Origin of the sequence: Mycobacterium tuberculosis complex sp. N0072, assembly GCF_030323725.1 — a bacterium.
GTDB classification, from domain to species: domain Bacteria; phylum Actinomycetota; class Actinomycetes; order Mycobacteriales; family Mycobacteriaceae; genus Mycobacterium; species Mycobacterium tuberculosis.
In genome coordinates this window covers 2,871,508-3,332,880 of the sequence record NZ_CP040689.1, presented here as the reverse complement: position 1 = coordinate 3,332,880, position 461,373 = coordinate 2,871,508, and the positions used below count along the sequence as shown (strand labels likewise).

The following is a 461,373-nucleotide window of genomic DNA, read 5'->3' as shown; positions in this document are numbered from 1 at the left end:
TCGGTGCGCTCCCCGGGCGGGTCGCGGTGGGCGGGGACAGTGCGGGCGGCAACCTGTCGGCCGTGGTGTGTCAGTTGGCGCGCGACAAGGCTCGCTACGAGGGTGGGCCCACCCCGGTGCTGCAGTGGCTGCTGTATCCCAGGACCGATTTCACCGCACAGACTCGCTCAATGGGCCTGTTCGGCAATGGCTTCCTGCTGACCAAGCGGGACATCGATTGGTTCCACACGCAATACCTCAGGGATTCCGATGTCGATCCGGCGGATCCGCGGTTGTCGCCGTTGTTGGCCGAATCGCTGTCCGGGCTGGCGCCTGCTCTCATCGCGGTCGCCGGCTTCGACCCATTGCGCGACGAAGGAGAAAGCTATGCGAAGGCGCTGCGGGCTGCCGGGACTGCAGTGGACTTGCGGTATCTGGGTTCGCTGACGCATGGCTTCCTCAACCTGTTTCAGCTGGGGGGAGGCAGTGCTGCCGGGACCAACGAGCTGATCTCCGCGCTGCGCGCGCACCTTAGCCGGGTTTGAGTCGAGGCTGGCTTGCCGCCGGTACGCTAGAGGCGCCGTCGCCTGACCGCGGCCGCGACAAGCCGACAAATCGAGCACGTGAGGATCAGCGAAACTGTGGCCGACAAATCCAAACGCCCCCCGCGATTCGATCTGAAGTCCGCCGACGGCAGCTTCGGCCGGCTCGTCCAGATTGGTGGCACCACCATCGTCGTCGTTTTTGCCGTCGTCCTGGTCTTCTACATCGTGACGTCGCGCGACGACAAGAAGGACGGCGTCGCGGGCCCCGGCGATGCAGTACGGGTGACGTCGAGCAAGCTGGTCACCCAGCCCGGAACCAGCAACCCCAAGGCCGTGGTGTCCTTCTACGAGGATTTCCTGTGTCCGGCGTGCGGCATATTCGAGCGCGGTTTCGGGCCAACCGTGTCCAAGCTCGTGGACATCGGCGCTGTCGCGGCCGATTACACGATGGTGGCCATTCTCGATAGCGCCAGCAATCAACACTATTCGTCGCGAGCGGCTGCTGCGGCTTATTGCGTTGCCGACGAATCGATCGAGGCGTTCCGCCGCTTCCACGCCGCCTTGTTCAGCAAGGACATCCAGCCTGCCGAGCTCGGCAAGGATTTCCCCGACAACGCGCGGTTGATCGAACTTGCCCGCGAAGCCGGCGTCGTGGGCAAGGTGCCCGACTGCATCAACAGCGGCAAGTACATCGAAAAAGTCGACGGGCTGGCGGCGGCGGTCAACGTGCACGCGACCCCGACGGTCCGGGTCAATGGCACAGAGTACGAGTGGTCGACGCCGGCGGCGCTGGTCGCCAAGATCAAAGAAATTGTGGGTGATGTGCCGGGCATTGACTCGGCCGCTGCTACCGCGACATCCTGACGATTGTGGTGGCAGCTCGACCTGCCGAGCGATCCGGCGACCCGGCTGCGGTGCGGGTGCCGGTGCCTAGCGCGTGGTGGGTGCTGATCGGCGGTGTGATCGGGCTGTTCGCTTCGATGACGCTCACGGTGGAGAAGGTCAGGATTCTGCTCGATCCGATCTATGTGCCGTCATGCAATGTCAACCCGATAGTGTCGTGCGGCTCGGTGATGACCACACCGCAGGCGTCGTTGCTGGGCTTTCCCAACCCGCTTCTCGGCATTGCGGGCTTCACCGTGGTGGTGGTCACCGGGGTGCTGGCGGTGGCGAAAGTGCCGTTGCCCAGGTGGTATTGGATCGGCCTGGCGGTCGGGATCCTGGTTGGTGTGGCGTTCGTGCATTGGCTGATATTCCAGAGCCTGTACCGTATCGGTGCCCTGTGCCCATACTGCATGGTGGTCTGGGCGGTCATCGCCACACTGCTGGTGGTGGTCGCGTCCATCGTTTTCGGTCCGATGCGGGAAAACCGGGGAAGCCAGGAGCGCGTCGGGGCACGGCTGCTCTATCAATGGCGATGGTCGCTGGCCACGCTCTGGTTCACGACAGTATTCCTGCTGATCATGGTCCGCTTTTGGGACTATTGGTCGACGCTGATCTGAGACATCCGGATAAGGGAGCCACACGTGTTTTCCAAGGTGCTCGTCGCCAATCGCGGGGAGATCGCGATCCGGGCCTTTCGTGCCGCCTACGAACTGGGCGTCGGAACCGTGGCCGTTTATCCGTACGAGGACCGCAATTCGCAGCACCGTCTCAAGGCGGACGAGTCTTACCAGATCGGCGACATCGGTCACCCGGTGCATGCATACCTGTCGGTCGACGAGATCGTCGCGACGGCCCGTCGGGCGGGTGCCGACGCTATCTACCCTGGCTACGGGTTTCTATCGGAGAATCCGGATCTGGCTGCGGCATGCGCGGCGGCGGGCATCAGCTTCGTCGGTCCCAGCGCCGAAGTGCTTGAGCTGGCTGGGAATAAGTCTCGCGCCATCGCGGCGGCCCGCGAAGCCGGCTTGCCCGTGCTGATGTCCTCGGCGCCGTCGGCCTCGGTCGACGAACTGCTGTCGGTTGCGGCCGGCATGCCGTTTCCGTTGTTCGTCAAGGCAGTTGCCGGTGGCGGGGGCCGGGGTATGCGTCGTGTCGGCGATATCGCGGCGCTTCCGGAGGCGATCGAAGCCGCCAGCCGGGAAGCCGAGTCGGCGTTCGGGGACCCGACGGTCTATCTCGAGCAGGCAGTGATCAATCCACGCCACATCGAGGTGCAGATTCTGGCGGACAACCTCGGCGACGTGATCCATCTCTATGAGCGTGACTGCAGTGTGCAGCGTCGCCATCAGAAGGTCATCGAGCTGGCGCCCGCGCCGCACCTGGACGCCGAGTTGCGTTACAAGATGTGCGTCGATGCGGTCGCCTTCGCCCGCCATATCGGGTACAGCTGCGCGGGCACCGTCGAGTTCCTGCTGGACGAGCGAGGGGAGTATGTCTTCATCGAGATGAATCCGCGGGTTCAGGTGGAGCACACGGTGACCGAGGAGATTACCGACGTCGACCTGGTCGCCAGCCAGCTGCGCATTGCCGCCGGGGAGACGCTCGAACAATTGGGCCTGCGGCAGGAGGACATCGCACCGCATGGCGCCGCACTACAGTGCCGGATCACCACCGAGGATCCGGCCAACGGCTTCCGGCCGGACACGGGCCGGATCAGCGCGTTGCGCACCGCCGGCGGTGCCGGTGTCCGCCTGGACGGCAGCACCAACCTGGGCGCAGAAATCAGCCCGTACTTCGACTCCATGCTGGTCAAGCTGACCTGTCGGGGCCGTGACCTCCCTACCGCAGTGAGCCGTGCGCGCCGGGCGATCGCGGAGTTCCGGATCCGCGGGGTATCGACGAATATTCCGTTCCTGCAAGCGGTCCTGGATGACCCGGACTTCCGAGCGGGCCGGGTCACCACGTCCTTCATTGATGAGCGGCCGCAGCTGCTGACCGCGCGCGCCTCGGCCGACCGCGGCACCAAGATCCTTAACTTCCTGGCCGATGTCACCGTCAACAACCCGTATGGCTCGCGTCCGTCAACGATCTACCCGGACGACAAGCTGCCCGATCTTGATCTGCGGGCCGCACCACCGGCCGGGTCCAAGCAGCGACTAGTCAAGTTGGGGCCGGAAGGATTTGCTCGTTGGCTGCGGGAGTCGGCCGCGGTCGGGGTCACCGATACCACATTCCGGGATGCTCACCAGTCGTTACTGGCTACCCGAGTACGCACCAGCGGACTGTCGCGGGTGGCACCGTATCTCGCGCGGACCATGCCGCAGCTGTTGTCCGTGGAGTGTTGGGGCGGTGCGACTTACGATGTGGCGCTGCGCTTTCTCAAGGAGGATCCCTGGGAACGGCTGGCCACACTGCGTGCAGCAATGCCCAATATCTGCTTGCAGATGCTATTGCGGGGCCGCAATACCGTGGGCTACACGCCGTACCCGGAAATCGTGACGTCGGCGTTTGTGCAAGAAGCAACAGCCACCGGTATCGACATCTTTCGTATCTTCGACGCGCTCAACAACATCGAGTCGATGCGTCCGGCGATCGACGCAGTACGCGAAACAGGTTCTGCGATAGCAGAAGTCGCGATGTGCTACACGGGCGACCTTACCGATCCGGGTGAACAGCTGTACACGCTGGACTACTACCTGAAACTGGCTGAGCAGATCGTGGACGCCGGCGCCCATGTGCTGGCGATCAAGGATATGGCTGGACTGTTGCGCCCGCCGGCCGCTCAAAGGTTGGTCAGCGCCCTGCGCAGTCGCTTCGACCTGCCCGTTCACCTGCACACCCACGACACACCGGGTGGCCAGCTCGCCAGCTATGTGGCCGCTTGGCACGCCGGGGCCGATGCCGTCGACGGCGCCGCCGCGCCGCTGGCGGGAACGACCAGCCAGCCCGCGCTGAGCTCGATCGTTGCTGCCGCTGCCCACACCGAGTACGACACCGGCCTGTCGCTTTCGGCGGTGTGCGCCCTGGAGCCGTACTGGGAGGCGTTACGAAAAGTGTATGCGCCGTTCGAGTCTGGGTTGCCGGGGCCGACGGGGCGGGTTTATCACCACGAGATTCCGGGCGGCCAACTGTCCAATCTGCGCCAGCAAGCAATTGCTCTTGGTCTGGGAGATCGATTCGAAGAGATCGAAGAGGCCTACGCGGGCGCCGACCGAGTGTTGGGCAGGCTGGTTAAGGTCACGCCAACGTCCAAGGTGGTCGGCGATCTGGCGCTGGCACTGGTCGGCGCCGGTGTCAGTGCAGACGAATTCGCCTCCGATCCAGCGCGATTTGGCATCCCGGAATCGGTACTCGGATTTCTGCGGGGCGAGCTGGGTGATCCGCCCGGCGGGTGGCCCGAACCGCTGCGCACTGCGGCGCTGGCCGGTCGCGGGGCGGCCAGGCCCACTGCGCAATTGGCGGCGGACGACGAGATTGCCCTATCGTCGGTCGGAGCCAAGCGTCAGGCCACCCTGAACAGGCTGTTATTTCCCAGTCCAACAAAGGAATTCAATGAGCACCGGGAAGCCTACGGCGACACGTCGCAATTGTCGGCCAACCAGTTCTTCTATGGTCTGCGCCAAGGTGAAGAGCATCGGGTGAAGCTGGAGCGTGGGGTGGAGCTGTTGATCGGGCTGGAGGCCATTTCCGAACCCGACGAACGCGGCATGCGAACGGTGATGTGCATCCTCAACGGGCAGCTGCGGCCGGTGCTAGTGCGCGACCGCAGCATTGCCAGTGCCGTTCCGGCCGCCGAGAAGGCCGACCGCGGCAATCCCGGACACATCGCCGCGCCATTTGCCGGAGTCGTCACGGTCGGGGTGTGCGTCGGCGAGCGGGTCGGCGCCGGCCAAACCATCGCCACCATCGAGGCGATGAAGATGGAAGCCCCGATCACCGCCCCGGTTGCCGGCACCGTGGAGCGGGTGGCGGTGTCGGACACCGCCCAGGTGGAGGGCGGAGACCTGTTGGTGGTGGTGAGCTGACCGCCCCGGCGACGATGCAGTGGGGGTACCGCCTGCTTGCGGGGGACGAAGCGATGAGGTGGGGGTACCGCCCGCTTGCGGAGGAGCGGCGCAGATGAGCACCGCCGGCGACGATGCAGTGGGGGTACCGCCCGCTTGCGGGGGACGAAGCGATGAGGTGGGGGTACCGCCCGCTTGCGAGGGAGAGCGGCGCACTTGACCCGGATCATCGGCGGTGTCGCCGGAGGCCGGCGCATTGCCGTCCCACCACGCGGAACCAGACCTACCACCGATCGGGTGCGCGAGTCGCTATTCAACATCGTGACTGCGCGGCGGGATCTGACCGGTCTGGCGGTGTTGGACCTCTATGCGGGTTCCGGCGCCCTGGGGCTGGAGGCGTTGTCGCGGGGAGCGGCGTCCGTGCTGTTCGTGGAGTCCGACCAGCGCAGCGCGGCCGTCATTGCGCGCAACATCGAGGCCCTAGGTCTCTCCGGTGCGACGCTGCGCCGGGGCGCGGTGGCGGCCGTCGTGGCGGCCGGGACCACGTCCCCGGTGGATCTGGTGTTGGCCGACCCGCCCTACAACGTCGACTCCGCCGACGTTGACGCCATCCTGGCCGCACTGGGCACCAACGGCTGGACGCGCGAGGGAACCGTAGCGGTGGTGGAGCGTGCGACCACGTGCGCGCCGTTGACGTGGCCGGAGGGCTGGCGCCGATGGCCCCAGCGTGTTTACGGCGACACCCGTTTGGAACTGGCCGAACGGCTTTTTGCCAACGTGTAGCGTCATCGGTCATGACCGCCGGCGACGATGCGGTGGGGGCCGTGCCCGCTTGCGGGGGACGCAGCGATGAGGAGGAGCGGCGCAGATGACGGGCGCGGTATGCCCAGGGTCATTTGACCCGGTGACGTTAGGCCACGTCGACATTTTCGAACGCGCCGCAGCCCAATTCGACGAGGTGGTGGTTGCCATCCTGGTCAACCCTGCAAAGACGGGCATGTTCGACCTCGACGAGCGGATCGCGATGGTCAAGGAGTCGACAACGCACCTGCCCAATCTGCGCGTGCAGGTCGGGCATGGCTTGGTGGTCGACTTTGTCAGGTCTTGCGGGATGACCGCGATCGTGAAGGGGCTGCGCACCGGCACCGACTTCGAATACGAGCTGCAGATGGCGCAAATGAACAAACACATTGCCGGTGTGGACACCTTTTTCGTCGCGACCGCGCCACGGTATTCGTTCGTGTCGTCCTCACTGGCCAAAGAAGTCGCGATGCTGGGCGGTGACGTGTCCGAGTTGCTGCCCGAACCGGTGAATCGCCGGCTGCGGGACAGGCTCAACACCGAACGGACCTAGCTCCTTTGCGGGACTAGGTCCGATCGTGTGAGGCCTTCGCCGACTAGCTGGGGTCAAAGCACTCGTAGAACGTCTGGGTTGCGTAGTCGTAGCAGGTGTAGGTGCCCCACTCGGGTTGGTGGGTCGGGGCGGCATTGGCGGTGCCGGTAGCGGCTCCGAAGGCCGCCAGTCCGATCGCCGAGGCTAGCAGAGACATGCCGGCGAGGGCGCGGATACGGGCAGTGAACATTGGGTACCTCTCTGTCGCGTTGTGGCTGAATGTTGGTTTGCCGGCGGTGGCCACAAGTCAAGATTGACCGCGGCCGCTTGGCGTATCCTTGCGACGTTCTTGGGACCGACTTGCCTAGCGCGGGCTCGGTGGCGGACGGCGTTTCCTTCGACGAAAGGCGCGTTGCACCATTCGCACCGGCCCAGTGGGACTGGCGTGAACGTTCTTCGAAAGCGATATTGGATGCGCTAGGTGCGAAAATTGTCCTAATTCGGGGCCGCGCTGAGCAGACCCACCGGTCCTGTCTACACTCCGCTCCTTTGACCGCACCTGCCGCAGGCCAGGTCTTCGGGGTTCTTCCACAGTGCAAAGCGGGTGTCCCTTGAGCTTGCGTACTCGCTCATGAGCTGGCCGCGCCGGGGCGTTTTTGGCGGGCCGACCCCGGCCCCACGTGGGCTCGCTACGTGACAGCGCCCACCCGGACAGTTCACGTTGACCGGGTGAGGCCAAACGGCGCCGAGCGTGCACTGGGGGCGAGATTCGGGCCAGCCGATTTTCCGCCCTCAGTTCACGCTGGGCGACGGCGCCGAAACGGCCAGTCGACGCCGTGACCATCATGGGCACCAAGAAGTTGACCGCAACGCGCGCAGTCACCCATGTCAGAAGACGATGGTCTGGTTGTGATGCACGATGACGCGGTCTTGGCAGTGCCAGAGCACGGCGCGGGAAAGCACTGCGCGTTCGACGTCGGCGCCGACACGCACCAGATCATCGACGGTGTGGGTGTGGTCGACACGAACGACGTCTTGTTCGATGATGGGCCCCTCGTCGAGAACTTCGGTCACGTAGTGGGCGGTCGCGCCGATCAGTTTGACGCCGCGTTCTCGTGCGCGCTGGTACGGGGCCGCGCCGGTGAAGGCTGGAAGGAACGAATGGTGAATGTTGATCAGCGGGCAGCCGATCGCCTCCAAGAACCCCGGGCTGAGTATCTGCATGTAGCGTGCCAGCACTACTAAATCCACATTGCCGCTTAGCAACTGAAGCTGACGCTGTTCGGCTTCCGTACGAGTGTCGCGAGTGGCGGGAATATGTATGAATGGCACACCGAACGGGCGTACGTGCGCGGCCAGGTCAGGATGATTGGCAATCACCATGACAACCGACATTTCTAGCTCGCCGCGACGGTTGCGCCACAACAAGTCCAGCAAGCAGTGGTCCTCTGTCGATGCCATGATTGCGACCCGCTTAGGCTTGGCTGCTTCGGCAAATCGGTAGTCGATGCCGAACTTGTCCGCCACAGTGCTGCCGAAGTCGCGCTGCAGTTCGTCGACGGCGGCCGTGAGACCGGGCAGGTGAAAGATTGCGCGCTGCAAGAACGTTCCGCCCTCCGGCGCGGTGGAGTGCTGGTCCAGAGAAATGATGTTGGCGCCGGCCCGGGCCAGGAAGGTGCTCACCGCGGCGATGATTCCAGGGCGGTCGTGGCACCGAAGCAGTAACCGGCCAATATCGGCCGGCGGCGGTGGACCGCCAGGCGGTGGCGGATAATCCGGCTCGTTCGGCGTTGCGTGCGCGGTCATGCTCCCTTTGCCCATGGGTGGAATACCCGCAGGCCAGGATACCGCCGCCGGTGGCCTTTTCGGCGCCGACTGATCGGCGTGGTGGCGCTAGTGGCCGAGGTGATCGTCGTGGCGGTCATGGTGGTCATGCGGGGCATCCGGTGAGCCGCCCATCATGCGTAGCATCGGGAGACCGCCCGATGTGATGAATCGGACCACCAAGGCCGCCGCGATCACCAGAAAGATGACGTTGAGCCAGGTGGTGTAGTTCCACGATATTTCTGCGGTCATGACCGTAGCGCTGCGCTGGCTCGGGATGAGATTCGTTGTACCGAAGAGAAGTTCGATGAGATAGCCAGCGACGACCATCGATGCGTAGAAGGTGCCGAGCAGCACCAGCATCATCCTGGCGCCATAGTATTTACGGTAGATATTCAGGATCGGCAGTATCAGTAGGTCGGCGAAGATGAACGCGATGACCCCGCCGAAGCTGATGCCTCCGTTCCACAGCACCGCGGCAAGTGGCACGTTGCCGATCGAGCAAACAAACGAAACGATGGCCACGATGGGTCCTATGATCGGACCCCAGACCGCCGACCAGGCCGGATGATTGGCTAAAAAGAAGCTCTGCCAGAACGATTCGGGTACCCATGCCGCGATAGCACCGGCGATCAGCAGCCCGAGAATGAGGTCGCGCAGGATCGCCAACCACTCCATCACGAACACATGGGCGATGGAGGTAAATCCCGGTGGGGAAAGGAGTCGTCGCCAAAATGAGCCTTCCCGCTTGATGGACATGTCCATGGCGGCATGGCCTTCCATCGAGCCTGCGAGTCCCCGTTCGGCCTGTTCCCGGGCGGCGTCGATGAGCCGGGCGCCGACGAACAACCGGAACAACACGGCCAGGACAAGGATCATTATTGGACCGCCAACGAACTCGGCGGCGGTGAACTGCCAGCCCATCAGCAGGGCCAGGATGATGCCCAACTCCACCACGAGGTTGGTGGAACCGATCTCGAACGCCATAGCGGCAGTGAAGTTGGCCCCTTTGCGGAATAGTGACCGAGCCAAAGCCACCGCGGCATACGAGCACGACGACGAGGCCGCGCCCAGGCCGGTGGCGATTACCAGGGTGCGCGGCCGATCGTCGCCGAGCAGCGTGACGATCGTGGAGCGGCGCACCACGGCTTGAACCACCGCCGACAGCGCGAAGCCCAGGATCAGCGCCCACAGGATTTCCCAGGTCATCGACGCGGTCAGCGCCAGTGCGTGCCCGATCGCTCCCAGCACTGCTGCCGTCACTCGGTCCTCCACTTTGGTTGAGGTCACGCTCTGCCCTCCACCATATACCACCCGGGGGTATAGTCACCGGGGTGGGCAACGACCGCGCAGTGGTGCCGCTAAACGTATCGCCGCCCCACTCTTGCCGAGGTTTTCCCCGAGTGCGCGTGTCGTGCGTGTACGCTACGGCGTCGAGGTGGGGCGGGCCACCGGTTGCTAGCGAGGTGAGAGGGGACGCGGCCATCAGCACGACACCGGACGCCGCACCTGGGCTTGCCGCACGCAGGCGCCGGATCCTTTTCGTCGCGGAAGCAGTGACCCTGGCTCACGTCGTCCGGCCATTCGCGCTTGCGCAGTCGCTGGACCCTAGTCGTTATGAAGTGCACTTCGCCTGCGACCCGCGCTACAACCAGCTTCTAGGTCCGCTCCCTTTCCGTCACCATGCGATTCACACCATCCCCAGCGAGCGGTTTTTCGGCAATCTGACTCAGGGTCGTTTCTATGCCATGCGGACGCTGCGGAAGTACGTTGAGGCGGACCTGCGGGTCCTGGATGAGATCGCGCCGGACCTCGTCGTCGGTGACCTTCGCATTTCACTGTCGGTCAGCGCCCGACTGGCCGGCATTCCTTACATCGCGATCGCGAATGCCTACTGGAGTCCGTACGCGCAGCGGCGTTTTCCGCTGCCCGACGTGATATGGACCCGCTTGTTCGGCGTCAGGTTGGTCAAGCTCCTCTACCGCCTGGAACGCCCTTTGCTCTTCGCCCTGCAGTGCATGCCGCTCAACTGGGTCCGCCGCAGGCACGGGCTGTCGAGTCTGGGGTGGAACCTGTGCCGCATTTTCACCGACGGGGACCACACCCTGTATGCCGACGTGCCCGAGCTGATGCCCACCTACGACTTGCCGGCCAACCACGAGTACCTTGGCCCGGTCCTGTGGTCGCCCGCCGGGAAGCCGCCGACATGGTGGGATTCGCTGCCAACCGACCGGCCGATCGTGTACGCAACCCTGGGCACGTCCGGCGGGAGAAATCTGTTGTAACTGGTGTTGAACGCGTTGGCTGAGTTGCCGGTGACGGTGATCGCGGCCACCGCGGGCCGCAGTGACCTGAAGACCGTGCCGGCCAACGCCTTCGTGGCGGACTACCTGCCGGGTGAGGCCGCTGCGGCTCGCTCGGCCGTGGTGGTCTGCAATGGCGGGAGTTTGACGACCCAGCAGGCCTTGGTGGCCGGGGTGCCGGTGATCGGGGTCGCGGGCAATCTCGATCAGCACTTGAATATGGAGGCCGTTGAGCGGGCCGGGGCGGGCGTGCTGCTGCGAACTGAGTGGCTGAAGAGTCAGCGGGTGGCAGGGGCCGTGATGCAGGTGATCAGTCGGTCCGAGTACCGACAAGCCGCCGCGCGACTCGCCGATGCCTTCGGACGAGACCGCGTTGGATTCCCGCAGCATGTGGAGAATGCTCTGCGCCTCATGCCGGAGAACCGGCCCCGGACATGGTTGGCCAGCTAGTTACTTCGACCTGAAAAAGTGACGGCGACTAAGTGAGTCGTTTGTGGGCGAATGCCGCCGGACTGTTGGTGGGGCAGAGCTTCGTGCTCTGGGAGCCGGGTCATGCTGCGAGGCTGCTGATCTTGATGAGGTTGTGGGTGAGGATGCCGTGCCTGGTCCAGATCCGGGTTCCTTCGGTGCCGTCGATGCAGGAGCGGTTCCAACCGTAGTTTCGTTTGAGGGTGCTGATGCGGCCTTCGCTGCCGGTGCGCCACTTGACTGTTCGTCGGAACGATGGCCGTTGTTCTTCGGCGCGCCGGGCCTGGGAGGGTCTGCCTTTACGCGGTATCGCGACCGTACGTACACCGAGGTCGTGCAGGTCATCTTCGACGCGTTTCTCGCCGTAGCCGCGGTCGGCGGTGACGGTGCCGGGCGGGCGTCCGGCGCGTGTGGTGATCCGTTCGACCGCGGGCGCTAGCTGCGGCGCGTCATGCGGATTGCCGTGCTCCACGGTGTGATCCAGGACGATGCCATCGTCGTTGTCGACGATCTGGGGCTTGTGCCCGAACTCGACCGGCCCCGGCCTTCTGCCGTGGGGAGGAACGCCACGGCGGTAGTGTCACTACCCGTGGTTGCGCTGTCACCGCGAGCAGGACAAGCTGGCTACCTTTGGCAGTCCATAACCCGCGGTTTGAGGGTAACCCCAATCTGTTGCTACCATCCGCCGTGCGGTGGCGGTGTCCAGAAGATGCTCAGCCGCAAGCTGGGTCGCGTATGCCCGGCACCGAGCCCCAAGGATGCGGCGCGCGGAGCTCACAACGTGGGCGCGAACGCGGTCTAACGAATTGCCGTAGCCATGTATTGAGTCCGCTTCGACCTCATCAGTTCTCTTAAAGAGGCTTGCTAAATGACCAACATTCGACTGACTACGGTTTCGCAGTGAGGAGATGATGGAATGGGGCTAGTGTGGCGCAGTCGGACTAGTCTTGTAGGGCAACTGATCGGACTAGTCAGGTTAGTGGCGAGTTTTGCGGCCCAGTTATTCTACCGGCCGAGCGACGCAGTGGCGGAAGAATACCACAAGTGGTACTACGGCAACTTAGTGTGGACGAAGACCACTTATATGGGGATCAATTGCTGGAAATCCGTCAGCGATATGTGGAATTACCAGGAGATCCTGAGCGAGTTGCAACCATCCCTCGTCATCGAGTTCGGCACCCGCTACGGCGGCTCGGCGGTGTATTTTGCCAACATCATGAGGCAGATCGGCCAGCCATTCAAGGTACTTACCGTGGACAACTCACACAAAGCCCTCGATCCAAGAGCCCGGCGCGAACCAGATGTTTTGTTCGTTGAATCGTCATCCACCGACCCGGCGATTGCCGAACAAATTCAACGCCTCAAAAACGAATACCCTGGCAAGATCTTCGCCATCTTAGATAGCGACCACTCGATGAATCATGTGCTGGCCGAGATGAAATTACTACGGCCGCTACTCTCCGCCGGTGACTACCTAGTAGTCGAGGATTCCAACATCAACGGCCACCCAGTCCTGCCCGGGTTTGGGCCTGGACCCTATGAAGCGATCGAGGCATATGAGGATGAATTTCCAAACGATTACAAGCATGATGCGGAGCGGGAGAACAAATTCGGCTGGACTTCCGCGCCCAACGGATTTCTGATCCGCAACTAGCGGTCGGTGTGAGAAATAGCTCGACGCATTGCATTTTGGGGGATTGCATTTTTGGGAGGTTGCCTGCGGGTACGGGCTGCCTCGAGATTAGGGGGCGAGTATGGAGGAAACAAGCGTCGCCGGCGACCCGGGACCGGACGCTGGGACGAGCACGGCGCCCAACGCCGCACCGGAGCCTGTCGCTCGCAGGCAACGGATCCTGTTTGTAGGGGAGGCCGCGACCCTGGCCCACGTCGTCCGGCCGTTCGTGTTGGCGCGGTCGCTGGACCCGAGTCGTTATGAGGTCCACTTTGCCTGCGACCCGCGGTTCAATAAGCTTTTGGGCCCGCTCCCGTTCCCACATCACCCGATTCACACCGTCCCCAGCGAGGAGGTTCTCCTTAAAATCGCTCAGGGCCGCCTCTTCTACAACACGCGGACGTTGCGCAAATACATCGCGGCTGACAGGAAGATCCTGAACGAGATCGCACCGGACGTAGTCGTCGGTGACAACCGTCTTTCGCTCTCGGTCAGCGCCCGACTAGCCGGCATTCCGTACATCGCCATCGCGAACGCCTACTGGAGTCCTCAGGCCCGCCGTCGGTTTCCGCTGCCAGACGTGCCGTGGACCCGCTTCTTCGGGGTCAGGCCGGTCAGCATCCTGTACCGCCTGTACCGTCCGTTGATCTTTGCCCTCTATTGTCTCCCGCTCAACTGGCTCCGCCGGAAGCACGGGCTGTCGAGTCTGGGCTGGGATTTGTGCCGCATTTTCACCGACGGTGACTACACCCTGTATGCCGACGTACCCGAGCTGGTGCCGACATACAACCTGCCGGCCAACCATCGATATCTCGGACCCGTCCTGTGGTCGCCCGACGTAAAACCGCCGACTTGGTGGCACTCGCTGCCGACAGACCGGCCGATTATTTATGCGACCCTCGGCAGTTCCGGCGGAAAGAACCTGTTGCAGGTGGTTTTGAACGCCCTGGCCGATTTACCCGTGACGGTGATCGCGGCCACCGCTGGCCGGAACCACCTGAAGAACGTGCCGGCCAACGCCTTCGTCGCGGACTACCTGCCGGGCGAAGCGGCTGCAGCGCGCTCCGCCGTGGTGCTCTGCAACGGCGGCAGCCCGACGACGCAGCAGGCGTTGGCGGCCGGGGTGCCGGTGATCGGGCTCCCCAGCAACATGGACCAGCACTTGAACATGGAGGCCCTTGAGCGGGCCGGCGCCGGCGTTCTCCTGCGAACCGAGCGGCTCAACACTGAAGGCGTGGCGGCAGCCGTAAAGCAGGTGCTCAGTGGGGCCGAGTTCCGACAAGCCGCCCGGCGGCTTGCCGAAGCCTTCGGACCAGACTTTGCCGGATTCCCGCAGCACATCGAAAGTGCGCTGCGGCTCGTCTGCTAAAGGGTGCCCACGATATCGCCGGCTAGCCAACGGATGTCCGGTCGAGCACCTGATTCGGGAGCGTGTCGCAGTTCAAAACGCTGAAGTACCGCAACGACTCTCCTGAACGGTTCGATTCGATCGAACACGCCCGCACCTGGCCAGGCCACATGGGCGCGGCCATGGCCAACGCCTACTCGGCCAACCCGAATCCATTCGGCGTCTCACCGCAACCCCCGAAACCGGCGACCGCGGCATGGATCAACCCGCCCACCCCAGATCCGAAATAGCGTCCACATAATGAGACACTGGCGCAAAGAGCTTGACAGGCGCCGCACCACGCAAGCTGTTAGACGTGTCGGTCTTGCAAGAGGCGGGTTGGCCACCCAAGATCACGCCGCCCAAGGGCATCGAGTCAACGTTGCGGTGGTATCGCGCTAACGTCGGCGCCGCCAAGAAATGACGGTGCGCATTACCATGGCCCTGCTGATCACCTTTGGCCACCTGCGCACCAGAACTATGACCAGCCTTATGCCGAGTCTCGTGGACATCGGCAGCCGCTTCAAAAACTCCTTGTCGACGATCGTATTGCTGAGCCCGCCGAATTCGTTGTAGCTTGCAACGACCACGTGCATGTAGCGGGTGACGAGCGCTGGGTTGGAAAAGCAGCGAATATTGAAGTCCCAGTCGGCCAGGACCCGGTAGCGGAGGTTGTAGGGACCGATGGTGCCGAAGAGTCCGCGGCGGTAGAAGATCGCCTGATGGCAGATGTTGCGCTTGAACAACAGACGGTCGAGGTCGAAGGCGCCACCCCAGCGGAAATTGGTTGAGCGCATGATCACGTCGCCATATACCAGATCGCTGGGCTCGTGTTCGCCAATGAAGGCGGCCACCCGCGCCAGGGTGTCAGCCTCGTACAGGCTGTCGTCCGCGCCCAGAAAGAGCAACCACGTTCCGGTGGCCAGGTCCACGCCGCGGTTCATGGCGTCGTAGACGCCCTGGTCGGTGTCGCGATGAATGATCAACCGCTCGCCGAGGTTGGGGGCGAAAATGTTGGCGATGTCGAGGGTTTCGTCCGTCGAGCCGCCGTCGACCAGTACCAGCTCGAAGTCACCGCAGGTCTGACGGGCGATGCTGTCGAGGCAGGCAGGCAATACCGCAGCCACGTTCAAGGTGGGGATGATGATCGAAAACATTGGTGCGGCCATGGCGACTTTCTTTGTGTTAGCTGCGGTCAAGCCGGCGTATCGTTTCGTCTGCACCATCTTCGACCCAGGCGATCTGCGCGGACCTCTGGTGCCCGGTCTGGTGCCGGGCCTCGCGAAGCGATTCCAATCAATCGTCCTCGCGGAAAAAGATGCCGTCGGCCTGCAACATTCGACCATTATTTGCATCAATGAAACAAGGCAGCAATCCCGTCAACGTGAAGCCCAAGGAATACACGAGATCGAGGGCTTCAGGAATGAGCATGCCACCTTCGTACAACGGCAGGAAGGACAGTTCGAGTTGCATGCCGACGCAATGGTCATCTATGGTTGATTTGCCCCCGGCGAGCACCTGCTTTTCAAAGCCTTGAACGTCGACCTTGAGAAAAGCGACACCGTTCATGCCTAGAAATTCTGGCGCCACGGAATCAAGTCGATGTATGGACGCCTCTTGGGTACCGACATAGTTTGCCGGGGGAAAAGCGTTCTGATGACTTTTCAGCATGGGCAAGACGGAACTTCTCTGACCGGCGTTTCCTGCGATATTGATCGTAACCGTTCCATCAGAATCGCCCAACGCATGCTGCCGGCAATCCCAAAGTGGATCCGTTGACGCTTTGCTTTCCAAGATCGTAAACGGTCCGGATAGCGGTTCGAACGAGACAATGCGGCCCTTATATGCTGCTCGGCGGAGGCCGGCGGCGTATTGTCCTGAGTTGGCGCCGACATCGAAAACGACATCTACCCGACGCGATTTGAGTTGCTTCACAAACTGGTGCTTCAGGTCTCGCTCAGAATAGCGGCGCGAAACCTCGAAGGCGGCGCTACGCGCGATGAAACGAGCGAGTTTCAACGATTTCACTGTGCAACACTAACACGCTAAATACTCCGCCCCGGGGGATAGTTTGGGTCGCGCAACATTGTAGTGGGTCTGCGGACCCGAGGTTCGGTCACAACGCCAGGCGCTGCTGACGATTGGACCTGGTGCAGTTCCAAGATGTGCGCCTGATGCGGGTGGTAGTGTGCAGACGGCTTGGGCCGGCGAAGGGCCAGCGGCGTTGGCGCCCTTTGGATCTGGGCACCGCTGGTTGTTTCGAGAACCTCGGAGCTCAACGGCCGACCTACCGGATGCGGGCGATCCGGATGTTAGAGTGCGCCATGCCAAACCGCCTCGTTCGAAGCCTGCAACGCTGGCGGCCGTTTGGCTTGCCCCCCCATCGGTGGCGGCTGGCCCCCTGGTATTGGCGCGGCCTCCAGGTCACCCTTGAGCCGGGGTCGGCCATCGCGTGGATCGTTCGGTTGACCGGCGGGTTCGAGGAGACCGAGATCGACATCGCGGCGGCGCTCTATTCCGCGCTCTACCCAGACCGCTGCATCCTCGACGTCGGAGCCAACGTCGGCATACACAGCCTGGCCTGGGCGAGGTTAGCCCCGGTGGTAGCCCTGGAGCCGGCGCCGGGCACCCATTCGCGGTTGGAGGCCAACGTGGCCGCCAACGGCCTGCAAGACCGCATCCGCACGCTGCGGACGGCCGCCGGGGACGCGGTCGGCGAGGTCGACTTTTTCGTGGCGGCCGACAGCGCCTTCAGTTCGCTAAACGACACGGGACGAATTCGGATTCGCGAGCGGACACGGGTGCCGTGTACCACGCTGGACGCGCTCGCCGCCGAGCTGCCCCTCCCGGTGGGTCTGCTGAAGATCGACGTTGAGGGCCTCGAGCGCGCGGTCATCGCGGGCGCCGCGGAGCTTCTGCGGCGCGATCGCCCGGTCCTGCTGGTGGAGATCTACGGGGGCGCCGCCTCTAATCCGGACCCGGAACGGACCATTGCGGACATCCGCGCGTACGGTTACGAACCGTTCGTCTACGCCGACGATGCGGGGCTGCAGCCCTACCAACGGCACCGCGACGACCGGTACTGCTACTTCTTTATTCCGAGCCGGAAGGGATAGCTGGCGCCGGCTGCCGCTCTCTACCTCGAGTGCTTGCCCCGGGCGTTTGCGCTGCTGGGTGGCGGTGGCGTCCAGGGCCAAGCGGGCGTGGGCTCGAGGAGGTCGATACGCTGGGGCCGCAGACGTGTCAGCAGCTCGATAGCCATCGGCGAGCGTTTCTCCTCGGCGAGGTGCGCTATCCTCGCCTGATGCGACTCCCCGGCATGTTGCGCCCGACTGCGGAACGGCATTTTCACAGCATCTTTTACCTTCGGCACAACGCCCGCCGTCAGGAGCACCTGGCCACGCTGGGGCTCGACCTCGGCAACAAGAGCGTGCTGGAGGTTGGTGCCGGGATCGGCGATCACACGCAGTTCTTCCTCGACCGCGGGTGCAAGGTGCTCTGCACCGAGCCCCGGGGGGAGAATCTGGATGTCATTCGCCAACGCTTCGGGTCCAATCCCAATGTCACAGTCGACCACCTAGATCTCGACGGCGATCTCCCAGCAGAAGCGCACCAATACGACGTGGTGTACTGCTATGGAGTGCTCTACCACCTCTCCCGTCCTGCCGAGGCGCTGGCGTGGATGTGTGACCGCGCAGTGGACCTTCTGCTGCTGGAGACATGCGTGAGCTATTCCGGCGAAGACGAGCCTTTTCTGGTTAGTGAGAGGGCTTCCTCGCCGAGCCAGGCGATAACCGGCACGGGGTGTCGGCCTTCGCGCGTGTGGGTGATGAACCGACTGAGGGAGAAGATGCCGCACGTATATGTGACCGCTACGCAGCCCCGGCACCGGCAGTTTCCACTGGATTGGCGGGCGAACGGACCGATAGCTTCCACAGGTTTGGCTCGTGCGGTGTTTGTCGCTTCGCGGGCTCCGCTGAACCTGCCGACCCTGGTCGAGGAGCTTCCGATGGTGCAGCGCCGGTGCTGAAGCCCACATGTGAACGTGGGTTGTCGTCAGGAGTTTGATTCTCGGCGGCAAAGGCCCAGATCTGGGAGAACCGGATTGGGCTAATGTGCCCATGGCATAGCTAATCTTGCTGGCGGCCGGGGTGGAGATGTTAGCTCAGCCTGGTCGTTCCCATGACCACGCCGGCGCCCGGGAGGCGCGCCAACAACGCATCGCCCATCGCCGCTGCGGGAGTGAGCACCCCCCGCAGCTCGGCGAGCCGATCGCGATCGAGCGCCAGCGCCAGACCACTCTGCGCGAGCAACACCGCGGTCGACTTGTACGCGTCGACGTTGTGCGCGAAAGTCGCCCTGTAGCGGGCACCGGTCGTCGTGGTGGTGTACGTCTCGAAGGTGTAATGGCCCCGCTCTTGCGTTTTCCGGCTCGGACCGGTGCCTGGCTTTGGCGTGACGCGCTCCACTAATCGTCGGGGTAGTCGGTCGAAATACTTATTCCCCAACCCGATGGTGCCGGTGACGGCTGCGGCGAGAATCGGCGCCGCCATCGACTTTCCCAGACTCATTGTTTCCGAGTAGCGGAACCGCCGGCCATAAGCCCACTCCTGTAATGCGTTGCTACGCCGAACGATTCGAGTGTTAAACGGAGCCTGCACAAACCCGCCGGTCCAGAAGCCGGCAAGTTCGGGCGCCAGATCACGTCCTGGACGCCGAAGAAAATCCGGCTGCGCACCAAGTTCGGGTTCGGCGCCCCGGTCCGTGGTCAGCGTGTACGGGTCGGTGACGAGCCGACGGGCCTCGGGGTCGCTGGATGCCGTGCGCATTGCTTCGGAATACGTTGCTACCGAGCCGCCGGAGACCCAGCGTTGCGAGAATGAACGCAGCACGAGGTCGGTGTCACACAGTTCACCGGTGCCGTCCTCGACGGACCGACGGTACAGCTGATACACGTTCAAATCCGAAGGGATCGAATCGAATCCGCACGCCAGGATTATCCGGGCGCCCGTGTCGGCGGCTTGTTTGTGGTACAGATCGATGCTGTTTCGGCAGAACATCAACTCGCCAGTCAGGTCGGCATAGTCGGTTCCGGCCTTCGCGCAGGCCGCCACCAGCGGCAGGCCGTAACGCGTGTAGGGGCCGACCGTGGTCAGCACCACCTGGGCCCGCGCGGCCATCGCCTCGAGCGTCAAGGGTTGGGATGCGTCGGCGAGGATCAGCGGCCAGTCCGCTGCGTTCGGGCCCAACATCATCCGCACGCCCCGCAGCCGTTCGCTTGACCGACCGGCCAATGCGATCCGTGCTGTTGACCCGCTGTGAGCGAGGTGTTCGGCGGTCAGCTTGCCGGAGAAGCCGGTGGCGCCATATAGAACGATGTCGAACTCGCGCTCAGCTGGGCTCATCCGGGCGACATTACCCGAAACTGGCTCAGTCCTTGGTGAAGCAGTACATCCGGTACGAGAGTTCCCCGCCTTCCAGGTAGCGGGACAGCTGCGTGCCCTGCACACCGATGAATTCGCGGCCCGCGAAACGCAGGAAGGCCGGCAAATGGCGGTCGACCAGGTCCCGTGACTTCTGTGAATTGTTTCCGATGCCGCGCAGCACTTCGGCGTTGATTTGCCGCTGCGACAGTTGCCGCAGCGGGGTAGCAGCGAGGTCGGCCTCCCATGCGGCGATCTCATTGTTGGGGCGCAGGTCGGCGTATGGGAAGTACCCTCCTGGGCGCAGCACGCGAACCACCTCGGCGAGGAAACGCCGAAAGTGCGGGTAACAGTGCGAGGCTTCGACATTGAGCACAACATCGAAGGATTCGTCGTCGAAGGGCAGGTTTTCGGCGTCACCTCGCACGAAGTCCAAACCAGGCAGCCGGTGTCGTTTCTTGCACAACTTGATTCCCGCCTGGTTCAAGTCCAGGCCGGTGTAGGAGGCCGGGTGCAACGTGCGTGTGAGGTAAGAGGCTCCGCCGCCGTGTCCGCAACTGACCTCCAGCACCTGCTTGCCGCCCAGATCGACCTGGGTCGCGGTGCGGTGGTACAGGTTGATGTGGGCTCGGTTGGGCTCGTCGGATGCCTCCAGTGGCAGGTCCATCGGCGGATCTTCCTCATAGGCCCAGTTGATGAACACGATTTCGTCGTTACCGAGTCCGCGCGTCATCAACGGGTACCAGTACCGCCAAACTCTCTTGTAGGTCGAGGTACTGCCCGCGCGGGCGAGGAGGCTGTGGGTTCGACTGAAGGCCATGGGCAAGGAGTATGGCAGACAGTATGTACGAGCGATGCGTCAGAAGAGAAGTTGGCGCAACACCGAGCCCGCGGTCGATGCCATGACATCCGACCCCGGTGTTGCTCAACGCGCGACCGCGCGGACATGACTCGCTGAGGTAGCGTTCCTAGCCATGACGTTGGTCAACAGCGTAGTAGACAAGGGGTAGGCGTGGGCGGACTTCGTTTCGGTTTTGTTGATGCCCTCGTGCACTCGCGGTTGCCGCCGACCCTGCCGGCACGGTCTAGCATGGCGGCCGCCACCGTGATGGGCGCCGACTCGTATTGGGTCGGCGACCATCTGAATGCGCTGGTGCCGCGCTCGATTGCGACTTCCGAATATCTCGGAATTGCGGCGAAATTCGTGCCCAAGATCGATGCCAATTACGAACCGTGGACGATGCTTGGAAACCTCGCCTTCGGGTTGCCCAGCCGTCTGCGACTGGGCGTGTGCGTGACCGATGCAGGTCGGCGCAATCCAGCGGTCACAGCCCAGGCTGCCGCGACTTTGCACTTGCTTACCCGAGGCCGAGCCATATTGGGTATCGGTGTCGGGGAACGTGAAGGCAACGAGCCCTACGGTGTGGAGTGGACCAAACCGGTGGCGCGGTTCGAAGAAGCCCTGGCCACCATTCGCGCGTTGTGGAATTCAAACGGGGAGCTTATCTCACGTGAATCGCCATACTTTCCGTTACATAACGCCTTGTTCGACCTTCCGCCATACCGTGGGAAATGGCCCGAAATCTGGGTCGCGGCCCACGGGCCGCGGATGTTACGGGCCACCGGACGTTACGCCGATGCCTGGATTCCCATTGTTGTGGTTCGTCCCAGCGACTACAGTCGCGCACTCGAAGCGGTGCGCAGCGCGGCGTCCGATGCCGGACGCGACCCAATGTCGATTACTCCGGCGGCGGTGCGCGGCATCATCACTGGACGGAATCGCGACGACGTGGAAGAGGCGCTGGAATCTGTCGTTGTGAAGATGACCGCGCTCGGGGTACCTGGGGAAGCCTGGGCGCGTCACGGCGTCGAGCATCCAATGGGAGCCGACTTCTCCGGTGTGCAGGACATCATCCCGCAAACCATGGACAAACAGACGGTTTTGTCCTACGCGGCCAAGGTCCCGGCTGCGCTTATGAAAGAAGTCGTCTTCAGTGGAACCCCTGACGAAGTCATCGATCAAGTAGCGGAATGGCGAGATCACGGGCTGCGCTACGTTGTGCTGATCAACGGCAGTTTGGTTAACCCTAGCCTGCGCAAGACGGTGACGGCTGTCCTGCCGCACGCCAAGGTTTTGCGCGGGCTCAAGAAGCTATGATTTGCGCCACTCTCGCGAAGATGGGGTAAGCCGGCCCAGCGGCTGGCGTGCCAATCGCGGCGTGCGGCAGGCGATTTCGGCGTGTCGAGCTTGGAACTCGATGTGAATTTCCCAGAGTGCCCACAGGTCAGCCGTGCGCACGTTCAGCTGACTTGAGGTCAGGCCATTGATCAGCGGTTACTCGGTTCGGCCTCGCCGCAACGGGCTTGCCGTGATTCGTGTTGGTGGGGGCACGGTGTACCGGCGGGATCAGTCGGTTGCGGTCTCTGAACTGTGACCTGTGGGGTCTGACAGCGCTCTGCGGGTGCCACCCGTCGCGACCGGATCGAACGAATCGCACGGCGCTGGCGAATTCGCTCCGGCACGATCAGCAGGTCGACATCGAAGACGGTGCTCATTAGGCTTAGCGAAGCCAGCCCAACGGTGTGTTTCGCGAATGGGGCTGCAGCCAGCGCTGACGCCGCGGCTGACGATTCCGTCAATCCCATTAGGCCCTCGGGTGTGGCCCGTACCTGCTATGGTCGTGAGACCTTAACGAATCGCGTCGCGAGCCCGGGCAAGGTACAGACGCTATGCGCCGACTCGGATTCGTATGAAAGCGGCAGCGCAGCCGTCTGCTCTCTGCCGTCCATAGCTGAAGGAAGACCATGAAAACCAACTCGTCATTTCATGCCGCGGGCGAGGTGGCGACACAACCGGCATGGGGCACCGGTGAGCAAGCGGCACAACCGCTGAACGGGAGCACATCGCGATTCGCTATGAGCGAGTCGTCGCTCGCTGATCTCCTACAGAAGGCGGCGAGCCAGTACCCCAATCGCGCGGCGTACAAGTTCATTGACTATGACACGGATCCGGCTGGCTTCACCGAAACCGTGACGTGGTGGCAAGTCCACCGGCGAGCGATGATCGTGGCAGAGGAGCTCTGGATATACGCGTCAAGCGGTGATCGGGTCGCGATATTGGCCCCGCAGGGCCTTGAATACATCATCGCCTTTATGGGTGTGCTGCAGGCTGGTCTCATTGCGGTTCCTCTTCCGGTGCCACAATTCGGCATTCACGACGAACGAATATCTTCGGCATTACGAGACTCTGCGCCGTCCATTATTCTTACGACCTCGTCGGTTATTGACGAGGTCACGACATATGCGCCACATGCGTGCGCCGCACAGGGCCAGTCCGCGCCCATCGTCGTGGCTGTGGACGCTCTGGACTTGAGCTCATCCAGAGCGCTCGATCCGACTCGGTTCGAGCGTCCGAGCACAGCATATCTACAGTACACATCCGGTTCGACCCGCGCGCCGGCCGGTGTTGTCCTCTCGCACAAGAATGTCATCACCAACTGCGTACAGCTAATGTCCGATTACATCGGGGATTCGGAAAAGGTTCCGTCAACTCCCGTATCGTGGCTGCCGTTCTATCACGACATGGGGTTGATGCTGGGCATCATTCTCCCGATGATCAATCAAGACACCGCGGTGTTGATGAGTCCCATGGCATTCTTGCAGCGGCCGGCCCGTTGGATGCAATTATTAGCCAAACACCGCGCACAGATTTCCAGCGCACCGAATTTCGGTTTCGAATTGGCGGTACGCAGAACATCCGACGACGATATGGCTGGACTTGACCTCGGGCATGTGCGGACGATCGTCACCGGCGCCGAACGAGTAAACGTCGCGACGCTGCGGCGCTTCACCGAGCGGTTCGCCCCGTTCAACCTCAGCGAGACGGCAATCCGGCCGTCATATGGGCTCGCGGAGGCGACGGTGTACGTGGCGACCGCCGGACCGGGACGCGCGCCGAAGAGTGTTTGCTTTGACTACCAGCAGCTGTCGGTCGGTCAGGCGAAGCGTGCCGAGAACGGCAGCGAGGGAGCCAACCTGGTGAGTTATGGAGCTCCCCGGGCGTCAACCGTGCGGATCGTCGACCCCGAAACCAGGATGGAGAATCCCGCGGGGACGGTTGGCGAAATCTGGGTGCAGGGAGACAACGTCGGCTTGGGCTACTGGCGCAACCCGCAGCAGACGGAGGCGACGTTCCGCGCGCGGCTCGTCACTCCCTCGCCCGGGACTTCGGAAGGTCCGTGGCTGCGGACCGGAGACCTCGGCGTCATTTTCGAGGGCGAACTGTTCATCACGGGTCGCATCAAGGAGCTGTTGGTGGTGGATGGGGCCAACCACTATCCGGAAGACATCGAGGCGACGATCCAGGAAATCACCGGCGGCCGGGTTGTGGCGATTGCGGTGCCCGATGACCGTACTGAAAAGCTGGTAACCATTATCGAACTCATGAAGCGGGGTCGCACAGATGAGGAGGAAAAGAATCGACTCCGCACCGTCAAACGTGAAGTCGCCTCCGCGATATCCAGGTCACATCGTCTGCGCGTCGCGGATGTCGTTATGGTGGCGCCGGGTTCTATTCCGGTCACCACCAGCGGTAAGGTTCGGCGTTCGGCCAGCGTTGAGCGTTACCTACATCACGAATTCAGCCGCCTAGATGCTATGGCATAACAGCGCATGTATGTGGGGGAAGAATATGACCGAGTGTTTTCTATCTGATCAAGAGATCCGAAAGCTCAATCGTGACCTTCGAATACTGATAGCAGCTAATGGCACCCTCACTAGGGTTCTCAACATTGTCGCTGACGATGAGGTGATCGTGCAAATCGTCAAGCAGCGGATTCACGATGTTTCACCGAAGCTATCCGAATTCGAGCAGCTAGGGCAGGTGGGGGTCGGCCGTGTTCTGCAGCGGTACATCATACTTAAAGGTCGGAACTCGGAACACTTATTTGTAGCCGCGGAGTCGTTGATTGCGATTGATCGGTTGCCGGCTGCAATTATAACAAGGTTGACGCAGACAAACGATCCTCTCGGCGAGGTTATGGCAGCCAGCCACATCGAGACCTTCAAGGAAGAGGCTAAAGTCTGGGTCGGAGATTTGCCAGGTTGGCTCGCGCTCCACGGGTATCAGAATTCCCGAAAGAGAGCCGTTGCCCGCCGTTATCGCGTTATTTCCGGAGGCCAGCCGATCATGGTGGTGACGGAGCACTTTCTACGAAGCGTATTTCGAGATGCTCCGCATGAAGAACCTGATCGCTGGCAGTTTTCAAATGCCATCACTCTGGCGCGCTAGGGCGGTCATCCAATAAATGCGGAATGGGAATCTAGCGGGGCTCCTGGCTGAGCAGGCATCGGAGGCGGGATGGTACGACCGGCCGGCCTTCTATGCGGCCGATGTGGTGACTCATGGTCAAATCCACGACGGTGCCGCACGTCTTGGGGAAGTGCTGAGAAACCGCGGACTATCCAGTGGTGATCGGGTTCTGTTGTGCCTGCCGGATTCGCCCGACCTGGTGCAGCTATTGCTGGCGTGCCTGGCTCGTGGGGTTATGGCGTTTCTAGCGAATCCGGAGCTGCATCGCGACGACCACGCGTTGGCCGCACGCAACACGGAACCGGCGCTTGTCGTCACCTCGGATGCGCTGCGCGATCGGTTTCAGCCGTCGCGGGTGGCCGAAGCCGCGGAACTCATGTCCGAGGCGGCTCGAGTCGCGCCTGGAGGCTACGAACCGATGGGTGGTGACGCACTCGCATACGCTACGTATACGTCTGGTACCACGGGTCCGCCGAAGGCGGCGATTCATCGGCACGCCGACCCGTTGACGTTCGTGGACGCTATGTGTCGTAAAGTCTTGCGGCTCACTCCTGAAGATACTGGGCTATGTAGTGCACGCATGTATTTTGCTTACGGCCTAGGAAATTCGGTCTGGTTTCCACTCGCGACAGGTGGTTCCGCGGTCATCAATTCGGCGCCGGTAACTCCAGAAGCAGCGGCCATTCTAAGCGCGCGATTTGGGCCATCGGTGCTCTACGGTGTGCCAAATTTCTTTGCCAGAGTCATCGACTCATGTTCTCCTGATTCCTTCCGTTCGCTTCGATGTGTGGTGTCAGCCGGGGAGGCCCTTGAGCTGGGTCTTGCCGAGCGGCTCATGGAATTCTTTGGCGGCATCCCCATTCTGGACGGTATTGGATCTACGGAGGTCGGGCAGACGTTCGTATCGAATCGGGTTGACGAATGGCGCCTGGGGACGCTGGGAAGGGTGCTGCCGCCCTACGAGATTCGTGTTGTAGCGCCGGATGGAACAACTGCCGGGCCTGGGGTTGAGGGCGACCTATGGGTCCGCGGACCGGCGATCGCTAAGGGCTATTGGAATCGGCCTGATTCCCCCGTCGCGAATGAGGGTTGGCTCGACACGCGGGACAGGGTGTGTATCGACAGCGACGGGTGGGTTACCTACCGCTGCCGCGCCGACGACACCGAGGTTATCGGAGGGGTCAACGTTGATCCGCGTGAGGTCGAGCGACTCATCATCGAGGACGAAGCCGTGGCTGAGGCCGCGGTTGTCGCGGTAAGGGAGTCCACGGGCGCGTCGACACTGCAGGCTTTTCTGGTTGCGACCAGCGGTGCCACCATCGATGGGTCGGTCATGCGAGACCTTCACCGCGGATTGCTCAACCGATTGTCTGCGTTCAAGGTGCCGCATAGGTTTGCCGTTGTTGATCGACTCCCTCGAACCCCGAACGGGAAATTGGTGCGTGGCGCCCTGCGCAAGCAGAGTCCAACCAAACCGATTTGGGAACTCTCGTTGACTGAACCTGGGTCCGGCGTGCGGGCGCAGCGTGATGACCTGTCGGCGTCCAACATGACGATCGCCGGAGGAAACGACGGCGGGGCGACTCTTCGCGAGCGGTTGGTCGCTTTGCGGCAAGAACGTCAGCGGCTGGTGGTGGATGCCGTATGCGCCGAGGCCGCGAAGATGTTAGGTGAGCCAGATCCTTGGTCGGTCGATCAGGATCTCGCCTTCTCGGAGCTGGGTTTTGACTCGCAAATGACAGTCACGCTGTGCAAGCGATTGGCGGCAGTTACCGGCCTGCGGTTACCCGAGACGGTTGGGTGGGACTACGGGTCGATATCGGGATTAGCCCAGTATTTGGAGGCCGAACTGGCCGGCGGGCATGGTCGATTGAAATCAGCCGGTCCGGTGAATAGCGGCGCGACGGGTCTTTGGGCAATCGAAGAGCAGTTGAACAAGGTCGAAGAGCTGGTGGCCGTCATCGCCGACGGCGAGAAGCAGCGGGTGGCCGACCGTTTGCGTGCCCTGCTGGGCACCATCGCCGGCAGCGAGGCGGGCCTGGGCAAGCTGATCCAGGCTGCTTCGACTCCTGACGAAATTTTCCAGCTAATCGATTCCGAACTTGGGAAGTGATAGAGGAGCAACGGACGATGAGCGTTGAAGGTGCCGACCAGCAGAGCGAAAAGCTTTTTCACTACCTAAAGAAGGTTGCTGTCGAGCTCGATGAGACACGCGCTCGGCTGCGTGAATATGAGCAACGCGCGACAGAACCGGTGGCGGTGGTGGGAATCGGCTGCCGATTTCCGGGCGGCGTGGATGGCCCGGACGGACTCTGGGATGTCGTTTCGGCGGGGCGCGACGTGGTGTCGGAGTTTCCGACCGATCGGGGCTGGGATGTTGAGGGGCTATACGATCCGGATCCCGACGCTGAGGGCAAAACCTACACGCGATGGGGGGCATTTCTAGACGACGCCACCGGCTTTGACGCCGGGTTCTTCGGCATCGCTCCTAGTGAAGTGTTGGCGATGGATCCTCAGCAGCGGTTGATGCTGGAGGTTTCGTGGGAGGCGTTGGAGCACGCGGGGATTGACCCGTTGTCGTTGCGTGGTTCGGCGACCGGGGTGTACACCGGCATTTTCGCGGCGAGTTACGGCAATAGGGATACCGGGGGGCTGCAAGGGTACGGGTTGACCGGCACGTCAATCAGCGTGGCCTCGGGACGTGTGTCGTACGTATTGGGGCTGCAGGGCCCGGCGGTGTCAGTGGATACCGCTTGTTCGTCGTCGTTGGTGGCGATCCATTGGGCGATGTCGTCATTGCGCTCCGGGGAGTGTGATTTGGCGTTGGCCGGTGGGGTGACGGTGATGGGGCTGCCGTCGATTTTTGTGGGGTTTTCCCGGCAGCGGGGGTTGGCTGCCGATGGGCGATGTAAGGCGTTTGCGGCCGCGGCCGACGGCACCGGGTGGGGCGAGGGCGCCGGGGTGGTTGTGCTGGAGCGGCTATCGGACGCCCGGCGGTTGGGGCATTCGGTGCTGGCGGTGGTGCGGGGGAGCGCGGTCAACCAGGATGGTGCGTCCAATGGGCTGACCGCGCCCAATGGGCTCGCCCAGCAGCGAGTGATCCAGGCGGCGTTGGCCAACGCCGGGTTGTCCGCCGCAGACGTAGACGTGGTGGAGGCACACGGGACCGCCACCACGTTGGGTGATCCCATCGAAGCGCAGGCATTGCTGTCCACCTACGGGCAGGGACGTCCAGCGGAGCAGCCGCTGTGGGTGGGCTCAATCAAGTCGAACATGGGCCACACCCAGGCCGCCGCGGGGGTCGCCGGGGTGATCAAGATGGTGCAGGCGATGCGTCATGGGGTGATGCCGGCGACGTTGCATGTGGATGAGCCTTCCCCGCGGGTGGATTGGACCAGCGGCGCGGTGTCGGTGTTGACCGAGGCCAGGGAGTGGTCGGTTGACGGGCGTCCGCGCCGGGCGGCGGTGTCCTCCTTTGGGATCAGCGGCACCAACGCGCATCTGATCTTGGAAGAGGCCCCCGTACCAGCCCCCGCAGAGGCGCCGGTTGAGGCGAGCGAAAGCACCGGGGGCCGCGGGCCGCGGCCGTCGATGGTGCCGTGGGTGATTTCGGCGAGATCGGCTGAGGCGTTGACGGCGCAGGCGGGTCGACTTATGGCCCACGTGCAGGCCAACCCAGGGCTGGATCCGATCGATGTGGGGTGCTCGTTGGCCAGTCGCTCGGTGTTTGAGCACCGAGCGGTGGTGGTCGGCGCAAGCCGTGAGCAACTGATTGCCGGGCTGGCTGGGCTCGCGGCGGGCGAGCCGGGTGCCGGCGTGGCGGTCGGTCAGCCAGGGTCGGTGGGCAAGACGGTGGTCGTGTTTCCTGGGCAGGGCGCGCAGCGCATCGGGATGGGCCGCGAGTTGTACGGCGAGTTGCCCGTGTTTGCGCAGGCATTCGATGCGGTGGCCGACGAGTTGGACCGGCATCTGCGGTTGCCGCTGCGCGACGTTATTTGGGGTGCCGATGCGGATTTGCTTGACAGCACCGAATTTGCTCAGCCCGCGTTGTTCGCGGTGGAGGTGGCATCGTTCGCGGTGTTGCGGGATTGGGGTGTGCTTCCGGACTTCGTCATGGGTCACTCCGTTGGAGAGCTGGCGGCGGCGCACGCGGCCGGTGTGTTGACGTTGGCGGACGCGGCGATGCTGGTGGTGGCGCGGGGCCGGTTGATGCAGGCGCTGCCGGCAGGCGGTGCGATGGTGGCGGTGGCTGCCAGTGAGGACGAGGTGGAGCCGCTGCTGGGTGAGGGTGTGGGGATCGCTGCGATCAACGCGCCCGAATCGGTGGTGATCTCCGGTGCGCAGGCCGCGGCAAATGCGATTGCGGATCGGTTCGCCGCGCAGGGTCGGCGGGTGCACCAGTTGGCGGTCTCGCATGCGTTTCATTCGCCGTTGATGGAGCCGATGCTCGAGGAGTTCGCGCGTGTCGCGGCCCGGGTGCAGGCACGCGAGCCCCAGCTTGGGCTGGTGTCGAACGTGACGGGCGAGTTGGCCGGCCCTGATTTCGGGTCGGCGCAGTACTGGGTGGACCACGTTCGTCGGCCGGTGCGCTTCGCGGACAGTGCGCGTCATTTGCAGACCCTTGGGGCGACCCACTTCATCGAGGCCGGCCCGGGAAGTGGTTTGACTGGCTCGATCGAGCAGTCCTTGGCCCCGGCTGAGGCGATGGTGGTGTCGATGCTGGGCAAAGACCGGCCCGAGCTGGCCTCGGCGCTCGGTGCTGCCGGTCAGGTGTTCACCACCGGTGTGCCGGTGCAGTGGTCGGCGGTGTTCGCCGGCTCGGGTGGACGGCGAGTGCAGCTGCCCACGTATGCGTTTCAGCGACGGCGGTTTTGGGAGACGCCGGGCGCGGATGGGCCCGCCGATGCGGCCGGGTTGGGTCTGGGCGCGACCGAGCATGCCTTGTTGGGTGCGGTGGTCGAGCGGCCCGATTCTGACGAGGTGGTGCTGACCGGCCGGTTGTCGCTTGCGGATCAGCCGTGGCTGGCCGACCACGTGGTGAACGGGGTGGTGCTGTTCCCCGGGGCGGGTTTTGTGGAGTTGGTGATCCGCGCCGGTGATGAGGTCGGGTGCGCGCTCATCGAAGAGTTGGTGCTGGCCGCACCGTTGGTGATGCACCCGGGTGTCGGGGTTCAGGTGCAGGTGGTCGTCGGGGCTGCCGATGAATCCGGGCACCGTGCGGTGTCGGTGTATTCCCGCGGTGATCAATCCCAGGGTTGGTTGCTGAACGCCGAAGGCATGCTGGGGGTGGCTGCCGCTGAGACGCCGATGGATTTGTCCGTGTGGCCGCCCGAGGGCGCGGAGAGTGTGGATATCTCGGACGGCTATGCGCAGTTGGCCGAGCGCGGTTATGCCTACGGCCCCGCGTTTCAGGGTCTGGTGGCGATCTGGCGGCGGGGGTCGGAGCTGTTCGCCGAAGTTGTAGCCCCCGGCGAGGCCGGCGTGGCCGTCGACCGAATGGGGATGCATCCGGCGGTGTTGGACGCGGTGCTGCATGCCCTCGGGCTGGCCGTCGAGAAGACCCAGGCGAGCACCGAGACGAGACTGCCGTTTTGCTGGCGTGGGGTGTCGCTGCATGCCGGCGGCGCTGGACGGGTGCGGGCCCGCTTCGCGTCCGCGGGCGCGGATGCGATTTCCGTGGACGTCTGCGACGCCACTGGGCTGCCGGTGTTGACGGTGCGCTCGCTGGTTACTCGCCCGATAACCGCAGAACAGCTGCGCGCCGCCGTGACCGCGGCCGGCGGTGCGTCCGATCAGGGGCCGCTGGAAGTGGTGTGGTCGCCGATCTCGGTGGTCAGCGGCGGCGCTAACGGGTCCGCCCCACCTGCCCCGGTGTCTTGGGCGGACTTTTGCGCCGGCAGTGATGGTGACGCCAGTGTCGTGGTGTGGGAACTCGAGTCTGCCGGTGGCCAAGCATCCTCGGTGGTGGGCTCGGTGTATGCGGCCACCCACACCGCCCTGGAGGTGTTGCAGTCCTGGCTCGGCGCGGATCGGGCGGCCACGTTGGTGGTGTTGACCCATGGTGGCGTGGGGCTGGCTGGCGAGGACATCAGCGACCTGGCCGCCGCCGCGGTGTGGGGCATGGCGCGTTCCGCGCAGGCCGAAAATCCCGGCCGGATCGTGTTGATCGACACCGATGCGGCGGTGGATGCCTCGGTGCTAGCCGGCGTCGGGGAACCCCAGCTGCTGGTGCGCGGCGGCACTGTGCACGCCCCCCGGCTGTCCCCGGCCCCGGCGTTGCTAGCGTTACCGGCGGCAGAGTCGGCGTGGCGATTGGCCGCCGGTGGTGGCGGGACCCTGGAGGATTTGGTGATCCGGCCCTGCCCGGAGGTACAGGCACCGCTACAGGCGGGGCAGGTGCGCGTGGCGGTGGCGGCCGTCGGGGTCAACTTCCGCGATGTGGTGGCCGCCCTAGGGATGTATCCCGGCCAGGCCCCACCGCTGGGTGCCGAAGGCGCCGGGGTGGTGCTTGAGACCGGTCCCGAAGTGACCGACCTTGCCGTCGGTGACGCCGTGATGGGATTCCTGGGCGGGGCCGGTCCGCTGGCGGTGGTGGATCAGCAACTGGTTACCCGGGTGCCGCAAGGCTGGTCGTTTGCTCAGGCAGCCGCTGTGCCGGTGGTGTTCTTGACGGCCTGGTACGGGTTGGCCGATTTAGCCGAGATCAAGGCGGGCGAATCGGTGCTGATCCATGCCGGTACCGGCGGTGTGGGCATGGCGGCTGTGCAGCTGGCTCGCCAGTGGGGCGTGGAGGTTTTCGTCACCGCCAGCCGTGGCAAGTGGGACACGCTGCGCGCCATGGGGTTTGACGACGACCATATCGGCGATTCCCGCACATGCGAGTTCGAGGAGAAGTTCCTGGCGGTCACCGAGGGCCGCGGGGTTGATGTGGTGCTCGACTCGCTGGCCGGTGAGTTCGTGGATGCGTCGCTGCGCTTACTGGTCCGCGGTGGGCGTTTCCTCGAGATGGGCAAGACGGATATCCGCGATGCGCAGGAGATCGCCGCTAATTATCCCGGCGTGCAGTATCGGGCGTTCGACCTGTCGGAGGCCGGCCCGGCACGCATGCAGGAGATGTTGGCCGAGGTGCGGGAGCTGTTCGACACCCGGGAGCTGCACCGGCTACCGGTCACCACGTGGGATGTGCGCTGCGCCCCGGCGGCCTTCCGGTTCATGAGCCAGGCCCGCCATATCGGCAAGGTTGTCTTAACCATGCCCTCGGCGTTGGCCGACCGGCTTGCCGACGGCACGGTGGTGATCACCGGTGCCACCGGGGCGGTTGGTGGGGTGTTGGCCCGCCACCTGGTTGGCGCCTATGGGGTGCGTCATCTGGTGTTGGCCAGTCGGCGGGGCGATCGCGCGGAGGGAGCGGCCGAATTGGCCGCCGACTTGACGGAGGCCGGCGCCAAGGTGCAGGTGGTGGCCTGTGACGTGGCCGATCGCGCTGCGGTAGCGGGGTTGTTTGCCCAGCTGTCGCGGGAGTACCCGCCGGTGCGCGGGGTGATTCATGCCGCCGGCGTGCTCGATGACGCAGTGATCACCTCGTTGACACCGGACCGCATCGATACGGTGTTGCGGGCCAAGGTGGACGCGGCGTGGAACCTGCACCAGGCCACCAGTGACCTGGATTTGTCGATGTTTGCGCTGTGCTCATCGATCGCGGCCACGGTCGGCTCGCCGGGGCAGGGCAACTACTCGGCGGCAAACGCGTTTCTGGACGGGTTGGCCGCTCACCGGCAGGCCGCAGGGTTGGCCGGGATATCACTGGCGTGGGGTTTGTGGGAACAGCCTGGCGGCATGACCGCGCATTTGAGCAGCCGAGATCTGGCCCGCATGAGCCGCAGCGGGCTGGCTCCGATGAGCCCTGCCGAAGCGGTGGAATTGTTTGACGCTGCGCTGGCCATCGATCACCCTCTGGCGGTGGCCACGCTCTTGGACCGGGCTGCACTAGACGCCCGGGCCCAGGCCGGTGCGTTGCCGGCGCTGTTCAGCGGGCTCGCGCGCCGCCCACGCCGACGCCAAATCGACGACACCGGTGACGCCACCTCGTCGAAGTCGGCGCTGGCTCAACGCCTACACGGGCTGGCCGCGGACGAACAACTCGAGCTGCTAGTGGGGCTGGTGTGTCTGCAGGCAGCGGCAGTGCTGGGTAGGCCCTCCGCCGAGGACGTCGACCCCGACACCGAATTCGGCGACCTCGGTTTCGACTCATTAACGGCTGTGGAGTTACGCAACCGCCTCAAAACCGCCACCGGACTGACGCTGCCACCTACCGTGATTTTCGATCATCCCACTCCCACTGCGGTCGCCGAGTATGTCGCCCAGCAAATGTCTGGCAGCCGCCCAACGGAATCCGGTGATCCGACGTCGCAGGTTGTCGAACCCGCCGCCGCGGAAGTATCGGTCCATGCCTAGCCCGGCGACGGCGAGCGCCGGAATGGCGCGAGTGAGGAGGCGGGCAATTTGGCGGGGCCCGGCGACGGCGAGCGCCGGAATGGCGCGAGTGAGGAGGCGGGCAATTTGGCGGGGCCCGGCGACGGCGAGCGCCGGAATGGCGCGAGTGAGGAGGCGGGCAATTTGGCGGGACCCGGCGACGGCGAGCGCCGGAATGGCGCGAGTGAGGAGGCGGGCAATTTGGCGGGGCCCGGCGACGGCGAGCGCCGGAATGGCGCGAGTGAGGAGGCGGGCAGTCATGCCCAGCGTGATCCAATCAACCTGCATTCGGCCTGCGGGCCCATTTGACAATCGAGGTAGTGAGCGCAAATGAATGATGGAAAACGGGCGGTGACGTCCGCTGTTCTGGTGGTGCTAGGTGCCTGCCTGGCGTTGTGGCTATCAGGATGTTCTTCGCCGAAACCTGATGCCGAGGAACAGGGTGTTCCCGTGAGCCCGACGGCGTCCGACCCCGCGCTCCTCGCCGAGATCAGGCAGTCGCTTGATGCGACAAAAGGGTTGACCAGCGTGCACGTAGCGGTCCGAACAACCGGGAAAGTCGACAGCTTGCTGGGTATTACCAGTGCCGATGTCGACGTCCGGGCCAATCCGCTCGCGGCAAAGGGCGTATGCACCTACAACGACGAGCAGGGTGTCCCGTTTCGGGTACAAGGCGACAACATCTCGGTGAAACTGTTCGACGACTGGAGCAATCTCGGCTCGATTTCTGAACTGTCAACTTCACGCGTGCTCGATCCTGCCGCTGGGGTGACGCAGCTGCTGTCCGGTGTCACGAACCTCCAAGCGCAAGGTACCGAAGTGATAGACGGAATTTCGACCACCAAAATCACCGGGACCATCCCCGCGAGCTCTGTCAAGATGCTTGATCCTGGCGCCAAGAGTGCAAGGCCGGCGACCGTGTGGATTGCCCAGGACGGCTCGCACCACCTCGTCCGAGCGAGCATCGACCTCGGATCCGGGTCGATTCAGCTCACGCAGTCGAAATGGAACGAACCCGTCAACGTCGACTAGGCCGAAGTTGCGTCGACGCGTTGCTCGAAACGCCCTTGTGAACGGTGTCAACGGCACCCGAAAACTGACCCCCTGACGGCATCTGAAAATTGACCCCCTAGACCGGGCGGTTGGTGGTTATTCTTCGGTGGTTCCGGCTGGTGGGACGCGGCCGAGGTCGCGGTCTTTGAGCCGGTAGCTGTCGCCTTTGAGGGCGACGACTTCAGCATGGTGGACGAGGCGGTCGATCATGGCGGCAGCAACGACGTCGTCGCCGCCGAAAACCTCGCCCCACCGGCCGAAGGCCTTATTGGACGTGACGATCAAGCTGGCCCGCTCATACCGGGAGGACACCAGCTGGAAGAAGAGGTTGGCGGCCTCGGGCTCAAACGGAATGTAGCCGACTTCGTCAACCACCAGGAGCGGATAGCGGCAAAGCCGGGTGAGTTCGGCGTAGATGCGCCCGGCGTGGTGAGCCTCGGCGAGCCGTGCTACCCATTCGGCGGCGGTGGCGAACAGCACCCGATGACCGGCCTGACACGCGCGTATCGCCAGGCCGACCGCAAGATGAGTCTTCCCGGTGCCAGGCGGGGCCCAAAAACACGACGTTATCGCGGGCGGTGATGAAATCCAGGGTGCCCAGATGTGCGATGGTGTCGCGTTTGAGGCCACGAGCATGCTCAAAGTCGAACTCTTCCAACGACTTCCGAGCCGGGAAGCGGGCGGCGCGGATGCGGCCCTCACCACCATGGGACTCCCGGGCTGACACTTCCCGCTGCAGGCAGGCGGCCAGGTATTCTTCGTGGCTCCAGTTCTCGGCGCGGGCGCGATCGGCCAGCCGGGACACTGACTCACGCAGGGTGGGAGCTTTCAATGCTCTTGTCAGGTAAGCGATCTCGGTGGAAACATCACGGCGCTGGGTGGCTTTGGTGGTGGGCATCAGGCCACCCCGCCATCGATGTCGACTCCCAGCGCGTCATCGTAGTCGCTCAGTGAGCGGACCTGCACCTGCGGCTCAACTACCGGTGATGCTGCACTGAAGTGCCGGCGGCGCAACACCTTCGCCGCCTCCACATGTGCGGGATCGGAGACCGTCTGATGGACCGCCCAGATCCGCTCGTGGTCGGCGACCAGCTCACCGTCGCAGAACACATGCACCCGCTCCAGGTCGGCGCGCACCAGCACCCGATGCCCGATCACACCCGGGTGCACCGAGTAGTCGTTGGAATCGCAGCGCACATAGTGATCCCGGGGCAGCCGCAGCGAGGTGCACCACCCGGTGGCCGGCGCCACCGGCGGCAAGCTCAGCATCGCGGCCCGATCCGCGCCGATGCGATCGGTGGGCGCACAACCCAGCGCCCGGCGGGTGCGGGTGTTCACCAGCGCCAGCCAGGCGCCCAGTTGGGCGTTGAAATCGGCCGGCGAGGCAAACACCCGCCCGGGCAAAAACGAGCGCTCCAGGTAGTCGTGGGCCCGTTCAATGAGGCCCTTGGCCTCCGGGTCGGCCGGCCGGCAGATGAGCACCTTGGCCGCCAGCGTGCCGCGGAACGCCTGACACTCAGTGGTCAACTCCGACCGCCCGCCGCGCCAGCGCCCGATCGCGCCCTCGCCATCCCACACCAACACCCGCGGCACCGCCCCCAACGCCTCGATCAGCCGCCACCAGCCGGCGAACAGGTCCTCGGCACACCTGCTGGGCAGCAGCATCGCCAACAGCCAGCGCGAATAGGCGCACACCATGGTCAGCACCGGCAACTGTTTGGCCGTGCGGGTCTGCCCGAACCCTACCGGCAACTCGATCGGCGGAAACCAGAAGTCGCACTGGGCAATTTCGCCTGCCACATACGTGGTGCGCGACGCCGGGTCCGGCGGCAGATACACCGGGCGCAGCTCGGCCACCCGCGCCGAGAGCACCCGAATCGAGCGCTCCCAGCCGATCCGCTCGGCGATCACCGTCGCCGGCATCGTCGGATAGGCCTGCAACAACTCCCGGATCCGCGGCTCAACCGCATCAACGATCGAACCCTGCGGTGCCCGTTCATATTTCGGCTGCTGGTTTGATTCCAACGCTGACTTCACCGTGTTCTTGGAAATCCCCAGCACCCGGGCGATCATCTTGATCGGCAAACCCTCCGCGCGATGCAATCGGCGAATCTCAGCCCAATCTTCCACAGTCAACATTCCCTTCGGTCCTCCTGGCTCGGGTAGAGCCAGTCCACCCGACCAGGGGGTCAAAATTCGGGTGCCGCGCCGGGGTCAGTTTTCACGTGCCGTCGACAAACGGTAAGCAGCAGTAACGTCAGTAAACGTCGGGCTAGCCTCTGGCGGAAGGTGCGTCATATCAGTCGCACCAGCCCCCGCAAGGCTCCGTGACAATTTTCGACAGCGCGGAGGTGTAGAGGGCAGCGGCGTGTTGTTGCCAGGGCGGGGGTCGAGGTCGTTCGATCGGTGACGGTGGCCGGCGACGGAGATGGGCTGGTGCTTGGCCTGAGCGCCATGTGCGATGTGGCGTCGTTCATGGGCGCCGTCGCCCAACGTGAACTCAGGGCGGAAAATCGGCGCCGGATTTCGCCCTCAGTGCACGCTCGGCACCGGTTTAACTTCACGCGGTCAACGTGAACTCGGACACGTCGAGGTCATCCTTTGGGCAGCGTGGAAACGCCCATCATCCAAAGACCTCGAACCCTACCCCGGGCAACGGCGCGCCGACCACTCACCCGGCCAACAACTGGCAACCCCTACCAAGTGTGGTGTCTGCGATGGGTGATCGTCGTCGGCCAGCCGAGCGTGGCATGGGGTCTCGAACAGGCGGTCAACGCCGCCCTGGCGTGGTCGGAAGCCACGCTCGCTGCACCGTGATCAGCACGCCCAGACCGAGCACAACAACCGTGCCAATCTGACTGAGCACGCTGAAGGAACCTCCCGACACCAGCACCAGGCCAGCGCCGAATACGCCACCGAGCGCCGCAAGCGGCGCAACCGCTCCCCGCCCGGATACCGCCCCCTTGGACCGCGCACCCGTTGCCTCGTCGGCGATACGACCGGCTTTGATGCCGGCAACGAGATACGGGACGCCGCACGAAGCGAGGACGGCGAACGACACCAGCGGGACCAAGGCGTTGAGCTCGCGATCCAGTAGGTGTTGCCACAGTGCAATCGAGACCCCCAGGGCGGCGAGGTAAGAGGCCAGCACACCCACGCCAACCGCAGCACCGTGGACGGCACCGCGCCACATGCTGGCCAGAGCCACTACCGTGAGCAAGATAACGGCCAGTAGCACAGCATCGTGGATGAGGGCATCGCGGACAGCCGCGGCTATTTGCGCGGCCCCACCCACCGTGACCTGGCTGTCGACCAGGCTTCCGTATTTCATCGCCTTGCCCGCGGCGATCTCGAGCTGCTGCGCGCGTGCTGCCGCAGCAAGGTCCAGTTGTCCGTCAGAATAGAGGAACAGCCGGGTGGCGGTTCCGTCTGACGAGAACATCGATTCCCGTACGTGCCGGTACGACGGGTCCGCCAGGTCCTTCCTGGACAGGTGGAAGCCGCCCTCACCGGTATCGGCGAAATCGGCGCTGAGATTCTTCAGCATCGCCGACGCCTGCGCTATTTGCGGCATGGCGTCCTGGATGGTTGTTTCCAGCTTGGGTACGAACGAGCGCACCTGTGCTAGCGCCGACCGCATCTGCGCCACCATCCGCGGTGCCGAGGACAACGCGCTCATTGTCTGTGTCGATATCGCGGAGATGCGGTCGGCGCCAGTGGACAGCTCGTTCATGCCGGTGACCACGATGTCGTAGGGTTCAATGACCTTGCGCATGGCCGTGCACAGGACGTCGTCGGGGCAGTTTGTGAAGCCGACAATCCAGGTGTGGATCGTTTCCAGGTATTCCGACAGTTCGGTGGTTTTGTTTTTGAGGTTCCGCGCGGCGGCGAGCATGGGATCGAGGTATTGCTGTGCTTGCCTTGCCCCGGCGAGAGTCACGTTCACGGTGCTGTCCAGTTGGTCGACCGCGCCGCTCATCTGTTCGATTATGGACTTCATCGATTTGATCGCAGTCACCGCCGGCACGAACGATCCGGCCTGCTGACCCAGCTGGTCGGCGAGCCTGCCGGCCGCGGAACTGAGCGAGGCGTCGGTCCACGGGACACCGGCCGGCCATGCCGCCGACTCCACCTTGCGCACACCGGGAACCTCCACCAGACGGTGGCTGACCTGGTTGATGGCGATGAGCGCGGCTGGGTCCCTCAGGTCCCGAGCGGATTTGATCACCACCACATCGGGAAGCGCATTCCCCGGAAGGACTTGTGCGCCGCCTTGCCTTGTCGGGTTCTCGGCCACACCCCACCGCATCCCGATGATGGGTAGCATGCAGATCGCCAGCACTGCCGCTGTGCCCAGGGCCGAAGCAGAAGAGACGGGTAGCGACAACCGGCCTGTCCAGCCGGCACCCGTGGTTGGTGCCGGTAACTGCCGTGACGCTCCGGCAAGCGCGATCAGGGCAGGCAGCACCGTCAACGAAGCCGCAAGTGCCACAAAGACACCTAGCCCGGCAGTGCCAACTCCGTGCAGCGCTGGGGTTCGGGCCAGCAGCAGCGGGCCGGTGAATATGGCGACACACGCCCCGGGCAGGGCGAACGCGGGCAGGCTGTCGCGGTATGTGGGCGCGGCCGAATGACCTGCGTCGGACCCGAGCCGCGCGGCCAGCATGGTGGCTGCGGTGATGGTTCCGATCGTCAGGACCGCGGCCAGCGTCCAAGAAAATACCGAATCGGTTCCCCAATCGTGTCCCCGCACCACCGCGGCCAGCGGCCAGGCCACCGCAAGCGACAAGTCCGCGGTCAGCAGCACGATCGCCGCGGCCCGCACCGACAGGCGCGCCCGCAGCAGCAGTAGGACGGCGATCACCGCCGCAACGGTCACGATCGTCGCGCTCTGCCAGGCGGTTATCTGCATCGGCATGTCGTTGGTGATTGCCGGGACCACGATGCTGGCGCGAAGCCCCTCACTGGGCGGTAACTGGCGCAGCACCGATCGGACGGCATCGAGGGATTCGGCAGCTTGGGTGGTGCCCGCCTCGCCCCGCAGCCACACCATGGCCGTAGCGGAGCGGCCGTCGGGGCTGGTTCCCAGCGGGGCGGTGACGGGATCTGACCACCAGTCGAGGACGGATCCCACGTGGCGGGTGTCGGCGCGCAGGGCACCGACGGCGGCGTCGTAGTAAGGCTGGTCCTGCGGCTCAAGCGTGCTGCCGCCTTCCACGACGAGATAGGCGATAGCGTTGCTACCGGTGCCGGGGAAAGCCTGCGCAATCCGGCTGGTGGCGGCGGCTGTCTTGGCATCTTGTGGCAGCAGCGCCGGGCTGGTGTCGTGCGGTTCTGCTTGCGTGAACGTGAGAAGCAGATTTGCGATCACCGCCGCGGCAACCCAGGCGGCGACGACGAGCAGGTTGGTGAGCCGGGGTGACCTTCGCTGACCGTCGGCTGACCCGCTGGTGATGGTGGCGCGGCAGTCCGGGGAGGACTTTTTCAAACGGATATACCGAATTCTGTGTAGACGGCCAGCCGGACTAGGCATCCAAGCGGGCGAATTGATCCTGTCGATATTGCTCGACACACGCCCCTCTCCTGACCTTCCCGCTGGTGGTAATGGGGATCGAGCCAGGCGCAACCAGAACCAGATCCGCGACGCTGAGACCGTGCGAACTCGATAAAGCCGACGTGACTTCGCGTTTAATAGCGCCCAGTCTAGCCATCGCGTCCTGATCTGAGTCGCCACGCTTCTTGAGTTCGATAATGGCGACCAGCTTTTCGGTGCTGCGGTCACCGGGAACCGAGATCGCCGCGCAGCGCCCGCGGGTGATCTCCTGGATCGTTGCCTCGATGTCGTCGGGGGAGTGGTTGCGTCCGTACACAATTAGGAGATCTTTGATCCGACCGATGATGAACATTTTGCCATCGGTGACGAAACCTGAGTCGCCCGTTCTTAGCCAAGGACCTTCGGGTGTGCCCGGCGAAGGGGTGACAATCTTTCCGCCGAACGTGCGCTCACTCTCGTCGGGTTTTTGCCAATAGCCATTAGCGACGTTGTCGCCGTGCACCCAGATCTCGCCGACGGTTCCGTCCGGACATTCGATGCAGGTGTCCGAGTCGACGATCCGCACGATCGGTGACCGCGGCAACATGTAGCTGATCAACGATGTAGCGCCGCCGCCTGCGCACGGCTTCGCATGGCCGGCGGATAAACTTTCAGTATCGAAGTCGACGGTCTCCGGTGGTTGACCCGGTTTGCTCGTCGCCACGTACACCGTTGCTTCTGCGAGCCCGTATGAAGGCCGGATCACCCTCTCCTGCAGATTGAAGCGAGCAAAGCGGTCGGCGAAGCGCTTGATCGTCGCGGCCTGTACCCGCTCGCTACCGCTGAGGATGGTCAGTATGTTGCCGAGGTCACGCCCGGCCATGTCGTCGTCGGTTGTTCTTCGTGCCGCTAGTTCAAAGGCGAAATTCGGTGCTGCCGAAAAGGCGTGAAAATCGCTGGCCATCAAGTGCATCCACCGGGCCGGGCGCTGCAGGAACGACACCGGGCTGGTGAGCACCGCGGGGTATCCACCCAGAATTGGTGCGCAAATTCCTATTACCAAACCCATGTCGTGGTAGAAGGGTAGCCAGGATACGAGTGCGGAATTTGGCGGTGGAATCCCGTCGGTATCCGCAAAGTAGCCAGACATCAGCTGTTCGAAATTAACCCGAACGTTCTGATGGGACATCACCACGCCAGCGGGCGTGCGGGTGGACCCGGAGGTGTATTGCAAATACGCGGTAGATGGATACTCGTCTTCTTTGAAGGTATACCCATTCGGAGCGTCCAGATCGAGCAAATCAACTTCGATAATTGATGGCGGGGATTCCCCGGGCCGCCGCGCAACATGTTGCACGACGTCGTCCACGGCAGACGATGTAGTGAGAATGGCCACCGGCGACGAATCACTCAGTACCGAATCGGAACGTTCATCGGTAACGCCGCCTTGTGGAACCGAAAGCGGCACGGCGATGCGCCCGGCCTGCAACGCGCCGAGAAAGGCGACGACGTACTCAAGTCCCTGCGGAGCAGAGATCACCACGCGGTCACCCGTGGAACCACAACGGCTCAGCTCCTGTGCCACATTCAGCGTTCGCCGATACAGCTGCGACCACGTCAGGGTTATCGCAACGCCGTCCCAGTCCTGTTCGTAATCCATAAACGTGAAGGCCGGGTCATGGGGTTGCAGACGCGCACACGCGCGCAACGCAGCGGGAAGGGAACGCACACTCATGGGCATCACGTTACCGGCCACGCTTGGAGTTGTCGCAGTCGCCGTCGGGGTGTGCTCGCGCTCCGCGGTCTTAGCCAAGTCGCATCTGGCCAGCTCAGCAGGGGTTTGCCGGCTCGCCATGGGTCCACCATCGGACACGGTCGGATGTGATGTGGCGCCGCCCCCGCGGCGGGTCGCCGGCTAACGCAATTAAGGCATTGCGCCCGTCATGCGGGCACCGAAAATAATTGCGGTGCAACGGATGTAGTGCTTCGTGGCGCAGCATCACCGATGACCGCCCCTAACTGGCTTGCGTTACCGAGTGTCGAAATCCGCTGGTCGAACAGCCCTGCAACCTCGCCGAGACTGCCCGAACAACTCCATGCACCTGCGACATGGGGTCATTTGCCCAGGTCCGAGGTGAGACTCGGTCGCGAGCACATGTGCTCGTGTTAGTATTCCAGCGCTACCCGCGGGGGGTCTTGGCGTCGTGTAACACTTGTCTTTGGTGTCGGGATCCGGGTTGGCTCGGATTACTTAAGAGCTGGGAGAGCGGCACCGCGGCCGTTTCATTCCCGGTGTGAAAATTCGCTGATGTCGTCGGGTAACACCGGTTGAGCTGAGACGAGGTTGGAAGAGTATGGAATCACGTGTCACTCCCGTTGCGGTGATCGGGATGGGATGTCGGCTTCCTAGGGGGATCAACTCGCCCGACAAACTGTGGGAGTCGTTGCTGCGCGGTGATGACTTGGTCACCGAGATTCCGCCCGACCGCTGGGACGCCGACGACTATTACGACCCTGAGCCAGGGGTTCCCGGGCGGTCGGTGTCCCGGTGGGGTGGGTTCCTTGACGACGTCGCCGGTTTCGATGCTGAGTTCTTCGGGATTAGCGAGCGGGAAGCGACCTCGATCGATCCGCAGCAGCGGCTACTGCTGGAAACGTCGTGGGAGGCGATCGAGCATGCTGGTCTGGATCCGGCGTCGTTGGCCGGGTCCTCGACGGCCGTTTTTACTGGGCTGACCCACGAGGACTACCTGGTACTCACCACAACGGCGGGCGGTTTGGCCAGTCCATATGTGGTTACCGGCCTCAACAACAGTGTGGCGTCAGGGCGGATCGCGCACACATTGGGTCTACATGGTCCGGCGATGACGTTTGACACCGCGTGTTCTTCGGGTCTGATGGCGGTGCACCTGGCCTGCCGCAGCCTGCATGACGGCGAAGCTGACCTCGCTTTGGCGGGCGGTTGTGCGGTGCTGCTGGAGCCGCATGCCAGTGTGGCGGCGTCTGCGCAGGGCATGCTGTCGTCAACCGGTCGGTGCCATTCATTCGATGCTGACGCGGATGGGTTTGTGCGTTCCGAGGGCTGCGCGATGGTGTTGCTGAAGCGACTGCCGGATGCGCTGCGCGACGGTAATCGGATCTTCGCCGTGGTGCGTGGCACGGCCACCAATCAGGACGGCCGCACGGAGACGCTCACCATGCCGTCCGAGGACGCCCAGGTTGCCGTGTACCGTGCGGCGTTGGCGGCGGCGGGCGTGCAGCCCGAAACGGTCGGTGTGGTCGAGGCGCACGGCACCGGTACGCCAATCGGCGACCCGATTGAGTACCGCAGCCTGGCGCGGGTGTATGGCGCGGGCACCCCCTGCGCGCTTGGATCGGCCAAGAGCAACATGGGGCACAGCACGGCATCGGCGGGGACCGTCGGGCTGATCAAGGCAATTCTGTCACTGCGGCACGGGGTGGTGCCGCCGCTGCTGCATTTCAATCGGCTGCCCGATGAGCTTTCCGACGTCGAGACCGGGCTCTTTGTGCCGCAAGCGGTTACGCCGTGGCCCAACGGTAATGATCACACACCGAAGCGGGTCGCGGTGTCCTCGTTCGGGATGTCCGGGACCAACGTGCATGCCATCGTGGAAGAGGCCCCAGCAGAAGCTTCCGCACCCGAGAGTTCACCGGGCGACGCTGAGGTGGGCCCGCGGCTATTCATGCTGTCGTCCACGTCCAGCGACGCACTGCGCCAGACGGCCCGCCAACTAGCCACCTGGGTGGAAGAACACCAGGACTGCGTGGCGGCCTCGGATCTGGCCTACACGCTGGCGCGTGGCCGCGCGCACCGGCCGGTGCGCACCGCGGTGGTTGCCGCCAACCTGCCGGAGCTCGTCGAGGGTTTGCGCGAGGTGGCCGACGGTGACGCCCTCTATGACGCGGCGGTGGGACACGGTGATCGAGGACCGGTCTGGGTCTTCTCCGGGCAAGGGTCGCAGTGGGCGGCGATGGGCACGCAATTGCTCGCCAGCGAACCAGTGTTCGCGGCCACCATCGCCAAGCTGGAGCCGGTGATCGCCGCAGAATCGGGATTCTCGGTGACCGAGGCGATAACGGCGCAGCAGACCGTGACCGGAATCGACAAAGTGCAGCCGGCAGTGTTCGCCGTTCAGGTCGCGTTGGCCGCCACCATGGAGCAAACCTACGGAGTGCGGCCGGGCGCGGTCGTCGGACACTCGATGGGTGAGTCGGCCGCGGCCGTCGTCGCGGGGGCACTGTCGCTCGAGGACGCGGCGCGCGTCATTTGCCGCCGCTCGAAGCTGATGACCCGCATAGCCGGTGCTGGTGCCATGGGCTCGGTGGAATTGCCCGCCAAGCAAGTGAATTCGGAGCTGATGGCACGCGGAATCGACGATGTTGTGGTCTCGGTGGTGGCGTCCCCGCAATCCACGGTGATCGGCGGTACGAGCGACACCGTTCGTGACCTCATCGCCCGTTGGGAGCAGCGGGACGTGATGGCGCGCGAGGTGGCCGTCGACGTGGCGTCGCACTCGCCTCAAGTCGATCCGATACTCGACGATTTGGCCGCGGCGCTGGCGGACATTGCTCCGATGACGCCCAAGGTGCCGTACTACTCGGCGACCCTGTTCGACCCGCGCGAGCAGCCGGTGTGCGATGGCGCTTACTGGGTGGACAATCTGCGCAACACGGTGCAGTTCGCCGCGGCGGTGCAGGCTGCGATGGAGGACGGCTACCGGGTCTTCGCGGAGCTGTCGCCCCACCCGCTGCTTACCCACGCCGTCGAACAGACGGGCCGAAGCCTCGACATGTCGGTCGCCGCCCTGGCCGGCATGCGGCGAGAGCAGCCTCTGCCGCATGGTCTGCGCGGCTTGCTGACGGAGCTGCACCGCGCGGGCGCCGCTTTGGACTATTCGGCGCTGTATCCCGCTGGGTGGCTGGTGGATGCGCCGCTGCCGGCGTGGACCCACGCCCGCCTATTCATCGACGATGATGGGCAAGAACAGCGGGCACAAGGTGCCTGCACCATCACCGTGCATCCGTTGCTTGGCTCGCATGTGCGGCTGACTGAGGAACCTGAGCGCCACGTCTGGCAGGGCGACGTTGGCACCTCGGTGCTGTCCTGGCTCAGCGATCATCAGGTGCATAACGTTGCCGCCCTTCCCGGCGCCGCCTACTGCGAGATGGCTTTGGCTGCGGCCGCTGAGGTCTTCGGCGAAGCGGCTGAGGTTCGCGACATCACCTTTGAGCAGATGTTGTTGCTCGACGAGCAGACCCCGATCGACGCCGTCGCATCGATCGACGCGCCTGGTGTCGTCAACTTCACCGTGGAGACCAACCGGGACGGTGAAACCACCCGGCATGCCACCGCGGCGCTGCGCGCCGCCGAAGATGACTGCCCGCCGCCGGGGTACGACATCACCGCTCTGCTGCAGGCGCATCCGCACGCCGTGAACGGGACCGCCATGCGGGAATCGTTCGCCGAGCGTGGTGTTACTTTGGGCGCCGCGTTCGGTGGTCTGACCACCGCGCATACCGCCGAGGCGGGAGCCGCGACGGTGCTGGCCGAGGTCGCGCTGCCCGCGTCGATCCGGTTCCAGCAGGGCGCCTACCGAATCCACCCGGCGCTGCTGGACGCTTGTTTCCAGTCGGTCGGCGCGGGCGTCCAGGCCGGTACGGCCACTGGTGGCCTGCTGTTGCCGTTGGGTGTGCGCAGCCTGCGTGCCTACGGGCCTACCCGCAATGCCCGCTACTGCTACACGCGGTTGACCAAGGCCTTCAACGACGGGACCCGAGGTGGTGAGGCCGACCTCGACGTGCTGGACGAGCACGGGACCGTCCTGTTGGCCGTGCGTGGGCTACGCATGGGAACCGGGACCTCCGAACGCGACGAGCGTGACCGCCTAGTCAGCGAGCGGCTACTGACCCTCGGATGGCAGCAGCGAGCGCTGCCCGAGGTTGGCGACGGCGAGGCTGGATCGTGGCTATTGATCGACACTTCCAACGCCGTCGACACCCCCGACATGTTGGCTTCCACGTTGACGGACGCGCTGAAGTCCCACGGCCCCCAAGGCACCGAATGCGCCAGCCTGTCCTGGTCGGTCCAGGACACCCCGCCCAACGATCAAGCTGGCCTCGAAAAGCTGGGCAGCCAGCTGCGTGGCCGCGATGGTGTGGTGATCGTGTATGGGCCTCGCGTCGGCGACCCCGATGAGCACAGTCTGCTGGCCGGTCGTGAACAGGTCCGTCACCTGGTTCGGATCACCCGGGAACTGGCTGAATTCGAGGGCGAGCTGCCGCGCTTGTTCGTGGTGACCAGACAAGCCCAGATAGTGAAGCCGCACGACTCGGGAGAAAGAGCCAACCTGGAGCAGGCCGGCCTGCGTGGTCTGCTACGGGTGATCAGCAGTGAACATCCGATGCTGCGCACCACCTTGATCGATGTGGACGAACACACGGACGTTGAGCGGGTGGCCCAGCAGCTGCTGAGCGGATCGGAAGAGGACGAGACGGCCTGGCGGAATGGCGACTGGTATGTGGCCCGCTTGACCCCCAGTCCGCTGGGCCATGAAGAGCGGCGCACCGCGGTCTTGGATCCCGACCACGACGGTATGCGGGTGCAGGTCCGCAGGCCGGGAGACTTGCAAACGTTGGAATTCGTTGCGAGTGACCGAGTTCCGCCCGGCCCCGGGCAAATCGAAGTCGCGGTCAGCATGTCCAGCATCAACTTCGCCGACGTTTTGATCGCGTTTGGACGATTCCCCATTATCGATGACCGCGAGCCGCAGTTGGGTATGGATTTCGTCGGTGTGGTGACTGCGGTCGGGGAAGGTGTCACCGGTCACCAGGTCGGTGATCGTGTTGGCGGTTTCTCCGAAGGTGGCTGTTGGCGGACGTTCCTCACCTGTGACGCCAACCTCGCGGTCACGCTGCCGCCCGGCTTGACCGATGAGCAGGCGATCACGGCGGCCACCGCGCATGCCACCGCCTGGTATGGGCTCAACGACCTGGCTCAGATCAAGGCCGGTGACAAAGTGTTGATTCACTCCGCCACCGGCGGTGTGGGGCAGGCGGCCATATCGATTGCCCGCGCCAAGGGAGCGGAGATTTTCGCGACCGCCGGCAATCCCGCGAAGCGAGCCATGCTGCGCGACATGGGCGTCGAGCATGTCTACGATTCGCGCAGCGTCGAGTTCGCCGAGCAGATCCGGCGCGACACCGACGGGTACGGCGTGGATATCGTGCTGAACTCGCTGACCGGCGCCGCCCAACGTGCGGGGCTGGAGTTGTTGGCCTTCGGCGGACGCTTCGTCGAAATCGGCAAGGCCGACGTTTACGGCAACACCCGGCTGGGGCTGTTCCCGTTCCGTCGCGGACTGACCTTCTACTACTTGGACCTCGCGCTGATGTCGGTCACCCAGCCCGACCGGGTCCGTGAGTTGCTGGCCACGGTGTTCAAGCTCACCGCAGACGGGGTGCTGACCGCACCGCAATGCACTCATTACCCGTTGGCCGAGGCGGCCGACGCCATCCGGGCAATGAGCAACGCCGAGCACACCGGCAAACTCGTGCTCGACGTACCGCGTAGCGGCCGTAGAAGCGTGGCGGTCACCCCGGAGCAAGCTCCGCTGTACCGCCGCGACGGCTCCTACATCATCACCGGCGGCCTGGGTGGCCTCGGCCTGTTCTTCGCCTCGAAGCTGGCCGCGGCGGGCTGTGGCCGGATCGTGCTGACCGCACGTTCCCAGCCCAACCCCAAAGCGCGGCAGACCATCGAAGGCCTGCGCGCGGCTGGGGCCGACATCGTGGTGGAGTGTGGCAACATCGCCGAACCCGACACGGCGGACCGGCTGGTGAGTGCGGCGACCGCTACCGGGCTTCCGCTGCGCGGTGTGCTGCACTCGGCGGCGGTGGTCGAGGATGCCACGCTGACCAACATCACCGATGAGCTCATCGATCGCGACTGGTCGCCCAAGGTGTTCGGATCCTGGAACCTACACCGCGCCACCCTCGGTCAGCCGCTGGACTGGTTCTGCTTGTTCTCCTCGGGAGCGGCATTGCTCGGCTCGCCGGGTCAGGGCGCCTACGCGGCGGCCAACAGCTGGGTCGACGTCTTCGCGCACTGGCGCCGCGCCCAGGGCCTGCCGGTCAGCGCGATTGCGTGGGGTGCGTGGGGCGAGGTCGGCCGCGCCACGTTCTTGGCCGAGGGGGGCGAAATCATGATCACCCCGGAGGAAGGTGCGTATGCCTTCGAGACGCTCGTGCGCCACGACCGCGCCTACAGCGGTTACATTCCGATCCTCGGGGCGCCATGGCTGGCCGACCTTGTCCGACGCAGCCCGTGGGGTGAAATGTTCGCATCCACTGGGCAGCGGTCAAGGGGCCCAAGCAAATTCCGCATGGAGCTCCTTTCGCTGCCGCAAGATGAATGGGCCGGCCGGCTACGGCGTCTGCTGGTTGAGCAGGCCAGTGTGATCCTGCGTCGCACGATCGACGCTGACCGCTCATTCATCGAGTACGGCCTGGATTCGCTGGGCATGCTCGAGATGCGTACCCACGTTGAAACCGAGACCGGGATACGCCTGACCCCCAAGGTCATCGCCACAAACAACACCGCCCGCGCTTTGGCCCAGTACTTGGCGGACACGCTGGCCGAGGAGCAGGCGGCGGCACCGGCGGCATCATAGCGGTCGAATTCTGTTGTGCCGCAAGCCTCGTGGTGAGATCATGAGGTGAGCTGCGGGGTAAGGCTTGTCAGCCGCGACCGCAGCTGGGGCGGATATGATGATCGGTTCGGGACGCGAGTGCGTGATCTGGCCGAAGCCCGATCGGCGGGCTGGTTCGTTAGGTCACTCCATGATCCAGCCATACTCCGAGGGAACGGTGCACAGCAGTGAACGTATCGCCTCGAGGGACTTCCCCGGTTCCGCGATGTGCCCATGATGCTCGATGATCAGTTGTCCTGCGTAAACGGCACACGAGTACAGATCGAGGGGGACGCTGATCGAACAATAGAATTGGCCCTTAATGTCTTCGATCTCCAGGCCCGGCGGTGTGCGCATGGTGGGAAATGAAGTGGCGTCAGTGCAGAAGACAAGTGGTGGTAGGCCGGGAGGAGTTCCTTCGAATGCCGTGCCGAAGTGGAGCCCCGACTGCTGAATCACACCATTGGCCAAGTCAGCCCGAAGTGTGGCAACGATATCGCTTGCCAGATCCACGATGTCGGTATTCGGCCCGATCTCAGCGAGGTAAGACGCCGCCCCGAGGAGATTGGTAGCTTCTGTCGGGGCCACTGGGGGAGCTAGAACAAATCGCAGGTCGACGGGGTAAACGTAGGGAATCGGGACGTGCGGGGTGTTGCGCAGCTGCCACTCGGTCAGCAGGATGGCTGCCGCGACCACGGCGTTAAGGCTGAGGCGATGCTCGCGGCCGAACGCCATGAGGTCCGATGTCTGCTGCTTGGAAAGCCAGAGTCGGGTGACCGGAACAGCTTGGGGCAGCCCAGGATGCGCGAGGACCGCCGGCGTCTCGGTGGCAGGGATCTCATAGGCATACATCACCGACATAAAACGTTCAGCTCCCGAAAGCCCTTGCTTCCTGATACCCCGCTGTGCCAGCACAGCCTCCATTGACAGCGGCGTGGGCTGCGGGGTTATCGGGCCGGGGTCACCGGTAGTGACCGCGTCGGTGTAGCGGGAGAACAGCTCGTCGACGAGAACGGCCCCGTGATGACCATCGGCCATGCAGTGATGGAGGTATAGCGTCAGCTCGGCTCCTCCTTCGCGGAGGATCAGCTGCAGATGCAATAGGGACACGCTCTGGTCGAGCCGTAGTTCGGCGTTTCCCGACGGTGACCCGTTGGTGGCGGCCGTGCCGTCGATGACACAGATTCCAGAGTGCAGCAGGTCGTCGGCAACGAGATTCCAACCGCCGTCGGAGCTTTGCTCAAGGTGGCTGGCCAGGACTGGGTGGGTTTCCAAGAGGGCGTCGAAGGCATCCGACAGCGCATCGACATCGATAACACCGCGCAGCTGGATTGTCATGGAAGTAAAAACCTCGTACTGCGCGAAGACTTCCTCGCTGTGCGACAGCTTTCGGATCACAGATCCGGGAAACATCTCAACACTCCCAACTCGTCACGGCATCCCGGGCCAGCGGTGCTGGTCAATGCGTGCTGGCCCGTCGGTAGCCAATGGCCAAGGGTACGGCGCATACGACGCAGATACCCGCGGTCCACACCAGCATCCCGATCATCGGAGAGAGGACCGGACCACCCATTGCAAAACCGCGCATCGCCGCGATGGCGTAGCTCACCGGCTGATGGGCGACGAACGGCTGAATCCAGCCTGGATACGAGTTGAGCGGCACCAAACCCGTGGAGAAGAAGATCGCGATTGCTTGCACCAGCTCAACGCCTTCGACAACAACGGTTTGTGCTGTGTAAAGCGCGACGGTAGTGACCATAGCCGCGATTGCGATGCCCAGTATCACCGGGACACTAATCCACATGAGGCTCGGGATTAGGCCTTGTCGAAACCGGAAACCCAATACCACCCCAGTACTTAGCATCACTAAAGTGGTGACCAGAGTCCGAATCGCGTTTGCCAGGATTCGAGAGATCAGGCCCGATGCTCGGTGCACGGGCAGCACCCACAGTCGGGCAAGCAGTCCGAAGGAGCGCTCGCGCATCAGGTCGATCGCGACAAAAGTTGACCCAGTGATCGCGGCGCCGAGTGCGATCAGCGGAACAATGCTGTAGAGCCCGCTGTCGTGGGTTACGACATAAGCTAGGTTACCTAGCACAATGTTCAACACCACCATGAAGAGAATCGGTAACACGATCGCTCCGATAACGGTGATATAGTCACGTGCCCATCGAGTTAGCAACCGGTTGGTCTGCAAAAGGGTCTGCGCAACGAACAGCCGAGCAGCGTTTTGCGAGCCTGGCAAACGTGTGGGTGCAAGCTCGATTTCCTGACTTGTCGTCGTGATCATGGCCGCCTAGCCAAAACAATGGTGGATGAAAGCGCCAGGATCACCACGAAAGCGAACAACCACGTCAACGTCGGAGCCATCACAGGCCAACTCACCTGTGAGGCTGTCTTGGTGGTATCTCCGGCCAATGCCCGCAGCGCCGCGACGAACTGGGAGATCGGCTGGTTGCGAACAAATGGATGGATCCAGTGCGGAAACAGCTTTAACGGCATGAGACCAATGGACAGCAGTCCGAAGATCAAAATGGGCAAGCTCAGCAGCGGCAGCATCGCGTCTGGGTTCCTGGTAACGGTGCCAACCAGGTCAGCGGCGAATGACAGCACAGCCCCGATCGCGATAACCAGTAGGCAAAAACCGACGATATAGAGGGCCCCGCGATGAAAACGGAATCCGATGACGTAGCCGCAAACTAGCGATATCACCAAACCCGTGAAGCATCGGTCCACAGCCACCCACACGCGGGCAAGCAGTGGCGTCAACGGGGCCATCGGCATGGACTGAAACCGACGATTGACGCCTAGCAGCGAATCGGTCGCGGCTCGAAAGCCCGACCCGATCGCGGCGAACGAGACCGCCTGCAGTGTGACCAACGGCGTGATGTATTGCCCTAAGTTGCTGGCGACGCCCGAGCTGGCGCCACCCACAAATTGGTTCCACGGTATGGCGAACGGGATATAGAAGCCCACCATGAAAATTATCGGCGCGCCCACCGTGGTGAGTACTTCACCGTTGAGTAGGCTCGGCGCGGCGAAACGCCGATAGAGCACCCACATCTGTCGCCCGGTCGATAAGCGTCGCTGCTGAATGCTCGCGCTTGACTGGTTGAAGGTCAGGGCGGGGCTCGCATCTATGGCCGGGCCGCTCATCGCGCGGACCCCGACACCAGATGGGTCAGAGACTCGGTGGGATCGGTCGTCATGGCCAGGAATACGTCATCGAGTGACGGTCGGCGCAGCGCAATATCGGCTAGCTCGATCCTCGCCTCGTCGATCCGGCGCGCTGCCTCGACGAGCATACGTATGCCGTCAGGCGCCGGCATCGTAATGCGGTCTGAGTCGGGCGTCAGCATCGCCCTGTGGTGCTCGGGCAACAGCGAACCGAGCGCCGCGACGATAGCGTCCAGATCCTTCAGATCGCGGGGCACTATTTCGCAGAAGGTGTCGCCGGCGCGGTGCTTGAGTTCATTCGCGGTGCCTTCGGCGATGATTATGCCGTGATCGATCAGGATGATGCGGTCACTGAGCGCATCCGCCTCCTCGAGATACTGCGTGGTCAACAACGTGGCAATGCCCAGCTTCTTGAAGCTGGCCACCAGATCCCAAATAGCTTGCCGGCTCCTGGGATCGAGCCCGGTGGTGGGCTCGTCTAAGAACGCCACCTGGGGTTGGACCACCAATCCGCACGCGATGTCTATTCGTCGGCGCATTCCGCCGGAGTAGGTGCCCACCCGCCTCTTTCCGGCATGTACGAGGCTGAATTGCTCGAGCAGTTCGGCGGCGCGTTTGCGCGCCGCGGACTTGCTCAGTCCCCACAGACGACCAAACAACACCAGGTTCTGCTCACCGGAAAGCGCGTCGTCGACGGCCACCTGCTGCCCGGTGACCATGATCGAGCGGCGTACACCGGCCGGTTCGGAAACAACATCGTAGCCAGCGATGATCGCCGAGCCGGCATCCGGTCGGGTCAGCGTCGACAAGATGTCCACCATGGTCGTCTTGCCGGCCCCGTTGGGGCCCAGCAGCCCGATCACTTCACCGCGGCGCACCTTGAAACTCACGTCATCGAGGGCCACAATCTTGCCCTTGCCGTAGGTCTTGCGAACCCCGTTAACCACCACCGCCATGTCGTCGTTGCGCATCCGATCCTCCTCAGCCGGCATCCATGCTCGACAGGTCCACCAGAGCGCCCGCCTCGGGTTCCCCGACTATCTCGCTGTCGTCGTGCTCTGTGTGCTCGGCCGCGATGGCCTCCTGGATCAGCGCGCTGAGGGCCAGCGGGAAGGTCCGCTCCAGCGCTTCTGCCGTTGCCGCCGGGATCCGGCGGGTGTCGTACCACCAATCGAGATGCAGTGAGCCACCAAACCGATACACCCGAAGTTCGATGGCGTGGCCCATCCCTGGGATCGGTTCGCGCACCGGAAGCGTCATGTCCGAGTCGAACTGTACTGGAGCATCGCCGGACGGTAGCTCGGGGATCACGCCCGCATACCGGAAGTGAATGTCGGGTGTGCGCTGAGCGCCCAGGACACGTCCGGTCGGGGCGTAAACGTAGCGCAGCAGCCCGTATCCAATTCCGTAGTGCGGAACGGACTTAAGAGTGTTGTGCACCGCGTCCAGCTGCGCAAGCGCGCCCAGCCCTGTTGCGCATGCCAGCGGTACCGGGTAGTACGTCGTGAACCAGCCGACCGTTCTGCGCAGGTCGACATCCGGCCGCAGCACCGAGCGGCCCTCGCCTTCGAGCTCCACGGCGACCACACCCTCACCTACCGTCTGAGCTATTGTGCGGCCGAGGGCGGCCAGCAGGATCGTCTGAATCGACCGGCGGAACCTGCGCCGGCCGTCGTCCAGCTCGGATGTCTGCTCGACGCTTAGCGTGCTCGACAACTTGGTGAGCTCGTCGGCGCGGGGCGGATGGGCGGTATGCGCGTTGGGAAGGGCATCGGCCAGCCACAAAGTCGCCTTGGTCGAATTCTCGATCCAGTACGAGCGAGTGTCCAGCGCCGCCGGATGCGTCGCGAGGGCCGCGCAACGCAGTGACCATTCCCGCCACCCCGTGCTGACCGGTTCCAGCGTGATCTCCTCGCCTGCCAGCCGTTGTCCAAACGCGGTGACGATGTCGGTCGCCAGGATCTGGCGCGATGAGTCGTCGGTGACCATCGCATGTATGGCAAGGCACAGATAGTGCGGACCGCCGTGCGCGGCGGCGATATGAACGGCAGCCAGCGGCGCGTTCGGATCCGTTTGATCCTCAAGGAGTTCGGCCAGGATGCCCAAGACCGCGGCCCGTTCCTCGGGGCTGCCTGCAGCCACGCCGTCGGGCACCGACCGGTTGGAAAGCCCGGTGAATTCTGCGGGTGCCGCGATGTGCTGCTCCCATATCCCATCGTTGCCGACCAGGTGCAGGCGCAATGCGTCGTGGTGGTTGACCACTGCGGTCAGCACCGCTCGAATATCCGGTAGCCCGATCTTGGGATCCAGGCGCAGGATCAGCGGGACACGACAGCGGCCGGTGTCGCGCAATCCGCGGTCGAGGAAGTACGTGACGTTGGGTGGAACCGCCGGGTTCGCCTGTGCCTCCGGGGGCTTCGCCAACCCGCTGGACGCGAACGACGCGTCGACGGCGGCCGTCAGCGAGGCCAGGGTCGGGTATTCGTAGAGATCCTGCGGCGTGATGGTCAGACCCTCGTTGGCGGCGGCCATCGCGATGCTGATCGCCATCAAAGAATCGCCGCCGAGGTCGAAGAAATTGGCGTTCCGATCGACCGAGCTGACGCCGAGGCACTGTGACCAGATGCGTTGCAGCGTAACCTCGGTCTGCGACTCTCCGTTGCGGGCTGCATCGACGGTGGCGGCCGTGGAACCATCCGCAGTGCCGGCCGGTGAGCCGTTGTTTGCGCCGGGAGCCTGCGCCCAAACCGTGTGGTTAGGTTCGACCCAATGCCGTTGACGGGCAAATGGATAACCCGGCAGGGAAACGAGGTGCGGCACCGCCGGACGCCGCGGCGTCCAGTCGACCTCGACTCCGGCAGACCAGAGTTCGCCCAGCGCGCGCAGAAAAGTGTCGCGGTCGTCGACGTCTTGCAGTGGGTGGCGCATAAGCCGAACGGTGCGGTGCGTGGTCGACCACTTCGGGTGGCGCATAGCCGAACCGGTCAGGCTGCCGCCCGGACCAACCTCGACCAGGATTCGACTTGGAGCTGCCAGCACCACGTCCAGCTCGTCGGCGAACCTGATGGGGGAGCTGATTTGACGCGTCCAGCTGGCCGGATCGACTACTTGCTGGTCGGACATCCAGCTACCGGTGAGGTTGCTCAGCAGCGGTGTGCGCGGAGGACGTAGCTGTTGACGGGACAGGAATTCTTGGAATTGGCCCAGCATGGGATCCATCGCGCTGGTATGGAACGCGTGGGTTGCCCGGACGCGGCGAACGGGAATCCCTGCCTCGGTAAGACGTTGGCGCAGTGCACGGATCTGGTCTTTGGGCCCGGCGACCACACAGTTACCAGGATCGTTTACCGCGGACAGCTCGACCTCCGGTGGCAGGTACTGCGTGACGTCATCGGGGCCAAGAGCCACCGCGACCATGGCACCGGGCGGCGACTCATGCATAAGGCGGGCGCGCAGCGACACCGTTTTGATCGCTGTCTGCAGGTCGAATACGCCGGCCAGGGTGGCCGCGATGTATTCGCCGGTGCTGTATCCGATGTACGCCCCGGCGCGCACGCCGAAAGTGTCGACCAACTTCGCGAGCGCGTATTCCACCGTGAACAACGCCGGTTGCGAACGGTCAATGCGCTCAAGATCTGTTGCGGTCCCGTCGAACACTTCGGCATGCAAGTCGATGCCTGTCTCGTCGCGGAATCCGGCGGCGCAGGTGTCGAAGTGTTGGGCGAAGACCGGCTCGGTGTCATAGAGCCCTTTTGCCATTCCGACGTGCTGAGCGCCCTGTCCGGGAAACAGGAAAACGACGCGATCCGACGTGGGTGCGGCGTCGGCGCGATCGCCATGCTCCCCATCGTGGGCGGCTTCGCCAACGAAAACGTTGTCGTGCTCGGCCGCCCGCAGCACGGTGGCCGCGTGCTCGCGGTCGTGCACGACGGCGGCCATCGTGACGTTGTGCTTGCGGCGCCGGGCGAGCGTGTAGGCCACGTCGGACAGGCGCGGGCCGTCTTGCGTTTCTAGCGCCGCGGCCAGGGCGGTCCGCGACTCGCCGAGCGCCGCGGCCGTTTGCGCCGAGAGCAGGATTACCTGAGGGCCAGCCGGCTCGGCGTGCGCTGAAACCTCCGATGCTTCTGCTGGCGCCTCCTCCAAGACGACGTGCGCGTTGGTACCCCCGACCCCGAACGAACTCACCCCGGCACGACGAACGCCGTCGCACTCCCAGGGGCCGTACTTGCTTTGCACGACGAACGGACTTTGGTCCAAGCGCAGTTCCGGGTTCGGGCTGGTGTAGTGCAGCGTCGCGGGTAGTGCCTTGTTCTTTAGGCACAGAATCGTTTTGATCAGACCCGCGATGCCGGCAGCAACTTCCAGGTGGCCGATGTTCGACTTGACCGACCCCAGAACACAAGGGGCCGAACGGCTCGTCTGCGACACCTCGAACGCCGCTCGCAGGCCCTGGATTTCGATAGGATCACCGAGCGGGGTGCCGGTTCCGTGGCACTCGACATAGCTCACGGTCGACGAATCGATGCCGGACACCGCATGGGCTTCGGCGATGACATCGGCTTGAGCGGCCGGGTTGGGCGCCGCATACCCCATCTTCGCCGATCCGTCGTTGTTGATCGCCGATCCGCGGATGACGGCGTGAATCCGGTCTCCGGCGTCGATGGCGGCCGCCAGCGGCTTGAGCACCACCAACCCGACACCGCTGCCGAAGACCGTGCCGTCGGCCCGCACGTCGAAGGGCCGACAGTGGCCCACCGCCGACACCATCGATCCCGGTGAGGTGAAGTAGCCGACACGGTGCGGGATGCATAGCGACGACCCGCCGGCCAACGCCATGTCGCATTCGCCGGATAGCAGGCTCAGGCAGGCCAGATGCACCGCTACCAGCGACGATGAACACGCGGTTTGCACCGCGATGCTCGGCCCGCGCAGGTTGAACGCGTGCGAAATCCGGGTTGCCAGAAAGTCCTTGTCATTCTGCAAGAACAGGCTGAACTGGTCGAAGTTGAGTCCCTCGGCCAACACAGCGTTCGGGTCGCGATGCGACAGCAGGTTGTGCAGCAGATAGCCGCTGGGGGAGCTGGTTCCGTATACGCCGATCGAGCCGTCGAACCGTGCGGGGTCAGCGCCCGCGTCCTCGAGCGCATGCCATGCACACTGCAGGAACAACCGGTGTTGGGGATCCAGCACCTGCGCGGCCAGCGGCGGGAACCCGAAGAAGCCGGCGTCGAACTCGTCGATCCCGTCAAGAAGCGGGGCGCGACGCACATACGCCGGATCGGCCAGCGTCTTGTCGCTGACGCCGGCGTCGCGCAGCTCCTGTTCGGACAGGGTGACGATCGACTCCTTACCGCGCCGAAGGTTGCTCCAGAACGCCGAAACATCCTTGGCGCCCGGAAATCGGCCGGCCATGCCGACCACCGCGATCGCGTTCTCGGGGATGCTCACAGGTCTTATCCTCCCTGTACTTCAGGTTTAGGTCGGCGCCGCATCGCGGCTCCGTGTCGCGCTGCCGCGCGCTGGCGCGCCCGGTCGCGAATAGTGTCAGCGTTGTTGAGCGCCGGATCGGGATCATTGAGCCCGAGTTGGCGCATTAAGTCCGCCGTCAGGTCATGCAAGGACGCGCCTTGCAGTATCAGCGCTACCGGCGGTTCCACGCCGAAATCCGCCCGCGCGCCGTTGCGTATTCGTACCGCCATCAGAGAATCCAGCCCCAGCTCGGTCAGGGGCTTGTCCAAGGGCACGGCGGGTTCGACAGTCGACTGGTCAGTGTAGCCCATCACCGCAGCGATGCGCGCACACATCCGCTCGGTCACCGCGCGCCGCGCCTCGCCCGGGTCGAGGTCGGCAAGCGCGTCGGGCCCGCCCCAGTCGCCGAGGTCACCCGCCGAGTCCAGCTCCTCGACCACCTGGGTGAAGTAGCTGATGCTGCGGATCTCCGGGAATGCGACCAGGGCCCGATCGGCACGCAGCCGAGCCACTCCAGTGCGGATCCGGTCGGCGGCAAGCAATGAGTCGAGAGCCTCGATGCCTTCTGCGACACTGATCGTGTCGAGAACACTGCCCACCAAGGCCTGGGCGACGCCTACCTCCGACCACGGACCCCAGTTGATCACCGCGGCCGGCAGGCCGGATGCCCTGCGCCATCCGACCAGCGCGTCCAGCCACGCGCTGGCGCACGCGTAGGCCGCTTGCCCGGGAGAACCCAATAGCGAAGCGGCGGAAGAGAATCCGAGCCACCAGTCGAGCTCGCAGTCAGCGGTGGCTTCGTGCATGCGCAGCGCACCGGTGGCCTTGGGTGCCCACACCCGTTCTAGGTTGTCCCTGCTCATAGAGAACACCAGGCTGTCTTCGATGACCGCGGCGGCGTGCACGACGCCGCGCAATTGGCCCCCAGACTGTCGGGCCGTCTCAATCAGCTTTTCTGCCACCCCCGGCGATGCCACGTCGCCACGGACAACCACGATCTCGGCGCGGGTCTGCAGTTCGGCCAGGACGTTGCACTGCTCGTCAGTGGGATCGCTGCGGCCACCCAGCACCACCCGGCCGGCGCCGCGGTCCACCAGCCAACGAGCGACGACCAGGCCGAGACCGCCGAGGCCGCCGGTGACGACGTACGACGCTCCCTGGCGCACCACCGGATGCCCTTTGGATACATCGATCGTGGCGCGCGACAGCCGTTCGACGAACCTGCGCTCGCCGCGCCACGCGATCACGTCATCATGGCGCGACCCACTCCCGGCATTCCGCAGTTCCGCGCTCAGCGCGGTCAGCGGGTCTTGTGTGATGTCCAGATCGACCAGGGTGGTGCGCATGTCCGGGTGCTCGAAGGCGAGCACCCGCACCAGCCCTTTCAAGGAAGCCGCCGCGGGTGTTCCCGGCTCGTCGTCGGCAACGGAAAGTCCGCCCCCGGTGACCAGCCATAGCCGCGGTGATCGGCCGTGCCACGTGCCGACGACCGCACGAACCACCGTGGTGATCGACCACATCGTGTCGCGCGCCGCCGCCAGCTCGTCGTCCAGTCGACTCGAGGCACCGCCGACGAACACCACCACGCCAACCGGCGGGTGCTCGGGATCGCCTGCCGTTTCTGCAAATGCGGCCAGCACCGCCGATTCGTCGTGGATATCGGCGGTGTGCACCCGCCGCATCGGCGAGCGCCACTGCTGCACGAAGTCGTCGGCCATCGACTTGGCCTGGGCCTTGCCTGGCGCATCCACCGTTGCATCGGCGAGTACCAGCCAACTTCCCCGCGTCGTCTCGGCAGCTGGCTCCGGAGCCGGCACGGCTGCGATCGGGCTTTCGGTCCATTCGGCATCGAAGATCTTCTGCTCTAGTGGCAGGGGTACCGCACGGCGTTCGACACGACGCAGATAGATGCCGTCCACTTCGGCCGCTATGTGGCCGGCGTCGTTGATTAGGACGATCCTGCCCATCTTTCCGGTGCCGCCGTCGAGGTTTGTCAGGTGGGCACGACACCTGACGTGCCGACCGATGTCGCGGTACACCCGGATGGTCTCGAACGACACTGGCAGATAGCTGGCTTCCGCCGACCCCGCGATCTCGCCGTCGGGTATCGCGGCACCCACGCTTTGCAATGCCGCATCCAATACCACGGGGTGCAGCCGATACCCGGGATGGCGCGGCGCCTCGTCGGGAATGCTGATCTCGGTTTCCGCGGAACCATCGGCCAGGCGCACGATCCGGCTTAAGGCCGCGAACGCCGGACCATGGTGTTGGCCGGTTTGGCGGAGCAGGGCATAAAAATCGGCCGGCGACACTGTTGTCCCGGTGGCGGGACCTTGGGCTTCCGGGTGCGCGTGCGCACATTCGCGCGGCGATTGTTCAACCTTGGCCGTGGCGTGTCGGCAGAACTCTCCGCCACGCGTGCGGGAATAGATCTCGACCCGAATCTGGCTGTCCCCGCCGCGAATTAACTGCGTCGTTAGCGGCGTGTGGCCGTCGAGGGGCAGCATCTGCTCCACCTCGAACTGGTTGATCACGATGTTGGGTGCGACGGCGTCGGCGGCTGTGCCGAGGGCTTCGCTGGCCGCCGCCAAGGCGATCTCGGCGAACCCCGCGGCCGGCATGATGGGTTGACCGAACACCTTGTGGTCTGCCAACCAGGGACAGACCTCGGTGCCGACATCGGTCTGCCAGACATGGTCTCCGTTGCGCGGCATCTCGATGTGCGCGCCCAGGAGCGGGTGGGTCGCGGCCAGCTCGGACATCGCCGAACGATCCGTGACCCAGAATCGCTGATGGTGCCACGTTGTGGGGGGCAGGTCGACAAGGCGACCGGTGGTGTGCTCGGACGCAGCCACACCGACCGCGGCGAGTTGGGCGTGGAAATACAGCGTCTGGTCCAGTTCGCGGTTCATCGTCGACATGACTGTATGGCTGCCGTCCGGATCCAGGGTGTCGGTGAGTGCGTGCGTGAGCACGGGGTGAGGGCTGATTTCGATGAAGGTGTTGTGGTCGACACCGGCGGCGGTGACGGCCTGGTGGAATCGCACCGGGTTGCGCAGGTTGGCCGACCAATAGTCGGCATCCGCCACCGGCTGCGCGCTTTCGTACGTAGTGGAAATGATCGGGATGCTCGGCGGCTGCGGAGTCAAATCCGCTAACGCGCTTCGCAACTCGGGCAGTATGGGATCGATGATCGGGTGATGGGAGGCCACGTCGACTTCGACGCGGCGCGCCAACCGGTTTTGCGTCGCTACCGCCGCGATCACCGTGTCCACCTGCTCGGGCGGCCCGGCGATCACCGTCTGGCGCGGTGACGCATGCACCGCCAGCGTCACCTGCGGATAGCCGGCAATCAGCGCCTCGGCGGCGTCGGCATCCAGCTCGAGCAGCGCCATCGCTCCCTGCCCCGACAGCCGCGCCATCAACCGCGACCGGGTGGTGATGACCCGCAAGCCCTGCTCGGGCGTCAACGCGCCGGCCACCACTGCCGCCGACACCTCACCCATCGAGTGCCCGATCACGGCATCTGGAATCACCCCATAGGACCGCCATAACTCGGTCAGCGCCAACTGCATCCCGACCAGCACCGGCTGGATGCGGTCGATGCCCACCACCTCGTCGCCGTCGATAAGCGTTTGCTGCAGCGAAAAGCCAACCTGGTCAACGAATATCGGATCCAGCTCGGCTACCGCCTTGGCGAACGCCGGTTCGTTGGCCAGCAACTGCTGGCCCATCGACGCCCACTGCGAGCCCTGACCCGAATACACAAAAACCCGGCCAGGCCCACCGGCATGCTGGTCGCAATCCACCACCCCAACGCGTGGTTGTCCGGCCGCCAGCGCTCGCAACCCCGCGATCGCCTCGGCGCGGTCACGCGCGATGACGGTGGCGAACTTGGCGTGCCGGGCCCGGTGCCGGTTCAACGTGTGTGCCACGTCGGCCAGTGGTGCCGCCGCGCCCGGCCCCGACATCCAGTCGGCCAGCACCGCCGCCGCCGACGCCACCCGCGCGGCCGTCTTGCCGGAGACGTTCAGCGCCGAAACATACGGCATGCCGCCGGCTGCGGCTACTGCGGTGTCGGGTGCCTGCTCGACCACCACGTGCGCGTTGGTCCCGCTGAGGCCGAACGATGACACCGCAGCCCTGCGTGGACCGGCAGCCGCCGGCCACGGGGCGCTTTCGGTCGGCACGAACAGCCGCGTCGCCGACGCGTCGATGGCCGGGTTCCACCGGGTGAAGTGCAAGTTGCGGGGAATGTGCCCACGTTGCACCGCCAGCACCGCCTTGATGAATCCAGCCACACCGGCGGCCGCCTCCAGGTGGCCGATGTTGGTCTTGACCGACCCCAATGCGCACGGGCTCTCGCCCTGGCCTTTACCCAGGCCATAAGTGGCCGCCAGCGACTCGAACTCGATGGGGTCCCCCAACACCGTTCCGGTGCCGTGTGTTTCGACATAGTTCACGCTGTCAGGGGTAACATCCGCAAGCTTGAGGGCGGATGTGATCACGTCACGCTGCGCCAGCGCGTTCGGTGCGGTCATGCCGTTGGACCGACCATCGGAGTTAGTTGCCGAACCGCGGACCACCGCAAGCACCCGGTCCTGGTCGCGCACCGCGTCGGCCAACCGCTTGAGCACCACCACGCCGCAGCCCTCGCCGCGCACGAATCCATCCGCGTTGGCGTCGAAGCTGTTGCATCGGCCGGTCGGTGACAGCGCCGACCACTTGGACAGCGCGATGGCGGTGAACGGTGACAAGGTGAGCTGCACCCCGCCCGCCAATGCCACGTCGGTTTCACGCAGGCGAAGGCTCTGACACGCCAAGTGAATTGCCACCAGCGACGACGAACAAGCGGTATCTACGGCGACGGCCGGACCACGCAATCCCAACAGATACGCGATCCGCCCCACCGCGGCACAGTGCGGGGTTCCGGTGCTCAGGTACGCGTCGATGTCGGCTCTGCGCTCGATATTGACGATCGTGTAGTCCCACGACGACAGACCCATCATCACGCCGGTTCGAGTGCCGCTCAAGGAATCCGGCGGAATACCCGCGTGCTCCAACGCTTCCCAGGCAACCTCGAGCAGCATCCGATGCTGCGGGTCCATCGCCACGGCTTCCCGAGGAGTGATTCCGAAAAAGTCGGCGTCGAACGCGTCGACATCGGAAACGAAACCACCCCATTTCGTCGTCATCCGACCCGACGCCGAAGGATCGGGATCGTAGAACGCGTCCGCATCCCACCGATCAGGCGGCACCTGCTCGATTGTGTCCACACCGTCGGCCAGTAGCTGCCAAAAGCTCTCTGGCCCAGTCACATTCCCCGGAAAGCGACAGCCGATGCCCACCACCGCCACCGGCTCGCAGATGTCGGTCGGGAAGGTCGTACCCGCACGGACGAGCTCGCGCGCCAGGGCCGCTCGCGCGTTCGGCGACAGTTGCGCCGCGCGCTCCGCCAGACTTGTCATGACTCGCCTCGCGTCGCAGCTTCCAGCTCGCTGGCGTCAACCAGATCGGCGAGCAAATCCATCTCCTCGTCGGACAGTTCGGGTTCTGTATCGGAAATCTCCTGCGCAGCCGCGGGTGTCGCGTAGTCCATTCGTTCGCACAGGGCGGTCGCGAGATCGCTGATCGTCGGGTATGCCCACACCAACGCGACCGGCAACGTGATGCCCAGACTTGCTTCCAGCCGATTGCGCAATTCCAGGCCCATCAGCGAGTCGAGTCCCAGGGTTTCCAGCGGTCGGTGGTGATCGATGGGATCGCCTGAGCGCAGCACCGCACGGATCTCGTCGGCGATCGCGGACGCGAGGTGGCCTGGGCGTTCGGCCGCGTCGAGGGCGTCTAGCTGAGCGCGAATCGCGCCCCCGCCGCGCCGCTGCCCACTTTTGCGGGCCGCCGAGTCATGCAGCTTCGCGAACAGCGAGGACCCCGCCACAGCGGGGAACGATTGGAACCACTGCCGCGCGTCGAGGCTGAACACACCGGTGCGCCCGCGATCGGCGGTGAGTACCGCCTGCATGGCGGCAAGCCCCTGCTCGGCGTTGATCATCTCCACCCCGAGGTCTTTGAAGAACTGCGCGCGTCCAACGTCGGCCCACGGGCCCCAGTTGATCCCGACAGCGGGAAGTCCGGCCGAGCGCCGATGCGCGACCAGGCCGTCGACCCACGAGTTGGCGGCGGCGTACGCGCCCTGCCCGGGAGTGCCCAGCAGCGCGGCGGCCGAGGAGAAGGTCAGCCACCAGTCGACGTCGCGCGCGGCGGTGGCCACATGAAGCCGCCAGCTGCCGGTGACCTTCGGGGCGAACACTCGCCGAGCGGCGGAATCGGTCATGTTCAACACGATCTCGTCGGCGAGAACCATCGCGCTGTGCACCACCCCGGCCAGCCGGAACCCGGCGTCTTCGACCGCCCGCACCAGCCGCTCGGCGGTGTCTGGCTCGGTGATGTCGCCGGTGATCACCTCGATCCGGCTACCGGAGGCGTTCAGCTCCGCGATAGCGGCTGCCACCTCGTCGCTGGGGGCCGAGCGTCCGTTGAGGACAATCAGTCCCGCACCTTGCTCAGCCAGCCAGCGCGCGACGACGAATCCGAGACCACCCATACCGCCGACGATGAGGTAGCCGCCGTCGCGGCTGACCAGAGGAAGTGGTGGCGGGGCAGCGATCGCCTCGATGCTGCCGTGCTGGGGTATCGAGATGACGATCTTGCCGGTGTGTTTACCGGATGCCATAAGCCGGAATGCGTCGGCCGCATCGTGCAGGCTAAATGCGGTGACGGGAAGTACCTCGAGTTTGCCATCCGCCACGTGCTGCAGGATGTGTTGCAGGAGTTGGCGGTAGCGCGCCGGCTGCAGCTTGAGATTCAGGTCGAGGTCGACCACGGAGAAGGACGCGCTCTTGGCTAGCGCGGCCAAGCCCAAGCTGGCATCGGCGTAGACGTCCTTCTTGCCCAGTTCGATGAACCGGCCACCGGGCGCAAGGATCTGCACGCCGCGTTGAATCGCCTCGCCCGCCAGCGAATTGAGAACGACGTCCACACCGTAGCCGTCTGTCAGCTCGAGGATCTCGTCAGCGAAATCCACGCTTCGCGAGTCGCCGACGTACTCGACACCGAGCCTGGAAAGCATTTCCCGTTTGGCGTCCGAACCGGCCGTCGTGTAGATGCGGGCGCCGATCATCTTCGCGATCGAGACCGCCGCCATTCCAACACCGCCGGTGGCGGAATGGATGAGCACGCGTTCGCCGGGGGATAGGCGCCCGACCTCGCACAGCGAGTGCCAGGCGGTGAGATAGGCGACGCCGAACGTGGCCGCCTCGTTGTCGGCTAGCGTGTCCGGAATTGGGACGACGAGATCGGCGATGGTCCCCAGATGGGTCCCGAATGTGCCAGGGCCGAATGCGATAACTCGCTGTCCGACCTCGACGCCGTCAACCTCGTCACCGATGGCCGTCACGTAGCCGACACATTCGCCGCCGATCACCGGCGCGGCACCGTCGAGTCCCGGATACACGCCCATCGCTTTGAGCACGTCGCTGAAGTTGAGTCCGGCGGCGACGACGCGAACCTCGACTTGATCGCCTTGCGGTCTGCCCCGTTTCACCTCGTGAACGTTTAGTGCGTCCAGCCGTCCGGGTTGATCGATCTGCAGTCGGACAGCTGCCCTGGAAGCGCCCGAGCTGTCCAGGTTCACCACCTGGTGGCGAGCTTCGGCGGCGAGATCACCACTGGTCGTGGTGGGTGCGGGCACCAGCCGGTTGACATAGCGTTGACCGTCGCGCAAGGCGACCTCGTCGGCCTCGGAACCGGCAAGCAACTCCTCGGCCAGGGCGGCCAGCGAGCCGGTGCCGTCCGGTTCGATATCTACGAGGGTGGTATTCAACTCCGAATGCTCAAATGTCAGCACCCGTGCGATGCCACGTAGGCCGGTCTGCGCCAACGTGACCGACTCGCCTGCGTCGAACTGTGCAGCGCCACGGGTGACGATCCACAGTCGGGGGCTCTTGCGGGCACCCATTCGCGTCACGGTCTCGACCACGCTGGCGACCAGCAGCGTGCGTGTGCGTGCCAACTCCAGTTGAGCCTCGTCCGGCATCGATTCGTCGTTCGCTCGGGGCGGACAGACCACAACGATCCCGTCCCAGGAGGTTCGGCTGATCGCCGCGCGCAGCGTGGCTTCGTCGGCCGCGGATGCCAGCTCGAGGTCGGTGATGCGGTCGCGCAGCGACGACTGCAGCGCGGGCAGCAGCGGGTCACCCGCGGCGGGGTCACCGATCAGCAACAGGGCACCCGTAGCCTCGGCGGTCTTTTCCAGCGGTGCGGGCTCCCACTCCAACATGAATAGGCGGTTGGTGAGTTCCGTTGCGCCACTGCCGGATCCGAGCACCGCCATCTCGACTTCATCGACGACCAGCAGCGGTTGGCCATTCGCGTCGGTCAGGACTACCTCGCCGACCAGCCGGTCACCGGCTGCGGCCAGAGAGCCGACCGCGCGAACCCCGCGGGTGATATCGCCGTACACGTGGACACCGGCGAAACGCACCGGTACCACCAAGGCCGAGTTGGAAGATGGGCCCTGCCGGGCGTCCTGGCCGCCGGCCAGATCGGTCGCCGTCCGGGTGGCTCCCAGTGTCTGCAACGCGATATCCATCATCACCGGGTGCAGCATGAACTCACGGGAACCCGTTCTGGCCGATGCGGGTAGCCGTACTTGCGCACGGGCCACGCCAGCTTGCGTGACGGCCAGCCCCACGATGCCTTGAAACGCGGGTCCGTGCTGTTGGCCGGCGCCGCGCAGGCGCTGATACAGGTCGTCGGGATCCAGTTGGTCCTCGAGGTCGGCAGTGGTTACCTCGCGCCGCTGTCCTTCGTGATCCAGCGGTGCTAACGGCTCGGCGCGGGCAACGGTGGCGGTGGCGTGGGTGGTCCATCCCGAAGACCCGCTGCGGGTGCGTATTTCGACCTGGCATCGCTGCTCGTCGCCGGTGAGCGTGGTGACCAACACGGTGCCTGGGGTCACATGCAGCATCTGCCGAAGGTCGAGCTCGCTGATCATCCAGGGCTGATCTTGCTCGACTGCGAAGGTGTCGGTCGCCGCCGCCAGCGCGATCTCAGCGTAGGCCGCCCCGGGCAGCACAACGAGATCGTCGATGACGTGATCGGCGAGCCACAGCAGATCAGGGTCGAGCTCGCTTTCCCAAACCCGGGTGCCGTTAGTGGGGTCGGTGACACCGACGCCAAGCAACGGGTGGGTGTCGGGCCTGTGGTAAGCGGCCGACGTGGCGGTGATCCAGTGCTGGGTGTGCTGCCATGGGGTGGTGGGCAGCACGGGGTGGGGTTCGGGGGGGTGGGGAGTCTGGGGGGGATGGGTGGTGTGGGTCGTGTTGAGGTTCGTGTGGAACTCGAGGGTGTCGTGAGCGTCGCGTTGCAAGGTGCCGATGCTCAGATAGTTGTCGACATCGTAGCTGGCGCGCAGGGTGTCGCTGATCGAGTGGGTCAGCAGCGGGTGGGCGCTGATCTCGATGAAGGTGTGGTGATCGGCGCCGGCATGAGCGATGGCCTGGTGGAACCGTACCGGGTTGCGCATGTTGGTTGCCCAGTGCTCGGCGTCGAACCTGGGGCCGGAACCCAGGGAAATGCCGAGGTCGGCGTAGGTGGTGGAGATGATCGGGATGGTCGGCGGTTGCGGGGTGAGATCGGCCAATTCCGAACGCATCGCCGGTTGCAGTGCATCCATGGCCGGGTTGTGGGGGGCCACCTCGATGTTGACTCGGGTAGCGAAGCCGTTCTGTTGGCGCACCTTGTCGATGAGCTCGTCGATCAATAGCGGCGGCCCGGAAATCACGGTTTGGCGTGGGGAGGCATAGATCCCCAGGCTCACCTCGGGGTAGTCGGCAATCAGCGCCTCAGTGGCTTCGGCGTCGAGTTCCAGCAACGCCATCGTGCCCTGCCCGGACAGCGGCGCCATCAGCCTCGACCGGACCGCGGTCACCCGTAATCCCTGGGCCGGGGTCAGCGCCCCGGCCACCACCGCGGCGGCCACTTCGCCCATCGAGTGACCTATCACCGCATCGGGTGTCACGCCGTATGAGCGCCACAACGCGGTCAGCGCCAGCTGCATCCCGATCAGTCCCAGCTGGATCTGTTCGATGCCAACCAACTCTTTTCCGCCGGCGATCACGTCGCGCAGCGAAAACCCGCCTTGAGCAACGAATTCCGGCTCCAGTTCGGCGATGGCAGCGGCGAATGCCGGCTCGTCGGCCAGCAGTTGGCGCCCCATTCCGGCCCACTGCGATCCTCGTCCCGAGTAGACGAACACCGTGCCGCCTCCGATGGAGCCTTCGCGGGGTGCCACCACCCCGGGGGCGGATTGACCCGCGGCCAGCGCGCGTAACCCGATCACCGCTTGGCGCCGATCGACAGCGGCTACCGTGCCGAACCTGGTCTGACGGGCCCGGTGATGGTTGAGGGTGTGCGCGACATCGGCCAGCGGCACCGCCGCGCCGGGGCCGTCCAGCCAATCTGCCAGCACCGATGCCGTCGCAGCCACCCGCGGTGCGGTCTTGCCGAACACCACCAGCGTCGACACCGCGGGAACGGGGCCGCGCTGCGGCTCCGTTCCCGCAGCGGCCATCGGATCGGGTGCCTGCTCGATCACCACGTGTGCATTCGTCCCACTGACGCCGAACGACGACACCCCCGCCCGGCGAGGTCGACCGGTGGTTGGCCAGTCAATACCATCGGCGGCGATCCTCAGCCGAGATGCGGCCTCACTTGCATGTGGTGTCAGCTGGTGGAAGTTAAGATGCCGCGGAATGTAGCCGTTGTGTACCGCGAGCACGGCTTTCATCAGCCCGGCGACACCGGCCGCCGCTTCCAGGTGACCGAGATTGGTCTTCACCGATCCAATCACCAACTGATCCGAACCCGCTCGATCGCTGAAAACCTTACTCAGTGAATCGAGTTCGATCGGGTCGCCCAGCGGAGTACCAGTTCCATGGGCCTCGACGTAGTCGATATCGGCCGCTGTCAACTTCGACGACGTCAATGCTTTGGCGAGCAACGCCTGTTGCGCTGGCCCGTTGGGAACGGTCACTCCGCTGCTGGCACCGTCCTGGTTGACCGCCGAACCGCGTACCACGGCAAGAATGCGGTTGCCGTCGCGCACCGCGTCATCCAGCCGCTTGAGCACCACCACCGCGGCACCCTCGCCGCGCACGTACCCATCGGCGGACGCATCGAAGGTCTTGCACCGCCCCTCCGGTGACAGCATCCCCCATCGCGAGCAAGCGATGCTGGGTCCCGGGCTCAGCAAAAGGTTGGTTCCACCCACCAACGCCATATCGCTTTCCCGCCCGCGCAGGCTCTGGCATGCCAGGTGCACCGCCACCAACGACGATGAGCAGGCCGTGTCGATGACCACCGCGGGTCCGCGTGCCCCGAGGATGTAGGCCAGCCGTCCGGCGGCGAAGTTCGCCGAGTTCCCGGTTGGGATGTACGCGTCGAGGTCAACAGGTCGTAGCCGGCCCGCCAGCGTGAGCATGTAGTCGTAGGCGGTGACACCGACGAATACCGAGGTTTGCGTACCGCGAATGGTGTGTTGCGGGACGCCCGCGTCTTCTAGCGCTTCCCACGCAACTTCAATCAACAATCGCTGCTGCGGGTCCATCGCCGCCGCTTCGCGCGGGGAGATTGAGAAGAACTCCGCATCGAACTCATCTGGCTGCCAGCTGGTGAGAAAACCGCCTTCGGTGCTGCAGATGGTCCCCGGCACGGTGTGATCATCACAGTAGTAGGCGTCGGCGTCCCACCGCTGCGCGGGAACCCGGACGATGCCGCTTCGGCCGGCGCACAACAAATCCCAGAACTGTTCGGGGTTGTTGACCCCGCCCGGGAACCGGCAACCCATGCCGATCACCGCGATCGGTTCGCTGCTGGATTTTTCGGCGATTTCCAGGCGCGCCGTGAGATCATCGATCTTGTGCAGCGCCTCGGTGATGATCGCTCGGCGATCTGGTGTCGCTGCGGTCATTGTGTTCCTCTTAGTCGTTCCGAAAGTTGTTCCAACAACTCGGCTTCGGTCAGTTCGTGGTAGGAGTCGGTGGCTTGCTGGGTTGCGACTGCGGTTGCCCCAATTTCGAGGAGCTCAGGCAGGACGGTGGCCAGGTAGTCGGTGAGGCTGTAAACGGTCGGATAGTCGAAAACCACGGACGCCGGCAAGAACTCGCCCAGGCTTTCCGACAACGCCCGCTGAAGTGTCACGCTCATTAGCGAGTCCATGCCGAGTTGGAAGAAGCCGGCCGACGGATCGAGCGGCTCCGTGGGCGGCATTCCCATCACCGTGGCGGCCAAGGCGCCCACATGGTCGAACAACATGTCCCGTCGTTTCTCCGCCGGGCAGCTACGCAACGATGTGCGGAATTCGCTTTCGCCCTTCCCGACGTCTTCCGGTGCCGGCAACAGGTCGTCGACTATGCGAAGGGCTCCCCGCGTTCGATATGCCGCGGCCAACAAGGGCCAGTCCGCGGCAACCACCACGGTCGCGACTGCCGCATCGGGGTTCATCACCAGCGGTAGCGCGCCGATGGCCACCTCGTCAGCCATGGGTTGCAGCCCGGATTCCGCGCTGATTTGAGTCGCGTCTTTTTGCACATCGGCCAGCGACTTCCACAGTCCCCAGTCGACGACGGTGGCCGGCAGGCCCATGGTGCGACGCGCGCCGGCGAAGCTGTCCAGGAAGGCGCTGGTCGCGGTGTAATGGGCGAGCCATCGAGAACCCAGCAGACCTGACACCGAAGAGAACAAAACGAAGTGGCGCACTGGGCTCTTCAGTGACAGTCGGTGCAACAACGCCAAGGCGTCCAACTTGGGACGAAACATGGTGGTCACGTCGTCGTCGGTCATCTCGCTCAGCAGCGCTGGGCGGCCCGCAAAGGCCGCCAGATAGATTCCCTCCAGGGGCGGTAGCTCCGTGCCGAATCGGTCGAACAGGGTTTGCATGGCGGCGGGATCGGTCGCATCGGCGGCCACCGCGATGAGATCTGTTCCGGTCGCAGCGAGACATTGGGTCAACTCATCGAGCGCGCCGGGCTTGCGAGCCATCGCGACGATTGTCTTAGCCCCCATCCGCGCGAGCTGTCGGATGAGATGCGGTCCGATGTTGCCGGTCGCACCGATGACGAGCTGGCTGGCGTCGGCATTCAACGTGACCGGTTTCCCCGGAAGAGTTCGCCTCTGCAGCCGGGGTACATGGCGTGCGCCCGACCGGTATACGACCTGATCCTCCCCGTCGGTACCGTGGGCTGCAGTCAGCACATGCCGCACGGCCAGCTCTGCGGGCATCGAATCGTCGAGATCGATTATGCCGCCCCAGATTTCAGGATGCTCTAGTGCCAGCGACCGGCCGAGACCCCACAGCACAGCGTGGCCAGGGTTGGCTCGGTCGCCTTCCGAGATGGGCTGGGCGTTGCGGGTCATGATGAACAACTTCGGCGGGGAAATAGCCGTGGCGCTGCTGGCGACCATCGCGGCGGCTAGCCGTCGCGTTGCGTGGAAAACCTGGTAGGCCGATTCAATATCGAGGAGTTCACCGGGGACGGGTGGAGCGTAGAGCACGTTGTCCACACCGCGCAGCGCGTCGAGCAGTGCGGCCGGATCGCTGCCTGCTGCGAGCGCCGGCGGCGAGAGGCTGTCTACCCGAGAATCGGCCGCACGGGCCAGCTCGTGGCAGAGTTCGTTGTCTGCCACCACGAGCCAGGCGGCGGTGCTGGGCGGGTCGGCGCTGACTGCCGGGCGGATCGGCCAGGCCAGCTGGTGGCACCAGTCTTCGAGCGCACGGCTCTCGGATGTCGATTGTCCGTTCACCACAACCTTATTGCTGCCCGGATCTTCTGGCGCTGCCGTGCTCGGGTGCGTGGTGGCGATCCAGTGGTGGGTGTGTTGCCAGGGTGTGGTGGGGATGGTGGGGTGCGGCTCGGGCGGGTGACAGGTATGCGGTGGGTGGGCGATGTCGGCGGTGTAGAGGTTGGTGCGGAAGGTGACCGTGTCATCGGCATCACGCTGCAAGGTGCCAATGCTCAAGTATTTCGCTGCGGACTTGGTTGGGCGGTGCGCGTCTTCCAAGGTGTCGGCAATCGCCTGGGTCAGCAGCGGGTGTGCGCTGATCTCGATGAAGGTGTGGTAGGCGCCGTCGGCGCCGCTACCGGCGGAAGCGATGGCCTGCTGGAAGCGCACGGGGTTGCGCATGTTGGTGGCCCAGTGTTCGGCGTCGAAGATCGGTTGGGTGTGCAAGTCTGCGTAGGTGGTGGAGATGATTCCGATGGTGGGGGTCCGTGGGGTCAGATCGGCCAGCTCCGAACGCATCGCCGGCTGCAGCGCATCCATGGCCGGATTGTGCGGGGCGACTTCGATATTGACCCGACTGGCAAACCGGTTTTGCGCGCGCACCCGGGCGATCAACTCATCGATTTGTTCGGTCGGCCCGGCGATCACGGTCTGCCGCGGCGAGTTGTAGATCCCCACTGTCACCTGCGGGTAGTCCGCGATTAACGCTTCGGTGGCCGCAGCATCGAGTCCCAGCAGTGCCATGCCGCCCTGGCCGGACAATGGCGCCATCAACCGTGCGCGGGTGGCGGTCACCCGCAGACCCTCGGCCGGAGTCAGCGCTCCGGCGACCACGGCGGCGGCCACCTCGCCCATGGAGTGGCCGATCACCAGGTCGGGCTGCACCCCGTAGGAGCGCCATAGCTCAGTCAATGTCAGTTGCATGCCGATCAGGCCAAGCTGGATCTGCTCGATACCGACTAGCTCCTTGCCGGTGGCGATCACGTCGCGCAGCGAGAAGCCGGCTTGCTCGACAAACACCGGTTCCAGCTCGGCGACCGCGGCGGCGAAAGCCGGCTCGTCGGCCAACAATTGGCGACCCATCCCGGCCCACTGCGAGCCGCGGCCGGAGTAGACGAATACGGTGCCCGGCCCCGGCGAACCGTCCTGGTGGCTCACCACTCCGGGAGCGTGTTGGCCGGCGGCCAGCGCGCGCAGTCCGGCTATCGCCTGGGCGCGGTCACGGGCTACGACGGTGCCGAACGTGGCTTGGCGGGCCCGGTGATGGTTGACCGTGTGGGCGACATCAGCTACGGCCACCTCGGCGCCCGGACCTTCCATCCAGTCGGCCAGCACCTGCGCCGTCGCGGCCATCCGCTGGGCCGTCTTACCCGTCACCACCAACGTCGACACCCCGGTGTCCTCGCCGCCTTCGGATACCGGAGCCAGCTCGCTACCTTGCTCGATGATCACGTGTGCGTTCGTCCCGCCCAATCCGAACGACGACACCGCCGCCCGGCGCGGCCCCTCCGCGGTTGGCCACGGGGAGTTCTGCGTGGGAACGAAAAACCTGGTCGACGCGGCATCGATAGCTGGATTCCATTGCGAGAAATGCAGATTCGGCGGGATCGTCGCGCGTTGTACCGCCAGCGTCGCCTTGATGAACCCCGCGATCCCGGCGGCCGCCTCCAGATGACCGATGTTGGTTTTCACCGCACCCAACGCGCATGCGTCCCCGCCGTGGCCATACGTGGCGGCCAGGGCCTCGAATTCGATCGGGTCGCCCAGCACCGTGCCGGTTCCATGGGCCTCTACGTAATTCACGCTGTCAGGCGCCACATCGCCGGATCGCAAGGCATCGGCGATCACATCGCACTGGGCTGCCGTATTCGGCGCCGTTACGCCATTGGACCTGCCGTCCTGGTTGACTGCCGAACCGCGCACCACCGCCAGCACCTGGTCGCCGTCGCGCACCGCGTCCGTCAACCGCTTGAGCACTACCACTCCGGCGCCCTCACCGCGCACAAATCCGTCTGCCGCCGCATCGAATGCGGCACACCGGCCCTGCGGGGACAGCAATCCCCAGGCAGAGATAGCGATTTGGGTCTCTGGGCGAAGGGTGATACTCACTCCACCGGCGAGAGCCAGATCGGTCTCGCGCAGCCTCAGACTCTGACACGCCAGGTGCACAGCCACCAACGACGACGAGCAGGCGGTGTCCACCGCGACCGCCGGACCCCGTAATCCCAACAGGTAGGAGATGCGACCCACCGTGATGCTGTGTGCATTTCCGGTCCCGCTGTAGGCGTCTACGTTCTGCGGACTGGCGGCCAACATGGACTGATACTCGTTGAAATAGACCCCCATCATGACGGCGGTTCGGGTGCCGCCGAGGGAATCCGGTGGTATGCCGGCATGTTCGAGTGCTTCCCAGGCAACCTCCAGCAGCATTCGCTGCTGCGGGTCCATCGCCGCGGCTTCCCGCGGTGTGATACCGAAGAATTCGGCGTCGAAGCCCGCGACGTCAGGGACGAAGCCGCCCCACTTCGTCGTCATCCGCCCCGGTGTTAGCGGGTCGGGGTGGTAAAACGCTTCTGCGTCCCATCGATCTGCCGGCACCGTCGAGATCGCATTCCTGCCCGCGACCAGAAAGTCCCAGAAACTCTCTGGTCCATCCACATCTCCCGGAAAGCGGCAGCCGATGCCAACCACCGCAACCGGCTCGGCCACGGCGATGCGAGAGACCCTGTCGAACTCGTCGGCTAGGGAGGTGCGCTGTTGCGCGGTCATACCGGAAATCCGGCTGAAAGCCGTTCGCATCACACCGACCTCTCGGCCTCAGGCGGCGCCGATTCGATGCGATCGAATAGACTGTCCAACACACTTCCGGCCGACGAGGATAGCGCGGAAATCTGGTTGTCTTGTGACACATCGTGCGGTGCCACACGTTTGGCAAGGTAGCTGGCGAGTGATTTGACCGTTGGGTGGTTGAACAACATGGTGGCAGACAACTCGATGCCGACAAACTGCTCGGCCTCGCGCCGAATCGCCATTGCCATAAGGGAATTGAGACCCAACTCGGCGAACGGGCGGTCGGTGTCCAGCTCTTTCTCAGGCACTCGCAGCTCGGCTGCAATGATGCGGCGTAACCCCTGTTCGAGCTCGGATCGCACCTCGGTCGCTGCCATCACCGACCAGTTCCGCGCCGGCAATAGGTAAGCGTTCGCACCGGATCCATCGGCGCCCGCCGGAGCGGGCATGGGCACCACGACCGCTTGCGCGACGTCGTAGCCATCGACGAATTCCCAAGCGGTGAATGCCTCCGACGGCGTGATGTCACGCGAACCCATTCGCGCTAGCTCTTCGCTGACGAGCTGGGCGTCCGCGGCCAATCCGAGCCCCCGCCAGGCTACCCAGTCGAGGCTCATGGTGTGGCAGCCCTGTTGCCGGCGCGCCCGCGCCAGCGCGTCCAAGTAGGAATTGGCGGCGGCGTAGGAACCCTGCCCTGGAATGCCGAATATCCCGGCAGCCGAGGCGGTCAAGTAGAAGAAGTCCACGCTGCCGGGCGGAAATGCGTCGTGTAGGACCTGGCTGCCGCCGATCTTCGGCCACATAACCTGTCGCACCGCATCGCCGGTCATGCTCGTCACCAATTGATCGTTGGTAATGCCCGCGGCGTGGATGATCCCGCGGATCGGTGCCGCTCCGTCACGGTCGCGCGCGGCCAACAGGGCCTGCACGTCTTCGCGGCAGCCGACGTCGGCGGCGACGGCTTCGACAGTCACCCCGCGCATTTCCAGGGCGCGGATCGCGTCGATCCTCCGGCGCAGCTCGGTGTCGAGGGTGTCGAGTTGCCAGTCCCGCCGTGGCGGCAATGGCGTGCGGCCGGTCAACACCAATCGATGAGCGCCGCGGTCGGCGAGCCAATCGGCCATCAGCAGGCCAAGGGCGCCCAGGCCGCCGGTGATGAGGTAGGCCGCGTCGGGCCTGCACTGCAAGGACTTGCGCGCCGGCTCGCCACGGACGGGAGCCAAGGCCGGGGCGAGCACCACGCCGTCACGACGCACCAAGATCGACTTGCTTGGTTTGGCAAGCAGTTCGGCAAGTGCCGGCCCGAATTCGCCTAAGTCGTCGTTGATCGCGAGATCGACCAGTCCGCCCCACAGCTCGGGATGTTCGGCGGCGATGACACCGGCAAGGCCCCACAGGAAACTCTGGCGCAGCGCGGACGGGGCGACCGATTCGTGAACTCCGCGGGTGAGGATCCATAGCGCCGCGGGCTTATCCGCATCGCGTTCCGCGAGAGTCCGCACCAGACCGGTGATTTCGGTACAGATCCGGACGGCGAAGTCGACGTCGGTCTCGTCGGCGCCAGCCGGATCAGAATCCGCGACGTAAACGACGTAGCGGGCCTGCGACACCCCATCGGACATCACGGCCGGCTGGTAGCCCGCCCCTTCGAGGGTCTCACACAGCGCTGCGCCGTCATCGCCGATTATCGCGACGGGTCCTGGATGGGTTACCTGTTCGGCCCCTGGGTGCGTCGCGTCCGGAACGGTCTGCGGTTGCCAGTCGATCGTGTGTACGAAATTGGTGGCATCACAGTAGGCCTCGACCGGACCGGTCGACGCGGGCGGTTGCGCCCTACCAACGTCTAGGCCAAAGTCCAGAGCCCGGTATCGAAGCGACCTCATCGACAGGGACGGCACTTCGCCGTGGGCTGCAACGGTGACATCGACGGTGATCCCGTCGTCGTCGTGAGCGGTGCGGTTCAGCGTCACCGAGCTACGCGGCCCGGTGACGACATCGCCGAGCGATATCTGCTCGATGCTTGCCGGCACGTAGAGCCGCGAATCAGCGACGTCCGATAGCGCGGCGAGGTGCACCGCGGCGTCAAGGAGCGGCCCAGTCGACCCTTCGGGCAGAGCTTCGGGGAGATCGATCGCAACCGTGAGGTTGCTCGAGTGCTGTGTCCACGACGCGACGGTCCATGAGAAAGGCAGGCCATCGATGCCGCGCATTGCGAGCAGCTCGGCCAGGTCGGGAATCAGGTCGCGGTGAGCACGTTCGGGCGGCTGCCCGTTGGCGCGATGGTGCTCGTTCAAGCTGCTGGCCGAATCCGACGGTGACGAGGAAAGTTGTGCGGTAACATGCCGCGTCCACCGGTCTGAGGGTGTTCCGGCAGCCGGACTCGAGGCCAGGCTGATCGCCCGGTTGTCGGCGACGACCTGGATTAGACGTGGCCGGTCGGCGAAAATGGGTTGCTCGAATCGGACCTCGGACAACGCGGAGTAGCCCAATTCTGTTGCAGCGGAAAGGATTGTGTGCAGCACAACAGAAGCTGGGACCACCTCGACTTGGTGGAATCGATGACCGCCCTGGTACGGCTTGGCGTCCGGAGCCAGCCTTGCTTGCCAGAGGTGGGAGGGCGGACTCGCTGAGACCGTGGCGACGGTGGTGTGTTGGCCGAGCAGTGTGCCCGCTCGGGGGGCCGATCCAACAGAGCCGGCCGGATATTTGGTGGTGATCCAGTGACGGGTGTGTTGCCACGGGGTGGTGGGGATGGGCGGATGTGGCTCGGGGGGGTGGGGGGTGTGCGGTGGGTGGATGGTGTGGGCCTTGTTGAGGTTGGTCCGGAAGGTCACGACGTCGTCGGTGTCGCGTTGCAGGGTCCCGAGGCTGGTGTATCTGGCTCCGGGTTGAGCGCTGTGCAGAGTGTCGATGATGGCCTGGGTCAGCAGCGGGTGTGCGCTGATTTCGATGAAGGTGTGGTAGGCGCCGTCGGCGCCGCTACCGGCGGAAGCGATGGCCTGCTGGAAATGCACGGGGTTGCGCATGTTGGTGGCCCAGTGTTCGGCGTCGAAGACCGGTTGGGTGTGCAAGTCTGCGTAGGTGGTGGAGATGATTCCGATGGTGGGGGTCCGTGGGGTCAGATCGGCCAGCTCCGAACGCATCGCCGGCTGCAAAGCATCCATGGCCGGATTGTGCGGGGCCACTTCGATATTGACCCGGCTGGCGAATCGGTCCCTAGCGCGCACGCGAGTGATCAACTCATCGATCTGCTCGGTGGGCCCGGCGATCACCGTTTGCCGTGGTGAGTTGTAAATACCGAGCGTCACCTGTGGGAAGTCGGCAATCAACGCCTCGGTAGTGGGCGCGTCGAGTTCCAGCAGTGCCATGCCGCCCTGGCCGGACAACGGTGCCATCAGCCGTGACCGGGTGGCGGTCACCCGCAGACCCTCGGCCGGGGTCAGTGCCCCGGCGACCACGGCGGCGGCCACCTCGCCCATGGAGTGGCCGATCACCAGGTCGGGCCGCACCCCGTAGGAACACCATAATTCGGTCAGGGCCAGCTGCATCCCGATCAACCCGAGCTGAATCTGCTCGATACCGACCAGTTCCTCGCCGTTAGCCAGCACGTCGTGCAACGAAAAGCCGGCTTGCTCGACAAACACCGGTTCCAATTCGGCGACCGCGGCCGCGAAAGCCGGCTCGTCGGCCAACAATTGACGGCCCATGCCAGCCCACTGTGAACCGCGGCCGGAGTAGACGAACACGGTGCCCGGCCCCGGCGAGCCCTCGGCAGGGTTGACCACGCCGGGGGCGTGTTGGCCGGCGGCCAGCGCACGCAATCCGGCTATCGCCTGGGTACGGTCACGGGCCACCACCGTGCCGAACTTGGGTTGCCGCGATCGGTGGTGATTGAGGGTGTGGGCCACGTCGGCCAAGGCCACGTCAGCGCCGGGCCCTTCCATCCAATCGGCTAGCATCCCCGCGGTCGCGGACACCCGCTGCATAGTCTTGCTGGCCACTACCAGGGTCGACACCGCCGGACTTAAGCCTTGTCCAGGCGCGGGGCGCACCTCCTGGCCCTGCTCGATCACCACGTGCGCGTTTGTGCCACCGAAGCCGAACGACGACACACCGGCACGGCGGGGATGGCCCGTTGCCGGCCATTCAGTTTGTGTGTCAACGACTTTCATCCGCAAGTCGGTAAAGGGAATGTGCGGGTTCGCGGTTTCGAAGTGCTGATTTGGCGGAATCTGGCCATGCTGCACAGCCAGCACCGTCTTGATGAAGCCCGCGATTCCAGCCGCAGCCTCGGTGTGACCGAGGTTGGTCTTGACAGAGCCGATGAGCAACGGAGAATCCTCGGGCCGGCCGCGACCCAGCACCGTTCCGAGAGCGCGGGCTTCGATCGGGTCGCCCAACAGCGTCCCTGTTCCGTGCGCTTCGACGTAGTCGACCTCGCTGGGCTGCATCCCCGCGTTGGTGTAGGCGGCACGCAGCACCGCCATCTGGGCCGCTGGGTTGGGGGCCATCAGCCCGTTGGATCGGCCGTCCTGGTTGACCGCAGAACCGCAGATCACCGCAAGCACCCGATCCCCGTCGCGCTGTGCATCGGTCAACCGCTTGAGCACCACTACCCCGGCACCCTCGCCGCGGACAAACCCGTCGGCGGTCGCATCGAACGCACGGCACTGACCTGTCGGGGACAAGGCGCCGACTTGGTCGAAACCGCGAAATACCGCCGGGGACAACAACAAATTCACGCCGGCTGCGATTGCCAGGTGACAGTCCTGGGTCCGAAGGCTCTGGCAGGCCAGGTGGATCGCTACCAACGACGACGAGCATGCGGTGTCTACCGCCACCGACGGGCCGCGCAGGTCAAGGAAATACGAGAGGCGGTTGGCGATGATGCTCATCGCGCCACCGCTATTGCTCCAACCATCGACCTGCGACAGATCGGCGGAAGCCATCGCACCGTATTCGCTCAGGCATGCCCCGGCAAACACTCCTGTTGCCGAGCGGCGCAGCGTGCCGGGCGGGATTCCCGCGTGCTCCAACGCTTCCCAGGCCACTTCCAGCAGCAGGCGTTGCTGGGGGTCCATCTTGTCGGCTTCGCTGGGGGAGATCTCGAAGAATTCCGCGTCGAAGGCGTCGATGTCGGGCAAAAATGAGCCCCACCGTGTAGTGCGCGCTAGCGCCGCGGCTACCTCGGGTGGCCCGCCTTCGAAGGGCTGCCATCGTTGCGGCGGCACCTGGCTGATCGAGGAACGGCGTTCACAGAGAAAGTCCCACAATGCTTCTGGGCACGAAATCCCGCCAGGGAAACGACATCCCATGCCGACGACGGCGATTGGCTCGTCGAGTGAGTTCCGGGCACCACGCTTGACTGCGGCGTCGGAGTCGGGGCTCGGCTCGGGTGCGGCCAGATACGCGGCCAGCGCGTTGATCGTCGGGTGCTCCCAGAAGTCAATCGGCGATACGGTCCTGCCCAGCAGCTCTGACAGTTCGCCGGACAGTACGACCGCGTCGCGGGAGCTGACGCCGAGGTCGGCAAGCGACAGATCGGGGTCCACCTCGTCAGGTGTGCAGCCGATATTGGTTACTAGGTAGTCGATTAGCCAGTGGCGAAGGTCGGCTTCACCACTGATGCTTCCCGTCATACGGCTACGTCCAGCCGCTTGAAGCCGTCGCTGCGATAGCGTTCGACGCAGGCTGACCGCCGGATCTTGCCGCTGGTGGTGATGGGAATCGAACCAGGTGACACCAGAACGAGATCGGCCACCCGCAGGCTGTGTGACTTCGATATCGCGGAGGTGACCTCACGCTTCACCGAGCGGAGCTTGAGCATGACCTCTTCGGCGGTACTACCGCGTCGCTTGAATTCGATGATCGCCACCAGTTGTTCGGTGATGTCGTCGGGCACTGCGATCGCCGCGGCCCGTCCACCGGTGATCTCCTGGATCGTTGCCTCGATGTCGTCGGGGTAGTGGTTGCGCCCGTCCACGATGAGCAGGTCTTTGATGCGGCCCATGATGAACAGCTCACCATCGGAAATGACGCCCAGGTCGCCGGTGCGCAGCCACGGCCCCTCCGGGGCTGCCGGCGCGGGATCGACCAGCTTGGCGTCGAAGACCTGCGCGGTCTGCTTCGGCTTCTGCCAATACCCCATAGTCACGTGGTCGCCATGCACCCAGATCTCACCGACCACTCCAGGCGGATTCTCAACCATGGTCTCCGGGTTGACGATTCGCACAGACGATGGGTCGGGGGAGCCGTAGCTGATCAGTTCGGTGCCGACCGACCCATCGGTTCCGCAGGGCCGAGCCTGCCCGGCGGTCAGCTGCTCGTAGTCAAAACGGACCGTCTTGGGCGCGGCGCCGGCTTCGGGAGCTGCCACATATAAGGTCGCTTCCGCGAGCCCGTACGACGGCCGTATCGCGGTGGGGCTGAGATTGTACGGCGCGAACCGCTCGATGAACCGCCGCACGGTTGCCACATGGATTCGCTCACTGCCACTGACGATGCCGACCACGTCGCGCAGGTCGAGCCCCGCCATGTCCTGGTCAGATGTTCTGCGCACGGCCAGCTCGAAGGCGAAATTCGGTGCCGCAGAAAAGCACCGGCCGCTGGTGGCAAGCAGTTGCATCCAGCGGGCCGGACGGCGCAAAAATGACATTGGGCTCATCAACACCGCGCGGCGTCGGGCCACCAGCGGTGCGCAAATTCCGAGAATCAGGCCCATATCGTGATACAAAGGCAGCCACGACACCACAGTCCCGGTCGGAATCTTTGCGGGATCGCCGAAATAGCCGTACATACTTTGTGTCACATTGGCAATGACATTCGTGTGCGACACAATGACTCCGGCCGGCGTACGCGTCGATCCGGACGTGTATTGGAGATAAGCCGCCCCGGTGTGCTGACGAGAGAAAGCCGGCATCTGTCGCGGCGAGTCCAAATCAAGCAGATCAACCTCAACTACGACCGGGGCAGGCTGCCCGTCGTGGCTGGCTGCGTATTTCGTTACATCGCCTACCACGGACGAAGTCGTGAGAATGGCTACCGGCTTGGAATCCTGCAACACCGCAGAAACGCGGTCATCGTGAATGCCATACTGTGGAGTTGACAGCGGAACCGCGATAAATCCAGCCTGAAGTGCGCCCAGGAATGCAAGGACATATTCCAGTCCTTGTGGCGCTAAAACCGCCACTCGATCTCCGGGTAACCCGCATAACTTGAGTTCTTCAGCAATGATGCATGCACGACTGTAGACCTGCGACCAAGTCAAGCTGTCAGCAAATCCCTTGGGGTCGGATCCGTAGTCGATGTACGTATATGCAGTGCTGTCAGGCTGCTGGTCGGCCCTCTCTTGCAGCAAAGAGGGCACTGAACGGTCGGTCACCGGCATCGCCTTGTACTCCCATTCGGCTTTCTGGCGTTCACTATGTTTTTTGCGGACCCTGCGAACCCCTGTCGGATCGCACGTCGGGACATCCCCACCGCTCTGAAACGTGCCGGTCTGAACTGACCAAGCCACCTGACGATTACGCAGTTCTGCTTCCGCAGCATGTCTGCGCAGCGCCAGCCGATCTCCCCCTAGACTAAAACCCCTGCTCCGCTATGCCTAGCCCGCAAATGTAAGGTAATCATTTGTCGGGGCGGGCGCGGCCTTATTCATGAAGTCAACCAAATTTCTTAGCGACGGCCGGCGTCGTTGCCTGGGCACGGTGGTGGTGCTAGCCGAGTCTAACGTCCCTTCCGCGTGCCGTGCCGCGTCCGCTGTGGTTGGTGTGACGTGTGCGATGCCGGTGACGAATTGGTAGTCAGGTAAGAACCGAGGTCAGAGTGCCGCCGGCGGCTGGGTCGCACGTCTTGTGACCGGCGTCCCGTTGTGACGAGATTAACAACACGCCTCGGCTGCACCCGAGATGGTGCATACCGGGCGGGGGCGGGGTGACCGGTCGGCCGCCACCGCCCCCGTGTGTGTCTGAAGCCATCCGCTCCAGACCGGTGCCGACGTACGGTGAATCTTCAGCAAATGTCCAGCGAATGGCTGTCCAGGTGTTGACCCCCGAGCCCTTCGGCCAGTTGGATCTTCGGCCAGCTACATCCGGAGCATAGCTAAGCTCGATCATGCCATTGGAGTGTTTTGTCTTCTATGTCGCTGACTAGCTCTGGCAAATTGTCGTTGAGGTAGAAGTGATCCCCAGGGAATACACGGATAGAGAACTCTTCCGTCGTCCGATCGCGCCACGGATCCATGTCGTCTTGCGTTGCGATCCAATCTTTATCTCCGATAAAGGCATAAATCGGACACGAGAGCTTCGTCTCTGGTGGGCAGGAATAACCGGCGATGGCTCGGACCGCTCGCAACGTGGGTAGCGCTCCAACGAAAAATTCGTCGTCGGTAAAGAAATCTGGATTCATTCCTGTCATTCGGGTGAACAAGTCCAACATCTCGCGATCTGATAAATCTTGGAGCTGCTTGTATCTGATATGACCCGGTGCTGAGCAGGCCGACACAAAGAATGCCAGGACTCGATGGCCCGCCGATTGGTATCGCAACGCTACTTCGAAGGCTAGCATTCCGCCCATACTGTGCCCAAAGAATGCCACCGGATCGTCGATCCGAGCCGACGGTTTCATCATTGCAAAGATTTCGTCAGCGAGGGTGGGAATACTCTCAAGCGGTGGCAGGCCAGAACGATCGTGCTGGCCGGGGTATTGGACAGCAATCCGCTTTACGTCGGCGGAAAATTCTCGGGAAAATGCGACATAGTCTTTCGCGGTGCCGCCGGCATGCGGGAAAATATACAGCGTGGGTGCGGCTTGCTTCGCGTCGCCGCTACTGTCGTCTGAGTGCCCGTTCACCGAGCCACCATAGCGTGGTCCGTGACGGGCCAGCATCGACACCTACGTTGTCGGCACGCTCGGGCAAGATCGCCCAGACGACGTAGGCTCACCCGGCAGCCGCCGAACGGTCTACGACACGCGCCCAGCAGGCCGCGTGATCTGAGTGGTCGCCCGGGCTCGTCGAATATGAAATTGTGTCCCGACACACCGGCGCCACCAGTGCAGTCACAGACGAAACACCAGGCACACTGGTAACAACAGGGATCTTGCAAGATGCCAGGAGGGTGTGGCCGTGTACCGAGTCTTTGAAGCGCTGGACGAATTGAGCGCCATAGTCGAAGAAGCCCGAGGCGTGCCGATGACGGCAGGTTGCGTCGTCCCGCGTGGGGATGTGCTGGAGTTGATCGACGACATCAAGGATGCGATCCCCGGTGAGCTGGATGACGCGCAGGACGTCCTCGACGCACGTGATTCGATGTTGCAGGACGCTAAGACGCACGCTGACTCTATGGTGTCCTCGGCGACCACTGAGGCGGAGTCGATACTCAACCACGCCCGCACCGAGGCTGACCGGATCCTGTCTGACGCGAAGGCGCAGGCTGATCGGATGGTCAGCGAGGCACGCCAGCACAGCGAGCGAATGGTCGCCGATGCACGCGAGGAGGCGATTCGCATCGCCACCGCCGCGAAACGCGAATACGAGGCCAGCGTCAGTCGCGCCCAGGCCGAATGCGACCGGCTGATCGAAAACGGCAACATCTCCTACGAGAAAGCCGTGCAGGAGGGCATCAAAGAGCAGCAGCGCCTGGTATCGCAGAACGAGGTGGTTGCGGCGGCCAACGCGGAATCGACCCGCCTCGTCGACACGGCGCACGCCGAGGCGGACCGGCTACGCGGAGAATGCGATATCTACGTCGACAACAAGCTCGCCGAATTCGAGGAATTCCTCAACGGCACCCTGCGGTCCGTTGGCCGCGGTCGCCACCAGCTCCGCACAGCGGCCGGCATTCACGACTACGCGGTGCGCTAACACCATTCACCCGGCGCAAGGATCAAGCGCCGGCCAACGCCCAACGCGGCGTGGATCTGGGTGGCGTGCGCCGTAGGATTTCTCTTATGGCCAGGCAGCACGGTCCCACTGCGCAGCGACATGTGGCGTCGCCGATGACGGTCGACATCGCACGGTTGGGGCGACGACCGGGAGCGATGTTCGAGCTGCATGACACCGTGCACAGCCCCGCACGCATCGGGCTGGAGCTGATCGCGATTGACCAGGGCGCCCTTCTGGACCTGGATCTGCGGGTCGAGTCGGTGTCCGAAGGCGTGTTGGTGACCGGGACCGTGGCCGCCCCGACCGTCGGCGAGTGTGCTCGTTGCCTCAGCCCGGTGCGGGGTCGCGTTCAGGTAGCCCTGACCGAACTGTTTGCCTATCCGGATAGCGCCACCGACGAGACCACCGAGGAAGACGAGGTCGGACGCGTCGTCGACGAAACCATCGATCTCGAGCAGCCGATCATCGATGCGGTCGGTCTGGAATTGCCGTTTTCGCCGGTGTGCCGGCCGGACTGCCCGGGTCTTTGCCCGCAGTGCGGTGTCCCGCTGGCCAGCGAGCCAGGTCATCGCCATGAACAGATCGACCCGCGGTGGGCGAAGTTGGTCGAAATGCTCGGGCCGGAGTCCGACACATTACGAGGTGAGCGATGATCCGGTCACGACAACCCCTGCTCGACGCACTCGGTGTGGACCTCCCGGACGAGCTGCTCTCACTGGCGTTGACCCACCGCAGCTACGCCTACGAGAACGGCGGGCTGCCGACCAACGAGCGTTTGGAGTTTCTCGGCGATGCCGTGCTAGGGCTGACCATCACCGACGCGCTGTTCCATCGTCATCCTGATCGGTCGGAGGGGGATCTGGCCAAACTGCGGGCCAGCGTAGTCAACACCCAGGCCCTGGCCGACGTCGCACGCCGCCTCTGTGCGGAAGGCCTCGGTGTTCACGTGCTATTGGGTCGCGGCGAGGCGAACACCGGCGGGGCCGACAAGTCCAGCATTCTGGCCGACGGTATGGAATCGCTGCTGGGCGCGATCTACCTGCAACACGGTATGGAGAAGGCCCGTGAGGTGATCCTGCGGCTGTTTGGCCCGTTGCTGGACGCCGCGCCGACCCTGGGTGCGGGATTGGATTGGAAGACCAGCTTGCAGGAGCTGACTGCAGCGCGAGGGCTGGGTGCGCCGTCATACCTGGTCACCTCCACCGGCCCGGACCACGATAAGGAATTCACCGCGGTGGTTGTCGTGATGGACAGCGAATACGGTTCAGGAGTGGGCCGGTCCAAAAAAGAAGCCGAGCAAAAAGCCGCGGCGGCCGCTTGGAAAGCCCTGGAAGTGCTCGACAACGCCATGCCGGGCAAAACCTCCGCCTAACTGGATTGATGGTGATGACCTGGGGGCGCCGGCTTTGCCGCGCTTGCGGGGGACTGCGCCCGGCTTCGCCGCGCTTGCGATCATCACTGGTTCGATGGTGATGACCTGGGGGCACCTCCCGCTTGCGGGGGACTGCGCCCGGCTTCGCCGCGCTTGCGATCATCACTGGTTCGATGGTGATGACCTGGGGGCACCTCCCGCTTGCGGGGGACTGCGCCCGGCTTCGCCGCGCTTGCGATCATCACTGGTTCGATGGTGATGACCCGCTGCGCCCGGCTTCGCCGCGCTTGCGATCATCACTGGTTCGATGGTGATGACCCGCTGCGCCCGGCTTCGCCGCGCTTGCGATCATCACTGGATGCCCGAGCTGCCCGAAGTCGAGGTGGTGCGGCGCGGCTTGCAGGCTCACGTGACCGGCCGGACCATCACCGAGGTTCGGGTGCACCACCCCCGCGCTGTGCGCCGCCACGATGCCGGGCCCGCGGATCTGACGGCGCGGCTGCGGGGAGCGCGGATCAACGGAACCGATCGGCGCGGCAAGTACCTGTGGTTGACACTCAATACGGCTGGGGTCCATAGGCCGACGGACACCGCACTCGTGGTGCACCTGGGCATGAGTGGGCAGATGCTGCTCGGGGCGGTGCCGTGTGCCGCTCACGTCCGGATTTCCGCGCTGCTCGACGACGGGACCGTGCTGAGCTTCGCTGACCAACGGACCTTCGGAGGGTGGCTGCTTGCCGACCTGGTGACGGTGGACGGCAGCGTGGTACCGGTGCCGGTCGCCCACCTGGCGCGCGACCCGCTTGACCCGCGGTTCGATTGTGACGCTGTAGTTAAAGTGTTGCGGCGCAAGCATTCCGAACTCAAGCGCCAGCTGCTGGATCAGCGGGTGGTGTCGGGAATCGGCAACATCTATGCCGATGAGGCGCTGTGGCGGGCCAAGGTGAACGGCGCCCACGTCGCCGCCACACTAAGGTGCCGGCGTCTGGGAGCGGTCCTGCATGCCGCCGCCGACGTGATGCGCGAAGCGCTGGCGAAAGGTGGCACCTCGTTCGACTCTTTGTATGTCAACGTCAACGGCGAGTCGGGCTACTTCGAGCGGTCGCTGGACGCTTATGGCCGCGAAGGCGAAAACTGTCGGCGCTGCGGCGCGGTGATACGCCGGGAGAGGTTTATGAACCGCTCGTCGTTCTACTGCCCGCGATGCCAGCCGCGGCCCCGAAAGTAGGGCGGGTGTTGACGCATCGAGATCGACGTCAGCGCGATGCTCTCTCTCGCGGGGGCGCTGCCGTCGATCTCGACGCAAAGACCCCCGGGTAGAAAGAAGCCATGACGCAACTGTGGGTCGAGCGCACCGGCACGCGCCGTTACATCGGACGCAGCACGCGGGGGGCGCAGGTGCTGGTTGGCTCCGAGGACGTCGACGGGGTATTCACCCCCGGAGAGCTGCTCAAGATCGCACTCGCCGCATGCAGCGGGATGGCCAGTGACCAGCCGCTGGCCCGGCGGCTCGGCGACGACTACCAGGCGGTGGTCAAGGTATCCGGTGCGGCCGACCGCGACCAGGAGCGCTATCCCCTGATCGAGGAGACCATGGAGCTCGACTTGTCGGGCCTCACCGAGGACGAAAAGGAGCGTCTGCTGGTGGTCATCAACCGCGCGGTGGAGCTGGCGTGCACCGTCGGGCGCACCCTCAAGTCGGGCACCACGGTCAACTTGGAGGTCGTCGATGTCGGCGCCTGACGTGCGGCTGACCGCCTGGGTGCACGGGTGGGTGCAGGGAGTCGGTTTCCGCTGGTGGACCCGCTGCCGAGCGTTGGAGCTCGGCCTGACCGGTTACGCGGCCAACCACGCCGACGGACGCGTGCTGGTGGTCGCCCAGGGTCCGCGCGCTGCGTGCCAGAAGCTGCTGCAGCTGCTGCAGGGCGACACGACACCGGGCCGCGTCGCCAAAGTCGTCGCCGACTGGTCGCAGTCGACGGAGCAGATCACCGGGTTCAGCGAGCGGTAATCTGGCCCCTCGTGTACCTCAAGAGTCTGACGTTGAAGGGCTTCAAGTCCTTCGCCGCGCCGACGACTTTACGCTTCGAGCCGGGCATTACGGCCGTCGTTGGGCCCAACGGCTCCGGCAAATCCAATGTGGTCGATGCCCTGGCGTGGGTGATGGGGGAGCAGGGGGCAAAGACGCTGCGCGGCGGCAAGATGGAAGACGTCATCTTCGCCGGCACCTCGTCGCGTGCGCCGCTGGGCCGCGCCGAAGTCACCGTTAGCATCGACAACTCCGACAACGCACTGCCTATCGAATACACCGAGGTGTCGATCACCCGAAGAATGTTTCGCGACGGTGCCAGCGAATACGAAATCAACGGCAGCAGTTGCCGTTTGATGGATGTGCAGGAGTTGCTGAGCGACTCCGGCATCGGCCGTGAGATGCATGTGATTGTTGGGCAAGGGAAGCTCGAGGAGATCTTGCAGTCGCGGCCTGAGGATCGGCGGGCGTTCATCGAGGAAGCCGCCGGTGTGCTCAAGCATCGCAAGCGCAAGGAAAAAGCTCTGCGCAAACTCGACACGATGGCGGCGAACCTGGCCCGGCTCACCGATCTGACCACCGAGCTCCGGCGTCAACTCAAACCGCTGGGCCGGCAGGCCGAGGCGGCCCAGCGTGCCGCGGCCATCCAAGCCGATCTGCGCGACGCCCGGCTGCGCCTGGCGGCCGACGACTTGGTAAGCCGCAGAGCCGAACGGGAAGCGGTCTTTCAGGCCGAGGCTGCGATGCGCCGCGAGCATGACGAGGCCGCCGCCCGGCTGGCGGTGGCATCCGAGGAGCTGGCCGCGCATGAGTCCGCGGTCGCCGAACTCTCGACGCGGGCCGAGTCGATCCAGCACACTTGGTTCGGGCTGTCTGCGCTGGCCGAACGGGTGGACGCTACGGTGCGCATCGCCAGCGAACGCGCCCATCATCTCGATATCGAGCCGGTAGCGGTCAGCGACACCGACCCCAGAAAGCCCGAGGAGCTAGAAGCCGAGGCCCAGCAGGTGGCCGTCGCCGAGCAACAACTGTTAGCGGAGCTGGACGCGGCGCGTGCCCGACTCGATGCTGCCCGTGCAGAGCTGGCCGACCGGGAGCGCCGCGCCGCCGAGGCCGACCGGGCACACCTGGCGGCGGTCCGGGAGGAGGCGGACCGCCGTGAGGGACTGGCGCGGCTGGCTGGCCAGGTGGAGACCATGCGGGCGCGTGTCGAATCGATCGATGAGAGCGTGGCACGGTTGTCCGAGCGGATCGAGGATGCCGCAATGCGCGCCCAGCAGACCCGAGCCGAGTTCGAAACCGTGCAGGGCCGCATCGGTGAACTGGATCAAGGCGAGGTCGGCCTGGATGAGCACCACGAGCGTACTGTGGCCGCGTTGCGGTTGGCCGACGAACGCGTCGCCGAGCTGCAATCCGCCGAACGCGCCGCCGAACGCCAGGTGGCATCGCTACGGGCTCGCATCGATGCGCTCGCAGTGGGGCTACAGCGCAAGGACGGCGCGGCGTGGCTGGCGCACAATCGCAGTGGCGCAGGGCTTTTCGGTTCGATCGCCCAATTGGTGAAGGTACGTTCCGGCTATGAAGCGGCACTGGCCGCGGCGCTCGGGCCGGCGGCCGACGCACTTGCGGTGGACGGCCTGACTGCCGCGGGTAGTGCCGTCAGCGCACTCAAACAAGCCGACGGCGGTCGCGCGGTCCTCGTGCTGAGTGACTGGCCGGCCCCGCAAGCCCCCCAATCCGCCTCGGGGGAGATGCTGCCTAGCGGCGCCCAGTGGGCCCTAGACCTGGTCGAGTCTCCACCGCAGTTGGTTGGCGCGATGATCGCCATGCTTTCGGGTGTCGCGGTGGTCAACGACCTGACTGAGGCAATGGGCCTGGTCGAGATTCGTCCGGAGCTACGCGCGGTCACCGTTGACGGTGATCTGGTGGGCGCCGGCTGGGTCAGCGGCGGATCGGACCGCAAGCTGTCCACCTTGGAGGTCACCTCCGAGATCGACAAGGCCAGGAGTGAGCTGGCCGCTGCCGAGGCGCTGGCGGCGCAATTGAATGCGGCCCTGGCCGGTGCGCTGACCGAGCAGTCCGCCCGCCAGGACGCGGCCGAGCAAGCCTTGGCCGCGCTTAACGAATCCGACACGGCCATCTCGGCGATGTACGAGCAGCTGGGCCGCCTCGGGCAGGAGGCCCGCGCGGCGGAAGAAGAGTGGAACCGGTTGCTGCAGCAGCGTACGGAACAGGAAGCCGTGCGCACACAGACTCTCGACGACGTCATACAACTTGAGACCCAGCTGCGTAAGGCCCAGGAGACCCAACGGGTGCAGGTGGCCCAACCGATCGACCGCCAGGCGATCAGTGCCGCTGCCGATCGCGCCCGCGGTGTCGAAGTGGAAGCCCGGCTGGCGGTGCGCACCGCCGAGGAACGCGCCAACGCGGTTCGCGGGCGGGCCGATTCGCTGCGCCGTGCGGCTGCGGCGGAACGTGAGGCGCGGGTGCGGGCTCAGCAAGCACGCGCCGCAAGACTGCATGCGGCCGCGGTGGCCGCAGCGGTCGCCGACTGCGGACGGCTGCTGGCCGGGCGGTTGCACCGGGCGGTGGACGGGGCGTCGCAACTGCGCGACGCGTCGGCCGCGCAACGTCAGCAGCGGTTAGCGGCGATGGCCGCGGTGCGCGACGAGGTGAACACGCTGAGCGCCCGAGTGGGGGAACTCACCGATTCGCTGCACCGCGACGAGCTGGCTAACGCGCAGGCGGCGCTGCGTATCGAGCAGCTTGAGCAGATGGTGCTAGAGCAGTTCGGAATGGCGCCGGCCGACTTGATCACCGAATACGGTCCACATGTGGCGCTACCACCGACCGAGCTCGAGATGGCTGAGTTCGAGCAAGCCCGCGAACGCGGCGAGCAGGTGATTGCGCCCGCCCCCATGCCGTTCGACCGGGTTACCCAGGAGCGCCGGGCCAAACGCGCCGAGCGTGCGCTTGCCGAGTTGGGCAGGGTCAACCCGCTGGCGCTCGAAGAGTTTGCTGCCTTGGAGGAGCGCTACAATTTCCTGTCCACCCAACTCGAGGATGTCAAGGCTGCCCGCAAGGATCTGCTGGGCGTCGTCGCCGATGTTGACGCCCGCATCCTGCAGGTGTTCAATGACGCGTTCGTAGACGTGGAACGCGAATTTCGCGGCGTGTTCACCGCATTGTTCCCCGGTGGTGAAGGACGGCTGCGGCTGACCGAGCCCGACGACATGCTCACCACCGGCATCGAGGTCGAAGCCCGCCCGCCGGGCAAGAAGATTACCCGACTGTCTTTGCTCTCCGGTGGCGAGAAGGCGCTGACCGCGGTGGCGATGCTGGTCGCGATCTTTCGTGCCCGTCCATCGCCGTTCTACATCATGGACGAGGTGGAGGCCGCCCTCGACGACGTGAACCTGCGCCGACTGCTCAGCCTGTTCGAACAGCTGCGAGAGCAGTCGCAGATCATCATCATCACCCACCAGAAGCCGACGATGGAGGTCGCGGACGCACTGTACGGCGTAACCATGCAGAACGACGGCATCACCGCGGTCATCTCGCAGCGCATGCGCGGTCAGCAGGTGGATCAGCTGGTTACCAATTCCTCGTAGGGTTCGTCCCTAAGCATCGGGGCAAGCGACCCCTGGAAGGATTGTCAGCGTGTGGGAAGGTTTGTGGATCGCCACGGCGGTCATCGCCGCCCTGGTCGTCATCGCTGCGCTGACCCTGGGGCTGGTGCTCTACCGTCGGCGGCGCATCAGTCTGTCGCCTCGGCCCGAGCGCGGCGTTGTCGACCGCTCAGGCGGTTACACCGCATCGTCTGGCATCACGTTTAGTCAGACGCCGACGACCCAGCCGGCCGAGCGGATCGATACGAGCGGACTGCCCGCCGTGGGCGACGATGCGACCGTCCCTCGCGACGCGCCCAAGCGCACGATCGCCGACGTACACCTTCCCGAGTTTGAGCCAGAACCCCAGGCTCCAGAGGTCCCCGAGGCTGACGCCATCGCGCCGCCCGAAGGTCGATTGGAACGACTGCGCGGACGGCTCGCCAGATCGCAGAATGCCCTCGGGCGCGGCCTGTTGGGACTGATCGGCGGCGGCGACCTGGACGAGGACTCCTGGCAAGACGTCGAGGACACCCTGCTGGTCGCCGACCTGGGACCGGCGGCCACCGCGTCGGTGGTGTCGCAGTTGCGCAGCCGCCTGGCCAGCGGCAACGTGCGTACCGAGGCCGACGCCCGGGCGGTATTGCGTGACGTCCTGATCAACGAACTGCAACCTGGCATGGACCGCTCGATCCGCGCGCTACCGCACGCCGGCCATCCTTCGGTGTTGCTGGTCGTCGGCGTCAACGGCACCGGAAAAACCACCACGGTCGGCAAGTTGGCGCGGGTACTAGTGGCCGACGGCCGACGGGTCGTACTCGGTGCGGCTGACACCTTCCGTGCGGCCGCCGCCGATCAGCTACAGACCTGGGCGGCGCGGGTTGGCGCAGCGGTGGTTCGCGGGCCCGAAGGCGCCGACCCGGCATCGGTGGCGTTCGACGCCGTCGACAAGGGCATCGCCGCCGGCGCAGACGTCGTGCTCATCGATACAGCCGGGCGGCTGCACACCAAGGTTGGCCTGATGGACGAGCTGGACAAGGTCAAGCGCGTGGTGACTCGGCGAGCGTCCGTTGACGAGGTGTTGCTGGTGCTCGATGCCACGATCGGACAGAACGGGTTGGCGCAGGCCAGAGTGTTCGCCGAGGTCGTCGACATCAGCGGCGCGGTGCTCACCAAACTGGACGGAACGGCCAAGGGCGGCATTGTGTTCCGCGTTCAACAGGAACTTGGGGTGCCGGTGAAGCTGGTCGGGCTTGGTGAAGGCCCCGATGACCTGGCGCCTTTCGAACCCGCCGCATTCGTCGACGCCCTGCTCGGCTAGCCGAGGTGGCGACCCGCTGCGCGCGGCTGCGCCGCGCTTGCGATCGCCACGGAAAGCTCTTTCACAGCAAGTTTTACGTTAATCCTGATGAAACATGGCGGCACCATCGCCGCAACAACTAGTGCGCATGGTTCTGGATCAGGTCGTCAGTCGTAAGGCTGGGGCCGTGCCAACGCTCGACTGGAGGTGATAGCGAGTGGACCAATTCCCCATCATGGGCGTTCCGGATGGCGGCGACACCGCCTGGATGCTGGTGAGTTCCGCGCTCGTGCTGTTGATGACGCCGGGTCTGGCATTTTTCTACGGCGGCATGGTGCGTTCCAAGAGCGTCCTGAACATGATCATGATGAGCATCAGCGCGATGGGTGTCGTGACGGTGCTCTGGGCGCTTTACGGCTACTCGATTGCGTTCGGTGATGACGTTGGCAACATCGCCGGCAACCCGAGCCAATACTGGGGTCTCAAAGGTCTCATCGGCGTCAATGCTGTTGCTGCCGATCCGAGCACGCAGACCGCCGCGGTGAATATTCCGCTGGCGGGTACCCTGCCGGCGACCGTGTTTGTGGCATTCCAGCTGATGTTCGCGATCATCACGGTTGCGCTGATCTCCGGGGCGGTGGCCGACCGGTTGAAGTTCGGCGCCTGGCTGTTGTTCGCCGGTTTGTGGGCGACGTTCGTCTATTTCCCGGTCGCACACTGGGTCTTCGCATTTGACGGTTTCGCCGCTGAGCACGGCGGCTGGATCGCCAACAAGCTGCACGCCATCGACTTCGCCGGCGGCACCGCGGTTCATATCAACGCCGGTGTGGCGGCCTTGATGCTGGCGATCGTGCTGGGCAAAAGACGCGGTTGGCCGGCGACGCTGTTTCGACCGCACAATCTGCCGTTTGTGATGCTCGGGGCCGCCCTGCTGTGGTTCGGCTGGTACGGGTTCAACGCAGGATCGGCGACGACCGCCAACGGTGTTGCCGGGGCGACGTTTGTCACCACCACGATTGCGACGGCCGCGGCCATGCTTGGCTGGCTGCTCACGGAGCGCGTCCGAGATGGCAAGGCTACGACGCTGGGCGCGGCGTCGGGCATCGTCGCCGGACTGGTCGCCATCACGCCGTCCTGCTCGTCGGTTAATGTCCTGGGTGCCTTGGCGGTAGGCGTGTCGGCCGGGGTGCTGTGCGCGCTGGCGGTGGGGCTGAAATTCAAACTGGGCTTCGATGATTCGCTCGACGTGGTCGGGGTGCACCTGGTTGGTGGTCTGGTGGGCACACTGCTGGTGGGTCTGCTGGCAGCTCCGGAGGCTCCGGCAATTAATGGTGTGGCCGGGGTATCGAAGGGGTTGTTTTACGGCGGAGGCTTCGCCCAGCTGGAACGACAGGCGCTCGGTGCCTGCAGTGTTCTCGTCTACTCTGGAATCATCACCCTGATCTTGGCATTGATCCTGAAATTCACCATCGGGCTCAGGCTTGACGCGGAGCAAGAGAGCACCGGCATCGACGAGGCTGAGCACGCGGAAAGCGGCTACGATTTCGCCGTCGCCAGCGGCTCGGTTCTCCCCCCGCGGGTCACCGTGGAGGATAGCCGCAACGGCATTCAGGAGCGTATAGGCCAGAAAGTGGAGGCGGAGCCGAAATGAAGCTGATCACTGCGATCGTGAAGCCGTTCACGCTCGACGACGTCAAGACGAGCCTCGAGGACGCGGGAGTGCTGGGGATGACGGTCAGTGAAATCCAGGGATACGGACGGCAGAAGGGCCACACGGAGGTTTACCGCGGGGCCGAATACTCGGTGGATTTCGTACCGAAGGTTCGGATCGAGGTCGTTGTTGACGATTCCATTGTCGACAAGGTCGTGGACAGCATTGTCCGGGCGGCGCGCACCGGCAAGATCGGCGACGGCAAGGTGTGGGTGAGTCCGGTAGACACCATCGTGCGGGTGCGCACCGGTGAACGCGGACACGACGCGTTATGAAACTAGCCGCACTGTGCTGAACCAACCCGGCCGCACCAATTAGCGCTAGCGAGGGAGATGGAGGCAGAAAGTCCTTGTGCCGCAAGCGATTTAGCTGTCGCCCGACGCGAGCTGCTGTCCGGCAACCATCGCGAGCTGGATCCGGTCGGGCTGCGGCAGACGTGGCTGGATCTGCATGAGTCTTGGCTGATCGACAAGGCCGACGAGATCGGGATCGCCGATGCCAGTGGTTTTGCAATCGTCGGGGTCGGCGGGCTCGGCCGCCGCGAGCTGCTGCCGTATTCGGACCTGGACGTGTTGCTGTTGCACGATGGCAAGCCTGCTGACATCTTGCGGCCCGTCGCCGACAGGTTGTGGTATCCGTTGTGGGATGCCAACATTCGGCTCGATCACAGTGTGCGAACGGTTAGTGAGGCATTGACCATCGCCAATTCCGATCTGATGGCCGCTCTAGGCATGCTGGAAGCCCGCCACATCGCCGGCGATCAGCAGCTCTCGTTCGCGTTGATCGACGGCGTGCGACGCCAGTGGCGCAACGGAATTCGTTCCCGCATGGGCGAACTCGTCGAAATGACATATGCGCGTTGGCGGCGCTGTGGCCGGATCGCGCAGCGCGCAGAGCCCGATCTCAAATTGGGTCGCGGCGGCCTTCGGGACGTCCAGTTGCTAGACGCGCTGGCTCTCGCCCAGCTCATCGACCGGCACGGTATCGGCCACACGGACCTGCCGGCGGGTTCGCTGGACGGTGCGTATCGCACCTTGCTGGATGTGCGCACCGAACTGCACCGGGTGTCGGGCCGCGGACGCGACCACCTGCTGGCCCAGTTCGCCGACGAGATCAGCGCCGCGTTGGGTTTCGGTGACCGATTCGATTTGGCGCGCACACTGTCGAGTGCTGGCCGCACCATCGGTTACCACGCCGAAGCCGGGCTGCGGACTGCGGCGAATGCATTGCCGCGGCGCGGCATCTCGGCCTTGGTGCGGCGGCCAAAGCGGCGACCGCTCGACGAGGGTGTCGTCGAGTATGCCGGCGAAATCGTGCTCGTCCGCGACGCCGAACCCGAACACGATCCCGGCCTGGTGCTCCGAGTGGCCGCCGCGTCGGCCGACACCGGATTGCCCATTGGCGCCGCCACCCTGAGCCGGTTGGCCGCCAGCGTCCCGGATCTGCCGACTCCCTGGCCGCAAGAGGCATTGGACGACTTACTAGTTGTGCTCTCCGCCGGCCCCACCACGGTGGCTACCATCGAAGCGCTCGACCGAACCGGGCTCTGGGGCCGGTTGTTGCCGGAATGGGAGCCCATTCGCGACCTTCCGCCGCGCGACGTCGCCCACAAGTGGACGGTTGACCGACACGTGGTCGAGACCGCGGTGCATGCGGCGCCACTGGCCACCCGGGTGGCACGTCCCGACCTGCTTGCGCTTGGCGCGCTGCTGCACGACATCGGCAAGGGACGGGGCACCGATCACAGTGTGCTCGGGGCCGAATTGGTAATCCCGGTTTGCACCAGGCTGGGGTTGTCGCCGCCGGACGTGCGGACGCTCTCCAAGCTGGTCCGCCACCACCTGCTGCTGCCGATTACGGCAACCCGACGTGACTTAAACGACCCCAAAACCATCGAGGCGGTGTCCGAGGCGCTGGGTGGGGATCCGCAACTGCTCGAAGTTTTGCACGCCCTGTCGGAGGCGGACTCGAAGGCCACCGGCCCAGGGGTGTGGAGCGATTGGAAGGCGTCACTGGTCGATGACCTGGTGCGTCGCTGCCGGATGGTGATGGCCGGAGAGTCGCTGCCTCAAGCCGAACCGACTGCACCCCATTATCTTTCGCTGGCGGCCGACCACGGGGTGCATGTGGAGATTAGTCCGCGCGACGGTGAACGCATCGACGCCGTAATAGTGGCGCCGGACGAGCGGGGACTGGTGTCGAAAGCCGCCGCGGTGCTGGCGCTGAACTCGCTGCGCGTACATTCGGCGTCGGTCAACGTCCACCAGGGTGTCGCGATAACCGAGTTTGTGGTGTCACCACTGTTTGGGTCCCCGCCCGCGGCGGAGTTGGTGCGTCAGCAGTTTGTCGGTGCCCTCAACGGCGACGTCGACGTGCTGGGCATGCTGCAGAAGCGGGACAGCGATGCCGCCAGCTTGGTATCCGCTCGGGCCGGGGACGTGCAGGCCGGGGTGCCCGTGACTCGTACGGCCGCTCCGCCCCGCATCCTGTGGCTCGACACCGCCGCGCCGGCCAAGCTGATCCTCGAAGTTCGGGCCATGGATCGGGCGGGTTTGCTCGCGTTGCTGGCCGGGGCGCTGGAGGGCGCGGGAGCCGGCATTGTCTGGGCGAAGGTCAATACGTTCGGATCGACCGCGGCCGATGTGTTCTGTGTGACGGTCCCCGCGGAGTTGGACGCGAGAGCCGCGGTCGAGCAACACCTGCTGGAGGTGTTGGGCGCCAGCGTCGACGTTGTGGTCGACGAACCCGTCGGCGATTAGGATCGCACGCTCATGACCGCTCGGAGTTGAGCTGTCGCAACGCATCGATGCGTGCCTTGATCTGAGCGCGGGTGGCAGCGGCGATCGGAGGCCCGCCACAACGGCGGCGCAGTTCGTCGTGGATCCAGCCATGCGGTTTGCCGGTGCGGTGGTGCGCAATCGACACCAGCGTGTGGAGCTCGCGGCGCAGGTCGCGCAGTTGGCCATGCACCGATGCCGAAGCCCCCGACGTTGCTGGCTGGGTGGCCCCTTTCTGAAGCTGAGCCCGTTTCCTCAGCTGCTCGTCTTGGCGGCGGTGCAGCAGGGCGCGCATCTGCTCGGCATCGAGCAGCCCGGGGATGCCTAGGTAGTCGGCCTCCTCGTCGCTCCCGGTTGGGGTGGCGGTGCCGAACGAGGAACCGTCGAAGATGACCTGATCGAGTTCCGCATCGGCCCCCAACGCGGTAAAGCCCCGCTCCGCGCCGCCCCGCTCGGTTTGCGTCCTGGTGGCGGGATCACCATCGAGGGGATCGTGGGCCGATTCGCGGTGCGGTCGGCCCAGCACGTGGTTACGCTGCACCTCCAACGCACTGGCCAGCTGCAGCAGGTTAGGCACCGACGGCACGAAGATGCTCGCGGTTTCACCCGGTCGGCGGGACCTCACGAACCGACCGATGGCCTGTGCGAAGAACAGCGGCGTGGAGGCGTTGGTGGCGTAAACCCCGACCGAAAGCCGGGGCACGTCGACACCTTCGGAGACCATGCGGACCGCGACCAGCCAACGGCTGGTGCCCTGGGCAAATTCCGTGATACGCGCCGACGATCCGGGGTCGTCGGAGAGCACGACCGTGGGCTCTTCGGCCGTCATCGTGGTGAGCAGGCGGGCATAAGCGCGGGCCGTGGTGCGATCCGAGGCGATGATCATGCCGCCCGCGTCGGGTACGTGCGCACGCAGTTGTCGGAGCCGTCGATCGGCCGCCGTGATCACCGCCGGCATCCACTCGCCTTCCGGGTCGAGCGCTGTGCGCCACGCCCGCGCGGTCTGCTCGGCAGACAGCGGCTCGCCCAGTCGCGCCTCGTACTCCTCGCCGGCGCTGTCCCGCCAGCGCGCCTGCCCCGAATAGGCGAGGAAGACCACCGGCCGGACGACACCGTCAGCGAGGGCTTCCGCATAGCCGTAGGTGTGGTCAGCCTGAGAACGCAGCACGCCATCCGCGTCGGGCTGGTAGCTGACGAACGGGATTGGGCTGTCGTCGCTGCGAAACGGTGTACCCGTCAGGGCAAGGCGGCGGGTGGCGTCACCGAAAGCTTCCCGGATGGCGTCTCCCCAGGTCTTGGCGTCGCCGCCGTGGTGGATCTCGTCGAAGACCACCAACGTCTTGCGCGCTTCGGTACGCACTCGGTGCAGCGTGGGATGCGAAGCGACCTGGGCGTAGGTGACCATTACGCCGTGATACTCCGGTGAGGTCTGCGGATTGGAGTTGGCGAACTTTGGGTCAAGGGAAAGGCCGTGTGCTGCCGCAGCATGCGCCCACTGCACCTTGAGGTGCTCTGTGGGCACGACGACGGTGACCTGCTCGACAGTGTGGTAACGGAGTAGTTCGGCTGCGATCCGCAGCGCGAACGATGTCTTGCCAGATCCGGGAGTGGCCACCGCGAGGAAATCCCGCGGCTGGGTGCCCAGGTACTGCACCAGCGCCCGGCGCTGCCAACCCCGCAACGGAGGGTTGAAGGTCGCGCTGACCGGCTGCAAGACTCCCCACCCCCCGTCGCTACGGACCGAATTTGCCCGCTCCCTCCCCAGCCGGAACCGTGAGGTGGCGGCGGTGAAATGTAGCATGGCAACGCTTTTCGGCGCAGGTCCGACGTCGCATCGTGTTGACTCTGCGTCCACCAGGCGGGTTACTCGCACTTTTGCGTGGTGGACGCAGAGTCAACGGATAACGGTGCCGCTGCGCGGCGCTCGCGATCACCATTAGGCTGGCGGGCGTGTTTGAATCGCTGTCTGACCGTTTGACCGCCGCCCTGCAGGGGCTGCGCGGCAAGGGCCGACTGACCGATGCCGATATCGATGCCACTACCCGCGAAATTCGGTTGGCGCTGCTGGAAGCCGATGTTTCGCTACCGGTGGTCCGGGCATTCATCCACCGGATCAAAGAACGCGCCCGCGGGGCCGAGGTGTCAAGTGCCCTCAACCCGGCTCAACAGGTCGTCAAGATCGTCAACGAGGAACTGATAAGCATCCTCGGCGGCGAAACCCGCGAGTTGGCGTTTGCGAAGACCCCGCCGACCGTCGTGATGCTCGCCGGCCTGCAGGGCTCCGGGAAGACGACACTGGCCGGCAAATTGGCCGCCCGCCTGCGTGGACAAGGACACACGCCACTGCTGGTCGCTTGTGACCTGCAACGGCCGGCCGCGGTGAACCAGCTGCAGGTCGTCGGCGAGCGTGCCGGAGTGCCGGTGTTCGCGCCGCATCCGGGTGCCTCGCCGGAGTCCGGCCCCGGTGACCCGGTTGCGGTGGCGGCGGCCGGGCTGGCCGAGGCCCGGGCCAAGCACTTCGACGTCGTCATCGTCGACACCGCCGGACGACTGGGCATCGACGAGGAGCTGATGGCCCAGGCCGCGGCCATCCGCGACGCCATCAACCCCGACGAGGTGCTGTTCGTCCTGGACGCGATGATCGGCCAGGACGCGGTCACCACCGCTGCGGCGTTCGGCGAGGGCGTCGGGTTCACCGGTGTGGCCTTGACCAAGCTCGACGGTGACGCCCGCGGTGGTGCCGCGTTATCGGTGCGCGAAGTGACCGGTGTTCCAATCCTTTTCGCCTCCACCGGGGAGAAGCTGGAGGACTTCGACGTCTTCCACCCGGACCGGATGGCCAGTCGCATCTTGGGCATGGGCGATGTGCTGAGCCTGATCGAACAGGCCGAGCAGGTCTTCGATGCACAACAGGCCGAGGAGGCCGCAGCCAAGATCGGCGCCGGCGAGCTGACCCTGGAGGACTTCCTCGAGCAGATGCTCGCGGTACGCAAGATGGGCCCGATCGGCAACCTGCTGGGCATGCTGCCCGGCGCGGCTCAGATGAAGGACGCGTTGGCCGAGGTCGACGACAAACAACTCGATCGTGTCCAGGCCATCATTCGCGGCATGACGCCGCAGGAACGGGCAGACCCCAAGATCATCAATGCCTCGCGGCGGCTGCGCATCGCCAACGGCTCGGGCGTCACGGTGTCCGAGGTCAACCAGCTGGTCGAGCGCTTCTTCGAAGCCCGCAAGATGATGTCGTCCATGCTCGGGGGCATGGGCATACCGGGCATAGGGCGCAAATCCGCGACGCGAAAGAGCAAGGGCGCAAAAGGCAAATCCGGCAAGAAGAGTAAGAAGGGGACGCGCGGTCCGACGCCGCCGAAGGTCAAGAGCCCGTTCGGCGTGCCCGGGATGCCGGGCTTGGCTGGGCTACCTGGGGGGCTCCCTGATCTCTCACAGATGCCCAAAGGTCTCGACGAGCTGCCGCCCGGCCTGGCCGACTTCGACCTGTCCAAGCTGAAGTTCCCAGGCAAGAAGTAGTGGCGATCGCGAGTGCGGCGGAGCCGGGTGAAGCGGGTCGACACCATCAGGCCCCGTAGCCGCGCCGTGCGCCTGCACGTGCGAGGTTTGGGCCTGCCCGACGAGACGGCGATCCAACTGTGGATCGTCGACGGCCGCATTAGCACCGAACCGGTGGCAGGAGCCGACACCGTCTTTGACGGCGGCTGGATCCTGCCCGGGCTGGTCGACGCGCACTGCCATGTCGGGCTTGGGAAACACGGCAACGTCGAACTCGACGAGGCGATCGCTCAGGCCGAGACCGAACGTGACGTCGGCGCGCTGCTGTTGCGGGACTGCGGCTCGCCGACCGACACCCGCGGCCTTGACGACCACGAAGACCTGCCCCGCATCATCCGCGCCGGACGGCACCTGGCCAGACCCAAGCGTTACATCGCCGGCTTCGCGGTCGAGCTCGAAGACGAATCCCAGCTGCCGGCAGCGGTAGCCGAGCAGGCCCGCCGCGGTGACGGCTGGGTCAAGCTGGTCGGTGACTGGATCGACCGTCAAATCGGCGATCTTGCCCCGTTGTGGTCCGATGACGTGCTCAAAGCCGCCATCGACACGGCACACGCTCAGGGCGCCCGGGTCACCGCGCACGTTTTCAGCGAGGACGCGCTGCCCGGCTTGATCAACGCCGGCATCGACTGCATCGAGCACGGCACCGGCCTCACCGACGACACCATCGCCTTGATGCTCGAGCACGGCACCGCGTTGGTCCCCACGCTGATCAACCTGGAAAACTTTCCGGGCATTGCCGATGCGGCAGGGCGCTATCCAACCTATGCCGCGCACATGCGCGACCTGTATGCCCGCGGCTATGGGCGGGTCGCTGCGGCGCGGGAGGCGGGGGTGCCGGTATACGCGGGCACCGATGCGGGCAGCACGATCGAGCACGGACGGATCGCTGACGAGGTAGCGGCGCTGCAGAGGATTGGGATGACCGCGCACGAGGCGTTGGGCGCGGCGTGCTGGGATGCTCGACGCTGGCTGGGCCGGCCCGGGCTGGACGATAGGGCATCGGCCGACCTGTTGTGCTACGCCCAGGATCCGCGGCAGGGTCCGGGTGTGCTGCAGCATCCCGATCTGGTGATTTTGCGCGGCAGGACTTTTGGGCCCTAGCTTTGGCCGCGCGGGCCGTGCCGAACGCGGTTACTATCGGCCAATGGCGTTGGCCAGCGGCGTGACCTTTGCCGGCTACACCGTCGTGCGGATGCTGGGTTGTTCCGCGATGGGTGAGGTCTACCTCGTGCAACATCCCGGATTCCCCGGCTGGCAGGCGCTGAAGGTGCTTTCGCCGGCGATGGCTGCGGACGACGAATTTCGCCGCCGATTTCAACGGGAGACCGAGGTTGCCGCGCGGCTATTTCACCCGCACATCCTGGAGGTTCATGATCGCGGTGAGTTCGACGGGCAGCTGTGGATTGCGATGGACTACGTCGATGGCATCGACGCCACGCAGCATATGGCCGACCGGTTTCCGGCGGTCTTGCCGGTTGGTGAGGTACTCGCCATCGTCACTGCCGTAGCCGGAGCTCTCGACTACGCCCACCAGCGCGGCCTGCTGCATCGTGACGTCAACCCCGCCAACGTCGTGCTAACCAGTCAGAGTGCTGGCGACCAACGGATCCTGTTGGCCGACTTCGGAATTGCCAGCCAACCCAGCTATCCGGCGCCCGAACTGTCGGCGGGGGCCGACGTTGACGGGCGTGCCGATCAGTACGCGTTGGCGCTTACCGCCATACACCTGTTCGCCGGTGCGCCGCCGGTTGATCGTTCGCACACCGGACCGCTGCAGCCACCGAAGCTCTCCGCCTTCCGCCCGGACCTGGCACGCCTCGACGGTGTCCTCTCGCGTGCGCTCGCCACAGCGCCCGCGGACCGGTTCGGCAGCTGCCGCGAGTTCGCCGACGCGATGAACGAACAGGCCGGCGTCGCGATCGCTGATCAGAGCTCGGGGGGTGTCGACGCTTCTGAGGTCACCGCGGCGGCCGGTGAGGAAGCGTATGTCGTCGACTACCCGGCTTATGGTTGGCCCGAGGCCGTCGACTGCAAAGAACCATCCGCCCGGGCACCGGCGCCGGCGGCCCCGACCCCCCAACGGCGCGGCTCGATGCTGCAGTCAGCGGCCGGGGTGCTGGCGCGCCGCCTGGACAACTTCTCCACCGCCACCAAGGCTCCGGCGAGCCCCACCAGGCGCCGGCCACGCCGGATCCTGGTCGGTGCGGTAGCGGTGTTGCTATTGGCTGGCCTGTTCGCGGTCGGCATCGTGATTGGGCGCAAGACGAACACGACCGCCACCGAAGTCGCGCGCCCGCCGACCAGTGGGTCGGCTGTGCCCAGCGCCCCGACGACCACCGTCGCGGTCACCGCGCCGGTCCCACTGGACGGCACATACCGCATCGAGATCCAACGCTCAAAGCAGACCTACGACTACACCCCTACGCCGCAACCGCCGGACGTGAACACCTGGTGGGCGTTCCGCACTTCGTGCACTCCGACCGAATGTCTCGCGGCCGCAACGATGCTCGACGACAACGACCACACCCAGGCCAAGACTCCGCCCGTTAGGCCGTTCCTCATGCAGTTCGGCGAGGGCCAGTGGAAGTCGCGGCCGGAGACGGTGCAGTTCCCGTGCGTCGGGCCCAACGGCTCGCCGAGTACACAGGCCACGACGCAGTTGCTCGCACTGCGACCGCAACCGCAGGGCGACCTCGTCGGCGAAATGGTCGTCACTGTGCATAGCAACGAATGTGGACAACAAGGAGCGGTCATTCGGATTCCCGCGGTGGCCAGCCGCAGTGGTGATCTTCCCCCGGCAGTCACCGTGCCGGACCCAGCAACGATTCCTGATACCCCCGATACAACGTCCACAGCCACCCTGACGCCGCCGACCACAACGGCGCCGGGGCCCGGTCGCTGACACCCACTTGACCAGCGCCGCGGCAGCGAAGCGGCGTCAGCCAAAAAGATTGCGAGTGATCGCTATCTATGTTAGCTTGGCGGCAACTCAACGATCTGGAGGAAACGGTGACCTACGACGTGATCATTCGCGACGGACTGTGGTTCGACGGCACCGGCAATGCGCCATTGACTCGCACTCTGGGCATTCGCGACGGCGTGGTGGCCACGGTGGCTGCCGGCGCACTGGACGAGACCGGCTGCCCGGAGGTGGTTGATGCGGCGGGGAAGTGGGTCGTGCCTGGCTTCATCGACGTGCACACCCACTATGACGCCGAGGTGTTGCTCGATCCTGGTTTGCGGGAGTCGGTGCGCCACGGTGTCACCACGGTGCTGCTGGGAAACTGCTCGTTGTCGACGGTCTACGCCAACTCCGAGGATGCCGCCGACCTGTTCAGCCGTGTTGAAGCGGTGCCCCGCGAATTTGTCCTGGGTGCCCTGCGGGACAACCAGACGTGGTCGACGCCCGCGGAGTACATCGAAGCGATCGACGCCCTGCCCCTCGGGCCGAATGTGAGTTCACTGCTTGGCCATTCGGATCTGCGGACCGCGGTACTGGGCCTTGATCGTGCCACCGACGACACCGTCCGGCCCACCGAAGCCGAGCTGGCGAAGATGGCGAAACTGCTCGATGAGGCGCTCGAGGCCGGGATGCTGGGCATGTCCGGGATGGACGCCGCTATCGACAAGCTCGACGGCGACCGCTTCCGCTCGCGTGCGCTGCCGTCCACCTTCGCGACCTGGCGGGAGCGTCGCAAGCTGATCTCGGTGCTGCGCCACCGGGGCCGGATACTGCAGAGCGCACCCGACGTCGACAACCCGGTGTCCGCGCTGCTGTTTTTCTTGGCCAGCAGCCGGATATTCAACCGGCGCAAGGGCGTTCGAATGAGCATGTTGGTGTCCGCCGACGCCAAGTCGATGCCGCTGGCGGTACACGTGTTCGGGTTGGGCACCCGCGTGCTGAACAAGCTCTTAGGCTCTCAGGTGCGATTCCAGCATCTGCCGGTCCCGTTCGAGCTGTACTCCGACGGCATCGACCTGCCGGTCTTCGAGGAGTTCGGCGCCGGAACGGCGGCCCTTCATCTGCGTGACCAACTGCAGCGCAACGAGCTCCTGGCCGACAGGTCTTACCGCCGGTCGTTCCGGCGCGAGTTCGATCGCATCAAGCTCGGACCTTCGTTGTGGCATCGGGACTTCCACGACGCCGTGATCGTCGAATGCCCGGATAAGTCGTTGATCGGTAAGAGTTTCGGGGCAATAGCCGACGAGCGCGGGCTGCACCCGCTGGACGCGTTCCTCGATGTGCTGGTGGACAACGGGGAGCGCAATGTCCGATGGACCACCATCGTCGCCAATCACCGGCCCAACCAGCTGAACAAGCTGGCCGCCGAACCGAGTGTCCACATGGGCTTCTCCGACGCCGGCGCGCACCTGCGCAATATGGCGTTCTACAACTTCGGGCTTCGGCTGCTCAAACGAGCCAGAGACGCCGACCGGGCCGGACAACCGTTTCTGTCCATCGAGCGGGCAGTGTATCGCCTCACCGGTGAGTTGGCCGAGTGGTTCGGTATAGGCGCGGGCACGTTGCGCCAGGGTGACCGTGCGGACTTCGCGGTGATTGACCCTACCCACCTAGATGAATCGGTGGACGGGTACCACGAGGAGGCGGTGCCCTACTATGGCGGTCTGCGACGCATGGTCAACCGCAACGATGCGACCGTGGTTGCGACGGGCGTGGGCGGCACCGTGGTATTCCGCGGAGGCCAGTTCGGAGGTCAGTTCCGCGACGGCTACGGGCAGAACGTGAAGTCGGGTCGCTACCTGCGGGCGGGTGAGCTCGGCGCCGCTCTGAGCCGTTCTGCCTGACATGGCCAGGACCCAGCAGCAGCGCCGCGAAGAAACCGTTGCACGGCTTCTGCAGGCCAGCATCGACACGATCATCGAGGTCGGCTACGCGCGGGCATCGGCTGCCGTGATCACCAAGCGGGCTGGGGTGTCGGTAGGCGCCCTGTTCCGGCACTTCGAAACGATGGGTGATTTCATGGCGGCCACGGCATACGAGGTGTTGCGCCGTCAGCTGGAAACGTTCACCAAGCAAGTCGCCGAAATACCGGCCGATCGGCCGGCGCTTCCGGCGGCGCTGACGATTTTGCGGGACATCACGGCCGGCTCCACGAATGCGGTGCTCTACGAGCTTATGGTCGCCGCGCGCACCGACGAGAAGCTCAAGGAGACGCTGCAGAATGTGCTGGGGCAGTACAGCGCGAAGATCCACGACGCCGCGCGTGCTCTGCCGGGTGCCGAGAGCTTTCCGGAGGAGACATTTCCGGTCATCGTGGCGTTGATGACCAACGTCTTCGACGGCGCCGCCATTGTGCGAGGGGTACTGCCGCAGCCCGAACTCGAGGAACAGCGGATTCCCATGCTGACGGCGCTGCTGACCGCCGGCCTATGAGCGCCAGCAGACGCAAAAGAACATGATGGGCGCACCAGCGCCCACGTCTGCTCGCGGTGCTAGAGCGAGCCGACGCTGGCCTGCGGGTTGAGGGCGAAACCCCAGTCGAACAGGGTCGCAGCCTGATCCCAATACGTCGGTCCGCCCTCTTTGACCAGCCCGTACATCATGGCGATCACCAGGCGGCGGCCGCCGCGGGCGGCGGCACCCACGAACGTCTTGCGAGCGGCGTTGGTGTAGCCCGTCTTGCCGCCGATCGCGCCCGGGTACCGCTGCAGCAGCTCGTCCTGGTTGACGATCAGCTGTTCGCCGTTATCGCTGGGGAACATCGCCGAGGGCTCGGCGGTGATCTGCGCGAACACCGGATTGGCCATCGCGGCCCGGAAGATGACCACCAGGTCGTGCGCGGTGGACGCCCCGGAGCCGCCGGGTCCGTCTAGGCCGGACGGCGTCGTCGCGTGGGTGGACGTCGCACCTAGGGTGGCGGCTTTGGCGTTCATCTTGGCCACGGTGACGTCTTGGCCACCCAGCATGTGCGCCAACGTGTTGGCGGCGTCGTTGCCCGACACCAGCAACAGGCCGTCGAGCAGCTGGCGCGCGGTGTAGCTGCGCCCCGGTTTGACGCCGACGCAGTTGCACTCGGCCTGTGTGTCGGCGACGTCGGCGACGACCGTGGAGTTCAGGTCCAGCTCGTCGAGTGCCACCAGCGCCAACAGCACCTTGATGGTGCTCGCGGGCGGATGGGCCACGTTTTGGTCGCGGCCGGCTAGCACCTGACCGCTATCGAGGTCGGCCACGATCCAGGTCTGAGCCGGGCCATCGGGGATCGGCACGGAGCCGGCCGGCTGCACGTCGGCATCGGCCCACGCGGCACCCGCACTGACGGTGACTGCGCAGGCACAGAGCGCGGCGGTCGCGGTCATGAGCTTTCGCATGGGCGCAGAGTTTAACTTCCAGGGCTCCGGTAGGCCTATTCTCGGGCTGGTCGGGGGCTGTCCGGCCGATGTGTGCGGTGTTGGATCGGAGCATGTTGAGCGTGGCCGAAATTTCCGACCGGTTGGAAATCCAGCAGTTGCTGGTGGACTACTCCAGCGCGATTGACCAGCGCCGATTCGACGATCTTGACCGGGTGTTCACCCCCGACGCCTATATCGACTATCGCGCGCTAGGTGGCATCGACGGCAGGTATCCGAAGATCAAGCAATGGCTGTCGCAGGTGCTGGGAAACTTCCCGGTATATGCGCACATGTTGGGCAACTTCTCGGTCCGTGTCGACGGCGATACCGCGTCGTCGCGGGTGATCTGCTTCAACCCGATGGTGTTCGCCGGCGACCGGCAGCAAGTGCTGTTCTGTGGACTGTGGTACGACGACGATTTCGTGCGCACCCCCGATGGCTGGCGGATCATCAGGCGGGTCGAAACCAAGTGCTTCCAGAAAATGATGTGAAGCCCGCTGGGCGAATTACTGCCCCAGCATCACGTTCTGGCACAATTGGCGGCTGTCCACCGCGCGACGACTTGTCCTGTTCGGGGTTGCCGCCCGGTGGTCATACACGCGAGGCAAAACCGGATCCGGGCATCCCGCCCGGGTCGCTGAATTGCAGCGTGACACCAATAGGAGCGCTCAATCATGGCTGTGAAGATCAAGCTCACTCGGCTTGGCAAGATCCGCAATCCTCAGTACCGCGTCGCCGTCGCCGATGCGCGCACCCGCCGCGACGGCCGAGCGATCGAGGTAATCGGCCGGTACCACCCCAAAGAAGAGCCGAGTCTCATCGAGATCAACTCCGAGCGTGCCCAGTACTGGCTCTCGGTGGGTGCTCAGCCCACCGAGCCCGTCCTCAAGCTGCTGAAGATCACCGGGGATTGGCAGAAGTTTAAGGGCCTACCTGGCGCTCAGGGCCGGTTGAAGGTCGCCGCACCCAAGCCCAGCAAGCTCGAGGTGTTCAACGCCGCGTTGGCCGCCGCCGACGGTGGTCCTACCACCGAGGCCACCAAACCGAAGAAGAAGTCGCCGGCCAAAAAGGCTGCCAAGGCTGCTGAGCCAGCGCCGCAGCCTGAGCAGCCGGACACGCCGGCGCTGGGTGGCGAGCAGGCCGAGCTGACGGCGGAAAGCTGACGGGGAAATGAGCGCCGTCGTCGTTGACGCTGTTGAGCATCTGGTCCGTGGGATCGTCGACAATCCTGACGATGTCCGGGTAGACCTGATAACCAGTCGGCGGGGGCGCACCGTCGAAGTCCACGTTCATCCAGACGACCTGGGCAAGGTGATCGGTCGTGGGGGACGCACCGCTACCGCATTGCGCACTCTGGTAGCCGGTATCGGTGGCCGCGGTATCCGCGTCGACGTGGTGGACACCGACCAGTAGCGGAGCCCCGCTCATGGAGCTGGTAGTCGGGCGGGTGGTGAAGTCGCACGGTGTCACCGGCGAGGTCGTCGTCGAGATCCGCACCGACGACCCAGCTGACCGGTTTGCGCCGGGTACCAGGTTGCGCGCTAAGGGGCCTTTTGACGGTGGTGCCGAGGGCAGTGCGGTGAGTTACGTCATCGAAAGTGTGCGGCAGCACGGCGGCCGCCTGTTGGTGCGACTCGCTGGAGTGGCCGATCGAGACGCAGCCGATGCGTTGCGCGGCAGCTTGTTCGTGATCGACGCCGATGACTTGCCCCCGATCGACGAGCCGGACACCTATTACGATCACCAGCTGGTGGGGCTTATGGTCCAGACGGCGACGGGGGAGGGTGTTGGTGTCGTCACCGAAGTGGTGCACACCGCCGCTGGTGAGTTGCTGGCGGTCAAGCGTGATTCCGATGAGGTTTTGGTGCCGTTTGTGCGTGCCATCGTCACGTCGGTGTCATTGGACGACGGCATCGTTGAGATTGATCCGCCCCATGGCTTGCTGAATCTGGAGTAAGGCGTGCGCATCGATATCGTGACGATCTTCCCCGCCTGCCTGGACCCGTTGCGACAGTCGTTGCCGGGCAAGGCGATCGAATCGGGCCTGGTCGACCTTAACGTGCACGACCTGCGGCGCTGGACCCACGATGTGCATCACTCGGTGGACGACGCACCCTACGGCGGCGGCCCGGGAATGGTGATGAAGGCGCCGGTGTGGGGTGAAGCGCTTGACGAAATTTGTTCCAGCGAAACGTTGTTGATTGTTCCCACGCCCGCCGGTGTGTTGTTTACCCAGGCCACCGCCCAGCGCTGGACCACCGAGAGCCATCTGGTGTTCGCCTGCGGCCGCTACGAAGGCATCGACCAGCGGGTCGTGCAGGATGCCGCCCGGCGAATGCGCGTCGAAGAAGTCTCGATCGGCGACTACGTATTGCCCGGCGGGGAGTCGGCGGCCGTGGTGATGGTCGAAGCCGTGCTGCGACTGTTGGCCGGTGTTCTCGGCAATCCCGCTTCCCACCAAGATGATTCGCACTCAACGGGCCTGGACGGGCTCCTTGAGGGTCCGAGCTACACCCGGCCGGCGAGCTGGCGTGGCCTCGATGTACCCGAGGTCCTACTCTCCGGCGACCATGCCCGAATTGCCGCCTGGCGCAGAGAGGTCTCGCTGCAGCGCACCCGCGAACGACGCCCCGACCTGTCCCACCCCGACTAGCCCCGCTGGCGAGCAGACGCGAAATCCCCCGACACGCCGAACGTGCGGTGGCTTTTGCGTCTGCTCGCGCCGGTGAGGCGACCGGACGAGCGTCAGATCCGGCCGTTGGGAAACATCGTTCTGACGGCTTGCGTGATGGTTGCTCGAGCGGTGGCGTCGTCGGCGGGCTGCAGTGACTCGATCACCATGATGTAGCGGCGTTCCGGGCCGATCACCCCGGTGGACAGATGCATCCAGCTGCTGCCGATACAGCACATCCAGCCCTGTTTGACTGCGACCGGTTCGGCGTACAAACCGTCGGGGATGCCGAACCGCTGCGGGTAGCCGTCGATCCCGGTCGGTGTGGACTGGGCCAGGTCGGCGATGATGACGGCGGCCCGATCCAGTGGTAGGCCGCCGGACCCGTCGAGCAGCATGTCGTAGTAGCGGATCAGGTCTGGCGCGGAGCTGATTGTGTTCCACCAGCGCCCGTCGCTGGGAGGCGCGGTCGACCTGAGCCCATATCGGCGCGCGACTTGAGTGACGACGGCATTGCCGCCGTCCTGACTCCAGAATCGCTCGGCCGCACCATCGTCGGATGACTGCAGCATGACGTCCAACGCATGATGGTCCTCTGGGGACAATGTGACTTTGCCCTCGGCCTCGGCCAGCAGCAGATCGTCGGCGATGAACAGCTTGGCCACCGACGCGGTAGCGATAATCTGCGTGTTGCCGTTGGAGACCAGCTGGCCAGTAGCGCGATCGAGCACCGCCACCGAGAGGGTGGCGCCCATGGCGGCGGCCTCATCGGTTGCCTGCCGGACCCGGGTAGGCAGTTCGCCAAACCCGACGTTCGGCGACGCCGCCGGAGCCCTAGGCGGCGTGATGGCGCGCAGCAGTAGCTCCACCGGCTGCGGCTGAGGTCGCGCTTGCGGTCGAGACGAAATGCGGTCGGCCGCGCTATATGCTTCGGCCTCGACTCGGGCCTCGCAGCCCGCAACCACCACCAATGTCACCGCCGCCAAAGCGGTGAGCAACGTCAGCGGCCGTGCTCGCATTGTTCTCCCTCGGCATCCTCTGACATCGCGAAAACGTGCAGGTAGGCGGCCGCATTGCCCTCTTAAGTGCCCTCTGTTGGGTGTCACGCCAAGCTTCGGGTTTCCACACGCGCGGTTTGACCCTAGTCATATGTAAGTCATGTGTAACATTTGCGGGCGCTTTTCGACGGCCGCGAACCACCGGAGATTTCCTGTGATTTCACTGCATGCGTACCGTCTGGCACAATTGAGCAGTTGTCTGTCGCGGTGGTCGGCCGGGTTGCGTGCCGCCTGCTGCGAGATGCACCAATAAGCCCGAACCCACCGGCTTGGTGACCACCGCACGCTGTGTGTGGGGGGTAACCACGCCGCGACCCCAAGGATGGTCATTTCCAATGAACCGGCTGGACTTCGTCGACAAGCCGTCGTTGCGCGACGACATCCCGGCGTTCAACCCGGGCGACACCATCAACGTGCATGTCAAGGTGATCGAGGGCGCCAAGGAACGTCTCCAGGTGTTCAAGGGCGTGGTGATCCGCCGGCAGGGCGGGGGCATCCGCGAGACGTTCACGGTGCGCAAGGAGAGCTACGGCGTCGGCGTCGAACGGACCTTCCCCGTGCACTCGCCGAACATCGACCATATCGAGGTGGTGACCCGTGGCGATGTTCGCCGCGCCAAGCTGTACTACCTGCGCGAACTGCGCGGAAAGAAGGCCAAGATCAAGGAGAAGCGCTGACCGGGAACGTCTCGGCGATGTTCGAAAGCCGCCACCTGCGCTGGCTACGCTGATCTCGTGACCGAAACCACGGACTCCCCATCGGAGCGCCAGCCGGGTCCGGCAGAGCCGGAGCTCTCCTCCCGGGACCCGGACATTGCCGGCCAGGTCTTCGACGCAGCCCCGTTCGACGCAGCCCCGGATGCGGACTCCGAAGGCGACTCCAAGGCGGCCAAAACGGACGAGCCGCGGCCCGCGAAGCGATCAACGCTGCGGGAGTTCGCGGTGCTGGCGGTGATTGCTGTGGTGCTCTACTACGTCATGCTGACGTTTGTCGCGCGCCCTTATCTGATTCCGTCGGAATCGATGGAACCCACGTTGCACGGGTGTTCGACGTGCGTCGGCGACCGCATCATGGTGGACAAACTCAGCTACCGCTTCGGCTCACCGCAACCTGGCGACGTCATCGTCTTCAGGGGACCGCCGTCGTGGAACGTTGGTTACAAGTCGATCCGTTCGCACAACGTCGCCGTGCGCTGGGTGCAGAACGCGTTGTCGTTCATCGGTTTCGTGCCTCCCGACGAGAACGACCTGGTCAAGCGTGTCATCGCGGTCGGCGGACAGACGGTTCAATGCCGGTCCGACACCGGCCTGACGGTCAACGGCAGGCCACTGAAGGAGCCATACCTGGATCCGGCCACCATGATGGCCGACCCGTCGATATACCCGTGCCTGGGCAGCGAGTTCGGGCCGGTCACCGTCCCGCCCGGGCGTGTCTGGGTGATGGGCGACAACCGCACCCATTCGGCGGATTCCCGCGCTCACTGCCCGTTGCTATGTACTGACGATCCGCTACCGGGGACCGTGCCGGTGGCCAACGTCATCGGTAAGGCCAGGTTGATCGTGTGGCCGCCGTCGCGTTGGGGTGTTGTGCGTTCGGTGAATCCCCAGCAAGGTCGGTAGCCATGGCTGGAATATGACCAAGACCTGGCCACCGCGGACGGTGATCCGTAAATCTGGGGGTTTGCGGGGAATGCGCACCCTGGAGTCCGCGCTGCATCGTGGTGGTCTGGGGCCGGTGGCCGGGGTCGACGAAGTGGGTCGCGGCGCCTGCGCTGGCCCGTTGGTGGTCGCGGCCTGCGTGCTTGGCCCCGGGCGGATAGCAAGTCTTGCCGCCCTTGATGATTCGAAGAAGCTCAGCGAGCAAGCGCGGGAGAAGCTGTTCCCGCTGATCTGCCGGTATGCGGTGGCCTATCACGTGGTGTTCATCCCGTCGGCCGAGGTCGACCGCCGCGGCGTGCACGTGGCCAATATCGAAGGTATGCGGCGCGCGGTGGCCGGTCTGGCGGTGCGGCCCGGTTATGTGCTCAGCGACGGCTTTCGCGTGCCAGGACTGCCGATGCCGTCGTTGCCGGTGATCGGTGGCGACGCGGCAGCCGCCTGCATCGCCGCGGCTAGCGTGCTCGCCAAGGTCAGCCGGGACCGCGTGATGGTTGCGTTGGACGCCGATCACCCCGGGTACGGTTTCGCGGAGCACAAGGGTTACAGCACCCCGGCGCACAGCCGGGCGCTGGCCCGATTGGGACCCTGCCCGCAGCACCGTTACTCGTTCATCAATGTTCGCCGGGTGGCGAGTGGGTCGAACACCGCAGAGGTCGCCGACGGCCAACCCGACCCTCGGGACGGGACGGCACAGACGGGTGAGGGAAGATGGAGCAAGAGTTCCCACCCAGCGACAATGCGGGCCACGGGTCGCGCTCAGGGCACTTAGGGGCACTGAGCGGGGAAGCCGGGGAACCGGCAGGGAGAAGGACGTCTGAGCAGATGAGTGCAGAGGATCTCGAAAAGTATGAAACCGAGATGGAGCTCTCGCTGTATCGCGAATACAAGGACATCGTCGGCCAGTTCAGCTACGTCGTAGAAACCGAGCGACGTTTCTATTTGGCAAACAGTGTGGAGATGGTGCCGCGGAATACCGACGGTGAGGTGTACTTCGAGCTGCGGCTGGCTGACGCCTGGGTGTGGGACATGTACCGGCCGGCACGGTTCGTCAAACAGGTGCGGGTGGTCACGTTCAAGGACGTCAACATCGAGGAAGTCGAAAAACCCGAGCTGCGCCTGCCGGAATAGCTGCCCCAAGCGCCGTCACACGTCAATCGGCTGTGTGCGGCAGTCGGTCGGTCGTGGATGTACGTTGAGGCGGTGAGGTGGCAGCGGTCGGCGGCGTCTCGCGACGTCCTCGCCGACTATGACGAGCAGGCGGTAACGGTGGCGCCGCGCAAACGCGAGGCCGCGGGCGTGCGGGCGGTGATGGTATCGCTGCAGCGGGGGATGCAGCAGATGGGCGCGCTGCGCACCGCGGCGGCGCTGGCTCGGTTGAATCAGCGTAACGGCTTCGACTGCCCAGGCTGCGCGTGGCCGGAGGAGCCCGGCGGACGCAAGCTGGCCGAGTTCTGCGAGAACGGCGCCAAGGCAGTCGCCGAAGAGGCCACCAAGCGTACCGTCACTGCGGAGTTCTTCGCTCGGCACTCGGTGGCGGAGCTGTCCGCGAAGCCCGAATATTGGCTGTCCCAGCAAGGCCGGCTCGCCCACCCGATGGTCTTGCGCCCCGGTGATGACCACTACCGGCCCATCAGCTGGGATGCCGCTTATCAGCTGATCGCCGAGCAGCTCAACGGGTTGGACAGTCCCGACCGGGCCGTGTTCTACACATCGGGGCGCACCAGCAACGAAGCGGCGTTCTGTTACCAGCTGCTCGTGCGCTCTTTCGGCACCAACAACCTGCCCGACTGCTCCAACATGTGCCACGAGTCCTCGGGTGCGGCGCTGACCGACTCGATCGGAATCGGAAAAGGCTCGGTGACCATCGGTGACGTCGAGCACGCCGACCTGATCGTGATCGCCGGACAAAACCCCGGTACCAATCATCCCCGCATGCTGTCGGTGCTGGGGAAAGCGAAGGCCAACGGCGCCAAGATCATCGCCGTGAACCCGCTGCCCGAGGCCGGGTTGATTCGGTTCAAAGATCCGCAGAAGGTGAACGGGGTTGTGGGACATGGTATCCCGATCGCCGACGAGTTCGTGCAGATCCGCCTCGGCGGGGACATGGCATTGTTCGCCGGGTTAGGCAGGTTGTTGTTGGAGGCCGAGGAGAGGGTCCCCGGCAGCGTTGTCGACCGGTCGTTCGTCGACAACCATTGTGCCGGATTCGACGGGTACCGCCGCCGGACTCTGCAGGTCGGCTTGGACACCGTGATGGACGCCACCGGCATCGAACTCGCGCAACTTCAGCGGGTCGCCGCGATGTTGATGGCGTCGCAGCGCACGGTCATCTGCTGGGCTATGGGCTTGACCCAACACGCCCACGCCGTGGCCACCATCGGTGAGGTCACCAACGTGCTGCTGCTGCGGGGCATGATCGGCAAACCCGGCGCGGGGGTGTGCCCGGTGCGCGGGCATTCCAACGTACAAGGGGACCGCACGATGGGGATCTGGGAGAAGATGCCCGAGCAGTTCCTGGCGGCGCTGGATCGTGAGTTCGGCATTACCAGCCCCCGAGCGCACGGCTTTGACACCGTGGCCGCAATCCGGGCCATGCGCGACGGTCGGGTCAGCGTCTTCATGGGCATGGGCGGAAACTTCGCGTCGGCCACCCCCGACACCGCCGTCACCGAGGCGGCCTTGCGCAGGTGCGCGCTGACTGTGCAAGTCTCGACCAAGCTCAACCGCAGCCACCTTGTCCACGGCGCCACCGCGCTGATCCTGCCGACGCTGGGTCGGACCGATCGCGATACCCGCAATGGTCGCAAACAATTGGTGTCGGTTGAGGATTCGATGTCGATGGTGCATCTGTCGCGTGGTAGCCTGCACCCGCCCAGCGATCAGGTGCGCAGCGAGGTGCAGATCATCTGCCAGCTGGCCCGCGCCTTGTTCGGCCCCGGACATCCGGTGCCATGGGAACGGTTCGCAGATGACTACGACACCATCCGTGACGCCATCGCCGCGGTGGTGCCCGGCTGTGACGACTACAACCACAAGGTGCGTGTGCCCGACGGATTCCAATTGCCGCACCCGCCGCGCGATGCGCGCGAATTCCGTACCAGCACAGGCAAAGCTAACTTCGCGGTCAATCCGTTGCAGTGGGTGCCGGTGCCGCCCGGCCGGCTGGTGCTACAGACCCTACGCAGCCATGACCAGTACAACACCACGATCTACGGGCTCGACGACCGATATCGCGGCGTGAAGGGCGGACGCCGGGTGGTGTTCATCAACCCGGCCGACATCGAAACGTTCGGTTTGACGGCGGGTGACCGTGTCGACCTGGTGTCGGAGTGGACCGACGGCCAAGGCGGTCTGCAAGAACGGCGGGCAAAAGACTTTCTGGTGGTGGCATATTCGACGCCGGTCGGCAATGCTGCGGCCTACTACCCGGAGACCAATCCGCTGGTTCCGCTCGACCATACCGCGGCCCAATCGAACACCCCGGTGTCGAAGGCGATCATCGTGCGATTGGAGCCAACGGCCTAGTGGGGTACGCAACGGCGCATCGGCGGGTCAGGCATCTCAGCGCCGATCAGGTGATCACCCGGCCGGAAACCTTGGCCGTCGAGGAGCCGCTGGAGATCCGCGTCAATGGGACGCCGGTTACCGTGACCATGCGCACGCCAGGATCGGATTTCGAACTGGTGCAAGGCTTTCTGCTTGCCGAAGGGGTGGTTGCGCACCGCGAAGACGTGCTGACCGTTAGCTACTGTGGCAGGCGCGTCGAGGGCAATGCCACAGGGGCCAGCACGTACAACGTTTTGGATGTGGCTCTGGCGCCCGGCGTCAAGCCGCCCGATGTCGATGTCACCCGCACCTTCTACACCACCTCGTCGTGCGGAGTCTGTGGTAAGGCGTCGCTTCAGGCGGTGAGCCAGGTCAGCCGATTCGCACCGGGCGGCGATCCCGCTACCGTCGCCGCCGACACTCTCAAGGCGATGCCGGACCAACTTCGGCGCGCGCAAAAGGTTTTCGCGAGAACCGGTGGGCTGCACGCTGCGGCACTATTCGGGGTGGACGGCGCCATGCTTGCCGTGCGTGAGGATATCGGCCGGCACAATGCGGTCGACAAGGTCATCGGCTGGGCTTTCGAGCGTGACCGAATACCGCTTGGCGCCTCGGTGTTGTTGGTCAGCGGGCGGGCGTCGTTCGAGTTGACCCAAAAGGCGCTGATGGCTGGGATTCCGGTGCTGGCCGCGGTATCCGCGCCGTCGTCGCTGGCGGTTTCGTTGGCCGACGCGTCCGGGATCACGCTGGTGGCTTTCCTGCGGGGGGACTCGATGAACGTCTACACCAGAGCGGACCGAATCACCTAACGGGACTCTTCCGGCGCCGAACATGATGTTGCTGGATCGGCGTGTGCCGCCTGCGGTGCGTTGCGAGTAGCCGGGACCCGAGAAGTTGCTATGTGACGGAGACGATGATGACAAGGACGCGGTGTCGTGATCCCGCGCAGTACTGGGGCTGTGGACAGGGCCGCGACTGGGGATAACTGGTTGTCGCGGCATCGGTGAGACGCGATTCGTGGCAGGTGATGTCGGGGCCAGCGTGCAGGTTGGCCGCATGACAACCCTGAAGACGATGACTCGGGTTCAGCTGGGAGCGATGGGCGAGGCCCTAGCGGTGGACTACCTGACCAGCATGGGGTTGCGGATCTTGAACCGCAACTGGCGTTGCCGCTACGGCGAGCTGGACGTGATCGCCTGCGACGCTGCCACCCGCACGGTGGTGTTCGTCGAGGTCAAGACCCGCACCGGCGACGGTTATGGGGGGCTCGCGCACGCGGTGACCGAGCGCAAGGTTCGCCGCCTGCGTCGCCTGGCCGGGCTGTGGCTGGCCGACCAGGAAGAGCGCTGGGCTGCGGTGCGCATCGATGTGATCGGCGTGCGAGTCGGCCCCAAGAATTCAGGCCGCACCCCAGAGCTCACCCACCTGCAGGGGATCGGCTGATGGCGCTGGGGCGTGCGTTCTCGGTCGCGGTGCGGGGGCTGGACGGCGAGATCGTGGAAATCGAAGCCGACATCACCTCAGGGTTGCCGGGTGTGCATCTGGTGGGTCTGCCCGATGCTGCATTGCAGGAGTCCCGCGACCGGGTCCGCGCGGCGGTCACCAATTGCGGAAACAGCTGGCCGATGGCCAGGCTCACGCTCGCGCTGTCGCCGGCGACGCTGCCGAAAATGGGCTCGGTCTACGACATCGCCCTGGCCGCGGCGGTGTTGTCGGCGCAACAAAAGAAGCCGTGGGAACGTCTGGAGAACACGCTGCTGCTGGGTGAATTGTCGCTGGACGGACGGGTGCGTCCGGTGCGTGGGGTGTTGCCCGCCGTGCTGGCAGCCAAACGTGACGGTTGGCCGGCCGTCGTCGTTCCGGCCGACAACCTGCCCGAGGCCAGCCTGGTGGACGGAATCGACGTCCGGGGTGTTCGCACGCTGGGGCAGTTGCAGAGCTGGCTACGCGGGTCCACCGGCTTGGCCGGGCGGATCACCACGGCCGACACCACCCCCGAGTCTGCGGCGGACCTCGCCGATGTGGTGGGCCAGTCCCAAGCACGGTTCGCCGTCGAGGTGGCCGCCGCCGGGGCGCATCACCTCATGCTGACTGGTCCACCGGGTGTCGGCAAAACAATGCTGGCGCAACGTCTTCCGGGGCTGTTGCCGTCGCTGTCGGGCAGCGAGTCGTTGGAGGTGACCGCGATCCACTCGGTGGCTGGCCTGCTGTCGGGGGACACACCGTTGATTACCCGGCCGCCGTTCGTGGCGCCGCACCACAGTTCCAGCGTTGCGGCGCTTGTCGGCGGGGGATCGGGGATGGCTCGCCCAGGGGCGGTCAGCAGGGCGCATCGCGGGGTGTTGTTCCTGGACGAGTGCGCCGAGATCAGCCTTAGCGCGCTGGAAGCATTGCGAACACCGTTGGAGGACGGTGAAATCCGCCTAGCGCGCCGTGACGGGGTGGCGTGCTACCCGGCACGGTTTCAGCTCGTGCTAGCCGCCAACCCGTGCCCGTGCGCGCCCGCCGATCCACAGGATTGCATCTGTGCGGCGGCTACCAAACGACGGTATCTGGGCAAACTGTCTGGGCCGTTGCTGGATCGGGTGGACCTACGGGTGCAGATGCATCGGCTTCGGGCCGGGGCGTTCTCGGCCGCGGACGGCGAGTCGACGTCGCAGGTTCGCCAGCGGGTGGCGCTGGCCCGGGAGGCGGCCGCGCAACGATGGCGGCCACATGGGTTCCGGACCAACGCCGAAGTCAGCGGGCCGCTGTTGCGCCGCAAGTTTCGGCCCAGCAGCGCCGCGATGCTCCCGTTGCGCACCGCGCTGGACCGCGGGCTACTCAGCATCCGCGGTGTGGATCGCACCTTGCGGGTGGCCTGGAGTTTGGCCGACTTGGCCGGTCGCACATCGCCAGGCATCGACGAGGTTGCCGCCGCCCTGAGCTTCCGGCAAACCGGAGCACGACGATGATCGATCCGACGGCGCGGGCGTGGGCCTATCTGTCCCGGGTGGCCGAACCGCCGTGCGCCCAGCTGGCCGCGCTGGTGCGATGTGTGGGCCCCGTGGAGGCCGCCGACCGGGTGCGCCGCGGGCAGGTCGGTAACGAGCTGGCGCAGCACACCGGTGCCCGACGCGAAATAGACCGGGCCGCAGACGATCTCGAGCTACTCATGCGCCGCGGTGGGCGTCTGATCACTCCCGACGACGACGAGTGGCCGGTGCTGGCGTTCGCCGCTTTCAGTGGCGCCGGAGCCCGGGCAAGGCCGTGCGGCCACTCGCCGCTGGTGTTGTGGGCCCTGGGCCCCGCGCGCCTGGACGAAGTGGCACCACGTGCGGCCGCCGTCGTTGGAACCCGGGCTGCGACGGCCTACGGCGAGCATGTCGCGGCCGATCTGGCCGCCGGGTTGGCAGAGCGCGACGTCGCGGTCGTCTCCGGTGGCGCCTACGGGATCGACGGTGCGGCTCACCGCGCGGCGCTGGATTCCGAGGGCATCACCGTGGCCGTACTGGCCGGCGGATTTGACATCCCGTATCCGGCGGGCCATTCGGCGTTGCTACATCGCATTGCCCAACATGGGGTGCTGTTCACCGAATACCCGCCCGGTGTCCGTCCGGCCCGGCACCGGTTCCTAACCCGCAACCGGTTGGTGGCCGCGGTCGCGAGGGCGGCGGTAGTGGTGGAAGCGGGCCTGCGCAGCGGCGCCGCCAACACCGCTGCCTGGGCGCGGGCATTGGGCCGGGTGGTGGCAGCGGTGCCCGGCCCGGTGACATCCTCGGCATCGGCGGGCTGTCATACGCTGCTTCGCCATGGCGCGGAGTTGGTCACCCGGGCCGATGATATCGTCGAGTTCGTCGGTCACATCGGTGAGTTGGCCGGTGATGAACCGCGGCCCGGCGCAGCGCTCGACGTGCTAAGCGAAGCCGAACGCCAAGTGTACGAGGCCCTGCCGGGCCGCGGCGCCGCTACCATTGATGAGATCGCTGTCGGCTCCGGGCTGCTGCCCGCGCAGGTGCTAGGTCCGCTGGCAATCCTCGAGGTCGCCGGGTTGGCCGAGTGTCGCGACGGGCGGTGGCGAATATTGCGCGCCGGTGCCGGTCAGGCCGCGGCCAAGGGTGCAGCGGCCCGGCTCGTATAGTCGACGCGGGTCGGGTCTGGACAGGAGGACATGTGGCGGGTCGACCATTGCACGCCTTTGAGGTTGTCGCTACCCGACACCTCGCGCCGCACATGGTCCGGGTAGTGCTCGGCGGCAGCGGCTTCGACACATTCGTCCCCAGCGACTTCACCGACTCTTACATCAAGCTGGTGTTCGTCGACGACGATGTCGATGTCGGGCGGTTGCCCCGGCCGCTGACCCTGGACAGCTTCGCCGACCTGCCCACCGCGAAGCGGCCGCCGGTGCGCACCATGACCGTTCGTCATGTCGACGCCGCGGCCCGCGAGATCGCCGTGGACATCGTGCTGCACGGTGAGCACGGGGTAGCCGGTCCGTGGGCGGCTGGGGCCCAGCGTGGGCAACCGATCTACCTGATGGGCCCCGGCGGCGCGTACGCCCCCGACCCAGCCGCCGACTGGCATTTGCTGGCGGGTGACGAATCGGCGATCCCCGCCATCGCCGCCGCGCTGGAAGCGTTGCCCCCCGACGCAATCGGTAGGGCATTCATCGAAGTTGCCGGCCCGGACGACGAGATCGGCCTGACCGCGCCGGATGCCGTCGAGGTGAACTGGGTCTATCGCGGCGGGCGCGCCGATCTGGTTCCCGAGGACCGCGCCGGTGATCACGCGCCGCTGATCGAGGCGGTCACCACCACCGCGTGGCTGCCGGGACAGGTCCACGTCTTTATTCACGGTGAGGCGCAAGCCGTCATGCATAACTTGCGGCCATACGTTCGCAACGAGCGCGGTGTGGATGCCAAATGGGCGTCGTCGATCTCCGGTTACTGGCGGCGCGGACGCACCGAGGAGATGTTCCGCAAATGGAAGAAAGAACTGGCTGAGGCGGAGGCCGGGACTCACTAGGTCGGCTATCCCAGGCCGAAAGATCTCACCCCGGACACGGTGCGGCGCGTCGACTCGGGCTCGAGACGTCATGCCTGCGACTGTGGGGGAGTGCAGGCGATCCTTGACGAGTTCGACGAATACCTTGCCCTGCAATGCGGTCGGTCGGTGCACACCCGTCGTGCCTACCTGGGCGATCTAAGATCGCTCTTCGCGTTTCTCGCCGATCGCGGATCGAGTCTGGACGCACTAACCCTTTCGGTCCTGCGGTCTTGGCTGGCCGCGACGGCGGGAGCGGGCGCCGCCCGCACGACGCTGGCGCGGCGCACTTCGGCGGTTAAGGCATTCACCGCCTGGGCGGTGCGGCGCGGGCTACTGGCCGGTGATCCTGCGGCCCGGCTACAGGTGCCGAAGGCCCGTCGCACCTTGCCGGCGGTGCTGCGTCAGGATCAGGCGCTGCGCGCCATGGCGGCTGCCGAATCTGGTGCAGAGCAAGGTGATCCGCTAGCGCTGCGGGACCGGTTGATCGTCGAGCTGTTGTACGCCACCGGTATCCGGGTCAGCGAGCTGTGCGGCCTGGACGTCGACGACATCGACACCGGCCATCGGTTGGTTCGGGTGCTCGGCAAGGGCAACAAGCAGCGCACCGTCCCGTTCGGGCAGCCAGCCGCCGATGCGCTGCACGCCTGGCTGGTCGACGGCCGTCGCGCGCTGGTCACCGCGGAGTCCGGGCACGCGCTGCTGCTGGGTGCCCGGGGCCGGCGCCTTGACGTGCGGCAAGCACGCACTGCGGTGCACCAGACCGTGGCCGCGGTGGACGGCGCACCCGATATGGGGCCGCACGGGCTGCGGCACAGCGCGGCGACCCACCTGCTGGAAGGTGGCGCCGACCTGCGGGTGGTCCAGGAGCTGCTCGGTCATTCCAGCCTGGCGACCACGCAGCTGTACACCCACGTCGCGGTCGCCCGGTTGCGGGCGGTGCACGAGCGGGCCCATCCGCGGGCCTAGCCGTAGCGCAGGAGCGCGATGACCTCGGCGATGTCGCGCATTGCCGACGCGCGGCCAGCCCACTCGTCGAACACCGTCCAATAGCTGACACCGAACCGCCGCTGCCGCGCGGCGAGAGCCTCGGCCATCTGCTCGTGGGTACCGAGCAGCAGAAACGGCGACTCGAGGACCTGCTCGGGCGTGATCCCGCCCAAGGTGGCGGCCAGTTCGGCGGCCGCCGCGTTTCGGTCGTTGGTGCAGACCACCGCCTGGATCAGCGCGTTGAGCTCAATGGCTTCGAAGCGATCGCCGGCCGCGTGACGTACCACGGCGATCCGGTCGGCCAGGCCGTCGGCGTCGAAGTGGGTGAACCGGACCTGGGTGGCGTCGCGGTTGTGGCTGATCCCGGCCAGGCCGACAATGTCGGCGATGCGTCCGCCCAGCCGCAGCACCTCGGTCCCGTTGCCGCCCACTAGCAGGGGGACCCGGACCTTCGGCGGTGCCACCAGTGAGCCCGCTTCGGCGTGCACCCGGTAATGCTGCCCGTCGAAGTCGACGGGCTCCGCGTCCAGCAGCGCACGGATCAGGTGCGCCGATTCGATGAGCCGCGCCACCCGTGTTGCCCCGGAATCGAAGGTAATGCCGGCGGCGTCGTATTCGGACCTCCGGTGTCCGGCGCCCAGTCCCAGTTCGAAGCGGCCTTCGGCGAGGGTTGCCACACCGGCCGCCTCTCGAGCGGTGTCCACGGGATGGCGAAAGTCGTTGTTGAGCACCAATGTGCCGGTATGCAGTCGTTGCGTGGCCATCGCCGCGGCGGTCGCGCCTGCGAACGGCGAAACCGAAGGCACCAGGTGGTCCGGGAAGGCCAGCACGTCGAACCCGGCGGCCTCGACAGCCTGCGCGAAGGCGCGCATCTGGGTGCCCGCGCGGGGCAACGGTGCCGCCAACCCGAAACGTAGCCGACGTGTATGGTGAGCGGTGCTGGCAACGGTCATGGAGTCGACGGTAGCCGCGAAGCCGGCATCGATTGTGCGGTGGCGGTTCGGGCCGGCAGGACCCCGAATATCGAGCTGTGGGTAACGCGCCGACTTCCTTCAGGTGAACGGTAGCTGGCCGGGAATCAAACATTCGGCTCCGGTCACAGCAAATGCGTCTCGTTTGTAAGCACTTACCCAGAAACGCTGGTGCGGCCGATGTCAAGCCGCCAAAATCCAGCTATCAGGGATGAGGGCACAGGATGGACTGGCTTGTTCGACGACCGGGGCCGCTGTCAGCGATCAGCGATCTGAGGCTGGCGATTCAAGACCAGTTCGTGACCGCATCACGTACCACTGCCTATTCGGGTGGGGCGCGTAACCACGCCGTGATCCCGGCCGGCTAGGGAGGGATGGGCGTTGGACTTTGGGGTGTTGCCGCCCGAGATCAACTCCGGTCGAATGTACGCAGGTCCGGGATCGGGGCCCATGATGGCCGCCGCGGCGGCCTGGGATAGTTTGGCGGCTGAATTGGGCTTGGCCGCCGGCGGCTACCGGTTGGCTATCTCGGAGCTGACCGGTGCGTACTGGGCGGGGCCCGCAGCGGCGTCGATGGTGGCCGCGGTCACGCCTTATGTGGCGTGGCTCAGCGCCACCGCCGGTCAGGCTGAACAGGCGGGCATGCAGGCCAGAGCGGCCGCGGCAGCCTATGAGCTGGCGTTTGCGATGACGGTGCCCCCGCCGGTGGTCGTTGCCAACCGCGCGCTGTTGGTGGCGCTGGTCGCGACCAACTTTTTCGGGCAGAACACCCCGGCGATCGCGGCCACCGAGGCCCAATACGCCGAGATGTGGGCCCAAGACGCTGCCGCCATGTACGCCTATGCGGGCTCCGCGGCAATCGCCACGGAGTTGACCCCGTTCACCGCGGCGCCAGTGACTACCAGCCCTGCCGCGCTGGCCGGCCAGGCGGCGGCGACGGTATCGTCGACGGTCCCACCGCTGGCCACCACCGCCGCGGTGCCCCAACTGTTGCAGCAACTCTCGTCGACGTCACTGATCCCGTGGTACTCGGCATTGCAGCAATGGCTCGCGGAGAATCTTCTCGGTCTCACGCCTGACAACAGGATGACGATCGTTCGGTTGCTGGGCATCAGCTACTTCGACGAAGGGCTACTGCAATTCGAGGCTTCGCTCGCCCAGCAAGCGATCCCGGGCACCCCGGGCGGCGCCGGTGACTCGGGATCCTCGGTGCTTGACAGCTGGGGTCCAACCATCTTCGCCGGCCCGCGGGCGAGCCCAAGTGTGGCAGGCGGCGGTGCTGTTGGCGGGGTTCAGACGCCCCAGCCGTACTGGTACTGGGCACTAGACCGAGAAAGCATTGGCGGATCGGTATCGGCCGCTTTGGGGAAGGGGAGCTCGGCTGGTTCATTGTCGGTGCCACCCGATTGGGCCGCCCGCGCTCGATGGGCAAACCCAGCGGCCTGGCGGTTGCCGGGCGACGATGTCACCGCCCTGCGCGGCACCGCGGAAAACGCCCTGCTTCGGGGATTTCCGATGGCCAGCGCCGGCCAGAGCACCGGCGGCGGCTTCGTTCACAAATACGGGTTCCGCTTGGCGGTAATGCAGCGTCCGCCCTTCGCTGGATAGCGGCTTGAGCCGTATCGGTGTGGACTTCAGCAGGCCCAGCGGATCGACATAGTTGGCGCCCGAAGCCGGGCCCCACATCGCCCCCCAGTGCAGACAGGCGGCGGCCTGGCACCCGGGGTGCCCGGCCGCCAGCGCGCCGATCACGGTGGGCGCCGACACCGGCTGACCGACCCGGACCTGGGCGACTACCGGCTCGTAGCTGGTGCGTAGCCCACCCGGGTGGGCCAGTGAAACCACCGGCCGTCCCGCGAGCAGCCCGGCGAATACGACCGTCGCGCTGCCGGCCGCGTAAACCGGCTGACCGGGGCGCCCGGCCAGGTCGACACCGCGGTGCCCCGGATTCCAATTGGGCGATGCGGCGTCGAACTGCCGGACTACCGCCGGCGGCGGCCGCAGCGGCCAGCCCAGCCGGGAGTCGTCGGCATGGGCCGGCGCCGCACCAAGCAGCGACCAGCAAAGGATCAGTACGCTGCGGCTCAGAACCCTCCGCACCTTTGCAGTGCAGCGCCGCGCGGGCGATTTGGCCAATCGCCGCCGCCCGTTTTGTGGACAATGTCGTCGCTGTGGATTCCGCTGCCGGGAAAATCACCAGCTGGGTCGGTGTAAACTACTCGGCGCAGCTCGCATCGGCGGGCTGACTTCGCGTGTCTGCACCGCGGCCCGCCTTTCCGGGATCCGCAACAGCATGCCGGGGCGGTCCCGCGGCGGTTCCCTTCGGGGATTTCCTCCCGGGTCCGGCATCGCGGCAGACGCCAGGGCCCGGCTTCAGCCGATGCCGGGCGAACAACCGACACATGAGTAAGGCATAGGTATGGCCGTAGTCACCATGAAGCAGCTGCTTGACAGCGGCACCCACTTCGGGCATCAGACCCGTCGCTGGAATCCCAAGATGAAGCGTTTCATCTTCACCGACCGCAACGGCATCTACATCATCGACCTGCAGCAGACGTTGACCTTCATCGATAAGGCGTACGAGTTCGTGAAAGAGACCGTCGCTCACGGTGGGTCGGTGCTCTTCGTCGGCACAAAGAAGCAGGCGCAGGAGTCGGTGGCCGCCGAAGCCACCCGGGTCGGCATGCCGTATGTGAACCAGCGCTGGCTGGGAGGCATGCTCACCAACTTCTCCACCGTGCATAAGCGGCTGCAACGCCTCAAGGAGCTTGAGGCGATGGAGCAGACCGGTGGCTTCGAGGGCCGCACCAAGAAGGAAATCTTGGGATTGACCCGCGAGAAGAACAAGCTCGAGCGCAGCCTCGGCGGCATCCGCGACATGGCCAAGGTGCCGTCGGCGATCTGGGTCGTCGACACGAACAAAGAGCACATTGCCGTCGGTGAGGCCCGCAAACTGGGCATCCCGGTCATCGCGATCCTTGACACGAACTGCGACCCCGACGAGGTCGACTACCCAATCCCAGGCAACGACGACGCGATCCGCTCGGCCGCGCTGCTGACTAGGGTGATCGCTTCCGCGGTCGCCGAGGGCCTGCAGGCCCGTGCCGGACTGGGGCGCGCCGACGGCAAGCCGGAGGCCGAAGCCGCCGAGCCGCTGGCCGAATGGGAGCAAGAGCTGCTGGCCTCGGCGACAGCTTCGGCAACGCCATCAGCAACCGCGTCAACAACTGCCCTCACCGACGCCCCCGCAGGCGCAACCGAACCAACCACAGATGCATCCTAGGAAAGGCTGATATGGCGAACTTCACTGCCGCTGACGTCAAGCGGCTGAGGGAGCTGACCGGCGCCGGCATGCTCGCCTGTAAGAACGCGCTGGCCGAAACCGACGGGGACTTCGACAAGGCCGTCGAGGCGCTGCGGATCAAGGGCGCTAAGGATGTCGGCAAGCGTGCCGAGCGGGCTACGGCCGAGGGCTTGGTGGCGGCCAAGGACGGCGCGCTGATCGAGCTCAACTGCGAGACTGACTTTGTTGCCAAGAACGCGGAGTTCCAAACGCTGGCCGACCAAGTGGTCGCGGCGGCGGCAGCAGCTAAGCCCGCCGACGTCGACGCGCTCAAGGGTGCCAGCATCGGCGACAAGACCGTCGAGCAGGCGATCGCCGAGCTGTCGGCCAAGATCGGCGAGAAGCTCGAGCTGCGTCGTGTGGCGATTTTCGACGGGACCGTGGAAGCCTACCTGCATCGACGTTCCGCTGACCTGCCGCCAGCGGTGGGTGTACTGGTCGAGTACCGCGGCGACGACGCGGCCGCCGCGCACGCCGTTGCGTTGCAAATCGCCGCGCTGCGGGCGCGGTACCTGTCCCGCGACGACGTGCCTGAAGACATCGTGGCCAGCGAACGCCGCATCGCCGAGGAGACGGCAAGGGCCGAGGGCAAGCCGGAGCAGGCGCTGCCCAAGATTGTCGAGGGCCGGCTGAACGGCTTCTTCAAGGATGCGGTGCTGCTTGAGCAGGCGTCGGTGTCCGACAATAAGAAGACCGTCAAGGCCCTGCTCGACGTGGCCGGCGTGACGGTGACACGGTTCGTCCGCTTCGAGGTGGGCCAGGCTTAGCCGGGTATGTCGCGCGTACACGCTTTCGTTGACGATGCCCTTGGTGACCTCGACGCGGTCGCCCTCGCCGACGCCATCCGATCAGGTCGAGTGGGTCGGGCAGACGTCGTCGAGGCCGCCATCGCCCGCGCCGAAGCCGTTAACCCGGCACTGAACGCGTTGGCGTATGCGGCTTTCGACGTGGCGCGAGACGCGGCCGCGATGGGTACGGGCCAGGAAGCGTTCTTCAGTGGAGTGCCGACCTTCATCAAGGACAACGTCGACGTTGCCGGACAGCCGTCGATGCATGGCACCGACGCGTGGGAACCATACGCGGCCGTCGCCGACAGCGAGATAACCCGGGTGGTGCTGGGCACCGGGCTGGTGTCCCTGGGTAAGACGCAGTTGTCGGAATTCGGCTTCAGCGCCGTGGCCGAACACCCTCGGCTGGGACCGGTCCGTAATCCGTGGAATACCGACTACACAGCGGGTGCCTCCTCATCGGGATCGGGCGCCTTGGTGGCAGCCGGCGTGGTGCCGATCGCGCACGCCAACGACGGCGGCGGCTCGATCCGTATTCCGGCCGCCTGCAACGGGTTGGTCGGGCTCAAGCCGTCGCGCGGCCGGTTGCCGCTGGAGCCGGAGTATCGCAGGTTGCCGGTGGGCATCGTCGCCAATGGCGTCCTGACCCGCACGGTACGCGACACCGCAGCCTTCTACCGCGAGGCCGAGCGCCTTTGGCGTAACCACCAGCTGCCGCCGGTCGGGGACGTCACAAGCCCCGTTAAGCAGCGGCTGAGGATTGCCGTAGTAACCCGCTCGGTTCTGCGCGAGGCCAGCCCCGAAGTGCGGCAGCTGACGCTGAAGTTGGCAGGGCTGCTCGAGGAACTAGGTCACCGGGTAGAACACGTCGACCACCCACCGGCACCGGCCAGTTTCGTGGACGATTTCGTGCTCTATTGGGGGTTCTTGGCCCTGGCGCAAGTGCGCAGCGGCCGGCGCACATTCGGCAGGACGTTCGACCCTACCCGGCTGGACGAACTGACTTTGGGGCTGGCCCGCCATACCGGCCGCAACCTGCACCGGCTGCCGTTGGCGATCATGCGTCTGCGCATGCTACGGCGGCGCAGCGTGCGGTTCTTCGGTACCTACGACGTCTTGCTCACGCCAACGGTCGCGGAGGCCACTCCGCAGGTCGGATACCTTGCGCCTACCGACTATCAGACGGTGCTCGACCGGCTGAGCAGCTGGGTCGTGTTCACGCCAGTGCAGAACGTCACGGGGGTGCCGGCGATTTCGCTACCGTTGGCTCAATCCGCGGACGGCATGCCCGTGGGCATGATGCTCTCGGCTGATACCGGGCGCGAGGCGCTGCTGCTGGAGCTGGCTTACGAACTCGAAGAGGCCCGGCCCTGGGCCCGGATCCACGCCCCAAATATCGCCGAGTAGCCCGCGTCCGGATCTAGTCGGACCCGAGCTTCTCCAGCATTCGTTTGAACTCGCGTTGCTGAGGCGCGGTCAGCCTGGCCAGGACGCGGGCATCGGCGGCGCGTACGACGGCCTCGGCGCGCTTCGCCAGGGCTCGGCCTCGAGCGGTCAATGTAGCCGGTAGCGAACGCCCGGAAGACACCGATGCGGGCCGGGCCACCGCACCGGCATCTTCCAGCTTGCGCAACACCGTGTTCATCGCCTGCGGTGTGACGCTTGCGTGCCGGGCCAATTCGGCGCTGGATAGTCCCGGTGACTGCGAAAGCATTCTCAGGCAGACGAACTCAGGCAGCGTCAGGCCGAGTGGACTGAGCGCAGCGGAAACCTCTGGCCGCAGTACGGCTCCCACCCGGTAGAGCAGATAGCCCAGCGGGGCGTCATCGGCTAGACCCATGTCAAGGATACTGACACATGTGCCGGGCCGAACGGTAAATCGTTCCTATGCGCTCCCGGCGCTTGTGGGCAGTGCCGCCGGTCGTTTGAGCGGGAACCATAGCCACGGGCGTGAAGCCTACATCGCATTGCCGCAGTGGGCGTGTTCTCGGCAGCCTTCGACACCGCCGTTGCAAACACCTGGGCGCATTAACGCGCTGTGGAGTCTTCGGCCGGTGCTGCCGATGCCCGGAAGGGGCTGTCAGCTGTTGCGTTTGGGTGGTCGTTGGTTGTCGGTGGTGTGTTGTAGGAACGGAAGTATGAATCTGGTGGTGTGGGCTGAGGGCAACGGTGTGGCGCGGGTTATTGCGTATCGCTGGTTGCGTGTCGGGCGGTTGCCGGTTCCCGCCCGCAGGGTTGGGCGAGTGATTCTTGTCGACGAGCCAGCCGGGCAGCCGGGGCGGTGGGGGCGGACGGCGGTGTGTGCGCGGTTGTCGTCGGCTGATCAGAAGGTGGATCTGGATCGGCAAGTGGTAGGCGTGACCGCGTGGGCCACGGCGGAACAGATACCCGTCGGCAAGGTCGTTACTGAAGTCGGGTCGGCGCTGTACGGGCGCCGCCGCACGTTCCTTACGCTGCTGGGTGATCCGACGGTGAGGCGGATTGTGATGAAACGTCGGGACCGGTTGGGGCGGTTCGGCTTTGAGTGTGTACAGGCGGTGCTGGCCGCTGACGGCCGTGAGCTGGTTGTGGTCGATTCGGCCGATGTCGATGACGACGTTGTGGGCGATATCACCGAGATCTTGACGTCGATATGTGCGCGGCTCTACGGCAAACGCGCTGCTGGCAACCGTGCTGCGCGTGCCGTGGCCGCGGCGGCACGCGCCGGGGGACACGAGGCTAGGTGATGGCGCGCTTAAAGGTGCCTGAGGGGTGGTGTGTGCAGGCGTTTCGGTTCACGCTGAACCCGACCCAGACGCAAGCTGCCAGCTTGGCGCGCCATTTTGGTGCTCGCCGTAAGGCATTCAACTGGACCGTCACGGCGCTTAAAGCCGACATCAAGGCGTGGCGCGCGGATGGCACCGAGTCGGCGAAGCCGTCGCTGCGGGTGTTGCGCAAACGGTGGAACACGGTCAAAGACCAGGTGTGTGTCAACGCGCAGACCGGGCAGGTGTGGTGGCCGGAATGCTCGAAAGAGGCCTATGCCGATGGCATCGCGGGCGCGGTCGATGCGTATTGGAACTGGCAGAGCTGCCGTGCCGGGAAACGGGCTGGCAAAACAGTAGGCGTTCCCCGGTTTAAGAAGAAGGGACGCGACGCCGATCGCGTGTGCTTCACGACCGGTGCGATGCGTGTGGAGCCCGACCGCCGCCACCTCACCTTGCCGGTGATCGGCACCATCCGTACGTACGAGAACACCCGCCGGGTTGAGCGGCTCATCGCCAAAGGTCGGGCGCGGGTGCTGGCGATCACCGTGCGCCGCAACGGCACCCGCCTGGATGCGAGCGTGCGGGTGCTCGTCCAACGCCCCCAACAGCGGCGTGTGGCGCTTCCTGATTCACGGGTGGGTGTCGACGTTGGTGTGCGGCGTTTGGCCACTGTTGCAGACGCTGAGGGCACGGTGCTTGAACAAGTGCCGAATCCTCGCCCGCTTGATGCTGCGTTGCGCGGGTTGCGCCGCGTCAGCCGCGCACGCTCACGCTGCACGAAAGGCTCACGCCGCTACTGTGAGCGCACCACCGAACTGTCCCGGCTGCACCGTCGGGTCAACGATGTCCGTACCCACCACCTGCACGTGCTGACAACACGATTGGCCAAAACCCACGGCCGTATCGTTGTCGAAGGTCTGGATGCGGCGGGAATGCTGCGGCAAAAGGGACTGCCGGGGGCGCGCGCCAGACGGCGCGCACTGTCTGATGCAGCCCTGGCAACCCCGCGCCGTCACCTGTCCTACAAGACAGGCTGGTACGGATCGAGTCTGGTGGTCGCCGACCGCTGGTTCCCATCGTCGAAAACCTGCCATGCCTGCCGGCATGTGCAAGACATCGGCTGGGACGAAATATGGCAATGCGACGGCTGTTCGATCACGCACCAACGTGACGACAACGCCGCGATCAACCTCGCACGCTACGAGGAACCACCTAGCGTCGTCGGCCCAGTTGGGGCCGCCGTCAAGCGTGGAGCCGACCGTAAGACCGGGCCTGGCCCGGCCGGGTGGCCGTGAAGCGCGGAAGGCAACCGGCCACCCGGCCGGCGAACAACCCCGAGACGGGGTGCAAGTCAAGTGACCACTAAAGATCACTCACTTGCAACGGTTTAGTATCGATTCGCTGATGATCCAGCGCGGCTGCGGTGGCGTCACCGCCATATAACCCACACCGCGAACGGTGTCGATCATCGATTCGTGCTCGGCTCCGAGCTTTGCGCGCAGTCGTCGTACGTGAACATCGACGGTACGAATGCGACCATGGCACTCATAGCCCCACACCTCACGCATGAGCCGAGTCCGGGTGAACGCCCGACCGGCATGCTGCACAAGGAAATTCATGAGTTTGAATTCGGTGAGCGTCAGCCCCAGGTCCCGGTCGCCCAGCGACGCGGTGTAGCTGGCTGGGTGAAGGACGAGGTCCCCGAATTGCAGTGTGCCCGCTAGCGTGCTCCGTCGACGTGTGATCGCCAACCGCAACCGTGCCTGCAGCTCGGCCCCGCCGGCCGCGTTCAACAGCACGTCATCGAATATCCAATCGCCGTCCACTGCCACAAAGTTGGCCGGCGCAACAACAGCCACCACGGCAAGGGCTGGTGCGCTAGTCGTCAGCCGGCGGCACACCCGGCGAGCGGCCGCCAAGTCGGCGCGCGCGTCAATGATCGCGACATCGGCGTCCGCACCCTTGGCCGCGCCCGGGTCGTCCAGCGGTGCGCGCTGCACCGACTGCGCGAACGACTCCAGCTCCGGCAGAGCCGATTCAAGATCGGCTTCATCGGTAAGAAGTAGAACTTCCAAGAGATATCTCCAAACTTCATGAGGGTGCCACTTCCCCGTCGTGGGGCCCGTAGGCATCCCTCGCGGAGATGTCTGCCGGTACCCCTGGGTACCCGGTTCAGAACAGAACTATTCCAACTTTGTTGCTCGAGCGATGCTCACACCTTGAGATAGTCGACGGGCCTGGCCTCGGCCGGCCCCTCGTTGTTGCGTGACTAACGCACCCCGCCCACGCCGGAGCGCGGCTATTGAGGCAGGATGTGAGATGCCGTCCTGGTGGTGCCGGGATGGCACTGTCGTGCGAGGAGTCAGATGACAGAGCCCGATGTCGCCGGCGCGCCGGCTTCGAAGCCGGAGCCTGCGAGCACTGGCGCCGCGTCGGCGGCTCAGCTGTCCGGGTACTCGCGAGTGTTGCTCAAGCTCGGCGGGGAAATGTTCGGCGGAGGCCAGGTCGGGCTGGATCCCGATGTCGTCGCGCAGGTGGCCCGCCAGATCGCCGATGTGGTGCGCGGCGGCGTCCAGATCGCCGTCGTGATCGGCGGCGGCAACTTTTTCCGGGGCGCACAGCTGCAGCAGCTCGGTATGGAGCGCACCAGGTCGGACTATATGGGAATGCTCGGCACTGTCATGAACAGCCTTGCACTGCAAGACTTCCTGGAGAAGGAAGGCATCGTTACCCGAGTCCAGACCGCGATCACCATGGGCCAGGTGGCCGAACCGTACCTGCCGTTGCGGGCCGTCCGCCACCTGGAGAAGGGACGGGTGGTGATCTTCGGTGCCGGCATGGGGCTGCCGTACTTTTCGACGGATACCACCGCAGCGCAGCGTGCGCTGGAGATCGGTGCCGACGTGGTCTTGATGGCCAAAGCGGTCGACGGTGTGTTTGCTGAGGATCCGCGGGTGAACCCCGAGGCCGAACTGCTCACCGCCGTCAGTCATCGTGAGGTCCTCGACCGCGGGCTGCGAGTAGCCGACGCCACCGCGTTCAGCCTTTGCATGGACAATGGCATGCCGATCCTGGTGTTCAACCTGCTGACCGATGGCAATATCGCCCGTGCTGTTCGGGGTGAGAAGATCGGAACGCTGGTCACCACCTAAGGGGACTACGCGCTGCTTCGCGCCGGCGACGATGCAGAGCGCAGCGATGAGGAGGAGCGGCGCAGATGGTTGGCGCCGGCGACGATGCAGAGCGCAGCGATGAGGAGGAGCGGCGCAGATGGTTGGCGCCGGCGACGATGCAGAGCGCAGCGATGAGGAGGAGCGGCGCAGATGGTTGGCGCCGGCGACGATGCAGAGCGCAGCGATGAGGAGGAGCGGCGCAGATGATTGATGAGGCTCTCTTCGACGCCGAAGAGAAAATGGAGAAGGCTGTGGCGGTGGCACGTGACGACCTGTCAACTATCCGTACCGGCCGCGCCAACCCTGGCATGTTCTCTCGGATCACCATCGACTACTACGGTGCGGCCACCCCGATCACGCAACTGGCCAGCATCAATGTCCCCGAGGCGCGGCTAGTCGTGATAAAGCCGTATGAAGCCAATCAGTTGCGCGCTATCGAGACTGCAATTCGCAACTCCGACCTTGGAGTGAATCCCACCAACGACGGCGCCCTTATTCGCGTGGCCGTACCGCAGCTCACCGAAGAACGTCGGCGAGAGCTGGTCAAACAGGCAAAGCATAAGGGGGAGGAGGCCAAGGTTTCGGTGCGTAATATCCGTCGCAAAGCGATGGAGGAACTCCATCGCATCCGTAAGGAAGGCGAGGCCGGCGAGGATGAGGTCGGTCGCGCAGAAAAGGATCTCGACAAGACCACGCACCAATACGTCACCCAAATTGATGAGCTGGTTAAACACAAAGAAGGCGAGCTGCTGGAGGTCTAGCGGCCGCTCAGCAACAAAATCCGTGACAACCAACGATGCCGGCACCGGAAACCCCGCCGAGCAGCCGGCGCGTGGTGCTAAACAGCAGCCGGCGACCGAAACGTCCCGCGCCGGCCGTGATTTGCGCGCAGCGATCGTGGTGGGCCTTTCCATAGGCCTAGTCCTCATCGCGGTGCTGGTGTTCGTTCCGCGCGTTTGGGTTGCCATCGTGGCCGTCGCCACCTTGGTCGCTACCCATGAGGTGGTGCGGAGGTTGCGGGAAGCGGGCTATCTCATCCCGGTTATCCCGTTGCTGATTGGCGGGCAGGCCGCGGTGTGGCTGACCTGGCCGTTCGGCGCGGTCGGCGCATTGGCGGGCTTTGGTGGCATGGTCGTTGTCTGCATGATTTGGCGACTGTTCATGCAGGACAGCGTGACGCGCCCGACGACCGGCGGTGCACCGTCGCCGGGAAACTACTTGTCCGACGTCTCGGCCACGGTCTTCCTGGCCGTGTGGGTCCCATTGTTCTGCTCTTTCGGCGCAATGCTGGTCTACCCGGAAAATGGCTCGGGATGGGTGTTCTGCATGATGATCGCGGTCATCGCTTCCGATGTCGGCGGCTACGCCGTGGGGGTGCTGTTTGGCAAGCATCCGATGGTTCCGACGATCAGCCCGAAGAAGTCGTGGGAGGGCTTTGCCGGTTCGCTGGTGTGCGGGATCACCGCAACGATCATCACCGCGACTTTCCTGGTCGGCAAAACGCCGTGGATTGGTGCACTGCTCGGCGTGCTTTTCGTGCTCACCACCGCGCTGGGCGACCTGGTGGAGTCGCAGGTCAAACGTGACCTCGGCATCAAAGACATGGGCCGCCTGCTACCCGGCCACGGCGGTCTGATGGACCGGCTCGACGGCATACTGCCTTCCGCGGTGGCGGCCTGGATAGTCCTCACACTGCTGCCCTGACAACGGCGATACTGGACAGGTCATGGTCCCCGAGTTGATGTTCGATGAGCCGCGTCCGGGTCGGCCGCCGCGGCACCTGGCCGATCTCGACGCGGCGGGCCGAGCGTCTGCCGTCGCGGAGCTGGGGCTGCCGGCGTTTCGGGCCAAGCAGCTTGCACACCAGTACTACGGTCGGCTGATCGCCGATCCGCGTCAGATGACCGACCTTCCGGCGGCCGTTCGCGACCGGATCGCCGGAGCGATGTTCCCGAACTTGCTTACCGCGTCCGCCGACATCACCTGCGATGCCGGCCAGACTCGAAAGACGTTGTGGCGGGCCGTCGACGGTACCATGTTCGAATCGGTGCTGATGCGCTATTCGCGGCGCAACACGGTCTGCATTTCCTCGCAGGCCGGCTGCGGCATGGCTTGCCCGTTCTGTGCCACTGGCCAGGGCGGATTGACTCGCAACCTATCGACGGCGGAGATCCTCGAGCAGGTGCGTGCCGGCGCCGCGGCGTTGCGCGACGACTTCGGCGATCGGTTGTCGAATGTGGTGTTCATGGGTATGGGGGAGCCGCTGGCCAACTACGCCAGGGTGTTGGCCGCAGTTCAGCGCATTACCGCGCGGCCGCCGTCCGGTTTCGGGATTTCGGCCCGCGCGGTGACGGTGTCGACGGTGGGTCTGGCCCCTGCTATCCGCAACCTTGCCGACGCGCGGCTCGGCGTGACCCTGGCGCTGTCGCTGCACGCCCCCGACGACGGGTTGCGCGATACACTAGTTCCGGTCAACAACCGGTGGAGGATCAGCGAAGCGCTCGATGCGGCCCGGTACTACGCCAATGTGACCGGGCGACGGGTGTCTATTGAGTACGCGCTGATCCGTGATGTCAACGACCAACCGTGGCGGGCCGACTTGCTGGGAAAGCGACTGCATCGTGTTCTCGGGCCGTTGGCGCACGTGAACCTGATCCCGCTGAACCCGACTCCGGGCAGTGATTGGGATGCCAGCCCCAAGCCGGTTGAGCGTGAATTCGTCAAACGGGTTCGGGCGAAAGGAGTTTCCTGCACGGTACGAGACACCCGTGGGCGGGAGATCAGCGCCGCCTGCGGACAGCTGGCCGCCGTAGGCGGGTAGCTGGAGCGCAGGCGAATCAGCCAGCGCTGCGGACAGCTGGCCGCCGTAGGCGGGTAGCTGGAGCGCAGGCGAATCAGCCAGCGCTGCGGACAGCTGGCCGCCGTAGGCGGGTAGCTGGAGCGCAGGCGAATCAGCCAGCGCTGCGGACAGCTGGCCGCGAGCGCAGGGGGCGCCGGGATGTACTGAACCGTCACGGAGCGTATTACGTCATTAGGTCAAAACACGAACAAGTGAGGTCTGTCATGAGTCTTCGCCTGGTGTCCCCGATCAAGGCGTTTGCGGACGGCATTGTGGCCGTTGCTATCGCGGTTGTCCTGATGTTCGGTCTGGCCAATACACCGCGAGCGGTGGCAGCCGATGAACGTCTGCAGTTCACCGCAACCACGCTCAGCGGTGCCCCCTTCGATGGCGCAAGCCTGCAAGGCAAGCCGGCGGTGTTGTGGTTCTGGACGCCGTGGTGCCCGTTCTGCAACGCAGAAGCCCCCAGCCTCAGCCAGGTAGCGGCCGCTAATCCGGCGGTCACCTTCGTCGGAATCGCCACCCGCGCCGACGTCGGGGCGATGCAGAGCTTTGTCTCGAAGTACAACCTGAATTTCACCAACCTCAATGACGCCGATGGTGTGATCTGGGCCCGCTACAACGTGCCTTGGCAACCGGCATTTGTGTTCTATCGCGCGGACGGCACATCGACGTTCGTCAACAACCCCACCGCGGCCATGTCTCAGGACGAGCTGTCCGGCCGGGTGGCTGCGCTGACGTCCTGACCCGGTGAACGAGGCGCTGATCGGTTTGGCGTTCGCCGCCGGGTTGGTGGCTGCGCTGAACCCATGCGGGTTTGCCATGTTGCCGGCCTACCTGCTGTTGGTGGTGCATGGGCAGGATTCGGCGGGCCGGACGGGGCCGCTTAGCGCAGTGGGCCGAGCGGCAGCCGCCACGGTCGGGATGGCGCTGGGCTTCTTGACGGTGTTCGGCATCTTCGGAGCCCTGACCATTTCCGCGGCCACGGCGGTGCAGCGATACCTGCCCTATGCCACGGTGCTGATCGGTCTGGCGCTCATCGCCCTCGGCGGGTGGCTGCTGTTGGGACGAGGGCTGACGGCGTTGACGCCCCGATCCCTCGGCGTGCGTTGGGCTCCAACGGTACGGCTGGGTTCCATGTATGGCTACGGCATCAGCTATGCGGTTGCTTCGCTGTCATGCACCATCGGGCCATTTCTCGCGGTTACCGGGGCAGGCCTGCGGGGCGGTTCGGTCGTCGGGAGCGTAGCGATCTATCTGGCTTATGTCGCGGGCCTGACCCTCGTTGTCGGCGTGCTTGCCGTCGCGGCCGCGACCGCGAGCTCGGCGCTGGCCGACCGCCTACGGCGAATCTTGCCGTTCGTCAACCGGATCAGTGGCGCGCTGCTGGTGGTGGTCGGGCTGTACGTGGGTTACTACGGTCTCTACGAGCTGCGCCTGATTGCCGGTGTCGGGGCGAATCCCCAGGATGCGGTGATTGCCGCGGCCGGCCGCCTGCAAGGTGCCCTGGCTGGCTGGGTTAACCAGCACGGTGCATGGCCTTGGGCGGTGTTGCTGGTTGTGCTGGTGGTCGGTGCCTTCGCCGGTACCTGGTTTCGGCGGGTGCGGCGCTGACCGGGTCGGGCACACCGAACGGTGTGCTGGCTATCTGATCCAGCCGCGTCGTCGGCCCCACAAGTCGCGCGCCAAGACGAACAGCACGACTGCGGCAAACGTGATCAGGAACCAGTCCTCGACGTGGCCGACGTGGTTGCCCCGCAGCATCGCCAGCAGGAAGCCGAAGATGCACAGGCCGACGATGTGCCAGGTGCGGTGATCGATCCGGCTCCACCCCCACGCTGCAGATGGAACCTCGGCGGTGTCGACCTCATGTTGCGAGCCGGCGAAGTGCTCCACCTCGGTACTTGCCACGGCGATTCCTCCGGTTGGACTGACGTCGAACTCCCACTGCCCGAACATTCTGGCACATGCTCAGTCGCTCTCGGGCGGGTCGGCGGCCTCCGCGGACGATTACGCCGGAGGCATTAGCACGCTGTCAATCATGTACACCGTCGCGTTGGCGGTAGACACCCCACCACAGACGACGTCGGCGTTACCGACCTTGAGGCTGTTACCCTGACCGGTCACCGTCACGCTGGCGCCCTGGAGGGTCTGACGGGTGCCGACGACGTTGGCCGGGCTGGTTTGGCCGGCCACTACGTGGTAGGTCAGGATGCTGGTCAGCAGTGACGAATTGGTCTTGAGCTCGTCGATCGTGGATGCCGGCAGCTTGCTAAATGCCGCGTTGGTCGGTGCGAACACCGTGTACTGACCGCTGTTGAGGGTGTCCACCAGGTTTACTTGCGGATTGAGCTGGCCCGACAGTGCAGCCGTCAGCGTTGTCAACTCCGGATTGTTCGAGGCCGCCACCGCGACCGGGTCCTGCGACATTCCCTGCACCGAGGCCGGCCCAGTGGGATTGGCTGCCGCGTATTCCGCGCAGCCCGGGCCCACCAGATCGCCTGCGGCCGCCGGCGGTGAGACAGCCACCGCCAGAGCCGCCAGGCCGGCCGCCGCGAAACTGGTTGCCGCAATTGTGTTCTTTACCTTCATGCCGTTCACTCCTTCGCTGCCGGAGACGGCGGCTTGTGCCGTCTCGCTACCCCCGACATGATTTCTTCGGAGCCGTCCGGGTCTTGGATGGATATTCATCCGTAGGTGAAGGAAAAAACCTGTAGCCCCTTGCTGGGCCGCACCTCAAGTGTTTCGGACGCCAGCCGATCGCCGGCGACCACCTGATGGGTGGTCGGCGGCCCGCTGATCGGTAGTGTGGCTGGCTTTCCGTCCCTCACGACCGTGAGGGTGCCGGTGCCACCGACAACGATGTAGACGTCTTTGGCGTGGTAATTCAATTTGATAGCGGCGTCGTTGCCGTCGGACGTGGCACCCTGATAGTCCAGCGCCCACCGGCCGCGCAGTGCAAAGCTGTTGGCTGCCAAACTGGGCGGGTAGTCAAACACGGCCGACCCTTCGTCATATGCGCCGCCGCCGCCGTAGTTGACCACCTTGCCGACTCCGAAGTACGTCTCGGGAGTAAGTGCGGCCCGCGGGGTAAGGTCGGGCGTGGTGGTGCTGCTGGGCTGGGGGAGTTTGACGCCGGGCTTGGCATCGTTGAGCAACTGCCTGACCAACGTCTCGGTGACGTTGTAATCGCCTTCTCCGAACTTGATGTGCCGCACCGTCCCGGTAGCGTCGATCAGATACTCGGCGGGCCAATAGCGATTCCGGTAGTTGGTCCAAGTGGCGTAGTTGTTGTCGAGCGCAATCGGATAGCTGATGCCCAGATTGGCCGCGCCTTTGGCGACGTTGCCCGGGACCTTCTCGAAAGCGTACTCGGGGGTGTGCACGCCGATGACCGCCAAACCACTGTCTTTGTAGGCCTGATACCAACCGACGACGTGGGGGATGGCCCGTTGGCAGTTAATGCAGGAGTAGGCCCAAAAGTCAATCAGCACCACCTTGCCACGCAATGATTTCAGGTCGATCGGCTTGTTGCCGGGCGTGTTGAGCCAGCCGGTGATGCCTTTGAGATCTGGTGCAGTGCCGCAGCTTTCGAGTTGTGCGGCCCCGTCGCTGCAATTCGACAGCTGTGCGTTCTGGGCGTTGACGATGCCGCCAAGGTTCAGTTGTTCCCGTATCTCCGTGCCGGTGCTGATCTGCTGCTGCAGCGATGCGGTGTAGTCAGGAATAGCCCGCTGCAGCGCGGCCGGCAGATCGAACACCAACGCCACCGCCAGCAGGATCGTCACGGAACCGGTGGCGATCCTGATCTCACGCTGGCGGCGCCGAAAAGCGCCCACCCGCTCAGCTATCCGTTGGCCGGCGAGGGCGAAGAACAACAACGGCAACGCGGCTCCGAGTGCGAATGTCGCGGTGAGCACGACGGTTCCCAACCCGATGGTGGCAGTAGCCCCGGCCACGACGATCGCAGCTAGAATCGGGCCGGCGCAGGGGACATACAACACGCCCAGGGCTAGACCCAGCCCGAAACCGTTGCTGCGAGTGACGATTTGCTTCTGCGGAATACGGGAGAACGGTTTTTCCAGAAGTTGTTCAAACCGCGGGAAAATGAGGCCGGCGCCGATTGCCACCAAGGCGACCAGTGCGGCCCAGCGGATGGCGTCCTGCGGTAGATGCAGCACTGACAGCAATGCCGAGCCGAGCAGGGTGACCATGCCGAAACTGAGCACCAGACCACCGATCACCCGGTAGGGCCGCAATGTCGCTGATAGCGCACGTTTGCGCCGGACTGCTACGGCGCCTTCGGGTTTCGCCACCTGCGCTGCATCGACGCTCTGCGCGCCGGAGAAGAAGATTACTGGCAGGACCGGCAGAATGCATGGTGATATTCCGGTGATGAGGCCGCCGAGGAAGCCGACTAGTGCGAGGGTCAACACATCGGTTATTCGTTGCCGTTTAGGTCTTGGATCTGCCGGGACGGCAACGAGTTGGCAGGACCGCTCACGCGAGCGCTGTTGACAGAGTCGGTTCACGTCGAACTCGCCACCCGTCAGATGCGAATGATAGCCACATCGGCCACACCATCGACGGCGTCGAAGTCGCCGTCGTGGGTCACGACCGGCACCCCTTGCGACGTGGCAACGGCAGCGGCCCTCACCGGACGGGACCGAGATCGTCGGTGGTGTCGCCAGTGAGCGTTGCGAGGTCGCGGGTGCAATCCCGCATCTGCTTGCGTATGCCGAAGCCGCCGCAGCAGCTCGTCTCGACTCAACCATCGGCGCCGTGCGGGCTGCCTGCGGTCAGCAGCGCAACGGGTTTGCCGTTGGCAGTGATGGTGATGTCTTCGCCGGCCTGCACGCGCCGTAGCAGCCCGGCGGTGTTGTTGCGCAGTTCGCGAGACGCGACTTCAGCAGGCATGCTGCGGGGATCGGCTTGCGCTGGGCGCGGTGTCACCGTCATGCGCTTGGGATATCACGTGATCTATCGGCACGAAGCCGCCGGATGAGCGAGGCAAACCGCCTACACGGGCTGCCTCGCCTTGACCGCGCCGAACGTTACTGTGCCGGGGGCATCAGCACCGTATCGATCATGTACACCGTCGCGTTGGCGGTGTGAACTCCGCCACATACCAAACCGGCGTTGTTGACCATGAGGTCGTCGCGGGCGCCTATCACCGTCAGGTCGGCACCTTGCAGGGTCTGATGGGTGCCGTCGATCCTGCTCGGACTCGCCTGGCCGGCTATCACGTGGTAGGTCAGGATGCTGCTGAGCAGCTTGGCGTCAGTCTTGAGTTGATCGATAGTGGCCGCCGGCAGCTTGTCGAATGCGGCGTTGGTGGGGGCGAAAACGGTGTACTCGCCGCCGTTGAGGGTGTCGACCAGATTCACATCCGGGTTCAGCTTGCCCGACAGAGCCGAGGTCAGGGTACTGAGCATCGGGTTGTTGGAAGCCGCGGTAGCGACCGGGTCTTGCGCCATTCCGGCCACCGATCCGGGACCGGTGGGATTTTGCGCCGCGTATTGCGCGCACCCACGACCAATCAGGTCCGCTGCGGGGTCAGCCATTGCCGCCGTGGTAACGGGCGCCGCCGGGCTGGTCGCCGGTTTCGGGCTGGTGTCTTGCGACACGGGTTTGGTGCTCGAACAACCCGCTAAGAACGCAATCGCGATGGCTGCGAGGCTCGCTGCTGCGGCCGGTTTGGCCTGAACGTTGATCATCGCTTCGATTCCTTTGCTTCTGCGGCGGCGTTGAACGCCGTCCTCCTGGGTGGACACCAGTGATTCGGAGTGGGGCCGGTTATAGATGGGTCTGACCGTCCAACGGATGACGCCAGCGCAGTCGACGGAAACGGGCAAAGCCGCGGTCGGCGCTCAACCAGGTTGCGTTGTTCTCTAGCGCGTAGGCGGCCAGGTGCGCGTCCGCAATGTCGTTGCCGTTCGCATCAACATCGGACGCTAACTGCCGAAAGGCCATCCAGTGGCGCTCGCCAGGCCGAAGTCGCATGGCTGCGGGTGCCGCGAGTAGGGCGTCGACTGCCTGCCATGCGTCCTGTGGGCTCGTCGGCTCGGTGAAGACGCGGCGGTTGGTAACCACCCGGATGAAGCCGGCGAGCACGCTATCTGGTAGACCCAGCGGCTCGTCATCGTTGGCCAGCCGCTCAAGCAAACCCCGATAGTCCGCGTGCTCCCGTAGGTCTGCCCGATGCGCGTAAACGAGCACGTTGACATCAACGCACAGCATCGACCGACACGCCGTCGTTCATCGCTTCGGCAAGTGCGGCGTTGGACGATAGATCGACACCGGGCCGCAGGCCGCCCTTACCCGACGGCTGGACTCGATAACGGCCGGCGGCCTGCGGCTTAGGCGGGTTGAGACCACGCCGCACCGCATCTTCAAGAACCGCGGCCACGGTACGCCCGGAACGAGCGGCCTTTGCTTTCACCTCGCGGTACAGCTCGTCATCGATACGGATCGTCGTGCGCACGCATGGCATCTTAGCATCAAGCGCAGGCATCAAGACGATTGCATTCCACGGGGAAGTGTGGCTACCGGTGGACGCGTCGTGATCCGGCGGCGCGGTGACAACGAGGTGGTGGCGCACAATGATGAGGTGACCAACTCGACCGACGGGCGCGCTGACGGCCGGTTGCGGGTGGTGGTGCTGGGCAGTACCGGCTCGATCGGCACCCAGGCGCTTCAGGTCATCGCCGACAATCCGGACCGTTTCGAGGTAGTCGGGCTGGCCGCTGGCGGCGCCCATCTGGACACGTTGCTGCGACAACGTGCGCAGACCGGGGTGACCAATATTGCCGTCGCTGACGAGCACGCGGCGCAGCGGGTCGGCGACATCCCCTACCACGGATCCGACGCCGCCACCCGGCTGGTCGAGCAGACCGAGGCCGACGTCGTCCTCAATGCGCTGGTCGGCGCGTTGGGCCTGCGACCGACGTTGGCCGCGCTCAAGACGGGTGCCCGGCTGGCGCTGGCCAACAAGGAATCGCTGGTCGCCGGTGGTTCGCTGGTGCTGCGGGCGGCGCGGCCCGGTCAGATCGTGCCGGTCGACTCCGAACACTCCGCGCTGGCCCAGTGCCTGCGCGGCGGCACTCCCGACGAGGTCGCCAAGCTGGTGCTGACGGCCTCGGGAGGGCCGTTTCGGGGCTGGTCCGCGGCCGACCTCGAGCATGTCACCCCCGAGCAGGCTGGCGCGCATCCTACGTGGTCGATGGGCCCGATGAACACGCTGAATTCGGCGTCGCTGGTCAACAAGGGACTTGAGGTCATCGAAACCCACCTGCTGTTCGGCATCCCCTACGACCGCATCGATGTCGTGGTGCACCCCCAGTCGATCATCCATTCGATGGTCACCTTCATCGACGGTTCGACGATCGCCCAGGCCAGTCCCCCGGACATGAAGCTACCGATTTCGTTAGCGCTGGGCTGGCCGCGTCGGGTCAGCGGCGCCGCTGCTGCCTGTGATTTCCATACCGCGTCGAGCTGGGAGTTCGAGCCGTTGGACACCGACGTCTTCCCCGCGGTCGAGTTGGCCCGGCAGGCCGGCGTAGCCGGTGGCTGCATGACCGCGGTTTACAATGCGGCGAACGAAGAAGCAGCAGCGGCGTTCCTTGCTGGCCGGATCGGCTTCCCGGCCATCGTCGGCATCATCGCCGACGTGTTGCACGCTGCCGACCAATGGGCCGTCGAACCCGCTACCGTGGATGACGTACTCGACGCGCAGCGCTGGGCCCGCGAGCGAGCGCAGCGCGCGGTATCTGGTATGGCTTCGGTGGCGATCGCAAGCACGGCGAAGCCGGGCGCAGCGGGTCGACACGCATCGACGTTAGAAAGGTCCTGACACCTCGATGATGTTTGTTACCGGCATTGTGCTGTTCGCGCTCGCGATCCTGATTTCGGTGGCCCTGCACGAATGTGGTCACATGTGGGTCGCGCGCCGCACCGGGATGAAGGTACGTCGCTATTTCGTCGGCTTTGGCCCCACGTTGTGGTCGACCCGGCGCGGCGAGACCGAATACGGTGTCAAAGCCGTTCCGCTGGGCGGCTTCTGTGACATCGCCGGCATGACCCCGGTCGAGGAACTCGACCCCGACGAACGTGACCGTGCGATGTACAAGCAGGCCACCTGGAAGCGGGTCGCAGTGTTATTCGCCGGGCCCGGAATGAACCTCGCTATCTGCCTGGTGCTGATCTATGCCATCGCGCTGGTCTGGGGGCTGCCTAACCTGCATCCGCCAACCAGGGCCGTAATCGGCGAAACTGGCTGCGTTGCACAGGAAGTGAGCCAGGGCAAGCTCGAGCAGTGCACCGGGCCCGGTCCGGCGGCGCTGGCCGGAATTCGCTCCGGTGACGTCGTGGTCAAGGTCGGTGACACCCCGGTGTCCAGTTTCGACGAGATGGCCGCCGCGGTGCGCAAGTCACACGGCAGCGTCCCGATCGTTGTCGAGCGTGACGGCACCGCGATTGTTACCTACGTGGACATCGAATCCACCCAACGCTGGATCCCTAACGGGCAGGGCGGTGAGCTCCAGCCGGCAACGGTCGGTGCGATTGGGGTGGGCGCCGCCCGGGTCGGGCCTGTGCGCTACGGCGTGTTCTCCGCCATGCCGGCCACATTCGCGTTCACCGGCGACCTGACCGTGGAGGTGGGCAAGGCGCTGGCCGCCCTCCCGACCAAGGTAGGTGCGCTGGTGCGGGCGATCGGCGGCGGGCAGCGTGACCCGCAGACGCCGATAAGTGTGGTGGGCGCCAGCATCATCGGCGGCGACACCGTCGACCATGGGCTGTGGGTGGCGTTCTGGTTCTTCTTGGCCCAGCTGAACCTCATCCTGGCTGCGATCAACCTGCTGCCGTTGCTGCCGTTCGATGGCGGCCATATTGCCGTCGCGGTGTTCGAGAGGATCCGCAACATGGTCCGGTCGGCTCGTGGCAAGGTGGCGGCCGCACCGGTGAATTACCTCAAACTCTTGCCGGCGACCTATGTGGTCTTGGTTCTTGTCGTCGGGTACATGCTCTTGACCGTCACCGCCGACCTGGTCAACCCGATTAGGCTTTTCCAGTAGGTAGAAAGGATTTTCAGTGACTGTAGGCTTGGGCATGCCGCAGCCCCCGGCACCCACGCTCGCTCCCCGGCGCGCCACCCGTCAGCTGATGGTCGGCAACGTCGGCGTGGGCAGTGACCATCCGGTCTCGGTGCAATCGATGTGCACCACCAAAACCCACGACGTCAACTCGACATTGCAACAAATCGCCGAGCTGACCGCGGCCGGATGCGACATCGTGCGGGTGGCCTGCCCGCGCCAGGAGGACGCCGACGCGCTGGCCGAGATCGCCCGGCACAGCCAGATCCCGGTAGTCGCGGACATACATTTCCAGCCGCGCTACATATTCGCCGCCATCGACGCTGGATGTGCCGCGGTGCGGGTCAACCCGGGCAACATCAAGGAGTTTGACGGCCGGGTGGGTGAGGTCGCCAAGGCGGCGGGTGCGGCCGGGATCCCGATCCGAATCGGTGTCAACGCCGGTTCGCTGGACAAACGGTTCATGGAGAAGTATGGCAAAGCCACGCCCGAGGCGCTGGTTGAGTCGGCGCTGTGGGAGGCTTCGCTTTTCGAGGAGCATGGCTTCGGTGACATCAAGATCAGCGTCAAGCACAACGACCCGGTGGTGATGGTCGCCGCCTACGAGCTGCTTGCTGCACGGTGCGACTACCCACTGCACCTCGGTGTCACCGAGGCCGGCCCTGCTTTCCAGGGCACCATCAAGTCCGCGGTTGCCTTCGGCGCGTTGCTGTCGCGGGGCATAGGCGACACCATCCGGGTGTCGTTGTCGGCCCCGCCGGTCGAGGAAGTCAAGGTGGGCAATCAGGTTCTCGAGTCGTTGAACCTGCGGCCGCGTTCGCTCGAGATCGTGTCTTGCCCGTCGTGCGGTCGCGCGCAAGTCGACGTCTACACCCTGGCCAACGAGGTAACCGCCGGCCTGGATGGTCTCGATGTGCCGTTGCGGGTGGCCGTGATGGGGTGTGTCGTCAATGGTCCGGGTGAAGCACGTGAGGCCGACCTGGGCGTGGCGTCCGGCAACGGCAAAGGTCAGATCTTTGTACGGGGCGAAGTGATCAAGACCGTGCCCGAAGCACAGATCGTCGAGACGCTGATCGAGGAGGCGATGCGGCTGGCCGCCGAAATGGGCGAGCAAGATCCGGGCGCGACACCGAGCGGTTCGCCTATTGTGACCGTAAGCTGATAGGGGTCAGCTTTTCATTCAGTGGCCGTCAGTTCCCACCAAAGGGAGTTCGCAGATGTCGGCTCCGCCCATCTCTCGGCTTGTCGGCGAGCGGCAAGTGTCCGTGGTGCGTGACGCCGCCGCCGTGTGGCGGGTACTCGACGACGACCCGATCGAATCGTGCATGGTCGCCGCCCGGGTCGCAGACCATGGCATCGATCCCAATGCGATTGGCGGGGAGCTGTGGACCCGACGCGGCGCGCACGAATCCCTGTGTTTCGCCGGTGCCAACCTCATCCCGCTGCGCGGCGGACCGATCGACCTGAATGCGTTCGCCGACGTGGCGATGAGCACGCCGCGACGGTGTTCGTCACTGGTCGGCAGGGCCGACCTGGTGTTGCCGATGTGGCAGCGGCTCGAGCCGGTGTGGGGTCCGGCGCGGGATGTCCGCGACAACCAACCGCTGATGGCCCTGGCTACTCACCCCAGCTGCGCTATCGACACCGGCGTACGCCAGGTACGGCCCGAGGAACTGGACTCCTACCTGGTGGCCGCCGTCGACATGTTCATCGGCGAAGTCGGCGTCGACCCTCGGCTCGGAGACGGTGGTCGCGGCTATCGTCGCCGGGTGGCCGGCCTCATCGCGGCCGGACGCGCGTGGGCCCGATTCGAGCACGGTCAAGTGATCTTCAAGGCCGAAGTGGGATCGCAATCTCCGGCCGTCGGGCAGATCCAGGGGGTCTGGGTTCATCCGGAGTGGCGCGGTATCGGTCTGGGCACGGCTGGTACCGCAACGTTGGCCGCAGTGATCGTCGGCAGCGGGCGCATCGCCAGCCTGTATGTGAACAGCTTCAACACGGTGGCCCGTGCCGCCTACGCCCGGGTGGGCTTTAAGGAGATCGGCACGTTCGCGACGGTGTTGCTGGACTGAGCGCCGAGCTGCGGGCATATCAGCGCTGACGACGTCCTGTGCACGGCGATGCGGTCTGGCAAGTGTCGGCGCTGCCAGTACCTCTCGATGCCAACAGGATCGTCGGTCTTGAAAGAATGGGTTAGCAATACCGTCCACGCCACGCGCTTGCTGGAATTCCGGTCTCGGCGGCAAAGCGCTCACAGCCGGGCGGTCGGCCGTCGTTCGCCTCAGCCACTTCCCGGATCTGGCCGAGGATTAGCTTCTTCGTGATTGCCGCCACATTGGGAGCATAGGAATCCTGAGGTTCTGTTCAGGTCTTTTCGGAGCCGCCCGGCCGACCGATCTCAGTCATGGCTGCCGTCGGACGGCAGAGCGCCCGTCGGTGAGTTGCTATCGGCGGTAGATGTCCGCGCGGTGATCGACGCGCAGGATCACTACCGTTGTGTGCTCGTCGTCAATCCGGTACAGCAGGCGGTACGTTCCGCGACGCGCGCTGAACGTGCCGGCCAACTCGCGCCGAAGGGGCTTGCCCACCCGCAGGGGCTCGCGCGACAGATCGCCGAACGCGAATTCGACCACTGCCGCGAGGATTCGCGGTGGCAGCTTGTGGAGGTCTCGACGCGCGGTTGTGGTGAACCGCACGGTGTAAGGCACCGCTCAGTGGGGGCGTCGCGGGACGCCGAATTCGGCGCGGATCTCGTCTTCGCCGTAGGTGCGGCCGGAGGCAATGTCGGCGTCGGCTTCAGCGATCGACTCCCTGATTCCGGGTTGCGCCAGCCAGTACAGCGTCTCCTGCAACGATTCCCACTCGTCGGCGCCGACCAGAACGGCTGCGGGTGCACCGTTCTTGGTGATGGTGATCTGGTCCTGTGTCGACGAGACCGCGTCGACGAACTCATTGAGCTTGCCCTTGATCGTCGAAATCGGCAGTATCCGCATACCGCCATACTAGGCCGTTATACAGGTCCTGCTCAGCCCTAAATTAGGGCTCACCTTCCAGTGGTTTCGCACTTTGTGCGCGGCGTCTCAGGTTTGCTGGTGCTTGCGGTCGGCGCCTTGCTCGATTGAGCGGTCGCGAGCGTAACGTGGTTGCGATTTCTGGCCACGATTTTCGCGGTGGTGTTCCATTCGCGACCTAGTCTCGGCGTAACGGTTCGGTCTCGGTGTGTCGCGGCCGGTGTCTCCGTCACAGTTCTTAACATCAGCAACGATGGTAACTAAAACAACATTAGCCTCAGCCACCTCAGGTTTGCTGCTGCTTGCGGTCGTCGCCATGTCGGGCTGCACCCCGCGTCCCCAAGGGCCCGGTCCGGCGGCCGAAAAGTTCTTCGCCGCGCTGGCCATCGGTGACACCGCCTCCGCCGCCCAGCTCAGCGACAACCCCAACGAGGCGCGCGAAGCGCTGAACGCGGCCTGGGCGGGGCTGCAGGCCGCCCACCTGGATGCGCAGGTTCTCAGCGCCAAGTACGCCGAGGACACCGGTACGGTCGCTTATCGCTTCAGCTGGCATCTGCCCAAGGACCGAATCTGGACCTATGACGGCCAGCTGAAGATGGCCCGCGACGAAGGGCGTTGGCACGTTCGCTGGACCACCAGCGGGTTGCATCCCAAGCTAGGCGAACATCAAACGTTCGCGCTACGAGCCGACCCGCCGCGGCGCGCCTCGGTGAACGAAGTCGGCGGCACCGATGTGCTGGTGCCGGGCTATCTGTATCACTACTCGCTGGACGCCGGCCAGGCCGGCCGCGAGCTCTTCGGCACGGCACACGCGGTGGTGGGCGCGCTGCACCCCTTCGACGACACGCTCAATGATCCGCAGCTGCTGGCCGAACAGGCCAGCTCGTCGACCCAGCCGTTGGACCTGGTCACGTTGCACGCCGACGACAGCAACCGGGTGGCCGCGGCGATCGGGCAGCTGCCTGGCGTGGTGATCACACCGCAGGCCGAGCTGCTCCCGACCGACAAGCACTTCGCGCCGGCGGTCCTCAACGATGTCAAGAAGGCCGTCGTCGATGAACTCGACGGCAAGGCGGGTTGGCGGGTGGTGAGCGTCAACCAAAATGGCGTCGACGTCTCGGTGCTGCACGAGGTCGCCCCATCACCTGCGTCGTCGGTTTCGATCACGTTGGATCGGGTCGTGCAAAACGCCGCGCAACACGCGGTGAACACCCGGGGCGGCAAGGCGATGATCGTCGTGATCAAGCCGTCGACCGGCGAGATCCTGGCGATCGCGCAGAACGCCGGGGCCGATGCGGACGGTCCGGTCGCGACCACCGGTCTATATCCACCCGGGTCGACATTCAAGATGATCACCGCCGGTGCGGCCGTCGAGCGTGACCTGGCTACCCCTGAGACGCTGCTGGGTTGCCCCGGGGAGATCGACATCGGGCATCGCACCATTCCCAACTACGGTGGCTTTGATCTGGGCGTGGTGCCGATGTCACGCGCGTTTGCCAGTTCCTGCAACACCACCTTCGCCGAGCTGAGCAGCAGGCTGCCTCCCCGCGGTCTGACTCAGGCGGCCCGGCGGTACGGGATCGGGCTTGACTACCAGGTGGACGGCATCACCACGGTGACCGGTTCGGTGCCGCCGACGGTGGACCTGGCCGAACGCACCGAGGACGGTTTCGGCCAGGGCAAGGTGCTGGCCAGCCCGTTCGGCATGGCCTTGGTGGCGGCGACGGTAGCCGCCGGGAAGACCCCGGTTCCACAGCTGATCGCCGGCCGGCCGACGGCCGTCGAAGGCGATGCCACACCGATCAGCCAGAAGATGATCGACGCGCTGCGGCCCATGATGCGGTTGGTGGTGACCAATGGCACCGCCAAGGAGATCGCTGGCTGTGGCGAGGTGTTCGGTAAGACCGGCGAAGCCGAATTCCCGGGCGGATCGCATTCCTGGTTCGCCGGGTACCGTGGCGATCTGGCATTTGCGTCGCTGATCGTCGGGGGCGGTAGCTCGGAATACGCGGTGCGGATGACCAAGGTGATGTTCGAATCGCTGCCGCCGGGGTACCTGGCGTAGCGCGGCTCGCCCCTCCTCGTTTGTACGACGACACGCCGTTAGGGCCGTACAACTGCGGACGCTCGCGCCCACACGGACGCGTCATGATCGGAATGCGCTGGCCAGTGTGTGGTCGAACGTCTTGATCCGCGTGACACCGCGACGCTGGCAGCATGCCAGGTGTAGCAGATCGCGCGCGCCCAGACCGGGGTGGCGGTGGTGCAGGGTTCGCGCATGCGCGACGTCGGCCGCCTCGACGGGCCAGATTTCCGTCAGCGCCCGCACCAAGGTCAATGCTGAGTCCAGCGTCGAGTTCCGCCCGACGGGCACATACGCGTTCAGCAATTCCTGCATGGCCTCGGCTGACGTGACAAGGCGGTCTTGGTGTTCGAGGCTGTGCTCGAGGAACTCACGGGCGGGCATCCGCAATGGGTGATCGCGACCGACCGCATACATGAAGACGTTGGTATCGACGAAGATCATGGCGCCGGCAGGCCGCGACGGCGCGATTCAGCCATCACCTGCAGATGCGCCTGCCAATCAGGTTCTGCCCCTGTCTCGTCGGGCCGTGACGCAAAGAACTCGCGCAATTCCTGGGCGGTGCGCAGGGGACGTTGTCGCTGTGCCTCGAGCTGCCTGAGCCCCGCTTGACGCAGCCAGTTACTGAGGGACATCTGCTGGGCTGCGGCTTGCTGCCGGAACGCCTCCCGCTCTTCGTCGGAAAGGATTACCTAAACTGCTAGGTTTTCGGCGGCCTTTCAACAGCGGTAAGTTGCGGGGGGTAGGCGAAGTTCGCCGTTGAAGCCGTGCCAGAACTCTCGGGAATGGGCCATGACGGAGACCGGTGGGGACATGGTGGCGTTGCGGGTCTCGGACGCCGACCGCAACGGCACAATGCGACGACTGCACAACGCCGTGGCGCTCGGGCTTATCAACATCGACGAGTTCGAGCAGCGCTCGTCACGGGTTTCCTTCGCGCGTACGCGAAGCGAGCTGGATGGGCTGGTCGGTGACCTGCCCAGGCCTGGCGCGATCGTCACGTCCGCGGCCGACCGGGTGGAGCTGCGCGGCTGGGCCGGCTCCCTGAAACGCCACGGCGAATGGATCGTGCCCACCCGGCTGGCGCTGGTGCGTCGGCTGGGGTCAATCGAACTCGACCTCGTCAAGGCCCGTTTCGCGGGGCCGGTGGTGGTGATCGAACTCGATATGATGTTCGGCTCACTTGAGGTCCGGCTGCCCAACGGCGCCAGTGCGTCGATCGACGACGTCGAGGTCTATGTGGGTAGCGCGAGCGACCGCCGCAAGGACGCACCGGCGGAAGGAACACCGCATGTCGTGTTGACCGGTCGGATGGTGTGCGGGTCGGTGGTCATCAAGGGACCGCGGCGCGCACTGCTGCGCCGACACCGGGGCTGATAGCCGGGCGCGGCCAAAATTTGCCCGGCTAAGCTAGCGGGATGCCTAGTCGTACCGCGCTCTCCCCCGGCGTGCTGTCCCCGACACGGCCGGTGCCCAACTGGATCGCGCGCCCCGAATACGTCGGCAAACCGGCCGCCCAAGAGGGCAGCGAGCCGTGGGTGCAGACACCTGAGGTCATCGAGAAGATGCGCGTGGCAGGCCGGATCGCCGCAGGTGCGTTGGCCGAGGCGGGCAAGGCGGTCGCGCCCGGGGTAACCACCGACGAACTCGACCGGATCGCGCACGAATACCTGGTCGACAACGGCGCCTACCCATCAACGCTGGGCTACAAGGGATTCCCGAAGTCGTGCTGCACGTCCCTCAACGAGGTCATCTGCCATGGAATCCCCGACTCGACGGTGATCACCGACGGCGACATCGTCAACATCGACGTCACCGCCTACATCGGTGGGGTGCACGGTGACACCAACGCGACGTTTCCGGCCGGCGATGTCGCAGACGAACACCGGTTGCTCGTTGACCGGACCCGCGAAGCGACCATGCGTGCGATCAACACCGTCAAGCCCGGGCGGGCGTTGTCCGTTATCGGTCGTGTCATCGAGTCGTATGCAAATCGGTTCGGGTACAACGTGGTTCGAGACTTCACTGGTCATGGCATCGGCACGACGTTCCACAACGGGCTGGTCGTCTTGCACTACGACCAGCCCGCTGTCGAGACCATCATGCAGCCGGGGATGACCTTCACCATCGAGCCGATGATCAACTTGGGCGCACTGGACTACGAAATCTGGGACGACGGTTGGACGGTGGTCACCAAGGACCGCAAGTGGACCGCACAGTTCGAACACACCCTGCTGGTTACCGATACCGGCGTCGAGATCCTGACCTGTCTGTAGCGCGAGTAGGCGCAAAAGAACATGATGGGCACCAGCGCCCATCATGTTCTTTCGCGTCTACTCGCCGGCTCCGGCGGTTCGCGGTGCCCGCGACAGCCAGCATGTGGGCCCGGAGCCTATAGATGGTTGACTAGCGGCCATGGTGTGGGAGGAAGTGCGGTGACCGGCCCCGGTTCGCCGCCGTTGGCGTGGACCGAGTTGGAGCGACTGGTCGCGGCCGGTGACGTCGACACCATCATCGTCGCGTTCACCGACATGCAGGGCCGGCTGGCCGGCAAACGGATATCGGGCCGGCATTTCGTCGACGACATAGCCACCCGCGGCGTCGAGTGCTGCAGTTATCTGCTGGCCGTGGACGTCGACCTGAACACGGTGCCCGGCTATGCGATGGCCAGTTGGGACACCGGCTACGGCGATATGGTGATGACGCCGGACTTGTCCACTCTGCGGCTGATTCCTTGGCTACCGGGAACGGCGCTGGTGATCGCCGACCTGGTCTGGGCCGACGGCAGCGAGGTCGCCGTCTCGCCGCGCAGCATTCTGCGCCGTCAGCTCGATCGGCTCAAGGCGCGCGGACTGGTCGCCGATGTGGCCACCGAGCTGGAGTTCATCGTGTTCGACCAGCCGTATCGCCAGGCATGGGCCAGCGGGTATCGCGGGCTGACCCCGGCCAGCGACTACAACATCGACTACGCGATATTGGCATCCTCGCGGATGGAGCCGTTGCTGCGCGACATCCGGTTGGGTATGGCCGGTGCGGGTCTGCGATTCGAGGCGGTCAAAGGCGAATGCAACATGGGCCAGCAGGAGATCGGGTTTCGTTACGACGAGGCGCTGGTCACCTGCGACAACCATGCGATCTACAAGAACGGCGCCAAGGAAATCGCCGACCAGCACGGCAAGAGCCTAACGTTCATGGCGAAATACGATGAACGCGAAGGTAATAGCTGTCACATCCATGTCTCGCTGCGTGGCACGGATGGCTCCGCGGTGTTTGCCGACAGTAACGGGCCGCACGGCATGTCGTCGATGTTCCGCAGCTTCGTCGCCGGCCAGTTGGCCACGTTGCGCGAATTCACGCTGTGCTATGCGCCGACCATTAACTCCTACAAGCGATTTGCCGATAGCAGTTTCGCGCCGACGGCGCTGGCTTGGGGGCTGGACAATCGCACCTGCGCCCTGCGGGTGGTTGGCCACGGGCAAAACATCCGGGTCGAATGCCGGGTTCCCGGCGGTGATGTCAACCAGTACCTGGCGGTGGCGGCTCTCATTGCTGGAGGGTTGTACGGTATCGAGCGGGGCCTTCAGCTGCCCGAGCCCTGTGTCGGCAACGCCTACCAAGGCGCCGATGTCGAACGGCTGCCGGTTACGCTGGCCGACGCCGCGGTGCTGTTCGAGGATTCTGCGCTGGTGCGCGAGGCGTTCGGCGAGGATGTTGTCGCGCACTACCTGAACAACGCGCGTGTGGAGCTGGCGGCGTTCAACGCGGCGGTCACCGATTGGGAGAGGATACGTGGATTTGAGCGCCTCTAGGTCCGATGGTGGCGACCCGCTGCGCCCGGCTTCGCCGCGCTTGCGATCGCCTGTGTCCGATGGTGGCGACCCGCTGCGCCCGGCTTCGCCGCGCTTGCGATCGCCTGTGTCCGATGGTGGCGACCCGCTGCGCCCGGCTTCGCCGCGCTTGCGATCGCCACTGGGCGCGAGTCGCCCGGTGGTTGGCCTGACGGCTTATCTGGAGCAGGTGCGCACCGGGGTTTGGGATATTCCTGCGGGTTATCTGCCCGCCGATTACTTCGAAGGCATCACCATGGCCGGGGGTGTTGCGGTACTGCTGCCGCCGCAGCCGGTCGACCCCGAGAGCGTCGGCTGCGTGCTGGACAGCCTGCACGCTCTGGTGATCACCGGGGGCTACGACCTGGACCCGGCAGCTTATGGCCAGGAGCCGCATCCGGCCACCGATCACCCTCGCCCGGGCCGCGACGCTTGGGAGTTCGCGCTATTGCGGGGCGCGCTTCAGCGGGGGATGCCCGTGTTGGGCATCTGTCGCGGCACCCAGGTGCTCAACGTCGCGCTCGGCGGCACGCTGCACCAGCACCTGCCCGACATCCTTGGCCATAGCGGGCATCGGGCGGGCAACGGGGTCTTCACCAGGTTGCCGGTCCACACCGCATCGGGCACCCGGTTGGCCGAGCTGATCGGCGAATCCGCCGACGTGCCGTGCTACCACCACCAAGCCATCGACCAGGTCGGTGAGGGCCTGGTGGTCAGTGCGGTGGATGTCGACGGGGTAATCGAGGCGCTGGAGCTACCTGGGGACACGTTCGTACTAGCGGTGCAGTGGCATCCGGAGAAGTCGTTGGACGATCTGCGGCTGTTTAAGGCGTTGGTGGACGCCGCCAGCGGATACGCGGGCCGGCAGAGCCAAGCGGAGCCACGATGAGTACCACGCAACTGATCAATCCCGCCACCGAGGAAGTGCTGGCCTCAGTTGACCACACCGACGCCAACGCGGTGGACGACGCCGTGCAACGCGCGCGAGCAGCGCAGCGGCGCTGGGCACGGTTGGCACCGGCGCAGCGGGCGGCCGGCCTGCGCGCATTCGCGGCAGCCGTGCAAGCCCACCTCGACGAACTGGCCGCGCTCGAGGTAGCCAATTCCGGACATCCGATCGTGTCGGCCGAGTGGGAAGCCGGCCACGTGCGTGACGTGTTGGCGTTCTATGCCGCCAGCCCGGAACGGTTGTCCGGCAGGCAGATTCCCGTTGCCGGCGGGGTGGACGTCACTTTCAACGAACCGATGGGCGTGGTCGGTGTGATCACGCCATGGAATTTCCCGATGGTGATCGCGTCCTGGGCCATCGCGCCGGCGCTGGCCGCCGGCAACGCGGTGCTGGTCAAACCCGCCGAACTGACGCCGCTGACCACGATGCGGCTCGGTGAGCTGGCCGTCGAGGCGGGTCTGGACGAAGACCTGCTGCAGGTGTTGCCGGGAAAGGGCACGGTGGTCGGGGAGCGGTTCGTCACCCACCCCGACATTCGCAAGATCGTGTTCACCGGGTCCACCGAAGTCGGCAAGCGGGTCATGGCCGGTGCCGCGGCTCAAGTCAAACGAGTGACGTTGGAACTGGGTGGCAAGAGCGCCAACATCGTCTTCCACGACTGCGACCCGGAGCGCGCCGCGACGACCGCGCCGGCCGGGGTCTTCGACAACGCTGGGCAGGATTGCTGTGCCCGAAGTCGAATCCTGGTGCAGCGCAGCGTTTACGACCGGTTTATGGAGCTGCTCGAGCCGGCGGTACACAGCATTGTCGTCGGGGACCCCGGATCACGCGCCACCGAGATGGGTCCGCTGGTATCGCGCGCACACCGTGACAAGGTCGCCGGTTATGTGCCCGACGACGCTCCGGTGGCGTTTCGGGGTACGGCTCCGGCTGGGCGCGGATTTTGGTTTCCACCAACCGTTCTCACACCCAAACGCGGCGACCGCACCGTCACCGACGAAATCTTCGGGCCGGTGGTTGTAGTGCTGACGTTCGACGACGAGGCCGACGCTATCAGCCTGGCCAACGACACCGCGTACGGGCTGTCCGGATCGATCTGGACCGATGACCTGTCCCGCGCGCTGCGGGTGGCGCGGGCGGTCGAATCCGGCAACCTGTCGGTAAACTCGCACTCGTCGGTGCGCTTCAACACCCCGTTTGGCGGTTTCAAGCAGTCCGGTGTGGGCCGCGAGCTAGGGCCGGACGCTCCGCTGCAGTTCACCGAAACCAAAAATGTGTTCATCGCCGTCGGGGAGGAGATGTGATGGACCTCAGCCAACGGCTGGCCGGCCGGGTGGCGGTGATCACAGGCGGTGGCAGCGGTATTGGCCTGGCTGCCGGCCGTCGGATGCGGGCGGAAGGCGCCACGATCGTGGTCGGCGACGTCGACGTCGAGGCCGGTGGTGCGGCCGCTGACGAACTATCAGGCTTGTTTGTGCCAACCGACGTTTGCGATGAGGACGCCGTCAACGGGCTGTTCGACGGAGCAGCCGAAACCTACGGCCGCATAGATATTGCGTTCAACAACGCCGGCATCTCACCACCCGAGGACAATCTGATCGAAAACACCGAGCTCGCGGCGTGGCAACGGGTACAAGACGTCAACCTGAAGTCGGTGTACTTGTGCTGCCGGGCGGCCCTGCGCCACATGGTGCTTGCTGGGAAAGGCTCCATCGTCAACACGGCGTCCTTCGTTGCGGTGATGGGTTCGGCAACGTCGCAGATCTCCTACACCGCCTCCAAGGGTGGAGTGCTGGCTATGTCACGGGAACTGGGCGTGCAATTCGCTCGGCAGGGCATCCGGGTCAACGCGTTGTGCCCGGGGCCGGTGAACACCCCACTGCTGCAAGAGCTTTTCGCCAAGAACCCGGAACGGGCCGCTCGCCGCATGGTGCATGTGCCGCTGGGCCGGTTCGCCGAGCCCGACGAAATTGCTGCTGCGGTAGCGTTTTTAGCCAGCGACGACGCATCATTCATCACCGCTTCGACGTTCCTGGTCGACGGTGGGATCAGCTCGGCCTATGTCACTCCGCTGTGATCGCGCCCCGAGTGTGAACTGCGCAACGGGTTAGCGTGTCGCGTAGTGCATTTCACAGTCGGATTGCTGTCAGGCCCGGAAGACGATCAACGTTGTCCATTTCGGCTGCGGTGGCCTCACCGTGAAAGCCGATGAGACGAGCCGTTTCCGGCGGCTCATGACCAGGACCCCATGCCGGCTCCGGTGCGCGTGCTGGTCGGCAGGATCGTCGCGGCTGCGTTGACCTCGCGGACATGCGCGATATACGCGTCCACGTCGGCGTCCAGAAAGGGCACCAAGTCGATCTTGTCGAGCAGCACTACATCCCTCGAGCGGAACGTCGCCGGGTACATCAGCGGCTTGTCCTTGCCCTCGGTGACCGAGGAGACCATCGCCTTGGCGCTTACCGACGTCGAACTCCGTCGGGCGCACCAGCTAGGGCGCGGTTGACCATAGGTGCGTCGAGGTGGCATTCGGCGCAAAAGCCATGCTGGTTGTTCAGCAGCGACACCTGGGTGCCGCGGCCATTGGCCGCGTCCAGGTCGGTGGTGATGTCGCCTTCGATAACGCCGATTGCGAATTGGTCGGCGTGCTCGTCGAGCGCGGCGCCCAGCACGGTCGTCTTCCCCGACCCCGGTGAGCTCATCAGGTCCAGCGCGCGGATCCCGTTGTTCTCAAACGCCGCCCGGTTGACGTTCGCGCGGACATCGTTCTCGGCGAAGATCTTTTCCAACACGTCGACCGCTCGCTTGGCTACCGTCTCGATTCCGGCGGCACCGCCCTAGGGTTGATCGCCCGAGGTCAAGTTGTGCGGTCGGGCGCCGGGGTCCACCGCTCTTCAACGCGGCCGTAGTGCCAGACCAGCAGGGCAATGGCCCAGGTGAGCGCGAACATCGCGACGACGACGAAGCCGACGGTGTTGAGGTCGAGGCCGCCAAGCCAGTCCCAGAACGGGCCCTGCCAACCCAACTGGTTGGCGATCAGGCCCAGCAGCTCAACGCTGCCAATCAACAGTGCGACTGCCACCGACAGTCCGGTGACGGTGATGTTGTAGTAGATCTTGCGCACGGGGCTGGAGAAGGCCCAGCCGTACGCGAAATTCATGAACGAACCGTCGATGGTGTCCAGCAGACACATGCCGGCGGCGAACAAGACGGGCAGGCACAGGATGGCATACCAGGGCAGGCCGGCCGCGGCACTGGTTCCCGCCAGCACCAACAGCGCGATCTCGGTGGCGGTGTCGAACCCGAGACCGAACAAAAATCCGACCGGGTACATATGCCAGGACTTGGTGAGTGACTTGGTGAAGCGGCCGAGGAACCGGATGAGCAGTCCGCGGTTGTCCAACTGCTGTTCGAGTTCGGCTTCGTCGTAGTCGCCGCGGCGCAGGTGGGCGAAGACACGCACGATGCCGACCAGGACGATGACGTTGAGGATGCCGATCAAATACAGGAACGCGCCGGAAATGCTGGTACCGATCAAGCCTGTGTAGTGATGCAGCGTCGAGGAGTCGTTCTCGACCGGTCCGACGATAGCCTTGAGTCCGGTCACCAGCATTACCGCCAGCCCGAAGACCACCGTGGAGTGGCCCAGTGAAAAGAAGAACCCGACGGCAAGGGGTCGGTGTCCGTCGCTCATCAGCTTGCGGGTGGTGTTGTCGATGGCGGCGATGTGGTCGGCGTCGAACGCGTGCCGTAAGCCCAGCGTGTACGCCGTCAGCCCGACGCCGATGCCGAATGCCTTGCCGCCCAAGCTGAGCCGCGCGGGCTCCACCAAGAGCGTCACGGTGAGCCAGCCAACCAGATGCAAGGCGACGATCACCGCGAACATCAGGCCCAGACGCCACCATTCTGCTGCTGTCAGAGCGCGGTTCATTTTGGCCGACCGCGACCTCTGCCTGTCGAGCTGGCTGCTGGCCATGTCGGTCCTTCCAGCACGGGGCAGAACGCGATGTCCCGACTGTAGGTAAGGCGCTGACGGGATGCAAATCGCTTGCCGGACGACGGCTCGCCGTTGCGGTCAACGCAGGCCAAGCAGCGCGTTTTCCACCACCTCCGGCAGCGCCGGATGAATCCAGTACTGGCCGCGGGCCATTTCGGCGGCGGTCAGCCCAAAGCTCATCGCCTGGATCAACGGTTGGATGAGCGAGGATGCCTGGTAACCCATGATGTGTGCGCCCAGTAAGCGCCCAGAGCCGCGCTCGGTGATGAGCTTGACGATTCCACTGGTGTCCTCCATCGCCCAGCCGTACGCGACGTCACCATAGTCCTGTATCTTGACCGAAATATCGAGTCCCTTTGCCACAGCTTGGTTTTCAGTGAGTCCGACGGCAGCGATCTGAGGATCGGTGAATACCGCAGCCGGTACGTATCGGTGGTCGGTGACGATCATCGACTGGGTGTCCTCCCAGTCGCAGAGCAGATTGTGCTGCACGACGCGGGCCTCGTGGTTGGCGACATGCTTGAGCAAGTACGGCGACGAGACATCGCCCAGCGCAAAAACCCCACGCGCCGAAGTCCGTTGGTACTCGTCGACTATCACCCGGCCGTCCTCGACATCGACACCGGCCTGCTCGGCATCCAGCAGGTCGGCGTTGGACACCCGGCCTGTCGCTACCAACAGTAGGTCGGCGTTGATGGTGCAACCATCGTCTAGCCGCAGCGCGACGCCCGAGCCGCGCTGCTGGCCGTCCACAACGTTGCGATGGGTGCGCAGCTCCCATTTGGTCGATGCGATGCGGGTGAACCGTTCGCAGATGGTGTCGTCACAATGCCGTAGTAAGCAGCTGCCCCGGATCACCAGGGTGACCCGTACGCCCAGAGCGGAAAACACATGTGCGAATTCCGCTGCAATGAAGCCGCTTCCGACGATCACGATGTGCTCCGGCAACTCGGCGATCCGCATGACGGTATCGCTGGTGTGATAGTCGACGCCGGACGCGAGGATGGCCGGCGGAATCACCGGCCGCGATCCGGCGGCTATCACCACCTGCTCGGCGGTGAACTCTTCACCCGCGTCAGTGCGCAACAGGTAGCGGCCATCGGCCTGAACCGGCCCGAAACGGGTGTGTGTGCGGTACACGTCGATGTTGGGCGCACACCTTCGATAGTCCTCGCCGCTCAGCGCGATCGGATCGATGCGCCCGAAGACGCGCGAGACGACGTCGTCCCATCGCACCCGGTCGATGTGCGCGTCGATACCGTAACGCGACGCGCCTCGGATGGTCTTGGCCACCTCGGCGGCGTAGACGAACATTTTTGTGGGGATGCACCCGACATTGAGGCAGGTGCCGCCGAAGGTGCCCTGCTCGCAGATCGCCGCCCGCTTGCTGGCATAGCGTTCGTCGAGAATGCTGTTGCCCGAACCGGTTCCGATGATCGCGATGTCGTACGTTTCCATTTGTAGGGGCCATCACCCTTTCCCCGACGATGCCGAAGCGTCGGTGTCGTTGTGTGTGCCGAGGTAGTCGTCCAACCAGAGATCCAGTCGGCGATAAGCCATCTGGCGCGGTTGCGGCAGCGACAAGAACACATCGTGTTTGGCGTCCGCCACCGCGATGACGGTGCTGCGGTTGCCGATGCAGCCGGCCCAGCGGGTGATATGGGTGACGTCGAGAACCGCATCGCCGCGGTGCAGGGTCGCCGGGTCGGCCTTTTCCCGTACCGTGTGATCCGAACACAGGATCAGGTTGGGCACACCGACGTCGATCCCGCGATGTAACCGTGCGTGGCCACGACGGCTGGCATGAATCCAGCCGAAGGTGACCGGGAAACCGCCCACCGGTTTCCATTGCAGGTTGTAGTCGAACTCTCCGTCATAGTCCCGGTGCAGCGTGCAACCGTAACCGCCTTCTTTTGGTGGCCGGGCTACCCATTTGGGGCGCATTCGCGCCATCGCGGCGAAGAACGCCGAGGTCAGCGGCAGGCGCAGGATTGCCGGGCCTTGCAGATCCAGGAACGGGCTATTGAGCACCAGGCCGGTGACCCCCGCGCGGGTGATCTCGCCGCGCTGGCGCAACCGGTCCAGCCACAGCGACACGATGAGCCCGCCGGCGGAGTGGCCGTATACCAGGACCTTCGCCGAGCGGTTCTGCTCGTTGATGATGGACAGGGAGTGCTCGAGTTCGGTGTCATAGCGGGCCAGGTCGGTGATGAAGTGCGGCGTCTGGCCGGGCGCTCGCGATCGGCCGCATTTGCGCAGGTCAAGTGCATAGAACGCGAAGCCACGGTTGGCGAAGTGATCGGCCAGCTCGGTATGGAAGAAGTAGTCGGTGTAGCCGTGCACCGCCAGGACCGTGTGGTGTGCCCCAGTGGTGTCTCCGCGGGCTTTCCCTGTTTGCGGACCGCGGCCGACCAGGGTTGCGACAATGTCGCCCTCGTCGTCGGGATCCGGCCCGAGCGGAATTGTGCACTGCCAATAGCCGGGCAGCACATCGGGCACCCAGCCAGTCACGGGGTCAGCTTAGAGCGCGTTCAGATCTTGTGCCGCTCAGCCGGGCTGCCCGGGGTTGCCGTCGAAGCCCGCGGTGCCAGACGAACCGTTCTTGCCGGAGGTAGTGTCGCCATGGCCACCCGCACCGCCGCTGCCGCCCGCGCCACCGGCACCTCCGGCACCACCGGCACCGCCGGCGCCACCGCCGCCGGTGCTGCCCGACTGGCCGATCAACCATCCGCCGGCCCCGCCCGCGCCACCGAGGCCGGGGGCTCCGCCGGCACCGCCGTCACCGCCATTGCCGCCAGTACCGCCCGCCCCTCCGTCACCGCCGGCGGAGTTGGTGGACGCCCCGCCGGGAATAGCTTCGCCTCCGGCGCCGCCGGCACCGCCCTCACCGCCCGCACCGCCGGCGCCGCCCGCACCGCCGAGGCCGCCAGCGCCACCGGCGCCGCCGTTGCCAATCAGCAGCCCGCCTGCACCCCCGTGACCACCTAGACCTCCGGCACCCCCAGCCCCCCCGGTGCCCAGCGCGCTGCCGCCGTCTCCGCCTGTCCCGCCATTGCCCCCGGTTACGGTGGCATTGTCGCCGAGGCTGTTGGCGATGTCGGCTTTGCCGCCGGCGCCGCCGGCACCGCCGGGGGCACCGGCGCCACCGGTACCGCCGTTGCCACCGGCACCGCCGGTGCCGCCGTTGCCGGCCAGCAGGCCGCCACGGCCGCCGTCACCGCCGACGCCACCGCTGCCGCCAGCGCCGCCCGGCGCGTTACTGTCGTGGCCATTGCCACCGTTACCGCCGTTACCCCCGGTCACGCTGGTGGTGGCCTGAGCAAAGCCACCTTTGCCGCCGTTGCCGCCGGCGCCGCCGGAAGCCTCGGCGTTACCTCCCTTACCACCAGCACCACTAACGGCGGTGGCACCGCCTTCGGTGAGGGCTTCCCCGCCAGCGCCACCGTCGCCGCCGTTGGCGCCGTCGCCTCCGGCGCCGCCGGCACCACCAAAGGAGTTGCCGGTACCACCAGATGAGTTCCTAGCTGCGCCGCCGGTACCGCCGTTGCCGCCGTTCACGGTGGTGCTGCCGGCATTGCCGTCGCCACCGGCGCCGCCGGTGAGGTCCGTGTTACCACCGTTCCCAATCTGATTTACGCCGTCGCTGCCAGGCGCTGCGGTGCCGATGGGGGTGGGATTGGTGCCGGCGACGCCCATGGCGCCGGTGCCACCTGGCCCGCCGGCACCGCCCTGGCCGAACAGGATGGCGTTGCCACCGTGGCCTCCCTGCCCGCCGCTGCCGCCGTTGATACCTGCGAGGCCGAGCCCGCCTTGCCCGCCGGCCCCGCCGTTGCCGAATAGCAGGCCGCCCGTGCCGCCGTTACCGCCGACCGCGCCAACACCCCCGGCGCCGCCCGCCCCGCCGTTGCCGATCAAGCCGGCGTTGCCGCCGGCGCCGCCGGCCTGGTTGGGCCCACCGGCGGCGCCATTACCGCCGTTGCCGTACAGCAACCCGCCGGGCCCGCCGGCCTGCCCCGGTGTCGATCCGTCGGCGCCGTTACCAATTAGCGGACGTCCGAGCAGTGTCTGGGCGGGCGCATTAATCACGTCTAGCGCAACCTGAAGTGGCGACGCGTTGGCGGCCTCTACGCTGGCGTAGGAAGCCGCGGCCGTGGTCAACGCCTGCACAAACCGACTATGAAACGCCGCTGCCTGGGTGCTGAGGGTTTGGTAGCTCCTGGCATGCGCTCCGAATAGAGCCGCGATCTGCGTGGACACCTCGTCGGCGGCCGCGGCCACCACCTCAACAGTCGGGAGTGCCGCCGCACCATTTGCCGTGCTGATCGCCGAACCAATCTCCGCCAGATTGGTAGCCGCCGCGGTCATCAAGTCGGGTGACGCAACTACATACAACATCGTTACCTCCCAAGAAGAACCGGACTGGGCGGATAGTGCGGATTCTATGGCGGCCAGGGACGCACATTGTGGGCTTCGGGGTAATTGTCTTGGGTTGGCTGCCCCGCGCTGCACAGGGTTACTGGCCCAGGAGGCGGACGTCATCGTGTTAACACCCGTCGGGATAACCTGGGAGCGGCGCAGCCAAGGAAGGAACCAACCGTCCGGTGTCAGACCTAGCCAGAACCGACGTCGTGCTGATCGGTGCGGGCATCATGAGCGCCACGCTGGGGGTGCTGCTGCGTCGGCTCGAACCGAACTGGTCAATCACCCTGATCGAACGGCTGGACGCGGTAGCCGCCGAAAGCAGCGGTCCCTGGAACAACGCCGGCACCGGGCACTCCGCGCTGTGCGAGATGAACTACACCCCAGAAATGCCGGACGGCTCGATCGACATCACCAAAGCGGTGCGTGTCAACGAGCAATTCCAGGTCACCCGCCAGTTCTGGGCATACGCGGCCGAAAACGGCATCCTCACCGACGTGCGCAGCTTCCTCAACCCTGTGCCGCACGTGAGTTTCGTCCATGGATCGCGGGGCGTCGAGTATCTACGGCGCCGCCAAAAGGCGTTGGCCGGCAACCCGCTGTTCGCCGGCACCGAGTTCATCGAGAGTCCCGACGAATTCGCCCGCCGGCTGCCGTTCATGGCCGCTAAACGGGCCTTCTCCGAGCCGGTGGCGCTCAACTGGGCCGCCGACGGCACCGACGTCGACTTCGGTGCCCTCGCCAAACAACTCATCGGCTATTGCGTGCAAAATGGCACTACCGCGTTGTTCGGGCACGAGGTTCGCAACCTCTCGCGGCAATCCGACGGCAGCTGGACGGTCACCATGTGCAACCGCCGGACCGGCGAAAAGCGCAAGTTGAACACCAAGTTCGTCTTTGTCGGGGCCGGGGGTGACACCTTGCCGGTGCTGCAGAAATCCGGGATCAAAGAGGTCAAAGGCTTCGCCGGCTTCCCGATTGGCGGTCGGTTCCTGCGCGCCGGGAACCCGGCGCTCACCGCCTCGCATCGGGCAAAGGTATATGGCTTCCCGGCGCCGGGCGCCCCGCCGTTGGGCGCCTTGCATCTGGATCTGCGGTTTGTCAACGGCAAGTCGTGGCTGGTGTTCGGGCCATACGCCGGCTGGTCGCCGAAGTTCTTGAAACACGGGCAGATCAGCGACCTGCCCCGGTCGATCAGGCCGGACAATCTGTTGTCCGTGCTCGGCGTGGGCCTCACCGAGCGGAGACTGCTGAACTACTTGATCAGCCAGCTGCGTCTCTCTGAACCCGAGCGGGTCAGTGCGCTGCGCGAATTCGCCCCTAGCGCAATCGATTCGGACTGGGAGTTGACGATAGCCGGTCAGCGGGTACAGGTGATCCGGCGAGATGAACGCAACGGCGGGGTGCTCGAGTTCGGCACGACGGTCATCGGCGATGCTGACGGTAGTATTGCCGGACTACTGGGCGGCTCCCCAGGGGCTTCGACCGCGGTGGCGATCATGCTGGACGTGCTGCAGAAATGCTTTGCCAACCGCTATCAATCCTGGCTGCCCACGCTCAAAGAAATGGTGCCGTCGCTGGGGGTGCAGCTGTCGAATGAACCCGCGCTGTTCGACGAGGTGTGGTCATGGAGCACCAAGGCGCTGAAGTTAGGTGCCGCATGACCCGCGCCGGCGACGATACAGTGGGGGTACCGCCCGCTTGCGGGGGAGAGCGGCGCTTATGACCGAAGCACTGCGCCGCGTCTGGGCCAAAGACCTTGACGCCCGGGCCCTTTACGAGCTGCTCAAGTTGAGGGTGGAGGTGTTCGTTGTCGAACAGGCCTGCCCATACCCGGAGCTAGACGGGCGTGACCTGCTTGCCGAGACCAGGCATTTCTGGTTGGAAACGCCCGACGGAGAGGTGACGTGCACGCTACGCCTGATGGAAGAGCACGCCGGGGGTGAGAAGGTCTTCCGGATCGGCCGGCTGTGCACTAAACGCGACGCCCGCGGACAGGGCCACTCCAACCGGCTGCTGTGCGCGGCACTGGCCGAGGTGGGCGACTACCCCTGTCGGATTGATGCACAGGCCTACCTGACGGCCATGTATGCCCAGCACGGCTTCGTCCGCGACGGTGACGAGTTCCTGGACGACGGCATCCCGCATGTGCCCATGTTGCGGCCCGGCTCCGGTCAGGTGGAGCGGCCGTGAAGCCTTATCCGTTCAGCGCGATCGTCGGGCACGATCGGCTGCGGCTCGCGTTGTTGTTGTGTGCCGTGCGACCGGAGATCGGTGGGGCGCTCATCCGTGGCGAGAAGGGCACGGCGAAATCGACGGCGGTGCGCGGGCTGGCCGCGTTGTTGTCGGTCGCGACCGGGAGCACCGAGACCGGCCTCGTGGAGCTGCCGCTGGGGGCCACCGAAGACCGGGTGGTTGGCTCGCTGGATCTGCAGCGGGTGATGCGCGACGGCGAGCACGCGTTCTCTCCGGGACTGCTGGCTCGCGCCCACGGCGGCGTGCTCTACGTCGACGAGGTCAATCTGCTGCATGATCACCTGGTTGACATCCTGCTCGACGCCGCCGCCATGGGACGCGTACACGTCGAACGCGACGGCATCTCCCATTCCCACGAGGCCCGTTTCGTGCTGATCGGCACGATGAATCCGGAGGAGGGCGAACTGCGTCCGCAGCTGCTGGACCGGTTCGGGCTGACCGTCGACGTGCAGGCGTCACGTGACATCGACGTGCGGGTACAGGTCATCCGCCGGCGGATGGCCTACGAAGCCGACCCGGATGCGTTCGTCGCACGCTATGCCGACGCCGACGCGGAGCTGGCCCACCGGATTGCCGCGGCCCGGGCCACGGTAGACGATGTGGTGTTGGGCGACAACGAGTTGCGGCGCATCGCTGCGTTGTGCGCGGCGTTCGACGTGGACGGCATGCGGGCCGATCTGGTAGTGGCCCGGACCGCCGCCGCGCACGCCGCCTGGCGTGGTGTCCGCACCGTTGAGGAGCAGGATATCCGGGCGGCAGCAGAACTGGCGTTGCCGCATCGTCGTCGTCGCGACCCGTTCGACGATCACGGCATCGACCGCGACCAGCTGGATGAGGCGCTGGCGCTGGCGAGCGTCGACCCAGAGCCCGAGCCCGATCCGCCCGGGGGCGGCCAGTCAGCCAATGAACCTGCCTCACAACCGAACTCACGCTCGAAGTCGACAGAACCTGGTGCGCCGAGCTCGATGGGCGACGACCCGCCGCGCCCGGCTTCGCCGCGCTTGCGATCGTCGCCGCGCCCGAGCGCGCCGCCGTCAAAGATATTCCGGACCCGCGCGCTGCGGGTCCCGGGGGTCGGCACGGGCGCGCCGGGGCGACGGTCTCGGGCCCGCAACGCCTCGGGCAGTGTGGTGGCGGCCGCCGAGGTCAGCGACCCCGACGCACATGGACTGCACCTGTTCGCTACCCTGCTGGCCGCCGGCGAGCGTGCGTTCGGAGCCGGGCCGTTGCGCCCGTGGCCGGACGATGTGCGCCGGGCCATCCGCGAGGGTCGCGAAGGCAATCTGGTGATCTTCGTCGTCGACGCTTCCGGATCGATGGCTGCTCGGGACCGGATGGCTGCGGTCAGTGGCGCCACCCTGTCGCTGCTGCGCGACGCCTACCAGCGCAGGGACAAGGTGGCGGTGATCACCTTCCGCCAGCACGAGGCAACGCTGTTGCTGTCGCCGACGTCGTCGGCGCACATCGCCGGCCGGCGACTGGCCCGATTCAGCACCGGCGGCAAGACCCCGCTGGCTGAGGGACTGCTGGCCGCGCGTGCGCTGATCATCCGGGAGAAGGTACGCGACCGCGCCCGACGCCCCCTGGTGGTCGTGCTGACCGACGGCCGGGCCACCGCCGGGCCGGACCCGTTGGGCCGCAGCCGAACCGCGGCTGCCGGGCTGGTCGCCGAGGGCGCGGCCGCGGTGGTGGTGGACTGCGAAACGTCGTATGTACGGCTGGGTTTGGCAGCGCAACTGGCTCGTCAGCTGGGTGCGCCGGTGGTTCGGTTGGAGCAGTTGCACGCGGATTATCTAGTGCATGCCGTGCGTGGCGTGGCTTGACGATGGATAGGTAACCACACATGCCGCAGGGCAATCCGCTCGCAGTGCCCAACGATGGCCTGACCACCCGGGCCCGGCGCAACATGCCGATACTGGCGGTACACACCGGTGAAGGCAAAGGAAAATCGACCGCGGCGTTCGGAATGGCGTTGCGGGCGTGGAACGCTGGTCTGGACATCGCGGTGTTTCAGTTTGTCAAGAGCGCTAAGTGGAAAGTGGGTGAGGAGGCGGCGTTTCGTCAACTGGGCCGGCTGCACGACCAGCACGGGATCGGCGGAGCGGTGGAGTGGCACAAGATGGGTGCGGGCTGGTCCTGGACACGTACGTCTCGCAAGGCCGGCACCGACGTCGATCGTGCGGCCGCGGCGGCGGACGGTTGGGCCGAGATCGCGCTCCGGCTGGCCACGCAACGTCACGACTTCTATCTGCTGGACGAGTTCACCTACCCACTGAAGTGGGGTTGGCTCGACGTCGACGAAGTCGTCGATGTCCTGCGAGCCCGGCCTGGCCATCAGCATGTGGTGATCACCGGGCGAGACGCACCCCAGCGGTTGGTTGCGGCCGCCGATCTGGTGACCGAGATGACCAAGGTGAAGCACCCGATGGATGCGGGCCGCAAGGGGCAGAAGGGCATCGAGTGGTGATGCGGGTATCCGCGGTGGCCGTCGCCGCGCCTGCGTCGGGCAGCGGTAAGACCACGATCGCGACGGGCTTGATCGGAGCGCTGCGGCAGGCCGGTCACACCGTCGCGCCGTTTAAGGTAGGCCCGGATTTTATCGACCCCGGCTATCACGCCCTGGCCGCGGGACGGCCCGGCCGCAATCTCGACCCGGTACTGGTGGGGGAGCGGCTTATCGGCCCCCTGTACGCGCATGGAGTTGCGGGCGCGGACATCGCCGTGATCGAAGGGGTGCTGGGGCTGTTCGACGGGCGCATTGGGCCTGCCGGGGGCGCGCCCGCAGCGGGGTCCACCGCGCACGTCGCTGCTCTGCTTGGCGCCCCGGTGATCCTGGTGGTCGATGCCCGCGGCCAGAGTCACAGCGTTGCCGCACTGCTGCACGGCTTTTCCACGTTCGACACCGCAACTCGGATCGCCGGTGTCATCCTCAACCGGGTCGGATCGGCCCGACATGAACAGGTGCTGCGACAGGCGTGTGACCAGGCCGGTGTCGCGGTCTTGGGCGCCATTCCACGCACAGCTGAACTAGAGCTGCCGACAAGGTATCTGGGTCTGGTTACCGCCGTCGAGTACGGCCGTCGCGCACGGCTCGCCGTGCAGGCGATGACTGCTGTGGTCGCTCGCCACGTCGATCTGGCCGCGGTGATCGCCTGCGCCGGGAGCCAGGCGGCCCACCCGCCATGGGACCCGGTGATTGCCGTCGGCAACACCGCCCGCCAGCCAGCCACGGTTGCCATCGCGGCCGGAAGGGCGTTTACCTTCGGCTACGCCGAACACGCCGAGATGTTGCGCGCCGCCGGGGCTGAAGTGGTCGAGTTCGACCCGCTCAGCGAAACTCTGCCCGAGGGTACGGACGCGGTGGTGTTGCCCGGCGGATTCCCCGAGCAGTTCACCGCCGAGTTGTCCGCCAACGACACCGTCCGGCGGCAGATCAACGAACTGGCCGCTGCCGGCGCCCCGGTGCATGCCGAATGTGCCGGCCTGCTCTATCTGGTTTCTGAACTCGACGGACACCCGATGTGCGGTGTGGTGGCCGGATCGGCGCGGTTCACCCAGCATCTCAAGCTGGGTTATCGCGACGCCGTCGCGGTTGTTGATTCGGCGCTGTACTCCGTCGGCGAGCGCGTGGTTGGACATGAATTCCACCGAACCGCAGTCACATTCGCCGATAGCTATCAGCCCGCGTGGGTGTACCAGGGCCAAGACGTGGACGACGTGCGAGACGGCGCGGTGCACAGCGGCGTGCACGCGTCCTACCTGCATACCCATCCGGCCGCAACACCCGGTGCGGTGGCGCGTTTCGTCGCACATGCGGCCTGCAATACTCCACGAGCGTAACGGCACTGCGAAAAGCCGGGCCGGAAATTCGCAGTGGCGTTACATTCGCGGCCAAAGGGGTGGCGACCCGCGGCGCCCGGTCCCCGCGCTTGCGATCGCCACTGGCCCTGATGGTGGCGACCCGCGGCGCCCGGTCCCCGCGCTTGCGATCGCCACTGGCCCTGATGGTGGCGACCCGCGGCGCCCGGTCCCCGCGCTTGCGATCGCCACTGGCCCTGATGGTGGCGACCCGCGGCGCCCGGTCCCCGCGCTTGCGATCGCCACTAGGCTTGGCGGGTGACCGAGAACCCCTATCTGGTCGGGTTACGGCTGGCTGGCAAGAAGGTCGTCGTGGTTGGCGGGGGCACGGTCGCCCAGCGCCGGTTACCCCTGCTGATCGCCAGTGGCGCGGACGTGCACGTGATCGCCCCCAGCGTCACCCCCGCCGTCGAGGCGATGGACCAGATCACCTTGTCGGTGCGTGACTACCGCGACGGCGACCTTGACGGCGCCTGGTATGCGATCGCGGCCACCGATGACGCGCGGGTGAACGTGGCTGTCGTCGCCGAGGCGGAGCGCCGACGGATCTTTTGCGTCCGGGCCGATATCGCGGTGGAGGGGACGGCGGTGACCCCGGCGTCATTCAGCTATGCGGGCCTGTCGGTGGGGGTGCTCGCCGGTGGTGAGCACCGCCGTTCGGCGGCGATCCGCTCGGCAATCCGGGAGGCGTTGCAGCAGGGCGTCATCACTGCGCAGAGTTCCGACGTCCTCAGCGGCGGAGTGGCGTTGGTCGGCGGCGGTCCCGGCGATCCCGAACTGATCACGGTTCGCGGTCGCCGGCTGCTTGCCCAGGCCGATGTCGTGGTCGCCGACCGGCTCGCCCCGCCCGAACTGCTGGCCGAGCTGCCGCCGCACGTAGAAGTCATCGACGCGGCCAAGATCCCTTACGGCCGGGCCATGGCCCAGGACGCGATCAACGCTGTCCTGATCGAACGGGCCAGATCCGGCAACTTTGTGGTCCGTCTCAAAGGGGGCGACCCCTTCGTGTTCGCCCGGGGCTATGAAGAAGTGCTGGCATGTGCCCACGCCGGAATCCCGGTCACCGTGGTGCCAGGTGTGACGAGTGCCATAGCCGTGCCCGCTATGGCGGGCGTTCCAGTCACTCACCGGGCCATGACCCACGAATTCGTGGTGGTCAGTGGCCATCTTGCGCCCGGTCATCCCGAATCGTTAGTGAATTGGGATGCATTGGCTGCATTGACGGGCACCATCGTTTTGCTGATGGCGGTCGAACGCATCGAGCTTTTCGTTGACGTTCTGCTAAAGGGTGGCCGAACTGCGGATACGCCGGTACTGGTGGTTCAACACGGAACGACCGCCGCTCAACAGACGTTGCGGGCCACCCTTGCCGACACGCCGGAGAAGGTCCGCGCGGCGGGGATCCGACCTCCCGCGATCATCGTGATCGGGGCTGTAGTCGGCCTGAGCGGCGTTCGGGGTTTAAACAATTCTTAAGAATACTGTAAGGTAACCCGCTATGACGGCTCTCAACGACACAGAGCGGGCGGTCCGTAACTGGACAGCCGGACGCCCACACCGTCCGGCCCCGATGCGCCCGCCGCGCTCGGAGGAGACCGCTTCAGAGCGCCCCAGCAGGTACTACCCGACTTGGCTGCCCTCGCGCAGCTTTATCGCTGCGGTTATTGCTATCGGCGGGATGCAGCTGCTGGCGACCATGGACAGCACCGTCGCCATCGTCGCGCTACCTAAGATTCAAAACGAGCTGAGCTTGTCTGATGCCGGCCGCAGCTGGGTGATCACCGCCTACGTGCTGACCTTCGGCGGGCTGATGCTGCTCGGCGGCCGGCTTGGCGACACCATCGGGCGCAAACGCACCTTCATTGTTGGCGTTGCGCTATTCACCATCTCGTCGGTGCTGTGCGCGGTCGCCTGGGACGAGGCGACGTTGGTGATCGCCCGGTTGTCCCAGGGTGTGGGGTCGGCCATCGCATCTCCGACCGGTCTGGCGCTGGTGGCGACCACGTTCCCCAAGGGACCTGCCCGCAACGCCGCGACGGCGGTGTTCGCCGCGATGACCGCGATCGGGTCGGTGATGGGGCTGGTGGTCGGCGGAGCACTGACCGAGGTGTCATGGCGGTGGGCGTTCCTGGTGAACGTGCCGATCGGGCTGGTGATGATCTACCTGGCCCGCACCGCCCTACGGGAAACCAACAAAGAACGGATGAAGCTCGACGCCACCGGGGCCATACTGGCCACGCTGGCATGCACCGCGGCGGTTTTCGCCTTCTCGATCGGTCCTGAAAAGGGCTGGATGTCAGGCATTACCATCGGTTCGGGCCTGGTGGCCTTGGCGGCCGCTGTCGCGTTTGTCATCGTGGAGCGCACTGCCGAGAACCCCGTCGTGCCGTTCCACTTGTTCCGCGACCGCAACCGGTTGGTCACGTTCAGCGCGATCCTGTTGGCCGGCGGCGTCATGTTCAGCCTGACCGTCTGCATCGGCCTGTACGTGCAGGACATCTTGGGCTACAGCGCGCTACGCGCGGGCGTAGGTTTCATCCCGTTCGTCATCGCGATGGGAATCGGCCTAGGTGTGTCCTCGCAGCTGGTGTCCCGGTTTTCGCCACGGGTGTTGACCATCGGCGGCGGATATCTGCTATTCGGCGCCATGCTGTACGGCTCATTTTTCATGCACCGTGGTGTGCCCTACTTCCCCAACCTGGTCATGCCGATCGTCGTCGGCGGGATTGGCATCGGCATGGCCGTCGTCCCGCTGACTCTGTCGGCGATCGCTGGCGTCGGCTTCGACCAGATCGGTCCGGTATCGGCAATTGCGCTGATGCTGCAGAGCCTGGGCGGTCCGCTGGTGCTCGCCGTCATCCAGGCTGTGATCACGTCGCGCACGCTGTACCTGGGCGGTACCACCGGTCCGGTGAAGTTCATGAACGACGTGCAGTTGGCCGCGCTTGACCACGCCTACACCTACGGCCTGCTGTGGGTGGCCGGAGCGGCCATCATCGTCGGCGGTATGGCGCTGTTTATCGGGTATACGCCGCAGCAGGTTGCCCATGCGCAGGAGGTCAAGGAAGCGATCGACGCCGGCGAGCTGTAACCCTTCCCGCCGAGCAGTCATAAAAGCTCCCCTTTTCGGGCAGACCTGGGCGCTTTTGCGTCTGCTCGGCGAATTAGGCTTGCCGCCTGTGATCACCCGGATGTCCGAGTTGTTCTTGCGCACCCTGCGCGACGATCCCGCCGACGCCGAAGTGGCCAGCCACAAACTGCTGATCCGGGCCGGCTACATCCGGCCCGTCGCGCCCGGGCTGTACAGCTGGTTACCGCTCGGCCTGCGAGTGCTGCGCAACATAGAACGGGTCATCCGCGACGAGATGAACGCCATCGGTGGACAGGAGATCCTATTTCCTGCCCTGCTGCCGCGGGCACCGTACGAGACGACCAACCGGTGGACCCAATACGGCGACAGCGTGTTTCGGCTCAAGGACCGCCGCGGCAACGACTACCTGCTGGGCCCCACCCACGAAGAGCTGTTCACCCTGACCGTGAAGGGCGAGTACAGCTCCTACAAGGACTTCCCGCTCACGCTGTACCAAATCCAGACCAAGTACCGCGACGAGGCGCGGCCGCGGGCCGGCATCCTGCGCGCTCGGGAGTTCGTCATGAAGGACTCCTACTCCTTTGACATCGACGCCGCCGGGCTGAAGGCGGCCTACCACGCTCACCGGGAGGCCTACCAGCGCATATTTGACCGACTTCAGGTGCGCTATGTCATCGTTTCGGCAGTGTCCGGGGCGATGGGCGGCAGTGCGTCCGAAGAGTTCTTGGCTGAGAGTCCGTCCGGGGAGGACGCATTTGTCCGGTGCCTCGAGTCGGGTTATGCGGCCAACGTCGAGGCGGTTGTCACCGCCCGCCCGGACACCCTGCCCATCGATGGGCTGCCCGAGGCGGTGGTCCACGACACCGGCGACACCCCAACCATCGCCAGCCTGGTGGCCTGGGCCAACGAGGCCGATCTCGGCCGCACGGTGACCGCCGCGGACACCCTGAAGAACGTCTTAATCAAAGTCCGACAGCCGGGAGGGGACACCGAACTGCTGGCAATCGGCGTGCCCGGCGACCGTGAGGTCGATGACAAAAGGTTGGGCGCAGCGCTGGAACCGGCTGACTACGCGTTGCTCGACGACGATGATTTCGCCAAGCACCCGTTCCTGGTTAAGGGTTATATCGGGCCAAAGGCGTTGCGGGAGAACAATGTCCGCTATCTCGTCGACCCGCGGATAGTCGACGGCACCAGCTGGATCACCGGGGCGGACCAACCCGGCCGCCATGTTGTCGGTTTGGTGGCCGGCCGCGACTTCACCGCAGACGGCACCATTGAGGCCGCCGAGGTGCGCGAAGGCGATCCATCTCCCGACGGCGCCGGTCCGCTGGTCATGGCGCGCGGTATCGAAATTGGGCACATCTTCCAGCTGGGGAGCAAATACACCGACGCCTTCACCGCCGACGTGCTCGGCGAGGATGGCAAGCCTGTGCGGTTGACCATGGGTTCCTACGGCATCGGTGTGTCTCGGTTGGTTGCCGTCGTTGCCGAGCAGCACCACGACGAGCTGGGCCTTCGCTGGCCGTCGACGGTCGCGCCGTTCGATGTTCACCTGGTGATCGCGAACAAGGACGCGCAGGCTCGCGCCGGGGCGACCGCGCTGGCCGCCGATCTGGATCGGCTGGGGGTTGAGGTGTTGCTGGACGACCGCCAGGCATCGCCCGGCGTCAAGTTCAAAGATGCCGAGCTGTTGGGTATGCCCTGGATCGTTGTCGTGGGGCGCGGCTGGGCGGACGGCGTGGTCGAGCTGCGCGACCGGTTCAGCGGTCAGACTCGCGAGCTGGTTGCCGGCGCCTCGCTGGCCACCGATATCGCAGCGGCCGTCACCGGGTAGCTATTCGTCCCCGCCCGGAAAGGCCGCGGTGATGGGCCAGGCGCCCAGCACCCTGTTCCAGCGGGTGGCCATCACCGCGCTCTCGGTCAGAGCCGTCGAAGCGAACACCCGGTCATCGGCCGTCTCGGCATGCTCGACAACCGCCCGCCAGGCCGTTGCCCCGTCGTTCTCCATCCGCACTGCTAGTCGTGCCGCGTCGGCCGCGCTGCTGACCTGCATGGGCAGCTGGTAACCGGCGGCAGCGATCGGGGCGGTGACTCCGCGCGCGGACAGCATCACGATCACGTCGTCTCGGCGGTGGCGGTGCTGCTTCAACGCGTCCGCCACCAAGAAGTTGACACCAGGGGGCGAGAGCGCGGAGACGATGCCGTAGCCGTAAATGGTGGCGTGTTCGACGGCAAGCGCATCGCACAGCGCCGCGTTGTCGGCGCTCCCCTCGGAGGGGGACCTCTTCGGTGTGGCACCGTGGGCGGGTTCGGACGAGGTCATATCGACGGGCCTGAAGGCACGAGCGCAACCGTATAGGAGGCGGTGCAGGACGCGGCAATGGAGGCGAGCAACCCTGCTCGGTAGCCCGATGTCGTCGCCACTAGTCGACTGGCTTCCCCCGCTGACGTGCGCAGCGAATCGATCACGTCGGACACCGCTGGTGGCGGTGCCGCCGGATCGGTTGGGCTGGGACTGGAGCTGCTGGTTTCGCTCGTAGCGGATACCAGCTTGCCCGCGGCCCGGGCGATCTCGGTGGCCAGCGCTCGAGCATGCGAGGTTCGCTGAGTGGCGACGACGGTCAGCGCGGCGGCAACCTGCGGCGGGATCCCGATGGCTGTGGCGGCGGCAGCTGCGAGCGCACCGTCGTGTCGGGCCTGGTCCAACGGCGAGCGCAGCTCTTCGACCGCGGGTGCCTTGGGCGCGGACTCGCCGCAGGCGGACACCACTCCCAGTGCGGCCAGCGCGGCGCCACCGGCCAGCACACCCCGCCTGCTGATGGGTCGATTCGTGAGCCGGTTGATGACTGGTGCTGCTCTAAGCACAGCAACATCCTGCCATCAGAAAGACGCCGCTACGAAGGCAGGCGAGACGTTGAACGGCGTGATCACGGCGTCATTCGTGATTCCTGGCGTATCGTTGGTAGCTACGCCGGCTGCTGCGTGCCGGCGGGACACTGGGAGCCGCCCTGGCGGCGCCTCCGCTAGATGACCGGACAACTCAAGATGAGGAGCTCGCCGTGACCACCGGGCTACCTTCGCAGAGGCAGGTGATCGAGCTACTCGGTGCAGATTTCGCGTGCGCCGGCTACGAGATCGAAGACGTGGTCATCGATGCGCGGGCCCGCCCGCCGCGGATAGCGGTGATCGCCGACGGTGACGCCCCTCTCGACCTGGATACGATAGCCGCATTGTCGCGCAGGGCATCGGCTTTGCTGGACGGCCTGGACGGTGCGAACAAGATCCGGGGCCGCTACCTGCTCGAGGTCAGCTCTCCCGGTGTGGAACGCCCGCTGACCAGCGAAAAGCACTTCCGCCGTGCTCGAGGCCGCAAGGTTGAGCTGGTGTTGTCAGACGGATCGCGACTGACCGGCCGGGTCGGCGAGATGCGTGCTGGCACGGTGGCGTTGGTGATCCGGGAAGACCGGGGCTGGGCAGTCCGTGAGATCCCGCTTGCTGAGATTGTGAAAGCTGTTGTCCAGGTTGAGTTTTCGCCACCGGCTCCGGCGGAGTTGGAACTGGCCCAGTCTTCCGAGATGGGGCTGGCCCGCGGGACGGAGGCCGGAGCATGAACATCGACATGGCTGCTCTGCATGCCATCGAGGTGGACCGGGGTATCTCGGTCAATGAACTGCTCGAAACGATCAAGTCCGCGCTGTTGACTGCCTACCGGCACACCCAAGGTCACCAGACCGATGCGCGCATCGAGATCGACCGGAAAACCGGTGTCGTTCGGGTGATCGCCCGTGAGACCGATGAGGCTGGCAATCTCATCAGCGAGTGGGACGACACTCCAGAGGGCTTCGGCCGGATCGCCGCCACGACGGCACGCCAAGTGATGTTGCAGCGATTCCGCGACGCCGAGAACGAGCGCACCTACGGCGAGTTCTCCACCCGCGAGGGCGAGATCGTTGCGGGAGTGATCCAGCGCGATAGCCGGGCCAACGCCCGCGGTCTGGTCGTCGTCCGGATTGGCACCGAGACCAAGGCTTCCGAGGGTGTGATCCCGGCCGCTGAGCAGGTACCGGGGGAGAGCTATGAACATGGCAACCGGCTGCGCTGCTACGTAGTTGGTGTAACCCGAGGTGCCCGCGAGCCGCTGATTACGCTGTCGCGCACGCACCCCAATCTGGTGCGCAAGCTGTTCTCGCTGGAAGTCCCCGAGATCGCCGACGGATCGGTGGAGATCGTCGCGGTGGCCCGGGAGGCCGGCCACCGCTCCAAGATCGCTGTGCGGTCCAACGTTGCCGGCTTGAACGCCAAGGGTGCTTGCATCGGTCCGATGGGGCAACGGGTCCGCAACGTGATGAGCGAGCTGTCCGGGGAGAAGATCGACATCATCGACTATGACGACGATCCGGCGCGTTTTGTCGCCAACGCGTTGTCGCCGGCCAAGGTGGTGTCGGTGTCGGTGATCGACCAGACCGCCCGGGCCGCCCGCGTGGTGGTGCCCGATTTCCAATTGTCGCTGGCAATCGGAAAGGAAGGGCAGAACGCCCGGCTGGCTGCCCGGCTCACCGGGTGGCGTATCGATATTCGCGGCGATGCGCCGCCGCCCCCGCCCGGTCAGCCCGAACCCGGAGTCAGCCGCGGTATGGCGCACGACCGCTAGCGCCGTGCGTTATCCCACGGCAGATAGCCGGGCAATCGGGCTTGCCCGGTGACGCTACACTTAGCCGTGATCCAGCGCGAGCCTTCGGCCTCGGCGCATCGACGCCCGGATAATCCCCGCGGACCGGTGCGGACGTGTGTCGGGTGCCGAAAGCGAGGGTTGGCCGTCGAACTGCTTCGAGTGGTGGCTGTGTCGACCGGGAACGGCAACTACGCCGTGATCGTTGATACAGCGACCAGCCTGCCGGGGCGGGGTGCGTGGCTGCATCCGCTACGGCAGTGCGCGCAACAAGCGATTCGGCGGCGGGCTTTCGCAAGAGCGCTGCGCATCGCCGGTTCGCCGGACACATCCGCAGTGGTCGAGTACCTGGAGTCTCTAGGCGAGCTCGAACCACCGGGCAACAGAACAGGTAGCAATAGAACATGAGCACACCGTGAAGTCCCGATGACAATGCGTCATAGCTAAACCCGAGGCGCGGCCCACGACTGTCGCCTCATGGACAGGAGATGTAGTGGCAGCAGGTAAGGCCCGCGTACACGAGTTGGCTAAGGAACTCGGTGTAACCAGCAAGGAAGTTCTCGCCCGGCTGAGCGAGCAGGGCGAATTCGTCAAATCAGCATCGTCGACGGTGGAAGCACCGGTTGCCCGTCGGCTGCGTGAATCGTTCGGTGGCAGCAAACCTGCCCCGGCGAAAGGCACCGCCAAGTCCCCCGGCAAAGGCCCCGACAAGTCCCTTGACAAGGCGCTGGACGCCGCGATCGACATGGCCGCAGGCAACGGCAAGGCGACTGCCGCGCCCGCCAAGGCCGCCGATTCCGGCGGGGCGGCAATCGTCTCCCCAACTACCCCCGCCGCACCCGAGCCTCCGACCGCAGTGCCGCCCAGCCCTCAGGCACCCCACCCCGGCATGGCTCCCGGGGCGCGGCCGGGCCCGGTGCCGAAGCCGGGGATTCGCACCCCGCGCGTCGGCAACAACCCGTTCTCGTCGGCGCAACCCGCCGACCGGCCCATCCCGCGTCCGCCGGCTCCCCGCCCCGGTACCGCCCGGCCCGGGGTTCCACGTCCGGGCGCCTCGCCCGGCAGCATGCCGCCACGCCCCGGTGGAGCTGTCGGGGGTGCCCGTCCACCACGTCCTGGTGCGCCACGACCCGGGGGCCGGCCCGGTGCGCCCGGCGCTGGCCGTTCCGACGCGGGCGGCGGCAACTACCGGGGTGGCGGCGTGGGTGCCGCTCCCGGAACGGGCTTCCGCGGCCGTCCCGGGGGCGGCGGCGGTGGCCGTCCCGGGCAGCGTGGCGGTGCCGCCGGCGCGTTCGGCCGCCCGGGTGGTGCGCCCCGGCGCGGCCGCAAGTCCAAGCGGCAGAAGCGCCAGGAGTACGACTCGATGCAGGCTCCGGTCGTCGGCGGGGTGCGGTTGCCGCACGGCAACGGCGAAACGATCCGGCTCGCACGCGGCGCGTCGCTCAGCGACTTCGCGGACAAAATCGACGCCAACCCCGCGGCGCTGGTGCAGGCGCTGTTCAACCTCGGCGAGATGGTGACGGCCACCCAGTCGGTCGGCGACGAGACGCTGGAGTTGCTGGGCAGCGAGATGAACTACAACGTTCAGGTCGTCAGCCCGGAGGACGAAGACCGCGAGCTGCTGGAATCCTTCGACCTCAGCTACGGTGAGGACGAGGGCGGCGAGGAGGACCTTCAGGTTCGCCCGCCGGTGGTGACGGTGATGGGTCACGTCGACCACGGCAAGACCCGGCTGTTGGACACCATCCGCAAGGCCAACGTCCGCGAGGCCGAGGCCGGCGGCATCACCCAGCACATCGGTGCCTACCAGGTGGCCGTCGATCTGGACGGCAGCCAGCGGCTGATCACCTTTATCGACACCCCGGGCCACGAGGCGTTCACCGCCATGCGTGCCCGTGGCGCCAAGGCGACCGATATCGCCATTTTGGTGGTCGCCGCTGACGATGGAGTGATGCCGCAGACGGTCGAGGCCATCAACCACGCGCAGGCCGCCGACGTGCCGATCGTGGTGGCGGTCAACAAGATCGACAAGGAGGGTGCCGACCCGGCCAAGATTCGCGGGCAGCTTACCGAATATGGTTTAGTGCCAGAGGAATTCGGCGGTGACACGATGTTCGTCGACATCTCGGCCAAGCAGGGCACCAATATCGAGGCGCTGGAGGAGGCCGTGTTGCTGACCGCCGACGCCGCGCTGGACCTGCGGGCAAACCCCGACATGGAAGCCCAGGGTGTGGCGATCGAGGCGCACTTGGACCGTGGTCGCGGCCCAGTGGCTACCGTGCTGGTGCAGCGCGGCACCCTGCGGGTCGGTGACTCGGTGGTCGCCGGCGACGCCTATGGCCGTGTTCGCCGCATGGTCGACGAACACGGCGAAGACGTCGAGGTTGCGCTGCCGTCGCGGCCTGTGCAGGTCATTGGCTTCACGTCGGTGCCCGGCGCCGGCGACAACTTCCTCGTCGTCGACGAGGACCGTATCGCCCGCCAAATCGCCGACCGGCGTAGCGCTCGCAAGCGCAACGCCCTGGCGGCGCGCTCACGCAAGCGGATCAGCCTGGAGGACCTGGACTCGGCGCTGAAGGAAACCAGCCAGCTGAACCTGATCCTCAAGGGCGACAACGCCGGTACCGTCGAGGCGCTGGAAGAGGCCCTGATGGGTATCCAGGTGGACGACGAGGTGGTGCTGCGGGTGATCGACCGCGGTGTCGGCGGCATTACCGAAACCAACGTCAACCTGGCGTCGGCTTCCGATGCGGTGATCATCGGTTTCAATGTGCGCGCCGAAGGCAAGGCGACCGAGCTGGCCAGCCGCGAAGGCGTGGAGATCCGCTACTACTCGGTCATCTACCAGGCGATCGACGAGATCGAGCAGGCGCTGCGTGGCCTGCTCAAGCCGATCTACGAGGAAAACCAGCTGGGTCGGGCTGAGATCCGGGCGTTGTTCCGGTCTTCGAAGGTCGGCCTCATCGCCGGCTGCCTGGTCACCTCGGGTGTGATGCGGCGCAACGCCAAGGCGCGGCTGTTGCGGGACAACATCGTGGTCGCCGAGAACCTTTCGATCGCTTCGCTGCGCCGGGAGAAGGACGACGTGACCGAGGTGCGCGACGGCTTCGAGTGTGGCCTGACACTGGGTTACGCCGACATCAAGGAGGGCGACGTCATCGAGTCCTACGAGCTGGTCCAGAAGGAACGCGCCTGATGGCTGATGCTGCTAGGGCGCGGCGGCTGGCCAAACGGATCGCCGCGATCGTCGCCTCGGCGATCGAGTACGAGATCAAGGATCCTGGATTGGCCGGGGTGACCATCACCGATGCGAAGGTGACCGCCGACTTGCACGATGCCACGGTGTACTACACGGTGATGGGACGCACGCTACACGACGAGCCGAACTGCGCCGGCGCGGCCGCCGCGCTGGAACGGGCCAAAGGGGTGCTGCGCACCAAGGTCGGGGCGGGCACCGGCGTTCGGTTCACTCCCACCTTGACGTTCACGCTCGACACGATCTCGGACAGTGTGCACCGGATGGACGAGTTGCTGGCCCGCGCTCGCGCCGCGGATGCCGATCTGGCGCGGGTCCGGGTGGGCGCCAAACCGGCGGGGGAGGCCGACCCGTACCGTGATAACGGGTCGGTGGCGCAATCACCGGCTCCCGGGGGACTGGGTATCAGAACGAGCGACGGACCCGAGGCTGTGGAGGCACCGCTCACTTGCGGGGGAGACACCGGTGACGACGATCGACCCAAGGAGTGAGCTGGTCGACGGGCGGCGTCGCGCGGGGGCCCGCGTGGACGCCGTCGGTGCCGCTGCGCTGTTGTCGGCCGCTGCCAGGGTCGGGGTAGTCTGCCACGTCCACCCCGATGCCGACACCATCGGCGCCGGATTGGCATTGGCATTGGTGTTGGACGGGTGCGGCAAGCGGGTAGAGGTCAGCTTTGCCGCGCCGGCGACACTGCCCGAGTCGCTGCGTTCGCTGCCGGGCTGCCATCTGCTGGTCCGCCCTGAGGTGATGCGCCGCGATGTCGATTTGGTTGTGACTGTTGACATTCCGAGTGTTGATCGGCTCGGTGCTCTGGGCGATCTAACTGATTCCGGGCGGGAGCTCCTGGTAATCGACCATCACGCCTCCAACGACCTGTTCGGCACCGCGAATTTCATTGACCCGTCGGCGGATTCCACCACGACGATGGTTGCCGAGATCCTCGACGCGTGGGGGAAACCGATAGACCCGCGCGTCGCGCACTGCATCTACGCCGGGTTGGCGACCGACACGGGGTCGTTTCGCTGGGCCAGTGTGCGGGGGTATCGGCTGGCGGCGCGGCTGGTAGAGATCGGTGTGGACAACGCCACCGTCAGCAGGACCTTGATGGACAGCCATCCCTTCACCTGGTTGCCGTTGCTATCGCGGGTGTTGGGTTCGGCGCAGCTGGTGTCCGAGGCGGTCGGTGGCCGCGGGCTGGTTTACGTCGTCGTCGACAACCGGGAGTGGGTCGCTGCGCGCTCGGAGGAAGTGGAAAGCATCGTCGACATCGTCCGCACCACGCAACAAGCCGAGGTCGCGGCGGTGTTCAAGGAGGTCGAACCGCATCGGTGGTCGGTGTCGATGCGGGCTAAGACCGTGAATTTGGCCGCGGTTGCCTCTGGGTTCGGTGGCGGTGGTCACCGGCTGGCCGCGGGGTATACGACCACCGGCTCGATCGACGACGCTGTGGCGTCGTTGCGCGCGGCGCTTGGTTAGCCGCCGTTGAGCCAGGTGGGGCACCGCGCGGGCGGCCGTCAGATCGCGCAGCTGGCGTTGCCCGCGCTGGGCGTGCTGGCCGCCGAGCCGCTGTACCTGCTGTTCGACATCGCCGTGGTGGGCCGGCTGGGGGCGATATCGCTGGCGGGTCTGGCTATCGGCAGTCTGGTGCTCGGCCTGGTTGGTTCCCAGGCGACGTTTTTGTCCTACGGCACCACAGCGCGCGCGGCGCGTCGTTACGGTGCCGGCAACCGGGTGGCCGCGGTCACCGAAGGTGTACAGGCGACCTGGTTGGCGTTGGGTCTGGGCGCGTTGGTCGTCGTCGTGGTGGAAGCCACCGCGACGCCGCTGGTGTCGGCGATCGCTTCTGGCGATGGCATCACCGCGGCGGCCTTGCCGTGGCTGCGGATCGCGATCCTGGGCACGCCGGCGATCCTGGTCTCGCTCGCCGGCAACGGCTGGCTGCGCGGCGTGCAGGACACCGTGCGACCGCTGCGGTATGTGGTCGCCGGCTTCGGGTCGTCGGCTCTGCTGTGCCCGCTGCTGGTTTACGGTTGGCTGGGGTTGCCCCGCTGGGGGTTAACCGGCTCGGCGGTGGCCAATCTGGTGGGGCAGTGGCTGGCGGCGCTGCTGTTTGCCGGTGCGTTACTGGCCGAGCGGGTGTCGCTGCGGCCGGACCGCGCCGTGCTGGGCGCCCAGCTGATGATGGCGCGGGACCTGATCGTGCGGACCCTGGCCTTCCAAGTTTGTTATGTCTCGGCTGCGGCGGTGGCCGCGAGGTTCGGCGCTGCCGCGCTCGCGGCCCACCAGGTCGTGTTGCAGTTGTGGGGTCTTCTTGCGCTGGTTCTTGATTCGCTAGCGATTGCGGCGCAGTCGCTGGTCGGTGCCGCGTTGGGTGCCGGTGATGCCGGGCACGCTAAGGCGGTGGCATGGCGGGTGACGGCGTTTTCGCTGTTGGCGGCGGGAATTTTGGCAGCGGCGTTAGGGCTAGGCTCCTCGGTGCTGCCCGGGCTATTCACCGACGATCGATCGGTACTCGCCGCGATCGGGGTGCCGTGGTGGTTCATGGTAGTCCAATTGCCTTTTGCGGGAATTGTTTTCGCAGTTGACGGGGTGCTGCTGGGCGCGGGCGACGCCGCGTTCATGCGGACGGCGACGGTGGCGAGTGCGTTGGTGGGCTTTTTGCCGCTTGTCTGGTTGTCGCTGGCGTATGGCTGGGGGCTGGCGGGTATCTGGTCGGGACTGGGCACGTTTATCGTGCTGCGGCTGATATTCGTCGGATGGCGGGCGTACAGCGGTCGGTGGGCGGTGACGGGCGCGGCGTAGCTGGCCGACATTGCCGTGACGGCGGTGATTGGTTCATCGACCGTGGCGGCAAACTCGCCGACAGAATACGGAGCTACACTGCGCCGATGGCGGCGCCGCAACGAGCACGGCTTCGGTCATCGAAAGAGCGCGTGCGCGATTATGCGCTGTTCGTCGTGTTGGTCGGCCCCAATGTGGCGCTATTGCTGCTGTTCGTCTATCGCCCGTTGGCCGACAACATCCGGCTGTCGTTCTTCGACTGGAACGTCTCCGATCCGTCGGCCCGATTTGTGGGGTTATCCAACTACACCGAGTGGTTCACCCGGTCGGACACCCGCCAGATCGTGTTCAACACGGCGGTTTTCACCGGTGCCGCGGTGGTCGGCTCGATGGTGCTGGGGTTGGCGCTGGCGATGCTGCTCGATCGACCGTTGCGTGGACGAAACCTGGTGCGCTCCACTGTTTTCGCGCCGTTCGTGATCTCCGGTGCCGCTGTCGGCCTGGCCGCCCAGTTCGTCTTCGACCCGCATTTCGGTCTGATTCAAGACCTGTTGCGCCGGATCGGGGTCGGGGTGCCCGACTTTTACCAGGATGCGCGCTGGGCGTTGTTCATGGTGACCATCACCTACGTCTGGAAGAACCTCGGCTATACCTTCGTGATCTATCTGGCCGCGTTGCAGGGGGTACGCCGAGATCTGTTGGAGGCGGCCGAAATCGACGGCGCCAGCCGGTGGGCCGTGTTCCGTCGAGTGCTGTTGCCGCAGCTGCGGCCGACCACGTTTTTCTTGTCGATCACCGTGCTGATCAACTCGCTGCAGGTGTTCGATGTGATCAACGTGATGACCCGGGGCGGGCCGGAGGGCACCGGCACCACCACCATGGTGTACCAGGTGTATGTGGAGACGTTCCGCAATTTCCGGGCCGGTTATGGCGCCACGGTGGCCACGATCATGTTCCTGGTGCTGCTGGCCGTGACGTACTACCAGGTGCGGGTGATGGATCGGGGGCAGCGGCAGTGACGCCGGATCGGCTCCGTAGCAGCGTTGGCTACGCGGCCATGTTGCTGGTGGTCACGCTGATTGCCGGGCCGTTGCTGTTCGTGTTCTTCACCTCGTTCAAGGATCAGCCCGACATCTATGCGCAGCCCACCAGTTGGTGGCCGCTGCGCTGGTACCCGCAGAACTACCGCACGGCCACCGAGCAGATTCCGTTCTGGACGTTTCTGCGCAACTCGCTGATCATCACGTCGGTGCTGGCGGTGGTGAAGTTCACGCTCGGTGTGCTCAGCGCCTTTGGCTTGGTGTTTGTCCGGTTCCCGGGCCGCACGGCGGTGTTTTTGGTGATCATCGCCGCGTTGATGGTGCCCAACCAGATCACCGTGATTTCCAACTACGCGCTGATCTCACACCTGGGCCTGCGCAACACCTTTGCCGGCATCATCCTGCCTCTGGCGGGGGTGGCGTTTGGAACCTTCTTGATGCGCAACCACTTTCTGTCGCTGCCCGCCGAGATCATCGAGGCGGCCCGGATGGACGGCGCGCGGTGGTGGCAACTGCTGCTGCGGGTGGTGTTGCCGATGTCGCGGCCCACCATGGTCGCCGTCGGTGTCATCACCGTGGTCAACGAATGGAACGAATACCTGTGGCCGTTCCTGATGTCCGACGACGAATCGGTGGCACCACTGCCGATAGGTCTGACGTTTCTGCAGCAGGCCGAGGGTGTGACGAACTGGGGCCCGGTGATGGCGGTGACGCTGTTGGCGATGCTGCCGATCTTGCTGGTCTTCATCGCCTTGCAGCGGCAGATGATAAAGGGCCTCACCTCGGGCGCGGTCAAGGGATAGGCATGGACCCGCTGAACCGCCGACAATTCCTCGCGCTGGCCGCTGCCGCCGCCGGCGTGACCGCCGGCTGCGCCGGGATGGGCGGCGGCGGTTCGGTGAAGTCCGGTTCCGGCCCAATCGACTTCTGGTCCAGTCATCCCGGCCAATCCAGCGCGGCGGAACGGGAGCTGATCGGTCGTTTCCAGGACCGATTCCCCACTCTGTCGGTCAAGCTGATCGACGCCGGCAAGGACTACGACGAGGTGGCACAGAAATTCAATGCGGCGCTCATCGGAACCGACGTGCCCGACGTCGTTTTGCTCGACGACCGATGGTGGTTCCATTTCGCCCTCAGCGGTGTTCTCACTGCCCTTGACGACCTGTTCGGCCAAGTTGGGGTGGACACAACGGATTACGTCGATTCGCTGCTGGCCGACTATGAGTTCAACGGCCGCCATTACGCTGTGCCGTATGCTCGCTCGACGCCGCTGTTCTACTACAACAAGGCGGCGTGGCAACAGGCCGGCCTACCCGACCGCGGACCGCAATCCTGGTCAGAGTTCGACGAGTGGGGTCCGGAGTTACAGCGCGTGGTCGGCGCCGGTCGATCGGCGCACGGCTGGGCTAACGCCGACCTCATCTCGTGGACGTTTCAGGGACCGAACTGGGCATTCGGCGGTGCCTACTCCGACAAGTGGACATTGACATTGACCGAGCCCGCCACGATCGCGGCCGGCAACTTCTATCGGAACTCCATCCATGGCAAGGGTTATGCGGCGGTCGCCAACGATATTGCCAACGAGTTCGCCACCGGAATCCTGGCCTCGGCCGTGGCATCCACCGGCTCGCTGGCCGGCATCACCGCATCTGCCCGATTCGACTTCGGCGCCGCACCGCTGCCCACGGGCCCGGACGCAGCGCCCGCCTGTCCGACGGGCGGTGCGGGGCTGGCGATACCGGCCAAGCTCTCCGAGGAGCGAAAAGTCAACGCGCTCAAGTTCATCGCATTCGTCACCAACCCGACGAACACCGCCTACTTCAGCCAGCAAACCGGCTATCTGCCGGTGCGCAAGTCCGCCGTCGACGATGCCAGCGAACGGCACTATCTGGCGGACAATCCCCGTGCGCGGGTGGCGCTCGACCAGCTGCCACACACCCGGACACAAGACTACGCACGGGTTTTCCTGCCCGGTGGTGACCGGATCATCTCCGCCGGCCTGGAATCCATCGGGCTGCGCGGAGCCGACGTGACCAAGACCTTCACGAACATCCAAAAACGGTTGCAGGTCATCCTGGATCGGCAGATCATGCGGAAGCTGGCGGGGCATGGCTAACGTTCAGTACTCTGCTGTCACCCAGCGCTATCCCGGCGCCGACGCGCCGACCGTCGACAACTTGGACCTCGACATCGCCGACGGGGAGTTTCTGGTTCTGGTCGGTCCGTCCGGTTGCGGCAAGTCCACCACGCTGCGCGTGCTGGCCGGGCTGGAACCCATTGAGAGCGGGCGCATCAGCATCGGCGACGTGGATGTGACGCATCTGCCGCCGCGGGCGCGTGACGTGGCGATGGTGTTCCAGAACTACGCGCTGTACCCGAACATGACGGTGGCCGCCAACATGGGGTTCGCGCTGCGAAACGCCGGGATGTCGCGCGCGGACACCCGCCGGCGGGTGCTGGAAGTCGCCGACATGCTGGAGCTGACGGATCTGCTGGACCGCAAGCCCGCCAAGCTCTCCGGCGGGCAGCGGCAGCGGGTGGCGATGGGCCGGGCGATCGTGCGCCGGCCCCGGGTGTTCTGCATGGACGAGCCGCTGTCGAATCTGGACGCCAAGCTGCGGGTGAGCACCCGCTCACAGATCTCCGGATTGCAGCGTCGGTTGGGCACCACCACCGTCTACGTCACCCACGATCAGGTGGAGGCGATGACGATGGGCGACCGGGTGGCGGTGCTCAAAGACGGTGTGCTGCAACAGGTTGACACGCCGAGGGCGCTGTATGACGACCCGGTCAACACGTTTGTCGCCACGTTCATCGGCGCGCCGGCGATGAACCTCATCGACGCCGCCGTCGCCCACGGTGTGGTGCGGGCACCGGATTTGGCGATACCGGTTCCGGACCCGGCGGCCGAGCGGGTGCTGGTCGGCGTGCGGCCGGAGTCCTGGGACGTGGCATCGATCGGCACCCCGGGATCGTTGACCGTGCACGTCGAGTTGGTGGAGGAGCTCGGCTTCGAATCCTTCGTCTACGCAACGCCGGTCGACCAGCGGGGCTGGTCGTCACGCGCACCGCGCATCGTGTTCCGCACCGACCGGCGTACCGCGGTGCGGGTGGGTGAGTCGTTGGCGATCGTGCCGCACTCGCAGGAGGTGCGCCTCTTCAACAGCCGCACCGAGACCCGGCTTCGCTGAAGGGCTGATGGCGGCGACCCGTCCCCCGCACGCGGGAGGTACCCCCAGCACCCGGCTTCGCCGCGCTTGCGATCGCCGCTAACGCACCTGCGCGCGGCCGCGCTGCAGCACGGCTTCGCGGTTGGCGGCGATGGTATCGCCGCTAGTGCGAAATTGCTTGGCCGCGCAGGCTTCCAGCCACAGCCCGGCGGCGGTCTGAGACTCGTCGATGCGGTGGTAGGACGCCAGCAATGCCCGCACCGCGTTCTGGTTGTTGCCGACGATCGACGCCGCCACCCGGCGGGCGGTGGGCAGCAGCTGGTCGTGGGCCACCACCTCGGTGACCAGGCCGGCCCGCAACGCGTCGGTCGCGGACAGGTAGTCGCCGGTCAGGCTCATCCGCCGGGCCAGGCCGATGCCGACCTTTTGCGGCAAGCGTACGCTGAGTCCCCAGGTGGGCAGCAGGCCCACCCGGGCGTGGGTGTCGGCGAAGCGGGCGTGCTCGGAGGCGATCAGGATGTCGCAGTACAGCGCCAGTTCGAGCCCGCCGGTGACCGCGGCGCCGTTGATCGCGCCGATCACCGGCTTGGTCATGGCCGGCCACCGCGGTGAGATGTCCGGCAGCGCGGTCTGCCCGGCCAGCTCCTTGAGGTCCAGTCCGGCGCAGAACACCGGATCGGCGCCGGTGAGGATGACGACGTCGATGTCGTCGTCGGCCTCGGCGTCGGCCAACGCCGCGAAAAACCGATCCCGTAGCGCCGCCGAGAGCGCGTTGCGGGACTGCGGCCGGTTGAGGGTGAGGGTTCGCACCCGTTCGTCGGTGTCGATCAGCAGGATGTCGTCGGTCATTCGATCACCGTAACAGGACCGTTAGACTGTCCTGATGACCAGAAAAATGACCGCTACGGAGGTGAAGGCGAAGATCCTCTCCTTGCTTGATGAAGTGGCCCAGGGCGAGGAGATCGAGATCACCAAACACGGCCGCACCGTGGCCCGGCTGGTGGCAGCGACGGGGCCGCACGCGCTGAAGGGTCGATTCTCGGGTGTGGCGATGGCGGCCGTGGATGACGACGAACTCTTCACCACCGGGGTTTCGTGGAACGTTTCATGACGACGGTGCTGCTCGACTCGCATGTGGCCTACTGGTGGTCGGCCGAGCCGCAGCGTCTCAGCATGGCGGCGAGCCAGGCCATCGAACACGCCGACGAGCTCGCCGTCGCCGCGATTTCGTGGTTCGAGCTGGCTTGGCTTGCCGAACAGGAACGCATCCAACTGGCGATTCCGGTGCTGTCCTGGCTTCAGCAGCTGGCCGAGCACGTTCGCACCGTCGGTATCACGCCCTCGGTCGCCGCCACGGCGGTGGCGCTGCCCTCGTCGTTCCCCGGCGATCCGGCCGACCGGTTGATCTACGCCACCGCGATCGAACACGGCTGGCGGCTGGTGACCAAGGACCGGCGGCTACGCAGTCATCGGCACCCACGACCGGTCACCGTCTGGTAGCCGCGCCTATCGTTGAGGGCATGTGCCGCAACATCACCGAACTGCGCGGGCTGCAACCCCCGGCCACGCCCGTCGAGATCGCGGCGGCGGCGCGCCAGTATGTGCGCAAGGTCAGTGGCATCACGCACCCGTCGGCGGCCACCGCCGAGGCGTTTGAGGCCGCCGTCGCCGAGGTGACCGCGACGACGACGCGGTTGCTGGACGCCCTGCCGCCCCGGCGGCAGCCGCCGAAGACCGTCCCGCCGTTGCGCCGACCCGACGTGGCTGCCCGGCTCGCGGGATCGCGGTGACGCCAGCGCTGAAGGAGTGGAGCGCGGCGGTGCACGCGCTGCTGGACGGCCGGCAGACGGTGCTGCTGCGTAAGGGCGGGATCGGCGAGAAGCGCTTCGAGGTGGCGGCCCACGAGTTCTTGTTGTTCCCGACGGTCGCGCACAGCCACGCCGAGCGGGTTCGCCCCGAGCACCGCGACCTGCTGGGCCCGGCGGCCGCCGACAGCACCGACGAGTGTGTGCTACTGCGGGCCGCAGCGAAAGTTGTTGCCGCACTGCCGGTTAACCGGCCAGAGGGTCTGGACGCCATCGAGGATCTGCACATCTGGACCGCCGAGTCGGTGCGCGCCGACCGGCTCGACTTTCGGCCCAAGCACAAACTGGCCGTCTTGGTGGTCTGCGCGATCCCGCTGGCCGAGCCGGTCCGGCTGGCGCGTAGGCCCGAGTACGGCGGTTGCACCAGCTGGGTGCAGCTGCCGCTGACGCCGCAGCTGGCGGAGCCGGTGCACGACGAGGCCGCGCTGGCCGAGGTCGCCGCCCGGGTCCGCGAGGCCGTGGGTTGAGTTTTTGAGCCGAGGCGCATCGCCTGGGTGACTGGTCCGAGCAACGCGTCAGTGCATCCTGGTCCCACTTGATTTCAGGGGTGACGTTCTTGGCGACTCTCCGGCGCGTCGGCCGGTCGTCCGCGAAGCGCGTTTTGTCTCTCGCCGTTGCACCGCATCGCCGCCAGCCCGTACAGGGCACTTGAGTTTGGAACGGGTTTCGTACTGTCACTGACCGAAGCCCGTTCCTAAATCAAGTGATTTCTTGAGTTTGAACATTGTTGCGTACAGATATAGTATAGTTTCCGGTGTGAATTCAAGTTCGGTGGTGAGCCCAGCCGGCGCCGATCGGCGCATCCCCACGTGGGCGTCACGGGTGGTGTCCGGCCTCGCTCGCGATCGGCCCGTAGTCGTCACGAAAGAGGATCTGACGCAACGGCTTACAGAGGCTGGGTGTGGACGCGACCCCGACTCCGCCATCCGCGAACTGCGCCGCATTGGGTGGCTGGTCCAACTGCCGGTGAAAGGCACCTGGGCATTCATTCCCCCCGGCGAGGCCGCCATCTCGGACCCGTATCTACCGCTGCGCTCGTGGCTGGCCCGTGACCAGAACGCGGGCTTCATGCTGGCCGGTGCATCCGCAGCGTGGCACCTCGGATACCTGGACCGCCAACCCGACGGCCGCATCCCGATCTGGCTGCCGCCGGCCAAAAGGCTGCCCGACGGCCTAGCATCGTATGTGTCCGTCGTGCGCATCCCCTGGAACGCGGCGGACACCGCACTGCTGGCTCCGCGTCCCGCGTTGCTGGTCCGGCGGCGGCTCGACCTCGTCGCGTGGGCGACCGGGTTACCGGCGCTAGGACCAGAAGCATTACTTGTGCAAATCGCCACGCGCCCGGCCTCGTTCGGGCCGTGGGCCGACCTTGTCCCCCACCTTGACGACCTCGTCGCCGACTGCAGTGACGAGCGCCTGGAGCGTCTACTGTCGGGCCGGCCGACATCGGCCTGGCAGCGTGCAAGCTACCTGCTGGACTCGGGCGGTGAACCGGCACGAGGCCAGGCGCTGCTGGCCAAGCGGCACACCGAAGTGATGCCGGTGACTCGATTCACCACCGCGCACAGCCGCGACCGTGGCGAGAGTGTCTGGGCTCCCGAGTATCAGCTTGTCGACGAGCTCGTCGTACCGCTGCTGCGCGTGATCGGCAAGGCGTGACTGTGGCCGGTCTGACCCGTGCGCTCGTTGCGCGTCACGCTCTTGGTCGGGCCGAGGCATACGACGCCGCTCTGCTCGACGTCGCCCAGGACCACCTGCTGTACCTGCTGTCGCAGACCGTCCAGTTCGGCGATAACCGCCTGGTGTTCAAAGGCGGTACCAGCTTACGGAAGTGCCGGCTGGGCAACGTCGGGCGGTTCTCCACTGATCTGGACTTCAGCGCGCCCGACGATGAGGTCGTGCTGGAGGTGTGCGAGCTGATCGACGGCGCCCGTGTCGGCGGCTTCGAATTCGGCGTGCAGAGCACACGAGGCGACGGCCGGCATTGGCAGTTGCGGGTGCGGCACACGGAATTGGGCGAGCCCCGGATCGTCGCCAGCGTCGAGTTCGCACGGCGGCCGTTGGCTTTGCCGTCTGAGCTGCTCGCATTCATCCAGTTGCCGATCCATAAGGCTTACGGTTTTGGGCTGCCGACACTGCCGGTCGTGGCAGAAGCGGAAGCCTGCGCAGAGAAACTCGCGCGGTACCGCCGCGTTGCGCTGGCACGGGACCTGTACGACCTGAACCACTTCGCCTCGCGAACGATTGACGAACCGCTCGTGCGGCGGCTGTGGGTGCTCAAGGTGTGGGGTGATGTCGTCGATGACCGGCGCGGCACCCGGCCACTACGCGTCGAAGACGTCCTCGCCGCCCGCAGCGAGCACGACTTCCAGCCCGACTCGATCGGCGTGCTGACCCGTCCTGTCGCTATGGCTGCCTGGGAAGCTCGCGTTCGGAAGCGATTTGCGTTCCTCACTGACCTCGACGCCGACGAGCAGCGGTGGGCCGCCTGCGACGAACGGCACCGCCGCGAAGTGGAGAACGCGCTGGCGGTGCTGCGGTCCTGATCAACCTGCCGGCGATCGTGCCGTTCCGCTGGCACGGTTGCGGCTGGACGCGGCTGAATCGACTAGATGAGAGCAGTTGGGCACGAATCCGGCTGTGGTGGTGAGCAAGACACGAGTACTGTCATCACTATTGGATGCACTGGATGACCGGCCTGATTCAGCAGGACCAATGGAACTTCCCGGGGCAAAACGTCTCGGAGATGATCGGCGTCCCCTCGGAACCCTGCGGTGCTGGCGTCATTCGGACATCGGTCCGGCTCGCGGGATCGTGGTGACGCCAGCGCTGAAGGAGTGGAGCGCGGCGGTGCACGCGCTGCTGGACGGCCGGCAGACGGTGCTGCTGCGTAAGGGCGGGATCGGCGAGAAGCGCTTCGAGGTGGCGGCCCACGAGTTCTTGTTGTTCCCGACGGTCGCGCACAGCCACGCCGAGCGGGTTCGCCCCGAGCACCGCGACCTGCTGGGCCCGGCGGCCGCCGACAGCACCGACGAGTGTGTGCTACTGCGGGCCGCAGCGAAAGTTGTTGCCGCACTGCCGGTTAACCGGCCAGAGGGTCTGGACGCCATCGAGGATCTGCACATCTGGACCGCCGAGTCGGTGCGCGCCGACCGGCTCGACTTTCGGCCCAAGCACAAACTGGCCGTCTTGGTGGTCTGCGCGATCCCGCTGGCCGAGCCGGTCCGGCTGGCGCGTAGGCCCGAGTACGGCGGTTGCACCAGCTGGGTGCAGCTGCCGCTGACGCCGCAGCTGGCGGAGCCGGTGCACGACGAGGCCGCGCTGGCCGAGGTCGCCGCCCGGGTCCGCGAGGCCGTGGGTTGACTGGGCGGCATCGCTTGGGTCTGAGCTGTACGCCCAGTCGGCGCTGCGAGTGATCTGCTGTCGGTTCGGTCCCTGCTGGCGTCAATTGACGGCGCGGGCAACAGCAGCATTGGCGGCGCCATCCTCCGCGCGGCCGGCGCCCACCGCTACAACCCCGGCTCGTTAGGAAGCCATCCCTTGGCTGCTCGCCGAGGCGGCATCAGAAGGACGGATCTGCTACGTCGGAGTGGCCAGCCCCGAGGCCGACATCGCGCGAGTGCGGCGGAATCAGGCTTGACCTGGATTTCACCAACGCTTATTCTGGTGGGCTTTTCTCACCGAGGAGATCGCCGGATGACGGAACACTTGTCGCGATTGACGCTGACTCTAGAGGTTGATGCCCCGCTCGAACGCGCGAGGGTGGCGACCCTGGGGCCGCATCTTCATGGCGTCCTCATGGAGTCGATCCCGGCCGATTATGTGCAGACCCTCCACACCGTGCCGGTGAACCCGTACAGTCAGTACGCGCTGGCCCGCTCGACCACATCTTTGGAGTGGAAGATCAGCACGCTGACGAACGAGGCGCGGCAGCAGATCGTCGGACCTATCAACGACGCGGCGTTTGCGGGTTTTCGGCTCCGTGCGAGCGGGATAGCGACACAGGTCACGTCGCGATCGCTGGAGCAGAACCCGCTAAGTCAATTCGCGCGCATTTTCTACGCGCGGCCCGAGACGCGCAAGTTCCGGGTCGAGTTCCTGACGCCTACCGCATTCAAGCAATCCGGCGAGTACGTGTTCTGGCCGGATCCGCGGCTCGTGTTTCAGAGTCTCGCGCAGAAGTACGGTGCAATTGTCGACGGCGAAGAGCCCGATCCTGGCCTCATCGCCGAATTCGGTCAGTCGGTTCGCCTCTCCGCGTTCCGGGTGGCGTCGGCCCCGTTCGCGGTGGGCGCGGCGCGTGTTCCCGGCTTCACCGGCTCGGCCACGTTCACCGTCCGCGGTGTGGATACTTTTGCGAGCTATATCGCGGCGCTGTTGTGGTTCGGGGAGTTCTCGGGATGCGGAATAAAGGCATCCATGGGGATGGGCGCGATCCGGGTCCAGCCACTGGCACCGAGGGAAAAATGCGTACCGAAGCCATGAACCCGCAACTCATCGAGGCCATAATCGGCTGCCTCTTGCACGACATTGGCAAACCGGTCCAGCGCGCGGCGCTCGGCTACCCGGGCAGGCACAGTGCGATTGGCCGCGCTTTTATGAAGAAGGTGTGGTTGCGCGACAGCCGCAATCCGTCGCAGTTCACCGACGAGGTGGATGAGGCTGACATTGGGGTCTCCGACCGCCGCATTCTCGACGCGATCAGCTATCACCACAGTTCTGCGCTGCGTACGGCGGCCGAGAATGGCCGCCTTGCCGCCGATGCGCCGGCCTACATCGCCTACATCGCCGACAATATCGCGGCCGGAACCGACCGCCGCAAGGCCGACTCCGACGACGGCCATGGTGCGAGCACTTGGGATCCGGACACGCCCCTGTATTCGATGTTCAACCGATTCGGCTCCGGCACAGCGAATCTGGCATTTGCCCCGGAGATGCTCGACGACCGCAAGCCGATCAATATACCGTCGCCACGCCGGATCGAATTCGACAAGGACCGCTACGCCGCCATCGTCAACAAACTTAAAGCCATTCTGGTCGACCTCGAACGTTCCGACACCTACCTCGCCAGCCTCCTCAACGTCCTCGAGGCGACGCTGTCGTTCGTGCCGTCCTCGACCGACGCGTCCGAGGTCGTCGACGTCTCACTCTTCGACCACCTGAAGCTGACGGGTGCGCTCGGCGCCTGCATCTGGCACTACCTACAAGCCACCGGACAAAGCGACTTCAAGTCAGCGCTGTTCGACAAGCAGGACACCTTCTACAACGAAAAAGCCTTCCTGCTCACAACTTTCGACGTCTCAGGCATCCAGGACTTCATCTACACGATCCATTCCTCGGGTGCCGCGAAGATGCTGCGTGCCCGCAGCTTCTACCTGGAGATGCTGACCGAGCATCTCATCGACGAGCTACTTGCGCGGGTGGGTCTCAGCCGCGCGAATCTCAACTACTCCGGCGGCGGGCACGCGTACCTGCTGCTGCCCAACACGGAGTCCGCGCGGAAATCCGTCGAACAGTTCGAGCGTGAGGCCAACGACTGGCTGCTGGAAAACTTCGCAACCCGGCTCTTCATCGCCACGGGCAGCGTACCGCTTGCCGCGAACGACCTGATGCGTCGGCCGAACGAGAGTGCGAGCCAGGCAAGTAACCGCGCCCTCCGCTACAGCGGGCTCTACCGTGAGTTGAGCGAGCAACTTTCCGCGAAGAAGCTCGCCCGATACAGCGCTGACCAACTGCGGGAACTCAACTCGCGCGATCACGACGGTCAGAAAGGTGACCGGGAATGCAGCGTGTGCCACACGGTCAACCGCACGGTCAGCGCCGACGACGAGCCAAAGTGCAGCCTGTGCCAAGCGCTGACCGCTGCGTCTTCGCAGATTCAATCCGAGTCTCGCCGCTTCCTACTCATCTCTGACGGCGCCACCAAAGGTCTGCCCCTGCCGTTCGGCGCCACACTCACGTTCTGTAGCCGAGCCGACGCCGATAAGGCACTCCAGCAACCCCAAACCCGAAGGCGGTACGCGAAGAACAAGTTCTTCGCCGGCGAGTGTTTGGGCACCGGGCTCTGGGTGGGCGACTACGTCGCACAGATGGAGTTCGGTGACTACGTGAAGCGTGCGAGCGGAATCGCGCGCCTCGGGGTTCTGCGCCTTGACGTCGATAACCTGGGCCAGGCATTCACGCACGGCTTCATGGAGCAAGGCAACGGCAAGTTCAACACGATTAGCCGCACGGCCGCGTTCTCCCGGATGCTGTCGTTGTTCTTCCGGCAGCACATCAACTACGTGTTGGCACGCCCGAAACTGCGCCCGATCACCGGCGATGACCCGGCGCGGCCCCGCGAGGCCACGATCATCTACTCCGGTGGCGATGACGTCTTCGTCGTGGGCGCGTGGGACGACGTCATCGAGTTCGGGATCGAGCTTCGGGAGCGGTTCCACGAATTCACCCAGGGCAAACTCACCGTGTCGGCTGGCATCGGCATGTTCCCCGACAAGTACCCCATCTCCGTGATGGCCCGCGAAGTCGGAGATCTCGAAGACGCGGCGAAGTCGCTGCCCGGCAAGAACGGGGTTGCACTCTTCGATCGCGAGTTCACCTTCGGCTGGGATGAGCTGCTCAGCAAGGTGATCGAGGAGAAGTACCGGCACATCGCCGACTATTTCAGTGGCAACGAAGAACGCGGCATGGCCTTCATCTACAAGCTGCTCGAACTACTCGCCGAACGCGACGATCGAATCACAAAGGCCAGATGGGTGTACTTCCTCACGCGCATGCGTAACCCCACCGGTGACACAGCGCCTTTTCAGCAGTTTGCTAACCGGCTACACCAATGGTTCCAAGATCCGACAGACGCCAAGCAACTCAAGACCGCGCTGCACCTCTACATCTATCGCACTCGCAAGGAGGAGTCCGAATGAGCGTCATCCAAGACGACTATGTGAAACAGGCCGAAGTAATTCGCGGCCTGCCAAAGAAAAAGAACGGCTTCGAGCTGACCACAACCCAGCTGCGGGTGCTACTCAGCCTGACCGCACAGCTCTTCGACGAGGCGCAGCAGAGCGCCAACCCCACGCTCCCGCGTCAGCTGAAGGAGAAGGTCCAGTACCTGCGGGTCCGGTTCGTCTACCAGTCCGGGCGTGAAGACGCGGTTAAGACATTCGTCCGAAACGCGAAACTCCTAGAAGCGCTGGAAGGGATAGGCGATAGCCGCGACGGGCTGCTGCGATTCTGCCGGTACATGGAAGCCCTAGCCGCATACAAGAAGTACCTCGATCCGAAGGACAAGTGAGACAACCCAATGACTACGAGCTACGCCAAGATCGAGATAACCGGGACACTGACCGTCCTGACGGGCCTGCAGATCGGGGCCGGCGATGGCTTCTCCGCCATCGGCGCGGTCGACAAGCCTGTCGTTCGTGATCCGCTGAGCAGGCTGCCGATGATTCCGGGTACCAGCCTGAAGGGCAAGGTCCGCACCTTGCTGTCCCGCCAATACGGCGCCGACACAGAAACGTTTTACAGGAAGCCGAATGAGGACCACGCCCATATCCGTCGGCTTTTCGGCGACACCGAGGAGTACATGACGGGCCGACTCGTCTTCCGCGACACGAAGCTCACCAACAAAGACGACCTCGAAGCCCGCGGCGCTAAGACTCTCACCGAGGTGAAATTCGAGAACGCCATCAACCGGGTGACCGCAAAGGCAAACCTTCGCCAGATGGAACGCGTGATCCCCGGCAGCGAGTTCGCGTTCTCACTTGTCTACGAGGTCTCCTTCGGCACCCCCGGCGAGGAACAGAAGGCGTCTCTGCCTTCCTCTGATGAGATCATCGAGGACTTCAACGCCATCGCGCGCGGCCTGAAGTTGCTCGAACTCGACTACCTCGGCGGCAGCGGAACCCGTGGCTACGGGCAGGTCAAGTTCAGCAACCTGAAAGCCCGCGCCGCAGTCGGCGCCCTCGACGGTTCTCTGCTGGAGAAGCTAAACCATGAACTCGCGGCTGTTTAGGTTCGACTTCGACCGCACACACTTCGGCGACCACGGCCTCGAGTCGTCCACGATTAGCTGCCCCGCGGACACCCTCTACTCTGCGCTTTGCGTTGAAGCGCTACGGATGGGTGGCCAGCAGCTGCTTGGCGAACTCGTTGCGTGCTCGACGCTGCGGTTGACCGATCTGCTGCCCTATGTGGGGCCCGATTACCTGGTTCCCAAGCCCCTGCACAGCGTTCGGTCCGACGGCTCAAGTATGCAGAAGAAGCTGGCGAAGAAGATCGGCTTTCTTCCCGCTGCCCAGCTTGGCAGCTTCCTCGATGGCACGGCCGACCTGAAAGAACTCGCGGCGCGGCAGACCAAGATCGGTGTCCACGCCGTGTCAGCGAAGGCAGCGATCCACAACGGAAAGAAAGACGCCGACCCGTACCGTGTCGGCTACTTCCGGTTCGAGCTGGACGCGGGTCTGTGGTTGCTGGCGACCGGATCCGAGTCCGAGCTCGGCCTACTCACCAGGCTGTTGAAAGGGATCTCCGCGCTGGGCGGCGAACGGACAAGCGGGTTCGGAGCGTTTAACCTTACCGAGTCAGAAGCACCCGCCGCACTCACGCCGACAGTCGACGCGGCCAGTCTGATGACGCTCACGACATCCCTACCCACGGACGACGAGCTCGAAGCCGCACTCGCCGGCGCGACGTACCGCCTCGTCAAGCGCAGTGGATTCGTCGCGTCGAGCACATACGCTGACATGCCCCTGCGCAAACGCGACATCTACAAATTCGCCGCCGGCTCGGTCTTCTCGCGACCCTTCCAAGGAGGCATCCTCGACGTCAGCCTGGGCGGAAACCATCCGGTCTACAGCTACGCGCGACCGCTATTTCTCGCACTCCCGGAGTCCGCCGCATGAACACCTACCTGAAGCCGTTCGAACTCACGCTGCGGTGCCTGGGGCCGGTGTTTATCGGATCCGGCGAGAAGCGGACCTCGAAGGAGTACCACGTGGAGGGCGACCGGGTCTACTTCCCGGACATGGAACTTCTTTACGCAGACATTCCGGCTCACAAGAGGAAGTCTTTCGAAGCGTTCGTCATGAACACCGATGGGGCACAGGCGACGGCGCCACTCAAAGAGTGGGTAGAGCCAAACGCGGTCAAGCTGGATCCTGCTAAGCATCGAGGTTACGAGGTGAAGATCGGGTCGATCGAACCGCGACGTGCATCTCGTGGTCGAGGCGGGCGCATGACTCGAAAGAAGCTTACGCTCAACGAGATTCACGCTTTCATCAAAGACCCTCTTGGAAGGCCCTACGTGCCGGGTTCGACTGTCAAGGGAATGCTTCGCAGCATCTACCTGCAGTCGCTTGTGCATAAGCGGACGGCCCAACCTGTTCGTGTTCCGGGACACCAGACGCGGGAGCACCGGCAGTACGGCGAAAGGTTTGAGCGGAAGGAGTTGCGCAAATCGGGGCGCCCCAACACCCGTCCGCAAGACGCGGTCAACGACCTGTTTCAGGCGATCAGGGTCACCGACTCACCTGCACTGAGAACAAGCGATCTGCTGATCTGCCAGAAGATGGACATGAATGTCCACGGCAAGCCTGATGGCCTGCCGCTCTTCCGGGAATGTTTGGCGCCGGGAACCTCAATCTCGCACCGCGTGGTGGTCGACACCAGTCCCACCGCTCGCGGCGGCTGGCGTGAGGGCGAGCGGTTCCTTGAAACGCTGGCCGAGACAGCCGCGTCCGTGAATCAGGCGCGTTACGCGGAGTACAGAGCCATGTACCCTGGCGTGAACGCGATAGTTGGCCCAATTGTCTATCTGGGCGGCGGAGCCGGCTATCGGAGCAAGACCTTTGTCACCGACCAAGACGACATGGCGAAGGTGCTCGACGCCCAGTTCGGGAAGGTAGTCAAGCACGTCGACAAGACGCGCGAACTACGCGTCTCACCACTTGTCTTGAAGCGAACCAAGATCGACAACATATGCTACGAGATGGGTCAGTGCGAGCTGTCGATCAGGAGAGCCGAATGATCCTGTTCTCGCCTATCGGAACTGCGGACCCGATCACCGCGCTCGGCGACGGCCCGATGCTACACATCGTCCGCCACTATCGACCAATAGTTGTCGTGCTATTCCTCAGCGCCGAGATAGCTGCCTTTGAGAACGCGGACCGGCGGTACTCCGCGGCAATCACGCGGCTCGCGCCTGAGACCGACGTTCGCATAGTCACCTATACCAACCCGTCGGTGCACAGGTTCGACCTTTTCGTGCCGGTTTTCCGCAACCACCTGGTTGAACTGTCGGCTGAGTTCCCTGATCGAACCATTCTGCTGAATACCAGTTCCGGCACCCCTGCGATGCAGGCGGCGCTGGTGGCCATAAATGTGTTTGGCATTCCCAGGACCACCGCTGTGCAAGTAAGCACGCCTGCCCGGGCATTGAGCAAGCCTGGCGATCGTGAATCCCCAGACGCTTACGACCTCGAACTAATGTGGGACGCAAACGACGACAATCAGCCTGGAGCCCCCAACCGTTGCTTTGAGGCGACTTCCGCTGCGCTCGGCGCGCTGCTTGAGCGGGCCAACCTGAAGCAGCTGATCGTGTCGTACGACTACTCGGCAGCAGTGACGATCGCGGCAGACTCGCGCCTGCCCGATCAAGTGAGCAATCTGATCCGCGGCGCGATGCACCGCTCGAGGCTGGAACACCTCGTAGCGCCAAAGTTCTTTAAGGACACCGCGTTCACGTATGACCCCGCGAACAAGGTCGCTGAGTACATAAGTGCTCTTGCGCTGCTGGCAAAGCGCGAGCAATGGGCTGAATTCGCACGATCAGCTACCCCGGCAATCACTATCGTGCTCAGGGCGGCTGTGGCAAAACACCTTCCGGAGGACCGCTATCTCGACGACATGGGCCGCGTCGACCGCCGAAAGCTGGAAAGAGAGCCGGAGATACGGTGCGCGCTCAAGCACCCTCCGAAATCGCCAAACGCGGAGTGGTACCTCTACACCAAGGACTGGCTCGCACTGCTCCGCCAATTCGCACCCGATCGAGTTGGTGCTCTTGAAGTACTCGGAAGGTTCGAGAGCCGGGTCCGCAACACCGCAGCACACGAGATCGTCTCAATCAGTGAGGATCGCATCACGAAGGATGGCGGCCTTCTCCCAGAACAACTGCTGAAGATCCTCGCCCGCGAAACAGGCGCTGATTTGACGCTCTATGACCGGTTGAACGACGAGATCATCCGGCAGATTGATATGGCACCGCTGGGCTAACAGGTGCGCAAGATGGTGCAGCTGTATGTCTCGGACTCCGTGTCGCGGATCAGCTTTGCCGACGGCCGGGTGATCGTGTGGAGCGAGGAGCTCGGCGAGAGCCAGTATCCGATCGAGACGCTGGACGGCATCACGCTGTTTGGGCGGCCGACGATGACAACGCCCTTCATCGTTGAGATGCTCAAGCGTGAGCGCGACATCCAGCTCTTCACGACCGACGGCCACTACCAGGGCCGGATCTCAACACCCGACGTGTCATACGCGCCGCGGCTCCGTCAGCAAGTTCACCGCACCGACGATCCTGCGTTCTGCCTGTCGTTAAGCAAGCGGATCGTGTCGAGGAAGATCCTGAATCAGCAGGCCTTGATTCGGGCACACACGTCGGGGCAAGACGTTGCTGAGAGCATCCGCACGATGAAGCACTCGCTGGCCTGGGTCGATCGATCGGGCTCCCTGGCGGAGTTGAACGGGTTCGAGGGAAATGCCGCAAAGGCATACTTCACCGCGCTGGGGCATCTCGTCCCGCAGGAGTTCGCATTCCAGGGCCGCTCGACTCGGCCGCCGTTGGACGCCTTCAACTCGATGGTCAGCCTCGGCTATTCGCTGCTGTACAAGAACATCATAGGGGCGATCGAGCGTCACAGCCTGAACGCGTATATCGGTTTCCTACACCAGGATTCACGAGGGCACGCAACGTTGGCGAGCGACCTCATGGAGGTATGGCGGGCGCCGATCATCGATGACACCGTACTTCGATTGATCGCGGACGGTGTGGTCGACACCCGGGCTTTCAGCAAGAACTCCGACACGGGGGCCGTCTTCGCGACACGGGAAGCCACACGATCCATCGCGCGCGCCTTTGGTAATCGAATCGCACGAACCGCCACCTACATCAAAGGCGATCCTCACCGATACACCTTTCAGTACGCCCTCGACTTGCAACTGCAAAGCCTCGTGCGTGTTATCGAAGCCGGGCACCCGTCGCGGCTCGTCGATATCGATATCACCTCCGAGCCATCCGGAGCCTAAATGCCCACTCGCAGCCGTGAGGAGTACTTCAATCTCCCGCTCAAAGTGGACGAGTCCAGCGGCACTATAGGCAAGATGTTCGTCCTCGTAATATACGACATCAGCGACAACCGGCGGCGGGCTTCACTTGCGAAGATCCTGGCCGGGTTTGGCTATCGCGTCCAAGAGTCCGCATTCGAAGCGATGCTGACGAAGGGCCAGCTCGCGAAACTAGTTGCACGTATCGACCGCTTCGCCATCGACTGCGACAACATCCGGATCTATAAGATAAGAGGTGTTGCGGCAGTTACGTTCTACGGAAGGGGACGGCTTGTCAGCGCAGAGGAGTTTGTGTTCTTTTGACATCATCAGCAGGCATTGTTACCACACGCTGGACGAATTGTCCATAGAGTCGTCAGACCCAAAACCCCGAGAGGGGACGGAAACTTAAAACCGTGTTGCACTGCAACCCGGAATTCTTGCACGTCGTCAGACCCAAAACCCCGAGAGGGGACGGAAACCATAGAGGGTCGCCGGCTCTGGATCACGCTCCCCTAGTCGTGTCGTCAGACCCAAAACCCCGAGAGGGGACGGAAACTCGCGGCGCGGCATGGCACGGCAGGCGTGGCTAGGGGGTCGTCAGACCCAAAACCCCGAGAGGGGACGGAAACATGTGCGCCGTCGCCGTAAGTGCCCCACGGCCCGTGTCGTCAGACCCAAAACCCCGAGAGGGGACGGAAACATTTCGACGACAATTCGTTGACCACGAATTTTCAGAGTCGTCAGACCCAAAACCCCGAGAGGGGACGGAAACACATCCCACGCGTTACCGCTGGCGCGCATCATTCATCGAGTCGTCAGACCCAAAACCCCGAGAGGGGACGGAAACCCATATCGGGGACGGCGACGCTGCGAGAGGACACGCCGAGTCGTCAGACCCAAAACCCCGAGAGGGGACGGAAACTACACCACGCGTCGTGCCATCAGTCAGCGTCCTCCTCGTCGTCAGACCCAAAACCCCGAGAGGGGACGGAAACTTGAACACGGAGCCGTGCACATGCCGTGGCTCAGGGGTGTCGTCAGACCCAAAACCCCGAGAGGGGACGGAAACAACACCTCAGTAGCACGTCATACGCCGACCAATCATCAGGTCGTCAGACCCAAAACCCCGAGAGGGGACGGAAACTTTTCTGACCACTTGTGCGGGATTAGCGGGCTTAGGTCGTCAGACCCAAAACCCCGAGAGGGGACGGAAACACCAATGCGTCGTCATTTCCGGCTTCAATTTCAGCCTGTCGTCAGACCCAAAACCCCGAGAGGGGACGGAAACCTGAGGAGAGCGAGTACTCGGGGCTGCCGTCTGCGCTGGTCGTCAGACCCAAAACCCCGAGAGGGGACGGAAACACGACGTTAGGGCATGCAGCATGCCGTCCCCGTTTTTGAGTCGTCAGACCCAAAACCCCGAGAGGGGACGGAAACTGCTCTTGAGCAACGCCATCATCCGGCGCCGCAGCTCCGCGTCGTCAGACCCAAAACCCCGAGAGGGGACGGAAACGCGTGAAACCGCCCCCAGCCTCGCCGGGGCCGCCTAGGTCGTCAGACCCAAAACCCCGAGAGGGGACGGAAACACTCGGAATCCCATGTGCTGACAGCGGATTCGCATGTCGTCAGACCCAAAACCCCGAGAGGGGACGGAAACCGGGCAGCGTTCGACACCCGCTCTAGTTGACTTCCGGGTCGTCAGACCCAAAACCCCGAGAGGGGACGGAAACCAGGTGAGCAACGGCGGCGGCAACCTGGCGGCCACGGGTCGGTCGTCAGACCCAAAACCCCGAGAGGGGACGGAAACATGGGATATCTGCTGCCCGCCCGGGGAGATGCTGTCCGAGGTCGTCAGACCCAAAACCCCGAGAGGGGACGGAAACTTCGTCGACCATCATTGCCATTCCCTCTCCCCACGTGTCGTCAGACCCAAAACCCCGAGAGGGGACGGAAACTTGCGCCAACCCTTTCGGTGTGATGCGGATGGTCGGCTCGGGTCGTCAGACCCAAAACCCCGAGAGGGGACGGAAACCTTGAATAACGCGCAGTGAATTTCGCGGATCAGACCCAAAACCCCGAGAGGGGACGGAAACATTCGCACGAGTTCCCGTCAGCGTCGTAAATCGCCAGTCGTCAGACCCAAAACCCCGAGAGGGGACGGAAACCCGGCAACAATCGCGCCGGCCCGCGCGGATGACTCCGGTCGTCAGACCCAAAACCCCGAGAGGGGACGGAAACCGCATGGACCCGGGCGAGCTGCAGATGGTCCGGGAGGTCGTCAGACCCAAAACCCCGAGAGGGGACGGAAACTGGATTGCGCTAACTGGCTTGGCGCTGATCCTGGTGGTCGTCAGACCCAAAACCCCGAGAGGGGACGGAAACTCCACATCGATTTCCTTGACCTCGCCAGGAGAGAAGATCACGTCGTCAGACCCAAAACCCCGAGAGAGGACGGAAACTCGTCGACGATCGCGTCGATGTCGATGTCCCAATCGTCGAGTCGTCAGACCCAAAACCCCGAGAGGGGACGGAAACTTGGAGCGTGTCACCGCAGACGGCACGATTGAGACAAGTCGTCAGACCCAAAACCCCGAGAGGGGACGGAAACCCTCAGCTCAGCATCGCTGATGCGGTCCAGCTCGTCCGTGTCGTCAGACCCAAAACCCCGAGAGGGGACGGAAACCCAACCTCACCGCCTGCTGGGTGAGACGTGCTCGCCGCGAGTCGTCAGACCCAAAACCCTGAACCGCCCCGGCATGTCCGGAGACTCCAGTTCTTGGAAAGGATGGGGTCATGTCAGGTGGTTCATCGAGGAGGTACCCGCCGGAGCTGCGTGAGCGGGCGGTGCGGATGGTCGCAGAGATCCGCGGTCAGCACGATTCGGAGTGGGCAGCGATCAGTGAGGTCGCCCGTCTACTTGGTGTTGGCTGCGCGGAGACGGTGCGTAAGTGGGTGCGCCAGGCGCAGGTCGATGCCGGCGCACGGCCCGGGACCACGACCGAAGAATCCGCTGAGCTGAAGCGCTTGCGGCGGGACAACGCCGAATTGCGAAGGGCGAACGCGATTTTAAAGACCGCGTCGGCTTTCTTCGCGGCCGAGCTCGACCGGCCAGCACGCTAATTACCCGGTTCATCGCCGATCATCAGGGCCACCGCGAGGGCCCCGATGGTTTGCGGTGGGGTGTCGAGTCGATCTGCACACAGCTGACCGAGCTGGGTGTGCCGATCGCCCCATCGACCTACTACGACCACATCAACCGGGAGCCCAGCCGCCGCGAGCTGCGCGATGGCGAACTCAAGGAGCACATCAGCCGCGTCCACGCCGCCAACTACGGTGTTTACGGTGCCCGCAAAGTGTGGCTAACCCTGAACCGTGAGGGCATCGAGGTGGCCAGATGCACCGTCGAACGGCTGATGACCAAACTCGGCCTGTCCGGGACCACCCGCGGCAAAGCCCGCAGGACCACGATCGCTGATCCGGCCACAGCCCGTCCCGCCGATCTCGTCCAGCGCCGCTTCGGACCACCAGCACCTAACCGGCTGTGGGTAGCAGACCTCACCTATGTGTCGACCTGGGCAGGGTTCGCCTACGTGGCCTTTGTCACCGACGCCTACGCTCGCAGGATCCTGGGCTGGCGGGTCGCTTCCACGATGGCCACCTCCATGGTCCTCGACGCGATCGAGCAAGCCATCTGGACCCGCCAACAAGAAGGCGTACTCGACCTGAAAGACGTTATCCACCATACGGATAGGGGATCTCAGTACACATCGATCCGGTTCAGCGAGCGGCTCGCCGAGGCAGGCATCCAACCGTCGGTCGGAGCGGTCGGAAGCTCCTATGACAATGCACTAGCCGAGACGATCAACGGCCTATACAAGACCGAGCTGATCAAACCCGGCAAGCCCTGGCGGTCCATCGAGGATGTCGAGTTGGCCACCGCGCGCTGGGTCGACTGGTTCAACCATCGCCGCCTCTACCAGTACTGCGGCGACGTCCCGCCGGTCGAACTCGAGGCTGCCTACTACGCTCAACGCCAGAGACCAGCCGCCGGCTGAGGTCTCAGATCAGAGAGTCTCCGGACTCACCGGGGCGGTTCACCCCGAGAGGGGACGGAAACTCGGGGAGCCGATCAGCGACCACCGCACCCTGTCAGTCGTCAGACCCAAAACCCCGAGAGGGGACGGAAACCTTCAGCACCACCATCATCCGGCGCCTCAGCTCAGCATGTCGTCAGACCCAAAACCCCGAGAGGGGACGGAAACCCTTCGACGCCGGATTCGTGATCTCTTCCCGCGGATAGGTCGTCAGACCCAAAACCCCGAGAGGGGACGGAAACTGCCCCGGCGTTTAGCGATCACAACACCAACTAATGGTCGTCAGACCCAAAACCCCGAGAGGGGACGGAAACTCGACACCGACATGACGGCGGTGCCGCACTTGACGCAGTCGTCAGACCCAAAACCCCGAGAGGGGACGGAAACGCGGATGGTGGGCAAGTTGGCGCTGGGGTCTGAGTCAAGTCGTCAGACCCAAAACCCCGAGAGGGGACGGAAACCTGCATCCGGAAAGTCCGTACGCTCGAAACGCTTCCAACGTGTCGTCAGACCCAAAACCCCGAGAGGGGACGGAAACTCGAAATCCAGCACCACATCCGCAGCTGCGGCATGCTCCCGAAGTCGTCAGACCCAAAACCCCGAGAGGGGACGGAAACTCAATAACACTTTTTTTGAGCGTGGCGCGGTTGAGAGTGTCGTCAGACCCAAAACCCCGAGAGGGGACGGAAACCCTCGCAGAAAAGGGCATCGATCATGAGAGTTGCGTTGATGTCGTCAGACCCAAAACCCCGAGAGGGGACGGAAACAATGCTGGCGACGATTTTCGCTGTTGTGGTTCTCATTGTCGTCAGACCCAAAACCCCGAGAGGGGACGGAAACGCACACCAGCACCTCCCTTGACAATCCGGCAGATCAGACGTCGTCAGACCCAAAACCCCGAGAGGGGACGGAAACTCGCGGGCTCTGGCCTAAGGGTGCTGACTTCGCCTGTAGTCGTCAGACCCAAAACCCCGAGAGGGGACGGAAACCCGACGACGAGCAGCGGCATACAGAGCCACGGATACGCCAGGTCGTCAGACCCAAAACCCCGAGAGGGGACGGAAACTTGCATCCACTCGTCGCCGACACGGCGGACTTCCGCGAGTCGTCAGACCCAAAACCCCGAGAGGGGACGGAAACTGGTAATTGCGTCACGGCGCGCCTGGCGGGCCGATTGTCGTCAGACCCAAAACCCCGAGAGGGGACGGAAACACCATCCGACGCAGGCACCGAAGTCGATGACAAGCCGTCGTCAGACCCAAAACCCCGAGAGGGGACGGAAACCTGACGGCACGGAGCTTTCCGGCTTCTATCAGGTAGTCGTCAGACCCAAAACCCCGAGAGGGGACGGAAACCCTCATGGTGGGACATGGACGAGCGCGACTATCGGGGTCGTCAGACCCAAAACCCCGAGAGGGGACGGAAACTGGACGCAGAATCGCACCGGGTGCGGGAGGTGCAGCAGTCGTCAGACCCAAAACCCCGAGAGGGGACGGAAACGCATATCGCCCGCCACACCACAGCCACGCTACTGCTCCATGTCCTCAGACCCAAAACCCCGAGAGGGGACGGAAACACACCGCCGATGACAGCTATGTCCGAGTGACATCCTCCCAGTCGTCAGACCCAAAACCACGAGAGGGGACGGAAACTTGAACCGCCCTTCGCGCGGTGTTTCGGCCGTGCCCGAGTCGTCAGACCCAAAACCCCGAGAGGGGACGGAAACTACGACGACTGGGTCGCCACCGCGTCTGTTGACCGGCATTCAGGATGAGCATGATGGCGGCGTTGACGGTGAGGACGTTTGGTCATGAAATGACCCCGCCGGGAGATGTCCGGCGGGGTCGGTGGTGTTCGGGGTGTCGGTGTGGTGTTCAGTCTGCCGTGACTTCGGCGATGGCGGTGCGGGTGGTGGATTCGTCGACGATGGCCTTGTCGGCGGCGAAGGCGGCGACGAGGGCTTGCAGGGCGAGGTTGTTGACCGCGCGGGGGTAGCCCCGGCTGGTCTGGTGGATCAACCCGATGGCGTCGTCGGAGAACAGGGCATCGTCGCGTCCGGCTAGCTTGAGGTGGTGGCGTAGGTAGCTGCCGGTGTTGGTGTCGGTCATGGGCGGCATGGCATATCGGAGTCCGATGCGCTGGTCAAGCGCGGCGAGCACGCCGAGTTTCATCCGCCGCCGCAGGGTGGGTTGGCCGATGAGCAGGCAGGCGAACGGGCTTGACGAGTCGAGGTCGTGATTTGTCAAGAGCCGCAACGCCTCCAGTTGGTCATAGCCGAGCAGGTGCGCTTCCTCGACGACCACGACGGGGGTGCGTCCGCGCTCGGCTTGTTCGGCGGCTAGCGCGTCGGCGGCCTGTGGGGCCAGGGTGGCGTGGTGGGTGAGGGGTTGTCCGCCGAGCGAGGCGACGATGCGGTGGTGGATGCCCTGGACGCCGACGGTGGGGTCGGGCAGGTAGATGACGGTGTGGCGGCTGCGATCCAGGCTCGCTAGTGCGGCGCGCACGGCGACGGTCTTGCCGGCGCCGACTTCGCCGGTGATGACGCCGATGCGGCGGTCGGCGATGCACCAGCCGATGCGGGCGACCGCTTCGTTGTGCGCGCTGTGGCGATGCAGCATGCCCGGTGCCAGATCGCGGCCGAATGGCATGCGCGAAAAACCGTAATACGAGATCAGTTTGTGCATCATTTCGGTTGGGCCTCCTGGCCGGTGAGCAGGTCGAGCTGGCCGGGGATCTGATCGGCAGCCCCGGTGAGGGCGGTGTAGTTGACGCCGCGGGCGAGTTCGGCTGCGTGCGCGGTCTCGATTAACTGCGCGTAGTCGATGCCGCTGGGTTTGGGCGGTGCGGTGGGGGTTTCGGGTTTGGCTTTCGGGTGTGAATGGCGCCCGATGTGATACGGAATGGCCCGCCCCATCGGCGCGCCGGCCAGCCGCACCTCGATGCGGGTCAAATCGAACGGGTCGAACACCAACTCCACTTTCCGGCCGACCAGCGCCGGGTCGATCTCGTAGCGGTTGCCGTGCAGCGAGACGGTGGCGGTCTTGGTCACGCGGCGGTGCTCCTCCCACAGGAAGGCCTCGGTGAGCGTCTCGGGGGCGGGCAGCGGGATGGGGCCGCCGGCTGACCAGCGGGCCAGCGGGGTCTGCCCGGTTTCGGAATGCACGCTGCGGTGATAAACCGTTTCGACCCAGGCCGTAAACAGCCGATTCAACTCGGCCAGATCAGCGACGTAATGTCGGCCGACGACGTCGGGTTCGCCGGTGATCTCGACCAGGAACTGCTCGCGCACGGTGCGGAAGAACCTCTCTATCTTGCCCCTGCCTTGCGGCCGACCTGGCGTGGAATGAACAAGGCGCACACCGAGTTTCGCGCATGCCCGCAACAACCACGCATCCACATAGGGCGAGCCGTTATCGACATACACCGCGTTGGGCACGCCGCGGGAGGCCAGCGCCGGGCGCAGTGCGGCGGCCAGCCGCACCGTGTCCTCGGCATGGCCCCACCGGTAGCCGGGCACCAACCGGGAATGGTCGTCTAAGAACGCGAACAGATAGGTCTTGCGGAGATCAATCCGTATGCCGTGCAACACATCCCCGGTCCACAGGGCGTTCGGGTGCTCGGCTTCGAACCGGCCGAACACCGCCGGCGCCGACCCGGTGGTGGCGCCGGTGAGCCCGAGCCGGTGGAAGTTGCGTTGCAGGGTGCGTTCATCGGGCGCCCAGCCCAACTGGGTACGCAGGATCCGCCGGATTGCCGCCGCCGTGCGCTGCGGGTTTTCCCGCCGCAGCGCCACCGCCAGCTCCAGCACCTCGGCCGGGGTACGCGGTGTGCACTGGCGTGGGTTGGGCACCAGCGCGTCGAACCCGCCGGCCCGCCAGCCCCGGATCCAGCGGTCGATGGTTTGGCGGCTGATGCGCACCCGCCGCCCGAACGGATCGGTGTGCTCGCGTGAGGCCAACTCGCGCACCATCTTTCCCCGCTGCTTGGTGGAATGCGCCGCATCGGCGGCCTCCCAAATCAACTGGTAGCGAAACAACCCGATCGCCCTCGCGCGCTCCGCGCGCACCTTCTCCTCGTCATCGCCGACCGCCACCGGCCGCTCCTTTCCATTTGCTGTCTGTCAAAACACACGACAGCGCACAGGTTTACGGCCCGATCGACGGCTACGGCAGGGTCGACTCGTGTTGCACCCACTCGCCGGGCCAGCCCGGCGCCAACAACCGCCCACCTGACACCGCTACCGCGGTCTCAGCCAGCGACACCGTGGGCAGCGAAAACCGGCGCCCGATGGCAGCTGCGAGCGCGCCGATCGCCACCACCGCATCGACGAACCCGCCGCCACCTGCATCCGGCATCACCGGATCGGCATCGACCGCGCACAGCCACACCGTGAACACCGACCGCACCGCCTCGACACGCTCGGCAAACCGGCGCAGCCAGCCCCGCACCGTCTCCGCCGGGCGAGCCACATCCGTGGCGATCCGGCGGAACCCGACCCGGCTGGTGGCCTTCGCCGCCAGCGCCGACACGATCACCGCCGCCGTGTCGGCGCGGCGCAGCAACGCGCTCACCGGCAACAACACATGCGTCACCCCGCACCCGGTGCACCGCGACCGACGCGGGCACAACTCCACCGGACCAGCCGGGCCGCGTAACTGCCGCGACCGAGCCCGGCCCCAGCCCGCCAGCACACCCCCGCAAGACGGGCAGCTCAGCTCACCGGCCGCCAGCCGACGCTCGACTTGATCGACATCTGCTTCTACGGTGACCACTGCGCCTCCAAGCGCACACAGGCGGCCCTCCCGTAGCACTCCGGCAAGAGACGACGGGAGGGCCGTCGCCTACCAATGACCTGATCACCGAGCCGCCCCGGCACTACAAACAACAAACCCGGGTACGGCAAGCCCCCGCGCTGCTCACCGTCAGCGCCGGAACCGGTGTCCCTGTCGTACTAGAGGAACTGGCCAAACTAGGCCGCACCCTGTGGCGCTGCCGCCACGATGTGCTGGCCTACTTCGACCACCACGCGTCCAACGGGCCCACCGAAGCCATCAACGGACGACTGGAAGCCCTATGCCGTAACGCCCTCGGATTCAGAAACCTCACCCACTACCGAATCCGTTCACTACTGCACTGCGGCAACCTGGCTCAGCTGATCCATGCACTCTGATTCCGGAAGAGCCATTAAAGCTCATCGGTTCCACTCCACCAGCTTCATCCGCACGTCGACACCTGGTCCGAGCTTCTGCTTGAGGCCCTGCATAAAACCCCACTGACGCACCGCCTGGTCAGCCAAACGCCGACATAGCCGCTCCACTGCGTCGACCGGCTGGTTTTCATAGTCGCTATCACCGCGCGTATCCAACGTGTCCGTCGCGGAAGCGACCGGTCCCTCGTTCTCTAGCAGCAGCACCGCGAGCTGACGCTTGTCCACCAGCACCACCCACCGCATCTGTGCGAGCAGTTTGGGGAGCGTCGTATCGTCCCTGGCTGCGTACGTCATGTGCGTTCCTGCCTAAGCTCCTTCAGTCCCACGCGAATACCAGCCCGGCCGCGCTCCCGATGCACGGTAGGCGCCTGGTGCTGGCAATAGTTGGTGTCAAGCGATTATCGGTATATCGGCCACGTCTCTAAGTATGCGTCAATTGCTCGTTCGATTTTCAACCCATAATCATTCGGAACCCAATCAGGTCCAAAGGTCTTCATCAAGGCGTCGGAAAGCACGTCGATAACAGCGTCGCTCTGTTCGTTGGTTGGCTTCTCTGTGCGCCGAAGCTCGTCGAAGAGAGCGGGATTACGATTCTCTAATTCTTGCTCGATCACGGGACGGTGCTCCGTTGAAATAGCATCGAGAACGTTGCTCACGGATTTCTCCATCCAGCCCGGCTGTTCGCCCAGGCGGTTACCACTTGGCCATCTTTGTTTAGGACCACTGTTGCGTCTTTCCCAACGTACACGTAAGCGCCTCTACCAAGCTCATCCACTTTAAACTGGGGCGGCCCAACAGGATTCGCAACAGCATCCGAGGTGCCTCACGTAGAAGTGAGCGCGAAGCGTGGCTGGTGCCTCACGCATAGTGAGCGCGTGGGGGGCTTGTATTACTTCGCCTTGGCCAATCGGTTGATTGACGGTTGCAATGATTGCAGGTCGATGTGGCGGGCGGTGGCCAGGGCCTCGGTCTTGGTCTTGGCCAGGTCGAGCAGCTGCATTTGGATCGCGTTGATCTGGCGGGTCAGATCGGCCGGGTTGAAGCCTTCGATTCGGGCGGCCACGGTCGAGAGTTGCTGTGCATCAAGGACGCCCGATGCCTGCAGGCGCTGCCATGGGGTGGCCGGCTTGTCATAGATGCGCTTGCGGCGACCGTTGACGGTGCTGGTGTAGCCGACGGGCTTTTTGGTCGGGGTGAAGAAGTTGCACCGCAGCGACACCAACGGCCATAGCCGGTTGAGCAGCTCCAGCTCTTCGCCGGTGTCATAGCGCCAGTAGAACGCGTGTTTGCGCACCACATGATTGTTCTTGGACTCGACATGGGCCTGGTCGTTCTTCTGGTACGGCCGCGAGCGAGTCTGGGCGATGTCGCGGGCCTGCAGCCAGCCGGCGACGTCGTGATTGATGAACTCGCCCCCGCAGTCCGAATCGAAAACCGTCATCGGGAATGGGAACCGCTGCTGGCACTCCTTGATGCCCTCGAGGATCCACTTGGCCGCGTTGTTGCGGATCGAGGCGTTCTCGGTCCAGCCGGTCACCAGATCAGTCATCGTCAGGGTGCGGGCGAACTCGCCGATTAGACTCGGGCCGCAGTGCGCCACAGTGTCGGCCTCGATCACCCCCGGGACCTTGGGCGCCTCATCCGAACAGGTGTGGATGGTGATCGAATTACGCAGCAATGGTGAGGGTTTGGTTGTCGAGATGCCTTTGATGCGCATCCGCTCGCGGGCGGGTTTGAGGTAGCGGTCCACGGTGGCCGCGCTCATCGCCTTCAACTCCGCCACCGCCGCTTCGGTGGCGAACGGCTTGTCAAGATCACCGGCGGCGGCCACAAGCGGCAGCCACAGCTCGAGCATCACCACCAGGTACTTGCCGCACGGCATGCCCATCAAGGCCCACACGTGCTCTAAAAGCGCCCTGGCGTCGTCACTGAAGCCCCGCGCCCGCAGCCTGCGCCCGTCGACCTGCTCGGCCGGCTCCGGCAGCCCCGGGCCGGTCAGCATCCGCCGGGCCGTCGAACGACCCATCCCGGTGGTGGACACCACCCGATCCAGGATCTTGGTCTTATCCGCCTTCGATGCCGAAGTGCCTCACTTAAAAGTGAGCGCGAAGTAGGTGTGGCTGGTGGGCAGTTTCCTCGTGTCCCGCCGCCGCGACACGGTGACCGTCGGCTGGCACACGAGCCGTGGGGTTGGCGGCCGACGACGGCGCTGGTCAGGTGTGCCGGAACCGGTCGATGATCGCTATTGCCGGTTGATATGGCGCTTGCCGGACCAGCCCCGGTAGCCGATGTAGCCCATCAACACGGCGAGGCCTCCGGTACTGATCAGGCCCAGCGTCGAGCCGTGGGTGCACACATTTAGCACGAACAGCGCCAGGAACAACACCGTCATCACTGAGTAGAACGCCGGGCCGTACCGGGGGTTGGTTTTCACGTGCGCGTCCTCACCGCCCGGGCTGGAAAGCCATCAGGGAGTGTCCCTGCGGCCCAGTGCGGCATGCGATTCGCCCCTGGTAGGGCTGTCGCCTTCAACTCGGCCACCGACGCCTCGGTGACGAGCGGCTTGTCAAGATCACCGGCAGCGGTCAACAGCGGCAACCACAGGTCATGCATGACCACCAGGTACTTGCCGCACGGCATGCCCATCAAGGCCCACACGTGCTCCAGCAGCGCCCTGGCTTCGTCGCTGAAGCCCCGAGGCCGAAGGCTACGCCCGTCGACCTGCTCGGCCGGGCCCGGCAACCTCGGGCCGGTCAACATCTGCCGCGCCGTCGAGCGGCCCATCCCCGTGGTGGCCACCACCGGATCCAAAATCTTGCCGTTGTCCCTCCCCATCACCGACGACAACAACAACGAGGCCATTCGAGGCGATCGATCGGCAGCACGTCGCCAAGCGACGATAGCGCTTCATACTCCCAGCGCCCGCGCGATGTCGCTGATCCGCCGGTAGAGGCGTCGACCCTCGAGGGGCAAGAAGCCGTGGTGACCGTAGAACTCGGCGGCGCGGTCGTCGATGGCGTCGACGACCAGGGCGCGGGCGCCGTAGTGCCGGGCACCGGCCACGGATCGGATGAGGGCATCGAGGAGAAGATCGCCACCGAGACCGGTGCCTTGCTCCTGCCGGTCGAGCGCCAGGCGAGCGAGGACGAGCACTGGGATCGGGTCGGGTCGGGTTGGCCCCGGCCCGGCCGCGATGGCACCCGGATCCGCTCGATGCTCCCCATGGCGAGCGCGTAGAACCCAACTACCCGCCGGCCTCGACAGAGCACCCACGTAGCGGCCGTGCCGGCGGCAGCCGCGACGGGCGCGACTCGGCGCAGCCAGTGGTCGAGAACCTCAACATCGCTGGAGAAGCGCGCCGTGTCGTGCCGGTCCGGGTCCAACAGCTCGACGGGGCCGAGCGCGGGGGTGCTCAATGGGGGGGAATGCGGCTCTTCCGTCTGGCGAGGCGCACCAATTCGGGAGCCGCCTCGTCGGGCTCGTCGAGCGCGGCGACGAAGCGGCGGAAAGCGGCCTCGGACAGCTCGATCCGGTTGGCCCGGGCCAAGAGATCGTGGGCGTGGTCGACCGCGGCGGACAATACGAACCCCGACAGGCTCTGGCCGGTGAGCGCGGCGGCGTGGCGAAGGGCCTGCTCCTGTTCAGGAGACAGGCGGAAGTTGAGGCGACCAGTCAGAGTCTCGGGCATGTACGTAATGTAGACGTACTTCGTCGACGTCTGATCGGTGTTGATGCGGCGAGAAGCGTTTCTCCGTGGCGGCCGAACGAGGTTCTGTTGTTCCCGACGTTCGCGCATCGCCACTCCGAGCGCGTCCGGCTGGTCGGAGTAACTCAGTTCCGCGGCCTCGGTGCGCAGTCCGACTAGGCTCGGGCAGGTCATGGCACGTCAACCTCTGGAGCAGCGGGTGGCCCGGGCGGCGCAGGCGGCGCTGGCCCGACAGCGGTTCGTCAGCGCGATCGATGTGCTGCTCGGCCTGGGCTGGCTGGCGCCCTCGCATGTCGACCAGTGGCGGCAGGGCCGCGTCGACTCGCTGGAGCAAGTCGTACAGGCCAACCTCAGCAAGATCACCGCCGTGATGGCCGCGTTGCGGCGCTGGGCCCGCGACCGGGGGCTCAACCCGTCGGAGACCGATTACGTCGCTCGCACTCGGGACCGCCGTCGGCTGCGGTTCAGCGTCACCGGCGAGGACGCCATCGAGCGCGCGTATCGCACGCATTGGGTGTCGCCGGAGCTCTCGGAGCGTGCGGTCGCGCGGCAGAGCCGGCGCCCCGATTTGGTCGTGATCATGCCGGTCAACGACTGGTCATGCGCGTCGTGTGGCGGCAGCGGTGACCTGATGTTCCTTGAGGACGCGGGGCCGTTGTGCCTGGACTGCGCGGACCTTGGCCATCTGGTCTTCTTGCCGTCCGGGGACGCCGCGCTTACCCGCCGGGCCAAGCGGGCGAGCCGGCTTTCGGCGGTGGTGGTGCGGTGGAGCCGGGCGCGTAAGCGATACGAGCGTCAGGGCATCCTGGTCGAGGCGGAGGCGCTGGAGCGCGCCGAAAACGAGTGCCTCGCCGATGCGGAGGTGCGCGCCCGCCGCCGGGAGCGCGACGAGGCGCGACGGGCCAACGAGGACCTGCGTCTGCAAGCCGAATTCGGCGCCGCGATTCGCACGCTGTTCCCGAACTGCCCGGCCGGCCGGGCCGAGGCGATCGCCCGCCACGCGGCCACCCGCGGCAGCGGCAGGATCGGACGTAGCGCGGCCGGACGGGCGCTCGATCCCGAAGCGGTGAGGCTGGCCGTCGCGGCGTCGGTGCGGCATATCGACACTTCGTTCGACGAACTGCTGATGTCGGGTGTCGACCGGGAAACGGCGCGGCACCGGGTGGGTGAGCACGTCGAGGAAGTGCTGCGCGACTGGCGCGCGACCAGCCGCTGAACCTATTACTACCTAGGTACGACCCTGGTAGCATCTTAGGTTGTGAAGTTGAGCGTGAGCCTGTCCGATGACGACGTCGCGATCCTGGACGCATATGTGAAACGAGCGGGATTACCATCCCGCTCCGCCGGCCTGCAGCATGCGATCCGCGTGCTTCGCTACCCCACGCTCGAAGATGACTATGCCAACGCATGGCAAGAATGGTCGGCAGCCGGCGACACGGACGCGTGGGAGCAGACCGTCGGCGACGGAGTCGGTGATGCGCCGCGGTGAGATTTGGCAGGTCGATCTCGACCCCGCTCGAGGTAGCGAAGCGAACAACCAGCGCCCCGCCGTCGTCGTCAGCAACGACCGGGCCAACGCGACCGCCACGCGTCTTGGGCGCGGCGTCATCACCGTCGTGCCGGTGACGAGCAACATCGCCAAGGTCTATCCGTTTCAGGTGTTGTTGTCGGCCACCACTACTGGTCTCCAGGTCGACTGCAAGGCGCAGGCCGAGCAAATCAGATCGATTGCTACCGAGCGGTTGCTCCGGCCAATCGGCCGAGTTTCAGCCGCCGAACTTGCCCAGCTCGATGAGGCTTTGAAACTGCATCTCGACTTATGGTCGTAGCTCTCGCAGGTTCCGCGTCGGGGAGACCACTGGGCACGCGCCGCTGGACGGGCTCGGGTTATCGGCCGGGTCGCCGCCCGGGTCCGCCGCACCACCAGCCGTTAGCCGACGGGCAGCAGCAGCCGGGAGCGCCCGAAATGCACCGCGTGGGTAGCCGGCTTGAGCTGCCGTCCGGTGAGTATCGGTTCCGGGGTGCCGAGGTTTCGCGCATAGCGGGGAAACCAACTACCGGCGATCAGCACCCGGATGCGGGAGTCGGCGCGGAATCGGTGGGCGATGGCGTCCAGCTCGACGCGGACCAGCTCCGGCGCGTCACCAAGGCGCCGGTAGCCGTCGCTGACATTGCGGGACCGGCCCTTCGCGTCCACCTCGCTGACCCGAACGAACACGTCGACGTAGGGGTTGTCCGAGCTGTGCACCAGCTCGACGACGGGGTTTCCGTGCACGCAGAGGTCGTGGGTGAGGGGCGCCCCGGTGAAGCACAGCACATCGGCGCGCGTGGCCAGCCGGCTGTCGTCGCGGTAACCGCCGTTGGATGACAGTAGCGGACCACCGGTGGTCGGTGTCGGGTCGGCGGGGTGGTAGCGAAACGTCGCCGGTGGCGTGCCGGAAGCCGGAGCGCTCTCACCCAGGCGGCCACCGGGCTGCAGGTACCACGCCCGCTCGGTGGTCGCCGGAGGCCAGTCCGGCAGGTGCCGCCAGCCCTGGCCGGTGACGAAGACCCGCACCGGGCTGGGGCGCAGCGCCGGCGCCCGGCCGAGGTGGGCGTCCAACCAGTCCAACGATTCCCGAGCGCCGGTGGCCAGCCCCTTGGTGAGCATCTGGGTGTGTGTCCAGGGACCGACCGTCAGCGCGACGTGCACACCCCGGTCGCGCAGGTGCCGGTACTGCTGCAGCGTCTGCCGCAGGAAGATGTCCTGCCAGCCGCCGACGAGCAGCACCGGGACCTGGACGCGGTCCAACGCGGCGGGAAACCGCAGTCGGTCCCAGAACGGATCGTCGCGGTCGGTGTGTTCCACCCAGGATTCGAACCACGGCGCACCCGTGCCGAGCAGCGTCCGGGCCGACTCACCCAGCGGCAACGTGGCGGCCGTCCGCGCCACCCGTCGCGGCGCGGTGAGCTGGCGGATTCCGGCCCGGATGCGACCGGGGTCTTCCTGGTGGGAAACCAGATCGCTCCAGCCCAGGAAGTCGTTGACCGTAAACGATCCGGTGCCCCACACCGAGGCCCGGAAGTCGTGCGGCCCCACCGTGATCACGGCCGCGGCCAGCTCCGGGGGCGGATCGTGCAGCAACGCCCACTGGGTGAAACCCAGATAGGGCAGGCCGATGGTGCCGAACCGGCCGGTGAACCAGGGCTGTTCACGCAGCCACGCCACCGTATCGGCGCCGTCGGCGGCCTCGTTGACCATGGGCTCGAACACGCCACCGGACCCGAACGTCCCGCGCACGCTCTGCAGCACGACGTGATAACCGCGGGCGGCGTAAATCCTGGCAAACACCAGCGAAAACGGAAACCGGCGCCCGTATGGCCCACGCACCAGCAGGGTGCCGACGGGCTGCGACGTGGCGGGTGCGTAGTGGTCGGCCACCAGCTGGACGCCGTCGCGCATCGGGACTCGGACGTGACCGACGGTGTAGCGGGTGGTTGCGCGGGGCAGACCCAACAGTCCGCCCAGGGCCTGCCCACCGACTCGTCCGGTCAGGGCGCGCAGCTTGGGCCGCTCGGGCCGAGCGGAGGTGGTACTCACGACGCCCAGGGTAGGGACCTAAAACCTGTAGTAGGGGACGAGGTCGTTTGCCCGCTGCAGGTTGGTCGACGGGCAGTCCACGTCGGGCTCGGAGTAGACGGTCGAGTAGAACAGCGACTGCTGGATCACCCCGTAGCTGGTCTTGAAGGTCACCATGCAAGAGGAGTACCAGAAGCTGTTGTGATACGTCGGCTTCCGCACCCAGTACTGCGCGGCGCGGTGGCCGGCGATCGTGGTCTCGATCGCGTCGGGGGGCAGGGTCTGGGCGTAGGTGCGCCAGATGATCGGCTCGACGGCCATCTGATAGTTACCCGCGTCGAAGTGGCAGCGCAGCCCCTCCTCGGCTTCCGGTGGCGTGTAGGCCAATCCGAGCCGCTGGATGACGTCGAACGGGATGTCTCGGCACGGGTCAAACGGGCTGGGGTCGGTGGTCGCCACGATCGGGCTCTTCATCGTGGTGGACATGGGCGCCGCGGTCGATCGCAGCTGGACCGCGTCGCCGCCGGTCGGCGCTGGGGGGATGCCCTGCCAGCCCACCGTGCCCACCACCACCACCGCTGCCGTCAGCGCACCGAGCCCTCCGATCAGCCGCACCCTGGTGAACACGACACCCCCTGCCCTCGGCGGTCCCTTGCCGGGAGTGTACAAGTCGGCTCCGCGTCGTCACAGTCAAACGAGAACTTGTTCTAACCCGGGCCACCTTTGATGCGGTGAATTCTGCGGTAGTTCCCGCTGACGCATAATGTGATGCACTTCGATGGACGCAAGGAAGCAACGGGTGTTTCAGATCAGTCCGGAGCAGTGGATGCACTCGGCGGCGCAGGTGACCACGCAGGGTGAGGGTCTGGCCGTCGGACATTTGTCGTCGGACTATCGGATGCAGGCCGCCCAGTTCGGCTGGCAGGGCGCCTCGGCGATGGCGCTCAACGCCAAGATGGACGACTGGTTGGACGCGTCGAGGGCGCTGCTGACCAGGATCGGTGATCACGCATTCGGGCTGCAGGAGGCCGCTATCCAGCATGCGGCGGCGGAGGCGGAGCGGGCGCAGGCGCTCGCCCAGGTGGGTGTTTCCGCCGACGTCGTAGCTGGTCCGCGTGGGGTGTGATTCGTGCCACTGACCGTGGCCGATATCGATCGGTGGAACGCGCAAGCGGTCCGGGAGGTGTTTCACGCGGCCAGTGCCCGAGCGGAGGTGACGTTCGAGGCGTCGCGTCAGTTGGCCGCGCTGTCGATTTTTGCGAACTCGGGTGGCAAGACCGCTGAGGCGGCGGCACACCACAACGCGGGCATTCGCCGAGACCTCGACGCCCACGGCAACGAGGCGTTGGCGGTTGCCCGGGCGGCCGACAGGGCCGCCGACGGGATTGTGAAGGTTCAGTCCGAGCTGGCCGCACTACGCCATGCCGCCGCGGCCGCCGAGCTGACGATCGATGCGCTGATCAACCGGGTGGTGCCGATCCCCGGGCTGCGATCCACCGAGGCGCAGTGGGCGCGGACGCTGGCCAAGCAAACGGAGCTGCAGGCGGAGCTGGATGCGATTATGGCCGAGGCCAATGCCGTCGACGAGGAGCTGGCCTCAGCGGTCAATATGGCCGACGGTGACGCGCCCATCCCGGCCGATTCCGGCCCGCCGGTCGGTCCCGAGGGGCTGACCCCGACCCAGCTCGCCAGCGATGCCAACGAGGAGCGGCTGCGCGAGGAGCGCGCCCGCCTGCAGGCCCACCTCGAGCGGTTACAGGCGGAGTATGACCAACTGAGTGTGCGGGCCGCCCGTGACTACCACAACGGCATCCTCGACGGTGACGCGGTGGGCCGACTGGCAGCGCTTACCGACGAGCTGAGCGCCGCCAGGGGCCGGCTGGGTGAGCTCGATGCCGTCGACGAGGCGTTGAGCCGAGCACCCGAGACCTACCTGACCCAGCTGCAGATTCCCGAGGACCCAAATCAGCAGGTGCTGGCGGCCGTGGCCGTCGGTAATCCCGACACCGCCGCCAATGTGTCGGTGACGGTTCCCGGCGTCGGGTCCACCACCCGGGGCGCCCTGCCCGGCATGGTGACCGAAGCCCGCGACCTGCGGTCGGAGGTAATCCGGCAACTCAATGCTGCCGGCAAGCCCGCATCGGTTGCCACCATCGCCTGGATGGGCTACCACCCGCCCCCGAACCCACTCGACACCGGCAGTGCGGGCGATCTGTGGCAGACCATGACCGATGGGCAGGCACACGCGGGCGCGGCCGATCTGTCGCGGTATTTGCAGCAGGTGCGCGCCAATAACCCCAGTGGCCACCTGACCGTGTTGGGGCACTCGTATGGGTCGCTGACGGCGTCGCTGGCGTTGCAGGACCTCGATGCCCAGAGCGCCCATCCGGTCAACGACGTCGTGTTTTACGGCTCACCCGGCTTGGAGCTGTACAGCCCGGCGCAGCTCGGGCTCGATCACGGGCACGCTTATGTCATGCAGGCCCCCCACGACCTCATCACCAATCTGGTGGCGCCGTTGGCGCCGCTGCACGGATGGGGCCTGGACCCCTATCTGACCCCCGGGTTCACGGAGCTGTCGTCACAGGCGGGTTTTGATCCGGGCGGGATCTGGCGTGACGGAGTGTATGCCCACGGGGACTACCCGCGGTCCTTCCTCGATGCCGCCGGCCAGCCGCAGCTGCGGATGTCCGGCTATAACCTGGCGGCGATCGCCGCCGGGCTGCCCGACAACACGGTGGGCCCGCCGCTGCTTCCGCCAATTCTGGGTGGCGGCATGCCGGCAGCGCCCGGCCCAGCACTGAGAGGGGGACGTTGATGCGGTGGCCGACGGCGTGGCTGCTGGCTCTGGTGTGTGTGATGGCGACTGGGTGCGGACCCAGTGGCCACGGGACGCGGGCCGGCGAGGAGGGGCCGTTGAGCCCGGAGAAGGTCGCCGAGCTGGAGAACCCGTTGCGCGCCAAGCCCCCGCTGGAGGACGCCAAGGACCAGTACCGGGCGGCGGTGACCCAGCTGGCCAACGCCATCACGGCCCTGGTGCCCGGCCTGACGTGGCGAACGGATATGGACACCTGGACCGGCTGCGGTGGTGAGTATGAATGGACCAGGGCCAAAGCGGCGTATTTCATGATCGTTTTCAGTGGACCGATCCCCGACGACAAGTGGCTGCAGGCCGTGCAGATCGTCAAGGACGGTGTCGAACAGTTCGGTGCCACCGGCTTTGGGGTGATGAAGAACAAGCCGGCCGACCACGACGTGTACTTCGCCGGTCATGGCGGCGTCGAGTTCAAATTCTCGACCCAGAAGGCGGCGGTCCTCACCGCACAGTCGGACTGCCGGATCAGCCGGACCGACACCCCAAAACCCTCGCCGACCCCGTAGCAGTTGGGCTAGGTTGGCCGAGCAGACGCAAAAGCCCCCATTTCGGGCCCGAAATGGGGGCTTTTGCGTCTGCTCACGCCGTAGCGGTTGGTCGAACTGGCTGGATTTCGTTCCCACTTCGCCGGGTCGTTAGGGTGGTAAGTCGTGACCTGGAAAGGATCGGGGCAGGAGACCGTCGGCGCCGAGCCGACGCTGTGGGCGATCTCCGACCTGCACACCGGTCACCTCGGCAACAAACCCGTCGCCGAATCGCTGTACCCGTCCTCGCCGGACGACTGGCTGATCGTCGCCGGCGACGTCGCCGAACGCACCGACGAGATCCGCTGGTCGCTGGACCTGCTGCGGCGGCGGTTCGCGAAGGTGATCTGGGTGCCGGGCAACCACGAGCTGTGGACCACCAACCGCGACCCGATGCAGATCTTCGGCCGCGCACGCTATGACTATCTGGTCAACATGTGCGACGAGATGGGCGTCGTCACACCCGAGCATCCGTTCCCGGTATGGACCGAACGAGGCGGCCCGGCCACCATCGTGCCGATGTTTCTGCTCTACGACTACAGCTTTTTGCCGGAGGGGGCAAACAGCAAGGCCGAAGGTGTGGCCATCGCGAAGGAACGCAACGTCGTGGCCACCGACGAGTTCCTGCTCTCACCCGAGCCGTACCCCACCCGCGACGCCTGGTGCCACGAGCGGGTCGCGGCCACCCGGGCCCGTCTCGAACAGCTCGACTGGATGCAACCGACCGTGCTGGTCAACCACTTTCCGCTGCTGCGACAGCCCTGCGACGCGCTGTTCTACCCGGAATTCTCGCTGTGGTGCGGAACCACCAAGACCGCCGACTGGCACACCCGCTACAACGCCGTGTGCTCGGTCTACGGACACTTACACATTCCCCGCACCACCTGGTATGACGGTGTGCGGTTCGAGGAGGTGTCGGTGGGTTACCCGCGGGAGTGGCGCCGGCGCAAGCCCTACTCCTGGCTGCGGCAGGTGCTGCCGGATCCCCAATACGCGCCCGGCTACCTCAACGACTTCGGCGGTCACTTCGTGATCACGCCCGAGATGCGAACCCAGGCCGCCCAGTTCCGGGAACGATTGCGGCAACGGCAGTCTCGATGACGGTAGGCACGCTGGTGGCGTCGGTGTTGCCGGCGACCGTGTTCGAGGATTTGGCGTATGCCGAGTTGTACTCCGACCCACCCGGTCTCACCCCGCTGCCCGAGGAGGCGCCGTTGATCGCACGATCGGTTGCCAAGCGGCGCAACGAATTCATCACCGTGCGTCACTGCGCCCGCATCGCGCTGGACCAGCTCGGTGTGCCGCCGGCGCCGATCCTCAAGGGCGACAAGGGCGAACCGTGCTGGCCCGACGGCGTGGTCGGTAGCCTCACCCACTGCGCCGGTTACCGCGGCGCGGTTGTCGGACGCAGGGATGCGGTGCGTTCCGTGGGCATCGACGCCGAACCGCACGACGTGTTGCCCAATGGTGTGCTGGATGCGATCAGCCTGCCGGCCGAGCGCGCCGACATGCCCCGCACCATGCCAGCGGCGTTGCATTGGGATCGAATCCTGTTCTGCGCCAAGGAAGCAACGTACAAGGCGTGGTTTCCGCTGACCAAGAGGTGGCTGGGTTTCGAGGACGCGCACATCACGTTCGAAACCGATAGCACCGGCTGGACGGGTCGCTTCGTCTCCCGTATCCTCATCGACGGGTCCACCCTGTCGGGTCCGCCGCTGACAACGCTGCGGGGACGCTGGTCGGTTGAGCGCGGACTGGTGCTGACCGCGATCGTGCTATGAGCGCAACCGGCCCCGGAATCGTGGTTATCGACAAGCCCGCGGGAATGACCAGCCATGACGTGGTGGGGCGGTGCCGCCGCATCTTCGCCACCCGGCGGGTCGGCCACGCGGGCACCCTGGACCCGATGGCCACCGGGGTGTTGGTGATCGGCATCGAACGCGCCACCAAGATCCTCGGTCTGCTGACGGCGGCCCCCAAGTCGTATGCCGCCACCATCCGCTTGGGTCAGACCACTTCCACCGAGGACGCCGAAGGTCAAGTGCTGCAGTCGGTTCCGGCTAAGCACCTGACCATCGAGGCGATCGACGCCGCGATGGAGCGGCTGCGCGGTGAGATCCGGCAGGTGCCGTCGTCGGTCAGCGCGATCAAGGTCGGTGGCCGACGCGCCTATCGGTTGGCCCGCCAGGGGCGCTCCGTGCAATTGGAAGCCCGGCCGATCCGCATCGACCGGTTCGAGCTGCTGGCCGCACGCCGGCGCGACCAGCTCATCGATATCGATGTGGAGATCGACTGCTCCTCGGGAACCTACATCCGCGCGTTGGCACGCGACCTCGGCGACGCGCTTGGGGTGGGAGGCCATGTGACGGCGTTGCGGCGCACCCGCGTCGGCCGCTTCGAGCTGGACCAGGCGAGATCGCTCGACGATCTCGCGGAGCGCCCCGCGCTGAGCCTGAGCCTCGATGAGGCCTGCCTGCTGATGTTTGCGCGCCGCGACCTGACCGCCGCGGAGGCCAGCGCGGCCGCCAACGGCCGGTCCCTGCCGGCGGTCGGTATCGACGGCGTGTACGCGGCCTGTGACGCCGACGGCCGGGTTATCGCGCTGCTGCGTGACGAGGGTTCGCGGACCAGGTCGGTGGCGGTGCTCCGCCCGGCGACGATGCACCCCGGGTAGCGGGGTGAGGAGGAGCCGGGCGATTCGGTTGGAGCCTGGCCTCAATGTAGGGGGATGCGGTCCGGGACGGCAACGGTGGCACACTGGGCTACACGGCCTACGTCGCACGGCGATGGGCCGCTGTTCAATTCGGAAGGGGCTGTCAGCTGTTGCGGTCTGAGTGGTCGGTAGTTGTCAGTGGCGTGCTGTAGGAACAACAGTATGAATCTGGCGGTGTGGGCTGAGCGCAACGGTGTTGCGCGGGTGACTGCGTATCGCTGGTTTCATGCGGGGTTGTTGCCGGTGCCGGCGCGGAAGGCCGGGCGGCTGATTCTCGTGGACGACCAGCCGGCCGATAGATCCCGCCGGGCGCGGACGGCCGTGTATGCGCGAGTGTCGTCAGCGGATCAGAAGCCGGACCTGGATCGGCAGGTGGCGCGGGTGACCGCCTGGGCCACGACCGAGCAGATCGCGGTCGACAAGGTCGTGACCGAGGTCGGTTCGGCGCTGAACGGGCACCGCCGAAAGTTTCTTGCGCTGCTGCGTGACCCATCGGTGAAGCGGATCGTGGTGGAACACCGAGACCGGTTCTGCCGGTTCGGCTCTGAGTACGTCGAAGCGGCGCTGGCCGCCCAAGGCCGCGAGCTGGTCGTGGTCGACTCGGCCGAGGTTGATGACGACCTGGTACGGGACATGACCGAGATCTTGACCTCGATGTGCGCCCGGCTGTACGGCAAGCGCGCTGCGCAGAACCGGGCCAAGCGCGCATTGGCGGCCGCCGCCGAAGAGTCGGAGGCTGCCTGATGGCGAAATTCGAGATTCCTGAGGGCTGGATGGTTCAGGCTTTCCGGTTCACGCTCGATCCGACCGCCGAGCAGGCCCGCGCGTTGGCACGGCATTTCGGTGCCCGCCGCAAGGCCTACAACTGGACCGTCGCCACCCTGAAAGCCGATATCGACGCCTGGCAGGCGACCGGGATCCAGACGGCAAAGCCGTCGCTGCGGGTGTTGCGGAAGCGCTGGAACACCGTCAAGAACGACGTGTGCGTCAACATCGAGACCGGTGTTGTGTGGTGGCCGGAGTGCTCGAAGGAGGCCTACGCCGACGGTATTGACGGCGCGGTCGACGCGTACTGGAACTGGCAGAACTCGCGATCAGGCAAACGTGATGGCAAAAGGATGGGCTTTCCCCGGTTTAAGAAGAAGGGACGCGACCCAGACCGGGTGACGTTCACGACCGGAGCGATGCGCGTCGAGCCCGACCGGCGCCACCTCACGCTGCCGGTCATCGGGACCGTCCGCACCCACGAGAACACGCGCCGGGTTGAGCGGCTCATCGCCAAAGGCCGGTCGCGGGTGCTCGCGATCACGGTGCGCCGTAACGGGACCCGGATCGATGCGAGTGTGCGGGTCCTCGTGCAGCGCCCGCAGCAACCGAAGGTGACCGACCCCGGTTCACGGGTCGGCGTTGATGTCGGGGTGCGCCGCCTGGCCACGGTCGCCACCGCCGACGGCGCGGTGCTCGAACGAGTGCCGAATCCACGGCCACTCGACGCGGCACTCAACGAGCTACGGCATGTCTGCCGGGCACGGTCGCGCTGCACGAAAGGCTCACGTCGCTACCGTGAGCGCACCACCGAAATATCCCGGCTGCACCGCCGGGTCAACGATGTTCGCACCCACCACCTGCACTGTCTGACAACGCATTTGGCTAAGACCCACGGCCGCATCGTTGTCGAAGGCCTGGACGCGGCAGGGATGCTGCGGCAACAGGGCCTCTCGGGTGCCCGCGCTCGCCGGCGCGGACTCTCCGACGCGGCCCTGGGCACCCCGCGCCGCCACCTGTCCTACAAGACAGGCTGGTACGGGTCACAACTAGTGGTCGCTGACCGCTGGTTCCCATCGTCGAAAACCTGCCACGTCTGCGGGCATGTCCAAGAGATCGGATGGGCCGAGCACTGGCAATGCGATTCGTGCTCGGCATCGCATCAGCGTGATGACTGCGCAGCGATCAACCTCGCACGCTACGAGGACACCAGTAGCGTCGTCGGCCCAGTTGGGGCCGCCGTCAAGCGTGGAGCCGACCGTAAGACCCGGCCTGGCCGGGCTGGTGGCCGTGAAGCGCGGAAGGGAAGCAGCCGCAAGGCTGCCGAACAACCCCGAGACGGGGTGCAAGTCGCGTGACCACTAAAGATCACTCACTTGCAACGGCAACGATGCCTAACCAAGGGTCGTCGAACAAGGTTTACGTCATTGGCGTGGGCATGACGAAGTTCGAAAAGCCCGGGCGACGCGAAGGCTGGGACTACCCGGACATGGCCAGGGAGTCGGGCACCAAAGCGCTGCGCGACGCCGGCATCGACTACCGCGAAGTTGAACAGGGCTACGTCGGCTACGTCTACGGAGAATCGACGTCGGGTCAGCGGGCGCTCTACGAACTCGGCATGACGGGTATCCCCATCGTCAACGTCAACAACAACTGCTCGACCGGATCCACGGCGCTCTACCTCGGCGCGCAGGCCATCCGCGGCGGACTGGCCGATTGCGTGTTGGCGCTGGGCTTCGAGAAGATGCAGCCCGGAGCGCTGGGCGGTGGCGCCGACGACCGGGAGTCGCCGCTGGGCAGGCACGTCAAGGCGTTAGCCGAGATCGACGAGTTCGGCTTTCCGGTGGCGCCGTGGATGTTCGGGGCGGCCGGCCGCGAACACATGAAGAAATACGGCACCACCGCGGAGCATTTCGCGAAGATCGGCTACAAGAACCACAAGCACTCGGTCAACAACCCGTATGCACAGTTTCAGGACGAATACACCCTGGACGACATCTTGGCCTCAAAGATGATTTCCGACCCGCTGACCAAATTGCAGTGCTCTCCCACCTCCGACGGGTCGGCGGCGGTGGTGCTGGCCAGTGAGGATTACCTGGCCAACCACAACCTTGCCGGGCGGGCTGTGGAAATCGTCGGGCAGGCGATGACCACCGACTTCGCTTCCACCTTTGATGGCAGTGCCCGCAATATCATCGGCTACGACATGACTGTGCAAGCGGCACAACGGGTTTACCAGCAATCCGGACTCGGCCCGAAGGACTTCGGAGTGATCGAGCTGCACGACTGCTTCTCAGCCAACGAGCTACTGCTCTACGAGGCGCTCGGCCTGTGCGGGCCGGGCGAGGCGCCCGAGCTGATCGACGACAACCAGACCACCTACGGCGGACGCTGGGTCGTCAACCCATCCGGTGGGCTGATCTCCAAGGGCCATCCGCTGGGTGCGACGGGGTTGGCGCAGTGCGCGGAGCTGACCTGGCAGCTGCGCGGCACCGCCGAGGCGCGCCAGGTCGACAACGTGACCGCCGCGCTGCAACACAACATCGGGCTGGGCGGCGCCGCCGTGGTCACCGCATACCAACGGGCCGAACGTTGAGCCACGCGATCGGAGGGAGCACGCCATGTTCGAGTGGTCCGACACCGATCTAATGGTGCGCGACGCCGTTCGCCAGTTCATCGACAAGGAGATCCGCCCGCACCAAGACGCATTGGAAACCGGTGAACTGTCGCCGTATCCGATCGCGCGCAAGCTGTTCAGCCAGTTCGGTCTGGACGTGCTGCTTGCCGAGTCGGTCAACCAGATGCTGGATGGGGAGCGGGCTAAGCGGGAAAAGCGGGACAGCTCAGGCAGTTTCGGGCTGGCTGACCAGGCTTCGATGGTCGCGGTGCTGGTGTCCGAACTGGCCGGGGTCAGCATCGGATTGCTGAGCACGGTGGCCGTCAGCCTCGGGTTGGGCGCGGCGACGATCATGAGCCGCGGCACCCTGGCCCAACAGGAGCGCTGGGTGCCCACGCTGGTGACGCTGGAAAAGATCGCGGCCTGGGCCATTACCGAGCCAGACTCCGGCTCGGATGCGTTCGGCGGCATGAAGACTCACGTGACCCGCGACGGTGAAGACTACATCCTCAACGGGCACAAGACCTTCATCACCAACGGGCCGTACGCTGATGTCCTGGTGGTCTACGCCAAGCTCGCCGACGGTGAGCCCGCCTCAGATTGGCGTAACCGCCCGGTGCTGGTCTTTGTGCTCGATGCCGGCATGCCGGGCCTGACGCAGGGCAAGCCGTTCAAGAAGATGGGCATGATGTCTTCGCCGACCGGCGAGTTGTTCTTCGACAACGTGCGGCTGACCCCGGATCGCCTGCTTTGCGCCGAGGGGGACGGCCGCGACAGCGCCCGCGCCAATTTCGCCGTCGAACGCCTCGGCGTGGCGCTCATGTCGTTGGGCATCATCAACGAATGCCACCGGCTGTGTGTGGATTACGCAAAGACCCGCACGCTGTGGGGCCGTAACATCGGGCAGTTCCAACTGATCCAGTTGAAGTTGGCGAAAATGGAAGTTGCGCGGATCAACGTGCAGAACATGGTATTTCAGGCCATCGAGCGGCTCAAAGCCGGCAAACAGCTGACGCTGGCCGAGGCCTCGGCGATCAAGCTGTATTCCTCGGAGGCCGCCACCGATGTCGCGATGGAGGCCGTCCAGCTGTTCGGCGGCAACGGCTACATGGCCGAATATCGGGTGGAGCAGCTGGCTCGCGATGCCAAGTCGCTGATGATCTACGCCGGCAGCAACGAGGTCCAGGTAACCCACATCGCCAAGGGCCTGCTGGGCGAACCGGCTTCGCGAGCGTAACCGGACTGCGAAAATCCGTGCCGAAAATCGCAGCCACGTTACGCTCGCGGGCCAAAGCCGTCAGCTCACCACCCAGATTGCCTGGGCGGCCGGGCTCCCCAAGTCGACGGTGGCGCCGTCGGCCGAGTCGATTGCCACCGAGATCATGCCGGCGAACTCGCGCCGAGCCAGCACCCGCAGCCGCGAGTCCAGGCTGATCCCGATGCTGGCAAAGTATCGCAGCATCTGCGGGTCGGCATCGGAGATACGGGCCACCGTCCCTGTGTCGCCGTCGCGGCACGCCCACAGCTGACGAGCCGGTGGCGTGGGCACTTGCCCGTCGGCGCCCGGGATCGGGTCACCGTGCGGATCGCGCTACGGGAACCCCAGCTTGGCGTCGATGCGGGCCATCAAGCGATCCGAGACCGCGTGCTCGAGCACCTCGGCCTCGTCGTGCACCTCGTCCCAGCGGTAGCCGAGCTCGTTGACCAGGAATGTCTCCAGTAGCCGGTGCCGGCGCACCATTGCCAGCGCGGCTCGTCGCCCCGAATCGGTCAACGTCACCGCGCCGTACTTCTCGTGGTCGACCAAGCCCTGCTCGGCGAGCTTGCGAATGGACTCCGAGGCCGTGCTGGCCGACACCCCGATCCTCTCGGCCAGCATCTTGGTGCTGACCTTGTCCTGCGACCACTCCTGGGCGGTCCAGATGACCTTCAGATAGTCCTGCGCAACCGCGCTAAGATCGCCAGGCTCCTCGTCAGCCCTCACAACCAGAGAGTCTAGATACCGGCGTGACGGCGCGCTCGGTGCGCAGTCGGGGAAATGGCCGCCAACTCGGTCTCGACCAAACCGTCATCCGACCTGACGCATCGTTTCGATCCAGGTTTTCCAACTGTCCTCGCCACGGGGCCGTACTCGGCTAGCCGGATAGTGCTGTGCCAGGCCGCCGGCCAAATCCAGCACGGCGTTGCGTGTCCTTCGCTTGAGAGAGCTGAAATCGACCGCCAAACCCGTGGCCAGATGCGGGTCGTAGGGAATCCGAAAGAAATCCGGAACGCGCTTCCTGAACTGGTTTTCGGCGGCCCCGCAATCCACAAGTGACCGGGTTTTCTGGATTGCGTTGAGAACAACCACAGTGTGCTGAAGCAACCGGCCAAAGCCATGCGCCCCCAGCCAGTCCAGAGTGACCAACGCTCCCTCGACACCGCGCACGTCTTCGGATGCCACCACAACCAGACCAGTGACGTCGTTGAGGATATTGCTGAACAATGGCCCGTTGACCGGTGTGCCGCAATCAAGCAGTATGACGTTGCAGTGGGTTTCCAGGATCTGCATGGCGGCCCCATAGTCCTCCGGGCCAAACTTGTATGTCGATCGCGGATCATTCTGGGCACCAAGCATTTCCAGCCGGTCTTTGTTCATCACCGTGTGCACACGCACGTCCGCGTAGCGCTTGGTGTGCTGCGATGACACGAAATGCTCGATGTTGGTCTGCGGGCCACCGCGCTCACTGAACCTTGCTGACAGGTCGCCCAGGTCGGCATCGACGTCCACAGCCATCACCCGATCGCCGCGCAGCCGGGCGACGGCGTTGCCCACCAGCACCGTCATCGTGGTCTTACCTACGCCGCCCTTGGCAGAGACGAACGCCAACTTATGGACATCGGCCAGTGGAGCGCAGATACGCTGAATCAGCTCGTCGGTTTGCTCGCGCTTGGCGCTCGGTTCGGGATTCACCCGCCCGAAAGTCATTTTGGTTACCGCTTTGCGCCAACCGTCCCCGGCCGGCGGGCGGCGGCGAGCCACCAGGAGATCCCGGCCGTCGTCGTAAGGATGTCGAAACTTCGGTTGGGGGCTACCAGCCTGTTCCGCGGTGGTGTTTGTCCTGGGGGCATCACCGGTGGTCGTGGCGCTAAGTGCCACTCTGGCGGCGTCGTCGTCACCCAGTTCGCGCAGGCACCACGCCCTAGTGAGGGTCACATCGGCAGTCACCCGCGGATTGGTTGTCGAGACTTGCTCAGCGAGCTCCAACGCGAACTGGAATTGGCCCAGACTCGCCGCAGCGGTCGAGGCCAGCGCGGCCACCGCGTCAGCCACCTCGTCACGGACATCGGTGGCCCCGCTCGGCGGAGAAATTTCGGTGACCTTCAAAAGGTTGGACCAGGAGCGAGTTTTGTGGAACAGCGTCGCCATGACGAACTGGCGGTATTGGGCGGCGCCGGTGTCCTCCGTGATGACCGGGTCGTCCAGCGTTGCTGCCGCTTCATCGTGGCGGTCGGCGATGATTAGAGCGCTGGCGTACGCGAGCCCGATCGTGGCGCGCGACCACACCCGCAACCCCAGATACATCGGGGCCATGACCACGGCGGACAATTCGCCGTCCGTGAGGCCGACGCGGCGGGTTTCGCTGTACAGTGCTTCGGAGTGTTGATGGGCACCGGCCAAGGTATCAAGATGATGGTCGCCGCAGGCCAGAAGCCCCAACCAGCCATCGGACATGTCCGGGTTTTCGACTGTGAGGCGGCCAAAGGCCGCTCGGGCATTGGCCAGGTCTCCGGACTGGTAGCTCTTCACCGCGGCATCGAACATGCTGCGGCATTCTCTAAACGTACTCATCAGACCCACTCCCTGATCACCTGATCAATGGTCGGCGTAAAGCTTGAGACCAATCGTTCGGTATGCGCGCGCCAATTCTCTGGGACCGGCCACGGTGCCGCCGGCGTTCCCGGACGTGCTGCGCCAGGTGTCCGGCGGCCGCGTGCATGGTGTTCCCGGATCGGCCGCTGGCCAGAGCCCACCGGTGAATCTGGCGCCTGGCCGACCACCGTGCGCCGTAGGCTTGCGATCGTGCAGCGCTGGCGTGGCCAGGACGAGATCCCGACGGATTGGGGCAGATGCGTGCTCACCATCGGGGTATTTGACGGCGTGCACCGCGGGCACGCCGAACTGATCGCGCACGCGGTCAAGGCCGGCCGCGCTCGCGGTGTACCGGCCGTGCTGATGACGTTCGACCCGCACCCGATGGAGGTGGTCTATCCAGGCAGTCACCCGGCGCAGCTGACCACCCTGACCCGACGCGCGGAGCTCGTTCAAGACTTGGGCATCGAAGTGTTCCTGGTGATGCCGTTCACCACCGATTTCATGAAGCTCACGCCGGATCGCTTCATCCATGAGCTGCTCGTCGAGCACCTACATGTGGTGGAGGTCGTCGTCGGCGAGAACTTCACCTTCGGCAAAAAGGCCGCCGGCAATGTCGACACGCTGCGTCGGGCTGGCGAGCGGTTCGGGTTCGCGGTGGAATCGATGTCGTTGGTGTCCGAGCACCACAGCAACGAGACCGTGACGTTCTCCTCCACCTACATCCGGTCCTGCGTGGACGCCGGCGACATGGTGGCGGCCATGGAAGCTCTGGGCCGACCGCACCGCGTGGAGGGGGTTGTGGTACGCGGTGAGGGGCGGGGCGCGGAGCTGGGCTTTCCCACCGCGAACGTGGCGCCGCCGATGTATTCGGCGATTCCGGCCGACGGCGTGTACGCCGCTTGGTTCACGGTGCTCGGGCATGGGCCGGTGACCGGCACGGTCGTCCCGGGTGAGCGCTACCAGGCCGCGGTGTCGGTCGGGACCAATCCCACCTTCTCCGGACGCACCCGCACCGTCGAAGCGTTCGTGCTGGACACCACCGCTGACCTCTACGGTCAACATGTGGCCTTGGACTTCGTCGGGCGTATCCGCGGCCAGAAGAAGTTCGAATCGGTGCGCCAGCTGGTCGCTGCGATGGGTGCCGATACCGAGCGGGCACGTGACCTGTTGTCTACGGGTTGACGGTTCTTGCGGTCGTGACCCCCGGCTGGCACCTGCGGCGTTTGTGTTTGGCGGTCAACCCGCTGCTAGACTGTCCAACGACATCGGTGCGTGCTGCGGTTCGCGGTGGCCGTGCCCTGATATCCATGATCGCGAACCCATTGATGGAGACATTTCGTGGCGCTGACAGCCGAGCAAAAAAAGGAGATTCTGCGCTCCTACGGCCTGCATGAGACCGATACCGGATCCCCGGAAGCACAGATCGCGTTGCTGACCAAACGCATCGCCGACCTCACCGAGCATCTCAAGGTGCACAAGCACGACCATCATTCGCGGCGAGGACTGCTGTTGCTGGTGGGCCGGCGGCGCCGGCTGATCAAGTACATTTCCCAGATCGATGTGGAGCGTTATCGTTCACTCATCGAGCGGCTGGGCCTGCGTCGCTGACCCGCGGCGTCGATGCGCGCCTGGCTCGCGGCCGCGACCACGGCCTTGTTCGTCGTGGCGACGGGGTGTTCGTCAGCGACCAACGTCGCCGAACTCAAGGTGGGGGACTGCGTCAAACTCGCCGGCACGCCCGACCGGCCGCAGGCCACTAAGGCGGAGTGCGGGAGCCCGGCGTCCAACTTCAAGGTCGTTGCCGTCGTGCAGGAGGACCACGCGGAATGCCCGGCGGACGTCGACTCCACCTATTCGATGCGCAATGCGTTCAACGGCTCAACCAACACCATTTGCCTGGACATCGATTGGGTGATTGGCGGTTGTATGAGCGTCGACCCTACCCACAACACCGACCCGTTCCGGGTGGACTGCGACGACGCCTCGGTGCCGCACCGGCAGCGGGCCACCCAGATCCTGAAAGACCTCGACTCTCCCGTCAGCGTCGACCAGTGCGCCAGCGGCGTGGGCTACGTCTACACTCAGCGACGGTTCGCGGTGTGCGTCGAGGATGTCACCGGCGGCCCGCGGAGCTGAGGCGGGGTAGCTCGGCAAAGCGAGTTCTACGCAAATGCCGCCGGTCGCCCGTGTAGAGTGAGAACGTTCTGGGCCGGTTCGGCCCAGCAAATGGTGCGGTACGCGCAGAACCGCGTGTGCCGTTCCAGCGAGTCACTATGCATATCCAAGGGAGCACCCCCGGCCTGTATCGGGCGGTCCTCGGTAGTGGCTGCCGGGCTCTCCGGATCTGGGGCAGGTCGGCCGCTTCGATCGATGGCCGTAGCCGCATTCAGACCTTTTCTCCTGGGAAGCTCTCGGGGTTCGGCGAACCCGCTGGATTGCGCGTGACGACGCGAAACAGCTCAATAATCCAGAGAGGCCGCACGGACGTCATGTCTGCCGCTGAAATTGACGAAGGCGTGTTCGAGACGACCGCCACCATCGACAACGGGAGCTTTGGCACCCGGACCATCCGCTTCGAGACCGGCCGATTGGCCTTGCAGGCCGCCGGCGCGGTGGTCGCCTACCTCGACGACGACAACATGCTGCTGTCGGCGACCACCGCCAGCAAGAACCCCAAAGAACACGTCGACTTCTTCCCCCTCACGGTCGACGTCGAGGAGCGCATGTATGCGGCCGGCCGCATCCCCGGTTCGTTCTTCCGTCGCGAGGGCCGACCCTCCACCGACGCGATCCTGACCTGCCGGCTCATCGACCGCCCGCTGCGCCCGTCGTTTGTCGACGGGCTGCGCAACGAGATCCAAATCGTGGTGACGATTCTCAGCCTGGATCCGGGCGATCTCTACGACGTATTGGCGATCAACGCGGCGTCGGCGTCCACCCAGCTGGGCGGTCTGCCGTTCTCCGGGCCCATCGGCGGTGTGCGGGTGGCGCTCATCGACGGCACCTGGGTCGGCTTCCCCACCGTCGACCAGATCGAGCGCGCCGTGTTCGACATGGTCGTGGCCGGCCGGATCGTCGAGGGTGATGTTGCCATCATGATGGTCGAAGCCGAGGCCACCGAAAACGTCGTCGAGCTCGTCGAAGGTGGTGCCCAAGCGCCGACGGAAAGCGTGGTGGCCGCGGGCCTGGAGGCGGCCAAGCCGTTTATCGCCGCGCTGTGCACCGCGCAGCAGGAGCTTGCCGATGCCGCTGGAAAGTCGGGCAAACCGACCGTCGACTTCCCGGTGTTCCCTGACTACGGCGAAGACGTGTACTACTCGGTGTCCTCGGTGGCCACCGACGAGTTGGCCGCCGCGTTGACCATCGGCGGTAAAGCCGAGCGCGACCAGCGCATCGACGAAATCAAGACCCAGGTTGTGCAGCGGCTCGCCGACACCTACGAGGGTCGCGAAAAGGAGGTCGGCGCCGCGTTGCGTGCCCTGACCAAAAAGCTGGTTCGGCAGCGCATCCTCACCGACCATTTCCGTATCGACGGCCGCGGCATCACCGACATTCGCGCATTGTCGGCCGAGGTGGCCGTGGTTCCGCGCGCGCACGGCAGCGCGCTGTTCGAACGCGGCGAAACCCAGATCCTGGGTGTGACCACACTCGACATGATCAAGATGGCCCAGCAGATCGACTCGTTGGGGCCGGAGACATCGAAGCGGTACATGCACCACTACAACTTCCCGCCGTTCTCCACCGGCGAGACCGGTCGGGTCGGTTCGCCCAAGCGGCGTGAGATCGGGCACGGCGCACTGGCCGAGCGGGCCCTGGTGCCGGTGTTGCCGAGCGTCGAGGAATTCCCGTATGCCATTCGCCAGGTGTCGGAGGCTCTGGGCTCCAACGGGTCGACCTCGATGGGGTCGGTGTGCGCGTCGACGCTGGCGCTGCTCAACGCCGGGGTGCCGCTCAAGGCGCCGGTGGCCGGCATCGCGATGGGCCTGGTCTCCGACGACATTCAAGTAGAAGGGGCGGTCGACGGCGTTGTGGAGCGTCGCTTCGTCACCCTCACCGACATCCTCGGCGCCGAAGACGCGTTCGGTGACATGGACTTCAAGGTCGCCGGGACCAAGGACTTCGTCACCGCGCTGCAGCTGGACACCAAGCTCGACGGGATCCCTTCGCAGGTGCTTGCCGGAGCACTCGAGCAGGCCAAGGACGCCCGCCTCACGATCTTGGAGGTGATGGCTGAGGCCATCGATAGACCCGACGAAATGAGTCCCTACGCCCCGCGGGTGACCACCATCAAGGTTCCGGTGGACAAGATCGGGGAGGTCATCGGACCCAAGGGCAAGGTCATCAACGCCATCACCGAGGAGACCGGCGCGCAGATCTCCATCGAAGACGACGGCACCGTGTTCGTCGGCGCCACCGACGGGCCATCGGCACAGGCCGCGATCGACAAGATCAACGCCATCGCCAACCCGCAGCTGCCGACGGTGGGCGAACGGTTCCTCGGAACCGTGGTCAAGACCACCGATTTCGGTGCCTTTGTATCGTTGCTGCCTGGCCGCGACGGTCTGGTGCACATTTCCAAACTCGGCAAGGGCAAGCGCATCGCGAAGGTCGAGGACGTTGTCAATGTCGGTGACAAGCTGCGGGTGGAGATCGCCGACATCGACAAACGGGGCAAGATCTCCCTGATCCTGGTCGCCGACGAGGACAGCACCGCCGCCGCTACCGATGCCGCGACGGTCACCAGCTGACCCCGCGGCGGCGCTGGCGCCGCGGCGCACCACCCTGCCGGGCGGGCTGCGAGTGGTCACCGAATTCCTGCCCGCGGTGCACTCCGCGTCGGTCGGGGTGTGGGTCGGCGTCGGATCGCGCGACGAAGGCGCCACGGTGGCCGGGGCGGCGCACTTCCTTGAGCATTTGCTGTTCAAGTCGACGCCCACCCGCTCTGCCGTGGACATTGCGCAGGCGATGGACGCGGTGGGCGGGGAACTGAACGCATTCACCGCCAAGGAGCACACCTGCTACTACGCCCACGTGCTCGGCAGCGACTTGCCGTTGGCCGTCGACCTGGTCGCCGATGTGGTGCTCAACGGCCGCTGTGCCGCCGACGATGTCGAGGTGGAACGTGACGTCGTCCTCGAGGAGATCGCGATGCGCGACGACGACCCCGAGGACGCCTTGGCGGACATGTTCCTGGCGGCGTTGTTCGGCGACCACCCGGTCGGTCGCCCGGTGATCGGCAGCGCGCAATCCGTGTCGGTGATGACGCGGGCTCAACTGCAATCGTTTCACCTGCGGCGCTATACCCCGGAGCGGATGGTCGTCGCGGCCGCCGGCAATGTGGATCACGACGGGCTGGTTGCGTTGGTCCGCGAGCACTTCGGGTCCCGGTTGGTCCGGGGGAGACGGCCAGTTGCGCCGCGCAAGGGTACCGGCCGGGTCAACGGCAGCCCCCGGTTGACACTGGTTAGCCGCGACGCCGAACAGACGCATGTGTCGCTGGGCATCCGCACACCCGGGCGCGGCTGGGAGCATCGTTGGGCACTGTCGGTGCTGCACACCGCGCTGGGCGGTGGCTTGAGTTCCCGGCTGTTCCAGGAGGTCCGCGAGACCCGCGGGCTGGCCTACTCGGTCTACTCCGCGCTGGATCTCTTCGCCGACAGCGGCGCGCTTTCGGTGTACGCGGCCTGCCTGCCCGAACGCTTCGCCGACGTGATGCGGGTGACCGCCGATGTGCTGGAAAGCGTGGCACGCGACGGCATCACCGAGGCGGAATGCGGCATCGCCAAGGGATCGCTGCGGGGTGGGCTGGTGCTAGGGCTGGAGGATTCCAGCTCCCGGATGAGCCGGCTCGGCCGCAGCGAGTTGAACTACGGCAAGCACCGCAGCATCGAACACACCTTGCGGCAAATCGAGCAGGTCACCGTGGAGGAGGTCAACGCGGTGGCCCGCCACCTGCTGAGCAGGCGCTACGGTGCTGCCGTTCTTGGCCCACACGGATCGAAACGATCACTGCCGCAACAACTTCGAGCGATGGTAGGGTAGCTCAAATGTCCGCTTCCTCACTCGCGCCGTGCCGGCGCTCGCCGTCGGCGAATTAGCCCGATGGTGTTGGGCTTCTGGGACATCGCGGTGCCGATCGTCGGCGCCCCGATGGCCGGCGGCCCGAGCACCCCGGCGTTGGCCGCGGCGGTGTCCAACGCTGGCGGGCTTGGTTTCGTCGCCGGCGGCTATCTGAGCGCGGACCGGCTCGCCGACGATATCGCCGCTGCGCGCGCCGCCACTACCGGTCCTATCGGAGCCAATCTGTTTGTGCCCCAACCCAGCGTCGCCGACTGGGCGCAGCTGGAGTATTACGCGGACGAGCTCGAAGAGGTCGCCGAGTACTACCACACCGAGGTGGGCCAGCCCGTCTATGGTGACGACGACGACTGGGTGCGCAAACTCGAGGTGGTAGCCGATGTCCGTCCGGAGGTGGTGTCGTTCACCTTCGGCGCGCCGCCGCCGGATGTCGTGCAGCGGTTGAGCGCGCTGGGACTGTTGGTCTCGATCACCGTGACGTCGGTCTACGAGGCCGGTGTGGCCATTGCCGCGGGCGCGGACAGCCTGGTGGTCCAGGGCCCGGCTGCCGGCGGGCACCGCGGAACGTTCGCGCCGGACATGGAACCCGGTACGGAGTCGCTGCACCAACTCCTCGATCGGATTGGCAGCGCCCATGATGTGCCGCTGGTTGCAGCCGGTGGCCTGGGCACGGCTGAGGACGTGGCCGCCGTGCTGCGCCGCGGAGCGATCGCCGCGCAGGTTGGTACCGCATTGCTGCTGGCCGACGAAGCCGGTACCAATGCCGCACACCGTGCCGCGCTGAAGAATCCAGAGTTCGATGCCACCCTGGTCACTCGGGCGTTCTCGGGTAGGTATGCGCGCGGTCTGGCCAACAACTTCACTCGCCTGCTCGACCACGTGGCGCCGCTGGGTTATCCGGAGGTCCACCAGATGACGAAGCCGATACGGGCGGCGGCGGTGCAGGCGGACGACCCGCACGGAACAAACCTTTGGGCGGGATCGGCGCACCGGAAGACCCGGCCGGGACCCGCGGCCGACATCATCGCTTCCCTTACTCCCGACGTGTGCTCGGCGTAACGAGCGGCCGAGAGTCAGGCCAGCACGCTGGCGGGCTCGGTGAACGGCACCCCCAGGTCGGTGGCCACCCGTTCGGACAGTAACGCCCCTTCGTGCGTCGAAAGACCTTTGGCTAGTGCCGGATTCGACCGGCACGCCGCCCGCCAGCCATGGTCGGCAAGCTCGAGCACATACGGCATCGTCGCGTTGGTCAGCGCGTAGGTCGACGTCTTCGGCACCGAGGCGGGCATGTTCGCCACGCAGTAAAACAGCGTGTCGTGCACGGCGAACGTCGGGTGGTCGTAGGTGGTCGGTCGTGAGCCTTCGAAACAGCCGCCCTGGTCGATGGCTATATCCACCAGTACCGCACCTGGTTTCATATGCGCGACAAGTGAATTCGAGACTAATTTGGGTGCCTTGGCGCCTGGCACCAGGACGGCCCCAATCACCAGGTCGGCACGTTTGACGGCACCCTCGAGCTCGTAGGCCGATGAGTAGCGAGTGTGGATCCGGCCGCAGAACTCGGCGTCGAGTTGCCGAAGTTTGTCGATGTTGATGTCTAGAACCGTAACGGTCGCGCCCATGCCGTTGGCGATGCGGGCTGCGTTGTAGCCGGCGGTGCCGGCGCCGATCACCACGACGTCGGCCGGTTCGACGCCGGGCACCCCGCCCATCAGCACACCGCGGCCCCCTTGGGTTCGCATCAGGTGGTAAGCGCCAACCTGGGCGGCGAGTCGACCGGCGACTTCGCTCATCGGGGCAAGCAGGGGTAGTGCGCCGTCGGCGGTCTGGACGGTCTCGTAGGCAATTGACGTGGTGCCGGAATCCAACAACGCATCGGTGCAAGCACGTGACGCGGCCAAATGCAAGAACGTGAACAAGATCTGCCCGTGTCGCAGGCGGCCGTATTCCGCCGCTATCGGTTCTTTGACCTTGAGCAATAAATCAGCGTCGGCCCACACCTGGTCGGCGGTGCCGACCAGTTGCGCGCCTGCCGCCTTGAAATCCGCGTCGGTGATAGCCGAGCCCTCTCCGGCACCTGCCTGGATGAGCACCTCATGGCCACGACGGGTTAGTTCCGCGACGCCGGCCGGGGTGATGGCCACCCGGAATTCGTTGTTTTTGGTCTCGGTCGGAATACCGACGCGCATGATTACCCCTCTCGATACTGTACGCTTCAGTGTGAAGAAAGTTCGATTAATCTGCAAGATTGCTGATGATAATTCTTTTTCGAGGCCATATGCGTGATAATTCAACGGAACACAAGACTCGCCGGGCTGCCTCGTCGAAGGATGTTCGACCCGCTGAACTTGATGAGGTGGACCGCAGAATCCTGAGCTTGCTGCATGGCGATGCCAGAATGCCCAACAACGCGTTAGCGGACACTGTCGGGATAGCGCCGTCGACGTGTCACGGCCGGGTTCGGCGGTTGGTGGACCTCGGCGTGATCCGGGGGTTCTACACCGACATCGACCCGGTCGCGGTGGGTTTGCCGTTGCAGGCGATGATCTCGGTCAACTTGCAGTCGTCCGCTCGCGGGAAAATCCGCAGCTTCATCCAGCAGATCCGCCGCAAACGGCAGGTGATGGATGTCTACTTTCTGGCCGGCGCCGACGATTTCATCTTGCACGTCGCCGCTCGCGACACCGAGGACCTGCGTTCGTTCGTGGTCGAAAACCTCAATGCCGACGCCGACGTCGCAGGTACCCGGACGTCCCTGATCTTCGAGCATCTGCGCGGGGCGGCGCCCATCTAGAGCGGCCCGCCCAGCGGGCTATGATCGCGGGATGCCAGACCCTGATGGGCCTTCTGTGACGGTCACCGTTGAGATCGACGCCAATCCCGACCTGGTATACGGGCTGATCACTGATCTGCCGACACTGGCCTCGCTGGCCGAGGAAGTGGTGGCGATGCAGTTGCGCAAAGGCGACGATGTTCGCAAGGGAGCGGTGTTTGTCGGTCGCAACGAAAACGGTGGACGGCGCTGGACCACGACGTGCACCGTTACCGACGCCGATCCCGGTCGGGTTTTCGCTTTCGATGTACGGTCCGGCATTATTCCGATTTCACGCTGGCAATATGGCATCGTCGCTACCGAACACGGCTGTCGGGTTACGGAGAGCACCTGGGACCGGCGGCCCAGCTGGTTCCGCGCAGTTGCCCGGATGGCCACCGGCGTCAAGGATCGGGCGAGCGTAAACACCGAGCACATTCGACGCACCCTGCAGCGTCTCAAGGACCGAGCTGAGGCCGGGTAGCGAAAGTGCTGGCGGGACACTGATGGCGAGTCGCGTGCCGTAGCAAGTGCGTTGCTGCGCAATGGCATTACTGATGCCACCAGTTGCGAGTAGGCCGACGAGGGCGAGGCGACGAATTCGACACGGTGAAGCCGACATCGTCGGCTGCCGAGGCGCGGTGAACGTCGAGGTGCATTCGGCGCCAGGCTGGCGAGCAGGTTCTTCACCCCTCGGGTACGCGCAACTATACTTGCCAACACGTGATGTCTACTGGGGCGACATGTCGGGCATTTATGTAAACGCCGTGGCTACGTTTTCTGAGGGGGCAGCAATGGTCAGCGTCGATGACCGGGCGACGGGTCCGCACTCGTCAGAGTCGCGCGCCGCCGACCACGAACGTCTCGTCCTCGAGCCGCGAGATGTCGAATTCGACTGGACAAACCTGCCATTTCACTATGTGCCCAACGAGCCGATGGCCACCCACGTTCTCAACGTTCTGCATATGCTGCTGCCGGCCGGCGAGGAGTTCTTCGTCAGGGTCTTCAAGAAGACGCTGCCGCTGATCAAGGACGATCAACTGAGGCTGGACGTGCAAGGATTCATCGGTCAGGAGGGCGATGCATTCCCAGGCGCACTCCGGCGTGGTTGACCACTTCGATGCCCAGGGTGTCGACGTGACAGCGTTTACCAACCAGATCAGGTGGCTGTTCGAAAAGCTGCTGGGGGAGAGTCCTCGGCGGAGCCCGCGACGACAGTACAGCTGGTTGCTAGAGCAGGTTTCGTTCATCGCGGCAATTGAGCACTACACCGCCGTCATGGGCGAGTGGATCCTGAATTCCCCGCAGCTCGATGCCGTCGGTGCAGACCCCGTGATGCTGGACATGCTGCGGTGGCACGGTGCAGAAGAAGTCGAGCACAAAGCCGTGGCCTTCGACACCATGAAGCACTTGCGCGCCGGTTACTGGCGGCAGGTGCGTGCCCAGCTGACCGTTACCCCGGTGATGTTGCTGCTGTGGATTCGCGGAGTGCGGTTCATGTATTCGGTGGATCCGTACCTGCCACCGGGGACAAAGCCGCGCTGGCGGGACTATTTCAAGGCCGCACGCCGTGGTTTGGTGCCCGGGCTGCCGCGGCTGCTTCGGGTCGTGGGGCACTACTACAAGCCGGGTTTTCACCCGTCCCAGCTGGGCGGGCTGGGGGCGGCCGTGGACTACCTGGCCGTCTCGCCCGCCGCGCGAGCGTCGCACTGATCGGTGACGATCCGTAGGAATGGCGGAGCGCACCGTGCCAGAGACCAGCTGGGCCAGTAGGCCCGCCGACCTTTACGGTCGCCGCAGCCGGGACCGCTTCTTCACAGCGCTGTGGGGTGTACGAGCGTTATTGGGAGGATTGGGCGCGGCCTCGCGGTGGGAACCGTCGCGGGTGCAGCCGGTGCGGCGCACGAATCCCGCGGTGGTTACCAAGCGCGAGCTGGTCGCTCCCGACGTGGTGGCGTTGACGTTGGCTGACCCCGGTGGCGGATTGCTCCCGGCCTGGTCGCCCGGTGGGCACATCGACGTGCAGCTGCCCTCGGGGCGGCGCCGACAGTACTCGTTGTGCGGTGTGCCCGGACGGCGTACGGACTACCGGATCGCCATTCGCAGAATCGCGGACGGCGGCGGCGGTTCGATCGAGATGCACGAGGCCTTCGACGTAGGTGACACGTGCGAGTTCGAAGGTCCCCGCAACGCCTTCCATCTCGGTCTGGCCGAGCGTGACGTGCTTTTCGTGATCGGCGGTATCGGGGTGACGCCCATCCTGCCGATGATCCGGGCCGCCGAACAGCGCGGAATCGACTGGCGCGCAATCTATGCCGGTCGCGGTCGGGAGTACATGCCGTTCCTGGACGAGGTAGTGGCGGTGGCACCCGGCCGGGTCACGGTGTGGGCCGACGACGAGCACGGTCGTTTTGCGTCTGTCGATGAACTGTTGGCCGGCGCAGGGCCGACGACGGCCGTTTACGTGTGCGGGCCGCCCGGGATGTTAGAAGCGGTGCGCGTGGCCCGCAATCAACACGCCGACGCGCCGCTGCATTACGAGCGATTCAGCCCGCCGCCGGTTGTCGACGGAGTTCCGTTCGAGCTGGAGCTCGCACGGTCGAGGCGAGTGCTCCGAGTTCCGGCGAACCGGTCGGCGCTGGACGTCATGCTCGACTGGGACCCGACGACGGCATACTCCTGCCAGCAGGGCTTCTGCGGGACCTGCAAGGTGAGAGTCCTTGCCGGGCAGGTCGACCGCCGCGGCCGCATCATCGAAGGCGATAACGAGATGCTGGTCTGTGTGTCGCGGGCCGTGAGCGGTCGGGTGGTTATCGACGCCTGATGCTTACCCGGGCGGGGCGGATCGATAAAGCCGGTAGCCCACATGGGGCACGTTCACACCTGACAGTGGTTTCCACGTGAAAGTGCGGCCGTCAATGTGAAAGTCCTTCTTCTCGTAGAAGCCGCGTGCCTTGCTGTTCTTCTCGGCGCACCACAAAATCATGTCGGCTGACGGATGTGAGTGCAGGGCCCTGTTGAGGAGGCGCCCGCCAATGCCGTGACGTTGACTGTTCTCGGCTACATACAAAGCGTCGATTTGAATGCGATCAGGATGAGCAATGTCGGGCCCGAACATCGTCATACCTATTGGCTGACCGCCAGACTCGGCGATCCACATACTCCAGCCGCCGCGTTTCAGGCTTTGCGGGTAAGACTCCTCGACCCACAGCTTCGGCGAACCGATCATGTCGAGTAGGTACGGGTCGAGGATTCCGGTCCAGGATTGTCGCCAAACCGGATAGTGCATCGCCGCCACCTTCGGGAAATCGATCGGTTTGGCTGCACGAATCCTGATATTGCTGGGTTTCACATGAGCACCTTCGCTGCTGACGCCTCGGATCATTAAAGCCTAGATAGGTCGTGGGCGCAGTCGCGGCGGTCAGCGCGTAGTTGTTTGGTGTGGGCACCGCGGTCGAGGTGGGGTGGCGGGATCCCTGCGGTTTGGCCGTTGGGGAGCTTCGTTGTGCACCAGCCGTTTCCGACCAACCTGTGGTGGGATGTGCCGGTTGCCCACTGGTCGATATGGTGGACTTCGCACCGGTCACCGGGTGCGTGGCAGTTGGGTCGACCATGGGTGCGGTGCCCGCGTTGCTGCGGGTCCGTTTCCCGTGGCCGCCCTTCGAACCGGACGTGCGACTTTCACCGTATCTGGCTCTTCACGGAATCTGCCGATGGGGTGGTTCAGACAGCTGCGACAGAACTACCGTGCAGGTCTTTCACCTCCACTCGATCAACAAGCGCCTCACGGCGCACGCCGGGTTTGGTGCAGCCGCGGTCGTTGGCCTCGAGGACGGCCCGGTCTAGGGTGAAGGCCATGCGGGTAGGCGTCCTTGGAGCCAAAGGCAAGGTCGGAGCGACGATGGTGCGGGCGGTGGCGGCCGCCGACGACCTGACCCTATCCGCCGAGCTGGATGCCGGCGATCCGCTGAGCCTGCTAACGGACGGTAACACCGAGGTCGTCATCGACTTCACCCACCCGGACGTGGTGATGGGCAATCTGGAGTTCCTCATCGACAACGGAATTCACGCCGTGGTCGGTACCACGGGGTTCACCGCCGAGCGGTTTCAACAAGTCGAATCGTGGCTCGTCGCAAAACCCAACACATCGGTGTTGATAGCGCCAAACTTCGCGATCGGAGCGGTGCTGTCCATGCATTTCGCCAAGCAGGCCGCACGGTTTTTCGACTCGGCCGAGGTCATTGAGCTGCATCATCCGCACAAGGCTGACGCGCCGTCAGGCACGGCCGCGCGTACCGCGAAGCTGATCGCCGAGGCCCGAAAAGGCTTGCCGCCCAATCCCGATGCCACCAGTACCAGCCTGCCGGGCGCGCGTGGTGCCGACGTCGACGGCATACCGGTGCACGCGGTGCGGCTGGCCGGACTGGTCGCCCACCAGGAGGTGCTGTTCGGGACCGAGGGGGAGACTCTGACCATCCGCCACGATAGCCTCGATCGCACATCGTTTGTGCCCGGTGTGCTGTTGGCGGTGCGCCGCATCGCCGAACGCCCTGGTCTCACCGTAGGTCTTGAGCCCCTACTCGATCTGCACTGACCGACACTGTGATGACCAGGCGCACCCTGTATGTCCAGTTGATAATCGCGTTCATGTGCGTGGCGATGGTGGCGTACCTGGTTATGCTCGGGCGTGTCGCCGTCGCAATGATCGGTTCGGGCCGCGCCGCGGCTGCCGGGCTGGGGCTGGCGCTGCTGATCCTGCCGGTCATTGGGCTGTGGGCCATGATTGCCACGCTGCGGGCCGGATTCGCGTATCAGCGGCTGGCCCGTCTGATCGCCGAAGACGGACTGGACATCGACGCCAGCGCGCTGCCCCGCCGGGCTTCTGGCCGCATTCAGCGAGACGCGGCCGATGCGTTGTTCGCTGCCGTGCGCACCGAGCTCGAAGACGACGCCGACGACTGGCGCCGCTGGTACCGACTGGCGCGCGCCTACGACTACGCGGGGGATCGGCGCCGCGCGCGGGAAGCGATGAAGACGGCCCTACAGCTAGAGGGGCGCGCTAGGCCGGGGGCCAGATGACCACGTTGCCGGCCTTGGGCTACCTGTCCGGAGCGCTTCTGCACGCTTTGGTCGATTACCCCACTTTTAGTGACAGGGTCCTGCGGTGCGGCGCTTGCTGATCGTGCACCACACGCCGTCTCCGCACATGCAGGAGATGTTTGAGGCGGTGGTGTCCGGCGCGACCGATCCCGAGATTGAGGGCGTCGAGGTGGTGAGACGACCCGCCCTGACGGTTTCGCCGATCGAGATGCTGGAGGCTGACGGCTATCTGCTGGGTACCCCAGCCAATCTGGGGTACATCAGTGGTGCTCTCAAGCATGCCTTCGATGTCTGCTATTACCCCTGCCTGGACACCACCCGTGGGCGTTCGTTCGGCGCGTACATTCACGGCAACGAGGGCACCGAGGGAGCCGAGCGAGCCGTCGACGCCATCACAACCGGCCTGGGTTGGGTGCAAGCCGCTGAGACTGTAGTGGTGATGGGCAAGCCGAGCAAGGCCGATATCGAGGCGTGCTGGAACCTCGGAGCAACCGTCGCTGCGCAGTTAATGGGATGATTTGGGCGCCATCGACGCCGTGGCGAGCGTGGTGCCTACGCTGGCGCTGACCTTGATGGAATAATGGCTGCCTCAGACGGAGCACCGGCCACCACTGCACTCGACCAGAAACGGAACGCCTCAGTGGATTTTGGAGCTCTACCTCCGGAGGTCAATTCTGCGCGCATGTATGGCGGCGCGGGCGCGGCAGACCTGCTGGCGGCTGCGGCTGCGTGGAACGGCATAGCTGTCGAGGTGAGCACAGCTGCGTCCTCCGTCGGGTCGGTCATCACGCGGCTGAGCACCGAGCACTGGATGGTTCCCGCATCGTTGTCGATGGCCGCCGCGGTGCAGCCCTATTTGGTCTGGTTGACCTGCACCGCTGAATCCTCGGCGCTCGCGGCGGCACAGGCCATGGCGTCTGCGGCCGCCTTTGAAACGGCGTTTGCGCTGACAGTGCCCCCGGCCGAGGTGGTTGCCAACAGAGCCCTGTTGGCTGAACTGACAGCGACCAACATCCTTGGGCAAAACGTGTCGGCCATCGCGGCTACCGAGGCACGCTATGGCGAAATGTGGGCCCAAGACGCTTCGGCCATGTACGGCTATGCGGCCGCATCCGCGGTCGCCGCAAGACTGAACCCGCTGACCAGGCCGTCGCACATCACCAATCCGGCCGGGCTCGCACACCAAGCCGCCGCTGTTGGCCAAGCCGGCGCATCCGCTTCCGCGCGCCAGGTGGGTCTGAGCCACCTGATCAGCGACGTCGCCGACGCTGTCCTGAGCTTCGCCTCCCCGGTGATGTCCGCGGCCGATACCGGGTTGGAGGCGGTCAGGCAGTTCCTCAATCTCGATGTTCCGCTGTTCGTAGAATCCGCGTTTCACGGCCTGGGTGGCGTGGCAGACTTTGCCACGGCCGCCATTGGCAATATGACGCTTCTTGCCGATGCTATGGGAACCGTTGGCGGAGCCGCTCCAGGTGGCGGCGCGGCAGCCGCGGTGGCACACGCGGTTGCCCCAGCGGGCGTCGGCGGAACAGCGCTGACCGCCGATTTGGGCAATGCGTCCGTGGTTGGTCGCCTGTCGGTGCCGGCAAGCTGGTCTACTGCAGCGCCGGCGACGGCAGCCGGCGCGGCCTTGGATGGCACAGGCTGGGCAGTTCCCGAGGAGGACGGCCCGATCGCAGTGATGCCGCCTGCCCCTGGAATGGTCGTAGCCGCCAACAGTGTTGGTGCCGACTCCGGACCACGGTACGGAGTCAAGCCGATTGTTATGCCCAAGCACGGCCTCTTCTGATCTGGAGACACCGAGACAAGCGCACGCGGCCGACCAGCGCGCCGCCGCGGCCACATTGCGCTAACCCTCCCGCGGCGCGTGTTTCATTTCGCTGCTGCGGCGAGCGGTCAGGTGCCACGCTCAAAAGGATCGTGTTAAGACTGCCGGTGCCGGCGTAAATAAGCCGTAAATGAATTCTGCGCTTGCGCCTTTTGATCGGGCTTGCGGAGGTGTGGATCGTTAGCCTTATCTAAACACAGGACCTGATCAGCTATTCGGCAGGGACTGATCAGATAATTCACAGGTTTCTAGCCCTGCTGGCTTAGTCATATGAGGAGCAATCGATGTCATTCCTGACGACACAGCCTGAAGAGTTGGCGGCTGCGGCCGGCAAGCTCGAGACCATCGGCTCGGCGATGGTCGCCCAGAACGCGGCCGCGGCCGCCCCGACCACCACGGGCGTGATTCCCGCCGCCGCTGATGAGATATCAGTGCTACAGGCGTCGTTGTTCACCGCGTACGGCACTCTCTACCAGCAGGTCAGTGCTGAAGCAGCTGCGGTATACGACCTGTTTGTGAAGACCCTGGGGGTCAGCGCTGGCACCTATGCGGCCACCGAGGCCGCCAACTCATCCGCGGCCGCTTCGCCGTTGTCGGGTATCGCGAGCATCTTGGGTTCCACGCCCGGGAAGGTGCCCTCCTGGATTTCAGATATTGCCAATATCTTCAACATTGGGGCTGGGAACTGGGCCTCCGCCGCGTCGGACTTGCTAGGGCTGGCCAGCGGTGGTCTTCTTCCGGCTGCCGAGGAAGCCGCCCTCGAGGAGGGCTTGGAGGGCGCGGGCCTATCGGAGCTGGGGGCGGCGGAGGCGGCCGTCGGCGAGGCGCCGATCGCGGCCGGTCTGGGTGCGGCTCCGCTAGCCGCCGGCCTTAGTCGGGCGTCGTCAATCGGCGCATTGTCGGTGCCGCCCAGCTGGGCGGGACAGGCCAACCTGGTATCGAGCACCAGCACACTGCAGGGCGCTGGCTGGACCACCGCGGCACCGCATGGTGCCGCGGGGACGGTCATTCCCGGGATGCCGGGGTTGGCCTCGGCGACGCGCAGCAGCGCGGGCTTCGGTGCGCCACGCTACGGCGCCAAACCCATCGTCATGCCCAAGCCGGCGGTATAGGGGGCGGCCTCGACGCGGTTGCCCGCACTTGAGAAGTAGCGAATTTCGATCAATAGAGATCAATAGAGGGATAGGGAAAATGGATTTTGGAGCTTTACCCCCGGAAATCAACTCCACACGAATGTACGCCGGTGCCGGCGCAGCACCCCTGATGGCCGCCGGGGCGACGTGGAACGGCCTGGCCGTCGAGTTGAGCACTACAGCATCGTCCGTCGAGTCGGTGATCATGCAGTTGACTACCGAACAGTGGCTGGGTCCGGCGTCGATGTCGATGGTCGTTGCTGCCCAGCCTTATTTGGCCTGGTTGACCTACACCGCTGAATCGGCGGCCCATGCGGCTGCACAGGCCATGGCGTCGGCGGCCGCCTTTGAGGCGGCGTTCGCCATGACGGTTCCGCCGGCGGAGGTCGCTGCCAACAGGGCTCTGCTCGCGGCACTGGTGGCGACCAACGTCCTGGGTCAAAACACACCGGCGATCATGGCGACCGAGGCTCACTACGGCGAAATGTGGGCTCAAGACGCACTGGCGATGTACGGTTACGCGGCCTCCTCGGCGGCGGCGGGGAGGTTGAACCCGTTGATCACGCCCTCCCAGACCGCCAACATGGCCGGGCTGGCCGGTCAGGCCGCCGCGGTCAGCCATGCCGCTGCCGCCAGCACGGTCCAACAGGTGGGGCTGGGATCGCTGATCAGCAACCTGCCGAACGCGGTAATGGGGTTCGCTTCGCCCCTGACATCGGCGGCCGACGCGGCGGGATTAGGCGGAATCATTCAGGACATTGAGGAGCTGCTCGGTATCACGTTTGTTCAGAACGCGATCAACGGCGCGGTCAACACCACCGCCTGGTTCGTCATGGCCACCATCCCCAACGCGGTATTCCTCGGACACGCCTTTGCTGCCCTAAACCCGGCAACCGTGACCGCAGCCGCCGATGCCGTTCCAGCTGCCGCGGCAGCAGCTGGTTTGGCGCACACGGTGACGCCAGTGGGCGTTGGTGGGGCCTCGCTGACGGCGAGTCTGGGCGAGGCGTCCTCGGTCGGTGGCCTGTCGGTCCCGGCCGGTTGGTCGACCGCTGCTCCGGCCATGACGTCTGGTACCACGGCACTGGAGGGCTCGGGCTGGGCGGTCCCCGAGGAAGCCGGGCCAGTCGCCGCAATGCCGGGTATGGCGGGGATTTCTGGGGCGGCCAAAGGAGCCGGTGCCTATGCCGGGCCTCGGTACGGGTTCAAGCCCATCGTCATGCCCAAACAGGTCGTCGTCTGATTGGCCTGTGGCCCATCGACCGGGCCGGCCGGCTATGTCCCGCACAGCGACCCGCCAGGCGTGGCCGGTGCGGCAACCGACGGTGGGGCCGCAACCGACGCCGCCCGGACCGTCAATCAAGCCGCCGGAGCCATGGCGTCGCAGCCGCCCCCGCCGGGCTCGCTAGCGGCGAAATGGTTGGTTACGAGGGTGCCCGTGGCCGGGCTGGCCGAGAAATGTCAGAATCCGCCACAGCTGGGGCACGTTCAAGCCGGATACCGTTCGGAATCATTCGGAATCATGAGGCTGTAAGGCCTCGCCGTTCGCGACACTTAAACCACGCACGCGACACGCCGCAGATGGTCGCAGTGGCTCAAGTCTGGCGTGAGGTTGTGCAGGCTACGGCAATCGCGATAGCACCACCACTACCGGTGGTTTCGTGGGGTTTGATTTCGCTAGCATTCTTGTCGCATACGGTGCGGGGGCGCTACCGACGCTCCCCGCCGGCGGAGTCCGGCCACCACAGCAACCGAAGGCAAGCCAAATGACCTCACTGGATCTGACCGGCCGCACCGCCATAATTACTGGCGCATCGCGAGGCATCGGGCTTGCCATCGCCCAACAGCTGGCAGCTGCCGGCGCCCATGTGGTGCTCACCGCACGCAGGCAGGAAGCTGCCGACGAGGCTGCTGCACAGGTCGGCGACCGCGCCCTGGGCGTTGGTGCACACGCGGTCGACGAGGATGCCGCCCGGCGTTGTGTGGACCTCACCCTCGAGCGCTTCGGCAGCGTTGACATCCTGATCAACAACGCCGGAACCAACCCGGCTTACGGTCCGCTGCTCGAGCAGGACCACGCCCGCTTCGCCAAGATCTTCGACGTCAACCTGTGGGCACCGCTGATGTGGACCTCGCTCGTCGTGACGGCGTGGATGGGCGAGCACGGCGGCGCGGTGGTCAACACCGCCTCCATCGGCGGGATGCACCAGTCCCCGGCCATGGGCATGTACAACGCGACCAAAGCCGCGCTGATCCACGTCACCAAGCAGCTGGCGCTGGAGCTTTCACCGCGCATCCGGGTGAATGCGATCTGTCCCGGGGTGGTTCGCACCAGGCTTGCCGAGGCGCTGTGGAAGGACCACGAGGATCCGTTGGCGGCGACCATTGCGCTCGGACGAATCGGGGAGCCGGCCGACATAGCGAGCGCGGTCGCGTTCCTGGTTTCGGATGCCGCAAGCTGGATCACCGGCGAAACCATGATCATCGACGGCGGTCTACTGCTCGGCAACGCGCTGGGATTCCGGGCCGCACCCAGCACTGAGCATTGACCGCGCCGGTGTAGGGGCGCCTTTGCCCCGTGGAAAGTGCGTCCACGCACTGCCGCGGACGCAACTCGACGCGTAGCTCGCGGGGCGCACCGCGGACCGGCGTCGGCTGAATCATCATCGGGATCGACGTCGCGGCGCCTGAGGTGCTGCCAAGCAGACGCAGAATCGCACAAACCGGGCGCGATTAATGCGATTCTGCGTCTGCTTGGCGGGGCTAGTTGAGCGCTGCGCCGAAGGTCTCTGTCATTGCTGCCCAATGGCGTTCGTCGGCTGCGGCGTCATAAGACGGATTGTCCGGGACCGCGAACCCGTGGGCGGCCGGGTAGCACTCGATGCGGTGCGGCACGCCGGCCGCGCTGAACGCTTTGTCGAGTTTCTCGGCGTGGTCGGCGGTGAACGACGGGTCGTTCTCCGCGCCGCCGATGTAGACGGTGGCGCTGATCCGGTCGGCCAGCAAGTGCGGGCTGTCCGGGCTGTTGGCCACCAAACCGCCGGGGTGGAAAGCTGCCGCGGCGGCGACACGATCCGGCAGGCGGCCGGCCACCACCACCGACATTCGCCCGCCCATGCAGTAGCCGCAGACACCGAAGCGGTCCCCGATCACCTCCGGGCGGCTGGCCAGGTAGTTGAGAAGCGCATCGGCATCACGGGTTACCCGGTCGGGCGTTAGGGTGCCAATCATAAACATGATCCGTGCGCGTTCTTGCGGATCGCCGAACGCGGTCTTCATATCGAATGGAGCCCAGTCGCCTTCGCGATAGTACACGTCGGGAAGCAGAACCACGTAACCGAATCCGGCTAGCTTGGCGGCCATCCGGTCGAAGGTGTCCCGAACGCCGCCGGCGTCAGGAAACATCACCACACCGGGCCAGCGGCCCGGACCATCGGGAGTGAACAGACGCACGGCGCAGGTGCCGTCAGGAGTAGCGGCGGTGTCGGTGGTTTTCGGCATGGCCTCCGTTGTACTCCTGTGGCGCGGATCTGGGTGTATTCCCGTCGACTCGCTGTGCCCGGCTTCGCCGCGCTTGCGATCGCCCGCTGGGTTTGTTTGGCGGCGAGTCGCTGCGGCGGCTTCGCCGCGCTTGCGATCGCCGCTAGGCTGACCGCGTGTCAATCGTGACGCCATACGAGGACCTGCTGCGCTTCGTGCTCGAAACGGGTACGCCCAAATCCGACCGCACCGGCACCGGAACCCGCAGCCTGTTCGGCCAGCAGATGCGCTATGATTTGTCGGCCGGTTTCCCGCTGCTCACTACCAAGAAAGTCCATTTCAAATCGGTAGCCTACGAGCTGCTGTGGTTTTTGCGCGGCGATTCCAATATCGGTTGGCTGCACGAGCACGGAGTCACCATCTGGGACGAATGGGCAAGTGATACAGGCGAACTCGGGCCGATCTACGGTGTACAATGGCGATCGTGGCCGGCTCCATCCGGTGAGCACATCGACCAGATCAGCGCGGCGCTGGATTTGCTGCGCACCGATCCCGATTCCCGGCGCATCATCGTGTCGGCCTGGAACGTCGGCGAAATCGAGCGGATGGCGCTGCCGCCCTGTCATGCGTTCTTCCAGTTCTACGTCGCCGATGGCCGGCTGAGCTGTCAGCTCTACCAACGCAGCGCCGACCTGTTTCTGGGTGTGCCGCTCAACATCGCCAGCTATGCGTTGCTCACCCACATGATGGCCGCCCAGGCCGGCTTGTCGGTCGGCGAGTTCATCTGGACCGGTGGCGACTGCCACATCTACGACAATCACGTCGAGCAAGTACGGCTGCAGCTCAGCCGCGAGCCGCGGCCATATCCGAAACTACTTCTAGCCGACCGGGATTCAATCTTCGAGTACACCTATGAAGACATCGTTGTGAAGAACTACGATCCGCATCCGGCGATCAAAGCTCCAGTCGCGGTATGAGGCGCGCCGACGACAATGAAGTCGGCTCGGACAGCCTTCAAGCCGGAATCAAGGAGTGACGCGTGTGACGATGGTGGGGCTGATCTGGGCTCAAGCGACATCGGGTGTCATCGGCCGCGGCGGCGACATCCCCTGGCGCTTGCCCGAGGACCAGGCGCATTTCCGGGAGATCACCATGGGGCACACGATCGTGATGGGCCGGCGCACATGGGATTCGCTGCCGGCTAAAGTCCGGCCGCTGCCCGGCCGGCGAAATGTCGTACTGAGCCGCCAAGCTGACTTTATGGCCAGCGGGGCTGAGGTTGTCGGTTCACTCGAGGAGGCGCTGACCAGCCCGGAGACGTGGGTGATCGGAGGCGGACAAGTCTATGCGCTGGCGCTGCCGTACGCGACCAGATGTGAGGTTACCGAGGTCGACATCGGCCTGCCGCGCGAAGCCGGTGACGCGCTGGCCCCCGTGCTGGACGAGACATGGCGGGGCGAGACGGGGGAGTGGCGCTTCAGCCGGTCCGGGTTGCGGTACCGGTTGTACAGCTACCACCGCTCATGAGCGCCGCTTCTCCTCATCGCTTCGTCCCCCGCAAGCGGGTGGTACCCCCACTGCATCGTCGCGGCGCGCGCTCATGAGCGCCGCGACTGCTGCGTGGGACCGCCGGGCGGCCGTCGTCGTAGGAGGCGTCGCCGAACCCGGGTCGGCCGGCCCGATCGCCGGTGCCGACCGCAAGCGGCTGATCTCGCGAATCCAAGTGCGGCAGCTGGATTCGGCGGCAGTGGCGGCCAAACGCCGGCACTTGTATTACGTGCGGCCCCTTGACGGACACCCGGTTGCGCGGGTGGACCGCAAAACCGACCGCGCCGCGGACAGCTTGCCCGTGGCGGGCGTGCTTGGCGAACTCGACATACCGCCGGTCACGGTTGCCGAGGGGTTGGCCGGCGAGCTGGCGTCGATGGCGTCGTGGCTGGGATTGGGGGGGATCGCCGTGTCCACCCGGGGTGATCTGGCTGGGGAACTGTGCGCGGCCACCAAGCGGACTAACGGATGAGCCGCGTCGAGAAAGTCGAAAAGGTAAGGCTAGGGGACCATCTCGACTTCTCGAATGGCCATACGTCTGGCCATACGTCGCCAGCGAGCGAGCCCGGCGGCCGCTATCCCGTCTATGGTGCAAACGGGGTTATCGGATATTCCGCCCAACACAACGCGCGTGGCCCGCTGATCGTCGTCGGCCGCGTCGGCTCGTACTGCGGTAGCCTGCGCTATTGCGATTCCGACGTGTGGGTGACCGACAACGCGCTGGCGTGTCGGGCCAAGAAGCCCGAGGAAACCCGATATTGGTATTACGCGCTACTGGGTTTCGGGCTCAACCGATATCGGGCCGGATCGGGACAGCCCCTGCTGAGTCAGGGTGTTCTGCGGAACGTTTCGGTATCGGCCGTCGCCGCGCCCGACCGCCCTCGAATCGGCGAGATCCTAGGCGCCTTCGACGACAAGATCGCCGCCAACGACCGTGTCATCGAAGCCGCCGAGGCGTTGATGCTTGCGATCGTCGGGCGGCTCTCTGCATACGTGCCGTTGTCGAGCCTGGCGAGCAGGTCAACCGCATGTCTTGATGCGCAGCACTTCGATAGCACCGTCGCCCATTACAGTTTCGCGGCATTCGACGGCGGCGCCCAGCCCAGTCGCGTCGGTGGGCGAACGATCAGGAGCGCAAAGCTCGTCGTGTCGCAGCCGTGTGTGTTGTTCCCGAAACTGAATCCAAGAATCCCGCGAATCTGGAACATCACCAGCCTCCCGTCGGAAATGGCGCTGGCGAGTACGGAGTTCGTCGTGCTGCGGCCAGTCGGCGTCGACACTTCGGCCCTGTGGGCGGCGCTGCGACAACCCGATGTCCTGGCAGAACTGCGGCAGTTAGTCGGGGGCATGACGGGAAGCCGGCAACGAATCCAACCGACCCAGCTGTTGCGGGTTTGGGTGCGCGATGTGCGCCGGTTGACTCCCGGACACGCGGCCGCAATCGCGAACCTGGGTGCGCTGTGCAACGAGCGGCGGATTGAATCCGCACGCCTGGCATCCTGCCGCGATGCGCTGCTTCCGCTGTTGATGTCCGGGATAGATGGTCTACCCGCTGGCCGGTAGCCTTCTACCATGAGCCTCAATATCAAGAGCCAGCGCACCGTGGCGCTGGTGCGGGAACTGGCCGCACGCACCGGCACCAACCAGACGGCTGCTGTCGAGGACGCCGTCGCGCGCCGCCTCTCGGAGTTGGACCGCGAGGACAGGGCACGCGCGGAGGCCCGGCGCGCCGCCGCCGAACAGACCCTGCGCGACCTCGACAAGCTGCTCAGCGACGACGACAAGCGCCTGATTCGGCGACACGAGGTCGACCTCTACGATGACAGCGGTCTGCCCCGGTGATCGTCGATACGTCGGCCATCGTCGCCATCGTGAGCGGGGAATCGGGCGCGCAGGTGCTCAAGGAGGCGCTGGAGCGGTCACCGAACTCCCGAATGTCCGCGCCCAACTACGTCGAACTGTGCGCGATCATGCAGCGGCGGGACCGGCCGGAGATCTCTCGATTGGTGGACCGTTTGCTGGACGACTACGGAATCCAGGTCGAAGCCGTCGACGCCGACCAAGCCCGCGTGGCCGCGCAGGCGTATCGCGACTACGGCCGCGGCAGCGGCCATCCGGCCCGTCTCAACCTCGGCGACACCTACAGCTACGCCCTGGCCCAGGTCACCGGGGAGCCGCTGCTGTTTCGTGGCGATGACTTCACGCATACCGATATCCGGCCCGCGTGCACCTGAGCCCCGCCTGAGATACATCCGTTATATGCATCGCGGATATGCATTAGTAGTATGCTCTCCGGGTGTGACGCGCACCATGATCGACATCGATGACGACCTGCTCGCTCGGGCCGCCAAGGAACTGGGTACCACGACAAAGAAAGACACCGTGCATGCCGCGCTGCGGGCCGCGTTGCGAGCCAGTGCCGCGCGCTCGCTCATGAACCGGATGGCCGAGAACGCCACCGGAACCCAGGACGAAGCTCTGGTCAACGCAATGTGGCGAGACGGCCACCCAGAGAACACGGCATGACCACGCGCTATTTGCTCGACAAATCAGCGGCTTACCGCGCGCACTTGCCCGCGGTCCGACATCGCTTGGAACCGTTGATGGAACGCGGTCTACTGGCCCGGTGCGGCATTACCGATCTCGAGTTCGGAGTCTCGGCGCGTTCCCGCGAGGACCATCGAACACTGGGCACCTACCGGCGTGACGCGCTCGAATACGTCAACACCCCCGACACCGTGTGGGTTCGTGCATGGGAGATCCAAGAAGCATTGACCGACAAGGGATTTCACCGCTCTGTCAAGATCCCGGACTTGATCATTGCGGCGGTCGCCGAGCATCACGGCATACCCGTCATGCACTACGACCAAGACTTCGAACGCATCGCCGCCATCACACGGCAACCCGTGGAATGGGTGGTGGCCCCAGGGACAGCGTGATTCGCCCGATGCGACCTTCGTGTTGTCGAGGAGCTGGCCCACCACGCCCGGCATCGCCGCGGCGCATCGATAGGAAGGAAACGGGAATGCCGCCCAGGAAGAAGCAGGCGCCGCAGGCGCCGTCGACGATGAAGGAGCTCAAAGACACGCTCTGGAAGGCCGCCGACAAGCTGCGCGGGTCGCTGTCGGCCAGCCAATACAAGGACGTGATCCTCGGCCTGGTGTTCCTTAAGTACGTGTCCGACGCGTATGACGAACGGCGCGAGGCAATCCGTGCCGAGTTGGCGGCCGAAGGAATGGAGGAGTCTCAGATAGAAGACCTGATCGACGATCCCGAGCAGTACCAGGGTTACGGCGTATTCGTGGTGCCGGTGAGTGCGCGCTGGAAGTTCTTGGCAGAGAACACAAAAGGCAAGCCAGCCGTTGGTGGTGAGCCGGCGAAGAACATCGGTCAGCTGATCGACGAGGCGATGGACGCGGTAATGAAGGCCAATCCAACACTCGGTGGGACGCTGCCGAGGCTGTATAACAAGGACAACATCGACCAGCGCCGGCTCGGTGAGCTGATCGACCTATTTAACAGTGCGCGCTTCAGCCGGCAGGGCGAGCACCGCGCCCGGGATCTGATGGGTGAGGTCTACGAATACTTCCTCGGCAATTTCGCTCGCGCGGAAGGGAAGCGGGGTGGCGAGTTCTTTACCCCGCCCAGCGTGGTCAAGGTGATCGTGGAGGTGCTGGAGCCGTCGAGTGGGCGGGTGTATGACCCGTGCTGCGGTTCCGGAGGCATGTTTGTGCAGACCGAGAAGTTCATCTACGAACACGACGGCGATCCGAAGGATGTCTCGATCTATGGCCAGGAAAGCATTGAGGAGACCTGGCGGATGGCGAAGATGAACCTCGCCATCCACGGCATCGACAACAAGGGGCTCGGCGCCCGATGGAGTGATACCTTCGCCCGCGACCAGCACCCGGACGTGCAGATGGACTACGTGATGGCCAATCCGCCGTTCAACATCAAAGACTGGGCCCGCAACGAGGAAGACCCACGCTGGCGCTTCGGTGTTCCGCCCGCCAATAACGCCAACTACGCATGGATTCAGCACATCCTGTACAAGTTGGCGCCGGGAGGTCGGGCGGGCGTGGTGATGGCCAACGGGTCGATGTCGTCGAACTCCAACGGCGAGGGGGATATTCGCGCGCAGATCGTGGAGGCGGATTTGGTTTCCTGCATGGTCGCGTTACCCACCCAGCTGTTCCGCAGCACCGGAATCCCGGTGTGCCTGTGGTTTTTCGCCAAAGACAAGGCGGCAGGTAAGCAAGGGTCTATCGACCGGTGCGGGCAGGTGCTGTTCATCGACGCTCGTGAACTGGGCGACCTAGTGGACCGGGCCGAGCGGGCGCTGACCAACGAGGAGATCGTCCGCATCGGGGATACCTTCCACGCGTGGCGCGGGTCGAAGTCGGCTGCCGTCAAAGGGATTATGTACGAGGATGTTCCGGGGTTCTGTAAGTCGGCGACGTTGGCGGAGATCAAGGCGACCGACTATGCGCTCACGCCGGGGCGGTATGTGGGTACGCCCGCGGTCGAGGACGACGGAGAGCCGATCGACGAGAAGATGGCCCGGTTGTCGAAGGCGTTGCTGGAGGCGTTCGATGAGTCGGCGCGGCTGGAAAGGGTCGTGCGGGAGCAACTGGGGCGGCTTAGATGAGTGATGGATGGAAAACCTTGCGGTTCGGGGAAGTCCTTGAGCTGCAGCGAGGACATGATCTTCCTGCGGCGTCGCGGGGATCTGGAACGGTACCTGTTATCGGGTCATTCGGGGTGACCGGTATGCATGACACAGCTGCGTACGATGGTCCCGGTGTAGCCATCGGCAGGAGCGGTGCGGCGATTGGTACCGCAACTTTCGTTGCGGGTCCGATCTGGCCGCTGGACACTTGCCTATTTGTTCGCGACTTCAAGGGCAACGATCCCCGTTAGGTAGATCGGCTTCTTCAGGCAACAGATTTGGTGGGGTTCAACTCTGGGAGCCAGCGCCAACGCGGACGCTCGACGGGCGTGGACCCTGCGGCACAACTTCACGTTTTACGACGCCCTCTACGTGGCACTGGCCAGTCACCTCGACATCCCCCTGCTGACCGCGGACCCGCGTCTGCGCCGGGAGCCCGGGCTGACCTGCCACACCGAGTTCGTCTAGTTGCGGCCGGCGCTAAGGTGAGCGCCGTGGCCGAGACCGCGCCGCTGCGCGTGCAACTGATCGCCAAGACCGACTTCTTGGCCCCACCCGACGTGCCCTGGACCACCGACGCCGACGGCGGACCCGCGCTGGTCGAGTTCGCCGGCCGGGCCTGCTATCAGAGCTGGTCCAAGCCCAATCCCAAGACCGCCACCAACGCCGGCTACCTCCGGCACATCATCGACGTCGGACATTTCTCGGTGCTAGAGCATGCCAGCGTGTCGTTCTACATCACCGGGATCTCGCGATCGTGCACCCACGAGCTGATCCGCCACCGGCATTTCTCCTACTCGCAGCTCTCCCAGCGCTACGTACCCGAGAAGGACTCGCGGGTCGTCGTGCCGCCCGGCATGGAGGACGACGCCGACCTGCGCCACATCCTGACCGAGGCCGCCGACGCCGCCCGCGCCACCTACAGCGAGCTGCTGGCCAAGCTGGAAGCCAAGTTCGCCGACCAACCCAACGCGATCCTGCGCCGCAAGCAGGCCCGCCAAGCCGCCCGCGCGGTGCTGCCCAACGCCACCGAAACCCGCATCGTGGTGACCGGCAACTACCGGGCCTGGCGGCACTTCATCGCAATGCGGGCCAGCGAGCACGCCGACGTGGAAATCCGGCGACTGGCCATCGAATGCCTGCGCCAGCTCGCCGCCGTGGCCCCCGCGGTGTTCGCCGACTTCGAGGTGACCACCCTGGCCGACGGCACCGAGGTGGCGACCAGCCCGTTGGCGACCGAAGCCTGAGGCGGCGTGTCGCTGGACAAACACGCGCGCTCGCGGCCGGGATAAAGCGCCAGGTAACCTTGGGAGCCGTGACCACCGTCGGATTCGACGTCGCAGCGCGCCTAGGAACCCTGCTGACCGCGATGGTGACACCGTTTAGCGGCGATGGCTCCCTGGACACCGCCACCGCGGCGCGGCTGGCCAACCACCTGGTCGATCAGGGGTGCGACGGTCTGGTGGTCTCGGGCACCACCGGCGAGTCGCCGACCACCACCGACGGGGAGAAAATCGAGCTGCTGCGGGCCGTCTTGGAAGCGGTGGGGGACCGGGCCCGTGTTATCGCCGGTGCCGGCACCTATGACACCGCGCACAGCATCCGGCTGGCCAAGGCTTGTGCGGCCGAGGGTGCGCACGGGCTGCTGGTGGTCACGCCCTACTATTCCAAGCCGCCGCAGCGGGGGCTGCAAGCCCATTTCACCGCCGTCGCCGACGCGACCGAGCTGCCGATGCTGCTCTATGACATCCCGGGGCGGTCGGCGGTGCCGATCGAGCCCGACACGATCCGCGCGTTGGCGTCGCATCCGAACATCGTCGGAGTCAAGGACGCCAAAGCCGACCTGCACAGCGGCGCCCAAATCATGGCCGACACCGGACTGGCCTACTATTCCGGCGACGACGCGCTCAACCTGCCCTGGCTGGCCATGGGCGCCACGGGCTTCATCAGCGTGATTGCCCACCTGGCAGCCGGGCAGCTTCGAGAGTTGTTGTCCGCCTTCGGTTCTGGGGATATCGCCACCGCCCGCAAGATCAACATTGCGGTCGCCCCGCTGTGCAACGCGATGAGCCGCCTGGGTGGGGTGACGTTGTCCAAGGCGGGCTTGCGGCTGCAGGGCATCGACGTCGGTGATCCCCGGCTGCCCCAGGTGGCCGCGACACCGGAGCAGATCGACGCGTTGGCCGCCGACATGCGCGCGGCCTCGGTGCTTCGGTGATCTAAAGGTGAGCCAAAGGGTGGCCCAGAAGTGGATGTAGACCTTCCCCCGCCAGGTCCCCTGACCTCCGGCGGGTTGCGGGTCACCGCGCTGGGCGGCATCAACGAAATCGGCCGCAACATGACGGTTTTCGAACACCTGGGCCGACTGTTGATTATCGACTGCGGTGTGTTGTTTCCTGGCCACGACGAGCCCGGTGTCGATCTGATCCTGCCGGACATGCGCCATGTCGAAGACCGGCTTGACGACATCGAGGCGCTGGTGTTGACCCACGGGCACGAGGACCACATCGGGGCGATTCCGTTTCTGCTCAAGCTGCGACCCGACATCCCGGTCGTCGGCTCGAAGTTCACCTTGGCTCTGGTTGCAGAGAAATGTCGTGAGTACCGCATAACACCGGTGTTCGTCGAGGTCCGCGAGGGCCAGAGCACCCGGCACGGCGTGTTTGAGTGCGAGTACTTCGCCGTCAACCATTCCACTCCGGACGCGTTGGCCATCGCGGTGTATACCGGCGCGGGAACCATCCTGCACACCGGCGACATCAAGTTCGACCAATTGCCACCGGACGGCCGTCCCACCGATCTACCGGGCATGTCGCGGCTCGGCGACACCGGCGTGGACCTGTTGCTGTGCGACTCGACGAACGCCGAGATCCCCGGTGTCGGGCCATCGGAAAGCGAAGTGGGCCCAACGCTGCACCGGCTCATCCGGGGTGCCGACGGACGGGTGATAGTTGCGTGTTTCGCCTCCAACGTGGATCGGGTACAGCAGATCATCGATGCCGCAGTGGCATTGGGCCGGCGAGTGTCGTTCGTCGGCCGATCGATGGTGCGCAACATGCGCGTCGCAAGGCAACTGGGCTTCCTACGAGTGGCTGATTCCGATCTCATCGACATCGCCGCCGCCGAAACGATGGTGCCCGACCAAGTTGTGTTGATCACCACCGGCACCCAAGGCGAGCCGATGTCGGCGTTGTCGCGAATGTCGCGTGGGGAGCATCGCAGCATCACGTTGACTGCTGGTGATCTCATCGTGTTGTCGTCGTCGCTGATCCCCGGCAACGAGGAGGCGGTCTTCGGAGTCATCGATGCACTGTCCAAGATCGGCGCCAGAGTCGTCACCAACGCCCAAGCAAGGGTGCATGTTTCCGGCCACGCGTACGCCGGTGAGCTGCTGTTCCTCTACAACGGGGTGCGGCCGCGCAACGTGATGCCGGTGCACGGAACCTGGCGGATGCTGCGCGCCAATGCCAAGCTGGCCGCCAGTACCGGCGTACCGCAAGAGTCAATTCTGTTGGCCGAGAACGGTGTCAGCGTCGACCTGGTTGCCGGCAAAGCCAGTATCTCCGGTGCGGTGCCGGTGGGCAAGATGTTCGTCGACGGCTTGATCGCCGGCGACGTCGGCGATATCACCCTGGGCGAGCGGCTCATTTTGTCGTCGGGCTTTGTCGCGGTGACCGTCGTGGTCAGACGTGGCACCGGCCAGCCGTTGGCTGCGCCACATCTACACTCGCGGGGTTTCTCCGAAGATCCCAAGGCGCTCGAACCCGCCGTGCGCAAGGTGGAGGCAGAGCTGGAATCGTTGGTGGCTGCCAACGTCACCGATCCGATCCGGATCGCTCAAGGGGTGCGCCGCACGGTCGGCAAGTGGGTGGGGGAAACCTATCGCCGCCAGCCGATGATTGTGCCGACGGTCATCGAGGTGTAACCGGCTCACTCTTCTCGGCGTAGGCAGACCACTCGATTTGTGATGCGTTGAGGTTGCGGCCGGTGGGCTCGACGTAGCGCTGGACAAGCTCCTCCGGCCCGGCCTGCTCGGTCAGCCGCCAACCGTAGTCGGCGAGAAACCCGGCTACTTCCTCGGGATCTAAGCCGAAGTGCCACAGTTGACGTCGCTGGCGAACCGTGTGGTATAGCGTCCGGGTACCGTAACGGTTGGTGCCGTCAATGAAGTCCCGGCGGACGTAGGTGAATACCATTCGACTGCCCGGTGCGGCCGCGCGTAGGCCCTCCAAGGTCCGCCGGACGGCCCGCTCGGTGAGGTATTGGGTCACACCTTCGCAGACGAAGAACACCCGGTACTCGGTACGGTAGCCGTGCTCGGCCAGAGCGGTGAGCAGGTCGTCATGCTCGAAATCCAATGCAACCAAGCGAACCGACAGCGGCAGTTCACCGAGCACCCGTCGGACCGTCTTGGCCTTGCGGGCGATGTTGACCGGCAGGTCGACCTCGAATACCGGCATCCGCACTCGTCGCGTCAACCGGTAGGCACGGGTGTCCAATCCGGCTCCGAGGATGACAACCGCGTCGATGTCGCCGAGCGCTTCGTCGAGTTTGTCTCCGATGAAGCGTTTACGGCAGGCCAGATTGGCCCATAACCCGCGGCCGGACCACTCCGAGGCGCTAATGAGTAAACGACGCAACACCGCCGACCGGGTTGCACCGGCCAGCCATCGCAATGGTCTGGGCAAGAACAAGTCCGCGAGGTCGTCGTCCACCAGGCGGCGGCCAGGTGGTTCGTTTTGCTCCACGGCCGCCAACACCATCGGGCCGAAGGCGGTCTGCGCAGCGGGATTTCGAGCCATCAGCTACCTCTTGTTCACAAAGCCCGCGTCGACCGGCAAGGTGACGCCGGTGACATAGCGCGCCTCCTCGGACGCCAGCCATGCCACCGCGTTGGCGATGTCGGTTGGCTGCACCAGCTCGACGGGCAGCGCGTTACCCAGGTTGTGCGGCGCGTCCATGTCAGCAGTGGTTAGCCACTGCTGGAAGAACTCATTGTTGATCATCGGCGTATCGACCCCGCAAGGATGTACCGAGTTAACCCGAATGTTTTGCGGTGCCAGATGGTTCGCGTACGCCCTCATCAGGCCGACGACGCCGTGCTTGGCGGCCGCGTAGCCAAGCGATCCGGGATCACTGCTGCCGATGCCGACCAGTCCCGCGGCCGAGCTGATCAACACGATCGACCCACCGGTGCCCTGCTCGATCAGGGTCGGGATCGCCACCTGTACGGTGTGGAAGACGCCGGTGAGGTTGACGTCGATAACGTCGCGCCAGCCGTCGTCGCCGGCCTGCATCATCGCGATACCGGCATTGGCCACCACGATGTCGAGCCGGCCGAACTCGTCAAGGCCCGCCTGCAATGCGACCGACAGTGATGCGCGATCGCGAACGTCGCCCTGTCTGGCCACGATCCCGCCGCCGGCGTCCTCGACGAGCTCGACGGTGGCCGCCAGGTCGTCGGCGGTGCTCAACGGATAAGGCACGCTGGCGATCTGCTCGCAGATGTCAACCGCGATGATGTTCGCGCCGTCGGCTGCCAGTCGAACCGCGTGTGCGCGGCCCAAGCCGCGCGCGGCGCCGGTGATGAAGGCGACCTTGCCTTCGAGTGGCCGGTCGATCACCGGCGCAGCTGCCCTTTGCTCGGGTCGCCGGCGGGAACCGGCTGCAGCAGTTTGATGTCCGGCGCCCCGACCAGGTGCTCGCCGGCCGCGGTAAACATGGTGGCAACCGCGGGGGCGCCGCTATGGGCCTTGAGCGCCTCGGCATCGGCCCATTGCTCAACGAAGATGAAGGTCTCGCCGGTTTCGTGGAGCGCGTACAACTGGCAGCCGGGTTCGCGGTGCACGTCATCGACCGCGCGGGTGAGGATGTCGCGGACGGTGTCGACCGATTCAGGCTTGGCGGTCAGCGTGGCGACGACGACGACGGGCATGCTGGGGCCTCCTGGAACTCCGCGCGTCGGGCGGCGTGACGCGGCACGATCACTTGTCACCCTACTCAGGAGACCCTGGCAACGAGGCGAGCAGATCGCCGTTACCAGTGTGGCGGATGGTGTAGATGGTGTGATAGCGACTAGGCTTGCCGTTATGTCTAGCAAGACCGTTGCCCGCTCCGGCACTCGAACGAGCAGGTCAAAGGCCACTTCGCGGGGCGCGTCCCGAAGTGCGCGATCGGCCGTGCCCAGAAAGAGGTCGAGGCCCGTCAAAGGGGTCGGCAGACCCTCCCGACGGCACCATCGGTCGCTGCTGGTGTCTACCGGACTCGCCTGCGGCCGGGCCATGCGTGCCGTCTGGATGATGGCGGCCAAGGGCACCGGCGGCGCGGCGCGGTCGATCGGGCGAGCCCGCGACATCGAGCCCGGGCATCGCCGCGACGGAATCGCGCTGGTGCTGCTCGGCCTTGCCGTGGTAGTCGCCGCGAGCTCGTGGTTCGACGCCGCCCGGCCGCTCGGCGCGTGGGTCGACGCCTTGTTGCGGACGTTCATCGGGTCGGCAGTGGTCATGCTCCCGCTGGTTGCCGCCGCCGTGGCCGTGGTGCTGATGCGTACGTCGCCCAACCCCGATTCGCGGCCGCGGCTGATCCTCGGCGCCAGCCTGATCGGCTTGTCGTTTCTCGGCTTGTGCCACCTGTGGGCGGGCTCACCCGAGGCCCCGGAGTCGCGTTTGCGCGCCGCGGGGTTCATCGGTTTCGCGATCGGCGGGCCGCTCTCGGACGGGTTGACCGCCTGGATCGCCGCGCCGCTGTTATTCATCGGCGCGCTGTTCGGATTGCTCCTGCTGGCCGGGATCACGATCCGAGAGGTGCCAGATGCCATGCGCGCCATGTTCGGCACCCGGCTGTTGCCACGGGAATACGCCGACGACTTCGAGGACTTCGCGGACTTCGATGGTGACGACGCGGACACCGTCGAAGTCGCCCGCCAGGACTTCTCCGACGGTTACTACGACGAGGTGCCCCTGTGCTCCGACGACGGGCCACCGGCCTGGCCGTCGGCCGAGGTTCCGCAGGATGACACTGCGACGATACCGGAAGCCTCCGCCGGTCGGGGCTCCGGAAGACGCGGCCGCCGCAAAGATACCCAAGTGCTGGACCGGATCGTCGAGGGTCCCTACACGCTGCCGTCGCTGGACCTGCTGATATCCGGTGATCCGCCCAAGAAACGCAGTGCGGCCAACACCCACATGGCCGGCGCCATCGGTGAGGTGCTGACCCAGTTCAAGGTCGACGCGGCCGTCACGGGCTGCACCCGCGGGCCCACCGTCACCCGCTACGAGGTCGAACTGGGGCCCGGCGTCAAGGTCGAGAAGATCACCGCGCTGCAGCGCAACATCGCCTACGCGGTGGCTACCGAGAGCGTGCGCATGCTGGCACCGATCCCCGGCAAGTCCGCCGTCGGCATCGAGGTACCCAACACCGACCGGGAAATGGTGCGGTTGGCCGACGTGCTCACCGCACGAGAGACCCGTCGCGACCATCATCCGTTGGTGATCGGGCTGGGCAAGGACATCGAAGGCGACTTCATCTCGGCCAACCTGGCCAAGATGCCGCACCTGCTGGTGGCCGGCTCGACGGGCTCGGGAAAGTCCAGCTTCGTCAACTCCATGCTGGTGTCGCTGTTGACCCGGGCCACCCCGGAAGAGGTCAGGATGATCCTGATCGACCCGAAGATGGTGGAACTGACGCCGTATGAAGGCATTCCGCATCTGATCACGCCGATCATCACCCAGCCGAAGAAGGCCGCGGCCGCGCTGGCCTGGCTGGTCGACGAGATGGAGCAGCGCTACCAGGACATGCAGGCCTCCCGGGTGCGCCACATCGACGACTTCAACGACAAGGTGCGATCCGGGGCCATCACCGCGCCGCTGGGCAGCCAGCGCGAGTATCGGCCCTACCCCTACGTGGTGGCCATCGTCGACGAGTTGGCCGACCTCATGATGACCGCGCCGCGTGACGTCGAGGACGCCATCGTGCGGATCACCCAGAAAGCCCGCGCCGCCGGCATCCACCTGGTGCTGGCCACCCAGCGCCCGTCGGTGGACGTGGTCACCGGGCTGATCAAGACCAACGTGCCGTCGCGGCTGGCGTTTGCCACCTCGTCGCTGACCGACAGCCGGGTGATCCTGGACCAGGCGGGCGCGGAAAAGCTGATCGGCATGGGCGACGGCCTGTTCTTGCCGATGGGTGCGAGCAAACCCCTCCGGCTGCAGGGCGCTTACGTCTCCGACGAAGAGATCCACGCCGTCGTCACCGCCTGCAAGGAACAGGCCGAACCCGAATACACCGAGGGCGTCACCACGGCTAAACCCACCGCGGAGCGCACCGACGTCGACCCCGACATCGGCGACGACATGGACGTCTTCCTGCAGGCCGTGGAACTGGTGGTGTCCAGCCAGTTCGGGTCGACGTCGATGCTGCAGCGCAAGCTGCGGGTCGGCTTCGCCAAAGCGGGCCGTTTGATGGACCTGATGGAGACCCGCGGCATCGTCGGGCCCAGCGAAGGCTCGAAGGCCCGTGAGGTGCTGGTCAAGCCCGACGAGTTGGCGGGCACACTGGCCGCGATCCGGGGTGACGGCGGCGAGTAGCCCGCCGAGCAGACGCAAAATCGCCCATTTCGTGCCGAAATGAGGCGATTTTGCGTCTGCTCGCCGGGCTACAGCACCAGCAGCATCCGGGAGTTGCCGAGGATGTTGGGCTTGACGTAGCTCAGGTCCAGGAATTCGGCGACCCCGATGTCATAGGAGCGGCACATCTCGTCGAACACCTCGGCGGTGACCGGGGTGCCCTCGATCTCGGTGAATCCGTGCCGGGCGAAGAACTCGGTCTCAAAGGTCAACACGAACACGCGCTGCAGCTGCAGATCGCGGGCGACCTGCAGTAGCCGATCGACGATTGCGTGGCCGATACCGTGGCCGGTCATGGCCGGGTCGACAGCGACGGTGCGGATTTCGCCGAGATCCGACCACAACACGTGCAACGCACCGCAACCGACGACTTTGCCATAGAGGTCCGGGTGCTCGGCCACCCAGAATTCCTGAACCGCTTCATAGAGTGTCACGAGATTCTTTTCCAGCAAGATCTTTCCGGCATAGGTGTCGACGAGTTGTTTGATCGCGGGCACATCGGAGGTTCGCGCGCGCCGGACCACCGGCCGGCAATCCCGTGGACGTTCGGTCACGTGTGAAACAGTATCGACATCAAGGGTCGCATGAGCAGGTCAACCCGTTATTCTGTTGCCGTGTCGGCGCAGCCTGAAACGGGTCAGATAGCAGGCCGCGCCCGCATTGCCAACCTCGCCAATATCCTGACGCTGTTGCGGCTGGTGATGGTCCCGGTCTTCCTGCTGGCCTTGTTCTATGGCGGCGGCCACCACTCCGCGGCCCGCGTAGTGGCGTGGGCGATATTTGCAACCGCCTGCATTACCGATCGATTCGACGGCCTGCTGGCTCGCAATTACGGGATGGCAACCGAATTCGGTGCGTTTGTCGATCCGATCGCGGACAAGACTCTGATCGGCTCGGCGCTGATCGGATTGTCGATGCTCGGCGACTTGCCGTGGTGGGTCACGGTGCTAATCCTGACCCGCGAACTCGGAGTGACCGTTTTGAGGTTGGCGGTTATTAGGCGCGGTGTCATTCCCGCGAGCTGGGGCGGCAAGCTGAAGACCTTTGTCCAGGCGGTGGCAATTGGCTTATTCGTGTTGCCACTTTCGGGTCCGCTGCACGTTGCGGCGGTGGTAGTGATGGCCGCCGCGATCCTGCTCACCGTGATCACTGGTGTCGATTACGTGGCCAGGGCTCTGCGGGACATCGGGGGGATCCGCCAGACCGCCAGCTGATTGCGGGAACCAACCCCACCGCCGGCGGCGTTCACCTGATGACGATTGCGAGGTGGACAAGGAGTTTTTGATGGCGGCTTTGGTGCGTGAGGTCGTTGGTGACGTGCTGCGCGGAGCGCGGATGTCGCAGGGTCGGACGCTGCGCGAGGTGTCCGATTCGGCGCGGGTGAGCCTCGGGTATCTGTCGGAGATCGAGCGCGGTCGCAAGGAGCCTTCCAGCGAGCTGCTCAGTGCGATTTGTACGGCTCTGCAGCTCCCGTTGTCGGTGGTGCTCATCGATGCGGGCGAGCGGATGGCGCGTCAAGAGCGCCTTGCCCGCGCCACCCCGGCTGGCAGAGCAACCGGCGCCACCATTGACGCCAGCACCAAGGTCGTCATTGCGCCGGTGGTGTCGCTGGCGGTGGCCTAAGGGTCGCCGGTCGGTCCGGGTCGACAAGATGCGCGCCATGGGTGGGGCAATGCGTGCTGACCCGATAAATTGAGCGACAGGGCGCTGAGACCATCTGGCGCACACAAGAAGCGAAGGCGGAGCTAACTGATGGCCAATCCGTTCGTTAAAGCCTGGAAGTACCTCATGGCGCTGTTCAGCTCGAAGATCGACGAGCATGCCGACCCCAAGGTGCAGATTCAACAGGCCATTGAGGAAGCACAGCGCACCCACCAAGCGCTGACTCAACAGGCGGCGCAAGTGATCGGTAACCAGCGTCAATTGGAGATGCGACTCAACCGACAGCTGGCGGACATCGAAAAGCTTCAGGTCAATGTGCGCCAAGCCCTGACGCTGGCCGACCAGGCCACCGCCGCCGGAGACGCTGCCAAGGCCACCGAATACAACAACGCCGCCGAGGCGTTCGCAGCCCAGCTGGTGACCGCCGAGCAGAGCGTCGAAGACCTCAAGACGCTGCATGACCAGGCGCTTAGCGCCGCAGCTCAGGCCAAGAAGGCCGTCGAACGAAATGCGATGGTGCTGCAGCAGAAGATCGCCGAGCGAACCAAGCTGCTCAGCCAGCTCGAGCAGGCGAAGATGCAGGAGCAGGTCAGCGCATCGTTGCGGTCGATGAGTGAGCTCGCCGCGCCAGGCAACACGCCGAGCCTCGACGAGGTGCGCGACAAGATCGAGCGTCGCTACGCCAACGCGATCGGTTCGGCTGAACTTGCCGAGAGTTCGGTGCAGGGCCGGATGCTCGAGGTGGAGCAGGCCGGGATCCAGATGGCCGGTCATTCACGGTTGGAACAGATCCGCGCATCGATGCGCGGTGAAGCGTTGCCGGCCGGCGGGACCACGGCTACCCCCAGACCGGCCACCGAGACTTCTGGCGGGGCTATTGCCGAGCAGCCCTACGGTCAGTAGTTGGGCAGACGGTTCGGCATGGCAGTGAAAGCGGGTCAGCGCCGGCCGTGGCGTTCGTTGCTGCAGCGCGGCGTGGATACCGCCGGTGATTTGGCCGACCTGGTAGCACAAAAGATCAGCGTCGCCATCGATCCGCGTGCCCGGCTGCTGCGCCGCCGCCGCCGTGCATTGCGCTGGGGTCTGGTATTCACCGCAGGCTGTCTGCTCTGGGGGTTGGTGACGGCGCTGTTGGCGGCCTGGGGCTGGTTTACGTCGCTGCTGGTGATTACCGGCACGATTGCGGTCACGCAGGCCATTCCGGCGACGCTATTGCTGCTTCGCTACCGCTGGCTGCGCTCGGAGCCACTGCCGGTGCGGCGGCCCGCAAGTGTGCGCCGGCTGCCACCACCGGGCTCGGCCGCGCGACCCGCGATGTCGGCGCTGGGCGCCTCCGAACGCGGGTTCTTCTCGCTGTTGGGTGTCATGGAGCGGGGCGCCATGTTGCCGGCGGACGAGATCCGCGACCTAACGGCCGCGGCCAACCAGACTTCGGCGGCGATGGTGGCGACCGCGGCCGAGGTGGTCTCGATGGAGCGGGCCGTGCAATGCTCGGCGGCGTCGCGGTCGTATCTGGTGCCGACCATCAACGCGTTTACCGCGCAGCTGAGCACCGGCGTCCGTCAGTACAACGAAATGGTCACCGCCGCAGCGCAATTGGTTTCCTCGGCGAACGGCGCGGGTGGGGCTGGGCCCGGACAACAGCGCTACCGCGAGGAGTTGGCCGGCGCCACCGATCGCCTGGTCGCTTGGGCGCAGGCGTTTGACGAGCTCGGCGGATTGCCCCGGCGTTAGTCGTTCGGGTCCGGCCGTGGCCCGTAGCGTTCGATATACGCCCGGTGAATGTAGGCGTCGCGTTGGCGGGCGTGCTCGTCGACGAGCTCGGGGTCAAGATTGTGCACGCGCAGCATGTGCCGGCGCCATACCTTGTTCAGCGCATGCGAGAAATACACGAACGGGATGAGAATCGGCAACGTCATGCTCAAGTGGACGTCCAGCGACGTCGGGATCAGCCAGAACGGGGCCAGCACCAGCACCGCCGGAACCGCGACGCGGATCATCATCCGGATGGCCGCACCCTTGCCGGCCAGATCGTTGCGCACCCAGTCTCGCATCGAGTCCGGCAGCCGCGCCCCGTAGCAATAGCGGATGTACTGCCACGGGTTGGGCCGCGGGCGGATTGCGTTGTCGCTCATTCGCTACAGGGTAGCCCGCGGCGACGAGAACGCCGACGCGGTCAGACCGCGCACCAGCGCCTTGGACGCCGAAGTGGTAATGCCATAGCGTGCCCGTTGTACCTCGAAAATGCCGCAGGCCCAGAACCGGATACGAAGCGGGCCGAAGGTCGGCGTTTCGGTGCGTTCGGTGGCGGGGATCTGCGGTGGATGGCCGACCGGGTGCCGCGCCAAGGCAGCGGCCGGCGCGGGTTAGGTAGCCGATCCGGTGCGGGTGTGCCACAAGGCGCTGACGCACGCGGTTGGCGGCATACGGCGGACGGAGTTCCACGAGTTGGTCAGCCCGCGATTCGGCGCGGCGTACCGGGCTTTTGGTGCTGGTTGGACCATGTGCTGACCGGTTTCGGTGGGCGCAATGCCATCTGCGCGATCGAGGACGGGGTTGAGCCCCGCGTCGCGTGGTGGGCGTTGTGCACCGATTTCGACGTGCCTCGGTCGATGGGCCGCCGCACGCCCGGTGGCTGAGGCCAAGCTGCGGCTAAGCTGGCTCAGCTAGGCAGCAATCCGTTCTCGCCGTTCTGGCCCTCCAGCAGCCCGCCGGCGCCACCGACGCCGACGCTGCCAGTCCCGGCTTTGCCAAATGCGGCGTTGCCGCCGTTGCCGCCCTGGCCCGTCAGCCAGGCGTTGCCGCCGTTACCGCCGCTACCACCCTTTCCTGCTATCGTGGCACCGCCGTCGCCGCCGTTGCCGCCCTCGCCGACCAACCCGGCCTTGCCGCCCACGCCGCCGTTTCCGCCGTCGCCGTTGTCGCTCTCCCCGCCGGCGCCGCCGGCGCCGCCGGAACCGTAGAACGTGCCGGCGTTACCGCCGGCCCCGCCGCGACCACCACTTAGGGTACCGGTGCCGCCGCTGCCGCCGGCGCCGCCAGAACCGACCAACCCGCCGATACCGCCGTCGCCGCCGTCGCCGCCGAACCCTCCGAACCCGCCGGCTCCGCCGGCCCCACCGGTGCCGTATAGCAGGCCGGCATTACCGCCGTGACCACCGTGGCCAGCGACAGTGGCGACTCCGCCTGCACCGCCGGCCCCGCCCGAGCCGAAGACCGTGCCGCCGGCGCCGCCCGCGCCGCCGTCGCCGCCGGCAGCACTGCCGAAGCCACCGTGCCCGCCGGCCCCGCCGACGCCAAACAGCCCGCCGCTGCCGCCGTCGCCGCCGGTCCCACCGGTGTCGCCGAAGCCACCGACGCCGCCCGAGCCGCCGCCCGGGCCGAACAGCCCGCCGGCCCCGCCAGCCCCGCCGGTCCCACCGGTGTCGCCGAAGCCGCCGGCGCCGCCGGCACCGCCGGCGCCGAACAGCCCACCGACCCCGCCCGCACCGCCGTTGCCACCGGCGGCCTGGGCGCCGCCGCCGAGGGCGGCGCCGCCTACGCCGCCGGCCCCGCCCGCGCCGAACAGCCCACCGGCGCCGCCGGCCCCGCCGGCACCCCCAGCGGCATCAAGAAAGGTGGTGAACCCGCCGTTGCCACCGGTCCCCGCGGTGCCCCAGATCAGCCCACCGGCGCCGCCGTTTCCGCCGGCGCCGCCGTTGCCGGCTTGGTTGGACGCGCCGGCACCGCCGGCCCCGCCGTTGCCAAACAATCCGGCAGCTCCTCCGTTACCGCCCTTCTGGCCGGAGCCGGCCAGCCCTGATCCCCCGTTACCGCCGCTGCCGTACAAGAGCCCGCCGGCCCCGCCGTCTTGTCCGGTCCCCGGTTTACCGTTGGCGCCGTTGCCGATCAGGGGGCGGCCGAGCGCGCTTCTGAAGGGCGCATTTATCACATCGACTAGTTGCTGAAGCGGTGTCACGGCGGCGGCTTCAGCGGAGGCATACGAGTACGCGCCCGCGGTCAAGGCCTGCACAAATTGCTGATGAAACGCCGATGCCTGCACGCTGAGGGCCTGATATGCCTGGCCATGCATCCCGAACAGCGCCGCGACGGCTATCGACACCTCATCGGCGCCCGCGGCCAGGATCGCGACCGTGGGGGCTGATGCGGCGGCACTGGCCGCGCTCACTGTCGAGCCGATACTCGCCAAGTCCATTGCTGCCGCCGTTAAAAACTCCGGTGCCGCGATCACAAATGACATCTGAGACCTCCAAACACGCCACAGCCCGTCGTGTCGGCCCAAAATCGCCAGCTCACCCTCAAGACTGTGCATGGGGATCGTATAGCGGCCGAGGCGATGCATTTGCGGTTTCGCCCACACTTCGCATCTTTGCTGGCCCGCCGCGCAGAGTAGCGATAAGCCCGGGCAGCCGGCTGGCTGTAGCGCTACCCGATGTTCTACAGCGCGTTGGGCTTGATCCGGAAGGTCGGCCTACAGCGTTGCCTTCAGCGATGGCACCACCAGCGCCACCAGGCCTCGCAAGAGGCCCTTGAACATGTCGTAGACATCGAAGTAGTCCCGCCACAGGGTGATCCGCCCATCGTCCACCTCGAATACGCCGCAGACCCAGAACTGCACCCGCAGCGGTCCGATGATTAGCGCGTCGGTGCGTTCGGTGAGCACCGCGGCGCCGTCGGCGCCGATGCGGTGGATCTTCACCTCGAAGCCGACGCGGCCCTGCATGCGGCGAAGCAGCGTTGCCGTGCGGCGGCCACCGCGGATCCTGGAAAACCCGACGTTCTCATAGACCAGGTCGTCGCCCAGTGCGGCGTCGACGGTGTCGAAGTCTTCGTTCTGCAGGGCGTTGAGGAACGCCTCGACGGCACGAATGGCCTCGGTGGTTTCGGGGGTTTCCGGCGATGTTTCGGTCAGCTCGGCCATGGCTGTCAGCCTACGGCTGTGGCGCTGTGGCAGGGTAGGGCCGATGCGCGTCGCCGTGGTCGCCGGGCCGGATCCCGGGCACTCGTTTCCGGCGATCGCGCTGTGCCAGCGTTTCCGCGCAGCCGCTGACACGCCCACCCTGTTCACCGGGGTGGAATGGCTGGAAGCCGCCCGCGCCGCTGGCATTGACGCCGTCGAGCTGGACGGGCTGGCGGCCACCGACCGCGATCTCGACGCCGGGGCCAGGATCCATCGGCGAGCGGCGCAGATGGCCGTGCTCAACGTGCCGCGGCTGCGGGCTCTGGAACCGGAGCTGGTGGTGTCCGACGTCATCACGGCGTGCGGCGGCATGGCAGCCGAACTGCTAGGGATCCCGTGGGTGGAACTCAACCCGCATCCGCTGTACCTGCCGTCGAAGGGACTGCCGCCGATCGGCAGCGGACTGGCTGCAGGCACCGGTATCCGCGGCCGGCTGCGCGATGCCACCATGCGAGCGCTGACGGGGCGGTCCTGGCGTGCCGGGCTGCGCCAGCGTGCCGCCGTTCGGGTCGAGATCGGATTGCCGGCCCGCGATCCCGGGCCGCTGCGCCGGCTGATCGCCACGCTGCCCGCGCTCGAGGTTCCCCGCCCGGACTGGCCGGCCGAGGCCGTCGTGGTGGGCCCGCTGCATTTCGAGCCGACCGATCGGGTGCTGGCCATCCCCGCCGGCACCGGGCCGGTGGTGGTCGTGGCGCCGTCCACCGCGTTGACCGGGACCGCCGGATTGACGGAGGTCGCGTTGCAGTCTCTGACGCCGGGTGAGACGGTGCCGTCGGGATCGCGCCTGGTGGTGTCGCGTTTGAGCGGAGCCGACCTGACGGTGCCGCCCTGGGCGGTGGCCGGGCTGGGCAGCCAGGCCGAGCTGCTCACGCGGGCCGATCTGGTGATCTGCGGCGGTGGTCATGGGATGGTGGCCAAGACGCTGCTGGCCGGGGTGCCCATGGTGGTGGTTCCCGGTGGCGGGGATCAGTGGGAGATCGCCAACCGGGTAGTCCGGCAGGGTAGCGCGGTGCTGATCCGGCCGTTGACCGCCGACGCGCTGGTGGCGGCGGTCAACGAGGTGTTGTCGTCGCCGAGGTTCCGGGAGGCCGCGCGGCGGGCGGCCGCCAGCGTCGCCGGTGCGGCCGATCCGGTGCGGGTCTGCCACGACGCGCTTGCGTTGGCGGGGTAGCGCGCTGGGTATGTTGGCTGGCGTGCGGCTGACGGAGTTCCACGAGCGGGTAGCCCTGCATTTCGGGGCGGCTTATGGCTCGTCGGTGCTGCTCGATCACGTGCTGACCGGCTTCGACGGCCGTAGCGCCGCCCAGGCCATCGAGGACGGTGTCGAGCCCCGCGACGTCTGGCGGGCATTGTGCGCCGACTTCGACGTTCCCCACGATCGGTGGTGAGGTTGCACATTCGTCAAAGCGGGCAATCGCCGCACTTGCCTCCGGCGGGTACCCGGTAGAACAGGCAGCAGCTGCGACGCCGAAAGGTCAGATCCGGGCCGGTGAGCACGCCGGATCCGGCCAGGCTAGCGGTGTTGAGCAGATCGTCGGTGATCCGGACCAGCCGCGCACGCAAGTCGGGCCGCACCGCCGCCAGGGCGTTCGACGCGCCGACGAGCGCGGACGCGATGTTGCCACACGCGGCGTGTCACACTTGAATCGAACAGGTGTTCGGCTACTGTGGTGATCATTCGGAGCAGCCGACTTGTCAGTGGCTGTCTCTAGTGTCACGGCCAACCGACCGATACCGGTCAATCGAACACCGACCACAGGAGAGGCACCATGACGCAGACCCCCGATCGGGAAAAGGCGCTCGAGCTGGCAGTGGCCCAGATCGAGAAGAGTTACGGCAAAGGTTCGGTGATGCGCCTCGGCGACGAGGCGCGTCAGCCGATTTCGGTCATTCCGACCGGATCCATCGCACTAGACGTGGCCCTGGGCATTGGCGGCCTGCCGCGTGGCCGGGTGATAGAGATATACGGCCCGGAGTCGTCGGGTAAGACCACCGTGGCGCTGCACGCGGTGGCCAACGCTCAGGCCGCCGGTGGTGTTGCGGCGTTCATCGACGCCGAGCACGCGCTGGATCCGGACTATGCCAAGAAGCTCGGTGTCGACACCGATTCGCTGCTGGTCAGCCAGCCGGACACCGGGGAACAGGCACTCGAGATCGCCGACATGCTGATCCGCTCGGGTGCGCTTGACATCGTGGTGATCGACTCGGTGGCGGCGCTGGTGCCGCGCGCGGAGCTCGAAGGCGAGATGGGCGACAGCCACGTCGGGCTGCAGGCCCGGCTGATGAGCCAGGCGCTGCGGAAAATGACCGGCGCGCTGAATAATTCGGGCACCACGGCGATCTTCATCAACCAGCTCCGCGACAAGATCGGAGTGATGTTCGGGTCGCCCGAGACGACAACGGGCGGAAAGGCGTTGAAGTTCTACGCGTCGGTGCGCATGGACGTGCGGCGAGTCGAGACGCTCAAGGACGGTACCAACGCGGTCGGCAACCGCACCCGGGTCAAGGTCGTCAAGAACAAGTGCCTCGCAGAGGGCACTCGGATCTTCGATCCGGTCACCGGTACAACGCATCGCATCGAGGATGTTGTCGATGGGCGCAAGCCTATTCATGTCGTGGCTGCTGCCAAGGACGGAACGCTGCATGCGCGGCCCGTGGTGTCCTGGTTCGACCAGGGAACGCGGGATGTGATCGGGTTGCGGATCGCCGGTGGCGCCATCGTGTGGGCGACACCCGATCACAAGGTGCTGACAGAGTACGGCTGGCGTGCCGCCGGGGAACTCCGCAAGGGAGACAGGGTGGCGCAACCGCGACGCTTCGATGGATTCGGTGACAGTGCGCCGATTCCGGCGGATCATGCCCGGCTGCTTGGCTACCTGATCGGAGATGGCAGGGATGGTTGGGTGGGGGGCAAGACTCCGATCAACTTCATCAATGTTCAGCGGGCGCTCATTGACGACGTGACGCGAATCGCTGCGACGCTCGGTTGCGCGGCCCATCCGCAGGGGCGTATCTCACTCGCGATCGCTCATCGACCCGGTGAGCGCAACGGTGTGGCAGACCTTTGTCAGCAGGCCGGTATCTACGGCAAGCTCGCGTGGGAGAAGACGATTCCGAATTGGTTCTTCGAGCCGGACATCGCGGCCGACATTGTCGGCAATCTGCTCTTCGGCCTGTTCGAAAGCGACGGGTGGGTGAGCCGGGAACAGACCGGGGCACTTCGGGTCGGTTACACGACGACCTCTGAACAACTCGCGCATCAGATTCATTGGCTGCTGCTGCGGTTCGGTGTCGGGAGCACCGTTCGAGATTACGATCCGACCCAGAAGCGGCCGAGCATCGTCAACGGTCGACGGATCCAGAGCAAACGTCAAGTGTTCGAGGTCCGGATCTCGGGTATGGATAACGTCACGGCATTCGCGGAGTCAGTTCCCATGTGGGGGCCGCGCGGTGCCGCGCTTATCCAGGCGATTCCAGAAGCCACGCAGGGGCGGCGTCGTGGATCGCAAGCGACATATCTGGCTGCAGAGATGACCGATGCCGTGCTGAATTATCTGGACGAGCGCGGCGTGACCGCGCAGGAGGCCGCGGCCATGATCGGTGTAGCTTCCGGGGACCCCCGCGGTGGAATGAAGCAGGTCTTAGGTGCCAGCCGCCTTCGTCGGGATCGCGTGCAGGCGCTCGCGGATGCCCTGGATGACAAATTCCTGCACGACATGCTGGCGGAAGAACTCCGCTATTCCGTGATCCGAGAAGTGCTGCCAACGCGGCGGGCACGAACGTTCGACCTCGAGGTCGAGGAACTGCACACCCTCGTCGCCGAAGGGGTTGTCGTGCACAACTGTTCGCCCCCCTTCAAGCAGGCCGAGTTCGACATCCTCTACGGCAAGGGAATCAGCAGGGAGGGCTCGCTGATCGACATGGGTGTGGATCAGGGCCTCATCCGCAAGTCGGGTGCCTGGTTCACCTACGAGGGCGAGCAGCTCGGCCAGGGCAAGGAGAATGCCCGCAACTTCTTGGTGGAGAACGCCGACGTGGCTGACGAGATCGAGAAGAAGATCAAGGAAAAGCTTGGCATTGGTGCCGTGGTGACCGATGATCCCTCAAATGACGGTGTCCTGCCCGCCCCCGTCGACTTCTGAGCGCGAAGAGCAGGCGCGGGCACTGTGCCTGCGCCTGCTCACCGCGCGATCCCGCACCCGCGCCGAGTTAGCCGGCCAGCTGGCCAAGCGCGGCTACCCCGAAGACATCGGCAACCGGGTATTGGATCGGCTGGCCGCCGTTGGCCTGGTGGATGACACCGACTTCGCCGAACAATGGGTTCAGTCCAGGCGGGCGAACGCAGCAAAGAGCAAGCGCGCGTTGGCTGCCGAGCTGCACGCCAAGGGCGTCGACGACGACGTGATCACCACGGTGCTCGGGGGCATCGACGCCGGTGCCGAACGGGGGCGGGCGGAAAAGCTGGTACGGGCCAGGCTGCGGCGGGAGGTGCTGATCGACGACGGCACCGACGAAGCGCGGGTGAGCCGCAGGCTGGTGGCGATGTTGGCGCGCCGTGGGTACGGCCAGACCTTGGCGTGCGAGGTGGTTATCGCCGAGCTGGCCGCCGAGCGGGAGCGCCGACGCGTCTAAAGGGATTCGATGGCTAGAGAATGGTCATATTGGACGCGAAACAAACTGGAGATACTTGCCGGGTACCTCCCGGCCTTCAACAGGGCTAGTCAGACTTCTCGTGAACGAATTTACCTCGACTTGATGGCGGGCCAGCCCGAGAACATAGACCGCGACATGGGAGAGAAATTTGATGGCTCTTCTCTTATCGCTATGAAAGCCGATCCACCTTTCACGCGGCTCCGGTTTTGCGAGCTTAACCCGCTTGCCTCTGAATTGGACGTCGCCCTTCGGACCCGCTTTCCCGGTGACGGTAGGTACCGCGTTGTGGCCGGCGATTCCAACGTAACAATCGATGAAACACTTGCCGAACTAGGCCCTTGGCGGTGGGCGCCCACCTTCGCTTTCATCGACCAACAGGCCGCTGAAGTCCATTGGGAAACGATCAATAAGGTCGCCGCCTTTCGCCAGAACCCTCGTAACCTCAAGACCGAACTATGGATGTTGATGTCACCCACCATGATCGCGCGGGGCGTGAAGGGCACGAACGCGGAACTGTTTATCGAGCAGGTCACCCGCATGTACGGAGACGCGGATTGGAAGCGGATACAGGCAGCGCGATGGCGCCACCATCTAACTGCGCCTGCCTACCGTGCCGAGATGGTTAATCTCATGCGCGTCAAGCTGGAGTATGAGCTGGGATACAAGTATTCGCATCGTATTCCCATGCAGATGCACAATAAGGTCACAATCTTTGACATGGTGTTCGCGACCGATCACTGGGCCGGAGATGCGATCATGTGCCACCTGTACAACCGGGCGGCTCAAAAGGAGCCAGAGATGATGCGGCAAGCCAAGAGCGCGAAACAGCAGAAGGAGTCCGAGGACCGTGGCGAGATGGGATTATTCAGCGTTGGCGAACTAGCTGTCCAGGATTCGAACGCTGGGCAGATTCTGTGGGCGCCGTCGCCAACATGGGATCCGCGTGCACGCGGCTGGTGGTCCGAGGATCCGGGTTTCTAATCTCAATAAGCGGCATTTCATCCCAACAACGTCCGTCGAGTTCACGTCCAAATGCCTTTGGTGTTCTACCGCCCCATTGCTTGAAGAAGAATGGGACATCAGCGGCAGTACAGGTATCGCGAATATGGCGAACCCATTGTGGATCGATCGGGCGGAAATTTGGACCAGATTCGCCTCCGGCGATAACCCAATCAATCGAACCTAGATTTATTCCGTCCAGGGGCCCGAGTAATGGCTCGCAGGAGAGGAACCTTACTGCTGCGGGCACCTGTCGTAGGTCCTCGATACGGCGGAAGGCGTCGACATTTTCCACCGACACCCCCATCCAAACGTTCGAGGGCCACTCCAGCTTGTGAGCGAGGCGACGCAGTCGCAGGCTGCGCTTGGTCAAGATCTGGTAAGTGTGCTGTGGTGTGGCTCGCATCACCTCGAACACTTCCCTAATGAACCAGAGCGCCACCCTGGCGTGAAATAGGTCCGCCATCGAGTTCACGAACACTGTGCGGGGGCTTCGCCACCGGAACGGCTCGTCAAGACTGCGGGGATGGATGGTGACGCCAAATCCCGGACCGGAGGTTCTGGGGTCACCATCGGTTTGATACTTGTCGGAGCCCATCGCCTTTAGCCGCTTCGCTAACGTCATTGCGTAGCAGTGGTCACATCCCGGCGATACACGGTCGCATCCGGTGACCGGGTTCCAGGTTGCCCCCGTCCATTCGATCGCTGAGCGATCCGACATTATCGATTCCCTTCATGACGTTTGTCCGCGCCGAGCACCCGGTCCCCGATGCTAGACAGCGGCTCCGACAAGTCTGGTCTGTGGCATAAGCGATGCTTTAGAGGCAAGCGAGCCATAGTGTCGGTGACGACGCGACTACCTCATGCGCGTGGCCGACTTCTTCGAGCCGGTGTGCAGCGAAGCCGTGATCGGCCACCGTGTCGAGCGCGTCCCCGCTAGCCCGATGCTGCGACGAGGCGACACCATCCGCTGGGCCGCGAGCCGCCCAGCCGCCGTACCATGGCCCCGTGACTTCGATGGTGGCGCACGATGCCGCCGCGGGGGTGACCGGCGAGGGCGCCGGGCCGCCCGTGCGGCGAGCGCCAGCGCGCACCTATCAGGTCCGCACCTACGGCTGTCAGATGAACGTCCACGACTCCGAGCGGCTGGCGGGTCTGCTGGAAGCGGCCGGCTACCGGAGGGCGACCGACGGTTCCGAGGCCGACGTCGTGGTGTTCAACACCTGCGCCGTCCGCGAGAACGCCGACAACAGGCTGTACGGCAACCTCAGCCATCTGGCCCCGCGCAAGCGCGCCAATCCCGACATGCAAATCGCGGTCGGTGGCTGCCTGGCGCAAAAAGACCGCGACGCCGTGCTGCGCAGGGCGCCGTGGGTAGACGTTGTCTTCGGCACCCACAACATCGGGTCTTTGCCCACGCTGCTGGAGCGCGCCCGGCACAACAAGGTCGCCCAGGTCGAAATCGCCGAGGCGCTGCAACAGTTCCCGTCGTCGCTGCCCAGCTCCCGCGAATCTGCCTATGCCGCGTGGGTTTCCATCTCGGTGGGCTGCAACAACAGCTGCACGTTCTGCATCGTCCCGTCGCTGCGGGGTAGGGAGGTCGACCGCAGCCCGGCAGACATCCTGGCCGAGGTGCGGTCCTTGGTGAACGACGGTGTGCTCGAAGTCACCCTGCTCGGCCAAAACGTCAACGCCTACGGCGTCTCGTTCGCCGACCCCGCATTGCCCCGTAATCGGGGAGCTTTCGCCGAGTTGCTGCGGGCCTGCGGAGACATCGACGGGCTGGAGCGGGTCCGGTTCACCTCCCCACACCCGGCCGAATTCACCGACGACGTCATCGAGGCGATGGCGCAGACGCGCAACGTCTGCCCCGCGCTGCACATGCCGCTACAGTCCGGATCCGACCGGATCCTGCGCGCGATGCGGCGGTCCTATCGTGCCGAGCGCTACCTCGGCATCATCGAGCGCGTGCGGGCGGCCATCCCGCATGCCGCGATTACCACCGATCTGATCGTCGGTTTCCCCGGGGAGACCGAAGAGGACTTCGCGGCCACGCTCGACGTGGTGCGCCGGGCCCGCTTCGCGGCCGCATTTACCTTCCAATACTCCAAGCGGCCCGGGACACCGGCCGCGCAACTCGACGGACAGCTGCCGAAAGCCGTTGTGCAGGAACGCTATGAACGCCTGATCGCGCTGCAGGAGCAAATCTCGCTGGAAGCCAACCGCGCCCTGGTCGGGCAGGCCGTCGAGGTGCTGGTGGCCACCGGGGAAGGGCGCAAGGACACCGTCACGGCGCGCATGAGCGGGCGGGCGCGCGACGGGCGCCTGGTGCACTTCACCGCCGGCCAGCCGCGCGTGCGTCCCGGCGACGTCATCACCACGAAGGTCACCGAAGCGGCGCCGCACCACCTCATCGCCGACGCCGGCGTCCTGACCCACCGCCGCACCCGCGCCGGCGACGCGCACACCGCCGGGCAGCCGGGGCGCGCCGTCGGCCTGGGCATGCCTGGGGTCGGGCTGCCGGTCAGCGCGGCCAAGCCCGGAGGATGCAGATGATGAGCCACGAACACGACGCCGGGGATCTCGACGCCCTCCGCGCTGAGATCGAGGCGGCAGAACGCCGCGTTGCGCGCGAAATCGAGCCAGGCGCGAGGGCTTTGGTTGTCGCAATCCTGGTGTTCGTGCTGTTGGGGTCGTTTATCCTGCCGCATACCGGAAGCGTGCGCGGCTGGGATGTGTTGTTCAGCAGCCACGGCGCCGGCAGGGCCGCCGTCGCGCTGCCCTCGCGGGTATTCGCCTGGTTGGCGCTGGTGTTCGGCGTTGGCTTCTCGATGCTGGCGTTGCTCACCCGGCGGTGGGCGCTGGCTTGGGTGGCGCTGGCGGGTTCGGCGATGGCCAGCGGTACCGGGCTGCTGGCCGTATGGTCGCGTCAGACGGTCGCCGCCGGTCATCCCGGCCCCGGTATCGGGCTCATCGTCGCCTGGATCACCGCGATCGTGTTGACATTCCACTGGGCCCAGGTGGTGTGGTCGCGCACCATCGTGCAGCTCGCAGCCGAGGAGCGGCGTCGCCGCGTCGTCGCGCAACAACAGTGCAAGACGCTGCTGGACCACGTGCAAACGGACTCCGAGGCCGGGACAACGCCCGACCGCGGCACCGACCGTTAGGGGCGTCGGGTCAACGCGTCGGCGGCTGCCTCGGCCCACTGCCGCCATTGTTCGGCGTTCGCCTTCGCCTCGTCGGCTTCCTTGGTGCGACCGGCCGCTGCTGCCTTCTCGGCCTGGTGTTCAAACTGCTCGGCCCGGGCGCGGAACTGCTCGGCGCGGGCCCGCGCCTGCGGGTCGGACCAATCCGCTTCGCCGGCTTCTCGCACCTTTTTCTCGACCGCGCGTAGTCGCCGCTCCAGCTCCGCGGCCCGCTCCCGCGACACCTTGCCGATCGCGTCCCACTTCTCGGCGATCGACCGCAGCGCTGCTCGAGCGGCCTCGTGGTTTGTCGTGTCGAGCCGCTCCGCTTCGGCCAGCAGCGCCTCCTTGGCGTCGGCATTGGCTCGCAACTCGGCCTCCTTCTCGGCGGTGGCGGCATTGCGAGCCGTGAAGAAGGAGTCCTGCGCGGCCTTGAAGCGACGCCACAGGGCGTCGTCCACATCCTTGCTCGCGCGTCCCGCCGCTTTCCAGTCGGCGAGCAGCTTGCGGAACTCCGCGCTGGTGGCGGTCCAGTCCGTCGACTCGGACAACTCCTCGGCCCGTTCACAAAGCCGTTCCTTGCTTTGCCGGACGCCGGATCGCTCACGGTCCAATTCGGCGAAGTGGGACCCTCGCCGCCGGTTGAACGTATCGCGGGCCGTCGAGTAGCGCTTCCACAGCGCGTCATCGACCTTGCGGTCCACACCGCTAATCGTCTTCCATTCATCGAGGATTGCCCGCAGCCGGTCACCGGCGACCTTCCATTGTGTCGCGTTGGCGGCCAGCTCCTCGGCTTCGGCGGCCAGCGCCTCTTTACGGGCGGTCTGGGCGGCTCGATGTTCCTCGCGTCTGGAGCGGTCGGCGGCAGCGATGACCTCCGCGCGATCACGAATGCTTGTCAACCGGTCTGCCAGCGCGTCGACATCGCCCAGCACGCATGCCGTCGGCAACGTTTCGGCCAGCGCGATCGCATGGGCTTTGATCTTGCGTGCGTCGCCGGTGCCGGACGCCAACCGCTCGTCCATCAGCATGATTTCGGTGCTCAGGTCATCGAATCGCCTGCCGAAATGGGCAAACGCGGCTTCGGGATCGCCGGCCTGCCAGGAGCCGACGATACGCTCGCCGCTCGCACTGACCAGCCACACCGTGCCGTCGTCGTCGATACGGCCGAAACGGTGCGGGTCGCTGGGAGGGTGCGCACCCACCGGGTAGGAGGTGGGTCGCGGCACCGGCCGGGGGCCGGGACGCGGTCCCGGGCGGGGCACCGGCGTGGCAGCCGGTTGGGGGGCCGACCCGGACGAATCGTCGCTGCGGGGCTCGTCGGCCGTCATGCGCTTGTCACCTACCTTGCAACCCTTCGCGCGTATGCCGCGCATCTGCCGCGCGAAGCGGCACCGATGTGGTCGGCCCGATGCCCTCACCCGGTCCTGCCACCGTTTCCAACAGTATTGAAGCAAGTATTGAGGCCGCTTGACAGACTGTTCGTCGCGATATTTGCCGATCGTGGGTGTCATGGCCCTGTGCTTTTCCGCCATCCGTAGAGCTGATCGAGGTCGGGGTCCAGCTGCCGCCGGTAGTAAGGGGCCGAACCGAGCTGTTACTCGCGCACCTCCCGTGGAAGCGCTGAGGGCCGTAAGCAACGGTCAATTGCACGGCCGACCCGCCGACCGCACTTGGGGCCGAGCCACCATGATGGCAATTCCTCATCAATCCCGGCGCAGCGAATATGCCGCAGAATTCCGAAGCCGATGACGAAGCACGCGTCTGCGCGCAACGTTTTGTTGTGATATTTGTCTGGCGCCAGTTCATCATCATTGAACAACTGCTTAAATCGAGATGTATCAGTCAGCTTCCGGGCCGAATGTCGGTGGGAGGTCACCTATGGCCAGCGTCGAATTCGCGACCATTCTGGCGCTGGGCGCCGCGTTGCTGGCCGGGATCGGGTATGTGACACTTCAGCGGTCCGCGCGACAGGTCACCGCTGAAGAATATGTCGGCCATTTCACGTTGTTCCACCTCTCTTTGCGTCACGCTCTGTGGTGGCTGGGCAGCCTGGCCGCAGTCGCCAGTTTCACCCTGCAGGCCATTGCGCTGACGATGGGTTCGGTGGTGTTGGTGCAGTCGCTGCAGGCCACCGCACTGTTGTTCGCGCTGCTGATCGATGCTCGGTTGACTCATCACCGCTGTACTCCCAGGGAGTGGATGTGGGCGGTATTGCTGGCCGGCGCGGTGGCCGTCATCGTCATGTCGGGCAACCCGGCGGCCGGCACTACTCGGGCCCCCTTCTCGACCTGGGCGGTGGTTGCTGTCGTGGTTGTTCCGGCGGTGGTGCTTTGTGTGGTTGGTGCACGGATTGCCTCGGGTTCGCTGTCCGCGGTGCTGCTGGCGGTGGCGTCGTCGGCAACGTTGGCGGTATTCACCGTGCTGACCAAAGGGGTCGTGACGGAGCTCGGCAAGGGGTTCGCGACACTGATCCGGACCCCCGAGTTGTATGCCTGGATCCTGGTTCTACCGATCGGGCTGATGCTTCAGCAGTCGTCGTTGCGGGTGGGCGCGCTAACCGCCTCGTTGCCGACGATCACCGTGGCGAGGCCGGTGATCGCTTCGGTGCTGGGGATCACCGTGCTCGATGAGGTGCTGCACACCGGCCGGGTGGCCCTGGTCGCGCTGGTGGCAGCGGTAGTGGTGGTGGTTGTCGCGACCGTAGCCTTGGCCCGTGACGAGGTCGCGATGATGACGGTTTCCGCCGGCGAATTGGGGGCCGCGGGCCAGCTTGCGGTTCGTTGACCGTCTCTGGCCAATGAGCGCGGGACAGTGTCGGCCTCTCAGCACGGTCTCTTTGCAGCCGTTGCTCCACGAGGCCGAATCCGCCCGCCAAGGCGTTAGCTTTGTGTTGTGTTGAGCGCCATCGGGATCGTTCCGTCCGCGCCGGTGTTGGTTCCCGAACTGGCCGGAGCCGCCGCTGCCGAGCTGGCCGATTTGGGGGCCGCGGTGATCGCGGCGGCCTCCTTGTTGCCGAAAAGCTGGATTGCTGTCGGAACCGGGCGCGCCGACGACGTCGTGCGCCCCACCGACGTCGGCACCTTTGCGGGCTTCGGCGCCGACGTGCGAGTCGGGCTCGCGCCGCAGGACGGTGACGGAGTTGCCGTTCCGGTGGAATTACCCCTGTGTGCGCTACTTACCGCCTGGGTACGGGGCCAGGCCCGGCCTGAGGCCAGGGCACAGGTCCACGTCTATGCCAGCGACCACGGTTCCGATGCCGCGGTGGCACGTGGCAGGCAACTGCGAGCCGACATCGACCGGGAGCCCGATCCGATCGGGGTACTAGTCGTCGCCGACGGCCTGAACACCCTGACGCCCCGCGCTCCCGGCGGCTATGACCCCGACGGCGCCGGTATGCAGCGGGCTCTCGACGACGCGTTGGCCAGCGGCGACCTCGCCGTCTTGACCCGGCTGCCCGCACAGGTGCTTGGGCGGGTGGCATTTCAGGTGCTGGCCGGCCTGGCCGAGCCAGGACCGCGATCGGCCAAGGAGTTCTACCGAGGAGCGCCACACGGCGTGGGGTATTTCGCCGGTGTCTGGCAGCCGTGAGACCGTTGGCGATTATCGGACCGACGGGCGCCGGCAAGTCCCAGTTGGCGCTCGACGTCGCCGCGCGGCTCGGCGCCAGGGTGAGCGTGGAGATCGTGAACGCCGACGCGATGCAGCTGTATCGCGGCATGGACATCGGGACGGCGAAGCTGCCCGTCAGCGAGCGCCGTGGCATCCCGCATCATCAACTCGATGTCCTGGATGTCACCGAAACCGCGACCGTGGCGCGCTACCAGCGGGCCGCCGCGGCGGACATCGAGGCGATCGCAGCCCGGGGAGCGGTGCCGGTCGTGGTGGGCGGCTCGATGCTGTATGTCCAATCCCTGCTCGACGACTGGTCGTTTCCCGCAACCGATCCTTCAGTACGCGCGAGATGGGAGCGGCGTCTGGCCGAGGTCGGGGTGGATCGGCTGCACGCCGAGTTAGCCCGCCGAGACCCGGCTGCAGCCGCGGCAATCCTGCCCACAGATGCCCGGCGCACGGTGCGGGCGCTCGAGGTGGTCGAACTCACCGGGCAGCCATTTGCCGCGTCCGCGCCACGCATCGGTGCGCCGCGGTGGGACACGGTTATCGTCGGGTTGGACTGTCAGACAACGATTCTCGACGAGCGGTTGGCCCGTCGCACCGACCTGATGTTTGATCAGGGCCTGGTTGAAGAGGTACGCACTCTGCTCCGCAATGGTCTGCGCGAGGGGGTCACCGCGTCACGCGCGCTGGGCTACGCGCAGGTAATAGCCGCTCTGGACGCCGGTGCTGGAGCTGACATGATGCGCGCCGCGCGGGAGCAGACGTACCTGGGCACCCGCCGCTACGTGCGACGGCAGCGGTCCTGGTTTCGCCGAGACCACCGGGTGCACTGGCTCGACGCCGGTGTGGCCAGCTCACCGGACCGCGCACGACTGGTCGACGACGCCGTGCGGTTATGGCGGCACGTAACCTGATCTGGTGATTGAGGAGTGGCGCAGATGATCTTCGCGAAGGGCCACGGTACCCAGAACGACTTCGTGTTGCTGCCTGACGTCGACGCCGAGTTGGTGCTCACCGCTGCCCGGGTGGCGGCATTGTGCGACCGGCGGAAGGGGCTGGGCGCCGACGGGGTGTTGCGGGTTACGACCGCCGGAGCCGCCCAGGCGGTAGGAGTGCTGGACAGCCTGCCCGAGGGTGTCCGCGTGACCGACTGGTACATGGATTACCGCAACGCCGACGGGTCGGCAGCCCAGATGTGCGGCAACGGTGTGCGAGTGTTCGCGCACTACTTGCGTGCCAGTGGCCTGGAGGTTCGCGACGAGTTCGTCGTAGGGTCACTGGCCGGACCGCGACCAGTCACCTGCCACCACGTCGAGGCGGCCTACGCCGACGTCTCCGTCGACATGGGCAAGGCCAACAGATTGGGCGCAGGGGAGGCTGTTGTTGGTGGCAGGCGGTTTCACGGCCTGGCCGTCGATGTGGGTAACCCGCATCTGGCGTGCGTGGATTCCCAGCTGACCGTCGACGGCCTGGCGGCATTGGACGTGGGTGCGCCGGTGAGTTTCGATGGTGCGCAGTTCCCCGACGGGGTCAATGTCGAGGTACTCACCGCGCCGGTCGACGGGGCGGTCTGGATGCGGGTTCACGAACGCGGCGTGGGGGAAACCCGCTCGTGTGGCACCGGGACGGTTGCGGCCGCGGTCGCCGCGTTGGCGGCGGTGGGCTCGCCGACCGGAACGCTCACCGTGCACGTGCCGGGCGGAGAGGTCGTGGTTACCGTCACCGATGCCACCAGCTTCCTGCGTGGGCCGTCAGTGTTGGTGGCCCGCGGAGATCTCGCTGACGATTGGTGGAACGCGATGGGGTGATCCCAGGCAGCGGCTTATGCCGGCAAATTCAGATGCGCGGCCAGCTGCCACGTGCCACCATCGGGTACTGGCTATGACATATCCAGATCCGCCCCAGACGGGCCTTTCGGACTTCACACCGAGCCTCGGTGAGCTCGCACTCGAGGACAGATCGGCGCTGCGCCGGGTTGCCGGGTTGTCGACCGAGCTTGCCGACGTCTCCGAGGTGGAGTACCGCCAGCTGCGCCTGGAGCGGGTGGTGTTGGTGGGAGTATGGACCGAGGGCAGCGCGGCTGACAACCGGGCAAGCCTGGCCGAGCTGGCGGCATTGGCCGAAACCGCCGGCTCCCAGGTGCTCGAAGGACTCATCCAGCGTCGCGACAAGCCCGACCCGTCGACCTACATCGGCTCGGGCAAAGCGGCCGAACTCCGCGAAGTGATCGTGGCGACCGGCGCCGACACCGTCATCTGCGACGGCGAACTGTCGCCGGCGCAGTTGACCGCCTTGGAAAAGGCTGTGCAGGTTAAGGTTATTGACCGCACCGCGCTGATCCTCGACATCTTTGCCCAGCATGCCACCAGCAGGGAGGGCAAAGCCCAGGTGTCGCTGGCTCAGATGGAGTACATGCTGCCGCGGCTGCGCGGCTGGGGTGAGTCGATGTCACGGCAGGCGGGCGGTCGCGCCGGTGGCAGTGGTGGCGGGGTGGGTCTGCGCGGTCCCGGTGAGACCAAGATCGAGACTGACCGACGCCGCATCCGCGAGCGGATGGCCAAGTTACGGCGCGACATCAGGGCCATGAAACAGGTCCGCGACACCCAGCGCAGCCGTCGCCGGCACAGTGACGTGCCGTCGATCGCGATTGTCGGCTACACCAACGCGGGTAAGTCCAGCCTGCTCAACGCGCTGACCGGGGCCGGGGTGCTGGTACAGGACGCGCTGTTTGCCACCCTGGAACCCACCACCAGGCGCGCGGAGTTCGGTGACGGTAGGCCAGTCGTGCTCACCGACACCGTCGGCTTTGTGCGGCACCTGCCCACCCAGTTGGTCGAGGCGTTTCGCTCCACGCTGGAGGAGGTCGTGCACGCCGATCTATTGGTCCACGTCGTGGACGGATCCGACGGCCACCCGCTAGCCCAGATCGACGCGGTCCGTCAGGTGATCTCCGAGGTGATCGCCGACCATGACGGCGATCCGCCGCCCGAGCTGCTGGTAGTGAACAAGGTTGACGTCGCTAGCGACCTGATGCTGGCCAAGCTGCGGCACGGGCTGCCCGGCGCGGTGTTCGTTTCCGCCCGCACCGGCGACGGTATCGATGCGCTCCGACGGCGGATGGCCGAGCTGGTTGTGCCCGCCGACACCGCCGTCGACGTGGTGATCCCGTACGACCGCGGCGACCTGGTGGCCCGTGTGCACGCCGATGGGCGGATACAGCAGGCGGAGCACAAGCCCGAGGGCACCCGGATCAAGGCCCGTGTCCCGGAGGCGCTGGCTGCCACCTTGCGCGAGTTTGCGCCGCGAGCGTAACGCCACGGCGAATTCGGTGCACGCAAGCTCGCCGTGGCGTTACGCTCGCGGCGGCTGGCGCGCCCCGGCTACCTGCCGACCAACCGCCCGGTTGGTATTGTTGGGCACCAGAATTTTCTTCCCCGGAGGGCATCCATGGGCAGTGCCACCAAGTACCAGCGCACACTTTTCGAACCCGAACATGAGTTGTTTCGCGAGTCTTACCGGGCGTTCCTCGATCGCCACGTCGCGCCCTATCACGATGAATGGGAAAAGACCAAGATCGTCGACCGCGGCGTGTGGCTGGAGGCCGGCAAGCAGGGATTTCTGGGCATGGCGGTGCCCGAGGAGTATGGCGGTGGGGGTAACGCGGACTTCCGGTACAACACGGTCATCACCGAGGAAACCTGCGCCGGACGGTACAGCGGGATCGGTTTTGGCCTGCACAACGACATCGTGGCGCCGTACTTGCTGGCGCTGGCCACCGAAGAGCAGAAGCGGCGCTGGTTTCCCAACTTCTGCACCGGGGAATTGATCACCGCGATCGCGATGACCGAGCCCGGAACCGGTAGTGACCTGCAAGGTATCACCACCCGTGCCGTCAAACACGGTGATCATTACGTGCTAAACGGGTCAAAGACGTTCATCACCAACGGGATCAATTCAGACCTAGTGATCGTGGTGGCGCAGACGGATCCCGAAAAGGGTGCGCAAGGGTTCAGTTTGTTGGTCGTCGAACGCGGCATGGCTGGATTCGAACGCGGCCGCCAGCTGGACAAGATCGGGTTGGACGCCCAGGACACCGCCGAGCTGTCCTTCACCGACGTGGCGGTTCCAGCCGAAAACCTGCTCGGCCAGGAGGGGATGGGGTTCATCTACTTGATGCAGAACCTGCCGCAAGAACGGATCTCGATCGCCATCATGGCGGCCGCGGGGATGGAATCCGTGCTGGAGCAGACACTGCAGTACGCCAAGGAGCGCAAGGCGTTCGGCAGGTCGATCGGTAGCTTCCAGAACAGCCGATTCTTGCTGGCTGAGCTGGCAACCGAGGCCACTGTGGTGCGCATCATGGTCGACGAATTCATTAAGCTGCACCTGGCGGGGAAGTTGACGGCAGAGCAGGCCGCCATGGCCAAGTGGTATGCCACCGAGAAGCAGGTGTATCTGAACGACCGCTGTCTGCAGCTGCACGGTGGGTACGGCTACATGCGCGAATACCCAGTCGCCCGGGCCTATCTCGATTCGCGGGTACAGACGATTTACGGTGGCACGACCGAGATCATGAAAGAGATCATCGGTCGTGGCTTGGGTGTTTAGGCGCAGCTAGCCCTCAGCTAGCGCGGGCTCACATGTGCGCGTCGCGCGCGGCATGGGCCCTGCACAGCAGCGTCATCAGGTCGTCGTCCTGTCCGGGCTGCATGCGGTATTTCGTTGGGAGAGTGTTGATCTGGCGTTCAGCGGCCAGCAGTGCGGTAAAGATCTTGTCGCGTTCGGCCGACTCGGTCTCATAGTGCAGGTCGAGGTATGCGGTTGCATACCGCCGGGCCCTCGCCATGGCGTTCTGCGCCCGTCCGCGCGCCGACCAGAACGACGCCGCGGTCGTGATCAGCAGGACGATGATGATCACCGTCAACGACTGGGTGGTGCTCACCTCCACGGTCGGGACCGGCTTGCCGCCGTTGATGAACGGAATCTTGTTGTCGTGCAATGCTTCCAGCATCAGTTTGACGCCGATGAAGCCAAGAATCACGGCCAACCCGTAAGACAGATAGACTAGCCGATCCAGCAGGCCGTCGATCAAGAAGTACAGCTGGCGCAGGCCCAACAGCGAGAACGCGGTGGCGGCGAACACCAGATAGACGTTTTGGGTCAGGCCGAAAAGTGCTGGAATCGAATCGAACGCAAATAGTATGTCAGTGCCACCCACGGCGATCATGACCAGCAACAACGGGGTCATCATTCGCTTGTTGTTCGAGACCGTGAACAACCGGTCTCCGTTGTAGTCCTGTGAGGTCCGCAAGAAGCGGTCGGCTAGCCGGATAATGACGGACCTCTTGAGCGTTTCGGCGTCGCGGCTTTCTAGCCCGGTGGGTCTGGCGAGGTTGCCCGCCATGACCAGTAGGACCAGGCCGAACAGGTAAAAGGCCGAGTTGAAGTTCTCGATGAGCGCGGCGCCGACGAAGATGAATCCGGTGCGCGTGACGAGCGCAAACGCGATACCGAACAACAGCACCTTTTGTTGCGCGAGACGAGGCACCCCGAAGCTGCTGATGATGACCAGAAATACGAACAGGTTGTCGACCGACAGGGCTTCGTCGGTCAGGTAGCAGGCGAAATATTCGACCGCCAGCTCTGAGCCGCCGAACACCACCACTGCGATGCCGAACAGGATCGCTATCCCCACGAAGGTCGCCGACTGGATGACGGCCTGACGTAACGTCGGTACATGGGTCTTGCGTACGTGGAGGACGTAGTCGACCAACATCAAGCCGGCGATCAGGACGATGGTGAGGGTCCAGACCAGGCCGGAAGCACCCATGTCAGCCGGGATTCCTCTCACCGCATCAGTCCGGTTGTCGTTTCCGGCACGGTAACGCAAACCCGGCCCGGGCTGCAGCCCGGTTGCTCACCACAGCAGCGTGCCCCGGCATCAATTTGACATCGGCTGGGTATCCGTTTTCGTAATATTTGCGATTGGACTTCGCAATCGTCGTTCGCCGGAGCAATGTTATGCGAGCCCGGGGACAATACGGACCGCAGCGGGGACCGGCCCACGGTGGGAGATCCACCGGCTGGCGGGCTAGGCAGGGCATCGGCTGGGAGGCTTGGTGAACGGGCAGAGAGGTCAATTGAGCACGCTGATCGGGCGTACGCTGCTCGGCTTGGCGGCCACGGCGGTGACCGCCGTGTTGCTGGCGCCCACGGTGGCGGCTTCGCCGATGGGCGATGCCGAGGACGCCATGATGGCCGCGTGGGAGAAGGCGGGTGGTGACACTTCAACACTTGGTGTCCGGAAAGGTGACGTTTACCCGATAGGCGACGGGTTCGCCCTGGACTTCGCCGGCGGCAAGATGTTTTTCACCCCGGCCACCGGTGCCAAATACCTCTACGGCCCGCTCCTGGACAAATACGAGTCGCTGGGCGGTGCAGCCGACAGCGATCTGGGATTCCCGACCATCAACGAGGTGCCCGGCCTTGCCGGACCCGACAGTCGCGTGAGCACGTTCTCCGCGGCCGACAACCCGGTGATTTTCTGGACGCCTGAACACGGTGCGTTCGTCGTGCGCGGCGCGCTGAATGCCGCGTGGGACAAGCTCGGCAGCTCGGGTGGCGTGCTGGGTGCCCCGGTCGGGGATGAAACCTACGACGGCGAGGTCACCGCCCAGAAGTTCAGCGGTGGTGAAGTCTCCTGGAACCGGGCAACCAAGGAGTTCACCACCGTTCCGGCGGTGCTGGCCGAGCAGCTGAAGGGTTTGCAGGTAGCGATCGATCCTTCCGCGGCGATCAACATGGCCTGGCGCGCAGCAGGTGGTGCCGCAGGTCCGCTGGGCGCCAAGAAGGGTGGGCAGTACCCGATCGGCGGAGACGGTATCGCCCAGGACTTCGTCGGTGGCAAGGTCTTCTTCAGCCCGGCAACCGGTGCAAACGCCGTCGAGGGTGAAATCCTGGCGAAGTACGAGTCGCTGGGCGGACCGGTCAGCAGCGACTTGGGTTTCCCCATCGCCAACGAAACTGATGGTGGTTTTGGGCCCTCCAGCCGGATCGTCAGGTTCTCCGCGGCCGACAAGCCGGTGATTTTCTGGACTCCGGACCACGGCGCGTTCGTCGTGCGCGGAGCCATGGTGGCCGCGTGGGACAAGCTGCGCGGCCCCAACGGCAAGCTCGGCGCCCCGGTCGGCGACCAGACCGTCGACGGCGATGTTGTCTCACAGAAATTCACCGGCGGCATGATTTCGTGGAACCGTGCAAAAAACACATTCACTACGGATCCCGCTAACCTAGCGCCCTTGCTGTCCGGTCTGCAGGTGTCAGGGCAGAACCAGCCAAGTACTTCGGCGATGCCCCCACCCGGCAAGAAGTTCACCTGGCATTGGTGGTGGTTAGGGGCCGCCGCCCTGGGGGTGCTCCTGGTCGTGATGGTGGCGTTGGTGGTGTTCGGATTGCGTCGGCGTCGACGTGGGTACGACGCCGCTGCTTACGACGATGACCGCGCTGGGGATGTCGAGTACGGTACCGCCGCTGATGGAGACTGGCCGCCCGACGAGGACTTCGGTTCAGAGCATTTCGGTTTCGGCGACCAGTTCCCGCCGGAACCTGTGGCGCCGGACGCCGGGTCCACACCGCGGGTCAGCTGGCCGCGCGGCGCCGGGGCGGCTGTCGGTGATGCCGAGCATCTTCCGGGTGAGGAGGGCTACGGCAGCGACTTGCTGTCCGGCCCCAGCAACGTCGGGGTCGAGGAGGAAGACACCGATGCGGTGGACACCACGCCGACACCCGTTGTGTCGCAGGCCGACCTTTCCGAAGTCGGTCCCGATCTCATTGTTCCTGAGCGAGTGGTTCTGGAGACTTTCGTTCCGCAAGCCTTTGTTCCGGAAGCAGTGGCGCCTGAAGCGGTGCCGCCCGATGTCCACGCTGCCGATCTTGCTGACACTGGGTTGCCGGCGGCGGCTGTATCCGCAGCTGAAGACAGAGGCGGGCGGCACGCGGCCGCAGAACCGCCGGAACCGCCGAGTGCGGGCGTGCGCCCGGCAATTCATCTGCCGCTCGAGGACCCATACCAGATGCCGAACGGCTATCCCGTCAAAGCCAGTGTGAGCTTCGGCCTGTATTACCCACCCGGCAGTGCGCTATACCACGACACGCTGGCCGAACTCTGGTTCGCCAGTGAAGAAGTGGCACAAGTCAACGGCTTCATTAGGGCGGATTGACAGCCTGCACGCGGATCAGCATCAGACCTTGCGGATCACCGTGACGACCTTGCCCAGCACCGTCGCGTCGTTGCCCGGGATGGGATCGAAGGCCGGGTTGTGCGGCATCAACCACACCTGACCGCCGGCGCGTTTGAACGTCTTGACGGTGGCCTCACCGTCGATCATGGCCGCAACGATGTCGCCGTTGTCGGCGACGTTCTGCTGTCGCACCACCACCCAGTCACCGTCGCAGATCGCGGCTTCGACCATCGAGTCACCGATCACCTTGAGCAGGAACAGGGTGCCCTCGCCAACCAGCTCACGCGGCAGCGGGAAGACGTCTTCAACGGCTTCCTCGGCAAGGATCGGGCCGCCGGCCGCGATACGTCCCAGGACAGGGACAAAGGTGGGTTCCGGTAAGGCGTCCGAGCCGGCCACTTCGGTCACCGGCGGTAGGGCGGCGTCGTCGGCACCGCGCACATTGACGGCGCGGGGGCGGTTCGGGTCACGGCGTAGGTAGCCCTTGCGCTCCAGGGTGCGCAGCTGGTGCGCCACCGAAGACGTCGACGTCAGACCAACGGCGTCGCCGATTTCCCGGATGCTCGGCGGATATCCGCGGCTAGTGACCGACGCGCGGATGACGTCGAGAATAGTGCGTTGCCGCTCGGTCAGCGCCGAATCTGCGGACAGCACCCGGCTGTCCGCACCAGCGGCTCCGCCGGCAACCGAGGTGTCGTTGCTGTCGTTCATGGCAATGAATGTAGTCGCATTCGCACCAAGAATCAAACATGTGTTCGACAGGCGTGTTCCGGTCGCGGGAGGGCACGAGGAGTGGCTGGGCCTTCGCGCCGGAAGTCCGGCTCCAACCGAAACGTGTCGGTGGTGTGGTCTACCGTTTTGCGCGTGCGACACGCTTCGATCAAATGTTCGGATATCGAACACATGAGTGACTACAGTGTCGAACACGCGAGCGATTACCGTCTGAGTTGGAGGAGCGAACATGACACCGGTCCGGCCACCGCATACCCCCGATCCGCTCAATCTGCGGGGCCCGCTCGATGGACCTCGCTGGCGCCGCGCTGAGCCGGCGCAATCGCGCAGGCCCGGCCGATCGAGGCCGGGGGGTGCGCCGCTGCGCTACCACCGCACCGGGGTCGGGATGTCGAGGACTGGGCATGGCAGCAGGCCCGTCCCGCCGGCCACGACGGTGGGGCTGGCTCTGCTTGCCGCGGCGATTACTCTCTGGCTTGGTATGGTGGCGCAGTTCGGGCAGATGATCACCGGCGGTTCGGCCGACGGGTCGGCCGATTCGACCGGTCGGGTGCCCGACAGGCTTGCCGTGGTACGGGTGGAAACGGGGGAGTCCCTGCATGACGTGGCGGTCCGGGTGGCGCCGAACGCTCCGACCCGCCAGGTTGCCGACCGCATCCGTGAACTCAACGGCCTGCAGACACCGGCATTGGCCGTGGGTCAGACGCTGATCGCTCCGGTTGGCTGAGGCCATCCCGGTGTCCGCGAAAACCGTTCTGTGTCAACGTTACTGGGTGACCGCGACGCAATATGCGCATCAGTCGTGACTGCAGTGGCTACCCGCGGGAGCACACAGGTACGCTCGGAGTCGTCTGTGATACCCGGATGTCAAGACGGCAAAGGAGCGGCCATGCATTGCCCGTTCTGCCGGCATCCCGATTCGCGGGTGATCGATTCCCGGGAAACCGATGAAGGCCAGGCGATCCGGCGCCGGAGGTCGTGCCCCGAATGTGGACGACGATTCACCACCGTAGAGACCGCGGTGCTGGCCGTAGTCAAGCGCAGTGGCGTTACCGAACCCTTCAGCAGGGAAAAGGTGATCAGCGGTGTGCGCCGGGCGTGCCAGGGACGCCAGGTCGACGACGATGCGTTGAACCTGCTGGCTCAGCAAGTCGAGGATTCGGTGCGTGCCGCGGGGTCGCCGGAGATTCCGAGTCACGATGTCGGCCTGGCTATCCTGGGCCCGTTGCGCGAGCTTGACGAGGTGGCCTACCTACGGTTCGCGTCGGTCTACCGGTCGTTTTCTTCCGCGGACGATTTCGCGCGCGAGATTGAGGCGCTTCGCGCGCACCGCAACCTATCAGCCCACAGCTGACCGATCTCGCGGCGCTAGGCTTCCCGCATGCCTGTCCCCCGCAAGCGGGCGATGACCCGAGATCTGGCCCCTGCCCTGCAGGCGCTGTCACCCCTCCTGGGGAGTTGGGCGGGTCGCGGTGCGGGCAAGTACCCCACCATCCGGCCGTTCGAATACCTCGAGGAAGTCGTATTCGCCCATGTGGGTAAACCGTTTCTGACGTACACACAGCAGACCAGGGCGGTAGCTGACGGGAAGCCGCTGCATTCCGAGACGGGGTATCTCCGCGTTTGCCGACCGGGCTGCGTTGAACTCGTTCTCGCCCATCCAAGCGGCATCACCGAAATTGAGGTTGGAACCTATTCGGTGACCGGTGACGTCATCGAACTCGAATTGTCCACACGCGCGGATGGGTCGATCGGATTGGCCCCGACCGCAAAAGAGGTGACCGCCCTTGACCGTTCCTACCGCATCGACGGCGACGAGCTTTCGTACTCGTTGCAGATGCGCGCGGTCGGGCAACCCCTGCAGGATCACCTTGCCGCCGTGTTGCATCGGCAGCGCTGAGCTCTACGTCAGTCGAGTTGTGCCACACCGTCGCTGACAACTCGGCCGGCTACCCGAACCCAGCCCTCGGGACTCCAGGTGGTGTGGATCAACGATCCTTTGCCCTGGGTGATGGTGAGGTCACGGCTGAGGTAATCGGTAATCCGGATGGCCGCGGCACCGGTCGCTTCGTCTTCGGTGACGCCCAAGTTGGCGGCAAACATGCGGGCGCGCAGCGAGCCAGCGGAGCGGTCGGTCCAGGTCCAGAGGTAGTGCGCGATGTCGTCCGGAAAGTCGGCGGGGTCGGCGGCGGCAAGCGCATCAAGTGAATCCAGGTCGTGGATGGCGAACTCGGGTGCCCATTCCGAGCGGGCGCTGATGGCGGTGAGATCACCGTGGTAGCTCACCTGGACGATGCCGGCCGGCACCTGCAGCGTGTTAATTGGCGTCCCCCTCTCGCGCAGCCACCAGGACGCTCCCACGGTCGGGTGTCCGGCGAACGGAATTTCGGTGCGGGGAGTATGGATGGTGGCGTGTGCGGTGGTTGAGCCGGGGCTGGGAAGATCGACGAATATGGTTTCGCTGTAGCCCGATTGGGCTGCCAGCTGCTGCCTGTCGCGGTGTTCGACCTTGCTGGCGTTGATCACCCCCAGCGGATTACCGAAATTCCCGTCTGAATCGGTGAAAACCCGCAACACCGAAACCTCAATGGCCATGGCCCGACTGTACGACCTGGGGAAGAGCCCTAACAGACCCGGTGGTGATCAGGTAGCGCTGCGTTCGTTGGACCCGATGGCGTTCAGTACTGCAACACGGGTGTCTGCCGAGCCGGTGACGGTTGCTTCGCCGCCACCCCGGCGAAGCAACGCGCGCAGCGCGGCCTGGTCGTATTCGGCGGGCTCAGTGGTGTCCATGAAGCGTTCGACGATGTCGATGAAGCGCGCAGGGTCGTCGTGAAACGGGAAATGTCCCGAGCCCTCGAAAATCTCCAATTGCGAGCCCGGCATGGCGGCATGCGCCATGTGAGCGTGACGGACTGGCAGCACGACATCCTTTGTGCCCCAGATGATCTGTACCGGGATGGCTTCGGTCAAATAGCATCGGTCCAGCATGGTGACCATCTGCCCCCGCCAGTCCACCACTGCCCGCAGGGTGCGGCCGAACGCCGCAGAAGCCGTCGGCTCTGGCAGGTCGTCCAAAATGCGCAGCACATTGGGCAGGTCGTGCCCCAAGCTGGTGGTACCGATGGCCTTACCCACGATCCGCCCGGCGATTTGCACTGCCGGCAGCACCAGCGGCAACCGTAGCAAGGCCATAGCCTCGCTGCCCATGGGCAACGAGGCCAACCGGAAGACGATGTTGACGTCCTTGGTGACACCGCCCGCGCTGACCAGGATCAGTCGGTCGACTAGCTGAGGGAACTGGTAGGCGAATTGCATTGCTACCCCGCCGCCGAGCGAATGGCCCACGATGGTCACCCGCTCGATGTCGAGCACGCTGAGGAGGTCCCGCATGCCGTTGGCGTAAGCCGCAACCGAATAGTCGGCACGCGGCTTGTCGGATTGCCCGTGGCCCAGTAGATCCGGAGCGATGACGGTGAATCGTTGGGCGAGCTTGGCGTGCACCCCATTCCAGGTGGTGGAATTGTCACCTATCCCGTGGATAAGCAGAATCGCCGGCCCGGAACCGGCGATCCGGAATGCCCGCCGATAACCGTGGACGGTGCGGAACTGCAGCGTAGGCGGTGCCACGTCGCGCACTGGCCGAAGATTTCGCTTCCGCTCGGTCATCCTCGCCAATCTTGTTGTCGGGCCGACTGGGGCCGTTTTGTGGGCCGCTTTCGCGGCGTTAGGTCGGGTCGTCGTCGGACTTCTTCTCGGCCTGCTGAGCCAGGAACCGCTCAAACTCGGCACCGAGCTCGTCGCCGCTCGGCAGATCTTCGTCGCGCGTTAGCAACGACCTGTTCTCCTGAGCGTCGATGAAGGCATCGTACTGGCGCTCAAGGGCCGCCACCACTTGAGCCACTTCGGCGCTTGCCTGGACCTGCTCGTCGATCTTGGCCTGGACCTCTGCGGCTGCTTCGGCTAGCGCGGCCAGCGGCAGCTGCAGAGAACCGGTCTTGGCCACTTGTTCGAGCAGCGCTTGGGCGGCCGCGGGATAGTCGGTCTGCGTGAGATAGTGCGGGACGTGCACGGTGAACCCGACGACCTCATGACCGTGCTGGGCCATCCGGTATTCCAGTAGGTTGGAAGCGCTACCCGGGACCTGGATTTCGGAGATCCACGGTTGAAAATCGGAGATCAGCTCCCGGTTGTTGGAATGAGCGGTCATCGTGATCGGTCGTGTGTGCGGAACGGCCATCGGGACGGTGCCCAGGCCGATGGTCTGCCGTACACCCAGGCGCTCGGCCAGCAATCGGACGGCGGTGATGAACCGCTCCCACTTCAGGTCCGGCTCCAAACCCGCCAGCAGCAGAAATGGGGTGCCGATGCTGTCGCGCAGCGCATACAGGCTTAGCTCAGGATCATCGGAGTGGGTGAAATGATCGGTCTTGAAAGTCATTAATGGCCGCCGCGAGCGGTAGTCCAGTAGTTCATCGATCGCGAAGGACGCGACCAGCTCTGTGTCCAGGGCCGCCTTGAGGTGGGCGGCGGCCAGCCGGATCGCATGGCCGGCGTCGGAGAAACCTTCCAAAGCGTGCACCAACACCGGACCACGGCCGTCGGACGACGACAGCTGAGGCGCCGGGAACTCAAGCTCGTACATGCCGGGTTGCCCCGGCTCATATTCTCGCGCTTCGTCTGCGCCTTGATCGCGAGCCATGGGTGTTGCCTCCTCTCGGGGTTGTCGCCGAGGTGCCGTAACCAGTGTCCCTCAAATCAGCGGACAGCAATGATTGAACAGCCAACCCTGGCTGCCGCTGTGCTGCACAACGCCAAAAGCGCGGGGCCACGTTCGACGCCGACCGTTCGTGGGCGGCGGCGAATTTGCTGGCAAGCCTACTTGGGCGCCGAGACGGATTCACATCCGCTCGGCACCCTCAGCGGCGGAACTGGTTGAGTGCGCGCATCTTGTTCATCACGTCCAGTGCGGCGTTCTTGTAGGCCTCCGAGAAGGTCGGGTAGTTGAACACCGCGTCGACCAGGTACTCGACGCTGCCCCCGCATCCCATCACGGCCTGCCCGATGTGCACCATCTCGGTGGCGCTGGTGCCGAAGATATGCACGCCGAGCAGCTTGAGATCCTCGGTGGAAACCAGCAGCTTGAGCATGCCGTAGGAGTCGCCGGCGATTTGGCCGCGGGCCAGCTCCCGGTAGCGGGCCACTCCCACCTCGTATGGGATGGAGCTCTTGGTCAGTTCCACCTCGGTGGCGCCGACGTAGGACACCTCGGGAATCGAATAAATACCGATCGGCTGAAGTTCGGTGATTCCGTCGGTTGGTTCGCCGAAGGCGTGGTAGGCGGCCAGCCGCCCCTGCTCCATCGACGTCGCGGCCAAGGCGGGGAAGCCAATGACGTCGCCGACGGCGTAGATGTGGTCTACCTTGGTCTGGAAACGGTCGTCTACGAAGATCCGCCCGCGGCCCTGCACCTCGAGTCCGGCGTTGTGCAGGTCGAGGTGGTCGGTTTGTCCCTGACGTCCCGCCGAGTACATTACGGTCTCGGCTGGAATCTGTTTGCCGCTGGCCAGGGTGGTCACGGTGCCCGCAGAGCCGACATCGACCGCGGTCACTTCCTCGCCGAACCGGAATGTCACCGCCAGGTCGCGCAGGTGGAATTTCAGCGCCTCGACGACCTCGGGGTCGCAGAAGTCCAGCATGTTGTCCCGCTTCTCCACGACGGTGACTTTGGTGCCCAACGCAGCGAACATGGAGGCGTATTCGATGCCGATCACGCCGGCACCGACCACGACCATCGAGGATGGCAGCGATTTGAGATCGAGGATCCCGTCGGAGTCGAGCACCCGTTCTTCGTCAAATTCGACTCCGGATGGCCGTGCCGGCCTGGTGCCAGTGGCGATGATGATGTAGTCGCCGGTGACGGTGGTCTTTTCCCTGCGGGCCTGGTCCTCCACGAGGATGGTGTGCGGGTCGATGAACCGGCCATGGCCCACGATCAGATCGACGCGGTTACGCATCAGCTGGTTGCGCACCACGTCGACTTCCTTGCCGATCACGTGCTGGGTCCGCGCCAACAGGTCGGCCGGGGTGATCCGGTCCTTCACGCGGTAGCTTGCGCCGTACAGCTCGCGTTGGTTCATGCCGGTGAGGTAGAGCACAGCCTCACGCAACGTTTTGGATGGGATCGTGCCTGTGTTGACGCAGACGCCGCCGAGCATTCGGCCGCGTTCGACGATGGCCACGGACTTGCCCAGCTTCGCCGAGGCGATGGCGGCTTTCTGTCCGCCCGGGCCTGACCCGATCACCACGATGTCGTATTCACGCATCGACCCCATAAAATGACAGTAGAACGCACAGTTACGCCTTCGTCCACAGGAAGGCAGCTCGATCGCGTGACGTGGGCACCGGCTGACGGTGCCGGTAGTCAGCGTGGCATTCATGACGAAGTATCGAGGACAATTTGAACTCAACCGCCCTGCAACACTGATCGCCGCGCTACCGGCCATCCTCGGCTTCGTGCCGGAAAAATCGCTGGTTCTGGTGTCGTTGGCAGCGGGGGAACTAGGGTCGGTGATGCGCGCCGACCTCTGTGATGAACTCGCCGATCGGGTTGGCCATCTCGCAGAACTTGTCGCCGCGGCGAACCCGGCGGCCGCGATCGCGGTGATCGTTGACGCGAACGGAGCCCAGTGTCCGCGATGCAATGAGGAGTACCGGCAGCTGTGCGCGGCGCTCGCGGCGGCGTTGTCGCAGCGCGACATCGTGCTATGGGCAGCGCACGTGGTAGACCGGGTAGCCGCTGGCGGGCGCTGGCATTGTGTGGACGGCTGCGGCTGCAGCGGCGTTATCGACGATCCGTCGGCGTCGCCGTTGGCGATGGCGGCGGTGCTGGACGGCAGGCAGCTCTACCCGCGGCGCTCCGACCTGCAGGCCGTCATCGCCGTGGACGACCCTGTGCGCTCCGCCGAGCTTGCCGTTGCGCTAGGACACCAAGCGGCTGACCGAGAGATCGCACACCGTGCTGATTCGGTCGGCTGCAGCCGCCAGGATGTGGAAAATGCGCTGGCCGCCGCGGCCCGGGTCGCAGACGGTCAGTCCTTGTCCGACACGGAGCTGGCGCGGCTGGGTTGCGCACTGGGCGACGCGCGGGTCCGCGACATGCTGTATGCCCTTGCCGTCGGCGAGAATGCTGGTGCGGCCGAGTCATTGTGGGCGTTACTGGCGCGGGTGCTGCCCGAACCGTGGCGGGTGGAGGCCCTGGTGTTGCTCGCGTTCAGCGCCTATGCCCGCGGTGACGGGCCGCTGGCCGGTGTTTCGCTGCAGGCTGCGCTGTGCTGTGAGCCGGGCCATCGGATGGCGGGCATGCTGGACACGGCACTGCAGTCTGGTCTGCGACCTGAGCACATCCGTGACATCGCGGTCACCGGCTACCAACGGGCTGAACAACTCGGAATACGACTGCCGCCTCGACGTGCGTTCGGTCAACGCGCAGGGTAGGTGCGGGTTAGCTCAGACTTTCTCGACCTTGACCGCGTGGGCCATCTCGTGTGGCAGGGTGACGTTCTCATGGCCCGGGATGACGATGGTCACGCCGCCGCCTGGGGTGGTTTCGACGGTTACTCGTGCGTTGGGCACCACGCCGGCGTCTTTTAGCCGCGTGATCAGGTCGATGTCGCCCTGAACGTGCTCGGTAAGCTGGCGGACGACGACTGCGACCGGCGAGCCGGCCGGCAACTCGGTCAACCGGACCAGGTTGGCGTCGTCGGCGCCCGGTTCCGGGCCCACGCCAAGTTCCACCAGGCCCGGGATCGGGTTGCCGAACGGGGACGTGGTCGGGTTGTTGAGCACCTTGACCAGCCGTCGCTCGACGTCCTCGCTCATCACGTGCTCCCACCGGCATGCCTCGGCGTGAACTTCTTCCCACGGCAACCCGATGACATCGACGAGGAGCCGTTCGGCGAGGCGGTGCTTGCGCATCACGGCGATGGCCAGCGCGCGGCCCTTTTCGGTGAGCTCCAGGTGGCGATCGCCAGCCACCCGAAGTAGCCCATCGCGCTCCATCCGGGACACGGTCTGGCTGACCGTCGGCCCGCTCTGGTCGAGCCGCTCGGCGATCCGGGCACGCAGTGGCGTCACGCCCTCTTCCTCGAGGTCGTAGATGGTCCGCAGGTACATCTCGGTGGTATCAACCAACTCGTTCATTCAGCACCCTCCATTGCAGCTGAGTCTACTTGGCCAGCTGCGAAAATGGTTGCCCGCCGCCCCACCGCAGCGGTATGCCCGCCGCTGGCGCGGCGGGCATACCGTCTGCTACCTGGCTCAGGATGTCCAGCTTCAGCTGGCGTACGACCGCAGCCGATCCGCCCGCTCACCGTGCCGCAGCTTACTCATCACGTCGCGCTCGATCTGACGAACCCGCTCACGGGACAGCCCGAATAGTTTGCCGATTTGATCCAGGGTGCGTGGTTGGCCGTCATCCAGGCCGAAGCGCAGCCGGATCACCTGGTGCTCACGCTCGTCGAGAGTGGCCAGCACGCTGCGGATGTCGGTGTGTAACAGTTCGGCGATGACCGCGTTCTCCGCGGACATGGCTTCGGCGTCCTCGATGAAATCGCCCAAAGGGGCCTCCTCCTCGGAGCCGACCGGCATATCCAGACTCACCGGGTCGCGACTGTGTTCCAGCAGGTCGTTGATCTTGTCGATTGGAATGCCGGATTCGGCGGCGAGCTCCTCATCGGTGGCTTCGCGACCCAGATGCTGGTGCATCTCCCGCTTGATCCGCGCCAGCTTGTTGACCTGCTCAACCAGGTGTACGGGCAGGCGGATGGTGCGGCTCTGGTCGGCCATTCCGCGGGTGATGGCCTGGCGGATCCACCACGTGGCATACGTTGAGAACTTGAATCCCTTTGTGTAGTCGAACTTCTCCATCGCTCGGATCAGACCCAGGTTGCCCTCCTGGATGAGGTCCAGCAACGGCATGCCCCGACCCGTGTAGCGCTTGGCCAGCGATACCACCAGCCGCAGGTTTGCTTCCAGCAGGTGGCGGCGCGCCGCCTCGCCATCACGCACCACGGCCGCCAGGTCGCGTTTTCGGTTCTCGCCGAGGCGCTTCCGGGTTTCCAGCAGATGCTCGGCATACAACCCGGCTTCTATGCGCTTGGCCAGTTCGACTTCACCGGCGGCGTTGAGCAACGCCGTCTTGCCGATGCCGTTCAGATAGACGCGCACGAGGTCCGCCGCGGGGCTTTGAGCATCCAGATCGCTGTCAACCCGGCTTGTGGTGGCCCTTGTGGGTGCATCGGCCATAGCGACCTCCCGATCGGCTTGCACTGTCATGGGGTTTAACGACAAAGCCGGACTTTGAGTTCCCACCCAGCAGTGATCTGACGCCCTGTGACGTGCAGGAATCTGCCGAAGACCTGAGAAAGTCCTGAGAAGTGTGGCCAGTGGCCGACAACCCGGAACGCCGGCCAACAGACGGCTAACCGTGGTCGGCGAATCCCCGCGGGGCTGACCGCTCTGCCGGCTGTCGCCGCGGCTCGAGTGCGGGCCGTTCGGCGGTCGGGAACAGCGGGATGCGCCGGCGGGCGACGTCGAAGCGGCGGGGTTCGTCGGCGCGGCGCGGCGGTCGGTCGTTAGCGATCAGAACGGCCATCCATGGCAACGGCACCGAGGCTGCCACGATCAGTAGCGAGATCAGTCCGTTGTGCCAGGCGCCGTAGGCGATGGCGGCCAGAATGAGCGCGGGGACCCGGAATGCCATCAGGGTCAGGTACTTACGCACCCGTGTGCGATGCTCCACCTCATACGAGGGAGCGGCGGCAGTAATCAGTACCGGCCGGCCCTTATCGTCGAAGTCGTCGAAGTCGTCGAACTGGCCATTGAAACCCAGCCTCAAGCCGTGCTTCATTACTCTACTGTCCCACATGCAGTGCACTCCGGCTTCGAGAGCTTTCCTGCCAAGGGCACAATGTCAGGTATGCAGACCCAGACGATTGAACGTACCGACGCCGACGAACGCGTCGACGACGGGACCGGCAGCGACACACCGAAATACTTCCACTACGTCAAGAAAGACAAGATCGCTGAGAGCGCGGTCATGGGTAGCCACGTGGTGGCGTTGTGTGGCGAGGTGTTTCCCGTTACCCGCGCGCCCAAGCCGGGCTCGCCGGTCTGTCCCGATTGCAAGCGGATTTACGACACCCTCAAGAAGGGCTGACTAGCTCGGCGGCTCGGCAGCGACGGCGCTGTGCTGGGCTGTCGAAGAATACGTCGTCGTGCCGACGCCGATGCGGGCCTTTAGCCAATTGCCCAGTCGGTGGGCATGCGTCGCCGGCGCCGGCCATTCCTCCTGGACGGCGGCGTTGAGTTCAGCGCCGAGCATGATCGCAAAGCCGCCAAAGAAGGCGAATAACAGAAACGCGATCGGCGTGGCCAGCGCTCCGTAGGTGTAGCCAGTGCGGGTGATCCACGCGAGGTAGACCCGCAAGCCCAAGGTGGCGATCAGGAAGACCGCTATCGCAAGCACCGCGCCTAGGACCAGCCGATGCGTCGGCAGGGGTACCGGTAGTGCCACCCGGTATAGCAGGATGACCCCGACGGTTAGACCGAGAATAAGCGCGGGGTAGTAGCCGTAGCGCAGCAGGTTGGCCAAGCTCTCCGGGATGTGCTCGCTTACCTTGCGTGGACCCACCACCATTACCGGTGCGGTCGCTACTAGGAACACCAACATCACCACGTAGAGGAAGAGCGCAAAGAAGCGTTGCCGGACCGGGTGGCGTAGCGGTGTCTGGTCGTGCGCTTCCACCACTGCATCGACGAACGCCGAGATTGCCGACGATCCTGCCCACAGCGAGATCAAGAAGCCCAGCGACGCCACCTCACCGCGGGCGTTGTTGGTGATATCGCCGATGGTGGGCTCGATGATCTCGTTGACCACACTGGGGGAGAAAAAGCTGTGGGCCGTCGAAAGCGCGCTCTTTTCAATCGCGGGCAAGGTGTCCGGGCCGAATAGCGGAGCAACGTAGGCCAGACTGCCCAGCATTCCCAGCAGTAGCGGCGGCAAAGACAAGGCCGACCAAAAAGCCGCTTGCGCTGACTCCGAGAAGATCGAGTCGTCCCAGCTTTTGGACAAAGTCCTACGGGTGATTCGCCAGATGTGGTGGCGGTGTGGCTTGGGGACCTGGTCGCTCATACCAGTCCAGCATTACCGAAAACTGCGCGCGCTACCGGCATTGTGGACGGGTGAGTTCGGTCTATTCGCTCCCGCTGACCTCCAGCACGGCGGACATCTCGGTCAGTTTCGCCTCGTGCTCGTTGGCGTGATGCTGGCAGAAAAGAAGCTCGGCTCCGGAGGGCAGCTTGGCGCGCACCCGAGCTGCAGCGCCACAGCGGTCGCAGCGGTCTGCTCTAGTCAGCTCAGGACTGGTCAGAGTTGCGTTCATGGCTCTCCGTTCTCGGGTATCTTCACCTTCTCAGACGTTCGGGGTTCTCGCCGTGTTCCCCGGCCGCTGTCGGGTGTGTCATTTCTCACGACTTTCGCCCCCGCCAATCGGGCAGGGTGGTGAGAATGACGCCCGATCCTGCCATGCTGGTGCACCTATGCGGGGTGCAGGAGTGGTCGCATGCCCGAGAACGCGGTGGGATCTATCCCGAGTCCGACAAGACGGGGTATATCCACCTGTCGACACTCGAGCAGGTTCACCTGCCCGCCAACCGCCTTTACCGTGGCCGTGCTGACCTGGTGCTGCTGTACATCGACCCGGCGGCGCTCGACTCACCCGTGCGTTGGGAGCCGGGCGTGCCTACTGATCCGCGGTCGATGCTTTTCCCGCATCTCTACGGCCCACTGCCGGTGCGCGCTGTGATTGGGGCCGCCGCCTACCCACCGGCTGGTGACGGGTCCTTCGGGCCGGCTCCCGAATTTCGGTCTGCAACCGCCGACCCTACGTAGGCGTCGGCCTCGATCTCTACCAGCAGGCCGGGCGCAATCAGCGCGGTAACCTCGACCATGCTCGTCACCGGACGGATCTTGCCGAAAGCCTGTGCATGCACTTCGCCGACCTCGCGCCAGCGGGAAATATCGGTCACATAGATGCGGGTACGGACCACGTCGGCCAGAGTTGCGCCGGCCTGTCCGAGCGCAATCTCGATGCGGCGCAGAGCGTCTCGCGTCTGAGCGGCGATATCATCGCCGCTGCCGGTCGTTCCGGCCACCACCACGAGTGGCCCGATGCGTACCGCGCGCGAGTAGCCGACGGCTGATTCGAACTCCGATCCGGACGAGACCATGGTGCGGCTAGCTGACATGGGGGCCCGCTACGTTGGTCGCCTCGGCGGGCGCTCTCAGTCCAGGTAGTCGCGCAGGACCTGTGAGCGGCTCGGATGGCGCAACTTCGACATAGTCTTGGATTCGATCTGGCGGATGCGTTCCCGGGTCACGCCGTAGACCTGGCCGATCTCGTCAAGGGTGCGCGGCTGGCCGTCGGTAAGGCCGAAGCGTAGCCGCACCACGCCCGCCTCACGCTCGGAGAGCGTGTCCAGCACCGACTGCAGTTGATCCTGCAGCAAAGTGAAGGACACCGCGTCGACGGCCACCACCGCCTCGCTGTCTTCGATGAAATCGCCAAGCTGGCTGTCGCCCTCGTCGCCGATGGTCTGGTCCAACGAGATCGGCTCGCGGGCGTATTGCTGGATTTCCAGCACCTTCTCCGGGGTGATGTCCATCTCTTTGGCCAGCTCCTCGGGCGTGGGCTCGCGGCCCAGGTCCTGCAGCAGCTCGCGTTGAATGCGGCCCAGCTTGTTGATCACCTCGACCATGTGCACCGGGATGCGGATGGTGCGGGCCTGGTCGGCCATGGCGCGGGTGATGGCCTGGCGAATCCACCACGTAGCGTAGGTGGAGAACTTGTACCCCTTGGTGTAGTCGAACTTCTCCACCGCGCGGATCAGCCCCAGGTTGCCTTCCTGGATCAGGTCGAGAAACGCCATGCCCCGGCCGGTGTAGCGCTTGGCTAGCGAAACCACCAGGCGCAGGTTGGCTTCCAGCAGATGGTTTTTCGCGCGATCGCCGTCGCGGCAGATCCACATCATGTCGCGGCGCTGGGCGGCAGGCAGCTTTTCGCCGCGCTCGCTAAGCTCGGTCATCAGCTGCGTGGCGTACAGGCCAGCCTCGATCCGCTTGGCTAGCTCGACCTCTTCCTCGGCGTTGAGCAGCGCTACCTTGCCGATCTGTTTGAGGTAGGCGCGAACCGAGTCGGCGGATGCGGTGAGTTCGGCGTCCTTGCGTGCTTGACGCAGGGCCTCCGACTCGTCTTCATCCCAGACGAAATCACCGGAGGCCTTGTCCTTTTCGGTGGGTTCAGCGATCTCCTCGTCGTCATCGGCGGTCTGGCCGGGCGCGACGGCCGCCTCAGCTTCGAGGTCTTCGTGGTCTTCGTCGTCGCCCGAGTCGAGGTCGTCGTCGGCGTCCGGCGCCACGTCGTCCTCGAGGTCATCGAGGTTGAGGTCGGCGGCGTCAAGGTCGAGGTCCTCGCCGGGCTCGACGTCGAGGTCTGGTTCAGCGTCGAGCTCCTCGACGGAGTCCAGGGCGTCCTCGGGATCCGTTGCGGCTTCGTGCTGGGCATCCTTGGGCGCCCGTGGCTTGGTCGCGTGGCCGCGGGCCGACGGTGCCTTCGCGGCGGCGGATTTGGCCGCGGCGCGGGTCTTCCTTTTCGGGATGGTGCTGGTCGTAGTGTCCTGGGGTGCCGAGGCGGGCTTGACGGACCGGGCCGCGGGCTTGGTAGCCCGCTTCGCGGGTGGGGAGCCACTAGCGGACTTCGCCGCTGTTCGCTTGGCGCCGGTCTTGGCCCCGGACGCGGAAGCCGCGGGCGACTTGGTGGCGGTGCGTTTTACCGGCTCATCGGTCGCCGTGCTTGCTTTGGTCGCTGCCACATACACCCCTTCGGTCGTTACTCACTTCCGGTTGGGTCTGGGCGTGCGTAACCGAAAGTGTCTGCTATGTCGAATGTCGGCGTTGATATCAGCGTGAATACTCGCGCGCTATCGGTCGGGCGGCCGCCGCTGACCATTGTAACTTTACTGCGCACGAGTACAGCCCGAGCGGGCAAGTTTCAGTGCGTCGTATCTGCGACAGAGGCCATGGCCGCACCGACAATTCCGGCGGTGTTCTGCAGGGCCGCGGGCACTACTGGTGTGCGGTTTTCCAGTAGCGGCACCCATTTGTCGGCCTTGCGGCTGATGCCGCCGCCGGCGATGAACAGGTCAGGCCAGATCGCGTTCTCGATGGCGATGAGCACGCGTGTCACCTGCTTGGCCCACTTTGGATAGGTCCAGTCGTTCTTTTCCTTTACCGAGGAGGCGGCCCTTTCCTCCGCTTCCTTGCCGCCGACCTCAAGATGTCCGAACTCGGTGTTGGGTATCAACGTCCCGTTGTGGATGACCGCGGACCCGATCCCGGTTCCGAATGTGAGCAGTACCACTAAGCCAGGGTTGTTCTTGCCGGCCCCGTAGCGTGTCTCGGCCAGCCCGGCGGCATCAGCGTCGTTGAGGATGGTGACCTGCTGACCGCCCAGCTCGGCGCCGATAGTGTCGCGTGCGTTGGTCCCTATCCAGGACTTGTCCACGTTAGCCGCGGTCCGGACGACGCCGTGAGTGACGACGCCGGGATAGGTCACCCCCAGCGGACCCCGCCAGCCGAAACCGTTGACGACCTCGGCGATGGTTTTGGCGACCGCCAACGGAGTGGCCGGTTGCGGGGTCAGCAGCTTGATCCGGTCGCCGATCAGCTGGCCGGTGTCCAAGTCGACGATTCCGCCCTTGATGCCGCTGCCGCCGACGTCGATGCCGAAGCCATGACGCTGTGTCGTGGCACCCGGTGTTTCGGACGTCTCGGGGCCGGTGCTGGTCATCGAATCTCCTCGGCGAGACGTGGATGACCCTCACCTTAAACTGCGGCCCGGCAGTTGCGAGGGCGTTATGGCCGCTGGAGTCCACGCCACCATGCGGGTGGCGACTGTGATGCGATAGGCCGGTGACACGACCTGACAACGAACCCGCGCGGCTGCGCTCTGTGGCCGAAAACCTTGCTGCCGAGGCGGCGGCCTTCGTTCGCGGTCGTCGGGCCGAGGTTTTCGGCATCTCCAGGGCGGGCGACGGCGACGGCGCGGTGCGCGCGAAGAGCAGCCCGACCGATCCGGTGACCGTGGTCGACACCGACACGGAGCGGCTCTTGCGTGATCGGTTGGCTCAACTTCGGCCCGGTGACCCGATTCTCGGGGAGGAAGGTGGTGGTCCCGCCGACGTGACGGCTACACCCTCCGACCGGGTCACTTGGGTGCTCGACCCCATCGACGGCACGGTGAATTTCGTCTACGGCATCCCGGCGTACGCGGTGTCGATTGGGGCACAGGTTGGCGGCATCACGGTGGCGGGCGCGGTCGCCGACGTCGCCGCTCGCACGGTGTATTCGGCGGCGACGGGCCTCGGCGCACATCTCACCGATGAGCGGGGGAGACATGTGTTGCGGTGCACCGGTGTCGACGAGTTGTCGATGGCGTTGCTGGGTACCGGCTTCGGGTACTCGGTTCGGTGCCGCGAGAAGCAGGCAGAATTGCTGGCTCATGTTGTGCCGTTGGTCCGCGACGTGCGTCGGATCGGTTCTGCGGCGCTGGACTTGTGCATGGTAGCGGCGGGTCGGCTGGACGCCTACTACGAGCACGGGGTGCAGGTGTGGGACTGTGCGGCAGGTGCGTTGATCGCCGCTGAGGCGGGGGCCCGCGTGTTGTTGTCAACGCCGAGAGCGGGCGGCGCGGGGTTGGTGGTGGTGGCTGCCGCGCCCGGAATCGCCGACGAGCTGTTGGCGGCGCTACAGCGATTCAACGGCCTAGAGCCGATCCCGGACTGAGCCGGCCGATCAGCAGCTGTTGGCGTGGATCTTGGCCAGCAGCGCGGGATCTGAGGGCTCGGTGGCGCCGGGGCGCAGGTTGGCAAGCACGGCGTCGATGTCGTCGTTGTGTGCCAGCGTGGTGAAGTCGGTGCCGAGCGCAAGGTCGACGGAATCGTCGGCGCGGCTGTCGTGATACAGCTCGGTGCACGGCGCTACCAGCCATAGTGCGGCAGCGGTGGCTTGCCCCGCCGTACCGAAGCGGATCTGGCCTTGGCAGTCCAGCCGGGTGCCGGCATAGATCGGGTCGTTGGCGGCGGTCGGCTGGGCGAAGCCCAGATCTTGCAGTGCGCCAGCGATATCGGCGGCTTGGCCGCCCCGGCCGCTGGCGTTGAGGACGTGGACTTTGGTGTCGCTCAGTTTGGCGGGTGCGACATCGGTCATGTCCGTCCGCGACACCTGTTCACCAAGGTTGGTCGGTGCTGACCCCGCCGGCTGCGGAGGTGGGTTGCAGACTGCGGCCTCGCGGACATCTGGGGGCCGCGTCAGTGCAAGAGTCCACATCACGCAAGTCACCACCACGAGGAAGGCCACCACGACGATAGCGGGTCGGGGGTTGCGTCGCCGAAAGGGCCGTCCGTGCTTGTCGAAAGCGGTACCCTCGGTGATTTGTGCGACCACACGTGCACTTTAATCCGCTGACGACGCGTGCCGGCACGGCGCGGTGAGGAGGCGGACCATTGGGTGTAGTTCGCACCCAAAAGGCACCGTTTAGGGCCGCGTACAAGGTGCAATATGAATATGTGATGTAAATCACACTTGAATAGGCCACGATACGGGCACGAATCGTTTGGTGGACGCGTTCGACGCTGGTACAAAGCGTTGCTTGAAGTTATGAGGCATGTGAGGGGATAGGAATGCCTACCGACTATGACGCTCCGCGGCGTACCGAGACCGATGATGTCTCGGAGGACTCGCTTGAAGAGCTCAAAGCACGACGGAACGAGGCGGCGTCGGCCGTGGTCGACGTGGACGAATCCGAATCCGCCGAGTCCTTCGAACTGCCTGGCGCCGACCTGTCCGGCGAAGAACTGTCGGTGCGCGTCGTACCCAAGCAAGCTGACGAATTCACCTGCTCGAGTTGCTTTTTGGTGCAACACCGCAGCAGGTTGGCCAGCGAGAAGAACGGCGTGATGATCTGCACCGACTGCGCCGCCTGATAGGTCAGCTGCGCAGCGCCGACAACACCCGCTCCGGGTGGCGGCAGCTCACCAACCAGTACGGCGTGGGATCGTTGGGGTCGTCGAGGACAACCAGAACCATGGGCCCCACCCAGGCCCGATGCAGGACGTAAGCTGCCGGATCGAGTTGTCGGCCCAGCGCCGCAGATTTAGCCGTGGCCGGGATTTCGGCTGATCGGGCGATCACGGCTACCGGCAGATGCGCTGGTCCGGCCCATAGCTTCACTCCGGCTCCATCCGCTGAGCCGGCGGTGACCCGAATTTCGACACGTCCGAGCCATAGCAGCGTCCCGGCTGCGACTGTGAAAAGCGTTGCGAACGGTACCCAGTCGGGTAGGGCCGCAACGCCCAGGTTTACTTCAAACGCGATAAGCGCCGCTAGCGCGAAAGCCAATGGCCACCACCACCAGGGCACCCACAATCGCTCGCGGTATCGCACGCTGTGCGGCGCGAGGCGCGTCCCAGACACGCGGTCAAGGGTAGTCTGTGGCCCCGTGTCGACCACTCTGGCGATCGTCCGCCTCGACCCCGGGCTCCCGCTGCCCAGCCGCGCTCACGACGGCGACGCCGGCGTTGATCTCTACAGCGCCGAAGACGTCGAGCTGGCACCTGGGCGCCGCGCCCTGGTACGGACGGGTGTTGCGGTCGCCGTCCCGTTCGGCATGGTCGGGCTGGTCCATCCGCGCTCCGGGTTGGCCACGCGGGTGGGGCTTTCGATCGTCAACAGTCCGGGCACCATCGACGCGGGTTATCGTGGGGAGATCAAGGTGGCCCTGATCAACTTGGACCCAGCCGCGCCCATCGTGGTACATCGCGGTGACCGAATCGCCCAGTTGCTAGTGCAACGGGTTGAGTTGGTCGAGCTGGTCGAGGTCTCGTCGTTCGACGAGGCCGGGCTGGCCTCGACATCCCGCGGCGACGGTGGCCACGGTTCCTCCGGCGGACATGCGAGTTTGTGACCCCGGCGACGATGCAAAGGAGGGCGCGATGAGGTGGGGGTACCACCCGCTTACGGGGGAGAGCGGCGCTCGCCATGGCATTCGGTAGACGCACAGGCAAAGACGGTGGCAAACGCAAGGCCGGACACGCCCCCGTCCAGCCGGCCGACGAGCACGTCCGACCGGAGGACACCGTGGTGGCCAGCGCTGCCGCCGCGTCAGGCGTCGAAGACCAGGAGGAGCTTCAGGGCCCATTCGACATCGACGACTTCGATGACCCTTCGGTGGCGGTGCTGGCCCGGCTGGACTTGGGCTCGGTGCTGATTCCGATGCCGGCCGCGGGTCAGGTACAGGTCGAGCTGACCGAGAGCGGTGTTCCCAGCGCGGTGTGGGTCATCACACCCAACGGTCGCTACAGCATTGCGGCCTACGCGGCACCTAAGACCGGCGGGCTCTGGCGTGAGGTGGCCGGCGAACTCGCCGACTCGCTGCGCAAGGACTCGGCCAAAGTTTCGATCAAGGATGGCCCGTGGGGTCGCGAAGTGATCGGCATCGCCGCCGGTGTGGTGCGCTTCATCGGGGTCGACGGCTACCGCTGGATGATCCGATGCGTCGTCAACGGCCCACAAGAGACAGTCGATGCGCTGACCGAGGAGGCCCGTGAGGCGTTGGCGGACACCGTGGTCCGCCGGGGCGATACCCCGCTGCCGGTACGGACGCCGTTACCGGTGCACCTGCCCGAGCCGATGGCGGCGCAACTAAGGGAGGCTGCGGCGGCACAGGCCGACACGCAACGCCAAGCCGCCGCGGGGGTTGCACGCCGCGGCGCTCAAGGATCGGCGATGCAGCAGTTGCGCAGCACGACGGGCGGCTAGCCCGACGACCCCAACAGTACGAGCGCGCCGCGTAGCGGCGTGAGGAGGAGTCGGGCGATCGGGACTAGCTCGACGACCTCAACAGTACGAGCGCGCTGTTCGCTGAGGCTGTAACTCTGCAGGCAAAGTGCGAGTGGGGGCCTGCAAAATTACAGGCTCGGCGACCCAAACGGTACGCGCACTCCGCCGTCGGACAAACAGGCGATCAAGCGCCCGAGACCTCGGCGAGAGCGGCCAGGCAGGCAGAGCCCAGCGCGGCGGCGTCCGCGCCGATCTCGTCCAGCGTCACCGTCCGTAGCGCCGCATGCGGAGCTACGGACACCCAGTCGGCAGCGACCTGCAGCGGGTGGATCGGATCATCGACCGCCGCGGCCACGGCCAGCGGCGCGACCAGCCGGGCCAGCTCGGCGCGGCTTGGGGCGACATAGGCCGCCGCCTCCTCCATAGCATCGGGCAGCTCGGGCCACTGAACTCGCCACGATCGGGTCAGCTCCTCGGCCAACCAGACGGGGCTAGATGCACGCATGCGTGTGGTCGTCGCCGCCAGACCGTCGCAGCGCAGCCGCGCTGCCGTATACCGCGCTGCCTGCGCGGCAGGTGCTAATTCAGGTTCCCCGGTCCAGGCCGGCAAGGCGGCCAGGACGGCGACCGCGCGATCGGGATGTTCCAGCGCCCACGCCGCCGCCACTGCGGCTCCGAGCGAGACGCCGCCGACGACAACCGGCCCGTCGCGCGCGGCGTCGTCCAGGGCGGCGCGATAGCCGTCGATCAAGCGACCAGGATGCGGAACGGGCGTCACCAGCACCGCCCCGGCGCGTCGCAGGGGGGCGGAAAATGCTCGCCGGACGTAGTCGTTGTCCGATCCGGTTCCCGGCAACAACACGGTTGTGACCCCATCCAAATCGACAGCCATCCCTTGATAGTGCCCGCCACTTTGGGGTGCTCCAAGGCCAACGGTGGCGCCCGGGAACCAACAGGTCTACGGTGGCCGTTGGCATAGGTGGAATACGCCGGCAGTTGCACGAAACTTCCATAACGTAGGTGACGTGTCAGGAGAGGCCATGGGGGCCCAGGGTTATCTGCGCAGGCTCACCCGTCGGTTGACGGAGGACCTGGAGCAACGCGACGTCGAAGAGTTATCCGACGAGGTGCTCAATGCCGGCGCACAGCGTGCGATCGACTGCCAGCGCGGCCAGGAGGTCACGGTGGTTGGCACCCTGCGTAGCGTGGAAACCAATGGCAAGGGTTGCTCGGGTGGTGTTCGCGCCGAATTGTTCGACGGCAGCGACACCGTCACGCTGGTGTGGTTGGGTCAACGCCGGGTACCCGGCATCGACACGGGCCGTACCCTGCGGGTGCGCGGCCGGCTGGGCAAGCTGGAAAATGGGACGAAGGCTATCTACAACCCGCATTACGAAATTCAGCGGTGACTATCCGGCAGTCGGAATTGCCGGTGTCTCGTGAACGCTAACCGCACTAGCGCCCAGCGCCTGTTGGCGCAGGCCGGCGGAGTGAGCGGCCTGGTCTATTCGTCATTACCGGTGGTGACTTTTGTGGTTGCTTCCAGCGCCGCCGGCTTGCTGCCCGCGATTGGGTTCGCCCTGAGCATGGCGGGGTTGATCCTGCTGTGGCGGCTTTTGCGCCGGGAATCTGCGCGGCCGGTGGTTGCCGGATTCTGCGGGGTAGCCGTGTGCGCGCTGATCGCGTACCTGGTGGGACAGTCCAAAGGGTACTTCCTGCTGGGCATCTGGATGTCGTTGCTGTGGGCGGTGGTCTTCACACTGTCGATCCTGATCCGGCGGCCGATAGTCGGCTACTTGTGGAGCTGGCTCAGCGGGCGCGATCGCGCCTGGCGCGACGTGTCCCGCGCTGTCTTTGCGTTTGACGTCGCCACCCTGGGTTGGACGCTGGTTTTTGCTGCCCGGTTCATCGTCCAAAGGCACCTCTACGACGCCGATAAGACGGGTTGGCTGGGAGTGGCCAGGATCGGGATGGGTTGGCCGCTGACCGCCCTCGCCGCGCTGGCCACCTACGCGGCAATCAAGGCAGCCCAGCGCGCCATCTTGGCCTCTCACGACGCCGCGGCCGTCGGAGGTGCAGCTGAATTCGACGCCGACGCCGGCCGCGAGTAGAGCCCGCCGGTTACATGGACGGCAGCAGCAGCCTGCTCAGCTCCTCCTCGGCTTCGGTGACTGCGACGAAGAGCAACTCGTCGCCGCCTTCCAGCGGCTCGTCGGCCTCCGGCACGATGACTCGTGGCCCGCGCAGGATTGTCACCAGCGCGGCATCCCGCGGCAGCTGAAGTTTGCGCACCGGTTTGCCGCCCCACGGCGTGTTGTCGGGCAGGGTGATCTCTACCAGATTGGCCTGACCCGTGCGGAACTCCATCAGCCGCACCAAGTCGCCGACCGTGACGGCCTCTTCGATCAGCGACGCCAGCATGCGGGGTGTGGACACCGCGACGTCGACCCCCCAGGCGTCGTTGAACAGCCACTCGTTGCGGGGATCGTTGACCCGGGCCACCACCCGCGGCACCGCGAATTCGGTCTTGGCTAGCAGGCTGAGCACCACGTTGACCTTGTCGTCCCCGGTGGCGGCGACGACCACGTCGAACTCTTCGAGGTGAATCGACTCCAGCAGGCTCAGTTCGCAGGCATCGCCAAGCCGCCAATGCGCCTCCGGGATGGCGGCGGCGTCGAGGTGGTCGGGGTTGCGCTCGATCAGGGTGATGTCGTGTCCGTTTTCCACGAGTTCGCGGGTGACCGAGCGGCCCACCGCACCCGCTCCGGCGACAGCTACTTTCATCGTCGAGCCCCCGACTCGAAGTCCTCACTGGGTGGCAAGGCTGCGATGGCCGCTGCCTCTGCGGCCCGGCCGGATATCGCAGCGATATAGACCTTATCGCCGGCCTGTAGGACCGTCTTCGGTTCCGGCAATACACCGGTTCCGAATCGGATCAGAAACGCAATCCGAGCGCCGGTGGCCTGCTCAAGATCGGTCGCCCGGTGGCCCACCCAGTCTTCGTGTAAGACGACCTCGGCGACCGCGACGGTACCGGTAGGATCGCGCCACTTGGCGGTTTCGGTGTCCTGCATTAGCGCGTTGAGCAGCCGATCGGTGGTCCAGGGAACGGTGGCAATGGTGGGGATGCCGAGTCGCTCATAGACCTCGGCGCGCTTGGCATCATAGATCCGCGCGACGACGCGCGGCACACCGAAGGTTTCCCGGGCCAACCGCGCCGAGATGATGTTGGAGTTGTCGCCGGAGGACACCGCGGCGAATGCGTCGGCCCCCTGGATGCCCGCACGCAGCAGCACATCTCGGTCGAAGCCCTGACCCAACACCCGCTCGCCGGCAAACTGCGGGCTGAGCCGATTGAAGGCGGCGCTGTCACGGTCGATGATCGCGACTTCATGGCCTATCCGGGACAGTCCGTCGGCCACCGAAGCCCCGACCCGGCCGCACCCCATCACAACCACCCGCATTAGAGGTCCTCTCGGCTGTGTCCGGTGCGCCGTACGCGATCGGCAACCCGCGGTGGCCAGCCGATTTACGTCGGCGAACATTCTCGTCTAGGGAACGCTACCGCCACGCTCGGATAGGCCTACCCTTGGCTCTCGTGTCCAAACTTTCAACCGCGGCGCGTCGGTTGCTGATCGGCCGGCCGTTTCGCAGTGACCGGCTCAGTCACACCTTGTTGCCCAAGCGGATCGCCTTGCCGGTGTTCGCCTCGGATGCGATGTCGTCGATAGCCTACGCCCCCGAGGAGATATTTCTGGTGCTCTCGGTGGCCGGCCTGGCGGCCTATTCGATGGCGCCGTTGATCGGCCTGGCGGTCGCCGCGGTTCTGCTCGTGGTGGTGTCTAGTTACCGGCAGAACGTGCACGCTTACCCCTCCGGTGGGGGCGACTACGAGGTTGTCACCACCAACCTGGGTGCTACCGGCGGTCTCGTGGTTGCCAGCGCCCTGATGGTGGATTACGTTCTCACCGTTGCTGTTTCGATATCGTCGGCGGCGTCCAACATCGGCTCTGTGAGCCCGTTCGTGTACGAGCACAAGGTGTTGTTTGCCGTCGGCGCGATCGTGCTGATCATGGCGATGAACTTGCGTGGGGTTCGGGAATCCGGGTTGGCGTTCGCGATCCCGACCTATGCGTTCATCGCCGGAATCGGCACCATGCTCGTGTGGGGGTTGTTCCGGATTTTCGTGCTGGGCAATCCGGTTCGGGCCGAGTCCGCGGCTTTTGAAATGCACGCAGAGCACGGCCAGATCGTCGGTTTCGCGCTGGTGTTCTTGGTGGCGCGCTCGTTTTCGTCGGGGTGTGCGGCGCTGACGGGTGTCGAGGCGATCAGCAACGGGGTGCCGGCGTTTCAAAAGCCCAAGTCGCGTAACGCGGCAACCACGCTGCTGATGCTGGGCATCATTGCGGTGAGCATGTTTATGGGCATGATCGTGCTGGCCGTAGAGACCGGGGTCCAGGTCGTCGACGATCCGGACACCCAGCTGACGGGCGCCCCGCCGGGTTATCAGCAAAAGACGCTGGTCGCACAACTGGCGCAGGCCGTGTTCGGGGGCTTTTACCTGGGGTTCTTGCTGATCGCCGCGGTGACAGCGCTGATCCTGGTGTTGGCCGCTAACACCGCCTTCAACGGCTTCCCGGTGCTGGGCTCGGTGCTGGCGCAGCACAGCTATCTGCCGCGCCAGTTGCACACCCGTGGGGACCGGCTGGCGTTCTCCAACGGAATCCTGTTCCTGGCGGCGGCGGCGATCGGGGCGGTGGTCGCGTTTCGTGCCGAGTTGACCGCGCTGATCCAGCTGTACATCGTCGGTGTGTTCATCTCGTTCACCATGAGTCAGGTCGGCATGGTCCGGCACTGGACCCGGTTGCTGAGCGCCGAGACCGATCCGCGCGCCCGTCGCGCGATGCTGCGCTCCCGCGCGGTTAACACGGTCGGCTTCGTGTCCACCGGTACCGTCCTGCTCATCGTGCTGGTAACGAAATTCCTTGCCGGAGCATGGATCGCGATCGTCGCCATGGGAGGGTTCTTCATGATGATGAAGCTCATCCACAGGCACTATGACGCCGTCAACCGGGAGTTGGCGGAACAGGCCGAGGAAGCCGAGATAACGTTGCCCAGCCGCAATCACGCCGTCGTGCTGGTGTCGAAGCTGCACCTGCCGACGTTGCGCGCGTTGACCTACGCACGAACGACCCGGCCCGACGTGTTGGAAGCCGTGACGGTCAACGTCGACGATGCGGAAACCCGCGAGCTGGTGCGCCAGTGGCAGGACAGCGATGTGAGCGTGCCACTCAAGGTCATCGCCTCGCCGTACCGTGAGATCACCCGGCCGGTGCTCGATTACGTCAAGCGGGTCAGCAAGGAATCGCCACGGACCGTGGTGACGGTATTCATTCCGGAGTATGTCGTGGGGCGCTGGTGGGAACAGCTGCTGCACAACCAGAGTGCGCTGCGGCTCAAGGGCCGGTTGCTGTTCATGCCCGGCGTGATGGTGACTTCGGTGCCTTGGCAACTGACGTCGTCGGAGCGGATCAAGACGTTACAGCCGCACGCGGCTCCCGGTGACACGCGACGGGGCATCTTCGATTGACCCGCGCCGGCGACGATGCAGAGCAAAGCGATGGGGAGGAGCGGCGCCAGTGACCCGCGCCGGCGACGATGCAGAGCAAAGCGATGGGGAGGAGCGGCGCCAGTGACCCGCGCCGGCGACGATGCAGAGCAAAGCGATGGGGAGGAGCGGCGCCAGTGACCCGCGCCGGCGACGATGCAGTGAATCTGACGTTGGTCACCGGAGCGCCCGCGAACGGCGGTAGCTGCGTGGCGCACCACGAGGGCCGGGTGGTTTTCGTCCGCTATGCGTTGCCCGGTGAACGAGTGCGGGCGCGGGTGACCGCGCAACGTGGCTCTTATTGGCACGCAGAGGCTTTCGAGGTGATCGACCCGTCGCCCGACCGGATCGGGTCGCTGTGTTCGATCGCCGGGGCCGACGGCGCCGGGTGTTGCGATCTGGCGTTTGCTGCTCCGGAGGCGGCCCGCACACTTAAGGCGCAAGTTGTGGCTAACCAGCTGGAACGGCTCGGGCGGCACAGCTGGCAGGGCGAGGCGCAACCGCTGTCGGATGCCGGCCCCACGGGTTGGCGTATTCGAGTCCGGCTCGACGTGGGCGCAGACCGTCGTCCAGGTTTTCACCGCTACCACAGTGGCGAGCTGGTAACCGACCTGGACTGCGGGCAGTTGCCTGTCGGCATGCTAGACGGCCTGGTAGCGGCTGACTGGCCGCCGGAAGCCCAGCTTTACGTGGCTCTGGACGACGACGGCGAGCGCCATGTGGTCTGTTCCGTGCGGCAGGGCCCTCGGAATAGGACCCGAACCGTGACCAACGTGGTGGAGGGCGCCTACCACGCCCACCAGCGTGTGCACCGGCGCAGCTGGCGGGTGCCGGTAACGGCCTTTTGGCAGGCGCATCGCGACGCGGCGGCGGTCTACAGCGATCTGATCGCTGACTGGGCTCAGCCCGCCCCCGGCATGACCGCCTGGGATCTCTACGGTGGTGCGGGGGTTTTCGCTGCGGTGCTGGGTGAGGCGGTCGGGGAGTCCGGACGGGTGTTGACCGTCGACACTTCGCGCCTGGCATCCGGGGCCGCACGTGCCGCGCTGGTCGATTTGCCCCAGGTGGAGGTCGTCACCGGTTCGGTGCGGCGGGTGTTGGCAGTGCAACCCGCCGGCGCGGATCTGGCGGTGCTGGATCCACCGCGATCAGGCGCTGGGCGCGAGGTTGTCGACTTGCTGGCCGGTGCGGGGGTGCCACGGTTGATACATATCGGTTGCGAAGCGGCGTCTTTCGCGCGCGATATCGGCCTCTACCGTGGTCACGGTTACGCCGTGGAGAAGATCAAGGTGTTCGACGCGTTCCCGCTGACTCACTACGTCGAGTGCGTTGCGCTGTTGACCCGAAAGGTGTAGAGGTCATGCAGCTGCTCGACCAGCTCGCCCGTGGTCGTCGTGGGTTGCTCCGTATACAGCAGCGCAGCTAGTAGTCTTGGGTTGGCGCTCCGGGAAGACTGGTCGGAACCAGGTATCAGCATTGGCGCGGTGACTTTCTGGTTACTTGGATGAGCCGGCGCACCGCGCTCGCCCGAAAGGGAACGGAGCCAATCATGACGGCGCTCAACCGTGCTGTGGCATCGGCGCGTGTGGGAACCGAGGTGATCCGCGTGCGCGGGCTCACCTTCCGCTACCCAAAGGCGGCCGAGCCGGCGGTGCGTGGCATGGAGTTCACCGTCGGCCGCGGCGAAATCTTCGGGCTTCTAGGTCCCAGCGGCGCGGGCAAGTCCACCACCCAGAAGCTTCTCATCGGGCTGCTGCGCGACCACGGCGGCCAGGCCACGGTGTGGGACAAAGAGCCGGCCGAGTGGGGACCCGATTACTACGAGCGCATCGGGGTCTCCTTCGAGCTGCCCAACCACTACCAAAAGCTCACCGGGTATGAGAACCTGCGCTTCTTCGCCTCGCTGTACGCCGGCGCGACGGCCGACCCGATGCAGCTGCTGGCCGCCGTCGGCCTGGCCGATGACGCCCACACCCTAGTGGGCAAGTACTCCAAGGGCATGCAGATGCGGCTGACCTTCGCCAGGTCGCTGATCAACGACCCGGAGCTGCTGTTCCTCGACGAGCCCACCTCCGGGCTGGACCCGGTGAACGCCCGCAAGATCAAGGACATCATCGTGGACCTGAAGGCGCGCGGCCGCACGATCTTTCTCACCACGCACGACATGGCCACCGCCGACGAGCTGTGCGACCGGGTGGCGTTCGTCGTCGACGGCAGGATCGTCGCACTGGACAGTCCCACCGAACTGAAGATCGCTCGCAGCCGGCGGCGGGTGCGGGTGGAATACCGGGGCGACGGCGGGGGACTCGAGACCGCCGAGTTCGGCATGGACGGCCTTGCCGACGACCCGGCGTTCCACTCCGTGCTGCGAAACCACCACGTCGAGACCATTCATAGCCGCGAGGCCAGCCTCGACGATGTCTTCGTCGAGGTCACCGGCAGGCAGCTGACATGACCCGGTTGGTGCCTGCGCTGCGGCTCGAGCTGACGCTACAGGTGCGGCAGAAGTTCTTGCATGCCGCCGTTTTCTCCGGACTGATTTGGCTGGCAGTGCTGCTGCCGATGCCGGTCAGCCTGCGCCCGGTCGCCGAACCCTATGTCCTGGTGGGTGATATCGCGATCATCGGGTTCTTCTTCGTCGGCGGGACCGTGTTCTTCGAGAAGCAGGAGCGCACGATCGGCGCGATCGTCTCGACGCCGCTGCGGTTCTGGGAGTACCTGGCTGCCAAACTAACTGTGCTGCTGGCGATCTCGCTGTTCGTTGCGGTTGTCGTGGCCACCATCGTTCACGGGCTTGGTTACCACCTGCTGCCGCTGGTGGCCGGCATCGTGCTGGGCACACTGCTGATGCTGCTGGTCGGCTTCAGTTCCTCGTTGCCGTTCGCCTCGGTGACCGATTGGTTCCTGGCGGCGGTCATCCCGCTCGCGATCATGCTGGCGCCGCCGGTGGTGCACTACTCCGGCCTGTGGCCCAACCCGGTGCTTTACCTCATCCCCACCCAGGGGCCGCTGCTCTTGCTCGGCGCGGCGTTCGATCAGGTGAGCTTGGCGCCCTGGCAGGTCGGGTATGCGGTGGTCTACCCAATCGTGTGTGCGGCGGGATTGTGCCGGGCGGCCAAGGCGCTATTCGGCCGTTATGTCGTGCAAAGATCGGGTGTGCTGTGAGAGCGATATCGAGCCTTGCGGGCCCACGGGCGTTGGCCGCGTTCGGCCGCAACGACATTCGAGGCACCTACCGCGATCCGCTGCTGGTCATGCTCGTCATCGCACCGGTCATCTGGACCACCGGAGTCGCGCTGCTCACGCCGCTGTTCACCGAGATGCTGGCGCGGCGTTATGGATTCGACCTGGTCGGATACTACCCACTGATCCTCACCGCGTTCCTGTTGTTGACCAGCATCATCGTCGCCGGTGCGCTGGCCGCGTTCTTGGTGCTGGACGACGTAGACGCGGGCACGATGACGGCGCTGCGAGTAACCCCGGTGCCGCTGTCGGTCTTTTTCGGCTATCGTGCGGCCACCGTGATGGTGGTGACCACCATCTACGTCGTCGCGACGATGTCGTGCAGCGGGATCCTCGAACCGGGCCTGGTGTCTTCACTGATTCCCATCGGACTGGTGGCCGGCCTGTCGGCGGTGGTCACGCTGCTGCTGATTCTTGCGGTGGCGAACAACAAGATTCAGGGCCTGGCGATGGTCCGTGCGCTGGGCATGCTCATCGCCGGGCTGCCCTGCCTGCCGTGGTTCATCAGTTCCAACTGGAACCTCGCGTTCGGCGTCTTACCACCGTACTGGGCTGCCAAGGCATTTTGGGTCGCCAGCGATCACGGCACCTGGTGGCCGTATCTCGTCGGGGGTGCCGTCTACAACCTGGCCATCGTCTGGGTGCTGTTTCGGCGCTTTCGCGCTAAGCACGCGTGAGCGTTGGCGCTTAGCCGAACACGAAGTACCGCAGCCACAGGTAGACCGCCGACAACACGAGCGAGACCGCGGTCACCACCGCGCCCTTGCGGGTGAACTTCCAGAACGAGATGGGAGTGCCCGAGCGCCGGGCGATTCCGAGCATGACGACATTGGCGCTGGCTCCCACGGCGGTCAGGTTGCCGCCGAAGTCGGCGCTTAGCGCCAGTGCCCACCAGAACGTGTCGGGGTGGACGTGGCCCGGCATCGCGGCGACCAGTTCGGTCACGATGGGCGTCATCGTGGCGACGTAGGGGATGTTGTCGATGATGCCGGACACCGGTGCCGAGATGCCGAGAATCAAACCGACTGTGAGTAACTCGTTGCCGCCGGTCAGCTCGGTTGCTGCCCGCGCCAGTTGCTCGACGACACCGGTCTTCACCAGGGCCCCCACCATGACGAACAGCCCGGCGAAGAACAGCAGGGTGTCCCACTCGACGCTGGACAGGTAGTCGGATCGCTCCAGCCCCGAGAACCGTACGAGCACACCGGCGCCCAGCAGCGCCACCAGAGACGGCTGGATGTGCAGCACCGGATGAGCGATGAAGGCCGCAAACACCAGCACCAAGACGACACCGCACTTGATGAGCAGCCCGCGATCGTGGATGGCTTCGCGCTCGTTGAGCGACAGCACGTCGGCAACTCGGTCGGGCTCGGCAGTGACGGAGCCCAGCAGCCAGGGCAGCAGACCGATCAGGGCGATCATGACGACGAGCACGGCCGGGGCCATGTGGATCAGGAAGTCGTTGAACGTCAGTCCCGCCCGGCTGGCGATGATGATGTTCGGCGGGTCGCCGACCAGCGTGGCCGCGCCGCCGACATTGGACGCGAAGACTTCGGCCACCAAAAACGGCGTGGAATTGACCCCCAGTCGATCACATACCAGTAGCGTCACCGGCGCGATCAACAACACCGTGGTGACGTTGTCCAGCAGGGCCGACCCCAGCGCGGTCACCAGCACCAGCAGGATCATGATGCGCAACGGCGCGGCGTTTGCGCGTTTGACGGCCCAAATCGCGACGTATTCGAAGACGCCGGTGTGCCGAAGCACGCTGACGATGATCATCATGCCCAAGAGCAGAAAGATGACGTCCCAATCGATTCCGGCTTCGTGCGAGTAGAACACGTCGTCCGATCCGACGATCCCGGCGCCGACCATGATCGCCGCGCACGTCAGTGCCACCCGGGTCTTGCTGACTCGGTCGCTTGCGATAAGTGCATAGCCGGCTACGAACACCGTGATGGCGATGATGCTCATCGGCCATCCTCCGAATCTTCTCGTAGGCCGCTCATCGCGGCGTCGTCTGGTGCTACAGGTCTGTCGGCAATACAGATGGTCAGTGCAACAACACGAAGTACCGCAACCACAGGTAGATCGCCGCGAGCGCGATCGAGACGGCCGTGACCACCGCCCCTTTGCGGGTGAACTCCCAGAACGAGATGGGAGCTCCTGCGCGCCGGGCGATTCCGAGCATGACGACGTTCGCGCTGGCGCCGATTGCGGTCAGGTTGCCGCCGAAGTCGGCACCCAGGGCCAGCGCCCACCAGGGGGTGTCGGTGCTGGGTTGACCCCCCATGACCGCGACTAGCTCCGCGACGAGGGGCGTCATCGTGGCGACGTAGGGAATGTTGTCGATAATTCCCGAGATCGGGGCGGAGACGCCGAGGATTAGGAACGCGGTGGCCACAATATTGCCGCCGGTCAGCTGGGTCGCTGCCCGCGCGAGATCGTTGACGACACCGGTCTTGACCAGCGCTCCGACCATAATGAACAGCCCGGCGAAAAACAGCAGCGTGTCCCACTCGACGCTGGATAGATACTCGGATCGCGTCAGACCCGAGACCACGATCAGCATCCCAGCGCCCAGCAGCGCCACTAGAGAAGGCTGGATGTGCAGCACCGGATGGGCGACGAAGGCCGCGAACACCAGCACCAGCACGGCGCCACATTTGACCAGCAGTCCGCGGTCGCGGATGGCTTCACCCTCGTCGAGCGCCATGACATCGGCAATTCGATCGGCTTCGACCGTGATCGAGCCGAACAGGCGGGGCAGCACAGCGATGAGGGCGATCAGCACAATGACTACCAGCGGTGTCAAGTGCAGCATGAAGTCGTTGAACGTCAATCCCGCCCGGCTGGCCACGATGATGTTCGGCGGGTCACCCACCAACGTCGCGGCGCCACCAATGTTGGAGGCGAAGACTTCGGCCATCAGGAACGACGTCGTGTTGATGTTTAACCGGTCGCACACCAATAGCGTGACCGGCGCGATCAACAACACCGTGGTGACGTTATCCAGCAAGGCTGACGCCAACGCGCTCACCAATACCAGCAGGATCATGATGCGTAGCGGCGAGCCGCGGGCGCGCTTGGCGGCCCAGATCGCGGTGTATTCGAACACCCCCGTCTGCCGCAGCACTCCGACGATGATCATCATGCCCACCAACAAGAAAATGACGTCCCAGTCGATTCCGGTGTCGTGGGAATAGAAGATGTCGTGGGATGTGATCACTGGTAGGACGACCACGGCCGCCGCGCCGGTCAGCGCCACCATCGTCTTGTTGACGCGATCGCTGGCAATCAGAACGTAGGCCGCCACGAAGATGGTGACCGCGACGACGCTCACGAGGTCAAGTCTTCAGTGCCGCAGCAAGCAGGCGCGATGCGGTGACCACCCCGAGCAGCGAGCCGTCTTTGACCACCGCGAGCAATGGGCTGCGCAGCCGTGCCATCACCGCGGCCACCTCGATGATGGTGTCGTCGGCGTTAGCCGGGGGAACCTCGACCAGGTGGTCAGGCAACACGTCGCGGACCTTTTTGCCGCTCAATCTCTCGGCGCACCGGTCGGCCGTCGATTCGTTGAGCACACCGGCCAGTGAGGGATCGTCTTGCACATAGCGGGGCACGATGAAGCGCACGACCTGTGAGGCAGGGAGTACCGCATACTGTTTGCCCGCTCCGGCGGTGACCAATAGTCCAGGCAGACGATGCTCTGCGAGCATGCGGGCAGCATCCAGCGCGTCGGAATCGATGCTTACGACGGGATAGTCCTCCGCCATTTGCTCGGCACGCATATCCCGACGATACGTCGCAAAGGTGGGCGCGGTTGGGTCGATGTTTACCTTCATATCGAACTCCGGAGTTGGATGACAATGAGTCGCCGACCAGGCTTCCCGGCGCGCCGGCCACCGACGCTATCAAAGTGGTTCGGCCCTTTTGATCGGCGGCCGCATGCTGGGCCAATGGGGGGGTTGCTGCGTACACTAGCGAAATGCTGCAACAGATCCGCGGGCCCGCTGATCTGCAGCACCTTTCCCAGGCGCAGCTTCGGGAGCTGGCCGCCGAGATCCGTGAGTTCCTGATCCACAAGGTTGCCGCCACGGGGGGGCATCTGGGGCCGAACCTGGGAGTGGTGGAACTCACCTTGGCGCTGCACCGGGTATTCGACTCGCCGCACGATCCGATCATCTTCGACACCGGTCACCAGGCCTACGTCCACAAGATGTTGACCGGACGCAGCCAGGACTTCGCAACCCTGCGTAAGAAGGGCGGGTTGTCGGGGTATCCGTCTCGTGCCGAGAGCGAGCACGACTGGGTGGAGTCGAGCCACGCCAGCGCGGCGCTGTCGTACGCGGACGGGTTGGCCAAGGCGTTCGAGTTGACCGGACACCGCAACCGGCATGTGGTCGCGGTGGTCGGTGACGGTGCGCTCACCGGCGGTATGTGCTGGGAGGCGCTGAACAATATCGCCGCATCCCGCCGGCCGGTGATTATCGTGGTCAACGACAATGGGCGCAGCTACGCGCCCACAATCGGGGGCGTCGCCGACCATCTGGCCACGCTGCGGCTGCAGCCGGCCTACGAGCAGGCGCTGGAGACGGGCCGCGACCTGGTGCGCGCGGTGCCGCTTGTCGGCGGTCTGTGGTTTCGATTCCTGCACAGCGTCAAGGCCGGCATCAAGGACTCGCTGTCGCCGCAGTTGCTGTTCACCGACCTCGGGTTGAAGTACGTCGGCCCGGTCGACGGCCATGACGAGCGGGCGGTGGAGGTCGCGCTGCGCAGCGCGCGGCGCTTCGGTGCACCGGTGATCGTGCACGTCGTCACCCGCAAGGGCATGGGCTACCCGCCGGCCGAGGCCGACCAGGCCGAGCAGATGCATTCCACGGTCCCGATCGATCCGGCCACCGGACAAGCCACCAAGGTGGCCGGCCCAGGCTGGACGGCGACCTTCTCTGATGCACTTATCGGCTACGCCCAGAAACGCCGTGACATCGTGGCCATTACCGCGGCCATGCCGGGCCCCACCGGGCTGACCGCGTTCGGGCAGCGCTTCCCGGATCGATTGTTCGACGTCGGGATCGCCGAGCAACACGCGATGACGTCGGCGGCCGGGTTGGCGATGGGTGGGCTGCACCCCGTGGTGGCGATCTACTCGACGTTCCTGAACCGGGCGTTCGACCAGATCATGATGGATGTGGCGCTGCACAAGCTGCCGGTCACCATGGTGCTGGACCGTGCCGGGATCACCGGTAGCGACGGCGCCAGCCACAACGGAATGTGGGACTTGTCGATGCTGGGTATCGTGCCCGGCATCCGGGTGGCAGCGCCCAGAGACGCCACCCGGTTGCGTGAAGAACTCGGCGAGGCGCTCGACGTCGACGACGGCCCGACGGCGTTACGGTTCCCCAAAGGTGATGTGGGAGAAGATATTTCGGCTTTGGAGCGGCGTGGAGGCGTGGATGTGCTGGCGGCGCCCGCCGATGGTTTGAACCACGACGTCCTGTTGGTGGCCATCGGCGCGTTCGCACCGATGGCGTTGGCGGTGGCCAAGCGGCTGCACAACCAGGGGATCGGTGTGACGGTGATCGACCCGCGCTGGGTGTTGCCGGTGTCTGACGGTGTGCGCGAACTGGCGGTGCAGCACAAGCTGCTCGTCACGCTAGAGGACAACGGGGTCAACGGTGGGGCGGGGTCAGCGGTGTCGGCCGCGCTGCGGCGCGCGGAGATCGACGTGCCCTGCCGCGATGTCGGGTTGCCGCAGGAGTTCTACGAGCACGCGTCTCGAAGCGAGGTGCTGGCCGATCTGGGGCTTACCGACCAGGACGTGGCCCGGCGGATCACCGGCTGGGTCGCCGCGCTGGGTACCGGGGTGTGTGCGTCCGACGCGATTCCAGAACATCTCGACTAAGAGCCATCATCGCCCTGGGCGCCGGCGTCCGGAGCCCCTGTCAACGCCGCGGTCAGGATGGGGACCACTAGTTCGAGCTGCCAGGCCCGTGCCTGGCCGGTGCGCAGGTACGCCTCGACAGCGGCAATCGGGTCTGGAGAACTCTGCGAGATGTCCTCCCATTCCCAACACAGCCGTCGCACCAGATCAGGTGAGACCAGGTTCTCGGTCGGTACCCGCACCCGTTGCGACACCTCCGTCAGCGCCGCGCGCGCCGCATCCAGCCGTGCGGCGGCTGCCGGTTTCCGTCTGACCCACCGCCCCGGCGGCGGCGGCCCGTTTGCCGGTTCGGCGATCTCCGGCGGATCTGGGCTTTCGCGTGCGGCTGCCAGTGCCGCCCACCACACAGCCGCGCTGCGACGTTGGTTGCGTCCGCCGAACACCGGTAACGCGACAAGGTCGTCGACTGACTTTGGGTCGGCGATGGCGGCATCGATAATGGCCGAGTCCGGCAAGATCCGGCGGGGCGCGATGTCGCGGCGCTGGGCGATTCGGTCACGCGCTGTCCACAATTCGCGGACCGCGGCCAGCCCCCGCCGGTCATGCACTTTGTGGATACCCGAGGTTCGTCGCCAGCGGTCCTGCCGGGCGGCCGCTGGGGGTGGCCTTGATTCGAACGACCGCAGGTGCTCGAATTCCTGCGCAGCCCAATCGGTTTTGCCTTGCTCGGCCAGCACCCGCGAGATCGCCGCGCGTAGTTCGATGAGCAGTTCCACGTCCAACGCCGCGTAGTTCAGCCAGGCCGAGGGTAGCGGGCGCTTGGACCAGTCGGCCGCGCCGTGGCCCTTGGTCAATCCCAGTCCAAGTAACCGCTCGACCATGGCCGCCAGGTTCACTCGATCGAACCCGGCCAGGCGCCCGGCAAGCTCGGTGTCGTATAGCGCTGGCGGTCGCATACCGACCTCGGCGAGACAGGGCAGATCCTGATCGGCGGAGTGCAGGATCCACTCGTTGGTGCTGAGCACCTCGGCGACCGGCGCCAGCACGGTCAACGGGTCACCGCCGTGGCTGACCGGGTCGATCAGTACGGTGCCGGCCTCGGCCCGCCGGATCTGAATCAGGTAGGCGCGGCCGGAGTAGCGGAAACCCGACGCCCGCTCAGCGTCTACCGCGAACGGTCCGCGCCCGCGGTCCAGTAGTTCTGCGGCAGCGGCGATTTCACCGACGGTCACACACAGATCCGGTATCCCACCGGCGGGCCGGAGCAAGGGGGTGGGTTCCGATTCCGTGCCTTCGGACTCAGCAGCTCCCGCGTGAGACGGCTCGGGGCACATGTCAGGCGCGTGACCGCGAGCCCAGGTCGGTGACCCCGGCTGGCGGCAGGCCGGCCGCGTGCTCCAGGACGTCGCAGAACGCCTGGACATGGGCGCCCAGATCGGGGGTGGTCGCCGTCCATGACGCCCGTAGCTCCAGCTGGTGAGCGCGCGGCGGCCCGGAGATGTCGCCGTATCGCACCGATGTGGTGGCGGTGACAGTGCCGCCCAGGGCCCTCACCTGGTCGGTGCGCGCTGTCAGCGCGTCCACCAGCCAACTCCATGCCACCTCGGGCAGCAGGGGGTCGACGGCTTCACTCGAGTCCAGGTCGGCCTGGACATAGGCGACCAGGCGAATAGTGCCGTCCCATGCATCGGAGCCGTCCGGGTCATACAGCATGATCAGCCGGCCGAAGGCGTCGCCCTCGGAACGCTCCGGAATGACGTCGAGTTCGGGATGCTTGATCTCGGCTCCCAGCGCATAGCTGTACGGAGCTAGCCGCTGCGGCGGTCGGATAGGGCCGAGTTCGATTTCCGGCCGCACGGTGACAGCGTTCATCGCCGCTACTGCCTCGCGGAATAGGGCCGGCTCGGCGGAGGTCAAGCGCCGCTCCTCCTCATCGCTGCGCTCTGCATCGTCGCCGGCGGAGGTCAAGCGCCGCTCCTCCTCATCGCTGCGCTCTGCATCGTCGCCGGCGGAGGTCACAGATTTCGACGGTAGACCTATCCGCCGACACGTGTGCACAGGCGCGCCGAACTGTGCTCAGCTGCCGGCGCCGGGATCGGGGTCGGCGCCGAACCGCGCGGGGCGCTTTTCGCGGTGCGCGGCCAGGCCTTCCCGGACGTCGGGACCACCGAACCCGATGAACTCCAGCCCGAGCGACGTTTCGAAGGCGGGACCGAACATGCGATACCAGTGATTGAGGCTGCGTTTGGTCCAGCGGATGGCGTTTTGCGCGCCAGCGGCGAGCCGCTCCGCCAGGCGTGTTGCGGTGGGGAGCACATCGTCGTCGTCGACGCAGATGGAGACCAGACCGATGCGTTCGGCCTCCTCCCCGGACAGCGGCTCGCAGGTCAGCAGGTAGTACTTGGCCTTGGCCATGCCGACCAGCAGGGGCCAGCAGATCGCCGCGTGATCCCCCGCGGCGACCCCGAGTTTGGTGTGCCCATCGATGATCTTCGCGGCGCGGCCCGCCACCGAAATGTCGGCGAGCAGCGCGACAACCAGACCCGCACCGACGGCCGGGCCCCGAATCGCCGACACCACCGGCTTGTCGAAGTTGACCAGGTTGAGCACCAGGTCGCGGGCCTCGCGCATGATGCGCAGCCGGCCCTGGTAGTCGCCGATGGTTTCGGCGATCAGGTCGAAACTGCCGCCGGAGGAAAAGGCCTTGCCTTCACCGCGGACCAAGACCACGCGCACGGCCGGGTCGCGATCGATCACCGGCCAGATGTCGGCAAGGTCGCGGTGCATGTGCGGCCCGACCGAGTTCAGCCCGGGGGAGTCCAGCACCAGCTCCAGCACGCCTTCGTGACCAGGTTGGTCGTGGATTTCGCAGCGCAGGCTGGGGAAGTCGTCGTAGGTAACTGGCATTGGGTCGATGTTACGCAGGTGCGGGGTGGCGGTCGTGGCAGCATTGAGTTCGATGAGTACCCGTCGCGACCTTCCGCAGTCGCCGTATCTGGCCGCCGTCACCGGCCGCAAGCCCAGCCGGGTGCCGGTGTGGTTCATGCGGCAGGCCGGGCGCTCGTTGCCCGAATACCGGGCGCTGCGCGAGCGGTACAGCATGCTGGCGGCCTGTTTCGAACCGGACGTGGCCTGTGAGATTACCCTGCAGCCGATACGCCGCTACGACGTCGACGCGGCCATCCTGTTCTCCGACATCGTGGTGCCGCTACGGGCGGCCGGCGTGGATTTGGACATCGTCGCCGACGTTGGGCCGGTGATCGCGGACCCGGTGCGCACCGCCGCCGATGTCGCCGCCATGAAACCACTTGATCCACAAGCGATTCAACCGGTATTGGTGGCGGCTTCGTTGTTGGTCGCTGAGCTTGGCGACGTGCCGCTGATCGGTTTCGCCGGCGCGCCGTTCACGCTGGCCTCCTACCTCGTGGAGGGCGGACCGAGCCGCCATCACGCCCACGTCAAGGCGATGATGTTGGCCGAGCCGGCGAGCTGGCACGCGCTGATGGCCAAGCTGACCGACCTCACCATCGCGTTTCTGGTCGGCCAAATCGACGCGGGGGTGGACGCCATCCAGGTATTCGACTCCTGGGCCGGGGCGCTCTCGCCGATCGACTACCGCCAGTACGTGTTGCCGCACAGCGCCCGGGTGTTCGCTGCGCTGGGCGAGCATGGCGTGCCGATGACGCACTTCGGGGTTGGGACCGCCGAATTGCTGGGCGCGATGTCGGAGGCCGTGACAGCCGGGGAGCGGCCAGGCCGAGGGGCCGTCGTCGGCGTGGACTGGCGGACCCCGCTGACCGACGCCGCCGCCCGGGTGGTGCCCGGCACGGCGTTGCAGGGCAACCTCGATCCGGCGGTGGTCCTGGCGGGCTGGCCGGCGGTGGAACGTGCCGCACGTGCCGTTGTCGACGACGGACGCCGCGCCGTCGACGCCGGTGCGGCCGGCCATATCTTCAACCTCGGCCACGGGGTGCTGCCAGAAAGCGATCCCGCGGTGCTGGCCGACCTGGTCTCGCTCGTACACTCGCTATGACTCCCCGCTCGTATTGTGTTGTAGGAGGCGGGATTTCGGGATTGACCTCGGCGTACCGGCTGCGGCAGGCTGTCGGCGATGACGCGACCATCACCTTGTTCGAACCGGCCGATAGGCTCGGCGGGGTATTGCGCACCGAGCATATCGGCGGACAGCCAATGGACCTCGGCGCGGAGGCGTTCGTGCTGCGTAGGCCCGAGATGCCGGCGCTTTTGGCCGAGCTGGGCCTGTCGGACCGCCAACTCGCCAGCACCGGCGCGCGGCCGCTCATCTACAGCCAGCAGCGCTTGCACCCGCTGCCGCCGCAGACGGTCGTCGGGATCCCGTCGTCGGCGGGCTCCATGGCGGGGCTGGTCGACGACGCAACCCTGGCGCGGATCGACGCCGAAGCCGCTCGTCCGTTCACCTGGCAGGTGGGCAGCGATCCCGCGGTGGCCGACTTGGTGGCTGACCGGTTCGGCGACCGAGTCGTGGCCCGGTCGGTGGACCCGCTGTTAAGCGGGGTATACGCGGGCTCGGCGGCGACGATCGGGCTGCGCGCGGCCGCCCCGAGCGTGGCCGCGGCCCTGGATCGCGGGGCGACCAGTGTGACCGACGCGGTCCGGCAGGCGCTGCCGCCGGGAAGCGGCGGGCCGGTGTTCGGCGCGCTGGACGGCGGGTATCAGGTGCTGCTCGACGGGCTCGTCCGGCGCAGCCGGGTGCACTGGGTGCGGGCCAGGGTGGTCCAGCTCGAACGCGGCTGGGTGCTGCGCGACGAAACCGGCGGCCGCTGGCAGGCCGACGCCGTCATCCTGGCGGTTCCGGCGCCGCGGTTGGCGCGCCTCGTCGATGGCATCGCGCCGCGCACACATGCCGCCGCCCGGCAGATCGTGAGCGCGTCGTCGGCGGTGGTGGCGCTGGCGGTGCCCGGCGGCACCGCGTTTCCGCACTGTTCCGGCGTGCTGGTGGCCGGCGACGAGTCACCGCATGCCAAGGCGATCACATTGTCGTCGCGCAAATGGGGTCAGCGCGGCGACGTCGCGCTGTTGCGGCTGTCGTTCGGTCGGTTCGGCGACGAACCGGCCCTGACGGCCTCCGACGACCAACTCCTGGCCTGGGCAGCGGACGACTTGGTCACGGTGTTCGGTGTGGCCGTCGACCCGGTCGACGTTCGGGTCCGGCGCTGGATCGAGGCGATGCCGCAGTACGGTCCCGGCCATGCCGATGTGGTCGCCGAGCTGCGCGCCGGCCTGCCACCGACGCTGGCCGTTGCGGGCAGCTACCTCGACGGGATCGGCGTGCCGGCCTGCGTCGGCGCGGCGGGCCGGGCCGTCACCAGCGTCATCGAGGCCTTAGATGCGCAGGTGGCACGATAGATGCCATGGCCCGTCTTGACTATGACGCGTTGAATGCGACGCTGCGCTACCTGATGTTCTCAGTGTTCTTGGTGAGTCCCGGTGCGCTCGGTGACCAGCGTGACGCGATCATCGACGACGCGTCCACGTTTTTCAAACAGCAGGAAGAGCGCGGGGTTGTGGTGCGCGGCCTCTACGACGTCGCGGGCCTGCGGGCCGACGCCGATTTCATGGTCTGGACCCACGCCGAACGTGTCGAGGCCCTGCAGGCCACCTACGCAGACTTCCGGCGCACCACCACGCTGGGGCGGGCATGCACGCCGGTGTGGAGCGGTGTGGGCCTGCACCGGCCGGCGGAGTTCAACAAAAGTCATATCCCGGCGTTTCTGGCCGGCGAGGAGCCCGGCGCCTACATCTGCGTCTATCCGTTTGTGCGGTCTTACGAGTGGTACTTGCTGCCCGACGAGGAACGTCGCCGCATGCTCGCCGAACACGGCATGGCCGCCCGCGGATACAAGGACGTCCGGGCCAACACGGTGCCGGCGTTCGCGCTGGGCGACTACGAATGGATCCTGGCGTTCGAGGCGCCCGAGCTGGACCGCATCGTCGACCTAATGCGTGAGCTGCGCGCCACCGACGCGCGCCGCCATACCCGCGCGGAGACACCGTTTTTCACCGGTCCGCGAGTGCCGGTGGAGCAGTTGGTGCACTCGCTGCCATGACGGCCCAGTTCGATCCTGCCGATCCCACCCGGTTCGAGGAGATGTATCGCGATGATCGGGTCGCCCACGGGTTGCCGGCCGCCACGCCATGGGACATCGGGGGTCCCCAGCCGGTGGTTCAACAGCTGGTTGCGTTGGGCGCGATCCGAGGTGAGGTGCTCGACCCGGGCACCGGGCCCGGGCACCACGCGATCTACTACGCCGCCAAGGGATATGCGGCCACCGGGATCGACGGGTCGGTCGCGGCCATCGAGCGGGCTCGGGACAACGCGCGTAAGGCGGGGGTGTCGGTGAACTTCCAGGTCGGCGACGCCACCACGCTCGACGGGCTGGACGGCCGGTTCGACACCGTCGTCGATTGCGCCTTCTACCACACCTTCAGCACCGCGCCCGAGCTGCAAAGGTGCTATGTGCGGGCGCTGCGCCGGGCCAGCAAGCCGGGTGCACGGCTGTACATGTTCGAATTCGGCGAGCACAACGTCAACGGGTTCAGCATGCCGCGGTCGTTGTCCGAGGACGATTTTCGCCAGGTGCTTCCGGTCGGCGGTTGGGAGATCACCTACCTGGGGACGACCACCTACCAGGTCAACTTGAGCGTCGAGGCCCTAGAGCTGATGGCCGCGCGCAATCCCGATATGGCCGATCAAGTGCGGTGCGTGCTGGAGCGGTTCCGGGCGATTAAGCCGTGGCTGGTGGGCGGCCGCGTACATGCCCCGTTCTGGGAAGTGCACGCCACCCGGGTGGACTGACTTTCACCGAGACTGACGTTTTGCAGTGAAAGTGCGAGAGGGCGTCTGCAAAACGTCAATCTCGGCGCTACACGCTACCGGGGACCAGGCGCAGCGAAATGGAGTTGATGCAATAGCGCTTGTCGGTTGGCGTGGGATACCCCTCGCCGGCGAACACGTGGCCCAGGTGGCTGTCGCAGTTCGCGCACAGCACCTCGGTACGCGTCATCCCCAACGAGTGGTCAGGGCGCAGGGTCACCGCATCGGAGCTTTTCGGGTCGAAGAACGACGGCCAGCCGCAATGCGACTCGAATTTCTCGGTGCTGCGGAACAATTCGGCGCCACAGGCCCGGCACTGGTAGATGCCCGCTGTTGTGGTGTCGGTGTATTCACCGGTGAAGGGCCGCTCGGTCCCGGCGCGACGTAGCACATGGAATTCCTGCGGGGTGAGCGTCTGACGCCACTCGTCGTCGGACAGTTCTAGCTTTGGGCGCGTCATGGGTCCACGCTAGTCCCGATGGCGGTGACCCGCTGCGCCCGGCTCGCCGCGCTTGCGATCACCGCTAGTCCCGATGGCGGTGACCCGCTGCGCCCGGCTCGCCGCGCTTGCGATCACCGCTAGTCCCGATGGCGGTGACCCGCTGCGCCCGGCTCGCCGCGCTTGCGATCACCGCTGGCCCTCCCGCTCGGGCGTCAGCCAGGCTGGATCGATACCGCCGTCCAGCCGGTTGTCCGCCTTGGCGTCCAGATAGCGGAAATAGAGCACGGTAAACGTCACGATCAACAGCAACGACCAACCGTAGGTGATCTTGAGGTATTCCAGCGCGCGGCCCCATCTCATCCAGTTGAACAGCAGCCAGCGATCCAACGTCATGAAGCCGTAGACTCCCAGCCACGCCGGCCAGTTGCGGATCACCGAGTTGGGCAGCACAACGGTCATCAGGAACGGGAACAGCATCATCGAGTAGTAGCCCTGGGCCAGCGACATCACCAGCCACGACCACAGCAGCAGCACACCCGACGAGGTGGTGAACCAAAACAGCGGGTCACCGGTGCGGTAGTAGCGGTACAACAGCCACAATGCGCCGAAGGTGATCGCGGTGAACAGGATCCGCAGGAACAGGATCAGCCAGGTGGGCAGCCCGAAGTAGACGCCGTTGCCCAAGATCGAGCTGTTGAAGTAGTCCCGGGTGCCCAAGATGTAGGGCAGCGTGCGGGTGAAGAAGCTCATCGGGTCACTGACCAGCGGCAGCGCGGCCACGTTGACGACGACGGGAACGACGACGGCGGCCACCAGAGCCCGCCACTGGCGGTTCAGCAGCGGCAGCAACAACAGCGGACCGAGCAGGGGTTTGAGAACCAGGGTCAGCCCGATCGCCAGGCCGCCGCACCACTGACGACTGGCTCGGCCGTCCAACAGCCATCTCAGAAAGAGCACCTCCAACAGCAGGATGCAGCCGTTGATGTTGGTGAACACCAGCGTGTTGGTCACGGTCTCGGTAGCAAACATGGCCAGAATCAGGGCGGGTGCGGCCACCGAGGTCAGCGTGAAGTTGAACATCCGCAGCAGCAGGTAAGCGGCGACCAGGATGGCCGCGGTGTTGATCGAGATAAACAGATAGCGCGACGGGGCGAAGGGCAGGTAGCCGAACGGCGCCATCAGCAGGGTGCCACCGGGGGGATACAGGTAGTGCGGGTCGACGTAGTCGAAGTGCTCGTTATAGATGTCCCATCCGCGCCGGAAGTTCAGCACCGCGCGGTAGACCGGCTTGAAATCGTCGGTGATGTTGCCGTTGGTCGTCAATACGATGCTGCGGTGCAGCACCGACAGGACGGCGGCCGGCCAGAGCGCCGACCGCAGGATCGTCGCGGTGCTCGGGGCGCCGGTGCGCGGACGGAATCCGGCCAACAAGGATGCGCCTAGGCCGGTTCGGATGGAGTCAGCTGCCGTCACCAGCGCACCGTACACCGCGTCCCGCCCGCCCCGAATATCAGGCGGGGCAATAGGTGTCGGTGTCAGGCAGCTTGCCAGTGTCCAGGTAGGCGACGAGTGGCGGCACCGCGCAGGACGAGTAGATGCTGGCGCCGTGGCCAATACCTTGCCACATCACCCGCTTGCTGGCGGCGTTGGCGTTGATGGCCGTGGCGGCGGTCGCGGCGACCCCTTCGTTGCCCACGATCGGGTCGTTTTGCACACCGAGCAACAGCACGTCGACCTTGAGGTCTTTCGGTGGCTGCGGCGGCGAACTGCTGGGCCAGTGCACGCATTTCACCAGGTTGAGCGCCGCGACGGCGCCGAACTGCGGGTAGAGCTTCCCCCAAGCCACCACCAGCTCGCGCACCCGGTCCGGTGTCGGGCGGTTGACCGCATCGCTGCACGAGCTGATGAACTGACCGTCCGTATCCCGGGTGGTATCGGCGCGGTTGATCAGGGCGGACAGCAAGTTCATGTCCCCGGAGCGGGCCGCGGCCAGCGCGTCGGCCAATTTCGTGGTGCTATCGACCCGGCCACTGTCGGGGAAGCCCAACGCGGTGGCGACGGCGTTGGCGACAGCCGCCACCGACGCGCCGCCGGGCCCATCACCGGACCGGGCGGCCGACAGCAGCGCGCTGACCGCGCCTTTCGGATCGGAGCCCAGCGCGCAGTTCACCGCGACACATTGCGCAGCGAATGCGTCCAGCGCCGCCTGTTGGCCCTGGACCTGTTGCTCGGCGGCGGCTTCGGCAGAGACCCCCAACGCGATTGGGGAGTCGAGGATCAGTCTGGCGACGTTGTCGGGACGCGATGCTGCGTAGGCCAGCGCCACTTGGGTGCCGTTGCCAATGCCGACGAAGGCGAGGGCAGGGACGTCCCAGAGTTTGCGTAAGCGCTCGATATCCGAGGCGGCGTGGGTGTTGTCGTAGGCGGACTCGCCTGGCGCGATGGCGTCGGTGCAGTCGGTGGTGGCGGTGTTGGAGATGTCGGAAAGGTTGGCCACCGGATCGTCGCCAGCCTGGAATTGCGCCTGATCACGCATCTCGTCGCGGTCAAAGTGATCGCGGCAGTCGATTGGGCTCGACATGCCCATGCCGCGGCGGTCGACGGCGACAATGGGGTGGCTGCGGAGCACATCGATGCCCGCGTGTGCCAGCCAGACCGGCAACTGCGTCGACGAGGGTAGGTCGGAGCCGGTGGTGAACACCAGGGGTCCTGCGTCGCTCGGGGTCTGGTTGGAGCGCGCGCGCACTACGCCGATGCTTACCGCTGTGGACCCGCCGACGAGCGGGTCGAGGTCGGTGTCATAGCTTGCGCATTCCAGCTTGACGCCGGGCGCTGCTGGGATCCCAGCATTCGAGTACACTCGTGACGTGCAGTCGTGCCACGACAAGTCGTTCTTGGGTGCGGCGAGCGGTGGTGGGCCAGCCGGCGGTGGTGTCGTGGTGGCTGCGCCTTGCGGTCCTGCGCCCGAGTAGGTCGCGAACCGCGGGTCGGCGCCGAACGCCGGGACGCATGCGGCCAGCACTGTCGCCGAGCAGGTCAGCGCGACCAACATCGCGGTTGACGTCATGGGCCGACTCATGCCGACCACAGTAGCCATTCACCCGGCGACGATGCGGGCCGCGTAGTGGGTCGGTGAGGAGGCGGGCATTCACGTCCAGCTGTTTCAGGTCTTGACGTAGCGGGTGTACAGGTAGCCGGAGTCGTCGGTGAGGACATGGGCACAGCGCATCCGGGTCAGCACCTGCCCGGGTCCCGTCACTATGCGGCGCGCCAGGCCGCCGACGACGTAGGGGGCGATCGTCAGACACAGCTCGTCGAGCACGTCACGCTCGACGAATGTCCCGAGCAACGTCGGCCCGCCTTCGGTAAGGATCCGGCGCAGACCGCGAGCCGCGAGCTGGGACACGAGCACTGCCTCATCGACCGTGCCCGGATCGTCGCCGGAGCACGCGATCACCTCGGCGAGGCCCGCGAGCCGCTGGCGCGTGTCATCGGCGACCGCCGTGGTGGTGAGCACCAACGGTGCCATCTCGGTCCGGGTGAATACCGCCATGTCACGGTCAAGGCGACCGGACCTGGTGACGATTGCCAGTTGCGGAACTTCGCTTTGGCCTCGGGCCTGCCGGTGCTGGCGCTGGACGACACCCATCCGGACGCCGGAGTAGCCCTCAATGCGCACGGTGCCCACGCCGACCACGATGACGTCGGCAAGTTCACGCAACAGGTTGAAGACGAATCGGTCGCCGGGCCCGGCCATCGCCCCGCTGGTGCCATCGACGGTAGCGCCGCCGTCCAAGCTGCTGATGAAGTTCGCCCGCAACCAGGTGCCGTCATCCGGATAGTCGTAAAGCTGGGGGAGTTCGCCGTCGGTGAGGTAATGCACCGAGCTGAGCAGCCTTAGCGGGGTGTCAGCGGCTCCGAGCTGACCAGAGTCGGGCATGACCTTGATTGCAGCACGTCGCTACAGTGCCACCATGCACGGGTCTGCCTCCGAAGCTTGCGGTTCGGTGGACCACCTGGTGGACAGGCATCCGACCGTGTCTCCGGTGCGGCTGATCGCCCAACTGCGGCCGCCTCCGACGTTCGCCGAGGTGAGCTTCGCGACGTATCGACCTGACCCGGTTGAACCCACCCAGGCGGCCGCCGTCGTGGCGTGCCAGGACTTTTGCCGGCAGGCCGTCGAGCGGCGTGCAGGCCGCAAGAAATGGTTCGGCAAGCGCGACGTGTTGCCCGGTGTGGGGCTGTACCTGGACGGTGGGTTCGGGGTAGGCAAGACGCACCTGCTGGCCTCTGCCTACTACCAGCTGCCTGGAACCGGCCCGGACGCGCCGACATGTCCAAAGGCATTCGCGACGTTCGGTGAGCTGACCCAGCTGGCCGGTGTGTTCGGCTTCGCCGACTGTATCGATCTGTTGGCCAATTACACCGCTTTATGTATCGACGAGTTCGAGCTGGACGATCCGGGCAACACCACGCTGATCTCCCGGCTGCTTTCGGCTCTGGTCGAGCGGGGGGCTTCGGTGGCCGCCACCTCCAACACACTGCCCGAACAGCTCGGCGAGGGCCGCTTCGCCGCCCAGGACTTTCTACGCGAGATCAACACCCTGGCAAGCATTTTCACCACGGTGAGGATCGAGGGTCCGGACTACCGACACCGTGATCTGCCGCCGGCACCGGCGCCGCTGTCCGACGAGGAGGTGGCCGCGCGTGCCGCACGTGTTGAGGGGGCGACCCTTGACGACTTCGACGCGCTGTGCGCGCACCTGGCCACCATGCATCCGTCGCGATATCTGACCCTGATCGAAGGTGTGACCGCGGTGTTTCTGACCGGCGTGCACGGCATCGACGACCAGAACGTTGCGCTGCGGTTGGTGGCGCTCGTTGATCGGCTCTATGACGCCGGCATTCCGGTGGTGGCGTCCGGCGCTAAGCTGGACACCATCTTCAGCGAGGAAATGCTGGCCGGTGGATACCGAAAGAAGTACCTGCGGGCCACATCTCGCCTGCTGGCCCTGACGGCGGGGGTCATACAAGCTCGCGAACCATGACGTAGTCATTCTCGTGGTGGGCTCCCAGTCGAAACGTCCTGGTGCCGTTGATCTTGAAACCAGTCTTCGCGTAGAAGCGTTGTGCGCGTTGGTTTTTCTGGTTGACACCCAGCCACACCCGGAGCGCGCCCCAGTCGGCGGCGGTAGCCAGCACCTTGTGCATCAATGCCGCAGCGGCTCCGGTGCCATGATAACCCGGCAGCAGGTACAGCTTGGACAGCTCCACGTCCCGGTCGTCACCGCGAATGAGCATGGCGTAACCGACAATTCGGCCGTCATGGCGGGCGGTGAGGATGGCGCGCCGCGGATCGGTCAGATACTCGGCGAACCGGGCCGACGACAGGTTGGCGTCGACGAACGACGCGATGTGCTCCGGGGCGACCGCTGGTGGGCACGCCAGCGGGAAGGTGCGTGCGGCGACGGCGGCCAACTCGTCGGCGTCGGTCACGTCGGCCGTGGCGATCTCGAGGCGCAGGTCAAAGGTTCCACTGTGCGAGGTGCTGGCCGGTTTTCTTGTCCAGCAGCACGACAACCGACACCGGGTCGCGGTAGGCGTCCCAGTACACCCCGCCGCGAACGATCGAGCCCTGTGGCGCGTTGCCCAACGCGGCGTCGAGCCAATCGGATGCGTCGCACGGCCGCGGCTTGTACGCGTCGGCAAACGGCGTTACTCCGGTGAAGCTGAAATTGGTGGCCAAGATGAAGGAGTTGGGCACCCGGACCGCGCGGACCGTCACGTCGGCGCGGGTCACTGAGCTGTCGGGGAAGCTTTTGACCGGGACGCCGCTGCGGGTATAGCCAAATCCCGGCGGCGGATCGACCGGTACGACGCTGCTGACGGTGACGTCGGCGACGTAGGTGCCGGTGTCCACACGCAGCGTGTCGCCGATGTGGCCGATCGGCGCGTCGCCGGCCCACGCACGGGGCACGTCGTTGGCGGCCGCAACGCCCGCGGCGGCGACGAGCAGCGTAGCGAGGACGATCAGCCAGCGGCGCATCTGTGCCTCCTCGGCTCCCGGTGGGGGACCTTCGCATGATTGCACACGCGGCGCCGCGAAGGGGAGGGGTCGCTCGCCTCAGCCGGCATCGGTTGCGCCGGCATCGGTTGCGCCGGCAGCGTTGGCGCCGGTGAGCGATGCGAGCGTGGTGATCAGGTCGGCCTCGGCGCGGCTCTTGTCGACGCCGGATCGATGCAACGGCCCATCCCCGTCCTCGAGTTCTAGCAGTGCCAGCAGCAGGTGTTCGGTCCCGATGTAGTTGTGGCCCAGCCGAAGCGCCTCGCGGAAGGTGAGCTCGAGGACCTTGCGCGCCGGGCCGCTGAACGGGATCGGCTGAGGCGGCTCGGTGACTGCCGGGGGGAGCGTGACCGCCGTACGCAGGGTTGCGATGTCGATCTCCTGCTGCTGAAGCAACGCCGTGGCCAGTGCGGCCGGGTCAGTGAGCACTCCCAACAACAGGTGATCGGGGGTGATCTCGCTGCTGGCGGCTCCGTGCGCGGCGTTTTGGGCCGCGACCACGGCGTTGCGGGCCCGCGGCGTGAAACGCCTGAAGCCCTGGTTTGAATCCAGTGTGGTGGCTTCGGCTCGGGGGACGAACCGCTTTTGCGCGGCCTGTTTGGTGACGCCCATGCTCTTGCCGATATCGGACCAGGAGGCGCCCGAGCGGCGGGCCTGATCGACGAAGTGGCCGATTAAGTGATCGGCGATTTCGCCGAGATGCTCGGCGGCCAGGACGGCGTCGCTGAGTTGGTCCAACACGTCGCTGTGCACCCGTTTGATGGCGTTGATGAGCTCGTCGAGGCGGACGGGGTAGGCGGTGGGTGTGGGCTCCGGCATGACGTCAACAGTAGGTTGACGTTATGCATTGTGTCGACCGTGATTGGCTGCGTAGTGGGTTCTGCAGCGCTGCCAGGCCGCTGCGGGCAGGGTGGCGCCGATCGCGGCCACCAGGCCGGCGTGGGCGTCGCTGGTGACCAGCGCGACCCCGGACAGGCCGCGGGCGACCAGGTCGCGGAAGAACGCCAGCCAGCCGGCCCCGTCCTCGGCGGAGGTGACCTGGATGCCCAGGATCTCTCGGTAGCCCTCGGCGTTGACGCCGGTGGCGATCAAGGTGTGCACTCCGACGACGCGGCCTGCCTCGCGCACCTTGAGCACCAGGGCGTCGGCGGCGAGGAAGGTATACGGGCCGGCATCGAGCGGGCGGGTCCGAAACGCCTCTACGGCTTCGTCGAGCTCTTTGGCCATGATCGACACTTGCGACTTGGAAAGCTTTGTCACACCAAGTGTTTCGACCAGGCGCTCCATCCGGCGAGTGGATACTCCCAGCAGGTAGCAGGTCGCCACCACGCTGGTCAGTGCGCGTTCAGCTCGCTTGCGGCGCTGCAGCAGCCAGTCCGGGAAATAGCTGCCCTGGCGCAGCTTGGGGATCGCGACGTCGATGGTTGCGGCACGGGTGTCGAAATCACGGTGGCGGTAGCCGTTGCGCTGATTGGACCGCTCATCGCTGCGTTCGCGGTAGCCCGCCCCGCACAGGGCGTCGGCTTCAGCCCCCATCAAGGCGGCGATGAACGTCGAGAGCAGCCCGCGCAGCAGATCCGGGCTCGCCTGTGCGAGTTGGTCAGCCAGAAGCTGCTCGGTGTCGATAAGATGAGAAGAGGTCATTGCGTCATTTCCTTCGATTGACTTTTGCTGGTCGTTTCGAAGGATCACGCGATGACCGCCCACTACTGGGCTACGACACGCCCACCGGCCTTACCTGCCCGTACACCACACCCCTGGACGTAACTGGCCGCCGCCGCCGCGCCCTAGGCGTGGCTGTAGCGCCGCTGGCAGGAGCACATGGGTGCTTTCGCATCTGCGGCAACGCACCCGCTGGGGCCGCACATCGATCACCTGCGAGCCGAGGCTGCGCACATGCCGGCGCCGTCCATATCGCCACCGCCGCAAGGTGTCGCCACATCCGCGGCGGGGGCAGACCAGCTGGCCCTCAGTCAGGGCCTGCTCGGCCGCCTCGGCCGTACGGACGACGATCATCGGGTGCTCCGGTGCGCATGACCCACCAGCGTGGTCTATCACGTCCTGGCCAGGAAGGGGCCAACTGGTGTTGCTGTCAGAGGAATCAAGCCCATCGCCAAAACCGGCAAACACAATAAGTGATCGACCAGAACAAACGAAATTTTAGCAAACACACTCAGGAGACGGCGGGTCGCCGTGTCGCTGTGTGTAGGGGTCTGGGGATTTGTACGGGTCTGGGGTTGTGGGGGACAGCAAACACAAAACCCATGCCTAGCAAACACGACGCCACGTGTGTCGGCCAGACGCTGTGACTCCGCTTCGGCCCTGTCTGGTCGTCGTCAACTCCACCGCGGAGGCGCGCCGGTTTAGGGGCTCGCTGTGCTGTGTGGCCCGAACCGTTGGAACGCGGCCTGGCGGGTGATGCCGAGGGCGACGCCGATGGCTGCCCAGGTGTCGCCGGCGGCGCGGGCAGCATTCACTGCGGCCCGCAACTCAGATTCGGCTGTTTGGACCGCTTCTTTCGCGGCGATGATGCGCCGCAGGTGGCTGGCATCGTGGGCGTCGGCCGGGTTGGGCTCGATCGTGTCGAGCCACTCGTCAATGTCGGTCTTGTGCTTCACTCTTATCTCATCACCTCAGGTAGTCGTAGAACTTCGGGCGTAGTACGTTGGCGTGGATAATCCGGGGTGGTTCGTCTGCTGGGATGACCAGCTCTAAAAGGCGCCCGGTTTGGTCGGGGCCGATCACCAGCAGTTGAACTTCGCCGTGGTATTCCAGTTCGACGTAGCGCAGCGCGTTGCGGTATGCGTGGAGCATGGCGTCGTCGTTGATGCCGTGCTTGCGGGCGCTAGCCCTCACCTCCACGTGTAAACGTTACCTTTACAACAGGCTGCCGTAAAGAATGGCTTACAGCCCACTGGCGGCTACTCGGGTCAGGTCGGTCAATTGCCACGCGCAGGCCGCTACGGTGGGCGGCACTGTTTCTCACCAGCGCAAACAGAAGAGTCCCCACCGTTTCCGATAGGGGCTGCTCTCGCGGATGGGTTGGTGGTTAATCGCACGAGTCGGAGTCGAGGCCCTCCGGGCGATACAGGCTGTGGCGGGCTGGCCGTCATGTCGATCCAGGGGTCGTAGGTCGCGATGAGGGCTCGCAGCGATGCTGGAGGCCAGTCTGTGAAGTCCCGCACGTCGAATCGGTCCAGAAGCTCGCGCCGGAGCCGCGTCAGGTCATCCATCAGTGCCCTCGTTGATAATCCGCAGGCTCGGCCGCGCGAGCTCCCTGTTCTGTGCGGGTGGCCCGTAGTGCGCGTCGAGCCGGTCTGCGAGTTCGTGCCGGAGCCGGTTTGTGGACAGGCCGAGGTGCTCGGCGAGCCAGCCGCCGCTCATCGGGTCACCTCAGCCCGCCGGTCACCCTCAACGACCGTTTGCAGCCGTTCGCAGAAGGCGAGCGCGGTGGTGATCAGCTCCGTCAGCTCGGTTGCGCGGGTGCGGCGTGCCTCGGTGAGTTCGGTGGACGCGACAACAGCGTGATAGCGGGCGTCGACCAGGCGCTTGCAGCAACAGGCCAGGCTAGCCAGCGGGCGGCAGGCGCATCTGGTGGGGTCACCGTCGGTGTCGGCGTGGGCACGGAACAGAGGAACCTTTCGGTGGTTGCACCGAGTCAGTTCACATTTAGTTCACGCAGCCCAGATTTTGTGGATGAAACCGCAGGTCAATCGTGGTGCGCGATACTGGGATTGAACCAGTGACCTCTTCCGTGTCAGGGAAGCGCTCTCCCGCTGAGCTAATCGCGCTGGGGGTTGAACCTGGAGGTGGAGACGGGAATCGAACCCGTGTGCACGGCTTTGCAGGCCGTTGCCTCACCACTCGGCCACTCCACCGCTGGGATTTGATGCCACTAGCACCTTCGAGCGGATGACGGGATTCGAACCCGCGACCCTCACCTTGGCAAGGTGATGCGCTACCAACTGCGCTACATCCGCGCGCAACGAACGAGATCGTCGCCCGGTGCGAAGCACGACGATAGTCGAGGTGAGCGGGCCCACACAAATCTCTTGGTACGTTGCGGCTCTAGGCTATCGCAGCCCCTATGTGAAGCGCACGTAGACTGCTGCTGACGATGTCTTGCACGTGCTAATCTTCGACCTCGTTCATCTCCTCGGCGCCGGTCCCGTGGCTCAGTGGGAGAGCGTCCGCTTCACACGCGGAAGGTCGCTGGTTCGATCCCAGCCGGGACCACTAGGTCAGGGAGCATTATTCGTTGGCGGCAGGCGACAGTGGCTGCTCGAACCTCGTGAGCGAGATCGTAGTGGTAAGCAGTGAATGCTGGGTGCCCACGAGCTCCGTCGTGGGGGCGTGGTGAATTCAGCGCGACGGCCATGACGACACTTTCCCCGCCCTCATCAACATTTACGGCCTCAAACGCCTCCTAACGGGCTTGTTCATGACTTCTGCCCCGAGGTTTAGCGGTCAAGTTCGGAGAGATCGCGGCGAAACCGGCGCGCCAACTCATGACCTCCGCTGGGAGCCCCGTTTCGTTTCCCCGCCCGATCAGTTCTGATGACCAGGTGGCGCAATTGTCAGCCGGCCAGGAAAACCAGCAATGCACGGTCGAGCCTGACCATGTTTTTGGCCGATAACCGACCAACCTGCCGCGTCAGGCTGGTGCGGGGGATGTTGTCACCTTGTCGACCGTCAGGCGACTGGTCTCGGTCAGCCCGGTGGTGTTGGACGCTGGGGCCGGGATTCGCATCAGGGATGCCTGGACATCACGCGTGGTAAACGGCACGACGGTAACCGAGGCCGTCGAATCGAACCGGTCATTCTGGATGACCGCGACCGGCGTGGCTTGCCGGTGTAGGCACCACGCGCCGCCGCGGTGTGGATGTCGCCGCGCCGCACGTCAGGTGGCGTCGTCCCAGTCGACCGATACCGCATCGACGAAGGCTTGATCGTCGTCCTCGTATTCGCGGGCCGCGACGAGCGCCGACGGACGGTGTGCTTCGCCGACAAATTCGGGTGCGTTCACATCGGGAACCCAGATCTGTATCGGCCGCAGACCTCGTTGCCGCAGCCGCTCCCGATATCGTCGCACGCGATCTCGGGCAGCCGCTTTGTCGAGACTACGAACAGGGCAGATCAACAGGAACCCATAGGGCCGAACAGGGCCGAGCTTTTTGACCAAGCGCTCCACGCAGGCTAATGCGGCCACTCGGCAAGTCTCTAACCAGTACAAATGCGATCCGCTGGTGCCTAGCCGCCGTACACGCGGAAAATCCGATCCCAGCCGGGACCTCACGTATCGGCGCAGCACCGAGCGTGGCACACGCTATCTGGTCTTGGCGGTGGCCAGCAGCTCGGCGATCAGGGCTTGGACGCGGTCTGCGATGTCGTCGCGGATCATGCGCACAACGTCGAGGGGCTGGCCGGCGGGATCGGGTAGTTTCCAGTTGCGGTAGGAGACACCCGGGAAGTAAGGGCAGGCATCGCCGCAGCCCATCGTGATGACGACGTCGCTGGACTGGACCTGCCCGCCGGTGAGCAATGTGGGGGCATTGGCGGTGATATCGATGCCCATTTCGGCCATCGCGGCCACAGCCGTCGGATTGACCTGACCGGCGGGCTCGGTTCCGGCCGAACGGACTTCGATGCGGTCACCGGCCAAGTGGGTCAATAGCCCGGCGGCCATCTGGGAACGTCCGGCGTTGTGCACACAGACGAATAGGACGCTGGGTTTGTCGGCATCGTGGGTCGCGTTGGGACCGGCGAGGCGGTTGCGCAGCGCCAGGGACACATAGACCAACCCCACCAGGACGGGTACCTCGATCAGGGGCCCGACGACTCCGGCCAGGGCTTGCCCGGAGGTGGCGCCGTAGGTGGCGATGGCCACCGCGATGGCCAGCTCGAAGTTGTTGCTCGCGGCGGTGAACGCCAGCGTGGTGGTGCGCCGATACCCTAGCCGCAGCGCCGCCCCCAGTAGGTAGCCGCCTACCCACATGATGGCGAAGTAGGCCAGCAGCGGCAGCGCAATGCGTGCGACGTCCAGCGGTCGGCCGGTGATCTGATCTCCTTGCAGCGCAAAGAGAATCACGATGGTGAACAGCAAACCGTAGAGCGCCCACGGTCCCACCTTGGGCAGGAAGCGGGATTCATACCAGTTGCGGCCCTTGGTCTTTTCGCCGATCCGCCGCGACAGGTAGCCGGCCAGCAGCGGGATGCCGAGGAAGATCAGCACCGACTTGGCGATCTGCCACGGGGATGTGGCGATGGTGGTCTGCTCGAGGCCCAGCCAACCCGGTAGCACCGACAGGTAGAACCAGCCGAGCGCGGCGAACATGGCCACCTGAAAGATCGAGTTCAACGCGACGAGCACGGCGGCGGCTTCGCGATCCCCGCAGGCCAGGTCGTTCCAGATGATCACCATGGCGATGCAGCGAGCCAGGCCCACGATGATCAGCCCGGTGCGGTACTCGGGCAGATCCGCCAGTAGCAGCCAAGCCAGCGCGAACATCAACGCCGGGCCCAGTACCCAGTTCAGCAGCAGCGAGCTGAGTAGCAGCTTGCGGTCACCGGTGACGGTGTCGAGGCGGTCGTAGCGCACCTTGGCCAGCACCGGATACATCATGATCAGCAGGCCTAGCGCGATCGGCAGCGAAATCCCGTCGAGCTGAACCCCTTCTAGGGCGGTGTGCAGGCCGGGAATCCACCGGCCCAGTAGTAGCCCGGCGGCCATTGCCGACCCGATCCACACCGGCAAGAAGCGGTCCAGCGTCGAGAGTTTGCCCACCACCGCCGGGGCGGCGGTGCGGGTGACCGTCTCCGTCATGCCGGTGCCCCCAGGGCGGGTGCGGCATCGGCATGCACGCTGAGCAGGTTCGACAACACGGTCAGCGCCTCGGGGACCACGGCGTAGTACACCCACGAGGCCCGACGCCGCGAGGTCAGCAAACCCGCGTCGCGCAGCACCTTGAGATGATGCGAAATCGTGGGCTGGCTCACCTCGACTCCCGCGGAAATGTCGCAGACGCAGGCCTCGCCGCCGGCGCGACTGGCAACCGAGCTCAGCAGCTGCAATCGCACCGGATCGGCCAGGGCTTTGAACCGGGCCGCCATTTCGGCCGCGGCCGGAGGATTCAGCGGTTCGCGCACCAGCGGCGCGACTACGCAGCTCGCCACCTCTGGTAACGGATGCAGATTCGACATACATCAATATTGACAAATATCGAATCAGGTCCGCAAGCGGCCACGCGGTGAACGGCGCTACGCGGGTTAGGGGGCATTGAGTGGCCCGGGGTGGGCTCCGCGGCTTGGAGACGCACCCCGGGGTCAGGCCTACAGTTAGCCGCTTGCGCCAACGGCGACTTGGCCGTCGCAGCACATGCTTGCTTCGCCGTCGCTGGTGTCGTTGTGCCGAGGACCGCTGCCGAAGGTCTCGGAGTCGGCCAGCACGGTATAAACCTCCCAGCGTTCCCCACCCGGGCCGGTCACCCACACCTTGTCCTGGGTGGCAAAGCAACACGTGGTGCCGATCTCCTTCTCGGTGACCAGTCCGGCTTCGGTCAACCGGGCGATTTCGGCATGCACGGTGTTGCTCGAGCCGACTTCCACACCGAGATGGTTGAGGGTACCGCCGGTGCCGGGGTTCTCCAGCAGCACCAACTTAAGCGGCGGATCGGCGATCGCGAAGTTGGCGTATCCGGGCTTGCGTTTGGCGGGCTCGGCGTTGAACAGCCTGGAGTAGAACGTGATTGCGGCCTCCAGGTCGTCGACGTTGAGGGCTAGCTGAACGCGGGACATTGGTAGACACCTCCCAGTTGTTTGACTTATATCAAAATGGCGCCGAACCCAGTGTGCAACATCTCTTTGATATATGTCAAGGTATCTGGCAGGGTGGGCCTATGCCCAAGTCGCTGCCGGTGATTGACATCTCCGCTCCCGTGTGCTGCGCCCCGGTGGCGGCGGGGCCGATGAGCGACGGCGACGCCTTGGCGGTGGCGCTGCGGCTGAAGGCCCTGGCCGACCCGGCACGAGTCAAGATCATGTCCTACCTGTTCAGCTCGCCGGCCGGCGAGCAGGTCAGCGGCCAACTAGCGGCGGCGCTCAGCCTCAGCGATGGCACCGTCAGCCACCACTTGGCCCAGCTGCGCAAGGCCGGCCTGGTCATTTCCGATCGCCGGGGCATGCACGTCTTCCATCGGGTACATCCTGAAGCCCTGCAAGCGCTGTGTACCGTGCTCAACCCGAACTGCTGCGCCTGATCCGGGAACCATAGTTGTAGCCAACACCGGTGTCTGGCTGAGCGCGGGTGACGGGAAGCATTTGGGGTGCGCGATTGGTTGGGGGGCGGCAGGGCAGCGGATCTCGTAGGCTCGCAACCATGGTGGTGCGGTCAATCCTGCTATTCGTCCTGGCGGCGGTTGCGGAGATCGGTGGCGCGTGGCTGGTATGGCAGGGCGTCCGCGAGCAACGGGGTTGGCTTTGGGCGGGACTCGGAGTTATTGCGCTTGGGGTCTATGGGTTCTTCGCCACATTGCAGCCGGACGCCCATTTCGGTCGGGTCTTGGCCGCCTACGGTGGTGTGTTTGTCGCCGGTTCGCTCGCCTGGGGCATGGCCCTGGACGGGTTCCGGCCCGACCGGTGGGATGTCATCGGTGCCCTTGGCTGCATGGCCGGGGTAGCCGTGATCATGTACGCCCCTCGCGGCCACTGACTGCTGCGGCGCGCCCGACTTGATCGCGACCTGCATCGTGGATGTCCGAAGTGGATTACCTTGCAAGGCAAGCGATACCGCATGCGCGCCTGACGCGAACATCGTCGCGCGGCGGTGCGATCGGCCCTAGCGGTGGGGCCACCGGCGGTCGGCTCGGTGCTCTTACGGCCGGGATCAGCAACGGGCTGGACCGGCCGTGCCCTTGCCGAGCGCAGTATCGACGGTCGGGTAGATGGGCAGCACTCGGCTCAGCCCACCCGCTTCGGCGATCCGGGCGACGATCGGCTGGTGGCTCACCAGACGCAGGTCGATGCCGCGGCACCGACATCGTTGTGCCTCGTCGGCCAGTGCGGCGAAAGCGCAGCAGCCCATGAAATCGAGCCCGGTGACGTCGACGATGAGCGGTCCGGGCGCCGTGACGCCGGCGGCGGCCTCGGTGACCAATTGACGCCAGAGATGCTCGTTGCGGCCATCGATCTCGCCGCCCGCGTGGATCAACAACGCTGCCCCGCTGCCGTCAGTGGTTGCCCGCAGCGTGCTGTGTGGGTCGCCTAGCTCGTGGACGAGCCGTGGGCTGAGCGGGTGGGGACTAGAGCGTGGTTCTGTAGTGATCAGGCCCATGGTGCGCTCCTAATCGACGGCGTACAGCCACCGCGGCGGATGCCCCGCACTGTCCGAAGACAAGCTTGTCAAGTAATTTCAGATCTCATTTTTATGACATGACTGGAGATCTGTCTAGATTGCAGCTCCTGTGAGCGTGGGTACCGGATTCAAGCCGGTCGGTCACGCCGCGGTGGTACCGGCTTTGCGGCAGTGCTCGGCCTCGAGTTCGGCGATCGCGCGCGAAGTGCGTTCGCGCAGCAAGATCGCGGCCGTAATGCCGGCGATGACCGCGATGACCAGCGCGATCCAGGAGAACCGTTCCAACCAGTGCTGGGCGGCCATCCCGGCGAAGTAGACCAGTGCAGTGGTGCCGCCGGCCCAGCAGATGCCGCCTGTGACGTTGGCGGCCAGGAAGCGCGGGTAGGGCATCTTCAGGGCGCCAGCGAGCGGTCCGGCGAATATCCGCAGCAGCGCGATGAAGCGACCGAGGAACACGGCTCGGACTCCCCATCGGTTGAACAACCGTTCAGTAAGCGCGACATGACCGGGGCCGAAGTGTTTTGGGAACCTCCGGCCCAGCCGGTCGAATAGCGGTAAGCCGAAGCGGCGGCCGATCGAGTAGCCGATCGAATCGCCGACCACGGCGCCGATCACCGCAGCGCCGCCGACGCCGATCGGGTTGACGGCCAGCTCGGGGTGCGACGACAACACCGCGGCACTGACCAGCACGATCTCGCCGGGAAGGGGGATGCCCAGGCTCTCGATCCCTACCACCGCGCCGACCACCAGGTAGACTATGAGCGGCGGGATCGACTGCAGCAGGGCCTCCACATCCATGGGTAAAGAATGCCTGACCGGTGCCGGGTGCGTCCCGCCATGTACTTCTCAACTCCGATTCCGCCGCGTCGGGTGCAATGTTCCGCACGACCCGCGCGGCCGACGATTCGACCCGAACCCAAGCGCGCGGTGACGGGTCGCCCCAGCGTTTGCCAGGAGTGAAAGTTCCAGTTGCGCACGACTTTTGGCTCCATTTCAAGATAGGAAGCGTTTGCGTAACCGGTTGAAAGCCATGGGGTACGGGCAGGCTTGATAGCTCTCATGCAGCTCCCTGGCCAGCTCGTGGACCGGGGTCGCGGTGGTATCCAGCTCGAAGTCGTACTCGGCGTCGGCGTGGGCAGCGCGCGCACTGCCTCGGTTCCACCCGGGGTGGCGATCGCCGCGTTCTAATTCCCGGCGGGCACCCTCCTCGTCGGATACGTGGACCCCGACCATCCAGACTCGGCAGCCCTCAAAAACCCGCAGAGCGTCTACCAGCCACTCACGTGTCCAGATCACGTCGTCGGCGATGACGTTCATTCCGTTGTCCAGGTATGCCCTGATGGCGCGGTAGCGGGAATGCATGGCCAGGTCCAAGATGGGGCCCGGGTGCACGGTGAACCACTCCAGCCCGTCGGCCTCGACCGCGCTGTCCCATGTGTAGTACTCGGGCCGCACCCGCGCAAGGTCAAGCTGCTCTGGCGGCAGCGCAAACCAGAACAGATCTATCCCAATGTGCATCCAACACTCGGCGGCAAGATCCTGAAACGCCAAGGCGAGCGACGTCTTTCCCGCGCTGGATCCGCCGTTGAGGAGGATGAGTTTGCCCTCTGGCATACCCGCCATAGCCGCAAGACGATATCGCATCCGCCGGGCCCGGGTCGGGTTTATCACTCAGCGCCGGTACGGTGTGCGGCTGCTGTGGTCCACCGCGCTGCATCGGCGTTTGCTAACTGCGCAGTTCTGCACACCCACACCGGTAACAGTTTGGCTCATGCGGCGGTCGAATCCGGTCGCTAACCAAGGGCTCTGGCGGTCGTAGCGAAGAGTACGCGCCGGCGGCCAAATGGCCTCCGCCGTCTGCGAGGCGGGATAGGATTTGTTGCTGCCGAGTGCTCGATGATCCGCGGCGACCATGCGGGTTGTCCGGTCCAGGAGGTCGCAGATGTCATTTGTGATTGCGGTGCCGGAAGCATTGACGATGGCGGCTTCGGATCTGGCCAACATTGGGTCGACGATCAACGCGGCGAATGCGGCGGCGGCATTGCCGACCACGGGGGTGGTGGCGGCTGCCGCGGATGAGGTTTCGGCGGCAGTTGCGGCCTTGTTCGGGTCGTACGCGCAGAGCTATCAGGCTTTTGGTGCGCAGCTGTCGGCGTTTCACGCCCAGTTCGTGCAGTCCCTTACGAACGGCGCGCGCTCATACGTAGTTGCCGAGGCCACCAGTGCTGCGCCGTTGCAGGATTTGTTGGGCGTGGTAAATGCCCCCGCCCAGGCGTTGTTGGGGCGCCCGTTGATCGGCAATGGCGCTAACGGGGCCGACGGGACGGGGGCTCCCGGTGGGCCGGGCGGGCTGTTGCTTGGCAACGGCGGGAATGGCGGATCGGGTGCGCCGGGTCAGCCAGGTGGTGCTGGCGGGGATGCGGGGTTGATCGGTAACGGCGGGACTGGCGGTAAAGGTGGGGACGGGCTGGTCGGGTCCGGTGCTGCCGGGGGTGTCGGTGGTCGCGGTGGATGGTTGCTGGGTAATGGCGGGACCGGTGGGGCTGGTGGGGCTGCAGGGGCCACTTTGGTCGGCGGTACTGGCGGTGTCGGTGGGGCGACGGGGTTGATCGGCAGCGGGGGCTTCGGCGGTGCTGGCGGGGCCGCGGCGGGGGTGGGCACCACCGGCGGCGTGGGCGGGAGCGGTGGCGTTGGCGGCGTGTTCGGCAATGGTGGATTCGGCGGGGCCGGTGGCCTTGGCGCCGCCGGCGGCGTCGGAGGGGCGGCCAGCTACTTCGGCACCGGGGGCGGTGGCGGCGTTGGTGGGGACGGTGCGCCCGGTGGTGACGGCGGTGCGGGTCCGCTATTGATCGGCAATGGCGGTGTTGGGGGTCTGGGTGGGGCCGGGGCGGCCGGTGGTAATGGCGGTGCCGGCGGGATGTTGTTGGGCGATGGCGGTGCCGGCGGACAGGGTGGGCCGGCCGTGGCGGGTGTCCTGGGCGGGATGCCCGGCGCGGGCGGCAACGGCGGTAATGCCAACTGGTTCGGGTCCGGTGGTGCCGGCGGGCAGGGTGGCACCGGTCTGGCCGGGACAAACGGGGTCAACCCCGGCTCGATTGCGAACCCCAACACCGGTGCGAACGGTACCGACAACAGCGGCAACGGGAATCAAACTGGCGGGAACGGGGGTCCCGGCCCCGCCGGTGGCGTCGGCGAGGCTGGCGGCGTCGGCGGGCAGGGCGGGCTGGGGGAGTCGCTCGACGGCAACGACGGCACCGGCGGTAAGGGTGGAGCCGGGGGTACTGTCGGTACCGATGGCGGTGCCGGCGGCGCTGGCGGCGCTGGCGGCATAGGTGAGACCGACGGCAGCGCCGGCGGCGTGGCTACCGGGGGTGAGGGGGGTGACGGTGCCACCGGAGGGGTCGACGGTGGCGTGGGTGGTGCTGGCGGCAAGGGGGGGCAGGGGCACAACACGGGTGTAGGTGACGCTTTCGGCGGTGACGGCGGAATCGGCGGTGACGGTAACGGGGCACTAGGCGCGGCGGGCGGTAACGGCGGCACCGGTGGTGCCGGTGGAAACGGTGGACGTGGCGGGATGTTAATCGGCAACGGCGGCGCCGGTGGGGCCGGCGGGACGGGCGGCACCGGTGGTGGTGGCGCCGCCGGCTTCGCGGGCGGTGTCGGCGGCGCGGGCGGAGAGGGTCTCACCGACGGTGCGGGTACCGCGGAAGGCGGCACCGGCGGTCTGGGGGGCCTCGGCGGTGTCGGCGGTACCGGCGGTATGGGTGGCAGCGGCGGTGTCGGCGGCAACGGCGGGGCGGCTGGGTCGCTCATCGGGCTTGGTGGTGGCGGGGGTGCCGGCGGTGTCGGCGGCACCGGTGGCATCGGCGGCATCGGTGGTGCCGGCGGCAACGGTGGCGCCGGCGGCGCGGGTACCACCACCGGCGGGGGAGCGACAATTGGCGGTGGCGGCGGTACAGGCGGCGTGGGGGGCGCTGGTGGCACTGGCGGTACCGGCGGCGCCGGCGGGACCACCGGCGGCAGCGGCGGAGCCGGCGGGCTGATCGGGTGGGCAGGAGCTGCCGGCGGCACCGGCGCAGGCGGCACGGGTGGGCAAGGTGGCCTCGGCGGCCAGGGCGGCAACGGCGGCAACGGCGGGACCGGCGCGACCGGCGGTCAGGGCGGCGATTTCGCGCTGGGCGGCAACGGGGGCGCCGGCGGCGCGGGTGGGTCACCGGGTGGCAGCTCCGGCATCCAGGGCAATATGGGCCCGCCCGGCACCCAGGGCGCCGACGGATAGTTGTTGCCGTTAGGCGCGAACATCACGCTCGCCGAACTGCCCGAACCCGAACTGCGGCAACTGTTTCCGCACGAGGAGCTGCAGATCCCGGTATCCTGCGGGGGCCTCGGCGCTGGTGCCGGCGGCCGCATGGACATGCGGGCCGTCGGACTCGTGCCGGTACGCCGAGCGTCGCGCTACTGCACAGGCTTCTTTGTGCTGATTCACAGCTACCTCACATTAATGGGCCGCGGCGCGAGGTTACGGTTGTCTCGTTGATCCCGAATACGGAATAGAGCAACGAAGTGAATGCCTACGACGTATTAAAGCGCCACCACACCGTGCTTAAAGGACTGGGCCGCAAAGTCGGCGAGGCGCCGGTGAATAGCGAAGAGCGCCATGTCCTTTTCGACGAGATGCTCATCGAGCTGGACATTCACTTCCGCATCGAGGATGACCTGTACTACCCTGCCCTTTCCGCGGCCGGCAAACCAATCACGGGTACCCACGCCGAGCACCGTCAGGTGGTTGATCAGCTCGCGACGCTGCTGCGCACTCCGCAGCGCGCGCCCGGGTATGAAGAAGAGTGGAACGTGTTCCGGACCGTGTTGGAGGCGCACGCCGACGTAGAGGAACGCGACATGATCCCCGCTCCTACACCGGTGCACATCACCGATGCCGAGCTCGAGGAGCTCGGTGACAAGATGGCGGCTCGCATTGAGCAGTTGCGCGGCTCACCTCTGTACACACTCCGTACCAAGGGCAAAGCAGACCTCCTGAAGGCCATCTAGCGGTTGTCAGCGCTAGGCGGGCCCGGGTCGGGCGAAAAGAATTCTGGCCTACTCCACGACCGATTGTGGTGATTGGATAGATACCGCGTTCAGCTAGCGGGGCAGATCGGCGGGCGTAAGCGCAAATCCGACAGGGAGGCCGCGATGACAGACAGCGAGCACGTTGGAAAAACCTGCCAAATTGATGTGCTGATTGAGGAACACGACGAGCGCACCCGGGCGAAGGCGCGGCTGTCCTGGGCAGGCAGGCAGATGGTGGGTGTTGGTTTGGCGCGACTCGATCCGGCCGATGAGCCGGTGGCCCAGATCGGCGACGAACTTGCGATCGCCCGGGCCTTGTCGGATTTGGCGAATCAGCTATTCGCTTTGACGTCGTCGGATATCGAAGCCAGTACCCATCAGCCGGTCACGGGTCTGCACCACTGAAGAAGGCGGTCGCGACGGCTGGAATGTTCGCCGTTGATTCATCCTTTGACACAGCCCAAGGGAACAAGGCGAGCCACTTTGCGCGCGAGGCCACTCTGATGGCTGGCTTCGATGACCTCGTCGACGTCTTTGTAGGCCTCCGGCTTTTCCTCGGCGATACCCCTACGAGAGGTACCGCGGACGATGATGCCACGTTTTGCGAGGCTGGCGCGTATCGCTTCACCGCTGGTGTGGCGGGCGGCCTGGTGACGGCTCAGTACCCGCCCAGCACCATGCGCGGTGGAAAAGAACGCCGGGTTGCCGGTGACCCCGGCAAGCACATATGACGCCGTACCCATCGTCCCGGGTATCAGCACGGGTTGGCCGACCGCTGCCAGTTCGGCCGGCAGCTCGTGATGGTGCGGCGGCAGCGAGCGGGTGGCGCCCTTGCGGTGCACGCACACCGAGCGCAGCTGACCGTCGATCGGATGCGTCTCGATCTTGGCCAGGTTGTGCGACACGTCGTAGAGCAGGTCCAGAGGTGTTCCGGTTGCATCAGCGAACACACGACGCGTCGCCTCGGTCAGCAGTTGGCGGTTGGCGCGTCCGTAGTTGGCCGCCGCCGCCATCGCGGCGAGATAGGCCTGCCCATCGGGGGAGTGCACCGGCACACAAGCCAATTGGCGATCGGGCACCGCGATTCCGTATCGGCCCATGGCTTGTTCCATCTGGCGGACGTGATCCGTGCAGATCTGATGGCCCAGGCCCCGTGAGCCGGTGTGGATCATCACGCAGACGGTCCCTTCCGCCAGACCCATCGGCGCGGCCGCAACCGGATCGTAGACGCGGTCCACGGCCTGGACTTCCAGGAAGTGGTTGCCCGAGCCAAGGCTGCCGATCTGCCCAAGCCCGCGTTGGAGGGCCCGGTCACTGATTTTGGCCGCGTCCGCTCCTGTCATCACACCGCCGTCTTCGCACCGCTCGAGGTCTAGCGCGACGCCATGCCCCTGTTCCACCGCAAACCGGGCACCACCGGTGAGCACCTCCTGCAGCGTGTTCCGGTCGGGTAGTCGCCACACACCCGCCGTGCCCACTCCGCGCGGTATCGCGCGATCAAGCCGGTCCATGACCGCCGGCAACCGTGGTTGCAGCTCCTCGCGGTCCAGCCCTTCGCCGACCAAGAGTCTTACGCCGCACGAAATATCGAAGCCGACACCGCCTGGGGAAACGACTCCATCATTGTCGACGTCGGTTGCGGCCACGCCGCCGATTGGGAAACCATATCCCCAGTGCACATCGGGCATCGCATACGAGGCCCGGACAATCCCCGGCAGCGTAGCCACGTTGACCACTTGCATCAGGGCCATGTCGCCTTCGTCACGAGGCAGCAACGACCTGGACGCGAACACGATCCCGGGCACCCGCATCGCGCCCTCTTGTTCGATCCGGAACCGGTATGGGGTCTCCTCGACGATTTTCATGAATCAGGTCTCAATTCACACATCGAGCGTTACCGCACATCGCCAGCCGTGGCGACCCTGCGAGAACCGAAGTTCGTTGAGTGACACCGCCTTCGGCACGGCACCCACCTGAACTAGCGTACTCGCATCGGTCGTTGCGAATGTGACGTCGACACCCCCGTCAACGTCGCGCAGCCTGAGATCGACAGGCGTTTCACCGACGGTGTCCAGCAAATAAATGACCTCCTCGAGCACCGCGACCAGTAGATCGTCGTCGCGATCCGCGGTCAGCCGGCGCAGCCGGGTATGGACCGCGTGCGCGGATTCCAGGTCGAGGAAGCTCTCGACGGTACCCAGCACCGCCTGCCGGATACAGCCGTCACGGGTCGGTGCCCAGGCTTCGATTCGCAAGTCCGCCGTATGCGGCACGGACCGATGCCCTGAACTGGTGCCCGGCTTGCCCGCCTGAACGCAACGCGCCAAGGCGCGCAGGGGATTTGTCGCTCGTAGGCGGGCGCAAGGAACATCCAACCCGCGGGGCCGCGGCGGATTGATGTGATCGTCGCGGTGCAGCATCCTAGGATCTATGGCTGCCGAGTCGGTTGGTGGCGGCATAACGCAGCAATGCGCCCACCCCATCTAGTGGCGCGATCCGGTTGTCGTCACGGACCAATGCGGCACCTACCGCGATCGCGGCGAATGGCAACGCCTCATCGGCCCTTGCCACGCGATCTACCGGTTCGCCGAGTTCGGACAACATGTCGGCATCCCGCGCGACCGTAGTACGCGCTTTACCGGTGACCACGGTGGCCTCGCCTAGCTCTCCGACGATCAGCGTGTCGACGTCGCCGTCACGCAGAGCCGCACACACCTCCGCCAACCCTTGGGCCGCCAGCCCCGATCCGCGTCCGATCTCCGCCTCAAATTGTTGTGCGACATTGGTGATTTCGGCGTACCGCCGCCGGGTGAACTCCGCGGATGTCAGGTCCCAGATCTCTTCCTCGTCTAAGGCGCTTTTGCGCGGTCCGGCATGCAGCTGCGACACCCGGACCGCCACCCGCTGCGGCAATGTGGAAAGCAGGTCTGTGCGTGACCGCACCTCGCCGGACACGAACACCACCTCGGGGTCGGCAGCGTCTACCAGTCGGGTGAGATGGTCGGCGACCGCGCGGCAGTTCATTCGGATGGCTTCTTCGGTGGTGTGCTGGAAGTCGCCGTAGCCGTTCCAGCCGGCGGTGACCGGCTTGTGCACCGGGTAGCCGACCCCATCGATTTTCGTGGAACTGATGGTGGCCCCCTGATACAGCTTGACGTCGGCGCCGGTGTGATCAACCGCGGCAAATACATACGTCGGTCGCCGCATCTCAAGGTCTATCAATGGCACGACGTACGGATAATCCGACAGCCGAATCACCGTAGCCGGTGGTGGGCCGATCAGATGCTCGTTGACCAGTACTTGCTCGCCGGTCGCGATCAGCGCGCGGCCACGCTGGCCGACGGCCGGTCGAGAATCCCGCACCGCCTCTTCGAGGCTGTCGATGAGCTCCTGCTTCGCGTCGCGGCTTTCGAGATGCTTCCGGACATCGCGCCACGTCGCTTCCCGGCGCTCGACGGCATCAAGAGTGTCGTGCGAGTCGTCGAAATACACCGAGGCGAACGGACCTTCTGCGGCTACCAGCCACCGGAGACGTTCTGATCGCATGTTGTTCTCTCCGCTGTTTTGTGCTGATACGTCACCGTTTATGCAGATGCCCGCCAATGCATGCTTGGTGGATCAACCGGTGATCTCTTCGCTGTCGAGACTGACCAGTACGACGCGGAAGGGTATGTGCCCACGGGTTTCATAACTCAAACCCACTGTTGCCCATAAGGATCCTGGTAGAGCAGTACATGTAGCTTGCTGCAATGCTATCAGGGTGTGGCATGGCCATGTCTTCTATGCGTCGTGGCACCTTCGATCGTTGTGCGGTCCAGCGGGAAGGCATAGGGACCAAAGTCATCCACCGGATCGGCAATCGTCCCTTCGGGACGACACCGTTAGGTGGTGCTTAGACCGCAACGGCAATCTCAACGGACAGGTGCTCACCGATTGCGTACGCAGCGGGCCAGTCGCCGATCCGCACCGCACGCGCAAGCTCATCGGCCAACGGGCTTTGGGTGCCCAACTCCGACAACCAACCGGACACGGTGCTAGTGATCTCGTCACCAGGCACCCGTGCTGTGCGCCCGTCGTGCAAGCGATCGGTCACCTGATAGATGGTGGCGGATTGCACCTTGCGCGGGTGCCATATCGCTAGATTCATCATCGCCTCCTGGTGCACCCCCCACCTGCCTATCCGACCACATCGGCCGGCCCATGCGTAGGGGCCAACAGCCCGAATACCGGAGTGCCTCGGTCGTTGCGTGGACATGCCGAAGTCCGTGTCCACTGGGGTCTTTCGTCACTTCACTGGCCCACAAAGCCCCGGGGACCGTCGATGTGCCCGGTCGCGCCGCGTCCACCTCGGTCATCGACCCCACGATGAGGACGCCATCGGCCGCGACCAAGCCCCGTGAAACTCTGACGGCGTGCTGGCCGGGCTGCGGCACCTGATCACCTTAGGGCACTTGGGCCACCACAACGGGCCGCCGGTCTCGACAGTGGCCACCACCACACAGGTGACTTCCGGCGGGACGTAAGTCCCTAACGCGTCGTTCCGCACGCGGTTAGCTTTGCTGCCATGGCAAGTTCTGCGAGCGACGGCACCCACGAACGCTCGGCTTTTCGCCTGAGTCCACCGGTCTTGAGCGGCGCCATGGGACCGTTCATGCACACCGGTCTGTACGTCGCTCAATCGTGGCGCGACTATCTGGGTCAACAGCCCGATAAACTGCCGATCGCACGGCCCACTATTGCCTTAGCGGCGCAAGCCTTTCGAGACGAAATCGTCCTGCTGGGCCTCAAGGCACGACGTCCGGTCAGCAATCATCGAGTGTTCGAGCGCATCAGCCAAGAAGTGGCCGCTGGACTGGAGTTCTATGGGAATCGCGGATGGCTGGAGAAGCCTAGCGGATTTTTTGCCCAGCCCCCACCGCTCACCGAGGTCGCGGTCCGAAAGGTCAAGGACCGCAGACGCTCCTTTTATCGCATCTTCTTCGACAGTGGGTTTACGCCGCATCCGGGTGAACCGGGCAGCCAACGGTGGCTCTCATACACTGCGAACAATCGCGAGTACGCCCTGTTACTGCGGCACCCAGAGCCGCGTCCCTGGCTGGTTTGTGTACACGGCACCGAGATGGGCAGGGCCCCGTTGGATCTCGCGGTGTTCCGCGCCTGGAAGCTGCATGACGAACTCGGCCTGAACATTGTCATGCCGGTTCTTCCGATGCATGGTCCCCGCGGGCAAGGTCTGCCGAAGGGCGCCGTTTTTCCCGGAGAAGATGTTCTCGACGATGTGCATGGGACGGCTCAAGCGGTGTGGGATATCCGGCGGCTGTTGTCCTGGATACGATCGCAGGAGGAGGAGTCGCTGATCGGGTTGAACGGTCTCTCGCTGGGCGGCTACATCGCGTCATTGGTCGCCAGCCTCGAAGAAGGTCTCGCCTGCGCGATTCTCGGTGTCCCAGTGGCTGATCTGATCGAGTTGTTGGGCCGCCACTGCGGTCTTCGGCACAAAGACCCCCGCCGCCACACCGTCAAGATGGCCGAACCGATCGGCCGAATGATCTCGCCGCTCTCACTTACGCCACTGGTGCCCATGCCGGGCCGCTTTATCTACGCGGGCATTGCCGACCGACTCGTGCATCCACGCGAACAGGTGACTCGCCTCTGGGAGCACTGGGGCAAACCCGAAATCGTGTGGTATCCAGGCGGTCACACTGGCTTCTTCCAGTCGCGGCCGGTACGACGGTTTGTCCAGGCTGCGCTGGAGCAGTCGGGCCTGTTGGACGCGCCACGGACACAGCGCGACCGTTCCGCCTAACTCCGCGCCGAGCGTGGGCTGGCTGCGCCGAATGTGCACTGGTGGCGGAGACACACCCAGGCGATGCCGCCCTGGTTGCACGTTCGGCGTGTCAGCTTGTGACGGATGTGGCAACCCGGCTCCGCCAGGACCTACGACCACGGTCGCAAAGCCAACGGATTGGCCCCGTCGCGAGGCTCATGTGCCTGTCGGCGTCTTCAGCTTCCGTCGAAACGAGCCTTCATGGTTGTCAGTTGTTCCATTGCCGGTTACCCCGATCGGGGCCGATCGGCATCACTATCGGTCCTGCGGCCGCCCATAGCGCTATATCCGGCTGGTGAAATCAATTGATAACCTTCGACTTTGAGGTGGCCTACGGCGAGGACAAGCCAGGCAAGCCAGCTGCCTCAACGCGCGCCAGTACGGGTCCATCGACCCGCGGCCCACGGGTCAAACGACCCTAGTGTTCGCTACGACGTGGTCGTACCTTCGGCAGCAGATCAGCAATAGCACCCCGACTCGAGGAGGATCCCGATGACCACCGCACGCGACATCATGAACGCAGGTGTGACCTGTGTTGGCGAACACGAGACGCTAACCGCTGCCGCTCAATACATGCGTGAGCACGACATCGGCGCGTTGCCGATCTGCGGGGACGACGACCGGCTGCACGGCATGCTCACCGACCGCGACATTGTGATCAAAGGCCTGGCTGCGGGCCTAGACCCGAATACCGCCACGGCTGGCGAGTTGGCCCGGGACAGCATCTACTACGTCGATGCGAACGCAAGCATCCAGGAGATGCTCAACGTCATGGAAGAACATCAGGTCCGCCGTGTTCCGGTCATCTCAGAGCACCGCTTGGTCGGAATCGTCACCGAAGCCGACATCGCCCGACACCTGCCCGAGCACGCCATTGTGCAGTTCGTCAAGGCAATCTGCTCGCCCATGGCCCTCGCCAGCTAGCGACCTCGGATCATCCGCCGGCACGAAAGGCTTTATCCGCCAGCATCGGAGGTACCCAATGCGTGATGCGATCCCGCTTGGGCGGATCGCCGGGTTTGTGGTGAACGTCCACTGGAGCGTGTTGGTGATCCTGTGGTTGTTCACCTGGAGTCTGGCGACCATGTTGCCGGGTACCGTCGGAGGCTACCCGGCCGTGGTCTATTGGCTTCTCGGCGCAGGTGGCGCGGTCATGTTGCTGGCGTCGCTGTTGGCTCATGAGCTCGCGCACGCCGTCGTCGCTCGTCGCGCCGGGGTATCCGTTGAGAGCGTGACGTTGTGGCTGTTCGGCGGGGTGACCGCGCTTGGCGGCGAGGCAAAGACGCCCAAAGCCGCTTTCCGGATCGCGTTCGCGGGTCCGGCTACCAGCCTGGCGCTGTCGGCGACATTCGGTGCGTTGGCCATCACGCTCGCCGGCGTGCGGACCCCGGCCATCGTGATCAGCGTTGCTTGGTGGTTGGCTACTGTCAACCTGCTGCTGGGGCTGTTCAATCTGCTGCCTGGCGCGCCGTTGGACGGTGGGCGGTTGGTCCGGGCCTATCTGTGGCGCCGCCACGGCGATAGTGTGCGCGCCGGGATCGGTGCGGCGCGGGCCGGACGGGTGGTTGCGCTGGTCTTGATCGCGTTGGGATTGGCCGAGTTTGTGGCTGGTGGCCTCGTCGGTGGGGTCTGGTTAGCCTTCATTGGCTGGTTTATCTTCGCTGCCGCTCGCGAGGAGGAGACCCGGATTTCGACCCAGCAGCTGTTTGCCGGGGTGCGTGTGGCCGATGCGATGACCGCCCAACCGCATACGGCTCCCGGATGGATCAATGTCGAGGATTTCATCCAGCGTTACGTGCTTGGTGAACGGCACTCGGCATATCCGGTTGCCGATCGGGACGGATCGATCACGGGCCTGGTGGCATTGCGGCAGCTGCGCGATGTTGCGCCTAGCCGGCGCAGCACTACCAGCGTAGGTGACATTGCGCTGCCGCTGCACAGCGTGCCGACCGCCCGACCACAAGAGCCGCTGACCGCGCTCCTAGAGCGGATGGCACCGCTCGGCCCGCGCAGCCGTGCGCTGGTCACCGAAGGGAGCGCGGTGGTCGGCATCGTCACTCCCAGCGATGTCGCGCGGCTGATTGACGTCTACCGGTTGGCCCAGCCGGAACCGACCTTTACCACGAGTCCCCAAGATGCGGACAGGTTTTCCGATGCGGGGTGATCGAGCATCGGGAAATGTCTGGGAGAGGAGAGCCGACGATGAAAACAATCATTGTTGGTATCGATGGTTCGCACGCGGCGATTACGGCCGCATTGTGGGGGGTTGACGAGGCCATCAGCCGAGCGGTGCCGCTGCGACTGGTCTCAGTGATCAAGCCGACACATCCGTCCCCGGACGACTACGACCGCGACCTTGCGCATGCTGAAAGATCGCTTCGGGAAGCGCAGTCCGCTGTTGAGGCCGCGGGCAAGCTCGTCAAGATCGAAACCGACATCCCCCGCGGGCCAGCCGGCCCGGTGCTTGTGGAGGCATCGCGCGACGCCGAGATGATCTGCGTCGGCTCCGTGGGAATCGGGCGCTACGCCAGCTCGATCTTGGGTTCGACGGCAACCGAGCTGGCCGAAAAGGCGCATTGCCCGGTCGCCGTCATGCGCTCAAAAGTGGACCAGCCAGCGTCTGACATCAACTGGATCGTGGTGCGCATGACCGACGCACCGGATAACGAGGCCGTGCTGGAATACGCTGCCCGGGAAGCGAAGTTGCGGCAAGCGCCCATACTGGCACTCGGCGGGCGACCGGAGGAGCTCCGGGAGATTCCGGACGGCGAATTCGAACGTCGCGTGCAGGATTGGCACCACCGTCATCCCGATGTGCGCGTCTACCCGATCACCACTCACACGGGTATTGCCCGGTTCCTGGCCGACCACGACGAGCGCGTACAGCTGGCAGTGATCGGCGGTGGTGAGGCCGGTCAGCTAGCGCGGCTGGTCGGGCCATCCGGACATCCGGTGTTCCGTCACGCCGAGTGTTCGGTGCTTGTCGTTCGCCGCTGAACCTAAGTCAGCGACTCGCGTGCCACGATGACCGGCGTCCGCGCCAGCTGAGCAACGGTTTCGCCTACCGACCCCACCAGCATTCCGGCGTAGCCGCCGCGGCCCCGGCTGCCGACCACGACCAGCTGGGCTTCCTCGGAGCGTTGGACGAGCTGGCGGGCCGGCTGATCGCGCACCACCACGCGGGTTATGGCTACGTTGGGATACCGCTCCTGCCAACCCGCCAACCGCTCGGCCAGCACCTGCTCGGCCATCGACTGAGTTGCCGGCCAATCGATTCCGGGCCACTCCGACACATCGACGTCGCTCCATGCGTGCAGCGCCACCAGGTCCACGTTTCGCCGCGACGCTTCGTCGAATGCGATTGCGGTCGCCAGCTCGGAGGCCGACGAGCCGTCAACGCCAACTAGCACCGGCGCTTGCTGGGGATGCGGCATCACCGAATCTTCGTCGTGGATGATCACGACCGGACAGTGCGCGTGGCGGAGCAGGCCGGAACTGACCGAACCGAGCAGCCGGCCCGGCCACCGCCCACTTCCGAGACAACCCACGACCATCAGCACTGCGTCTTTGGACATGTCGACCAATGTGGGAACGGCTGCCGCCGGAACGATTTCACTGTGGACCGTGGGGGGACCAGCGCGCAGCGAAGCCTGTTCAACCACCTTGAGTGCGTCGTCGATCAGGTGGCGCCCGTGATCCTGCTGCCATCGCAGCACGCCCGGCGGCAGTGGCACCTCCAGCCAGGTGGCTACTTCCGGCGACACCGCGTGCACGAGCGTCAGAGGGATTTTTCGCAACTCCGCATCCCGAGCTGCCCACCGCACCGCAACCTGTGCGGCCGGTGAATCGTCGATCCCGACGATAATTCCCAGAGATGAATTGCCCGATGACATCGCGGTCCTCCTGTCGTTGGCTGATCGCCCGCTCGGCCGATGTGGCTTGTCCCTACCGCACGACGGTAACGGGGGAGGAGGGTTTTGCTCAGGAGGCGTTTGTCACTAGCCCAACGGGCTTAGGTCCTCAATGGATCACGAATCGACGTGCGGTTTGTGCGCGACAATGGCGACGGCTGTCAAGCGTTCACGATGCCTGCGGAATGTGTGGCGCATCAACAGGACTCGCCGACGCGCGGCACGATGGATGAGCAGGTTTCCGGCGAACCGCAGCGCACCCAGGAGGCCTTCGTCAGCGATCACCCGTCGCGGTTGTAACAACGCCATGGAAGCGGTGACAACGTGTTCGACGACCAGTCCATGGCCCGCTAAGAGGTGCGACCATTCCGCAACGGTCAGCGGACGCGCATTGACCTTGAGCGCGCGGGCCAGCGACTGCCGCAGGTCGGTGCGGACCTGCTCTGCGACGTCGTCCGGCACCAGCGCTAGTTCGTGAATCGCGTAGCGGCCACCCGGCCTCAGCACCCGCGCCGCCTCGGCGACGATCGTGTGTTTAGCCGCGTTGCCTTGCATGGTCAGCATCGCCTCGCCGATGACGACATCGGCGCTGGCGTCGGATAATCCGGTATCGGCCGCGTCGGTGACCCGGACGTCGCCGCGGCCGGCGAGAACGTGTCGGACCAGGTTGGCCGCGTTGGGATCGCTCTCCGCCCCCACGTACGACCGCGGGTTGCGGGCCAAGATTTCGGCTGCGGTGCGGCCCAGGCCCGGTGCCAGCTCGAGCACGTCGGCGTCGGTCACCTCGGCGCGGGCCAGCAGTGTCCGGGTGAGTTCGACGCCGCCGGGACGCAGCACCCGCTTGCCCAGCCGGGCCAGCAGCCAGTGCCCCTGCATGTGGTCGTCGTCTCGATCCGACAAGGGCAGAGGCTGCCCGGCATTGCCGCGTTTGTTGGCCATAGACCCCACCTCCGCAGGTTTTTACAAGTCCGTTTGTGTAAACTTACTGCATTGCTCAGGCGCAGCCGACGAGCCTTATGGGGGTGAGTGTCATCATCAGGTCACTGCAAGAGCCGGTGGGGCGCCGTCGTGCGGTGCTGCGGGCATTGTGTGCGTCGCGGGTTCCGATGAGCATCGCCGCGATCGCCGGCAAGTTGGGCGTGCATCCCAACACCGTCCGCTTCCACCTCGATAACCTGGTCGCTGATGGCCAGGTGGAGCGGGTCGAGCCCGGCCGCGGCCGACCGGGGCGCCCGCCGCTGATGTTTCGGGCGGTCCGGCGGACGGATAGCACTGGGACGCGGCGTTACCGGCTGCTTGCCGAGATCCTCGCCAGTGGCCTTGCCGCCGAACGGGATTCGCGGGCCATGGCGTTGTCCGCGGGCCGGGCGTGGGGGCGCCAGCTCGAAGCGCCGCCGGCCGGTGCCGACACCGAGGAGACGATCGACCACTTGGTCGCGGTGCTTGACGACCTTGGCTTCGCTCCCGAGCGCCGGGCATCCAACGGCAGGCAACAGGTCGGTCTGCGGCACTGTCCGTTTCTGGAACTCGCCGAAACTCAAGCCGGTGTCGTCTGCCCCGTCCACTTAGGGATCATGCGGGGAGCCTTGCAAACATGGGGGGCGCCAGTCACCGTCGACCGGCTCGACGCGTTCGTCGAACCCGACCTGTGCCTGGCCCACTTCACGCCGCTGGAAGGAGCCATTCGGTGAGCGCCGGACCGGCGATCGAGGTCGCCGTCGCGTTCGTCTGGCTGGGAATGGTGGTGGCGATCTCGTTTCTGGAAGCTCCGCTGAAGTTCCGGGCGGCAGGAGTGACGCTGCAGATCGGGCTCGGCATCGGCCGGTTGGTCTTCCGTGCGCTCAATACCGTTGAGGTCGGTTTCGCCCTTGTCATCCTCGCGATCGTGGTGGTCGGCTCGACGCCGGCGCGGATCGCCGCGGCGTTTTCGGTCGCGTTGGCTGCGTTGGCCGTCCAGTTGATTGCGGTGCGTCCTCGATTGACTCGACGGTCCAATCAGGTATTGGCCGGGCTGCAGGCTCCCCGCTCCCGCGGTCACCACATCTATGTCGGTTTGGAGATAGTCAAGGTGGTTGCGTTGCTCGTCGCGGGGATACTGCTACTGAACGGCTGAAAGGACGCGCCGATGGAATCCATTTCGCTGACCAGCCTGGCCGCCGAAAAGCTGGCCGAGGCGCAACAGACACACAGCGGACGGGCTGCCCACACCATCCACGGTGGTCACACCCACGAGCTTCGGCAGACGGTGCTGGCATTGCTTGCCGGCCACGACCTGTCCGAGCATGACAGCCCGGGCGAGGCGACGCTGCAAGTGCTGCAGGGCCATGTGTGCCTTACCGCCGGTGAGGACGCGTGGAACGGCAGGGCCGGCGACTACGTCGCGATTCCGCCGACACGGCATGCGCTGCACGCCGTCGAGGATTCGGTGATCATGCTGACCGTGCTGAAATCCCTGCCCGATGCTCACTCGGGGTCGTGAGCCGAACATCGCTTGAGTACTACACAACACCGGGCCGGTCCGGGTGCCAACCGAACGGCCGGGCTGTGCGGTGCCAGCGCGTCGGCCACGCCTGTGATCAAGGCGTGGTTCATATTGCAGGCCAGCTCGGTCTGCTCCCGGGCCAGTGCGTGGAACGGGCAGTTCACCAGCTCGACCTCATCGTCGCCAGGGCCAGCCGGGCGGCGGGGTTCATAACCGTACTTGCGCAGCACATCCAGCGTCAGCTCCAGCGCCGCCGCGGGGTCTGCGGGCGGCCGGGTGGTGGCGGCGGCGCCCATGGCTTGGCCGTAGTCATGGGCGATCCGGTTGAGCACTTCCACGGTCGGCTCCCCGGTGGTGGCCGACAGCACGATGGCTGCGGCCATCAGCCGCCCAGCAAGCTCGTACTCCCGCTGTGGAAGGCTGAGGGCGATGTCGCGGCCGGCCCGGCGATACAGCTTGGCGGTCCGCCCGGCGCCGGGGCCGGACCGGCCGGTCAGGCGCGCGTACTCGGTATCCAGCAGGCCTTCGGCAGTGAGCCGGTCCAAATGGAATTTCGCCTGGTGGCGCGGGATGCCGACGGCGTCGGCCGCCTGGTCTCGGCTCACCGGCATCGATTGTGAGCACACGAATTGGTAGAGCTGGCGACGCACCGGATCCACGAGTGCCCCGATCCCGGCGACGTCGCGTTCGAAGGAAGCTCGGCCGTCCACTTCAGCAAGCCATCTCTAACAGACAAAACACTTGACGATACAGTCTATAGGATCTAACGTTCAAATTGTTGTCTGTTAGAAGTCGGGAGGCAGCTATGAGCATCAGACCAACGACCAGCCCTGCTCTCGCAGACCAGCTGAAGGATCCGGCATACTCTGCATACGTATTGCTTCGCACGCTGTTCACGGTCGCGCCCATCCTGTTCGGGCTGGACAAGTTCTTCAATCTGCTGACCCATCCGCAGCACTGGAACATGTATCTGGCCGGCTGGATCAACGATCTCGTGCCCGGCACCGCCGACCAATGCATGTACTTGGTCGGGGCAATCGAGATTGTGGCCGGCGTATTGGTTGCGGTCGCACCGCGCATCGGCGCCTGGGTAGTCGCGGCCTGGCTGGCCGGGATCATTCTCAACCTGGTCACCGGACCCGGTTTCTACGACATCGCGCTGCGCGACTTCGGTTTGCTGGTTGGCGCCATCGCGCTCGCCCGGCTGGCGCAGGGCGTGCACAGCGGAGGCATCGGGCGGCCTTAACCAGGGCGCCGGCGCCTCACACCGCGCGCAGGTAGCGCTGGGCGATGAAGCGCTGGGTCACCGCGCCCAGCGGCCCGGCGGCTTTGCTCGCCCAGGTCGCCGGACGGGAGAACGACAACACCTCGGCAAACACCACGGAGGTCATCGGGTCGCAGCGAACCGCGAACCGTTCCTCGCCGGACACCGGATGGCCCGGCAAAGTGCCGTAACCGAATCCGCGCACGTCGGGTTCGTCGATGACATACACCACTCGGCACGGCGCACGCAGGAAAGCGATTCCCACCAACACCACCGCGGACACGACGGCGGTTTCGGAGCTGGCCCGCACCCGCAGGCCGGCGTTGCGCTGCATGCCCCAATGCATGACGGCGTCGGCGGCCTGCTCAAAACGCTGGCGGCCGGTGCCGATCTGCGTCGACACGTCAAGGTGGTTGTAGCCCGCGGGCAGTCGTCCGGTCGCTGTCGCGCCCACCTCCGGATAGGTCAGCGGCAGATCGGCCAGCGCATTGAGGTCCACCTGGCCAGCTTGCCACGGCAGCGCATCGCGAAGCGCGCGTGCACACAGTCGATGAGGCGACCGTTGCGCGCTGTCGTAGTGGCGTCCGGAGATTCACTGGGGTGTAGGGCGATTTGTGCTGCTTGGCGGAAGAGTTCTCGTCCGCGCGGGTTTCGCCTGCTGCCACACGATGAGGGCAGAACCCCAGGTGCAGTGTGCACCACGTTCCACCAATGTTGGTGCGGTTTGTGCCTGCGCCCAGGCGTGGAACGGCAGGGATCGTCCGAATAAACGGTTACCCACCGCGGCGGTAACAGGCGGTGGGCCGCCCGCATCTCAACATCGTGGCGGTCAGGAGGATTTCGATGTCGTTTGTCAACGTGGCCCCACAGTTAGTGTCCACAGCCGCGGCCGATGCAGCGCGGATCGGCTCGGCGATCAACACCGCCAACACCGCGGCGGCGGCGACCACCCAGGTGTTGGCCGCCGCCCAAGACGAGGTGTCAACGGCGATCGCCGCGCTGTTCGGCAGCCACGGCCAGCACTATCAAGCGATCAGCGCGCAGGTCGCGGCCTATCAGCAACGGTTCGTGCTGGCCTTAAGCCAAGCTGGCAGCACCTACGCGGTCGCCGAAGCGGCCAGCGCAACACCGCTGCAGAACGTGCTCGATGCGATCAACGCACCCGTTCAGTCGCTGACCGGGCGCCCATTGATCGGCGACGGCGCGAACGGGATCGACGGGACCGGGCAAGCCGGCGGTAACGGCGGGTGGCTGTGGGGCAACGGCGGCAACGGCGGGTCGGGGGCACCCGGGCAGGCCGGCGGCGCCGGCGGGGCGGCCGGGTTGATCGGCAACGGTGGGGCCGGCGGAGCTGGCGGCCAGGGCCTACCCTTTGAGGCCGGCGCGAACGGCGGAGCCGGCGGCGCCGGTGGATGGCTGTTCGGCAACGGCGGGGCCGGCGGGAACGGCGGGATCGGTGGGGCCGGCACCAACCTCGCTATCGGCGGGCATGGTGGGAACGGCGGCAACGCCGGGCTGATCGGCGCCGGCGGGACCGGCGGGGCCGGGGGCACCGGCGGCGGCGAGCCCTCCGCGGGGGCTAGCGGCGGCAACGGCGGGAACGGCGGGAACGGCGGCCTACTGATCGGCAACAGCGGGGACGGCGGGGCCGCCGGAAACGGGGCAGGCATTTCTCAGAACGGTCCAGCGTCCGGATTCGGGGGTAACGGTGGTCACGCCGGAACCACCGGACTGATCGGCAACGGCGGCAATGGCGGAGCCGGCGGAGCCGGTGGTGATGTGTCCGCCGATTTCGGGGGCGTTGGGTTTGGCGGGCAAGGCGGTAACGGCGGCGCCGGCGGGCTACTCTACGGTAACGGCGGGGCCGGCGGAAACGGCGGTGCCGCCGGGTCGCCCGGGTCTGTTACGGCCTTCGGAGGGAATGGCGGTAGCGGCGGCAGCGGTGGAAACGGCGGCAATGCCCTCATCGGCAACGCGGGGGCCGGTGGGAGCGCCGGGGCCGGCGGGAACGGAGCGAGCGCCGGCACTGCTGGCGGGTCCGGCGGTGACGGCGGGAAAGGCGGGAACGGCGGCAGCGTCGGACTGATCGGCAACGGTGGAAACGGCGGAAACGGCGGAAACGGCGGCGCCGGGAGCCTCTTCAATGGCGCTCCAGGCTTCGGCGGGCCCGGCGGCAGCGGCGGTGCATCACTGTTGGGGCCACCCGGCCTGGCCGGCACCAACGGAGCCGACGGCTAACGGAGCCGGCCGGCGCCGGAAATCCAGACCTGGATTTGCGAGTTGCTACGGTAGCGGCCCGTCGGCGGCGACCGCCGCCAGCGTCGCTGACCGCTCCCCGTCCAGCGACGCTCTATCGACTGTCCGTCGTCGACGTCCTGCTGGGTAGCCAGGTCGTCAACATCCTTTGGGCTCATCGAGCCGCCGTAGAGCACCCGGTCACCTGCCCGGTACCGATCGCCCACACCGGTGATCGAAAACCCATCCGGTCACTCGGCTTACGGTCGTCGACGTGCGCCCCGATAGCATGGTCGCGATCGTTTCGACACGTCCAAGCCTTGGAGACCGACCCGATGAGCGCCCCCGCACAACCCGCCCCGGGAGTCGATGGCGGCGACCCGTCGCAAGCCCGAATTCGGGTTCCTGCCGGGACCACCGCGGCCACCGCCGTCGGCGAAGCGGGTTTACCGCGGCGCGGTACGCCCGATGCGATCGTCGTCGTGCGCGACGCCGACGGCAACCTGCGCGACCTGAGCTGGGTGCCCGACGTCGACACCGATATCACGCCGGTGGCCGCCAACACCGACGACGGTCGCAGCGTGATCCGCCATTCGACCGCGCACGTGTTGGCCCAAGCCGTCCAAGAGCTGTTTCCGCAGGCCAAGCTCGGCATCGGACCACCCATCACCGACGGCTTCTACTACGACTTCGACGTGCCCGAGCCGTTCACGCCCGAGGACTTGGCGGCGCTGGAAAAGCGGATGCGCCAGATCGTCAAGGAAGGCCAGCTGTTCGACCGGCGGGTCTACGAATCCACCGAACAGGCCCGCGCCGAGCTGGCCAACGAGCCCTACAAGCTGGAACTCGTCGACGACAAATCGGGTGACGCCGAGATCATGGAGGTCGGCGGTGACGAGCTCACCGCCTACGACAACCTCAACCCCCGCACCCGCGAGCGCGTCTGGGGCGACCTGTGCCGCGGACCGCACATCCCGACCACCAAACACATCCCGGCGTTCAAGCTCACCCGCAGCTCGGCCGCCTACTGGCGGGGCGATCAGAAAAACGCCAGCCTGCAACGGATCTACGGCACCGCGTGGGAATCCCAGGAGGCGCTCGACAGGCACCTGGAGTTCATCGAAGAGGCGCAGCGCCGCGACCACCGCAAGCTGGGTGTCGAGCTGGACCTGTTCAGCTTCCCCGACGAAATCGGTTCCGGCCTAGCGGTTTTCCACCCCAAGGGCGGCATCGTGCGTCGCGAACTGGAGGACTACTCGCGGCGCAAGCACACCGAGGCGGGCTACCAGTTCGTCAACAGCCCGCACATCACCAAGGCCCAGTTGTTCCACACCTCGGGACATCTGGACTGGTACGCCGACGGCATGTTCCCCCCGATGCACATCGACGCGGAGTACAACGCCGACGGCTCGCTGCGCAAACCCGGCCAGGACTACTACCTCAAGCCGATGAACTGCCCGATGCACTGCCTGATCTTCCGCGCGCGCGGGCGATCCTATCGGGAACTGCCGTTGCGGCTCTTCGAGTTCGGCACGGTGTATCGCTACGAGAAGTCCGGTGTGGTGCACGGGTTGACCCGGGTGCGTGGGCTGACCATGGACGACGCGCACATCTTCTGCACCCGCGACCAGATGCGCGACGAGCTGCGGTCGCTGCTGCGGTTTGTGCTCGACCTGCTCGCCGACTACGGCCTCACCGACTTCTACCTCGAACTGTCCACCAAGGACCCGGAGAAGTTCGTCGGCGCCGAGGAGGTCTGGGAGGAAGCCACCACCGTGCTGGCCGAGGTGGGCGCCGAATCCGGGCTGGAGCTGGTGCCCGATCCAGGCGGCGCGGCGTTCTACGGGCCCAAGATTTCAGTGCAGGTCAAAGACGCGCTGGGCCGCACCTGGCAGATGTCGACCATCCAGCTGGACTTCAACTTTCCGGAACGTTTCGGCCTGGAGTACACCGCCGCCGACGGAACCCGCCACCGCCCGGTGATGATCCACCGCGCGCTATTTGGGTCGATCGAGCGGTTCTTCGGCATTCTCACCGAGCACTACGCGGGGGCGTTCCCGGCCTGGTTGGCGCCCGTGCAGGTGGTCGGCATCCCGGTCGCCGATGAGCACGTCGCCTATCTGGAAGAGGTTGCCACGCAACTGAAGTCGCACGGGGTGCGGGCCGAGGTGGACGCCAGCGACGATCGGATGGCCAAGAAGATCGTGCACCACACCAACCACAAGGTGCCGTTCATGGTGTTGGCGGGTGATCGTGACGTCGCCGCCGGCGCGGTGAGTTTCCGGTTCGGTGACCGCACCCAAATCAACGGTGTGGCCCGTGACGATGCGGTGGCGGCCATTGTCGCCTGGATCGCTGACCGCGAAAATGCGGTTCCTACAGCGGAACTGGTGAAAGTGGCCGGTCGTGAGTGACGAGGACCGCACGGATCGGGCCACCGAGGACCACACCATCTTCGATCGGGGTGTCGGCCAGCGCGACCAGCTGCAGCGGTTATGGACCCCCTACCGGATGAACTACCTGGCCGAAGCGCCAGTGAAGCGTGACCCCAATTCCTCGGCCAGCCCTGCGCAGCCGTTCACCGAGATCCCGCAGCTGTCCGACGAAGAGGGTCTGGTGGTCGCTCGTGGCAAGCTGGTCTACGCCGTGCTCAACCTGTACCCGTACAACCCCGGGCACTTGATGGTGGTGCCCTATCGTCGGGTATCCGAACTCGAGGATCTCACCGATTTGGAGAGCGCCGAGTTGATGGCGTTCACCCAGAAGGCGATTCGCGTGATCAAGAACGTGTCGCGTCCGCACGGCTTCAATGTCGGCCTGAACCTAGGGACATCGGCGGGCGGGTCGCTGGCCGAGCACCTGCACGTGCATGTGGTGCCACGGTGGGGTGGCGATGCGAATTTCATCACCATCATCGGGGGCTCCAAGGTGATTCCGCAGCTGCTGCGCGACACCCGTCGGCTGCTTGCCACCGAGTGGGCTCGGCAACCATGAACAAGCTGCCCTTCCTGTCCCGGGCGGCGTTCGCCCGGATTACCACCCCGATCGCCAGGGGACTGCTGCGGGTCGGCCTCACGCCGGACGTCGTCACCATCCTGGGCACCACCGCGTCGGTGGCGGGAGCGCTGACGCTGTTCCCGATGGGCAAGCTGTTCGCGGGTGCGTGTGTGGTGTGGTTCTTCGTGTTGTTCGACATGCTGGACGGGGCGATGGCCCGGGAGCGCGGGGGCGGCACTCGCTTCGGCGCGGTGCTGGACGCCACCTGTGACCGCATCAGTGACGGCGCGGTGTTCTGCGGTCTGCTGTGGTGGATAGCGTTTCACATGCGCGACCGACCGCTGGTGATCGCGACCTTGATCTGTCTGGTCACCTCGCAGGTGATCTCTTACATCAAGGCCCGGGCGGAGGCCAGCGGGCTGCGCGGCGACGGCGGCTTCATCGAACGGCCGGAACGGTTGATCATCGTGCTGACCGGCGCCGGGGTGTCGGACTTCCCGTTTGTGCCCTGGCCGCCGGCGTTGTCGGTGGGGATGTGGCTGCTGGCCGTCGCCAGCGTGATCACCTGCGTGCAGCGGTTGCACACGGTCTGGACTTCACCCGGAGCCATCGATCGGATGGCGATTCCTGGAAAGGGCGACCGGTGATTGCCGGCCTTAAGGGCTTGAAGCTGCCCAAAGATCCGCGCAGTTCCGTGACGCGCACCGCGACCGACTGGGCGTATGCGGCCGGCTGGATGGCCGTACGGGCGCTGCCAGAGTTCGCCGTACGCAACGCATTCGACACCGGAGCGCGCTACTTTGCCCGCCACGGCGGGCCCGAGCAGCTGCGCAAGAACCTGGCCCGCGTCCTGGGTGTGCCGCCAGCCGCGGTGCCGGACCCGCTGATGTGCGCCTCGCTGGAGTCCTACGGGCGCTACTGGCGTGAGGTGTTCCGGCTGCCGACGATGAACCACCGCAAGCTGGCCCGCCAGCTCGACCGCGTGATCGGTGGACTGGATCACCTGGACGCGGCGCTGGCCGCGGGCCTCGGTGCCGTGCTGGCGTTGCCGCACAGCGGCAACTGGGATATGGCCGGGATGTGGCTGGTGCAGCGGCACGGCACCTTCACCACCGTCGCCGAGCGCCTAAAACCCGAATCGCTGTACCAGCGCTTTATCGACTACCGCGAAAGCCTGGGATTTGAGGTGCTGCCGCTGTCCGGCGGCGAACGGCCGCCGTTCGAGGTGCTCTGTGAGCGGCTGAGGAACAACCGAGTGGTCTGCCTGATGGCCGAGCGCGATCTCACCCGCACCGGTGTTGAGGTCGACTTCTTCGGCGAGCCCACCCGGATGCCGGTGGGGCCGGCGAAGCTGGCGGTCGAGACCGGTGCGGCATTGCTGCCCACACATTGCTGGTTCGAGGGCCGCGGCTGGGGTTTCCAGGTGTATCCGGCGCTGGATTGCACCAGCGGTGACGTCGCTGCCATCACACAGGCGCTGGCCGACCGCTTCGCGCAGAACATTGCCGCCCATCCCGCGGATTGGCACATGCTGCAGCCCCAGTGGCTGGCCGACTTATCCGAATCGCGGCGGGCGCAACTGAGGTCCAGATGAGGAAAGCCTGATGCGGATCGGCATGATTTGTCCGTACTCGTTCGACGTCCCGGGCGGGGTGCAGTCGCATGTGCTACAGCTTGCCGAGGTGATGCGCACCCGCGGCCACTTGGTCAGTGTGCTCGCGCCGGCCTCCCCGCATGCCGCACTGCCTGATTACTTTGTCTCCGGTGGTAGGGCGGTTCCGATTCCCTACAACGGCTCGGTGGCCCGGCTGCGGTTCGGTCCGGCGACCCACCGCAAGGTCAAAAAGTGGCTTGCGCATGGTGATTTCGACGTACTGCATCTACACGAGCCGAATGCGCCGAGCCTGTCGATGCTGGCCCTGAACATTGCCGAGGGCCCGATTGTGGCGACATTTCACACCTCGACCACCAAGTCGCTGACGCTGACGGTGTTCCAGGGCATTCTGCGGCCCATGCACGAGAAGATCGTCGGCCGGATCGCGGTGTCCGACCTAGCCCGGCGCTGGCAGATGGAGGCGTTGGGATCCGATGCGGTGGAGATCCCCAATGGGGTGGACGTTGATTCCTTCGCCTCGGCAGCGCGGCTGGACGGGTACCCGCGCCAGGGTAAAACGGTGTTGTTCCTGGGTCGCTACGACGAGCCCCGCAAGGGCATGGCCGTTTTGCTCGACGCGCTGCCGAAGGTGGTGCAGCGGTTTCCGGATGTCCAGCTACTGATCGTCGGCCACGGCGACGCCGACCAGTTGCGCGGCCAGGCGGGCCGTTTGGCGGCGCACCTGCGCTTTCTGGGTCAGGTGGACGACGCCGGAAAAGCTTCGGCGATGCGCAGCGCCGACGTCTACTGTGCGCCCAACACCGGCGGTGAGAGTTTCGGCATTGTGCTGGTCGAAGCGATGGCCGCCGGCACTGCGGTGGTGGCCAGCGACCTCGACGCCTTCCGGCGTGTGCTGCGCGACGGTGAGGTCGGGCACCTGGTGCCGGTGGACCCGCCAGACTTGCAGGCCGCCGCGTTGGCCGATGGACTGATTGCGGTGCTGGAGAACGATGTCCTGCGGGAGCGCTATGTGGCGGCCGGCAACGCGGCCGTCCGCCGGTATGACTGGTCGGTGGTGGCCAGCCAGATCATGCGAGTGTACGAGACGGTCGCCGGGTCGGGCGCCAAGGTTCAGGTGGCCAGCTGATGACGTGGCTGGTCCTGGCCGGCGCAGTGCTGCTCGTTGTGCTGGTTGCGTTCGGCGCCTGGGGATATCAGACGGCCAACCGGTTGAACCGGTTGAACGTGCGCTATGACTTGTCGTGGCAGTCGCTGGACAGCGCGCTCGCGCGACGAGCGGTGGTGGCACGTGCGGTGGCGATCGACGCGTACGGCGGTGCCCCCCAGGGCAGTCGGCTGGCCGCCTTAGCCGACGCCGCGGAGGGCGCGCCCCGGCATGCGCGCGAGAATGCGGAGAACGAGCTTTCGGCCGCGTTGGCGATGGTCAACCCCGCGTCGCTGCCCGCGGCCCTGATCGCCGAGTTAGCCGACGCGGAAGCCCGCGTCCTGCTGGCCCGCCGCTTCCACAACGACGCCGTTCGCGACACCCTCGCTCTGGGGGAACGACGGCTGGTGCGATTGCTGCGGCTTGGTGGAACCGCTGTGCTGCCAACCTATTTCGAGATCGTCGAGCGACCCCACGCATTGGTGCACGGCGATCAGGGTGCGTCCGGTCGCCGCACCTCGGCGCGGGTGGTGCTATTGGATGACAGCGGTGCCGTGTTGTTGCTGTGCGGATCGGATCCGGCGAACCCGGCGTTTCGGGACGGCGCGGCGCCGAAGTGGTGGTTCACCGTCGGGGGCCAAGTGCGACCGGGTGAGCGGCTGGCCCAGGCCGCCGCCCGGGAGCTGGCCGAAGAAACCGGTCTGCGGGTGGCCCCGGCCGACATGATCGGACCTATCTGGCGACGCGACGAGGTCTTCGAGTTCAACGGGTCGCTGATCGACAGCGAGGAGTTCTACCTGGTGCACCGGACGCGTCGGTTCGAGCCTGCTGTGCAGGGGCGAACCGAGTTGGAACGCCGCTATATTCGCGATGCCCGCTGGTGTGACGCGAACGACATCGCGCAGCTGGTGGCGGCGGGCGAGCGGGTGTACCCGTTGCAACTAGGCGAGCTGTTGCCGGCAGCCAACCGGCTGGTGGACGTCGCGCTGGACAACGGAGCCGCGCGCGATGCCGGCGTTCCTCAGCCCATCCGCTGACGTGCACGGTTTGTGGACCGCTTAGAAAAGTCGGGGTAGCGCCGGCTGCCACGGCGGCGGCAGCCCCAGTCCGGACAGGGCGTCGTTGACGCCTTGCACGGCGCCTTGCTGCAGGTCCGCGGCCACCTCGGCCCAATCGACGTCCGGAAACAGTCCGAACGGGCTGGGCACGTCCTGGTGGGCGGTGCGGTCATAACCCAACTCGACGAGCACCCGCAAGTCCGGCTGGATGAGGTCGGCAAGCGGGTTTCCCAGCAGGGGGATAGCACGCAGCGGGACCAGCAGCGGCAGATCTTGGCTGGGCAGCAGGATGTAGGTGGTCAGGACGTCCGGTGAGGACACCGGTTGAACCACGCCCGAGGCAAGATCGGGCGGCAACGCAATCAACCCGGAGTGCAGGAAAAGGATGCCCGCGATCGCGTTGGCGGTCGCGAAGACATTCAGCGGGTATTTGGGGAAGTCGTTGACGCCGTCGTACTGGAACGCGTAATCGACGGTGGGGTAGGCGTCGGCGGGCGTCGCGCCGGACAATGTGAAACCCAACTGCGGTATGGAGAAGCCAAAACGCGTAAGAATGCCACCGTCGGGCCGGTTGGGATTGCCGGTCAACGTAAAGGACAATTCGTCGAGACCCGGACGCAGGTGTGCTGGCAGGGATTGCAGATAGCGCATTTCGAAGGTGGCTATCGTGGCGCTTTGGGAGGTGCCGAAGACGACGACTTCGTTTCCCGCCGCGAGTTGCGCCATGATCGCGGTGTGCAGATTCGTTACGCCCTGGGCCACGGAGACGTCATAGGTCAGGCTATTCAGCCCGGTGAATGGGAAAAACTGCGATGGCGTTTCCAGGAACGTAGCGGTGTATCCGGGATGCACGGGGGTGATGAACCGCGCAGCGTACTCGAGTAAGGGGATGTTGGGCAGCGGCAGTAGGCTGTCGGTGCCGCCCATGACCAACGCGGTTACTCCCGGGCCGCCGTTGCCCACCACCAAGACGTCGGGGTTGGCAGGCTTGCCGAAGCCGATTTGTCCGTTGCCGGTGATGCCGATGCCGATATTCCAATTGCCGGTGTTCCCAATGCCGAGGTTTCTGTCGCCGATATTCCCGATGCCGATGTTGGCGTCGCCTCGATTTCCGAAGCCGATGTTTGCGTTGCCAATGTTGTCGTTGCCGATGTTGCCGACGCCCACATTTCCGCTGCCCAGGTTCCCGCTAGCCAACTGGGCCAGCACGTTTTGCAGCTGCTGCTGCAAACCCTCTTGAATAGGCGCCAGCTGCGTGGCCACCGCCGACGCGGCGGAGTGATAGCCGAACATCGCGGCCACGTCCTGGGCCCATATCTGCTCGTATTCAGCCTCCGCGGCCGCGATCGCCGGGGCGTTCTGGCCCAGCAAGTTGGCTGCCACCAGCGACGCCAGCCGTGTCCGGTTGGCCGCGACCATCGCTGGAGACACGGTGGCCGCCAGCGTCGCCTCGAACGCGCTCGCCGCTAGCCGCGCCTGGCCGGCCGCCTGCGCGGCCTGACCCGCCGCCGTGTTCAACCACCCCACATACGGGCTGGCCGCGCGGGTCATCGCCAGCGACGCCGGACCATGCCACGCGTCGCCCGCCAACCCGGTGGTCACCGACGCGAACGAGCCCGCCGCGGCATGCAACTCCTCGGCCAACCCGTCCCAGGCCGACGCCGCCGCCAGCATTGGGCCCAGGCCCGCACCGGCGAATATGCGCGCCGAATTCACCTCCGGCGGCAAAACGGCGAAATTCATCGCTGTGTACTTTCTCGGTTGGCCGTTATCGGTTGGCCACCACCGCGGCGGGTATCCCCGGTGACCGCGTCGTCACGGGTCAGCGGGCATTCCGGTCAAAGACTCTATGGCATGTCCGGCAAGATCTGCGAGGTTCCGTCAAACTTCGCCCGCGAGGTGGCCAGACTCGACGATCAGGGTTGCAACCGTTCCAGCCGGCCATTGGCGACGCGGATTCGGTTGTGCATGCGGTTCTCCCGGCCCTGCCAGAATTCCACGATTTCCGGAGCGATGCGGTAGCCGCCCCATCCTGGGGGCACCGGGATCTGGTCCTGGTCGGCGAAGCGACGCGTCACCTCGGCGAGCTGGTTATCGAGCTGGGCGCGAGAACCGACCGGGCGCGACTGCTGCGAGGCCCACGCACCCAGCTGCGCGCCCCGGGGGCGCATGGACCAATACGTGAATATCTCCTCGGTGCTGACCTTGCTGACTGGGCCCTGTACGTGTGCCTGGCGACCTAGCTGGTACCAGGGAAAGGTTGCCGATGCGTATGGTGTCACGGCGAGCTGCTCGCCTTTGGCGGAGGTGTAGCTGGTAAAGAACGCGACACCGGACTCGTCCAGGATTTTGCAAAGTACCGAACGGGTCACCGGTTTTCCGTCGGCAACGGTGGCGAGCACCATCGCGTTCGGTTCACTCACTCCGGCGCGTTGTGCATCGTTCAACCAGCGCCGCAGCAGCGTGAGCCAGCCGTCGTCGAGCCAGTCGAAGTCCAGATCTCCGCAGCCATCCTTCTCCGGGCCGTATTCGCCACGCATCCTTGCCAATTGGTCTTTATCGATCGCGACCATTTGGGCGTCATCGTCCATTCCGGCCTCCGGTGCTGCACGGCTGAGGGATTCGTAATTTACCAATCGGCGTCCTGGCCACGCCCCTGAGTGGCTAGCAGACCGGCGCGGTAGCGGTCGTATCGTAGTGGGGACAAGAGGAGGCACCATGGATCCTGCAGGTAACCCAGCGACCGGTACGGCGCGGGTCAAGCGCGGCATGGCCGAGATGCTCAAGGGCGGCGTCATCATGGACGTTGTCACCCCGGAGCAGGCCCGCATCGCCGAGGGCGCCGGTGCGGTTGCGGTAATGGCGTTGGAAAGGGTGCCCGCCGATATCCGCGCCCAGGGCGGGGTGTCGCGGATGAGTGACCCCGACATGATCGAGGGCATCATCGCCGCGGTCACCATCCCGGTGATGGCTAAAGTGCGCATCGGCCACTTTGTCGAGGCGCAGATCCTGCAGACGTTGGGCGTCGACTACATCGACGAGTCCGAGGTGCTGACGCCCGCTGACTACGCCCACCATATCGACAAGTGGAACTTCACGGTGCCTTTCGTGTGTGGGGCGACCAATCTCGGTGAGGCGTTGAGGCGCATCAGCGAGGGAGCGGCCATGATCCGGTCCAAGGGCGAGGCCGGGACCGGAGACGTCTCCAACGCGACCACACACATGCGGGCCATCGGTGGTGAGATCCGCCGGTTGACGTCGATGTCGGAGGACGAATTGTTTGTCGCGGCAAAAGAATTGCAAGCGCCCTATGAACTCGTTGCCGAGGTAGCTCGGGCGGGCAAGTTGCCGGTCACACTGTTCACCGCCGGGGGTATCGCCACGCCCGCCGACGCGGCGATGATGATGCAGCTTGGCGCCGAGGGCGTCTTCGTGGGTTCCGGTATTTTCAAGTCCGGCGCCCCTGAGCACCGCGCCGCCGCGATCGTCAAGGCCACCACGTTCTTCGACGATCCCGATGTGCTGGCCAAGGTGTCGCGCGGGCTGGGCGAGGCGATGGTGGGCATCAACGTGGACGAGATCGCTGTCGGTCATCGGCTCGCCCAGCGCGGCTGGTGAGAACCCGCGACGAGCAGACGGTCATCGCGTGTCGATCGAAGAGATCCTTGATCTTGAGCAACTTGAGGTCAACATCTACCGAGGAAGCGTGTTCAGCCCCGAATCGGGCTTCCTGCAACGCACTTTCGGTGGTCATGTAGCCGGCCAGTCGCTGGTGTCGGCGGTGCGCACCGTCGACCCGCGGTACATGGTGCACTCGCTGCACGGCTATTTTCTTCGGCCTGGAGATGCCAAGGAGCGCACGGTTTTTCTGGTCGAACGCATCCGCGACGGTGGATCGTTCTGCACCAGGCGGGTCAACGCAGTCCAGCACGGGGAAACCATATTCAGCATGGCGGCGTCGTTCCAGACCGAACAGGAGGGCATTACCCACCAAGACGTTATGCCAGCGGCGCCGCCGCCCGACGGCCTGCCGGGGTTGAACTCGATCAAGGTTTTCGATGATGCCGGGTTCCGGCAGTTCGACGAGTGGGACGTGTGCATCGTGCCCCGGGAGCGCCTGCGGCTTTTGCCGGGCAAGGCTTCCCAGCAGCAGGTGTGGCTTCGCCACCGTGACCCGTTGCCCGACGACCCGGTGTTGCACATCTGTGCACTCGCCTACATGAGCGACCTCACGCTGCTGGGATCGGCACAAGTCAACCACCTCGATGTGCGCGACCAGCTGCAGGTGGCATCGCTGGACCATGCGATGTGGTTCATGCGACCCTTCCGCGCCGACGAGTGGTTGCTGTACGACCAGTCGTCGCCGTCGGCCAGCGGCGGTCGTGCGCTGACTCGGGGCGAGATTTTCACACGGTCCGGGGAGATGGTCGCGGCGGTCATGCAGGAGGGGCTGACCCGCCACCGGCGCGGTCACCGGTCGGTGGGGCAGTGAGCGGGCTGTGAGCGTTCCACGGGTCGGGGTGCTGGCGCTGCAGGGCGACACCCGGGAGCACCTGGCTGCGCTGCGCGAATGCGGGGCCGAGCCGATGACGGTGCGGCGCCGCGACGAACTTGACGCGGTGGACGCGCTGGTCATCCCGGGCGGGGAATCCACCACGATGAGCCACCTGCTGCTCGACCTCGACCTGCTGGGACCGCTGCGGGCCCGGCTCGCCGATGGGCTTCCGGCCTATGGTTCGTGCGCGGGCATGATTCTGTTGGCCAGCGAGATCCTGGACGCCGGTGCGGCAGGCCGCCAGGCGCTGCCCCTGCGTGCGATGAATATGACGGTGCGGCGCAATGCTTTTGGAAGTCAGGTTGACTCGTTTGAAGGCGATATCGAGTTCGCTGGTCTAGACGATCCGGTGCGCGCGGTGTTCATCCGGGCGCCATGGGTTGAGCGAGTCGGTGACGGTGTGCAGGTGCTGGCCCGCGCGGCGGGGCACATCGTCGCGGTGCGCCAGGGTGCGGTGCTTGCCACCGCGTTTCATCCGGAGATGACCGGCGATCGCCGCATTCATCAGTTGTTCGTCGACATCGTCACCTCCGCGGCGTGAGCAGTCGCAAAAGCACCCGTTTCAGGCCGAAATTTGGAGCTTTTGTGTCTGCTCGTGCCGGTTGGCTCGCCGCCCACAACCCCCACGTAGACTCGTCTGGCGAACGAGCAACAGAAGAGGTAAATCACTGCGATGAGCGGCCATTCCAAGTGGGCCACCACCAAGCACAAGAAGGCCGTCGTCGACGCCCGCCGCGGCAAGATGTTCGCCCGGCTGATCAAGAACATCGAGGTGGCGGCGCGTGTCGGTGGCGGTGATCCGGCCGGCAACCCCACGCTCTACGACGCGATTCAGAAGGCGAAGAAGAGCTCGGTTCCCAACGAGAACATCGAACGGGCCCGCAAGCGCGGCGCCGGCGAGGAGGCCGGCGGCGCCGACTGGCAGACCATCATGTACGAGGGCTACGCGCCCAACGGGGTGGCGGTGCTGATCGAGTGTCTGACCGACAACCGCAATCGCGCCGCCAGCGAGGTGCGGGTGGCGATGACGCGCAATGGTGGCACCATGGCCGATCCGGGGTCGGTGTCCTACCTGTTCTCCCGCAAAGGCGTGGTGACCCTGGAAAAGAACGGCTTGACCGAAGACGATGTGCTGGCGGCTGTTCTGGAAGCCGGTGCCGAGGACGTCAACGACCTGGGCGACAGTTTCGAGGTCATCTCCGAGCCCGCGGAACTGGTCGCGGTTCGTAGCGCTTTGCAAGATGCCGGCATCGATTACGAATCGGCCGAGGCCAGCTTTCAACCCTCGGTCAGCGTGCCCGTGGACCTGGACGGCGCACGGAAAGTGTTCAAGCTCGTCGACGCGCTAGAAGACAGTGACGACGTGCAGAACGTGTGGACCAACGTCGACGTGTCCGACGAGGTGCTGGCCGCCCTCGACGACGAGTGAGCACTGCGGGGCTTGCGCTGTCACTTGGCCAGGAGCCGCAGCTCGATTCCGCCGTACTGGGTGAAGGCGGTGTCAGTCGTCACCAACTCGAATCCACCGGTAAGTGCGAAAGCAGCTAGGTAGGCATCCATCCAAACCTTGGGCGCCGGCGACTGGCGAACGGCGAAGGCTCTCCACTGGGCCTCCAAACCATCAGGTTCGGCGCCGGCCAGCACGATGCGGTCGTCATCCAGGAACGCGGCATAGGCCGCCCACGCTTCGCGGTTGGTCAGTGGTGGGCTGCCATACGCGCCCAGCACCGTCCGATTCGTCAACAGCCGAAGGAGCGACTGTTGGGTTGCGCGGCAAAAGTGGATGACTCCGGGCGCGTTGATGGTGTCTAGCCATGCGCGCGAGGCCCTGTGGTGCACGTGTCCGGAAAGCGCCAACGCCAGCCAGATGTTGGTGTCACAGAGCAGCATCGTCGTGTCCGGACCACCACTGGGCCTCCTGGTCGAGCAAGGCCGCGGCAACACGCTCCGGCGTCATTTCTTGTTCGCGGGTAGCCGCGCCACCGCAATGCACCAGGGGAAGCTGCACGCGCCGCGGCGTTGGGATTGGAGCCCCGCTGTGCGTCTGGGACAGACCGGATCTGAGCAGTTCGGTCACGACATCTTTCATCTTGCGGCCCTGCTGCGCCGCGCGGACCTTGATAGCGCGCATCAGTTCATCAGGCAGGTCGAGCGTGGTCTTCATTTACCCAGCATACTGTTTTTATGCTTTTATGGCCGGGCTACGAGCGGGCCCCGGTTCCGTTCGGAACCCGTGCTGCGTTGTGCAAACCCTGGCCGCCCTAGATGGGTGCGCTAGTCCCAGCCGTGCCGCATGTCCTCAACAATGTGCGGATTGTCCAGGGTCGACGGGTCCAACGTGCGGGGCCGGATGTCGCCGGAAAACACGGTCGCGGCCTCGAGCACCTGTTGGTCCAGGAAGCGCAGTGCAGGGGCAGTGCTCGGCACAGCGGGGGTGGGCGCGATGTCTGTAAGGCGTGCCAGGGCGAATCCCCAGTCGCCGAAGGTGGGCACGTGCACGTGGTAGGGCGTGACGGCATACCCGGCGGACCGGATCGTGGAGATGATGCGCCAGAACGCAGTCGGGGTCGAATACGGGCTGCCTGCCTGCACGACCATGAGCCCGCCGGGCGCGAGCGCGCGGGCGGCGAGTGCGTAGAACTCGGTGGAATACAGCCGACCCAGCACGGGAGTATCGGGGTCGCGAAGGTCGACGATCACTGCGTCGAAGCCAGCCGGGGGGACCGCGGCGCCGCGTAGCCAGCTCATGGCGTCGTCGATCACGACGTGTACGCGCGGGTTGTCCAGCGAACCGGCGTTGACGTCGCGCAGGGTGGTGCGCGCCAGTTCGATGACCGCGGGGTCGAGTTCCACCTGCACGATCTGCTCGATGCCGGGTTGGCGCAGCAGTTCGCGGGCTGCCAGTCCGTCGCCGCCACCGAGCACCAGCACCGAACGCGCGCCATCGGAGACTGCCGGGTAGACCAGGCTTTCGGTGTAGCGGTATTCGTCGCGGGTGCAGAACTGCAAACCTCCGTCCAGGTAGAGGCGCAGGTCATCGCCGCGGCGGGTGACCACGATTTCCTGGTAGGCGCTGTGTCGGTAGGCGATGATCGGGTCGGCGTAGAGCTGTTGGCGGCCGGTGGTCTCAATGTCGTGGGAATGCACCAGCAGTGTGGCGATCAGCCCGAGCGCCGCGGCGAGCGCGCATAAGGCGGTCACCAGTTGCCGGCCGGACACGACGTGGCGCAGCAGGAAGATCGACACAACCCCGGCGGCCGCCAGATTGACGATGCCGGTGACCGCCGCACCGCGGATCATCCCTAACTGCGGCAGCAGCAGGAATGGCCAGGCCAGCCCGCCGACCAACGCGCCCAGATAGTCGGCCGCGTTGAGGTTGGCCAGGGTGCGTCCGGCATCGGCGGCCCCTGCCACGCGGCCGCGCTGCAACAGCGTCATCAGCAGCGGCACCTCGGCGCCGACCAGCCCGCCGATCAGGGCGGTGCCCACCGCAAGAACCAGCGTCGACCCGTCGAGCTCGTCCAGGAACGCGAACGCCGCATACAGCGCCGCCGCGGACAATCCGCCGATGATGCCCAGCACCGCCTCCACGGCGATGAACGCGATGGCCGCGTGTGCAAGTAGCGGCTTGATCAGCAAGGCGCCTGCTCCCAGCGCGGCTATGTAGCCCGCGACGATCAGGGAGGTGGCCACGATCCCGCCGCCGTTCAGGCTCGCCGCCAGTGTCAGCAGCGCGAGCTCGTAAACGAGACCGCAGGCCGCGCACGCCGCGACCGCGGCCAGCAGCACGGCCCGCCACCGTACCGAAGCTTCGGTGGCTTCGCCCGCCTGCCGGGTGGACGTCATGACAACGCGGCGGCGATTACCCCCGCTACCGCCAGCAGCATGACGGCGGTAGCGAACACCGCCGGATGCAGCGCAGGTGCGTCGATGTGCTCACGGAATCGCCCCGGCACCGCGATCTCGAGGATCACCAGTGCCACCCCCTGCAGCGCGACACCGACGATTCCGTACACCGCCACGCCGATCAGGCCCTGGGCCAGCTGATTGGAGCTGGCGTAGATGGCGGCGATGGTGACGATGGCCAGCGCCACATACATTGTGGCGGCCAGAACCACGGCGTTGGGGCGGCGGTCGATGAACACTAGGCGACGCAGATCGCCCGGGGTCAACAGGTTGACCATCAGAAAGCCTGCGACTAGCACGGCGGCGCCCACTAGGAAGTACAAGACGGTGGCCACCACCCCATGCAGGATCGGGGTAAGGCTGATGGTCCCGAAATCGACTCCGGCCTGATACATGACTCTCTCCTTTGCGTCATCGCCTTACTTGCTGCCGCCAGGACCGCCCGGGCTGCCCCCCGAACCGCCCGACGGGGACCCAGGGGTGAATCCAGGGCCCAGGAAGACATATGCGCCGTGGTTATATCCGGCGCTGAGGTTTTCGACGCGGATGATGCACGGATAGGTGCCGTCGGGTCCGACCGTCACGATGTTGTTGCGGTAACGCAGGTACTCGGTGTCGGTATGCGACGCGCGCGCCGCCGGGGTCTGGTACTTGACGAGCGTGGTGGCCACCTGTTTGGGCGATCCGGTGCACAGGTATCGCGTTCCGTTCACGTCACGGGATTCTTGGCGATAGTGCGAGGCGATATACGAGCCAACGTCCCTGTTCAGCAGCGTGATTCCAGAGATCAAGGACACGGCGGCGGCAACCGCCAAGATGCCGGCAACCAGGAACAGGCGGTTGCGGCTCATGGACGCCATCGGCTCGTCGTGTGGACCACCGTCCCGCCGGACGCGCTCGGGTACAGATGCCAAGTCCGCCAACGCCACCCGGTTCCATCGGGTTCGGCGGCGAGTGCGGTCAGCGCGGCGTCATCACCGGGAAACACACCGCCCAGCCACCCGGTTGCCCGCGTGCAGCGTTCACGCAGGTGGCGCGCGAGTCGCCGAAACGCCGCCTCGTCGTGCGTCTCGGTATGGGATTGGAGGTGGTAGCCGGGTGCGTGGGTGGACTCGGGCAGATCGCCGCCCCGGCTGCGGGCCACGCAGGAGACTTCCTCGCAGAAGCGTCCCTCGACGGTGACGACATGCGACGCGCCGAGGACGCCGAGCTGCAGTGCGCTGCCGTCGGTGTGGGCCAGTCGGTGGGTGGCCAGTGGCCGCGGCGCGGGTGCGTTCAGCACGAGTCCAAGCAATGCCCCTGATACGTCCACCGGCGCTATGGCGAGCTGATGAAGTGGCACCGATTCGGCCCTATGCCGAGACTGGGGGCGCGGGGTAGACGGTGAGCTCGCCGGCCAGTACGGACTTGCCGGTCGCTATCTCCCATCCCATGTCCGGTGCCCAACGCTCGAATGACAGCAGCATGGACTCGTCGGCCCCCTGACCGGCACTGGCGCAGTCGACGTAGTCCATCTCACCGCCGGCCGGCAGGCCCGTCGTGCCCTCGGTGGTATATCCGGCGTGACCGCGCTCGGTCTCCTGAAACGTCACGCCGTCGATCACGTGCTGGCCACCGGGCTGCAAGCCCAGATCGGTGCGTTTCACCCACATCGCAAGCTCGAGACGCCCGTCGTCCTCTTGCACGCTCAGCCAGGTTGGCGTGTCGCCGCCTTCCAGCAAGTGTTCCCACCACACGAAGGGACCCTCGCGAAAGGTGACTGATCCGCGGACCACATAGTCGATGCCACCGTGGCTGACAATTGCGCCGGGTCCGAGTTGGCGGGGGCCGAATTGCGGCATTGCGTCGAAGGCCAGCGGATCCCGGCGCCCGCCCGGCGTGGCTGGTGTTTTGGGCCGCCGGATGGCCACGACGAGAACGACGATGGCGGCGATGAACAGCGCCACGGCAATCACGACCAGCAGATTTCCCACGCATACCCTCTCGTACCGCTGCGCCGCGGTTGGTCGATCGGTCGCATATCGATGGCGCCGTTTAACGTAACAGCTTTCGCGGGACCGGGGGTCACAACGGGCGAGTTGTCCGGCCGGGAACCCGGCAGGTCTCGGCCGCGGTCACCCCAGCTCACTGGTGCACCATCCGGGTGTCGGTGAGCGTGCAACTCAAACACACTCAACGGCAACGGTTTCTCAGGTCACCAGCTCAACCTCGACCCGCAATCGCTCGTACGTTTCGACCGCGCGCAGGTCGCGAGTCAGCAGCTTTGCGCCGGCAGCTTTCGCCGTGAAGCCGACCAGGGCATCGTAGGTTGCGCCACCGGTGACATCGTGCTCGGCGAGGTGGTCGGTCAAGCCGCGATATGAGCGGGCATCCAGTGCCAGGTAGTTGCTGGAGGTGATGTCCGCCAAGTAGGCGTGGACGGCAACAGGGGCAATACGATGCGGCGGTGGTAGCCGGGTCAAGACCGAATAGGTTTCCACAGCCGCGTGCGCGATCAGATGGACGCCACGGTTGAGCGCGCGCACGGCGGCCTCGTGCCCTTCGTGCCAGGTCGCGAATCCGGCAACCAGCACGCTGGTGTCTGGTGCGATCACCGCCGTGTGCGATCGAGCGTTTCCCGAACGATTTCGTCGGTCAACGGGGGTAGGGGACGTTCTGGCCGTGCGACGAGAACCGAGCCTTCCCGAACGAGTTCGACACCGGTCGGGGCCGGCTCAATCTCGATGCGCCCATCGCGCTCGGTGATCTCCACCTGGTCGTTCCCGCGCAAGCCAAGGCGCTCGCGAATCCGCTTGGGAATCACCAGACGTCCTGCGACATCGATGGTTGTTCGCATGGTAGGAAATTTACCATCGCACGTTCCATAGGCGTGTCCTGCGCGGGATGTCGGGACGATCCGCTAGCGTATCGAACGATTGTTCGGAAATGGCTGAGGGAGCGTGCGGTGCGGGTGATGGGTGTCGATCCCGGGTTGACCCGATGCGGGCTGTCGCTTATCGAGAGTGGGCGTGGTCGGCAGCTCACCGCGCTGGATGTCGACGTGGTGCGCACACCGTCGGATGCGGCCTTGGCGCAGCGCCTGTTGGCCATCAGCGATGCCGTCGAGCACTGGCTGGACACCCATCATCCGGAGGTGGTGGCTATCGAACGGGTGTTCTCTCAGCTCAACGTGACCACGGTGATGGGCACCGCGCAGGCCGGCGGCGTGATCGCCCTGGCGGCGGCCAAACGTGGTGTCGACGTGCATTTCCATACCCCCAGCGAGGTCAAGGCGGCGGTCACTGGCAACGGTTCCGCAGACAAGGCTCAGGTCACCGCGATGGTCACCAAAATCCTTGCGCTGCAAGCTAAACCGACACCGGCCGACGCGGCCGACGCTTTGGCGCTGGCGATCTGTCACTGTTGGCGGGCGCCGACGATCGCCCGGATGGCTGAGGCCACGTCGAGGGCGGAAGCACGAGCAGCGCAGCAGCGTCATGCGTACCTAGCCAAGCTGAAGGCCGCCCGATGATCGCCTCGGTCCGCGGTGAGGTGCTCGAGGTGGCGCTTGACCATGTGGTGATCGAGGCCGCCGGTGTGGGCTACCGAGTGAACGCGACACCGGCGACGCTGGCGACGTTGCGGCAAGGCACCGAGGCCCGGCTGATCACCGCGATGATTGTGCGCGAGGACTCGATGACGCTGTACGGGTTTCCCGACGGGGAAACCCGCGACCTATTCCTGACGCTGCTGTCGGTCTCCGGCGTTGGGCCCCGGCTGGCGATGGCGGCACTGGCCGTGCACGACGCTCCGGCGCTACGGCAGGTGCTGGCCGACGGCAACGTCGCCGCCCTGACCCGGGTGCCTGGGATCGGCAAGCGGGGCGCCGAACGCATGGTGTTGGAACTACGCGACAAGGTTGGGGTGGCAGCCACCGGCGGCGCACTCTCGACCAACGGCCACGCGGTGCGCAGTCCCGTGGTCGAGGCTCTGGTCGGCCTGGGCTTTGCGGCCAAACAGGCCGAGGAGGCCACCGATACGGTGCTGGCCGCCAACCATGACGCGACGACATCCAGCGCGCTGCGGTCTGCCTTGTCGTTGCTGGGGAAGGCCCGATGACCGAGCGGTCCGACCGCGACGTTTCGCCCGCACTCACCGTCGGAGAGGGCGACATCGACGTCAGCCTGCGGCCGCGCTCGTTACGCGAATTCATCGGCCAGCCCCGGGTCCGCGAACAGCTGCAGCTGGTCATCGAGGGAGCCAAAAACCGCGGCGGCACACCGGATCACATTCTGCTGTCCGGTCCGCCGGGCTTGGGCAAGACGTCGTTGGCGATGATCATCGCCGCCGAGCTGGGGTCCTCGCTGCGGGTGACGTCGGGGCCGGCGTTGGAACGCGCCGGTGACCTGGCGGCGATGCTGTCCAACCTGGTCGAGCACGACGTGTTGTTTATCGACGAGATCCACCGCATCGCCCGGCCCGCCGAGGAGATGCTGTATCTGGCGATGGAAGACTTCCGCGTCGATGTGGTGGTCGGCAAAGGTCCTGGGGCCACGTCGATTCCGCTGGAGGTCGCGCCGTTCACCCTGGTCGGGGCGACTACCCGGTCGGGCGCGTTGACCGGCCCGCTGCGCGACCGGTTCGGCTTCACCGCGCACATGGATTTCTACGAGCCCGCCGAGCTGGAGCGGGTGCTGGCCCGCTCCGCCGGAATTCTGGGTATCGAGCTGGGCGCCGACGCCGGCGCCGAAATCGCCCGCCGTTCTCGGGGAACGCCGCGGATCGCCAACCGGTTGTTGCGCCGGGTGCGTGACTTCGCCGAGGTGCGCGCCGACGGCGTCATCACCCGCGACGTCGCCAAGGCCGCACTGGAGGTCTACGACGTCGACGAGCTGGGTCTGGACCGGCTGGACCGAGCGGTGCTCTCGGCGCTGACCCGCAGCTTCGGCGGTGGTCCGGTGGGTGTGTCGACGCTGGCGGTGGCGGTCGGGGAGGAGGCCGCCACGGTCGAGGAGGTGTGCGAACCATTTCTGGTGCGCGCGGGTATGGTCGCGCGCACCCCGCGCGGCCGGGTGGCCACCGCCCTGGCCTGGACGCACCTGGGCATGACGCCACCGGTCGGAGCGAGTCAACCGGGGTTGTTCGAGTAGTGCGCTGGAGGACCCGCTACGACGGTCCGTTCGCGCCGTTGGCGCCAAAAAGGATCCCGCCGCTGCCGCCGGTGCCGCCGGTGCCGCCATTGACGCCGTTGCCGCCGTTGCCGCCGAAGCCGACGAACGACGGGGCAAAGGAGCCGTTGGCAATGACCCCGGCGTTGCCGCCGTTGCCGCCATTGGCAGGCATGGCGCCGTTGCCGGCGTTGCCGCCGTCCCCGCCGACGCCGATACTAAACAGGCCGCCACCGTCACCGCCGTCACCGCCATTGCCACCAAGTCCAACGACTGTGGCGCCGCCGGCACCGCCGGCACCGCCGGCGCCCAGGCCGATCAGCGCGGCGCCCTGGCCGCCCTGGCCGCCCAGACCGCCGACGCCGTTGCCCACGTTGACGGCGAACCCGCCGATGCCGCCGCCGCCGCCGGCGCCCAGGCCGATCAGCGTGGCGCCCGTGCCGCCCGCGCCGCCCGCGCCCCCGGTGCCGTTGGAGCCGCCACCGAGGCCGCCGAAACCGCCGACGCCCGTGCCGATGAGCACAGCGCCGGCGCCGCCCAGGCCGCCGTCGCCGCCGGTACTTTCGCCGAAGCCGCCGAGGCCGCCGGAGCCGCCCTGGGCGTAGCCGATCAGGGCGCTGCTGTCACCGCCGGCGCCACCGTCACCGGCGTTGGATCCGATTGCGGTACCGGCACCACCGTTGCCACCGTCACCGCCCAGGCTGAACAATCGACCTCCCGCGGTGCCGCCGGCGCCACCGTCACCGCCGTTGTTGTTGCTGGTGCCGCCGGCGCCGCCATCACCGCCCAGGCCAAGGAATAGACCGCGGCCAGCGCCGCCGGCCCCGCCGGTGCCGCCGACGTCTTCGCTCGATCCGCCGACGCCGCCGGCGCCGCCGACGCCAAAGAGCGAACCGCTGGCGCCGCCGTTGCCGCCGGCCCCACCGTTTCCAAAAGCAGCGAAACCGCCGGGCCCGCCGTTGCCGCCCCAGCCGATCAATGGGGCGTCGCCGCCGGCCCCGCCGGCTCCACCTGTGCCGGCAGGAACGTCCGTTGGGCCGCCGGGACCGCCGGCGCCACCGTTGCCGAGCAGCCATCCGCCGGCGCCGCCGGCCCCGCCGGCAGCACCGGCCCCACCGGCGCCACCATTGCCGCCGTTGCCGATCAGGCCCGCGGAACCACCGGCGCCGCCGGCCACCCCGGCGGTCGTTTGGGAGAAGCCGTTGCCGCCGTTGCCGTACAAAATCCCACCATCACCGCCGTTGGGGCTGGCCGCTGTTCCATTCGCGCCATTGCCGATCAGGGGACGCCCGAACAACGCCTGGGCGGGCGCATTGATCACGGCCAACAGATTCTGTTCCAACGCCTGCGCCGAAGCGTTGGCCGCCTCGGCGCTCGAATAGGCGCCACCGGCGGCGTTCAACGTTTGCACGAAGCTGTGATGAAATGCCGCGGCTTGAGCGTTCAGCGACTGATAGTGCGTGGCGTAATCACTGAACAGCCTTGCGATAGCCTGCGATACCTCGTCGGCTCCGGCCGCCAGCACCGAGGTCGTGGACGCCGCTGCCGTCGCGTTTGCCGCACTCAGCGATGTGCCGATATTCGCGACATTCTGCGCCGCCGTCGCCAGCATCTCTGGAGCTGCCGTGACAAACGACATCAGCCACCCTCCCAACCCGTCATGTGACACATGTCACGCGCCCTGATGATCAAGACTCTTTCAGAGGGCCTCCGTCGGGGTCTGCCATTTTTCGCGCTTCTTACTGCCTTCTCATAGGCGAACTGGGCGTAACGGGCTGCTTGGTTACCCGGCGCCGCGGCGGCCAGGCCCGATCACAGCAGCCCGAGCAGTCGCAGGTTGCTGATGTACTTCGCGATGATCGCCGCCGTGAGGTGCGGAATGTCTTTGTCCGGACCGATTTTCGCTTCTTGGACGGCAGCGCGGAACTGGTCGGTGGGCGCGATTGACCCGCATATCGGCTTTGCAGGCTCTCGGTAGTTGTGCAGCAAGGGCAGCAGCGAGGCGTGGCGCTGGCGATCCGGCAAGGCACGCAGCGAAGTCTCGAACCGCTGCAGCCACTCGCCGTAGTCGGCGATCCGCTGGATCGTGCAACCGGACCCGCTAGTTGGGGAGTTGAGCCAGTCGACGAACTCGTCCAGCCCGATGCCGTCGTCGTAGGGGTTCATCACGTGGTAGGTGACAAAACGGTCCGGGCTATGTGTCCCAAGGGTGCAAATGGCTTCTGCGACGAATTCGACCGGCAAGCCGTCATAGTGGGCGCGTTGCCGATTGCCGTGCGCATCCAGCTCATAGAACGAACCGGGTGCGATGCCGGTAGCGGCCAGGCTCAGCATCAGCCGGGTGAACATGTCCGGCAGGTTGAGCTGACCGGTATAGCTGGTGTCGGCCAGGATCATGTCGCAGCGGAAGACCGTCACCGGCAGGCCGCACTGCTCGTGAGCTTCGCGCAGCAGCACCTCGCCGGCCCACTTGCTGTTCGCGTAGCCGTTGGCGTAGCTGTCGTCGATCCTGCGGGTCGGGCTGATGGCCCGGATGTCGGCGTCCTCGGTGAACGCCTCCGGCGGGATCTGCTCGCCCACGGCGATCGTCGAGGTGTAGATGTATGGCTTGCGCTTGCCGGTCAGCGCCAGCCGAAGCAACTCGGCGGTGCCCGCCGCGTTTGGGCCGAACAGCTGGCTATACGGCAGCACGTGGTTGACCAGGGCCGCGGGGTCCACGATCAGGTCCACCGTGTCGGCTAGCCGCTGCCAGGTGACCCGGTCCAGGCCCAGGTCGGCCTCGCCCTTGTCGCCGGCGAGCACCTCGAGGCGGCCGGCGCCCAATTCGCGGTAGTGCCGCACCAAATACGGGTCGCCGCTATCGAACGTCGCGTCCAGCCGGGCTTGTGCTTCCTCGTCGGATCTGGCGCGGACCAGGCAGATCAGCTTGCCGTTGACCAGGTCCATGCGGTCGAGCCATTCCAGCGCCAGGTAGCGACCCAAAAAGCCGGTGGCGCCGGTCAGCAGTACGGTGCGCACTTGGGCGCTCGGTGCCGGCAGGTTCGGGGCTGCGGCCAGGGTGGCAGCGTCGATGAACTTGTCCAGCGTGAGGTCGCTGGCGTGCACTTCCGTCGCGGAGCGACCGTGTATCGAGGCGAAGCTGGGTCGCCTGACGCCGGTGCGCGCTGCTTCGATGTGGTCGGCCAGGGCCCGCAGGTCGCTTGCCGGGCTGACAATGACACCCACCGGCACGTCGACGCCGAAGATCTCGTGCAGCAGGTTGGCCAACGACAGCGCCGAGAGCGAGTCACCACCCAGGTCGGCGAAGTGCGCGTCCGGCCGCACATCCGCAGCGGTAGAGCCCAGCAACGCAGCCGCGGCACGGCACAGCGTCGGAAGCACCGGCGCATCGGGACCGCTTTGCCGCAGCTCGCGCAGCTCGTTGGATTGGCTATCGGCCAGCTCGGTATAGAGCCGCTCGAGACGTTCGCCATAGAACTTCTTCAACTGCGGGCGTGCCAGCTTGCGGATGCCGGTGAGCAGGCCGTTCTCCAGGGTGAACGGCGTGGTTTCGATGATGAAGTCGCGTGGAATCTCGTAGGATTGCAGGCCGGCCGCCCTCGCTACCTCCTGCAGGGACTCGCTGATCACGGGCTTGAGATTCTCGATGCCATGGCGAGAAAGCGCGTCCCCGGACGGGACAACCACCGCCAGCGGGTAGGCCCGGGCACTGTTGCCGTAGATGAAGATCTGTCGGACCAGCGGGCTGTCGCCGAACACCGCCTCGAGCTTCGACACGGCGATGAACTCGCCCTGGGAGAGCTTTAGCACGTTGTTGCGGCGGTCGAGGTAGACGAACTGGTCGGGGCCTACTTTGGCCATGATGTCCCCGGTCCGGTAGAAGCCGTCGGGGTCGAACACCTCGGCGGTGACATCCGGGCGCTGGTAGTAGCCGGGGAACATGGTTTGCGTCTTGACCAGCAGCTCGCCCCGGGGGTAGGGCTGATCGGTGCCGAAGTAGCCCAGCTCGGGCACGTCGACCAGCTTGTAGTCGATCACCGCGGGGCGCCGCACCATGCCGTCGTTCAGGACCATCCCGGCCTCGGTGGAGCCGTAACCCTCCACCAAATGCACGTCGGCCAGCAGGGACTCGACCCACGCCGTCATCTCAGCGGAGATCGGCGCGGAACCGGTCAGCGCCATGACAAACCGTCCGCCGAGCACGTTCTCCCGCAGCTCGGCCTTCACCTGCGCTTCCAGCGCCGCTCGATCGGCGCCGTCCACCAAGCGGCGGTCGACCTCGCTGTGGAACTCTGCGAACACCATGTCCCAGATGCGCGGCACGAAGCACAATTCTGTGGGCCGCACCAGGGCGAGGTCCTCGAACAGCGTCGACAGGTCGCTCTTGGCGACGAAGTAGGCGGTACCGCCGTTGGAAAGCGTCCCGTAGAGCACCTGACGGCCCCCGACGTGGCTCATCGGCATGAAGTTCAGCGTGATCGAGGGGTAACCGCTCGGCTCGAACCAGCCACTCGACTTGCGCCAGAAGCTCATCACCTGGCTCTCGCGATACATGGCGCCTTTGGGTGCGCCGGTACTACCCGAGGTGTAAATCAGCAGCGCCAGCGCGTCGTCGGCGCTGTCGGCAATGGGTGTGGCCGGCAGCGCCCTGCCGCGTTCGATCAGTTCGGCAAGTGTGTCGATGGTCACCGAGCCGGCCAACCGAGCTCGGGCGGCTTCGACGGCCTCGCGGTGGGTGTCAACCTTGCCGTGGTAATCGAATACGACCAGCCGGGCCGGGGCGTGACCGGCCAGCACTTCGACGGCGTCGCCAAGATTGTCGATGCTGGTGGCGATCATCGTCGGCTCGGTCTCGGTGACGATCGGGCGCAACCCGGTGACCGGCGCACTGGTCTGCAGTGGAACCGACACGGCGCCCAACCGGATCAGCGCGATGTCGATGGTTGTGTAGTCGACGCTGTTGAAGCCCAGCACGCAAACCCGGTCGCCCGGCCGGATCGCGGGCTCAGCGCTCAACGCGGTGGCCAATGTGCCGGCGCGGGCCCACAGTTCGCGGTAGGTGATGGTCTCGAACCGCGGCAGTAGCTCGACCATGGTGCGGCCGCTGTCGGGGTCGGTGACGAAGCGGAGCGCACGCTGGCCGAGTGCCGGCCGATCGGCGTAGCCCTCCATGACCATACGGATGAGCTGTGGAAGCGCGACCCCGGGCTGGTCGATCGCCTGGGTGATCGCCTCGTTGGGACTGGCGGCGGCGAACTGGGCGTCGCTGGCGTATAGGTCCTCGACGCGGCGTGTCAGTCGCTGATCGTTGATCGACATGCGGTCACCTCGGCGTGCCGGAAAGGGTGGGAAATCGACGGCGCGGCGCTGCGCCCGACCAATAGAACGTTAGCTAAAGTAAATATATTACACAATGCAAGCCTGCTGCTGATCGGCTGTGAGATGCGGCACGGGATGACGCAGTCGGGGCCGGCAGGCCGTCAGAGGTCGGCCAAGATCGCGCACACGATGTCCAGCCCCTCACTCAGCAGCTCGTCGCCGATGGTCAGCGGCGGCAGTAGCCGGATGATGTTGCCGAACATGCCGCAGGTCAAAATGATGACGCCGGCGGCGTGGGCCGCGGTCGCCAGCCGCTCGGTCAGCCCGGCGTCGGGCTCGGTGGTTCCGGATTTGACCAGCTCTACGGCGATCATGGCGCCGCGACCACGCACGTCGCCGATCCGGTCGTCGACGGCCTGCAGCGTCGTCAACCGGTCGGTCACCAGGCGTTCGATCTGGCGGGCCCGCTCGATCAGCCCGTCGCTTTCGATGGTTGCGATGGTGGCCAGCGCGGCCGCACAGGCCACCGGGTTGCCGCCGAACGTGCCGCCCAGGCCGCCCACGTGCGGGGCGTTCATGATCTCGGCGCGGCCGGTGACCGCCGACAGCGGCAATCCATCGGCGATGCCTTTGGCCGTGCAGATCAGGTCGGGCTCTAGACCGTCGGGGCCCTCGTGCTCGCAGGCGAACATCGCCCCGGTACGGGCAAAGCCGGTTTGCACCTCGTCGGCGATGAACACCACATGGTTCTTGCGGCACCAATCGAGGAGGGCAGGTAGGAACCCTTCGGCCGGAACGATGAAACCGCCTTCGCCCTGGATCGGTTCGATGACGAGGGCGGCCAGGTTGTTCGCGCCTACCTGCTTGTCGATGACGCCGATGGCTCGGGCCGCGGCTAGCTCACCATTGGTAGCCAGTTGCTTATCGAGGAGGCCGTCCCGATAGGGGTAAGACAATGGCGCTCGGTAGATCTCCGGCGCGAACGGACCGAAGCCGCTCTTGTAGGGCATCGACTTGGCGGTCAGCGCCATCGTTAGGTTGGTGCGACCGTGGTAGGCGTGGTCGAACGCCACCACCGCGGGCTTGCCGGTGTAGGAGCGTGCGATCTTGACGGCGTTCTCGACTGCCTCGGCGCCGGAATTGAACAACACCGAGCGCTTGGGGCCCGAACCTGGGGTAATCCGGTTGAGTTGCTCGGCGACGGCCACGTACCCCTCGTATGGCGTCACCATGAAGCAGGTGTGGGTAAATTCGGCCACCTGCGTGCGCACCGCATCCACCACGCGTGGCGACGAGTTGCCGATCGTCGTCACTGCGATGCCCGAACCCAGGTCGATGAGCCGGTTACCGTCCACGTCTTCCACGATGCCGCCGCCGGCGCGGGCTACGAACACCGGCAGGGTGACCCCAACACCGCTGGACACCGCCGCCGCCCGGCGGTGAGTCAGTGCCTGCGATGCGGGACCGGGGATTTCGGTGACCAGGCGCCGACTCTGCTGCAGGCTGGCCACAGATCCTCCTCACCCGGCTCGCCGGTTCACATCGCTGGTAAAGCCTATCTGCTGACCGATGTTTCCGGCCTGCCAGACTGGACGGGCACACTGGACTGTTACCAGGTGCGCGGCCCGCGGGTAGGCCTGGCACCGTGATCGCAATACCAATACGAAAGACGGGTTGATGGAGAGTTTCGTTTTGTTCTTGCCGTTCCTGCTCATCATGGGTGGGTTCATGTACTTCGCGTCGCGCCGCCAGCGACGGGCCATGCAAGCCACCATCGATCTGCACGACTCGTTGCAGCCCGGGGAGCGGGTACACACGACTTCTGGGCTGGAAGCCACCATCGTCGCCATTGCCGACGACACCATCGACCTCGAGATCGCGCCCGGGGTGGTCACCACGTGGATGAAGTTGGCGATTCGTGACCGAATTCTGCCGGACGACGACATCGACGAGGAGCTCAACGAGGACCTTGACAAGGATGTTGACGACGTGGCCGGCGAGCGCCGGGTGACCAACGATTCCTGACCGGCAACCGGCCGACCGGAACCGACGAGCCGCTTGCGCGACGCGCCCCGGCGCGACACGTAGGCTCTGTCGGGGGTAGAAAACTGATTCTCGAGGAGATACAAGGAACGTGGCATCGTCTTCGGCGCCGGTGCACCCTGCCCGTTACCTGTCGGTGTTCCTGGTGATGCTGATCGGCATCTATTTGCTGGTGTTTTTCACCGGGGACAAGCACACCGCCCCCAAACTCGGCATTGACCTGCAGGGCGGCACCAGGGTCACGCTGACCGCGCGCACACCGGACGGCTCGGCCCCGAGCCGGGAAGCGCTGGCACAGGCGCAGCAAATCATCAGCGCGCGGGTCAACGGGCTGGGAGTGTCCGGTTCGGAGGTGGTCGTCGACGGTGACAACCTGGTCATCACGGTGCCCGGCAACGACGGCAGCGAGGCACGCAACCTCGGACAGACCGCTCGGCTGTACATCCGGCCGGTGCTCAACTCGATGCCGGCGCAGCCCGCAGCCGAAGAACCGCAGCCGGCACCCAGCGCCGAACCGCAGCCGCCCGGTCAACCCGCCGCACCGCCGCCAGCCCAATCGGGGGCGCCGGCTTCACCGCAACCTGGGGCCCAACCGCGGCCCTATCCGCAGGACCCGGCGCCATCGCCCAACCCGACCTCACCGGCCAGCCCGCCGCCGGCGCCGCCCGCTGAGGCGCCGGCCACGGATCCGCGCAAGGATCTCGCCGAGCGCATCGCCCAGGAGAAGAAGCTGCGGCAGAGCACCAACCAATACATGCAGATGGTTGCACTGCAATTCCAGGCGACCCGCTGCGAGAGCGACGACATTTTGGCCGGCAACGACGACCCGAAACTGCCGTTGGTGACCTGCTCGACCGACCACAAGACCGCGTACCTGCTGGCGCCGTCGATCATCAGCGGCGACCAGATCCAAAACGCCACCTCGGGTATGGACCAGCGCGGCATCGGCTACGTCGTCGACCTGCAGTTCAAGGGTCCGGCGGCCAACATCTGGGCCGACTACACCGCCGCCCATATCGGCACCCAGACGGCGTTCACCCTGGACTCGCAGGTTGTCAGTGCACCGCAGATCCAGGAAGCGATCCCCGGCGGCCGAACCCAGATCAGCGGTGGGGATCCGCCATTCACCGCGGCGACCGCACGCCAGCTCGCCAACGTCCTCAAGTACGGGTCGCTGCCGCTGTCCTTCGAACCGTCGGAAGCCCAAACGGTTTCGGCGACCTTGGGGTTGTCATCGCTGCGCGCGGGCATGATCGCGGGTGCGATCGGCCTGCTGTTGGTGCTGGTGTATTCGCTGCTCTACTACCGAGTGCTGGGACTGCTCACGGCCTTGTCGCTAGTGGCTTCTGGCTCAATGGTTTTTGCGATCCTGGTGCTCTTGGGCCGATATATCAACTACACCCTAGATCTGGCTGGTATTGCGGGCCTGATCATCGGTATCGGGACCACCGCCGACTCGTTCGTGGTGTTCTTCGAACGCATCAAAGACGAGATCCGCGAAGGCCGTTCGTTCCGGTCGGCAGTGCCGCGCGGTTGGGCGCGTGCCCGCAAGACGATCGTGTCGGGCAACGCCGTCACTTTCCTGGCCGCTGCCGTGCTGTACTTTCTGGCGATCGGTCAGGTGAAGGGGTTCGCGTTCACCCTGGGCCTCACCACGATCCTGGACCTCGTCGTGGTGTTCTTGGTGACGTGGCCGTTGGTGTATCTGGCGTCCAAATCGTCGCTGCTGGCCAAGCCGGCATACAACGGCCTGGGAGCGGTGCAGCAGGTCGCACGCGAACGCCGGGCCATGGCTCGGACGGGACGGGGATAGCCGATGGCGTCGAAAGCAAAGACCGGCCGCGACGACGAAGCCACGTCGGCGGTCGAACTCACCGAGGCCACCGAGAGTGCTGTGGCGCGGACCGACGGCGACAGCACCACAGACACCGCCTCGAAGCTGGGGCACCATAGCTTCCTTTCGCGCCTGTACACCGGCACCGGGGCGTTTGAGGTAGTGGGACGCCGCCGGTTGTGGTTTGGCGTGAGCGGTGCGATCGTCGCGGTGGCCATCGCCAGCATCGTCTTTCGTGGGTTCACCTTCGGCATCGATTTCAAAGGCGGTACCACGGTGTCGTTCCCGCGTGGCAGCACCCAAGTCGCGCAGGTCGAAGACGTCTACTACCGGGCCCTCGGCAGTGAGCCCCAGTCGGTGGTGATCGTCGGGGCCGGTGCTTCGGCGACGGTGCAGATTCGTTCGGAGACGCTGACCAGCGACCAGACGGCCAAGCTGCGGGACGCCCTATTCGAGGCCTTCGGGCCCAAGGGAACCGACGGTCAGCCCAGCAAGCAGGCCATCAGCGACTCGGCGGTGTCGGAGACCTGGGGCGGTCAGATCACCAAGAAGGCGGTGATCGCGCTGGTGGTGTTTCTGGTGCTGGTCGCCCTCTACATTACCGTGCGCTACGAGCGCTACATGACCATCTCGGCGATAACGGCCATGCTCTTCGACCTGACCGTCACCGCCGGCGTTTATTCCCTGGTGGGTTTCGAAGTCACCCCGGCCACGGTCATCGGCCTGCTGACCATTCTCGGGTTCTCGCTCTATGACACCGTCATCGTGTTCGACAAGGTCGAGGAGAACACCCATGGCTTCCAGCACACCACCCGGCGCACCTTCGCCGAGCAGGCCAACCTGGCGATCAACCAGACGTTCATGCGGTCGATCAACACCAGCCTGATCGGCGTGTTGCCGGTGTTGGCGCTGATGGTGGTGGCGGTCTGGCTGCTGGGCGTCGGCACTCTCAAAGACCTGGCGCTGGTGCAGCTGATCGGCATCATCATCGGCACCTACTCGTCAATCTTCTTCGCCACGCCGCTGTTGGTTACCCTCCGTGAGCGCACGGAGTTGGTGCGCAACCACACCCGTCGGGTGCTCAAACGGCGTAACTCCGGCTCGCCGGCGGGATCAGAGGACGCCAGCACGGATGGCGGCGAGCAGCCGGCAGCCGCTGATGAACAGTCGCTGGTGGGGATCACGCAGGCCAGCAGCCAATCCGCCCCGCGGGCGGCCCAGGGCTCCAGCAAGCCGGCGCCGGGGGCGCGCCCAGTGCGTCCCGTCGGTACCAGGCGTCCGACCGGCAAGCGGAACGCCGGTCGGCGGTAGGCGCGGTGGCCCCCCGCCGCCGGCGTCATACGCGCATCGCCGGCCTGCGAGTCGTTGGTACCGCGACGTTGGTCGCCGCAACCACGCTGACCGCGTGTTCGGGCAGCGCCGCGGCTCAGATCGACTACGTGGTCGACGGCGCGCTGGTCACCTACAACACCAATACCGTCATCGGTGCCGCGTCGGCCGGGGCGCAGGCATTCGCCCGGACTCTCACCGGGTTTGGCTATCACGGCCCCGACGGCCAAGTGGTGGCTGACCGCGACTTCGGAACGGTCTCGGTGGTGGAGGGGTCGCCGTTGATCCTCGACTACCAGATCTCCGACGACGCCGTCTATTCCGACGGCAGGCCGGTGACCTGTGACGACCTGGTATTGGCCTGGGCGGCCCAATCCGGCCGCTTTCCCGGCTTCGACGCTGCTACGCAGGCCGGCTATGTCGACATCGCCAACATCGAGTGCACGGCGGGGCAGAAAAAGGCCCGGGTGTCGTTCATCCCGGATCGCAGTGTCGTTGACCACTCCCAGCTGTTCACCGCGACGTCGCTGATGCCGTCGCACGTGATCGCCGACCAGCTGCACATCGATGTTACCGCGGCGTTGCTAAGCAACAACGTGTCAGCGGTGGAACAGATTGCGCGACTGTGGAATTCCACGTGGGACCTCAAGCCGGGCCGCAGCCACGACGAAGTCCGCAGCCGCTTCCCCTCGTCGGGACCGTACAAGATCGAATCCGTCCTGGACGATGGCGCCGTGGTGCTCGTCGCCAATGATCGTTGGTGGGGCACCAAGGCGATCACGAAGCGGATCACCGTCTGGCCGCAGGGAGCCGATATCCAAGACCGGGTCAACAACCGCAGCGTCGACGTGGTCGACGTCGCGGCCGGTTCATCGGGATCCCTGGTAACCCCCGACAGCTACCAGCGCACCGACTACCCGTCGGCCGGGATCGAGCAGCTGATCTTCGCACCACAAGGTTCACTCGCGCAAAGCCGCACCCGCCGCGCGCTCGCGTTGTGTGTACCCCGGGACGCGATCGCTCGGGATGCCGGGGTTCCGATTGCCAACTCGCGGCTGTCCCCGGCGACCGACGATGCCCTCACCGATGCCGACGGCGCCGCCGAAGCACGTCAGTTCGGCCGGGTGGACCCCGCCGCCGCTCGCGACGCGCTGGGTGGTACGCCGCTGACCGTGCGGATCGGCTACGGCAGGCCCAACGCTCGGTTGGCGGCCACCATCGGAACCATTGCCGACGCCTGCGCCCCGGCCGGGATCACCGTTTCGGATGTGACGGTGGACACACCCGGACCGCAAGCGCTGCGGGACGGAAAGATTGACGTATTGTTGGCGAGCACCGGTGGGGCCACCGGCAGCGGATCGAGCGGATCGTCTGCGATGGATGCCTATGACTTGCACAGCGGCAACGGAAACAATCTATCGGGGTACGCAAACGCTCAGATCGACGGCATCATCAGCGCGCTCGCGGTGTCGGCCGACCCCGCCGAGCGGGCCAGGTTGCTTGCCGAGGCCGCGCCGGTGCTCTGGGATGAGATGCCAACCTTGCCGTTGTACCGGCAGCAGCGCACGTTGTTGATGTCGACGAAAATGTATGCGGTGAGCAGGAATCCGACGCGATGGGGGGCAGGGTGGAACATGGATCGCTGGGCGCTGGCGCGGTGACGATGGCCAGTGCCATCTGCAGGTAATTGACAGAATTCCACGACGAGAAGCGGACCTATCGGAGCGTAGTGTCGCAGGTGCTCCGGGCTGTCTGGGAGAGGATGTGTGCCATGGCGGTACATGGGCTGGTGACTACGTGTTGAACGTGATCGCGACGGGGCTCTCCTTAAAGGCACGGGGGAAGCGCCGCCGGCAGCGTTGGGTCGACGACGGGCGGGTATTGGCGCTCGGTGAGTCCCGCCGGAGCTCAGCCATATCTGTGGCCGACGTGGTTGCGTCGCTGACCCGGGATGTGGCCGACTTTCCGGTTCCCGGCGTCGAGTTCAAGGACCTCACCCCGCTATTCGCCGACCGAAGAGGATTGGCCGCGGTAACCGAAGCGCTGGCCGATCGGGCGTCCGGAGCTGACCTGGTGGCCGGCGTCGACGCCCGCGGGTTTCTGGTGGCAGCCGCGGTCGCCACCCGGCTCGAAGTGGGTGTGCTGGCCGTTCGCAAGGGCGGCAAGCTGCCCCGGCCGGTGCTCAGCGAGGAGTACTACAGGGAGTACGGCGCCGCCACTCTGGAGATTCTCGCTGAGGGCATCGAGGTTGCGGGCCGCCGTGTCGTGATCATTGACGACGTGTTAGCAACCGGCGGCACCATCGGCGCGACGCGACGCCTGCTTGAGCGCGGTGGCGCCAACGTGGCCGGGGCGGCCGTAGTGGTGGAACTTGCGGGGTTGAGCGGTCGCGCGGCGCTCGCACCGCTGCCGGTGCACAGCCTGAGCCGCCTGTGAGGGATATCCTCTAGGTCGGAGGTGACGAACGTGGCCGAGGACCAGCTCACGGCGCAAGCGGTTGCACCGCCCACGGAGGCTTCTGCGGCTCTCGAGCCCGCTCTCGAGACGCCCGAGTCGCCGGTCGAGACTCTTAAGACCAGCATCAGCGCGTCGCGTCGGGTGCGGGCCCGATTGGCCCGGCGGATGACCGCCCAGCGCAGCACCACCAATCCGGTGCTCGAGCCGTTGGTGGCGGTGCACCGGGAGATCTATCCCAAGGCCGACCTGTCGATCTTGCAGCGAGCCTACGAGGTCGCTGACCAAAGGCATGCCAGCCAGTTGCGGCAGTCCGGTGATCCCTACATCACCCACCCGTTGGCCGTTGCCAACATTCTGGCCGAGTTGGGCATGGACACCACCACTTTGGTGGCCGCGCTGCTGCACGACACCGTCGAGGACACCGGTTACACCCTGGAGGCGTTGACCGAGGAATTCGGCGAAGAGGTGGGCCATCTCGTCGACGGGGTGACCAAGCTGGATCGGGTGGTGTTGGGCAGCGCCGCCGAAGGCGAGACTATTCGCAAGATGATCACCGCGATGGCCCGCGATCCGCGGGTGCTGGTGATAAAGGTGGCTGACCGGTTACACAACATGCGCACCATGCGCTTCTTGCCGCCGGAGAAGCAGGCCCGCAAGGCCCGTGAGACGTTGGAAGTCATTGCACCCCTGGCGCATCGGCTGGGCATGGCCAGCGTCAAGTGGGAGTTGGAGGACCTGTCCTTCGCGATCCTGCATCCCAAGAAGTACGAGGAGATCGTCCGGCTGGTCGCCGGTCGCGCGCCGTCCCGGGACACCTACCTGGCCAAGGTGCGTGCCGAAATCGTCAACACGCTGACCGCGTCGAAGATCAAGGCGACGGTGGAGGGCCGCCCCAAGCACTATTGGTCGATCTACCAGAAGATGATCGTTAAGGGCCGCGACTTCGACGACATCCACGACCTGGTCGGTGTGCGCATCCTGTGCGACGAAATCCGGGACTGCTACGCGGCTGTCGGCGTAGTGCATTCGCTATGGCAGCCGATGGCGGGTCGGTTCAAGGACTACATCGCCCAGCCCAGATACGGTGTGTACCAGTCACTGCACACCACTGTGGTCGGGCCTGAGGGCAAGCCGCTGGAAGTGCAGATCCGTACCCGCGACATGCACCGCACCGCCGAATACGGCATCGCCGCGCATTGGCGCTACAAAGAAGCCAAGGGCCGCAACGGTGTTCTTCATCCGCATGCCGCCGCGGAGATCGACGACATGGCCTGGATGCGTCAGCTGCTCGACTGGCAACGTGAGGCGGCCGACCCCGGTGAGTTCTTGGAATCATTGCGCTACGACCTTGCGGTGCAAGAGATTTTCGTGTTTACCCCCAAGGGCGACGTGATCACGCTGCCAACCGGTTCGACGCCGGTGGACTTCGCTTACGCGGTGCACACAGAGGTGGGCCACCGCTGCATCGGCGCCCGAGTGAACGGCCGGTTGGTAGCGCTGGAACGCAAGCTGGAAAACGGAGAAGTTGTCGAGGTTTTCACGTCCAAGGCGCCGAACGCCGGGCCGTCGCGGGACTGGCAGCAGTTCGTGGTGTCGCCGCGCGCAAAGACGAAGATCCGCCAGTGGTTCGCCAAGGAGCGGCGTGAGGAGGCGTTGGAGACCGGTAAGGATGCGATGGCCCGCGAGGTGCGCCGCGGTGGACTTCCGTTGCAGCGCTTGGTCAATGGTGAGTCCATGGCGGCGGTGGCCCGCGAGCTGCACTACGCGGACGTGTCAGCACTCTATACCGCCATCGGTGAGGGGCACGTGTCGGCGAAACACGTCGTGCAGCGGTTGTTGGCCGAGCTCGGCGGTATCGACCAGGCGGAAGAGGAACTCGCCGAGCGGTCCACGCCGGCGACCATGCCGCGGCGCCCACGCAGCACCGACGATGTCGGGGTCTCCGTCCCCGGCGCCCCGGGCGTGCTGACCAAGCTGGCCAAGTGCTGCACGCCGGTTCCGGGCGATGTGATTATGGGGTTCGTCACCCGTGGCGGCGGGGTCAGTGTGCACCGCACCGACTGCACCAACGCCGCATCGCTGCAGCAGCAGGCCGAGCGCATCATCGAGGTGCTATGGGCGCCGTCGCCGTCGTCGGTGTTTCTGGTGGCAATCCAGGTCGAGGCACTCGACCGGCACCGGCTGCTGTCGGATGTGACGCGCGCACTGGCCGACGAGAAGGTCAATATCCTGTCCGCGTCGGTCACCACTTCGGGGGACCGGGTGGCGATCAGTCGATTCACCTTCGAGATGGGTGACCCCAAGCACCTCGGGCACCTGCTCAACGCCGTCCGCAACGTCGAAGGTGTCTACGACGTCTACCGGGTGACCTCGGCCGCGTAGCGCGCTTTTCTCCGCCGAGCAGACGCAGAATCGCATTGGGCGGGCTGATTTCGTGCGATTCTGTGTCTGCTCGGCGAGCGTCGGGCTAATCCAGCAGCACCGACGTGATGGTGACTTCGGTGGCGGGCTTGCCGTCTTCGCCGCCACCGGCGACGCCGGCCTTGGCGATCTTGTCCAGGGTGGTCAGTCCGTCGGCCTGGATCGTGCCGAACACGGTGTATTGGGGTGGCAGCTTTGAGTCCCGGTAGACCATGAAGAACTGGCTGCTGTTGGTATTAGGGCCGGCGTTGGCCATGGCCAGTGTCCCGCGCGGATAGATGACGGGCTCGTTCAACTTGGGGTCGTTCGCCGAGTATTGGTCGGTGGGGTATTCGTTGGCGAACTGGTAGCCCGGACCGCCCGTGCCGTCGCCCTTAGGGTCGCCGCATTGCAGAACCGCCAACATTGGTGAGGTGGTCAGCCGGTGACAAGTGGTGCCCTTGAAGAAACCCTGCTGCGCGAGGCTGACGAAACTATTGACCGTACACGGCGATTCGTTGTTGGCCAGCATTAGACCGATGTTGCCCTGGTTGGTCACCATGCTCACGCTGACCTGGGCCGGGTCGGTGGGTACCTTGCCGGTCCGGGGCAACTTGACCGGTTTGACGGCCTTGTCCGGCGACGGCGGGTACTGGCAGTTGGCGCCGAGGTTGGCCGACGGCTTGAACGGCGGCAGCGGGGGAGCGGTCGCGGCCTGCGGGGGGCTGGTCGAGGCCGAGTCGGTGGGGGTTGCTGACGTGGTGCTCTGGTGGTCGTCCTTGTTGACCACCACCGTGACGACTACCGCGACGATCACGGCCACCGCTGCGAGTGAGCCACCGACGATAGTCAAGATGCGACGGCGTTTGGCTTGCTTGGCGCGGCGCTCTAGTTGTCGTTCGAGTTTGCGTTTGGCTGTGGCACGTCGCTGAGCATTGGTCGGCACGAAAGCACAGGCTAATCGGGGCGCCGCGACCGGTGTCAAGTGGCCCATGTTCGCGGCCCGCCTCGTCCCCGGACGCCGGGGATGGGAAACTGGGAACCGTGTTGATCACCGGATTTCCTGCGGGGTTGCTGGCGTGTAACTGTTATGTGCTGGCCGAGCGGCCCGGAACCGACGCCGTCATCGTCGATCCGGGCCAGGGTGCGATGGGCACGCTGCGTCGCATCCTCGACAAGAACCGGCTGACCCCTGCCGCGGTGCTGCTCACCCACGGACACATCGATCACATCTGGTCCGCGCAGAAGGTCTCAGACACCTTCGGCTGCCCCACCTATGTGCATCCCGCCGACCGGTTCATGCTGACCGACCCCATCTACGGCCTGGGCCCGCGGATAGCGCAGCTGGTTGCGGGTGCGTTCTTTCGTGAGCCTAAACAGGTTGTGGAGCTGGACCGAGACGGCGACAAGATCGACCTCGGCGGCATCTCGGTCAACATCGATCACACACCGGGTCACACCCGCGGGTCGGTGGTCTTCCGGGTCCTGCAGGCGACCAACAACGACAAGGACATCGTGTTCACCGGTGACACCCTGTTCGAGCGTGCGATAGGCCGCACCGACTTGGCCGGCGGCAGCGGCCGCGACCTGTTGCGCTCCATCGTCGACAAACTCCTGGTGCTCGACGACAGCACGGTGGTGCTGCCCGGGCACGGCAACTCCACCACCATTGGGGCCGAGCGGCGCTTCAATCCGTTCCTTGAGGGCTTGAGCCGGTGACGGAATTCTCGTCATTTTCGGCCCCCAAGGGGGTACCGGACTACGTCCCGCCCGACTCGGCGCAGTTCGTCGCGGTGCGCAACGGGCTGCTCGCGGCGGCCCGTCAAGCCGGCTATAGCCACATCGAGCTGCCCATCTTCGAGGACACCGCCCTGTTCGCCCGGGGCGTGGGTGAATCCACCGACGTGGTGTCCAAGGAGATGTATACGTTCGCCGACCGTGGCGACCGCTCGGTGACGCTGCGGCCCGAGGGCACCGCCGGGGTGGTGCGTGCGGTGATCGAACACGGGCTGGATCGCGGCGCGCTGCCGGTGAAGTTGTGTTATGCGGGCCCGTTTTTCCGCTACGAGCGTCCGCAGGCCGGCCGGTATCGCCAGTTACAGCAAGTCGGGGTGGAGGCGATCGGCGTCGACGACCCGGCGTTGGACGCCGAGGTGATCGCCATTGCCGACGCCGGGTTCCGCTCGTTGGGTCTCGACGGGTTCCGGCTGGAAATCACCTCCCTGGGAGACGAGAGTTGCCGTCCGCAGTACCGGGAACTGTTGCAGGAGTTCTTGTTTGGACTCGATCTCGACGAGGACACCCGCAGGCGCGCAGGGATCAATCCGCTGCGGGTGCTCGACGACAAGCGACCCGAATTGCGTGCGATGACGGCGTCGGCGCCGGTGTTGCTGGATCATCTGTCTGATGTCGCCAAGCAGCATTTCGACACCGTGCTCGCCCATCTGGACGCGCTTGGAGTGCCCTATGTCATCAACCCGCGCATGGTGCGCGGCCTGGACTACTACACCAAGACCGCCTTCGAGTTCGTCCATGACGGGCTTGGTGCGCAATCGGGGATCGGCGGCGGGGGGCGCTACGACGGCCTGATGCACCAGCTTGGCGGGCAGGACTTGTCGGGCATCGGGTTCGGGCTGGGCGTGGACCGGACCGTGCTGGCGCTGCGGGCCGAGGGCAAGACGGCGGGGGACAGCGCCCGGTGCGACGTGTTCGGCGTGCCGCTTGGCGAGGCGGCCAAGCTCAGGCTGGCGGTGCTGGCTGGACGACTGCGCGCGGCCGGGGTGCGGGTTGACCTTGCCTATGGTGATCGCGGGCTCAAAGGCGCGATGCGCGCGGCCGCTCGTTCCGGCGCCCGTGTTGCGTTGGTAGCGGGCGACCGCGACATCGAGGCCGGGACGGTCGCAGTGAAGGACTTGACGACGGGTGAGCAAGTTTCGGTCTCGATGGATTCGGTTGTGGCCGAAGTAATTTCGCGGCTGGCTGGGTAGTCGCCGCTTCCAGCCGGAGTCACCGAAATCACTTGCGCCACCGTGGCCGCAGGGCCTCAAGGCGGCCATTCTTGTCGGTGGGCGTCATACGTTTCAAACATGGGTTTCGAGTAGCCGAGAAGAGATCCTGGAGGTGTTTGACGCGCTGCACAACGTGGTGTCTCGGCTGATAGGGCTGTCGTTTGACGAGCCGACCACCCCGAGCGGCTGAGGCTTTTGGAGCGGCTCGCGCGGGAAGTCCGTCGGTCGCCGGTGGCCTAGCATGAGGCCCGGTTGCGGTCAGACGCCGGCCGCCGACCGGAGCCGCCGGACGAACTGTGCTATGGCCGCACCGATTTCCTCTGGGCTGTCCTCCTGAACGAAATGCACGCCGGGCACTGTGATTTCGGTCTGGTTGGGCCAGCTCCTGACATAGTCACGGATGCGGCCGGTGATGATCGCGCCGGGCTCGGCGTTGATGAACAGTTTCGGCATGTCGGTTTCCTCGAGCCAGCTCCGGTACTCGTTGACCAACGCGACGACCTCGGCGGGCTCACCGTCGATTGGAAGGTTTCGTGGCCACGACAACGTGGGGCGACGGTCCTCGCCGCCGTTCACGAATGGCCGCCGATAGTGGTTCATTTCCTCGTCGCTGAGCTGTCGCAGGATCGCCCCGGGCAGCACCCGTTCGACAAAGATGTTGTGCTCCAACGCCATTGGCTCGCCTTGAGGCGATCGGAAACCCTGGAACACACCCCGCACGGCCGGCGGCCAGTCCGCCCACGTCATCGGGGTGACGATCGCTTCCATGAACGCGATCCCCTGCACTCGGTCGCGATGCTGGTTAGCCCAGTCGAAGCCGAGCGCCGAGCCCCAGTCGTGCAGCACCAGTACCACGTGGTCGCCGAGGTCGAGCGCATCCCAGAGCGCGAACAAAAAGTCTCGTTGCTCGCCATAGCTATAGCGGTCGGGTCCCGATGGGCTGAGCTTGTCCGACGCGCCCATCCCGATCAGATCGCAGGCCACCAGCCGGCCCAGCCCTTCCAAGTGCGGCATGATGTTGCGCCACAAGTAAGACGACGTGGGGTTGCCGTGCTGAAAGACGATGGCGTCACCCTTGCCTTCGTCGATATACGCCATGCGCTTCCCGGCGATTTCTAGGTACTTCGGCTGCCCGTAGGGCTCGACGCCGAATGCTGTCATAAGGCCTGGCTCCTGTCTGTGCGGGCAGAGATGGCATATCACATCCTGTGCGGCGCTCGGTAGCGGCCAGCGTTGACAAAGTATAGAACGGTTGTTCGAATAATGGTATGCGTTGGGCCCGGCAAGCCGTCGCGGTGAACGGGATGCCCGTTGACGACGGGGCGCTGCCGGGGTTGCAGCGGATCGGCCTGGTCCGCAGCGTTCGCGCGCCACAATTCGACGGCATCACCTTCCACGAGGTGTTGTGCAAATCAGCGCTGAACAAGGTGCCCAACGCGGCCGCGTTGCCGTTTCGCTACACCGTCAACGGCTACCGCGGCTGCTCGCATGCTTGTCGCTATTGTTTCGCCCGCCCCACCCACGAGTACCTGGACTTCAATCCGGGCACCGACTTCGACACCCAGGTGGTGGTCAAGACCAACGTCGCCGCTGTGCTGCGTCACGAGTTGCGCCGGCCGTCCTGGCGGCGCGAGACCGTCGCGTTGGGCACCAACACCGACCCCTACCAGCGCGCGGAGGGCCGCTACGCCCTGATGCCGGGCATCATCGGCGCGCTGGCGGCATCCGGTACGCCGCTGTCGATCCTGACCAAGGGCACCCTGCTGCGACGGGACTTGCCGTTGATCGCCGAGGCCGCCCAACAAGTGCCGGTGTCGGTGGCGGTGTCGCTGGCCGTTGGCGACCCGGAGCTGCACCGGGATGTCGAGTCGGGTACGCCAACACCGCAGGCGCGGCTGGCGCTCATTACCGCAATTCGCGCCGCCGGCTTGGACTGTCACGTGATGGTCGCGCCGGTGCTGCCACAACTCACCGACTCCGGCGAGCACCTTGACCAACTGTTGGGCCAGATCGCGGCCGCAGGCGCCACCGGTGTAACGGTCTTTGGCCTGCATCTGCGGGGTTCGACGCGCGGCTGGTTCATGTGCTGGCTGGCCCGCGCGCATCCCGAACTGGTCAGCCGGTACCGCGAACTGTACCGGCGCGGGCCATATCTACCGCCGAGCTACCGCGAGATGCTGCGGGAACGGGTGGCACCGCTGATCGCAAAGTATCGGTTGGCGGGTGATCATCGCCCGGCGCCGCCGGAGACCGAAGCGGCACTGGTACCCGTTCAGGCGACCCTGTTCTGAGCTATCCGCCGCGCGGCTTGGTCAAGGTGAATTGGTCGATGACGGTGAGTCCCCCGAACGGCCCAGTCACCGCGTAATACGTCGCCTTGATCGAGGTAGTGCCGCCGGGTTGACCCGGGTCGACGTCGAAGGCCACGAAGCCGTAAGGATTATCGCGGTCGCGGAACGCCGACCACGGCGCATCCTCGAGCACGAATATGGACGGCTTACGCCGGATCGCGGGATCAAAATCCCCGACGCCGGTTATCACCTGGCACCGAGGCTGCGGGAAGAGCAGCGCGTTGGTCGGCTTCGACGTGCCGCCCCCACCGATTACCAGGTGCACGGTTCCCCGGGTTGAGTCGATGAGGTCGCTGCGGGTGTCGACGGGTATCGGTGTTCGGGTATCGGTGCCCAGGGCCCCGCGCAGCGGATGTGACCGCTCGTAGTGGTGTTCGTGGCCGCACACCACCAGGTCGACCTGGTACTGGTCGAACAGCGGTAGCCATTCCTGCCGGATTCCGAGGTCGGCACCGTTGTTGTCGTCGGCGGTGGAGATCGCGGTCTGATGCATGCAGACGACCACCCAGTCGATTTCCGAGTCGCGCCGAGCGTTGGCGAGTTCGGCTTGCAGCCAGCGCCGTTGTTCGCCGCCCGAATAGCCGCGTACGTAGGAGTTGCCACCGTCCTGGTAGCACACATCATCGTTGTGCAGGCTGATCACCCGCACCGAGCCGGCGGTGAACGAGTACCATAGCCCGCGCAGTTGCGGGCTGGATCCCGAGTCGGGTACCGCAAAGTAGGTCTGATAGGCGTCATAACCGATTGGCCCGTTACCGACTTCGTTCTCGTGATTGCCCGCTGCCGGCATCCACGGCCGGTAGCGCGCCGAGCGGGTGTTGTTGTCAAACCAGTCCGACCAGGTGCGAATTCGGTCTTGTGCCAGGTTGGCGTAACACAGGTCACCGTTGATCAGGTTGAACAACGGGGCAATACGCTCGATCGCAATCGTGATGTCACCGGCGAAGGGGGATCCGATGTTGTCGCTGACGTACCTCCCGTCGGCCAGTCTGCCCAACGCGGGAGTGGACTGATCACCGAAGCTGGTGAAGCGTAGCGGTTTTCGACCCGACGGTGCGGTCCGTGCGGTCCCGAGCTCCGGAGTTGTACCGTCGTGCACCGCGGCGTAGACGTAGTCGGTATCGGGTGTCAGGTTGGTCAGGTGAGCGTGGTTGACGCGCACCTCGGTATTGGACTTCGCATCCCGGTACGACCGGGTCTCGGCCACCACGACGCTGCCGAAGCCAGAGGTTGGCGTGCCCAGCATGACTCGCGGATTGCCGACGGTGTCCGTGGTATGCCAGGACACCACCATTTCGGTGCTGGCATTCCGGCCGAACTGCAGGTGCAGACCACCCACCGGAGGCGCGCCGCTCCGACCACGTTGATACCAGACGGCAGGACCCCGGGGGTGTGACGACAGCAGCGCGGTCCCGCCCGCGCCGACACCTGTCCCAACAACCGCTGCCGCGCCCGTCGTCAGGAACCTACGGCGGCTAACCCCTTTCGGGGGTGAATCGGCATCCTGCGGCTGCTTCAGATCGGCGCCCACTCACGTTTCATACCCGCCCTGGTTTACCTGCGGGTAAACCGGCTGCCGAAATCTGAAGTTACCTCGGCGCGTTGCTCGGAAAGGCTTTCTGAACTGCGTAGACGCTCACACCAGCGATCGCCTCCAGAGCGCGAAGCCCGAGGCCAACGACAGCTTTCGGCTGCTAATGGCGGTGCGGCTCACGCAATTCGGCTTGCCCGGATGGCGGGCGACGGTCATCGCATGCAGTGCCGGCCGGCGTCGGTAACGCATCCGGTAGCGTTTTAGATATGACGTCCGTGCGCACAGTGCCAAGCGCCGTCGCGCTGGTGACGTTTGCCGGAGCCGCGCTCAGCGGGGTCATCCCGGCGATTGCCCGCGCGGATCCGGTCGGGCATCAGGTGACCTACACCGTCACGACCACCAGCGACCTGATGGCCAACATTCGGTACATGAGCGCCGATCCGCCCAGCATGGCGGCTTTCAATGCCGATTCATCGAAGTACATGATTACCTTGCACACTCCGATCGCTGGCGGTCAGCCGCTGGTCTATACCGCCACGCTGGCAAACCCGAGCCAGTGGGCGATCGTCACCGCCAGCGGCGGCCTGCGGGTCAATCCGGAGTTCCACTGCGAGATTGTTGTAGACGGCCAGGTGGTGGTGTCGCAGGACGGCGGCAGCGGCGTGCAGTGCTCGACTCGTCCCTGGTAATTCGCCTACCCCAGGTCCGCGGCGGAAAAGGTGTCGCAGATGTTGGGGTCGCCAGTCTGGTATCCGACAGTGAACCACTTCTGCCGTTGCGCGGCCGAGCCATGCGTCCAGGTCTCGGGGTTGGTGCGTCCGGTCGTCTGCTGTTGGATACGGTCGTCGCCCACCGCTGCCGCGGCCGCGAGGGCGTCTTGGATGTCCTTGTCGCTCAACGGCTCCAGGTAAGGCACACCGGTGCTCTCCTGCTTGACGGTGGACGCGTAGTATGCCCACACCCCGGCGTAGCAGTCCGCCTGCAACTCCGTGCGCACGCCACTGCCCGCAGCACCTTGCGCACCATGCTGAGCGCGGCCGAGCACCCCCAGCAGGTTCTGCACGTGATGGCCGTATTCATGGGCCACCACATACTCTTCCGCGAATGGGCCGCCACTGGAACCGAATTGGGTGACCAGCACCTGGAAGAAGTCGGTGTCGAAGTAGGCCGTTTTGTCCACTGGGCAGTAGAACGGCCCGACCTCGCTGCTGGCCGGTCCGCATCCGGTGCCTACCTGGCCGCTGAACAGCCGCATGTGTGGGCGGGTGTAGCCGGGCAACAGCGGTTTCCATACCGCGTCCACGGAGTTACCGGTGGCCACCACCCGGCACTGCACGAACCTGTTGGCATCGGCCCCGGTTCTGCACTGGCTCAGGTCGAAACCGGGTGCTACGTGGTCGCGGGTGTCGAGAGGTTGTTGGCTCAGCACGCCACCGGGATCGACGCCGAGCAGCATTGCGACCACCACCACCAGTAGCCCACCGAGGCCGCCCCCGATGGCCAAGCGCCGCCCGCCACCGCTACCCGAGGTCGACGTGGTGCTGGTATCGATTTGCACACCCTCGTTGAAGGTCATCGCACGCTCCCGAAATCGGCCGATCCAGCCTAACTCTGCTGCGCAGCGGCGAACCGAGCGTCGGTATACCTGCGCAGATTCCTTAGAAACCGGCGCAGCGCCAGGTTCAGCAGGGGCCGGAAGACGAACAGCGCCGGCCGCGCCGGGCCGGCGAGTTTCTGCGCCATGGTCCAGGTCAGCCGGCAACCACCGGGGATGGCCTGCACCCGATAGTCTTCGGCGAACGCGCCGACGGCTCTGGTGGAGCATTCGTTGAACCGAAATGCCATGCGGGTGAAAGGCTCCCACGAAATGAACTCTTCGTCGCCGACGATACCCCCGCGCATCTCGACGATGCGGGTGGTGCCGGCGCCGAACGGTTCGGGACTGGTCCAGGTCACCTTTGTGATCACCGTTGCCCAGCGTGGCCAGGCCTGCGGGTCGGCGAGCACTTCGAAGAGTTGCTCGGGCGTGATGGCCAGGTCGACGGTGTTGCGGAAGAGGTAAGGCGCGGTCTCGGTGAAGCTCAGGCCTACCCGCTCGCAGGGGTACATGATCTAGACATTAGCTACATTGCTATCCGGGACCGTCGCTGGCAGCCGCCAGCAGCGGCACCAGCACGTCGCTGATCGGGGTGGCCAGGCCGTGGGCGCGGGCCTTGCGGACGATCACCCCATTGCGCAAATCCCATTCCAGTGGCCGGTGGGCTGCCCGGTCGGCCAGCATCGAGGTGCCCATGTCCTGCGGGGCCGACCGGACGAGGCGGACCACTTCGTCGACGACGTCGTCATCGAGTCGGGCACCCTCAGCGCGCGCCACCGCCAGGCATTCGGCGACATAGCGGCGCGACAATGCCGCGACGTCGTCGCGGCGGAACATTGCCGACCGCCGTCCGGACAGCACCATAAATCCCGCCAGCGCGTTGACCAGTAGTTTGCGCCAGGCCGCCGTGGTGAAGTCGGGGTCGCAGTCCACCGTGGCGCCGGCACCGCGCAGCAGCCCGGCGAACTGCTCGGCCGCGGGCCCGGTGGGAACGACCAGTGCGGCTTCACCGCGCAAGCGCACCCACCCTTGCGGCTGGGTCTCGGCCGAACACCACACGATCGCGGGAACCACGGCCGAGGACGGACAATGCGGCTGGACCTGCTCGACCTGTTCGACACCGTTTTGCAGCACGGCCACCACGGTGCGCTCGTCGCACAGGCGGGTCAGCCAGGGACGTGCGGCGTCGTTCTGAGTGGCCTTGACCGCCAGGATCAGCACATCGACCGGGCCGGCAACCTCCCGAGGACTGGTGTGCACCGGACCGGGCACCACGATGGGGTCTGCGCCGTCTCGCCGGAGCTCGATCCCGGCGCGCGGAGTGTGGCCGCACAACAGCGGCGAATACCCGGCCTTGTGCAACAGCGCGGCGACCGTCGTTCCGACGGCACCGGGTCCGACTAGGGCAATGCCTGTTGCAATGTTTGTTGAGATGAGCCGAAATTACCCTGCGTGACCGATGTGCGCCGCGGGCACCTCTAGACTGAGCAGTCGGTTAATCCGGTTGAAGGGGAGTGTTTGTGCTGCGCAGCCACGCCGCGGGTTTGCTACGGGAAGGCGACGCCGGGCAGCAGGTGACATTGGCCGGCTGGGTGGCTCGCCGCCGCGACCACGGCGGCGTGATCTTCATCGATCTGCGGGACGCTTCGGGCATCGCACAGGTGGTGTTCCGCGACCCCCAGGACACTGAGGTGCTGGCGCAGGCTCACCGGCTGCGTGCGGAATTCTGCGTATCGGTGGCCGGCGTCGTCGAGATCCGCCCGGAAGGCAACGCCAACCCGGAGATCGCTACCGGCGAGATCGAGGTCAACGCCACGTCGTTGACCGTGCTGGGCGAATGTGCGCCGCTGCCGTTTCAGCTGGACGAACCGGCGGGTGAGGAGTTGCGACTGAAGTACCGCTACCTCGATCTGCGCCGCGACGACCCCGCTGCGGCGATTCGACTGCGTTCCCGGGTGAATGCCGCTGCGCGCGCGGTGCTGGCGCGTCACGACTTCGTCGAGATCGAGACGCCGACGATCACCCGCTCGACCCCGGAGGGAGCGCGCGACTTCCTGGTGCCGGCCCGACTGCACCCCGGTTCGTTTTACGCCCTACCGCAGAGCCCGCAGCTGTTCAAGCAGCTGCTGATGGTGGCGGGGATGGAACGCTACTACCAGATCGCCCGCTGCTACCGCGACGAGGACTTCCGCGCCGACCGCCAGCCCGAATTCACCCAGCTCGATATGGAGATGAGCTTCGTCGACGCCGAGGACATCATCGCGATCTCCGAGGAAGTTCTGACCGAGCTGTGGGCGCTGATAGGCTACCGGATTCCGACGCCCATCCCGCGGATCGGCTATGCCGAAGCGATGCGCCGATTCGGTACGGACAAACCCGACCTGCGGTTCGGGCTGGAGCTCGTCGAATGCACGGATTTCTTCTCCGACACCACATTTCGTGTCTTCCAGGCACCGTATGTGGGCGCGGTGGTGATGCCTGGCGGGGCGTCGCAGCCGCGGCGCACGCTGGACGGCTGGCAGGACTGGGCCAAGCAGCGCGGCCACCGCGGACTGGCCTACGTGCTGGTCGCCGAAGACGGCACGCTGGGCGGTCCGGTGGCCAAAAACCTGACCGAGGCCGAGCGCACCGGACTGGCCGACCATGTCGGGGCCAAACCCGGCGATTGCATCTTCTTCTCGGCCGGTCCGGTCAAATCGTCGCGGGCACTGCTGGGCGCGGCCCGCGTCGAGATCGCCAACCGGCTGGGCCTGATTGACCCCGATGCGTGGGCATTCGTCTGGGTCGTTGACCCGCCGCTGTTCGAGCCGGCCGACGAAGCGACCGCCGCCGGTGAGGTCGCGGTCGGCTCGGGGGCCTGGACCGCGGTGCACCATGCCTTCACCGCGCCGAAACCGGAATGGGAGGACCGCATCGAATCCGATACCGGCAGCGTGCTGGCCGACGCGTACGACATCGTCTGCAACGGCCACGAGATCGGTGGCGGCTCGGTGCGTATCCACCGCCGTGATATCCAGGAACGGGTGTTCGCGGTGATGGGCCTGGACAAGGCCGAGGCGGAGGAAAAGTTCGGATTCCTGTTGGAGGCGTTCATGTTTGGCGCACCGCCGCACGGCGGAATCGCGTTCGGGTGGGACCGGACCACCGCGCTGCTGGCCGGGATGGACTCGATCCGTGAGGTGATCGCGTTCCCGAAGACCGGCGGCGGCGTCGATCCGCTCACCGACGCGCCGGCGCCCATTACCGCTCAGCAACGTAAGGAGTCCGGAATAGATGCCCAGCCCAAGCGGGTCCAGCAGGCATGACCAGATCTTTGCGGTTACGACGTCGCACCCGAGTGTGAATAAATAGGCGTTCATGAGCGCTTCGCTGCTAGTCAGGACGGCCTGCGGCGGCCGTGCGGTCGCCCAACGGTTGCGCACCGTGCTGTGGCCGATCACCCAGACATCGGTCGTCGCCGGCCTCGCGTGGTATCTCACCCATGACGTGTTCAACCATCCGCAGGCGTTCTTCGCGCCGATTTCGGCTGTGGTGTGCATGTCGGCGACCAACGTGCTGCGCGCACGACGTGCCCAACAGATGATCGTCGGGGTGGCGCTGGGGATCGTGCTGGGTGCTGGCGTGCATGCTCTGCTTGGTTCCGGACCGATCGCCATGGGTGTGGTGGTGTTCATCGCGTTGTCGGTCGCGGTGCTGTGCGCACGCGGGTTGGTCGCGCAAGGCTTAATGTTCATCAACCAGGCCGCCGTCTCCGCGGTGCTGGTCTTGGTCTTCGCGTCCAACGGCAGTGTGGTTTTCGAACGCCTCTTCGACGCGCTGGTCGGTGGTGGGCTGGCTATCGTGTTCAGCATTCTGCTCTTCCCGCCCGACCCGGTGGTCATGCTGTGCAGTGCGCGCGCCGACGTGTTGGCCGCTGTGCGCGACATCCTCGCCGAGCTGGTGAACACGGTGAGCGATCCCACCAGCGCCCCGCCCGACTGGCCGATGGCAGCCGCTGATCGACTGCATCAGCAGCTGAACGGGCTCATCGAGGTGCGCGCCAACGCTGCCATGGTGGCGCGGCGAGCGCCCCGCCGATGGGGGGTGCGCAGCACTGTCCGCGATCTCGATCAACAGGCCGTCTACCTGGCCCTGCTGGTCAGTTCGGTGTTGCATCTGGCTCGCACCATTGCCGGGCCTGGTGGCGATAAGCTGCCAACGCCCGTGCACGCCGTGCTCACCGACCTCGCCGCGGGAACCGGCCTGGCCGACGCGGATCCGACGGCAGCGAACGAGCACGCGGCCGCCGCCCGCGCAACCGCGTCGACACTGCAATCGGCTGCTTGTGGCAGCAACGAAGTGGTGCGCGCCGATATCGTCCAAGCGTGTGTCACCGATCTACAACGGGTAATCGAACGCCCGGGCCCGTCGGGCATGTCAGCCTGAATTGGCGAGAAACGCCTGCACCAGCTGCTTCGGCGCCTGCATCAGCCAGGCCTCGGTGATCAACTCCTCGAGGTCGCGAACCTCGATCTCGGCCAGCCTGACCAGCACCGCTGGATAGCCGTCGAAATGCGGGGTGGTGAAGTACACGCCCGGCTCGTCGGCAATCAAGGCGAACTTCACCCCCTCGTCCGACACTCGGACACCGACGATGTCGCCGGACGGTGGCTCCGATCCGGCCCTGGTCAGGGCTCCGCGGTCGGACTTGCGCAGCGGCCGTTCCCAGGCCAGCAGCTTGCGGTCAACACGCCAGTCGTGCGGTGCCTGCTCCGCGGTCAGCGGCAGCCCACCCACGATACGGGCGACGTCGTCCCAGGTAGCCACGCTTTAATTGTGCTCCGGCTATGGTGCGCTTGGCGCCACATTGCGCGACGATCGCGCCGGACGAGCCGCCGGCGTGTGATGTGATCAGCCAGGAGGTAGCTTTTTGTCAGCAGATAGCTCGTTGTCGTTGCCGTTGTCGGGCACTCACCGCTATCGAGTAACACACCGCACCGAATACCGCTACTCCGACGTGGTGACCAGCTCCTATGGCCGCGGGTTTCTCACGCCGCGGAATTCGCTGCGGCAGCGTTGTGTCGCACACCGGCTGACCATCGACCCGGCCCCCGCCGACCGGTCCACCAGTCGCGACGGGTACGGCAACATCAGCTCCTATTTCCACGTCACCGAACCGCACCGCACCTTGACGATCACCAGCGATTCCATCGTCGACGTGTCCCCGCCGCCGCCCGGGCTTTACACCAGCGGGCCGGCGCTGCAACCGTGGGAGGCGGCCCGGCCCGCCGGGCTGCCCGGATCGCTAGCCACCGAGTTCACCCTGGACTTGAACCCGCCGGAGATCACCGATGCGGTGCGTGAGTACGCGGCTCCTAGCTTCCTGCCCAAACGCCCCCTGGTCGAGGTATTGCGCGATCTCGCGTCGCGGATCTACACCGACTTCACCTACCGCCCGGGTTCCACGACGATTTCCACAGGAGTCAACGAGGTGCTGCTGGCCCGCGAAGGGGTATGCCAAGATTTCGCCAGGCTGGCGATCGCCTGCCTACGGGCCAACGGTTTGGCGGCCTGTTATGTGTCGGGCTACCTGGCCACCGACCCGCCGCCCGGAAAGGATCGGATGATCGGCATCGACGCGACGCATGCCTGGGCCTCGGTGTGGACTCCGCAGCAGCCCGGGCGGTTCGAGTGGCTGGGGCTGGATCCCACCAATGACCAGTTGGTCGACCAGCGCTACATCGTCGTGGGCCGCGGCCGCGACTACGCAGACGTGCCGCCGCTACGCGGCATCATCTACACCAACTCCGAGAACAGTGTGATCGACGTTTCTGTCGATGTCGTGCCCTTCGAAGGTGATGCGCTGCATGCGTGACTTCCACTGTCCAAATTGCGGGCAGCGCCTGGCATTCGAGAACTCCGCCTGCCTGTCGTGCGGCAGCGCGCTGGGGTTTTCTCTTGGGCGGATGGCGCTGCTGGTCATCGCCGACGACGCCGATGTCCAACTCTGCGCCAATCTCCACCTCGCGCAATGCAATTGGCTGGTGCCCAGTGATCAGCTCGGCGGACTTTGCAGTTCTTGTGTGCTGACCATCGAGCGGCCCAGCGATACCAACACCGCCGGGCTGGCGGAGTTCGCCCGAGCCGAAGGTGCCAAGCGGCGGCTGATCGCCGAGCTACACGAGCTGAAGCTGCCGATCGTCGGCCGCGACCAGGATCCTGACCATGGGTTGGCCTTCCGGCTATTGTCCAGCGCGCACGAGAACGTGACCACCGGACACCAGAACGGAGTCATCACACTGGATCTCGCCGAAGGCGACGATGTGCATCGGGAGCAGCTGCGGGTCGAGATGGACGAGCCGTATCGGACCCTGCTTGGGCACTTCCGCCACGAGATCGGGCACTACTACTTCTATCGACTCATCGCCTCGTCAAGCGACTATCTGTCCCGGTTCAACGAGTTGTTCGGAGACCCGGACGCTGACTACTCCCAGGCGTTGGATCGGCATTACCGTGGCGGCCCGCCGGAAGGTTGGCAGGACAGCTTTGTCTCGTCGTATGCGACCATGCACGCGAGTGAGGATTGGGCCGAGACGTTCGCTCATTACCTGCATATCCGCGACGCCCTGGACACCGCGGCCTGGTGCGGCCTGGCACCGGCGTCGGCAACCTTCGACCGGCCGGCGTTGGGCCCCAGCGCTTTTAATACCATCATCGACAAGTGGCTGCCGCTGTCGTGGTCGCTGAACATGGTCAATCGCTCGATGGGCCACGACGACCTATACCCCTTTGTGCTGCCGGCCGCTGTGCTGGAGAAGATGCGGTTCATCCACACCGTCGTCGACGAGGTGGCCCCGGATTTCGAGCCGGCTCACAGCCGTCGCACCGTTTAGGCCGGCATCACCCGCCGTTGGTCTGGACCCCACAGCGGTTGCATGCCGCCGGGCAACGCCAACTGAGTGGCGGTGAGGACGTCGGCCACGTCACGCAGCGAGGCATGTATCCCGGCCAGCAGTTCCGCCAACTCGGCGCGCAGCCCGTCGGCGGAGACCTCTTCCAACTCTTCTGGGTGTGAGCGGCGCAGGCGGGTGTTCATCTCGTCCACCATCCGTTCCGGACGAGACGATCCCGACGAGCCAGGCAGGTCTTTCAGGTCGGCGCGCAGCCGTTCCAGCTGATACACCAGCGAGCGCGGGTTCTGGGCGTCGAACAACATCAGCTCGGTCACAGCGGCGACACTGAACTTGCCTACGGTGCGGCGCCGATAGATAACCGACGATTCACACGCCACCAGGGTTGCCTCGATGATGGCTTGCTCGGCGGCGGGGTGGCGCACGGTGCTCAACGTGGCTTGTAGCAACGCGGTCAGCCACAGGCCGCGTTCGATACGCTTGCCGATGTCCATCATCGTCCAGCCCACGTCGTGCACCATCGACTCGCCGGCCACCCCGGACAACGTCAGCATGCCGGCTAGCGTCTCCGCCTGAGCCGACGCAAGCACGGCGTCCGCCTCTGCCAGCGACTGCGGCGGGTCGGACTTGTGCTCCACCGCGCGTTCCACATTGGCCAGCACCATCCAGGTGTCGTTGGACAGCTGGTCGCGCACCGCCCGGGCGGCAAGTGCCAGCCCCTCCACCGACTGAACAAGGGAACCCGGCCGGTCCGGATCCACGGTCAAAGACCACAGTGTCGACGGGGCGACCGCGATCATGTCGGCCCGGTCGTAAGCGCTGCCGGCGCCAGTTGCGGTGTCATATCCGGTGATCTTGCCCAGCGCGGCCATCAGCACCGGCACGCACTCGCTTTCATCGGTGTCCTGCTGGTGCCGGAAAACGTGGTAGCGCTCGCGGGTGACGATCAGCAGCCGGGCCATGTTCTCCGCGCGCTCGCCGTAGCGGCCCATCCAGAACAGATCGGACAGCACGCGCGGAGAGCTGACCGCCCAGGTGCCCGCTCCGGTTTTGGCCGGCGGCGCCAACACCGGCACCGTTATCACCTCGGCATGCGCACGCTCCGTTGGGCGCACCCAGATATCTTTTGCTGCAACGGTTTTCAGCGTATATGCGGCAGGACCGGGCGCCAGTACATAGCCGAGGCCGCCGATCATCGGCGCGTAACCACTGCGCTGGGCAACGGTGAACAGTCGCATGCCTACCCCGGCGGACGACAACACCCCGGCATGGTTGGTGGGCGCCGACGAGAACTGCGGCAGCTCCTGGCCCACCCACTGCCACGGCATCGCCTCGATACGCACTGCCAGATCGGCCAGTTGTGCAGACGAAAGTGTCGGTCCGACAAGAGTTTCCCCGCTGACAGTGCTTTTGATCAGCAGCGACGAGACATTGGCCAGTAGGTGTGAGCGTTCGCTGGCGATGCCGCCCCAGTAGACCGGAGCGGTGTGCAGCAGCGGGCTTTCGTCGAGCAGGCGCTCGGATAGCTGCGGCAGGAAGCGCAACAGGCCTGGGTTCTCCAGGATGCCGCTGCCCAGCGTGTTGACGACGGTCACTGTTCCGCGGTGCTGCGCTTCCACCAAACCGACGACACCGAGCCTGGAATCGGCGCGTAGATCCAGTGGATCCGCGTAGTGGGCATCGACGCGGCGAAGAACGACGTCAACGCGTTTCAGCGTGCCCAGCGAACGCATCCACAGCTTGCCGTCGCGCACCACCAGGTCCGCGCTTTCCACTAGCGGGAAACCCAGCAGCGTTGCGAGATACGCCTGGTCGAAAGCGGTTTCTGAATAGATGCCCGGGCTGAGCACCACCACGACGGGGTCTTGGGCGACATCGGGTGCCGCGTCAATCAGTGCCAGCCGGAGCGCCTGGGCGAACGGTGTGGTGGGTCGCGGCGCCAGTTCCTCGTACAGATCGGGAACGGCGTGCGCGACGACACGTCGATCGGCCATCGCATAGCCGGAGCCCGAGGGCGCCTGCGTCCAGTCGGCGTTGACCTGAAAAGTCCCGTCGGGCAACCGGCTGAGATCACAGGCGTGCATGAAAAGTTGGTGGCGCCCAGGCATCTGGATCCCGTTAGCGGCACGCACGTAGCCGGGATGAGCGAACAGCATCTCTGGCGGCAGGACACCCTCGGTGAGCATGCTGCGGGGCCCGTACAAGTCCGCGAGGATGGCATCAAGCAAGCGCGATCGCTGCACCAAGCCGGCCTCCAGCACTTCCCAATCGGCCGCGGAAATCACCAGCGGCAGCGGGTCCAGGCGCCACGGCCCCGGTTCCAGATCATGGTCGCCGGTCAGCGCGTCCCGGTGTGCATCGATTGCGGTGTAGGTGATGCCGTCGTGGTCGATCAGGCTGTGCACCACCGAGCGCAGCCGGTCCAGCCCCGCCTTGCCACGTTCGGCGACCGCGTCGGCGAGCTCGGTCCAGGTCGGTCGCACGTTGCCGTCGTCGTCGACGAATTCGTCATAGCCGGCTCCCGGGCCGTCCCGCAGGTCGAACAGTGTTTCCTGGGCACGCGCGGTGCGGTATCCGGCCAGCAGGCGGTCGACGTCGTAGCCGTTGGTAGCGGCAGAAGCTGAGGGTGCCATTACTGTTGCACGGTACGCACGCGTCGTAGGTCGAGGATGCCCGGCGCGCCGATATCGGTGGATATCCTGGCCTGTTTCTCCCGGATGTCGGACAGGTCGAGCTTGCCCGGGGTGAAGCCGGTCGCCTCGAAGCGCCGGGCGCGGCGGGCCTCCGCCTCCACGGCGTTGACCGGGGGCTCGTCGTAGGCGCGGCCGCCCGGATGGGCGACATGGTAGGTACAGCCGCCGCACGAGGTAGCGGTGGCGATGTCGATGAGCTCGAACCGCAACGGGCCGTCGACCGTGATGGTCGGGTGTAGCGCGCTGGGCGGCTGCCACGCTTTGAACCGCACACCACCCACGTGGATGTCGGGGTTGTCGGTAGCCAGCAACGGCATCGGGTAGCCGTTACAGGTCACCACGTAGCGGTGCCGGTCGGCGCCGATGATGCGGACCTGGATGCGCTCGACCGACGAGTCGACATAGCGCGCGGTGCCTGCCGCGGTGGCCTCCTCGCCAAGGGTGTGCCATGGCTCGATGGCCCCGCGCAGCTCGATCTCAATGCCGTCGAATACGGCGGTGCCGATGCGCGGGAAGCGGAACTCGGTGAACGGGTCCAGCCAGCTAGTCTCGAACGCGATGCCGTGCGCGCGCAGGTCGGCTGCGACGTCGGCGATGTCATGAATCAAGAAGTGCGGCAATAGATATCGACCGTGCAAGTTGGCGCCGTGGCGGATCAGCGGGGCGCGCAGCGGTTGGTCCCAGAACCACGCCACCAGCGAGCGCACCAGCAGCGACTGCACCATCGCCATGTGCAGGTGCGGCGGCATCTCGAACCCGCGGAGCTCCAGCAGGCCGAGCCTGCCCCGGGCGCTGTCGGGGCTGTAGAGCTTGTCGATGCAGAATTCGGCGCGATGGGTGTTGCCGGTGATGTCGGTGAGCAGGTGCCGCAGCGCGCGGTCGGTCACCCACGGTTGGGGCCGGCCGCCCCCGGACGACGGCGACAGCCGGAGGATCTCGGCGAACGCGATCTCGAGTTCGTAGAGCGCCTCGGCGCGGCCCTCGTCAACCCGGGGCGCCTGTGACGTGGTGCCGACGAAACGCCCGGCGAACAAGTAGGACAACGACGGGTGTCGCTGCCAGTAGGTCAGCAGTGAAACCAGCAGGTCGGGCCGGCGCAGCAGCGGTGAGTCCGCGGGTGTGACGCCGCCAAGCGTGATGTGGTTGCCGCCGCCGGTGCCGCCGTGCGTGCCGTCGACGTCGAACGCTTCGGTGGTGAGTCGGGCCAGGCGCGCTTGTTGATACAGGGTTTCCAGCTGTTGCCGTTGTTCTGCAAAAGAGGCGGTGGGCGCGATGTTGACCTCGATGACGCCGGGGTCGGGGGTGATTGTGGTGGACGTCAGCCGCGGGTCCGGGGGTGGGCCGTAGCCCTCGATCACCACCGGGCAGTTGGCCGTCGTCGCCGCGGCCTCGACTCGGGCGACAAGGTCGATGAAGTGCTCGAGCGCGTCGGTGGGCGGCAAGAAGATGTGCACCAGCCCACCCCGGACCTCGGCGACCAACGCGGTGGTCGGAGCCGTCTCGGGATCCTCCACTACGGCCCGGTCGGTGTGGGGCTCCGCCGGCAATGTGGATCGCACAGCTACCGGGTCGGCGTCAAACGATGCCCGGGGTGGGCGCCAGCTGATCGAATCCAGCGGCAGCCGCAGGCCCGCCGGCGAATCCCCTTCGAGCAACACGATGCGACCGCGGCGCAGCCGCCAGTTCGCGCTGGCCCAGCCTTGCCCGTCGTCGCGGCGGTGCAGCGGCAGCACGTACGCAGCCGGAGAGGTGATGGCCTCATCGAGGCGCGCCAGCAGCGCGGCGCGGCCGGTGGGGGTGTCGGGGTTGGTGTCGCAGCCGAGGTCGTCACCGGATTCCACCGGGTCGCCGGCTGGCATTCGCACGGCCGCAGCCAGCCGGCTCAACGGGTCTTCGTAGGCGGGCCGCACCTGCGAGATCGGCAGCCCCAAGCCGTCGGCGATCCCGGCGAGCACCCGGTAGGCCGCGTCGTCGTCGACGGGGTCGGCGGGCGGGGCGCCCCAGGGGTCGGCCAACAGCGCGTCGTTGGTCCACAGCGGCCGCCCGTCGGTGCGCCAATACAGCGCAATCTGCCAGCGCGGCAACGGCTCTCCGGGATACCACCTGCCCTGACCGCGGTGGATGAGTCCCTGCGGGGCCCACACCGCCTTCAAGCGGGCGGCCAGGTCGGATGCCCGTTCGCGTTTGTGTGGGCCGTCGGCCGCCGTCCGCCACTCTTCGGCGACCTGGTTATCCACCGACACGAACGTCGGTTCGCCGCCGACGGTCAGCCGGACGTCGGCGGCGGCCAGCCGCTCATCGACGCGCTGGCCCACCTCACAGATGGTCTTCCAGGACTCGTCGGTGTAGGGCAACGTGACACGTGGGTCTTCGTGTACGCGGGTGACGGTGTTGGAGAACTCCAGCACGGTGTCGCACACGTCGGTGCCGCCGCTGATGGGTGCCGCGCTGGCGGGGTGGGGCGTAGCCGCCAGCGGAATGTGGCCCTCGCCGGCCAACAGCCCCGACGTCGGGTCCAGCCCGATCCAGCCGGCACCCGGGATGTATGCCTCGGCCCACGCGTGCAGGTCGGTGAAGTCGGCGGCGGGCCCCGACGGCCCGTCGAGCGCTTCGATGTCGGATGCCAGCTGAACCAGGTAGCCGGACACGAACCGGGCGGCCAGCCCGAACTGACGCAGGATCGAGACCAGCAGCCACGCCGAGTCCCGGCACGAGCCGACGCCGGTGCGCAGCGTGAAATCCGGTGTCTGAACTCCGGGCTCCATGCGCACGCAGTAGCCGACGTCGGCGTTGATCGCGCGGTTGAGTGCGACCAAGAAGTCGATGGTGCGGGTGCCATCGGGCACCGTGAAGTTGCGCACCCAGGCCTGCGTGAGCTCGCCGGGGCCCGAACCGTCGCCGTCTTCGTCGACCGGCCGCAAGTACGGCCTCAGGTCATCGGCGAGCGCCTTGGGGTAGGCCATCCCTGCGCAGGGCCATATCTCGGCCCAGTCCTCGATAAAGAAGTCGAAGGGGTTGATCACCTTGAGGTCGGCGATAAGCCCGACGGTAATACGCAGTTGGCGCATGGGATTCGGAAAGACCAGCCGCGCCAGAAAGTTGCCCAGCGCGTCCTGCTGCCAGTTGATGAAGTGGTCGGCGGGCTCGATGCGCAGCGAGTAGGCCTCGATGGAGGTGCGGGAGTGCGGCGCCGGGCGTAGCCGCACGATGTGCGGATACACCCGCACCAGCCGGTCAAAGGTGTAGCTGGTGCGGTGCTCCAGCGCAACTTTGATGCTCATAGCTGCTGATGAGATCACACCGGACCGCCCGGCGCAGCGCGTACGCCCGGTGCCGGACACCTGAGTGGGCCGTAGCGGCACTTGGTCGGGTTCAGCGCACCAGGTCCGGCTGTGCTTGCAAAGCCGCACGGGCTGCCATCCGCCCAGCCTCTAGGGCGGCATCAATCTGCTTGAAGTTCAACACTCCGATCTTCGACACGTCGGGCTCGATGATGGCCGCAACGCGAGGAAGCTCGCGCAGGTTTGCGGTGGAGGCGGCAAGGTCGAAGGCGCGCAGCAACGTCTCTTGCAGCGGTGGTAGCGCGTTATCCGTGCCGGTCAAAAGCCGCCGGAGGAGCCCGGGCGGCGTAACGATTGGCGGCAGCAGGCCAAAGCCCTTCGACGGCACGAACGTTCGGCGGAGGTCGACGCAGATGACTTCGCCATCGGTATCGGCGCACATCACGTTGGCCGGCAGATTGTTCAACAGCCCACCGTCGACGAGCAGCTGCTCGCCATTGTGCACTGGCGGGATGAGACCGGGGATCGAGATCGATGCGCGCACGGCGCCCGAGACGGATCCCCGCCGATGGATGATCTGATCGCCGGTGATCATGTCGGCGGAGACGGAGAAGAACCCTCTGGGCAGATGTTCGATCAACGTGTTGCCGAAGAATCCCTGCACCAGACGATCGACGCGTCCACCTCGCGTGAGGGCGGATATTGGGATCGTGTAGTCGCCGAGTGGGTCGCTTCCTGCGATGAACTCTCGCGCCGCGGCGATCGCATCCCCGGCGTCCATCCCCAGCGCGAACGCTGCGGAAGCGATTGCACCCGAACTTGTTCCGCCAAACCGATCGATGACGACGCCGGCTTCGGTGAGCTCTTGGTAAACACCGAAATGCGCCAGTCCCCGGGCTCCGCCACCGGCCATCACCAGGCCGAGCGATCGGCCGGCGATTCTGCGAGCAAGGGCACCGAAGCCGTCGGAGTTGGCCGGATGATGCGAAACCGGCGCCAACCGATCCCACCAACTTGGATCCGGTTCTGCCAGACATGTGATCAGGTGCACTGGCCGTTGGGTAGCAAGCGAATCGACCGCATCCGGCGGATACCGTTGATCCACCAGGACCACGAGTCGGTCGCTTTGCGCGCTAACGTAGTGCCGCCACAGGTCGCCGGCGCCTCGGTCGGCGACCACCAAGACCCAATCGTTGCTTCGCTCCGCGCGATCGAGGGTTTCGCTGAACGCCTCGACGAGCTCGTCGTACTCCTGAACGGCGGAGGTGGTTTCGACGGGCGGCGCAATCACGGCAGTTCGACCGTGCGAGTCCAGTGAAGTAGCGATCGCGTCGACCATCGGGGCCGCGGCGGTGTCCCCGTTCGATACCACGCCGATGACCCGCGGACGCCGAGCCGTCTTGGCGGGTCGTGACTGGCGTAGCATTCTCGCCATCGCTCGCAGCATCGCCGATTGCAGTAGCGGGGTTGCCTCGAGCATGTCGGTAAACGTCTCCGCGGCGATCCTCCACACCACGCCGTCTCGCAGAGCTCGCACTCCCGCTGAGCGGGCAGCCCCGGCGATCACCCCCAGGTCTCCGATCGAGTCGCCGGATGCCATCTCAGCAAATACGTGTCCCTCTGGGGCAACAGCGACGAACCGCCCCGAGTCGACGATATAGATGGAGTCCGCTGGTTCTCCGGCATGAAAGAGCCACTGGTTAGCGGGCACGTGGCGGCGTTCTACGGTGGTTGCGAGTCGTTCGAGCTGTTCGTCGTCGATATCGGCGAGTATCGGAACGTTGCGCAGCGCGGTTCGCGCATCGGTACCACGCCGCTTGGGCCGTCGTCGCGCGGTGGTCATGAGATGCGGCTCTTGGCATCTCGGCCCATGCCAGGACTGCTCACATACACCCGATCGAGTAGCGGACTTCTCACGGCAGTGCCTGACATTGTGAAGAGCGGTCCCTCATTCACGTTCTTATCCCAAGCAACATGTTCCCCAACTCCATAGCCACACGCAGTGCGGACACGCCCGCAGGATTCATCGAGTATTCCACGGCGGCTCAGTGGGGGGCGGTCGATTCAGCGGCGGCGCCGCGCCCATCGCAACCCTCAGGGATCGCGACTTGGTGCCGAACTATTCGCTGGCAAGCTCGCGGTGCTCAATCAGGTCGGCCACCCGCGTCACACCCAGCCGCTCCCGAAACGCCTGCGCCGTATAACCGACGGCTGTCGCGTCGCTGCGAGCCCGTACCGTTGCCGAGCGTGGCAGGTGAAACAGCACGCCGATTTCACCGAAGTAGTCCCCAGGCGCGGCGGTTTTGACCAATTCCTCACCGCCGTCGGCCAATTCGCGCACAATCTCGAACTCGCCCTCGGACACCACGTAGATCAGATCGCCCATTGTGGACTGCTCGAACAGCACCTCGCCGGCTTTCACGTGCACCGTTTCGGGTGGCTGATTCGGCGACACCTGCGCCGGCATCAGCTCAAGGACGCGATCGGCCAGCGGCAGCATCCGGCTGTCGTGGGTCGCGACCACCACCACACGGTCGCCCTGCGCTAGCGAGCGGATCAGCCGCAGCACCTCCTCCACCTGGATGAAGTCCAGGTGCGCGGTCGGTTCGTCGGCAAGGATCAATTGCGGGTCCAGCGCGATCGCGCGGGCGACCGCGACGCGTTGCTGCTGGCCGCCGCTCATGTCACCCGGGCGGTGTTTCATTCGTTCGCCGAGATCGACTCGGATCAGCAGGTCCTCGGCACGCTTACGCGCGGCCGCTCGTGACACGCCGGCCGCGCGCAGCGGGACCATCACGTTCTCCAGGGCGGTAAGGCTCGAGACCAGGTTGAACGCCTGGAAGACGATCCCTACCTTGTCACGCCGATACTTCGCCAGCGCGGCGCCCTCCAGCGTCGTGATGTCGACATCGTCAAACTTGATTGAGCCGGACTTCGGGCGCAGGATGCCGCCGAGGCAGGACAAGAGGGTCGTCTTCCCGCAGCCGCTGGGCCCAAGCAAGATCACCAGCGACCCCGGCGCCACGTCGAGGCTTAACCCGTCGATCGGCCGCACGGCGTACCCGCCGCTGGAATACTCGACGACCAGGTCGGAAATGGTTAGGCCGCCCATGGCTAGGGACCTCCGAACGCTAGTGCCGGATCGATCGCCACCACGCGCCGCAGTCCTGCGACGCTGGCCAGCAGACCGATCACAGTCGCGATCGCCGGTAGCGCCACGAAGGCACTCAGGGGTACCACGACAGTCATCGGGAACAACGGCGCCAACAGCAGCGAAAGGATGCCGCCAACCACCGCCGCGAGCAGCGCGACGACGACCGCCTGCAGCGCCAGCCCGGCCAGAATCGAGCGCGTCGGCACGCCGATCGCCTTGAACACCGCAAAGTCACGCAGCCGCTCCAACGCAGAGAGGTAGACCACCGAGCCGACGATCAACGCCGCAACGATCCACAGCAAGACCGCCACAACCGTGATCGCATCCACCGCGACCTTCAACGGGCGCATCAGATCGCTGACAGCATCCGCTCGATTGACGGTCTGATAGCCGTCCGGGAGCTGTCGGGGCATCCCGTCGATCCCGATCGAACTGATTGTCGGCTGTCCGTTGTATGCCAACTGCTGTAGGCCTTCGGTGGTCAGGAAGATGTTGGGAATCTTTGCCAGCGCGGTTGACTCGGGCACGATGCCGACGATCCGCAAAGTGCGCGCACCCACTTGCAGATCGTCGCCGAGGTTTCGGCCCAGCGTGCTCGACACCGCGACCTCGTCCGGCGTCGATGGCGCCCGACCGTCCGAGACCCGCGGCATGCCGGGTCCGTGCTCTGGTGCCCCGAACGCGGTGACGTTTCGCGCTGACGTGCCCTGCCGGATCGTCGACGGCGCAGTCGCTAGTGGGGCGGCAGCCAAGACGCCAGGCGCACGAGCAACCTGGGGCAGGTCGATTTGGGCGAATGGTGTCGAACCCAGGAACGGTCCTGCCGCGCCGGCCTTGACCACGAATGCGTCGACACCCATGGAATCGACGGTTCGCTCGGCCTCGACCCGAAACCCGTTCACAAGTCCGGTCAGAACGAGCGTCATCGCGAAAACTAGGCCGGTGCTGACGATTGCGATGACAAGGCGTCGTTTTCGCCATTGGACATCACGCAAAGCCGCAAAAAGCATGCGACGGAAGCTACCTGCTTCCGTGGACCCAATCAAATGATCATGGGCTGGCGTTGCCGCGTTGGTTCGCCGAGGTTCGACCGAGGTGAGGGGGTCGGTCGTGGCGGTCGAGATCATCGGCGATCGAGCCAAGCGAACCCGATTAGCCCATTTCGGCGGGCTCTTCGGTGGCGCCGCGGCCCAGGCTGCGGAAACCTGCACAGGCCTTCTTGAAACCTAACAGGTACGGTAACGCGTGCCATTCGAACTTCACATCCGCCCACAGCAGGCCGAAGAAGCTGTGGTCTGGCACCGCCGGCGGCATGTCGGACGTGGCGAGGTCGATGTAGTGTGTCGACGTTTCTCCGATGCCCTCGAAGTCATGTGTCAGCGGCGTCGCTAGTTTTCGCACCGACTCGTCGAGGCACTGCGCTACGACGTCGGTCATGAATAGATATTCCGACACTGGCACCTCATTTTTCAGCATGCGGTGCACCAGGATGACATCAACGCCAGCGAGTTCGACGTTGCGCTTCACCTTTTGTTCGGCCACTTCGCCCTCATGGGCGACGAATTTGATCGACAGGTTGTCCCGCTGCTCGCAACTCTTACAGTCGCAGGGATGGTCTTTTTTGATCTGCTCGCGCCGCGTGCGGAACCTCTGGCGCATCTGCGGGGGCCGGTCGCATACCAGGACACTGGTGTTGCCCCCTGGTGCCCAAAAAAACGCGGCGTCGCCCTCCAGCTTCGCCAACTTCATGCCCTTGGCAGCGTCGATGACGGACTCCAGCAACTGTGCCACCGTCCACTGCGCGTGGGCCAGGTGCTTGCGGTTCCAGTGCATGTAATTTGTGTATCCGCCGATGTCGGCAATGAGGAGAACGGCGCGTTGAATGCCCATGATGTTGGGCAGCTTAACGCCGGCGAGCGGCTCTCAGCCACCAAGGCGGGGTCGGCGATGGCGCATGACGCGGTGGCGTCGTGTTCGTCGGCGATTTGCTAACCACCTGCGCACCCTTGGGTGGCGGCTGCCGGTTCCGTCGACTGCATCGACCACGCGAGTGACCAGATCAGCGAACTCTCGAACTACGTACACATCGGCCGCAACCTTGGTTCGATACCTATCTTGGAGGTCATTTACGTCAACCTGTGGGAAAGCCACTGCCCTAACGCGTTCCAGGCCCCGGATGCCAATTCGGGTGAGCGCGTGACAAATCCAGCGGGCCAAGACGGCCAGCCGGCGTCGGCGGGTGCCGACTATGCGAGCTGGGGGCCGGGCGGCCAGCCGACCGGGGGCGCTGGCCGGACTGCCTCAACGACTTGGCCACCCGACAGCTTCCGGTAGGTGTAGACGTGGATGAGCGCGGCGACCGGAATGCCGATCAGCATGCCGACAAAGCACAGCAGTTCGCCGACGAGCACCGCCGTGAGCTGAGCGAGCCACGACAGCACACTGCCACCGATGTTGGACCCGACCGTCTCGATGCTGGCCTTTACCGAGTCGATCGGCGAAGTGGAACGGTCGACGGCAAAAGCGACGGCGAACTGGGCGACGAAGCCAAAGATCAGGCCGGGAATGACACAGAGCAGGCCACCAATGAAGGTGAGGGCGACGATCAGCAGTCCGGTGACCAGCACCAGGCCCAGATTGCGCGGCCTAAAGAACGTCGCGATGGTCACCGGCTTTCCGTCGGCAATGTCAAGGCAGCCGGTCAGAATTCCGGCGTGCATGTAGAGCACCAGGGCGAATAGAGCGATGTAGCCGAGGAACATGACTATGCCCGCGGCCGGGGTCATCGTGATGTCCACGGATTCGCTAGAGACGCCGGAGGTGTTGGTGTATGCGGTAGTAGCACGGTCCGATAGGGCGACAACGAGCCCGGCCGTCGCGCCGATGACCGCGGCCAACGCCACAGCGTAGGCGAGCACCGGGACGACGAGCGTTACGGCGTTCTGCGTGAACCTATTCCATGACCAACTGATCGCGTCGCCCACGCTAAAACCCGACGATTGCAGATGCGTCGGGTAACCGGGAGGCGGCGGGCCCGGCGGTGGGCCATAGCCGGGGGGCGGCGGGGGTGCGTTGTAGCCGGGAGGCAGGTAGGTCCCCGGGGGTGGGCCGTAGCCTGGTGGCGGGGGAGGCGCTCCGTAGCCGGGCGGCGGGTAGCTTCCAGCGCCCTGATTGCCGCCCTGGGGGTCGGCCGGATTGCCTGGATGTTCTGGCGGCTGGCTCATCGCTGTCCCAATCGCTTCGTAGTTCGCTTTTATCGGTACCCGCGCGACGCTAAGCAAACCGGAACTTAGCAAATATTTGCCGAAGGCGCGCGGATTATTCGTGTGGCGTCTTCGGCGAACGTTCGCGTCGTCAGGTGGGCGTGGTATGCCTGAAGCCGTGTCCGACGGTCTGTTTGACGTGCCCGGCGTACCGATGACGTCCGGCCATGACCTGGGCGCTTCGGCCGGGGCACCGCTGGCGGTGCGGATGCGTCCGGCGTCGCTGGACGAAGTGGTCGGCCAGGACCACTTGCTGGCGCCCGGTTCGCCGTTGCGCCGGCTGGTCGAGGGCTCGGGGGTGGCGTCGGTGATCCTCTACGGTCCCCCGGGCAGCGGCAAGACAACGCTGGCGGCGTTGATCTCGCAGGCCACCGGCCGCCGGTTCGAGGCCCTGTCGGCATTGTCGGCCGGCGTCAAGGAAGTGCGGGCGGTCATCGAGAATTCGCGAAAAGCGCTGCTTCACGGCGAGCAGACCGTGCTGTTCATCGACGAGGTGCACCGATTTTCCAAGACCCAACAAGACGCCCTGCTGTCGGCGGTGGAACACCGGGTGGTGCTGTTGGTGGCGGCGACCACCGAGAACCCGTCGTTTTCGGTGGTGGCACCGCTGCTGTCGCGGTCGCTGATCCTGCAGCTGCGGCCGCTGACGGCCGAGGACACCCGCGCGGTAGTACAACGCGCGATCGATGACCCCCGCGGCCTGGGCAGGGCAGTCGCGGTAGCGCCTGAGGCCGTCGACCTGCTGGTGCAACTCGCGGCCGGCGACGCCCGGCGCGCCCTGACCGCGCTGGAAGTAGCGGCCGAGGCAGCCCAGGCGGCCGGCGAGCTGGTCAGCGTGCAAACCATCGAGCGGTCGGTGGACAAAGCCGCGGTGCGCTACGACCGTGACGGCGACCAACACTACGACGTCGTCAGCGCCTTCATCAAATCGGTGCGCGGTTCCGACGTCGATGCCGCGCTGCACTATTTGGCCCGCATGCTGGTCGCCGGGGAGGACCCGCGGTTCATCGCCCGCCGGCTGATGATTCTGGCCAGCGAGGACATCGGCATGGCCGACCCGAGCGCGCTGCAGGTGGCGGTCGCCGCCGCACAGACGGTGGCGCTGATCGGCATGCCCGAAGCCCAGCTGACGCTGGCGCACGCCACCATCCACCTGGCCACCGCACCGAAGTCAAACGCCGTCACCACGGCGTTGGCCGCGGCGATGAACGACATCAAGGCCGGCAAGGCCGGTCTGGTGCCGGCTCATCTGCGTGACGGGCATTACTCCGGGGCGGCGGCGCTGGGCAATGCACAGGGCTACAAATATTCCCATGACGACCCGGATGGCGTTGTGGCCCAGCAATACCCGCCCGACGAGTTGGTGGACGTGGACTACTACCGGCCCACTGGTCGCGGCGGCGAACGCGAGATCGCCGGCCGCCTGGACCGCCTGCGGGCAATCATCCGCAAGAAACGGGGGTGACCGCTGCGCTCTGCGGGAAGCAGGTCCGCTCAGACCAGCTCGGGTACCCGTAGATGTGCGATCGCCAGTTCGAATTCGGCGACGTCGAGGACCTCGGCTCCCAATTCCCGGACGCGCCTGCTGCGCAGCTCGCTCGCCCGGTCGCGGTTGCGGGCCATCGCGTCCATGCTGTCGAACGTCGAGCACGACACCGCACGCCGGCAAGCGGGGTGGTCGACCATCAGGCTGGCGCTGCAGAACCCGTCCAGACTCTCCAGCTCGGGAAGTACGGACGTGCGGTAGAACTCCAGGGACCGACCGAGCTGGTCTGGCACCACTTTGAGCCAGGTGGCGCGCACGCATGCCCCCTCATGCGACGGGTGGTCGCGGTGCAACAGGGCGATGTCCCATTCCTCGACCCGGGCACTACCGGCGAACATCAGCGCGGCGCGGTCGCGGATGGGTGCCACCCGCTCGACGCTGGCGCGCATCGCCTCCAAGGTCTCCCAGGCGCTGGTGGCGATGCACCGGCCGGATTGCCGGTCGACCAACAGCGACACCCCGACACACCCGTCGATCTCCTGCAAAGCGGGCATGACGACGTCACGAACATGCGCGATTCCAATGTCGACCGACAGAGGTTGCGCCTCAATGGTGGTTGAGCGTGCGTACACGATCGACCCCCTCCCGTGTCGGGGCAGCGCCCCGGTGGCGCCACCGGTCCCACCAAATACCTTCCTCCAACCGGCTGAGCCTGGCAATGCCTACCGCGAGCGCCGCTCGACGCACGACAGCAGTGCCGGCCCAGCGTCGGGCTCGGGCCGGTACTGCCGCCGGCGGGTTGATCAGACCAGCTCGGGTACCCGTAGGTGCGCTAGCGCCAGCTCGAACTCGCATTCATCGAGTTCCTCGCCGCCCGCCTCACGCAGCGATGTGGCCTTGAGCGCATTCGACTGGTCCCGGTTGCGCTCCATGGCGTCAAAGCTGTCGAAGGTCGCGGAAGACACCGCGCGCCCGGAGGTGCGGTCGACCAACAGGCTGGCGCTGCAGAATCCGTCGAGGCCTTCGATTTGGGGCAGGACGGACGACTTGTAGTACTCGATGCCTTGATCTACTTGGTCCGCCGGCACCTTGACCCAGGTCGCCCGCACACACGCCCCCTCGGCCGAGCGGTGGTCGCGATGCATCGCCGCGATCTCCCACTCCTCGACGGCCGGCGTGCCGCCGAACATCTCCGCGCACCGATCGCGGATCGGCGTTACCTGTTCCCGGCTTGCATGCATGGCTTCCGCGGTCTCCCAGGCACTGGTGGCGATGCACCTGCCGGATTGCCGGTCGACCAAAAGGGATACGCCGATGCACCCATCCATCCCCTGCAGTGCGGGCATAACCACATCGCGAACGTGCGCAATTCCGGTGTCGATGCACTCGGATTGCGCCTGAATAGTGGTAGAGCGCGCGTACACGATCCACCCCTCTTTCATTGTTCGGGGCAGCGCCCCGGTGGCGCCACCGGTCAATCATTACCTTCCTCCGACGGGCCGGCCGGGGCAATGGGCAATCCGACGTCAATGGATTGGCAGGTTGGCGCGCCCCCACCGTAGGCTGGGACGGGTGGATACCGATGTGCTGGATGTGGACACCGCGCGTCGCCGCATTGTCGATCTCACCGACGCCGTGCGCGCCTTCTGCACCGCCCATGATGATGGCCTGTGCAACGTGTTCGTCCCGCACGCTACGGCCGGCGTTGCGATTATCGAGACCGGCGCCGGTTCCGACGAGGATCTGGTGGACACGCTGGTGCGGTTGTTGCCGCGCGACGACCGCTACCGGCACGCGCACGGGTCCTACGGTCACGGCGCCGACCACTTGTTACCGGCTTTTGTTGCGCCGTCGGTGACGGTGCCGGTCTCGGGGGGCCAGCCCCTGCTGGGCACCTGGCAAAGCATCGTTCTGGTCGACCTCAACCAGGACAATCCGCGGCGGTCGGTGCGATTGAGCTTTGTGGAAGGCTGAGCGGGCCGAATTGGGCCGTCGGACAGCCTTCTCATAATCCGGCGAATAGGCTGGTAATGGACTTAACCACGGATCAAGGAAGAACGTAGAGTGCAGACACACGAGATCAGGAAGCGGTTCCTCGATCATTTCGTGAAGGCGGGCCACACCGAGGTGCCCAGCGCCTCGGTGATCCTCGACGACCCCAACCTGTTGTTCGTCAACGCCGGGATGGTCCAGTTCGTGCCTTTCTTCTTGGGACAGCGCACGCCGCCGTACCCGACGGCCACCAGCATCCAGAAGTGCATCCGTACCCCCGATATCGACGAGGTGGGCATAACCACCCGGCACAACACGTTTTTTCAGATGGCCGGCAATTTCAGCTTCGGCGACTATTTCAAACGCGGGGCCATTGAACTGGCCTGGGCACTGCTGACCAACAGCCTCGCCGCCGGCGGCTACGGCCTGGACCCGGAAAGAATCTGGACGACAGTCTATTTCGACGACGACGAAGCTGTCCGGCTATGGCAGGAGGTTGCCGGGCTGCCGGCGGAGCGAATCCAGCGCCGCGGCATGGCCGACAACTACTGGTCGATGGGCATTCCCGGACCGTGCGGGCCGTCATCGGAGATCTATTACGACCGCGGACCCGAATTCGGTCCCGCAGGCGGTCCCATCGTCAGCGAAGACCGCTACCTCGAGGTCTGGAACCTGGTGTTCATGCAGAACGAGCGCGGAGAGGGAACCACCAAGGAGGACTACCAGATCCTCGGGCCGCTGCCCCGCAAGAACATCGACACCGGCATGGGCGTCGAGCGGATCGCGCTGGTGCTGCAAGACGTGCACAACGTCTACGAGACCGACCTGCTCAGGCCGGTCATCGATACCGTGGCCAGGGTCGCCGCGCGTGCCTACGACGTCGGCAACCACGAAGACGACGTGCGGTACCGCATCATCGCAGACCACAGCCGCACCGCCGCGATCCTGATCGGTGACGGCGTCAGCCCCGGCAACGACGGTCGCGGTTATGTGCTGCGCCGGCTGCTGCGTCGGGTGATCCGCTCCGCCAAGCTGCTGGGCATCGACGCTGCGATCGTTGGCGACCTGATGGCCACGGTGCGCAACGCGATGGGCCCGTCATATCCCGAACTCGTCGCCGACTTCGAGCGGATCAGCCGGATCGCGGTCGCCGAGGAGACGGCGTTCAACCGCACGCTGGCGTCGGGTTCCAGGCTGTTCGAGGAGGTGGCTAGCTCCACCAAGAAATCCGGAGCCACCGTGCTGTCCGGATCGGACGCTTTCACGTTGCATGACACCTACGGGTTCCCGATCGAGCTCACGCTGGAGATGGCGGCCGAAACCGGTCTGCAGGTAGACGAAATCGGGTTCCGTGAGCTGATGGCCGAGCAGCGCCGCCGTGCCAAGGCCGACGCCGCCGCGCGCAAACACGCGCATGCTGACCTGAGCGCCTACCGCGAGCTGGTTGACGCCGGCGCCACCGAGTTCACCGGATTCGACGAGTTGCGTTCCCAGGCGCGGATTCTGGGCATCTTCGTCGACGGTAAGCGGGTTCCGGTGGTGGCGCACGGTGTAGCCGGCGGAGCCGGGGAAGGGCAGCGTGTCGAACTTGTCTTAGATCGCACCCCGCTCTACGCCGAATCGGGTGGGCAGATCGCCGATGAGGGCACCATCAGCGGAACCGGTTCCAGCGAAGCTGCCCGGGCCGCGGTTACCGACGTGCAGAAGATCGCCAAAACGCTTTGGGTGCACCGAGTCAACGTGGAATCCGGGGAATTCGTCGAGGGTGACACCGTAATCGCGGCGGTGGATCCCGGGTGGCGCCGGGGTGCCACGCAGGGCCACTCGGGCACCCACATGGTGCATGCCGCGCTGCGACAAGTGCTGGGGCCCAACGCGGTTCAGGCGGGATCGCTGAACCGGCCGGGATATTTGCGCTTCGACTTTAACTGGCAGGGTCCGTTGACCGACGACCAGCGCACCCAGGTCGAAGAGGTCACCAACGAGGCCGTGCAAGCGGACTTCGAGGTGCGCACGTTCACCGAACAGCTCGACAAGGCCAAGGCGATGGGTGCCATCGCGCTGTTCGGCGAGAGCTACCCCGACGAAGTGCGGGTGGTGGAGATGGGTGGACCGTTCTCGCTGGAGCTATGTGGCGGCACCCATGTGAGCAACACGGCGCAGATCGGTCCCGTGACGATCCTGGGCGAGTCGTCGATCGGCTCCGGGGTGCGCCGGGTGGAGGCCTACGTGGGGTTGGATTCGTTTCGTCACCTGGCCAAGGAGCGTGCGTTGATGGCCGGGTTGGCCTCGTCACTGAAGGTGCCGTCCGAAGAGGTACCGGCCCGGGTGGCCAATCTAGTGGAGCGCCTGCGGGCCGCCGAGAAGGAACTCGAACGTGTCCGGATGGCCAGCGCCCGGGCAGCCGCCACCAATGCCGCCGCCGGGGCTCAGCGGATCGGTAACGTCCGTTTGGTGGCGCAGCGAATGTCCGGCGGGATGACCGCGGCAGACCTGCGGTCGTTGATCGGCGACATCCGCGGCAAGCTGGGTAGCGAGCCGGCGGTGGTGGCGCTGATTGCCGAGGGCGAAAGCCAAACTGTGCCGTATGCGGTCGCGGCCAATCCCGCTGCCCAGGACCTCGGAATCCGTGCCAACGACCTGGTCAAACAACTTGCGGTGGCGGTCGAAGGCCGCGGTGGCGGTAAGGCGGACCTGGCGCAGGGCTCGGGAAAGAATCCGACCGGTATCGACGCCGCGCTCGACGCGGTCCGCTCCGAGATCGCCGTGATAGCGCGGGTCGGTTGAGTGGTCCCAGCACAGCACCGCCCGCCCGACCGGCCCGGCGATCCAGCGCACGACCCTGGACGGGGACGACGCCTCGGTATCGACGTGGGCGCCGCGCGTATCGGCGTGGCTTGCAGCGACCCGGACGCGATCTTGGCCACCCCGGTGGAAACGGTGCGCCGCGATCGTTCCGGCAAGCACCTGCGCAGGCTGGCTGCGCTGGCCGCCGAGTTGGAGGCGGTCGAGGTGATCGTCGGGCTCCCGCGCACGCTGGCCGACCGCATCGGCCGCTCGGCCCAAGACGCAATCGAACTGGCCGAGGCGCTGGCACGCCGTGTTTCTCCTACGCCGGTGCGGCTGGCCGACGAGCGGCTCACCACGGTCAGTGCTCAACGATCTTTGCGGCAGGCGGGGGTGCGGGCCTCCGAGCAGCGTGCGGTGATCGACCAAGCGGCCGCAGTGGCAATACTGCAGAGCTGGCTGGATGAACGTCTCGCGGCGATGGCCGGGACTCAAGAAGGCTCCGATGCCTGACGGTGGCCACCGCCACCGCGCCCAGCCGGTGTCGGTAAGACCGAACCGGCACCGCAGGACCCGAGTCAGCCGCGCTCAGCGCCGACACGCCCAACAAATCCGCCGGCGACGGCGCGTCGCCGGCGGATTTGCCCTGAGCCTGCTCGTCGTGGTGGTGGTGGTGGCCGTCGTCGTCGGCGCCAAGTTGTGGCAGACCATGTTGGGCTTCGGTAACGACTACACCGGTCCCGGCAAGCGAGACATCGTGATTCAGATCAGGGCCGGTGACTCGACCACGGCGGTCGGGGAGACGCTGCTCAAACACGGTGTAGTGGCCACCGTCCGAGCATTCGTCGATGCCGCGCACGGCAACACCGCGATTTCCTCGATCCAACCCGGGTTCTATCGGATGCGAACCGAGATTTCGGCGGCTTCCGCTGTCGCGCGGCTTACCGATCCGCACAACCGGGTGGGGAAGTTGGTCATACCGGAAGGGCGTCAGCTCGACGACACCACCGACATGAAGACCAACGTGGTGAATCCTGGCATATTCGCGCTGATCTCCCGTGCCACCTGTGTGGATCTCGACGGTACCCAACGCTGCGTCTCGGTGGCCGACCTCCGCGCGGCGGCGAGCAGGAGCACGCCGACGATGCTGTCAGTGCCGCGCTGGGCGGTTGGGCCGGTGATGGAGCTGGGCACTGACCATCGCCGGATCGAGGGGCTGATCGCACCGGGGACCTTCAACATCGACCCGTCGGCATCGGCTGAAACCATCTTGGCGACCTTGATCAGCGCCGGCGCCGTGGAGTACATGAAATCCGGGTTGGTAGACACCGCAAAGTCGCTGGGCCTGTCGCCCTATGACATTCTCGTGGTGGCCTCGCTGGTGCAGCAGGAAGCCAACACCCAGGATTTCCCGAAGGTGGCCCGGGTCATCTACAACCGGCTGCACGAACACCGCACGTTGGAGTTCGACTCGACCGTGAACTATCCGCTGGATCGCCGTGAGGTGGCCACCAGCGACACCGACCGTGCCCAGCGCACACCGTGGAACACCTACATGGCCCAGGGGCTGCCGGCCACCGCGATCTGTTCGCCCGGCGTCGACGCGCTGCGCGCCGCCGAGCATCCAGTACCTGGCGACTGGCTGTACTTCGTCACCATCGATTCCCAGGGCACGACGCTGTTCACCAGGGACTATCAGCAGCATCTGGCGAACATCGAGCTGGCCAAACACAACGGTGTCCTCGACAGCGCGCGATGAGCGAAGGTCCCAAAAAAGCCGGCGTGCTTGGTTCGCCGATCGCGCATTCCCGCTCCCCGCAGCTGCACCTGGCCGCCTACCGGGCGTTGGGGCTGCACGACTGGACCTATGAGCGCATCGAATGCGGTGCGGCCGAGTTGCCCGTCGTGGTCGGTGGTTTCGGACCGGAGTGGGTCGGTGTTTCGGTGACCATGCCGGGCAAGTTCGCCGCCCTGCGGTTCGCCGACGAGCGCACCGCACGCGCGGACCTTGTCGGTTCGGCCAACACCCTGGTTCGGACGCCGCATGGCTGGCGGGCCGACAACACCGACATCGACGGGGTGGCCGGGGCGTTGGGGGCGGCTGCTGGACACGCGCTGGTGCTGGGGTCCGGGGGGACCGCACCGGCGGCCGTGGTGGGGCTGGCCGAACTCGGGGTCACCGACATCACCGTGGTGGCGCGCAACTCGGACAAGGCGGCCCGGCTGGTGGACCTGGGCACACGGGTCGGCGTGGCGACCCGGTTCTGCGCGTTCGACAGCGGTGGGTTGGCCGATGCGGTGGCCGCCGCGGAAGTGCTGGTCAGCACCATTCCAGCGGAGGTGGCCGCGGGGTATGCCGGCACCTTGGCCGCGATCCCGGTGCTGTTGGACGCCATCTACGATCCGTGGCCCACACCGCTGGCCGCCGCGGTCGGATCGGCGGGCGGGCGGGTGATCAGCGGGCTGCAGATGTTGCTGCATCAGGCGTTCGCGCAGGTGGAGCAGTTCACCGGGCTACCCGCCCCCCGCGAAGCGATGACTTGCGCGCTGGCCGCGTTGGACTAGCGTGCCCCAGCATGCTGGCGGCGGCGGTGTTGGCCTGGATGGGAGTGTTGTGCGTTTGCGACGTCCGGCAGCGCCGGCTACCCAACTGGCTCACCCTGCCCGGGGCGGGGGTGATCCTGCTCTTCGCGGGCCTTGCCGGCCGCGGTGTGCCGGCGCTGGCCGGGGCGGCCGCCTTGGCCGGGGTGTACCTGCTGGTGCACCTGGCTTTGCCCGCCGCGATGGGCGCCGGTGACGTCAAGCTGGCGATCGGTCTGGGCGGGCTGACCGGCTGCTTCGGGGTCGAGGTGTGGTTTCTGGCGGCGCTGGCCGCGCCGCTGCTGACCGCGGTGTGCGGCGTGATGGTGACGCCATGGGGTGTCCGCACCCTGCCGCACGGGCCGTCGATGTGTGTGGCCAGCCTGGGGGCGGTGGGGTTGGCGCTGCTGGGCTGAGATTGGCGCGATATCAGTGTAGACCAGAGGTCGTTTGACAACGAATCTTGGCTTAGCGCAACCTGATTCGTTCAGAGGACAGCTTGGACCGTCGCCGTCGAGGCGGCGTTGCCGCATGCTTGCTCGTAACGGGAGTTTCATGTCGGTCACCGCGCGCCGGGCTCGAACGTGAGCGATCTTGCATGGGAACCATGGCGAACTCAGCGGCTGATTACGACGCGCGTAAAGGGGCGGACACTCGCTTCGCCCCTGTACAGAAGTCAGCACTGTCATCGCTTTGGCCAGTCGCCTAGTCGGGCGGCGGCAGTTTCGGCGGGCACACTTCATCCAGGTCACCACGGCGGCGAGTTCAACAAACTCGGCAGCCAGCGGCAAGCATCCGATTCTCAGCTACCGATGTATACAGCATTATGCTAGTGGCGTATATTTGCCATGTGAAAAGGCTGCAGATCTACATCGACGAAGACGTTGACCGAGCGCTTGCTGTTGAAGCGCGACGGCGGCGGACGTCGAAGGCGGCGCTGATCCGGGAGTACGTCGCTGAGCACCTCCGGCAGCCGGGCCCAGATCCGGTCGATGCCTTCGTCGGATCGTTCGTGGGGGAAGCCGACTTGTCCGCGTCCGTCGACGACGTGGTTTACGGAAAGCACGAATGATCTTCGTCGACACGTCCTTCTGGGCTGCACTTGGCAACGCCGGCGACGCTCGGCACGGCACCGCGAAGAGGTTGTGGGCCAGCAAACCGCCCGTGGTGATGACCTCCAACCATGTCCTGGGCGAGACCTGGACGCTGCTCAACCGGCGCTGCGGTCACCGCGCGGCGGTTGCCGCCGCTGCAATCCGCTTGAGCACCGTCGTTCGCGTCGAGCACGTAACAGCCGACCTGGAAGAGCAGGCATGGGAATGGCTTGTACGCCACGACGAGCGAGAGTACTCGTTCGTCGATGCCACGAGCTTCGCGGTGATGCGAAAGAAAGGCATCCAAAATGCGTATGCCTTCGATGGTGACTTCAGCGCGGCCGGATTTGTCGAGGTAAGACCCGAGTAGAGCCGAGCCCCGCTCAGCCCTGCTTATCCGACGTGCACCCAATGCCGGTGTCCGCCCGGGACAGGGCTGCGTTGCGTTGAATCGCGGTAGGATTCGCTCGTGCTGCCCGAGAACCTCGAACAACGGGTCACCGCGCTGGAATCCCAAGTGCGTGAGCTGGCTGACCGCGTGCGGGCCAGCGAACAGGATGCCGCCGCCGCTCGCGTGCTAGCCGGCGCGGCCGATCGCGATGTCACGGAGTTCGTTGGCGAGTTCCGCGACTTCCGGCGAGCTACAATCGGTAGCTTCAACGCCCTGCGAGAAGATTTCACCGCCCTGCGGGAAGAGATGACCGAACGTTTCAGTCACGTAGAAGAACGTTTTAGTCGAGTCGACGACGGATTCACCGAGATGCGAGGCAAGCTGGACGGGGCCGCCGCCGGCCAACAGCGCATCGTCGAGCTCATCGAACAACTCATCGCCGACCAAGGCTGATGCCCCAGGGGGTGCTCAGTACGGCGGCTGCAGATCCGGGAACATCGGGAAGTGGCGCACATTGGTGGTGAGCAGGTCGGCGTCGACCACAATGGCGGTCGCAGCGATCAGGTAGTCCACGTCGTCGATACCGCGGTGGCTGGACCGGTATCGACGGGCGAGTCGTCCGCCGATCCGGGCAATGTCCTCGGTCACCAGGGTCCACACCACTGCCGAGAAGAAGGCCTCGAGCGCCGCGAGTTCGCTTTCCCGCACACCGGCGAGGAGTTCGAATCGGACCAGCTCGCTGGCCGCGATCTCCTCACCGTTGTTTATCAGTTCGGCGAGCAGCACGGCTGCCGCGGGTTCGCCGCGAAGGTGGTCGACCGCGATGGTGGTGTCGATCAGCTTCACGCCAGACCGAGCCGAGCAAGTCGTTCGTTGAGGTCGCCCCGAATGGCGTCGACATACTCGGTGCCGGTGAAGTCCCGTCCTCGCCACGAGCCACGGCTGTGGTCGAGCGCGGCGAGCCGTTCCTGCTTGGATCCAGTCCCGTAGGCACGGTGAATTGCGCGTCGGATGAGTTCGGACCGCGATGCGCCACTCGCCTTGGCGGCACGATCGAGCAGCTCAAGCTCCTCTTTGCCCAGGGTCACCTGAGTCCGCATGACATCACCATACATCCAGTGATGGCGCCTATCAGCGGTTAAAGGGTCCCGCGCGGCACGATCCACTCCGTAGGTTGGCCGGTGATGGCGGCGACCCGGTCATAGTTCTCGTCGTAATGCCACACGATGGTGCCTGAAAGTTCGGCCGCCGCGGCGATGACAAGATCGGCGATCTTCACGCTGCGGTGATGCAGACCGGCGACGTGGGCAAGCTCACGCTGGACTTGGCATGCGCGCGTAAAGGTTTCGGCACCGACTGGTATACGGGCCAAGCCGTCGAGTTCGTCGGCGAGCGCGTCGTAGTCGGTAGCGGAGTTCGCCGAGTACAGGATCTCCAACCGCACGTGGTCGCAGATGCCGATCTGGTCCGCGGACAAGGCCGCCAACCATCGGCGCGCAACTTCCGGCCGCGCCGCGTGATGCCACGCGCTGGTGTCGACGCAGAACACCATCACCGCGCGGGACGCGTCTGGGCAAGCAGCGCCTCGGACCGATCGATGCCGGCACCCGAGGCGATTCGCGCGGCGAGCCGAGTGCGCGCCGACTAGCGCACCGCGGCTCGCAAAGCGGCATCGACCCTGTCCTTCAGCCCGGTGGTACCGAGCGCCGCTTGCGCGCGGGCCAGCAGTATGTCATCGATGTCGATCGTTGTACGCCGAGACATGGAGCAAACATATAGGTATTCGATACTGAGATATATGCATTGGAGCGTTTGCGCCCGAAATAACGCCGTCGTGTGCCCGAGATCGCGAGCCCGCCTGCGCGTGGGCAGGATCACCGGCAGGTGACCCTGGATCACGCCAGCAACGATGGTGGTGCTCACGGGGTTGGCGTCGAGGTCGTTGGCCAGATGGGTGGTTCCGGGGGGAGTTGTCCGGCCGGCAGGTCGAGCACCTTCTGCAACAGAAAACAATCGCCGGTGATGTTAAGTGTGGCGAATTTGATTTGCAGGAGTCGGAATTCGTAGCCGTTGCCCTGCACGTCGTAGTCGCGCTTGGCCGATTCGTTAAATAGCGACGACTCGGTGGTCGCACCGTACTTGGCGGCTTCCTCCCGCACGATATTGGCGGCAATCTTGAAGTCCTCCGCCGAGAACGCAGTACCAAAGATAACTGCGTCGGCGATCGGCCGCCGGGCGATATCGCCGGTGAGTTCCTTGCACGACAAACCTTCCCGATCGGCCTTTCGCCCGGCGGGATCTTCGGTGAATTTCCAGGTTTGGCCCGGGATGGCCGCACTGACGCGGTCGGCGATGATCCGGGCGGTGGCGGTGAGGCGTTCCCGGGCGGCCTCGTAGGAGCCTTTGTTGCGCATGCTGTCGATGAGCTGGATCTTCTGCTCGTCGGTCAGGCGCCGTGATGTGTCAGGGCTTTGATCCATTGTGCAGCCACCTATCAGCGCGGTTGATATGCCGATCATGGTCAGCGCGACGATGCGCTGCCACCGTGGGAGCGTTCGGGGAATCGGTTGTGGTGCGATCAATGTGGCGTCGAGGTCGTTGGCCAGATGGGTGGTTCCGGGGGGAGTTGTCCGGCCGGCAGGTCGAGCACCTTCTGCAACAGAAAACAATCGCCGGTGATGTTAAGTGTGGCGAATTTGATTTGCAGGAGTCGGAATTCGTAGCCGTTGCCCTGCACGTCGTAGTCGCGCTTGGCCGATTCGTTAAATAGCGACGACTCGGTGGTCGCACCGTACTTGGCGGCTTCCTCCCGCACGATATTGGCGGCAATCTTGAAGTCCTCGGCCGAGAACGTGGCGCCGAACATTACGCTGTTGGCGATCGGCCGCCGCGCGATATCCGCGGTGAGCTTGTCGCACAGTGCTCCGTTTCGGTCAGACTGTTGTATGTTGGGATCGTCGTCGAATTTCCAGGTTTGGCCCGGGATGGCCGCACTGACGCGGTCGGCGATGATCCGGGCGGTGGCGGTTAGGCGCTCCCGGGCGGCCTCGTAGGAGCCCTTGTTGCGCATGCTGTCGATGAGCTGGATCTTCTGCTCGCCGGTCAGGCGCCGTGATGTGTCAGGGTTGTGATCCATGGTGCAGCCACCTATCAGGGCGGTTGATATGCCGATCATGGTCAGCGCGACGATGCGCTGCCACCGCGGGAGCGTTCGGGAAATCGGTTGTGGTGCGATCACTGCTGTGGGCTTTCGCGCACCGCCAGATCGGGCCGGTTGAGCAGGATGGTCGCCAGGTTGTAGCCGGTCATCCGTTGCAGCGGGTCTTGGCCGTATTGCGAGTGCCCGCTGGCGGCGGTCTTGTGATCACCCAGCGGAGTGGATCCCGCGTCGGTCTGCAGATGGGTGAAGCGGTAGCGGTCCGGGGATCCGGCGATGATCTCGTTGGGGTCTGATCCCCACCCGTGCAGGGGTGCCTTGGCGGCCTACAGTGCCGATGGTGTCGGCGCCGTCTGATCCCCACCCGTGCAGGGGTGCCAGGCGCGCCGGATACCGGATGGGGTCATCGGGTGTGGTCATCACGAAGAAGTTGTGGTCGTTCATGCCCAGCTTGGCCGGTGAGGTCGCGTCAAACCCCGGCGAGCCATACAGCACCGCATTGTCGACCAGTGAACTGGCGCCATCCTTCAACGCGATCCCCGACAGCAACGACCCGTAGGAATGCCCGAACAACGCCGTCGTGTGACCCGGATTGTGCGATCCCGCCTGCAGATCCCGCAAAAACGCCTCCAACTTCGGAGCGCCGGCCTGCGCGAGATCGTCATCGACGGTGTTCCACGACGCGAGCACCGGCGGCGGCTGATACCCCACCCACGCTATGGTCGCCACATTCTCACTTTCACCCACGCTGTGGGCGATCACTCTCGCTTCTTCTCGTAGCCCACGGGCTTCTTGGGTCATGGTGGCGATGGTCTGACGGGTGGTTCCCGACACCCCGGGGACCGTCACCGACACGTGATCGGCGGTGAACGGATCGCCGACCGCGGTGACCGCCGGGATCATGTCGGCGGGGTCGTCCGGCCTGGCCACATAGATCAAATGCGAGTCGGGCACCCTCAGCGCCTCTTGGATGGCCGCGATGTCGGCCAGCCGGTCGGTTTTCACCTGCCCGTCGGGCAGCCGGCTGTACTCCGCCAGCATGTCTTGCAGCAGGGCGCGATTGGCCGCGTCGATCGCGTCGATGTCGCCGGAGGACATGCCCCCGGGGGCTCCCGGTGGCGGGGCCTGGCGGAAATCCACCGCCTGCACCCCATCCTCGGCCGGGGTGTCGACCCCGGGCACGTCTTCGAACGCCAGCTCATCGAGGCCTTGGGTGGCGGCGCTGACCCGGGTCGCGATATCGCGGTCGGTGGCCAGCAGCGCGCCCACCCGATGCCGGATAAAGTCGGCGTGCCCCTGGGCTTGGCCCAGACGCGCCGCCCGCTGCTGGCGTGAGCCACCCGTGGAGCGGTCGGTGACCGTGTAATCCTCACCGACGGCAAACCCGTCCCGGCGGGCGTCGCTGACAGCGTCCAGCACCGCCCGCCGGTTGGCCTCCAGCTGGTCTTCCCCCGGCCGGCGACGGCGGCGGCGTCATGCAGCCGGTCCACCGCGCGACCGATCGTCACCACGTCGACGGTCGACCGGTAGTGGGCGCGGGCCGCGGCCTGGCCCTCCCAGTCGGTGCCGCCGGGTCGGCGCATCGAATCGCGCACCTCGGCTAAGGCGCGCTCCCACCGCGTGGCCAGCCGCCGCCAGTGGGCGGCGGCCTCGCTCAGATGCGCAAAGCTCGTCGACTGCACCGCCGACAGCGGCGGCAGCCCCGACGTAGCCATCAGTGGGTCCCCCACGGGCGTACCGCCCCCAGGGCGGCCGCCGCTGCGGTGTCCTGGCCCGCGTACCGGCGGGCGGCCTGCCCCAGCGCGGCGGCGGTGGCCCGCATTCGGGCGCTCACAGCCGCGGCGGCCGCACCCGCGCGGGCATGCGCGGCGTTCACCGCGACCGCGTTGGCCTGCCACGACAACACCGCCCCCGACGGCGCGACCGCGGCCGACAATTCGCCGGCCAGGGTCGCGCACCGCCCGGCCAGCGCCTGCAAACCATCGGCTGTGACCCGCAGCCGGGCCCGGGTGCCGCCAGCCACTTCCACGCCAGGGATGCTAGCGGGGCATCCGGGGGGCCGCACATCACCGCGATCGCACGGAGTGGGTGCGTTGACGTGCGGTGGCCGCCGGCGGCGCATGGGAAGATGGTCAGGTGTTGCGCTGGATCACCGCGGGGGAGTCACACGGCCGCGCCTTGGTGGCCGTGGTCGAAGGCATGGTCGCCGGCGTGCACGTCACCTCGGCCGACATCGCCGACCAGCTGGCCCGACGCCGGCTGGGCTACGGCCGCGGCGCACGGATGACGTTCGAGCGCGACGCGGTGACCGTGCTGTCCGGGATACGCCACGGCAGCACCCTGGGCGGGCCCATCGCCATCGAGATCGGCAACACCGAATGGCCCAAATGGGAGACCGTGATGGCCGCCGACCCGGTCGACCCCGCCGAGCTGGCCGACGTCGCACGCAACGCCCCGCTCACCCGGCCGCGGCCGGGCCACGCCGACTACGCGGGCATGCTCAAATACGGCTTCGACGACGCGCGGCCGGTGCTGGAGCGGGCCAGCGCCCGCGAGACCGCCGCCCGGGTCGCGGCGGGCACGGTCGCACGGGCATTCCTGAGGCAGGCGCTGGGTGTCGAGGTGCTCTCCCACGTCATCTCGATCGGCGCGTCGGCACCCTACGAGGGTCCGCCGCCGCGGGCCGAGGACCTACCCGCCATCGACGCCAGCCCGGTACGCGCCTACGACAAGGCCGCCGAGGCGGACATGATCGCCCAAATCGAGGCGGCCAAGAAAGACGGCGACACCCTCGGCGGCGTGGTGGAGGCGGTCGCGCTGGGCCTGCCGGTGGGGCTGGGGTCGTTCACCAGCGGCGACCATCGGCTCGACAGCCAGCTGGCCGCCGCCGTCATGGGCATCCAGGCGATCAAGGGCGTGGAGATCGGCGACGGATTCCAGACCGCGCGCCGCCGCGGCAGCCGCGCCCACGACGAGATGTACCCCGGGCCCGACGGCGTCGTCCGCTCCACCAACCGGGCCGGGGGGCTGGAAGGCGGGATGACCAACGGGCAGCCGCTGCGGGTGCGTGCGGCGATGAAGCCGATCTCCACGGTGCCGCGCGCGCTGGCCACCGTCGACCTGGCGACCGGCGATGAGGCCGTCGCCATCCATCAGCGCTCGGATGTGTGCGCGGTGCCGGCGGCCGGGGTCGTGGTGGAGACCATGGTGGCGTTGGTGCTGGCCCGGGCGGCGCTGGAAAAATTCGGCGGGGATTCGCTGGCCGAAACCCAGCGCAACATCGCCGCCTACCAGCGCAGCGTCGCCGACCGCGAAGCACCGGCCGCGCGGGTCTCCGGTTAACAGATGGCACCCAAAGCGGTTCTCGTCGGCCTGCCGGGCTCCGGCAAGTCCACCATCGGGCGCCGGCTGGCCAAGGCGCTCGGGGTCGGCCTGCTCGACACCGACGTCGCGATCGAGCAGCGGACCGGACGCAGCATCGCCGACATCTTCGCCACCGACGGGGAGCAGGAGTTCCGACGTATCGAGGAGGACGTGGTGCGCGCGGCACTGGCCGACCACGACGGTGTGCTGTCGCTCGGCGGCGGCGCGGTGACCAGCCCCGGTGTGCGCGCGGCGCTGGCCGGCCACACCGTCGTCTACCTGGAGATCAGCGCCGCCGAGGGCGTGCGCCGCACCGGCGGCAACACCGTGCGCCCACTGCTGGCCGGCCCCGACCGCGCCGAAAAATACCGCGCGCTGATGGCCAAGCGGGCACCGCTGTACCGGCGCGTCGCGACCATGCGAGTGGACACCAATCGCCGCAACCCCGGGGCGGTGGTCCGCCATATCCTGTCGCGGCTGCAGGTTCCCAGCCCCAGCGAGGCGGCCACATGACCGATATCGGCGCACCCGTGACCGTGCAGGTGGCCGTCGATCCGCCATACCCGGTGGTCATCGGTACCGGCCTGCTCGACGAGCTGGAAGACCTGCTGGCCGACCGGCACAAGGTCGCCGTCGTGCATCAGCCCGGACTAGCCGAGACCGCGGAAGAGATCCGAAAGCGCTTGGCCGGCAAGGGCGTCGACGCGCACCGCATCGAGATCCCCGACGCCGAGGCCGGCAAGGACCTGCCCGTCGTGGGATTCATCTGGGAGGTGTTGGGCCGCATCGGAATCGGCCGCAAAGACGCCCTGGTCAGCCTCGGCGGCGGGGCCGCCACCGACGTCGCCGGGTTCGCGGCGGCCACCTGGCTGCGCGGCGTCTCGATTGTGCACCTGCCCACCACACTGCTGGGCATGGTCGATGCGGCCGTCGGCGGCAAGACCGGCATCAACACCGACGCCGGCAAGAACCTGGTCGGGGCGTTTCATCAGCCGTTGGCGGTCCTGGTGGACCTGGCGACGCTGCAAACCTTGCCACGCGACGAAATGATCTGCGGCATGGCCGAAGTGGTCAAGGCCGGCTTCATCGCCGACCCGGTGATCCTGGATCTCATCGAAGCTGACCCGCAGGCCGCACTCGACCCGGCCGGCGACGTGCTGCCCGAGCTGATCCGGCGCGCGATCACCGTCAAGGCCGAGGTGGTCGCCGCCGACGAAAAGGAATCCGAGCTGCGCGAAATCCTCAACTACGGCCACACATTAGGCCACGCGATCGAGCGCCGGGAACGCTACCGGTGGCGCCACGGCGCCGCCGTGTCGGTGGGGCTGGTGTTCGCGGCCGAGCTGGCCAGGCTTGCCGGGCGGCTCGACGACGCGACCGCGCAGCGCCACCGCACCATCCTGTCCTCGTTGGGATTGCCGGTCAGCTACGACCCGGACGCGCTGCCCCAGCTGCTGGAAATCATGGCCGGCGACAAGAAGACTCGGGCGGGTGTGTTGCGGTTCGTGGTGCTCGACGGATTGGCCAAGCCGGGCCGAATGGTGGGACCGGACCCCGGTCTGCTGGTAACCGCCTACGCCGGAGTTTGCGCCCCATGAGCGAACTGATCGTGAACGTGATCAACGGCCCCAACCTGGGCCGGTTGGGCCGGCGCGAGCCCGCCGTCTATGGCGGCACCACCCACGACGAGCTGGTCGCTCTGATCGAGCGTGAGGCCGCCGAGCTCGGACTCAAAGCCGTTGTGCGGCAAAGTGATAGCGAAGCCCAGCTGCTGGACTGGATTCATCAGGCCGCCGATGCGGCCGAACCCGTGATCCTCAACGCCGGCGGTCTGACGCACACGTCGGTGGCACTGCGCGATGCCTGCGCGGAGCTGAGCGCTCCGCTGATCGAGGTGCATATCTCCAACGTGCATGCGCGTGAGGAGTTCCGCCGCCACTCCTACCTCAGCCCCATCGCGACCGGGGTGATCGTCGGGCTCGGCATCCAGGGCTACCTGCTGGCCCTGCGGTACCTAGCTGAGCATGTCGGGACGTGAGGGTTAATCCTTCTTGGGCTCGTCGCCGGGCTTGGTCTGGTCCGCCTCGGTGTCGGTGCGGATAACCTCGGTGGGTGTATCGCTTTCGGTGGTGCGGATCACCTCGGTGGGTGCCTCACGTTCGACCGTGGCGACGGCCGCGGTTTGTGCCTCAGGCTGCGCGACCTGCATCTCCCCGGTCGGACTGTCGTCGGCGCGAACGGCGGAGAATACATCGGTGTCGGCGGCCCGCTCGTGTTCAGCGGCAAGCCCGTGGTGTCGCACCGGTGCCTTCGCCAGCTGCCGGTCCACCAGCCACCGGCCCACGGCTACCCCGACGATCCCGACCAGAAAGACGATGAGCGCGGTGAAGGCCGCGAACGTGGTCAGCTCGTTGATTGGGCCCCCGGTGTAGATCGCTTTGTAGAACAGCGAAATGAGCCAGGCCACCGCGCCGCTGAGCGCGCCGGCTACCAGGCCGGCCAACAGCCAGGTCATGGCCAGGTCTTGGCGGCGGTCGGGGTCAGGGCTCGCCTTGGCGTCGGCGCGCCCGTCCATCACACCCCACACCACCCCTCCGATCGCGAAGAGCAGCAGTAGCACCAGGCTGATCAGCCCGGACAGCATCTGCCACGCGTTGATCAATGCCCCCTGGAACAGGCGGAGAACCACCATCGCGGCGGCGAACGCCAACCCGCGCAGCATCCAGTTAGTCATGGGCATTCAGCGTAGCGAGTACCGTCAAGGGTCGTGACACATTCCCAGCGTCGAGACAAGCTGAAAGCACAAATCGCTGCCTCCGGGTTGGATGCGATGCTGATCAGCGACCTGATAAACGTGCGATATCTATCAGGCTTCAGCGGGTCCAACGGCGCATTGCTGGTGTTCGCCGATGAGCGCGATGCCGTGTTGGCCACCGACGGCCGGTACCGCACTCAGGCCGCCTCGCAAGCGCCCGACCTCGAAGTGGCTATCGAGCGCGCGGTCGGGCGCTACCTGGCCGGCCGGGCCGGCGAGGCCGGCGTGGGAAAGCTGGGCTTCGAGAGCCACGTGGTCACGGTGGACGGCCTGGACGCCTTGGCGGGCGCGCTGGAGGGCAAGAACACCGAGTTGGTGCGGGCATCCGGAACTGTGGAGTCACTGCGCGAGGTTAAAGACGCCGGCGAGCTGGCGCTGCTGCGACTAGCCTGCGAAGCAGCCGATGCCGCGCTGACCGACTTGGTGGCCCGCGGCGGCCTGCGGCCGGGCCGAACCGAACGGCAGGTGAGCCGCGAGCTGGAGGCCCTGATGCTCGATCATGGCGCTGACGCGGTGTCATTCGAGACGATCGTGGCTGCCGGGGCCAATTCGGCGATCCCGCACCACCGGCCGACCGACGCGGTGCTGCAGGTCGGCGATTTCGTGAAGATCGACTTCGGCGCCCTGGTCGCCGGGTACCACTCCGATATGACCCGCACCTTCGTGTTGGGCAAGGCCGCCGACTGGCAGCTAGAGATCTATCAGCTGGTGGCCGAGGCGCAACAGGCCGGTCGGCAGGCGTTGCTGCCGGGTGCCGAGCTGCGGGGGGTGGACGCTGCAGCGCGCCAGCTGATCGCCGACGCCGGCTACGGCGAGCACTTCGGTCACGGACTGGGACACGGTGTTGGCCTGCAGATACATGAAGCGCCGGGCATCGGGGTCACATCCGCCGGTACACTACTGGCGGGCTCCGTGGTGACCGTGGAGCCCGGTGTCTATTTACCCGGCCGCGGCGGTGTCCGCATCGAGGACACATTGGTAGTGGCTGGCGGGACGCCGAAAATGCCTGAAACCGCCGGGCAGACCCCGGAATTGTTGACCCGGTTCCCCAAAGAACTGGCCATTCTGTAGGAGACCCACGTGGCGACCACTGCTGACTTCAAGAACGGGCTGGTCCTGGTAATCGACGGCCAGCTGTGGACAATCACCGAGTTCCAGCACGTCAAACCGGGCAAGGGTCCGGCGTTCGTGCGCACCAAGTTGAAGAACGTGCTCTCGGGCAAGGTCGTCGACAAGACGTTCAACGCCGGGGTGAAGGTGGACACCGCCACCGTCGACCGGCGCGATACCACCTACCTTTACCGCGACGGCTCGGACTTCGTGTTCATGGACAGCCAAGACTACGAGCAGCACCCGCTGCCGGAGGCCCTGGTCGGGGACGCGGCACGGTTCCTGCTGGAGGGCATGCCGGTGCAGGTGGCGTTCCACAACGGCGTGCCGCTATACATCGAGCTGCCGGTGACCGTCGAGCTCGAGGTCACTCACACCGAGCCCGGCTTGCAGGGCGACCGGTCCAGCGCGGGCACCAAGCCGGCCACCCTTCAGACCGGAGCCCAGATCAACGTGCCGCTGTTCATCAATACCGGAGACAAACTAAAGGTGGATTCGCGCGACGGTAGCTACCTGGGCCGGGTCAACGCCTGACGATGTCGGACAGAAAGCCGGTTCGCGGACGACATCAGGCCCGTAAGCGCGCGGTGGACCTGCTGTTCGAGGCCGAGGTCCGCGGCATCAGCGCGGCCGAGGTGGTCGACACCCGTGCCGCGCTGGCCGAAGCGAAGCCCGACATTGCCCGGCTACATCCGTACACGGCCGCGGTGGCTCGAGGGGTCAGTGAACACGCCGCCCACATCGACGACCTGATCACCGCGCATCTGCGGGGCTGGACGCTGGACCGGTTGCCCGCCGTGGATCGCGCCATTCTGCGCGTCTCGGTATGGGAGCTGCTCCACGCGGCGGATGTGCCGGAGCCGGTGGTCGTCGACGAGGCCGTCCAGCTGGCCAAGGAGCTGTCGACCGACGACTCGCCGGGCTTTGTCAACGGGGTGCTGGGCCAGGTCATGCTGGTGACCCCGCAGCTGCGTGCGGCCGCTCAAGCGGTGCGTGGGGGGGCGTGATGACCCGGCTCGAGCTGCGCGTCGTGGTCGCGGCCGTCCTGGCTGCGACGGTGGTGCTCGGTGCCGTGGTGTGCGCCGCCTACGGGCTGACCATTGTCGCCTCGGCAATGTCGATCTACGCGCTGGGTGTCGGCGCCTGGCTGTATCACGCGATCGAACGCCTGATCTTGGCACGCCGCATCAGCACTGTTCGCACGGCGGCAAAGCCGTTGCAGCCGCTGCTACCGGTGATGGCCGCCATCATGGGCCTGACGCAGGCCGTGGTGCGCTCGCTGGGTGACGTCACCGATCTGCCGGCACGCCGCCGGGAGCTTTCGCAGCTGCCGGTGCTGCGCTGGGTGGACAACTCCGGGAATCGGGCTAATCGGCGGATCGCGGACAGCGACGACTTAGCTGACTGACCCGGTCCTGCGCGCGATAATTGCCTGGTTGCACTCTACGGCGCTACCCGCACCAGAGAACAGGTGACGACATGAACCCAAACAGCGTCCGCCCGCGACGGCTGCATGTCTCCGCGCTGGCCGCGGTGGCCAACCCGTCCTACACCCGCCTGGACACCTGGAACCTGCTCGATGACGCGTGTCGTCACCTGGCGGAGGTCGACCTCGCCGGGCTCGACACCACACACGACGTGGCTCGGGCGAAGCGGCTGATGGACCGCATCGGCGCCTATGAGCGGTACTGGCTGTATCCGGGGGCACAGAATCTGGCGACTTTCCGCGCTCATCTGGATAGTCATTCCACGGTGCGGCTTACCGAGGAAGTGTCGTTGGCCGTACGACTGCTGTCCGAATACGGCGACCGCACAGCGCTGTTCGACACCTCCGCGTCACTGGCGGAGCAGGAGCTGGTAGCGCAGGCCAAACAGCAGCAGTTCTACACCGTGCTGCTCGCCGACGACTCCCCGGCGACGGCTCCGGACAGCTTGGCCGAGTGCCTGCGGCAGTTGCGCAATCCGGCCGACGAGGTGCAGTTCGAGTTGCTCGTGGTGGCCAGCATCGAAGATGCCATCACCGCGGTGGCGCTGAATGGCGAGATTCAGGCGGCGATCATCCGTCACGACCTGCCGCTGCGGTCCCGCGACCGGGTGCCGCTGATGACCACGCTGCTGGGCACCGATGGCGACGAAGCGGTGGCAAACGAGACCCACGACTGGGTGGAATGCGCCGAGTGGATCCGTGAGTTGCGGCCCCACATCGACCTCTATCTGCTCACCGACGAGTCGATCGCCGCCGAGACCCAGGACGAGCCCGACGTCTACGACCGCACCTTCTACCGGCTCAACGACGTCACCGACCTGCACAGCACGGTGCTCGCGGGTTTACGAAACCGTTATGCCACACCGTTTTTCGATGCGCTGCGGGCCTATGCGGCGGCGCCGGTCGGCCAATTTCATGCCCTTCCCGTCGCGCGCGGCGCCAGCATCTTCAACTCCAAGTCACTGCACGACATGGGCGAGTTCTACGGCCGCAACATCTTCATGGCCGAGACCTCGACAACCTCTGGTGGACTGGACTCGCTGCTGGACCCGCATGGCAACATCAAGACGGCGATGGACAAAGCCGCGGTGACCTGGAACGCCAACCAGACCTACTTCGTCACCAACGGAACATCGACCGCCAACAAGATCGTCGTGCAGGCCCTGACCCGCCCCGGCGACATCGTGCTCATCGACCGCAATTGCCACAAGTCGCACCACTACGGCCTGGTACTTGCCGGCGCGTACCCGATGTACCTCGACGCATATCCGCTGCCGCAGTACGCGATTTATGGTGCCGTGCCGTTGCGTACCATCAAGCAGGCGCTGCTGGACCTCGAGGCCGCCGGACAGCTGCACCGGGTGCGCATGCTGTTGCTCACCAACTGCACGTTTGACGGCGTGGTGTACAACCCGCGCCGGGTGATGGAGGAGGTGCTAGCGATCAAACCGGACATCTGCTTTTTGTGGGACGAGGCGTGGTATGCGTTTGCGACGGCGGTGCCCTGGGCCCGGCAGCGGACCGCGATGATTGCTGCCGAGCGACTCGAGCAGATGTTGTCCACTGCGGAATACGCTGAGGAATACCGGAATTGGTGTGCGTCGATGGACGGAGTGGACCGCTCCGAGTGGGTTGATCACCGGCTGTTGCCAGACCCCAACCGCGCTCGGGTCCGAGTGTATGCGACGCATTCGACTCACAAGTCGCTGTCCGCGCTACGGCAGGCATCGATGATCCACGTGCGCGACCAGGATTTCAAAGCGCTCACCCGGGACGCGTTCGGTGAGGCATTCTTGACCCACACCTCGACCTCGCCCAACCAGCAACTTCTCGCCTCGTTGGACTTGGCGCGCCGACAGGTTGACATCGAAGGGTTCGAGCTGGTCCGCCATGTTTACAACATGGCGCTGGTGTTCCGCCATCGCGTCCGCAAAGACCGGCTGATCAGCAAGTGGTTCCGCATCCTTGACGAGTCCGACCTGGTTCCCGATGCCTTTCGGTCCTCGACGGTCAGCTCGTACCGTCAGGTCAGGCAGGGGGCTCTGGCCGATTGGAACGAAGCCTGGCGGTCCGATCAATTCGTGCTCGATCCGACGCGGCTCACCCTGTTTATCGGGGCGACCGGGATGAACGGGTACGACTTCCGCGAGAAGATCCTGATGGAGCGATTCGGCATCCAGATCAACAAAACGTCTATCAACAGCGTGTTGCTGATCTTCACGATCGGCGTCACCTGGTCGAGCGTGCACTATCTGCTCGATGTGTTGCGTCGGGTGGCGATCGATCTGGACCGCAGCCAGAAGGCGGCCAGCGGGGCCGACCTTGCTCTACACCGACGCCACGTCGAGGAGATCACGCAGGATCTGCCGCATCTACCAGATTTCAGCGAGTTCGACCTTGCCTTCCGCCCCGACGACGCCAGCTCTTTCGGTGACATGCGGTCGGCTTTCTACGCCGGCTACGAAGAGGCCGACCGTGAGTACATGCAGATCGGCTTGGCCGGGCGCCGGCTGGCCGAGGGCAAGACTCTGGTATCCACCACGTTCGTGGTGCCCTACCCGCCCGGCTTCCCGGTACTGGTGCCGGGTCAACTGGTTTCCAAGGAGATCATCTACTTTCTTGCCCAGCTCGACGTCAAAGAGATCCACGGATACAACCCCGACCTGGGGTTGTCGGTGTTCACCCAGGCGGCATTGGCCCGGATGGAGGCCGCGCGCAACGCCGTCGCCACGGTAGGTGCCGCGCTGCCGGCCTTCGAGGTACCGCGGGACGCTTCGGCTTTGAATGGCACCGTCAACGGCGACAGTGTGCTGCAGGGGGTCGCCGAAGACGCGTGAAAGCTGGCCCAAGCCCCGTAAACATGATGCTATGCGCACCACGTTGCAGATTGATGATGATGTTCTAGAAGATGCTCGTAGCATCGCGCGGTCGGAGGGCAAGTCAGTCGGCGCGGTAATTTCTGAGTTGGCGCGTAGGTCGCTCCGTCCGGTTGGGATTGTCGAGGTTGACGGATTTCCGGTTTTTGATGTTCCGCCGGATGCGCCGACGGTGACTTCCGAGGATGTCGTCCGCGCGCTCGAGGACGACGTGTGACGGCACTGCTCGATGTCAATGTGCTGATCGCGCTGGGCTGGCCGAATCACGTTCACCATGCGGCCGCGCAGCGATGGTTCACGCAGTTCTCCTCGAATGGGTGGGCCACCACGCCGATCACCGAGGCAGGGTATGTCCGAATTTCAAGCAATCGCAGTGTGATGCAGGTGTCGACCACGCCGGCTATCGCGATCGCTCAGTTGGCGGCGATGACTTCTCTTGCCGGGCACACGTTTTGGCCTGACGATGTGCCACTGATCGTTGGGAGCGCCGGCGATCGCGATGCGGTGTCCAACCACCGTCGGGTCACCGACTGCCATCTCATCGCCTTGGCCGCGCGCTACGGGGGCCGGTTGGTCACATTCGATGCCGCACTGGCCGATTCAGCATCCGCAGGCCTCGTCGAGGTGTTGTAGTCACCGGGGATGGGCGGCTCGCCAGGCCTGCAGGATCTGCGGGCGCAGGCGCCCCCGGTCGGACACCGGCAGGCCGACGCTTTTGGCCCACGCGCGCAGCTCGGCGCTGCTGGGCTCGGGCTCGGCGGCAGCCGGCTCGAAAACCGTGGTGGCGTCGGCATCGTCGACGAACCAGGTGAGGGCGGCGGCTAGATAGCGGTAGGTGTATTCCTGGGCGAGCTTGCGGGTTTGGCAGAACACGATCGGCACGTTGGGAAAGCCGATCTGCAATTCGGCCAGCCCATCGGCGATCGCCGTCGGGCGGGCGAAGGAGTGCGCGAAGATCTCCG

Annotated in this window: 433 protein-coding genes, 4 tRNA genes, 14 pseudogenes and 2 CRISPR repeat arrays (2 of these 453 cut by a window edge); of the genes and pseudogenes, 271 read left to right on the top strand and 180 right to left on the bottom strand. The window is 65.6% G+C overall.

The annotated features are described in order from the left end of the window. The 7 genes and pseudogenes from lipN to coaD form a co-directional block, all read left to right on the top strand. Positions 1–524, top strand: the final stretch of a protein-coding gene (gene lipN / locus FF952_RS15670; protein ID WP_003415015.1) for a lipase/esterase LipN. Its footprint begins 607 nt before the window's first position; 524 of the gene's 1,131 nt are visible here — the last part of the coding sequence; the start codon falls outside the window, past its left edge; its stop codon occupies positions 522–524. A gap of 96 nt (positions 525–620) precedes the next feature. Then, complete coding sequence (locus FF952_RS15665) at positions 621–1,388, top strand: mycothiol-dependent reductase (protein WP_003415010.1); 768 nt, start codon at positions 621–623, stop codon at positions 1,386–1,388. Positions 1,389–1,393: 5 nt separating this feature from the next. Beyond that, positions 1,394–2,026, top strand: a complete 633-nt coding sequence (locus tag FF952_RS15660) for a vitamin K epoxide reductase family protein (RefSeq protein ID WP_003415007.1) — start codon at positions 1,394–1,396, stop codon at positions 2,024–2,026. A 24-nt stretch (positions 2,027–2,050) separates the two neighbouring features. Then, positions 2,051–5,434 (top strand): pyruvate carboxylase, encoded by a 3,384-nt coding sequence (locus FF952_RS15655; RefSeq protein ID WP_003415003.1) that lies wholly within the window; start codon positions 2,051–2,053, stop codon positions 5,432–5,434. A 94-nt stretch (positions 5,435–5,528) separates the two neighbouring features. Next, positions 5,529–5,631: pseudogene (locus FF952_RS21010) on the top strand (hypothetical protein); the annotation flags it as partial. Next, a complete protein-coding gene (gene rsmD, locus FF952_RS15650) occupies positions 5,630–6,196 on the top strand; it encodes a 16S rRNA (guanine(966)-N(2))-methyltransferase RsmD (protein WP_003415001.1) in 567 nt (188 codons plus the stop codon). The pseudogene FF952_RS21010 and the gene rsmD, both read left to right, overlap by 2 nt. 85 nt (positions 6,197–6,281) lie before the next feature. Beyond that, on the top strand, positions 6,282–6,767 hold the full coding sequence (gene coaD, locus FF952_RS15645; protein ID WP_003414998.1) for a pantetheine-phosphate adenylyltransferase: 486 nt from the start codon (positions 6,282–6,284) through the stop codon (positions 6,765–6,767). 43 nt (positions 6,768–6,810) lie between these two features. Here the strand turns inward: coaD and FF952_RS15640 are convergent, their stop codons facing one another. The 4 genes and pseudogenes from FF952_RS15640 to FF952_RS15630 form a co-directional block, all read right to left on the bottom strand. After that, a complete protein-coding gene (locus FF952_RS15640) occupies positions 6,811–6,996 on the bottom strand; it encodes a hypothetical protein (protein WP_003414994.1) in 186 nt (61 codons plus the stop codon). A 320-nt stretch (positions 6,997–7,316) separates the two neighbouring features. After that, positions 7,317–7,449, bottom strand: a pseudogene (locus FF952_RS21005) (ISL3-like element ISAar34 family transposase); the annotation flags it as partial. A gap of 185 nt (positions 7,450–7,634) precedes the next feature. Beyond that, on the bottom strand, positions 7,635–8,567 hold the full coding sequence (gene purU / locus FF952_RS15635; RefSeq protein WP_003899559.1) for a formyltetrahydrofolate deformylase: 933 nt from the start codon (positions 8,565–8,567) through the stop codon (positions 7,635–7,637). A gap of 72 nt (positions 8,568–8,639) precedes the next feature. After that, a complete protein-coding gene (locus FF952_RS15630; protein ID WP_003414924.1) occupies positions 8,640–9,860 on the bottom strand; it encodes a permease in 1,221 nt (406 codons plus the stop codon). Positions 9,861–9,973: 113 nt separating this feature from the next. On the opposite strand from FF952_RS15630, the pseudogene FF952_RS15625 reads away from it, so the two are divergent. Continuing rightward, positions 9,974–11,323: pseudogene (locus FF952_RS15625) on the top strand (PGL/p-HBAD biosynthesis rhamnosyltransferase). A 100-nt stretch (positions 11,324–11,423) separates the two neighbouring features. Here FF952_RS15625 and FF952_RS15620 read toward each other — a convergent pair. Next, a pseudogene (locus FF952_RS15620) lies at positions 11,424–11,894 on the bottom strand (transposase); the annotation flags it as partial. Here FF952_RS15620 and FF952_RS15615 point away from each other — a divergent pair. From FF952_RS15615 to FF952_RS15600, 4 genes are all read left to right on the top strand, one after another. Further along, a complete protein-coding gene (locus FF952_RS15615) occupies positions 11,895–12,143 on the top strand; it encodes a hypothetical protein (protein WP_003899558.1) in 249 nt (82 codons plus the stop codon). Positions 12,144–12,257: 114 nt separating this feature from the next. Beyond that, entirely contained in the window at positions 12,258–12,995 is a 738-nt protein-coding gene (locus FF952_RS15610) for a rhamnosyl O-methyltransferase (protein ID WP_003414919.1), read from the top strand. A gap of 100 nt (positions 12,996–13,095) precedes the next feature. Beyond that, entirely contained in the window at positions 13,096–14,382 is a 1,287-nt protein-coding gene (locus FF952_RS15605) for a PGL/p-HBAD biosynthesis glycosyltransferase (RefSeq protein ID WP_003899557.1), read from the top strand. 62 nt (positions 14,383–14,444) lie between these two features. After that, positions 14,445–14,651 carry a hypothetical protein gene (locus FF952_RS15600; protein WP_003901502.1) on the top strand — a complete coding sequence of 69 codons (207 nt, stop codon included), beginning with the start codon at positions 14,445–14,447 and terminating at the stop codon, positions 14,649–14,651. A gap of 147 nt (positions 14,652–14,798) precedes the next feature. Here the strand turns inward: FF952_RS15600 and FF952_RS15595 are convergent, their stop codons facing one another. Together FF952_RS15595 and FF952_RS15590 are read right to left on the bottom strand one after the other, a co-directional pair. Next, positions 14,799–15,626 (bottom strand): PGL/p-HBAD biosynthesis glycosyltransferase, encoded by an 828-nt coding sequence (locus tag FF952_RS15595; protein ID WP_003414909.1) that lies wholly within the window; start codon positions 15,624–15,626, stop codon positions 14,799–14,801. 70 nt (positions 15,627–15,696) lie between these two features. Further along, positions 15,697–16,428: a [alpha-L-fucopyranosyl-(1->3)-alpha-L-rhamnopyranosyl-(1->3)-2-O-methyl-alpha-L-rhamnopyranosyl] dimycocerosyl phenol-phthiocerol 2'''-O-methyltransferase gene (locus FF952_RS15590; protein WP_003904968.1), complete on the bottom strand. Its 732-nt coding sequence runs from the start codon at positions 16,426–16,428 to the stop codon at positions 15,697–15,699. 122 nt (positions 16,429–16,550) lie between these two features. Between FF952_RS15590 and FF952_RS15585 the strand changes: the two genes are divergently transcribed. Both FF952_RS15585 and FF952_RS15580 read left to right on the top strand, forming a co-directional pair. Continuing rightward, positions 16,551–17,516 carry a [2-O-methyl-alpha-L-fucopyranosyl-(1->3)-alpha-L-rhamnopyranosyl-(1->3)-2-O-methyl-alpha-L-rhamnopyranosyl] dimycocerosyl phenol-phthiocerol 4'''-O-methyltransferase gene (locus FF952_RS15585; protein WP_003904130.1) on the top strand — a complete coding sequence of 322 codons (966 nt, stop codon included), beginning with the start codon at positions 16,551–16,553 and terminating at the stop codon, positions 17,514–17,516. A gap of 188 nt (positions 17,517–17,704) precedes the next feature. Further along, entirely contained in the window at positions 17,705–18,430 is a 726-nt protein-coding gene (locus tag FF952_RS15580) for a [2,4-di-O-methyl-alpha-L-fucopyranosyl-(1->3)-alpha-L-rhamnopyranosyl-(1->3)-2-O-methyl-alpha-L-rhamnopyranosyl] dimycocerosyl phenol-phthiocerol 3'''-O-methyltransferase (protein WP_003414905.1), read from the top strand. Between the two features lie 130 nt (positions 18,431–18,560). Here FF952_RS15580 and FF952_RS15575 read toward each other — a convergent pair whose 3' ends face one another. After that, the gene (locus FF952_RS15575) at positions 18,561–19,805 is read right to left on the bottom strand and encodes a trans-acting enoyl reductase (RefSeq protein ID WP_003904129.1); all 1,245 of its coding nucleotides are present in this window, start codon (positions 19,803–19,805) and stop codon (positions 18,561–18,563) included. A 25-nt stretch (positions 19,806–19,830) separates the two neighbouring features. Then, positions 19,831–20,643 carry a phthiotriol/phenolphthiotriol dimycocerosates methyltransferase gene (locus FF952_RS15570; RefSeq protein WP_003414900.1) on the bottom strand — a complete coding sequence of 271 codons (813 nt, stop codon included), beginning with the start codon at positions 20,641–20,643 and terminating at the stop codon, positions 19,831–19,833. A gap of 192 nt (positions 20,644–20,835) precedes the next feature. Between FF952_RS15570 and FF952_RS15565 the strand changes: the two genes are divergently transcribed. The 6 genes from FF952_RS15565 (at position 20,836) to FF952_RS15540 (ending at position 34,638) form a co-directional block, all read left to right on the top strand. Next, the gene (locus FF952_RS15565; protein WP_003414891.1) at positions 20,836–21,981 is read left to right on the top strand and encodes a phthiodiolone/phenolphthiodiolone dimycocerosates ketoreductase; all 1,146 of its coding nucleotides are present in this window, start codon (positions 20,836–20,838) and stop codon (positions 21,979–21,981) included. Between the two features lie 758 nt (positions 21,982–22,739). After that, positions 22,740–24,488, top strand: a complete 1,749-nt coding sequence (gene fadD29, locus FF952_RS15560; protein WP_003912041.1) for a 4-hydroxyphenylalkanoate adenylyltransferase FadD29 — start codon at positions 22,740–22,742, stop codon at positions 24,486–24,488. Positions 24,489–24,513: 25 nt separating this feature from the next. Next, on the top strand, positions 24,514–25,113 hold the full coding sequence (locus tag FF952_RS15555) for a chorismate--pyruvate lyase family protein (RefSeq protein ID WP_003414887.1): 600 nt from the start codon (positions 24,514–24,516) through the stop codon (positions 25,111–25,113). A 16-nt stretch (positions 25,114–25,129) separates the two neighbouring features. Then, positions 25,130–27,247 (top strand): p-hydroxybenzoic acid--AMP ligase FadD22, encoded by a 2,118-nt coding sequence (locus FF952_RS15550; RefSeq protein WP_003904127.1) that lies wholly within the window; start codon positions 25,130–25,132, stop codon positions 27,245–27,247. Positions 27,248–27,264: 17 nt separating this feature from the next. Further along, positions 27,265–33,588 carry a type I polyketide synthase gene (locus tag FF952_RS15545; protein ID WP_031653922.1) on the top strand — a complete coding sequence of 2,108 codons (6,324 nt, stop codon included), beginning with the start codon at positions 27,265–27,267 and terminating at the stop codon, positions 33,586–33,588. 348 nt (positions 33,589–33,936) lie between these two features. Continuing rightward, positions 33,937–34,638: an LppX_LprAFG lipoprotein gene (locus FF952_RS15540; RefSeq protein WP_003414872.1), complete on the top strand. Its 702-nt coding sequence runs from the start codon at positions 33,937–33,939 to the stop codon at positions 34,636–34,638. Positions 34,639–34,755: 117 nt separating this feature from the next. Here the strand turns inward: FF952_RS15540 and istB are convergent. From istB to fadD28, 4 genes and pseudogenes are all read right to left on the bottom strand, one after another. Next, positions 34,756–35,557, bottom strand: a pseudogene (gene istB / locus FF952_RS15535) (IS21-like element ISMbo1 family helper ATPase IstB). Beyond that, positions 35,557–36,798, bottom strand: coding sequence for an IS21-like element ISMbo1 family transposase (gene istA, locus FF952_RS15530; RefSeq protein ID WP_003414864.1), 1,242 nt, complete (start codon positions 36,796–36,798; stop codon positions 35,557–35,559). The pseudogene istB and the gene istA overlap by 1 nt, the downstream one beginning before the upstream one ends. A 631-nt stretch (positions 36,799–37,429) precedes the next feature. Then, positions 37,430–40,192 (bottom strand): phthiocerol dimycocerosate RND transporter MmpL7, encoded by a 2,763-nt coding sequence (gene mmpL7, locus FF952_RS15525; protein ID WP_003414861.1) that lies wholly within the window; start codon positions 40,190–40,192, stop codon positions 37,430–37,432. Beyond that, positions 40,185–41,927, bottom strand: coding sequence for a fatty-acid--AMP ligase FAAL28/FadD28 (fadD28, locus tag FF952_RS15520; RefSeq protein ID WP_003414857.1), 1,743 nt, complete (start codon positions 41,925–41,927; stop codon positions 40,185–40,187). Before fadD28 ends, mmpL7 begins: the two co-directional genes overlap by 8 nt. A 619-nt stretch (positions 41,928–42,546) precedes the next feature. Here fadD28 and mas point away from each other — a divergent pair. Then, on the top strand, positions 42,547–48,882 hold the full coding sequence (gene mas, locus FF952_RS15515) for a mycocerosate synthase (protein WP_031680803.1): 6,336 nt from the start codon (positions 42,547–42,549) through the stop codon (positions 48,880–48,882). A 162-nt stretch (positions 48,883–49,044) separates the two neighbouring features. Here mas and FF952_RS15510 read toward each other — a convergent pair whose 3' ends face one another. From FF952_RS15510 to tesA, 12 genes are all read right to left on the bottom strand, one after another. Next, positions 49,045–50,313: a phthiocerol/phthiodiolone dimycocerosyl transferase gene (locus tag FF952_RS15510; RefSeq protein WP_003414853.1), complete on the bottom strand. Its 1,269-nt coding sequence runs from the start codon at positions 50,311–50,313 to the stop codon at positions 49,045–49,047. A 46-nt stretch (positions 50,314–50,359) separates the two neighbouring features. Further along, positions 50,360–51,190, bottom strand: a complete 831-nt coding sequence (locus FF952_RS15505; RefSeq protein ID WP_244736073.1) for an ABC transporter permease — start codon at positions 51,188–51,190, stop codon at positions 50,360–50,362. Beyond that, positions 51,187–52,056, bottom strand: coding sequence for a daunorubicin ABC transporter permease DrrB (gene drrB, locus FF952_RS15500; RefSeq protein WP_003414848.1), 870 nt, complete (start codon positions 52,054–52,056; stop codon positions 51,187–51,189). Before drrB ends, FF952_RS15505 begins: the two co-directional genes overlap by 4 nt. Next, positions 52,053–53,048, bottom strand: coding sequence for a daunorubicin ABC transporter ATP-binding protein DrrA (gene drrA / locus FF952_RS15495; protein WP_003414846.1), 996 nt, complete (start codon positions 53,046–53,048; stop codon positions 52,053–52,055). The genes drrB and drrA overlap by 4 nt, the downstream gene beginning before the upstream one ends. Positions 53,049–53,058: 10 nt before the next feature. Then, positions 53,059–57,525 (bottom strand): phthiocerol type I polyketide synthase PpsE, encoded by a 4,467-nt coding sequence (gene ppsE / locus FF952_RS15490; protein WP_003904964.1) that lies wholly within the window; start codon positions 57,523–57,525, stop codon positions 53,059–53,061. Positions 57,526–57,530: 5 nt separating this feature from the next. Further along, complete coding sequence (ppsD, locus tag FF952_RS15485; protein ID WP_031653921.1) at positions 57,531–63,014, bottom strand: phthiocerol type I polyketide synthase PpsD; 5,484 nt, start codon at positions 63,012–63,014, stop codon at positions 57,531–57,533. Then, the gene (ppsC, locus tag FF952_RS15480; RefSeq protein WP_003414837.1) at positions 63,011–69,577 is read right to left on the bottom strand and encodes a phthiocerol type I polyketide synthase PpsC; all 6,567 of its coding nucleotides are present in this window, start codon (positions 69,575–69,577) and stop codon (positions 63,011–63,013) included. The genes ppsD and ppsC overlap by 4 nt, the downstream gene beginning before the upstream one ends. Beyond that, a complete protein-coding gene (ppsB, locus tag FF952_RS15475) occupies positions 69,574–74,190 on the bottom strand; it encodes a phthiocerol type I polyketide synthase PpsB (RefSeq protein ID WP_003414835.1) in 4,617 nt (1,538 codons plus the stop codon). The genes ppsC and ppsB overlap by 4 nt, the downstream gene beginning before the upstream one ends. Next, entirely contained in the window at positions 74,187–79,817 is a 5,631-nt protein-coding gene (gene ppsA / locus FF952_RS15470; RefSeq protein ID WP_003904111.1) for a phthiocerol type I polyketide synthase PpsA, read from the bottom strand. The genes ppsB and ppsA overlap by 4 nt, the downstream gene beginning before the upstream one ends. Further along, positions 79,814–81,565 carry a long-chain-fatty-acid--AMP ligase FAAL26/FadD26 gene (fadD26, locus tag FF952_RS15465; protein WP_003904960.1) on the bottom strand — a complete coding sequence of 584 codons (1,752 nt, stop codon included), beginning with the start codon at positions 81,563–81,565 and terminating at the stop codon, positions 79,814–79,816. The genes ppsA and fadD26 overlap by 4 nt, the downstream gene beginning before the upstream one ends. A 415-nt stretch (positions 81,566–81,980) precedes the next feature. Further along, complete coding sequence (locus FF952_RS15460; protein WP_003900596.1) at positions 81,981–82,292, bottom strand: hypothetical protein; 312 nt, start codon at positions 82,290–82,292, stop codon at positions 81,981–81,983. Next, positions 82,279–83,064, bottom strand: a complete 786-nt coding sequence (gene tesA / locus FF952_RS15455; RefSeq protein WP_003414828.1) for a thioesterase TesA — start codon at positions 83,062–83,064, stop codon at positions 82,279–82,281. Before tesA ends, FF952_RS15460 begins: the two co-directional genes overlap by 14 nt. Positions 83,065–83,302: 238 nt before the next feature. On the opposite strand from tesA, the gene sepIVA reads away from it, so the two are divergent. The 11 genes from sepIVA to FF952_RS15400 all read left to right on the top strand — a co-directional run bounded on the left by sepIVA (position 83,303) and on the right by FF952_RS15400 (position 96,840). Further along, positions 83,303–84,040, top strand: a complete 738-nt coding sequence (gene sepIVA / locus FF952_RS15450; protein WP_003904108.1) for a cell division protein SepIVA — start codon at positions 83,303–83,305, stop codon at positions 84,038–84,040. Positions 84,041–84,126: 86 nt separating this feature from the next. Continuing rightward, positions 84,127–84,714 (top strand): YceD family protein, encoded by a 588-nt coding sequence (locus FF952_RS15445; protein ID WP_003912009.1) that lies wholly within the window; start codon positions 84,127–84,129, stop codon positions 84,712–84,714. Beyond that, positions 84,711–85,433: a ribonuclease III gene (gene rnc / locus FF952_RS15440; RefSeq protein WP_003414820.1), complete on the top strand. Its 723-nt coding sequence runs from the start codon at positions 84,711–84,713 to the stop codon at positions 85,431–85,433. The genes FF952_RS15445 and rnc overlap by 4 nt, the downstream gene beginning before the upstream one ends. Positions 85,434–85,791: 358 nt before the next feature. Next, positions 85,792–86,661: a DNA-formamidopyrimidine glycosylase gene (gene mutM, locus FF952_RS15435; RefSeq protein WP_003414814.1), complete on the top strand. Its 870-nt coding sequence runs from the start codon at positions 85,792–85,794 to the stop codon at positions 86,659–86,661. Between the two features lie 101 nt (positions 86,662–86,762). Continuing rightward, a complete protein-coding gene (locus FF952_RS15430; protein WP_003414812.1) occupies positions 86,763–87,176 on the top strand; it encodes an OsmC family protein in 414 nt (137 codons plus the stop codon). Next, a complete protein-coding gene (locus FF952_RS15425) occupies positions 87,163–87,444 on the top strand; it encodes an acylphosphatase (RefSeq protein ID WP_003414811.1) in 282 nt (93 codons plus the stop codon). The genes FF952_RS15430 and FF952_RS15425 overlap by 14 nt, the downstream gene beginning before the upstream one ends. Positions 87,445–87,455: 11 nt before the next feature. After that, complete coding sequence (smc, locus tag FF952_RS15420) at positions 87,456–91,073, top strand: chromosome segregation protein SMC (RefSeq protein ID WP_003899542.1); 3,618 nt, start codon at positions 87,456–87,458, stop codon at positions 91,071–91,073. Positions 91,074–91,122: 49 nt separating this feature from the next. Beyond that, entirely contained in the window at positions 91,123–92,391 is a 1,269-nt protein-coding gene (ftsY, locus tag FF952_RS15415; RefSeq protein ID WP_003899541.1) for a signal recognition particle-docking protein FtsY, read from the top strand. A 196-nt stretch (positions 92,392–92,587) separates the two neighbouring features. Beyond that, positions 92,588–94,021, top strand: a complete 1,434-nt coding sequence (locus tag FF952_RS15410; protein ID WP_003899540.1) for an ammonium transporter — start codon at positions 92,588–92,590, stop codon at positions 94,019–94,021. After that, complete coding sequence (gene glnB / locus FF952_RS15405) at positions 94,018–94,356, top strand: nitrogen regulatory protein P-II (protein ID WP_003414756.1); 339 nt, start codon at positions 94,018–94,020, stop codon at positions 94,354–94,356. The genes FF952_RS15410 and glnB overlap by 4 nt, the downstream gene beginning before the upstream one ends. A 57-nt stretch (positions 94,357–94,413) precedes the next feature. Next, on the top strand, positions 94,414–96,840 hold the full coding sequence (locus FF952_RS15400) for a [protein-PII] uridylyltransferase (protein WP_003904958.1): 2,427 nt from the start codon (positions 94,414–94,416) through the stop codon (positions 96,838–96,840). 10 nt (positions 96,841–96,850) lie between these two features. Here the strand turns inward: FF952_RS15400 and FF952_RS15395 are convergent, their stop codons facing one another. Continuing rightward, on the bottom strand, positions 96,851–98,659 hold the full coding sequence (locus FF952_RS15395; protein ID WP_003912033.1) for a DEAD/DEAH box helicase: 1,809 nt from the start codon (positions 98,657–98,659) through the stop codon (positions 96,851–96,853). A gap of 149 nt (positions 98,660–98,808) precedes the next feature. Between FF952_RS15395 and ffh the strand changes: the two genes are divergently transcribed. The 5 genes from ffh to FF952_RS15370 all read left to right on the top strand — a co-directional run bounded on the left by ffh (position 98,809) and on the right by FF952_RS15370 (position 105,820). Next, complete coding sequence (gene ffh / locus FF952_RS15390) at positions 98,809–100,386, top strand: signal recognition particle protein (protein WP_003414748.1); 1,578 nt, start codon at positions 98,809–98,811, stop codon at positions 100,384–100,386. A gap of 27 nt (positions 100,387–100,413) precedes the next feature. Beyond that, positions 100,414–101,526, top strand: a complete 1,113-nt coding sequence (locus FF952_RS15385; protein WP_003899537.1) for a metal-dependent hydrolase family protein — start codon at positions 100,414–100,416, stop codon at positions 101,524–101,526. Between the two features lie 43 nt (positions 101,527–101,569). Beyond that, on the top strand, positions 101,570–103,327 hold the full coding sequence (gene pknI, locus FF952_RS15380; protein WP_003900593.1) for a serine/threonine protein kinase PknI: 1,758 nt from the start codon (positions 101,570–101,572) through the stop codon (positions 103,325–103,327). 68 nt (positions 103,328–103,395) lie between these two features. Then, entirely contained in the window at positions 103,396–105,231 is a 1,836-nt protein-coding gene (locus tag FF952_RS15375; protein ID WP_003899536.1) for an N-acyl-D-amino-acid deacylase family protein, read from the top strand. Between the two features lies 1 nt (position 105,232). Next, complete coding sequence (locus tag FF952_RS15370) at positions 105,233–105,820, top strand: TetR/AcrR family transcriptional regulator (RefSeq protein ID WP_003414739.1); 588 nt, start codon at positions 105,233–105,235, stop codon at positions 105,818–105,820. Between the two features lie 59 nt (positions 105,821–105,879). On the opposite strand, the gene dacB2 is transcribed toward FF952_RS15370, so the two are convergent. Further along, complete coding sequence (dacB2, locus tag FF952_RS15365) at positions 105,880–106,755, bottom strand: D-alanyl-D-alanine carboxypeptidase DacB2 (RefSeq protein WP_003414736.1); 876 nt, start codon at positions 106,753–106,755, stop codon at positions 105,880–105,882. A 92-nt stretch (positions 106,756–106,847) separates the two neighbouring features. Between dacB2 and FF952_RS15360 the strand changes: the two genes are divergently transcribed. The 5 genes from FF952_RS15360 to trmD all read left to right on the top strand — a co-directional run bounded on the left by FF952_RS15360 (position 106,848) and on the right by trmD (position 109,429). After that, a complete protein-coding gene (locus tag FF952_RS15360) occupies positions 106,848–107,267 on the top strand; it encodes a nuclear transport factor 2 family protein (protein ID WP_003912031.1) in 420 nt (139 codons plus the stop codon). Positions 107,268–107,450: 183 nt separating this feature from the next. Further along, positions 107,451–107,939 carry a 30S ribosomal protein S16 gene (gene rpsP, locus FF952_RS15355; protein ID WP_003414731.1) on the top strand — a complete coding sequence of 163 codons (489 nt, stop codon included), beginning with the start codon at positions 107,451–107,453 and terminating at the stop codon, positions 107,937–107,939. A gap of 7 nt (positions 107,940–107,946) precedes the next feature. After that, positions 107,947–108,189, top strand: coding sequence for an RNA-binding protein (locus FF952_RS15350; protein WP_003414728.1), 243 nt, complete (start codon positions 107,947–107,949; stop codon positions 108,187–108,189). A gap of 13 nt (positions 108,190–108,202) precedes the next feature. Beyond that, a complete protein-coding gene (gene rimM, locus FF952_RS15345; protein WP_003414726.1) occupies positions 108,203–108,733 on the top strand; it encodes a ribosome maturation factor RimM in 531 nt (176 codons plus the stop codon). A 3-nt stretch (positions 108,734–108,736) separates the two neighbouring features. Further along, entirely contained in the window at positions 108,737–109,429 is a 693-nt protein-coding gene (gene trmD / locus FF952_RS15340) for a tRNA (guanosine(37)-N1)-methyltransferase TrmD (protein WP_003414722.1), read from the top strand. A 92-nt stretch (positions 109,430–109,521) separates the two neighbouring features. Here trmD and FF952_RS15335 read toward each other — a convergent pair whose 3' ends face one another. Beyond that, positions 109,522–110,466, bottom strand: coding sequence for a serine hydrolase (locus tag FF952_RS15335; RefSeq protein ID WP_003414720.1), 945 nt, complete (start codon positions 110,464–110,466; stop codon positions 109,522–109,524). Positions 110,467–110,840: 374 nt separating this feature from the next. Here FF952_RS15335 and rplS point away from each other — a divergent pair, with 374 nt between their 5' ends. The 11 genes from rplS (at position 110,841) to FF952_RS15280 (ending at position 121,700) form a co-directional block, all read left to right on the top strand. Continuing rightward, entirely contained in the window at positions 110,841–111,182 is a 342-nt protein-coding gene (gene rplS / locus FF952_RS15330) for a 50S ribosomal protein L19 (RefSeq protein ID WP_003414717.1), read from the top strand. 57 nt (positions 111,183–111,239) lie between these two features. After that, on the top strand, positions 111,240–112,124 hold the full coding sequence (gene lepB / locus FF952_RS15325) for a signal peptidase I (RefSeq protein ID WP_003414715.1): 885 nt from the start codon (positions 111,240–111,242) through the stop codon (positions 112,122–112,124). Between the two features lie 13 nt (positions 112,125–112,137). Beyond that, the gene (locus FF952_RS15320; protein ID WP_003414713.1) at positions 112,138–112,932 is read left to right on the top strand and encodes a ribonuclease HII; all 795 of its coding nucleotides are present in this window, start codon (positions 112,138–112,140) and stop codon (positions 112,930–112,932) included. A gap of 53 nt (positions 112,933–112,985) precedes the next feature. Further along, positions 112,986–113,291 carry a DUF2469 domain-containing protein gene (locus tag FF952_RS15315; RefSeq protein WP_003414710.1) on the top strand — a complete coding sequence of 102 codons (306 nt, stop codon included), beginning with the start codon at positions 112,986–112,988 and terminating at the stop codon, positions 113,289–113,291. A 57-nt stretch (positions 113,292–113,348) separates the two neighbouring features. Continuing rightward, complete coding sequence (locus FF952_RS15310) at positions 113,349–115,688, top strand: FdhF/YdeP family oxidoreductase (protein WP_003899532.1); 2,340 nt, start codon at positions 113,349–113,351, stop codon at positions 115,686–115,688. Beyond that, positions 115,688–116,518, top strand: a complete 831-nt coding sequence (gene fdhD / locus FF952_RS15305) for a formate dehydrogenase accessory sulfurtransferase FdhD (RefSeq protein ID WP_003414705.1) — start codon at positions 115,688–115,690, stop codon at positions 116,516–116,518. The genes FF952_RS15310 and fdhD overlap by 1 nt, the downstream gene beginning before the upstream one ends. 247 nt (positions 116,519–116,765) lie before the next feature. Then, positions 116,766–117,152 (top strand): YraN family protein, encoded by a 387-nt coding sequence (locus FF952_RS15300; protein WP_003414702.1) that lies wholly within the window; start codon positions 116,766–116,768, stop codon positions 117,150–117,152. After that, the gene (locus FF952_RS15295) at positions 117,152–118,663 is read left to right on the top strand and encodes a YifB family Mg chelatase-like AAA ATPase (RefSeq protein WP_003414700.1); all 1,512 of its coding nucleotides are present in this window, start codon (positions 117,152–117,154) and stop codon (positions 118,661–118,663) included. The genes FF952_RS15300 and FF952_RS15295 overlap by 1 nt, the downstream gene beginning before the upstream one ends. Further along, positions 118,660–119,829: a DNA-processing protein DprA gene (gene dprA, locus FF952_RS15290; RefSeq protein ID WP_003414694.1), complete on the top strand. Its 1,170-nt coding sequence runs from the start codon at positions 118,660–118,662 to the stop codon at positions 119,827–119,829. The genes FF952_RS15295 and dprA overlap by 4 nt, the downstream gene beginning before the upstream one ends. Before the next feature lie 32 nt (positions 119,830–119,861). Continuing rightward, positions 119,862–120,713 (top strand): siderophore-interacting protein, encoded by an 852-nt coding sequence (locus tag FF952_RS15285; RefSeq protein ID WP_003900590.1) that lies wholly within the window; start codon positions 119,862–119,864, stop codon positions 120,711–120,713. A 90-nt stretch (positions 120,714–120,803) separates the two neighbouring features. Beyond that, the gene (locus FF952_RS15280; RefSeq protein WP_003414689.1) at positions 120,804–121,700 is read left to right on the top strand and encodes a tyrosine recombinase XerC; all 897 of its coding nucleotides are present in this window, start codon (positions 120,804–120,806) and stop codon (positions 121,698–121,700) included. On the opposite strand, the gene FF952_RS15275 is transcribed toward FF952_RS15280, so the two are convergent. After that, a complete protein-coding gene (locus FF952_RS15275; protein ID WP_003414686.1) occupies positions 121,697–122,674 on the bottom strand; it encodes an LLM class F420-dependent oxidoreductase in 978 nt (325 codons plus the stop codon). The genes FF952_RS15280 and FF952_RS15275 overlap by 4 nt on opposite strands. 399 nt (positions 122,675–123,073) lie before the next feature. Between FF952_RS15275 and FF952_RS15270 the strand changes: the two genes are divergently transcribed. Next, the gene (locus tag FF952_RS15270) at positions 123,074–124,300 is read left to right on the top strand and encodes a PPE family protein (protein WP_003414680.1); all 1,227 of its coding nucleotides are present in this window, start codon (positions 123,074–123,076) and stop codon (positions 124,298–124,300) included. A 132-nt stretch (positions 124,301–124,432) separates the two neighbouring features. On the opposite strand, the pseudogene FF952_RS15265 reads toward FF952_RS15270, so the two are convergent. Then, positions 124,433–124,792 (bottom strand): annotated as a pseudogene (locus FF952_RS15265) (M23 family metallopeptidase); the annotation flags it as partial. Positions 124,793–125,111: 319 nt separating this feature from the next. On the opposite strand from FF952_RS15265, the gene rpsB reads away from it, so the two are divergent. Genes rpsB through FF952_RS15250 form a run of 3 tightly spaced genes read left to right on the top strand, consistent with a single transcriptional unit; the run spans position 125,112 to position 128,230 of the window. Then, positions 125,112–125,975, top strand: coding sequence for a 30S ribosomal protein S2 (rpsB, locus tag FF952_RS15260; RefSeq protein WP_003899528.1), 864 nt, complete (start codon positions 125,112–125,114; stop codon positions 125,973–125,975). 11 nt (positions 125,976–125,986) lie between these two features. After that, positions 125,987–126,802 carry a translation elongation factor Ts gene (tsf, locus tag FF952_RS15255; RefSeq protein ID WP_003899527.1) on the top strand — a complete coding sequence of 272 codons (816 nt, stop codon included), beginning with the start codon at positions 125,987–125,989 and terminating at the stop codon, positions 126,800–126,802. Between the two features lie 6 nt (positions 126,803–126,808). Further along, positions 126,809–128,230 (top strand): amidase, encoded by a 1,422-nt coding sequence (locus FF952_RS15250; RefSeq protein ID WP_003414672.1) that lies wholly within the window; start codon positions 126,809–126,811, stop codon positions 128,228–128,230. Between the two features lie 13 nt (positions 128,231–128,243). Here FF952_RS15250 and FF952_RS15245 read toward each other — a convergent pair whose 3' ends face one another. After that, positions 128,244–128,663, bottom strand: coding sequence for a MarR family winged helix-turn-helix transcriptional regulator (locus FF952_RS15245; protein WP_003899525.1), 420 nt, complete (start codon positions 128,661–128,663; stop codon positions 128,244–128,246). Positions 128,664–128,961: 298 nt separating this feature from the next. Here FF952_RS15245 and FF952_RS15240 point away from each other — a divergent pair, with 298 nt between their 5' ends. Both FF952_RS15240 and tnpB (FF952_RS15235) read left to right on the top strand, forming a co-directional pair. Continuing rightward, complete coding sequence (locus FF952_RS15240) at positions 128,962–129,549, top strand: IS607-like element IS1539 family transposase (RefSeq protein ID WP_003414668.1); 588 nt, start codon at positions 128,962–128,964, stop codon at positions 129,547–129,549. Then, a pseudogene (gene tnpB / locus FF952_RS15235) lies at positions 129,549–130,929 on the top strand (IS607 family element RNA-guided endonuclease TnpB). Before FF952_RS15240 ends, tnpB (FF952_RS15235) begins: the two are co-directional and overlap by 1 nt. 14 nt (positions 130,930–130,943) lie before the next feature. Here tnpB (FF952_RS15235) and FF952_RS15230 read toward each other — a convergent pair. After that, on the bottom strand, positions 130,944–131,702 hold the full coding sequence (locus tag FF952_RS15230) for a winged helix-turn-helix domain-containing protein (protein WP_003414666.1): 759 nt from the start codon (positions 131,700–131,702) through the stop codon (positions 130,944–130,946). A 234-nt stretch (positions 131,703–131,936) separates the two neighbouring features. Between FF952_RS15230 and pyrH the strand changes: the two genes are divergently transcribed. From pyrH to FF952_RS15200, 7 genes and pseudogenes are all read left to right on the top strand, one after another. Continuing rightward, positions 131,937–132,722 carry a UMP kinase gene (pyrH, locus tag FF952_RS15225; protein WP_003414665.1) on the top strand — a complete coding sequence of 262 codons (786 nt, stop codon included), beginning with the start codon at positions 131,937–131,939 and terminating at the stop codon, positions 132,720–132,722. Between the two features lie 31 nt (positions 132,723–132,753). Next, positions 132,754–132,827, top strand: a pseudogene (locus FF952_RS21000) (hypothetical protein); the annotation flags it as partial. Between the two features lie 119 nt (positions 132,828–132,946). Further along, positions 132,947–133,504, top strand: coding sequence for a ribosome recycling factor (frr, locus tag FF952_RS15220; RefSeq protein WP_003414663.1), 558 nt, complete (start codon positions 132,947–132,949; stop codon positions 133,502–133,504). A gap of 22 nt (positions 133,505–133,526) precedes the next feature. Beyond that, positions 133,527–134,447 carry a phosphatidate cytidylyltransferase gene (locus FF952_RS15215; RefSeq protein ID WP_003414661.1) on the top strand — a complete coding sequence of 307 codons (921 nt, stop codon included), beginning with the start codon at positions 133,527–133,529 and terminating at the stop codon, positions 134,445–134,447. A gap of 22 nt (positions 134,448–134,469) precedes the next feature. Continuing rightward, on the top strand, positions 134,470–135,564 hold the full coding sequence (gene rlmN, locus FF952_RS15210; protein WP_003904091.1) for a dual-specificity RNA methyltransferase RlmN: 1,095 nt from the start codon (positions 134,470–134,472) through the stop codon (positions 135,562–135,564). A 242-nt stretch (positions 135,565–135,806) separates the two neighbouring features. Next, entirely contained in the window at positions 135,807–136,328 is a 522-nt protein-coding gene (dsbE, locus tag FF952_RS15205; RefSeq protein ID WP_003414654.1) for a disulfide bond-forming protein DsbE, read from the top strand. 4 nt (positions 136,329–136,332) lie between these two features. Next, positions 136,333–137,196: a cytochrome c biogenesis CcdA family protein gene (locus FF952_RS15200; RefSeq protein ID WP_003904947.1), complete on the top strand. Its 864-nt coding sequence runs from the start codon at positions 136,333–136,335 to the stop codon at positions 137,194–137,196. Between the two features lie 30 nt (positions 137,197–137,226). Here FF952_RS15200 and FF952_RS15195 read toward each other — a convergent pair whose 3' ends face one another. From FF952_RS15195 to FF952_RS15165, 7 genes are all read right to left on the bottom strand, one after another. Then, positions 137,227–137,493, bottom strand: a complete 267-nt coding sequence (locus FF952_RS15195) for a DUF2631 domain-containing protein (protein WP_015456449.1) — start codon at positions 137,491–137,493, stop codon at positions 137,227–137,229. Between the two features lie 99 nt (positions 137,494–137,592). After that, positions 137,593–138,174, bottom strand: coding sequence for a fasciclin domain-containing protein (locus FF952_RS15190; protein ID WP_003414644.1), 582 nt, complete (start codon positions 138,172–138,174; stop codon positions 137,593–137,595). Between the two features lie 95 nt (positions 138,175–138,269). Continuing rightward, positions 138,270–140,018 carry a cytochrome c biogenesis protein DipZ gene (locus tag FF952_RS15185; protein ID WP_003912869.1) on the bottom strand — a complete coding sequence of 583 codons (1,749 nt, stop codon included), beginning with the start codon at positions 140,016–140,018 and terminating at the stop codon, positions 138,270–138,272. A 331-nt stretch (positions 140,019–140,349) separates the two neighbouring features. Then, positions 140,350–140,541, bottom strand: a complete 192-nt coding sequence (locus tag FF952_RS15180; RefSeq protein ID WP_003414632.1) for a type II toxin-antitoxin system Phd/YefM family antitoxin — start codon at positions 140,539–140,541, stop codon at positions 140,350–140,352. A gap of 95 nt (positions 140,542–140,636) precedes the next feature. Continuing rightward, positions 140,637–141,299, bottom strand: coding sequence for a cell surface glycolipoprotein Mpt83 (mpt83, locus tag FF952_RS15175; protein ID WP_003414630.1), 663 nt, complete (start codon positions 141,297–141,299; stop codon positions 140,637–140,639). Between the two features lie 79 nt (positions 141,300–141,378). Next, positions 141,379–141,822 (bottom strand): type II toxin-antitoxin system VapC family toxin, encoded by a 444-nt coding sequence (locus FF952_RS15170; RefSeq protein WP_003414624.1) that lies wholly within the window; start codon positions 141,820–141,822, stop codon positions 141,379–141,381. Beyond that, on the bottom strand, positions 141,809–142,066 hold the full coding sequence (locus FF952_RS15165) for a ribbon-helix-helix domain-containing protein (protein ID WP_003414620.1): 258 nt from the start codon (positions 142,064–142,066) through the stop codon (positions 141,809–141,811). Before FF952_RS15165 ends, FF952_RS15170 begins: the two co-directional genes overlap by 14 nt. Before the next feature lie 126 nt (positions 142,067–142,192). On the opposite strand from FF952_RS15165, the gene dxr reads away from it, so the two are divergent. Genes dxr through FF952_RS15145 form a run of 4 tightly spaced genes read left to right on the top strand, consistent with a single transcriptional unit; the run spans position 142,193 to position 146,746 of the window. Further along, positions 142,193–143,434: a 1-deoxy-D-xylulose-5-phosphate reductoisomerase gene (gene dxr / locus FF952_RS15160; protein WP_003414613.1), complete on the top strand. Its 1,242-nt coding sequence runs from the start codon at positions 142,193–142,195 to the stop codon at positions 143,432–143,434. 7 nt (positions 143,435–143,441) lie between these two features. Further along, the gene (gene rip / locus FF952_RS15155) at positions 143,442–144,656 is read left to right on the top strand and encodes a zinc metalloprotease Rip (RefSeq protein WP_003414610.1); all 1,215 of its coding nucleotides are present in this window, start codon (positions 143,442–143,444) and stop codon (positions 144,654–144,656) included. Between the two features lie 16 nt (positions 144,657–144,672). Beyond that, complete coding sequence (gene ispG, locus FF952_RS15150) at positions 144,673–145,836, top strand: flavodoxin-dependent (E)-4-hydroxy-3-methylbut-2-enyl-diphosphate synthase (protein WP_003899517.1); 1,164 nt, start codon at positions 144,673–144,675, stop codon at positions 145,834–145,836. A 55-nt stretch (positions 145,837–145,891) separates the two neighbouring features. Continuing rightward, on the top strand, positions 145,892–146,746 hold the full coding sequence (locus tag FF952_RS15145; RefSeq protein WP_003899516.1) for a GNAT family N-acetyltransferase: 855 nt from the start codon (positions 145,892–145,894) through the stop codon (positions 146,744–146,746). 372 nt (positions 146,747–147,118) lie between these two features. Here the strand turns inward: FF952_RS15145 and FF952_RS15140 are convergent, their stop codons facing one another. Then, complete coding sequence (locus tag FF952_RS15140; protein ID WP_003414602.1) at positions 147,119–147,382, bottom strand: type II toxin-antitoxin system RelE family toxin; 264 nt, start codon at positions 147,380–147,382, stop codon at positions 147,119–147,121. A gap of 3 nt (positions 147,383–147,385) precedes the next feature. Continuing rightward, positions 147,386–147,667 (bottom strand): type II toxin-antitoxin system antitoxin RelF, encoded by a 282-nt coding sequence (relF, locus tag FF952_RS15135; RefSeq protein ID WP_003414599.1) that lies wholly within the window; start codon positions 147,665–147,667, stop codon positions 147,386–147,388. Positions 147,668–147,938: 271 nt separating this feature from the next. Between relF and FF952_RS15130 the strand changes: the two genes are divergently transcribed. Then, entirely contained in the window at positions 147,939–149,750 is a 1,812-nt protein-coding gene (locus tag FF952_RS15130) for a penicillin-binding protein (RefSeq protein WP_003414596.1), read from the top strand. Between the two features lie 81 nt (positions 149,751–149,831). Here the strand turns inward: FF952_RS15130 and FF952_RS15125 are convergent, their stop codons facing one another. Together FF952_RS15125 and FF952_RS15120 are read right to left on the bottom strand one after the other, a co-directional pair. Then, positions 149,832–150,212: a type II toxin-antitoxin system VapC family toxin gene (locus FF952_RS15125; RefSeq protein ID WP_003414592.1), complete on the bottom strand. Its 381-nt coding sequence runs from the start codon at positions 150,210–150,212 to the stop codon at positions 149,832–149,834. Next, positions 150,209–150,457, bottom strand: a complete 249-nt coding sequence (locus FF952_RS15120; RefSeq protein ID WP_003913411.1) for an antitoxin VapB23 — start codon at positions 150,455–150,457, stop codon at positions 150,209–150,211. The genes FF952_RS15125 and FF952_RS15120 overlap by 4 nt, the downstream gene beginning before the upstream one ends. A gap of 103 nt (positions 150,458–150,560) precedes the next feature. Between FF952_RS15120 and FF952_RS15115 the strand changes: the two genes are divergently transcribed. The 6 genes from FF952_RS15115 to FF952_RS15090 all read left to right on the top strand — a co-directional run bounded on the left by FF952_RS15115 (position 150,561) and on the right by FF952_RS15090 (position 156,621). Further along, positions 150,561–151,145: a DUF1707 SHOCT-like domain-containing protein gene (locus FF952_RS15115; protein WP_003414585.1), complete on the top strand. Its 585-nt coding sequence runs from the start codon at positions 150,561–150,563 to the stop codon at positions 151,143–151,145. 41 nt (positions 151,146–151,186) lie between these two features. Further along, a complete protein-coding gene (map, locus tag FF952_RS15110; RefSeq protein WP_003899513.1) occupies positions 151,187–152,044 on the top strand; it encodes a type I methionyl aminopeptidase in 858 nt (285 codons plus the stop codon). Between the two features lie 159 nt (positions 152,045–152,203). Beyond that, positions 152,204–153,577, top strand: coding sequence for a glutamine synthetase family protein (locus FF952_RS15105; protein WP_015631485.1), 1,374 nt, complete (start codon positions 152,204–152,206; stop codon positions 153,575–153,577). Next, entirely contained in the window at positions 153,558–154,484 is a 927-nt protein-coding gene (locus tag FF952_RS15100) for a gamma-glutamyl-gamma-aminobutyrate hydrolase (RefSeq protein ID WP_003900586.1), read from the top strand. Before FF952_RS15105 ends, FF952_RS15100 begins: the two co-directional genes overlap by 20 nt. Next, positions 154,481–155,848: an aldehyde dehydrogenase family protein gene (locus tag FF952_RS15095; protein ID WP_003904944.1), complete on the top strand. Its 1,368-nt coding sequence runs from the start codon at positions 154,481–154,483 to the stop codon at positions 155,846–155,848. Before FF952_RS15100 ends, FF952_RS15095 begins: the two co-directional genes overlap by 4 nt. Continuing rightward, the gene (locus FF952_RS15090; protein WP_003414570.1) at positions 155,845–156,621 is read left to right on the top strand and encodes a 3-oxoacyl-ACP reductase; all 777 of its coding nucleotides are present in this window, start codon (positions 155,845–155,847) and stop codon (positions 156,619–156,621) included. Before FF952_RS15095 ends, FF952_RS15090 begins: the two co-directional genes overlap by 4 nt. Positions 156,622–156,776: 155 nt before the next feature. Here FF952_RS15090 and FF952_RS15085 read toward each other — a convergent pair whose 3' ends face one another. The 6 genes from FF952_RS15085 to FF952_RS15060 all read right to left on the bottom strand — a co-directional run bounded on the left by FF952_RS15085 (position 156,777) and on the right by FF952_RS15060 (position 162,936). Beyond that, positions 156,777–156,992: a P-loop NTPase family protein gene (locus tag FF952_RS15085; RefSeq protein WP_003414566.1), complete on the bottom strand. Its 216-nt coding sequence runs from the start codon at positions 156,990–156,992 to the stop codon at positions 156,777–156,779. A gap of 11 nt (positions 156,993–157,003) precedes the next feature. Next, complete coding sequence (locus tag FF952_RS15080; RefSeq protein ID WP_003414562.1) at positions 157,004–157,336, bottom strand: GTP-binding protein; 333 nt, start codon at positions 157,334–157,336, stop codon at positions 157,004–157,006. A gap of 65 nt (positions 157,337–157,401) precedes the next feature. Further along, positions 157,402–158,520 carry a Nickel transporter NicT gene (nicT, locus tag FF952_RS15075; protein WP_003414559.1) on the bottom strand — a complete coding sequence of 373 codons (1,119 nt, stop codon included), beginning with the start codon at positions 158,518–158,520 and terminating at the stop codon, positions 157,402–157,404. 99 nt (positions 158,521–158,619) lie between these two features. Then, on the bottom strand, positions 158,620–159,999 hold the full coding sequence (mtr, locus tag FF952_RS15070) for a mycothione reductase (protein ID WP_003414557.1): 1,380 nt from the start codon (positions 159,997–159,999) through the stop codon (positions 158,620–158,622). Positions 160,000–160,011: 12 nt separating this feature from the next. Further along, on the bottom strand, positions 160,012–161,052 hold the full coding sequence (locus FF952_RS15065) for an alpha/beta hydrolase (RefSeq protein ID WP_003414553.1): 1,041 nt from the start codon (positions 161,050–161,052) through the stop codon (positions 160,012–160,014). Positions 161,053–161,088: 36 nt separating this feature from the next. Then, positions 161,089–162,936: a PE family protein gene (locus FF952_RS15060; RefSeq protein ID WP_010950791.1), complete on the bottom strand. Its 1,848-nt coding sequence runs from the start codon at positions 162,934–162,936 to the stop codon at positions 161,089–161,091. 206 nt (positions 162,937–163,142) lie between these two features. Between FF952_RS15060 and mqo the strand changes: the two genes are divergently transcribed. From mqo to FF952_RS15020, 8 genes are all read left to right on the top strand, one after another. Then, positions 163,143–164,624 (top strand): malate dehydrogenase (quinone), encoded by a 1,482-nt coding sequence (mqo, locus tag FF952_RS15055; protein ID WP_003414545.1) that lies wholly within the window; start codon positions 163,143–163,145, stop codon positions 164,622–164,624. 58 nt (positions 164,625–164,682) lie between these two features. Continuing rightward, a complete protein-coding gene (locus FF952_RS15050; RefSeq protein ID WP_003414543.1) occupies positions 164,683–165,153 on the top strand; it encodes a GNAT family N-acetyltransferase in 471 nt (156 codons plus the stop codon). Continuing rightward, positions 165,150–167,039: a magnesium chelatase subunit D family protein gene (locus tag FF952_RS15045; protein WP_003901481.1), complete on the top strand. Its 1,890-nt coding sequence runs from the start codon at positions 165,150–165,152 to the stop codon at positions 167,037–167,039. Before FF952_RS15050 ends, FF952_RS15045 begins: the two co-directional genes overlap by 4 nt. Positions 167,040–167,059: 20 nt before the next feature. Beyond that, the gene (gene cobO, locus FF952_RS15040; RefSeq protein WP_003414539.1) at positions 167,060–167,683 is read left to right on the top strand and encodes a cob(I)yrinic acid a,c-diamide adenosyltransferase; all 624 of its coding nucleotides are present in this window, start codon (positions 167,060–167,062) and stop codon (positions 167,681–167,683) included. Further along, positions 167,683–169,056: a cobyrinic acid a,c-diamide synthase CobB gene (locus FF952_RS15035; protein ID WP_003899509.1), complete on the top strand. Its 1,374-nt coding sequence runs from the start codon at positions 167,683–167,685 to the stop codon at positions 169,054–169,056. The genes cobO and FF952_RS15035 overlap by 1 nt, the downstream gene beginning before the upstream one ends. A 276-nt stretch (positions 169,057–169,332) precedes the next feature. After that, entirely contained in the window at positions 169,333–170,550 is a 1,218-nt protein-coding gene (cobA, locus tag FF952_RS15030) for a uroporphyrinogen-III C-methyltransferase (RefSeq protein ID WP_003414535.1), read from the top strand. Between the two features lie 22 nt (positions 170,551–170,572). Further along, the gene (efpA, locus tag FF952_RS15025) at positions 170,573–172,165 is read left to right on the top strand and encodes a multidrug efflux MFS transporter EfpA (RefSeq protein WP_003414532.1); all 1,593 of its coding nucleotides are present in this window, start codon (positions 170,573–170,575) and stop codon (positions 172,163–172,165) included. A gap of 88 nt (positions 172,166–172,253) precedes the next feature. Further along, the gene (locus FF952_RS15020; protein WP_003899508.1) at positions 172,254–174,002 is read left to right on the top strand and encodes a proline--tRNA ligase; all 1,749 of its coding nucleotides are present in this window, start codon (positions 172,254–172,256) and stop codon (positions 174,000–174,002) included. Here FF952_RS15020 and FF952_RS15015 read toward each other — a convergent pair whose 3' ends face one another. Further along, positions 174,003–174,491, bottom strand: a complete 489-nt coding sequence (locus FF952_RS15015; protein WP_003414522.1) for a ferritin-like domain-containing protein — start codon at positions 174,489–174,491, stop codon at positions 174,003–174,005. It lies immediately after the preceding gene. Beyond that, on the bottom strand, positions 174,488–175,033 hold the full coding sequence (locus FF952_RS15010) for a hypothetical protein (RefSeq protein ID WP_003414516.1): 546 nt from the start codon (positions 175,031–175,033) through the stop codon (positions 174,488–174,490). The genes FF952_RS15015 and FF952_RS15010 overlap by 4 nt, the downstream gene beginning before the upstream one ends. Before the next feature lie 194 nt (positions 175,034–175,227). Here FF952_RS15010 and rimP point away from each other — a divergent pair, with 194 nt between their 5' ends. The 11 genes from rimP (at position 175,228) to FF952_RS14955 (ending at position 187,105) form a co-directional block, all read left to right on the top strand. Beyond that, positions 175,228–175,779, top strand: a complete 552-nt coding sequence (rimP, locus tag FF952_RS15005) for a ribosome maturation factor RimP (protein ID WP_003899507.1) — start codon at positions 175,228–175,230, stop codon at positions 175,777–175,779. Beyond that, the gene (gene nusA, locus FF952_RS15000; RefSeq protein ID WP_003414511.1) at positions 175,776–176,819 is read left to right on the top strand and encodes a transcription termination factor NusA; all 1,044 of its coding nucleotides are present in this window, start codon (positions 175,776–175,778) and stop codon (positions 176,817–176,819) included. The genes rimP and nusA overlap by 4 nt, the downstream gene beginning before the upstream one ends. A gap of 48 nt (positions 176,820–176,867) precedes the next feature. Beyond that, positions 176,868–177,245, top strand: coding sequence for a YlxR family protein (locus tag FF952_RS14995; protein ID WP_003899506.1), 378 nt, complete (start codon positions 176,868–176,870; stop codon positions 177,243–177,245). A gap of 85 nt (positions 177,246–177,330) precedes the next feature. Next, on the top strand, positions 177,331–180,033 hold the full coding sequence (infB, locus tag FF952_RS14990; RefSeq protein WP_003899505.1) for a translation initiation factor IF-2: 2,703 nt from the start codon (positions 177,331–177,333) through the stop codon (positions 180,031–180,033). Next, entirely contained in the window at positions 180,033–180,584 is a 552-nt protein-coding gene (gene rbfA, locus FF952_RS14985; RefSeq protein ID WP_003414508.1) for a 30S ribosome-binding factor RbfA, read from the top strand. The genes infB and rbfA overlap by 1 nt, the downstream gene beginning before the upstream one ends. After that, positions 180,559–181,569 carry a bifunctional oligoribonuclease/PAP phosphatase NrnA gene (nrnA, locus tag FF952_RS14980; protein WP_003414507.1) on the top strand — a complete coding sequence of 337 codons (1,011 nt, stop codon included), beginning with the start codon at positions 180,559–180,561 and terminating at the stop codon, positions 181,567–181,569. The genes rbfA and nrnA overlap by 26 nt, the downstream gene beginning before the upstream one ends. A 6-nt stretch (positions 181,570–181,575) precedes the next feature. Beyond that, the gene (locus FF952_RS14975) at positions 181,576–182,895 is read left to right on the top strand and encodes an MATE family efflux transporter (RefSeq protein WP_003414506.1); all 1,320 of its coding nucleotides are present in this window, start codon (positions 181,576–181,578) and stop codon (positions 182,893–182,895) included. An 86-nt stretch (positions 182,896–182,981) separates the two neighbouring features. Further along, positions 182,982–183,893, top strand: coding sequence for a carbohydrate ABC transporter permease (locus tag FF952_RS14970; RefSeq protein WP_003414505.1), 912 nt, complete (start codon positions 182,982–182,984; stop codon positions 183,891–183,893). Further along, a complete protein-coding gene (locus tag FF952_RS14965; protein WP_003414504.1) occupies positions 183,890–184,717 on the top strand; it encodes a carbohydrate ABC transporter permease in 828 nt (275 codons plus the stop codon). Before FF952_RS14970 ends, FF952_RS14965 begins: the two co-directional genes overlap by 4 nt. A 2-nt stretch (positions 184,718–184,719) precedes the next feature. Further along, on the top strand, positions 184,720–186,030 hold the full coding sequence (locus tag FF952_RS14960) for an ABC transporter substrate-binding protein (protein WP_003414501.1): 1,311 nt from the start codon (positions 184,720–184,722) through the stop codon (positions 186,028–186,030). Beyond that, a complete protein-coding gene (locus tag FF952_RS14955) occupies positions 186,023–187,105 on the top strand; it encodes an ABC transporter ATP-binding protein (RefSeq protein ID WP_003414499.1) in 1,083 nt (360 codons plus the stop codon). The genes FF952_RS14960 and FF952_RS14955 overlap by 8 nt, the downstream gene beginning before the upstream one ends. A gap of 78 nt (positions 187,106–187,183) precedes the next feature. On the opposite strand, the gene FF952_RS14950 is transcribed toward FF952_RS14955, so the two are convergent. Next, a complete protein-coding gene (locus FF952_RS14950) occupies positions 187,184–187,933 on the bottom strand; it encodes an enoyl-CoA hydratase (RefSeq protein ID WP_003414497.1) in 750 nt (249 codons plus the stop codon). 46 nt (positions 187,934–187,979) lie between these two features. Here FF952_RS14950 and FF952_RS14945 point away from each other — a divergent pair, with 46 nt between their 5' ends. From FF952_RS14945 to FF952_RS14865, 17 genes are all read left to right on the top strand, one after another. After that, positions 187,980–188,195: a type II toxin-antitoxin system Phd/YefM family antitoxin gene (locus tag FF952_RS14945; RefSeq protein WP_003414495.1), complete on the top strand. Its 216-nt coding sequence runs from the start codon at positions 187,980–187,982 to the stop codon at positions 188,193–188,195. After that, positions 188,192–188,584, top strand: coding sequence for a type II toxin-antitoxin system VapC family toxin (locus FF952_RS14940; protein WP_003414492.1), 393 nt, complete (start codon positions 188,192–188,194; stop codon positions 188,582–188,584). The genes FF952_RS14945 and FF952_RS14940 overlap by 4 nt, the downstream gene beginning before the upstream one ends. Positions 188,585–188,604: 20 nt before the next feature. Continuing rightward, positions 188,605–188,874 carry a DUF2277 domain-containing protein gene (locus FF952_RS14935; protein WP_003414489.1) on the top strand — a complete coding sequence of 90 codons (270 nt, stop codon included), beginning with the start codon at positions 188,605–188,607 and terminating at the stop codon, positions 188,872–188,874. After that, entirely contained in the window at positions 188,871–189,416 is a 546-nt protein-coding gene (locus tag FF952_RS14930; protein ID WP_003904931.1) for a DUF1802 family protein, read from the top strand. The genes FF952_RS14935 and FF952_RS14930 overlap by 4 nt, the downstream gene beginning before the upstream one ends. Before the next feature lie 304 nt (positions 189,417–189,720). Next, positions 189,721–190,608, top strand: a complete 888-nt coding sequence (locus tag FF952_RS14925) for a type IV toxin-antitoxin system AbiEi family antitoxin (protein ID WP_003414414.1) — start codon at positions 189,721–189,723, stop codon at positions 190,606–190,608. 2 nt (positions 190,609–190,610) lie between these two features. Further along, a complete protein-coding gene (locus FF952_RS14920; RefSeq protein WP_003414409.1) occupies positions 190,611–191,495 on the top strand; it encodes a nucleotidyl transferase AbiEii/AbiGii toxin family protein in 885 nt (294 codons plus the stop codon). Positions 191,496–191,766: 271 nt separating this feature from the next. Beyond that, a complete protein-coding gene (locus tag FF952_RS14915; RefSeq protein WP_003904931.1) occupies positions 191,767–192,312 on the top strand; it encodes a DUF1802 family protein in 546 nt (181 codons plus the stop codon). A 333-nt stretch (positions 192,313–192,645) separates the two neighbouring features. Next, positions 192,646–193,434, top strand: coding sequence for a CRISPR-associated endoribonuclease Cas6 (gene cas6 / locus FF952_RS14910; protein WP_003917092.1), 789 nt, complete (start codon positions 192,646–192,648; stop codon positions 193,432–193,434). Then, positions 193,431–195,869: a type III-A CRISPR-associated protein Cas10/Csm1 gene (cas10, locus tag FF952_RS14905; protein ID WP_003900580.1), complete on the top strand. Its 2,439-nt coding sequence runs from the start codon at positions 193,431–193,433 to the stop codon at positions 195,867–195,869. The genes cas6 and cas10 overlap by 4 nt, the downstream gene beginning before the upstream one ends. Then, positions 195,866–196,240, top strand: a complete 375-nt coding sequence (gene csm2 / locus FF952_RS14900; protein WP_003414296.1) for a type III-A CRISPR-associated protein Csm2 — start codon at positions 195,866–195,868, stop codon at positions 196,238–196,240. The genes cas10 and csm2 overlap by 4 nt, the downstream gene beginning before the upstream one ends. 9 nt (positions 196,241–196,249) lie before the next feature. Next, complete coding sequence (gene csm3 / locus FF952_RS14895; protein ID WP_003414292.1) at positions 196,250–196,960, top strand: type III-A CRISPR-associated RAMP protein Csm3; 711 nt, start codon at positions 196,250–196,252, stop codon at positions 196,958–196,960. Continuing rightward, positions 196,941–197,849, top strand: coding sequence for a type III-A CRISPR-associated RAMP protein Csm4 (gene csm4, locus FF952_RS14890; protein ID WP_003414288.1), 909 nt, complete (start codon positions 196,941–196,943; stop codon positions 197,847–197,849). Before csm3 ends, csm4 begins: the two co-directional genes overlap by 20 nt. Next, on the top strand, positions 197,846–198,973 hold the full coding sequence (csm5, locus tag FF952_RS14885) for a type III-A CRISPR-associated RAMP protein Csm5 (RefSeq protein WP_003414285.1): 1,128 nt from the start codon (positions 197,846–197,848) through the stop codon (positions 198,971–198,973). The genes csm4 and csm5 overlap by 4 nt, the downstream gene beginning before the upstream one ends. Continuing rightward, complete coding sequence (csm6, locus tag FF952_RS14880) at positions 198,970–200,217, top strand: type III-A CRISPR-associated CARF protein Csm6 (RefSeq protein WP_003899494.1); 1,248 nt, start codon at positions 198,970–198,972, stop codon at positions 200,215–200,217. The genes csm5 and csm6 overlap by 4 nt, the downstream gene beginning before the upstream one ends. Before the next feature lie 12 nt (positions 200,218–200,229). After that, entirely contained in the window at positions 200,230–201,246 is a 1,017-nt protein-coding gene (gene cas1, locus FF952_RS14875; protein WP_003414279.1) for a CRISPR-associated endonuclease Cas1, read from the top strand. Further along, positions 201,247–201,588 carry a CRISPR-associated endonuclease Cas2 gene (cas2, locus tag FF952_RS14870; RefSeq protein WP_003414276.1) on the top strand — a complete coding sequence of 114 codons (342 nt, stop codon included), beginning with the start codon at positions 201,247–201,249 and terminating at the stop codon, positions 201,586–201,588. It abuts the gene before it with no gap. A 48-nt stretch (positions 201,589–201,636) separates the two neighbouring features. Then, a CRISPR array of direct repeats spans positions 201,637–203,950; the repeat unit is 36 nt; unit sequence GTCGTCAGACCCAAAACCCCGAGAGGGGACGGAAAC. Between the two features lie 110 nt (positions 203,951–204,060). Continuing rightward, a protein-coding gene (locus FF952_RS14865) for an IS3-like element IS6110/IS987 family transposase (protein ID WP_087902221.1) occupies positions 204,061–205,322 on the top strand; the annotation gives its coding sequence in 2 pieces (ribosomal slippage) (positions 204,061–204,349 and positions 204,349–205,322; 1,263 coding nt in all). Between the two features lie 97 nt (positions 205,323–205,419). Then, positions 205,420–207,087: direct repeats of the CRISPR family, unit length 36 nt; unit sequence GTCGTCAGACCCAAAACCCCGAGAGGGGACGGAAAC. 148 nt (positions 207,088–207,235) lie between these two features. On the opposite strand, the gene FF952_RS14860 is transcribed toward FF952_RS14865, so the two are convergent. The 3 genes from FF952_RS14860 to FF952_RS14850 all read right to left on the bottom strand — a co-directional run bounded on the left by FF952_RS14860 (position 207,236) and on the right by FF952_RS14850 (position 210,133). Further along, a complete protein-coding gene (locus FF952_RS14860) occupies positions 207,236–208,048 on the bottom strand; it encodes an ExeA family protein (protein WP_003414201.1) in 813 nt (270 codons plus the stop codon). Continuing rightward, positions 208,045–209,454, bottom strand: coding sequence for a DDE-type integrase/transposase/recombinase (locus tag FF952_RS14855; protein ID WP_003414198.1), 1,410 nt, complete (start codon positions 209,452–209,454; stop codon positions 208,045–208,047). The genes FF952_RS14860 and FF952_RS14855 overlap by 4 nt, the downstream gene beginning before the upstream one ends. A 70-nt stretch (positions 209,455–209,524) precedes the next feature. Beyond that, the gene (locus tag FF952_RS14850) at positions 209,525–210,133 is read right to left on the bottom strand and encodes a hypothetical protein (protein WP_003414195.1); all 609 of its coding nucleotides are present in this window, start codon (positions 210,131–210,133) and stop codon (positions 209,525–209,527) included. Positions 210,134–210,291: 158 nt separating this feature from the next. On the opposite strand from FF952_RS14850, the pseudogene FF952_RS14845 reads away from it, so the two are divergent. Beyond that, a pseudogene (locus tag FF952_RS14845) lies at positions 210,292–210,531 on the top strand (transposase); the annotation flags it as partial. A 21-nt stretch (positions 210,532–210,552) separates the two neighbouring features. On the opposite strand, the gene FF952_RS14840 reads toward FF952_RS14845, so the two are convergent. The 6 genes and pseudogenes from FF952_RS14840 to FF952_RS14820 form a co-directional block, all read right to left on the bottom strand. Continuing rightward, on the bottom strand, positions 210,553–210,864 hold the full coding sequence (locus FF952_RS14840; RefSeq protein ID WP_003414190.1) for a hypothetical protein: 312 nt from the start codon (positions 210,862–210,864) through the stop codon (positions 210,553–210,555). 104 nt (positions 210,865–210,968) lie between these two features. Then, on the bottom strand, positions 210,969–211,226 hold the full coding sequence (locus tag FF952_RS14835) for a hypothetical protein (RefSeq protein WP_003899489.1): 258 nt from the start codon (positions 211,224–211,226) through the stop codon (positions 210,969–210,971). Positions 211,227–211,459: 233 nt separating this feature from the next. Next, positions 211,460–212,287, bottom strand: a complete 828-nt coding sequence (locus tag FF952_RS20835; RefSeq protein WP_323755006.1) for an integrase catalytic domain-containing protein — start codon at positions 212,285–212,287, stop codon at positions 211,460–211,462. Positions 212,288–212,311: 24 nt separating this feature from the next. Then, a pseudogene (locus FF952_RS14830) lies at positions 212,312–212,596 on the bottom strand (integrase catalytic domain-containing protein); the annotation flags it as partial. Positions 212,597–212,812: 216 nt separating this feature from the next. Beyond that, positions 212,813–213,004, bottom strand: a complete 192-nt coding sequence (locus FF952_RS14825; RefSeq protein WP_003414184.1) for a hypothetical protein — start codon at positions 213,002–213,004, stop codon at positions 212,813–212,815. Next, positions 213,001–213,405 (bottom strand): hypothetical protein, encoded by a 405-nt coding sequence (locus tag FF952_RS14820; protein ID WP_003414181.1) that lies wholly within the window; start codon positions 213,403–213,405, stop codon positions 213,001–213,003. The genes FF952_RS14825 and FF952_RS14820 overlap by 4 nt, the downstream gene beginning before the upstream one ends. A gap of 147 nt (positions 213,406–213,552) precedes the next feature. On the opposite strand from FF952_RS14820, the gene FF952_RS14815 reads away from it, so the two are divergent. Beyond that, on the top strand, positions 213,553–213,807 hold the full coding sequence (locus tag FF952_RS14815) for a hypothetical protein (RefSeq protein ID WP_003917684.1): 255 nt from the start codon (positions 213,553–213,555) through the stop codon (positions 213,805–213,807). A gap of 175 nt (positions 213,808–213,982) precedes the next feature. On the opposite strand, the gene FF952_RS14810 is transcribed toward FF952_RS14815, so the two are convergent. Further along, a complete protein-coding gene (locus tag FF952_RS14810; RefSeq protein ID WP_003414177.1) occupies positions 213,983–214,450 on the bottom strand; it encodes a type II toxin-antitoxin system TacA family antitoxin in 468 nt (155 codons plus the stop codon). Here FF952_RS14810 and FF952_RS14805 point away from each other — a divergent pair. Genes FF952_RS14805 through mazF9 form a run of 3 tightly spaced genes read left to right on the top strand, consistent with a single transcriptional unit; the run spans position 214,449 to position 216,105 of the window. Continuing rightward, positions 214,449–215,492, top strand: coding sequence for a DUF2293 domain-containing protein (locus FF952_RS14805; RefSeq protein WP_003414172.1), 1,044 nt, complete (start codon positions 214,449–214,451; stop codon positions 215,490–215,492). The genes FF952_RS14810 and FF952_RS14805 overlap by 2 nt on opposite strands. A gap of 42 nt (positions 215,493–215,534) precedes the next feature. Then, positions 215,535–215,765: a type II toxin-antitoxin system antitoxin MazE9 gene (gene mazE9 / locus FF952_RS14800; protein ID WP_003901465.1), complete on the top strand. Its 231-nt coding sequence runs from the start codon at positions 215,535–215,537 to the stop codon at positions 215,763–215,765. Then, positions 215,749–216,105, top strand: a complete 357-nt coding sequence (gene mazF9 / locus FF952_RS14795) for a type II toxin-antitoxin system toxin endoribonuclease MazF9 (protein WP_003414166.1) — start codon at positions 215,749–215,751, stop codon at positions 216,103–216,105. Before mazE9 ends, mazF9 begins: the two co-directional genes overlap by 17 nt. Before the next feature lie 101 nt (positions 216,106–216,206). On the opposite strand, the gene FF952_RS14790 is transcribed toward mazF9, so the two are convergent. Then, entirely contained in the window at positions 216,207–217,856 is a 1,650-nt protein-coding gene (locus FF952_RS14790; protein WP_003899485.1) for a CocE/NonD family hydrolase, read from the bottom strand. 18 nt (positions 217,857–217,874) lie between these two features. Then, on the bottom strand, positions 217,875–218,462 hold the full coding sequence (locus tag FF952_RS14785; protein WP_003914429.1) for a DUF3558 domain-containing protein: 588 nt from the start codon (positions 218,460–218,462) through the stop codon (positions 217,875–217,877). A 172-nt stretch (positions 218,463–218,634) separates the two neighbouring features. Here FF952_RS14785 and FF952_RS14780 point away from each other — a divergent pair, with 172 nt between their 5' ends. From FF952_RS14780 to FF952_RS14735, 10 genes are all read left to right on the top strand, one after another. Further along, positions 218,635–218,961 (top strand): hypothetical protein, encoded by a 327-nt coding sequence (locus tag FF952_RS14780; protein WP_003414157.1) that lies wholly within the window; start codon positions 218,635–218,637, stop codon positions 218,959–218,961. A 3-nt stretch (positions 218,962–218,964) separates the two neighbouring features. Beyond that, a complete protein-coding gene (locus FF952_RS14775) occupies positions 218,965–220,653 on the top strand; it encodes an alpha/beta hydrolase family protein (protein WP_003414155.1) in 1,689 nt (562 codons plus the stop codon). Further along, positions 220,653–221,216 carry an LppA family lipoprotein gene (locus FF952_RS14770; RefSeq protein ID WP_003414153.1) on the top strand — a complete coding sequence of 188 codons (564 nt, stop codon included), beginning with the start codon at positions 220,653–220,655 and terminating at the stop codon, positions 221,214–221,216. Before FF952_RS14775 ends, FF952_RS14770 begins: the two co-directional genes overlap by 1 nt. Before the next feature lie 144 nt (positions 221,217–221,360). Beyond that, positions 221,361–222,335, top strand: coding sequence for an ACP phosphodiesterase PptH (pptH, locus tag FF952_RS14765; RefSeq protein ID WP_003414151.1), 975 nt, complete (start codon positions 221,361–221,363; stop codon positions 222,333–222,335). Beyond that, positions 222,332–223,015 (top strand): 4'-phosphopantetheinyl transferase, encoded by a 684-nt coding sequence (pptT, locus tag FF952_RS14760; protein WP_003414149.1) that lies wholly within the window; start codon positions 222,332–222,334, stop codon positions 223,013–223,015. Before pptH ends, pptT begins: the two co-directional genes overlap by 4 nt. Then, positions 223,012–223,908: a tRNA pseudouridine(55) synthase TruB gene (gene truB / locus FF952_RS14755; RefSeq protein WP_003414147.1), complete on the top strand. Its 897-nt coding sequence runs from the start codon at positions 223,012–223,014 to the stop codon at positions 223,906–223,908. Before pptT ends, truB begins: the two co-directional genes overlap by 4 nt. A gap of 201 nt (positions 223,909–224,109) precedes the next feature. Continuing rightward, on the top strand, positions 224,110–224,691 hold the full coding sequence (locus tag FF952_RS14750) for an IS607-like element IS1602 family transposase (RefSeq protein WP_003414146.1): 582 nt from the start codon (positions 224,110–224,112) through the stop codon (positions 224,689–224,691). Next, positions 224,691–226,070 (top strand): IS607 family element RNA-guided endonuclease TnpB, encoded by a 1,380-nt coding sequence (gene tnpB, locus FF952_RS14745; protein WP_003899482.1) that lies wholly within the window; start codon positions 224,691–224,693, stop codon positions 226,068–226,070. The genes FF952_RS14750 and tnpB (FF952_RS14745) overlap by 1 nt, the downstream gene beginning before the upstream one ends. Positions 226,071–226,102: 32 nt before the next feature. Next, positions 226,103–227,308, top strand: a complete 1,206-nt coding sequence (locus FF952_RS14740) for a lipid-transfer protein (protein WP_003414142.1) — start codon at positions 226,103–226,105, stop codon at positions 227,306–227,308. Between the two features lie 25 nt (positions 227,309–227,333). Further along, positions 227,334–228,566 carry an acyl-CoA dehydrogenase family protein gene (locus tag FF952_RS14735; RefSeq protein ID WP_003414139.1) on the top strand — a complete coding sequence of 411 codons (1,233 nt, stop codon included), beginning with the start codon at positions 227,334–227,336 and terminating at the stop codon, positions 228,564–228,566. 60 nt (positions 228,567–228,626) lie between these two features. Here FF952_RS14735 and mntR read toward each other — a convergent pair. Together mntR and FF952_RS14725 are read right to left on the bottom strand one after the other, a co-directional pair. Continuing rightward, positions 228,627–229,313, bottom strand: a pseudogene (gene mntR / locus FF952_RS14730) (manganese-binding transcriptional regulator MntR). Positions 229,314–229,397: 84 nt separating this feature from the next. Further along, positions 229,398–231,161 (bottom strand): nucleotide-binding protein, encoded by a 1,764-nt coding sequence (locus tag FF952_RS14725; protein WP_003414134.1) that lies wholly within the window; start codon positions 231,159–231,161, stop codon positions 229,398–229,400. Positions 231,162–231,392: 231 nt separating this feature from the next. Between FF952_RS14725 and FF952_RS14720 the strand changes: the two genes are divergently transcribed. From FF952_RS14720 to FF952_RS14695, 6 genes are all read left to right on the top strand, one after another. Beyond that, entirely contained in the window at positions 231,393–232,367 is a 975-nt protein-coding gene (locus FF952_RS14720; protein ID WP_003911989.1) for a bifunctional riboflavin kinase/FAD synthetase, read from the top strand. 156 nt (positions 232,368–232,523) lie between these two features. Next, a complete protein-coding gene (gene rpsO, locus FF952_RS14715; protein ID WP_003414128.1) occupies positions 232,524–232,793 on the top strand; it encodes a 30S ribosomal protein S15 in 270 nt (89 codons plus the stop codon). Positions 232,794–232,805: 12 nt separating this feature from the next. Then, a complete protein-coding gene (gene lppU / locus FF952_RS14710; protein ID WP_003899480.1) occupies positions 232,806–233,321 on the top strand; it encodes an LppU family putative lipoprotein in 516 nt (171 codons plus the stop codon). A 353-nt stretch (positions 233,322–233,674) separates the two neighbouring features. Beyond that, positions 233,675–235,933 carry a polyribonucleotide nucleotidyltransferase gene (locus FF952_RS14705; RefSeq protein WP_031653914.1) on the top strand — a complete coding sequence of 753 codons (2,259 nt, stop codon included), beginning with the start codon at positions 233,675–233,677 and terminating at the stop codon, positions 235,931–235,933. Further along, positions 235,911–237,227, top strand: coding sequence for a M16 family metallopeptidase (locus FF952_RS14700; RefSeq protein WP_003414119.1), 1,317 nt, complete (start codon positions 235,911–235,913; stop codon positions 237,225–237,227). The genes FF952_RS14705 and FF952_RS14700 overlap by 23 nt, the downstream gene beginning before the upstream one ends. Positions 237,228–237,287: 60 nt before the next feature. Continuing rightward, complete coding sequence (locus tag FF952_RS14695; protein ID WP_003899478.1) at positions 237,288–238,322, top strand: nitronate monooxygenase; 1,035 nt, start codon at positions 237,288–237,290, stop codon at positions 238,320–238,322. A 14-nt stretch (positions 238,323–238,336) separates the two neighbouring features. On the opposite strand, the gene ald is transcribed toward FF952_RS14695, so the two are convergent. Next, the gene (ald, locus tag FF952_RS14690) at positions 238,337–239,452 is read right to left on the bottom strand and encodes an alanine dehydrogenase (protein ID WP_003899477.1); all 1,116 of its coding nucleotides are present in this window, start codon (positions 239,450–239,452) and stop codon (positions 238,337–238,339) included. A gap of 65 nt (positions 239,453–239,517) precedes the next feature. Between ald and aldR the strand changes: the two genes are divergently transcribed. The 4 genes and pseudogenes from aldR (at position 239,518) to FF952_RS14670 (ending at position 242,899) form a co-directional block, all read left to right on the top strand. Then, the gene (aldR, locus tag FF952_RS14685) at positions 239,518–240,057 is read left to right on the top strand and encodes an HTH-type transcriptional regulator AldR (protein ID WP_003904039.1); all 540 of its coding nucleotides are present in this window, start codon (positions 239,518–239,520) and stop codon (positions 240,055–240,057) included. A gap of 31 nt (positions 240,058–240,088) precedes the next feature. Next, entirely contained in the window at positions 240,089–240,559 is a 471-nt protein-coding gene (locus tag FF952_RS14680) for an SRPBCC family protein (RefSeq protein ID WP_003899475.1), read from the top strand. 157 nt (positions 240,560–240,716) lie between these two features. Continuing rightward, positions 240,717–241,788: pseudogene (locus tag FF952_RS14675) on the top strand (metal-dependent hydrolase). Positions 241,789–241,807: 19 nt separating this feature from the next. Further along, a complete protein-coding gene (locus FF952_RS14670; protein WP_003900572.1) occupies positions 241,808–242,899 on the top strand; it encodes a PDR/VanB family oxidoreductase in 1,092 nt (363 codons plus the stop codon). Positions 242,900–242,902: 3 nt separating this feature from the next. Here FF952_RS14670 and FF952_RS14665 read toward each other — a convergent pair whose 3' ends face one another. Continuing rightward, the gene (locus tag FF952_RS14665; protein WP_003899472.1) at positions 242,903–243,460 is read right to left on the bottom strand and encodes a GNAT family N-acetyltransferase; all 558 of its coding nucleotides are present in this window, start codon (positions 243,458–243,460) and stop codon (positions 242,903–242,905) included. A 56-nt stretch (positions 243,461–243,516) separates the two neighbouring features. On the opposite strand from FF952_RS14665, the gene FF952_RS14660 reads away from it, so the two are divergent. The 10 genes from FF952_RS14660 to FF952_RS14615 all read left to right on the top strand — a co-directional run bounded on the left by FF952_RS14660 (position 243,517) and on the right by FF952_RS14615 (position 250,685). Then, a complete protein-coding gene (locus tag FF952_RS14660) occupies positions 243,517–243,921 on the top strand; it encodes a hypothetical protein (RefSeq protein WP_003900570.1) in 405 nt (134 codons plus the stop codon). A 10-nt stretch (positions 243,922–243,931) separates the two neighbouring features. Beyond that, entirely contained in the window at positions 243,932–244,669 is a 738-nt protein-coding gene (gene dapB, locus FF952_RS14655) for a 4-hydroxy-tetrahydrodipicolinate reductase (protein WP_003414099.1), read from the top strand. A gap of 11 nt (positions 244,670–244,680) precedes the next feature. After that, a complete protein-coding gene (locus FF952_RS14650; RefSeq protein ID WP_003414097.1) occupies positions 244,681–245,154 on the top strand; it encodes a hypothetical protein in 474 nt (157 codons plus the stop codon). Positions 245,155–245,239: 85 nt separating this feature from the next. After that, the gene (locus tag FF952_RS14645; RefSeq protein ID WP_003414091.1) at positions 245,240–245,692 is read left to right on the top strand and encodes a flavodoxin family protein; all 453 of its coding nucleotides are present in this window, start codon (positions 245,240–245,242) and stop codon (positions 245,690–245,692) included. Between the two features lie 123 nt (positions 245,693–245,815). Then, positions 245,816–246,964, top strand: coding sequence for a PPE family protein (locus FF952_RS14640; RefSeq protein ID WP_003904034.1), 1,149 nt, complete (start codon positions 245,816–245,818; stop codon positions 246,962–246,964). Positions 246,965–247,287: 323 nt separating this feature from the next. Beyond that, entirely contained in the window at positions 247,288–248,115 is an 828-nt protein-coding gene (locus FF952_RS14635) for a PPE family protein, SVP subgroup (RefSeq protein WP_003414086.1), read from the top strand. A gap of 79 nt (positions 248,116–248,194) precedes the next feature. Beyond that, the gene (locus tag FF952_RS14630) at positions 248,195–249,379 is read left to right on the top strand and encodes a PPE family protein (protein ID WP_003900568.1); all 1,185 of its coding nucleotides are present in this window, start codon (positions 248,195–248,197) and stop codon (positions 249,377–249,379) included. Further along, on the top strand, positions 249,380–249,670 hold the full coding sequence (locus FF952_RS14625) for a hypothetical protein (protein ID WP_003899467.1): 291 nt from the start codon (positions 249,380–249,382) through the stop codon (positions 249,668–249,670). It begins immediately after the preceding gene. Continuing rightward, the gene (locus tag FF952_RS14620; protein WP_003900567.1) at positions 249,553–249,906 is read left to right on the top strand and encodes a hypothetical protein; all 354 of its coding nucleotides are present in this window, start codon (positions 249,553–249,555) and stop codon (positions 249,904–249,906) included. Before FF952_RS14625 ends, FF952_RS14620 begins: the two co-directional genes overlap by 118 nt. Continuing rightward, a complete protein-coding gene (locus FF952_RS14615) occupies positions 249,903–250,685 on the top strand; it encodes an SDR family oxidoreductase (protein ID WP_003414081.1) in 783 nt (260 codons plus the stop codon). Before FF952_RS14620 ends, FF952_RS14615 begins: the two co-directional genes overlap by 4 nt. A gap of 214 nt (positions 250,686–250,899) precedes the next feature. Here the strand turns inward: FF952_RS14615 and FF952_RS14610 are convergent, their stop codons facing one another. Next, positions 250,900–251,637: a dienelactone hydrolase family protein gene (locus tag FF952_RS14610; RefSeq protein WP_003414079.1), complete on the bottom strand. Its 738-nt coding sequence runs from the start codon at positions 251,635–251,637 to the stop codon at positions 250,900–250,902. A gap of 155 nt (positions 251,638–251,792) precedes the next feature. Here FF952_RS14610 and FF952_RS14605 point away from each other — a divergent pair, with 155 nt between their 5' ends. The 13 genes from FF952_RS14605 to rnj all read left to right on the top strand — a co-directional run bounded on the left by FF952_RS14605 (position 251,793) and on the right by rnj (position 261,758). After that, positions 251,793–252,593 carry a thymidylate synthase gene (locus FF952_RS14605; RefSeq protein ID WP_031680801.1) on the top strand — a complete coding sequence of 267 codons (801 nt, stop codon included), beginning with the start codon at positions 251,793–251,795 and terminating at the stop codon, positions 252,591–252,593. Between the two features lie 70 nt (positions 252,594–252,663). Beyond that, positions 252,664–253,143 carry a dihydrofolate reductase gene (dfrA, locus tag FF952_RS14600; RefSeq protein ID WP_003414073.1) on the top strand — a complete coding sequence of 160 codons (480 nt, stop codon included), beginning with the start codon at positions 252,664–252,666 and terminating at the stop codon, positions 253,141–253,143. 73 nt (positions 253,144–253,216) lie between these two features. Beyond that, positions 253,217–253,636 (top strand): winged helix DNA-binding domain-containing protein, encoded by a 420-nt coding sequence (locus tag FF952_RS14590; RefSeq protein ID WP_003414070.1) that lies wholly within the window; start codon positions 253,217–253,219, stop codon positions 253,634–253,636. Continuing rightward, the gene (locus FF952_RS14585) at positions 253,633–254,727 is read left to right on the top strand and encodes a restriction endonuclease subunit S (protein WP_003414068.1); all 1,095 of its coding nucleotides are present in this window, start codon (positions 253,633–253,635) and stop codon (positions 254,725–254,727) included. Before FF952_RS14590 ends, FF952_RS14585 begins: the two co-directional genes overlap by 4 nt. A 9-nt stretch (positions 254,728–254,736) precedes the next feature. Further along, a complete protein-coding gene (locus FF952_RS14580) occupies positions 254,737–255,006 on the top strand; it encodes a type II toxin-antitoxin system VapB family antitoxin (RefSeq protein ID WP_003414066.1) in 270 nt (89 codons plus the stop codon). Continuing rightward, on the top strand, positions 255,003–255,398 hold the full coding sequence (locus FF952_RS14575; protein WP_003414064.1) for a type II toxin-antitoxin system VapC family toxin: 396 nt from the start codon (positions 255,003–255,005) through the stop codon (positions 255,396–255,398). The genes FF952_RS14580 and FF952_RS14575 overlap by 4 nt, the downstream gene beginning before the upstream one ends. 25 nt (positions 255,399–255,423) lie before the next feature. Then, a complete protein-coding gene (locus tag FF952_RS14570) occupies positions 255,424–255,690 on the top strand; it encodes a type II toxin-antitoxin system VapB family antitoxin (RefSeq protein ID WP_003414061.1) in 267 nt (88 codons plus the stop codon). Continuing rightward, a complete protein-coding gene (gene vapC21, locus FF952_RS14565; RefSeq protein WP_003414059.1) occupies positions 255,687–256,103 on the top strand; it encodes a type II toxin-antitoxin system toxin ribonuclease C21 in 417 nt (138 codons plus the stop codon). The genes FF952_RS14570 and vapC21 overlap by 4 nt, the downstream gene beginning before the upstream one ends. Before the next feature lie 86 nt (positions 256,104–256,189). Then, positions 256,190–257,812 carry a class I SAM-dependent DNA methyltransferase gene (locus tag FF952_RS14560; protein ID WP_003414057.1) on the top strand — a complete coding sequence of 541 codons (1,623 nt, stop codon included), beginning with the start codon at positions 256,190–256,192 and terminating at the stop codon, positions 257,810–257,812. Then, positions 257,809–258,084 (top strand): restriction endonuclease subunit S domain-containing protein, encoded by a 276-nt coding sequence (locus tag FF952_RS14555; protein WP_003414055.1) that lies wholly within the window; start codon positions 257,809–257,811, stop codon positions 258,082–258,084. Before FF952_RS14560 ends, FF952_RS14555 begins: the two co-directional genes overlap by 4 nt. A 243-nt stretch (positions 258,085–258,327) precedes the next feature. After that, positions 258,328–259,080, top strand: a complete 753-nt coding sequence (thyX, locus tag FF952_RS14550; protein ID WP_003899465.1) for an FAD-dependent thymidylate synthase — start codon at positions 258,328–258,330, stop codon at positions 259,078–259,080. A 68-nt stretch (positions 259,081–259,148) separates the two neighbouring features. Next, complete coding sequence (dapA, locus tag FF952_RS14545) at positions 259,149–260,051, top strand: 4-hydroxy-tetrahydrodipicolinate synthase (protein ID WP_003900564.1); 903 nt, start codon at positions 259,149–259,151, stop codon at positions 260,049–260,051. 30 nt (positions 260,052–260,081) lie between these two features. Then, positions 260,082–261,758 (top strand): ribonuclease J, encoded by a 1,677-nt coding sequence (gene rnj, locus FF952_RS14540; RefSeq protein ID WP_031656831.1) that lies wholly within the window; start codon positions 260,082–260,084, stop codon positions 261,756–261,758. Here rnj and FF952_RS14535 read toward each other — a convergent pair. Genes FF952_RS14535 through FF952_RS14525 form a run of 3 tightly spaced genes read right to left on the bottom strand, consistent with a single transcriptional unit; the run spans position 261,745 to position 263,768 of the window. Beyond that, positions 261,745–262,635: a class I SAM-dependent methyltransferase gene (locus tag FF952_RS14535; protein ID WP_003899463.1), complete on the bottom strand. Its 891-nt coding sequence runs from the start codon at positions 262,633–262,635 to the stop codon at positions 261,745–261,747. The genes rnj and FF952_RS14535 overlap by 14 nt on opposite strands. A gap of 3 nt (positions 262,636–262,638) precedes the next feature. Beyond that, the gene (locus FF952_RS14530) at positions 262,639–263,457 is read right to left on the bottom strand and encodes an Rv2750 family mycofactocin-dependent SDR oxidoreductase (RefSeq protein WP_003414045.1); all 819 of its coding nucleotides are present in this window, start codon (positions 263,455–263,457) and stop codon (positions 262,639–262,641) included. Then, a complete protein-coding gene (locus tag FF952_RS14525) occupies positions 263,454–263,768 on the bottom strand; it encodes a putative quinol monooxygenase (protein ID WP_003414042.1) in 315 nt (104 codons plus the stop codon). The genes FF952_RS14530 and FF952_RS14525 overlap by 4 nt, the downstream gene beginning before the upstream one ends. On the opposite strand from FF952_RS14525, the gene FF952_RS14520 reads away from it, so the two are divergent. Then, on the top strand, positions 263,767–266,418 hold the full coding sequence (locus tag FF952_RS14520; RefSeq protein ID WP_003414040.1) for a DNA translocase FtsK: 2,652 nt from the start codon (positions 263,767–263,769) through the stop codon (positions 266,416–266,418). The two genes, FF952_RS14525 and FF952_RS14520, sit on opposite strands and share 2 nt — an antisense overlap. 68 nt (positions 266,419–266,486) lie before the next feature. On the opposite strand, the gene FF952_RS14515 is transcribed toward FF952_RS14520, so the two are convergent. Beyond that, a complete protein-coding gene (locus tag FF952_RS14515) occupies positions 266,487–267,011 on the bottom strand; it encodes an amino-acid N-acetyltransferase (protein WP_003414037.1) in 525 nt (174 codons plus the stop codon). Positions 267,012–267,071: 60 nt separating this feature from the next. On the opposite strand from FF952_RS14515, the gene pgsA reads away from it, so the two are divergent. The 4 genes from pgsA (at position 267,072) to pspM (ending at position 269,853) form a co-directional block, all read left to right on the top strand. Then, positions 267,072–267,671 (top strand): CDP-diacylglycerol--glycerol-3-phosphate 3-phosphatidyltransferase, encoded by a 600-nt coding sequence (gene pgsA, locus FF952_RS14510; protein ID WP_003911983.1) that lies wholly within the window; start codon positions 267,072–267,074, stop codon positions 267,669–267,671. A 70-nt stretch (positions 267,672–267,741) separates the two neighbouring features. Next, positions 267,742–268,080, top strand: coding sequence for a transcriptional regulator ClgR (gene clgR, locus FF952_RS14505; RefSeq protein WP_003414032.1), 339 nt, complete (start codon positions 267,742–267,744; stop codon positions 268,078–268,080). Positions 268,081–268,209: 129 nt separating this feature from the next. After that, positions 268,210–269,022, top strand: coding sequence for a phage shock protein PspA (gene pspA, locus FF952_RS14500; protein WP_003414030.1), 813 nt, complete (start codon positions 268,210–268,212; stop codon positions 269,020–269,022). Between the two features lie 18 nt (positions 269,023–269,040). Then, positions 269,041–269,853: a phage shock envelope stress response protein PspM gene (gene pspM / locus FF952_RS14495; protein WP_003414026.1), complete on the top strand. Its 813-nt coding sequence runs from the start codon at positions 269,041–269,043 to the stop codon at positions 269,851–269,853. On the opposite strand, the gene FF952_RS14490 is transcribed toward pspM, so the two are convergent. Together FF952_RS14490 and FF952_RS14485 are read right to left on the bottom strand one after the other, a co-directional pair. Next, positions 269,850–270,254 carry a DUF5313 domain-containing protein gene (locus FF952_RS14490; RefSeq protein ID WP_192931450.1) on the bottom strand — a complete coding sequence of 135 codons (405 nt, stop codon included), beginning with the start codon at positions 270,252–270,254 and terminating at the stop codon, positions 269,850–269,852. The genes pspM and FF952_RS14490 overlap by 4 nt on opposite strands. 3 nt (positions 270,255–270,257) lie before the next feature. Continuing rightward, complete coding sequence (locus FF952_RS14485; RefSeq protein ID WP_003918495.1) at positions 270,258–270,467, bottom strand: limonene-1,2-epoxide hydrolase family protein; 210 nt, start codon at positions 270,465–270,467, stop codon at positions 270,258–270,260. A gap of 76 nt (positions 270,468–270,543) precedes the next feature. Between FF952_RS14485 and FF952_RS14480 the strand changes: the two are divergent. After that, positions 270,544–270,758 (top strand): annotated as a pseudogene (locus FF952_RS14480) (DUF3046 domain-containing protein). Between the two features lie 23 nt (positions 270,759–270,781). Here FF952_RS14480 and FF952_RS14475 read toward each other — a convergent pair. After that, positions 270,782–272,359, bottom strand: coding sequence for a PE family protein (locus tag FF952_RS14475; protein WP_014848111.1), 1,578 nt, complete (start codon positions 272,357–272,359; stop codon positions 270,782–270,784). Between the two features lie 231 nt (positions 272,360–272,590). Further along, entirely contained in the window at positions 272,591–273,040 is a 450-nt protein-coding gene (gene ephG, locus FF952_RS14470; RefSeq protein WP_003414015.1) for an epoxide hydrolase, read from the bottom strand. Between the two features lie 43 nt (positions 273,041–273,083). Between ephG and FF952_RS14465 the strand changes: the two genes are divergently transcribed. Beyond that, a complete protein-coding gene (locus tag FF952_RS14465) occupies positions 273,084–274,250 on the top strand; it encodes a glycosyltransferase (RefSeq protein WP_003901461.1) in 1,167 nt (388 codons plus the stop codon). 22 nt (positions 274,251–274,272) lie between these two features. Beyond that, positions 274,273–274,467, top strand: a complete 195-nt coding sequence (locus FF952_RS14460; RefSeq protein ID WP_031680673.1) for a DUF3046 domain-containing protein — start codon at positions 274,273–274,275, stop codon at positions 274,465–274,467. A gap of 13 nt (positions 274,468–274,480) precedes the next feature. Here FF952_RS14460 and FF952_RS14455 read toward each other — a convergent pair whose 3' ends face one another. Beyond that, a complete protein-coding gene (locus FF952_RS14455) occupies positions 274,481–274,654 on the bottom strand; it encodes a (2Fe-2S)-binding protein (RefSeq protein WP_003414008.1) in 174 nt (57 codons plus the stop codon). Between the two features lie 194 nt (positions 274,655–274,848). Here FF952_RS14455 and recA point away from each other — a divergent pair, with 194 nt between their 5' ends. From recA to FF952_RS14440, 3 genes are read left to right on the top strand one after another with little or no spacing between them, the layout of a single operon-like run. Then, the gene (gene recA, locus FF952_RS14450; RefSeq protein WP_003414006.1) at positions 274,849–277,221 is read left to right on the top strand and encodes an intein-containing recombinase RecA; all 2,373 of its coding nucleotides are present in this window, start codon (positions 274,849–274,851) and stop codon (positions 277,219–277,221) included. After that, complete coding sequence (recX, locus tag FF952_RS14445) at positions 277,187–277,711, top strand: recombination regulator RecX (RefSeq protein ID WP_003900562.1); 525 nt, start codon at positions 277,187–277,189, stop codon at positions 277,709–277,711. The genes recA and recX overlap by 35 nt, the downstream gene beginning before the upstream one ends. A 9-nt stretch (positions 277,712–277,720) precedes the next feature. After that, positions 277,721–278,713, top strand: a complete 993-nt coding sequence (locus FF952_RS14440) for a three-Cys-motif partner protein TcmP (RefSeq protein ID WP_003899456.1) — start codon at positions 277,721–277,723, stop codon at positions 278,711–278,713. Here the strand turns inward: FF952_RS14440 and FF952_RS14435 are convergent. After that, positions 278,598–279,452, bottom strand: coding sequence for a DUF5131 family protein (locus FF952_RS14435; RefSeq protein ID WP_003899455.1), 855 nt, complete (start codon positions 279,450–279,452; stop codon positions 278,598–278,600). The two genes, FF952_RS14440 and FF952_RS14435, sit on opposite strands and share 116 nt — an antisense overlap. 296 nt (positions 279,453–279,748) lie before the next feature. Between FF952_RS14435 and miaB the strand changes: the two genes are divergently transcribed. Together miaB and FF952_RS14425 are read left to right on the top strand one after the other, a co-directional pair. Beyond that, positions 279,749–281,287: a tRNA (N6-isopentenyl adenosine(37)-C2)-methylthiotransferase MiaB gene (gene miaB / locus FF952_RS14430; protein WP_003414001.1), complete on the top strand. Its 1,539-nt coding sequence runs from the start codon at positions 279,749–279,751 to the stop codon at positions 281,285–281,287. Next, positions 281,284–281,898 carry an Rv2732c family membrane protein gene (locus tag FF952_RS14425; protein ID WP_003413999.1) on the top strand — a complete coding sequence of 205 codons (615 nt, stop codon included), beginning with the start codon at positions 281,284–281,286 and terminating at the stop codon, positions 281,896–281,898. The genes miaB and FF952_RS14425 overlap by 4 nt, the downstream gene beginning before the upstream one ends. Here the strand turns inward: FF952_RS14425 and FF952_RS14420 are convergent. Then, complete coding sequence (locus tag FF952_RS14420; RefSeq protein WP_003413997.1) at positions 281,895–283,247, bottom strand: DUF349 domain-containing protein; 1,353 nt, start codon at positions 283,245–283,247, stop codon at positions 281,895–281,897. The genes FF952_RS14425 and FF952_RS14420 overlap by 4 nt on opposite strands. Positions 283,248–283,254: 7 nt before the next feature. Then, positions 283,255–283,731, bottom strand: coding sequence for a hypothetical protein (locus tag FF952_RS14415; RefSeq protein ID WP_003901458.1), 477 nt, complete (start codon positions 283,729–283,731; stop codon positions 283,255–283,257). A 66-nt stretch (positions 283,732–283,797) separates the two neighbouring features. Between FF952_RS14415 and FF952_RS14410 the strand changes: the two genes are divergently transcribed. From FF952_RS14410 to FF952_RS14385, 6 genes are all read left to right on the top strand, one after another. Further along, positions 283,798–284,703, top strand: coding sequence for a DMT family transporter (locus FF952_RS14410; RefSeq protein WP_244736060.1), 906 nt, complete (start codon positions 283,798–283,800; stop codon positions 284,701–284,703). 108 nt (positions 284,704–284,811) lie between these two features. Continuing rightward, complete coding sequence (locus FF952_RS14405; RefSeq protein ID WP_003899452.1) at positions 284,812–285,507, top strand: class III extradiol ring-cleavage dioxygenase family protein; 696 nt, start codon at positions 284,812–284,814, stop codon at positions 285,505–285,507. After that, complete coding sequence (miaA, locus tag FF952_RS14400; RefSeq protein WP_003413989.1) at positions 285,504–286,448, top strand: tRNA (adenosine(37)-N6)-dimethylallyltransferase MiaA; 945 nt, start codon at positions 285,504–285,506, stop codon at positions 286,446–286,448. Before FF952_RS14405 ends, miaA begins: the two co-directional genes overlap by 4 nt. Positions 286,449–286,472: 24 nt before the next feature. Next, positions 286,473–287,342 (top strand): diaminopimelate epimerase, encoded by an 870-nt coding sequence (gene dapF / locus FF952_RS14395; RefSeq protein WP_003413987.1) that lies wholly within the window; start codon positions 286,473–286,475, stop codon positions 287,340–287,342. 73 nt (positions 287,343–287,415) lie between these two features. Next, positions 287,416–288,846, top strand: coding sequence for a GTPase HflX (gene hflX, locus FF952_RS14390; RefSeq protein WP_003911950.1), 1,431 nt, complete (start codon positions 287,416–287,418; stop codon positions 288,844–288,846). A 135-nt stretch (positions 288,847–288,981) separates the two neighbouring features. Continuing rightward, positions 288,982–290,142 (top strand): acyl-CoA dehydrogenase family protein, encoded by a 1,161-nt coding sequence (locus FF952_RS14385; RefSeq protein WP_003413981.1) that lies wholly within the window; start codon positions 288,982–288,984, stop codon positions 290,140–290,142. Positions 290,143–290,170: 28 nt separating this feature from the next. On the opposite strand, the gene FF952_RS14380 is transcribed toward FF952_RS14385, so the two are convergent. Continuing rightward, the gene (locus FF952_RS14380) at positions 290,171–291,364 is read right to left on the bottom strand and encodes a TerC/Alx family metal homeostasis membrane protein (RefSeq protein ID WP_003413979.1); all 1,194 of its coding nucleotides are present in this window, start codon (positions 291,362–291,364) and stop codon (positions 290,171–290,173) included. A 25-nt stretch (positions 291,365–291,389) separates the two neighbouring features. After that, positions 291,390–291,638 (bottom strand): glycosyltransferase family protein, encoded by a 249-nt coding sequence (locus FF952_RS14375; protein ID WP_031680800.1) that lies wholly within the window; start codon positions 291,636–291,638, stop codon positions 291,390–291,392. Positions 291,639–291,653: 15 nt separating this feature from the next. Between FF952_RS14375 and FF952_RS14370 the strand changes: the two genes are divergently transcribed. Further along, positions 291,654–293,753: an LGFP repeat-containing protein gene (locus tag FF952_RS14370; RefSeq protein ID WP_020824559.1), complete on the top strand. Its 2,100-nt coding sequence runs from the start codon at positions 291,654–291,656 to the stop codon at positions 293,751–293,753. A 21-nt stretch (positions 293,754–293,774) separates the two neighbouring features. Here FF952_RS14370 and lexA read toward each other — a convergent pair whose 3' ends face one another. Continuing rightward, complete coding sequence (gene lexA / locus FF952_RS14365) at positions 293,775–294,485, bottom strand: transcriptional repressor LexA (protein WP_003899448.1); 711 nt, start codon at positions 294,483–294,485, stop codon at positions 293,775–293,777. 250 nt (positions 294,486–294,735) lie between these two features. Between lexA and chiZ the strand changes: the two genes are divergently transcribed. From chiZ to FF952_RS14350, 3 genes are all read left to right on the top strand, one after another. Next, positions 294,736–295,233, top strand: a complete 498-nt coding sequence (chiZ, locus tag FF952_RS14360; protein WP_003904005.1) for a cell wall hydrolase ChiZ — start codon at positions 294,736–294,738, stop codon at positions 295,231–295,233. Positions 295,234–295,395: 162 nt separating this feature from the next. Next, complete coding sequence (gene nrdR / locus FF952_RS14355) at positions 295,396–295,860, top strand: transcriptional regulator NrdR (protein ID WP_003413973.1); 465 nt, start codon at positions 295,396–295,398, stop codon at positions 295,858–295,860. Between the two features lie 51 nt (positions 295,861–295,911). Beyond that, positions 295,912–296,406, top strand: coding sequence for a peroxynitrite isomerase (locus tag FF952_RS14350; protein WP_003900559.1), 495 nt, complete (start codon positions 295,912–295,914; stop codon positions 296,404–296,406). Positions 296,407–296,414: 8 nt separating this feature from the next. On the opposite strand, the gene FF952_RS14345 is transcribed toward FF952_RS14350, so the two are convergent. The 4 genes from FF952_RS14345 to sthA form a co-directional block, all read right to left on the bottom strand. Further along, positions 296,415–297,101 carry a PhzF family phenazine biosynthesis protein gene (locus FF952_RS14345; protein WP_003413971.1) on the bottom strand — a complete coding sequence of 229 codons (687 nt, stop codon included), beginning with the start codon at positions 297,099–297,101 and terminating at the stop codon, positions 296,415–296,417. 48 nt (positions 297,102–297,149) lie between these two features. Beyond that, a complete protein-coding gene (locus FF952_RS14340) occupies positions 297,150–298,175 on the bottom strand; it encodes an alpha/beta fold hydrolase (protein ID WP_003900558.1) in 1,026 nt (341 codons plus the stop codon). A 58-nt stretch (positions 298,176–298,233) separates the two neighbouring features. Next, the gene (locus tag FF952_RS14335) at positions 298,234–299,208 is read right to left on the bottom strand and encodes a proteasome assembly chaperone family protein (RefSeq protein WP_003413968.1); all 975 of its coding nucleotides are present in this window, start codon (positions 299,206–299,208) and stop codon (positions 298,234–298,236) included. A 217-nt stretch (positions 299,209–299,425) separates the two neighbouring features. Next, a complete protein-coding gene (sthA, locus tag FF952_RS14330) occupies positions 299,426–300,832 on the bottom strand; it encodes a Si-specific NAD(P)(+) transhydrogenase (protein ID WP_003900556.1) in 1,407 nt (468 codons plus the stop codon). A 112-nt stretch (positions 300,833–300,944) separates the two neighbouring features. Between sthA and FF952_RS14325 the strand changes: the two genes are divergently transcribed. After that, positions 300,945–302,003, top strand: coding sequence for a DUF4192 domain-containing protein (locus tag FF952_RS14325; RefSeq protein WP_003413965.1), 1,059 nt, complete (start codon positions 300,945–300,947; stop codon positions 302,001–302,003). Positions 302,004–302,015: 12 nt separating this feature from the next. Here the strand turns inward: FF952_RS14325 and ideR are convergent, their stop codons facing one another. The 3 genes from ideR to FF952_RS14310 form a co-directional block, all read right to left on the bottom strand. Then, positions 302,016–302,708 carry an iron-dependent transcriptional regulator IdeR gene (ideR, locus tag FF952_RS14320; RefSeq protein WP_003413962.1) on the bottom strand — a complete coding sequence of 231 codons (693 nt, stop codon included), beginning with the start codon at positions 302,706–302,708 and terminating at the stop codon, positions 302,016–302,018. A gap of 132 nt (positions 302,709–302,840) precedes the next feature. Beyond that, the gene (gene sigB, locus FF952_RS14315) at positions 302,841–303,812 is read right to left on the bottom strand and encodes a sigma-70 family RNA polymerase sigma factor SigB (protein ID WP_003413958.1); all 972 of its coding nucleotides are present in this window, start codon (positions 303,810–303,812) and stop codon (positions 302,841–302,843) included. Positions 303,813–303,987: 175 nt separating this feature from the next. After that, positions 303,988–304,434, bottom strand: coding sequence for a DUF3099 domain-containing protein (locus FF952_RS14310; RefSeq protein ID WP_003899442.1), 447 nt, complete (start codon positions 304,432–304,434; stop codon positions 303,988–303,990). A gap of 51 nt (positions 304,435–304,485) precedes the next feature. On the opposite strand from FF952_RS14310, the gene FF952_RS14305 reads away from it, so the two are divergent. Continuing rightward, positions 304,486–304,725: a DUF3039 domain-containing protein gene (locus FF952_RS14305; protein WP_003413954.1), complete on the top strand. Its 240-nt coding sequence runs from the start codon at positions 304,486–304,488 to the stop codon at positions 304,723–304,725. Here the strand turns inward: FF952_RS14305 and FF952_RS14300 are convergent, their stop codons facing one another. Both FF952_RS14300 and FF952_RS20995 read right to left on the bottom strand, forming a co-directional pair. Continuing rightward, on the bottom strand, positions 304,726–305,700 hold the full coding sequence (locus FF952_RS14300) for a YihY/virulence factor BrkB family protein (RefSeq protein WP_003413953.1): 975 nt from the start codon (positions 305,698–305,700) through the stop codon (positions 304,726–304,728). Between the two features lie 61 nt (positions 305,701–305,761). After that, the gene (locus FF952_RS20995) at positions 305,762–305,878 is read right to left on the bottom strand and encodes a DUF7455 domain-containing protein (RefSeq protein WP_015456423.1); all 117 of its coding nucleotides are present in this window, start codon (positions 305,876–305,878) and stop codon (positions 305,762–305,764) included. Here FF952_RS20995 and FF952_RS14295 point away from each other — a divergent pair. Further along, entirely contained in the window at positions 305,831–306,073 is a 243-nt protein-coding gene (locus FF952_RS14295) for a hypothetical protein (RefSeq protein WP_049955294.1), read from the top strand. The genes FF952_RS20995 and FF952_RS14295 overlap by 48 nt on opposite strands. After that, entirely contained in the window at positions 306,070–306,459 is a 390-nt protein-coding gene (locus FF952_RS14290; RefSeq protein WP_003413947.1) for a DUF952 domain-containing protein, read from the top strand. The genes FF952_RS14295 and FF952_RS14290 overlap by 4 nt, the downstream gene beginning before the upstream one ends. On the opposite strand, the gene FF952_RS14285 is transcribed toward FF952_RS14290, so the two are convergent. The 3 genes from FF952_RS14285 to ppgK all read right to left on the bottom strand — a co-directional run bounded on the left by FF952_RS14285 (position 306,387) and on the right by ppgK (position 309,415). Next, positions 306,387–306,815 (bottom strand): RidA family protein, encoded by a 429-nt coding sequence (locus FF952_RS14285; protein WP_003899440.1) that lies wholly within the window; start codon positions 306,813–306,815, stop codon positions 306,387–306,389. The two genes, FF952_RS14290 and FF952_RS14285, sit on opposite strands and share 73 nt — an antisense overlap. Before the next feature lie 36 nt (positions 306,816–306,851). After that, the gene (locus FF952_RS14280; RefSeq protein ID WP_003413944.1) at positions 306,852–308,438 is read right to left on the bottom strand and encodes an RNA polymerase sigma factor; all 1,587 of its coding nucleotides are present in this window, start codon (positions 308,436–308,438) and stop codon (positions 306,852–306,854) included. 179 nt (positions 308,439–308,617) lie between these two features. Then, positions 308,618–309,415, bottom strand: a complete 798-nt coding sequence (ppgK, locus tag FF952_RS14275) for a polyphosphate--glucose phosphotransferase (protein ID WP_003413941.1) — start codon at positions 309,413–309,415, stop codon at positions 308,618–308,620. 122 nt (positions 309,416–309,537) lie between these two features. Between ppgK and suhB the strand changes: the two genes are divergently transcribed. Next, positions 309,538–310,410 carry an inositol-1-monophosphatase SuhB gene (gene suhB / locus FF952_RS14270; RefSeq protein ID WP_003413939.1) on the top strand — a complete coding sequence of 291 codons (873 nt, stop codon included), beginning with the start codon at positions 309,538–309,540 and terminating at the stop codon, positions 310,408–310,410. Positions 310,411–310,419: 9 nt separating this feature from the next. Here the strand turns inward: suhB and cei are convergent, their stop codons facing one another. Beyond that, positions 310,420–311,070 carry an envelope integrity protein Cei gene (cei, locus tag FF952_RS14265; RefSeq protein WP_003413937.1) on the bottom strand — a complete coding sequence of 217 codons (651 nt, stop codon included), beginning with the start codon at positions 311,068–311,070 and terminating at the stop codon, positions 310,420–310,422. Between the two features lie 236 nt (positions 311,071–311,306). On the opposite strand from cei, the gene FF952_RS14260 reads away from it, so the two are divergent. After that, complete coding sequence (locus FF952_RS14260) at positions 311,307–311,609, top strand: DUF4193 domain-containing protein (protein WP_003899437.1); 303 nt, start codon at positions 311,307–311,309, stop codon at positions 311,607–311,609. Positions 311,610–311,613: 4 nt separating this feature from the next. Here the strand turns inward: FF952_RS14260 and FF952_RS14255 are convergent, their stop codons facing one another. Then, positions 311,614–312,099, bottom strand: a complete 486-nt coding sequence (locus FF952_RS14255; protein WP_003413931.1) for a DUF3093 domain-containing protein — start codon at positions 312,097–312,099, stop codon at positions 311,614–311,616. 25 nt (positions 312,100–312,124) lie between these two features. Here FF952_RS14255 and dut point away from each other — a divergent pair, with 25 nt between their 5' ends. After that, positions 312,125–312,589: a dUTP diphosphatase gene (dut, locus tag FF952_RS14250; protein WP_003413930.1), complete on the top strand. Its 465-nt coding sequence runs from the start codon at positions 312,125–312,127 to the stop codon at positions 312,587–312,589. Between the two features lie 74 nt (positions 312,590–312,663). After that, positions 312,664–313,443 (top strand): DUF3710 domain-containing protein, encoded by a 780-nt coding sequence (locus tag FF952_RS14245; protein ID WP_003413928.1) that lies wholly within the window; start codon positions 312,664–312,666, stop codon positions 313,441–313,443. Positions 313,444–313,648: 205 nt separating this feature from the next. Here FF952_RS14245 and FF952_RS14240 read toward each other — a convergent pair whose 3' ends face one another. Continuing rightward, on the bottom strand, positions 313,649–314,356 hold the full coding sequence (locus FF952_RS14240) for an alpha/beta fold hydrolase (protein WP_003413927.1): 708 nt from the start codon (positions 314,354–314,356) through the stop codon (positions 313,649–313,651). 148 nt (positions 314,357–314,504) lie between these two features. Between FF952_RS14240 and FF952_RS14235 the strand changes: the two genes are divergently transcribed. Beyond that, positions 314,505–314,873, top strand: a complete 369-nt coding sequence (locus FF952_RS14235; protein ID WP_003904903.1) for an OB-fold nucleic acid binding domain-containing protein — start codon at positions 314,505–314,507, stop codon at positions 314,871–314,873. A 30-nt stretch (positions 314,874–314,903) separates the two neighbouring features. Then, the gene (locus FF952_RS14230) at positions 314,904–315,575 is read left to right on the top strand and encodes a DUF3159 domain-containing protein (protein WP_003413925.1); all 672 of its coding nucleotides are present in this window, start codon (positions 314,904–314,906) and stop codon (positions 315,573–315,575) included. A gap of 10 nt (positions 315,576–315,585) precedes the next feature. Here the strand turns inward: FF952_RS14230 and FF952_RS14225 are convergent, their stop codons facing one another. Both FF952_RS14225 and FF952_RS14220 read right to left on the bottom strand, forming a co-directional pair. After that, entirely contained in the window at positions 315,586–316,248 is a 663-nt protein-coding gene (locus FF952_RS14225; protein WP_003413921.1) for a potassium channel family protein, read from the bottom strand. Continuing rightward, positions 316,245–316,928, bottom strand: a complete 684-nt coding sequence (locus FF952_RS14220; RefSeq protein ID WP_003413919.1) for a potassium channel family protein — start codon at positions 316,926–316,928, stop codon at positions 316,245–316,247. Before FF952_RS14220 ends, FF952_RS14225 begins: the two co-directional genes overlap by 4 nt. A 134-nt stretch (positions 316,929–317,062) precedes the next feature. Between FF952_RS14220 and FF952_RS14215 the strand changes: the two genes are divergently transcribed. The 5 genes from FF952_RS14215 (at position 317,063) to FF952_RS14195 (ending at position 322,992) form a co-directional block, all read left to right on the top strand. Continuing rightward, positions 317,063–319,054: an APC family permease gene (locus FF952_RS14215; RefSeq protein WP_244736051.1), complete on the top strand. Its 1,992-nt coding sequence runs from the start codon at positions 317,063–317,065 to the stop codon at positions 319,052–319,054. A gap of 155 nt (positions 319,055–319,209) precedes the next feature. Then, complete coding sequence (locus FF952_RS14210) at positions 319,210–320,427, top strand: class I SAM-dependent RNA methyltransferase (protein ID WP_003900550.1); 1,218 nt, start codon at positions 319,210–319,212, stop codon at positions 320,425–320,427. 194 nt (positions 320,428–320,621) lie between these two features. Then, complete coding sequence (locus FF952_RS14205) at positions 320,622–321,527, top strand: ABC transporter ATP-binding protein (RefSeq protein WP_003413913.1); 906 nt, start codon at positions 320,622–320,624, stop codon at positions 321,525–321,527. Beyond that, positions 321,524–322,237 (top strand): fluoroquinolone export ABC transporter permease subunit, encoded by a 714-nt coding sequence (locus FF952_RS14200; RefSeq protein WP_003413912.1) that lies wholly within the window; start codon positions 321,524–321,526, stop codon positions 322,235–322,237. The genes FF952_RS14205 and FF952_RS14200 overlap by 4 nt, the downstream gene beginning before the upstream one ends. Continuing rightward, the gene (locus FF952_RS14195) at positions 322,234–322,992 is read left to right on the top strand and encodes a fluoroquinolones efflux ABC transporter permease (RefSeq protein WP_003413897.1); all 759 of its coding nucleotides are present in this window, start codon (positions 322,234–322,236) and stop codon (positions 322,990–322,992) included. Before FF952_RS14200 ends, FF952_RS14195 begins: the two co-directional genes overlap by 4 nt. Before the next feature lie 10 nt (positions 322,993–323,002). Here FF952_RS14195 and FF952_RS14190 read toward each other — a convergent pair whose 3' ends face one another. The 3 genes from FF952_RS14190 to FF952_RS14180 all read right to left on the bottom strand — a co-directional run bounded on the left by FF952_RS14190 (position 323,003) and on the right by FF952_RS14180 (position 326,106). Then, positions 323,003–324,289: an ArsB/NhaD family transporter gene (locus FF952_RS14190; protein ID WP_003901451.1), complete on the bottom strand. Its 1,287-nt coding sequence runs from the start codon at positions 324,287–324,289 to the stop codon at positions 323,003–323,005. Positions 324,290–324,368: 79 nt separating this feature from the next. Beyond that, positions 324,369–325,658 carry an ArsB/NhaD family transporter gene (locus FF952_RS14185; RefSeq protein ID WP_003413894.1) on the bottom strand — a complete coding sequence of 430 codons (1,290 nt, stop codon included), beginning with the start codon at positions 325,656–325,658 and terminating at the stop codon, positions 324,369–324,371. 4 nt (positions 325,659–325,662) lie between these two features. Next, the gene (locus FF952_RS14180; protein ID WP_031652363.1) at positions 325,663–326,106 is read right to left on the bottom strand and encodes a CBS domain-containing protein; all 444 of its coding nucleotides are present in this window, start codon (positions 326,104–326,106) and stop codon (positions 325,663–325,665) included. 197 nt (positions 326,107–326,303) lie between these two features. Here FF952_RS14180 and dxs point away from each other — a divergent pair, with 197 nt between their 5' ends. Continuing rightward, complete coding sequence (gene dxs, locus FF952_RS14175) at positions 326,304–328,220, top strand: 1-deoxy-D-xylulose-5-phosphate synthase (protein WP_003413891.1); 1,917 nt, start codon at positions 326,304–326,306, stop codon at positions 328,218–328,220. On the opposite strand, the gene FF952_RS14170 is transcribed toward dxs, so the two are convergent. From FF952_RS14170 to FF952_RS14160, 3 genes are all read right to left on the bottom strand, one after another. Then, positions 328,217–329,533 (bottom strand): ribonuclease D, encoded by a 1,317-nt coding sequence (locus FF952_RS14170; protein ID WP_003413889.1) that lies wholly within the window; start codon positions 329,531–329,533, stop codon positions 328,217–328,219. The genes dxs and FF952_RS14170 overlap by 4 nt on opposite strands. A 1-nt stretch (position 329,534) precedes the next feature. Next, complete coding sequence (locus tag FF952_RS14165; protein ID WP_003413879.1) at positions 329,535–330,167, bottom strand: DUF3000 domain-containing protein; 633 nt, start codon at positions 330,165–330,167, stop codon at positions 329,535–329,537. Between the two features lie 108 nt (positions 330,168–330,275). Then, positions 330,276–331,106 (bottom strand): enoyl-CoA hydratase/isomerase family protein, encoded by an 831-nt coding sequence (locus FF952_RS14160; RefSeq protein WP_003413876.1) that lies wholly within the window; start codon positions 331,104–331,106, stop codon positions 330,276–330,278. Positions 331,107–331,158: 52 nt separating this feature from the next. On the opposite strand from FF952_RS14160, the gene hemE reads away from it, so the two are divergent. Genes hemE through FF952_RS14140 form a run of 4 tightly spaced genes read left to right on the top strand, consistent with a single transcriptional unit; the run spans position 331,159 to position 335,037 of the window. Further along, entirely contained in the window at positions 331,159–332,232 is a 1,074-nt protein-coding gene (hemE, locus tag FF952_RS14155; RefSeq protein WP_003413873.1) for a uroporphyrinogen decarboxylase, read from the top strand. Beyond that, positions 332,229–333,587, top strand: coding sequence for a protoporphyrinogen oxidase (locus tag FF952_RS14150; RefSeq protein WP_003903994.1), 1,359 nt, complete (start codon positions 332,229–332,231; stop codon positions 333,585–333,587). The genes hemE and FF952_RS14150 overlap by 4 nt, the downstream gene beginning before the upstream one ends. Positions 333,588–333,592: 5 nt before the next feature. Then, positions 333,593–334,288, top strand: coding sequence for a hydrogen peroxide-dependent heme synthase (hemQ, locus tag FF952_RS14145; RefSeq protein WP_003903993.1), 696 nt, complete (start codon positions 333,593–333,595; stop codon positions 334,286–334,288). Next, positions 334,285–335,037, top strand: a complete 753-nt coding sequence (locus FF952_RS14140; protein WP_003413866.1) for a class I SAM-dependent methyltransferase — start codon at positions 334,285–334,287, stop codon at positions 335,035–335,037. The genes hemQ and FF952_RS14140 overlap by 4 nt, the downstream gene beginning before the upstream one ends. Before the next feature lie 67 nt (positions 335,038–335,104). Here FF952_RS14140 and msrB read toward each other — a convergent pair whose 3' ends face one another. From msrB to ribD, 4 genes are all read right to left on the bottom strand, one after another. After that, positions 335,105–335,515: a peptide-methionine (R)-S-oxide reductase MsrB gene (msrB, locus tag FF952_RS14135; protein WP_003904902.1), complete on the bottom strand. Its 411-nt coding sequence runs from the start codon at positions 335,513–335,515 to the stop codon at positions 335,105–335,107. A 168-nt stretch (positions 335,516–335,683) separates the two neighbouring features. Then, a complete protein-coding gene (gene aftC / locus FF952_RS14130; RefSeq protein WP_003413860.1) occupies positions 335,684–336,985 on the bottom strand; it encodes an arabinofuranan 3-O-arabinosyltransferase in 1,302 nt (433 codons plus the stop codon). Positions 336,986–337,007: 22 nt separating this feature from the next. Then, on the bottom strand, positions 337,008–338,594 hold the full coding sequence (locus FF952_RS14125; protein WP_003413857.1) for an alpha/beta hydrolase: 1,587 nt from the start codon (positions 338,592–338,594) through the stop codon (positions 337,008–337,010). A gap of 66 nt (positions 338,595–338,660) precedes the next feature. After that, positions 338,661–339,437, bottom strand: a complete 777-nt coding sequence (gene ribD, locus FF952_RS14120; RefSeq protein WP_003413854.1) for a bifunctional diaminohydroxyphosphoribosylaminopyrimidine deaminase/5-amino-6-(5-phosphoribosylamino)uracil reductase — start codon at positions 339,435–339,437, stop codon at positions 338,661–338,663. Between ribD and zapE the strand changes: the two genes are divergently transcribed. Further along, positions 339,436–340,545, top strand: a complete 1,110-nt coding sequence (gene zapE, locus FF952_RS14115) for a cell division protein ZapE (RefSeq protein WP_031680799.1) — start codon at positions 339,436–339,438, stop codon at positions 340,543–340,545. The two genes, ribD and zapE, sit on opposite strands and share 2 nt — an antisense overlap. On the opposite strand, the gene FF952_RS14110 is transcribed toward zapE, so the two are convergent. The 8 genes and pseudogenes from FF952_RS14110 to FF952_RS14075 all read right to left on the bottom strand — a co-directional run bounded on the left by FF952_RS14110 (position 340,523) and on the right by FF952_RS14075 (position 344,794). After that, on the bottom strand, positions 340,523–340,993 hold the full coding sequence (locus FF952_RS14110; RefSeq protein WP_003413852.1) for a GNAT family N-acetyltransferase: 471 nt from the start codon (positions 340,991–340,993) through the stop codon (positions 340,523–340,525). The genes zapE and FF952_RS14110 overlap by 23 nt on opposite strands. Positions 340,994–341,021: 28 nt before the next feature. Beyond that, entirely contained in the window at positions 341,022–341,543 is a 522-nt protein-coding gene (locus tag FF952_RS14105; RefSeq protein WP_003413846.1) for a hypothetical protein, read from the bottom strand. 78 nt (positions 341,544–341,621) lie between these two features. Then, the gene (locus FF952_RS14100; RefSeq protein ID WP_003413845.1) at positions 341,622–342,380 is read right to left on the bottom strand and encodes a Clp protease N-terminal domain-containing protein; all 759 of its coding nucleotides are present in this window, start codon (positions 342,378–342,380) and stop codon (positions 341,622–341,624) included. A 42-nt stretch (positions 342,381–342,422) separates the two neighbouring features. Next, positions 342,423–343,205: pseudogene (locus FF952_RS14095) on the bottom strand (IS256-like element IS1081 family transposase); the annotation flags it as partial. Between the two features lie 90 nt (positions 343,206–343,295). Next, the gene (locus FF952_RS14090; RefSeq protein ID WP_003899423.1) at positions 343,296–343,577 is read right to left on the bottom strand and encodes a hypothetical protein; all 282 of its coding nucleotides are present in this window, start codon (positions 343,575–343,577) and stop codon (positions 343,296–343,298) included. A 347-nt stretch (positions 343,578–343,924) separates the two neighbouring features. Beyond that, positions 343,925–344,179 (bottom strand): hypothetical protein, encoded by a 255-nt coding sequence (locus tag FF952_RS14085; RefSeq protein WP_003413719.1) that lies wholly within the window; start codon positions 344,177–344,179, stop codon positions 343,925–343,927. A gap of 10 nt (positions 344,180–344,189) precedes the next feature. Further along, positions 344,190–344,423, bottom strand: a complete 234-nt coding sequence (locus tag FF952_RS14080; RefSeq protein ID WP_003413717.1) for a hypothetical protein — start codon at positions 344,421–344,423, stop codon at positions 344,190–344,192. Positions 344,424–344,521: 98 nt separating this feature from the next. Beyond that, on the bottom strand, positions 344,522–344,794 hold the full coding sequence (locus tag FF952_RS14075) for a hypothetical protein (protein ID WP_003900544.1): 273 nt from the start codon (positions 344,792–344,794) through the stop codon (positions 344,522–344,524). Here FF952_RS14075 and FF952_RS14070 point away from each other — a divergent pair. Both FF952_RS14070 and FF952_RS14065 read left to right on the top strand, forming a co-directional pair. Then, positions 344,700–345,089, top strand: a complete 390-nt coding sequence (locus FF952_RS14070; protein ID WP_003899422.1) for a hypothetical protein — start codon at positions 344,700–344,702, stop codon at positions 345,087–345,089. The two genes, FF952_RS14075 and FF952_RS14070, sit on opposite strands and share 95 nt — an antisense overlap. Beyond that, complete coding sequence (locus FF952_RS14065) at positions 345,086–345,307, top strand: hypothetical protein (protein ID WP_010950756.1); 222 nt, start codon at positions 345,086–345,088, stop codon at positions 345,305–345,307. Before FF952_RS14070 ends, FF952_RS14065 begins: the two co-directional genes overlap by 4 nt. Here FF952_RS14065 and FF952_RS14060 read toward each other — a convergent pair. The 3 genes from FF952_RS14060 to FF952_RS14050 all read right to left on the bottom strand — a co-directional run bounded on the left by FF952_RS14060 (position 345,278) and on the right by FF952_RS14050 (position 345,541). Beyond that, a tRNA-Val gene (locus tag FF952_RS14060) sits at positions 345,278–345,352 on the bottom strand. The genes FF952_RS14065 and FF952_RS14060 overlap by 30 nt on opposite strands. 13 nt (positions 345,353–345,365) lie before the next feature. After that, positions 345,366–345,439 (bottom strand) — tRNA-Cys (locus FF952_RS14055). A gap of 29 nt (positions 345,440–345,468) precedes the next feature. Beyond that, a tRNA-Gly gene (locus tag FF952_RS14050) sits at positions 345,469–345,541 on the bottom strand. 184 nt (positions 345,542–345,725) lie between these two features. Between FF952_RS14050 and FF952_RS14045 the strand changes: the two genes are divergently transcribed. Further along, positions 345,726–345,797, top strand: a tRNA-Val gene (locus FF952_RS14045). A 418-nt stretch (positions 345,798–346,215) separates the two neighbouring features. Here the strand turns inward: FF952_RS14045 and FF952_RS20830 are convergent. The 5 genes from FF952_RS20830 to cadI all read right to left on the bottom strand — a co-directional run bounded on the left by FF952_RS20830 (position 346,216) and on the right by cadI (position 349,355). Then, complete coding sequence (locus FF952_RS20830) at positions 346,216–346,347, bottom strand: hypothetical protein (protein WP_003413709.1); 132 nt, start codon at positions 346,345–346,347, stop codon at positions 346,216–346,218. Positions 346,348–346,461: 114 nt separating this feature from the next. After that, the gene (locus tag FF952_RS14035; protein ID WP_003912823.1) at positions 346,462–346,653 is read right to left on the bottom strand and encodes an antitoxin MazE family protein; all 192 of its coding nucleotides are present in this window, start codon (positions 346,651–346,653) and stop codon (positions 346,462–346,464) included. Between the two features lie 234 nt (positions 346,654–346,887). After that, positions 346,888–348,384: an ACR3 family arsenite efflux transporter gene (gene arsB, locus FF952_RS14030; protein WP_003413686.1), complete on the bottom strand. Its 1,497-nt coding sequence runs from the start codon at positions 348,382–348,384 to the stop codon at positions 346,888–346,890. Next, positions 348,381–348,761: an ArsR/SmtB family transcription factor gene (locus FF952_RS14025; RefSeq protein WP_003899407.1), complete on the bottom strand. Its 381-nt coding sequence runs from the start codon at positions 348,759–348,761 to the stop codon at positions 348,381–348,383. Before FF952_RS14025 ends, arsB begins: the two co-directional genes overlap by 4 nt. Before the next feature lie 135 nt (positions 348,762–348,896). Beyond that, positions 348,897–349,355, bottom strand: a complete 459-nt coding sequence (gene cadI, locus FF952_RS14020; protein WP_003413675.1) for a cadmium-induced metalloenzyme CadI — start codon at positions 349,353–349,355, stop codon at positions 348,897–348,899. Between the two features lie 101 nt (positions 349,356–349,456). Between cadI and FF952_RS14015 the strand changes: the two genes are divergently transcribed. After that, positions 349,457–349,816: an Rv2640c family ArsR-like transcriptional regulator gene (locus FF952_RS14015; protein WP_003413665.1), complete on the top strand. Its 360-nt coding sequence runs from the start codon at positions 349,457–349,459 to the stop codon at positions 349,814–349,816. Between the two features lie 119 nt (positions 349,817–349,935). After that, on the top strand, positions 349,936–350,268 hold the full coding sequence (locus FF952_RS14010) for a YnfA family protein (protein WP_003413663.1): 333 nt from the start codon (positions 349,936–349,938) through the stop codon (positions 350,266–350,268). Between the two features lie 174 nt (positions 350,269–350,442). On the opposite strand, the gene FF952_RS14005 is transcribed toward FF952_RS14010, so the two are convergent. The 4 genes from FF952_RS14005 to FF952_RS13990 form a co-directional block, all read right to left on the bottom strand. Further along, on the bottom strand, positions 350,443–350,889 hold the full coding sequence (locus FF952_RS14005) for an anti-sigma factor antagonist (RefSeq protein ID WP_003413657.1): 447 nt from the start codon (positions 350,887–350,889) through the stop codon (positions 350,443–350,445). Positions 350,890–351,051: 162 nt separating this feature from the next. Continuing rightward, entirely contained in the window at positions 351,052–351,708 is a 657-nt protein-coding gene (locus FF952_RS14000) for a DedA family protein (RefSeq protein WP_003904900.1), read from the bottom strand. A gap of 195 nt (positions 351,709–351,903) precedes the next feature. Continuing rightward, the gene (locus FF952_RS13995; RefSeq protein ID WP_003899406.1) at positions 351,904–352,581 is read right to left on the bottom strand and encodes a phosphotransferase-like protein; all 678 of its coding nucleotides are present in this window, start codon (positions 352,579–352,581) and stop codon (positions 351,904–351,906) included. Beyond that, positions 352,582–352,824 carry a hypothetical protein gene (locus FF952_RS13990; protein WP_003899405.1) on the bottom strand — a complete coding sequence of 81 codons (243 nt, stop codon included), beginning with the start codon at positions 352,822–352,824 and terminating at the stop codon, positions 352,582–352,584. A 28-nt stretch (positions 352,825–352,852) separates the two neighbouring features. Here FF952_RS13990 and FF952_RS13985 point away from each other — a divergent pair, with 28 nt between their 5' ends. From FF952_RS13985 to FF952_RS13970, 4 genes are all read left to right on the top strand, one after another. Then, complete coding sequence (locus FF952_RS13985) at positions 352,853–355,189, top strand: PE family protein (RefSeq protein ID WP_031653912.1); 2,337 nt, start codon at positions 352,853–352,855, stop codon at positions 355,187–355,189. Positions 355,190–355,192: 3 nt separating this feature from the next. Continuing rightward, entirely contained in the window at positions 355,193–355,447 is a 255-nt protein-coding gene (locus FF952_RS13980) for a hypothetical protein (RefSeq protein WP_003908019.1), read from the top strand. Between the two features lie 26 nt (positions 355,448–355,473). After that, positions 355,474–355,959 carry a non-heme di-iron catalase gene (locus FF952_RS13975; protein ID WP_003413625.1) on the top strand — a complete coding sequence of 162 codons (486 nt, stop codon included), beginning with the start codon at positions 355,474–355,476 and terminating at the stop codon, positions 355,957–355,959. A 144-nt stretch (positions 355,960–356,103) separates the two neighbouring features. Beyond that, positions 356,104–356,385: a DUF1876 domain-containing protein gene (locus FF952_RS13970; protein WP_003413619.1), complete on the top strand. Its 282-nt coding sequence runs from the start codon at positions 356,104–356,106 to the stop codon at positions 356,383–356,385. A 38-nt stretch (positions 356,386–356,423) separates the two neighbouring features. Here the strand turns inward: FF952_RS13970 and rtcB are convergent, their stop codons facing one another. The 4 genes from rtcB to FF952_RS13950 all read right to left on the bottom strand — a co-directional run bounded on the left by rtcB (position 356,424) and on the right by FF952_RS13950 (position 360,130). After that, positions 356,424–357,845, bottom strand: coding sequence for an RNA-splicing ligase RtcB (rtcB, locus tag FF952_RS13965; protein ID WP_017351416.1), 1,422 nt, complete (start codon positions 357,843–357,845; stop codon positions 356,424–356,426). A 15-nt stretch (positions 357,846–357,860) separates the two neighbouring features. Continuing rightward, positions 357,861–358,400, bottom strand: a complete 540-nt coding sequence (locus tag FF952_RS13960) for an archease (protein ID WP_003413614.1) — start codon at positions 358,398–358,400, stop codon at positions 357,861–357,863. Between the two features lies 1 nt (position 358,401). Continuing rightward, a complete protein-coding gene (locus tag FF952_RS13955) occupies positions 358,402–359,526 on the bottom strand; it encodes an Rv2629 family ribosome hibernation factor (RefSeq protein ID WP_003413610.1) in 1,125 nt (374 codons plus the stop codon). 346 nt (positions 359,527–359,872) lie between these two features. Next, positions 359,873–360,130, bottom strand: a complete 258-nt coding sequence (locus FF952_RS13950) for an Rv2628 protein family (RefSeq protein WP_151841263.1) — start codon at positions 360,128–360,130, stop codon at positions 359,873–359,875. Positions 360,131–360,544: 414 nt separating this feature from the next. Here FF952_RS13950 and FF952_RS13945 point away from each other — a divergent pair, with 414 nt between their 5' ends. From FF952_RS13945 to FF952_RS13930, 4 genes are all read left to right on the top strand, one after another. Beyond that, positions 360,545–361,786 carry an alpha/beta hydrolase family protein gene (locus tag FF952_RS13945; RefSeq protein ID WP_003899402.1) on the top strand — a complete coding sequence of 414 codons (1,242 nt, stop codon included), beginning with the start codon at positions 360,545–360,547 and terminating at the stop codon, positions 361,784–361,786. A 513-nt stretch (positions 361,787–362,299) separates the two neighbouring features. Then, positions 362,300–362,731: a hypoxic response protein Hrp1 gene (gene hrp1 / locus FF952_RS13940; RefSeq protein ID WP_003413598.1), complete on the top strand. Its 432-nt coding sequence runs from the start codon at positions 362,300–362,302 to the stop codon at positions 362,729–362,731. Between the two features lie 58 nt (positions 362,732–362,789). Then, positions 362,790–363,971 carry a site-2 protease family protein gene (locus tag FF952_RS13935; protein ID WP_003899401.1) on the top strand — a complete coding sequence of 394 codons (1,182 nt, stop codon included), beginning with the start codon at positions 362,790–362,792 and terminating at the stop codon, positions 363,969–363,971. A gap of 38 nt (positions 363,972–364,009) precedes the next feature. Then, on the top strand, positions 364,010–364,804 hold the full coding sequence (locus FF952_RS13930) for a universal stress protein (RefSeq protein ID WP_003899400.1): 795 nt from the start codon (positions 364,010–364,012) through the stop codon (positions 364,802–364,804). 2 nt (positions 364,805–364,806) lie between these two features. On the opposite strand, the gene FF952_RS13925 is transcribed toward FF952_RS13930, so the two are convergent. Both FF952_RS13925 and FF952_RS13920 read right to left on the bottom strand, forming a co-directional pair. Further along, positions 364,807–365,700: a universal stress protein TB31.7 gene (locus FF952_RS13925; RefSeq protein WP_003413592.1), complete on the bottom strand. Its 894-nt coding sequence runs from the start codon at positions 365,698–365,700 to the stop codon at positions 364,807–364,809. Between the two features lie 135 nt (positions 365,701–365,835). Continuing rightward, positions 365,836–366,657: a class I SAM-dependent methyltransferase gene (locus FF952_RS13920; RefSeq protein WP_003413589.1), complete on the bottom strand. Its 822-nt coding sequence runs from the start codon at positions 366,655–366,657 to the stop codon at positions 365,836–365,838. A gap of 77 nt (positions 366,658–366,734) precedes the next feature. On the opposite strand from FF952_RS13920, the gene FF952_RS13915 reads away from it, so the two are divergent. The 3 genes from FF952_RS13915 to FF952_RS13905 are packed head-to-tail and all read left to right on the top strand — an operon-like array spanning position 366,735 to position 368,197. Continuing rightward, positions 366,735–367,409, top strand: a complete 675-nt coding sequence (locus FF952_RS13915; protein ID WP_003413588.1) for a helix-turn-helix transcriptional regulator — start codon at positions 366,735–366,737, stop codon at positions 367,407–367,409. Continuing rightward, positions 367,406–367,831, top strand: coding sequence for a hypothetical protein (locus FF952_RS13910; protein WP_003413586.1), 426 nt, complete (start codon positions 367,406–367,408; stop codon positions 367,829–367,831). The genes FF952_RS13915 and FF952_RS13910 overlap by 4 nt, the downstream gene beginning before the upstream one ends. A gap of 12 nt (positions 367,832–367,843) precedes the next feature. Next, positions 367,844–368,197 carry a cupin domain-containing protein gene (locus FF952_RS13905; protein WP_003413583.1) on the top strand — a complete coding sequence of 118 codons (354 nt, stop codon included), beginning with the start codon at positions 367,844–367,846 and terminating at the stop codon, positions 368,195–368,197. Here the strand turns inward: FF952_RS13905 and FF952_RS13900 are convergent. After that, positions 368,182–368,910, bottom strand: coding sequence for a helix-turn-helix transcriptional regulator (locus FF952_RS13900; RefSeq protein ID WP_003902320.1), 729 nt, complete (start codon positions 368,908–368,910; stop codon positions 368,182–368,184). The genes FF952_RS13905 and FF952_RS13900 overlap by 16 nt on opposite strands. A 95-nt stretch (positions 368,911–369,005) precedes the next feature. On the opposite strand from FF952_RS13900, the gene FF952_RS13895 reads away from it, so the two are divergent. Continuing rightward, entirely contained in the window at positions 369,006–369,446 is a 441-nt protein-coding gene (locus tag FF952_RS13895; RefSeq protein ID WP_003413574.1) for an Rv2617c family stress response/phage resistance protein, read from the top strand. Between the two features lie 16 nt (positions 369,447–369,462). On the opposite strand, the gene FF952_RS13890 is transcribed toward FF952_RS13895, so the two are convergent. Next, the gene (locus tag FF952_RS13890) at positions 369,463–369,963 is read right to left on the bottom strand and encodes a DUF1990 domain-containing protein (RefSeq protein WP_003413569.1); all 501 of its coding nucleotides are present in this window, start codon (positions 369,961–369,963) and stop codon (positions 369,463–369,465) included. Positions 369,964–370,307: 344 nt separating this feature from the next. Between FF952_RS13890 and FF952_RS13885 the strand changes: the two genes are divergently transcribed. Continuing rightward, complete coding sequence (locus tag FF952_RS13885; RefSeq protein WP_031649993.1) at positions 370,308–371,702, top strand: PE family protein; 1,395 nt, start codon at positions 370,308–370,310, stop codon at positions 371,700–371,702. On the opposite strand, the gene FF952_RS13880 is transcribed toward FF952_RS13885, so the two are convergent. Next, positions 371,699–371,926: a hypothetical protein gene (locus tag FF952_RS13880; protein WP_003413487.1), complete on the bottom strand. Its 228-nt coding sequence runs from the start codon at positions 371,924–371,926 to the stop codon at positions 371,699–371,701. The two genes, FF952_RS13885 and FF952_RS13880, sit on opposite strands and share 4 nt — an antisense overlap. A gap of 108 nt (positions 371,927–372,034) precedes the next feature. On the opposite strand from FF952_RS13880, the gene thrS reads away from it, so the two are divergent. From thrS to FF952_RS13850, 6 genes are read left to right on the top strand one after another with little or no spacing between them, the layout of a single operon-like run. Continuing rightward, positions 372,035–374,113, top strand: a complete 2,079-nt coding sequence (gene thrS / locus FF952_RS13875; RefSeq protein ID WP_003413486.1) for a threonine--tRNA ligase — start codon at positions 372,035–372,037, stop codon at positions 374,111–374,113. Beyond that, positions 374,106–374,693, top strand: coding sequence for an ATP adenylyltransferase (locus FF952_RS13870; RefSeq protein ID WP_003413484.1), 588 nt, complete (start codon positions 374,106–374,108; stop codon positions 374,691–374,693). Before thrS ends, FF952_RS13870 begins: the two co-directional genes overlap by 8 nt. Further along, positions 374,690–375,343: a phosphatidylinositol phosphate synthase gene (pgsA1, locus tag FF952_RS13865; protein ID WP_003903958.1), complete on the top strand. Its 654-nt coding sequence runs from the start codon at positions 374,690–374,692 to the stop codon at positions 375,341–375,343. The genes FF952_RS13870 and pgsA1 overlap by 4 nt, the downstream gene beginning before the upstream one ends. Next, positions 375,340–376,290 (top strand): phosphatidylinositol mannoside acyltransferase, encoded by a 951-nt coding sequence (locus FF952_RS13860; protein WP_003900533.1) that lies wholly within the window; start codon positions 375,340–375,342, stop codon positions 376,288–376,290. The genes pgsA1 and FF952_RS13860 overlap by 4 nt, the downstream gene beginning before the upstream one ends. 10 nt (positions 376,291–376,300) lie before the next feature. Continuing rightward, positions 376,301–377,437, top strand: a complete 1,137-nt coding sequence (gene pimA / locus FF952_RS13855) for a phosphatidyl-myo-inositol alpha-mannosyltransferase (RefSeq protein ID WP_003413478.1) — start codon at positions 376,301–376,303, stop codon at positions 377,435–377,437. Then, positions 377,437–378,492 carry an NUDIX hydrolase gene (locus FF952_RS13850; protein ID WP_003413475.1) on the top strand — a complete coding sequence of 352 codons (1,056 nt, stop codon included), beginning with the start codon at positions 377,437–377,439 and terminating at the stop codon, positions 378,490–378,492. The genes pimA and FF952_RS13850 overlap by 1 nt, the downstream gene beginning before the upstream one ends. A 21-nt stretch (positions 378,493–378,513) precedes the next feature. Here the strand turns inward: FF952_RS13850 and FF952_RS13845 are convergent, their stop codons facing one another. Both FF952_RS13845 and pdxH read right to left on the bottom strand, forming a co-directional pair. Next, positions 378,514–380,256 carry a PE-PPE domain-containing protein gene (locus tag FF952_RS13845; protein ID WP_003899395.1) on the bottom strand — a complete coding sequence of 581 codons (1,743 nt, stop codon included), beginning with the start codon at positions 380,254–380,256 and terminating at the stop codon, positions 378,514–378,516. Between the two features lie 173 nt (positions 380,257–380,429). Then, the gene (gene pdxH / locus FF952_RS13840; protein ID WP_003413471.1) at positions 380,430–381,104 is read right to left on the bottom strand and encodes a pyridoxamine 5'-phosphate oxidase; all 675 of its coding nucleotides are present in this window, start codon (positions 381,102–381,104) and stop codon (positions 380,430–380,432) included. Between the two features lie 127 nt (positions 381,105–381,231). Between pdxH and pdxS the strand changes: the two genes are divergently transcribed. The 4 genes from pdxS (at position 381,232) to FF952_RS13820 (ending at position 384,497) form a co-directional block, all read left to right on the top strand. Beyond that, entirely contained in the window at positions 381,232–382,131 is a 900-nt protein-coding gene (pdxS, locus tag FF952_RS13835) for a pyridoxal 5'-phosphate synthase lyase subunit PdxS (protein WP_003413468.1), read from the top strand. 28 nt (positions 382,132–382,159) lie between these two features. Next, positions 382,160–383,005 carry an acyl-CoA thioesterase II gene (gene tesB / locus FF952_RS13830; protein WP_003413466.1) on the top strand — a complete coding sequence of 282 codons (846 nt, stop codon included), beginning with the start codon at positions 382,160–382,162 and terminating at the stop codon, positions 383,003–383,005. Positions 383,006–383,012: 7 nt separating this feature from the next. Then, entirely contained in the window at positions 383,013–383,609 is a 597-nt protein-coding gene (pdxT, locus tag FF952_RS13825; RefSeq protein ID WP_003413465.1) for a pyridoxal 5'-phosphate synthase glutaminase subunit PdxT, read from the top strand. A gap of 132 nt (positions 383,610–383,741) precedes the next feature. Next, positions 383,742–384,497, top strand: coding sequence for a YebC/PmpR family DNA-binding transcriptional regulator (locus FF952_RS13820; protein WP_003413464.1), 756 nt, complete (start codon positions 383,742–383,744; stop codon positions 384,495–384,497). Between the two features lie 20 nt (positions 384,498–384,517). Here the strand turns inward: FF952_RS13820 and FF952_RS13815 are convergent, their stop codons facing one another. The 9 genes from FF952_RS13815 to FF952_RS13775 form a co-directional block, all read right to left on the bottom strand. After that, a complete protein-coding gene (locus FF952_RS13815; RefSeq protein ID WP_003413460.1) occupies positions 384,518–384,958 on the bottom strand; it encodes a type II toxin-antitoxin system VapC family toxin in 441 nt (146 codons plus the stop codon). Then, positions 384,945–385,232, bottom strand: a complete 288-nt coding sequence (locus FF952_RS13810) for an antitoxin VapB41 (protein ID WP_003413456.1) — start codon at positions 385,230–385,232, stop codon at positions 384,945–384,947. Before FF952_RS13810 ends, FF952_RS13815 begins: the two co-directional genes overlap by 14 nt. Positions 385,233–385,342: 110 nt before the next feature. Continuing rightward, positions 385,343–386,914 carry a polyamine aminopropyltransferase gene (locus FF952_RS13805; protein WP_003899392.1) on the bottom strand — a complete coding sequence of 524 codons (1,572 nt, stop codon included), beginning with the start codon at positions 386,912–386,914 and terminating at the stop codon, positions 385,343–385,345. Further along, positions 386,911–387,369 (bottom strand): DUF350 domain-containing protein, encoded by a 459-nt coding sequence (locus FF952_RS13800; protein WP_003413451.1) that lies wholly within the window; start codon positions 387,367–387,369, stop codon positions 386,911–386,913. The genes FF952_RS13805 and FF952_RS13800 overlap by 4 nt, the downstream gene beginning before the upstream one ends. Before the next feature lie 24 nt (positions 387,370–387,393). Further along, on the bottom strand, positions 387,394–387,825 hold the full coding sequence (locus tag FF952_RS13795) for a DUF4247 domain-containing protein (RefSeq protein WP_003413445.1): 432 nt from the start codon (positions 387,823–387,825) through the stop codon (positions 387,394–387,396). Beyond that, on the bottom strand, positions 387,822–388,316 hold the full coding sequence (locus tag FF952_RS13790; RefSeq protein ID WP_003413444.1) for a DUF2617 family protein: 495 nt from the start codon (positions 388,314–388,316) through the stop codon (positions 387,822–387,824). Before FF952_RS13790 ends, FF952_RS13795 begins: the two co-directional genes overlap by 4 nt. Positions 388,317–388,326: 10 nt before the next feature. Continuing rightward, positions 388,327–388,947: a DUF4178 domain-containing protein gene (locus FF952_RS13785; RefSeq protein WP_003413441.1), complete on the bottom strand. Its 621-nt coding sequence runs from the start codon at positions 388,945–388,947 to the stop codon at positions 388,327–388,329. 216 nt (positions 388,948–389,163) lie between these two features. Then, entirely contained in the window at positions 389,164–389,568 is a 405-nt protein-coding gene (locus FF952_RS13780; protein ID WP_003413432.1) for a type II toxin-antitoxin system VapC family toxin, read from the bottom strand. Then, the gene (locus FF952_RS13775; RefSeq protein WP_003413429.1) at positions 389,565–389,810 is read right to left on the bottom strand and encodes an AbrB/MazE/SpoVT family DNA-binding domain-containing protein; all 246 of its coding nucleotides are present in this window, start codon (positions 389,808–389,810) and stop codon (positions 389,565–389,567) included. The genes FF952_RS13780 and FF952_RS13775 overlap by 4 nt, the downstream gene beginning before the upstream one ends. 108 nt (positions 389,811–389,918) lie before the next feature. Here FF952_RS13775 and ruvC point away from each other — a divergent pair, with 108 nt between their 5' ends. Genes ruvC through ruvB form a run of 3 tightly spaced genes read left to right on the top strand, consistent with a single transcriptional unit; the run spans position 389,919 to position 392,103 of the window. Then, positions 389,919–390,485, top strand: coding sequence for a crossover junction endodeoxyribonuclease RuvC (ruvC, locus tag FF952_RS13770; protein ID WP_003413426.1), 567 nt, complete (start codon positions 389,919–389,921; stop codon positions 390,483–390,485). Further along, entirely contained in the window at positions 390,482–391,072 is a 591-nt protein-coding gene (gene ruvA / locus FF952_RS13765) for a Holliday junction branch migration protein RuvA (RefSeq protein WP_003413421.1), read from the top strand. The genes ruvC and ruvA overlap by 4 nt, the downstream gene beginning before the upstream one ends. Beyond that, positions 391,069–392,103, top strand: a complete 1,035-nt coding sequence (ruvB, locus tag FF952_RS13760; protein ID WP_003413416.1) for a Holliday junction branch migration DNA helicase RuvB — start codon at positions 391,069–391,071, stop codon at positions 392,101–392,103. The genes ruvA and ruvB overlap by 4 nt, the downstream gene beginning before the upstream one ends. 16 nt (positions 392,104–392,119) lie before the next feature. On the opposite strand, the gene FF952_RS13755 is transcribed toward ruvB, so the two are convergent. The 3 genes from FF952_RS13755 to gabT form a co-directional block, all read right to left on the bottom strand. Then, positions 392,120–393,760 carry a PE family protein gene (locus tag FF952_RS13755; RefSeq protein ID WP_014001344.1) on the bottom strand — a complete coding sequence of 547 codons (1,641 nt, stop codon included), beginning with the start codon at positions 393,758–393,760 and terminating at the stop codon, positions 392,120–392,122. A gap of 173 nt (positions 393,761–393,933) precedes the next feature. Then, complete coding sequence (gene car / locus FF952_RS13750; protein ID WP_003413409.1) at positions 393,934–397,440, bottom strand: carboxylic acid reductase; 3,507 nt, start codon at positions 397,438–397,440, stop codon at positions 393,934–393,936. A gap of 161 nt (positions 397,441–397,601) precedes the next feature. Next, the gene (gene gabT / locus FF952_RS13745) at positions 397,602–398,951 is read right to left on the bottom strand and encodes a 4-aminobutyrate--2-oxoglutarate transaminase (RefSeq protein WP_003413395.1); all 1,350 of its coding nucleotides are present in this window, start codon (positions 398,949–398,951) and stop codon (positions 397,602–397,604) included. A 166-nt stretch (positions 398,952–399,117) separates the two neighbouring features. Between gabT and yajC the strand changes: the two genes are divergently transcribed. The 6 genes from yajC (at position 399,118) to FF952_RS13715 (ending at position 407,485) form a co-directional block, all read left to right on the top strand. Then, positions 399,118–399,465: a preprotein translocase subunit YajC gene (yajC, locus tag FF952_RS13740; protein ID WP_003413391.1), complete on the top strand. Its 348-nt coding sequence runs from the start codon at positions 399,118–399,120 to the stop codon at positions 399,463–399,465. Between the two features lie 109 nt (positions 399,466–399,574). Then, positions 399,575–401,296 (top strand): protein translocase subunit SecD, encoded by a 1,722-nt coding sequence (gene secD / locus FF952_RS13735; protein WP_003413385.1) that lies wholly within the window; start codon positions 399,575–399,577, stop codon positions 401,294–401,296. 3 nt (positions 401,297–401,299) lie between these two features. Then, a complete protein-coding gene (gene secF, locus FF952_RS13730; protein ID WP_003899387.1) occupies positions 401,300–402,628 on the top strand; it encodes a protein translocase subunit SecF in 1,329 nt (442 codons plus the stop codon). A 5-nt stretch (positions 402,629–402,633) separates the two neighbouring features. Further along, positions 402,634–404,307: an ABC transporter substrate-binding protein gene (locus tag FF952_RS13725; protein ID WP_003413373.1), complete on the top strand. Its 1,674-nt coding sequence runs from the start codon at positions 402,634–402,636 to the stop codon at positions 404,305–404,307. A gap of 103 nt (positions 404,308–404,410) precedes the next feature. Then, on the top strand, positions 404,411–405,082 hold the full coding sequence (locus FF952_RS13720; protein WP_003413369.1) for an adenine phosphoribosyltransferase: 672 nt from the start codon (positions 404,411–404,413) through the stop codon (positions 405,080–405,082). Positions 405,083–405,112: 30 nt separating this feature from the next. Then, positions 405,113–407,485, top strand: coding sequence for a RelA/SpoT family protein (locus tag FF952_RS13715; protein WP_003413368.1), 2,373 nt, complete (start codon positions 405,113–405,115; stop codon positions 407,483–407,485). Positions 407,486–407,570: 85 nt separating this feature from the next. Here the strand turns inward: FF952_RS13715 and ppiB are convergent, their stop codons facing one another. Then, a complete protein-coding gene (ppiB, locus tag FF952_RS13710; protein ID WP_003917032.1) occupies positions 407,571–408,449 on the bottom strand; it encodes a peptidylprolyl isomerase PpiB in 879 nt (292 codons plus the stop codon). A gap of 98 nt (positions 408,450–408,547) precedes the next feature. Here ppiB and FF952_RS13705 point away from each other — a divergent pair, with 98 nt between their 5' ends. Beyond that, positions 408,548–409,222, top strand: coding sequence for an MBL fold metallo-hydrolase (locus FF952_RS13705; RefSeq protein ID WP_003413366.1), 675 nt, complete (start codon positions 408,548–408,550; stop codon positions 409,220–409,222). Then, positions 409,219–410,490 carry a histidine--tRNA ligase gene (gene hisS, locus FF952_RS13700; RefSeq protein WP_003904886.1) on the top strand — a complete coding sequence of 424 codons (1,272 nt, stop codon included), beginning with the start codon at positions 409,219–409,221 and terminating at the stop codon, positions 410,488–410,490. The genes FF952_RS13705 and hisS overlap by 4 nt, the downstream gene beginning before the upstream one ends. Before the next feature lie 279 nt (positions 410,491–410,769). Here the strand turns inward: hisS and FF952_RS13695 are convergent, their stop codons facing one another. Further along, entirely contained in the window at positions 410,770–411,672 is a 903-nt protein-coding gene (locus FF952_RS13695; protein ID WP_003413363.1) for a haloalkane dehalogenase, read from the bottom strand. 107 nt (positions 411,673–411,779) lie between these two features. On the opposite strand from FF952_RS13695, the gene FF952_RS13690 reads away from it, so the two are divergent. Continuing rightward, on the top strand, positions 411,780–412,802 hold the full coding sequence (locus tag FF952_RS13690; RefSeq protein WP_003413359.1) for an Rv2578c family radical SAM protein: 1,023 nt from the start codon (positions 411,780–411,782) through the stop codon (positions 412,800–412,802). Between the two features lies 1 nt (position 412,803). On the opposite strand, the gene FF952_RS13685 is transcribed toward FF952_RS13690, so the two are convergent. Next, on the bottom strand, positions 412,804–414,393 hold the full coding sequence (locus FF952_RS13685) for a purple acid phosphatase family protein (protein WP_003413355.1): 1,590 nt from the start codon (positions 414,391–414,393) through the stop codon (positions 412,804–412,806). 269 nt (positions 414,394–414,662) lie between these two features. Between FF952_RS13685 and FF952_RS13680 the strand changes: the two genes are divergently transcribed. Next, positions 414,663–415,085 (top strand): Rv2576c family protein, encoded by a 423-nt coding sequence (locus FF952_RS13680; RefSeq protein ID WP_003914074.1) that lies wholly within the window; start codon positions 414,663–414,665, stop codon positions 415,083–415,085. A 5-nt stretch (positions 415,086–415,090) separates the two neighbouring features. Here the strand turns inward: FF952_RS13680 and ypfJ are convergent, their stop codons facing one another. Genes ypfJ through FF952_RS13665 form a run of 3 tightly spaced genes read right to left on the bottom strand, consistent with a single transcriptional unit; the run spans position 415,091 to position 417,415 of the window. Then, entirely contained in the window at positions 415,091–415,972 is an 882-nt protein-coding gene (gene ypfJ / locus FF952_RS13675; RefSeq protein WP_003903948.1) for a KPN_02809 family neutral zinc metallopeptidase, read from the bottom strand. 29 nt (positions 415,973–416,001) lie between these two features. Beyond that, entirely contained in the window at positions 416,002–416,505 is a 504-nt protein-coding gene (locus FF952_RS13670) for an SRPBCC family protein (protein WP_003413345.1), read from the bottom strand. A 22-nt stretch (positions 416,506–416,527) separates the two neighbouring features. Beyond that, positions 416,528–417,415, bottom strand: a complete 888-nt coding sequence (locus FF952_RS13665; RefSeq protein WP_015385292.1) for an oxidoreductase — start codon at positions 417,413–417,415, stop codon at positions 416,528–416,530. Between the two features lie 92 nt (positions 417,416–417,507). Here FF952_RS13665 and aspS point away from each other — a divergent pair, with 92 nt between their 5' ends. After that, entirely contained in the window at positions 417,508–419,298 is a 1,791-nt protein-coding gene (gene aspS, locus FF952_RS13660) for an aspartate--tRNA ligase (RefSeq protein ID WP_003899382.1), read from the top strand. A gap of 52 nt (positions 419,299–419,350) precedes the next feature. Beyond that, on the top strand, positions 419,351–420,418 hold the full coding sequence (locus FF952_RS13655; protein WP_003899381.1) for an FUSC family protein: 1,068 nt from the start codon (positions 419,351–419,353) through the stop codon (positions 420,416–420,418). On the opposite strand, the gene FF952_RS13650 is transcribed toward FF952_RS13655, so the two are convergent. Beyond that, the gene (locus FF952_RS13650) at positions 420,410–420,799 is read right to left on the bottom strand and encodes an MmcQ/YjbR family DNA-binding protein (RefSeq protein WP_003903946.1); all 390 of its coding nucleotides are present in this window, start codon (positions 420,797–420,799) and stop codon (positions 420,410–420,412) included. The genes FF952_RS13655 and FF952_RS13650 overlap by 9 nt on opposite strands. A 103-nt stretch (positions 420,800–420,902) precedes the next feature. On the opposite strand from FF952_RS13650, the gene FF952_RS13645 reads away from it, so the two are divergent. Next, on the top strand, positions 420,903–421,847 hold the full coding sequence (locus tag FF952_RS13645; RefSeq protein ID WP_003904883.1) for a transglutaminase family protein: 945 nt from the start codon (positions 420,903–420,905) through the stop codon (positions 421,845–421,847). After that, positions 421,840–422,865, top strand: a complete 1,026-nt coding sequence (locus FF952_RS13640; protein ID WP_003413332.1) for a zinc-binding metallopeptidase family protein — start codon at positions 421,840–421,842, stop codon at positions 422,863–422,865. The genes FF952_RS13645 and FF952_RS13640 overlap by 8 nt, the downstream gene beginning before the upstream one ends. Here FF952_RS13640 and FF952_RS13635 read toward each other — a convergent pair. From FF952_RS13635 to FF952_RS13605, 7 genes are all read right to left on the bottom strand, one after another. Beyond that, entirely contained in the window at positions 422,862–425,516 is a 2,655-nt protein-coding gene (locus FF952_RS13635) for a circularly permuted type 2 ATP-grasp protein (protein ID WP_003413330.1), read from the bottom strand. The genes FF952_RS13640 and FF952_RS13635 overlap by 4 nt on opposite strands. Then, positions 425,516–428,857, bottom strand: a complete 3,342-nt coding sequence (locus FF952_RS13630) for a transglutaminase family protein (protein ID WP_003913357.1) — start codon at positions 428,855–428,857, stop codon at positions 425,516–425,518. Before FF952_RS13630 ends, FF952_RS13635 begins: the two co-directional genes overlap by 1 nt. 91 nt (positions 428,858–428,948) lie before the next feature. Further along, positions 428,949–430,700 (bottom strand): patatin-like phospholipase family protein, encoded by a 1,752-nt coding sequence (locus tag FF952_RS13625; RefSeq protein WP_003901427.1) that lies wholly within the window; start codon positions 430,698–430,700, stop codon positions 428,949–428,951. Positions 430,701–430,976: 276 nt separating this feature from the next. Then, entirely contained in the window at positions 430,977–431,969 is a 993-nt protein-coding gene (locus FF952_RS13620; protein WP_031653908.1) for an ABC transporter ATP-binding protein, read from the bottom strand. 2 nt (positions 431,970–431,971) lie between these two features. Beyond that, entirely contained in the window at positions 431,972–433,021 is a 1,050-nt protein-coding gene (locus FF952_RS13615; RefSeq protein WP_003413230.1) for an ABC transporter permease, read from the bottom strand. 142 nt (positions 433,022–433,163) lie between these two features. Then, positions 433,164–433,901 carry a DUF2652 domain-containing protein gene (locus FF952_RS13610; RefSeq protein WP_003413224.1) on the bottom strand — a complete coding sequence of 246 codons (738 nt, stop codon included), beginning with the start codon at positions 433,899–433,901 and terminating at the stop codon, positions 433,164–433,166. A gap of 356 nt (positions 433,902–434,257) precedes the next feature. Further along, the gene (locus FF952_RS13605) at positions 434,258–435,235 is read right to left on the bottom strand and encodes a DUF2189 domain-containing protein (protein ID WP_003899377.1); all 978 of its coding nucleotides are present in this window, start codon (positions 435,233–435,235) and stop codon (positions 434,258–434,260) included. A 145-nt stretch (positions 435,236–435,380) separates the two neighbouring features. On the opposite strand from FF952_RS13605, the gene FF952_RS13600 reads away from it, so the two are divergent. Next, entirely contained in the window at positions 435,381–436,739 is a 1,359-nt protein-coding gene (locus tag FF952_RS13600; protein ID WP_003413216.1) for a replication-associated recombination protein A, read from the top strand. Positions 436,740–436,768: 29 nt separating this feature from the next. Here the strand turns inward: FF952_RS13600 and FF952_RS13595 are convergent, their stop codons facing one another. Continuing rightward, positions 436,769–437,392, bottom strand: a complete 624-nt coding sequence (locus FF952_RS13595; RefSeq protein WP_003917020.1) for a hypothetical protein — start codon at positions 437,390–437,392, stop codon at positions 436,769–436,771. A 171-nt stretch (positions 437,393–437,563) separates the two neighbouring features. Next, on the bottom strand, positions 437,564–438,184 hold the full coding sequence (locus tag FF952_RS13590) for an antibiotic biosynthesis monooxygenase (RefSeq protein ID WP_003918465.1): 621 nt from the start codon (positions 438,182–438,184) through the stop codon (positions 437,564–437,566). Positions 438,185–438,344: 160 nt separating this feature from the next. On the opposite strand from FF952_RS13590, the gene FF952_RS13585 reads away from it, so the two are divergent. From FF952_RS13585 to FF952_RS13545, 9 genes are all read left to right on the top strand, one after another. Further along, positions 438,345–438,734, top strand: coding sequence for a secondary thiamine-phosphate synthase enzyme YjbQ (locus FF952_RS13585; RefSeq protein ID WP_003413208.1), 390 nt, complete (start codon positions 438,345–438,347; stop codon positions 438,732–438,734). 90 nt (positions 438,735–438,824) lie between these two features. Next, positions 438,825–441,539, top strand: coding sequence for an alanine--tRNA ligase (gene alaS, locus FF952_RS13580; RefSeq protein WP_003902305.1), 2,715 nt, complete (start codon positions 438,825–438,827; stop codon positions 441,537–441,539). After that, the gene (gene ruvX, locus FF952_RS13575; protein WP_003413197.1) at positions 441,540–442,052 is read left to right on the top strand and encodes a Holliday junction resolvase RuvX; all 513 of its coding nucleotides are present in this window, start codon (positions 441,540–441,542) and stop codon (positions 442,050–442,052) included. It begins immediately after the preceding gene. Next, entirely contained in the window at positions 442,045–443,298 is a 1,254-nt protein-coding gene (locus FF952_RS13570) for an endolytic transglycosylase MltG (RefSeq protein ID WP_003413196.1), read from the top strand. The genes ruvX and FF952_RS13570 overlap by 8 nt, the downstream gene beginning before the upstream one ends. Continuing rightward, positions 443,295–444,104, top strand: a complete 810-nt coding sequence (locus FF952_RS13565; RefSeq protein ID WP_003413193.1) for a shikimate dehydrogenase — start codon at positions 443,295–443,297, stop codon at positions 444,102–444,104. The genes FF952_RS13570 and FF952_RS13565 overlap by 4 nt, the downstream gene beginning before the upstream one ends. A gap of 11 nt (positions 444,105–444,115) precedes the next feature. Next, positions 444,116–444,535, top strand: a complete 420-nt coding sequence (locus FF952_RS13560) for an A24 family peptidase (RefSeq protein WP_003413190.1) — start codon at positions 444,116–444,118, stop codon at positions 444,533–444,535. Between the two features lie 410 nt (positions 444,536–444,945). Then, a complete protein-coding gene (gene vapB20, locus FF952_RS13555; protein ID WP_003413183.1) occupies positions 444,946–445,191 on the top strand; it encodes a type II toxin-antitoxin system antitoxin VapB20 in 246 nt (81 codons plus the stop codon). Then, on the top strand, positions 445,188–445,583 hold the full coding sequence (gene vapC20, locus FF952_RS13550; protein WP_003413180.1) for a type II toxin-antitoxin system toxin 23S rRNA-specific endonuclease VapC20: 396 nt from the start codon (positions 445,188–445,190) through the stop codon (positions 445,581–445,583). The genes vapB20 and vapC20 overlap by 4 nt, the downstream gene beginning before the upstream one ends. Positions 445,584–445,682: 99 nt before the next feature. Then, positions 445,683–446,057: a hypothetical protein gene (locus FF952_RS13545; protein WP_003413177.1), complete on the top strand. Its 375-nt coding sequence runs from the start codon at positions 445,683–445,685 to the stop codon at positions 446,055–446,057. A gap of 15 nt (positions 446,058–446,072) precedes the next feature. On the opposite strand, the gene FF952_RS13540 is transcribed toward FF952_RS13545, so the two are convergent. From FF952_RS13540 to FF952_RS13505, 8 genes are all read right to left on the bottom strand, one after another. Beyond that, positions 446,073–446,450: a type II toxin-antitoxin system VapC family toxin gene (locus FF952_RS13540; RefSeq protein ID WP_003413174.1), complete on the bottom strand. Its 378-nt coding sequence runs from the start codon at positions 446,448–446,450 to the stop codon at positions 446,073–446,075. Continuing rightward, positions 446,447–446,704 (bottom strand): ribbon-helix-helix domain-containing protein, encoded by a 258-nt coding sequence (locus tag FF952_RS13535; RefSeq protein WP_003413167.1) that lies wholly within the window; start codon positions 446,702–446,704, stop codon positions 446,447–446,449. The genes FF952_RS13540 and FF952_RS13535 overlap by 4 nt, the downstream gene beginning before the upstream one ends. A 38-nt stretch (positions 446,705–446,742) precedes the next feature. Then, positions 446,743–447,156 carry a PIN domain nuclease gene (locus FF952_RS13530; protein ID WP_003413164.1) on the bottom strand — a complete coding sequence of 138 codons (414 nt, stop codon included), beginning with the start codon at positions 447,154–447,156 and terminating at the stop codon, positions 446,743–446,745. Positions 447,157–447,248: 92 nt separating this feature from the next. Beyond that, positions 447,249–447,527 carry a type II toxin-antitoxin system VapB family antitoxin gene (locus FF952_RS13525; RefSeq protein ID WP_003901422.1) on the bottom strand — a complete coding sequence of 93 codons (279 nt, stop codon included), beginning with the start codon at positions 447,525–447,527 and terminating at the stop codon, positions 447,249–447,251. Beyond that, positions 447,524–448,186, bottom strand: coding sequence for an LppA family lipoprotein (locus FF952_RS13520; RefSeq protein WP_031698290.1), 663 nt, complete (start codon positions 448,184–448,186; stop codon positions 447,524–447,526). The genes FF952_RS13525 and FF952_RS13520 overlap by 4 nt, the downstream gene beginning before the upstream one ends. Then, positions 448,183–448,842, bottom strand: a complete 660-nt coding sequence (locus FF952_RS13515; protein WP_003900846.1) for an LppA family lipoprotein — start codon at positions 448,840–448,842, stop codon at positions 448,183–448,185. Before FF952_RS13515 ends, FF952_RS13520 begins: the two co-directional genes overlap by 4 nt. A gap of 126 nt (positions 448,843–448,968) precedes the next feature. Next, positions 448,969–450,180 carry an alpha/beta hydrolase family protein gene (locus FF952_RS13510; RefSeq protein WP_003900845.1) on the bottom strand — a complete coding sequence of 404 codons (1,212 nt, stop codon included), beginning with the start codon at positions 450,178–450,180 and terminating at the stop codon, positions 448,969–448,971. A gap of 295 nt (positions 450,181–450,475) precedes the next feature. Next, positions 450,476–450,790 carry a hypothetical protein gene (locus FF952_RS13505; RefSeq protein WP_009937839.1) on the bottom strand — a complete coding sequence of 105 codons (315 nt, stop codon included), beginning with the start codon at positions 450,788–450,790 and terminating at the stop codon, positions 450,476–450,478. A 107-nt stretch (positions 450,791–450,897) separates the two neighbouring features. Between FF952_RS13505 and aroC the strand changes: the two genes are divergently transcribed. From aroC to aroQ, 4 genes are read left to right on the top strand one after another with little or no spacing between them, the layout of a single operon-like run. Continuing rightward, entirely contained in the window at positions 450,898–452,103 is a 1,206-nt protein-coding gene (aroC, locus tag FF952_RS13500; RefSeq protein WP_003413027.1) for a chorismate synthase, read from the top strand. A 3-nt stretch (positions 452,104–452,106) separates the two neighbouring features. Then, a complete protein-coding gene (gene aroK, locus FF952_RS13495) occupies positions 452,107–452,637 on the top strand; it encodes a shikimate kinase AroK (RefSeq protein WP_003413021.1) in 531 nt (176 codons plus the stop codon). Continuing rightward, positions 452,634–453,722 (top strand): 3-dehydroquinate synthase, encoded by a 1,089-nt coding sequence (gene aroB / locus FF952_RS13490; RefSeq protein WP_003413008.1) that lies wholly within the window; start codon positions 452,634–452,636, stop codon positions 453,720–453,722. Before aroK ends, aroB begins: the two co-directional genes overlap by 4 nt. Then, complete coding sequence (gene aroQ, locus FF952_RS13485; protein ID WP_003413001.1) at positions 453,719–454,162, top strand: type II 3-dehydroquinate dehydratase; 444 nt, start codon at positions 453,719–453,721, stop codon at positions 454,160–454,162. The genes aroB and aroQ overlap by 4 nt, the downstream gene beginning before the upstream one ends. 3 nt (positions 454,163–454,165) lie before the next feature. Here the strand turns inward: aroQ and FF952_RS13480 are convergent, their stop codons facing one another. Beyond that, positions 454,166–454,858, bottom strand: a complete 693-nt coding sequence (locus FF952_RS13480) for a B-4DMT family transporter (RefSeq protein ID WP_003412998.1) — start codon at positions 454,856–454,858, stop codon at positions 454,166–454,168. Between the two features lie 33 nt (positions 454,859–454,891). Here FF952_RS13480 and FF952_RS13475 point away from each other — a divergent pair, with 33 nt between their 5' ends. The 7 genes from FF952_RS13475 to FF952_RS13445 all read left to right on the top strand — a co-directional run bounded on the left by FF952_RS13475 (position 454,892) and on the right by FF952_RS13445 (position 461,044). Then, complete coding sequence (locus FF952_RS13475) at positions 454,892–456,010, top strand: M24 family metallopeptidase (RefSeq protein ID WP_003412996.1); 1,119 nt, start codon at positions 454,892–454,894, stop codon at positions 456,008–456,010. A gap of 9 nt (positions 456,011–456,019) precedes the next feature. Beyond that, positions 456,020–456,583, top strand: coding sequence for an elongation factor P (efp, locus tag FF952_RS13470; protein WP_003412989.1), 564 nt, complete (start codon positions 456,020–456,022; stop codon positions 456,581–456,583). A 2-nt stretch (positions 456,584–456,585) separates the two neighbouring features. Further along, positions 456,586–457,056 carry a transcription antitermination factor NusB gene (nusB, locus tag FF952_RS13465; RefSeq protein ID WP_003412985.1) on the top strand — a complete coding sequence of 157 codons (471 nt, stop codon included), beginning with the start codon at positions 456,586–456,588 and terminating at the stop codon, positions 457,054–457,056. After that, positions 457,056–457,457 carry a hypothetical protein gene (locus FF952_RS13460; protein WP_003412981.1) on the top strand — a complete coding sequence of 134 codons (402 nt, stop codon included), beginning with the start codon at positions 457,056–457,058 and terminating at the stop codon, positions 457,455–457,457. The genes nusB and FF952_RS13460 overlap by 1 nt, the downstream gene beginning before the upstream one ends. Before the next feature lie 71 nt (positions 457,458–457,528). Continuing rightward, positions 457,529–460,372, top strand: a complete 2,844-nt coding sequence (locus FF952_RS13455; RefSeq protein WP_003904863.1) for an aminotransferase class I/II-fold pyridoxal phosphate-dependent enzyme — start codon at positions 457,529–457,531, stop codon at positions 460,370–460,372. A 31-nt stretch (positions 460,373–460,403) separates the two neighbouring features. Then, positions 460,404–460,628: an antitoxin VapB39 gene (locus FF952_RS13450; RefSeq protein ID WP_003412975.1), complete on the top strand. Its 225-nt coding sequence runs from the start codon at positions 460,404–460,406 to the stop codon at positions 460,626–460,628. Beyond that, positions 460,625–461,044, top strand: coding sequence for a type II toxin-antitoxin system VapC family toxin (locus FF952_RS13445; RefSeq protein WP_003412970.1), 420 nt, complete (start codon positions 460,625–460,627; stop codon positions 461,042–461,044). Before FF952_RS13450 ends, FF952_RS13445 begins: the two co-directional genes overlap by 4 nt. Here the strand turns inward: FF952_RS13445 and FF952_RS13440 are convergent, their stop codons facing one another. Next, a protein-coding gene (locus FF952_RS13440) for an ERCC4 domain-containing protein (protein WP_003911916.1) crosses the window boundary here: on the bottom strand, positions 461,045–461,373 show its end. 622 nt of this gene lie beyond the right edge of the window; the window shows 329 of its 951 coding nt (coding positions 623–951); its start codon lies beyond the right edge, outside the window — the gene reads right to left on this strand; the stop codon is at positions 461,045–461,047. It abuts the gene before it with no gap.

Bases quoted from the DNA above. Each gene is read 5' to 3' on its own strand.
- pspA (WP_003414030.1), top strand. From the start codon at position 268,210: ATGGCCAATCCGTTCGTTAAAGCCTGGAAGTACCTCATGGCGCTGTTC.
- tnpB (WP_003899482.1), top strand. From the start codon at position 224,691: ATGGCGAAATTCGAGATTCCTGAGGGCTGGATGGTTCAGGCTTTCCGG.
- fadD28 (WP_003414857.1), bottom strand. From the start codon at position 41,927: ATGAGTGTGCGTTCCCTTCCCGCTGCGTTGCGCGCGTGTGCGCGTCTG.
- FF952_RS14385 (WP_003413981.1), top strand. From the start codon at position 288,982: ATGGGCAGTGCCACCAAGTACCAGCGCACACTTTTCGAACCCGAACAT.
- csm4 (WP_003414288.1), top strand. From the start codon at position 196,941: ATGAACTCGCGGCTGTTTAGGTTCGACTTCGACCGCACACACTTCGGC.
- FF952_RS14630 (WP_003900568.1), top strand. From the start codon at position 248,195: ATGGATTTTGGAGCTTTACCCCCGGAAATCAACTCCACACGAATGTAC.
- FF952_RS15085 (WP_003414566.1), bottom strand. From the start codon at position 156,992: ATGGTCTCCTCGGTCACCGAGGGCAAGGACAAGCCGCTGATGTACCCG.
- FF952_RS14010 (WP_003413663.1), top strand. From the start codon at position 349,936: ATGGTGGTGCGGTCAATCCTGCTATTCGTCCTGGCGGCGGTTGCGGAG.
- FF952_RS14805 (WP_003414172.1), top strand. From the start codon at position 214,449: ATGGCACGTCAACCTCTGGAGCAGCGGGTGGCCCGGGCGGCGCAGGCG.
- FF952_RS14465 (WP_003901461.1), top strand. From the start codon at position 273,084: ATGCGCGTCGCCGTGGTCGCCGGGCCGGATCCCGGGCACTCGTTTCCG.
- FF952_RS14590 (WP_003414070.1), top strand. From the start codon at position 253,217: ATGAGCGCCGCGACTGCTGCGTGGGACCGCCGGGCGGCCGTCGTCGTA.
- ideR (WP_003413962.1), bottom strand. From the start codon at position 302,708: ATGAACGAGTTGGTTGATACCACCGAGATGTACCTGCGGACCATCTAC.
- FF952_RS14615 (WP_003414081.1), top strand. From the start codon at position 249,903: ATGACCTCACTGGATCTGACCGGCCGCACCGCCATAATTACTGGCGCA.
- ppsA (WP_003904111.1), bottom strand. From the start codon at position 79,817: ATGACGGGAAGCATCAGTGGTGAAGCCGACCTTCGCCACTGGCTAATC.
- pgsA1 (WP_003903958.1), top strand. From the start codon at position 374,690: ATGAACAAGCTGCCCTTCCTGTCCCGGGCGGCGTTCGCCCGGATTACC.
- FF952_RS15555 (WP_003414887.1), top strand. From the start codon at position 24,514: ATGACCGAGTGTTTTCTATCTGATCAAGAGATCCGAAAGCTCAATCGT.
- hemQ (WP_003903993.1), top strand. From the start codon at position 333,593: ATGGCCCGTCTTGACTATGACGCGTTGAATGCGACGCTGCGCTACCTG.
- aroQ (WP_003413001.1), top strand. From the start codon at position 453,719: ATGAGCGAACTGATCGTGAACGTGATCAACGGCCCCAACCTGGGCCGG.
- FF952_RS13985 (WP_031653912.1), top strand. From the start codon at position 352,853: ATGTCATTTGTGATTGCGGTGCCGGAAGCATTGACGATGGCGGCTTCG.
- FF952_RS13570 (WP_003413196.1), top strand. From the start codon at position 442,045: ATGCCTGACGGTGGCCACCGCCACCGCGCCCAGCCGGTGTCGGTAAGA.
- FF952_RS15350 (WP_003414728.1), top strand. From the start codon at position 107,947: ATGAGCGCCGTCGTCGTTGACGCTGTTGAGCATCTGGTCCGTGGGATC.
- frr (WP_003414663.1), top strand. From the start codon at position 132,947: ATGATTGATGAGGCTCTCTTCGACGCCGAAGAGAAAATGGAGAAGGCT.
- lppU (WP_003899480.1), top strand. From the start codon at position 232,806: ATGCGCGCCTGGCTCGCGGCCGCGACCACGGCCTTGTTCGTCGTGGCG.
- FF952_RS15295 (WP_003414700.1), top strand. From the start codon at position 117,152: ATGGCGCTGGGGCGTGCGTTCTCGGTCGCGGTGCGGGGGCTGGACGGC.
- FF952_RS13815 (WP_003413460.1), bottom strand. From the start codon at position 384,958: ATGCTGCTCTGTGACACCAACATCTGGCTGGCGTTGGCGCTTTCCGGA.
- mtr (WP_003414557.1), bottom strand. From the start codon at position 159,999: ATGGAAACGTACGACATCGCGATCATCGGAACCGGTTCGGGCAACAGC.
- FF952_RS13930 (WP_003899400.1), top strand. From the start codon at position 364,010: ATGAAAACAATCATTGTTGGTATCGATGGTTCGCACGCGGCGATTACG.
- aroB (WP_003413008.1), top strand. From the start codon at position 452,634: ATGACCGATATCGGCGCACCCGTGACCGTGCAGGTGGCCGTCGATCCG.
- csm3 (WP_003414292.1), top strand. From the start codon at position 196,250: ATGACTACGAGCTACGCCAAGATCGAGATAACCGGGACACTGACCGTC.
- FF952_RS13480 (WP_003412998.1), bottom strand. From the start codon at position 454,858: ATGACTAACTGGATGCTGCGCGGGTTGGCGTTCGCCGCCGCGATGGTG.
- FF952_RS14005 (WP_003413657.1), bottom strand. From the start codon at position 350,889: ATGGGCCTGATCACTACAGAACCACGCTCTAGTCCCCACCCGCTCAGC.
- FF952_RS15310 (WP_003899532.1), top strand. From the start codon at position 113,349: ATGTACGTTGAGGCGGTGAGGTGGCAGCGGTCGGCGGCGTCTCGCGAC.
- nicT (WP_003414559.1), bottom strand. From the start codon at position 158,520: ATGGCCAGCAGCCAGCTCGACAGGCAGAGGTCGCGGTCGGCCAAAATG.
- msrB (WP_003904902.1), bottom strand. From the start codon at position 335,515: ATGACGCGCCCAAAGCTAGAACTGTCCGACGACGAGTGGCGTCAGACG.
- FF952_RS15375 (WP_003899536.1), top strand. From the start codon at position 103,396: ATGTTAGCTTGGCGGCAACTCAACGATCTGGAGGAAACGGTGACCTAC.
- FF952_RS20835 (WP_323755006.1), bottom strand. From the start codon at position 212,287: ATGCGCATCAAAGGCATCTCGACAACCAAACCCTCACCATTGCTGCGT.
- FF952_RS13820 (WP_003413464.1), top strand. From the start codon at position 383,742: ATGAGCGGCCATTCCAAGTGGGCCACCACCAAGCACAAGAAGGCCGTC.
- vapB20 (WP_003413183.1), top strand. From the start codon at position 444,946: ATGCTAGTGGCGTATATTTGCCATGTGAAAAGGCTGCAGATCTACATC.
- FF952_RS14820 (WP_003414181.1), bottom strand. From the start codon at position 213,405: ATGGGGAGGGACAACGGCAAGATTTTGGATCCGGTGGTGGCCACCACG.
- cas6 (WP_003917092.1), top strand. From the start codon at position 192,646: ATGACGGAACACTTGTCGCGATTGACGCTGACTCTAGAGGTTGATGCC.
- FF952_RS15430 (WP_003414812.1), top strand. From the start codon at position 86,763: ATGACGCAACTGTGGGTCGAGCGCACCGGCACGCGCCGTTACATCGGA.
- FF952_RS13960 (WP_003413614.1), bottom strand. From the start codon at position 358,400: ATGCTGCACCGCGACGATCACATCAATCCGCCGCGGCCCCGCGGGTTG.
- FF952_RS15180 (WP_003414632.1), bottom strand. From the start codon at position 140,541: ATGACGGTGACACCGCGCCCAGCGCAAGCCGATCCCCGCAGCATGCCT.
- FF952_RS15400 (WP_003904958.1), top strand. From the start codon at position 94,414: ATGGAGGCAGAAAGTCCTTGTGCCGCAAGCGATTTAGCTGTCGCCCGA.
- yajC (WP_003413391.1), top strand. From the start codon at position 399,118: ATGGAGAGTTTCGTTTTGTTCTTGCCGTTCCTGCTCATCATGGGTGGG.
- FF952_RS13845 (WP_003899395.1), bottom strand. From the start codon at position 380,256: ATGAATTTCGCCGTTTTGCCGCCGGAGGTGAATTCGGCGCGCATATTC.
- rimM (WP_003414726.1), top strand. From the start codon at position 108,203: ATGGAGCTGGTAGTCGGGCGGGTGGTGAAGTCGCACGGTGTCACCGGC.
- csm5 (WP_003414285.1), top strand. From the start codon at position 197,846: ATGAACACCTACCTGAAGCCGTTCGAACTCACGCTGCGGTGCCTGGGG.
- FF952_RS14015 (WP_003413665.1), top strand. From the start codon at position 349,457: ATGCCCAAGTCGCTGCCGGTGATTGACATCTCCGCTCCCGTGTGCTGC.
- FF952_RS14305 (WP_003413954.1), top strand. From the start codon at position 304,486: ATGCAGACCCAGACGATTGAACGTACCGACGCCGACGAACGCGTCGAC.
- FF952_RS13805 (WP_003899392.1), bottom strand. From the start codon at position 386,914: ATGACGTCCACCCGGCAGGCGGGCGAAGCCACCGAAGCTTCGGTACGG.
- FF952_RS13695 (WP_003413363.1), bottom strand. From the start codon at position 411,672: ATGACAGCATTCGGCGTCGAGCCCTACGGGCAGCCGAAGTACCTAGAA.
- pknI (WP_003900593.1), top strand. From the start codon at position 101,570: ATGGCGTTGGCCAGCGGCGTGACCTTTGCCGGCTACACCGTCGTGCGG.
- FF952_RS14700 (WP_003414119.1), top strand. From the start codon at position 235,911: ATGCCGCGACGGTCACCAGCTGACCCCGCGGCGGCGCTGGCGCCGCGG.
- FF952_RS14340 (WP_003900558.1), bottom strand. From the start codon at position 298,175: ATGACCGAGCGGAAGCGAAATCTTCGGCCAGTGCGCGACGTGGCACCG.
- FF952_RS14000 (WP_003904900.1), bottom strand. From the start codon at position 351,708: ATGGATGTGGAGGCCCTGCTGCAGTCGATCCCGCCGCTCATAGTCTAC.
- sigB (WP_003413958.1), bottom strand. From the start codon at position 303,812: ATGGCCGATGCACCCACAAGGGCCACCACAAGCCGGGTTGACAGCGAT.
- FF952_RS13945 (WP_003899402.1), top strand. From the start codon at position 360,545: ATGGCAAGTTCTGCGAGCGACGGCACCCACGAACGCTCGGCTTTTCGC.
- rbfA (WP_003414508.1), top strand. From the start codon at position 180,033: ATGGCTGATGCTGCTAGGGCGCGGCGGCTGGCCAAACGGATCGCCGCG.
- FF952_RS13755 (WP_014001344.1), bottom strand. From the start codon at position 393,760: ATGTCGTTTGTCACGGCAGCTCCAGAGATGCTGGCGACGGCGGCGCAG.
- FF952_RS14090 (WP_003899423.1), bottom strand. From the start codon at position 343,577: ATGATCGTCGTCCGTACGGCCGAGGCGGCCGAGCAGGCCCTGACTGAG.
- FF952_RS14770 (WP_003414153.1), top strand. From the start codon at position 220,653: ATGCGGTGGCCGACGGCGTGGCTGCTGGCTCTGGTGTGTGTGATGGCG.
- FF952_RS14955 (WP_003414499.1), top strand. From the start codon at position 186,023: ATGGCTAACGTTCAGTACTCTGCTGTCACCCAGCGCTATCCCGGCGCC.
- FF952_RS15395 (WP_003912033.1), bottom strand. From the start codon at position 98,659: ATGCTACATTTCACCGCCGCCACCTCACGGTTCCGGCTGGGGAGGGAG.
- FF952_RS14300 (WP_003413953.1), bottom strand. From the start codon at position 305,700: ATGAGCGACCAGGTCCCCAAGCCACACCGCCACCACATCTGGCGAATC.
- tesA (WP_003414828.1), bottom strand. From the start codon at position 83,064: ATGCTGGCCCGTCACGGACCACGCTATGGTGGCTCGGTGAACGGGCAC.
- FF952_RS14670 (WP_003900572.1), top strand. From the start codon at position 241,808: ATGGCGGAGCGCACCGTGCCAGAGACCAGCTGGGCCAGTAGGCCCGCC.
- ruvB (WP_003413416.1), top strand. From the start codon at position 391,069: ATGACCGAGCGGTCCGACCGCGACGTTTCGCCCGCACTCACCGTCGGA.
- FF952_RS14475 (WP_014848111.1), bottom strand. From the start codon at position 272,359: ATGTCATTTGTGATCGCGGCACCGGAGTTTTTAACGGCGGCAGCAATG.
- FF952_RS15640 (WP_003414994.1), bottom strand. From the start codon at position 6,996: ATGTTCACTGCCCGTATCCGCGCCCTCGCCGGCATGTCTCTGCTAGCC.
- ppgK (WP_003413941.1), bottom strand. From the start codon at position 309,415: ATGACCAGCACCGGCCCCGAGACGTCCGAAACACCGGGTGCCACGACA.
- FF952_RS15250 (WP_003414672.1), top strand. From the start codon at position 126,809: ATGTCGCGCGTACACGCTTTCGTTGACGATGCCCTTGGTGACCTCGAC.
- FF952_RS13915 (WP_003413588.1), top strand. From the start codon at position 366,735: ATGGGGGTGAGTGTCATCATCAGGTCACTGCAAGAGCCGGTGGGGCGC.
- FF952_RS14190 (WP_003901451.1), bottom strand. From the start codon at position 324,289: ATGAGCATCATCGCCATCACGGTGTTCGTAGCCGGCTATGCACTTATC.
- FF952_RS13565 (WP_003413193.1), top strand. From the start codon at position 443,295: ATGAGCGAAGGTCCCAAAAAAGCCGGCGTGCTTGGTTCGCCGATCGCG.
- FF952_RS15095 (WP_003904944.1), top strand. From the start codon at position 154,481: ATGAGTACCACGCAACTGATCAATCCCGCCACCGAGGAAGTGCTGGCC.
- FF952_RS15505 (WP_244736073.1), bottom strand. From the start codon at position 51,190: ATGATCACGACGACAAGTCAGGAAATCGAGCTTGCACCCACACGTTTG.
- FF952_RS13990 (WP_003899405.1), bottom strand. From the start codon at position 352,824: ATGGTCGCCGCGGATCATCGAGCACTCGGCAGCAACAAATCCTATCCC.
- dapF (WP_003413987.1), top strand. From the start codon at position 286,473: ATGATCTTCGCGAAGGGCCACGGTACCCAGAACGACTTCGTGTTGCTG.
- FF952_RS13920 (WP_003413589.1), bottom strand. From the start codon at position 366,657: ATGGCCAACAAACGCGGCAATGCCGGGCAGCCTCTGCCCTTGTCGGAT.
- rtcB (WP_017351416.1), bottom strand. From the start codon at position 357,845: ATGAAAATCGTCGAGGAGACCCCATACCGGTTCCGGATCGAACAAGAG.
- FF952_RS14750 (WP_003414146.1), top strand. From the start codon at position 224,110: ATGAATCTGGCGGTGTGGGCTGAGCGCAACGGTGTTGCGCGGGTGACT.
- FF952_RS14740 (WP_003414142.1), top strand. From the start codon at position 226,103: ATGCCTAACCAAGGGTCGTCGAACAAGGTTTACGTCATTGGCGTGGGC.
- pyrH (WP_003414665.1), top strand. From the start codon at position 131,937: ATGACAGAGCCCGATGTCGCCGGCGCGCCGGCTTCGAAGCCGGAGCCT.
- FF952_RS14725 (WP_003414134.1), bottom strand. From the start codon at position 231,161: ATGAGTACGTTTAGAGAATGCCGCAGCATGTTCGATGCCGCGGTGAAG.
- miaB (WP_003414001.1), top strand. From the start codon at position 279,749: ATGGTGGCGCACGATGCCGCCGCGGGGGTGACCGGCGAGGGCGCCGGG.
- FF952_RS14260 (WP_003899437.1), top strand. From the start codon at position 311,307: ATGCCTACCGACTATGACGCTCCGCGGCGTACCGAGACCGATGATGTC.
- FF952_RS15570 (WP_003414900.1), bottom strand. From the start codon at position 20,643: ATGGCCTTCAGTCGAACCCACAGCCTCCTCGCCCGCGCGGGCAGTACC.
- FF952_RS14310 (WP_003899442.1), bottom strand. From the start codon at position 304,434: ATGTGGGACAGTAGAGTAATGAAGCACGGCTTGAGGCTGGGTTTCAAT.
- FF952_RS14525 (WP_003414042.1), bottom strand. From the start codon at position 263,768: ATGCCCGTCGTCGTCGTCGCCACGCTGACCGCCAAGCCTGAATCGGTC.
- csm2 (WP_003414296.1), top strand. From the start codon at position 195,866: ATGAGCGTCATCCAAGACGACTATGTGAAACAGGCCGAAGTAATTCGC.
- dapB (WP_003414099.1), top strand. From the start codon at position 243,932: ATGCGGGTAGGCGTCCTTGGAGCCAAAGGCAAGGTCGGAGCGACGATG.
- hrp1 (WP_003413598.1), top strand. From the start codon at position 362,300: ATGACCACCGCACGCGACATCATGAACGCAGGTGTGACCTGTGTTGGC.
- FF952_RS14665 (WP_003899472.1), bottom strand. From the start codon at position 243,460: ATGATCCGAGGCGTCAGCAGCGAAGGTGCTCATGTGAAACCCAGCAAT.
- map (WP_003899513.1), top strand. From the start codon at position 151,187: ATGCCTAGTCGTACCGCGCTCTCCCCCGGCGTGCTGTCCCCGACACGG.
- FF952_RS15370 (WP_003414739.1), top strand. From the start codon at position 105,233: ATGGCCAGGACCCAGCAGCAGCGCCGCGAAGAAACCGTTGCACGGCTT.
- FF952_RS14375 (WP_031680800.1), bottom strand. From the start codon at position 291,638: ATGCCCTGCCTAGCCCGCCAGCCGGTGGATCTCCCACCGTGGGCCGGT.
- FF952_RS15015 (WP_003414522.1), bottom strand. From the start codon at position 174,491: ATGACCTCGTCCGAACCCGCCCACGGTGCCACACCGAAGAGGTCCCCC.
- mas (WP_031680803.1), top strand. From the start codon at position 42,547: ATGGAATCACGTGTCACTCCCGTTGCGGTGATCGGGATGGGATGTCGG.
- FF952_RS13970 (WP_003413619.1), top strand. From the start codon at position 356,104: ATGACAGACAGCGAGCACGTTGGAAAAACCTGCCAAATTGATGTGCTG.
- FF952_RS13460 (WP_003412981.1), top strand. From the start codon at position 457,056: ATGACCCGGCTCGAGCTGCGCGTCGTGGTCGCGGCCGTCCTGGCTGCG.
- FF952_RS15050 (WP_003414543.1), top strand. From the start codon at position 164,683: ATGACCGAAGCACTGCGCCGCGTCTGGGCCAAAGACCTTGACGCCCGG.
- FF952_RS14325 (WP_003413965.1), top strand. From the start codon at position 300,945: ATGACGAAGTATCGAGGACAATTTGAACTCAACCGCCCTGCAACACTG.
- FF952_RS15575 (WP_003904129.1), bottom strand. From the start codon at position 19,805: ATGAGCCCAGCTGAGCGCGAGTTCGACATCGTTCTATATGGCGCCACC.
- FF952_RS14580 (WP_003414066.1), top strand. From the start codon at position 254,737: ATGAGCCTCAATATCAAGAGCCAGCGCACCGTGGCGCTGGTGCGGGAA.
- FF952_RS13925 (WP_003413592.1), bottom strand. From the start codon at position 365,700: ATGTCATCGGGCAATTCATCTCTGGGAATTATCGTCGGGATCGACGAT.
- dprA (WP_003414694.1), top strand. From the start codon at position 118,660: ATGATCGATCCGACGGCGCGGGCGTGGGCCTATCTGTCCCGGGTGGCC.
- pdxH (WP_003413471.1), bottom strand. From the start codon at position 381,104: ATGGACGATGACGCCCAAATGGTCGCGATCGATAAAGACCAATTGGCA.
- aldR (WP_003904039.1), top strand. From the start codon at position 239,518: ATGATAATTCTTTTTCGAGGCCATATGCGTGATAATTCAACGGAACAC.
- FF952_RS13670 (WP_003413345.1), bottom strand. From the start codon at position 416,505: ATGTACCCCTGCGAGCGGGTAGGCCTGAGCTTCACCGAGACCGCGCCT.
- chiZ (WP_003904005.1), top strand. From the start codon at position 294,736: ATGACACCGGTCCGGCCACCGCATACCCCCGATCCGCTCAATCTGCGG.
- cadI (WP_003413675.1), bottom strand. From the start codon at position 349,355: ATGTCCCGCGTTCAGCTAGCCCTCAACGTCGACGACCTGGAGGCCGCA.
- FF952_RS14415 (WP_003901458.1), bottom strand. From the start codon at position 283,731: ATGATGATGAACTGGCGCCAGACAAATATCACAACAAAACGTTGCGCG.
- FF952_RS13620 (WP_031653908.1), bottom strand. From the start codon at position 431,969: ATGGGCGGCCTAACCATTTCCGACCTGGTCGTCGAGTATTCCAGCGGC.
- FF952_RS14160 (WP_003413876.1), bottom strand. From the start codon at position 331,106: ATGCCAGTTACCTACGACGACTTCCCCAGCCTGCGCTGCGAAATCCAC.
- FF952_RS14585 (WP_003414068.1), top strand. From the start codon at position 253,633: ATGAGCCGCGTCGAGAAAGTCGAAAAGGTAAGGCTAGGGGACCATCTC.
- FF952_RS13635 (WP_003413330.1), bottom strand. From the start codon at position 425,516: ATGGCACCCTCAGCTTCTGCCGCTACCAACGGCTACGACGTCGACCGC.
- FF952_RS14150 (WP_003903994.1), top strand. From the start codon at position 332,229: ATGACTCCCCGCTCGTATTGTGTTGTAGGAGGCGGGATTTCGGGATTG.
- FF952_RS15550 (WP_003904127.1), top strand. From the start codon at position 25,130: ATGCGGAATGGGAATCTAGCGGGGCTCCTGGCTGAGCAGGCATCGGAG.
- FF952_RS15115 (WP_003414585.1), top strand. From the start codon at position 150,561: ATGACGGAGACCGGTGGGGACATGGTGGCGTTGCGGGTCTCGGACGCC.
- FF952_RS15460 (WP_003900596.1), bottom strand. From the start codon at position 82,292: ATGATCGAGCTTAGCTATGCTCCGGATGTAGCTGGCCGAAGATCCAAC.
- ribD (WP_003413854.1), bottom strand. From the start codon at position 339,437: ATGCCCGACTCTGGTCAGCTCGGAGCCGCTGACACCCCGCTAAGGCTG.
- FF952_RS14425 (WP_003413999.1), top strand. From the start codon at position 281,284: ATGATGAGCCACGAACACGACGCCGGGGATCTCGACGCCCTCCGCGCT.
- FF952_RS15320 (WP_003414713.1), top strand. From the start codon at position 112,138: ATGACCAAGACCTGGCCACCGCGGACGGTGATCCGTAAATCTGGGGGT.
- FF952_RS13800 (WP_003413451.1), bottom strand. From the start codon at position 387,369: ATGTATCAGGCCGGAGTCGATTTCGGGACCATCAGCCTTACCCCGATC.
- FF952_RS14635 (WP_003414086.1), top strand. From the start codon at position 247,288: ATGTCATTCCTGACGACACAGCCTGAAGAGTTGGCGGCTGCGGCCGGC.
- FF952_RS13885 (WP_031649993.1), top strand. From the start codon at position 370,308: ATGTCGTTTGTCAACGTGGCCCCACAGTTAGTGTCCACAGCCGCGGCC.
- FF952_RS14840 (WP_003414190.1), bottom strand. From the start codon at position 210,864: ATGACGTACGCAGCCAGGGACGATACGACGCTCCCCAAACTGCTCGCA.
- FF952_RS14535 (WP_003899463.1), bottom strand. From the start codon at position 262,635: ATGGCTCGAAATCCCGCTGCGCAGACCGCCTTCGGCCCGATGGTGTTG.
- relF (WP_003414599.1), bottom strand. From the start codon at position 147,667: ATGCGGATACTGCCGATTTCGACGATCAAGGGCAAGCTCAATGAGTTC.
- FF952_RS15190 (WP_003414644.1), bottom strand. From the start codon at position 138,174: ATGAAGGTAAAGAACACAATTGCGGCAACCAGTTTCGCGGCGGCCGGC.
- istA (WP_003414864.1), bottom strand. From the start codon at position 36,798: ATGTTGACTGTGGAAGATTGGGCTGAGATTCGCCGATTGCATCGCGCG.
- tsf (WP_003899527.1), top strand. From the start codon at position 125,987: ATGGCGAACTTCACTGCCGCTGACGTCAAGCGGCTGAGGGAGCTGACC.
- fadD29 (WP_003912041.1), top strand. From the start codon at position 22,740: ATGAGCGAGTCGTCGCTCGCTGATCTCCTACAGAAGGCGGCGAGCCAG.
- FF952_RS15580 (WP_003414905.1), top strand. From the start codon at position 17,705: ATGCGACTCCCCGGCATGTTGCGCCCGACTGCGGAACGGCATTTTCAC.
- FF952_RS14235 (WP_003904903.1), top strand. From the start codon at position 314,505: ATGGGGGCCCAGGGTTATCTGCGCAGGCTCACCCGTCGGTTGACGGAG.
- FF952_RS13655 (WP_003899381.1), top strand. From the start codon at position 419,351: ATGAGCGCTTCGCTGCTAGTCAGGACGGCCTGCGGCGGCCGTGCGGTC.
- FF952_RS15510 (WP_003414853.1), bottom strand. From the start codon at position 50,313: ATGTTTCCCGGATCTGTGATCCGAAAGCTGTCGCACAGCGAGGAAGTC.
- FF952_RS14680 (WP_003899475.1), top strand. From the start codon at position 240,089: ATGCCAGACCCTGATGGGCCTTCTGTGACGGTCACCGTTGAGATCGAC.
- FF952_RS14295 (WP_049955294.1), top strand. From the start codon at position 305,831: ATGCTGGCAGAAAAGAAGCTCGGCTCCGGAGGGCAGCTTGGCGCGCAC.
- cas10 (WP_003900580.1), top strand. From the start codon at position 193,431: ATGAACCCGCAACTCATCGAGGCCATAATCGGCTGCCTCTTGCACGAC.
- FF952_RS14420 (WP_003413997.1), bottom strand. From the start codon at position 283,247: ATGACGGCCGACGAGCCCCGCAGCGACGATTCGTCCGGGTCGGCCCCC.
- pspM (WP_003414026.1), top strand. From the start codon at position 269,041: ATGGCAGTGAAAGCGGGTCAGCGCCGGCCGTGGCGTTCGTTGCTGCAG.
- FF952_RS14735 (WP_003414139.1), top strand. From the start codon at position 227,334: ATGTTCGAGTGGTCCGACACCGATCTAATGGTGCGCGACGCCGTTCGC.
- aroK (WP_003413021.1), top strand. From the start codon at position 452,107: ATGGCACCCAAAGCGGTTCTCGTCGGCCTGCCGGGCTCCGGCAAGTCC.
- FF952_RS14205 (WP_003413913.1), top strand. From the start codon at position 320,622: ATGACGGCGCTCAACCGTGCTGTGGCATCGGCGCGTGTGGGAACCGAG.
- FF952_RS14960 (WP_003414501.1), top strand. From the start codon at position 184,720: ATGGACCCGCTGAACCGCCGACAATTCCTCGCGCTGGCCGCTGCCGCC.
- vapC20 (WP_003413180.1), top strand. From the start codon at position 445,188: ATGATCTTCGTCGACACGTCCTTCTGGGCTGCACTTGGCAACGCCGGC.
- FF952_RS15060 (WP_010950791.1), bottom strand. From the start codon at position 162,936: ATGTTGTATGTAGTTGCGTCACCCGACTTGATGACCGCGGCGGCTACC.
- FF952_RS14240 (WP_003413927.1), bottom strand. From the start codon at position 314,356: ATGGCTGTCGATTTGGATGGGGTCACAACCGTGTTGTTGCCGGGAACC.
- FF952_RS14200 (WP_003413912.1), top strand. From the start codon at position 321,524: ATGACCCGGTTGGTGCCTGCGCTGCGGCTCGAGCTGACGCTACAGGTG.
- FF952_RS14105 (WP_003413846.1), bottom strand. From the start codon at position 341,543: ATGCGCCGCTGGCTGATCGTCCTCGCTACGCTGCTCGTCGCCGCCGCG.
- FF952_RS15605 (WP_003899557.1), top strand. From the start codon at position 13,096: ATGGAGGAAACAAGCGTCGCCGGCGACCCGGGACCGGACGCTGGGACG.
- FF952_RS14705 (WP_031653914.1), top strand. From the start codon at position 233,675: ATGTCTGCCGCTGAAATTGACGAAGGCGTGTTCGAGACGACCGCCACC.
- hflX (WP_003911950.1), top strand. From the start codon at position 287,416: ATGACATATCCAGATCCGCCCCAGACGGGCCTTTCGGACTTCACACCG.
- dacB2 (WP_003414736.1), bottom strand. From the start codon at position 106,755: ATGCGAAAGCTCATGACCGCGACCGCCGCGCTCTGTGCCTGCGCAGTC.
- recX (WP_003900562.1), top strand. From the start codon at position 277,187: ATGACGGTGTCCTGCCCGCCCCCGTCGACTTCTGAGCGCGAAGAGCAG.
- FF952_RS13615 (WP_003413230.1), bottom strand. From the start codon at position 433,021: ATGCTTTTTGCGGCTTTGCGTGATGTCCAATGGCGAAAACGACGCCTT.
- FF952_RS13625 (WP_003901427.1), bottom strand. From the start codon at position 430,700: ATGACCACCGCGCGACGACGGCCCAAGCGGCGTGGTACCGATGCGCGA.
- FF952_RS13455 (WP_003904863.1), top strand. From the start codon at position 457,529: ATGAACCCAAACAGCGTCCGCCCGCGACGGCTGCATGTCTCCGCGCTG.
- dfrA (WP_003414073.1), top strand. From the start codon at position 252,664: ATGGTGGGGCTGATCTGGGCTCAAGCGACATCGGGTGTCATCGGCCGC.
- FF952_RS13530 (WP_003413164.1), bottom strand. From the start codon at position 447,156: ATGGTGTTCTGCGTCGACACCAGCGCGTGGCATCACGCGGCGCGGCCG.
- FF952_RS14285 (WP_003899440.1), bottom strand. From the start codon at position 306,815: ATGTCAGCTAGCCGCACCATGGTCTCGTCCGGATCGGAGTTCGAATCA.
- FF952_RS15275 (WP_003414686.1), bottom strand. From the start codon at position 122,674: ATGACCGTTGCCAGCACCGCTCACCATACACGTCGGCTACGTTTCGGG.
- thrS (WP_003413486.1), top strand. From the start codon at position 372,035: ATGAGCGCCCCCGCACAACCCGCCCCGGGAGTCGATGGCGGCGACCCG.
- FF952_RS14570 (WP_003414061.1), top strand. From the start codon at position 255,424: ATGCATCGCGGATATGCATTAGTAGTATGCTCTCCGGGTGTGACGCGC.
- mpt83 (WP_003414630.1), bottom strand. From the start codon at position 141,299: ATGATCAACGTTCAGGCCAAACCGGCCGCAGCAGCGAGCCTCGCAGCC.
- FF952_RS13535 (WP_003413167.1), bottom strand. From the start codon at position 446,704: ATGCGGACTCAGGTGACCCTGGGCAAAGAGGAGCTTGAGCTGCTCGAT.
- FF952_RS15425 (WP_003414811.1), top strand. From the start codon at position 87,163: ATGTCGGCGCCTGACGTGCGGCTGACCGCCTGGGTGCACGGGTGGGTG.
- FF952_RS15360 (WP_003912031.1), top strand. From the start codon at position 106,848: ATGTTGAGCGTGGCCGAAATTTCCGACCGGTTGGAAATCCAGCAGTTG.
- FF952_RS13450 (WP_003412975.1), top strand. From the start codon at position 460,404: ATGCGCACCACGTTGCAGATTGATGATGATGTTCTAGAAGATGCTCGT.
- FF952_RS15130 (WP_003414596.1), top strand. From the start codon at position 147,939: ATGGTAACTAAAACAACATTAGCCTCAGCCACCTCAGGTTTGCTGCTG.
- pimA (WP_003413478.1), top strand. From the start codon at position 376,301: ATGCGGATCGGCATGATTTGTCCGTACTCGTTCGACGTCCCGGGCGGG.
- rplS (WP_003414717.1), top strand. From the start codon at position 110,841: ATGAACCGGCTGGACTTCGTCGACAAGCCGTCGTTGCGCGACGACATC.
- nusB (WP_003412985.1), top strand. From the start codon at position 456,586: ATGTCGGACAGAAAGCCGGTTCGCGGACGACATCAGGCCCGTAAGCGC.
- mutM (WP_003414814.1), top strand. From the start codon at position 85,792: ATGCCCGAGCTGCCCGAAGTCGAGGTGGTGCGGCGCGGCTTGCAGGCT.
- FF952_RS15245 (WP_003899525.1), bottom strand. From the start codon at position 128,663: ATGGGTCTAGCCGATGACGCCCCGCTGGGCTATCTGCTCTACCGGGTG.
- FF952_RS14620 (WP_003900567.1), top strand. From the start codon at position 249,553: ATGGTTGGTTACGAGGGTGCCCGTGGCCGGGCTGGCCGAGAAATGTCA.
- ypfJ (WP_003903948.1), bottom strand. From the start codon at position 415,972: ATGACCTTCAACGAGGGTGTGCAAATCGATACCAGCACCACGTCGACC.
- FF952_RS14140 (WP_003413866.1), top strand. From the start codon at position 334,285: ATGACGGCCCAGTTCGATCCTGCCGATCCCACCCGGTTCGAGGAGATG.
- ppsC (WP_003414837.1), bottom strand. From the start codon at position 69,577: ATGACCGCAGCGACACCAGATCGCCGAGCGATCATCACCGAGGCGCTG.
- FF952_RS15300 (WP_003414702.1), top strand. From the start codon at position 116,766: ATGACAACCCTGAAGACGATGACTCGGGTTCAGCTGGGAGCGATGGGC.
- FF952_RS14220 (WP_003413919.1), bottom strand. From the start codon at position 316,928: ATGCGGGTGGTTGTGATGGGGTGCGGCCGGGTCGGGGCTTCGGTGGCC.
- FF952_RS15230 (WP_003414666.1), bottom strand. From the start codon at position 131,702: ATGCCTACGGGCCCCACGACGGGGAAGTGGCACCCTCATGAAGTTTGG.
- FF952_RS14170 (WP_003413889.1), bottom strand. From the start codon at position 329,533: ATGTGCCCCGAGCCGTCTCACGCGGGAGCTGCTGAGTCCGAAGGCACG.
- FF952_RS14490 (WP_192931450.1), bottom strand. From the start codon at position 270,254: ATGAGCGACAACGCAATCCGCCCGCGGCCCAACCCGTGGCAGTACATC.
- FF952_RS14950 (WP_003414497.1), bottom strand. From the start codon at position 187,933: ATGACCGACGACATCCTGCTGATCGACACCGACGAACGGGTGCGAACC.
- ppsD (WP_031653921.1), bottom strand. From the start codon at position 63,014: ATGACAAGTCTGGCGGAGCGCGCGGCGCAACTGTCGCCGAACGCGCGA.
- FF952_RS14970 (WP_003414505.1), top strand. From the start codon at position 182,982: ATGGCGGCGCCGCAACGAGCACGGCTTCGGTCATCGAAAGAGCGCGTG.
- efpA (WP_003414532.1), top strand. From the start codon at position 170,573: ATGACGGCTCTCAACGACACAGAGCGGGCGGTCCGTAACTGGACAGCC.
- cas2 (WP_003414276.1), top strand. From the start codon at position 201,247: ATGCCCACTCGCAGCCGTGAGGAGTACTTCAATCTCCCGCTCAAAGTG.
- FF952_RS13795 (WP_003413445.1), bottom strand. From the start codon at position 387,825: ATGAGCCGCAACCGCCTGTTCCTGGTTGCCGGCATCTTGGCGGTTGCC.
- truB (WP_003414147.1), top strand. From the start codon at position 223,012: ATGAGCGCAACCGGCCCCGGAATCGTGGTTATCGACAAGCCCGCGGGA.
- drrB (WP_003414848.1), bottom strand. From the start codon at position 52,056: ATGAGCGGCCCGGCCATAGATGCGAGCCCCGCCCTGACCTTCAACCAG.
- FF952_RS15445 (WP_003912009.1), top strand. From the start codon at position 84,127: ATGGCCAGGCAGCACGGTCCCACTGCGCAGCGACATGTGGCGTCGCCG.
- rnc (WP_003414820.1), top strand. From the start codon at position 84,711: ATGATCCGGTCACGACAACCCCTGCTCGACGCACTCGGTGTGGACCTC.
- FF952_RS15545 (WP_031653922.1), top strand. From the start codon at position 27,265: ATGAGCGTTGAAGGTGCCGACCAGCAGAGCGAAAAGCTTTTTCACTAC.
- lexA (WP_003899448.1), bottom strand. From the start codon at position 294,485: ATGAACGACAGCAACGACACCTCGGTTGCCGGCGGAGCCGCTGGTGCG.
- sthA (WP_003900556.1), bottom strand. From the start codon at position 300,832: ATGCGTGAATACGACATCGTGGTGATCGGGTCAGGCCCGGGCGGACAG.
- FF952_RS14180 (WP_031652363.1), bottom strand. From the start codon at position 326,106: ATGCGTGCCGAGCAAATGGCGGAGGACTATCCCGTCGTAAGCATCGAT.
- dsbE (WP_003414654.1), top strand. From the start codon at position 135,807: ATGAGTCTTCGCCTGGTGTCCCCGATCAAGGCGTTTGCGGACGGCATT.
- FF952_RS14225 (WP_003413921.1), bottom strand. From the start codon at position 316,248: ATGAAAGTAGCTGTCGCCGGAGCGGGTGCGGTGGGCCGCTCGGTCACC.
- FF952_RS14350 (WP_003900559.1), top strand. From the start codon at position 295,912: ATGACCCGAGATCTGGCCCCTGCCCTGCAGGCGCTGTCACCCCTCCTG.
- pdxS (WP_003413468.1), top strand. From the start codon at position 381,232: ATGGATCCTGCAGGTAACCCAGCGACCGGTACGGCGCGGGTCAAGCGC.
- FF952_RS14100 (WP_003413845.1), bottom strand. From the start codon at position 342,380: ATGCCGGAGCCCACACCCACCGCCTACCCCGTCCGCCTCGACGAGCTC.
- mmpL7 (WP_003414861.1), bottom strand. From the start codon at position 40,192: ATGCCTAGTCCGGCTGGCCGTCTACACAGAATTCGGTATATCCGTTTG.
- rpsP (WP_003414731.1), top strand. From the start codon at position 107,451: ATGGCTGTGAAGATCAAGCTCACTCGGCTTGGCAAGATCCGCAATCCT.
- FF952_RS14075 (WP_003900544.1), bottom strand. From the start codon at position 344,794: ATGGATGACCTGACGCGGCTCCGGCGCGAGCTTCTGGACCGATTCGAC.
- FF952_RS14810 (WP_003414177.1), bottom strand. From the start codon at position 214,450: ATGACCTGCCCGAGCCTAGTCGGACTGCGCACCGAGGCCGCGGAACTG.
- FF952_RS13560 (WP_003413190.1), top strand. From the start codon at position 444,116: ATGCTGGCGGCGGCGGTGTTGGCCTGGATGGGAGTGTTGTGCGTTTGC.
- FF952_RS14560 (WP_003414057.1), top strand. From the start codon at position 256,190: ATGCCGCCCAGGAAGAAGCAGGCGCCGCAGGCGCCGTCGACGATGAAG.
- FF952_RS13810 (WP_003413456.1), bottom strand. From the start codon at position 385,232: ATGAAGACCACGCTCGACCTGCCTGATGAACTGATGCGCGCTATCAAG.
- FF952_RS13895 (WP_003413574.1), top strand. From the start codon at position 369,006: ATGAGCATCAGACCAACGACCAGCCCTGCTCTCGCAGACCAGCTGAAG.
- nusA (WP_003414511.1), top strand. From the start codon at position 175,776: ATGAACATCGACATGGCTGCTCTGCATGCCATCGAGGTGGACCGGGGT.
- rpsB (WP_003899528.1), top strand. From the start codon at position 125,112: ATGGCCGTAGTCACCATGAAGCAGCTGCTTGACAGCGGCACCCACTTC.
- FF952_RS14945 (WP_003414495.1), top strand. From the start codon at position 187,980: ATGACCGCTACGGAGGTGAAGGCGAAGATCCTCTCCTTGCTTGATGAA.
- FF952_RS14245 (WP_003413928.1), top strand. From the start codon at position 312,664: ATGGCATTCGGTAGACGCACAGGCAAAGACGGTGGCAAACGCAAGGCC.
- FF952_RS13955 (WP_003413610.1), bottom strand. From the start codon at position 359,526: ATGCGATCAGAACGTCTCCGGTGGCTGGTAGCCGCAGAAGGTCCGTTC.
- FF952_RS13600 (WP_003413216.1), top strand. From the start codon at position 435,381: ATGCCTGAAGCCGTGTCCGACGGTCTGTTTGACGTGCCCGGCGTACCG.
- arsB (WP_003413686.1), bottom strand. From the start codon at position 348,384: ATGACGGAGACGGTCACCCGCACCGCCGCCCCGGCGGTGGTGGGCAAA.
- FF952_RS15240 (WP_003414668.1), top strand. From the start codon at position 128,962: ATGAATCTGGTGGTGTGGGCTGAGGGCAACGGTGTGGCGCGGGTTATT.
- coaD (WP_003414998.1), top strand. From the start codon at position 6,282: ATGACGGGCGCGGTATGCCCAGGGTCATTTGACCCGGTGACGTTAGGC.
- FF952_RS13850 (WP_003413475.1), top strand. From the start codon at position 377,437: ATGACGTGGCTGGTCCTGGCCGGCGCAGTGCTGCTCGTTGTGCTGGTT.
- vapC21 (WP_003414059.1), top strand. From the start codon at position 255,687: ATGACCACGCGCTATTTGCTCGACAAATCAGCGGCTTACCGCGCGCAC.
- nrdR (WP_003413973.1), top strand. From the start codon at position 295,396: ATGCATTGCCCGTTCTGCCGGCATCCCGATTCGCGGGTGATCGATTCC.
- csm6 (WP_003899494.1), top strand. From the start codon at position 198,970: ATGATCCTGTTCTCGCCTATCGGAACTGCGGACCCGATCACCGCGCTC.
- ephG (WP_003414015.1), bottom strand. From the start codon at position 273,040: ATGGCCGAGCTGACCGAAACATCGCCGGAAACCCCCGAAACCACCGAG.
- FF952_RS14125 (WP_003413857.1), bottom strand. From the start codon at position 338,594: ATGGCTACTGTGGTCGGCATGAGTCGGCCCATGACGTCAACCGCGATG.
- FF952_RS14440 (WP_003899456.1), top strand. From the start codon at position 277,721: ATGGCTAGAGAATGGTCATATTGGACGCGAAACAAACTGGAGATACTT.
- FF952_RS13690 (WP_003413359.1), top strand. From the start codon at position 411,780: ATGCGTTGGGCCCGGCAAGCCGTCGCGGTGAACGGGATGCCCGTTGAC.
- FF952_RS15335 (WP_003414720.1), bottom strand. From the start codon at position 110,466: ATGCGAGCACGGCCGCTGACGTTGCTCACCGCTTTGGCGGCGGTGACA.
- FF952_RS15035 (WP_003899509.1), top strand. From the start codon at position 167,683: ATGCGGGTATCCGCGGTGGCCGTCGCCGCGCCTGCGTCGGGCAGCGGT.
- FF952_RS13905 (WP_003413583.1), top strand. From the start codon at position 367,844: ATGGAATCCATTTCGCTGACCAGCCTGGCCGCCGAAAAGCTGGCCGAG.
- FF952_RS15125 (WP_003414592.1), bottom strand. From the start codon at position 150,212: ATGATCTTCGTCGATACCAACGTCTTCATGTATGCGGTCGGTCGCGAT.
- purU (WP_003899559.1), bottom strand. From the start codon at position 8,567: ATGGGCAAAGGGAGCATGACCGCGCACGCAACGCCGAACGAGCCGGAT.
- cobO (WP_003414539.1), top strand. From the start codon at position 167,060: ATGCCGCAGGGCAATCCGCTCGCAGTGCCCAACGATGGCCTGACCACC.
- FF952_RS14410 (WP_244736060.1), top strand. From the start codon at position 283,798: ATGGCCAGCGTCGAATTCGCGACCATTCTGGCGCTGGGCGCCGCGTTG.
- FF952_RS13950 (WP_151841263.1), bottom strand. From the start codon at position 360,130: ATGATGAATCTAGCGATATGGCACCCGCGCAAGGTGCAATCCGCCACC.
- FF952_RS13935 (WP_003899401.1), top strand. From the start codon at position 362,790: ATGCGTGATGCGATCCCGCTTGGGCGGATCGCCGGGTTTGTGGTGAAC.
- ruvA (WP_003413421.1), top strand. From the start codon at position 390,482: ATGATCGCCTCGGTCCGCGGTGAGGTGCTCGAGGTGGCGCTTGACCAT.
- FF952_RS14650 (WP_003414097.1), top strand. From the start codon at position 244,681: ATGACCAGGCGCACCCTGTATGTCCAGTTGATAATCGCGTTCATGTGC.
- dxs (WP_003413891.1), top strand. From the start codon at position 326,304: ATGCTGCAACAGATCCGCGGGCCCGCTGATCTGCAGCACCTTTCCCAG.
- FF952_RS13605 (WP_003899377.1), bottom strand. From the start codon at position 435,235: ATGAGCCAGCCGCCAGAACATCCAGGCAATCCGGCCGACCCCCAGGGC.
- FF952_RS14940 (WP_003414492.1), top strand. From the start codon at position 188,192: ATGACGACGGTGCTGCTCGACTCGCATGTGGCCTACTGGTGGTCGGCC.
- car (WP_003413409.1), bottom strand. From the start codon at position 397,440: ATGTCGATCAACGATCAGCGACTGACACGCCGCGTCGAGGACCTATAC.
- zapE (WP_031680799.1), top strand. From the start codon at position 339,436: ATGACCTTGATTGCAGCACGTCGCTACAGTGCCACCATGCACGGGTCT.
- FF952_RS14380 (WP_003413979.1), bottom strand. From the start codon at position 291,364: ATGGGTGCTTCCGGCCTGGTCTGGACCCTCACCATCGTCCTGATCGCC.
- clgR (WP_003414032.1), top strand. From the start codon at position 267,742: ATGGCGGCTTTGGTGCGTGAGGTCGTTGGTGACGTGCTGCGCGGAGCG.
- FF952_RS13680 (WP_003914074.1), top strand. From the start codon at position 414,663: ATGACGTCCGTGCGCACAGTGCCAAGCGCCGTCGCGCTGGTGACGTTT.
- FF952_RS13775 (WP_003413429.1), bottom strand. From the start codon at position 389,810: ATGCGAACAACCATCGATGTCGCAGGACGTCTGGTGATTCCCAAGCGG.
- ald (WP_003899477.1), bottom strand. From the start codon at position 239,452: ATGCGCGTCGGTATTCCGACCGAGACCAAAAACAACGAATTCCGGGTG.
- fadD26 (WP_003904960.1), bottom strand. From the start codon at position 81,565: ATGCCGGTGACCGACCGTTCAGTGCCCTCTTTGCTGCAAGAGAGGGCC.
- FF952_RS14345 (WP_003413971.1), bottom strand. From the start codon at position 297,101: ATGGCCATTGAGGTTTCGGTGTTGCGGGTTTTCACCGATTCAGACGGG.
- recA (WP_003414006.1), top strand. From the start codon at position 274,849: ATGACGCAGACCCCCGATCGGGAAAAGGCGCTCGAGCTGGCAGTGGCC.
- FF952_RS14025 (WP_003899407.1), bottom strand. From the start codon at position 348,761: ATGTCGAATCTGCATCCGTTACCAGAGGTGGCGAGCTGCGTAGTCGCG.
- FF952_RS14935 (WP_003414489.1), top strand. From the start codon at position 188,605: ATGTGCCGCAACATCACCGAACTGCGCGGGCTGCAACCCCCGGCCACG.
- FF952_RS15315 (WP_003414710.1), top strand. From the start codon at position 112,986: ATGAGTGCAGAGGATCTCGAAAAGTATGAAACCGAGATGGAGCTCTCG.
- FF952_RS14555 (WP_003414055.1), top strand. From the start codon at position 257,809: ATGAGTGATGGATGGAAAACCTTGCGGTTCGGGGAAGTCCTTGAGCTG.
- FF952_RS14435 (WP_003899455.1), bottom strand. From the start codon at position 279,452: ATGTCGGATCGCTCAGCGATCGAATGGACGGGGGCAACCTGGAACCCG.
- FF952_RS14335 (WP_003413968.1), bottom strand. From the start codon at position 299,208: ATGGCTCGCGATCAAGGCGCAGACGAAGCGCGAGAATATGAGCCGGGG.
- FF952_RS13640 (WP_003413332.1), top strand. From the start codon at position 421,840: ATGCGTGACTTCCACTGTCCAAATTGCGGGCAGCGCCTGGCATTCGAG.
- FF952_RS14520 (WP_003414040.1), top strand. From the start codon at position 263,767: ATGCTGGGGCCTCCTGGAACTCCGCGCGTCGGGCGGCGTGACGCGGCA.
- FF952_RS15145 (WP_003899516.1), top strand. From the start codon at position 145,892: ATGTCGGCTCCGCCCATCTCTCGGCTTGTCGGCGAGCGGCAAGTGTCC.
- FF952_RS14610 (WP_003414079.1), bottom strand. From the start codon at position 251,637: ATGCCGAAAACCACCGACACCGCCGCTACTCCTGACGGCACCTGCGCC.
- FF952_RS15170 (WP_003414624.1), bottom strand. From the start codon at position 141,822: ATGCTGTGCGTTGATGTCAACGTGCTCGTTTACGCGCATCGGGCAGAC.
- rip (WP_003414610.1), top strand. From the start codon at position 143,442: ATGATGTTTGTTACCGGCATTGTGCTGTTCGCGCTCGCGATCCTGATT.
- FF952_RS14860 (WP_003414201.1), bottom strand. From the start codon at position 208,048: ATGATGCACAAACTGATCTCGTATTACGGTTTTTCGCGCATGCCATTC.
- FF952_RS15540 (WP_003414872.1), top strand. From the start codon at position 33,937: ATGAATGATGGAAAACGGGCGGTGACGTCCGCTGTTCTGGTGGTGCTA.
- cas1 (WP_003414279.1), top strand. From the start codon at position 200,230: ATGGTGCAGCTGTATGTCTCGGACTCCGTGTCGCGGATCAGCTTTGCC.
- FF952_RS15610 (WP_003414919.1), top strand. From the start codon at position 12,258: ATGGGGCTAGTGTGGCGCAGTCGGACTAGTCTTGTAGGGCAACTGATC.
- rlmN (WP_003904091.1), top strand. From the start codon at position 134,470: ATGGTCCCCGAGTTGATGTTCGATGAGCCGCGTCCGGGTCGGCCGCCG.
- FF952_RS13630 (WP_003913357.1), bottom strand. From the start codon at position 428,857: ATGAGCATCAAAGTTGCGCTGGAGCACCGCACCAGCTACACCTTTGAC.
- FF952_RS13610 (WP_003413224.1), bottom strand. From the start codon at position 433,901: ATGGGCATTCAACGCGCCGTTCTCCTCATTGCCGACATCGGCGGATAC.
- glnB (WP_003414756.1), top strand. From the start codon at position 94,018: ATGAAGCTGATCACTGCGATCGTGAAGCCGTTCACGCTCGACGACGTC.
- FF952_RS14070 (WP_003899422.1), top strand. From the start codon at position 344,700: ATGAGGGCTCGCAGCGATGCTGGAGGCCAGTCTGTGAAGTCCCGCACG.
- secF (WP_003899387.1), top strand. From the start codon at position 401,300: ATGGCGTCGAAAGCAAAGACCGGCCGCGACGACGAAGCCACGTCGGCG.
- FF952_RS15595 (WP_003414909.1), bottom strand. From the start codon at position 15,626: ATGGTGCAGACGAAACGATACGCCGGCTTGACCGCAGCTAACACAAAG.
- drrA (WP_003414846.1), bottom strand. From the start codon at position 53,048: ATGCGCAACGACGACATGGCGGTGGTGGTTAACGGGGTTCGCAAGACC.
- FF952_RS14695 (WP_003899478.1), top strand. From the start codon at position 237,288: ATGGTGTTGGGCTTCTGGGACATCGCGGTGCCGATCGTCGGCGCCCCG.
- hemE (WP_003413873.1), top strand. From the start codon at position 331,159: ATGAGTACCCGTCGCGACCTTCCGCAGTCGCCGTATCTGGCCGCCGTC.
- pptT (WP_003414149.1), top strand. From the start codon at position 222,332: ATGACGGTAGGCACGCTGGTGGCGTCGGTGTTGCCGGCGACCGTGTTC.